The following is a 461,373-nucleotide window of genomic DNA, read 5'->3' on the forward strand; positions in this document are numbered from 1 at the left end:
TGGCGGGCGTCAAAAAGACCGCCGGTAGTAATGTACGTTTGTTTTTCATGACTTACCTTCCGGCGGCCTTCGCACCGATGGACGGAAAGCCCGATGGGTGAAACACCCATCGGGACGGGAGAGGGAGATCGCAGTGCTATTGGTTGCGGGCCACCAGGTCCTTGGCGAAGTCGTTGAGTTCGTCGAGACCGCCCTTGATATCGGTGCGCGTGCCCGTGATCAGCTCTTCCAGGATGATGCCCCAGCGGTCGCCGAGATCCGGCCATTGTGGGCTCTGCCAGAAGTTGACGGCGGTCACCTTGCCGGTGTCTGCAAGGGCTTGTCCAAGCGCCGGTCCGTAGGTGTCGGCGAATTTCTTGCTCGTCATGATGCTCGTGCGATTGAGTTCACTGAACTGACCCGCATCAAGACGACGCTCCTCATTCTCCTTGGATGTCGCCCAGGCAATGAAGAGGCCCGCGCACTGCTTCGAAGCTTCGTCCTTGTTGGCCTTCGTGCCGATGGCAAGGCCATGGCCATAGCCACCGCCCGTCAACGGCGCGGGTGGCGGCAGGTAGCCGATCTTGTCGGCGACCTGCGAGGATTTCTTGTCGAGCGCCATGCCGACCAGCGGCGTCGACTCGATCAGGATCGCGACCTGTCCGGAGGTAAAGGCGCCAACGGCCTCATCCCAGCTGCCGGTCTGGCTTCCCGGCGCGGAATACTTGAAAAGCTCCAGATAGGTCTGCGTCGCCTTCACGGCGGCATCGCTGTCGAAGGTCGGTGTCTTGCCGTCAAACCACTGGCCGCCGAAGCCCTTGAAGAACGGCATCCAGCGCCAGACGTTGGCGCCCGAGCCGCGCTGACCGCGCAATGCCGTTCCGTAGATACCTTTGTCCGGCTGATTGAGCTTCTTGACCGCGGCAATATACTCGTCGAGCGTCTTCGGTGGCTGAATGCCGGCCGCATCGAGCAAATCCTTGCGGTAGATCATCAGGTCACCGCCACCGGTTACCGGCGCGAACCAGACCTTGCCGTCGTAGGTCGCAATCTTCTGCCGGCCCGGATCGAAATCGGCGTAGTCATAGTCCTTGGGATAATAATCCAGCAGCGGCATGACCCAGCCGGACGATGCGAAGAGTGCAACATTGGCTTCGTCAACATAGTACACATTGTACTTGCCGATCGTCGAAGCGTCGGCCTTGGTTTTGGCACGACGGTCGTTCTCGTTGAGATAGTCGATCTGGAAGCTGGCGCCGCCGCTCAGCTTGCTGAATTCATCCTTGTATTGTTCCAGCAAGGTCAGGCCGTCGCGCGGCTGAGCCAGGACGCGAATGGTGCCTGAGCATTGTGCTGCATATGCGAATGATGGTGCAGCGCCGAAAAATGCGCATGCGATCGCGATGCTCGAAACGAGCGATTTCATGGTTCTCATCGAAATTCCTCCCCTAAAGGTCCACTGTGCAGATAGCGGATGTCCCGATCCGATCTGCGCCTCCGAAGCGATGTTGATCGCCGGCACAAATAGTACGGAGCATGACACGCGCTGCTAGCGTGCGTCATGCAAGGATTCTATACTTTAATGCGCTAATTGGATTGGCTATTCATCGTACGAACCGGCCGTCTTTGGCTGGTCAGTTTTCGATAAGCCGATGGCGTAACCTTGTGTTGGCGAAGGAATGTTCTGTTGAAGTTGGAGATGTTTAGATAGCCGACTTCGAAGCAGATATCCGTGATTGGCATATCTGTTTCGGACAGCAATTTGCAGGCCTGCCAAACCCGGAGCTTGTTGACGTGATCCGTAAAGTTGTTGCCGGTGTTCTTTTTGAAGAACCGGGAAAATGCACTTTCGCTCATTCCTGCCAGTTCCGCCAATTCGCCGATGTGAATGTCGGAGGCCAGATGCTCGAAAATATAGATCAGAGATCGCTGAAGGACATCCAGCCTCTCGGCGTCGAGCTTGGGGGCAAACTCCAATGACGACAGGATCTCGTATTCGTTCGAGGATGACAGCAAATCGAGCAGGTTGACGAAAAGGGACAGGCGGGCAAAGCCTTTAAGATGCCCCATCCGTTCAATCAATTCGCCACCCTCCTTTCGCGTGTTGCCCGTGAACACCAGGCCGCGTTCGGTGCGGCGAAAGAAGTCTTCGAGCTGATTGAATTCCGGCATGGCCTGGGTGATGGCCCGAAGCCGAGCGGGGTCGAACTGGATAACGATATCCCTGCCTTGAATAATCTCTCCGGGTTCGGTCGTGGTCACCCAGTCATGCGGAAGATTGGGGCCGACGATTGTCAGATAGCCCGGATCGAATTCGCCGATATGATCGCCGACGAATGCCAATCCGCGTGTCTTCCTCAGGAGATGTATCTCGATCTCTGGATGGAAGTTCCAGACGTTTCTTGCCCATGGATAGTCGTCCATTCGCCAGAGAAATGTCTCGTTGACGTCGGTGACGATGTGCTCGAAGGTCGCCAGATCGCCCGTGAGCGATGCGTTTTTTCCGCTACCCATCCGCCTTGCAGTCTCTGATCCCACGTTCTTCAGCATTCCGGTTTCCGGTCGGGGCTGTTGGCTGAGCAATCCATCTGTCTTTCCGCTCTCCGCCGCAAGCAAAGTCGCCTATACCCTCGAGTAGGTGATAATTTAACTGCACGAGTAGGATCTCGTCTACATCCAGATAGATCTGTTGTTTACTGATCGATGTTCGCGCGTGCATGGCGGGTCGAGAACTATCTCGGCCATTCGAATTTTCCGCCTTTACCTCGTTGTCGTGGCTGATCCAGCGGCTCTAAGACTTGAGGTCGATGATCTCCCTCAATCGCTGAATGGTGATAATGCGCAACAGTCACTTAGATGGCCGGCTGGTATCTCAGCGATCAATTTTGTAATGACTATCACTGTTGGTAGCGATCACGGGTATACACATCCACACTCATTACACAGAGGCTCCACACTATCTCATTATAGTAGCGCTACATGTCGGTTGTTAACAAGCTCGTTAACAAGGAGACAACAAGAATGCGAAAGCTACTCATCATTGCAGCAACGACAACTGTTCTTGCAGCCAGTGCGGTTTCGGCTGCGACCATTTCCGGCGAGATCAAATTCGTCGATGCCAAGCAGCGAACGATCACTCTTAGCGATGGGAAAGTTTATTGGCTTACTGTCGCCCAGAAGGTTGATAGCCTGAAAATTGGCGAGAAGGTTACCATCAAATACGATCAGGCAGGCACAAAGTCCGTGGTCTCGAAGATCGACGCGATAAAGTAGCTCGGGAAAGCGCACGGTGCTTGTAATTCAACACCGTGCGCTGACGGATTGGTCCCTCTCGGATCCCGATAGAGTGCACGGAAAAATATGGGATGCAGGCGGTTTATCATTCGCCTGCATCCCAAGCCCTTTGTGGTCGCAGGACAGCCGGTTCACTTTCCCGCACCGTTCTACGATCCATGGATCCTGTCATAGTGCGCGGAAGTCCGCCCAAGGCATGCCTGGACAAGGCCCGCCATGCTGCCCAGGCATGATGCGGCTCGCACAAGCGAGTTCCCGCGGGTGAATGGCGCGGCTACAACATAGAATGATAGCCTCAATATCCTGCCGGCGATCGAGCCGGCCAAATGGACGGCCACGATGGCCGGCTTGGCCTTCAATTTCTTGCTGATCAGGTTAGTGCTGTGATCCCGACTGCGCAGGTATTGGTAGCGCAGGGTGAGCCGTTCTATCGGAACGGTCTCAAAGACAATGGCACGCGGCGCCCATCCGGTCTTTGCTCCCAGTCTCTTCGCCTGCAACCAGAGCTGCCAGTCTTCACCACCAGATAGCCCGAGACTATTGTCGAAGCGCAAACCCGTGTTGCGGAAAAATGTCAGATTTGCCATCCAGCTCCCGGTCGCAATCCTGATGCAGTGGGATTTGCCGATGCTGTGATTGCGCAGCGCTTTCGCCTCGCCGCTTCTGTTTACCTTGTTCATTCCCGACCAGACCATTTTCCTCCACATCGATATGTCAGGCGAAGGGGATGCAAAACGGACGGGAGATCCGAGAATATCGAGATGAGAGGCATCTCTTTCGGCAAGCAATTCGATAAGCCAGTCTTTAGATACGACCTCGTCATCGTCGGCAAATGTCAGCAGGTGACCGTTGGCGCTGAGCGCGGCTTCCAGAACGTGATTGCGTGCGAATGCGATACCGAGACGCGGCTCGATTTCGTACTGGATCGTGCACTGCGGCAGCCGCTTGCCAAATTCATCGATGACATCTTGTAAAGTGGGGATGTCGTTGTTCTCGACGATGATGAAATGCAGATGGGTATTCGGGGGAATATACATTTCGGCATAGGATGCCAGCAGCGCGCGTAGCATCACTGGCCTCCCGCGCGTGATCGTGCCGATACAAATGCGGCGGCTATCGGAGATTGATGAGCATTCGCCCGGAGTGTCATTCATGGTCAAGGGTTACACAGTTGTGCCGCCCGCGCGGAGAAGTCCGCGGGGCGCATGGTTTGGCGAGGTAGCGACAGGCAATGGTGCTGGGGGGAAGCTTCTTTGCATGGCAGGGAAGAAGCTTCCGCCGCTTGATTCAGCAACAAGGTTTTTGATTTCGGCCCGAAACAGGCCAGCGTCGGCCCGACGATCTAGCCCCAAAGTGATTTCGCTTCGATGAAGCTTCTGGTCGGAGCGTGTCCCTCGGTGTGGCGGAGGCTGGGATTGCTTCTTCCAGCGTCGCCTGCGCCAATGCCATAGCCGCGTTGGCTTGTGCCAGGTCGCTGCTTGCCGCGGTGTTCTGCTTGCGAAGCGTATGTGTCGAGCCAAACGTTGATGGGCGTTCGGCTGCGCCGCCTTTGCGTGCTGCGGAGGGTCTTCCGTGCTCTGAAGCCCTGCAAGGAGAACGTGGGGATCAGCGTGGCCCGGAAGCTCGTTTGCGACGGGAATAAAGTGGGCGACAAGCTTGACGCCGCCGACTGCGGGCATCGCCACTTCCGCACTTTCCCGTGCGTGGGCAATGCCGGCCATCGAGGCGAGAAGAAGCCAGGCGAGGAGATGAGCCCTCGGGCATGTCGGTCTAAGGGCAGTCCGCATCGATGCATGTCCTGGCTACCCGCCTTCATGGCGAGATCGAAAGGAGGGAAACGCATGGGCTCCGCCGGAGCTTGCCGGATACAACCCATGCTTTTTGTCGAATACGATATGACCCGAAGATTGTTACGCTTGTGTTTGCTATATGTGGAGGTTGTGTGGAGGTGGACGATTGAATGTTGACTGCCGGGCCGGCTCAGCCTTTGCTGGTGGAAAGGGGCCGAATGGAAATGCGCTTATTTTGACAGTATCCGGCGGCGAGGTTGCATGGTGCAAAGGCGGCAGCCGCCATAGGTCGGATCGCTCCCGATAATGCCCTTTTGAACTCGAAACACGGCAAGATTCATGAGTATTTTGGTAAACATTTTTGCTACATATAGGTTGTGCCCGCAACCCCGAATAGCCTCTGCGTGATCGCCGAAAACAGTCCGGTGCTCCATGCCGAGCTTACCATTTCACAGATCAGGGTATTTCGATGGCTGAAAAAACCAGCGTTCTTGAGCCCATTTCCGAAATTCTAAAGGCCTATTGGAAATCCGATCGCTGGATGCTTCTGATCGGCATCGTGGTGGTGCTTCTCGCAAGCGTCAGCAGCGTCGCCGCGCCCTATATATTTTCGCGAATTATCGATCGTTTGCCGCAGGATGGTGCCGTCATGGGCGTCGTGTTGGGGTTGGTGATCTATGCGGTACTGGTCGGCGTTGCTGCGGCGCTCCAGCATATGATGCAATACCTCTCGTTCATGAGTTCGGAAAACCTTGGTTTCATAGCGCAAACTCGCTTCTTTGAACGTATTTTAAAGAAGACCACGGTCTTCTTCATCGAGCACAATCCGGCTGAAATTCAAACCGCAAGTTCGAGCGGAAGCAATGCGTTGACGATGCTCGTTCAGCTTGGCCTTATCGTCTTCATTCCCGGTATCATGCAAATCTTGCTCACACTGGCGACGCTGGGCGCGTTGATCGATCTGCAGGTGATGACCATCGTCATACTCTATGGCGCGATGACCATTGCGTTGACCGTGATTTCCGTTCGCCGCGCCCGAGTCTACCTCGACAAGGCGATTGAAGCCGGTCAGGAAAATGCGCGTTTCGTGGGAAATGCCATGAACGCGATGGAAACGCTGCGCCATTTCGGCAGTCATGACTGGATGAAACGGCGCTTCGCAACCAAGGCGGCGGAAGTGCGGGATGCTTGGCGTGGCTATGTGCTGCAACGAGTCGGTTACATCGCCGTGCTGGGAATAGCGCTCTCGGTACAGTTTGCCGTAACCTTCCTGCTGTTGCTGCCGCGCTACAGAGCAGGCCAAGTGACGGTTGGCGATATCGTTCTGTTCAATACCCTTCTACTGCAGCTCAACATGCCGTTCGAGATGATTGCTCATGCGATCGACGACGTGGCGCGTTCGCGTTCGACACTCACGCCATTGGCAGAAATGTGGCAGGCGCCGGAGGAGCGTCAGGTTTCGCAGGCGACATCCTTTGTGACGAAGAACGGCCGCCTCGTTTTTGATCGCGTCAGCCATGCCTATGACAACGGCCGTGGCGTGAAGGAGATCAGTTTCGAGGCGCAACGCGGCGGCATGACATTTCTTGTCGGTGAAACCGGCTCGGGCAAGTCGACCATCTTCAAGCTGGCGCTGAAATCGATCGAGCCGGATTCCGGGCGCATCCTCATCGACGAGGTCGACATAGCCTCGATCGACCGGGCTGATTGGTATTCGGCGATTGCCGTCGTGCCACAGGATGCCATCCTGCTGAATGAAAGCCTGGCCGAAAATATTCTGCTTGGTCGTCCGAAAGATGAGGCGCGCCTGCAGCTTGCAGCCGAAAAGGCGGCGATCTTGCCCTTCGTCGATGCGCTGCCCGATGGTTTCGAAACGACGGTCGGCGAGCGCGGCCTGAAGCTTTCCGGCGGCGAGCGCCAGCGCATAGCCATTGCGCGGGCTGTCTATGGCAATCCGGCCATCCTCTTTCTCGACGAGGCAAGTTCGGCACTGGACGAGGCAACGGAGCGTGACATCATGGAGCACATTCGCGTGCTTGCCCGCGATGTCACCGTGCTGGCCATCACCCACAGGCGTTCCGTCATCGCGAAGAGCGACAAGGTGGTGGATATGAGCACGCTGGGTGAAGTGCTGACTACCGACCAGTCGTAGCCAATTGTTCCGAAGCCAGCAGCTCCCCATAATGTGCCCGCGCCACATCCGGATGCGAACGCAGGCGGCTCTTGAGCTGGTTCTGGCCGACTTCACGGAAGATCGGATTGAGGGGGTCGACCGAAATGCCGCGCTCAGCGCGTTTCAGATCTTCCGGTAGCTCGATGACGGGGATTGTGGCGTCCGGGCGGGAGCCTAGGAAGAATGCCACGGAAAATCGCTCGACGCCCGCAGGCGGCGCGATCACATCGTGCACGTCGGCGCGCACGAAGCCGTTGGTCGCAAGCTCTAGCAATTCGCCGGTGTTGATGACGAAGGTGCCGGGAACCGGCGGCGCGTTGATCCACACGCCATCTTCGGTGCGCACGCGCAAGCCGGGCGTCGTATCCTGAAGCAGCACGGTCACGAAGCCGCCATCCTTGTGGGCGCCGACGCCCTGGTCCGTTTCGGCGACGTCGCGGCCCGGATAGCGGATGATTTTCAGAAGCTGCGATGGCTGCGGCTGGTATATGTCGGCAAAGACATTCTCCGGCTGGCCGAGGGCTGCGGCAATGGCCTTCAGAATATCAATGCCGATCCGCGTGACCTCAGCCTGATAGGCGAGCAGCAGCGGTTTGAGCTCCGGCAGGGCCTCGGGCCATTGGTTGGGGCCTTGCAGGCGCCGCCATGCCGGCGTATCCGGGCCAATCTCGGCCGGCTTGTCTTCCGTGTTGATATCGAGCTGCTCGCGCCAATCCTGTTCGCCGCGGGTACGTTCCTGGCCGGCCCGGTTGTAGCCACGGAAGTGCGGTGATTTCACCATCTCGATCTTGAGCTTCTCTTCGAGGGGAAGAGAAAAGAAGCGCTTCGCCGTCGCAACGACATCCTCAATCAACTTCGGATCGACGCCGTGCCCGGTCAGATAGAAGAAGCCATGGTCGTGGAGCACCGTGCGAAGCTCGGCGATGAAGACTTGCCGCTCCTCGGCCGAAACATGAAGACGGGAGAGATCAAGGGTCGGCAACGATGTTTCGGCTTCAGCCGGCGTCGTGTGAACGGTCACGGGTGTTTCCTCCCTCAGGATCTTGTGGCTGAGCCGGGCAAGACGGAATGCGTCTTGCTGATTGAGGAGACGCTATGGCCGATTATTTCCGGATGCAAACAAGATCATCTCAAAGATTGCGGATCTCAGGGAATGTTTTTTGCGGCCGCCATTCCCAGGCTGTGGCGATCGAAGGCGGCAACAGGGGCGCTCCCGATCGTGGTCGATTTCTCATTCCCGCAGCGGGGGCAGAGGATGGGCCGGAAACGCGAGTCTGAAAGGCAAGTCCTGCTGCGCGAATTTGTGCGCCTCCTTCGGCCATCATTGACGTTCTGCATGGCGATGAGGGTGTGACGTGGCGGTTGCTTGTCCGTTTCGACGCTCTTTGCGCCGTCAGGCGGCGGCTGACAGGCTTGCGGCTCGTCTTGCCATGCGTGCCGCCAGCAAGATCGCTTCCCGGCTCGCACCGACATCGGCAACTCCCTTGCCGGCAATATCATAGGCGGTGCCATGCGCGGGCGTGCAGAGCGGGAAGGGCAGGCCGCCCATCATCGTCACGCCCTTGTCGAAGCCGATGAGCTTCATGGCGATCTGACCCTGGTCGTGATACATGGTCAGCACGGCTTGGAAACCTTCTTTGAGCGCTCGCAAGAACACGGTGTCGGCCGGGAAGGGGCCTTCGACATTGTAGCCTCTCGCCTTTGCCGCGGCGACGGCGGGTTCGATGATGTCGATCTCCTCCATGCCGAAGCTGCCGCCATCGCCCGCATGCGGATTGATGCCAGCAACCGCGATCTTCGGATCGTCATAGCCCGCGCTCTTCAGGCAGGCCATCGTCAGCTCCAGCCCATCCAGAATGCCGTCGATCGAGAGTGACGAGCAACCTGAGACAGCGGAATATGCGAGGTGACGCGGGCATTCCAGACCTTTTCCAGAACGTTGAACTCGCGCAACCTGCCGGTGAAGCCCAGGACATCGGAGACGAAACGGATCTCGTCGTCATAGCCCGGATAGGCAAGCCGCATCGCCTTCTTGTTGAAGGGGGTGAAGCAGACGGCCTGCGCATGCCCCGAATGGGCAAGCATCAGCGCCTCGCGGAAGTTCCGCGTCGCAAATTTGCCGCCGGCAAGCGTCGCTTCGCCGCGTGTAACGTCCGCCGGGTCCAGATTCTGCAGATCGATGAAGACATGACGATCCGTGCCGGCGTCGCCGATGCTTTCGAATGAAGCATCCCGCAGCTCGAGTGAAAGACCCGCCACCTTGGCTCCCTCGTCGAGAATGCGCCGATCGCCGATGGCGACGATATGAGCGGCCTCTTTAATTTCGGGAAGCGCTAGAACCCTCGCGGCCAATTCAGCACTGATGCCGGCGGGATCACCCATGGCTAGCGCTATAACGGGGCGGATATTTGCTGCGTCATTGATGGCCATGATGATCTTCCTCCTCGTTAAACCCAATGATTTCTGATAGAGCATTCAAAATTCTGCATCAAGTATTCTGTATACAGAATTTTACATTGACGCGGATATGCGCCATCGCCATGCTCAGGGAATCGTGGAAGAGGGTCGGCTCGCGGCGATTTGCGAGAGCCATTGCAGTGGGAATCGAGAATGGATGAGACCGGCAGGTTGGATTGGAAAGCCGAAGGCGGTCCGGGCCCCATCCAGCGCACCGTGCTGCATGATACGATCGTCAGCCATCTCCGCGACATGATTATCGAGGGCATTCTGGAGCCCGGCATACGTCTGCACGAAGGCCAACTCGGCGAACGGCTTGGCGTATCGCGTACGCCGTTGCGCGAGGCGATCAAGTTTCTGGCGAGCGAAGGCCTCGTCGAACTGACCCCAAGCCGTGGAGCGTCGGTCAAACGCTTCAGCGGCAAGGATGTTGAGGACATGTTGAGCGTCCTGCGCACGCTCGAGGAACTGGCGGGCAAGCTCGCCTGCCAGCTCGGCAGTGATGCGGAGATCGCCGAAGTTCGGGCCTTGCATGACGAAATGGTCCGCTGCTATCGGGTGGGCGACCGTCTGCAATATTACAAGCTCAACCAGGCCATTCACACGGCAATCGTCCGGCTGACCAAAAATGCATCCCTGTCCGAGATGCATCATATGTTGCAGACGCGGCTGAAACGCATCCGCTTTATCGGCCACGAAGGCCCGGAAAAATGGGCAGCTGCCGTCGCCGAGCATGAGGAGATGATCGCGGCTTTGGAGGCGCGTGACGGGGCGCGGCTTTCAAAGATTCTCGGTCGTCATCTCGCCAATGCCTGGGAGCGGGTTCGCGACGTGGTGTGACTTACTCCCCTGTTCGGTAAGAGAACTGTGGATGCCACAGTCGCCGGCCGCCACCCGCTCGCAAGAGCATCTCTCGGTAGAATTCCATAGCGACATCGCGTATATCGGGCTCCGAACCTTTCACAACCGTCGAGTTGTGCAGGGCATTTTTGACGAGAGGGCAAAAAGATAGGAAGCCAGGAACAAGCACCCGTGCCGAAGCGTCTGGCACGTCTCGTCTTGATGACACCTGATGGTGCGGTCGTTGGATGTTGGCCACCGGTTCCTGTCGACGTCCCGTGGCGGCAGGAAGTGGAATCCGTCATACGCGCCGCGCGCGAACACTATGGCATTGACGTAACCATCCTGCGCCTGCTCGAAGTCTCTCCTGAGCGGCCCGATGGCGTGGAAGTCACCTATTTGGCAGAGATTGCCGAGCCCGTACCGGCCGAAGTTTGGACGGGGAAGATCGAGGCTCATCCGCTGCGTCAAGCCTATGCGCAGCCCGGCGGTCCCGCCGCCGATCTTGCTTGGGCAGTGCGGGTGTTGGCCGGGCATGGCCTTACACCTACGGCCAAACCCGTGCAGGTTCGCACCTGGAATCTCTCCAGTGTCTGGCGCTTGCCCATCGGCGACCAATCAGCATGGCTGAAAGTCGTGCCGCCGTTCTTCGGGCATGAGGGCCGTGTCATTGCAGCTTTGGCGGGCCAGCATGTTCCAACACTATTCGGCCACGACGAAGACGGGCGCATTTTGCTCGCGGAGATTCCCGGCGAGGACATGTTTGAGGCCGATCTACCGCAATTGCTGGGCATGGTGACTGTCCTTGTCGACATACAGGCCTCATGGATTGGCCGCGTCGAAGAATTGCGCGGGATGGGGTTGCCCGATTGGCGTGGGCCGGGCTTGTCCATGGCGATCGCCGATGTCGTGCAACGGACACGCGAGGAATTGTCCGCGGACGAGCATGCGGCGCTATCCCGCTTTGTCGAAGGTCTTGCCGCCCGCTTTGCCGAAGTCGATGCCTGCGGATTGCCGGACACGCTTGTCCATGGCGATTGCCATCCCGGCAATTTTCGCGGGACGGAATTGGAGCTGACGCTGCTTGATTGGGGCGATAGCGGCATCGGCCATCCTTTGCTCGACCAGCCGGCCTTTCTCGATGCGGTCCCGCCGGAGCATCTGCAGACGGTCAAGGATCACTGGAACCGGCAATGGTTGACCCGCGTGCCCGGCTGTAACCCGACACGCGCCGCCGATCTGCTGGCCCCGCTCGCGGCAGCCAGAAGAGCCGTGATCTATCAGCATTTCCTCGACAATATCGAACCGTCGGAGCAGGTCTATCATCAAGGCGACCCGGCCGACTGGTTGCGCCGCACCGCGGAATTGGTGATGAAGGCGGATTGAGCGAGGGGCGGCGAAAGGTATGTATTCGCGGACTGCACCATGAGGTACTGCTTGATCCCCACCCATTCGGCTTTTGCCGGAGAGGTGATTGTCTGTGATCTTTACAACTTTCAGTCCCGGTGAGCTGTACCTGATCCTTGCGTCAATCTTTCCAGCTCGTCCACGTCGCAAATGCGAGTTAACTTTTTGCCGGCTTTCTCTGCCGCCACGCACGTGGCTCGGATGTCAGACATCCAGTCTTGCTCGATCGCCCATATGGTTCTGAAAAGATCTCGCGTCGGCGGCATGGCTGAGAGGCCGCCGGGAGAATGCTTCAGCGTGCCCGAATGCCAGGCGATTTGCCTCTCAGCGGCGAGCCAGAAGTGCATCCAGAGCGGCATGTCGATGAGAATGATCTCGGTCGCCCGATTTATACGAGCAGGTATCGAATCCCGATGCCCGAGCCCATCGATGATCCAGCTTTCCTCGGATATGATCCGCTGATGCTGTTCGGAATAGTCGTCTATCGGCGCCGGGATCCAGCCTTCCCGCCAAAGGAGCTTGTCGATTTCGAAATGGGCAAGGCCGCGTTGCTTGGCCATGTTGCGCGCGAGCGTGGATTTTCCGCCGCCAGCATTTCCTAGAATGACGATGCGCGACATCATATGAACAACCTGAGCGATCCGGCTTTGATGTGACATGATTGGGCGAATTGCCTACCCATACTGCAACCAACCCATTTTGCAGCTTGTGGTCAACTGGTCGCACAATCAGGCAGCATCGCGCCGCACGAGATGTTGGATACCGGCGGGCATGGTTTCGATGAGGTTTCGCACGGGCAAGGGCTGCAGATCGAACTGATCCAGGGCGGCCCGGGTAGACAATGCCCATCGAAATTCAAGCTCGGCATTGCCGTCCCTGATCCGATGCACGATCTCGTTCTCGTGGAAGGGCAATGGCCGCGACAGCTCCGCTTCATAATAGAAGCCGAGTTCATGTACGCGCGTACCCGCGAATTCGAAGAAATTTTCGATGATGAAGCGCAGCGGACCGATCGCTGCCGGACAGCCGATCTCTTCCTCGATCTCGCGCGCCAGCGTTTCGGCGCTCGCCTCGTGAAACTCCACCCGACCGCCGGGCAGAACCCAGAACCGGTCTCCAACGGCCCGATGAATGAGGATGTGGCCGTTGGAACGGATCAGTGCACCAGCCCGCAATTGGAAGCGTGAATCTCCGGCGTCCACGACGATCATGGTGCGTGCAGTATCCGTCATTGTTCGATCCTCCATAGGTTCTTATCGAGATCGCCGAGCCCGAAGAATTGACATCAGCCCGGCCTTTGGAAACGGTGAGACGATGGTAGATGCACTTTTCGAAAGTGATTTGAAATGCGCTTCGTCAACCCAATCCCTTTCGTCAGCGATATCGAACGCTCAAAGATGTTTTATCGCGACATCGTGGGGCTCAAAGTCCTGAGCGATTTCGGAAGCTTCGTTCTGTTCGAGACAGGCTTTGCGATTCATGACGGAAAAGCGCTCGAACGGACAGTCTGGAAGACATCGGCCGAAATGTTGGAGCCATATGGCCGCCGCAACATCCTTCTCTATTTCGAGGACGACGATGTGGATGCGGCCTTTGAGAGAATAGCGCCGCATGCCGAGCTTATTCATCCCGTCGAGCGGCAGGAATGGGGACAGCGGGTCTTCCGTTTCCACGATCCCGACGGTCATGCGGTGGAGATCGGCGAGCCGCAGTCTGTCGGGATCGCTGAAGGCTAAAGGTACATGATGTGAGAACACTTCTATTGCGTCTGCGCTCTCAAAGCCTGTCGAATATCGCTGACGCCACCATGACTTCCGTCCCTGCCAGACCAACAGAGCAAAAAAGCGTCATGTCGAGTGCAGATATTCGAGCGGGGACGGTGTTGGTGACAACGTCGGCCAGTTCCTTCATGCGATGTTCGTGACCTGACCCGGCAAGAAAAAAGGGCGAGGCATAAGCCTGTGTCTGCTCCAGGGAATCGGTGACGATCATGTTGGCGGCATCTGCTATGTCCAAACCGATTTCATTTGCCTGCCGTGTTTTCGGGCCGACCGTGTTGATATGCACCCCGGGCTTCAAATCCGCCGCATGGATGACCGGTGCATCGCTGCTTGTTGCGCAAAGCACGATATCGGCATCCGCTACGGCCTCGGCAGCGCTTTCGACGGGGTCGATCGCTATACCCAACTCACTATGCATGTCTTCGGCAAAGGCGGTGCGGCTTCTCTCGTCGCGGCTGAAGACGCGGACGGCTGTTATGTCTCGAACCGCGGCTGCGGCAATCAGCTGAGTTCTCGCTTGAGCGCCACTGCCCAAAATACCAACGGTTCTGGCGTTTGGGGCGCTGAGATGACGTATGGCGAGGCCTCCGATTGCTCCCGTCCTGATTTGGCCCAGCCGCTCACCTATGATGATCCCTATGAGTTTGGCATCAGCCGCAGACCAAACAGCGACAATCTGCGTGTGCTCAGTTCCGTTGAACGTCTCATAGACACGGAAACCGGCAAGCGGCGTCTCTCCAAGGATGCCTCCAACGGTAAACACCAGATCGCCTTGGCCGGGAAACGGGACATGATGTCGAGGCGGGGAGACAAATTTGCCCGTTGCTTTGGCATGGAGGGCCGCTTCCATCGCGTCGATTGCGACGGGCATCAATGCGATACTGTCCAAATCCTGGTCTTGCAGTATTTTCATCATCGGGAATCTCCAACTCAAAGCTGAGTTTGCAACCTCAAGCCCGGTTGAGGTCAAGCTGTTGAGCCGAAACGATAGAGAATGAGGATGCAAGCCTTGCGTGGTCTCAAATTCGAGCAGCTGACGGAACATCTTCCGCCGGATTTTGATGTGCTGCGCCGGGATGCTGCTGCAGAGGGCAAACGGTTTTTGGAGCGACTGTGTGCCGAGTGGCAGAGCGGTGAACAGCGTTTCAGCGGGACACATGAAGCTCTGTTGGCGGCCAGGGTGAATGGCGAGTTGGCGGGGATCGGCGGGATGACGATCGATCCCGTTATATCTTCCGCCATGCGTATGCGCCGCTTTTTTGTGCGTCCGGCATACCGGCGACATGGCCTCGGCCGCCAGTTGGTGGCGACGATCTTGAACCGGCCAATTTCGAGCGGGACGATTATCACGGTGAATACCGATAGCGCTGAGGCGGCTGCATTCTGGGAAGCCATCGGCTTTCGGCACGAGCCGAGGAATGGCTTTACCCACTATCTCCGTTATCGTAGCTCTGGCGATGTGCGCTCGACCGATGATGTTGTCGGGCTTCTACAGTGATGAAATATGCTATCTGGCTTTTATGATGCACGATGATATTGCGCCTGAAGAAACCGCCATCCGGCGCCTGCTGCGGGAAATGACGCCGCAATGGGCCGATCTTCCGGTTCGGCGGCTAATATCGTCGGGTACCGACAATGCGATCTATCGCATCGGAGAGCGGTTGCTGCTGCGCCTTCCGCGCCGCGAAGCTGCGGCGAATCTCGTCGCCAAAGAACTCGATTGGTTGCCCCGTTTCACAAACCTCCCACTCGACGTGCCGAGATTGCTGTTCCGGGGGAGTGCCGATTTCGGCCTGAAATGCGATTTCGGGATTTTCGAGTGGATGGACGGGGATATTGCGTCTCCACAAGCTATTGCCGAGCCCGATGCGGCCGCACTCGCGCTTGCGGCCTTTCTGAAAGCGCTGCATCAGGTCGATATCCGTGGAGCGCCGCATGCGGGCGAACTCAATCATCGCCGCGGCGTGGCGCTGGAGGTTTTGTCTTCCGTGGCGCTGCCTGCCATCGATATTCTGGCGGACGAGATCGATGCAGAGGCTGCGCGGCGGCTTTGGCAGAAAGCGTGCGCGACTGTGCATCGAGGCCAACCGGTCTGGCTGCATGGGGACATCAAGGCGGATAATTTGATTGCCAGAGACGGGCATCTTACGGGAGTGATCGACTGGGGCCTTTGCGCTGTGGGCGATCCGGCCGCGGATTATGCGGCGGCTTGGTCCTGGGTGGAGCCCGCCGCGCGAGAAACCTTTCGGGTGGCCTGCGATGTGAGTGATGCCGATTGGCTGCGGGCCGAAGGCTGGGCGCTTTATGGCGCCGTCATCGCGCTGAGCTATTATCGGGGCGGGCGAAACGAGGCGCTATGCGAGCAATCGCGCCTCACCCTCTCACGCCTCAACATGCGCTAGTCCCGTTCACACGGTTTCGGCAGTCATCCCGCTACAGCATGCGTCGCAGCACTTCATCCTTCCGGAAGAAATGATGCCAGAGAGCCGCCAGAATATGCAGGCTGACGACCGCATAGAGGCAGTAGGCGCCATATTCGTGGACTTCGGCAGCGGCTCGCGCCAGCGGCCTGTCGAGCGGCAGCAGATTTGGCCATTCGAAGAGGCCGAACCAGGGGAGATCACGCCCGCCGGCGGCCGAGGTGGTGTAGCCGGCCAGCGGCATCAGGATCATCAATGCGTAGAGCAGGATATGCGCGCCGTGCGCGCGGCATAGTGGTTGAAGCCATCGAGCGGCTGCCGATAGGCAGGCTCGCCAAGCGAAAGCCTGAGCGGCAGGCGGATGGCGATGAGGAAGAGTGCGGTCATGCCAAGTGATTTATGTATGTCGAGAAGGGCTTGGCGTAGCGGTGTGCCCGGCACGAGGTAGGAACAGTAGAGGCCGATGGCGAGGGCGGAAATAATGACGATAGCCATTAGCCAATGCAGGATCCGCTGCGATGGTCGGTATCGGGTGTTTGGCGCGTCTTCTTCAGGCGCTAAAGTGGCGGACATATGCTTCTCCGGGTCGTCTGGGGGTACGGCGCGGATGCGGTGATCGGTCGAAATATGGCTGATTTGAGGGCCTCTCCGTTCACCTTCTCGCGAGCGGGCCATCCTGGTTACAAGCGTTTTTCGCGCTCGGAAATGGTTACTGGAGATGCCTAGCGCTGAAGTAGCAAAGCCAATGCTGTCTTAGGTGCCCGTGGCTCACTGTCCGGGCTTGCGCGTCGTCGTCTGGCCCTGATCGCCGGAGGCTGACAAGATCTCGCAGCTTTCGGTATGCACCGCCGTTGCCGCATCTGCGGTGGGGATCTTGGAGCAGATTCCGACCTCGTGTCCGTCGATACGGAAAAAGGCAATTCCACCGGTCTCCAGAGCCAATCGCAATTGCGCTTCCGTTGCCCGATGCAGGCTGTGGCGATCGCCCTCATAGTCGCGTATCGTGCTACGCGACACGCCGGATCGGTCGGCAAGGTCCGTCTGGGTCCAGTCGAGATAGCCCCGGGCTGCGCGACAGAGCGCTGGTGTTAAAATCATCGCCATCTTACCTTGACGCGCGGCTCCAAGCTGCCCATATTGGGCAATATCTATCATATAGGGCATATTACGCCGGTTTGCTAGAGGTGTTTGCCGCCATGGCGGCCACCGTGATTCGGCCGAGGAAAGGAACGACGTTTTGGGATAACCAGCGGGCCTACTCTTATCCTGGTACTTTTGGCTCTGCCGTTTATCGGAAGTCTCTTATCCGTATGCCTTCTGCGCTCGCAGTCGCGACGCGTTCCCGCCTGGATCGCCGGCACAGTGACCTTCGTGGCGCTCCTGATCGCCATAAGCTTCTACCCCGCCATCATGGATGGGGGCGTGGTGCGATACAGCATAGAATGGCTGCCGCAACTCGGGCTTGATTTCACGCTGCGGCTCGACGGGTTTTCCTGGCTTTTCTCTGTCGTCATCACGGCTATCGGTTTTCTCGTCATCGTCTATGCCCGATACTACATGTCGGAAGAGGACCCCGTTCCCCGGTTCTTCTCTTTCCTGCTGGCCTTCATGGGGGCAATGCTTGGCATCGTCTTATCAGGCAATGTCATCCTGCTCTCGATATTCTGGGAGCTGACGAGCATCTTTTCCTTCCTGCTGATCAGCTATTGGCACAACAGCGCTGCGGCCCGCGATGGTGCGCGCATGGCGCTGACGATTACCGGGATCGGCGGTTTCTGCCTGTTGATCGGCCTGATCCTTCTTGGCCACATTGTCGGCAGCTATGATCTGGACAAGATCCTGGCGTCCGGCGACATCATTCGCAATCATCCGCTCTATTCGCCGGCCCTGGTGCTGATCCTGCTGGGTGCGCTGACGAAGAGCGCGCAGTTTCCCTTCCATTTCTGGCTGCCGAATGCCATGGCGGCGCCGACGCCCGTCTCGGCCTATCTGCATTCCGCCACGCTGGTGAAGGCTGGTGTCTTCCTGCTTGCCCGCTTCTGGCCGGTTCTGGCGGGCACGGACGAATGGTTCTACATCGTCGGCGCGGCCGGCATCACCACCTTGCTGCTCGGCGCTTATTTCGCGATGTTCCAGCAGGACCTCAAGGGACTGCTGGCCTATTCGACGATCAGCCATCTCGGCCTCATCACCACCCTGCTCAGCCTCGGCAGCCCGCTTGCGACAGTAGCCGCCATCTTCCACATGGTGAACCACGCGACCTTCAAGGCCTCGTTGTTCATGGCCGCCGGCATTATCGATCATGAGACCGGCACGCGTGATATGCGCCGCTTGAGCGGTCTGTTCCGCTACATGCCATTCACCGGGGCGCTTGCCATCGTCGCAAGCGCGGCCATGGCCGGCGTCCCCCTGCTGAACGGCTTCCTGTCGAAAGAAATGTTCTTCGCGGAAGCCATCGAGACGCATGCCGATTCCATTCTCGACCGGATACTGCCCTATGTGGCAACTCTGGCGAGCGCCTTCAGCGTTGCCTATTCCTTGCGCTTTATCCAGACGGTATTCTTCGGGCCGGCACCGACCGATATGCCGATCGCCAAGCCGCATGAGCCGCCGCGCTGGATGCGTTTTCCGATCGAGCTTTTGGTCGTCGTCTGCCTTGTGGTCGGCATCGTCCCCGCTTTGTCGGTCGCTCCGTTCCTGCAGGCGGCCGTTGTCAGCGTTCTGCAAGGGCAGACGCCGGAATACAGCCTCTCCCTTTGGCATGGTCTCAACCTTCCGCTTCTGATGAGCGTGGTCGCTCTCATCGGCGGGACGGTGTTCTATTTCGTCTTCAAGGATTATCTTTCGCGATGCGAAGACGGACCGCCGATTTTTCGGCGCCTGAGAGGCCAGCGCATCTTCGAGCGCGTTCTGGTGGAGGTCTCCTGGCATTGGGCCAGAGTGGCCGAGCGACGGATCGGCACGCGCAAGCTGCAGCCTCAACTTCGCTGGGTGGTTGTGACAGGCTTTGCGGCGGGCCTGCTGCCGCTCTATCTCTCCGGTTTCGAAGCACCGCATTTTGCCTTTTCCGGCGCCGATCCTGTCTTTGCATCGATCTGGGCAATCGGTATCTGCCTGGCAATCGGCACCGCATTCGTTGCCAAATATCACCGCCTGGCGGCGCTGGTAATGCTCGGCGGCGTCGGTTTGATCGTCTGCATGACCTTTATTTGGCTTTCGGCGCCGGATCTTGCCATCACCCAGCTACTCGTTGAGGTCGTCACGACGGTTCTCATTCTGCTGGGACTGCGCTGGCTGCCGAAGCGGACGGAGGGGATCGATGATACTGTCGATTTCCGTGCCCGCTTCCGCCGTTTTCGCGACCTTGCGCTTGCAGTCGCCTGCGGCGTCGGCATGATGTTCATCTCTTATGCCGTCATGACCATGCCGGTGCCTGACGCCATCGCCAATTATTTCCTTGAGAATGCCTATTCGAAGGGTGGGGGTCGCAATGTCGTCAACGTCATCCTGGTCGATTTCCGCGGTTTCGACACTCTGGGGGAAATCGCCGTCCTTGGCATTGTCGCCTTGACCGTCTATGCGCTGCTGCGTCGTTTCCGCCCGGCACCCGACAGCATGGAAATGCCCGAGCAGCAGAGGATCCAGAACCGTTTCGACGAGGAACGGCCGGAGCGCTCTGCTGGGGATACGGTGCGTGACTATATTCTCGTACCGTCGGTGATCATGCAATGGATGTTCCCGTTCGTGATCACGCTCTCGGTCTATATTTTCATGCGCGGGCATGACCTGCCCGGTGGCGGCTTTTCGGCCGGGCTGACGCTGTCGATCGCGTTCCTGCTGCAGTATCTGGCCGGCGGCACGCGCTGGGCGGAGGACCGTATCCGCATTCTGCCCTTGCGCTGGATGGGGGCCGGCCTTCTCGCGGCGACCGCGACGGGCATCGGCGCTTGGTTCTTCGGCTATCCCTTCCTCACATCGCACTTCCAGTATCTGGACGTGCCTTTGATCGGCAAGGTGCCCGCTGCGAGCGCGCTGCTGTTCGACCTCGGCGTCTTCATGCTGGTTGTCGGCTCCACGGTTCTGATCCTCGTTGCGCTCGCCCACCAATCGATCCGCATAAATCGCCTCCGCACCATCGAGGCGGAAAAGGCAAAGGGGGATTGATGGAACTCATCTTGTCCGTTGCGATCGGTGTGATGACGGCCTGCGGCGTCTGGCTGATCCTGCGTCCGCGCACCTACCAGGTCATCATCGGCCTGTCGCTGCTGTCTTATGCCGTTAATCTCTTCATATTTGGCGTCGGTGGTGTGAAGACCAATATGCCGCCGGTGCTGGCGGACGGCAGCGCGGCGCCCGCACTGGCCGATCCAGTGCCGCAGGCGCTGGTGCTGACGGCGATCGTCATCGGCTTTGCGACGACAGCTCTATTTCTCGTCGTGCTGCTTGCTTCACGCGGCATGACCGGCACCGATCATGTGGACGGAAGGAGCGACCGGAAGTGACAGGTTGGTCGCATCATCTCATCATCGCGCCGATCCTGCTGCCGCTGGTGGCTGCCGCTGTTTTATTGTTCATCGACGAGCGCGAGCGGACGTGGAAGGCGCTTGTCAGTTTGGCGGCCACGCTTCTGCTGGTCGGAATAACGCTTGCACTTTTTCGCGCTGAAGGTGGATCGGCGGGCCAGGAGCGTGCCTATCTGCTCGGCAACTGGAGCGCGCCCTTCGGCATCGTGCTGGTGCTCGATAGTCTTTCAGCGCTCATGCTGTTACTGACCTCCATCGTCGCTCTTGCCGCGTTGATATTCTCGCTGGCGCGCTGGCATGCTGTGGGCGCACATTTCCACACCATGTTCCAGCTGCTGCTCATGGGCGTGAACGGCGCCTTTCTGACCGGCGACCTCTTCAATCTCTTCGTTTTCTTCGAGGTGATGCTGGCCGCATCCTACGGCCTGCTGCTGCATGGATCCGGTCCGCTTCGCGTCAAGGCCGGCCTGCACTATATCGCCGTCAATCTTGCCGCAGCGCTGCTCTTCCTGATCGGTGTGAGCCTGATCTATGGCACGGCGGGTACGCTGAACATGGCAGATCTGGCGGTGCGCATTCCCGAAATGTCCGCCGACCGCCGCATGCTGATGCAGGCAGGGGCCGGCGTGCTCGGCATCGCCTTCCTCATCAAGGCCGGCATGTGGCCGCTCTGCTTCTGGCTGCCGACGGCCTATAGCGCGGCATCCGCGCCGGTCGCCGGCGTATTTGCCATTCTGAGCAAGCTCGGGATCTATGTCATCCTGCGGTTGACCATGCTTCTTTTTGGCGAAGGGCCTTCCGCCGGTTTCGGCTCCTCCGTGCTTCTCTATGGCGGCATGGCGACGCTGATCTTCGGAACCGTCGGGGTATTGGCATCGCAGGCGCTCGGCCGGCTGGCCGGCTTTTCGGTGCTTGTCTCGTCTGGAACCTTGCTGATGGTGATCGGCATCAATGACGGCTCCATCTCAGCCGGCGCTCTGATGTATCTTGTCAGCTCGACGCTGACGATCAGTGCCTTCTTCATGCTGATCGAGCTTGTCGAACGCGGGCAGGATGCGGGCGCCAGCGTCCTGGCGGTCACCATGGAAGCCTATGGCGACGCCGAGGAGAAAGAGCCTGCGGAGGGCGAGGGCGTCACCATGCCCGGCACCATGGCGATGCTCGGCATCTGCTTTGCAGCTTGTGGAATATTGCTGTCCGGCTTGCCGCCGCTTTCGGGTTTTATCGCAAAATTCGCGATGCTGTCGGCGATGATGGGGACCGGTGCGATCGGCGTGCCGCCAAGTGCTGCCGTCTGGGTGCTGATCTTCCTCGTTATCCTTTCGGGTATTGCTGCACTGATTTCGATGACACGTGCCGGCATACGCACATTCTGGAGTTCTCTTGAAGGCACGGTTCCGCGTGTGCTCGTGATCGAGATATTGCCGGTCATGGGCTTGCTTGCCCTGACGCTGGCGCTGACCATCTGGGCGGGCCCGGTCATGCAATATATGGAAGCGACCATCCGTACGCTGAGCGATCCGCGCATCTATGTCGATGCGGTCCACAATGCGGCTGTTATCTCGGACGCTTCCGCGACCGTGTCGAACCAGGCGGGAGGTCCGTGATGCTGCCATATCCGCTTCTGACGCTAAGCTTGATCCTGACCTGGCTGTTGCTGAACGGTTTCACGCTCGGCCATCTTATCCTTGGCATCATTGTCGCCGTCTTTGCCTCCTGGGCCATGGCGTCATTGCGTCCCGAGAAGCCGAAACTGCGGAAATGGTATCTGCTGCCACAGCTGTTCTTTCGTGTTGTCTTCGATGTCCTGAAGTCGAATGTTCAGGTGGCCTGGATCATTCTGAGGGGCCGTTCGCGAAAGACGACGCCGGGTTTCGTGACCTTGGAGCTTAGGGTTCGAGATCAGATTCCGCTGGCGCTGTTGGCCGTCATTCTCACCAGCACGCCCGGGTCTGCATGGCTTGAGTATGATTCCAACGACAATACGGTGCTGCTTCATGTGCTTGATCTTGAAAACGAGGCGCAATGGCGTGACACCGTCGCCAATCGATACGAGAGTTTGCTGATGGAGATATTTGCATGAGTGCAATGATCATCCAGATATCCGTCGCTGCAGCGCAGTTGATGATCATGGCCGCCATGGCGATTGCGTCCATTCGCATGTTTCGTGGTCCGCGCGCCCAGGATCGCATCATCGCGCTCGATACGCTGTATGTGAATGCCATGCTGCTGCTGCTCACCTTCGGCATCGGGACCGGGCGTGTCGTCTATTTCGAAGCTGCTCTCGTCATCGGCATGCTGGGCTTTGTCGCAACCGTCGCGCTGGCGAAATTTCTGATGCGTGGGGAGGTGATCGAATGAGCACCTCGTTTGAAACCTTGCCGCTTTGGGCCGCGATTCCTGTCGGCGGATTGCTCGTCATCGGCGCCTTTCTCACCCTCGTCGGTGCCATCGGTTTCCTGAAGCTCGGAACGTTTTACGAGCGCATTCACGCCCCGACATTGGGGACGAGCGGCGGTATCGGCGCGATCATGCTGGCATCGATGATCTTTTTCTCGATATCGACCGAATCGCTCGTCATCCACGAGCTTCTGATCGGGATCTTCGTGACCGTGACAACACCGATCACCTTCATGCTGCTGGCTCGTGCGGCGCTGCATCGCGATCGTGCCGAGCAGAACGGCATTGTTCCGCCGAAGAACATACCGACTGAGCCTCCGGTCGAGTAGCCTTCGCGGTCACCTGTTGCGATCCATTATACCAAGGTATCGATTGATCCTTGTTCGGAGCGGCGTATACACCAAACTATCCCGAATGTTCACATCTCGGGATGTCCGGTTTGGCCGGACGTGCAATGTCATAGAGGACCACATGAACCCGCGATCTAGTAGCCAGCACACGGAATGCGACAGTCGACGCTCGTCGTTTGTCCTTATCGCTGTGCTGACCCATCGCCCGGGTAGACCATGTGACCGCGAGGGCCACCGCCGCCGGCGTTGACCCGCGGCACTGGCCTCCCGGGTTCGAGCAACTATCGAACCAGGAGGAGGTCAGTAGCATGACCATCATCTTCGAACCTGCCGTCATGAAGGGTGGCTCGACCACGCCAATCTCTCACCATCGCGTCGAGGGGCGTTATCCCATGTCTGTCTGGCCTAGCTGCGCGTTAGCGGGGGCGGGCTTCCGATCGTTTCTCCTTCGGGAACGGGATGCTGCGTCGGCGACGCCATCGGACTAAGCCGCTCGATCCGGCTTCTCATTACAGATGCTCATTCAGGCCGCCAATGTCGGCGGCTCTTCGATAATCGATCGCAGCGCGGCCATTGGCCTGCGTGGGAGTAAAACTATGGATAATTTGCAAGCAAACGGGACGGCATCAGCTGTTCTCGACACGGCGCATGTCGGCGACATCAACGGCGCGCTCGGTACCATCAACCACGGCGATATTGCCGCACGCACCACCTGGCGGGCACGTCTGATGACGTTGCTGGCTATTCTCGGACCGGGCCTTATCGTCATGGTTGGCGATAATGATGCCGGTGCGTTCGCCACCTATACCCAGGCGGGACAGAATTATGGCACATCCCTGCTGTGGACATTGTTGCTGCTTGTGCCGGTGCTCTATGTGAACCAGGAGATGGTGCTGCGGCTAGGCGCGGTGACCGGCGTCGGTCATGCGCGTCTCATTCTGGAGCGCTTCGGCAAGTTCTGGGGCGCCTTCAGCGTCATTGACCTGTTCATTCTGAACGGTTTGACGATCGTCACCGAATTCATCGGCATCAGCCTGGCGCTTGATTATCTCGGCGTATCGAAGGTTGCCGGCGTTGCGATCGCGGCAGCACTCACCATGATTGCCGCAAGCACCGGCAGCTTCCGCCGTTTCGAACGTTTCGCCCTGATGCTGTGCCTTGGCAGCCTGCTGCTCGTGCCGATCGTGCTGGTTGCGCATGTGTCCGGCCACCAGATCGTGCGGGACCTGACGATCCCCAATCTGCCTGAAGGCAAGCTGTCGGACATCTTGCTTCTCATCATCGGCATCGTCGGCACGACGGTCGCTCCGTGGCAGCTGTTCTTCCAGCAAAGCTATGTGATCGACAAGCGCATCACGCCGCGCTTCATCGGCTATGAAAAGGCCGACCTCTGGCTCGGCATCGTCATGGTCATGATCGGTGCCGTCGCGATGATGGTGTTCTGCGCAGCCATCTTCCAGGGTCAGCCCGAGTTCGGCAACTTTACAGATGCCGGTGGCATTGCTGCAGGGCTTGGCAAATATGTAAGCCCGACGATGGGCGTGCTGTTTGCCATCGCACTTATCGATGCGGCGATCATTGGAGCCGCTGCCGTGTCGCTGGCAACCGCCTACGCGATCGGCGATGTTCTTTCGCTCAACCATTCGCTTCACCGCAAGGCGAGCGAAGCAAAGGGCTTTTACTTCGTCTATTGCGGCTTGATCGCTGCGGCAGCTGCTCTCGTCCTGATCCCCGGTTCGCCGCTCGGTCTCATCACGCTTGCTGTGCAGACTTTGGCCGGCGTGCTGTTGCCCAGCGCGACCGTGTTCCTGTTGCTGCTGTGCAACGACAAGGCCGTGCTGGGCCCATGGGTCAATGGTAAGGTCATGAACCTCTTCACTGGTGCTGTTATCGCCGTGCTGGTGATGTTGTCGATTATTCTTACGGCCTCAGTTCTTTATCCGGAGATCACGGGCGAACAGATCCTGTGGATCCTCGCAGGCGGCACGTTGCTCGGCTTCCTTGGTCTTGCTGCGACCGGCCTGCTGAACCGCCGATCCGTCAACCGAGGCGAAATACGGCAGCGTGTCAAAGACAGGTCCCTGCGTCCCACCTGGCGCATGCCGCCGCTTTCCGCTCTGGAGCCCATACAGCTCTCGCTTTCGAGGCGCGTGTGGATGATCGTGCTGCGCGGTTATCTTGTTGTCGCGGTCGGCATGGTACTTGTGCGTGTGGTCCAGCTTGCATTCGGCCAGGGCTGAGCCTAGTCATGGCGGAGATATCCCGCCATACAAATGATGACGTCCGGCGGGTCGGCCCGCCGGCGTCGTGCTGCCAAACGTTTCAACACCAACCGGATATTCGTCATGACCGGCAGTCTCGTCATCTTGGAACTCATGGGACACGTCGCGCTGCTGCTTTGGGGCATGCGTATGGTTCAGGGCGGCATCGAAAAGGCTTTCGGCTCGGATCTGAGACGTGTGCTCGGACGCGCCTTGCGCAACCGACTGGTTGCCGTTGCTGCCGGTGCGGGCGTCACCATGCTGCTCCAGAGCAGCACGGCGACGGTCATGATGGTCACATCCTTTGCCGCGCGTGGCGCAGTCGCGCTTATTCCGGCCCTGGCGGTGATGCTCGGCGCCAATGTCGGGACCGCGCTGATCGTCAAGGCGCTTTCCTTCGACGTTTCTTTCATTTCGCCTCTGCTGCTGCTGGCCGGATATGTCGCGTTCAAACGTGGACCCAAGGGCCGCATGCGGCAACTGGGACGCGTCGGTATCGGGCTCGGCCTGATGCTGCTTGCGCTGCATGGTCTCGTGCAGACGATCCAACCGGTCAGCACGGCTCCGGTTCTCCGCAGCATCCTCGATGCGATCACCGGTGATCCGGTACTCGATGTATTGCTGGCGGCTGCCCTGACATTTGCGGCGCATTCCAGCGTTGCCGTTATGCTGCTGCTGGTGGGGCTTGCGGCCGGTGACGTCATAACGCCGACCGCCGGCCTCGCATTGGTGCTGGGCGCCAACCTTGGAGGCGCGCTGCCTCCGGTTTTTGAAACAAACGGCGCCAACCCCGCCAACCGCCGCGTGCCGGTCGGCAACTTGCTGTTCCGTGCGATCGGCTGCATTGTCGCGCTGCCTTTTCTGCAGCCCCTGGCAGATCTTTTCCAGCGGTATGTCGGGGATCCGGCCTCGGTGCTTACGGATTTTCATCTCGCTTTCAATGTGGTTCTGGCGGTCGTCTGCGTCGGTCTGCTCGGGCCAACTCAGTCCCTGTTGATCAAGTTGTATCCCGAAAAAATCAAGGCGTCCGGCGACGCGGCGCGCCCGCTTTTCCTCGACAAGTCAGTGCTCGAAACCCCCTATCTTGCTCTTGCCAGCGCCGCGCGTGAAATCCTGCGCATGGGTGATCTCGTCGAGGCGCTCTTGCGACTGGTTCCGGCCGATCTTTCCCGGCCGGACAAGCAGGCGACGTCGCAGGCCGTTCGGCTTGGCAAAGAGCTCGATATGCTGCACGAGGCCGTCAAGGCCTATCTGGCCCGGCTGGAACCATCGGAACTGACAGATCGTGATGCCAGCCGCCTGTCCGATGTCATCGAATTCGCCGTCAATCTCGGCCATGCCGGCGATATTCTCGAGCGTTGCCTCGATCAGGTCGCGCGGCGGCCTGAGGGCTCCATCAATGCTGCCGACCACGCTGCCTTGCAAACCATTCAGACCGAAGTTGCCTCGGATCTGCGGCTGGCACTGTCGACATTGACGACGGAAGATCCACGCTCGGCGCAGGAATTGGTGGATGCCAAGCGGCACCTCAATGAAGCGGAGCGCACCGCGGCAAGGGATCATCTTGTCCGTCTCGGCGGCGCCAATCCCGCCGTGCTCGGTTCAAGCAGCCTGTTTCTGGCGACGCTTCGTGATCTCAAGCTGGTGAACTCCCATCTTGCAAGCATTGGCTACGCTGTGCTGGGTGCCGAAGACAGCGGCGCTAGCCGTGCGCTGCAGGAGGATACGGACAAGGCCAGCCTTGTCTGATACCGAAGGTGCCGGTTTTCGTTCGGATAAGGTGGGACATGCGCTGAGAGCTCCCTATCTTTTCGGCCAGATGCTATTCGCCGGACCGGCAATGAGCGCTGGTGGCGCAATGATGCGGAATGGGAGAAGGAAATGACTGGAATTGCACTTGCCATTCATGGTGGCTGTGGGGTCATGTCGCAAGACAGTATGACGGTGGAAGAATGGGATGGCGCCCGCCGCGACCTGGCCGCTGCCTTGCGCGCCGGCTATGCACAGCTCAAGGCCGGTCGCCATGCGATTGATGCGGTCGAGGCCGCTGTCCTTGTGATGGAGGACAGCCCGCATTTCAATGCCGGCCATGGCGCTGCTCTCAATGAAAACGGCGTGCACGAGCTCGATGCGTCGATCATGAATGGAGCGACGCTGGAGGCGGGCGCCATCAGCGCGTCGCGAGCGATCCGCAATCCGATCAAGGCGGCGCGTGTCCTGATGGAGGATGGTCGTGCCGTCTATCTGACCGGCCCCGCAGCCGATCGCTTTGCGGAGGAAAAGGGTTTGCAGGTCGAGCCGCAGTCCTATTTCACCACGCCGAAACGGGTCGAGGCTCTGGCGGCGATGAAGCGTCACGCAGCGGCGGGAACGGAAGCGAGCGAAAACGAGAAGCATGGAACGGTCGGCGCGGTGGCGCTCGATGTCGCCGGCCATCTTGCAGCGGCGACCTCGACGGGCGGCTACACCAACAAGCCTGACGGGCGTGTAGGCGACAGCCCGGTGATCGGAGCCGGAACCTACGCAAGGGATGGCGTCTGCGCCGTTTCAGGCACCGGCAAGGGCGAGTTCTTCATTCGCTATGTGCTGGGACACGAGATTGCGTCTCGTATAGCTTATCTAAAGCAGGACATTGCAACCGCGGCCGAGGGGCTTATCAATGAAGATCTGGCGCCCCATCAAATCGGAGCCGGGCTGATTGCGATCGACGCCGAGGGTGTCATCGTCGCGCCTTATAACACGCCGGGGATGTTTCGCGGCTGGGTGACGCCGGAGGGTAGGGCCTTCGTTGCCACTCATGAAGAGGTCCATGAAGTAGAGTTGTTCTAGTCGGGCTGAGGAGCGGCGGTCGTTTCGCCCTCCGACAGTTCGCAAGGAAATAGGGTGGAGTTGCCGATGCTCGGCACGGGTTGCTCGTTCAACAGAACCGCCACTGCCGCCGCCGCGATCTTTTGAATTGGTTGCTTCACTGTCGTTAGGCGCGGGATTGTCATGCTGGAGAGCGGGATGCCGTCGAACCCGACGATGGAAAGGGCTGCGGGTATCGGGATTCCTAGGTCATAGGCCGCCCTCATGCAGCCAATTGCCTGCTGGTCGGAGCTTGCGAATATGGCGGTCGGGCGCTCATTGCGTGCTCGCGCGAGAAGATAGTTTCCGGCGGATCGGCCGCTCTCATAGTCGAACGCGGCCTCGGCAACCAGCGTCGATCCGATCTTCTGCACGGCTCCGCCAGCATGTTCCATCGCTTCCAGATAGCCCTTGAGGCGATCATTGGCTGGGACTGAGTGTTTGGGGCCGGAAATGAAGCCGATGCGGCAGTGGCCGAGCTTGAGAAGATATTCGACGCCAAGGCGCACTCCATTGCTATGATCGGAGGCGATGCCTGAATATCCCGGCATGAGGCGGTCGACGACGACGATCGGCAGCCCCTTTGGCAGTTTCAGCGTATGGAAATCGTTGCTGGGAACGAGGATGATGCCATCCACCTTTCGGCTGGTCAGCTGCCTGATACGGTCGGCTTCCTTGGCCGCGTGGTCGAAAGACGTCATGACGATGATGTTGTAGCCGTGATCAGCGGCGGCTTGCTCGGCAGACTGGACAAGTTCCGAAAAGAAGGGATTGGTCAGATCCGGAATGACGATGCCGATGAGGCGGCTGACCTTGCTGCGCATACTTCTTGCGGACGGATCTGGCATATAGCCGAGTTCATTGATGATGCCGCTGACCCGCGTCCTCAATTCCTGGGTGACGGAGGGGTGGTCATTCAAGACCCTCGAAACAGTCCCGGTAGAAACGCCTGCGAGCCTGGCAACGTCTCGAATTCCGACCTTTGGCATAACAGAAACATAAGTCCTTTTTCTTCGCCGTCAGCCGCCCCAAAGGCGCGTGATTCAGGCTTTCAGCTAGTGGTCTCTATCGTCTTAGTCGAAGCGGCGCATCTTAAATCTGGCCGCATAGATCGTGAGGCATGGAACCGGTTCATCATGCATTCTGACGCAAGCGCTGCAAATTGCAATCCAATGCTGGATTTTGTGCCGTTTCTGGCGCCTTGACAATCTCCGGGAGCGTTGCTACCCAATAGACGTGGAAACGGTTCATTGTCGCTGACAACTCAGGTGGAGCTGAGCTCAGAACCGTTCGGGAGGAGAAAAATGTCCAATTCCAAAAAGCATGAATCCGTTTTGATCAACGCACCGCGCCGTGCCGCGCTGAAGATTGGTCTTGCAGGGACGCTGGCGCTTGCGCTGTCCTGCGGCGTCTCGCCCGCCTTCGCGGCCGGCAAGCCAAAAGTCGGCTTGATCATGAAGTCCTTGTCCAACGAGTTCTTCAAGCAGATGAAGGCTGGTGCCGACAAATATGCGGCTGAAAACAAGGACAAGTTCGACTTTAAAGCCGTTGGCATGAAGGACGAACGTGACTTTGCTTCGCAGGTCGATGCCGTTGAAAACTTCGTGACGCAGAAATACGACATCATCGTCGTGGCGCCTGCGGACTCGAAGGCCATGGCCACGCCGCTTGCAAAGGCTGTGAAGGCCGGCGTCAAGGTCATCAACATCGACGTGCCGCTCGATGCCGATGCCAAGAAGGCAGCCGGCATCGATCTCGCTTTCTTCGGGCCTGACAACACCGAGGGCGCCAAGCTTTCGGGCGATGCGCTTGCCAAGGATCTAGGTCCGGGCGCCAAGGTCGTGATCCTGGAAGGTAATCCCGAGGCCGATAACGCCAAGGAGCGCAAGGTCGGCTTCATGGACTCCATCAAGAACGGCAAGCTCGAGCTTCTCGACAGCAAGACCGCGCATTGGGAGACGGAAGAAGCCAACACCGTCATGACCAATTTCCTGACCAAGTATAAGGATATTCAGGGCGTCATGGCTGCAAACGACTCCATGGCTCTCGGCGTGGTCAAGGCTCTCGATGCGTCGGGCCAAAGCGGTAAGATCAAGGTCGTCGGCTTCGATAATATCCCGTCCGTCAAGCCCTTGATCAAGGACGGCAAGATGCTTGCCACCGTCGAGCAGTATGGCGCGGAAATGGCGGCCATGGGCATCAAGTACGGCCTTCGCGAATATGCCGGCGAAAAGTTCACTGGTTGGGTCAAGACGGACGTCACGCTCATCACCGCCAAGGACATCAAGTAGTCCGAGCCACTGGCTTCGTGGCTAGAGAAAACGCCGGCTATTTGGCCGGCGTTGACTGCCAAGCGATGACTTGCCCATGTGATGCCCGCCAAAACTCGTTTTGGCTCGCGCCGGCGTCACCAGTGGGCAGATGGCCATTTTCTATTTCAATAGACCATGCATGAGGTGGACGTGTCAGACGCGGCAGATGACTACATCCTGAAGCTGGAAGGGATCGGCAAGCGCTTCCCGGGTGTCGTTGCGCTCAGGGATGTCTCGATAAACATTGGCCGCGGCAAGGGGCATGTTCTCCTGGGTGAAAACGGTGCGGGCAAGTCCACCCTGATCAACCTGCTCGGCGGCGTCTTCAAACCCGATGACGGTCAAATCCTGTTCGACGGCGCGCGCTATGATCCGGCGTCTCCACTGGAAGCGTTCAAGGCCGGCATCCGCGTCATCCATCAGGAATTGCATCCTCTTTCCAATCTCAGCGTTGCCGAAAATCTCCTGTTTGAACATCTGCCGCGCCGATATGGTCTGGTGAATTACAAGCAGATGAACGCCAGGGCGGCGGAACTCCTGGCCGAGGTCGGCCTCGACGTGGCGCCGACGACCTTGGCGAGCCGCTTGAGCGTCGCGCAGCTGCAGCTGCTCGAGATCGCCAAGGCGCTCTGCTACGAAAGCAAGCTATTGGTTCTCGACGAACCGACGGCGACCTTGACCTCCAAGGAGGTCGACCGCCTGTTTGAAATTCTGAAGCGCCTGAAGGCGCGCGGCGTCACGACGCTTTATATCTCCCACAGGCTCGAGGAGATCTTCGAGGTGGGTGACGACGTCACTATCCTGCGCGATGGCCAGCATGTGGTCACCCGGCCACTGGCAGGACTGGGTATTCCGCAAATCGTTGAGCTGATGGTCGGGCGCGCGCTCTCCGATCACAATGCTTTTCGTGGCGACAGCACCGTCTCCGGCGAGGCGCTCGGTGTTTCCGGCTTGAAGGTGACGCGAAGCAGCCCGGAACTATCATTTTCCGTCGCCAAGGGTGAAATCGTTGGCATTGCTGGTCTCGTGGGCAGTGGTCGAACGGAAGCTGTTCGCGCCATATTCGGCGCCGATATGAAGGCCGCCGGCGAAATTCGCATAGATGGCGAGCCGGTCCAGATCAATTCGCCAAGGGATGCCGTTGCAGCGGGGCTGTGCTTGGCAACCGAAGACCGCAAGACGCAGGGCTTGATGCTTGACATGAGCTGCGCCGAAAACACCACGATCACCGATCTCGGCAAGGTCTCCAGCAGGGGCTTGATGAGCCGAAAGGCCGAGGACGAGCAGTCGCAACGCCTCGTGCGGGAACTGCATATAAAGACACCGTCCGTCCATCAGGTGGTCCGGACATTTTCCGGCGGCAATCAGCAGAAGGTGGTCATCGCCAAATGGCTGTTCCGCGGCCCGAAGGTGCTGATCTTCGATGAGCCGACCCGCGGGATCGACGTGGGTGCAAAGGCCGAGATCTACGATCTTCTGTGGAAGTTTGCCGCTGAAGGAAAGGGCGTTCTGGTCGTTTCCTCCGATCTTCCCGAGCTCATCAGCATTTGCCATCGCATCATCGTTTTCTCGGATGGCAAGATCGCCGGAGAAATAGCCCGGGACCAATTCGAAGAGAGCAGGATCCTCTCACTCGCCTATAAGGAGTACAGTCGTGTCCGGCAGCATTGAACAAAAGACCGAGGCGAAAGAGAGCAGCGTCTGGGACAAGCTCATCCGGATTTCGATGAAAGAAGCGGGTGTTGCCATCGCGCTTGTTCTGATCCTGATCTTCTTCTCGGCAACCGCGCCCTATTTCGCGACGCCGGAGAACTTTCTGAAGATCTTCGTGCAGATCGCCATCAACACCGTGCTTGCCTCGGGCATGACCTTCGTCATTCTGGTCGGCGGCATCGATCTTTCGGTCGGCTCGCTGCTGGCCCTTTGCACCGTCATCGGGGCGACGATCATGGTCGATCCGCGATTCACGCCCTGGCAGGCAATCGTACTGGCGTCGCTCGCCTCTATGGGTACGGGTGCCGTTCTCGGTGCGGTCAACGGATGGGTGTGCGAGAAGTGGAAGCTGCCGTCCTTCATCGTCACGCTCGGTATGCTGAATGTCGCAAGCGGCCTGGCGCGCGTCGTCAGCGATAACTCCACCATCACCGGCTTGCCGCAGCCTTTCGTCGACTTTGGCAACCTGATCTTCTGGGACATACTCCCATCGATCTTCCTGATTGCGATGGTCGTTGTCCTCATCGGCTGGTTCGTGCTGCGCTACACGGTGTTCGGCCGCTTCGTCTTCGCCGTCGGCACCAATGAGGAGGCAGTGCGGCTGTCGGGGCATGAGCCAAAGAAGATCAAAATTGCAGTCTTCACGATCTCCGGGCTGACGGCGGGCATTGCCGCCATGGTCTATCTGCTGCGCCTCAATGTCGGTAGCCCGGTCGCCGGCATCGGCTATGAGCTGAATGCCATCGCTGCGGTCATCATCGGCGGCACCAGCCTTTCGGGCGGCAAGGGATCGATCATCGGAACGTTGGTAGGCGCGTGCATTCTGCAGGTGCTGTCCACAGGCCTGCAGCTCCTGGGCGCTGATGACAACATCAAGCCGATCGTCATCGGTGCCGTCATCGTGCTGGCCGTCATTCTCGACAGCTACCGAGGCCGCCTGATGCGGATACTGGAAACGCGGTGATTTGCAGCTGAATTTCAGCGGCTTCCAACAAGGCGCGAGGTAGACCTCGCGCCTTTGCCGTTCCAGGATGAGTATTCTGCGATATTTCAGAAAATCGAAATATTTCCGAGGCTTCACTTGCAACGTGGCCCCGGGGCGAGAGTGTGTTTCTGCAAGGTCGGAACCGTTGTATCCGCAAAAATATAATGATAGCGATTGGCACCGTTTCAGGAGAATTCCATGCGCCGCCGCCATCTGTCCTTCATTGCGAAAATTGCTATTCTTTTCGCCAGCTTGCTGTTTTCCGCGCCCGCCTGGGCCGACCGTGTCGTCACTGATCAGATCGGGCGACAGGTGCATATTCCAGATGCCGTGAACCGCGTCGTGATCCTGCAGCACCAGACGCTCAACATCGCCGTGCAGCTTGATGCGATGGACAAGGTGGTCGGCGTTCTCGACGAGTGGAAGAAGCAGCTCGGCGCCAACTATGTTCGGCTAGCGCCGCAACTGCCCAATCTGCCGATGCCAGGCGGGCTGACCAAGGTGAATATCGAAGAGCTGTTGAAGCTGAAGCCGGACGTCGTCTTCGTCACCAATTATGCGCCGGCCGATATGGTCAAGCAGATCGAGGATTCGGGCCTTGCCGTCGTGGCGATCTCGCTGCTGGACGTTCCGCCGGAAGAGGCGACGAAACTCAATCCTTCCGTCAAGGACGAGCCTGCCGCGATCGATGCCGGCTTTGCGACGGGCGTGCGGCTGATTGCTGACGTTCTCGGCCGCAAGGACAAGGGCGAGGAGATGATTGCGGTCACCAAGAAGACCCGCAAACTGGTTGCCGATCGTCTTGCCGATATTCCTCAGGACAAGCGCGTGCCCGTCTATATGGCCAATCCTGACCTCACTACCTACGGCCGCGGGAAATATACCGGCCTGATGATGGAGCGCGCCGGCGCCCACAATGTCGCCAGTTCGATCACCGGCTTCAAGCAGGTGACGATGGAAGACGTGCTGAAGTGGGATCCGGCCGTCATCTTCGTTCAGGAGCGTTATCCTGCCGTCGTGGATGATATCAAGAAGGCCCCATCCTGGCAGACCATCGATGCCGTCAAGAACGGCCGCATTTACCTGATGCCGGAATATGCCAAGGCCTGGGGTTATCCGATGCCGGAGGCCATGGCGCTCGGCGAACTGTGGATGGCGAAAGAGCTCTATCCCGAGCGCTTCAAGGACATCGACATGCAGAAGGAAGCCGACGCCTATTACAAGGAATTCTACCGCACCGACTATCGCGCGGCGCAATGAGCACCGACGCCCTTCAGCGGCGGGCACCGCGGGTGATCATTGCCGTATTGGCGATCCTCGTGGTGCTGGCTGCAGTCGTTTCCCTCGGCATCGGTCGTTATGACATTCCGTTTGTGCGGGTCGTGCAGATTCTCTGGGCGCCGATTTCCGCACCGGCGGTGCCGGTCACGCCGACGGAGGCCAATGTCGTCTTCACGGTGCGAATGCCGCGCATCCTGCTGGCTCTCCTGACCGGAGCAGGTCTCGCGCTGTCGGGGGCGACACTGCAAGGCGTGTTTCGCAATCCACTGGTCGGGCCGCAGGTGGTGGGTGTTTCCTCCGGGGCCGCTTTCGGCGGCACGCTTGCCATTCTCCTGAGCTTTTCGCGCTATGGCCTGCTGGCCTCGGCCTTTGCGTTCGGGCTCTCTGCTCTCATTGTCGTCTATGCGCTGAACGGTATCGTCGCGCGCCGCAACATCCTGGCGCTGGTACTTGCCGGTGTCGTGGTCAGCGGTTTCTTCGGGGCACTCGTCAGCCTTGTCCAATATCTTGCCGACACCGAGGATAAGCTGCCCGCCATGGTCTTCTGGCTGCTTGGCAGCTTTGCGACGGCCAACTGGGAGAAATTCTCGCTGGTGATCGGGCCGGTCGTGATCTGCAGCCTCTTATTGCTGGGCCTGCGCTGGCGCATCAATCTCCTGTCGATCGGTGACGAGGACGCCCGCGCGCTCGGCGTCAATGTCGAGCCACTGCGCTGGCTGATCCTAATATTGGTCTCCTGCATCGTCGCGGCGCAGGTTGCCGTCAGCGGCATCATCGGATGGGTCGGCCTCGTGGTGCCGCATATGGCGCGCATGCTCGTTGGCCCCGATCACCGCGTGATGATGCCGGCCTCGTTGCTGATCGGCGCGCTCTACCTGCTGATCATCGATACGGTCGCGCGCACCGTCACCGGCACCGAAATCCCGCTCGGAATCCTCACGGCATTGATCGGCACGCCCGTCTTCGCGCTTGTGCTGAAACAGACCCAGAGAGGCGCGCGTGGCTTCTGATCCGGTCAAGCTGCATATGACGAAGGCCAGCCAGTCCTATGACGGCGAGCGCTGGCAGTTCCGCGATCTCGACTTTGATCTCCGCGCCGGCGAGATCGTTGCGATCCTCGGGCCGAATGGTCGAGGCAAATCGACGTTGCTGCGCGTGTTGGCGGGTTTGCAGAAGCCGACCTCAGGTGCAATCCAGTTGAACGAACGCACCGGCTTTGTGCCACAGGAATTTTCCGGCTCGTTTCCCTATTCGGTACTCGATGTCGTACTGATGGGTCGTGCCCGCCACATTGGCCTATTTCAAACGCCGCGCAAGATTGATGTCGAGAAGGCGATGGAGGCGCTCGCTGCCACCGGCATGGCCGATTATGCGCCACGCAACATCGATGCTCTTTCCGGCGGCGAGCGTCAGCTCGTGCTGATTGCCCGGGCGCTGGCCGGCGAGAATGAAGTGCTGCTGCTAGACGAGCCGGCCTCGGCGCTTGACCTCAAGAACCAGGATGTGGTGCTTTCATTGCTCGGAACGCTGGCCGATAGCCAGGGATTGGCGATTGCCTTTACGACGCATCAGCCGAACCATGCCGTGGCTGTGGCCGACACGGTGCTGCTGATGCTCGACCAGGTCAAGGCAATGTTGGGTGCAACCGACGATGTGATGACCGAGGCCAATCTCGAAGCGCTTTATGGCATTCCGGTCCGGTCGGCGGCGCTTGGTACCGGTGAACTCATGGAGACCGCTTTCGTGCCGTTGTTCCGGCAAAGGGATAGGAAGGGAAATCATTCGTGAGCAATGCAGTTGAGGTTCTGTCCGCCGGCAGCATGCGGCACGCTTTCCCGCCGATCATCACCGCTTTTGCTTACGAAACCGGCATTGCGATGTCGCTCACACTCGGGCCGGCAGGGTTGCTGCGGGAGAGCATTGAGACAGGTACACACTTCGATCTCTTCGTTTCCGCTAACATGGCGCATCCGCGGCGCCTTGCTGCCATGGGCCTTACGGAAGATGCCGTATGTTTTGCGCGCAATCGGCTGTACGTACTTGCTCGGGCCGATCTCGGCCTCACCACAGAAAACTTTCTTGCTGTGTTGTCCGATCCGGCCGTGCGGATCGGCACATCAACGCCGGGTGACGATCCCGGTGGCGACTATGCCTTCGAGGTGTTTGATCTCGTCGAAGCCCGTCATCCGGGGAGGGGCGAGGCGATGAAAGCCCAGGCACGTCAATTGGTCGGTGGTCGCAACTCTCCGCCGACGCCGCCGGGCAAGGGTGCTGGCTATCTGATCACCGACGGCGAGGTCGACCTGATGATGAGCTACTCTTCGAACGCCCGTCTGCTGGTCGCCGATCCGGCCTTCGCTGTCGTCGATATCCCCGACGAGTTTCAGCCGCTCATCGAATATGGCGTTGTCGTTCGCCGGGAGGCGAGTGTCGACACCAGGCTTCTGCAGGATTTTCTGCTGTCGGCTCGTGGGCAGAGAATTCTGAGCGAGGCGGGCTTTTCTCCAATCGGCTAATCTATCCTCAAAGATCAGCCTCTCGGAGGGGTACTGGCACCCGCATAGGCCTCGGCCTCGCTGTGCAGCCACTCGCAGAAGAGAACCGATTTCCTGTTACGGCGGGCACGGCGCAGCGCCACATACTCGTGGCCGCTTTCGAGAAAGCCATAGGGTGCCGTTAGACGGCCGAAGCGGATGTCGTCGCTGACATAGGGCCAAGGCGCCACGCAGACGCCAAGCCCGGCGCTGGCGGCTTCGAGCATGAAATAGAAATGCTCGTATTCGACACGCGGACCGGTGGCGACCGCTCTGTCGGAGCGGGCGAGCCAATCACCCCATGCACGCAGCCGCGTCCGCGTATGGAGCTGCGGCAGGCCCTCGAACTCCGGCGTGGATTCGGCAAAGAGAGATGGCGAAAGCACTGCCCCCGTCTGTTCGGGAAACAGCGAGATGACATCGGCACCTCCAGGCCACGGCGCAGTGCCGACGCGGATCGCGACATCGAAGCCGTCGCGGCTGAAGTCGACAGGCTTTGACGAGGCAGAGAGGCGCACTTCTATATTCGGGTATTGTGCCTGAAAACGATAAAGGCGCGGGATAAGCCACCGCATCGTGAAGGTGCCGGGGCAGGATACGTCAAGCTGACCATCTTCGGTATCGGCCACTGAGCGCACCGACATGTCCATCTGGTCGAATGCCGTCGTCAGCCCCGAAAGCAGCGTCGCGCCACCTTCCGTGAGCCTCAACCTGTTCTTCGGCCCTTCGAACAGCGGAATGCCAAGCACGTCCTCCAGATGTTGTATCTGCCGGCTCACCGCGCTGTGCGTTACATTCAATTCCTCGGCCGCAAGGGTCATGCGGCCAAGCCGGCCGGCCGCCTCGAAGGCGCGCAAGGCATTCAAAGAGGGAATACGTCTGGCCATGTGCATTTTCCGAACATTGACTGTTCGATCATATCGATTTTCTTTCGCCAGAATAGCGTGTTTCTTGCGGTCGAAACGAACGGACAATGCGATTGCAGAACAATGACGTGATGATGCCACAAGCATTTTCACGCATGGCGAAGCTTTGCCCACAATGAGCAACGGAGACATGGAATGAACAGCAGACATCAGGATGGCAGCGCCGGCGACGCGAATTACGGTGTGATCGGAACGGGCTACACCCGCTACCGCCAGCCGGATCCTCATATCGCAGAATTCATCCGCCAGGCGCTCGGCGATGCGGCGACGGTCTTGAACGTCGGTGCGGGTGCTGGCTCCTATGAACCGGTTGATCGCGAGGTCACAGCCGTCGAGCCTTCGGCTTCGATGCGGGCGCAGCGGCCGGCGCATCTGCCCGTCGCGATCGATGGCACGGCGGAAAACCTGCCATTCCCTGACCAGGCATTCGACGCCGCCATGGCAACCTTCACGGTTCATCAATGGTCGAATCTCGAGCGCGGGCTCAGCGAAATGCGCCGTGTCACACGCGGCCCCGTGCTCATTCTGAGCTGCGACCCCGATCTGCTCGAACGCTCCTGGCTGCATGCCTATGCACCTGAGATGATCACCGTCGAAGCACGCCGCTATCCGTCCATGGCGGCCATCGTCAAGGGGCTGGGCGGCAATGCCGAGGTCAAGGCTGTGCCGATCCCGTTGAATTGCGTCGACGGTTTTGGCGAGGCCTATTACGGTCGGCCCGAACGGATGCTCGATCCCGGCGCGCGGCTGGCCAATTCGGCCTGGAGTTTTGTCGATCCATCGGTCGGCGAGCGTTTCGCCGCGGAGCTGGGCCGCGATCTGGCGGATGGAAGCTGGGACCGCCGCTATGGCGAGCTTCGCACGCAGCCCTTCTTCGAAGGGTCGCTGCGGCTCATTATCGCAAGACCATAAGGTGCGCGGTGAAGAATGAATTGCGCTTGCTGACATCATTGGCGGGACCGTTTCCCGCCTTCGATGTCGATCTTACCCCTGACGAGCCGCGCGAGCTGTTCTCCGATTGGCTTCGTGATGCGATCGCGGCCGGCATCCGGGAACCGCATGCGATGGTGCTTTCTACCGTCGATGAAAGTGGCGTGCCGGATGCGCGTGTTCTTATTCTGAAGAACCTCGATCATCGCGGTTGGCATTTCGCAACGACGGGCAACGGGCCAAAGGGGCGGCAGATCGCCCAGAACCCCACAGTGGCCTTGACCTTTTATTGGCCGGTGCTTGGGCGGCAGGTTCGTCTGCACGGGATGGCTCTGCAAGCCGAGGTCCATGAGCGCGATGCCGATTTTCGCGCCCGTGCGCCAGGCGCCAAAGCCGTCGCCATGGTCGGCAGGCAGAGCGAGGTTATGGGATCCCGACAGGAATTGGACGATGCGCTCTTCCTCCAGTCTCGCCGATTGCAGGAAGAGCCCGACCTTGTTTCACCGAGCTGGGCGCTCTTCATCGTCATGCCGCATGACGTCGAGTTCTGGCAGGGCGACAGCGAACGCCGCCATCATCGTTTGCGCTATAAGCGCGAAAAGGCCGGCTGGATCAAGGAGCAGCTCTGGCCCTGACAAGCGGGCTTGCCTGATGGGGGAAGACGCACTAGCGTAATATCCAGTGAAATATAACGCTAGTGCGGATATGTCAGTTCTGCTCAACCATAAACAGCCGCTTCCGCTCGCACTTCCGAATGCTGCCAAGCGATTGGACCAGCAACCGGCACCGGATCAGGCTGTGGCGGCAAAGAGCCAGCGACTGAAGACCTGGGATCTGGCACCGATGTTCCATTGCTCGATCGTTGGGACCTGTCTGACGACCTCAGAGCTGCGGCAAGTCCTTGCCAAGGTCGGAGATATCGATGCCAAGGTCGCGACCGACCATGCGCTGCACAGCCGCGGCGTCAGGGCCGCCGGCCAGCGCGATATCAGCGGCAAGCTGCTGAACAAGGCGCTTGATCGCCGCCATGAGCGCATTCTCAAGCAGTTTTCGAGGCTTTCTAGTCCGTCCGAAATCAAGGCGCAATGGAACAAGGCCGTCGATGAAGGCGACATATCGGGGGCATATTGGGCGGTTCTAAGCCATCCCGCGAGCGAACGCGCGCTTGTCAATGAGGTCTTTGGCGAGGTGCATATGCTCTCGCATCTGGTCGGCAGCTCCAGCCGGCTCGATCTGGCGCGCCTTCGCAAATTGCAGCTGGATATCGAAGCCAGGGATGAAAAGATCGCTCGCCAGGAGACTCGGCTTCAGACGGCAGCCACGGATCATGCGCTTTTGCAGAAGCGCGTCGATGAGCTGGAAGTAAGCCTGTTGAGGAAGAAGGCGATGACCGGCGAGCCCGCACCGATGGGCGCAGATCAGCGGCAGGAGGCAAGATTGCTGCAACGGCTGCAGGCTGCCGATCAGCGCGCAGATGAATATGATGACCGTCTTGCGGCACTGGAAGCAAAGCTTGCCGAGGCTGACAGGCGTGCGGTCGCGCTCGCAGAGGAGAACAAAGCGCTGCGGCGTGAACTGGAACTGCTCGAATCTGTCGTGACCATGCCCGATGCATCCGGCGCTATCCATTCGAACGAGCCTCAAGCGCTTCTTTATGTCGGTGGTCGTCCCAACCTGTTCGACCGGTTGCGAAAGCTGGCCGAGAGCCGGAACATCGATCTTGTGCTTCACGATGGCGGCGTTGAGGACAATCTCTCGCTGCTGCCGGCGATGGTCGGTCGGGTCTCATGGGCGATTTTCCCGGTCGACTGCATCAGCCATTCGGCCGCCGACATGGTCAAGCGCCTTTGCCGCGAAAATGAGAAGCCTTATCTGCCGCTGCGATCCGCAAGTCTGGCCAGTTTTGCAGCCGCGATTGCACAGCCGCTGGCTGTGGCGGAATAGCGGCTGATCACGTTTCGGTGTTTTCACTGGCATGTGTGTAACAAGATAGCGTTGTATCTCGTAGTTCATAACGACAGGACGTATGCGGTGCCGAAGAACAGCGGCTGGACGTTCTGCGCGTTGGCGGCCTATCCGCCCAGGGAGAAGAGTGCGATGCTGAACAGACGATTGTTACTTCTAACCGTTGCTCTTGGTGCCGTTGGTTGGCGATTGGGTATTGGCGGCACGGCAGCCAAGGCTGCCACGAGTTTCGCTGTGACCCATAGCGATGCGGAGTGGCACAAGATGCTGACATCAGACCAATATGCCGTGCTTAGGGAGGAGGGGACCGAACTTCCGTACACCAGCGAACTGCTGAACGAGCATAGGAAGGGCAATTTTGCCTGTCTTGGCTGCGAGCAGGACGCGTTCTCGTCAAACACGAAATTCGAAAGCGGCACGGGTTGGCCGAGCTTCTGGGCGCCGATCGATGGCGCTCTTGAATCGTCGCGCGACACGTCCTTCGGCATGGTGCGCACCGAGGTGCATTGCAGTCGTTGCGGTAGCCATCTCGGCCATGTCTTTGACGACGGGCCGAAACCGACCGGCCTGCGCTACTGCATGAATGGTGTTGCCATGAAATTCCATCCGGCTTCGGCCTGAAGATCAGAGACTGACCAATGATCCTGTTTATCCTAGCCTATCTCGGCGGCGTTCTGACCATTGTCAGCCCCTGCATCCTGCCGGTCCTACCGTTCGTGTTTGCGCGGGCCGGCCAGCCCTTTCTGCGTAGCACGCTGCCGATGCTGATCGGCATGGCGGCGACCTTCGCCGCGTCGCGACACTGGCTGCGCTCGGCGGTGGCTGGGCGGTCGAAGCCAATGAATATGGGCGTTATGCGGCGCTTGTATTGCTGGCGATCTTTGGCGTCATCCTCCTGTTTCCATCGCTTTCGGATTATCTGACACGGCCGCTGGTATCTCTCGGCGCACGCCTGTCGCAGTCGGCGGATCGTTCGAGCCGCAGCGGTGGCTCGGCGATCGCAGCCTCGCTGCTGCTCGGTGTTGCCACTGGCCTGCTGTGGGCACCTTGTGCGGGTCCGGTGCTCGGCCTTATCCTGACGGGAGCTGCCTTGCAGGGCGCAAGCGTCGGCACCACATTGCTGCTGCTGGCCTATGCGCTGGGTGCTGCTACCTCGCTTGCGCTTGCGCTGATCATCGGCGGCCGCGTCTATCAGGTCATGAAGCGCTCGCTCGGCGTTGGTGAGTGGCTGCGCCGTGGCGTTGGTGTCGCCGTGCTGCTCGCCGTCGTTGCGATTGCTTTGGGACTTGATACGGGTCTGTTGACGCAGGCTTCACTCGCCAGCACCGCTTCGCTGGAGCAGGGCCTGGTCGATCGCTTCCATCCGCTGAATCAAGACAAGCCTTCGTCCGTAGTCATGAAGAACGATGGCGGCGCGATGATGAGCGCCACCAATACCATGATGATGAGCGCCAAGCCCGATGCAGCGGCCGGGGCAGGAGGCTCCATGGCGATGGCGATGACGGCGAAGCCTGCCGTGGAGCAATTGCCTGTCGAACGTGCCGCTCCGTCGCTCGATGGCGCCGTGCAATGGCTCAACTCGGAGCCGCTGACCGCAGCCGGGTTGAAGGGTAAGGTCGTTCTGGTCGACTTCTGGACCTATTCCTGCATCAACTGCCTGCGCGCTATCCCTTACGTCGAAGCCTGGGCGCAGAAATATAAGGATCAGGGCCTCGTCGTCATCGGCGTCCACGCACCCGAATTCGCCTTCGAGAAGAATGTCGACAACGTCAAGAAGGCCATTGCGGATATCGGCATCACCTATCCTGTCGCCATCGACAACAATTATGCGATCTGGCGTGCCTTCGACAATGAGTACTGGCCGGCGCATTACTTCATCGATGCCAAGGGCCAGGTGCGCCACCACCACTTCGGCGAAGGTGATTACGATCAGTCCGAACGTGTCATCCAGCAACTGCTCGCCGAGGCCGGAAAGACCAATGTTTCCAGCGATATCGTCGCCGTAAAGGCGACGGGGGCGGAGGCTGCTGCCTCAAGCGAGGCCGATGTCCAATCACCGGAAACCTATGTCGGCTATCTGCGGTCGCAGAATTTCGTTGATGATGCCGGCACGGTGAATGACGCGGCCCATGACTACGTCGCGGCAACGCCTAAACTCAACGAATGGGGTCTTGCCGGCAACTGGACAGTTGGTGGACAGCAGGCAACTTCAAACGGCGCGGATACCAGCCTGTATTATCATTTCCACGCCCGCGACCTGCATCTGGTGCTTGGACCGGCGGCCGATGGAAAGCCCATCCGCTTCCAGATTACCATCGACGGCAAGCCGCCCGGGGATAATCACGGCGTCGACACGGATGCGAACGGCAATGGTGTGGTGACCGGACAGAGGCTTTACCAGCTCGTCCGCACCAGTGGTGCTGTCGCGGATCATACGTTCGAGATCAAGTTCCTCGATCCCGGCGCTCAGGCCTTCGCCTTTACCTTCGGCTGACGGCGATCGTCAGCGTCTCCCACGCCGCTCATCAGAAGCTGGGCGGCGTGCAGGCGCTGATGACCTCACATGGCACCGGCCCAACGCAGCGAAAGCGATGCGGCCGGCGGCTTTCGAAATAATAGGCGTCGCCCGGCCCGAGGATGCGCCGTTCATCATCGACGGTCACTTCGAGGCGGCCTGACAGAACGATGCCGCCTTCTTCGCCCTCATGCACCAGCGGCACTTTGCCCGTATCGGCACCCGGCTGGTAGCACTCCTTCAGGATCTGCAGGCTGCGGCCGAAGAGGTTCTCGCCGATCTGGCGATAGGAAATAGGACCCTTGCCGATCTCCACTAGTTCCTCGGCGGCGTAGAAGGCTTTCTTCGGCGTGTCCGGCTCAAACGCAAAGAACTCGGCAAGGCCGATCGGGATGCCGTCGAGAATGCGCTTCAGCGCCCCGACCGAAGGGTTGGAGGAGTTGGACTCGATCAACGAAATCGTCGAATTGGTCACCCCCGCGCGCTTGGCAAGCTCGCGCTGGGAAAGGTTGTGCGCCAGGCGAAGGTGACGCAGGCGATTGCCGATATCGACGGACATCATGGCCTCGGGTTTCAGGTGTTCGAAATATCGAAAACTTTACATCGAAATCCAATAATATCAATGTGTTAAATTCACATAGAAAAGGACTTGTTCGACAAGCGAAAATCACTGATGTCAATGGCAGCGTAATGGAGGCAACCATGGACAATATCACCCATCCCAACACCCCTGTTCTCGATAATTTCTGGATGCCGTTTACGGCCAACCGCCAGTTCAAGGCGGCGCCACGGCTGCTGGCTGCGGCCGACGGCATGTACTACACCGATGTCGACGGCAACAAGGTGCTGGATGGCACGGCCGGCCTGTGGTGCGTGAATGCCGGCCACGGTCGCAAGAAGATCGCCCAGGCGGTCGAGCGCCAGCTGGCGACGATGGATTTTGCCCCGACCTTCCAGATGGGGCACCCGATCGCCTTCGACTTTGCCGCAAAGCTTGCAGCGCACGCACCGGGCGGCCCCGAGGCAGGGCTTGATCGGGTATTCTTTACCGGTTCCGGTTCCGAATCCGTCGATACCGCGCTGAAGATCGCCATCGCCTATCAGCGCGCCATCGGGCAGGGCACCCGCACCCGCATCATCGGCCGTGAAAAGGGCTATCATGGCGTCGGCTTCGGCGGCATTTCCGTCGGTGGCCTCGTCAACAACCGCCGCGTCTTCCCGCAGATCCCTGCCGATCACATGCGTCACACGCTCGATGTCGAACGCAACGCTTTCAGCAAGGGGCTGCCGGCGCACGGTATCGAACTTGCCGAAGATCTGGAGCGGCTGGTGGCGTTGCACGGCGCTGAGACGATCGCTGCCGTCATCGTCGAGCCGATGTCCGGTTCCGCCGCGTCATTCTGCCGCCGAAGGGCTATCTTGAGCGGCTGCGGGCGATCGCCGACAAACACGGCATCCTGTTGATCTTCGATGAGGTGATCACCGGCTTCGGTCGTCTGGGCACGCCTTTTGCAACCGAGTATTTTGGCGTCATCCCCGATCTCGTCACGACGGCCAAGGGCATCACCAACGGCACCATCCCGATGGGTGCGGTCTTCTCCAGCCGCAAGGTCTATGATGGCCTGATGAACGGCCCGGAATACCAGATCGAACTGTTCCATGGCTATACCTATTCGGGCCATCCGGTCGCCTGCGCCGCGGGTCTTGCGACGATGGAAATCTATGAGGAAGAGGGTCTGCTGACCCGCGCCGGCGAACTGGCGGACGACTGGCAGAACGCTCTGCATTCTTTGAAGGGCCTGCCGCATGTTGTGGATATCCGCAATCTCGGCCTCGTCGGCGCGATCGAGCTTGCTCCGCGTGATGGTGCTCCCGGCACGCGCGCCTATGACGTCTTCGTCGATTGCTTCAACAAGGGGCTGTTGGTCCGAGTAACCGGCGATATCATCGCGCTGTCGCCGCCGCTCATTATCGAACGGGCCGAGATCGAAACGATCGTGTCCAAGCTCGGCGACGCCCTGAAACGTGCCGCTTGATACTTGCGATCTGGCCGGCCTGTTTGGGCCGGCCAGGTTATTCAGTGATCTAAGGACGCTGCTACCTCAAACGCCCGACGTGCGAGGAACACTGCACCCTCGACAGGCGCGATCGTCAGCTTGTGGATCCGCAGATGGTTATGCCGCGCGGATACGTGATGCTTGAAGGCTTCGAAGAGCGGCGGTTGATTGACGATGACGCTGCCGGCGACAACGACATCTGTTCCAACAGCACCTCGCGCCAGTAGTTGATCAACCAACGCTGCCAGATATTGCGCGCCTTCATCGATGACGCGGGCGGCCAGCACCGAACCAGCGGCGGCGGCGGCAAAGATGGCCGGGCAATGCGGCGCCCAATTGTCCGAAGTCGGCTCGTCATTGACCTTGCGTGTCAGCCGCTCGGCATCGGCAACTCCAAAATCGCTGATCAGCGCGCCGAGCAAACCGTCGTCGGGCTTGCCCTCATCAAGGGCGCGGAGTGCCGCGCGGGCGGCCTCGCGTACCAAGGCTGCGGCACCACCTTCATCGCCGATCACCGGCCCCCAGCCGCCGGTTGCCAGATGCGCACCGGAGGCGTCTTTTCCGACGCCAATCGCGCCGGTTCCGGCGATGATGCCGATGCCGTCGGGAAAGCCCGCGGCCAGCGCGATCAGGGAGGCGTCGTTGACGATGCTTGCGCGCAGGCCATGGCCGGCAAGAGCTTTCTGCAAGTCCTCTGCCGTCTCGGCGCGGTTGATGCCCTGGGCGCCGAAAGCCATGGCGGCGACGCGTGCGCCTGCCGGGATATGCGGCGTGATACGCTCCGCAATCCATTCAGCGGCCAGGTCGGCCGGTTCGGCGTCCCATTCACGGCTGTGCAGGACGGTGTCGAGGAGACGAGCGCCGTGGATATCCTCGATGACCAGATGGGTCTTGGTGCCGCCGATATCGAGCGCAAGCAGGCAATCCGTCATATCCGAGCCCCTTCAGGCGACTTTGGTATCGTTGTTTTCGAACACGAAAGCATCGGGATCGAGCCCTCGTGCGATCGCGGTTTCGACCGCAATGGTCTGCATGACCAATGCCTCGATAATAGGACGCTGCGTCGGCGTGAGGGAGGGGATGGCGATATGCGCCAGGTGGTTTTCCTCATCGATATCGAGCGGGCTTACGAGAACGACGTCGTGACCGGCGCGGGCGAGCTTCTGAGCAAGCTGTAGTTCGCGCTCCTCGCCGAAGATGATGTGCACGCCCTGGCCCGCGGATTCCATCGCGCCGTGCAGATATTGGCGTGTGGACATGCCCGTCGATGGGATGCGCGCGATCTCGCGCAGCAACAGGGAGCCGACCTCAGCCGAGCCGACCGACGGCGCGGCTCCGACGCAATCGACATATTGGGCTGTTTGCAGCGGGACGATCAGGTTGGCTATCCGGCTCGCGAGGCTTTTCTCCACAGCGCGAAGAGCATCGGAAACCGCCGGCCAACTGACATCGATCGATCCGCCATCCCAGGCTTCGGCGATCATGCCGAGAGCAGCGATCGTCGCGGTATAACCGATGGTGGAGGCATAGCTGTCCGGGATATTGCCCAGCGATATGCTGACGGCGGAGGTTGCCTCGATCGGCGAATCTTTGGCGTTGACGACGGAAAAGCGCAACCGCTCTTCGACCGTATTCAGCGTCGCCAGCGTTTCCGAGCTCTTGCCGCTCTGCGAAACGCCGATCAGAGGATGGGAGGTGGCAGGGAAGGGGAGCGGGTGCTCGCCGGCATTGAGGCGCCAGCTGTGAATGGCGCGGCTCCTCAACGTCCATACGGCAGCGGCACTGGCGGCAAAGCTTGCGCCGATGCCGAGGAATATGGGGCCGGGACCTTGAAGGACGCCGCGGCCTTGCAAAAGCTCAATATCTGCTGAAATCGCAGCGATGGCTTTGGCCAGAGCATCGGCCTGTGCGGCGCGGGCTTCTGCGAGCGGGATATATCCTTTGGGCAACTGGTCTCTCCTTGCTTATAGACAAAACGAGGCCTTCCACTGGCGCAAGGCGCCAGCGGCAATCCGTCGTCGATTGTTGCGAAGGCAGGCTTCACCCTGCCATGGTTTTGATACTTCCTTCCCCCAAGCCTATCCGCCTGTCTTGACGCGGCTGAAGGAGGTCCGAAGGCGATATCGATCGCCGGCATAACGTATGGTCGAGGATATCAGCGGCTTTCCGGCGCTATCTTCGATGAGCTGATACATGGTGAGGATCGGCATTCCGGCCTCGATCCCCAGATGCTTGGCGGTCACCAGATCCGCCTCCTGCGCCTCGATCGTCGATTCTGCCCGGCTGAGTTCGATGCCGGCATCGCTCATCAGGCGAAAGAGTGAGGCCGAGCCGAAATCCGCTGACGAAAGGTTCAATTCGCTCAGGGCTGGGAAATAGGAACTGTCGACAGCAACGGGTACGCCGTCGAGCTTACGGATACGCACGAGGTGAAACAGCCTTGAGCCCGGGGCGATCGAAAGCTCCTCCGCCTGATCGAGCGTGGCCGAGGCTTCCTCGGCCCTCAGGACTTCCGACGATGCCTTGAGGCCGAGCCTTGCAGCGGTCTCGCTGAAGGACTCCAGCGTCTGGGGGAATTCCTGATGGGCCTCGGCCGCCACATACCAGCCGCGGCCATGGGAGGACACCAGCACACCGCTGCTGACCAGGCTCTGCAAGGCGCGCCGCAACGTCACGCGGCTGATCGCCAGTCGGTCGATCAGATCGCGTTCCGGCGGCAGGCGGCTGCCCGGCGAAAGTTTCCCGGCTGTGATCTCTCGGGTAATCGCCTTGGCAGCCTGCTGCCAGAGCGGTTCGGGGGAGTCCGATTGAAGTGGGGCGACTGCGCCGTCCATCCTGACCATCAGCTTATCGTCACCTTTTCCCACATTTTCGTCCGCATCGAACGGTAGCAGGCGTCCAGGATGCGGTTGACCACGACGCCGTCCTCGAAGGTTTCCACTGGCTGAGTTCCAGCGGCAAAGCAATCAACAAAGTGGCGCATCTGTTGCGAGAATCCATAAGCACGCGTTTCCTCGGGAACGGGATAGACCCAGCCGGTATCGGCATTCGCCTTTTCCACAAGATATCCGACCGGCTTCTCAATGAAACCCCAGACCGGACCGACGGAACTGTCGGTGACGATGCGGCCGGCCGATCCCACAAGTTCATGGCGCAATTGCATGCCGCCTTTTTCGATCCAGGAGGATTCGATCGTCGCGAGCTGGCTACCTGCGAATTTCAACAGAGCGATTGCCGTATCCTCTCCGGTCGTCTTGTCGGAATGGGCAAGCGTTGCGCCCCAGGCCATGACCTCGACGACCGGATTGTCCTTGCCGAAGAAATGCCGCGCTGATTCGACCGTGTGGCAGCCCATGTCGAGCAGGGCGCCGCCGCCCGCCGTCTCGGCGTCCCAGAAATGCGGGGCATGCGGTCCCGAATGTGCCTCGCGCGCCCGCATGGTCAGTAGATCGCCAATGCCGCCGGCCTGCACCATCTGGTACGCCTTGGCGATATTGGGCGAAAAAACCGAGCTTTCGGCGTAGCCATGCCATATGCCGGCCTCGATCACCACCTTCAGCATTTCGGCGGCTTCCTTTTCGGTGCGCGCGAGCGGCTTGGTGCAGATCACGGCCTTGCCGTGACGGGCGACGATCCTGACGGCTTCGAGATGCACTTCGTTCGGTAGCGCGATGACGACCAGCTGTACGGCCGGATCGGCGCAGAGCGCGTCCATATCCTGATAGGCCGTAACGCCGGGTCCCCATTTCCTGGCAAGCTCGGCGGCGCGCTCGCCATTGCGCGAATAGCAGGCCACCAGCTGGCCATTACGCACGTCGAGAAGCGCATCCGCATAGCAATCGCTGATGAAGCCCGACCCCAAGATCCCTACGCCAATCATAAAAACTTCCCCCTGGATACCAATATCGCCAACCGTCACATGCGACAAATGAATACCACATAAGACAAAAATGGAAAGAGAAAAAACTTCTTGTCACATATTGTATTGAGATGTATCTTTTTATCGTTCATTGCGAGTGCCAATCGGCGCTGCGCAATCCAAGCACAAAAAGAGGGGAGCATTTCAGATGCGTTCGAAGCATGCATGCATCAAGGGCGCCGTCGCGTCGCTGGGCCTGGCACTTATGGCCGGCAGCGCGTTTGCCGCGGATCCCGTGACGATCAAATTGGGAAGCTGGCGCACGGAGGATATTGCCGTCTGGCAGGACAAGCTGCTCCCGGCCTTCGAAAAGGAGCATCCGGAGATCAAGGTCGAATTCGCTCCGATCAATACCAATGAATACAATGCCGCCATCCAGTCGCAGATCGACGCCGGCGCTGGTCCGGATCTGATGACCTGCCGGCCCTTCGACGTGAACCGCGAATGGATCCGTCGTGGCTATTTCGAGCCGCTGAAGGATTTCGCTCCGATCAAGGATTTCAGCGATACATCGAAGGCGGCCTGGGCTGATGCCAAGGGCGAGCCCTTCTGCCTGCCGATTGCTGCGGTACTCGCCGGCTTCTACTACAATGTCGATATCTTCAAGGAGTTGGGCATTGAGCCGCCAAAGACGGCGGATGAATTCACCGCAGTCCTTCAGAAGATCAAGGACAACGGCAAATATACGCCGCTCGCCTATGGCTCCGCCGAGAGCTGGCAGCTTGCCTATAACGGCCTCTACAATATCGGTCCTTCCTATTGGAAGGGCGAGGAGGGCCGCCAGGGTCTGATCAACGGCACGAAAAAACTGACCGATCCGGATTTTGTCGCCGCCTTCAAGGCCTTCGCCTCTTGGCGGCCGTTCATGCCCGATGGTCAGGCCAGCCTGCAATATGCCGACATGACGCAGCTGTTCACGATCGGCCGCGCGGCAATCCTGCCCGACGGTTCCTGGAACATCAATCAGGTGACAGCAACCGGGCTGAATGTCGGCGTCTTCGGTCCGCCGACGGCGACTGCCGATGGCAAGCGCTATCTGCAGGAAATGCCCGATATGGCAATCGGCCTCAATGCCGCCGGCAAACACAAGGATGCCGCCAAGGTATTCCTGACCTGGCTTGCCAGCCCCGCGTTTCAAGAACTCTATGTCAATGAGGCTCCCGGCTTCTTTGCCATGGGCTCAAAACCGGTCACCTACAAGAACGAATTGGCGCAGAAATTCGCTGATCTGAAGAAGGGTGCCGAGCTTACGCCGCGTCTCGCGCTTGATCGGCTCAGCGCCGGCAACCCGCCGCTCGACGACGAGATCTGGCGTGTGCTGCAGGTCATGATGACCAGCGACAAGCTGACGCCCGATACCGCCACCGCCGAGCTGCAGAAGGGCCTCGACTCCTGGTACAAGCCACAGAAGTAAGTCTCTTGGGTCCGCGTGTTGTCCTTCGCGGGAAGACATGCGGGCCTTTTTCGCATCTACGACGTTCATACAGGAATGGGAGGCCTTCCGAGTGATACGCCCAACAACCGCGCGCATCAGCTTGGTGCTGTTCGTTTTGCCGGCTCTGACAATTTATGTCGCCTTTGCCGTGCTGCCGCTGGCTCTTTCCATCCTGATGAGCTTCTTCGATACCAAAAGCTCCACGGGGCGTATCTTTGTCGGATTGCAGAATTATTATTATTTATTCACGCATCCCGTCACCAGTGCCCGCTTCTGGAACGCGCTGCTGAACAATATCGAATACTTCGCAATCCATCTGATCGTTGAGGTGCCGATCGGCCTGTTGATGGCCGCACTATTGACCTCGGGTCTGCTGCGCCGTTCCGAAGGCGTCTATCGCACGCTGCTCTTCATTCCGGCGACGCTCTCCGTCGTCATTGTCGGCTTTATCTGGCGGTTGATTATCAATCCACTCTGGGGTCTCGTGCACTTCCCATTGCTCGGCAATGAACTGACGGCACTGCCGACGATCTCGCTGATGTCGGTCTGGCAATATGTCGGCATTCCCATGATCTTTCTTTACAGCGCCTTGCTTGCGGTGCCCGAGGATATCGTCGAGGCCGCCCGCATCGATGGCGCCAGCAACTGGCGCATTTTCTGGGGCATCAAGTTTCCGCTGATCGCACCGCAATTCGGCCTGATCGTCATCCTGACCTATATCTGGACCTTCAACGGTTTCGACCTGGTCTTTGCGCTGAATGGCGCAGCACCCGGCCCGAACTACAGCACCGATATTCTCGGCACGCTGTTCTACCGCACCTTCTTCGGATCGAGCGGACAGGTCGCCGACATCGACCTCGGTGCAACGGTTGCGACGGTGATCTTCCTGATCATCCTTGTCGTGACTGCGATCTATTTTTGGCTCGTCCAGCGCCGCCTGAAGCCCCACCAGATCTGAGGAGGATCAGGCATGACCATGACATTATCTGACGACAAGGCCGTACACACCGCACGCAAAAGCAAAGATGGGCGGGCATGGACCGCTGACCGCATCGTTGTGCATGCGTTGCTGATCTTCTTTGTCCTGCTGGCCATCGGCCCGATCCTTCTCGTCATCATGAATTCGTTCAAGACGACACCGGCGATCTTCGGAGGCCCGTTCGATCTGCCGACGACCAAGACCTTCGGCATCGATGGCTATCTGCGCGTCTTCACGCGCGGCAACTTTCTTCTGAACTATCAAAACAGCCTGATCGTCACGGTGGTTACGATCGTACTCACGATCGTAACCGCGACGCTCGCTGCCTACGGCCTTGTGGAATACAAGGTGCGGCTCGCGCCCGTGCTTGCCGGGTTGTTCATCGTCGGCATCATGTTGCCGATACGCCTCGGCACGGTGCCGATCCTCGAGATCATGATCTCCTGGAACCTGATCGATACATTGACCGCGTTGATCCTCGTCTATACCGCGATGAGCATCCCGATCGCGGTCACCTTGATGGTCGCCTATTTCCGCACGGTTCCCACCGAACTGAAGGAGGCGGCACGCATCGATGGCGCCGGCGAATTCCGCACTTTTCTGATCGCGCTTCCGGTCGTCAAGCCGGGGCTTGCTGCAGTGGCGACGTTGACGATGCTGCCGGTCTGGAACGATCTGTGGTTTCCGCTCGTGCTGGCGCCCAGCAAGAGCAATCAGACTGTTACGCTCGGCGTCCAGCAGTTCGTCGGCCAGTTTCTGAGCGACTATCCGGCGCTGCTTGCGGCGCTGACGCTCGGCGCGGTGCCTTTGATCCTGCTCTACGTGATCTTCTCGCGGCAGTTCATCAAGGGTCTGAGCCAGGGTGTCGGCAAGTAGCACCTCGCATCGTCATCCTCATAAAATTTTGAAGTGGAGTACCCCATGGCCGATGTCAAAATCAGCAATCTCTACAAGCGCTATGGCGCGGTCGAAGTCCTGAAGAACATCAATCTCGATATCAAATCGGGCGAGTTCGTTGCTTTCGTCGGGCCTTCCGGCTGCGGCAAGTCGACCCTGTTGCGCTGCATCTCCGGCCTGGAGCAGATTTCCGACGGAACGCTCGAGATCGGCGGTAGGGTCGTCAACGATATTGGTCCCTCGCAGCGCGGCATCGCCATGGTCTTCCAGTCCTATGCGCTCTACCCGCACAAGACGGTCTACGACAACATGGCCTATTCGCTGCAGCTGCAGAAGCTGCCGAAGGATCAGATCGAGAGGATGGTCATGGCGGCAGCGGAAAAACTGCAGCTCGTGCCTTACCTGAAACGGCTGCCCAAGGCCTTGTCGGGCGGCCAGCGCCAGCGCGTCGCCATCGGCCGGGCGATCGTCCGCAATCCGAAGGTCTTCCTGTTTGACGAGCCGCTCTCCAATCTCGATGCTTCGCTGCGCGTGCAGATGCGCATCGAGATAGCCCAACTCAACAAGAACCTTTCCGACACTGCGATGATCTATGTGACCCACGATCAGGTCGAGGCCATGACCATGGCGGACAAGATCGTCGTGCTGCGGGACGGTATCGTGCAGCAGGTCGGTTCGCCGCTGGAGCTTTACGAAAACCCGCAGAACCTCTTCGTCGCCAAGTTCATCGGCTCGCCCGAGATGAATTTCATGACGGGCGAGGATGCCAAGGCTTATAAGGCCGAGACCGTTGGCGTCCGCCCGGAGCATCTGACCATAGAGCAGTCAGGCGGGGTATGGTCGGGCACGGTCATGCACTCGGAAAACCTCGGCTCCGACTCCTACATCTATATCGATATGGGTGGCTTGAAGCCGGTCATCATCCGCCAGGAAGGCAAGTCCGACTATCGGGCCGGCGCGCGTCTTTCCTTTTCGCCGAAAGGCGATCGCTACCATCTCTTCGACGCCGGCGGACACCCGCTCTCCTGAGAGTTAGCTCAGGGCCAAAATCCGGCCCGGACGGCAATGCGAGACGAAAACGCTTCATGTCGTCCTACAGGGCGCTGATGTCGTTTTCCTGTGCGCGCCACATCACCGGGCGTGATCTTCTGGACATGTTCAAGGTGCCATCCGGATAGAGTCCGGATGGATAATTGGGAAACCGGTGATAGGCCGGTGCTGCCCCCGCAACGGTAGCGGACCGAAAGTCTCGACCAATGCCACTGGTCTCTTGACCGGGAAGGTGTCGAGGCCATCCAGAGGGATAGGTCCGAAGCCCGGAAACCAGCCTTGACGGTAGACTCGATTGATCGCGGAGGGTGATCGGGAGGCGAAGGGAGGGGCCGCAAGATCACTCCGTTCACGTCTCGCCATATCGCATCAGTCATGGACGTGCCGGACAGGGCGCCGCCGATGCGGTCGCCGTGACCGATTTGCTGCTGTTCAGCCCGTTGAGGAGCGGGCCGATCCGAAGATGCCCATGAGGAATTGTGGGCAATGATGATCAAGCGTTAAACCAAGGAGGAGATGGCATGACTGGGAACAGAGGCGTGGTCTATGTGCGGCCTGGCAAAGTCGAGGTTCGCGATATTGACGACCCGAAACTGGAGGCGCCGGATGGCCGCCGTATCGAGCATGGCGTGATCCTGAAGGTGATCTCCACAAATATCTGCGGATCAGACCAGCACATGGTGCGCGGCCGTACGACAGCCATGCCGGGCCTGATACTCGGGCATGAAATCACCGGACAGGTCATCGAAAAGGGCATCGATGTCGAAATGCTCGAGATCGGCGATATCGTCTCCGTGCCGTTCAACGTGGCATGTGGCCGTTGCCGTTGCTGCAAATCGCAGGATACTGGAGTTTGTCTGACGGTGAATCCGGCGCGCGCCGGCGGCGCTTATGGCTACGTCGACATGGGCGGCTGGATCGGCGGTCAGGCGCGTTACGTCACAGTGCCTTATGCGGATTTCAACCTGCTGAAATTCCCCGATCGCGATCAGGCTCTGGCGAAGATCCGCGATCTCACGATGCTATCCGATATCCTGCCGACCGGCTTTCACGGCGCCGTTCGTGCAGGCGTCGGCGTAGGGTCTACGGTCTATGTCGCGGGCGCTGGCCCCGTCGGTCTGGCCGCTGCTGCTTCTGCTCGCATCCTGGGGGCTGCTGTCGTCATGATCGGCGATTTCAACAAGGATCGGCTTGCACATGCGGCCAATGTCGGCTTCGAGCCCATTGATCTCTCCAAGAGTGATCGTCTTGGCGACATGATCGCGCAAGTCGTCGGCGTCAACGAGGTGGACAGTGCCATCGACGCCGTTGGTTTCGAGGCGCGCGGTCATGCGGGCGGCGAACAGCCGGCGATCGTGCTCAATCAGATGATGGAGATCACGCGCGCGGCCGGCTCGATCGGCATTCCCGGACTCTACGTCACGGAAGATCCCGGCGCTGCCGAGGCTGCGGCCAAGCAGGGCAGCCTGTCGCTGCGCTTCGGGCTTGGCTGGGCGAAGGCGCAGTCGTTCCACACGGGCCAGACACCCGTCATCAAGTACAACCGGCAGCTCATGCAGGCGATCCTGCATGATCGGTTGCCGATTGCGGATATCGTCAATGCCAAGATCATCTCGCTCGATGATGCCGCCCAAGGCTATGAGAGCTTCGATCAGGGCGCTGCGACGAAATTCGTCCTCGATCCGCATGGCGATCTGCTAAAGGCTGCCTGAGCGGCCTGAAGCACTGCATCGTCATATAGTGACAACCGACAAGCATGATGCCGGGAACCGAGAAAACCTCTCGGTTCCCGCTGTCGTTTCAAGCAGCCGGTCATGAGTTTGCCGAACAACGAACTGACAGATGCGCGCCACTTCAATGCGAAATCATCCAGGTGCACCTTGCAGATCTCATGATGTATGGATGCAGTAGAAGAGGAGGGTTTCGGACCGCCGCATCTGCTCGGTAGCCTTCTTGCGTCTTAGAGGGCGCTGCAGAGTGTGGAGAAAAAGATCAACGAGACACTATCATCAGCGGTCGGATGTACATCGCCACCATTGTCATCGCGGCTGGAGGGCTGAAAGCTGCCTAAGCGAGAAAGCCGTTAGCCGACAATTATGGCGGACAATATTGCCATTATATACGTATCTTATACATATAGCACGTTATCCACGTGGAGGAGTACCGTTTCGCTTTTTCGAAGCAAACGGCCGCTTGGACGGAACGCCAACTTGAAGGGAAACACACAATGGCAAACTTTCTGGAGAAATGGTCTTCAAAGAAGGCTGAAAAGCCGAAGGCTGGAGCGCGGAATGTAGTTGATACCTTTCGGGCAAGAGTAGAAGAACAGAAGGGATATCTTGAGGAGTATGAGCGAGACATCGCCGGCTTCAAGAAGTGGCGTTCCACATGGTTTCAGCGTGTTCCCGGCGGCTTCGGAGTCACGGTTGGCCGCGACTCTATCAATGCAGGCGCGGGGCTGAACTATATCGTTGTTGAATCCATCAAGCAGGTGTCAGAGTTTCTCGACGATCTCGCGCATCACGCGGAGAAGGATTCCGGCTTTCAGCAGGCGCTTGAGAAAAACCGTCTGCGACGTGTCGCATCGCTGAATGCGGGCAAGGCAAAAGGAAGCGCGGCGACCTCGAAGGCAAAGGCAAAGCCGGCTGCTGCTAAACCTGCTGCGACCAAAGCCGCTGTAGCGAAGCCTGCCGCAGCAAAGCCTGCCGCAGCAAAAGCTGTTGCAGCCAAGCCGGCTGCTGCGAAGTCTGCCCCAAGTAAACCGGCGCCAAAGGCCGCCAAGGCCAAACCGGCTGCCGTTGCTGCGACGGAGGTGGCAACGCCGAAACGAAGCCGCAAGCCGAAGACCGAGGCCGCCGCCGAATAAGAATAAAGCCCGCTTCGAGCGGGCTTTATTTTATCTGTCAGATATCAACCAATTCACCATCGTACCACCTGCACATATCCACTATGCTGCCTTCAATATGAGGATGAGTGAGTGGAGGTCTTCTCAATTACCGAAGCAAAGCTTTCTTGAAACGATATTTTGCATCAATGCGGTGCAAAATAATACAGATGCCATCACTCCATGGCAGCTCAGCATCGTGATGATATTTGATTAGTGGAGCATTTTATCTGTTCATGATCCATCAATAATAAGTGCAATTGCCGCTATTTTCTCCAAGTCATTTTATTGATAACCGGTATTGGAAGCGCAATTGACTAGAATGTCTTCGAGGCAGAGGCAGAGGCAGAGGCAGAGGCAGAGGCAGAGGCAGAGGCAGAGGCAGAGGCAGAGGCAGATTGTAGTTTGACGGCTGTGGAGGTGACAAGCCCGCATCATCAATCGAGAAGACTTCCATGAGTTGATATGCAGCCCATAGACCTCTTTCGCCATCCATGAAGTGATGACCTCGGCGCCTGATATCGGCAGGAGCGCGCGTGGTGAGATCCAGCCTGCCGTGCTGAAGGGGATGCCGCCGCTTACGGGTTGGAGCAGGTCAATGAATTGGTGAGCGCTTCTCGTTAGATTTGCCGACCGATCGTGGGGGCGCGATCGGTCGGCTTTGAGAAGGCTGCGTTTTAAAGGAAGTGGTTGATGCCACTCCCTTCTGCTGGCTTACTTCTTTTCGCTGTAGGCCTTGATCGCAGCAGCGACTTCGTTGCGAGCGTTTTCTGCCGTCTCGAAGCCGCCGACTTCGACGACCTTACGGGCGTCCGGAAGCTGCTTGTAGACGCGGAAGAACGCCTGCAGGCGGTCCTGTTCCAGCTTTGGAAGATCGGAGATCTCCTTGACGTTGTCATAGGTCGGATCGATCTTCGTCGTCGGAACGGCGACGATCTTGTTGTCGACCTCGCCACCGTCGATCATCTTCAGAACCCCGATCGCTCGAACGCGGATGATAGCGCCGGGAACGATGGGCTCGCGCGAATAGACGATGGCGTCGAGCGGATCGCCGTCACCACCGAGCGAGCTAGTGATCGAGCCGTAGTTCGCCGGATAGGCGACCGGCATGGACTGGAAGCGGTCGACAACGATGTGACCGGTCTTGGCGTCGATCTCGTATTTGGTGAAGCTGCCGGCAGGGATCTCGATCGCCGTATAGAATTCGCGGCTTTCGTCTTTCGGCTGAGGATAATCGATATAGGATACATAATCGGAAGCCGACGCAGCCGTGCCGGACAGCATGGCAAATGCAATGACAGAGATAAGCTTTTTCATAAACGCCCCCGCGTTAAGGTTGAACGCTATCGACCTAATCAGGGGTTGTTACGAGCTTGTGACATAAATCAGCGAATGCACAGGTCATCGCGCTTCAGCCCAAGCCTGATCTCGAAACTCAAGCGACGGCGCGAACATTGCGGCGGATTGTCTGAGGCGGTTGGCCGAGCACGCGCAGGAAGGCTCGCCGCATGCGTTCGCGGTCGGCAAAGCCGACTTCGACGGCGATCTCGTCCATCGAATGGCGTCCGTCCTCGATCATCAGCCGGGCTGCCTCGACCCGCATGTTCTCGATCGCCTTTGCCGGCGACTGCCCGGTTTCGCTGCGAAAGACGCGGTTGAACTGGCGAGGGCTGAGGCTGGCCGCTTCCGCCAGTTCCTCGACCGAGACGATCTTGCGCAGGTTTCGTCCTGCAAAATCGAGGGCGCGTTGAACCCGGTCCGATTTCGGTTCCAGTTCCAGAAGGGTTGAGAATTGCGACTGTCCGCCGGCGCGGCGATGATAGACGACGAGCTTCTTAGCAACGGCGCGAGCCAGTTCCTCGCCGTGGTCCTTCTCGATCATCGCAAGGGCGAGATCGATGGTGGCGGTCATGCCTGCGGATGTCCAGATAGATCCGTCGATGATGAAGATCTTGTCCTCGTCGACTTTCAAAGCGGGGAAACGATCGCGCAATTCACGCGCGTAGACCCAATGTGTCGTGGCGCGGCGCCCATCGAGCAGGCCGGCTTCCGCCAAAGTGAACGCGCCCGTGCAGGGGGCCGCGACACGCCGGCAGACTTTTGCCGACTGACGGATATAATCGAGCGTCGCCGGCGACATGGAGGAGACTTGTGTGGCTGCGCCTATGAAGAGGGAATCAAACGAACTGTTGCCAAAGGGTTCTGTTTCGACACTGAACCCTGCCGACGAGCGCACGAGCCCACCTGCCTCCGACAGGAGCGTCACGCGATAGAGCTCCCTTTCGCCCGCCAGATTTGCAACCTCGAAGGCGGTAATGGCGGTGAAACCCATGATCTGGAAGTCGGGGAAGACGAGAAATCCGATGGTATGCATGGCGGTGCCTACGGCTGAAAAAGGTGCTTATAGTATTTATCAGACAGACGATCCTGTCAAATAACCGTGGCTCTTCCGCTCAATCGCCTCGGTATATCGGCGCAGAATGGCTGAAAACGTGGTGAATATGACATTTGGGACGTGAGCTTTCAGGCGTATTGTCTTGTCATGCGGATAGGACCTCCCCCCGCGAAAAAGGACAAAACGATGACAAATTCATCCTCAGGAAAAGCATTGGTGACAGGTGCCTCATCAGGCATTGGCGCCGTTTACGCGCATCGGCTTGCAAAGCGAGGTTTCGATCTCATTCTGGTCGCGCGCAACAAGGAGCGGCTTTTGGCGATTGCCGATCGACTGCGCACGGAGACGGGCCGAAATGTCGAGGTGATCGCTGCCGATCTTGGCGTGGCAAGTGACCAGCATCGCATCGAGCAGGTGTTAAGGAAAGATGAGGCCATCACGTTGCTCGTCAACAATGCCGGTTTTGGCGGCGGTGCGACATCGTTCGAAGCTGACGTCGACAAGATGCAGCAGATGATCGAGTTGAACGTCACGGCGCTAATGAGGCTGACCTATGCTGCCGTGCCGGGCTTCGTTAGGCGTGGCGGTGGCTCCATCATCAACATCGCCTCGATTGTGGCTATCGCGCCGGAATTGCTGAATGGCGTCTATGGCGGCACGAAGGCCTTCGTGCTGGCCTTCAGCCAATCGCTGAAGCATGAGCTCGCAGACAAGAACATTCGTGTGCAGGCTGTTCTGCCCGGTGCAACGGCTACGGAATTCTGGGCCGTCGCGGGTGTGCCTATCGAGCATCTTCCTTCTGAAATCGTGATGTCCGCCGAGGATATGGTCGATGCTTCGCTGGTTGGATTTGATGAGGGTGAGTTGGTGACGATCCCGGCGCTCGAGGATGCCGGGCTGCAGAAGGCCTATGAAGATGCACGACAGGCATTGATGCCCAATCTGTCCCGCACCGTGCCGGCCTCGCGCTATAAGGTAAAGTGAAGTAATTGCTCGGATGAGCAATGCGTCCCAGCCACCACGCTTGGTTGAGATGCAAATCATTCCATCCTGGTAGAAGAGTTGATCGGCACTCCGATAGCGAGTGCCGATCATCGGCAGGCCTGAAATAGAAGAACCTCAAGAAGACAAAGCGGGTCAATATGATCCACACAATTGTGCTTGATATATTTCCGAGGTGCCACATGTGCCTCTAAGGCCAAGCCTGGGCGACAGCCGATTTGGCCATAAGGACCTGAGTGAGAAGGTTCGCCGCGACCAAAGCAGAATTGCGAGGTTCAATGCGATGTATTCCATCCAAGACCATGTTCCCGTTTCCATTGTTATCGCGAACTACAACTACGCACGCTTTCTTCGGCGTAGCATCGACAGTGCGTTGGGGCAGACCTACGACGATGCGGAGGTTATTGTTGTCGATGATGCATCAACCGATGGTACAGCTGATGTCATTGCTTCCTATGGCTCACGGATAAAGCCGTGTCTGCGAGAGGTGAATGGTGGACATGCTGCCGCATTCAACACAGGCTTCGCATCGAGCAGCGGGGAGATCGTTCTGTTTCTCGATGCGGATGATTATCTTTATCCGAATGCAGTATCCGATGTTGTCGATGCATGGGAGGAGAATACGGCACAAGTGCAGTTCAGGCTGCATATCGTTGACGAGCAGATGCATGTAAAGGATGTATTTCCGCCTGCAGAATTGCCATTCGATTCCGGCGACGTCACATCGAAACTGCTGCGAAAGGGTCGCTATCAGACAACGGTGACAAGCGGTCTGGCATTCAAGCGCTCGGTTCTTAATTCGGTCATGCCGGTCCCCGAGCAGAACTTTCGTCAGGGCGCCGATGGATACCTGGCCACGGTTGCTCCGCTGCATGGCGAGGTCACCTCTATTGAGGAATGCCTCGGCGCTTACCGCATTCATGGCGCCAACCACTCCGTCTTTGCGGAGAAACTCGGCCAACGGGCGCGCTGGCGTATTGAGCACGATTTTCGCCGGCTGGAAGCGCTGTCGGACCAGGCAACGGAGGTGGGGCTGGAAGTGCCTGATGATGCAGGTCTCCATGACCCCGTGCATATCGAGGAGCGTCTGGCATCGCTTTGCATCGACAGGGAGCGGCATCCGGTCGCCAGCGATTCCAGGCTTTCGCTTGCCGCCGCGGGCGCTGTTGCCAGCCTGGAAATGAATGCATCCCGAAGACGTCGTGCCATGCTGGCCGCCTGGTTCCTATCGGTCGGCATCCTTCCGCATCAGATGGCGAAAGCTGTTTTGTCATGGAAGCTCGTCGCATCATCGAGACCGCAATTCCTCCTGCGCCTTTCGAAGGCCATTCGGCATGCCGTCGGGTAGGGTTGCCTCTGAATTGGCGAGGCTCTCCTAATCCGGATTTCCTGATTTGCGCGCAGGCCCAAGCAATGCATCGATGGTAGCTTGATGGTGGATATTCCTGTCGAAACGGCTGTCTTTCGCCAGTTGCATCAATCCTGCGAAGGCGTCTTTCGCCGAGGGCTTCTTGCCTTCCCCGCGGAGATAGGCAGTCAGGCGGCGATAGTTCGCGTTCGCCTGGATTTCAAGCGGATTGCCCCGACCGATCTTCTTGAGCGGCCACCATGACCAGCCGATGCCGTTCTTCTCCTGTAGTGCTACGGCGCGAGCGTACCAGTCGTTGGTATTCTCGCCGGATTCGCCGTTCCATAGCGGCATGTCATATTGCTCGCGCAGCTTGAGGAAAGGCTCGATCGACTCTTGCGTGGTCGGGGTCCAGTATTTGTGAAAGCTCAGCACCGTGTTGTGATCGGCAACGGGCAGCACACCGGCATAGTTGTTGCCCCAGCAATTGCCCTCGATGATCAGCATATGGTTGGTGTCGACCGCGCGGATCGCACTGATGGTACGCTCATAGAGGTCGTGCAACGGCTGGTTTGCAGTTTCGCGGCAACCGCCCTTGTCTTCTGCGTCCTGAAAGCCCCAGTTCGGTTCGTTCAGGAGGTCATAGCCGGCAATCGTCGTCTCGTCCTTGTAGCGCCTGGCAATCTCGCTCCAGAGCGCGATCATCGTCGCCTGGTTCTCGCCACTGTCCCAGAGCGAGGGGCTGTTCGGATCGCGATCCGAAATGGCAATGTCGTGCCCCTGGCCACCCGGCGCGGCATGCATGTCGAGGATCAGATACATATGGTTGGCTTTAAGCCACTCGATCAGCGCATCGACGCGGCGAAACCCTTCTTCGTTCCAGACGATCCGGTTGCCTGCATCCTTGCCGGACATATCCTTGATGAACAGGTTCCAATGCATCGGCAGGCGAACGCTGTTGAAGCCCCATTTGCCCATCGCATCGATATCGGCCTTCGTCACGGCATTGTCCTGCCAAGCCCGATAGAATTGCTCTGTCTTCGTCTCGCCGATGATTTCGGAAATACGGTGGCGAATGACGCGCTGCGCCTTCAGGTTGGGCAGGCCCATCATATAGCCTTCCTGAACCATCCAGCCTCCGAGGCCCAGGCCACGCAAGATAAGCGGATTGCCCTTGGCATCGACGATCTGCTTGTGGTCGGCGCGCACAAATCCTTGCGCATGCAACGGAGACACGAGCCACATAATGGAGATGGCGGACAGGCTGACTAGCAACAGCAGAAAATGCCTCATGAACCTCCAGTCGCTTTAAACTTTGGCGCCATGTGGGCATGATATGACGCGAGCAGTAAAAACTTGCGACGGCTGCCAATATCCGGGACTGATGTCGCGGCATCACTCCGTAGCAGTCGAGCCATGCTGCGCCGGATTTAGTTTCTCGCGTTCCTGCGGTGGAGTGCGGAAGAACACTGCGGCAGCAAGATCGATTGCAAGCGCGAGGACCATCGCCGCCGTCCCGATGAAAAAGAGCAGCTGGTAGTTTCCGCCGCTGCGGGCGAAGGTGAAGGAAAGCCCGTAGGCGGCGGCCGCCTGAAACAGGGCAAAGAATACCGTTGCCACGCTCCAGGCCGCCTTCTGTTGCGCCGGATGATGCGGCAGCAATTCGGCGATCCGCCCCAACATCAGGGGCACGGTTCCGGTCACGAATGCGCCGACTACAAGGCTCGAGGCGATGAGCCATGCCTGCCCGAGGCCAAAGGCGGGAATGGCGACCGCGACCGCTTCGAGCAGGAAAGCGAAACGCATGGCGGCACCGAAGCCGGTACGATCCGCAAGATGGCCGGCAAGGATAGGCCCGAGTGTCGCGCCAATCCCGAACAGCGCCCAGTATTCCGCGCCCACCTGCAGGCCTTTTCCCATCCCTCGCGCGACGAAATCGACGAGGAAAATCATGTGGGGAACCCAGCCGGCGGCATTCAAAGCATATTCGACATAGAGGGCGCGCAGCGTTCCGCGTGCCGGGACATGAGTGGTATGCTGCGGGACAGGGGATATTTCACTCTCCTGCGGCCATCCGGCCCAGGCAATAACGGTCAGCAGCAGGGAAAGTGCGCCGAGGCCGAGCCATGTGTCGCGCAGGCCCTGCTGAAGCAGCAGCGGCACCAGCGTGCCAGACAAGGCGATGCCCGCGCCAATGCCCATGAAGATCACGCCGCCCGCAAGACCTCGGCGGGAAGGCGCAACCAGCGGCAAGACGGTCGTCGCCGCCAATACCATCAAAGCTCCGCCAGCAAAGCCGGCTGCGGAGCGCCAGATAAAGAACCAGGCAAAGCCGATGGGGAAGGCGCAGGCAAAGAACGCTGCCGTGGCTGCGAGCATCATGATCCGGAGCGTGGGGACAATGGAGATGCGCGCCGCGACGGGACGTCCGAGCAGTGCACCGGCCAGATAGCCCGTGAGGTTTGCTGCGCCGAGATAGGCGGCGGCCGATTGTTCGAACCAATGTGCGTCGACAATAGCCGGCAGAAGCGGCGTATAGGCGAAACGCGCGAGCCCGATGCCGATCAGGCTGGCGCAGAACGCCGATAGAACGGCGCGCCAGGCAAGTCTTGCGTTGGAATGGCTTGGCTCGGCTTCATGTATGGCGGTGCCCATCATAGGAACTCTCTCAGCTATCAGTGCTTGAGATAGTAGGCCGCTCGCTATATCATTAAAATTGATTTATTATGAGAATAGTTATCTCTATTGGAGATAGGTGAGGCATGAATATATCCGATCTCAGATTTTTCGAAGCGGTTTCCCGGCACGGCAGCATGAATCGCGCTGCGCAGGAGCTGCATACGGTGCAGTCGAATGTGACGGCGCGCATCCGGGTGCTGGAAGAGGAATTGGGTGTCAGCCTCTTTCAACGACACGCTCGCGGCGTTTCGACCACGCCGGCCGGACAGCGCATCCTGCCGTTCGTTGGGCGCATCACCAAACTTCTGGCCGATGCGCGCGCAGCTGCGCAGGACGATGGTTCACCGAGCGGCGCGCTTCTTCTCGGCAGCCTGGAGACAACAACGGCATTGAGACTGTCTCCGCTGCTCAGTCAGTTCGCCAAGTCCTATCCGGAGGTCCGTCTCGTCGTCACCACGGGCACGACGCGGAAGCTGCTTGACGAGGTCATCGAGTGCAGGCTCGAGGGAGCGTTCGTCGCGGGGCCGGTCAGCCATCCCGATCTCGATCAGCAGGTGGTGTTCCAGGAGGAACTCGTTCTCGTAACCTCCCGCTCGATCCATTCGATGGATGAGCTCGTAAAAATCACCGACCTGCGCACCATCGTTTTCCAGATCGGATGCTCTTATCGCCAGCGGCTGGAAACCCTTCTGGCCGAAATGGGCATCGTCACTGCAAAACCGCTGGAGTTCGGCTCGCTCGATGCCATCATCAGCTGTGTCTCGGCAGGCGTCGGTATCGCTCTTCTTCCGAAAGGCATTGTTGCCGCAGCCTGGCAGGACGGCCGGGTCGCGGTCCACGAACTCCCACCGGAGCGATCGCTGGTGGACACGCTGTTCGTACGCCGCTCGGATGCCTACACATCAAGCGCCATGACCGCACTTCTCGACATGGTGCGACCAAAATCTGCGACAGGACCGCTTAGCTCGAAGCCATGATTTGCTGCCAGGCGGCATATGCGGAGAGTACGGTTTCCATCTGCGCGGTGTGGCCGGCAATAAACTCTGGGCCGTAAATGGTCTCGTCCGGATATTCGGTGATCAGCGTCATCGGCACGCTATGGCGGTCATCGATGTCGGCAAGGCAGGGGAAGCCGTTGATGATGCGGAAACCTGTCTCGCCGGCATGTGTTTCGTAGAGCCCGATCTGCCTGTTGTTGTAGTCCAGCAGCCCGGGAATGGCGCCAAGATGCCTGGTCACCTTGTCCAGCAATTGCTCGGCTTGGGTTGCCCAACCGGAATGATAGCGGGCAATCAGGAAAAAGCCCTTCGGCAGCGTCCACATGGCGAAATTGCGCGGGACATAGCCGGAGAGGGGACGTGTCCATTCATGGGCGGGATAACCATGCAGGTTGACGTGCAGCTGCGCGCCGCTCAGCGTCTCCGCCTGGATGCGGATCTTTTTTTCGCAGAGATAGGCACCGGAGTTTTCCTCGGTGCGGTATTCGAGATCATCGCCCAGCGCCGTATAGCGGGCGGCATGATACATGTGGCGCGGGCTGCCTTTGCGCAGGCGCTGGTGAAGGGCGTAACCATCGGGGTTTTCGAGTGGCGAGATGGTGAAGTGCGCGCCGTCGAGCGCAGCCAGCCGCCGCGCCGCGCGCAATGCGCCGGCTCCGCCGGTCGTCTCGTTGGCATGCTGGCCGCCGCTGATCATGACGGCCGCGTCTCTGCCCTTGATATAACGTGCTCTCACCGTGCGGCCGGAGCGCGTGGTGGCCTCAAACGGCACGCCGCCGATGGCATCGAGTTCGGCTTCGATCTGTTCTGCGGCCAAAGGCTCTTCGGCAACGTCAATCTGTTGCTGTGGGCCATCGGAGAAACCGGTTGAAAGGGGCTTGGTTTCGATCCGTACCGAGATGTCCCCCTCGGATTGAACGATTTCCGGAACGATCTGGCCGGGCTTCAATCCGCGATCGCCGAGCGGACGCCCGGATTTCTTCTGGAAGAATTCGAGCAGCGAAAAATAGAAATCCTCATGCAGCGCTTCCCTAAGGCTCATGACCTCGTCGCCGACAGGCAAGGCTTCATCGGCTGCCGGCAGAGTGACGCGGATGTTGAGTTCACCGAAATAGGGTTCGGTGGTGCCCCAGTCGTGGCCAGTCACCGCAGCAATCGCATCTTCGAACAGTGTTTCGTAATCCGAGGGCAGGCGCGCGCCGGCCGTGCCACTCTCGGTAACCAGCCAGCCGGTCGGGGAGACGCTCGTCTCACCTGCCGCATCGATGTGGACGCGGTTTGGTGCTAAAACCTTCACAAGGCGCTCGCCTGTCATGGTGGATTTCAGCACAACATCGTAATGAAATTCGCTGTCGCTGCGGGCGAAAAAATCGATCTTGCGATCGCCGACCATCGCACCAAGAGGATAGGCCTCCAGCCGGAAGCGATTATCCGGTGCATTCGGGTGTACGGGATAGCGGATCTCGATTGCTTCCACACCCTCCAGATCGATCTCTTCGAGAAAGGCATTGACCAGCGGCTTATAGGCACTACGGATGCGCGCTCGTATGCCTTTCTCGGCAAGCTTGAGTTCCGCCTCACGGCGGCTCCGTCGGTCGGCGAAGGTCCAGGCCTCAATATCCTGACCCGGTTTTGCTTGCCCGACGAGCTGCGAGAGCGTGCGCTCAAAGCTTTTTTCGAAAATCAGCGTCATGATGTCTTACCTTGTGGTTCTGCCTGTCGGGTCGAGGCTGTCGCGCAGCCAGTCGCCAAGTAGATTGAGGCCAAGCACGGTGAGCAGGATGGCGAGGCCAGGGAAAAGGCTGACCCACCATGCCGTCTGCAGATAGGTGCGCCCGTCCGCCAGCATGCCGCCCCAGCTAGGGATGGTCGGATCGACGCCGAGCCCGAGGAATGTCAGGCTGCTTTCCAGCAGGATGTTGGTGGCGATGTTCAGCGTCATCAGCACGATCACCGGGCCGATGAGGTTCGGCAGCAGATGCTGGAAGATGATGCGCCAGTCTTTCACGCCGATGGCCCGCGCCGACAGGATGAATTCGCGCTCCCGCAGGCTCAGCACCGAGCCGCGCACGAGGCGGGCATATTGCACCCATTGCGACACGATCAGCAGGATGATGGTGTTGGTAAGGCTGCCGCCGACGATGGCGATGAAGGTGATCGCCAGCAGGATGAAAGGCATGGCGAGCTGAATATCGGCAAAGCGCATGAGGATCATATCCCAGATGCCGCGATAATAGCCGGCCGCAAGGCCAACCAGCACGCCAAGAACGACACCGCCGATCACCGAGGTGAACCCGACCAGCAGCGATATCCGGCCGCCGGCCACGACGCGAGCAAGCACGTCGCGCCCGAGCGGATCGGTGCCGAAGGGATGGGCAAGGCTGGCAAAGGGTCTTGCCAGACGGGCCATCAGATCGATCTTCTCCGCGCCGCCTGGAAAGAGCACATCCGAGAAAATGGCGGCAAGGCATATGACGATGGTAAGCGTTGCGCCGAACAGGAATTCGAAGCTGGAGAGGCGCGAACGGCTTGATGTCGTGGTGGCCATGGGCGGTTACTCCGTGCGGATACGGGGATCGACGAGCCCGTAGGCGATATCGACCAACAGATTGACGCCGATGATGAACAGGGCGAGCACGGTGATGACGCCCTGCAATACCGGATAGTCGCGCGCGCCGACGGCGTCGAACGCCAGGGTTCCGAGGCCGGGCCAATTGAAGACGCGCTCGATGACGACGATGCCGCCCAGTAGCCCGCCGAACTGGATGCCGAAATAGGTGATCAGCGGAATGGCGCAATTGCGCAGCGCATGCTTGTAGAGCACCTTGGTTTCGCTCAGGCCCTTGGCGCGGGCGACCATGATGTATTGCGACTGCAGCGTTTCCAGCATTGCCGTGCGCACCAGCCGGACGTTGGTGGCCGTCAGGATCACACCCATCGTCAAAGCCGGCATGACATAGCTCGAAATGCCGACCATGCCGCTCGGCGGCAGCCAGCCAAGCGTGATGGAAAACAGCAGTACCATCATCAGTGCCAGCCAGAAATTCGGAAACGATAGGCCGAGCAGGGAGAGAATGCGGATGATCTGGTCTGCGGTCTTGCCGCGTGCGGTCGCGGCTTTGATGCCGAGGGGAATGGAGATCGCGATCGAGACGACCATCGAGATGAAGGCGAGCAGCAGAGTGGCGGGCAGGGCATCGGCGATCAGTCGCGAAACGGGCGTTCCGCCAGTGAAGCTGCGGCCAAGGTCCAGCGTCAGCAACCCCTTCATGAAGGTCAGATATTGCACGATGAACGGCCGGTCGGTACCGAGCGCCGTGCGGATGCGTGCCAGATCGTCTTCCGTCATGCTGCCACCGCCCTGAAACATCGTCACGGCGGGATCGCCGGTGAGGCGGATGGCGAAGGAGACGAGCAGTGTGATGACGATCACGACGAAAATCGCCTGCAGCAATCGCTTGATGAGAAAACCGGCCACGTTCTTTTCCCGAAAGTTTCTGGAGGGACGCCGCCGGTTCTGCCGGCGGCGTCACGTTTGACGACTATTCGACGGTGACTTCGTTCAGCTTGATGCGGGTATCCGGTGCAGGCACGAAGCCCTTCACCCGCTTGCTGACGCCGTAGATCGCATTGGAATTGTAGAGCGGCAGTTCGAGCGCCTTGTCGGCGACATACTTGCCGATGTCCTTGAGGATCTTTTCGCGCGCGGCGCGATCGGTGAGCGGACGCTGGGATTCCAGCAGTTTGTCCAGCGTCGTGTCCTTTTCATAAGGATTCCACTTTTCGCCGGAGTGGTACATCGAATAGGCCGTGTTGTCGTAATCGAAGGTCCAGCCACCCCATTTCTGCTGGAACATTGCGCCGGTCTTGCCCTGCGGGATGATGTCGTTGAGCAAAACATTGGTCTCATAGGGCTTGATGGTAGCGGTGAGGCCGACCATCTGCAGATAGCTTGCTACGACCTGTGCCACTTCGTTCATGGTCGCATCATTGCCGCGAATGTCGATCTGGATGGGGGCGCCAGGCTTAACGCCTGCCTCGGTCAGCAATTTCTTGGCACCTGCGGGATCAAAGGGGATTGGCTTCAAGTCCGGGTCGTAGCCGAAGGACAGGGAGTTCTGGAAGCTGACGATCTCGGTTCCTTGGCCTGCGAGGATCGATTTGACGATTGTGTCGCGGTCGACGGCCATGATGATGGCTTTGCGCACACGCGGATCGGCCGTTATGCCGTCGCGGGTATTGAAGCGCAGCGAGTCCACGGTTGGGCCGGGAACGCTGGCAATTTCCAGCTTGGAGTCACCCTGGATGACTGGAAGCATGCCGATCGGAATGGTCGGCGGGATGACGAGATCGACGCGGCCGGCCTGAAGCTCGGCAACAGCTGTCGCCGGCTCGCTGATGAAGCGATATTCGAGCTCGGAAATCTTCGGCGCGCCGCCCCAGTAATCAGGATTGGCTTCCAGCTTGATGTTCACCTTCGGCGAATAGGAAACGAACTTGAAGGCGCCTGTGCCGACCGGGTTGAGATTGAAAAAGTCCTCGCCCTTTTCCTTGATGTATTTCGGCGGAACGATCATGGCGCCATAGCCGGCAAGCTTAGTCAACAGCACCGGATCAGGCGTCTTCAGCTTCATGTCGACCGTGTAATCGTCGATGACCTCGACGCTGTCGATCGCGGTGTAGTTGGAGCGCTGTGGCCCCTTGGCGCCCTGCTCGCCGAGCAGGCGATCGAAGGTGAATTTCACCGCGTCGGCATTGAAGGGCTCGCCGTCATGGAATTTGACATTGTGGCGCAACTTGAAGCGGATGCGCTTGCCCTGATCCAACTCTTCCCAGGATTCGGCAAGGCCCGGCACGAGCTTGAGGTCCGGCCCGCGATAGGTCAGCCCGTCGAAGATATTGGTCGATACGGCAGCCCATGCCACAAGAAACGTATCGATCGGGTCCCAGCTGCCTGGGTCTTGCGACGACGAAACCGTCAGTTTGCCGGCTGCGAGCGCTGGCGCGGCGTTGATGGCAACGCTCGACAAGGCAAGCGCCGTCAGGGCGGCTTTCAGTCCCCATTTCATTTTTTTCATTAAATCTGTTTCCTCTTCAGATCGTTGCTGTGGCTCAAACTGTTCAGGCGCTTCTTGCGATAAAGTGGCCCGAATTGATTTCCTCGCGCGCGAGGATTGGCGGCTCGTCGCCGACGCGCCGCACGGGATTTGGAATCTCCCCCTCGATCAGCGCGGTCTTGCGCTCGACCGTCGGATCGGCGACCGGCACGGCGGATAGCAGGCGGCGGGTGTAATCATGCATCGGCGTTTCGAAGACCTGCCTCCGGCTGCCCATTTCCATGATTTGCCCGAGATAGAGCACGGCGACGCGGTGGCTGATCTTTTCCACGACGGCCATGTCATGGCTGATGAACAGATAGGCAAGGCCGCGTTCGGCCTGCAAATCCATGAACAGATTGATGATCTGCGCCTGGATCGACACGTCCAGCGCCGAAAGCGCCTCATCGGCGATGATGAGCTTGGGATCGGAGGCGAGTGCGCGGGCGATGCAGACGCGCTGGCGCTGGCCACCGGAGAATTCGTGCGGATAGCGATCCGCATGTGCGGACGAGAGGCCGACACGCTCCAGCAACTCGTCCACCCGGCGGCGCACCTCCTTTGATGCTGAGATGATGCCGTGCGTGTTGATCGGTTCTGCGATCGAGAAGCCGACCGTCTTGCGCGGATCGAGCGAGGCAAAGGGATCCTGGAAAATATATTGCACGTCCCTGCGCAAGCGGAAACGTTCCAGCGCCGACATCGCGGCGAAGCTCTTGCCGTTGAAGGAGATCTCGCCGGAGCGTGCCTTCTGCAATTGCTGGATCGTGCGGCCGATGGTCGATTTGCCGGAGCCGGATTCGCCAACCAGGGCGAGAGTTTCGCCCGGATGAATGTCGAAACCGACCTTCTGGACGGCACTGCAGCGATGCGTAACCTGACCGAATATATTCTTTCTTATATCGAAGCGCACGAAGAGATCGCGCACGGATAGAAGCGGCGGCTGATCATAGCGGGCGGTGTTTTGAACCCGCTCTTCGCCGACGATTTTCGGCTCACCGTCCTCAAGGATAGTCAGTGGCAGGCGCTTGGGAAAGTCCTCTCCTGTCATGCTGCCGAGCTTTGGCACGGCTGCAAGCAATGTGCGGGTGTAGGGATGCTGCGGATTGGCGAATATCTCGCGAACCGGGCCTTCCTCGACCTTCTTGCCTTTCCACATGACGACCACGTCGTCAGCCATTTCGGCGACGACGCCCATGTCATGGGTGATGAAAATCATGCCCATGCCGAGATCCTTCTGGAGGTCCCGCATGATGTTGAGAATTTGCGCCTGGATGGTGACGTCGAGTGCCGTCGTCGGCTCGTCTGCGATCAAAAGCTTGGGGCGGCAGGCGAGCGCCATGGCAATCATCACGCGCTGGCGCATGCCGCCGGAGAGCTGATGCGGATAACGCTTCAACAGCGCTTCCGCATCCGGCAGGCGCACCATTTCGAGAAGGCGTTGCGCTTCGGCCATGGCCGCAGATTTGCTGACATTTTCGTGCAGCAACAGGACTTCGCAGATCTGATCGCCGATGGTGAAGACAGGGTTCAGCGAGGTCATCGGCTCCTGGAAGATCATGGCGATCTCCTTGCCGCGAATGGAGCGGACTTCCTTCTGCGAGAGCTTGAGCAGATCCTTGCCGTTGAAAGAGATGCTGCCGCTCTCGAAGCGTGCACCCATCATATCGGCAAGCCGCATGATCGAAAGCGATGTCACCGATTTGCCGGAGCCGGATTCGCCGACGACTGCGAGCGTCCGGCCCGGTGCCACGGAAAGCGAAAGGCCTTCCACCACGCGGTTTTCGCCGAACCGGACCGTCAGGTCCTTGATCGACAGAAGCTGCCGGTTTGCGTCCGCCGCCATCGTCATGCGCTCACCTCGGTATTGGGAATGCAGGCTCCGGAACTCTCGGAAATCTGCGGATCGATGCGCGTGACCTGTGCTTGCATTTTCGCTGTTGCCTCGCCGAGATCACCGCTAGGATTGGATACTAGTGCGTTGATGCCCGCAATCATTCGATCCTGGAAAATCAAGCGATATTCTCCTCCAAATCAGACGCCTGATGGTCATCTGTATCCGCGTTCCCGTTATATTTCTTGAAACACGAGATAGCATCAAACAACAATCTGGTCTACATTGTTGAACAATTTTAGCGATGCATGTCAAATAATGGGAGGAACTTGCGAGAAATCGTCCAACGGACCGGCGCCGTTGAGGAGCCAATCCAATATCTGTGATCAGAAATCCGATTGCTTGTGAGCCTTTGTGGCGATGCGTAGCTTGGCGGAGGGCAGAGATATGGAGCAGGTACCCGCAGTCCGATTTATCGCAAGCGCCAGGGGAGCAAATGAAGCAGACAAATCTTGCGAGTATCGAGCCGACTTCGGCTGCTGCGGAAACCGGTCAGACGGTAACGGAACTGACGGCGGCGCGGATTCGGGAGCGCGTGATCAGCGGAACCCTGTCGCCGGGCAGCCATCTCTCCGAGGCGGCTCTGTGCGAGGAATTGCAGATTTCACGCAATACGCTGCGGGAGGTCTTTCGGCTGCTGACGACGGAGGGTGTGCTGCGCCACGAGGCCAATCGCGGCGTTTTCGTCACCACGCCGAGCATATCGACGATCATAGACATCTTCCATATTCGTCGGCTCATCGAGTGTTCGGCGCTTGCCGGCGCGCATCATCGCCATCCGAGCGTCGGCAAGATGCGGGCGGCTATCGATGCCGCGATCCGGCATCGTGATCTCGGGGAATGGCTGGAGGTCGGCAGCGCGGACATTGCCTTTCATGCTGCCATTGTCGAGCTCGCCGATAGCCCTCGGCTCTCCGCATTCTATGCTCAGATTTCGCTGGAGCTGCGTCTTGTCTTCGGCTTGATACGAGACCCGGAATACCTGCATGCTCCCTATGTAGGGCAAAACGCCACCATCCTCGCTCATCTCGAGGAGGGTGCGACGTCGACGGCGGCCGAGGCGCTTGAGAAGTATTTGTATCAAGCGGAGCGCTTCATCCTGGCCGCTTATTCACGGGCCATACCCGGCTGAGGCCCGGTCGAGGTCATTGGTGTGATGAATGATGTGGACAATCCGCGCTTGATGGGTCAAAGCGCGATGCAACCGTTTGCGTCCCGATCTGCTTTGGCGGAAGGATATGCGGCACCCCGGATGACGGCGTGATTTCCATCGGTCAGTAAACAGCGGTTTGGCTGCAATCGATCGGGACAATCGTGTGGCGTCTAGCCGGAGCTGACATTTCGGCAATCGGTTATGACGGACGATGAGGTTATGGACACACAATCCCTGGCGGCCTCCAGCAAAGCCACAGCGCTTCAACAGGTATGGGCCTCGCCGCTGTATCGCGGCGCGACGCTTGCTCTGTTTCTTTCGGGGGTGGGGGTCTCGGCTTCACTGCCGCAAATCGTTGTCTTCCTCGTAAAGGAACTCGGAACATCCCTGCCGGTGGCAGGGCTCTACTATCTCACCGGCCTTGCCGCACCGGTCGCCGGTTATCTGGTCGGCAATTACTCCGACAGGACCGGCCATCGCCTCGGTCTCTTCCGGCTGTGTGCTATGGCCGGGGCTCTTGGGTGGGCCGGATTTGCGGTTTCCAACGCGCCCTGGATACCCTTCGTCATCGGTGCCGTCGTGCTCGGCTTTTCCGGGTCGGCCACATCTCAGCTCTTTACCGCCATCCATGACGATCTGAGCAGAAACACGTCGGGAGCAAACGAGAGCGTGGTGGCGATCGTCCGGATAGCCTTGACGGCAGGCTGGGTGGTCGGCCCATTTCTCGGCACCTGGCTTGCGGCGGAAACGAGCCTGCGCGCCATGTTCTGGGCAACGTCGATCTGTTTTCTGGCGCAGATCATCCCGCTCGGAACCTTGCGTGTCTCGGCCAATCCCAGGCCGCGAGCAAGTCACGCAACCGGCCTGGGTACCTCGACGCGCTGGTCCGAGATGTTGCCTCTCTTGGCGTTTACCGGCCTTTACGTTCTCGTCTATGCCGGAGAGCCGATCAAGTATGGCTTCCTTCTGCTTTACATGGAGGAGCACCTCGGGATCGACCCCGGCGTCCGGGGTGCCGTCATCGGAACGCAGCCCTTGATCGAATTGCTTCTGATGCCCTTCAGCGTCATGCTTGCGCGACGGATCGGAACGCTCTGGCTCATGTGCATCGCGGCAGCATTCGGCGTCGTCGCCAATTTGTGTTTTGCCATGTGGCCAAGCGCCATCGGTATGTTTGCCGGACAGGTACTGATGGGTGGCGTCTGGGGCCTGTACATGGTTCTCGGCCTGATCGTTGCCCAGCGACTTCTTCCGAATGCCGTGGCAACCGCTTCGGCAATTTTCATGAGCTCGTCGGCGCTTGCGAGTGCGCTTGGCGGCGGGATCGGAGGCGTCGGTGTTGCCTATCTGGGCCTTCCCAATGTTTTCTACATTCCTGCGGCGTTCTCACTGGTGGCCGTTATCGGTCTGGCCGTCATGGCGAGGCGCGGCATCATCCGATAAGCGCCGCCGGCCGGTAGTTTAATATTTCGCATTGGGCGGGTTTCGGACCATCCCAAACCTGTTAAACGCCCTTCGCCCGACGACCGCCGGTCCTTGCCATTCTGCTCTACTGCGATGGCGTCAGACGGCACAGGTAGAGAGATACGATCCTCGTCCGGCGATCCGGCATGGGCGCGAACACGTGTTGACGATGTCGCGCCTTTCAACTAATCATAAAGTCATCTGATGACTTGACAAGATTGAGCCATGCGCGCCCTGACTAAAACCACCCTTGCGGATACAGCCGTGGAGGCCATTCGCAGCGAAATACTCGCTCGACGCTGGCTTGTCGGCGAAAAGCTGCCCAATGAAGCCTCGCTTTCCTCGATGCTGTCGGTCAGTCGCGGCACGATCCGCGAAGCTGTGAGAGTGTTGGCGTCGCAAGGTTATCTGGAGACGCGCCAGGGGTCTGGTACCTATGTGCGCTCGACAGCGGATTTCGGGCGCCCTCTCGACATGGCCCGCCGCGCCGGCTTGAGAGATCAGTTCGAAACCCGGCTGGCCCTTGAGGTCGAGGCTGCGCGATTGGCCGCCCTGCGTCATACCCCCGAGGTGATATCCCAGTTGCGGGCGTTGCTGGTCGCGCGCGGAAATTACGAGGGGGAGGCAAGGCCGCCTTCATCGAACGCGACCTTGCCTTCCACAAGGCGGTCATCGCTGCCTCGCAGAACAGGGCGATGGTGGAGATCTACGAATTTTTCTCTCTATCGATTGCCGACACCATCGAGGCGACGCTTGGCGCGGATATTCCGGAGCCGGACATGCAGGCGCATGTTGCGATCGTCGATGCCATTGAATCCGGTGATCAGGAAGCGACCGGTTTTGCCGTGCGCCGCTTCATGGCTCCCGTTATCGCTGCTCTTGATCGGTTGCTGATGTCATGACCATGCCTTCACAGAATGCCTCCCCGCTCGATTTGATCGATGCCGAGGCCGATGAGCTGCCTCCGCCGCAGCCGCACAGGGGTAAATCGCCCATTGGCCGGTTTGTTCTCGGGACAAGCCTGGTGTTGATTGCATTCAACCTCAGGCCGGTCTTTTCGAGTGCATCGGCGCTTTTGCCGGAGATCAGAACCGGGCTCGATCTGTCCTCATTCGGCGCCAGTATCCTGACCACGCTGCCCGTTGTCTGCATGGGATTGTTTTCGCCTCTCGCACCGAGGCTTGCGCAGCGTGTGGGAACCGAGCGCGTCTTGCTGGGCGTGATCCTTCTGCTTGCGCTCGGCACGGCGCTGCGCGGCTTTTCTTCGATTTCCATGCTGTTCTTCGGCACGGCACTAACCGGCGCCTGCATCGCCGTCGGCAACGTGCTCCTGCCTGGGGTCGTCAAGCGGGATTTCCCGGACAAGGCGGCGCTGATGACGGGTTGCTACACGATGGCGCTGTGTGCTGGCGCGGCCAGTGCGGCCGGACTGACCTTGCCGATCGAGCACGCCCTTGGTGGATCGCTTGGTGGTGCGCTTGCTGCCTGGGCGCTACCGGCACTGGTGGTCGGGCTTTTATGGCTGCCGCAGGTCATCGGGACCCGCAGCCAGACCCGCCGCAGCGCTTTTCGTCGTCTACCGGGCTCTGGACCGATCCGATCGCCTGGCAGGTGACGCTGTTCATGGGGCTGCAATCGGCGCTCGCCTACTGCATCTTCGGCTGGCTCGTTCCCATTCTGCGCGAGCGCGGCCTCGACGGCGTGACGGCGGGTGCTATCGTATCGGTCTCGGTCATGGTGCAGGCCGCTTCCTGCCTGGTGACGCCTCATATTGCCGTCAAGGGCCGGGATCAGCGCGTCATCAATGTCAGTCTCTGCGTGATTGCGGTCGTGGCCCTGCTTGGCCTGCTCTTCGCGCCGCTTTGGACCGTGTGGTTCTGGGCCGTGCTGCAAGGCATAGGGCAGGGAGGGCTGATTGCGGTAGCGCTAACAGTCATCGTGCTGCGCTCACCCGACGCGCATGTTGCTGCACATCTTTCCGGCATGGCGCAGTTTGTCGGCTATCTGCTGGCGGCAATCGGCCCGCTCGTCGTCGGCATGATCCATGGCTGGACGGGCAGCTTTGCCTGGAGCTCGGTTCTGTTCGTCCTGCTCGGCCTGGGGGCCGCCATCAACGGCTGGTTTGCCGGGCGTGCCATCTCGGTCAATGCCAAGACGATCGAAACTCCATAGTTTGGGCCTGACATCATCTAACGAGTTGGCCTAAGCGATGGGCCGTCAGGGAGTTGCGGAGCGGCGCCGACAAGGTGCCGCTCTATCGTTGCGAATACATTGGCTCCAGCGGGAGTTGCGGAAGTAGAGCCGGCCGAATTCAGCCAGCTTTTCGCCGCGGCTGTATCGGAGCTGCATCCGGGCTCTCGGCAGGTTTCGAGTGGCCCAGCAAGGCCTTCTTGGCCAGTGTCGACCTTGTGGCGGCGTAAGATGCTGCAACCATTGGATAGTCCGCAGGTAATCCCCATTTCTTTCGATATTCGTCGGGGGAAAGCCCATATTTCGTGTTGAGATGCCGTTTCAGCGACTTAAACTTCCCACCATCTTCCAAACAGATAAGATATTCTTCGGTAATGGATTTCTTGATCGGCACGGCTGGCTTCAGGGTCTTTTCCGACGCTGAAAGGCCGGGGGTAAACGACCCTGTTAGTGCCGCGTGGGTCTCCAGAATGAGTCTGGGCAAATCTTCAGGTGCAGTGACATTATGCGTGATATATGCAGAGACAATCATGCTGGTGAGTTCAACAAAGATTTTATTGTCTGCGGTATGCTCTTTTTCCATTTTCCAACGCCTCATATTCTCTGGGCGCCATTATAACTAATGCTGTTCGTGATAAAATAAAAAAATTAGTACACAAAATGTTTTTATGATGGTGAAATCGACCGAACAATAGATTAAATAGCATCTCCAATACGGATTTATTTACATTTCGATGGAATATATTAGATGCCGGATTGTGTATTGTGACCAACGCAAGCAGTACGCTGCTTTCAGGCGCGGGAAAGATCGCGAATAGTTTTGTCGGAACGAATTTCGATACCTTCACCTTTAGACGCCCGTCGGTGTCGGGGGAGGGCGCCAGTAAATGTTCAGCGGCTGATGCACGCGCCCGTACGGCCCGATAGGGCTCATCTTCGCCATTCTGTGAGCTATATTTCGCTTGCAGCGTATTGCTGCAACGACCACAAGGTTTTTGCACAACTGGCGTTCATAATTTTGAACGATAATATGCAACGCAAATATGGAGTTCTAGGCTCGTCGATGATTTCTCGCCTGATGAAGCAATCCTTGTTTTCGGCTGAAATTCGGTCGACCTTTGTGCGCTATCTCGTAACCGGCGGGCTTGCCGCCATAATAGACGTGTCGGTGTTTTCCTACTTCAACAACCTCCAGTTCGGAGTGCTCGCGGCCGCGACAATAGGCTTTGTTGTTGCCTGTCTCTTCAATTACATCACGTCATCGATCTTCGTTTTTGCAGCGAATTGGCGCTCGGCGACGCGCGCTCTGTCTTTTCTGGCAGCAGCCCTTGTCGGCCTGTCGATCAACGTGTCGATCACGTTCTATCTTTCCGCCTATGGGATCTGGCCGGTCCTTGCAAAAATCATCGGGATCGGAATTGCCTTTATTGCCAATTTCTCGATGAATTCCCTGATCGTCTTCCGGCGGCGCTAGCCTGCAAGGCCTGTTCCGATGCGGGGTGCCTCATTGCCGATGAAACGGCAGGATATGGTGCTCGGTCAGCGGCGCCATCGGCAAATTGCCGGGACGAAGGGGAGAGACCCAGCGGATTTCCTCGATTTCGGCCGCCGCCCTAATGGCGATATCGCCGACATCCAGCCGGAATACATCCGCAACGACGATATGCTCCGACTCATTGGCTGCTGGTGCCTGGAACGTGCCAAGGAATCTCAAGGCTTCCGTTTCCACGATGAGCCCCAATTCCTCGAAAAGCTCTCTAACGAGAGCCTGCCCAGGTGCTTCCTGCGGCTCGATCTTGCCACCCGGCTGCATAAAGGCCGTGGTGCCGCGCTTGCGCACGAGCAGCGTATCGCCATCGGGACGCAATAGCAGCGCTGCCGCTATCCGTATTGTCTTCGTCATGCATCAATCTGATCGGATTCGCGGCCGGGTTTCAACTGTGTAGCTGCCTTCTCCGTCAGGGCTGTTTTTCATCCACCAGATGTTTGCGGAAGAAGACAAGTGTCGCGGCATTCAATTCCCGATGAAATGCTACCCGGTCGAAATTCGGTGGGTCTGCGCAGATGACCAATGCGGTCTTTGCCAGTTCGGCAGGGCAGGGAGGCAGGAAGTCGAAATGCTGTGAGTTGGGTACGGTGTGAAATTCGGGCTTTTCCGGCAGCTGACTGGCTATCGCCACGACACTTTCCGGCGTTACGCCATCGCCGCCGCGTTCAGACCCCCAGAGCTGCACGGGGACCTTCACCGCATTGAAGCTATCCGGCGTGAAAAAGACACTGAGCGGGTCGGCAATCACAGCGGCCTTGATGCGTGGATCATGGGTCAGTTCCGGAAGCGTGCCTTTGTGGACCTGATCGCAAAGTGCACTGTCGTTGCCCTCACACGCTCTCAGGCGCTTGCCGAAATGCGGGTTGGCACCGATGACGACGAGGCCGGTATATCCGCCACGCGAGAAGCCGAAAAATCCAATGCGCGCAGCATCGATCTTGGCTGCATCCGGCCATGAGCCGAGCATGAAGTCGAGCGTCCGCTGGATGTCGGCTGGTCGCTCGACGAAGACCGAGGGGTCGTCGATGCGGCTTTTGTCTAGGGCGTTGTCACCGGGGTGGCTGATGGCGACGACGACAAAGCCTGCATCCGCCAGTGTCCCCGCCGTGTCATGGTGACCGACAAACGTGCCGCCCCTGCCATGCGAGATGATGACAAGCGGCAGCTTTTCTCCTGTGACCGGACAATCCTTAGTCGCGGCCATGATGAAGGGGCCGACCTTGATGTCGCCGACCGGCTGGGAGCACGGATACCAGACACCGCCCTTGATCGCCGGAAGGGAGCCTTCGCCCGCCACCTCGATCGGTTTGAAGCCGGCGGCATGTGCCATCGAGGTCGCGAGGGACAGGGAAGCGGCAAGAATGAAGCCTAGGCGGGTCATTGCAACAACTCCTTTATTGAGAGGTGGAGGCCCGAAAACGGGCGGTGCGCATGCATCACGAGGAAGCCTTGAGCCGCCATTGTCCCGACTGGATGATGTGGCTGAGCCTCTGAACAACCAGTACCTTGCATAAACAGATAGCTTGTTATATGTGTTTTGTAAACCCGAGCCTTTCATGACCGACTCGATCCAAGTTCAACTGCGTAAAGGCGCCCTCGATCTGTGCGTCCTGGCCGTGCTGTCGCGGGGCGAAAGCTATGGCTATGAGATCGCCAGCACCCTGGTTGCGGCAGTCGGCATGGGGGAAGGTACGATCTACCCGCTGATGCGGCGGATGCAGAATGACGGCCTGGTGGCGACCCGTATCGTCGAGTCTGCCAATGGGCCGCCGCGCAAATATTACCGGCTCACGCCGCTCGGCCAGACGGTTTTTGAAGCTCATCGCCGTGACTGGCGTTCCTTTGCTGACGCTGTCGATAAACTTCTTGAGGATTTGCCATGACCAGGGACGCCTTCTTGCGCACGCTGAGACTGGGGCTTACCGGCCTGCCGCCGCAAGAGATCGAGGATATCGTCGCCGACTATGCCGGCCATTTTGCGGAATCCGAGGCTTCGGGACGCAGCGAAGCCGATGTTGCGGCGGCATTGGGCGATCCGGCCAGAATTGCCAGGGAATTGCGTGCCGATGCCGGGCTGCGTCGCTTCGAGGCGCATTGGAGCGTGTCGAACCTTCTGGCCGCCATGATGGCGCTGGCGGGCCTCGCCATCGTCGACATTCTCTTTTTGCTGCCGCTGCTGATCGTCACGATGTTTGTCACTTTCGGCGTTGCGATCGGGCTTGTCGTGATTGGTGTCGTCGGTTTGAAGATCATCCTGACAACCCTGCTGTTTCACATTGGCGGGCCCATCATCGGGATATTGGCGAGGTTGCTCATCGGCGCCGGGCTCGTAAGCTGTCTCATCGGCGGCGGCGCTTTGCTGCTCATGGCTCTGGGCGCCGGCATCCGCATGCTCGGCCATTACGCGCGCCTGCATTTCCGCTTGGCTCAACCCGAATATGAGCGGGCTTGAAGCTTTCGTCACGCTGCGTTGAAGGAGCAGGACAATGATTGGAAGGTTAGCACTCGTCGCAATAGCCGGAACGATCGGCGCAGTTGTTCTTCTGTCTCTGGGTGTCGGGCTTTCCGGGCGGGATCGGGTCGATGCCATGCATTTGTGGGGCACAATGCGATCCTCCTGCGAACCCACGGCACCAACCCGCGAGCAGGTGACGCTGCCATTTACCGCGACCGACACTATGGTGGTCGATCTGCCGGCTTCCGTTCGATATCAGCCGGGAGACAAGGCAGAAGCCGTGGTGACCGGCGATCCGACCCTTCTCGATCACGTGCGGATCGCAGGTGGCAGACTAAGCGTGGATTGCGACCCGGGCTGGGGTGACGCCCGGGTCGATGTCAGCCTCTCCGGACCGGCAATATCGAATTGGAAACTGCTCGGCAGTGGTGACCTTACCCTGTCGCAGATCAATCAGCCGCAGTTGCGGGTGAGCATCAAGGGTAGCGGCAGTGTGGCTGCGAGTGGAGCTGCCGATACCGTCGGCCTCGACATCTCAGGTTCGGGCGCGGCGCGTCTCCAGGAACTCACAGCCAAGTCCGTGCAGGTAGATATTCGCGGCAGCGGCGACGCACAGATGACCGCGCAGGCGGATGCTGACGTGTCGATTTCCGGAAGCGGCAATGTCGAGTTGTTCGGGCACCCGGTGCTGCGTCGTTCGCAGATCCGGGGCAGCGGTCGCATCGTGCAAACGCCATAAAACTATGACTGGAAAGTGGGCACAGGGCCATGCCTTTGCTGTGGGCGTTTGGTTGAGATTTTGCGATCATCTTGCGCTGCATGATTCTCATGTTAATCAATGAGAACAGTGATCTCAGCGAACATGCGAAACATGCCAGATAAAACAGATAGCGACGCCAAGCAGCCACCGGAATTCGATAGCGGGAAAACGAAGTCCAAACGACCGTTGCGCGATCGCCGCCGTTCCCTGGCGATCGGGCTCTTGCGTGCCCGCGAGGCGGTCATGAGCCACTTCCGGCCGATCCTGGCGGCGCATGATGTCACCGAACAGCAATGGCGGGTCATTCGCGTGCTCTCCGAGGCCGGTCAGCTCGATGCAACGGAACTGGCCGACAAGGCGTCCATTCTGGCGCCGAGCCTGACGCGGATGATCCGGTCGCTCGAGGAGCGCGGCTTCATCACCAAGCACAAGGATGAGGCCGACGGCAGAAGAGTGCTTTTGCAGATCACACCGGCGGGAGAGGCGATCGTCGAAGACGTCATGCCGGAGAGCCTGAAGGTCTATGCCGACATCGGTGTTCGCTTTGGTGCGGAACGCGTGGACCAGCTTCTCGACATGCTGGAGGAATTGGCGGCGTTGAAGCTGGATAACGGCTCGGTCGGCGATGAGTGAGGTCGCATTTCAATTTAATTAATGTGTTAAATATTTAATTGACGAACGAGGGGATCTGTAGCAGTCTTCGGCAGTGCTGACACTGTTGGGAGGCAGAGTTGGATCTATTGCAGAACCGCAGCCTCGTGGATCGAACCTGGTCGCCGACGCCCTACGATCAATGGGTGGACGATCTCCAAGGTATTTGTGGAAATTTCAATCCCCATACGGTGAAACGCGGCGATAGCGTGATCGGCACCGCCAGTCGCATCGACGTGTGCGGCATGGAGTTTGCCCATGTCTCCAACGATCTCGATTATGTTCACCGCGATTGGGACGACATCCGTCGCGATGCTAATGAGCACCTGTTCCTGATCCTTCAGCTCGAGGGCGTCTGCGGGGTCGAACATTCCGGCCAGCAGAACATTCTCGATGTCGGCGAATGCATTCTCGTGGACTCCACGCGCCCGACCACCTTCTATTTCCGGGGCCACTTCTCCAACCATCTGTCGCTGCATCTGCCGCGTCAGCTAATGTATTCCGATAGCAGGATGGATTTCGATGTGGCGCGCAAGCTTGTCGCCAGCGATCCGATGGCGATGATGCTGCGGGCGCTGATCGCCAAGATGATGACGACGCCGGACAGCGAAGCGGCCTCGCCGTTCCTTCGTCAGCTGATGTTCGATACGACGCGCCAGGCGTTTCTGTCGACCGGCATGCAGACGGCAAGTCTGAACTCGCTGCACGACAGCGCGAGTAAGCGCATGCAGATGGTCGATATCCTGATCGACAGGCATCTCACAGATACCGATCTCAATGCCAAGTGGCTGGCGACGCGGCTAGGTGTGTCGATCCGCACTCTACAGCAGGATTTTCAGGGCATGGGCATGACCTGCACGACCGTCATTCGCGACAAGCGCCTGCGCTTGGCACGCGAGAAGATCGAGCAGCTTAAAGAGCAACGCAATCCGACGACCATCGCTGAAGTCGCCTATTCGGCCGGTTTCAACGACATTTCCTATTTCAATCGCAGCTTCAAGGAGCTGTTCGATTGCGCACCGAGCGAGCTGCTTCGCCCCACCGAGCCGGCACACAAGTTGGACTGACGCGCAGTCTGCGTTCCAGTCCAAGACGAGGCGCGTTTCTCCCCAAGACGGGTCCTGCGGCAAAAGTCATAGTCCTCCCGAAAGTCACGGGAGGAGAATATCGTGAAGCAGTATACCCTGCTTATCGGCGGCGAGCCTGTCGCCACGTCCCATCATGCACCGGTTGCAAATCCGTCGAATGGTGACACTGTCGGCTATATGCCGCTCGGCTCGGAAGCAGACCTCGATCAAGCGGTCGCCGCTGCCGCCAAGGCCTTCAAGACCTGGTCGCAGGTTTCGAACGAAGAGCGCGCCGGCGCTTGCCGTGCCATGGCCGAAAAGATCAATGAACATGCCGAGGAGCTAGCCCAGATCCTGACGCGAGAGCAGGGCAAGCCGCTCAACGGTCTTGGCTCACGTTTCGAGATCGGCGCCGCGCTCGCCTGGACGCGCCATACCGCCGAACTCGATCTGCCCGTCGAAATCCTGCAGGACGATAGCGAAGGCCGGGTCGAGTTGCGCCGCAAGCCTGTCGGCGTCGTCGGTTCGATCACGCCGTGGAATTGGCCTGTCATGATCGCCTGCTGGCATATCGTACCAGCAGTGCGCGCCGGAAACACCGTCGTCATCAAGCCATCGCCTTTGACGCCGCTTTCGACCATCCGCCTTGTCGAGATCATGAACGAGGTTCTGCCGGCGGGCGTCGTCAACGTTATCACTGGCGAAAACAGTATCGGCGCTGCCCTGTCGGCCCATCCGGGCATCGCCAAGATGACCTTCACCGGTTCGACGGAAACCGGCAAGAAGGTCATGGCTTCGGCGGTCGCGACTTGAAGCGCCTGACGTTGGAGCTCGGCGGCAACGATGCGGGCATCGTTCTGCCCGATGCCGACCCGAAAGCCATCGTCGAGGGTCTTTTCTGGGGCGCCTTCATCAATAACGGCCAGACCTGCGCGGCGCTGAAACGTCTCTATGTGCATGACAGCATTTATGAAGAGGTTTGCCAGGGTCTTGCCGACTACACCGCCAAGATCGTCGTCGGCGACGGTCTGGACGACGCAAGCATCCTTGGCCCCGTTCAGAACGAGATGCAGTTCAACAAGGTGCGCGCGCTTGTCGACGACGCGCGCGCTCGGGGCGGCCGCATCCTGACCGGCGGAGCGCCGATGGATCGGCCCGGTTATTTCTACCCGATCACGCTCGTTGCCGATGTCGATCACGGCGTGCGGCTGGTCGATGAGGAACAGTTCGGTCCCGCCCTGCCGATTATCCGCTACAGCGATATCGATGAGGTGATTACGCGCGCCAATCAGAACCCGGCAGGTCTTGGCGGCTCGGTCTGGTCCGCCGACGCCGAAAAGGCCAAGCATTATGCGATGCAGCTCGAATGCGGCTCCGTCTGGATCAACAAGCACGGCACGATCCAGCCGAACGCGCCTTTCGGTGGGGTGAAGCAGTCCGGTATCGGCGTCGAGTTCGGCGCCGAAGGACTGAAAGAGTTCACTACGATCCAGACGGTGTTGAGCTGACCATGGCGAGTTACGACTATATCATCGTCGGTGGCGGCTCCTCTGGTTGCGTGTTGGCGAACCGGCTTTCGGAAAACCCGGCGCATAAGGTCTTGCTGATCGAGTCCGGTCGCCGGGATGCCGATCCCTGGATTCATATCCCTGCGACCTTTTTCAAGGTGCTGGGCAAGGGGATCGACATCCATCCCTATGCTTCGAACCCTGACAAGGGCTTGAACGGGCGGCCGAGCATCGTGCCGCAGGGCAATGTTCTGGGCGGCGGCAGCTCGGTCAATGCGATGATCTACGTTCGCGGTCATCGCAACGATTACGACACCTGGTCGCAAATGGGCTGCCAGGGCTGGTCCTATGATGACGTGCTGCCGGCCTTCCGCTCGCTTGAGAATAACGAGCGGCTGAACGGCCATTTCCACGGCAAAAAGGGCGGGCTGCGCGTCTCCGATCCACGTCATCGGCATCCGTTGAGCGAGGCCTTCATCAAGGCGGCGACTGAAATCGGCATTCCCCACAATGACGATTTCAACGGTGCGGATCAGGCCGGCGTCGGTTTCTATCAGAGCACGACCTATGGCGGCCGGCGCTGGAGTTCGGCGCAGGCCTTCCTGCGCGAGGCGGAGAAGCGGCAGAACCTGACCGTGCTGACGGAGCGCAAGGTCGCACGTATCCTGTTCGAAGGACAGAAAGCCGTTGGTGTCGAGCTGCTCGACGGCACGATATTCAAGGCATCCCACGAGATTGCGCTGACCGCCGGCGCCATCGCCACGCCGAAGATCCTGCAGCTTTCCGGTATCGGCGATGGCGAGCATCTCACCTCACTCGGCATCAAGGTCGTCGCCGATCTGCCGGGTGTCGGTGCCAATTACCAGGACCATCTGGAAGTGCCGGTGCAAGGCGAGACGCATGAGCCGATCTCGATCCTCGGCCATGACAAGGGGCTGCGCGCCGCCGGCCATATGCTGCGCTATCTGACCTCGCATCGCGGACTGCTGTCCTCCAACGTCGTCGAGTGCGGCGGCTTTGTAGACACCGCGGGCACGGGGCAACCCGATGTGCAGTTTCACGTCCTGCCGTGCCTGATCGGCTTCGTCGATCGCGAACCGGAGCCTGGCCATGGGCTCAGCATCGGCCCATGCTATCTGCGCCCGCGCTCGCGCGGCTGGATACGGCTGAAGAGCGCCAATCCGGCAGAGCAGACGGATTTCAACGCCAATCTGCTGTCGGATCCCGTCGATATTGAGACCTTAGTGCGCGGTGTCGAAACGGCGATCCGCATCCTTGACGCGCCGGCGCTTGCCAAGCTGGTCAAGCGCCGGGTGTTGCCGAAACCGGGTGTTGAGAAAGATCCCGAAGCTTTGCGCGATTACATCCGCCAATCCTGCAAGACCGTGTTCCATCCGGCAGGCACGGCCCGCATGGGTCGCGCCGACGATCGCATGGCGGTCGTCGGACCGGATTTAAAGGTGCGGGGGATCGAGGGGCTGCGCATCTGCGACGCCTCGGTCATGCCGACGCTGGTATCCGGCAATACCAACGCGCCGACGATGATGATTGCGGCAAAGGCTGCAGCCTTCATGACTGGAAAGGCGATTTCCGGCTGAGCCGGAGATCATCGAAGCAAAGATCCCGTGGGGAGCGGGACAACAAACTGGAGGAGACTATGCCTATCAATCTAAGAGGGCTGGCAATCGGCCTTTTCCTGACGCTCGTTTCGGCGTTCAGCGCGCATGCAGCCGCATCCTGCGGCGACAATAGCGGCAAGCCGGCGACCGGCGAGCCGATCATCATCGGCGCCATCACCGGCAAGACCGGGCCTGACGATTTCTCGAATTCGACCAAGGCGGCAAAAGCCTATTTCGACTGCCTGAACGCCAATGGCGGCATCAAGGGACGGCCGGTCAAATACCTCGTCGAGGACGATCAGTGGAATCCGGAGATCGCCGCGCAGCTGGCTGCCAAGCTCGTCAATGACGAAAAGGCCGTGCTGATGGTCGGCAATTCCAGCTATGTCGAATGCGGCGCCAATGCCGAGCTTTACAAGAAAGCCGGCATTCTGGTGCTGGCGGGTGTCGGCGTACCACGCGAATGCTTCTTTGCCGACAACATCGCTCCGACGAATGCGGGGCCACGCGTCTCCATGCTGGGTGCGATGGGCTATGCGCTCGACAAGCTCAATGCCAAGTCGGTCGTCTGCATCAGCCCGAATATTCCGAATGTCGGCACATGGTCCTGCGACGGCGTCATGCTGCTTGCCAAGGAAAAGGGCTTTGCCGCACAGACGATCCTGATGGATCCAGGCTCGGCGGACGCCACATCGATCATTCTGCAGGCGGCTTCGAGCAAGCCCGACGTCATCGTCCTCGGCCTGTCCAAGGGTGTCGCCGTGCCGCTGCTGACGGCGGCTGAAGAGCAGGGCCTCAACCAGTCGATCACCTTCCTGAGCGCTGCCTCGGCCTATGATCTCTCGGTTCCCTCGACCATCGGTGCGGGCTGGGACGACAAATTCTATGTCAACATGGAATTCAACGATCTGAATGCGCAGACCCCGGACAATCAGAACTGGCTCGCGGTCATGGATCAGTACGGCCAGAAGTCCGACCCGCGCGACACCTTCGCCCAGGCTGGCTATCTGGCGGCGCGCATCGCGGAGAAGGCGCTGATGACGCTCGATCCCGCCAAAATCAACCGCGAGACCGCGTCTGCGGCGGTGCGGGGTATCAAGGACTTCAGGAGCGATATTTTCTGTGCTCCCTGGTACTTCGGCGACGGCCAGACGCGTCATAACGCCAATTCGACAACGCGCATGGCCGTCAGCGAGGGCGGAAAATGGAAGGTCGTCTCCGACTGCGTGCCGTCGCCCGATCCCGAACTCAAAGACATCCGCGCCTTCGAAAAGTCGGCCGGCATCAACTGAGCCCTGATCTTTGCCATCGGTTTCGCGGCTGAGAGGCCGCGGGACCGAACGACCACACGCATCAGCCCGAAAATCGGGATCGATTTTCGGAAAGCCCGATGCGTTGATCTAAAGTGTTACGGCGTCCTTTGCGCGTCTGAAGGATGCGCTGCGCCGTAGAGGATCGATCCATGAATTTTCTACCCTTCGTCATTTCAGGGCTTGGGATCGGCGCCGTCTATGCGCTCTCCGGCGTCGGTCTCGTCGTCTTGTTCAGAGCGACCGGCGTTCTCAATTTCGCTTTCGGTGCCTTCGGTGCGATCGGTGCACATTGCGCCTGGCAATTGCTTGAGTGGAAGATGCCGCTCGCCGTCGCCATTCTTGCCGCCGTTGCCGTCTCGACGGCGATCAGCTTTCTCTATGGCCGGGTCTTTGCGCCCTTGCTGTCGCATCGCGACATTGTCGTGCGCGCCGTCGGGACGCTGGCGCCCGCGCTGATCCTGATCGCGATCATGGGTGTCATCTGGGGCGAGTTGCCGCGCCGGCTGCAGTTTCCGACCGACCAGATGTTCGTTTCCATCTTTGCCGTGCGCCTCACCTTCACGCGCATCATCGCCATCATTCTCGCGGTCGTCATGGTCGTCGTCATCACGCTGCTGCTCACCCGCACGCGCCTTGGCCTCGATATGCGGGCACTTGCCAATGATCGAGACCTCAGCGCCATCCTCGGTGTGCGCATTCTCTACACGGAGACCGCCGCCTGGATCATGACCGGCATTTTCTCCGGCTTTGCTGGCCTGCTGCTCGCCGATCTTGTCCGGCTGCAGGGAACATTCCTGACCCTGCTGGTCATCCCGGCGATCGCCGCCGCCATCCTCGGACAGTTGCAGTCGCTGTGGCAAACGGCCGTCGCCGGCATTCTGATCGGCATTGCCGAAGCCGTGCTGACGCCGATCGCCTGGATCTCGCCCTATCGCGCGGCGGCACCCTTTATCATCGCGCTCGTTGCAGTCACCATCCTGGGAGGCACGGCCAGGGCCGCGTTGAAGGACCGATGACCATTCAGGAGCAAACAATCGCCCCAACAGCCGGAAGCATATCGATGGTGCGTCTGCCCAAGCAGCTTCTTCATGTGCCTATGACGATGGTGATCTTCGCGCTCGTCGTTGCCTTGATCGCCAATTCCTTCTGGCTCTCGGCGGCCACATCCGCCGTCGCCCTGTCGCTCTCGGTCGCTGGGCTTGCCATTCTCTATGGTCAGCTTGGACTGGTGTCACTTTGTCAGTTTGCGCTCGTCGGTGTCGGCGGCTGGGTGACGCTTCGGATCGGCCACGCCTTCCATCCGCCTTTCGAGGTCAGCTTGCTCGCAGGCGGTATCGTCGCTTCGGTGGTGGGATTGGCATTCGGCTTACCGGCACTGCGTCTGCGCGGCCTCTATCTCGCGCTCGTAACGTTGATGCTTGCGGGAGCTTTCCAGATCATCATCAGCGCATGGGGTTTCCCGGATGGCGGCCCGGGTTTCCTGGGGCGGGCCGATGGTGTCGGGCGCGAGATGCTGGCAAGGCCTGTCATAGCCGATGGCGAAGTGGCCTATTTCCTCTATGTCTGCGCTGCCGCTGCTTTCGGCCTGTTGATCGCGCAATGGCACAAGCTTGCGCGTCCCGGCCGGGCCTGGGCGCTGATCCGCAAGGGCGAGACTGTTGCGATCGCAAGCGGCGTCAATGTCCTTATGTACAAGGCGTGGGCCTTTGCGCTGAGCGGCTTTCTCGCCGGTCTTGCCGGTGGCCTGCTGGCCGGCAACGTCGGTCAGCTTGACGGTCGTGCCTTCGGCGCTTTTGACAGCCTCAATCTCTTCGCGCTTGCCATTGTAGGCGGTGTCTTCAACTGGTACGGCGCCGTCATCGCAGGCCTGCTGCTGCGTGCCGTGCCGGCCTTGCTCACCGATCTCGGTATTGATGGCTATGTCACGATCGGGATTTTCGGCGTCGCCCTGTTCCATGCACTGGCAACCGCACCGACAGGCATTGCCGGCCAGATATCGGCTCTCATCATCAGGCTGAATGCCCTTCTTTCGCGGGGGAGGGCGCGATGATCAAGATCGACAATCTCGTCGTTCAATTCGGCGGTGTCCGACCGATCAATGAGCTGAGCGCGGTGCTGACAGCGCCCGTCGCCGGTCTCATCGGGCCGAATGGTGCGGGCAAGACCACATTGCTCAACGTGCTCTCCGGTTTCGTGAAACCGGTGCAGGGATCTGTCACGCTCGGAGATCGGCCGTTACTGCCGATGACGCCGTTGCAGCGGGTGCGCGCCGGCTTGCGCCGTTCGTTCCAGACGGAACAGGTGGTGGAAGATCTGACGGTGGCCGGCAATATTGCCGCTATCGCCGATCATGTCGTCGGTGCTGGACATCATGCCCGTGCAGTCGAGCACGCTCTTGCCTTTGTCGGTTTGACGGATGTTGCCGAGAGGCTCGGTCAATCCCTCAATCTCTTCCAGCGCCGTCTTGTCGAATTGGCAAAATGCGTGGTCGGCGAGCCGAAGCTTATCCTGCTCGATGAACCGGCTGCAGGCCTGACCGAAGAGGAGGGCAAGGCCTTTCGTGAACTGGTGCTGCGTATCCCCGCAGAATTCCGGGCACAGGTTCTGGTCATCGACCATGATGTCGATCTCATCCGCTCGATGTGCAGCGAAACCATGGTGCTTGACTACGGCAAGCTCCTGGCCCTTGGCCCGACGCAGACCGTGCTGGCCGATCCCAATGTGCGGCGTGCCTATCTGGGGGAGTTTTGACATGAACGAGCCATCCGAAGTCCGCGTCGAAAATCTCACCGTCGAGCGCGGCGGCAAGCGCGTCATCCATGATATCTCCTTCTCGGTTGCAGCCGGCAAGATCACGACATTGCTTGGTGCCAACGGCGCCGGCAAGTCGAGCACGGTCATGGCTATGGCGGGCGTTCTGACCCGTGGCGGCTCGGTGCGTCTGGGGGACACGGCGCTAGAAGGGTTCTCACCGGACCGCATTCGCCGTGCCGGTCTTGCGCTCGTGCCGGAAGGGCATCGCGTTCTCGGGCAATTATCCGTCGAGGACAATATTCTCGTCGCGTCGCTCAATGGGTCGGCGGCCGCGCGCCGGGAAAATCTTGCGCACGCGTATGAGATCTTTCCCGAGCTTGCCGAGCGGCGACGCCAATCGGCATCGAATCTTTCCGGCGGCCAGAAGCAAATGGTGGCGATGGCGCAGGCCTTCGTCGCCAAGCCCCGCTTCATGATCGTCGACGAACTGTCCCTCGGCCTGGCGCCTTCCGTCGTCAAGCGCCTGGCCGAAGCATTGAAAATTGCTGCCGCCCGCGGCATCGGCGTTCTGCTGATCGAGCAGTTCGCCAATCTCGCGCTCGATCTCGCCGACCAGGCTCTCGTGCTGGAGCGCGGGCGTCTCGTCTTTTCAGGCACGGCCGCCATGCTCAAAGCCCAGCCGGACATTCTGCACGGCGCCTATCTGGCAAGCTGAAGCGAAGGAGCCTTCATGACATTTTCTGCCGATCTTTTTGCTGGACGAACGGTCGTCATAGCCGGTGGTACATCGGGCATCGGGGCGGCGACCGCCCAGCGCTTTGCCGATCTTGGTGCCCGGGTGCTTAGTTTCGGGCTCGGTGCTTCGAAGGCGCCCGTAGGCCGGCAGATCGAACATCACGAGATCGATGTGTTGAAGCCCGGTGCGCTGGAAGTTTTCTTCTCTTCGGTCGAGGTGATCGACATTCTGGTCAATTGCACCGGCGTCAGCCGCGATCGGGGCGAATGGGAGAAGGTTGCATTCGACGGGGTGATGGCAATCAATCTGACATCGGTCATGGATTGCTGCCGGCTGGCCCGTCCGCACATGCGGACGGGATCGGCGATCGTCAACATAGCTTCGATGTATTCGACTTTTGGCGCCGCCGATCGTCCAGCCTATGCCGCAAGCAAAGGCGCGATCGTGCAACTGACGAAATCCCTTGCCCAGGAATATGCACAAGCCGATATCCGCGTGAATGCGGTGGCACCCGGCTGGATCGTCACGCCGTTGAGCCGCGCACTGTTTGCCGACGAAGGGGCCTCGACGCCGATCCTCCGACGCATCCCGGCTGGCCGCTGGGGCGCTTCCGAGGAAGTCGCTGATGCGATCGTCTTTCTGTCGTCCGACGCAGCGCGCTATATTACCGGCGCGTGCGTACCGGTCGATGGCGGTTATCTCACTTCCTGAGGACACTCAACATGGCTGCAGCACTTCATCGGCATGTCGAAAGCGCCAGCGGCCGGGCGTTCGCGGGGTTGGCGCGCAATCTCTTCGGTAATGTCCGGCTCGATTTCGGCGCTGCGGACGAGGAAAAGAGCCGCATGACATCCGCCATGCTGGGCGCTTGCCGGCTGACGCGACTGGAGGCGGACCGACACGTCGTCTTCGGCGATCATGTCATGGCAGCACCGGATGATCCGGACGCGATCAAACTGATCGTGCAGACAGAAGGCAGCGCTTCGCTCAAGCAGGGCGGATTGCATGCGCCCGTCTCGCGAAATGCGCTCGTAGTCTACGATCCCAGCCGCCCCTATATGCTGACGAACAGCACGCCAGTTCGCCAGTTGCTGCTGCAATTGCCGCGTCATAGCCTGCCCGCGACGACCGTAGAACGGTTGTCGCAACCTTTCACGGCACATGCCGATAAGGATGGCGTGTGCCGGATTCTTCTGTCGCTGATGGATTCGACCATTCATGAGATCGATCATCTCGACGAGGCCAGGCGCGCAAGTGTTGGCCAGACCATGATCGAGCTCGTGCGCAGCATGATTGGCGCAGACCTGCAACAGGCAATACCGGTCGCAAACCCGCTTCACACGCTGTTGCAGCGGATCACGGATTTCATCGATATCAACCTAGAACGGCCGGATCTGACTGTTACCATGATCGCGCGCCGCATGGGCTGCTCGGTGCGTTACGTCTATCGCGCGTTTGAAGTCGAGTCCCTGACGCCCTCCGATTACATCTGGGATCTGCGTGTGCAGAAAGCTGCGGCACGGTTGCGGGATGCCGGCGGCTATGCCGGGGAAATATCCGAAATCGCCTTTGCGCTCGGCTTTTCCTCCAGCGCACATTTTTCCCGCGCCTTCCGCCATCGTTATGGCGTTTCACCGTCGCAATGGCGCAAAGCGAATATGTCCTAGTGGGACAAGGCGGCCCTGCCGGAGCCGGGCCGCCCCGTTTCTCATTTCATGGATTCGGCCACTCTCAGCGTATCCGTGAACTGCTCGAAACGCCGGATCTTGTCTCCCGCCACGCCCCAGACGTGAACGACGCGAGCCTTGAACGCTTTGCCGGTTTGCTTGTTGGTGCCGCTGTAGTCGCCGACGCCAACAACCTCGTCGCCGGCGTCGAGCAGGCGTTCGAGCTTGAAGGTGTATCCATCGAAGGACTGTCCAAGCGCCTGGAAGACGTTCTTGACGATTTCCTGCGGGCCGATATAGGTGCCGGCGCAGGGAAAGCCATCCATCTCGGTCCAGCGGCAATCGGGAGCGATGTCGGCAAGCATGCCATCCATGTCACGGCGGTCGTTGGCGTCGTAATGGGCCTTTACGATATCGAATGCTGTGCGCATGGCGTCCTCACACTGGTTCCTGGCCGGGCAGGTAATAGGTCATCGATGCCTTGCGGATGAAGGCGCCAGCCGGGCTGTTCTGGATGCGCCCGTCGCCGGTGATGCCGAGGAACTTGCCTGTCGAGCGCATGTCGTTGAAATTGTAGAAGAATGTCGATGCCACCGCGATCTTGAACTCACGGAAGGTGAAGATGTAGAGGTTGTCGTCGAACTTGTAGGTCGTGGTCAAATCGACATCGCCATGGCCGCGCTGCACGCCGACGAGGCATTGCCAGGCATAGCGCTGCGACGAGAGATAGGTGTGCTCGTAGACATGGTTGGGACTGTAGGTGAAGTGCGCCCTGAGACCGATCAGATCACGGCTTTCATGCGGCACAGGCCCGCTTGCCGCACCACCTTCGATAAGACCTGAGCGGAAGATCTGAGCGACCTGAGGCTCGCCAACGGAATCCTTGAGGTCGCGAACGACCGAGTAAATGGAAAGCACGCGGCGCGTTTCGATGTTGAGGATCAGCGTCTCTGCTTCCTTGGGGCGACCGGCAAAGATGATCTCGACGAAATAGGTCTTCGGCGCGACTTCGATCACCTCGGACAAGTCAGTGCCGCTGCCTTTGCCATCGGACCATTTGATCTCGCCCTTGGCGAAGGCGAGCTCCAGCGTGCGGCCGTCGTCGAAGGAGATCTTGTGCGACGAGCCGGTCAGGGCCTCCGTGGCGGGCAGACGGTTGGTGTCGATGCCATAGGCGAATTCGTCGTAGGTTTTCCAGTCCTTGGGATTCTGGTTCATCGGTATTTCCTCTCCCTTATTCTACAAAAGCCAGCGTCGGCAGATCGACGGTGCCGGCGCCGCCGTCGACGGTGAGCACCGCGCCATTGATCATCGATGCCTCGCCCGACGCCAGAAAGCAGACGGCATTGGCGACATCCTCTGCGGTCGCCGGACGGCCAAGCGGCACGTCCTTGGTGACGAGCGCATAGGCTTCCTCGATGCTGTTCAGCTTGTATTTCTCGACGATGAATTCCATCTGCTCGTCGGCCATGGCGGTCGTGACCCAGCCGGGGCAGACGGTATTGGTGCGCACGCCCTTGCGGCCGTAGTCGCGGGCGAGCGATTTCGCAAGGCCGATGCAGCCATGCTTCATGGTGACGTAGCCCGCCGCATCAGGCCCGGCAAAAAGACCGGCAATCGAGGCTAGGACGACGATATTGCCCTGGTTCTTGATGAGGTGCGGCAGGGATTCGCGGGCGCTGACGAAGGCGGTGTTGAGGTTGAGGCGGACGGCGAGATCCCAGGTCTCGTCCGACATGCTGACCGTCGGCCCGACGCCATGGCCGCCGGCATTGGCAATCAGGATATCGAGACCGCCATGGGTCTCGACGACCTTCTCGACGGCAGCCTTCATCGCGGCGCCATCGGCGGCATCGGCGGCGACGATGGTCGCGCCGATTTCATCGGCAACACTTCTCAGCGGCTCAGGGCGACGGCCGACGAGCGCGACATTGCCGCCCTCCTGGCGGATGCGGCGCGCAACCGCCGCGCCGATGCCCGTACCGCCGCCGGTGATCAGGGCGGTCTTGTTCTTGAAACGCATGTTTCCTCCTCTTGGCTTTCGGGTTCATCATGAACGATGGGCGCAGAGGCGTCGCGTCCAGCTGTGCAGTCGGTTTTGACTGAGCGTGCACAACGCTTGCCTCATGCCGAAAATTTGCGTGACGAAACGCGGGGTCATGCGACGCCGGGGAGGGCAGCGTCCATGATCAGTAGACTTTGGCCTCCGCCGCCGGCTTGGCAGCCTCCGCCTTCTTGAAGTCGTCCAGCAGCTTTGTCGTGGCATTGGCAAGCAGGGTGACGTCATTGCCGATGGCGACGAAAGTCGCGCCAAGCTCGAGATAGCGTTTCGCAAGCGAGAGATCGCCGATCAGGATTCCGGCCGCCTTGCCGTGTGATTGAATTTTGGCGAGCGCCTTCTCGACTTCGGCTTGAACCTCAGGTGCACCGGGCTTGCCGAGATAGCCCATGTCGGCTGCAAGATCGGCCGGGCCGATAAAGACGCCGTCGACGCCTTCGGTCGAGGCAATGTCGTCGAGCGCCGCAAGCCCCGCACGGCTTTCCACCTGCAGCAGCAGACAGATCTCGTCATTGGCCGTCGGCAGATAGTCGGGTATGCGGTTGAAAGCCGAGGCGCGGGCAAGGGCTGCGCCGACACCCCGCACGCCATGCGGCGGGTAGCGAACCGCCTTCACCATGGTCTCGGCCATCTCCTTACTGTCGACCATCGGGATCAGCAGCGTCTGCGCGCCGATATCGAGCATCTGCTTGATGATCCAGGTCTCGCCGATCGGCGGGCGGATGATTGCATGACTTGGAGTGCCCTTCATCGCCTGCAGTTGCGAGACGAGAAGCGGCACGTCGTTCGGCGCATGCTCGGCGTCGAGCAGCAGCCAGTCATAGCCGGCGCCGGCGGAGATTTCGACCGTGTAGGCATTGGCGAGCGCCTGCCAGAGGCCGATCTGCGCCCGCCCTTCTTTCAGGGCTTGTTTGAAGAGGTTCTTGGGCGCCGGCATGGTTCACTCCTTCATGCAAAGAACAGGCTGACCGATCCGTAGGGACCGAAATCGGCATTGATCGTATCACCATGCCGCGCCTCGATCGGGCGGATGAACGAACCGGCAAGCACGATCTGGCCGGCTTCGATGCCATCGCCGTACTGAGACAACCGATTGGCAAGCCAGGCAATGCCGCGTGCGGGCTGGTTGAGCACGCCGGCACCGAGACCCGTTTCTTCGACCTCCGCATTGCGGCTGACGATGGCGCCCATCCAGCGCATGTCGATCTGGTCCGGCCTCACGGCGCGACCGCCGGTGACGATGCCGGCATTGGCGGCGTTGTCGGAGATGGTATCGACGATGGTGCGCGCCTTCTTGGTATCGGGATCGACGCGAAGGATGCGCGTGTCGAGAATTTCAAGCGCCGGCGTGACATAGTCGGTAGCGTTCAGCACATCGAAAATCGAGACGTTCGGCCCCTTGAGCGGTGCCTTCATCACGAAGGCGATCTCGGCCTCGATGCGCGGCTGAATGAAGCGGTCGGCCGGCACGGTGGCGCCATCCTCGAAGACCATGTCGTCGAAGAGCACGCCGGAATCCGGGATATTGATGTTGAGGGCATATTGCATCGCCTTCGACGTCAGTCCGATCTTCCAGCCGATCGGCTTGCGGCCCGCCGCGATCTTCTTTTTGACCCAGGCGCTCTGCACGGCATAGGAATCGTCCATCGTCATCTGCGGATACTTGAGCGAGAGGAGCCCGGTCTGGACGCGCGTCCGCTCCGCCTGATCAAGGCTTTCGGCGGCGGCCTGGATTTCGTCATGCGACAGCATCAGCGCACCTCGTCGGCGATGGTGTTTTTCAGGATGCCGAGGCCATCGGCCTCGACTTCGACGACATCGCCGGGTTTCAGCCAGATCGGCGGATCGAAGCGGGCGCCGGCGCCGGTCGGCGTGCCGGTGACGATGACGTCGCCGGGAACGAGCGTGGTGAAGGTCGAGATGTAGTTGATGATCTTGCGGAAGGAGAAGATCATCCGGCTGCTGCGGTCGCTCTGGCGCACCTCACCGTTGACGCGGGTCGTCAGCGCAATGTCCTCGAGCTGCGCTGCATCGGTGAAGGGGATTAGCCAGGGGCCGATCGAGCCGGTATTGTCGAAGTTCTTGCCCTGGGTGACGTTGAATTTCGCGTGCCGCACCCAGTCGCGGATCGTGCCCTCGTTGCAGAGCGACAGGGCCGCAATATGGGAGAAGGCATCGGCTTCGGCGATCCTGCGACCGCCCTTGCCGATGACGATGACGACCTCGCCCTCATAATCGAGCTGCGGGCTTTCCGGCGGCCGGATCAAGGGCTGTTCATGCCCTGTGAACGACCGCGGAAAGCGGATGAAAAGCGAGGGGTTGGGGGGAGCAGCCTGCCCATCCTTGTATTCCTCGTTGCGGTCGGGGAAATTGACCCCGACGCAAATGATCTTTTCCGGCGACGGAATGGGAATTTCGAAGCGGATGTCGTCGAGCGCGAAATCCGGCTTCAAAGTCTTGGCCTCCTCTGCGAGCTGAACGAGGCGACCGGCCTCGATCACTTCGCGCAAAGTTGGCCATGTCGCGCCATGGCGGGCGGAGAGGTCGACGAAACCGCCGTCGACCGCGAGCCCGTAGCCATGACGGCCGTTTCTGGAAAAAGACAGGAATCTAGGATGGGTCATGCTTTCATGGCCTTCTCTTGGCCTCAGGCTATTCCGCCGAGGCAGACATATTTGATTTCGGTGAATTCCTCGATGCCGTAGCGCGAGCCCTCGCGGCCAAGGCCGGAAAGCTTGACGCCACCGAACGGGGCTTCGGCCGTCGAGATCAGACCGGTATTGACCCCGACCATGCCGTATTCCAGCGCTTCCGCGACGCGGAAGACGCGGGCGAGATCCTTGGCATAGAAATAGGAGGCAAGGCCAAACTCGGTATCATTGGCCTGGGCGATGACATCGGCCTCGTCCTTGAAGCGAAAGAGGGGAGCCACGGGGCCAAAGGTCTCTTCCTTCGCGACGGCCATGGCAGGCGTGACATCGGCCAGCACCGTTGCCTCATAGAAGCGTCCGCCCAGCTGGTGGCGATGACCGCCGGCAACGACGCGGCCGCCCTTGGAAAGGGCATCGGCGACATGCTCCTCGACCTTGGCAAGCGCCGCCTCGTCGATCAGCGGGCCAAGATTGATGCCCTCGTCGAAACCGTTGCCGGTCTTCAGCGAACCGACTGCCTTGGCAAGCTTCTCGGCAAAGGCATCATAGACGCCATCCTGCACATAGAGACGATTGGCGCAGACACAGGTCTGGCCGTTGTTGCGGAACTTGGCGATCAGCGCGCCTTCGACAGCCGCATCGAGATCGGCATCGTCGAAGACGATAAAGGGTGCATTGCCGCCGAGTTCGAGCCCGAGTTTCTTGATGGTCGGTGCGCTCTGCTTGTAAAGCTCGGCGCCGACTTCGGTCGAGCCGGTGAAGGTGAGCTTGCGCACGATCGGACTTGCAGTCATCTCGGCGCCGATCTGGCGGGCCGAACCGGTAATGACGCTGAAGAGACCCTTCGGCAGGCCGGCGCGCTCGGCAAGGATGGCAATGGCAATGGCCGAAAACGGCGTCTGCGAGGCCGGCTTCAGCACCATGGCGCAGCCGGCGGCAAAGGCAGGGCCGGCCTTGCGGGTGATCATCGCATTCGGGAAGTTCCAGGGGGTGATGGCCGCGACGACGCCGATCGGCTGCTTCATCACCAGAATGCGCTTGTCCTTCTGGTGGCCGGGAATGATGTCGCCATAGACGCGGCGGGCCTCTTCGGCAAACCATTCGACGAAGCTGGCGCCATAGGCGATCTCGCCCTTGGCCTCGGCCAGCGGCTTGCCCTGTTCCGCCGTCAGGATGCGTCCGAGATCATCCTGGTTTTCCATCATCAGCTCGAACCAGCGCTTCAGGATGCCGGAGCGTTCCTTAGCAGTGCGGGCGGCCCATTCCTTCTGGGCGATCTCGGCTGCGGCAATCGCCTTCTTAGTCTCGGCGGCGCCAAGATTGGGAACGACACCGATGATCTCGCCTGTCGCCGGATTGTCGACCTTGATCGCATTGGATGGATCGGCTTCGATCCACTCGCCGCCGACCAATGCCGCCTGCCGGAACAATGTTGGGTCTTTCAAATTCATGACTGCCTCCTCGCGCTTGCGAACGTTGATGAGGAGCGGGCGTTTTTCACCCGCTCTCAAGGGTAACGCTTAAGGAGCGATAATCGGCTGCGCCTTCAGGTCAGGCTCGGCCACTTCCGCACCGGCAAACAGGCTACCATGTTCAAACCAGGATTTGGGAGCCGGTGCACCCCAAAGTGTCTGACGCTGCGGGTCCTTGAGATCCCACTTGATCGGCTCGAGATCGGGGTCGACCGTCTGATAGTCCGAGCAGTAGATCTCGATGCGGTGGCCATCGGGATCGAGGATATAGAGGAAGAAGGCGTTAGAGATGCCGTGGCGCCCCGGTCCGCGTTCGATATTGGAGACCCAGCCGGTGGTCGCCATCAGGTCGAGCAAGTCGATGATGTTGAGCGGCGTCGGCACCCAGAAGGCGGTATGGTGCAGGCGCGGGCCACGGCCATTGGTGAAGGCGATATCATGGACGCCGCCCTTGCGGTGGGTCCAGGCAGCCCAGAGACGTCCGGTTTCTTCATCCGCCGTATACTCGGTGACGCGGAAGCCGAGCTCGTTGTAGAAGGCAACGCTCTCGTCGACATTGGTCGAGAAGCAGTTGAAGTGGTCGATACGCAGCGGCTTAACGCCCTTGTAGAGGGCGTATTTCTGATGGATCGGCGGCAAGCGGTCCATCTTCGAATAGAATTCAAGCGGGATGCCGTGCGGGTCGCGGGTGCGGAAGGTGCGCGCCTGATACGGACGCTCGACCCATTCTACCGGCAGGTCCTTACCCTTGAAGAAATGAGCCGCCTTGTCGAGGTCCTCGTCGCTGAACACCTTGAAGCCGAGATCGCGAGCTTCGGCCTTATCGGACTTTTTCAGCACGATGCAGTGATGCCCGCGCTCTTCCATCGCCCGTAGGTAGATCGTATCGGCCGTCTCGTCCGTTACCTGCAGGCCAAGCGTGTCGACATAGAACGCGCGGGACTTGGCAAGATCAGTGACGCCGAATTCGATGTGGCTGAGGCGCACGATGTTGAAGGGCGGATAGAGATTGGGTTTCGGCAGGGGCATTTGTTCCTCCTCTTTATGCGTACTTATTGTGTGTATTGGCAGCTCAGCCGCCGAGTTTCTGGATGGCGTGCGGCTTGGTGGCGAAGGCGACGTTCTTGGTTTCCATGTAGAAATCGAAAGACCAGTCGCCGCCGTCGCGGCCGATGCCGGAATTCTTCACCCCACCGAACGGGGTGGGGAGGTGGCGCACGTTTTCCGAGTTCACCCAGATCATGCCGGCTTCGAGATGATCGGTGAAACGGAAGGCGCGCGTCACGTCGGAAGTCCAGAGATAGCCCGTCAGGCCGTACTGGACATCATTGGCAAGGGCGAGCGCATCGGCTTCGTCCTTGAAGGGGATGGCCGTCAGCACTGGCCCGAAGATCTCTTCCTGGGCAATGCGCATCCGGTTGTTGGCACCGGTGAACAAGGTGGGCGACACATAACAACCGCCACCGGGGCCATTGACCTTCTCGCCGCCGGCCGCAAGCGTGGCACCTTCCGAGCGGCCAATCTGGATATATTCCAGCACCTTCTTTTCGTGCACGGGATGAACGAGCGGACCGACGACGGTTTCGGGATCCAGCGGATGGCCGACCTTGATGCGCTTGGCCTTCTCGGCAACTATGGCGGTGAATTTGTCGTAGACGCTTTCCTCGACCAGCAGGCGCGAAGAGGACGTGCAGCGCTCGCCATTCAAAGAGTAGATCATGAAGACAGCGGCATCGGCTGCGCGCTCCAGATCGGCATCGGCAAAGACGATGACCGGGTTCTTGCCGCCAAGCTCGAAATGCACACGCTTCAGCGTGTCGGCACCCTGCTTCATGATCATCGAGCCGGTGCGGCTTTCACCGACGAAGCCGATGGCCTTGATCAGGGGATGTTCCGTCAGAGCCTTGCCGGCATCCTCGCCAAAACCGTTGACGAGGTTCCAGACACCCTTGGGCAGGCCCGCTTCCTCGGCGATCTCCACCAGCAGACGCGCGGTCAGCGGCGAGAATTCAGCCGGCTTGTGGACGATGGTGCAGCCGGCGGCGAGAGCCGGCGCGATCTTCCAGGTCGACAGCATAAAGGGCGTGTTCCAGGGCGTGATGATGCCGACCGGGCCGATCGGCACGCGCGTCGTCAGGTTCACCTGACCCTCGGCGCGCAGCGTTTTGCCGTCACGGGCTTCCGGCGCGCGATCGGCGAAGAAGCGGAAGTTCTCGGCGCCGCGCAGAGCGGCCTTCGCCATGAATTTCATGGATTGCCCGGTGTCCATGCATTCGACGAAGGCGATCTCTTCGGCGCGCGCAACTATCGCGTCAGCTATTTTATGCAGAAGCTTCTTGCGCGCGTCGCCGGGCATTGCGGCCCACTCGGCAAAGGCAGCCTTTGCGGCTTTTGCAGCACGGTCGATATCGGCGGCCTTGCCGCGGGCGACGGTGGCAAGCGGCTTCAGATCGACAGGCGAAATGGTCTCGAAGGTCGAGCCATCATCAGCCGGCACATCCTCGCCGTTGATGCGGTTGAGAACACCGCGATCCCTGAACTGGGCCAAATAGGTTTCGGCCTTTGCGATGTTTTCCTGCAATTTGGACATCGTCTCTTCCCTTGATGTTGCAGCATCCCGCTAGGGGACTGTTTTACTTGCCGCGCAGCCGCGGATGGATGGCGTTTTTTTTTCCAGCTAAGCTCCGCATCGATCTCGCGGATTTCCAGCGACAGCGCGAAATGCGGCGTGTCGAAGAGGGGGCCGAGAACATCGATGGCCGCAGCGAAGACTGCTTCGCCGGTGCGCTTCTTTTCCTCTTCCGTGCGGCCCTTGCCGATGCGGAAGTTCAAATCGACGAAGGCGTTTTCGGGCAGTTTGTCGGCGATGGCATAATGCTCGGCGCGAAAGGCGCGAACACGCACGGCGCCGACCTCGAAAAGGCCGGTCTCCAGAACCGTCTTCAACAGCCGGTCGCAGAGCGCGCCGATATCGGCGCGGCCGTCGAGATTGGCCGAATATTCGATGGCGAGATGTGGCATTAAGTCCTCCCGAACCTCATTTACTTAACACGTTAACAATAATGGAAAAGATGTCAAGCGGCCGCATTGAGCTTTCTCGCCATCTCCAGACTTTCGTTGACGTAGCGCGCCAGGCGCTCGGTGGCGCCAGGTATTTCCGGCCGCTCGGCGAACCAGCCGATATAGGTAAGGCTTCTCAGGACCATGAAGAGAGGGAGGATTTCGAGCGTCGCATCTGAAAGCTCGCGTCGGCTGCGATAGCCGCTGATCAAGGCCCTCTCGATGGTTGGGTAGGTCGGCTCTTTGCGATTTTTCAGCAGCGTGGTCGCGAGATCGAAGAGGCGAAAGCCATGGCCGGCATCGTCGAAATCAATGAAGGCGACATTGCTTTCGTTTTTCGTGAGGAAAATGTTTTCGCGTACGAGGTCGGCATGGATCAGTCCGTAGTCTAGACCATGCCCGCTTGCCTCCGCGAGCGCATGGCGCAACTCCCCACGCAATGCCGAAAGTGCGTCCGCGTCATCACGCGAAAACCCCTGGCAATCCCAGAAGCGTCCCCAAAGCGGCTTCTCTCCGACCAGGCCTTCGGCATCCCATGCCGGGCGACGGAACCGCTCCGGCGGTTGCCAGGCGTCGGCGAGATTGTGCATGGTCGCCATGTTCCGGCCGATACAGAAGAAGATTTCCGCCTGCCTTTCAGCCGGTAGCGAGAGCGGTATGCCGCTCTGGCCGAGTGGAGTGCCGTCAATCCAGCTCACCACATCGGCATGCTGTTCGGCAAAATGCCGGTTGGCTGGCAAGCGGACGAGGCTTTGCCTGCTGCTCGTCGCAACCGGGCTCGGCACATTCAAACCACCGAGCTTGAGCGCCGCCATGAAATGCAGTTCCGAGCGCAGGCTCGTCTCGTCGTGATAGCCCGGTCGATGCAGCCGGAGCGCGGCGAACTGACCATCCTCCAGCGTAATGCGGAAAACGGCGTTCTCCCGATACTTCATCAGGACAGGCTCATGTGCCTGCACCGGCCAATGGGCGATTGCCTCCCGCGCGCGCTTCTGCAGGGCGTCGCGGATGGTCTGCGGCAACTGATCAGCCATACCGCCTCACAGACCGGACAGCACGTCGTCGAAGATCGACAACATGTAGTCGGCATTCTCTTGGGTAAACGGCATGGGCGGACGGATCTTCGTGGCACATTGGTGAATGCCGATCTTGCCCATCAGTACGCCGCGTTCGCGCGTGGCGTTGACGATCCGGGTTGCCTGCGCTGCCGCCGGCTCCTTCGTTTGCCCGTCGAGCACGAATTCCGTGCCCATGAAGAGACCGCTGCCGCGCACATCGCCTATGATCGAATGTTTCTCGGCAAGCTGCGTGAAGGCGGTACGCGTGTATTCGCCGACATTGCGGGCATTCTCGATAAGGTTTTCGTCCTCGATGACGTCAAGGACCGCCATCGCCGCCGCGCAGGAGACCGGATTGCCGCCGAAGGTGTTGAAGTAGCGGAAGGCCTTGCGGAAGGCGTTGATCGTGTCGATGTTGGCAATGACTCCGCCGACCGGATGGCCGTTGGCCATCGGCTTGCCGAGCGTGACGATGTCAGGGACGATGCCGGCGTGCTGGTGGCCCCACATATGCGTGCCGGTGCGGCCGAAACCGGGCTGCACTTCGTCGGTAATCACGAGGCCGCCGGCCTTGCGCACGGCTGCGACCGTCTTGTCGAGAAAACCGGGCGGCAGATCCGGAAAGCCTTCATTGGCGAAGAACGGGTCGATGATGATGGCGGAAAAGCCGTGCGGGCTCTCCTGAAGCGAGGCGATTGCCTTTTCCACCTCGGCCGCAAAGGCCGTGGCAAAGGCATCTCCGCCTTCGCCACCGATAGGACGATAGCTGTCCGGCGCCGGCACATGCCGGACATGGCCGCCGAAGCCGCCGACCGGTGGCATGCGGGTCGATAGCTGTGACACGGCCGCGGTGTTGCCATGGTAGGTGTGGTTGGTGGCGATGACGCCCGTCTTGCCTGTTACCGCCTGCGCCATGCGCAGGGCCACGTCGTTGGCTTCGCTGCCCGTGCAGGTCAGGATCGCGGCGTTCAGGCTTTGGTCGAAGGTTGCCGTCAGCCGCTCGACATAGTTGAGAATGCCTTCATGCAGGTAGCGCGTATGCGTGTTCAGCGTCGAGGCCTGCTTCGTGATCGCCTCGACCACGCGGGGATGGCAATGGCCGACATGCGGCACATTGTTGTAGCAATCGAGATATTTGCGCCCGTCGGCATCCCAGAGCCAGACGCCTTCTCCGCGCACCAGATGCACCGGGTCGTCGTAGAAGAGCGACATGTTGCGGCCGAGAAGTCGGTCGCGGCGCGCGATAAGGGCTGCGTTATCGGACATGATCAGGCTCCCGCTGCGGCAAGGCCGGCATCGAGCGCCGTCAGGATCTTCTGCACATCCCCGGCCGTCAGGATCAGCGGTGGCGACAGGATGACATTGGCGCCGGAGGTGCGGACCATCACGCCCGCCTCATAGGTTGCGTCATGGACCTTCTGGACGATGTCCTTGGCGGCGGCACTCTTCTTCGCACGGTCGCTGACGAGTTCGAGGGCGCACATCAGGCCCTTGCCTCTGATGTCGCCGACCAGTTCATGCTTGTTTTGCAATGCCTTCAGGCCGGCCAGAAGTTCTTCGCCGCGGGCGGCGGCATTGGCGGCGACATCGAGCCGCTTGGTTTCTTTCAATGTGGCAAGTGCAGCGGCAGCACCGACCGGGTGGCCGGAATAGGTGTAGCCGTGGCCGATGTTGCCGACCGAGTTCTTGTTGCTCTCGAAGGCCTCGGCGACCCTGTCTGAGATCATCACCGCGCCGAAGGGGAAATAGCCGTTGGTGATCGCCTTGGCGGTCGACATCATGTCCGGCTTGACGCCCCAGAGGCGCGATCCGGTCCAGGCGCCGGTGCGGCCGAAGGCGGTGATGACTTCGTCGGCGATCAGGAGGATGCCGTGACGATCGCAGATTTCGCGCATCAGCGGCAGGAAGGTCTCGTGCGGGACGATGACGCCGCCGGCACCCAGCACCGGCTCGACGATCAGAGCGGCGATGGTATCGGCACCCTGGAAGGCGATCTCGTCCTCGAAGAGCCGGCCGATGGCCGCTGTGATCTCCGCGCCGTCTGTGGTGTTGAACGGGTTGCGATAGGCAAACGGGGCAGGCAGGTGGATGATCCCCGGCAGCAACGGCTCATAGTTGCGGCGGAAATTCTGATTGCCGTTGACCGAGGCGCCGCCAAAATGCGTGCCGTGATAGCCCTTCTTCAACGCGACGAACTTGGTGCGCTCCGGCTGGCCGTTGACCTTGTGGTACTGGCGCGCCAGACGCAGGCAGGTCTCGACCGAGTCTGAGCCGCCAGACGTGAAGAATGAGCGGCTGAGGCCATCCGGCTGGAACCATTCGGCCAGCTCATAGGACAGTTCAATCAGCGGCGAGTTGGTCGTGCCGCGGAAGGTCGAATAATAGGGCAGATCGTCGAGCTGGTCGCGGATCGCCTTTTTCACCGGCTCGCAGGAATAGCCGAGATTGACGTTCCAGAGGCCGCCGACTGCGTCCAATACCTTCTTGCCCTGGATATCGACGATCTCGACGCCTTCGCCAGAATTGATGATGCGCGGCGGATGCGCTTGCATTTCTGCGGGGTGCGCCATCGGGTGCCACAGGTGACGGGCGTTGTTTTCGATGATGAAATTGGTTTCACGCATGTCTAATCCTCTTGTTTCAGAGCCCAAGCATGGCAAGGGCGCGGGCATAGCTTTCGGCGGGGCGGGTGACGTCGAAATGCACGTATGGCAAGTTCACGGCTTCGGCGCCCTCGATGTTCTTCCTCTGGTCGTCGACGAAGACGCAGGCCTCGCGCGGCAGGTTGAGCTCGGCAAGAACAAGCTCGTAGGCGCGGGGATCGGGCTTGAGGATCTTCGTGTAGGTGGCATCGACGATGACGTCGAAAAGCTCGATCAGCGGAAAACGCTGGCGGAACTCGACGCCATAGAAAAGGTCGAGTTCGTTGGACAGGATTGCCAGCTTCAGGCCGGCCTCCTTGGCGCGCAGGATGGCATCGCGCGCTTCCCGGCGCAGGACCAGCTCCGGCTCGGCGCCGCGCGCCCGGCGCACGAAGGTTTGCATATCGCTCCAGTCTTCGCCGACCAGCTTGCCGACTTCGCCGGTGCGCTGCAGCCAATAGTCACGTTCGGTGATCTCGCGGTTCTGCATCGCCACCCAGAGCGGGTCCGTCGTCGTATCGAATGGTCCGAGCCAGGTCAGCGACCCCTTGGGAAGGCCAAGCGTGCACTCGGTGACGTCATGGGTTTCGAACAGCGTACGGGTGACGACCCCGCCGAAATCGAGAATGAGGGCGCGCTCTACGCTCATCGACGCCCCTCCGGAATGATGCCTTCGGCTACCCATTGATCGAAGATGGCAAGCGCGGCGGCGGAGAAAGCCGGTGCGTTGATATGGGTATCGACCTCATGCAGGGTGACGCTCGGCGGAATGGCGCGGCGCATCTCCTCGAGAAAGGCGTCGAGACCTTCCGGATCGTGCAACGGCTCATCCGGCTTGTCCCACTCCTGCAACCCTTCGGTTGGCAGCAGGAAGGCAATCCTTGCGTCTGAACGGCCGAGTTTTTGTCCGATCAGCCGGGCGACTTCACGCCGCCCCTCCGGCGATGTCGTCACCGATCCGATCAGCCGGTTGTGGGCATGATAGGGCCGATCGACAAAAATCTCAGGCAGCACCTGCCAGGCCTGAATATCGACCATATCGATGGCACCGGGAGCGACGATCTGCGGGATGCCGGCGCGTCCGGCATTTTCGAGCCTGTCCGGCCCGGAGGTGACGACGCTGCCATAGTGATGATTGCTGACCTCTTGGATGCAGAAGTCGAAGACGGCAGCAAAGTCGCCCTTGGAGGCGATGGCTTCAAAGGCGCGGCCGCCCATGCCGGTGGAGTGAAATACGGCGACGTCGTAGCCGCGCTTTTCCAACTCGGGTCGCAGATATTTCATATATTTCAGGCAGGACGAGCCGAGCGAGGTCATGCCGATGAGCGGCCGCGTGCGGTCGGGCTTGGTGCCGTGCTTCGCGGCTCCGACAACAGCGCCGCAGGCCTGCGACAGAACCGACTGGCAGATGCTGTTGAGGCCGTAGAGACCGCCGGCCCAGAGGATCATCATCAGATCGGGCGCAATGCGTTCCGGCGGGATCAGATGCGAATAGGCGATGGTGGAAACGACGAATTTCGGGACGCCGAGCGGTAGAACGGCGGCGACATCGAGCGCGAGATCGGTGCCCATGGAGCCGCCGAGCACGATGATGCCATCGACGAGTCCATCCTCGTAAAGGCGGAGGGTCAGTGCCGTCGCGCCCTTTGCCATGGCAGCCATGGCGCTGTTTTCGTCACCGCTTTCGGCAATGGCCTCGATGGTGGTTGCGGCGGCCTTGGCGATGTCGTGCCTGGAATAATCCGGAATGTATGGCGGGTCGCCGAGAATGCTGACATCCATCATAGCAGGCTGGCCGCCGGCTTCCTTGATGACGGATGCCATGAACTGCAGTTCGTCGGATTTGGTGTCACCGGTTCCGATGACGAGTATCCTTGGTGAGGGAGCCGCAGGGCTCATCAATCTGTCCTCCTGATGTTTGCAATGGTTCCCATGGGTCTTTCCGACCCGTAATATTTTTCTGAGATGGCATTGGCGGCGGCGATGGCCTGCACGCCGAATTCGTGGATAGCCGTTTTCGTCGTGCGCGAGAGCGGCGCGGCGATGGCGACGCAGCCGATCGGGCGGCCGCTGGGTGTGCGGATGGGCGCGGCCGTGCTGATGACCCCGGCCTCGAGCCCCTGATGGCTGATCGAGAAGCCCCGCCCTCTGGTCTCATCGAGCAGACCTCGGACCAATTGCGGGTCGACGACGGTATGTTCAGTGAATTTCTCGAACGGCTTCTTCAGCGCTTTGTCGATCTCTGCCGCTGGGCAGAAGGCGAGGAAGGCAAGGCCGGATGCGGTGGCGTGAAAGGGCAGGAGGCTGCCGACATCGACGATGATGCGATGCGCGCGGGGTGAGTCTTCGACGTGGATGGTCGAAAGCTGCTCGCCGGAAAATTCCGACAGATGCACTGTCTCTGTCGACGATTCGGCGAGCGCCTTGATGAAGGGAATGGCGACTCGCAGGAAGGGAAAGCGCGCTTCGCGGATACGGGCGAGGCGAACGGGCGCGGAACCGATGCGATAGCGGCGCGTATCCGCGTCCTGCTCGACGAAGCCGTGCTTCTCCAGTTCCACCAGAAAGCGTCGCGCCGTTGCCTTGTCGAGCGTGCACAGCCGGGCGATGTCGGTCAGACCCGCTTCCTTGTCCAGTCGTGACAGGGTGTCCAGCAACGCCAGCGCCTTTCCGATCGTGCTCATCGTTCCTCCTCTTGGGTTGGTCAGGGTCTGATTCTGTGCGTCCAGCCATAGCTTTCGTCAAATCAGACCGCAGACCCTGCGCCGCGGCACGATAGCAGCGACCCAAGATACTTAACATGCGAAATAACTTGACAGAGGCCAGGAATGTTTGCAAGTCTATATTTGAAGCTAAGGTTCAAATAATGAACCATAAGCGCTGACGGCGGCAAAATCAACAAAAGCCTAAGCCCCGCTCGTCAGTCCGGTTTTGATGGAGGTCGCCTGCGCGCAATCGCAGCGATGATCGGATACTCTCAACAAGGGGAACGAACGCAAATGAGCACACAAAATTCGCAAGGCGCGGCTGAGAACCAGCTGCGCAAAAACAGTCTCGGCGTGGGTGCCGTGACCTTCCTGGTGGTTTCGGCCGCAGCGCCGCTGACGGCGGTCGCCGGTGGCGTGCCACTGTCAATGATGCTCGGCAATGGGCCTGGCATCCCGCTCACCTTCCTGCTGGTAACGGGCATTCTGCTTCTATTCGCGGTCGGCTATGTCGCCATGGCCCGCCATATCCGCAATGCCGGCGCCTTCTATGCCTATACGGCCCAGGGTCTCGGTGGCCTGATGGGCGGTGCGGCAGCGCTCATCGCCATCCTCGCCTATAATGCCATGCAGGTCGGCGTTCTCGGGCTTTTCGGTGCCGCGACCAAGGGCTTTTTTGCCGAGCAGCTTGGCCTTGATCTGCCCTGGTGGGTCTGGAGCTTTGTCGGCATCGCTTTCGTTGCCGTTTTCGGCTACCGTCGTGTTGATCTCTCGGCCAAGGTGCTGACGGTGCTGGTTATTCTGGAATATCTCGTCGTCCTCGTCATCGACGCCGCGATCTTCGTCAAGGGGGGCGATAGCGGCCTCTCCGCCGTGCCTTTCACGCCGACTGCCTTCTGGAGCGGCACGCCGGCCATCGGCCTTCTGTTCTGCTTCGCTGCCTTTATCGGTTTCGAAGCGACGACGATCTATAGTGAAGAGGCACGCGAACCGCACAAGACCGTGCCGCGCGCCACCTATATCTCCGTGCTGATCATCGGCCTATTCTATATGCTGACCTCCTGGTTGATGGTGACGGGCGCCGGCGCTGACAAGCTCGTGCCCACCCTGCAGGGTCTTGCCGATCCGACGACCTTCCTCTTCGGCCTTGCCGAGCGCTATGTAGGCCACTGGATCACTGTCGTGATGAGCGTTCTCTTCATCACCAGCCTCTTTGCCGGCATTCTTGCGTTCCATAATGGCGTGGCGCGCTACATGTATGTCGCCGGCCGTGAAGGCCTGCTGCCGAAGTCAGTCGGGGTTACCCACCCGGTGTTCCAGAGCCCGCATGTCGGCTCGATCATCCAGACGGTTATTGCCGTGCTTGTGATCGCACTTTTTGCGGTGACAGGTCAGGACCCGGTGCTGGCGCTGTTCTCATGGCTCACCAATGTCGCCACGCTGGCAATCATTCTGCTGATGGCCTTTACCGCCTTTGCGATCGTCGTATTCTTCAGCCGCAATCCTGGGCTTGAGAGCAACGTACTCGCAGTCAAGATTCTGCCTGTTGTGACCGGGCTGATTCTTCTGGCGCTTGTTTATTACATCTCGGCGAATTTCGGCGCGATCGCCGGTGCCAATGGCGTGCTCGCCGTGTTGCTGCCGGGCCTTGTCCTGATCGCCGGTATCATCGGATTTCTGGCCGCCATTCGCCTGAAGTCATCGGACGCCGTCGGTTTTGCCCGGCTTGGTGCCGGACAGGAAGCTTGATGTGATCCTCTAACAGCAGTGGCGGGTATTGTGCCCGCCACTTTCCTTCGTGAGAGAATGAGATGCAGGACAAGATCGATCAGCACCGGACAGTGTCCGTTTCTCCGCAATCGCTGTTTATCGATGGCGCCTGGCGGCCGCCGGTCAGCGGCGCCTCCATGGACGTCATATCCCCGATCGATGGAACCCGATTGACCACGATCGCCGATGCCGGCACCGAGGATATCGATCTTGCCGTCAAGGCTGCACGGCGCGCTTTTGAGAAAGGCAGCTGGTCGAAGGCCGCGCCTGCCGAACGCAAGAAGGTGCTGCTGAAGATCGCCGAACTGATCGAGAAGAACGCGCTGGAACTGGCCGTGCTCGGCGTGCGTGACAACGGCACGGAAATCTCCATGGCCTTGAAGGCCGAGCCCGGCAGTGCCGCGGGCACCTTTCGCTACTATGCCGAGGCAATCGACAAGGTCTATGGCGAGATCGCGCCGACGGCGGAAAATATTCTAGGTCTCGTCCATCGCGAGCCCATCGGCGTTGTCGCCGCTATCGTGCCATGGAATTTCCCGATGATGATCGGCGCCTGGAAGATCGCGCCGGCGCTTGCTGCCGGTAATTCTGTTGTGCTGAAGCCCGCCGAAGGCGCGTCGTTGACGCTGCTGAGGCTTGCCGAAATTTGCGCCGAAGCTGGATTGCCTGAGGGTGTGTTCAACGTCGTCACCGGCCGCGGCGCCGTCAGCGGTGAGGCACTCGGACTGCACATGGATATCGATGTGCTTGCCTTCACCGGTTCCGGCCCTGTCGGACGACGGCTTCTGGAATATTCGGCACGCTCCAACCTGAAGCGCGTCTATCTGGAGCTCGGCGGCAAGTCTCCGAATATCGTCTTTGCCGATGCGCCGGATCTGGATCAGGCGGCAAAAGTTTCGGCCTACGGCATCTTTCGCAATTCCGGCCAAGTCTGCGTCGCCGGCTCGCGCCTGCTTGTCGAGAAATCGATCCACGAGGCTTTTTCGGAAAAGGTCGCGAAGATCGCCGGCGCCATGAAGGTCGGCGATCCCCTGCAATTGTCGACGGAAGCCGGCGCCATCTCCAGCGAGATCCAGTTGAAGAAGGATCTCGGCTATGTCGGGCAGGCATTGTCCGAGGGTGCGGCTCTACGTACAGGCGGCGCGCGCCTGCTTGAGGAAACCGGCGGTTACTACATGCAGCCGACGGTGTTCGATGTTTCGCCGTCGATGACGCTGGCGCGGGAAGAGGTCTTCGGTCCGATCCTGTCGATTATCCCGTTCGAGACCGAGGCGGAAGCCCTGCAGATTGCCAATGCTACCGAATACGGCCTCGCTTCGGCCGTCTGGACCTCGAACCTGTCGCGCGCGCATCGAATGGTGCGCGGCATCCGCGCCGGCGTCGTGCATGTCAACACCTATGGCGGTGCCGACAACAGCGTGCCGCTCGGCGGCGTCAAACAATCGGGTAACGGCCATGACAAATCGATGCATGCGCTCGACAAATATGTCGATCTGAAAACTGCATGGATTCAGCTCTAGGGCGTAAAGGCCTGGAAAAACGACCGGCTTAAATTTGGTCTCGGCGTCCTCGAAGTATTCGCTTCGCGAGCGACCGAATTCGCATGCGCGGGGGCTTACCACTAATCCGGAGCCAGCAACCATCTTGTCAATATAATTAACGTGTGAACTATATTGACAAACATCAAACCCTGCATCACTCTAATAATTGAATGATTGGTTCAAATAATGAACCGACACGGGAACAAGATAATGGATACTTTGCGCGGCTCTGCCGATCTAATTCTCATCAATGGACGAATCTATACTGTCGAGCCGACCCATCCGTGGGTGGAGGCTCTCGCCGTCAAGAGCGGCCGCATCATGGCTGTCGGAAATCGAGCTGAAATCGAGGCGCTGAAGGGCGCTGAAACGCAAGTCATCGATCTCGCGGGCAAGATGGCGATGCCCGGCTTTGTCGATATCCACAATCATATCATGATGGGCGGGCAGGCCGACCTATTCGAGACGCAAATTGCGGCGGGCGCTTCGGTGGATGCGATCTGCGCCCATGTCCGTGCGCAGGTCGAGACGACGCCAAAGGGGCAGTGGATCGTCGCCAATCAGTGGGGCGCCGATATGATCACGGCACTCAATAGCGAGGCTGCCCTCAGGAAGCTTGATGAAGCGAGCTTTGGGCATCCCGTGCTATTGCGCGACGAGACCATGCATAACCGCTGGGTCAACAGCGAGGCGATGCGGCTTGCCGGCATCTCCGACAATCAGCCCGATCCACCGCAAGGCTCTTTCGGCCGCGATCCGGTGACAGGCAGGCTGACCGGCATACTGATCGAATCCGCTGCCGGCATCGTCGAGCGCACCGCCGCAGAAGCCTTTACCGAGGAGATGGGCGAGGCAGCCGTTGCCCGCGCCGTCGAGATCGTTAATTCCTATGGCGTCACGGCCTTTCAGGATGCCGCGTCGGTGCTGCCGATTCTCAAGGCGCTGAAGCATCTTGATATCAGCGGCAAACTTTCCGCCTGGGCTGTCACCTCGCTGCCACTGATCGAGCCGAGTTTCATGTTCGGGCTCTCCGGTTACGAGCTGCTGGCGTTGCGGGATGAATATCGCAGCGCGCATGTGAGGCCGAATTTCACGAAGATCTTTCTCGATGGCGTTCCCGGTGCCCGCACCGCTGCCTTCCACGATCCCTATGTGGCGGATGCGGCGCATCCAGAGGGATATCGCGGCGAGGTATTGGTCAGCTATCCCGATCTCGTTCGTCATATCGACAAATCAGAAAAGCTCGGCATGGGCCTGAAGATCCATTGCACCGGCGATTATGCCGTCACCGAGATGCTGGACGCGGTCGAAGCCGTCAGGCATTTCAACGGCCCGACCGATATCAAGCATCACATCGCCCATGCGAGCTACATCCGCGAGGAGGATGTCGGCCGCTTCGGCCCGCTTGGCGTCGTCGCCGATCTCTGCCCGATGATCTGGTATCCGACGACGTTTCTCGAGGGCCACAAGGAAGCGATGGGCGAGGAGCGTGCCACCCGCTTCTGGCCAATCGCGACGCTGAAAGCCACCGGCGCGCTGCTGGCCGGCGGGTCGGACTGGCCTGTCATTCCGATCCCGGACCCATGGAACGGCATCGAAGGACTGGTCACGCGCCAGAATCCGTCGGGCGCCTTTCCGGGCGTATCGCTCTGGGCGGAGCAGGCGATCGATCTCGCCTCGGCGATCGAGATCTACACGCTCAATTCAGCGAAGGCGATGCGGATAGAAGCGGAGACAGGGTCGCTCGCCGTCGGCAAGTCCGCGGACATTATCGTGCTCGACCAGAATGTCTTCGAGGTGCCTGCCGACCGCATCGCCGACACCAAGGTTCTCACCACTTATTTCGCAGGTGAGCCTGTCTACCAGCGCTAGCTGGCGCGGCGAAGAGGAAACGCCGCAATTCATAAAAAGGGAAGGGAACAAAATGAAATTGAGATCCGCATTCATAGCCCTGGGCTTGGCTACCGCCGGCCTGGCATTCACGGGATCATCCGCTTTCGCGGCCGGGCCGACCTGCAAGGATGGTCCGATCAAGATCGGCGCCGTTTCCACTGTTACCGGCGTGGTCGATTTCTCCGACGCACCGAAGGCGACCAAGGCCGTTTTCGAACAGCTGAACGAAGCGGGTGGCATCAACGGCTGCAAGATCGAGTATTCGCTGGCCGACGACAAGGGTGATCCGCAGGTGGCCGCCCAGGCGGCGCGTGACCTGATTGACAACAAGGGCGTCGTTGCTCTGGCAGGTGGCGCAAGCCTGCTCGATTGCGCCGTCAATGCTGGCACTTACAACCGCAACGAAGTGCTCGCGGTTCAGGGCGTCGGCGTTGATCCCCTTTGCTTCAACGCACCGAGCATCTCTCCCGTCAACGTCGGTCCTTTCACGCTGACCACGGTCATGCTCGACTATGCAACGAAGAACCTTGGGGCCAAGAAAGTCTGCGCTTTCTTCCTGATCCTCGGTGGTACGCAGGAGGCTTACGGCAATGCGGTCGCGGCCTGGCAGAAGCTGACCGGCAACAAGGTCGGTCTTGTCGACATGACGCTGCCGCCGCAGGGCGATCTGACGCCTTATGTCATCAAGGCGCGTGATGCCGGCTGCGACGCCGTGCTCACCAATCAGGTCGAGCCGGGTGTCGTACAGTGGGTCAAGACCGCCGACGTGCAGAAGATTTCCGGTATCAACTGGCTGTTCCTCGCCCCCGGCTACACCGAAGGCGTCGCCAAGGCGCTGGCCGACAGCAAGCAGCCGATCTATGTCGGCACCGAATGGGAGCCCTACACCGAGAATAACGAGGCAAATGCCGACTGGATCAAGACCATGGACAAGGCCGGTCTCGCAAAGACTGCCTTCTCCCAAGGCGGCTATCTCGCTGCCAAGGTGATGATCGACACGATCTCCGGCATCGATGGCGATGTCACCCGCGATGCCGTGACCTCTGCGCTGAAGGAAGGCAAGGAGCTGCACTATTCGCTGGCAGGCAGCCCCTATGTCTTTGGTGACGCCCGCGCGCACTCGCCGATGAAGTCGACCAAGATCATGCAGCTCGTCGACGGCAAATGGACCGTCAAGACGCCGGATTGGTACACGCTGGCCAAGGCCAAGTAATGGCTCTCGTGCCCGATCCTGCATTCGAAGGGCAGGATCGGGTATCGGCCTCGATGCGACGATCTGATCTGGCGAGGCAAGATTTGCCCGCTTCCGGAGTTCTGCAATGAACGCTCTATTTACAGCCGCTGTGGCTGGTCTTTCCGCAGGTGGCGCCTATGCCATCCTGGGGGTCTGCGCGATTTTCACCTATCGTCTGGTGGCCGTGGTGAACTTCACCGGCGCCGCGATTGGTGCCATGGGCACCTTCATCATGGTCGCACTGCACGAGGCTGGCGTGCCGTTGCTACCGGCGGTGTTGTTGGGCATCGCCGCCGGTGCCTTTGCCGGCGTTCTGATCGGCCTTGTGATGACCACATGGTTTGCAAACGCCAATGCCTCCACCAAGGCGGCGGTGACGGCCGCTCTTCTGGTCGGCATCATCGCCATCGGACTGCGGCTGACCGGCGGCCAGCATCCGCATAACTTCCCCGAGCTGATTTCCGGTTCGGCCTTCCGTCTCGCCGGCGTCGAGGTGACTTGGGCCGCTGTCACGACGTTGCTCCTCGCCATCGTCTTCACCGTATTGACAGAGCAATTTCTGGCTCGGACGCGGATTGGACTGCAATTGCGGGCGCTGTCGCAGCGGCCAATGGCGGCTGAGCTGATCGGCATTCGGGTAAGGCTGCTGGCCCTCGGCGTCTGGGCGGTGACTGGTGCTGTGACCTCCTTCGCCCTGATGATCATTGCGCCGCTGCGCTCTCCCGATTTTGCTTCGTTGAGCCTGCTTGTTGTCCCGGCTCTGGCCGCGGCCCTGATCGGCGCCTTCGCCAGCTTTCGCGCGGCCCTTTTGGGTGGCGTGACGATCGGCATATTGGAAGGCGCCGTCAGCGCTGTCGATTTCATCAGCCAGTATCGCAGCACCGTTCCGTTTATCGTCATTCTTGCTGTCCTCCTGTGGTCGCAAAGAGGAGCCCGCTGGGATGAAGCACGCTAGTTTCCGCGCAGCCGCCGTTACCGCCCTGTCACTGGCCGCAATCGGCGTACTCATCCTTTTGCTGCTGCCCAAATATTGGGTGTTTCTGCTGACCGCAGTTTTCATAACGGGCATCGCCCTGCAGAGCCTCGGCCTCGTCGCCGGGCGGACAGGCATGATCTCGCTTTGCCAGATGTCCTTTGCAGGGGTCGGCGCTTGGGTGACCGGATATCTGAACGTCATCAAGGCGCCCGGCGGCCTTGTCGTCTGGATGATTGTCGGTGGTCTCGCAGCCGTGCCTGTCGGCATCGCCATCGGCCTGCCGGCGTTGCGCCTGCGCGGCATCAATCTCGCAATCGTTACCCTCGGCTTTGCCGCGGCCTTCGATACCGTGCTCGCGACGATCACTTTTCCAGGCCAGACGACGTTTACGCAGGTCGTGCGCCCGGCGCTCTTTGAGAGCGACTACGGCTTCTTCATCTTCGTGCTTCTGACTTACGGCGTGATCGCCGTGGCGCTCGAATTCGTCAGCCGGTCGCGGCTCGGCGCCTCCTGGCTCGCGGTGCGACACTCGGAGCGGGCGGCGGCGGCGCATGGTATCTCCATTCCTCGCGCAAAGCTCAGCGCCTTTGCGATCAGCGCCTTTATTTCCGGCGTGTCGGGCGGTTTGCTTGCCGGCTATCTCGGGACGCTGGTCTCAGAAAATTTCTCGATGATGCAATCCCTGGCGCTCTTCGCCGTCGCGACGATGGTCGGCGCACATTTCACCCTCGGGGCTGTCATCGGCGGCATGTTGATCACGTTGTTTCCCGAACTGCTGCGCAGGCTCAACCTGCCGCAGGATGTCGGCAACGTCTTCTTCGCAATCGGCGCCGTACATGCCCTTTCCTCGGGCGAAACCATCAGCGAGACTTGGGCACGGCTTGCGCGCAAACTGCTTCCCAAGCGCCTTGCAGCCTCCACGCATAGGCGATCGAGCCATCTTCCGGCTGCCGGTGTGCACGAACCAGGGCTAGCGCTTGAGGTCAGCGATCTCACGGTCCGCTATGGCGCCGTCGTCGCGCTGGACAAGGTCAATCTGCAGGTGCCGGCAGGCACGGTCGTTGGCCTTGTCGGCCCGAACGGCGCTGGAAAGTCGACCATGGTCGATGCTATCGCCGGATTTCTCGCTGGCTATGATGGGTCGGTGAAGCTGAATGGCAAACCTCTGGAAGGCCTTTCCGCCACGAGCCGCGCCCGGCTGGGCATCCGCCGTACGTGGCAGACCACGCGCATCGCGCCGGAACTCAGCGTTGGCAACTATGTGCGACTTGCGGCCGGCGCCATCAGCGATGACGAGCTTTCCGCCATCCTGCAATGGTTCGATTGCCCACCGGCCGATACGCCGATCGCTTTGGTCGATGCGGGTACTCGGCGGCTGCTCGATGTCGCCGGCGTGGTCGCATCGCGGCCGCCCGTCATCCTTCTCGACGAGCCGGCCGCCGGCCAATCCTACGCCGATGCTGTCAGGCTCGGCGAACGGATTGCCGCCATTCCCGAGGCGTTCGGCAGTGCCGTCCTTCTGATCGAGCATGACATGGATCTGGTGCGGCGGGCCTGCTCGGCGATCACGGTGTTCGATTTCGGACGCGTGATCGCCAATGGCGCGCCGCAGAGCGTTCTCGCCATGCCAATCGTCCAGAAAGCCTATATGGGCATCGAACTTGAGGAGGCCGCCGAATGACCGCGCTTTCCATCAAAGGTCTCGTCGTCAACCGATCCGGCATCCCTGTCGTTCGCGGCGTTGATCTTGCCGTTTCGAGCGGAGAGATCAGCGTTCTCCTTGGCTCCAATGGGGCCGGTAAGACCACGCTGCTCGAAAGCCTCTCTGGCATCATTCCGGCAGCGTCCGGTTCGGCCACGATGGATGGTGCGGAGCTTCTGAAATTGCGCGCGGGCCTGCGTGCCCGTGCCGGCATCAGCCACGTCGAGCAGGGGCGAACCGTATTTCCGGAAATGACCACCGAAGAAAATCTCAAGGTCGCGCTCGATCCCGGCGCCGATCTGCAGGAGGCTTACGACTTGTTTCCGGAGCTGCGTCAACGTCGCGATATCAAGGCCGGCATGCTGTCCGGCGGCGAGCAGCAGATGCTCGTCATCGCCCGGTCGCTGCTGACGCGGCCGAAGGTGATCATGATCGATGAAATGTCGTCCGGCCTGGCGCCGGTCATCGTCAGCCGCCTGATGCGGGCGGTCCGGCAACTGGCCGATGCCGGCATGGCGGTTATTCTGGTCGAGCAGTTCGCAGCCCTTGCCCTTGCGATCGGCGACCGCGCCTATGTGCTGCGCAGAGGTGGCATCGTCTATGACGGCGATTGCGCCACGCTCGCCAATGATCCGGCGCAGCTTCATCGTCTCTATCTTGGAGATGCTGCTGCCTGACGAGATAGTGGCACCCTGCAAGACGTGATGGGGATGCCGTGCTTCACTGCATCCCCATTCGCTTCACGTTCTTCGGTGGTCTTGCACTCAGCCGCCGAAACTCCCTGCCTGCGTCGGCACGTGCACATAGTTGCGGTCGAAATAGAGCAGCGCATGCCCATCCTTGCGGCTGCGGATATCGATCACCTCGCCGATGAAGATATGGTGCGTGCCGACCAGTCGCGCTTCCGTCAGGCGGCAATCGAAGGACACGATGGCATCCGACAGGGCCTGGCTGCCGGAGCGGAAATCGATCCAATTCGCGGCGGCGTAACGCTCTTCCATCTCGGCACGCTGGCCGGCGAAATAGCCGGCCAGTTCCTTGTGCTCTTGCGTCAGGACATTGACGCAGAAACGGCGGTTCTCGAAGAAGAGGCCGGTTTGCGCCGAACGGCTGTTCATGCAGACGAGCAGCGTCGGCGGCTCGTCGGTGACACTGCACATGGCGGTGGCGGTGAAGCCGCCACGGCCGGCAGGACCATTTGTCGTGATCACGTTGACCGGCGCGCAGACACGCGCCATCGCGTTGCGGAATTCGCTTTTCGAGAGTTGCTCCTCCATGGCAAAGCCCTCATTCGGCGGCGTTGCGGATGGGGGAGGTTTGCCCAAGCGGCGGAAGCCAGGTATCTCCGGTCCAGCCGTTTTCGTCGTAATCGCTCATGCAGCGATCGACCAGCGCCTCCATCTCCTTCAACCGACCGCCGCGCTCGGCGCCTTTCAGCACCTGCAGCCGAACTTCTTCCGGTGCGCCGGCATAATTGAGTTCGTAGAGGGCATGGCGCCCGCCGAATTCGGTGCCGGTGGCGTCCCAGAGCAGCTTCATGATCTTGATGCGCTCGACATGGCCCATATTGTCGGAACCGCGCACATATTGGGCGAGGTAGCGGTCGATCTCCGGGTTGCCGAAATCCTTGGCCGAGGAGGGCAGGTAGATAAGGCCGGAGGCGACGACCTTGCGCACCGTTTCGATGACGCGCGGATAGGCCTCCGACATGAAGGTGCGGTAGGAAAGGGCTGCCTCCATGTTCGGCAGTACCGCGCCGTTGGCCCAGGGTTGAGGGTTGTAGGCCATGGCGTTTGAGAAGGACCAGAACATGTGGCGAAGCGCGATCACTTCGCCGAGTGCGGCCTGATTGCCGCGGAAGGCATCGCCACCCGTCGCGCGCAGTGCCTTCGCCAGAAGCCCGGCGAGGAAATCAAGCTTGACGGCAAAGCGCGTGCAGCCCTGGAAGCAATAGCCGTGCATGAAGCCGGAGGCCGGATGGAACGAGAGGATCTTGGCCGCGTCGCGCAACACCAGCACGTCCTCCCAGGGCACGAAGACATTGTCGAGCACCAGGATCGCGTCATTCTCGTCGAAACGCGACGACAGCGGATAGTCGAAGGGATGGCCGACGGTATTGGCTGTTTGCTCGTAGGAGACGCGGCAGAACATCTTGATCCCGGGGGCATTCATTGGAACGATGAACATGACCGACAGCGACGGATCTTCCGTGACTGTTGCCGAACTCTGGGCGAGGAAGTTGTAGTGGGTGAGTGCCGAGGATGTCGCCACCACCTTGGCGCCCGAGACATAGATGCCGGCGTCAGTTTCCTTGGTGATATGGACGAAGACGTCCTTGACGGCATCGGCCGGCTTGTGGCGATCGATCGGCGGATTGACGATCGCGTGGTTCATGAAGAGCACCGATTCCTGAGCACGCTTGTGCCAGGAAAGCGCATTGTCCTTGAACGGCCCATACCAGTCGGCATTGGCGCCGAGCGTGTTCATGAGGGCTGCCTTGTAGTCGGCCGTGCGGCCCATCCAGCCGTAGGACATGCGTGCCCAATCGGCGATAGCGCCCTGTTGAGCGACAAGCTCGGCGGAGGATTTCGCCACGCGGAAGTATTTGTGTGTGTAACCGCCCGATCCGGTGTCGGTCGGCGAAGTCAGGCGATCCTTGGACTTTTCATCATGCAACGCATCGTACATACGCGCGATCGAGCGAGCGGAATTGCGCATGGATGGATGGGTGGTCACATCGGCGATGCGTTCGCCATTGATGTAAACTTCACGGCCATCGCGCAGGCTTTCCAGATATTCGGCGCCGGTAAATGGGCGCGTCTTGTCGCCGCGGTGATCTTCAGCTCGCATCTCGTATTCCTCCCTTGAGATATTGACCGATGCTACGTTTCTGCCGCGGCATCGGCCATGGACAAAGGAGGCAATTCGCTGGTACTTTTTCCGACATGTCGCTGAAAAACGAAATCCCGAATTTCTTTGTCTATGGCGAGCCGAGCCGCGCGCTCGACGTCGGATTCCTGCATGTCGAAACAGTCATGGACCGAAAAACGCTGCATTTCGGGCATGTGGCTTCCCATAAACATCCGTCGATGGGGCAGATCACATACTGGTACAAGGGCGGTGGTCATTATCGGATCGAGGACCGGACTTGGAATTTTTCCGCTCCGACCATCAGTTTCGTGCCCAGCAACATCATCCACGGATTCGAGGTTGACGATCAATCGGATGCCATTGTCGTATCCATATCGGACGATACGCTGAAGGCGCTTGCACCCCAGGTGGACGTCAGCCTGGACATGCCGACTTTTCTGACAGGCCGGCCGGAGGATCCGTCATGGCAGAAGCTTGGTGTGCTGCTGGAGATGATCAGCGTCGAATACAGGGAGCGCGGCGGGCAAAGCGAAAAAGTCATGCTGGGATTGATCGGGGTCGTGCTGTCTCTGATGAGCAGGCTCGGCGGCAGCGCCGCGCTGCCATCGGCCTCACCCATGGTCACCCTTGCCCTATCGCTGCGCAGCGCCGTCGATCGGCATTACAAGAGCGATTGGCCGGTTGGCCGCTATGTCGAGCTGCTTGCGACGACGCCGCATCTGCTTGACAAGGCATGTCGCGAGGTTTTCGGGCTCACCGTCAAGGAGATGCTGCTCGAGCGGCGGCTGCTGGAGGCCAAGCGACTATTGATGTTCACCATCCGCTCTGTCGAAGATATCGGCCGCGAGGTGGGGTTCGAGGATCCGGCCTATTTTTCGCGGTTTTTCCGCAAGCGGATGGGAGAAGCGCCGGCAGCATGGCGGCGGCGGAATTTGGAGCGTGGTCCTGCCGGCCGGGATGACGAGGCGTAAACGGCGGCTTTGGGTTAATCAGCTTCTCCGGTAGCGGGTGCGGAATTCGCGCGGCGTGCAGTTTTCCCGCCCGTGAAACAGCCGCGAGAAGTAGAATGCATCGTCAAACCCGATCCTGGAGGCGATGATCTCGATCTTGTCATCCGTCGTCGCCAGCAGTTGCTTGGCGTGGTCCATGCGCACCCGAAGCTGGAAGCCTTTCGGCGGCAGCCCGACTTCCGTCGCCACCTTCCGGCGCAGCGTTGCGGGCGATATGCCGTATTCGGCGGCGAAGGCCGTCATGTCCAGAGGTTCCGTTGCTCGCCTGCGCAGGGCCTCGATGATCTCGACGATGTCAGGCCCTTCATGTGGAGAAGGAGTTATTCCGCTCGGTTGGCGGGCTGACAGAATGACGATCTGGTGCAGTGCCGATGCAGCTGAGGCTCTGGCGAGATTGGTGTCCTCCAGGAGATCGGCGTGAAGGCCGCTGAACAGACGCTGCAGGCGATCGAGATTGCGGAGGGGGATAAGCGGAGATTGTTCGCTGATCAGCCGCAGACGTAGGAAGTCGCGCACCAAAGAGCCCTCGAAAAGCGCCCATCGCTCGCTCCAGCCATCCTCATCCGGCCCATATGAATGTTGGCGGTTTGGAAAGAGCCAGAAGAGGGCCGGCCCCTTCACGCTCTGCCGGCCGACGGCCTCGGTTTCGAGGAATCCTTGGCCATGCTCCACCAGGACGGCAGCATAGCTCGGCAATTTTCGTGTCTTCACCGAATGCGTGACATGCTGCCTGCCGCTGCCGGTAACAGCCAGCCCTCCCATGGTTGCGAGAGGTGAGCGATAGATAGCATTCGTCGTTTTCATGGTGAGCGAAAAGTCCAGTATTATTTTCCTCCATGTAGGAAATCAGTTTCAGCAGCTAGATTCAACTGGTCTTCAATTCAGATTTCTGGTGAGTGAAATGTCGATTTCCATGCAGACGACGCAAAGCGATGAGGAAAGGTTCAGCCTTGTTGCCAACGGCAAGATCCTGTCGACGGCACCAAATCGGCTCGGTGATCTCACTCCCACCGATCCCGGCATCGGCGTCGCGGCAATCCGCCACCTCTATGAAGAGAATGGCTATGTCTGGCTCAAGGGCTTATTACCGCGACGCGAGGTCATCGAATTCCGTGGCTGGGTGTTCGGTCATCTGGCCAACACCGGATTGATTGCACCGGGAACAGATCCGCGGGATGGGATCGCCTCAGCGATCACGCCGGAGAACAGAGCGGTGGATCGCTATCTGATGTCTCTGGTACGTTCGGTGGCCTATGAGGGCTTCTGTACACAACCCCGCATGGCCCGCTTCATGGACGAATTCCTGGCTGGCATTTCCTATCTGCACAAGCGCAAGATCATGCGCCATGTCCGGCCCGGGACGACGACCGCGACGCCGGCGCATTATGATCTCGTCTATCTGCGTGGCGGCACAAGCAGGGTTGTGACATCCTGGATTCCCATCGGCGATATCCCCACAGAAATGGGCGGCCTGACCTATCTCGAGGGATCGCACGCAATCGGCGCGAGGATGGAGCGTGAGTTCAACGAGCGGAACGGAGATCTCAGCCCCGAGGAACGCGTAAGTGCCTATAATCGCAACATGACCGAGGGCGGATGGGTATCGAAGGACCTGCCTGAGATGGCGGAGCGTTTCGACACCCGCTGGCTGATCGCCGACTATGAAGCCGGCGACATCATGCTCCATTCGCCCTTCATGATTCATGCCTCGACCACAAACCAGGACAAGGGCCACCGCCTGCGCCTCTCCACCGATATCCGCTATCAGAACGTCAATGACGAGATCGACGCCCGCTGGAACAACCATTGGAGCCTGGACGACATGCTGTGACTTGAGCCCGCAATTGTCGGCTCAAGCGTAGCCGTTCAAGATACGCTCTATGTCTTCGACCCGGTCGCGCCGGCGCTTGAGGCGCTTGCCGATGCGGCCGAACCAGCGCTTGCGCTTTGTTGCCTCTCGGCTCGCCTGGAGCTGCTCGATGAAGACCTGGCTGACGGCTCCATTCTCGACACGATCGAAGATCCAGCAGAAGGATGCGGGCAATTTAGCCACTCGGAACAGCGGTTGGCCGCTCGCCGCATCTTCGGCTATGATCTGCTCAAGAACGAGCTGATCCCACATCTCTGGATTGGCGAGGCATCCCTGCCGCCAGCGTTCCAGCAGCTGCGCCGCCGCGGGCGTGTCCTTGATGAGGATGGTCGCGCTGATCAGGCGTTGATTGCCTTCGTAGTAGGCGGCGATATCGCAATCGAGCTTGTGGAGTTCCGGCCAGGGATTGCGATGGAAGACAGCATCGACGTCGACATAGAGCAGCGGTCCGCGCAGCCTCGCTCTTTCCTGCAACAGAAAACCTGGTTTCAGCCCGGCATTCAGCACCCAGCTGCCGGCACTCGGCAATGCCATTGCCTGTACCTTGAGGCCGATGCGTTCGGCGGAGCGCGACATGCGCTCCTTTTCCTGTTCGTAAAAACTGCCTTCGGTGAAAAATGCAACGATCGGGCCATCGGTGGCAGTCGTCTTCGATTTACGCTCTGCCAGATCTTGCTCGTTAGGAAAGGGGACGATCAATGCACGCTGCTGGGCTGTCCAGGGGCGGATTTTATTCAGGATATTCAAGAAGGCACCTTTGGGGGTTAGACAGATACGTTCAAATGCCCGCTCGTTTGCCTTCGCAATTCGAGTTCGATGCACTTGTTTCCAAATCCCAACATTTGTGGAGAACTTGCCGGCACCGCCCCTGATGCGCCGCAGGTTCCAAGGACTTTAAGCAGGGTGAGTAGTTTTGTTAGGTCAATTGTAGAAAGGTCACCTCGTTGACGCCGGTCCCGGATTGGCAAATCGCCTGATCTTCGCTAATCGAATGCGCATGTCCGATAATGTTGTCAAATTTGAGCGCCGTCCCAAACCGAAGCCACCGAGACAAACGCCTCCGTGGCTGAAGCGTTTGCTGGCGATCATTATCATTATCGCATTTTTCATAGCGGCCTTCACTTACTTCACCCTGAACGGTGGGGCAACCGGGCCAACATTCTAATCGATCGCCTTCTTAGCTGTTCCCGCTGGTGTTTCGTGGGGATCGAAATTCCGCCATGTGCTTCACTGCTCACATCGTTGAGGCTTTACGAGGCAGCTTTTTCCCGAAATGGCCGAAACTTGGGATGAGTTTGTTCGATATGCCATAAAATCTATAGAGTATATCCGGGTGAGCTGCGGGACCTGATCTTGCTGCTCGGCTGAAGAGCCTTCAAACCGGGAGATGTCAATGAGCGATGTAAACAGAGAGCCTTTGAAGTTCGCCTACTGGGTGCCAAACGTCTCCGGCGGGCTTGTCATCTCGAACATCGAGCAGCGCACGAGCTGGACAATCGACTACAATCGCAAGCTTGCGCAGATCGCCGAAGCGAACGGCTTCGATTATGCGCTGAGCCAGATCCGCTTCACAGCCGGTTACGGCGCCGAATATCAGCATGAATCGGTTGCTTTCAGTCATTCGCTGCTGGAGGCGACGACACGGCTGAAGGTGATCGCGGCTATCCTGCCCGGTCCATGGGCGCCCGCGCTTGCAGCCAAGCAGATCGCTACCATCAACCATCTCACCAACGGCCGTGTTGCGGTCAACATCGTCAGCGGCTGGTTCCGTGGCGAGTTTCATGCCATCGGCGAGCCCTGGCTCGATCATGATGAGCGCTATCGTCGCTCCGAGGAATTCATCCGCGCGCTGCGCGGTATCTGGACCGAGGAAAGCTTCACCTTTCGCGGCGATTTCTATCGCTTCACCGACTATTCCTTGAAGCCGAAGCCGATCGACCCGCAGCCGGAGATCTTCCAGGGCGGTTCGTCGCGTGCGGCGCGCGACATGGCCTCGCGCGTGTCGGATTGGTATTTCACCAATGGCAATACGCCGGAGGAAATCGCCAAGCAGGTCGAGGATATCCAGGCCAAGGCGAGAGACAACGGTCATCATGTGCGCGTTGGCGTCAACGCCTTTGCCATTGTGCGAGATACCGAGGAAGAGGCGAAAGCCGTCCTCGCCGAGATCATCGAGAAGGCCAATCCCGAAGCGGTGAAGGCCTTCGGGCACGAGGTGAAGAATGCCGGCAAGTCTTCGCCTGAGGGTGAAGGCAATTGGGCAAAATCCAGCTTCGAGGATCTGGTGCAGTACAATGACGGCTTCCGCTCGAACCTCATCGGCACGCCGCAGCAGGTGGCCGAACGTATCGTTCGCCTGAAGCAGGCTGGTGCGGATTTGGTCTTGCTAGGCTTCCTGCATTTTCAGGAGGAAGTGGAGTATTTTGGCAAGCAGGTCATTCCGCTGGTGCGCGCACTGGAAGAGGCGGAAGGCACCGTCGCGGTGGCGGCGGAATAGGTTTCTTCCGTGCTCCGAAGCTGCACTGCTGAATTTTCCGAGGGCTTCGCCTGATCATCTATGGAGACTATTTAAGGTGGGGTCGCCTTCTGCGGGCGGCCCAACCCCATGCCCAAGGCGTTGATAAGACCTCTCTCAATTGCCAGTCACGTTGCTCATCCTATCTGTCTGATCCTGAAGTTTGCCGTTTCGGCGAACGCGGTTCGTTTTGAACTTGCTCTTGTGATCGCAAAAGGCAGACTGCAGTGACCAAATAGCCGGCCGCCATCAATGTTCCTTCTCATTTAGGGCAGCTCTGGGTGAAAGGGCATTTGGCGGCAGATGGCGAAGGTTGCAGGGCATACGGAGCAGAGGGCAGCATAATGGAAATCATCACCACGACCCTCGTCCTTCTTCTGGCGATCGTCGTTAGTGGCGCAGTTTCCCGTGCGATACCGATTGTCCTGCCGCTGCCGCTTATTCAGATTGCGCTTGGAGCAGTCATCGGGCTGTCGGCCAATCTCAGCGTGAGACTGGACCCCGAGATTTTCTTCCTGCTGTTTCTGCCGCCGCTACTTTTCCTGGACGGGTGGCGGATTCCGGCCGACGAGCTTCGGCAGGACATGAATATCGTCGTGGAGTTGGCCCTGGGGCTGGTGATTTTCACCGTCGTCGGCGCCGGCCTCCTCGTTCATTGGATGATCCCTGCGATGCCGCTTCCAGTTGCCTTCGCGCTGGCGGCCGTCATCTCCCCGACTGACCCCATTGCCGTTTCGGCAATTGCGCAAAGGGTGCCGATCCCGCCCCGGATGATGCACATACTCGAGGGCGAATCCCTTCTGAATGATGCGTCGGGCCTAGTCTGCCTCAGGTTTGCGATTGCCGCGGCGCTGACGGGCAGTTTCTCGCTCTACGACGCCACGCTGAGCTTTCTCTGGACTGCAATCGGCGGCCTGGCGATCGGTGTCAGCGTCACCTGGGCCATCACCTGGCTGAGCACGCGAGTTTCGTTGCGTTATGGTGAGGAGAGCGGCTCGCAGATTCTGGTCAGTATCCTCATACCCTTTGCGGCATATCTCCTTGCAGAACAGGTTCATTGCTCCGGCATTCTGGCTGCAGTTTCGGCGGGGACGACCATGAGCGTGGTTGAGAATTCCGGGCGCGCGATGGCGGCAACCCGCGTTCGCCAGCGCGCGGTATGGGATATGATCCAGTTCGCCGCGAACGGCACCATCTTCGTGCTTCTCGGCGAGCAACTTCCGTCGATCGCGGCAAGAGCCTCGGCAACGGTTCAGGTGACGGGGCATCACGAATTCTGGTGGCTCGCGGCCTATGTTGTCGGGCTCACATTCGGTCTTGTCGCGCTACGTTTCACCTGGGTCTGGCTGTCGCTTCATCTGACGCTCTTCCGCCAGAGGCGGCAGCGGCAGACGTCCCCGAACTGGCGTATCCTGGCGGCGTTTTCGTTCGCGGGTGTTCGCGGCGCCATCACGCTTGCCGGTGTGTTGACCTTGCCTCTCGCGATGAGCGACGGTTCGCCCTTTCCGGCTCGTGATCTCGCCATTTGCCTTGCCATGGGCGTGATCATCATGTCGTTGATAACGGCAGCACTGTTCCTTCCGCCGTTGCTCAAGAATCTCGAGCTTCCGAAAGATACGAAGCATGAGGAGGACGAGGCGGCGGCCAGGGTCGATGCCGCCCGTGCGGCGATCACAGAAATAGCCCGTCTGCAGCATTCGCTGTCAAAGGGCCATGATGATGCGGACCTCTATGTGGACGTGGCGGCGAGGGTCATGGAGCTCTACCGCGAGCGCATCCGCAACCAATCCGGTGAGGGCGAAGAGCTGGAGCTTTCCAAGCGTATGACCCGCATCGAGATGGAGTTGCGACTGGCCGCGGTCCGGGCAGAGCGCAGCGAGATCTTTCGAAAGCTCCGTGCAAAACAGCTCGGCAACGAAATCGCGACCAAACTCGTGCGGGAGCTGGATATGTTGGAGGCACGGTACGCCGGCTGAAATTTCAAGATCTTGTATCCGGATTTCTCCCTTCTTAGCTGTAGGTTACCGAGGCTTCATGAGCTCGGTCACCGTCACGTCTAATCGGAGTGAGTGATCAAAATGGAAGACAGAACGAAATCTATCGAAACCCTGAGCGCCGAAGAGCGCGAGGAAATCCTGATCGATGTCGCTCGGACATTGGAAGGTGCTGCGCGTGAAGCATTGGTCGAAGGCGACCAGAAGTTCGCGGAATTTTCACGCAATATGGCGGAAGCGATCCGCATCAACGCCGATGAGCTTGCCCATGAGGACCCTGAGAACGCTGATAAGGTGTTCCAGCAGGCGAGCGAAGTCATCTCGCACTTCAAGGTAACCCATCCGTACCGGTTGATCAGCACGGCTGTTCACTAACCGTGGCAGCGCGCTATTTGCGGTCATGACAAAGGCGTGGAATGGGGCAGGTGTCCCAGTCCGCGCTTCTTCCACATCGCAAGAAATGCTGCCATGGTGGAAGTCGGATGCGGTTCATAGCGTCTGCACTGCAGCAGGGAGGGGCAAGACCCGAACGGCCATTGTCAACACACGTTTCCATGCGGAAAGTTGCGCGATGACCGAGCCGGAATCTCGTCAAAGCGGGCCTCCGTCTCCGCCGAAAACCTCATTGATCCAGACGAAGCGCGCGGCGATACAGGCGCTGCGGGTGATGATTGCCTGCACGGTCACCTATAGCATCACCCAATTCCTCAATCTTCAGCAGGGCTATTGGGCCGTCTTCACGGTGCTGATCGTCATGCAAACATCGGTCGGTGCCACGGCCGGCATGGCTGTCGACCGTCTGGTAGCGACGATCGCCGGCGCAGTGCTTGGCGGCGCAGCGGTATTGCTGACGCCGCATGAGCCGCTAGCCATCGGGATAGCCCTTATTTTCGTCGTCGGGATCGCCAGCTTCGCCTCGATGCGCGCACCGCGCCTGCGTAATGCCGGCTTGACCGCGGCGATCGTCATGCTGACCCACTCCCAGGCGGTTCCGGTCGAGGTCTTCATGATCGACCGCATTGCCGAGATCACGCTGGGCGGCGTTGTCGGCGTCCTTGCCAGCCTGTTCATCCTGCCAACCCGGTCACGCACCGTCGTGCTCGATCGCTTCGCATCGGCACTCGACGTGACGGCACAGATACTGCGAACTTTGGCGGCTGCCGTGGAAAAGGGGGAGGCGGTGTCGGCGACGGAGGCGAATATCGGGCTGCGACAGTCCCTTATGGCCGCCGAGGGGCTACTGGCCGATGCGCAGCGCGAACGCGCGCTTTGGCTCGCAAGGCAGGGCATATCCGACGCCATCCCGCGCTCGCTGTGGCGTATTCGCAATGACATGACCTATGTCAGTCATCTGGTGGAAACGCCATTTCCGGCCGAGGTGGTGAACGCCATCGGGCCGCAGGCCGCGCAGGTTTTGCGCTCGCAGGCAGGCTTTGCCGAGGCTTGCGGCAAGGCTATGCGCAGCGGCGGCGAGATCGATTCAGAGCTCCTGACCGAAGCCGATAGTAGCCTTGCCGCAGCCTTCGAAGTGTTTCAACATTCCGAGGCTGCCCAGTCGATCAGCTTTAGCGATACAGGCCGCCTGTTCGGCCTTGACTTCACATTGGGCCGCATGCGCCAGAATTTTCTGGATCTTGCCGATCGTATCCGCGAAGGGCAGGGCAACTGACGACGATCGGCCGGCCTGGACAAGCCGGCCGATCGCAGGAAATTACCAGCTCCAGAGCGTTCCATCCGAAAGCCGGGCAACATCGAGATAGGCGCGTCTATAGGGGTATTTCTCTGCCGCCTTCTCGTCGATATCGACGCCATGTCCCGGCTTTTCACCGCTATAGAGATAACCATCCTTCAGGTGCCATTCGTGCGGAAAGACATTCTTGGCTTCGTCGGGATGGAAGGCATATTCCTGGATGCCGAAATTCGGCACCCAGCGATCGAAATGCAGCGCCGCACCCATGGTGATCGGCGACATGTCGGCCGCGCCATGGCAGGCCGTGCGGATGTGGTAGAGGCCGGCGAGATCGGCGATGCGCCGCACATGGGTGATGCCGCCGGCATGCAGCGGCGTCGTGCGGATATAGTCGATCAGCTGCTCCTGGATCAGCTGGCGGCAATCATGGATTGAGTTGAAAACCTCGCCGAGCGCGAGCGGCGTGGTCGAATGCTGGCGGATGAGACGATAGGATTCCTGGTTCTCGGCTGGAACCGCATCCTCGAGCCAGAAGAGCTTGTGACGCTCGACTTCCTTCGCAAGGCCTGCCGCTTCCTGCGGCGTCAGGCGATGATGGACGTCATGCAGCAGATGCAGCTCGTAGCCGAAGCGGTCACGCAGATGGTCGAGAAGCTGCGGCAGAAAACGAAGATAGGCCGGCGTGTCCCAGAGCGTCTCACGCGGCTTGTCCTCGGCCTGCGCCAGGGAACCGACCTTTTCGACGCCGTAAGTGATCGGCAGGCCGGGGACGGCGCTTTGCACGCGGATCGCCTTCCAGCCTTCCTCCTTGAAGGCGGCAACCTTGTCGGCCGTTTCTTCGATCGTTTCGCCATTTGCGTGGGTATAGGTCAGCATGTGGGTGCGGCTGGCACCGCCCAGTAGTTGGTAAAGCGGCATATTCGCCGCCTTGGCCTTAATGTCCCAAAGCGCCACGTCGACAGCCGCGATCGCTGCCATGGTGATGGGACCACGGCGCCAATAGGCGCCCTTGTAGAAATACTGCCAGATGTCCTCGATCTGCGAGGCGTCGCGACCGATCAGGCAGGGGACGAGGTGATCCTGGAGATAGGAGGCTACGGCCAGTTCGCGGCCGTTCACCGTGGCGTCGCCGATTCCGTAAATGCCCTCGTCCGTCTCGATCTTGAGCGTGACGAAGTTACGGCCGGGCGAGCAGACGATGACCTTCGCATTGGTGATTTTCATGGGAAACCTTTCTTGGTCTTTAGGCGAAATCAGGCCTTCGGATCGGGGATCTGCTCGATGCGGCCGAGCACGAAGACGTAGGAGACGATGCCGATTGCCAGCATGACGCCGGCCAGAAGGAAGGCGCGGCTGAAGGATTGCGTGGCACCGACGATGAAGCCGGTGATGATCGGCGCGGCAATGCCGGTAACGCTGTTGAGGAAGTTCATGATGCCGCCGATGGTAGCCGCACCACCCTTTGGCGCAATCAGCGACGGGATCGACCAGCCGGCCGGAGCAGCGGCGGCGAGCCCGCTCAGGGAAACCGTGATCCAGAAGATCGCCCAATAGGGATCGGCCGTCAGCCCTGCGCCGACAACGGCAAGGCCCATCAGCATGCCGAAGACGATGATCGTCTTGCGCACCTGCGATTCGTCATGACCCTTGCGGATGAGATGGTCGATCAGCCAGCCGCCGATCAGGAGATCCGAAGCGGTGGCAAAGATCCACGGGATCGTCGTGAAGGTTGCCGATTTCAGGATATCCATATGCATCTCCTTCACCAGATAATCCGGCAGCCAGAAGATGAAGAGGGCGAAGGCGTAGCCATAGGCGGCAAAGCCGATCGAAAGGCCCCAGACCTTGCGATTGCGCAGGAGATAGCCGAGCATCCCGACGGCATTGGCAGCAGCTTCGCCTTCCTGGGCGGCTCCGCCGGCCTTGAGATAGGTCCGCTCCTCACTCGACAGGTTCTTGTCGGCGCTCGGATCGCGATAGAACAGCCAGAACATCGCGAAGAAGACGAAGCTGATGATGGCTGTGGCGACGAAGCCACCGCGCCAGCCGAAATGCAGCATCAGGAACGCAACCAGCGGGATGGCGATGACGTTGGAAAACTTCGCGGCGGCATCAAAGAGAGCCGTTGCGAGACCCCGTTCATGGCGCGGGAACCAATAGCCCGTCGCCTTGGAATTGGCCGGAAAGCCTGGGGTCTCCGCCACGCCGAGAAGCATGCGGGATAGAAAGAGCGTCGACATGCCCGTCGAAAAGGCCGTGATCACCGAGGCGATGCCCCAGGAGAAAGTGCTCCAGCGCATGACGCGCTGGACACCGAAACGATCGAGCAGCATGCCCACGGGGATTTGCAGAAAGCCGTAGGTCCAGCCGAAGGCGCTGAACAGGATGCCCATCTCCGCCGGCCCGATGTGAAACTCATCCTGGATGAGCGGCGAGGCGACGGTGAGATTCACCCGATCAAAGTAATTGACGAGAACGCCGATCGCGAGCAGCCCGGCAATCCACCAGCGGCGATTGGTGGATGGGCGCTGTAGAGCTTCGGCAGTGGTTGTGTGTTCGATTGTCATAATTCCTCCCCTTATGAAATATCACGCTAGTAATCTGAAATTTCACATGAGGCAATAAATTTGATATATGCAGCCGAAAGTCAATGCCGATCCCTGTGGATCGGATATGAGAAGCGACGGCCAGGCCGGGCGAGAGAAGATCGACAGCGCGATGACAAAGAAAGAGAAGCAGCCCCGGAGCCTGTCTGAGGAAGCCTATGATCGCCTCGAAAGCATGATCGTTTCGACGGAGCTGCTGCCCGGCGCGCGCTACACGATCCAGCAGTTGCAACAGCAATCCGGCCTCGGCCGCACGCCCGTTCACGATGCGGTAAAGCGCCTTTCCAGCAACCAGCTCATTCACGTCAGCCCGCGCTCGGGCCTGCGTGTAGCACCGGTCAATCTGGCGCAGGAGAGGACATTGCTGCCCCTGCGCACGGAGATGGAAGTGATCGGCTGCGGGCTGGCGAGCGAGCGGGCGACGCCACAGGATCACATGATCCTCAGAACCTTCATCGCGGATATGGAGGCTTCAAAGGCCGATCTCAGCCTTGAACGGTTCAACTTCACCGATCGGCTACTCAACAAGGCAATCCTGACGGCATCCGGGGAGCCGCTTCTCGCCAACACGCTCATCCCGCTTCAAACGCTCTATCGCCGCACCGGCTGGATATTCCATACCTATCTCGGTCCTAATGCGTCGATGGAAACGATGATCGAGAGCCATATTTCGCTGCTCCGTCTCATCGTGTCCGGAGATCGCGCCCGCACGGAGAAGTTTGTGCGGGAGATGATGGTCGATCTCGGCGAGATGCTGCTGCACGTGCGCCAGTCGATCGATCCCGCAACGCTCGACGTCAGTCTGGCCGAGATGTCCGTGCGAACGGGAATTGCCGGCCCGATCGCTTGATCTGGCCGGCATTTTGCAAAGCTCTGCGCGGTGTCCGTGGGGTAGCAGCGCAAGTGCTTCTATGATTTGCGGCAAAGCCTCCCAGTTCAGGCGTGTTCGAGGATTTTGCCTGTGTTGGCATCGGCGATGCGCCGTCCGTTGGTATCGAACAGGCAGACGCGCTCCGCTTGCGGCTGGAGCCAGACGGTTTCATCGGGCTCGATGCTAATCCGCTCGTGGAACACGATGACGATTGTCTGCTCGCCGACTTTCGCTGTCACTTGCGTTTCCGAACCCAGCGGCTCGACCACGACGACGCGAGCCGGAATGCCCGTGTTGGCAGCCGAGATGGCGAAATATTCCGGGCGAATGCCATAGATAGCATCCGTGCCTGCCATCTCAGCGGCGTCAGCGGGCAGGGGTAGCATGATGCCGTCATTCGTTCTGAAGACGGCCCGGCCGGCGGCATTATCGAAGCGTCCTTTCAACAGATTCATCGCCGGAGATCCGATGAACTCGGCGACGAATGTACTGCGAGGGTTGTCGTATAGCTCCAGTGGCCTGCCGACCTGCTCGATGCGGCCGCCATTCATCACGACGATGCGGTCTGCCATGGTCATCGCCTCGACCTGGTCGTGAGTGACATAGACCGTGGTCGTGGCAAGACGACGATGCAGGCTCTTGATTTCGGCGCGCATGGCCACCCGAAGCTTGGCGTCGAGGTTGGACAGAGGTTCGTCAAACAGGAAGACCTGCGGGTTGCGGACGATCGAACGGCCCATGGCCACGCGCTGCCGCTGCCCGCCTGAAAGTTGGCGCGGATAGCGCCCGAGCAACTCGGTGAGGCCGAGGATTTGCGCCGCCTGCTCCACACGCTTCTGCTTCTCGGCTTTCGGTGCACCGGCGAGCGTCAACGAGAAGGCCATGTTCTCGGCAACCGTCATATGCGGATAGAGCGCATAATTCTGGAAGACCATGGAGATGTCGCGCTGTTTGGGCGGCAAGTCGTTGACCACGCGCCCGCCGATGCTGATCGTGCCGCCACTGATGTCTTCCAGCCCTGCGATCATCCGCAGCAAGGTTGACTTTCCGCAGCCGGAAGGGCCGACGAGAACGACGAATTCTCCATCTGCAATATCGGCGGAGACACCGTGGAGGACATCCACGGCGCCATAGGCCTTGCGTGCCTTGTCTATGGTGACGGTCGCCATCATGCCGCTCCGATCCGGATCTCGTTGGACGACAGAGCGCCTTCATGGACAAGCAGCCCAACGCCGCCATCGCGGAAGGCATCGGAGGAGGTGTCTTCGGCCGTCAGGGACACGCCATCTGCCTCGAAGGTGATGCGTGTGCCCTCCGCCTTGACCTTCATTGCGATGTGCTTCTCGAATTCCGTCTTGAAGGCGATTTCGGCCAGCACCTTGGTATCCTCGTCGCGCACCCGCACGATCTGCATCTTGCCGTCGCGCGTGACGCGAGCGCCGTAATAGCGGCGCAGGCCCTGTGCGCGCACGGCGAGGCCGCCGTAATTGCCGAGGTGGATCATCACGTTGCCGGAGGCCTGATAATCGGTCCATTGGCGCGTGCCGTGGATGATGATGCCTTCGCCGCGGTTCTGCGCGATGCGGAATGCGGCCGGGAAGCGCTTCGAGAAGAAGCTTGCGCCGTTGACCCAGGCCATGCGCCAGAAATCGCCATCGCCGGCCGGGCGCTTGAGCGTGAGGTTCGGTGTCCCATCCCAGCGGATATAATCGACGATCAGCCGTCCGTCGGCGCGCCTGTCGGTGCTTGTTACGACAATGCCGAGCTCGGCGATCGGCTGACCGCCGGTGTCGGGAAGGGTCCATTGGAGCAGAGCTTCAGCGCCAGCCTGAACGACAACCGGCTCTGCGTCGATATCGCGAAGCTGGTCGCGTTCGTCATAGACCCGGATGCGCAGGCGCGCTTCGATCGTGCCGCGATTGCGCTCGTCGGCTTTCACGCGCGCCTTCAGTTTCTGGCCGGAATAGAGGAGCGGCGTCGCCATCAGATCGTAGGTCCGCATGTCGAGCATTTCACGCGGGGAGAAAGTCGGTGTCGTCACGACGGCGCTTTGTGAGGGGCCGAGTGCTTCATAGTCGATAGTCAGCGCGCGGCTGCCTTCGAACTCGGTATTGCCGATGCGGACGGAGTTTGTGGCATCGAGATCCGTCTGCGGACGGAAGCCCTGCTGGCTGCCGGGAAGCGAGAAATGGAATTGCGCACCATTCTTGGGTGCCTCAAGGGAGGGGCGACCCGCCAGCTGCACGCCGAGATTGGCAAGAAAATAGGCCTGGCGGACGGCATCGTTGATGGAGTTGCCGCCGTCGGCTGAGGATATCAGCATCCGGTCGGCGATCGGGCCGCGGAAATCGGGACCTTCCGAGAGGCCGTCGAGCCCGTTCATGATACCAAGCAGGCAGCCGACATTGCCGGCATTGCAGTCGGTATCCCAGCCTGACGTGTTGACGATCATCTGCGCCTTCTGGAAGTCATCAGGTGCATAGAGCACCGACATGATCATCAGCGCATGATTGGGCACGACATGGCAGTTGCCGGGATATTTGTCGTAGCCGTATTTGTCCTGGATCTTCTGGCGTGTATCGCGCCAATCCGGATGAGCCTTATGCCAGGCGCGGATGTCGGCGATCAACCGGGCAATCAAGCTGTCGCTTGGTATCTGCTTCAGGCCGGTATCGATGAGGTGGTCGATGTCGGAGGCAACGAAGGCTTCGGCTTCCATCGCGGCCCAGAGCATAGCGGCGTAGACGGATTCGCCGTCATGGCTGACCTTGCCCGCCTGGTCGGCAAGCCTGGCCGCCAGTTCCGGCTGACCGGGGGCCACCATGGCCCAGCCATCGATGAAGATCTGCGCGCCGATCTGCTCCGCAACGGCCTGACCATTCGTGGCGATCGAGCCGGAATGCGGCGCGGGCACGCCTTTCTTGAGATTGAGCCAGGCGGTGTGCTCGGTGGAATTGCCGTTGCCGCCCCACCAGAGGATGGCGCGTTCCTCGACGATATAGTTAAGCCATGCCTTGCCGATTTCCTCGGCCGAGAGGTCGGGCTTGACGCCATAATCCTCAAGCGCGCGAACAAAAGTGAAAGTGCCGGCTACGTCGTCATCCGTCACAACAAGCGGCTGGTTCAGACGCTCATGCACGTAATATTCGATCGGCCCGAGCTCCTCCATGATCTTCTGATGGGTCCATCCCTCGAAAGGGCGGCCCAGATAGACGCCGATGAGCTTGCCCAGGACGCCTGCATAGACGCGTTCGAGATAGTCGTTCGGAAGCTGCATTGCTCACTCCATATGTACTTGAAAGATGATTCAACCCTTGACCGAGCCGCCGGCCATGCCCTCGATGAAGCGCTTCTGCATGAAGACAAAAAGCACCACGACCGGCACGACGATGATGAGGGCGGCAGCCATGATCTCGCCCCAGTCGGAGCTGTATTGGCCGGACAGGAGAAAGAAGGCGATGACGGCCGTCGTGTTCTCCTGCTTCTGCAGGAAGGTGGTGGCGATCAGGAATTCGTTCCAGGAATTCAACCCGATGATCAGCGCCACGGTCAGAATGCCCGGCGAGACGATGGGGAGCATCACGCGCCAGAAGACCTGCCAATGCGTGGCGCCATCGACGATCGCCGCCTCCTCAAGCTCCTTCGGCACCGCAATGAAATAGGTCCTGAGCAGCATCACGGCGAAGGGGCTGTAAAGGGCGGTATAGATCAGTGCCACGCCGAAGATGTTGTTGATCAGGCCGAGTTTTGCGAAGCCGAAATAGAGCGGGAAGATGTAGAGCTGGATCGGTGCCGTCGTCGTTGCCAGAAGATAGAAGGTGAAGATCTTCCAGCTTTTGATCTTGCGGCGCGCGATCACAAAGGCGGTCAGCGACGAGGTCGAGCAGACGAGCGCGATGGTCGTGCCTGAAACGATCAGCGAATTGATGAAGGTCCTCGAGAATTTCGCGTGGTTCCAAGCATTGGCGAAGTTCTGCCAGCGGATCTGCTGCGGCAGGCCGAGCGGGTTCTGGACGATCTGCGCCGCCGGCTTCAGCGAATTGAGCACCAGAAGGGCGATAGGGAAGAGCGCGATAAAGGCAAAGATGCCCAGAAGGATATAGCAGACCCAGAGGGTCAGGCGGCTTTCGACAAGTCTCATTGCTCGCCCTCCTTGGTTTGGATGCGAACATAGAAGAACGTGCCGACCAGTCCGAACAGGCTGATGACCAACGCTGCGGCTGCCGCCTGTCCGACGTTCAGATCGTAGAAGGCCTTGCGGTAGGCGAGGGTTGAAAGCAGCTCACTCGAAAAGGCCGGACCGCCCTGAGTGAGGATATAGACGAAATCGAAGGCCAGCAGCGACCAGATGACGGTCATGATCATCAACAGCATGATGGTCGGCTTGATGCCGGGAAGCAGCACGTAGCGCATCATCTGGAAATAAGTGGCGCCTTCGATGCGGGCCGCCTCGATCTGCTCTTGCGGCACCTGGCGAAGCGCAGCGTAGAAGATCACGCACAGAAACCCCCACCAATGCCAGAGGTCGACAGTCGCGACACCGAAAAGGGCAAGCGGCGGCTGGGTCAGCGGATTGGGGATCGGCAGGCCATATTTCTTGAGAAGCCCGAAGACGCCGGTGACCGGGCTATAGATCATACCCTGCCAGATGCGGGCGGTAATGGCCGTGGCAATAACGACGGGCAGGAAATAGACGACCTGAAAGAAGTTGCTGCCGCGACGTACGATCAGCAGCATCGAAGCTGCCAGCAGCCCCATGAAGATCGGCACGGTCAGGAAGACCAGCATCCAGATGATGTTGTTGCCAAGTGCCGACCAGAAGACGCGATCGGCGGCCAGGGCACGAAAATTGTCGAGACCCGCAAAGGTAGGAGCCGAAATGCCGTCCCAATTGCAGAATGCGAGCGCCACCGTCAGCAAGGCTGGAACGAGCACGATGGCGACGTTGATGATCATCGTCGGGACGAGATAAAGTCGATGCATGATATCCTCCGGGGAAGGGCGGCGCGCCTTGCGCCGCCCTGCTGTGGTCCAGTTAGACGCGCGGCGGGACCGCGGGCGCCTTGCCGGCGTCGCGTTCCTGCTTGAAGGTCTCGTCAAGCTTCTTGAGGAAGTCGGCTGAGGTGGTTTTCTTGAGCCAGACCTCCTCCATGCCGCTGACCAGATACGTGTCCGTCGCCGGCGGAAGGAAGGTCCAGGTCGTATAGCCATACTTGCCGTCGCTGACGGCGGCAGACAGTTCCTTCATTGCCTCCTCATAGAGAGGCAGCACCTTGTCGGACAATTTGACCTTGGAAAGATCGGCCAGCGGCAGGTTCCATTCGCCCTGCCAGGCGGAATTGATCTTGCTGTAATAGTCATCCGAGAAAATGTAGTCGAGAACTGTGGCTGCTCCATCGGCATTGCTCGATTTGGCATTGACCGACAGTGTCGAGCCGATGCCGAGCGCAAAAATGGGGTCGCCCTTTTCACTGGGGAAGCCGACAAAGCCCGGCTCTGCATTGTTTTGCGGGAAGTAGGTCTGGACGTTGGTAAAGTTCCAAGTGCCGGTCGGAGCCATGCCGGCCTGGCCAGTGGCGACCTGGGCGAAGGCCTGCTCGAGCGTCAATGAGAAGTAGTTTTCGCCGAAGTAGCCCTTGTCCCACCACTCGGCGAGCTTGTCGATCGAATGCACGAAAGCCGGATCGGTCCAGGGGATGGCGCCCGTCAGCGCCTTGTAGACATTCTCCGGGCCTGCGATCGAATTGAATGCGATTGACACGTAATGCTCGTTAGCGGGACGCCAATCGGCATTGCCGGCGCCGAAGGGAACAAGACCCTTGGCCTTCATCTCCTCGGCAAGTGCCTCGAATTCGGCGAGTGTCACCGGCACGTTCCATTTGTTCTGGCTGAACAATGTCTTGTTGTAGAAGAGGCCGAGGGTTTCATAGGTCTTGGCAAGGGCATAGAGCTTGCCGTTATAACGGCCGAGGTCGAGGAAGAGCGGCAGCAGGCGCTCGTTCCACCCGTATTTCTTGGCATAATCGTCCAAAGGCAACAATTGGCCAGCCTGGGCCATGGATGCAACGTAGCTCGGACCGGCCGTGAAGACGACATCGGGGCCGGTGCTGGCCAGCATGGCGACGCGCAGTTGCTTGTCGAGGTCGGAGCCGCGGAAATCGATGCTCAAAAGGTCCTCGGGATGAGCAGCGTTGAACGGATCGACCAGGATATTCTTAAGATTATCCTGGTTTTCCGGCGACGCGGACTCATACCAGAAGGATACGGGTTTCTGATCCGCAGCAAATGCGAGGCGGGACATGAATGGCATGGCGGCAAGGCCGAGGCCGGCCTTCAGAATTGTACGTCTATGCATCGGTTTTCTCCTCCCGATTTGCTTTTATTCGTTGTTCGTCGAGCCCCTGACGATGAGGTCGAAGGGCATTTCGACAGCGGTTCCTGCACCGGTCTTCTCTCCGCGCAGGCGCTCCATGAGCGTCTGCGCGGCACGTTCTCCCATTTTCCACTGAAACTGCGCGACCGTCGTCAGCGTCGGGGTGACGAGCTTGGCGGCAGAAATGTCGTCAAAACCGACGACCGCGATGTCCTCCGGGATCCGAATGTGGCGCTCGCGCAGGGATTGCATCACGCCGATCGCCATCAGGTCGTTTGCGGCGAAGATCGCGGTCGGCTGAAAATCGCCCTCGAGGATGCTCTCGGCCGCGCGAATGCCTCCCATTTCGGAAAACTCGTCGTCAATGACGACATGGTCGGGATGACCGAACCCGGCCAGTGCCGTGCGATACCCCTCGATCCGATGAGCCTGCGGACCGCCGCGACCGGCGACAAGCGCAATGCGCTTGTGCCCAAGGGAGAGCAGATACTCCGTCACCGCCTGAGCGGCCGCGCGACTGTCGACATAGATATCGTCGACGGGGATCTCCCCGCCGCGTTTTTTCGATGATTCAATGCGCACCACGGGGACGCCGGCTTCGAGCAGGGGACTGAAGTCCTTTGCCTTCAAGGTGAAGAAGACGCCGATCACGCCGTCCACTCTTCCCTGCCGCGCCCAATCGAGAAAGTGCCGCTCGCGTTCCGGCGTGCCGTCGGTATTGACCGTTATGACATCGTAATTCAGCCCGTCGGCGATTGATTGTATGCCGCGGATCAGCGACGGATAGAACGGGTTGGTGATATCGGGCACGATGCAGGCGATTGTCATCGAACGGCTGGTTTTCAAAGCTTGCGCGAAGCGGTTCGGGACATAACCAAGATCTTTCGCGGCCTTTGTGATCCGCTCCCATGTCTCCGCCGGAATGGACGCGCCGCCGCCGCTCAGCACCATGGAGACGGTGGCCTGAGAGACCCCGGCAGCCTTTGCGACATCTTTTTGCGTTGCTCGGCTGTTCATCGTCGTCCATTTAGTTATACGTATTAGTGATACGTATCAATAAGTGGTCAAAATTTTGCTGTCAAGCACCGCATGGTGGTGATCGGATAATCGGCACGCGCGAACAGAGGTCGGCTTAAGAGCCAAAGTCATGATGATTGGGCCTTTCGCGCTAGGGGCGATCGGCACGCTCAGTTGCATCGGTGTTTACTCGGCCTGATTTTGTAGAGATCTTTTTTGCAATCCATTAAGGGTTGCAATCTAGAATGCTAAATCATGTTGGGGATGCCGCGCAGACACGATCTGGACTTCGTCAGGGTTGCAGCGTTTATGCTGCTGATCCTCTATCACGTCAGCTTGATGTATAATTCGAGAACCTTTCTGCTGAAGGCGCCGGACAGTTCGCCGGTCTTTGACGTGATCCATCTGTGGACACATCCCTGGCGCATGTCTTTGCTATTCCTTATTTCAGGCGCTGTGACAGGTATGCTGTTGAAGCGGCATTCTCCTGACGCTTTGCGGAGTGCGCGCACGCGGCAGTTGCTGATGCCCTTCGTTTTGGGTCTTCTGTTCCTGATTCCTCCGCAGATGTACGTGTGGCTGCGTGCCGATCAGGGCGTCGACATCAGCTTTACAGATCTTCTCTGGCACTATGCGACCTTCACTCCGGTCTCCTTACCGAATGGCGGGCAGGCAGTGCTGATTGGCCTGCAGCACCTGTGGTATTTGGCCTATCTGTGGCTGTATACCGCGCTGATAACGCTTGCCGTATCCATATGGCCAAACCTGTTGTCTACGGTTGGAAATCGCTTGGCGGTATGGCTATCGGGTCGCTGGATGCTGATGATGCCGGCCTTGCTTTTCGTTCTGCTCAAGCTTTTGCTGAGACCGGCGTTTCCGCCGACGCTGGATATCGTAACCGATTGGTACAACCACGCCGCTTACCTGCTGTCCTTCCTGCTCGGCGCGATTATGACAAGCCGCGACGATTATTGGGATACCATCGTCCATATGCGAAGGCCGGCAATGATCCTGGCCGTCGTATGCGCGGTCGGTCTGACATTGCTCTTTCCCGCCTTGCCGTCGGATACGCCCGAAATTTGGCGTGTGGCCACGGGGAGAGTGTTCGGCGGCATCTTCCAATGGAGTGCCATCGTGGCGATTCTCGGCTATGCGAGAATTTGGTGCAGGTCCGAAAATGCCGTTGTCCGTTATCTCAACAAGGCAATTCTCACCTATTATGTGCTGCACCAAACGGTCATGTTGCTCATCGCCTATGAGCTGGATCGGGCAGGGCTGCTGTCAGCATCGTCTTTCCTACCGATCGCGGTTGCGACCTTCGCAGTCTGTGCCCTGTCATATGAGCTGAAGCGTCGCTTGGAAGCTTCCTGGAAAGCCGTGTTTCCTGCGCGGACCGCCTAAAGCGGTCACCGGTTCGAATTTCCTCATTGTTTGATGGAATGGAGAGCCGGTCCGAGCGACCGGCTCCCTTCTTATAGAGTGGATACTACTTGCGCGCCGCCCTTAATGGACTGCACCGGAGCCGCCGGCCGCGACAATTGCAAAGGGCTGTCCCTCGACGGGAATGCTGCGAATCTCCTTCAACGTCTCGCCATCCACCAAACGCACCAAGCTATGGCGCGGATCGGTAACGGCGATGAGATTGCCTGCCATGGCGAGGCGTGGTCGCGGATCGCGCCAATGACCATCCTTGCTGTAGGGTTCAGTCACGTTTCCAGATTTCGTGATGCCGCCTTCTACCACATCGATGCGATGCAGGTTTCCGTCTTCCGTGAGGACGTAGGCGTGGCGTGGATCGGCCGCATCGAGCACGAAGTCGATACGCCGTGTCGGCAACTCGATCAGCTTGTAGGGCTCGGCCTTACTATCGGGATCGATGAGGACAATGTTCCGTTCCCCATAATTGCCCAGGAAGAATTGCATGGACGTGCCGCCGAGCAAGGTCGAGACCTTGCCCTTCGGCATATCGGAACCATAAGCGAGCATCTCGATCTTCGGGCCGTCAATACCGCCGGGGCGAACGACGAGGACGCCTTCCTCGCAACCGAAGGCAACCAGCCGGGCGGATGTCGCCTCACCATGTAGGCCGGTGCAGGTTTCCACCTGTCCGACCTGCTCGCCTTTGCGGTCGAGCACCCGCAGGCCCAGGCGCGGTGGCAATTCGCCATCCTTGACGGGGGCGGCCATATTCGGCACTGACACCAGGAGATGGCTGCCCATCGCGACAGCAACGCCGTGATGTGCGGCAGTGGTGCCGAATGCACGGATGTCGGCTTTGTCCCTGGTGAGGTCGGCTTCCGAGAGGAGATCGAATTTACCGCCGCGATCGTAGAAGATCGCCACATCGTCGCCGTGGGTGACAACGTGACCAGGCTTTTCGCCCTTGATTACCGTCGAGCGCAATTTCGGATCGGAAAGCTCGATATCACGATGCTCTCCATGGTCGGAAAGCGATATGCCGGTGTCTAGCGCGTGCACCACATTCTTTTCGCCCTGTACGGCAAAGACTGTCCTGCCGGATTGGCTCAGCGAAAGTGCGGCATATCCGTCGATGTCGAAGCGGCTGATTTCCTTGCCGCTCTCGAGGTCTACGACATGGACGACGGGTAGGCTATGATCGGCGATGAATAATCTCCAGCGTTCCGTCTTGCTTTCTTCATCTGCGACGGACGGAAATGGAAACAGCAATGCGCAGGCCAACGACGAGGCCGCAAGGAGAGTACCGGGATTGGAGCGGGACATGAATGATCCTTTATGTAATAACATTACATAGAAATTGTTATAAAGTAACGTCACGGTTGTCCAGCCCTGCAGATGCAGGGTTTGGTGGTGCTATCCACATATTATCAACATTGAAATCCGTGGCGGCGCGCGGAACCAGTTGACGCAATTTTAACCTCATATACTATATATAGTGTTCGAGGTTCCTTCGATTCGCAAGGATTGGAGGCTAAGACGGGAATTCGGTCGGCGGTCATGATGATTGCAAAGCCGGAGCTGCCCCCGCAACTGTGAGCGGCGAGCGTTCGTTCGACATGGCCACTGAGACACTTGTGTCTTGGGAAGGCGAGATTGAATGCTGCGACCCGCGAGCCAGGAGACCTGCCTCGAGCATAACGTCCACGGGCGGGGTGTCCGGATGGCGAGCGTGGATCTGTGCGGCATGATTGCTGTTACCCTCGCTCCCGCGAAGATCCCGCAAGAATAACTTCGGGGTGAAGTCCATGTTTTTGAGTACCGATAACCGGCTACGCGAGTGACGGCCCTCTAACCGGCCAGTCTTCGACCGCATCCGTCTCCATTTTTCATCCTGCAACACGGGCATCGACTAATGCCCGAACGCATCTGCACGCCTATCACTATACGAGGATATCCAATGAGCATTACCGTCTACAGCAAGCCCGCCTGCGTCCAATGCACCGCGACGACCCGCGCTCTCGATCGCCAGGGTATCGATTACACCATCATTGACGTGTCCACCGATAGTGAAGCCTATGAGCTCGTGCAGGGCCTCGGCTATCGTCAGGTACCGGTTGTCATCGCCGGCGAGCAGCATTGGGCCGGTTTCCGCCCTGACATGATCAGCTCTCTCGCCTGAGGAACCAGGCGGTGGGCGAGATCGTCTATTTCTCCAGCAGATCCGAGAACACCCATCGCTTCGTTGCCAAGCTCGCCTTGTCGGCCGCTCGCATTCCTCTCAATGCGGGAGAAGAGCTCCGAGTGGCCCGTCCTTACGTTCTCATTGTCCCTACCTATTGTGGTGAAGGTGGCAGGGGTGCCGTGCCCAAGCAGGTTATCCGCTTCCTCAATGATGCGAATAACCGTTCAAACATCCGCGGTGTCATTGCCGCGGGCAACAGCAACTTCGGGGCGACCTTCGGTATCGCCGGCGACATCATCTCCACCAAATGCCAGGTGCCGTACCTCTACCGGTTCGAGCTGCTGGGTACGGACGATGATGTCGTGAATGTCAGACACGGATTGGAACGATTTTGGACACGCTAACGCTCGACCGGCCAGCAAAGGCCACGGAAACGGCACTGGACTATCACGCGCTCAACGCCATGCTGAACCTCTATGACGAGCAGGGGCAGATCCAGCTCGACAAAGACCGCATGGCGGCCAAGCAGTATTTCCTGCAACACGTCAACCAGAACACCGTGTTCTTCCATAACTTGCGGGAGAAGCTCGATTATCTGGTGACCGAGGGCTATTACGAGCAGGAAGTGCTGGACCAATATTCGTTCAATTTCGTGCGCGATCTCTTCGATCACGCTTACGCGAAGAAGTTCCGTTTTCCGACGTTCCTCGGCGCTTTTAAATATTACACCAGCTACACGCTGAAGACTTTCGACGGTAAGCGCTATCTGGAGCGCTATGAAGACCGCGTCTGCATGGTTGCGCTGGCGCTGGCGCGCGGCAATGAGCAGCTTGCCCACAATATGGTGGACGAAATCATCTCCGGCCGCTTCCAGCCGGCGACGCCGACCTTCCTCAATGCCGGCAAGAAGCAGCGCGGCGAGCTGGTTTCCTGCTTCCTGCTGCGTGTCGAAGACAACATGGAGTCGATCGGCCGCGCCATCAATTCCGCCCTGCAGCTTTCCAAGCGCGGTGGTGGCGTGGCGCTGTCTCTCACCAATATTCGCGAGGCCGGTGCGCCGATCAAGCACATCGAGAACCAGTCCTCCGGTATCATCCCGGTGATGAAGCTGCTCGAAGACTCCTTCTCCTACGCCAACCAGCTTGGCGCCAGGCAGGGTGCAGGTGCGGTTTATCTCAACGCCCATCACCCTGATATCATGCGGTTCCTCGATACCAAGCGCGAAAATGCCGACGAGAAGATCCGCATCAAGACGCTGTCGCTCGGGGTGGTCATTCCCGACATCACCTTCGAGCTCGCGAAGAACAACGACGATATGTATCTGTTCTCGCCTTATGATGTGGAACGGGTCTATGGCGTGCCGTTCACGGAAATTTCGGTGACCGAAAAGTACCGCGAGATGGTGGCCGACAGCCGCATCCGCAAGAAGAAGATCAAGGCGCGCGACTTCTTCCAGGTGATCGCCGAGATCCAGTTCGAGAGCGGCTATCCCTACATCATGTTCGAGGACACGGTGAACCGTGCCAACCCGGTTGCCGGCCGCATCACCATGAGCAATCTGTGCTCGGAAATCCTGCAGGTCAGCGAAGCCAGCGAATATAGCGAAGACCTCTCCTATACCCATTTGGGCAAGGACATCTCCTGCAACCTCGGCTCGCTCAATATTGCCGCTGCGATGGACAGCCCGGATTTCGGCAAGACGATCGAAATGTCGATCCGTGCGCTGACGGCGGTCTCCGACATGAGCCACATCTCGTCGGTGCCTTCGATCGAGAAGGGCAATGATGACAGTCACGCCATCGGCCTCGGCCAGATGAACCTGCACGGCTATCTCGCCCGCGAGCGCATCTTCTACGGCTCGGAAGAGGGTGTCGATTTCACCAACATCTATTTCTACACGGTGACCTATCACGCCATCCGCGCCTCGAATCTCCTCGCGGTCGAACGCGGACAGAGCTTCAAGGGCTTCGAGAATTCGAAATATGCCTCCGGCGACTATTTCGACAAATATACCCATCAGGCGTGGGTGCCTGCGACCGAACGCGTCGCCGAGATCTTCGAAAAGGCCGGCATTGCCATCCCGACGCAGGAAGATTGGGCGGAACTGAAGCAGTCCGTGATGAAGGGCGGTCTCTATAACCAGAACCTGCAGGCCGTGCCGCCGACTGGTTCGATCTCCTACATCAACCATTCGACCTCCTCGATCCATCCGATCGTCTCCAAGATCGAGATCCGCAAGGAAGGCAAGATAGGTCGCGTCTATTACCCAGCCGCCTTCATGAGCAACGACAATCTCGACTACTATCAGGACGCCTACGAGATCGGACCGGAAAAGATCATCGACACCTATGCGGCGGCCACCCAGCATGTCGATCAGGGACTGTCCTTGACGCTGTTTTTCCGCGATACCGCGACCACGCGCGATATCAACAAGGCGCAGATCTACGCCTGGAAGAAGGGCATCAAGACCATCTACTACATCCGCCTTCGTCAGATGGCGCTGTCCGGCACCGAGGTGCAGGGCTGCGTTTCCTGCGCCCTTTGATTTCCGGTTTGAAAAAGGACATTCCCGTGAACATGCAATTCAAGCCGGTAAGCCGTATCCGTGCCATTAACTGGAACCGCATTGAGGACGACAAGGATCTCGAAGTCTGGAACCGCCTGACCGGAAATTTCTGGTTGCCGGAAAAGGTGCCGCTGTCGAACGACATTCCGTCCTGGGCGACCCTGAAGCCGGAAGAGCAGCAGCTCACCATCCGCGTCTTCACCGGCCTGACATTGCTCGATACTATCCAGAACGGTGTGGGTTCGGTGAAGCTGATGGCCGATGCCGCCACGCAGCATGAAGAAGCCGTGCTGTCGAACATCTCCTTCATGGAGGCCGTGCATGCGCGGTCCTATTCTTCTATCTTCTCGACGCTGTGCTCCACGCCTGACGTTGATGATGCCTATCGCTGGTCTGAGGAGAACGAGTTCCTGCAGCGCAAGTCAACGCTGATCATGGAGCAGTATGCATCCGGCGACTCGCTGAAGAAGAAGGTCGCAAGCGTCTTCCTCGAAAGCTTCCTGTTCTATTCGGGCTTCTATCTGCCGATGTTCTGGTCGAGCCGTGCCAAGCTCACCAACACCGCCGACATGATCCGCCTCATCATCCGTGATGAGGCCGTGCATGGCTACTATATCGGCTACAAGTTCCAGCGCGAGCTGGACCGGCAGCCGGAAGAGCGCAAGCAGGAGATCAAGGATTTCGCCTTCGATCTGCTGCTCGAGCTCTACGACAATGAGGCCAAGTACACCGAGTCACTCTATGACGGTGTCGGTCTGACCGAAGACGTGAAGAAATTCCTGCACTACAACGCCAACAAGGCGCTGATGAACCTCGGCTACGAGGCGCTCTTCCCGGCGGAGGCCTGCAAGGTCAATCCGGCGATCCTTTCGGCGCTGTCGCCGAACGCCGATGAAAACCATGACTTCTTCTCTGGTTCGGGCTCGTCCTATGTCATCGGCAAGGCTGTTGCCACCGAGGATGAAGACTGGAACTTCTAAAGATAAGTGACTGCTATTTAACAGCAATCAATCTCTCTCGATCGCAGCCTGTTGGCTGCGATCGTCGTTTTCCGCGCTGCCTGCGATAGGCTCAGCGCTTTGCAAAGCTGACAAGATCGCATGATAGGTCCTGCCCGGAGCAGTCAGTCGCGGATGATTCGCCTGGGGCTGGAAGGGCGCATCATGAATTATATCGACTACGTCGCCGATCCCACACGCGACTGCGCGATCGTCGTTCATCGCGGGATCTGGCGCGCCGCACCGGAAAATAGCCTTCTTTCGATCGAACGGGCGATGTCTGCCGGCTACGATGTGGTCGAGATCGACGTCCGGCGCAGCAGCGACGGCGAGCTTTTCCTGCTGCATGACGATACGCTCGAACGCATGGCTGGCCTCAATCAGGAGCCGGAGGCGCTGACCTTGCAGCAATTGTCCAGCCTCAATTTGCGTGACCGGGATGGCGGCGAGGCGAACCCGATGACGGGCGAAAAGCTGCCGAGCCTGAAAGACGTCTTTGAGCTGACGCGCGATCGCATTTTCATCCATCTCGATGTCAAAGACAGGCAGCTAATCCCGGATGTCATTGCCTGTGCGCGTGCAATGGGCGTCGACCAGCAGGTCGATTTTTGGGGCAATCTGAAAACCGCCGACGATCTCGCCTGGATCCGTGCCAACGTCTCGCCGCAGGCCGTTCTCTTTATGGCCAAAACTCGCCTTGAAGCCCCGGATGCGGCTAGCCAGCTTCATCTGCTGTTTCAGCTGAACCCGTTCCTGTGCGAGATCTATTTCGACAGGCTTGAACAGGTTGTCGAGCGGAAGGCGCTTTTCCAGAAGGCCGGTATCGCTCTGTGGGTCAACACGCTCGACTCGGTTTCCTCTGCAGGCTTTACCGATTCCGCCGCGCTGAAGGATCCGGAATCGATCTGGGGCCGGTTGATCGACGCAGGTATCTCCGCCATCCAGACCGACGAACCCGCAGCGTTGAAGAATTATATCAGGTCGCGTTAGTGGGCCGGCCTCACTTAATGGGGCCGGCCGCTCGATGCCCTGAGCCCCAACGGCTCAAAACTCAAGATTACTTGTTGAGTGCATCCTTGAGCGCCTTAGCCGGCGTGAAGGTGAGTTTCTTTGCTGCAGCAACCTTGATGGTCGCGCCCGTTCCTGGGTTACGTGCTTCGCGTTCCGGCGTGTCCTTGACCTTGAATTTGCCGAAGCCTGGAATAGAGGTCTCAGCGCCGGAAGATGCTGCTCCGGCGATGGACGCAAAAACAGCTTCGACGATTGCCTTGCCCTGAGCCTTGGTGAGGTTGTGATCGGCGGCAATCTTGTCTGCGATTTCATTTGTGGTGGTCATGATGCTTCCCCGCATTGTTTACAGCGGAATCATTTCCATTGCCGCCCGTCATTGTCACGAGGCCTCTTGCTCTTTGCGGGCCTGGAGAGGTGTATTTCCACAATTTCTAACGCCAAAATGGCTTTTGCAACGCACTTGCGGGACGATTCCGAGAAATAAGGGGTTCGTTCAGAGGAGGCGGAAACCTCGGCAGAGCCGGCTGATCGGATGGACAATATACGGTCGGGCGCCATATTCTACGGAGACTGAAGTGCTCGTGACCGTCGTCTCGATTGCCGAGCGATGGCTGCTGGCCTTGCTCGGCATGAGCGTATAGATGCCTGACCACGACGAATGAACAGGACGTATAATGGAAGACGCGATCAAGATAGACAATCGTGGCGACTTTGGCCTCTGGGCCATCGAGGTGGCAAAGCAGATCGTCAGCGGGGAGGGCTTCGATCTCGCCAAGGCGGCGCGCGACGGTACGGACGACGATCTACGCGAGGCCGGCAATGCGCTTGGGCAGGCGATCACCAATGCGCTCATGGAAGTTTATGACGGCCTGCTCGATGGTGCCGAAGAAGGCTAGGCCTTCGCGTCATGTCGCCGATCTAAACAAAGTCTCCCAGACGGCCGACACAGGACGCGACGTCGTTTAAAATTTTTGAGCGCACGAACTTACAATCGCAACTTGGCGTACCCACATTCGGACGGAATAGTTTTCCGCCGAGTTCACAGGGAGAGCCAATGCTCAGTGCAGTTCCTCGTTTTGCCAAGATCGCAGCTATCGTCGCCCTCGCCACCGTATCCGTTCTGGCTACCTTCGCCGATGCTGACGCACGTCGCGGTGGCTCCAGCGGGTTCGGCAGCCGTGGAACCCGGACCTTTGACGCGCCAGCCGTAACGCGGACGGCGCCGACGCAAGCCGCTCCGATCGATAGGACGATGACGACCCGGCCGCCGCAGCAGCAAACTGCGACCCAGCCGCCGCTCGGCGCGCAGCAGCGTCCCGGCTTCTTTGGTGGTTTCGGCGGATCGATGATCGGCGGATTGATTGCCGGCGGTCTCCTCGGCATGCTGATCGGACAAGGCTTCGGCGGCGGCTTCGGCTTCCTGGGCATGCTGCTGCAAATCGGCCTGATCATTGCAGCGGTGAGCCTTGCCATGCGCTTTTTTGCAAACCGTCAGCGCACGCAGTTTGCGGCGCCCGGAGCAGGCTCGTCCTATAATACGAATGCAATGAGCAATCCGAGCGCATCGCCGCGCTCTTCCTTCTCCATTCCGGCAATCGGCGGCGGAGCGGCCGCAGCCGCCGCCACGCAGAAGACGCGACAGGCCAATGACGAGATCGGGCTTCAGCAGGCCGACCTTGATCGCTTCGAACAACTTCTGACCGAAGTTCAGTCGGCCTATGGCAAGGAAGACTATGCAACGTTGCGTGGGCTGACCACGCCCGAGGCAATGTCCTATCTGGCCGAGGAACTTGGAGAACACGCAACGAATGGAGTGCGCAACAGCGTTTCCGATGTCCACCTGCTGCAGGGGGATATCGCCGAGGCCTGGCGCGAAGACAATGCCGAATATGCGACGCTTGCGATGCGTTATTCCAGCATCGACGCCATGGTCGATCGCACGACGGGGAAGCTCGTCGATGGCGACGATCGCAATCCCTCGGAAACCGTCGAGCTGTGGACCTTCGTGCGTAAGCCGGGTTCCGACTGGAAGCTTTCTGCTATCCAGGGGACGGAGGCTCATCAGGCCTAAACCTGTGCCCTCGCAAAGGATTGCCCTCGCCGCAAGCCGAGGGCAATCGATAGATGGTACCTTTCCTTATGGGCTGTGATCCCGCGCTATTTGTCGCCAGCGGCGGCCAATAGCAGCTTGGGAGCGAAGCGACAGCCGCGGTCGGGATGTCGATGGTACTCGCTGCTTCATCTCGCAATCTTGTGCCACAGCTTGCTCACCTGAGGGCCGGTTAGCACCGCCTAGTCTCGGCGGCATCTCCAGACGAACGTCTGCCGATCGAACTCATGCAAGTCTAATGATGTCCATGCCCGTGGTGGTCACCGCTGCCATGGGTATGCTCCGGTGTTGAGGGCGTTGAGGCCGGATTAACGCCAACGCTACCAGCGTCGACGGGGTACAAGGAAGCATAGGCGAGTACCGTGGATGCCTCGTTTAGATCTCCCAGACATTGTCCGTTCTGTCCATCGCGGCGCGCATTCATTGCCGCAGTATAGAGCCCCATGGCTTCGGTCTTTTGCTGGCCGTCAGGGGCTTCACTCAATTCGGTTCTGGTGAGCCGAAGGTCTGTCGCGCAGGTCGGCGCAGCAACGCTGGGGACAGACGAGACCGCAAGGGTGGCAAAGGTCGTACCCACAAGGGCGAACATGATGGCTGGTTTGAACGTCTTGAACATCTCGATCTCCATTAGGAGCTGCTGCCGGCTCTCTTGAGCAGACATGGGTTCGTGTTTCCTAAGGTGCGTCGGTTTGAAGAAATCGAGCACACTCCAGTCATGAACCGTTTCGCGCGACCTCGATATGATCTCAATCAGTAGAGCCGATCACGTTCGTTTCACCAACAAGTGCAAGAACCGTGAGATGAGGCGCAACAATCCCGTGCGCCTATAACACGTTGGGAATCCTAGGGATTTCTCGCGACTGGTTGTGCCGCACTCGTCACTTTCCTAACCATTATTTAATCTGAACCCGGCTTGTGACGAGAGTGTTTCCTTACAATATCTGACCGGAGGGAGCCGTGAATCGATCTTGATCAGTAGCGAACCTTAAAGGCATCCCCATGCCGCATGATTCAAGTCTGCCCGGCGCAAAATCGAGAACTCTTCATCTCCCGGCAAGCCCGATTGCCGGGAAACTCGATATGCATATTGCCTTCCTGCCTGAAGACAAGGCGATCCTCGACGCTCTCCAAATCCGAAAGCGCGTCTTCATCAAGGGATCCGATATCACGCATGAGGGGCAATCGCCTCAAAGCGCCTATATTCTTCGCGCAGGCTGGGCCTGTTCCTACAAGCTGATGCGCAATGGCACGCGGCAAGTCATCAATTTCTACGTTCCTGGCGATCTGATCGGCATTCGGCGGCTCTTGCTGTCCAGTGCCGACGACAATCTTTGCGCCGTAACGCGCGTCGAGGTCGGCGAGATAAATGTCGAAGACCTCGTTGAGGCGTTTGATGGCAACGGCCGCCTTGCAATGTCGATACTCTGGTCCACCTTGAGGGATGAAGCCATTCTCGTCCAGCATCTGGTCGATGTCGGCCGGCGTCGCCCCATCGACAGGGTGGCTCATTTCTTCCTCGAACTTGGCTCGAGGCTGGCTCTTCTCGGGTTGGGCACAAGGTCGGCCTATCAATGCCCATTGACACAATCGCTGATCGCCGATGCACTCGGCTTGACCGCTGTTCATTTCAATCGGGTTCTCAGGCAGTTGCGCGAATTGAAAGTGATGACCTTTCATGAAGGATGGGTGAGGCTTCTCGATTGCCAGCGGTTGGAGCGTTTGGCCGATTTCGATTCCTCCTATTTGCGGTAGTTTGCGCACGGTTTGTCTCAATACGGTAGATGTGGAAACGATACCGCATCCATCTTGACTCATGAGACATGTTCTCTAATCTGAATGTGGAAACGTTACCACATTGGGAGGAACTGAATGAAATCCGCGCGGCTCAACCGCCTTTTTGGCGTCTCGGGAAACTGCTTCGACGTCGCCATTGACCACGGCATGTTCAATGAGCGGACTTTTCTTGCCGGTATCGAGAACATGAAGACGGCGATCAAGGTGATTGCCGATGCTGCACCCGATGCCATTCAGCTTCCGCCGGGAACTGCGCCCATCCTGCAGGCGATCCCCGGCAAGCATCGTCCTGCCTTGGTGCTGCGGACGGATATCGCCAATATCTACGGCAATCCTCTGCCCTCGGCGCTGTTTTCCGAAATCATCGATCGGGGTGTGGAGCAGGCTGTGGTACTCGACGCTGCCTGTGTCGTCGTCAATCTTCTGATGCTGCCGAACCAGCCCGAGGTCTATCGCGCCTGCGTGCGCAACGTGAACAGCCTGAAGCGCGAATGCGAAATCTATGGCATGCCGCTGATGGTGGAGCCGCTGGTGATGCAGGACAATTCCAAGGGCGCGTATATGGTCGATGGCGCGATCGACAAGATCCTGCCGCTCGTTCGCCAGGCGGCGGAGCTCGGAGCCGATATCATCAAGGCCGATCCGTGCGACAACGTCGAGGAATATCATCGCGTTATCGAGATTGCTCAGGGGCTGCCGGTCCTGGTGCGCGGCGGCGGCCGCGTTTCGGATCAGGAAATCCTCGCCCGCACCAAGCAACTGATGGGGCAGGGCGCTCGCGGCATCGTCTATGGCCGCAATGTCATCCAGCATCAAAATCCCGCTGGCATGACGCGCGCCTTGATGGCGATCGTCCATGACGGAGCTTCCGTCGAAGACGCCTCGCGGCATCTCGCCTGACGCACTTTTGGGAGGAGGAGACATGACCAAGATATTCCGTTTCGGCGTCATCGGCTGCGGCCTGATGGGGCGCGAATTTGCAAGCGCCGCGGCGCGCTGGCTGCATCTTGCCGATGTGAAGGCGCGACCGGAAATCGTCGCCGTCTGCGATACCAATGCCGCGCTGCGCGACTGGTTTAGGGATCATGTGCCGAGCGTGCGGCAATCCACCGAAGACTATAAGGAGCTTCTGGCCAATCCGGAGGTCGACGCCGTCTATTGCGCCGTGCCGCATGTGCTGCATCAGCAATTCTATATCGATATCCTGAAGGCGGGAAAGCATCTGCTGGGCGAGAAGCCGTTCGGCATGGATGCAGCGCAGAACCAGGCAATCATGGCGGCGCTTGCCGAGCATCCGGAGCTTCTGGTCCGCTGCTCGTCGGAGATGCCTTTCTTCCCGGGTGCACAGAAGGTGATCGCGCTCGCCCAGAGCGGCGAGATGGGGGATATCCTCGAGGTCGAAGCCGGCTTTCTCCATTCGTCCGATATCGACCGGCAGAAGCCGATCAACTGGAAGCGCATGGCCGAGATCAATGGCGAATATGGCTGCATGGGTGATCTCGGCATGCATGTCCTGCATGTGCCGCTGCGCCTCGGTTGGCGCCCGACCACGTTGCATGCGCAACTGGTCAAGAAAGTCACCGAACGCCCTGACGGCAAGGGCGGGATGGCGCCCTGCACCACTTGGGACAACGCCACGATCAGCAGTCGCGTGCAGACGGCGGATCAGGATTTCCCGATGGTGCTCAAGACCTGGCGCATCGCGCCCGGCGAATCCAATAGCTGGTACATTCGTGTTCTCGGCATGAAGAAGAGCGCCTTCTTCAGCACGAAATCGCCGCGTCAGTGGCAGTGGATGGACTATACCGGCGGTGCACAGGCTTGGAGTACTGAGGATCTCGGATATGGTTCGCTGTTTCCCGCCATAACCGGCAAGATTTTCGAGTTCGGCTTTGCTGACGCCATCCAGCAGATGTGGGCAGCTTTCGTCGATGAGCTGGCAGGCGGAAATGCCAACGGCTTTGCCTGCGCCACGCCGGCAGAAGCGCAGGCGCATCACGCGGTGCTGACGGCAGCTCTCAAATCCGGTCGCGAAAACATCGTGGTGTCCGTCGATTACCAAGGGGAGACTGCCTGATGAAGCGATCCGAGATCAACGCGGCGTTGCGGCGGGCAACCAAGACGCTTGAGCACTGGCGGTGGGCGCTGCCGGAATGGGGATATTGGACTGCGGCGGATTTTGCCGCCAATCCGCAGGCGGCAAGCTACCTGCGCAGCCATCAACTCGGCTGGGACGTAACGGACTTCGGTTCAGGCCGGTTCGCCGAATGCGGCCTCGTGCTGTTCTGCTTGCGCAACGGCATCGTCGGCGTCGAGGGCGAGCGCACCTATGCCGAGAAGCTGCTGTTCGTCGAGGAAGGGCAGGTGACGCCGACCCACCGCCATGCGGCGAAGATGGAAGATATCATCAATCGCGCCGGCGGCGATCTCGTCATCGAGTTTGCAGCGGCCGATGCTGAAGGCAAGGTGCTGGACGACGATATAACCGTCCCCGTGGACGGATTGCCGCGCAAGCTCGCCGCATGGGAGCCCCTGGTTCTGTCGCCGGGTCAGAGCGTGACGATTCAAACCGGGCTCTACCATCGCTTCTATGGTCGAAAGGGTGGCGGGCCGGTCTTCGTTGGCGAGGTCAGCCAGGTCAACGATGACAATAGCGATAATTATTTTCTGGAGCCGATCGGGCGTTTCGCTGCGATCGAGGAAGACGAGCCGCCGCTCAGGCCTTTGTGGAACGAGGCAGGTGGCTGATGCGAACCGGGGAGGAGATTCGCGACAGCGAAAAGCAGAGCCGGAGAGGCATCGTTTGCGCGGGAAACTTCATAGTCGACCGTGTTCACACGCTGTCCTACTGGCCCGAGCAGGGTAATCTCGCCCATATCGTCCATCAGGATGTTGGCGTCGGCGGCGGCGCTGCCAACGTTGTGGCCGACTTGGCTTCGCTCGGCTTTCCCGGCAAGCTGGGGGCAGCCGGATGCATCGGTGCTGACATCGACGGAGAGATCGTCAAGACGCGTCTTGTGGACGCCGGCATCGACATCGGCGGTTTGCAGGTGCTTTCCGGTCGGGCGACGGCGCATACCCACGTCATGAATGTGCCGGGCCAAAATCGCACCTTCTTCTATCATGGCGGCGCCAATGATGCCGTGACGGACGCGCTCATTTCACCAGCGATCTTCGCGGAGGCGGGCTACCGGCTTTTCTATCTCGGCTATCTCATGTTGCTGCCCGGCCTTGACGGGATCGATGCCGATGGCCGGTCGGGAGCATCGCGCCTGTTGGAGGCGGCCCGCAACGCCGGTCTTACCACCTGTGTCGATTTCGTATCGAGCGAGGATCCGGAGTTTGCGGCGAAGGTCGGCGTTTCGCTGCCCTACTGCGATTTTCTGATCATCAATGAGATTGAGGCGGAGCGGGCCACCGGCGTGACCGTTCGCGATGCAAACGGCGACTTGATCGAGGCTGGTCTTTTGACGGCCGGTGAGCGTTTGCTGGCGGCAGGCGTTGCCAAGGGGGCGATCATTCATGCGCCGGAGATCTGCTTCTGGTTTACGCCCGGTGCCGCGCCTGTGGTCACACGCTCAAGGCCGGTCGATCCAACCGAGATCGTCAGTACGGTGGGCGCCGGCGACGCCTTCTGTGCCGCGGTGCTGTATGGCCTGCATGAGAATTGGCCGGTCGAGCGAACTTGTGCCATCGCGCATGCCGCCGCTGCCCGCTGCCTTGGCGGGGCAACCGCGACAGATGGCGTTCCCGACATGTCGGTTCTTCTGGCGGATGCGAACGAGATGCATCCGGTATGACTAACGGCTCGGCTTGAAGTCGTTACCAGGCATCATTCAATGCTACAGTACTCAGGGGAGTGGTGCTGCGGCACCCGTCAACAGAACTTTGTGTCCGGAGGAGGAGAATGAGGGCAGTACGATTGGAATCCACCGGGGCCATGGCCATGCGCAGCGTCGAGCGGCCGAGCGCCGGGCCGGGTGAACTCATAATTCGGGTCCTCGCAGCCGGCATTTGCGGCTCGGATCGTCATATGTTCAAAGGGGAGTATCCGACAGCGATCCCGGTGACCCTCGGCCATGAATTCTGCGGTCTGGTGGAGGAGGTTGGCGATGGCGTCTCGTCGTTTACCGGTGGTGAACTCGTCACCATCGACCCGAATATAGCCTGCGGCACTTGCCCGGCCTGCCGGCGTGGGCGCCCGAACCTCTGTGCGAATCTGAATGCTATCGGAGTGACCCGGGATGGCGGCTTTGCCGAATATGTCGCGGTGCCGTGTGGCCAGGCATTCATCCTGCCTTCCGATCTCGATCCGGTCCATGGTGCCTTCTGCGAGCCTCTGGCCTGCTGCATTCATGCGATGGACAAAGCAAGGATCATCCCGGGAGATAGTGTCGCCATCCTGGGTGGCGGCGTCATCGGGCTGCTGATGGTGCAATTGGCGCGTCAGGCCGGTGCAGGCCAGATAATCCTGATCACACGACAACTATCGAGACGCGAGGCGGCATTGCGTCTGGGCGCCACACACGCCTTTGATCCGACGGCCTCCGACACGGTAGCTTTGACGCGAGAGGTGACGCAAGGCGGCGCCGACATCGTCATCGAGTGTGCCGGGGTCCCCGAGACGTTGCAGACGGGCGTGAAGATGCTGCGGCGGGGTGGCACCTTCGTCCTGTTCGGTGTGACGCCAGCGGGGCTTGAAGTGCCCGTTCTGCCTTTCGATCTGCTTGTCAACGAAGTCGAGATCAGGGCCGCCTATCTCAACCCGTTCACGCATGCGCGGGCTGCGGCGATGGTGGCGAGCGGGGCGTTGGAGCTGGATTCGCTGGTAACGAAGACGATCTCTCTCGAAGCTGTTGCCGAAGTGGTCGGCAGCGCGCCGCTACCCGGTGAAATCAAGGTCATCGTCCGGCCCTGAGCTTGGCCGCATCAGCTGCGGACAGGCCCTGTTGAATCACGCTCGATCAGGGCGACAGGTACCCTGACGATGGCGCCGGCCGCCGGCTCATGCCCCATCTGGTGATCCCTGATCAAGGCTTCCAACCGCCGGGTGGCTCGCTGGCCGACTTCGCGGATCGGCTGCGCCACGGTTGTCAGCCGTGGAAATACATAGGCAGTTTCGGGCAGGTCATCGAAACCGATCACCGAATAGTCGCGCGGCACGGAGAAGCCGCGATCCTGGATCGCATGAATGACGGCGATGGCCGAAATATCAGATGTGCCGATGATGGCTGTGATATCAGGCCTGGAGGCAAGAACCTCGGTCGCGAGCCCATAGGCCGCTGCAAAGCTATGTTCGTCCGCCATGCCAACGGCTGCGGGCGAGACCCCACTCTCCGCCATTTCCGCCGTGATGCCTCGAAGGCGAAGCTGGACGGGCTGACTGTGCGAAGGCGCGCCGACGATGGCGATCGAGCGATGGCCAAGGCCAAGCAGATGGCGTGCCATCAGCCGTCCACCCTCCTCGTGATCGGCCATGATGGCGTCGTCGGCGATGCCGTTCAGTTCGCGATCGATGGCGACGATCGGAATATCGGCATCGCGAAAGACCCCGAAATGCTCGATGCTGCCAAAGGCGCTAGCGACGATAACGCCGTCGACGCGCTGGGACAGCAGCATGGAAATGTAGCGCGCCTCGTGTTCCATATTTTCCGCAGTGCTGCAGATCAGCGTCTGATAGCCACGCTGGAACAACTCCTGCTCGATGGTATGGGCCAGGATCCCGAAAAACGGCACGTCGATTGACGGCAGCATGAGCCCGATCATCCGGCTCGGTGCGCCACGCAGCATACGCGCGCCTTTGCTCGGTGTGTAATTCAGCGTGCGGATGGCCGTCTCGACGCGTTCGCGGAGTTCGGGGGAGGCATAACCACTATTGTTGAGGACGCGCGAGACCGAAGACACCGATGTTCCTGCGAGTTTGGCGATATGTCTGATGCTGGTCGTCACTGGCTCGCATTTCTTTTGTTTAGCGGTCGAATGGCTATGAGAGGCGCAACCCATCTCGTCTCGGACTAGATCATCGGCAGGATGCGGCATCAAGCGCGATACATACGGCCTTATATGTCATCACACTGATTCCAACTATGTTAGCATTAATGCATATTGTATCATGCAATCATTGAGGGTAGTTTGTATCACTTGCTCGACCTTGGCGTCTTGGGAAGATGACCAAGGAAATTCAATGAAATAGCGGCGGCGCACTTACGGCGTATGCCCGATTCTCTAGATGAATTTGGCAACGAGAGTGGGCGTCGGCTCGGCATGTAGGCATGTGTACCAGCCGCCGTCAGCAGCATCGGCATTTATAAGATTTTTATATCTTCCTTCATCCCGCCGTCTCGAACGTTAATGCGGTTCGGCCGCATATAGTATGACGAAGATACACGCGAAGTGGGTCTTCTCCCTCGGCAGAATGAAAAGAGGTGCTTCTCATCCGGAGCGCTCCCATCGCTTCTGCAGTCAACAATAACAAGCAAGGAATGCGATCGATGATGGACATCATTCTTATCGGGATCGGCGTTTTATTCTTCCTCATTTGTGTCGCTTACACCAAGGCCTGCGACAGCCTTTAGTCGGAGAGACGGCAATGCTTCTCGATTACATCCTCGGTGGCGGCGTGACGCTATTTCTCACCGCTTATCTGATCTACGCTCTCATTCGCCCCGAGCGCTTCTAACAGCGCTGGATAGGGAAAGTTACTTCCATGACCCTCAACGGATGGCTTCAGATCCTCATTTATATCGGGATCCTTCTCCTGCTCGTCAAACCGCTCGGCGGTTATATGACGCGTGTCTTTACCGGCGAGCGCACACCTCTCTCTTATGTCTTCGGTCCGGTGGAGCGGGCGCTTTATCGCCTCGCCGGCACGGACGAGCGCGAAGAGCAGCACTGGACGACCTACTCGATCTCCATGTTGCTATTCAGCCTCGCCGGCTTCCTCGTGCTCTATGCGCTGCAGCGACTGCAGGCCGGCTTGCCGTATAATCCGGCAGGCATGACGGCGGTTGGGCCGGAATTGTCCTTCAACACGGCCACCAGTTTCGTCACCAATACCAACTGGCAGAACTATGGCGGTGAAAGCACGATGTCCTATCTCGTGCAGATGGCCGGCCTGACGGTGCAGAACTTCGTATCTGCGGCAACAGGCATTGCCATCGCCATTGCCCTGATCCGCGCCTTTGCGCGCGCCTCGGGCAAGGTGATCGGCAATTTCTGGGTCGATATGACCAGAGCGACGCTCTACGTGCTGCTGCCGATCTGCATCGTCCTGACGATTGCTTTCGTCTATCTCGGCGTGCCGCAGACGCTCGGGCCCTATGTCAATGCGACGACGCTTGAAGGCGCACAGCAGACCATCGCTGTCGGCCCTGTTGCCTCGCAGCTTGCCATCAAGATGCTCGGCACCAATGGCGGTGGCTTCTTCAACGCCAACTCGGCCCATCCGTTCGAAAACCCGGACGCGATCTCCAACCTCATTCAGATGCTGGCGATCTTCGCCATCGGCGCTGCGCTTACCAACGTCTTCGGCCGTATGGTCGGCAGCCAGCGTCAGGGCTGGGCCATCCTCGCCGCCATGGGCACTCTGTTCATTGCGGGCGTGATCGTCACCTATTGGGCCGAGGCTGCCGGCAATCCGCTGATCCATGCGCTTGGCGTGCAGGGCGGCAATATGGAAGGCAAGGAAGTCCGCTTCGGCATTGCCGCCTCCTCACTGTTTGCCGTCATCACCACGGCTGCATCCTGCGGCGCGGTCAACGGCATGCTCGACAGCTTCACCGCGATTGGCGGCTTGATCCCGCTCATCAACCTGCAGCTTGGCGAAGTCATCGTCGGCGGCGTCGGCGCCGGTTTCTACGGCATCCTGATGTTCGTCATCATCGCCATCTTCGTTGCCGGCCTGATGGTTGGACGCACGCCCGAATATCTCGGCAAGAAGATCGAGGCCAAAGAAGTGAAGATGGCAATGCTTGCCGTGCTTTGCCTGCCCTTCGGCATGCTGATCTTCACGGCGATCTCCGTCGTGCTGCCTTCGGCAGTGGCCTCGGTCGGCAATTCCGGTCCGCATGGCTTCTCGGAAATCCTCTACGCCTATAGCTCGGCTGCGGCAAACAACGGCTCGGCCTTCGGCGGTCTGTCCGGCAATACGCCCTGGTACAACATCACCCTCGGCATGGTCATGCTGATCGGCCGCTTCTTGGTCATCGTTCCCGCTCTTGCGATTGCCGGTTCGCTGATTACCAAGAAGACTGTCCCCGCTTCGGCAGGCACCTTCCCGACCGATGGCCCGCTCTTCGTCGGCCTGCTTGTCGGTACGATCCTGATCGTCGGCGGCTTGACCTTCTTCCCGGCCCTCGCGCTCGGACCGATCGTCGACCACCTGGCAATGATCGCCGGCCAGACCTTTTAAGGGGTGAAGGCCATGAGCCAGCCGCTTCTGAGCAAGCTTAGAAAAGTCATCGACCCACGCCCCTTCGACAGGGGGCGTGGCCCGGCGGGAACGACCTGTGCTTCCGACGCCATTCTGTTGGCGATGGTCACCCTGTTTCTCGGCCTTGTCATCTTCGGATTTCTAATCGGCTGATCGGTGCGTTCCGATCTGACGTTTTCCTCTTCACGCTGGAGCCTCTTATGAGCCAGTTAAAATCAGCGAGTATCCTGGATTCTCGCATCCTCGTTCCGGCGGTCGGCGCTGCTTTCAAAAAGCTGAACCCGCGCACGCTTGCCAAGAACCCCGTCATGTTCGTGGTCGCCGTCGTTTCGGCACTGACGACCGTTCTGTTTCTGCGCGACCTGATCGTCGGCGGCGGCAATCTCGCCTTCTCCCTGCAGATCAATATTTGGCTGTGGTTCACGGTGCTGTTTGCCAATTTCGCGGAAGCTGTCGCCGAAGGCCGTGGCAAGGCGCAGGCGGATTCGCTGCGCAAGTCGCGCACCGAAACCCAGGCAAAGCTTCTGAGCGGCACCAGCCGCACCGACTACAAGATGGTGCCGGGCACCAGCCTCAAGGTCGGTGACGTCGTGCTGGTCGAGGCTGGCGACATCATCCCGTCGGACGGCGAAGTCATCGAAGGCGTCGCCTCGGTCAACGAAGCGGCGATCACAGGTGAATCGGCCCCGGTCATCCGTGAATCGGGTGGCGACCGTTCGGCCGTCACGGGCGGCACACAGGTCCTTGTCGGACGAGATCCGCGTGCGCATCACGGCAGCAGCCGGCTCGACCTTCATCGACCGCATGATCGCACTGGTCGAGGGTGCCGAACGTCAGAAGACGCCGAATGAGATCGCGCTCAACATCCTGCTTGCCGGCATGACGCTGATCTTCGTGCTTGCCACGGTCACGATCCCGAGCTTTGCGGCCTATGCCGGCGGCTCGATCCAGACGGTCGTGCTCGTTGCCCTGTTCGTGACGCTGATCCCGACGACAATCGGTGCGCTTCTGTCGGCGATCGGTATCGCCGGCATGGACCGTCTGGTGCGCTTCAATGTGCTTGCCATGTCGGGCCGTGCCGTCGAGGCAGCCGGCGACGTCGACACGCTCTTGCTCGATAAAACCGGCACGATCACCCTCGGCAACCGTCAGGCTACCGCCTTCCGCCCGGTTCGGGGTGTCAGCGAGCAGGATCTGGCCGATGCTGCCCAGCTCGCCTCGCTTGCCGACGAAACGCCGGAAGGGCGCTCCATCGTCGTGCTTGCCAAGGAGAAGTATGCCATCCGTGGTCGCGACATGACGAGCCTCAAGGCCACCTTCGTACCCTTCACTGCCCAGACCCGCATGAGCGGTGTCGATCTCGAGGGTTCGTCGATCCGTAAGGGCGCTGTCGATGCGGTTCTTGCCTATGTGGACGGTGCTGCCAATAGCGGCAGCGATGGCACCGCGGTGATCTCGCGTACCACCAGCGAGACGCTTCGCGAGCTGCAGGGGATCGCCGACGAGATCGCCAAGGCCGGCGGCACGCCGCTTGCTGTTGCTCGTGATGGCCGCCTGCTCGGCGTCATCCATCTCAAGGACATCATCAAGGGCGGCATCCGCGAGCGCTTTGCAGAATTGCGTCGCATGGGTATCCGCACGGTAATGATCACGGGTGATAATCCGCTCACGGCTGCTGCTATCGCCGCCGAAGCCGGAGTGGACGATTTCCTCGCCCAGGCAACTCCGGAAATGAAGCTGGCGCTGATGCGCGAAGAGCAGGCCAAGGGCAAGCTCGTCGCCATGTGCGGTGACGGCACCAACGACGCCCCGGCACTAGCCCAGGCCGACGTCGGCGTCGCCATGAACACCGGCACCGTGGCCGCCCGCGAGGCCGGCAACATGGTCGACCTCGACAGCGACCCGACGAAGCTGATCGAGATCGTCGAAATCGGCAAGCAGTTGCTGATGACCCGCGGCGCGCTCACCACCTTCTCGATCGCCAATGATATCGCGAAGTATTTCGCCATCATCCCGGCAATGTTCATTGCCTTCTATCCGCAGCTGAAGACGCTGAACATCATGGGGCTCGCCACGCCGCAGAGCGCCATCCTTTCCGCGATCATCTTCAACGCCCTGATCATCGTTGCGCTGATCCCGCTGTCGCTCAAGGGCGTTCGTTATCGCCCGATCGGCGCCGGCGCGCTGCTGAGCCGCAACCTGCTGATCTACGGCCTTGGCGGCATCATCGTACCTTTCATCGGCATCAAGGCCATCGACATGGCGATTACCGCCATTGGCCTGGTCTAAGGAGATCTCCCATGCTGAAACAAATCAGACCTGCCATCGTCATGATCGTCGCCACGACCGTTTTGACCGGCCTTGCCTATCCGCTCGCCATGACAGGCGTCGCCCAGGCTCTCTTCCCCCATCAGGCAAATGGCAGCTTGGTGGAGAAGGATGGGAAGGTCATCGGCTCCAGCCTGATCGGCCAGAGCTTCACCACAGACCGCTATTTCCACGGTCGCTTGTCGGCGACGACAGGAACGGACCCGAATGACCCAACCAAATCGGTTGCTGCTCCATATAACGCGGCCAATTCCGGCGGCTCCAATCTCGGTCCGACCAGCGCTTCGCTGATGACCCGCATCAAAGGTGACGCCGCGGCGCTGCAGGCTCAGAACCCGAACATGCCGGTTCCGATCGACCTGGTCACGACCTCGGGCAGTGGTCTCGATCCGCATATTTCGCCTGAGGATGCCTACTTTCAGATCCCGCGCGTGGCCAAGGCGCGCAACATGGATGAAGCCAAGCTCAAGTCGATCGTCGACGCGGCTGTCGAATCCAGGGAGCTCGGTATTTTCGGTGAGCCTGTCGTCAACGTACTGGCATTGAACCAAGCGCTCGATGCCTCTATGAATCAATAGGTTGTGAAGGTTGGGACGGCAATGGCCGTCTCAACCTTGTAACGGAAGACGAACCCACTGATGGCAGATGACAGCCGCGACATGATGAGCAGGCCTTCACCCGACGCGCTTCTGGAAAAAGCGAAGGCCGAGGCACGCGGGCGGCTGAAAATCTTTCTGGGCGCGGCGCCCGGAGTCGGCAAGACTTATGAGATGCTGATTTCCGGCAAGGCGAAGATCGCCGATGGCGTGGATGTGATTGTCGGTGTGGTCGAAACCCATGGGCGGCGCGAGACGCAGGCTCTGATCGAAGGCTTCGAAATCATCCCGCGTGTCGAGGTCGACTACAAGGGGCGATCGCTTGAGGAAATGGATCTCGACGCCATTCTCAAGCGCCGGCCCCAGCTTGTATTGGTCGACGAGCTTGCGCACACCAACGCGCAGGGCAGCCGTCATCCAAAGCGCTACCTCGACGTCAAGGAACTGCTGGAGCGCGGCATTGACGTCTATACGACGCTGAACATCCAGCATGTCGAAAGCCTGAACGATGTCGTTTCCCAGATCACGCGCGTCCGGGTGCGAGAGACCGTGCCGGATTCGATCATCGATCTGGCCGACGATGTCGAGATCATCGACCTGACGCCGGACGACCTGATCAAGCGCTTGCATGACGGCAAGGTCTATGTGTCGAAAACGGCCGAGCGGGCGCTGACCAATTATTTCACGCCCGGCAATCTGACGGCGCTGCGCGAGCTGGCGCTGCGGCGCACCGCGCAGCGCGTCGACGATCAGCTGCTGACCCATATGCAGGCGCATGCAATCTCCGGCCCGTGGGCTGCAGGCGAGCGGGTGCTGGTGTCCATCGATCATCATCCGCGTTCCGCCTCGCTGGTGCGCTATGCCGCGCGGATGGCTTCGCGCCTGCGGGCTCCCTGGGCGGCCGTATATGTCGAAACCAACCGTTCGATCAGCCTGACGGAGCCGCAGCGCGACACCATAGCCGCAACGCTGCGGCTTGCCGAACAGCTAGGCGGCGAAGCCATCACCATTCCGGGCCGCGAGGTGGCAGAGGAACTGATCCGCCATTCCGCCAGCAACAACGTCACCCATATCGTCATCGGCTCGCCGAAAATTGGATCCTGGCGGGATTGGTCGCGGCGTTCGGTTTCCTATGATCTGATCCGCAAGGCCGGCGATATCAGCGTCCATGTCATTTCCGGCACGGATGCTGAGGGACAGCCCGCCAGCCGAGGCGTCAAGGCAGCGCCTTCGCCTCCTCCCTTCCAGTTGCGCGGCTATGTTCTGGCAACGCTCTATGTAGCCGTTGCGCTCGGCTTCTGCGTCATCCTCGATCAGGTGTTGGATGTGCGCAATCTGGCGCTTGTCTTCCTGATGGCGGTGCTGGCGACTGCGGTGACGCAAGGGCTGCGACCGGCACTCTATTCCTGTATTCTCGGCGCATTGGCCTTCAATTTCTTCTTCTTGCCGCCGCGCTACACCTTGACCATCAGCGATCCGGAAAGCGTGCTCGCCTTCTTCTTCTTCCTGGGGGTCGCCATTATCGCCAGCAATCTGACGGCGACCGTGCAGCGGCAGGCCGCCGCCGCACGCCAGCGGGCGCGAACGACGGAAGATCTGTATCTCTTTTCCAAGAAGCTCGCCGGCACCGGCACGCTTGACGACGTATTGTGGGCAACGGCTTTTCAGCTCGCCTCGATGCTGAAGCTGCGCGTCGTGCTGCTGCTGCCGGAGGACGGCACGATCGCGGTCAAGGCCGGCTATCCACCTGATGACACGCTCGACGATGCCGATATTGCTGCGGCACGCTGGGCCTGGGAGCACAATCATGCGGCAGGGCGCGGCGCGGATACTTTGCCCGGCGCCCGCCGCCTCTACGTTCCGCTGCGAACGGGCCGCACCGCGGTCGGCGTCATCGGCCTCGATAGCGATCGTCGCGACGGGCCGCTGCTCACGCCGGAGCAGCAACGATTGCTCGATGCGCTCGCCGATCAGGCCGCGCTTGCCGTCGAGCGCGTTCAACTTGTGGCAGACGTTGATCGCGCGAAACTGGCCGTCGAGGCGGATAGGCTGCGCTCGGCGCTGCTGACCTCCATTTCCCATGACTTGAAGACGCCGCTTGCCGCGATCATGGGGGCCGCCGGGACGCTGCGCGATTATCTGGAAACGCTGCCGCATGAAGATCGCGTGGATCTTCTGTCGACCGTCATCGACGAATCCGAACGCCTAAACCGTTTCATCGTCAATCTGCTCGACATGACGAAGATTGAATCAGGCGCGATGGAGCCGAATTACGCCCTGCATTATGGCGGCGATATCGTCGGCAGCGCCTTGCGGCGCGCGCAGAAAATTCTGAGCCACCATCGTTTGGAGGTGCAGATACCTGTCGACCTGCCGATGGTGCGGGTCGATCCGGTGCTCTTCGAGCAAGTGCTGTTCAATCTGCTCGATAATGGAGCGAAATACGCACCTGAGGCCTCGGCCATCCGCCTCGAAGCATGGGCGGATATCGACAATATCGTTTTCAGAGTGATGGACGAGGGGCCCGGCATTCCGCCCGCCGATCTTGAGCGCGTCTTCGACACCTTCTACCGCGTGCGCAAGGGTGATCAGGTGAGGGCGGGCACCGGCCTCGGCCTTTCCATCTGCCGCGGTTTCATTGAAGCCATGGGCGGCACGATTGCCGCCGGCAACAGAACCGATCGCCAAGGGGCGGTCTTCACCATCCGCCTGCCAAGACCAACGGATGTCCCGAAGCTGGATGAATTGAAATGAACACGACTGCCGTCAAGATTCTCGTCGTCGATGACGAGCCGCCGATCCGCAAGTTGCTGCGCGTCGGCCTTGGTGCCCAAGGTTATACGGTCAACGAGGCGCAGAATGCCGCCGCCGCGAAGGCCTCGGTGAATGAGGATCGGCCCGACCTGATCGTCCTCGATCTCGGGCTGCCCGATAAATCCGGCCAGGATCTGCTCCTGGAATGGCGCGAGGATGGCGTGCAGATTCCGGTGGTCATCCTGTCGAGCCGCACGGACGAGGCCGGCATAGTCAAGGCGCTGGAAAGCGGCGCGGACGACTATGTCACCAAGCCTTTTGGCGTCAATGAGCTTGCGGCGCGCATTCGTGTCGCTCTGCGCCACCGGCTGCAGCAGCAGGGTGAAAAGGCGATCTTCCAGACCGGCGCCCTCTCGATCGATCTCGTCAAGCGCATCGTCAAGGTCGAGGGCAAGGAGATCAAGCTGTCGCCGAAGGAATACGATATTCTGCGGGTGCTTGCCCAGCACGCCGGCAAGGTGTTGACCCATCAGTTCCTGTTGAAGCAGATCTGGGGGCCGGCCGCGGATGTGCAATATCTGCGCGTCTATGTCCGCCAGCTCCGGCAGAAGATCGAGCAGATCCCCGATCAGCCGCATTACATCACCACCGAAACAGGCGTGGGCTATCGCCTTCGCGAGCCGGAATGAGCCGCTGTCCGGCCCGCGATGAGGCGCCCTGATCCTCATCGTCGTCGCATGAACACCAGCATTAACGATTGTCCGATCCTCAAGAGCGACCATGGCCCTTTCTACTATCATCTTGCCCGAGCACGTCTTCATAGGGGTGTCCGCCCCAACCAAATGGCGGGCGCTGCAGATGCTGTCATCGAAGGCGGCCAGCTGTTTCGGCCTGGATGAGGGGATGGTCCTGAGGGCGCTTGAGACCCGGGAGAAGCTGGGAACGACCGGTATCGGCAATGGTGTCGCGGTTCCGCATGCGGCGATCGCCGGCATGACCAGGCCGCGCGGCCTGCTGGTTCGCTTTGCGCATCCCGTGGATTTCGAGGCGATCGACGATGCCCCGACCAGATGGGCCTTTGTGCTGCTTTTCGGGGAGGGCGGTCGCAGCGATTATCTGAACGTGCTTGCCGCAATCGCCAGGCGCTTGAGGACAGAGGGCGTGCTGACCGCGATGCTGAAGGCAAAAACGGCGGACGAACTCTATTCCGTCTTCATGTCCGACTCCATCGTTTGATACCGCTGATTGTGGACCCTCGTGGCCAAGCGGGAATGTGATTTCACTTTTTTGGATTCTATGGGATGGTGTTCTCCGGAGTTCCTTAAAACGGGAACGGTCTTCGTTACTTTATACGACCAAGTTGATAGGGTTTAGGAACTAACGAAGGGGGTTTTCCATGCAGACGATAAAGCTTTCCCGGCTTCTCGCCACCGCAGTTCTGATCGGCAGTTTTTCCGTTGCGGCAGTTGCGCCGACATGGGCCGCCGACAAGACGCTTCTGAATGTTTCCTACGATCCGACGCGTGAGTTGTACAAGGATTTCAACACCGTATTCGCGGCGAAGTGGAAGAAGGATACCGGCGAGACTATCAACATCAAGGCCTCGCATGGCGGCTCCGGCGCGCAGGCGCGTTCGGTTATCGACGGTCTCGATGCTGATGTCGTCACGCTGGCGCTGGAAGGCGATATCGATGCGATCGCCAAGGCGACGCACAAGATCCCGGCCGACTGGAAAACCAAGTTTCCGAATAATTCCGTTCCCTATACCTCGACCATCGTCTTCCTGGTGCGCAAGGGCAATCCGAAGGGCATCAAGGACTGGTCTGATCTGGTCAAGGACGGCGTGGAAGTCATCACCCCGAACCCGAAGACATCGGGCGGCGCGCGATGGAACATTCTGGCGGCCTGGGCCTGGGCCAAGCAGGCGAATGGCGGCGACGATGCAAAGGCGCAGGACTATCTCACGCAGCTTCTGAAGCACGTCCCGGTTCTCGATACCGGTGCGCGCGGCGCAACGACGACCTTCGTACAGCGGGGCCTCGGCGATGTTCTGCTCGCCTGGGAGAACGAAGCCTATCTGTCGCTTGACGAACTCGGCCCGGATAAATTCGAGGTCGTAACCCCGTCCTTCTCGATCCGTGCGGATCCGCCGGTTGCTGTCGTCGATGGCAATGTCGATACCAAGGGCACCCGGAAGATCGCGGAAGCCTATCTGAACTATCTGTATTCTGACGAAGGTCAGAAGATCGCTGCCAAGCATTACTATCGGCCGATCAAGCCGGCGGCAGCCGATCCCAAGGATATCGCCCGCTTCCCGAACCTGAAGCTCGCAACGATTGACGATTTCGGCGGATGGGCTAAAGCTCAGCCCAAGTTCTTCGACGATGGTGGCGTCTTCGATCAGGTCTACAAGCCGGGAAAATAACTCTGAATGCATTCCATAACCCGCAAACGGTGGCGGTTTCGGCAGCCGAGTGTCATTCCGGGCTTCGGATTGGCGCTCGGCGTTACCTTGGCTTGGCTCATCTTCATCGTCCTCATTCCGCTGTCTGGACTGCTATGGAAAAGCAGCTCTCTCGGCTGGGATAAATTCTGGGCCCTGGCTCTTGATCTGCGCACGCTTTATGCGCTGCGCATGAGTTTTGGCGGCGCCTTCATCGCGGCGCTCGTCAATGCCGTCCTCGGGCTTATCATGGCCTGGGTGCTGGTGCGCTACCGCTTTCCTGGCAAGCGCATCATCGACGCCATGGTCGATCTGCCGTTCGCATTGCCGACGGCGGTGGCTGGTATCGCGCTGACGACGCTCTATTCGCCGAACGGATGGATCGGGCAGTTCCTGGCGCCGCTCGGCATCAAGATCGCCTTCACGCCGATTGGCATCGTCATCGCGCTGATTTTCGTCGGTCTGCCTTTCGTGGTGCGTACGGCTCAGCCGGTCATGGAAGAGATCGACCGTGAGGTCGAAGAGGCGGCCGCAACCTTGGGGGCGACCCGTTTCCAGACGATCACTCGGGTCTTGCTGCCGGGATTGGCGCCCGCCGCGCTCACCGGTTTCGCATTGGCCTTTGCGCGTGCTGCCGGCGAATACGGCTCGGTGATCTTCATCGCCGGTAACAAGCCCTATGTCTCGGAAATCGCACCCTTGCTCATCGTCATCCGCCTCGAGGAATATAACTACGCGGCGGCAACGGCGATCGCGACGGTGATGTTGTTCATTTCCTTCACCATGCTTTTGATCATCAATCTCATCCAGTCCTGGAGCAGAAAGAGGTACGGCTATGGCACATGATCTTTCTGCCGCCTCCGCTGTGGAGCATCCGGTCATCACAGAAAGCCGGACGGCACGCATCATCTTCGTGCTAATTTCCCTTACCTTTCTGACGCTGATGGTGCTGCTGCCCTTGGCTGCCGTCTTCGTCGAGGCCTTCCGCAAGGGTATCGAGGCCTTCTTCGATGCCCTGGTCGACGACGAGACCTTCGCCGCCATCCGGCTGACATTGATCGTGGCCGGTATCAGCGTGCCGCTGAACCTTGTCTGCGGCGTTGCAGCAGCCTGGGCGATCGCCAAGTTCGAGTTCAAGGGCAAAGCGTTCCTGACCACCTTGATCGACCTGCCTTTCTCCGTCTCGCCTGTTATATCCGGTCTGGTGTTCGTGTTGCTGTTCAGTTCCAGCAGCACACTCGGGCCCTGGCTGCAGAGCCATGGCATACAGATCCTGTTTGCTGTTCCAGCCCTGGTCCTGGCGACGATGTTCGTCACTTTCCCCTTCGTAGCCCGTGAATTGATCCCGCTGATGCAGGAGCAGGGGAATGCGGATGAGGAGGCGGCACTCTCGCTCGGGGCCAATGGCTGGCAGACCTTCTGGTATGTCACGCTGCCGAACATCAAATGGGGTCTGCTTTACGGCGTATTGCTTTGCAACGCCCGCGCCATGGGCGAGTTCGGCGCCGTTTCGGTCGTCTCCGGTCATATCCGCGGCGAAACGAACACGATGCCGCTGCAGGTCGAGATCCTTTATAACGACTATAATTTCTCGGGGGCTTTTGCTGTTGCCACATTGCTGGCCCTGCTTGCCCTTGTCACACTTATACTGAAGACGTTGCTGGAAATGCGCTATAGCGAAGAGATCGCAGCCAGCCGGCGTCACTGAAGGAATTTTTGATGGAAGTTCGCGTTCAAAACCTGCGCAAGGAATTCGGTCGCTTTCCCGCATTGCATGACGTTTCCCTGGATATTCGTTCGAGCGAGCTGATCGCGCTTCTTGGTCCTTCAGGCTCCGGCAAGACGACGCTTCTGCGTCTGATCGCCGGGCTGGAAACGCCGACGGAAGGCCAGATCTTTTTCGGTGAGGAGGATGCTTCGCGAAAGACCGTGCAGCAGCGCAATATCGGCTTCGTGTTCCAGCATTACGCACTGTTTCGGCATATGACCGTGCTGGAAAATATCTCCTTCGGCCTCAAGGTTCGCTCGGCCTCTCGTCGTCCGCCACGCGCGGAAATTCACCGGCGCGCCACGGAATTGCTGGAGCTGGTGCAGCTCAACGGCCTGGAAAAGCGCTATCCGGCGCAGCTTTCAGGCGGGCAGCGGCAGCGCGTGGCGCTGGCGCGCGCCATGGCGGTCGAGCCGAATGTGCTGCTTCTGGACGAGCCCTTTGGCGCGCTTGACGCGCAGGTGCGCAAGGATCTGCGCAAGTGGCTGCGGGAAATTCACGATCGCACTGGTCACACGACGGTTTTCGTGACGCATGACCAGGAAGAAGCACTGGAGCTTGCCGACAGGGTCGTCGTTCTCAACAAGGGCGCCATCGAGCAGGTCGGTACTCCAGACGAGATCTACGATACGCCGAATTCCCCCTTCGTGTACGGCTTCATCGGCCAGTCCAATCGCGTCAAGGTGCGCATTACCAGTGGGGAAATATGGTTCGAGGACCGGCCGCTCGGGTTGAGCACGCCGCACGAGCCGGATGGCGAGGCCTATCTCTATTTCCGCCCGCACGATATCGAGCTGCATGAAGGCGATGGCGGTGCGATTGCCGGCCTGCTCTTTTCCAGCCGGCGCGTTGCTGGCACGCGGCATCTCGAAATCAATATCGGCGAAAACCACGACCATATCGAGATCGAGCTGCCGCCGAACAAGGCCGATGCGCTCGACCGTAACCGCATCGCCTTCCGGCCGACCAAGTGGAAGCTGTTCCGCAACGGTGGCTGACGGCCTGCCGTTCGCCACAGATTGGCCGGCTTCGGTCAATCCTCGGGATGAGCGGCTGAGACAAAGCCGCCGCCCTGGTAGATGACTGCCGGATCGTTGGGGTCTTCCTGCGGTGTTCTTGCGAGAACTTCGGCGCGCCACGGGGCGGAACTATCACGCGGCCGCCAGCCCAGGAAGGCCGCTTGGCTATTGTCCCACCATTGCTCGTCATTGTCCGAAGCGCCGTAGACGATCGTATGTCCGAGCCGGGGCGCATCGAAGGCGCAGCCGCAGAGCGACAGAAAATCCCTTGCGCTGAACCAGGTGGCCAGCATGCGCGGATTGCGCGGCTCGGGAAAGCAGGAGCCGATGCGCACGGTCAGGGTTTCCTGACCGAACTTGTCGAAGTAGAGGCTCGCGACTGCTTCGCCAAATACCTTGGAGACACCGTAGAGAGAATCCGGGCGGGTCGGCACCCTGTTGTCGATCCGCTCGTCGCGGCGATAAAAGCCGATCGCGTGGTTCGAGCTTGCAAAGACGATGCGCGGCCTGCCTGCTGCCCGGGCTGCCTCATAGAGATTGTATAGGCCGAGGATATTGCCCTGCATGATCAGGTCGAAGGGCTTCTCCACCGAGATGCCGCCGAGGTGGATGATGCCGTCGACGCCGGAAACCAGTTCGTCGACACCGCTGCGATCGGCGAGATCGCAGCCAACGAAGCGCTCGTTGGGTCGCAAATCATGTATCGGCGTGAGATCGGAGAGAACGACAATCTCGGCGATTTGCGACAGAAGCGGCCGCAGCGCCTGGCCGACGCCACCGGCAGCGCCCGTGAGCAGCAGAGTTTTCAGCATGGTTGTCTCCCGGATCAATCTGGTCGATGGGCAGGTTATAATATGGCCTTTCCTCTAGCCATAGCGGAGGCGACCAGCAAGCCGCGTTTCAAGGAGTTTCTGGGCTTGACCGTCAGAAAGATGATCCCGCGCAACCATCCCCCAGCGCTTGCTTTCTGCCAGCGCGTACTTGATGTACTTTTGGTTGAGATATAAAGAAACTCTTATGTCCTTATATGGGAGCCGCCCTTGTCCTTGCCCCTCTTCGCCTTGTTTCTGGCTGCGTTTGCGTTCGGCACAACCGAGTTCGTCATCGCGGGCATTCTTCCGGACGTGGCGCAGGGGCTAGGCGTCTCCATTCCTTTCGCCGGCTATCTGGTGTCCGGATATGCGCTGGGTATTGCCGTCGGCGGGCCATTCCTGACCATGGCGACACGACGGGTATCGCGTCGCACGATTCTGATAGCCCTCACGATCGCCTTTTGCTTTGGGCAAATCGCCTGCGCGCTCGCGCCCAGCTTCGCCGCCATGCTCGCTTTCCGGGTTGCGACCGCCATCGCCCATGGCGCCTATTTCGGTATTGCGATGGTGGTAGCGGTCGGCCTCGTCCCGCCCGCATTTCGAGGCCGCGCGGTGTCCGTGATCCTCGCGGGTTTGACGGTCTCGAACATTATCGGCGTCCCCGCAGGCGCGGCGATCGGTGGGCTTTGGGGATGGCGGACGACATTCTGGGCGATGACCTTGGTCGGCGTCCTCGCATTGATCGCAATATGGGCTCTGATCCCCCAGACGAAAGCCGAGCCCCAGCAACCCGGCCATTTGGGACGCGAAGTCCGTGTTCTTGGCCGTCAGCAGGTTTGGACCTCCCTCATCATCATGCTCGCGCTGATGATCGGGCAGATGGTGCCGTTTACCTATATAACGCCTCTCTTGCGGGAGGTGACGGGCCTTGATGGCATGATTATTCCATGGGTGCTCCTGCTGAATGGCGTCGGAGCAACGCTGGGTGTTTTTATCGGGGGACGACTGTCCGATTGGAAGTTGATGCCCGCGCTTATTGTCATGCTCGCCATTCAGGCCGCGATACTTGTCATTCTCTACCTGGTCAGCCCCTATCCCGTGCTGATGACCGTAACGATCTTCGTCTGGGGCGCCCTGAATTTTGCCATTGGCGCCCCGATTCAGGCCCGCATCTTGATGTGGACCGCCGATGCGCCAACCCTTGCTTCCTCGCTCATCCCATCGGGGTTCAACATCGGGATTGCCATTGCGGCGGTCATAGGGGCCGGTCTGCTTGAGGGTGGTTATGGTTATCGCAGTTTGCCGGTGCTGGGTGCCGTAGCGCTTGCTTTAGCCTGCCTGGTCGCCATCTTTTCTGCGGCACACGAAAAGCGCAGCGGTGCTGCTCTTCCCCAAGCGGCGTTCACGTAATCTTGCCTGCGAAGGCTTCAGCTTGACAACAAGCTGCCTGTCGCGTTAGACGCGAAACTGCAGTTGCTCCAGTAGCACTGTCGTAGGCGTTACCGTCATCCAACGCGTCCTTTGTCGAGAAGGTCCCAGCAGGGAGGTCTCGATGCAAGAGGCGTTCATGGTATGACATTGTTTTTCCCGATCCCATTCGCAAGCCGTTTGATGGCTCCCACAATGCTACCCGCAACGGGTGCACTGCGGAGTAAATTCGCCCGATCTGACCGGTGCGGCTATGCGGTTGGCAGCATCCTCTTTGGCACGACCATGCCGAAGAGAGAGCCTGCGGCCCTGCGGTTCGAGAAAACACGTTTCCCATTGGCGCCAGCGCAATCTGGCCTGCTGTCCATTCCTCGCTTCGGTTCCGCCGAGGGGGCAATGATAAGGACAGCGGCACAGCTATGCGCTCTCGACGGCCGTGGACGTTCGGACCTCCCCAAAGAGGCCAGGGCCACGGGCGAACCATCGGCTGACGGCCGACATTGAACAATGGAGCAAAAACTATGCAGATGACTGGCAATACGATCCTCATTACCGGCGGCACCAGCGGCATTGGCCGCGCGCTCGCCGAAGCCTTCCACGACCGCGGCAATCGCGTGATCGTCACGGGGCGGCGGCGGGCCTTGCTTGAAGAGATCGCCGCGGAACGCCCCGGTTTGGTTGGCTTACCACTTGATCTTGATGACCCGGATTCCTTGCCTCGCCTTGCAAGCGATGTTCGGTTACTTTTCCCCGAGTTGAATATGCTGATCGCGAATGCCGGCATATCTCGGTCGGAGGATATGACAGCGGAGGGCTGGGATGTTTCCGCCGCTCAATCGGTCGTCGATACCAATATCATGGGCGTGCTGCGGGTGACGGCGGCGTTCCTGCCGATGCTGAAGGGCCGGCAAGGTGCGACCATCATGGCGACCAGTTCAAACCTCGCCTTCATTCCGCGCGCCGATTTCCCGACCTATTGCGCCAGCAAGGCCTTCCTGCATTCCTGGCTGCAGTCGTTGCGGCATCAGCTTCGAAAGATTCCGGTCGAGGTGCTGGAGCTTTCGCCACCCTATGTGCAGACTGAATTGACCGGCGATCATCAGGCATCCGATCCGCGCGCTATCCCTCTTGCCGCCTATGTGGCGGAGGTCATGCAACTGCTGGAGGCGGGCAACCATCCAAGGGGAGAGGTGCTGGTCGAGCGCGATCGTGCACGGCGCTCGGCCGAGCGGGAAGGCCGCTACGAGGAGGTTTACGCCGCGATCAACCCGGTTTGAAAGCCGGGGCGGGCCTGACGGAAGCAGACGGATCATTCACGGCCTTCCTTTGGAGGCCGTGAATGACATGCCGAATTAAACGACAGGCTCTGCGCTCAAGCGGTGTGCGAATGCATCTTGGCTCCGCCGTCGAGCGCTTCGAGGCTGACCATGGCCTTGATGGGCAAATGATCGGAGGCCACGCGGGCGAGCGGGGAGTCGTGTACCTCGACTGCCGAGATCATGCCGCGCCGGTTTGCCATGATGCGATCCAGGGCCAAGAGCGGCAGTGCCGAGGGAAAGCTTGGGACGGCCGGCGGGAGAGGGCCGAAGGCTGCCTGGAAGGTATTGAGCGAGGAACGGTCACCCAGCCGCCATTCGTTGAGATCGCCGAGCAGGATGGTCGGCGTATCGCCTCCATCATTCATCAGTTCGACGATCAGCCGCGTTTGCTGGGCGCGCGAACGGTGCAGCAGGCCGAGATGGGCTGCGATGATCCGGATGTTGCCGCCATGCGCCAGTTCTATCTCGGCAATCAGCGCGCCACGCGGCTCCAGCCCGGGCAATTTAATCTGATGCACGTCGCGCACCGTGCCTTGCTTGAAAAGGACGACATTGCCGTGCCAGCCATGCGCCTTGCTGGTTCCCGCGATCGGCACGGGAATGAGCCCGGTGTCGCGTTCAAGCCTGCGCAGATCGAGCAGGCCGGTGCGTTCGCCAAAGCGCGTATCGGCCTCCTGCAGGCCGATGACATCGGCATCGATCTCGTGAATGACGCGGCTGATCCGATCCGGATCGAAGCGGCGGTCGGCGCCGACGCATTTATGGACATTGTAGGAAGCGATCAGCGTGCCGGCCGCGTGGGCGGTCTTGGCGGCCTGTTTCGGGCGTGCCTGGTTTCTGTTCTTCAGGCTTTCCAGGATGCTCGCACGGAGACTTTCTTTCTTCTTCCGCATCTGTCCGCCGATCGTTTCCTTGACCAAACTATGCCGGGCACTCCCCTGGGAATATAGGAAGCGATGGCGGGCCTTGTCATGTAAAAAGGCCGCGACCACCGCAGAATGTCGATCTGAACTCATTCAGAGATAGGGCGAACCGAGCCAGAAGACCTTCTCGATCAGCCTGACGATGAAGGGCCGGGCGCGCAGTTTCTCGAGATCGACGGGGTGGGCCGTTTCAAGGATTGTTGCGATATGAGCGTCGATCGTGCCGGCGAAGCCGCGGTCGATCACTTCCAGATCCACCTCGAAATTCAGCCGCAGGGAGCGAGGATCGAGGTTGGAAGAGCCGACATAGGCCCATGTGCCATCGACGGCCAGAAGCTTGGAATGGTTGAATGGTCCCTCGGCACGCCAGATGCGGCAGTAATTCTTCAGCATCTGGTCGAATTGCGCGGTCATGGCGCGATCGACCAGTACGAGATTATTGGCCGTCGGGACGACAATGTCGACCTCAACGCCGCGTCTTGCCGCTGTGACCAGGGCGCTGATCAGTTCCCGATCGGGCAGGAAATAGGGTGACATGATGCGGATCGACTTGTGTGCGACCGACAATGCGCCAATGAGCATCTTGTGGTTTGTCTCGACGCTGCGGTCGGGGCCGGAGGTCACTACCCGCATGAATACCGGCGCGCCCGGCTCGTTGGAGGGCGCTGAAATCCGCCATTCGTCTCCATCAAGCACTTCACCGGTCGTGAAGCGCCAATCCTCGGCGGCCGTATTGAAGAGATCGGCTACCGCGGGGCCCGTGACGCAGAAATGCATGTCGCGGGCGCAATGATCCCCGGCGAACTCACGCGTGAAACCCTCGCGAATATTCATACCCCCGGTAAAGGCGATCCGCCCGTCGATGCTCAGGATCTTGCGGTGGGTGCGCAGATTGGCATAGGGCAATCGAAGACCGATGATAACGTTGCCGTTGAACACATCGGCGGCGACCCCGCCATGGCTGAGATAGCCCATGATCGTCGGCACGGAGTAGCGAGCGCCGACGGAATCGATCAGCACGCGAACGCTGACGCCGCGCTTGACCGCTTGAATCAGTGCATCAGCGATGCGCAGGCCGATCGGGTCGCGGTCGAATATATAGGTCTCCATCAGAATGCTGCGCTCGGCGCCATCGATCGCCGCCTTCATTGCCGCATAGGCCGCATCGCCGCTCGCCAGCATCTCGATGGTGTTGCCGGTGCTCATGGTGTAGCGGGCCACGCGGTCGCCGAGCGTCTTCATTGAGCCGAAATGGTCGCCGAAGAGCTGCCGCACCCGGTGGTCGTCTGCATCGAAACTGGCAAGTTCTCCGGACGCATCCTTGCGAAAGAAGGCGTCACGGTGGGAACTTAGGGAGGCCCGGCGCATACGGTTGATGCCCGCGACGGCATAGAGCAGGGCACCGATGATGGGCGACAGGATGATGACGCCGACCCAGCCGATCGCTGCTCGCACATCCTCCTTCGTCATGGTGGCATGAATTGCCGCCGCCGCTCCCATGGCAATGGACAGGACGGCAAGAATTTGGCCCCAATGGGCAACCAGAAGGTCGATCATGATGCGAATATATCCCGGCCCGCGAAAGCTGCAATCGGCGGCCTTACAATCCGCTTTATATGGCTGATAGCGGTGCGAAAAGCTGCCTTATTAGATATTTTTAATTGAACAGCCCTGTTGCAGTCTTCATATTGAGGGTGCTTCGGCTGCTTCGCTACCGTCCCCCACGGTATCCGTGTTTCTTGTGTGAAGCGCCACTGCGGTTCGGGAGTCGAGACTAGAGGAATCGTTCCATGGGCATTTTCGCCGCCATGGAGTCTTGGCTGCTCAGGGGAGGCACGAAGCCCGCATTTCAAGAACGGGCATTGTTCATCAACCATGTTCAATGATGCGAACGGAGAACAGCAGATGTTGGAATCTCGGGACGAATGGATCAAGAAACGCGCATATGCCATCTGGGAAGAAGAAGGCTATCCCGCCGGCCGTGACGGCATACACTGGGAACAGGCAAGCAGCGAACGCATCGCGCTTGAGAAAAGCGCTGGCAAGGAAGCGAAGCTTGGCGCCAAATCCAAGGCAAAGCGCAAGCCGACGGTTGCCATCGCGGCAGTTGTCGAAGAGCCAGTGGCCAAGCCTGCCGTGAAACGGACGTCTAAGAAGGCCGTCAAAGCCAAAGTCTGATACATGTCCGGTCCTTCGGATGTGGCGGAAGCGGGAGCGGCTCGACAACAACCATCGAGCCGCTCCTTTTTGATCGGGGCCGATAAAATATCTGCAATAATTTCGGTAGCTTGGGCCTCAGGCACAAAATAGTTGTCACACATCGGTGCTATCAGGCCGGGTAGGGAGCCCCGCCATGCGTAGTCGTTATGCTGATGATCTGGAAATTACTGTTTTGACGATCGTCGCAGCGCGCTGTCCTCAGGTCCCCGTTCACCGCGTGGAGGGAATGCGGTGACATCCCTCCTCATTCTTGCCGCCCTCTATCTTCTGGCTGCATTAATCCTCATCCTGATCATCGACCGTTCAGTGGGCGTATTCTTTCCTGCGTCCGCCAAACATCGGGCTGCGCCACGGCATGGTCGCCGGTCGTGGTTCGCGCCGGTCGATCGCAGTGCACCGAGCCGGATATCGGAACCTTTTCCCTGACCGTGGGTTGGTCTTTCATCCACAACAAGGAGAAAGACCATGCCCCGAGGAGACAAATCCGCTTATACGGACAAGCAGAAGCGCAAAGCCGAACACATCGAAGAAGGGTATGAAGACCGCGGCGTTTCCCATGAGGAAGCCGAGCGACGCGCATGGGCGACGGTGAACAAGGAAAGCGGCGGCGGCAACAAGTCCGGCTCCGGCCGCGGTCACCCGGAAAATCATGAATCGTCGGAGAAGGGCGGCAGGATCGGCGGTCGTGCCTCTGCAGGCCGCCCGGCGGCAGCGCGTTCCGCATCGGCAAAGAAGGCTGCCGCAACCCGCAAGCGCCACGAGCACGATGCTCATCACTAGTGGCCGCGACTTTGTCGCGCAGGCTCTATGCCGCATATTGTCGGGTCAATCGGGGTCGTAGTATCACCGAGGCGTTGAGGCATGGCTTTCGGTCATGGCAACCGGCAAATGGTGCGGAGGCGGATTGATGAGAATGCTCACCGGACAGTGCAGATGCCGGACCGTCACCTATGAAGTCGCTGACGAATTTGTCTATGCCGTGAACTGTCATTGCTCGAATTGCCGGCGCACAACCGGGTCGGCATTCAAGCCCCTGGCGGGCATTGAGATTGAAAAAATCAGAATTGCCGACGGCCTGGAGAGCATCATGTCCTATGGGGACAATGCTTCGACATATATGCACTGTGGGAAGTGTGGCTCGCTATTGTATGCAATCGTCAAGAACGGAACCTACGCCCATGTCACCATGGGGACGCTAGTCGACACACCGAGCATACGTCCGACGCATCATGTTTTCGTCGGCTCAAAGGCCGAGTGGTTTGAAATCACCGATAATCTCCCACAGTATGAAGAGAGCGACTGATCGCCATATGCGCCAAGGAGTGACCGGAATGCCTTATGAACTTTACTATTGGGACGGTATTCAGGGTCGCGGCGAATTCGTACGGCTGGCCCTGGAAGAGGCTGGCGCCGATTATGTCGATATTTGCCGTGGTCCGGCCAGCAAGGGGCAGGGCACAGGCGCCATGTTGGCCATCATGGACAGCAAGGTCGAACCCGCCGTTCCCTTCGCGCCGCCGTTTCTGAAGGATGGCGATCTGATCATCTCGCATGTGGCGAACATCCTGATGTATCTCGGGCCGACTCTTGGTCTTGCCCCCAGGGATGAAGCGCAGCGGCATGAGCTGAACGCGCTGCAATTGACCGTCACCGATCTCGTCGCCGAGGTGCACGACACGCACCACCCGATCGCCACTTCGAAATATTATGAGGACCAGAAGGAGGAGGCAAAGGCTCGGTCGGCCGAATTCATCGGCAATCGCATCCCGAAATATCTCGGCTATTTTGAGCGCGTGCTGCAGCAGAACCCGCATGGACCTGATCATGCCTTTGGCGATGGTCTGACCTATGTCGACCTATCGCTGTTTCAGATTTACGAGGGATTGCGCTATGCCTTTCCGCGCGCCACCGCGCATCTGGCCGATCGCTATCCGCATTTCGCCGCTCTGCATGCGGCTGTCGCGAAACGGCCCAATATTGCTCGCTATCTTCAATCGGATCGCCGCATTCCCTTCAACGAGGATGGCATCTTCCGGCACTATCCCGAGCTCGACAGGAGCGATGCATGACCGAAGCAAGGCTGCTGGGTTTATTTTTTCCAGTCTGCTGGGGTATTTGGGCAGCCATCTGGTTCATCGCTTCGTTCGGCGTCAAGAAGGCGGCGCGGCATGAGGATCCTTGGTCGCGATTGTCGAATACCGTCCCGATCTGGATCTGCGCCTTCCTGCTGGTCGTGCCGCCATCCTGGCTCGGGCCTTTGTCGTTCCGGCTTGTCCCGCAAAATCTGACCTATTATGGCATCGGCGCCGCCATGACCGTCATTGGCCTCGGCTTTGCCATCTGGGCGCGCTATCATCTCGGTCGTAACTGGAGTGGCGTGATCACGGTCAAGCAAGATCATGCACTGATCCGCACCGGTCCCTACGCTCTCGTCCGCCATCCGATCTATTCCGGCCTGATACTGGCGATCCTCGGTGCGGTGCTTGCGCGTGGTGATGTCGCCGCGTTGCTTGCGTTTGCCTTCATGCTTTACGCGGTTCTGCGACGTGTGGGCATTGAGGAGCGCTGGATGAGCGAGACCTTTGGTCTAGAATATGCCGACTACAACGCCACGACGCCGGCACTCATCCCATTCCTGGTATAGCGTTAAGCTTTCAGAGTTGACGCTGCCTTGAAAAAATCGGACCAGGGATCAGCGTTGGAATTGCCCAGGCGCGCGGCGGCATTCTTGACCGTGAAAGAGGCCGGCCCGATCTTGTCGTTTAATTCTTCCCAGGCGATCGGCATCGAGACTGTCGCCCCTGGTCTTGCGCGCGTCGAATAGGGCGCAACTGCAGTGTTGCCGCGGCCATTGCGCAGGTAGTCGATGAAGATATGGCCGGTCCGCTTTGCTTTGCTGGCGACGGAGAGATATGCGTCAGGGCTGTCGGCACTCATGGCGTGCGCCATCGCTTCGGCGACGTCCTTGATCTGCGGCCACTCCGCCTTGGGCTTGAGGGATGCGACGACATGCAGGCCCTTGCCGCCTGAGGTCTTGACGAAGGAGGCGAGCCCCAGCGCTGTAAAGCGCTCCCTTATTTCCAGCGCAGCCTTGATGACCTTGGCCCAGCTGACATCCTCACCGGGATCGAGATCATGATGATCATGTCGGGCTTTTCCCAATGATCGGTGGTCGTGCCCCAGGGGTGCATTTCGAGCGCCGCGGACTGGACGAGCGCCGCAAGCCCGTCGAAATCCTCGATCTTCAGGAACTTGGCGCTCTCCTCGTCGTCGGGATCGGCAATTTCGATGATATGCGGGTTGATTCCCTTCCAGGCATGTTTCTGGAAGAAGCGAGGGCCGCTTATGCCATCAGGGCAACGCAGCAGTGCCAGGGGCCGATTAACGACGAAGGGTGCCATGCGAGGCCAGGCCAGCGCATAATAATCAACGAGGTCCTGCTTGCTCACGCCATCGTCGGGCCAGTAGACCCGCTCTGGATGCGTCAACTGAACGGAGGTTTCGATCCGATTCTCAATGGGCGTCCTTGCCATTCGCATGCGCTCCATCTTGTTTCGACGCGAGAGCCGCGCCGGGCGTAGACTAGCATTGCCCGGCGCGAAAAGTCGATCGTCCTGCATGCCTTACGGCATGAGCTGACCGCCATTGACCTCGATGATTTGCCCGGTGATGTAGCCGGACAATGTCTGCGATGCCAAAAACAGATAGGCGCCGACACAATCTTCCGGAGTGCCGACGAAGCCCATGGGAATGGACTTGCGCTGCAATTCCATCTGCTCGTCATTGGTATAGCGTTCATGGAATGGCGTCGCGATGACGCCCGGCGCTACCGCATTGACCCGGATCTTGTCGTTGACGAATTCCTTGGCGTGACCATGGGTGATGGTCGAAACGAAGCCTTTGGCGGCAGCGTAGAGGATCGCGCCGTTGCCGCCCCCGTTGCGGGCAGCAATCGACGTGGTGTTGATGATGAAGCCGCCCTGCTTCTTGAGGTGGGGATGGGCCGCCCGGGTCGCGGCCAGCACCGAGCGGGCGTTCAAATTCATCACGCGATCGTAATGCTCGTCGGTCATGTCCGAGGTCGGAAGCCGTCCCAACATGCCGCCGGCATTGTTCACCAAACCATCGAGACCGCCGAGCGCTTCAGCTGCCTTGTCGATGACTTTTTCGGTCTCGCCATCCTGTGACACATCGCCTTGGATCAGGTGAACAGTACCGCCGCTCGCCTTGATTTCGGCAGCCAGCTGCTCGGCTGGCTCGCGGCTGGCATTGAAGTGAAGAGCGATCTTCATACCCTGCTTGGCGAAGGCGAACGCAAGGGCTGCACCGATACCTGTAGACGCGCCGGTAATCAGCACACGCTTGCCTGCAAGATCGGGAATACGAATGGACGCGAGCGACTGCGCGAGTTCTGTCATGACGACTCCTCCTGAACCTCAATAATCATATGACGAATTCGTCCAGTCTTAACAGGTGCGGGCGCGGCAATGCAATGCAAGCCGCCCCAGTAAATGGACACGATGATATGATCGCCGAACAATATTTCGAGCATTGTGCTCCGCCGAAAAACGATCTGGCGTGGCTGCGTCATGGCGGATATTGAAGAGCGAAGGGGAGTCGCGTGCCTGGTCCTGTGCGTTCGAGGGTGCCGGCTGCGACTTTGAATAACAGAGAGAGACCGAGGATATCATGAGCAAGAACAAGCTGATCCGTTTCGATATTGCCGACAGTCAGGCCGGCGGCCAGCGCCGTCCTTTCGCCAAGGCCGTGCGCGCCGGCGATTTCGTCTACGTCTCGGGTCAGGTCCCGACTGTTAACGGCGAGGTTATCGTCGGCAATATCGTTGCGCAGACCGAGCAGGTCATCGCCAATATCAAGGATGTCCTCGCTCTTGCCGATTGCACCCTTGAGCATGTGGTGAAGGTCAATGTCTGGCTCGACGATGCCCGCGACTTCTCGAGCTTCAACGCCGTTTTCCAGAAGCATTTCATCGATCACCCGCCGGCGCGCTCCACCGTCCAGTCGCCGATGATGGTGGATGTGAAGATCGAGATGGATGTCATCGCCTACAAGCCGCTCGATTGAGCTGACAATCCCTGATTATCAGAAGCTCCGTTGTCTGGTGTGAAAACCGCTGCGACGGTGCGGTTCTGCAATTAGCCGATTTCGGAGGCGCAGCAACTGCGCCACCGAAACACGTGCCCTTGAACGTTGGTCCCTTAAATAGCTGCGCCGCCGATTTAGCTCTGGCTTTTCAAGCGCATGCGATCTCCCTAGTCTTTTTGCCAAAGCCGGTCGCTCGTTACTCCGGTCGCAAATGTGCGCCTTGATATTGGCCTGCGGGTCCAGATTGGTAGGGCAGGGCAACGCGCAGTTTTTCCCGAATTCCTTATTGCTACAAATCGTTGTTCGGTCGGCCGCCGATGCGTCCCGATGCTTGTCGCTTTGCCTGTTGATTTCAAATCAGCGGATTGACGAGCGCGCAAACTCACGATTAAATCAATTTGATTGACTACTCGAAATCAACGAGAGGGAACTGCAAATGGGAATGAAAAAAAGCAGATTGCGTAATTTCGTGTACCGGGCTCCATGGCTGGCAACGGCAGCACTCGGCGTCTCGCTGGCATTCGGTGCCGGTGTCGCCTCGGCTGCCGAATCCGTGCTCACGATGCACATCGAGGAGCAGACCAGCTGGGTCAGCAACTTCAATCCTTTCGATCTGGCCGGTCGCCGCCAGAGCACGATGGATTTCATCTACGAGCCGCTGGTCATCTTCAACGCCAATGACGGCGGCAAGCCGGTCTGGCGCCTAGCCACCAGCTATAAGTTCTCTGACGATCTGATGTCGATCACCTATGACCTGCGCCCCGGCGTGAAATGGTCCGACGGACAGCCGCTGACGTCGGCCGACGTGAAATACACCATCGACCTGATGCTGAAGAACCCGGCGGTCGACACCGTTGGTGTCGGCCAGACCGTTGCTTCCGTCGAAGCGCCGTCGCCGACGCAGATCAAGATCAACCTCAAGGCGGTGAATTCGGAATTCCCTGAATCGCTCGCCGATCTCGCCGTCGTGCCGGAGCATATCTGGAAGGACGTTGCCGATCCGGTGGCCTTCAAGAATGAAAAGCCCGTCGGTTCCGGTCCGATGACCGAAGTTCGCCGCTTCACGCCGCAGGTCTACGAGCAGTGCCGCAATCCGAACTACTGGGATGCCGCATCGCTGCATGTCGATTGCCTGCGCCTGCCGCAGATTTCGGGCAACGACCAGATGCTGGCTTTGCTGCCGGAAGGCAATGTCGACTGGATCGGCTCTTTCCTGCCGCAGATCGACAAGACCTTTGTTGCGCTTGATCCGCAGCACAATGGCTACTGGCAGCCGCCGGCTGAAACCGTCGCCTTCCAGATGAACTTCAAGTCCACGAACGCCGGCAATCTCGAGGCCTTCAAGGATCTGAATTTCCGTCACGCCTTCAGCCTGGCGATGGACCGCCAGTCGATGGTCGATATTGCCGGCTTCGGTTATCCGGTCGTCAACCTGCATGCCAGCGGCCTGCCGCCGCGTTTCGACAGCTGGCGCAACAAGGCCGCTGAAGGTGACAAGGATGCCTTCATGGGCTTCGACACCGACAAGGCAAACAAGATCCTCGACGACGCCGGCTACAAGAAGGGCGCCGACGGCTTCCGCACCACGCCAAGCGGCAAGCCGATCGCTTTCCCGGTCATCGTGCCGAACGGCTGGACCGACTGGATTGATGCCGTACAGATCGCCGTCGAAGGGCTGCGCGCTGCGGGCATCAACGCCTCTGTTGCAACGCCTGAATACGAACAGTGGCGCAAGCAGCTTCTCGATGGCAGCTTCGATGTCGTCATGAACTCCCGCGCCGACAGCGCCACCCCGTTCCAGGGCTATTATCAGAGCCTGTCGACGGACTATGCCGGCAAGCTCACCGTCTCCGCGCCACGCTACTCCAACCCGAAGCTCGACGCGCTGTTCGATCAGTACCGCAAGTCGTCTTCCGATGCGGATCACAAGAAGATCTTCAACGATATTCAGGTTCTGATCGCCGATGATTTCCCGGTCGTGCCGGTCTTCAACGGTCCGACCTGGTACCAGTATTCCAGCAAGCGGTTCACCGGTTGGGTCACTGACAAGGATCCGGTGATGAACCCGGAAAACCACGACAATAATCGCATGCGCCTCATGCATCTCTTGCGTCTGAAGCCGGTCCAATAAGACCTAAGCAAGGGAAGCAGATATGCGTATTTCAAGCCGGCGCCTAGGCGTCTATGCGGTGGCTTTGGCCTTCGCGATCGTCGTGAACTTCATTCTTCCCCGGCTTATGCCGGGGAGTCCCGTCGACGCCATGGTGGCCCAGCTTGGGCCGCGGGCGACGCCTGCCGCCGTAGAGGCGATCAAGGCGCGCTTCGGCGAGATCGATCAACCGATCATGATGCAGTTCGTCGATTATCTCAAAGGCCTCGCAACGCTCGATCTTGGCGTTTCGGTCAAATACTATCCCCAGACCGTGGTGCAGGTGTTAAGCCGCGCCACGCTCTGGACGATCTTCCTGGTGGTGACGGCGATCATCTTTTCGCTGTGCGTCGGCGTCGTGCTCGGCGCGATCTCCGCCTGGCGTCGCGGCGGGCGGTTCGACACGGTCGTATCGCCTCTCGCCGTCATCATGTTCTCGATCCCGCCCGTCATCATCGCCCTGACGATCCTCTTCATCTTTGCGGTATCGCTGCGCTGGTTCCCCGTGGGTTATGCCTATGATCCCAATCTCGATCCGGGCTTCAACTTCACCTTCGTCAGCAGCGTGTTCATGCACGCCATCCTGCCGGTCCTGACGCTCTCGCCATTTCTCATCGGCGAGTTCCAGACGACGATGCGCTCCTCGATGATCGTCGTGCTGGGTGAGGATTACGTCACCATGGGGCGGGCGAAGGGGCTTAGCAACCTCGCCGTCATGTTCAGCTATGGCGCCCGCAATGCCTTGCTGCCCGTATTGACCAATCTGGCGCTGATGCTCGGCGCTGTCTTCGGCGGCTCGATCGTCACGGAGATCGTCTTCAATTATCCGGGCCTTGGCCTGACGCTGTTCACCGCCAGTGTTGCCCGCGACTACCCCGTCATTCAGGGGCAATTGCTTCTGATGACCATGGCAACCCTCATAGCGAATTTCATGGTCGACATCATCTACGGCCTGGTCGATCCGAGATTGCGGGAGGGCAGATAATGGGCTTCGCGTTGAAATCAATTTTTAGCCAGAAAAAGGCCCTCGTCGGCTTCATCATTGTTGCCGCATTGTGCCTGATGGCAATCTTTGCACCGATCATTGCTCCGGGCGAGCCCGGTGCACGCGTCGGTCGCTCCCACCAGGCGCCATCGGTCGAGCATGTCTTCGGCACCACGAAGATGGGCCGCGACGTCTATCGTCAGTTCGTCTGGGGTGCCAGAAGCTCGCTCTCCGTAGGCTTCGCGACCGGCATCGCCATCACGGTCATTGGAACTGCCATCGGTCTCATCGCGGGTTACGCCGGCGGCAAGACAGATGCGGTGCTTGATCTTGCGACCAACGCCGTGCTCGTCATACCGAACATGCCGCTTCTCATTCTGCTTGCCTCCTTCTCGGGGACGGTCGGGCCGATGACGATCATGACGATCATCGCCCTGACGTCATGGCCCTGGGGCGCGCGCATGACCCGATCTCAGACGATGGCGCTGCGCAATCGCGATTTCGTCACCGCCGCCAAGATGATCGGCGAGCCGGCCTGGCGCATCATCTTCGTTGAAATTCTTCCCAATCTGACGCCATTGATCGGCATCAATCTTGTCGGCAGCATCATCTATGCCATCGTTGCCCAGACTACGCTCGAATATCTCGGCTTCGGCGATCCGCTGAGGGTCACTTGGGGCACTATGCTCTATAATGCGCAGAATGCTTCGGCCATCATGGTCGGCGCCTGGTGGGATATTGCAGTCCCGGCCGCCGGTATTGCCCTTACGGGCCTCGGCCTTGCGCTGATCAACTTCACCTTCGACGAAATCGCCAATCCGCAATTGCGCTCAGGCCCGGCACTGACCCGATGGTTCCGCCTGACCCGCGCCCGCAACCGTATGATGAGGGCTGGCCAATGAGCGACAATCTGCTTGAGATTGAAAACCTGAACATCGACTATCTGGTCGACAAGGGCGACTTCCGGGCGGTGAAGAATGTTTCATTCAACATCGGCCGTGGCGAGATTTTCGGTCTCGCCGGTGAGTCCGGTTGCGGCAAGAGCACGATTGCCTATGCCATAACCCGGCTCTCCAAGGCACCGGCATGGATCAGCGGTGGAAGCATCCGTCTGGATGGGCAGGATCTGCTGCGCATGCCGGAAAACGAGCTGCAGAAGATCCGCTGGAAGCGGATCGGCATGGTGTTCCAGAGCGCGATGAACTCGCTCAATCCGCTGATGCGGGTGGAAGCGCAGTTTCATGATGTCCTCCATCGCCATACCGGCTGCTCCAAGCAGGAATCCCGCGCCCGTGCCGAGGAAATGTTCAAGCTGGTCGGCATTCCCACGCACCGCGTCAGCGACTATCCGCACCAGTTTTCCGGCGGCATGCGCCAGCGCATCGTCATCGCCATTTGCCTGGCGCTCAGACCCGAACTCATCATCATGGACGAGCCGACGACTGCGCTCGATGTCGTCGTCCAGCGCGAGATCCTGGAGCAGGTCCTCGACCTCCAGCAGACCTATGGTTTCTCGGTGCTGTTCATCACCCATGACCTGCATCTGATGGCGCAGCTTTGCGGGCGCATCGGTGTCATGCTGAAGGGCGAACTCGTCGAAGTCGGCGATGTGGCACAGGTCAGCCAATCGCCCGTTCACGACTATACGCGCAAGCTCTGGAACGCCATTCCCCAGCTTCCAGCCAGCGCCCACTTTTCCGGAGCTTTGGCATGAAACCGCAGATACAGGCAGTCGCTGCCGAACCCGTCATCCGGCTTGAGGATGTTCAGCGCCATTTCGGTTCGGTCCATGCGCTGAAGAGCGTCTCCTTCTCCCTGTTTGCCGGGCGAGCGCTGGCGCTGGTCGGGGAATCCGGCTGCGGCAAGACCACATGCGCCCGCATTATCGCGCGGCTCGACAGGTCGAGCGCCGGTAAGCTTTTCTTTCGTGGGCAGGATCGCACCGCGCGTGCCACAGGCAAGGAAGAGCGGATGTACCGCAAGGACGTCCAGATGGTATTCCAGGATCCGTTCTCCTCGCTGAACCCGGCCTTTACGGTCAATCATCATATCGCTCGTCCGCTGCAGCTCCATGGCGAAGACAAGTCGAAGGCCGAGCGCGATGATCAGATATCCAAGCTGCTTGAGAGCGTTGGTCTCGATCCTGCCCTGACACGTCAGAAATTTCCGCATGAACTGTCAGGTGGCCAGCGCCAGCGCGTCAATATCGCCCGTGCATTGGCGGTTTCACCCAGCGTTCTGGTGGCCGACGAGCCGACGTCGATGCTTGATGTTTCGATCCGCAAGGACATCCTGGATCTGCTAGCGCGGGTGAAGCGGGAGAACGACCTCGCCATGCTCTACATCACCCACGATATCGCCACGGCTGCCCATGTTGCCGAGGAGATCGTTGTGATGTTCGCCGGCCAGATGGTCGAGTGGGGCGATACCAACGCTGTGCTCGCCGCCCCGAAGCATCCGTATACCCAGCTCCTGCTCTCCGCCATTCCGGATGGCGGCCGCAGGTTCGTCACAGGCGGCAGCGCCCGCTTTCTCGAGCAGGCGGAGAAGATCCGCTCGCTCAGCCGGCCGATTTCGACCGTGGTGGAACAGCTCGGCGACAATCATTTCATGCGTGCGCTCGTCGCATCGAACTAGAGGGATTTCATCGTGGATTATCTGGTCAATCTATCGACCTTGCCAGTGGATACACAGTCGCCCGAGCGGATGGCGAAGGCAGGTGTCACCATCAGAAGGGCATTGCCGCCGGAACTGCGGCTTATCGTCGGTTGGGTCAGCAAGCATTTCAGCGAGGGATGGGCAAGCGAGACGACGGTGGCGATGACGCGCCAGCCGCCGACCTGCTTCATCGCCACGCGCAATCAGGAGCTGGTCGGCTTTGCCTGCCACGAGGCGACGGCGCGTGGCTTCTTCGGCCCGACCGGTGTCGATGAGAGCGTCCGTGGCCTCGGCATCGGCCGTGCGCTGCTGTTTGCATGCCTCAACGACCACAAGGCGATGGGTTATGCCTATACCGTCATCGGCGATGTCGGCCCTTCGGAATTCTACGAGAAGACGGTTGGCGCGATCCAGATCCCCAATTCCGAGCCCGGCATTTATGCCGGCCTGCTCAAGCTCTGAACGACCCATTAGATAAAGAGAGAATACCCATGTCGACACCGCGATCTCTAGCTTTGCGGCTTGAAACAACCTGGAATCCCCCCGCCGACGGCAAGGATTTTTCCTATGTGCTGCGGCTGAAAAACCTTTCGTCTGATGCGCTTTCGGGCTTCTCGCTCTGCGTCAGCGGTCCCGGCCGTGTCGACCCCGCTGGCGTTGTCGATGGCGCGACGGTGACCAAGCGGCTGTCCAACTTCACCGAATTCCAGCCACCGGAAGGTTTCGTGTTGGCTGGCGGCGAAACCTGGACGATCACCGTTCGTGCGCTGAGCTGGCAGTTTCGCCACTGGAATGACGGTGCCAATAGCGCCTATCTCGCATTGGCCGATGGCGGGACGGTTTCACTCGGCACGGAGCCGACACGCACATCGTCAAGCAATGCGCCGTTGAAGCGCGGCGCGGAAATCTACCCTGTACCGGCCAATCCGCCGGTGCCGCTGTCGATCATTCCCTGGCCGAACCGCGTTGCCGTTTCTGCCCGCCGCCCGCTGCCGGCAGGCTTTGCCCTGAAGGCCACCACGCCGGAAGCGCAGGCTGCTGCCGCAAGTTTCACCGCGCTTGTCGAGCATCTTTTCTCGGCCGAAGGTCTCATCCGTTCCGAGGCGGAAGGGGCTGTGTCCGTCGAGTTGCGCCAGGTAGCCGGTCTCGGTGCAGAGGCCTACAGGCTGGTATTCTCGTCTGAAGCCATCACGGTCGAAGCGAGCGCACAGACCGGTTTCGTCTATGGCCTCGTGACCATTGGGCAGATCTGGCGCGGCGCGCGTCTGCACCCGCAGGCATTCCATTTCCCGGCGGGTGGCGAGATCGTCGACGAGCCCGCCATGGGATGGCGTGGCCTGCATCTGGATGTCGCACGCCAGTTTTATGGCACTGCCGAGATCAAGAAGCTGATGGCGGTGCTTGCCTGGAACAAGCTCAACCGCTTCCATTGGCATCTGTCGGATGATGAATCCTGGCGTGTCGAAATCGACGCCTATCCGGCGCTGACGGAGATCGGCGCATGGCGCGGCCATGGTCTGCCGATGCCGCCGCTTCTGGGCTCCAGCCCGGCTCGCACTGGCGGCTACTATACCAAGGCAGCCGTGCGCGACATTGTCAGCTATGCCAAGGGTTTCGGCATTGAGGTGCTGCCCGAGATCGATATCCCAGGCCATTGCTACGCCATGCTGCAGGCAATTCCCGAGCTTCGCGATCCGAATGAAGCCGGCAGCTATTACTCGGTTCAGGGTTTCCCTGATAACTGCATCAACCCGGCGCGCGAAAAGACCTATGAGGTCATCGAGACGATCCTCTCCGAATTGATCGAGCTCTTCCCGTTCAAGACGATCCACATCGGTGCCGATGAAGTTCCGCTCGGCGCATGGTCCGGTTCGCCGGAAGCGCTGGCTCGGCTGCGCGAACTCGCCGGCGACGAGGTTGCGGAAGCACATGCCAAGCGGTTGAACGTCATCACCAACACGCATGGTGCCGACGATATTCACGGCTCCGGCGCGGCCTACCTGCAGGCGGAATTCCTGGAGCGCATCCAGGCGTTTCTCGCCTCAAAGGGCTGCATAACGGGTGGTTGGGAAGAGGCGGCTCATGGCGACAGGATCGACAAGGACAAGAGCTATCTCTGCAGCTGGCGCAATGTCGAGGTGGCGGCCGAGCTTGCCGGTCGCGGCTATGAGATGGTGGTTTGCCCGGGGCAGGTCTATTATCTCGATATGGCGATGCGCCCGGATTGGGACGAGCCCGGTGCGAGCTGGGCGGGCCACTCGGATCCGGAGAAACTGTATAACTTCGATCCGATCGGCGGCTGGACGGACGTCCAGAAGGAAAAGCTTCGCGGCATCCAGGCCTGCATCTGGTCGGAATCGATGACGGACCGGGCCATCTTCGACCGACTGGTGTTCCCGCGGCTATCGGCACTTGCCGAAACGGGCTGGACGAAGCCATCGGCAAAGTCCTGGGAGCGGTTCAAGGCGCTTGTCGGCACGATGCCGCTGCTATACGGCCTGCATCAATTCTGACAGCTTGATGTATGGCCCTCGGCGCGGTTTAGGTGCCGCGCCCGATTGCGTTTGATGGCATCTCCTGTCGTTACAGCTGCTGGGCAGCGCGATGGAGGATCGGCTTTTGCAGGACATCGAATTGCGGGTTCGTTTCCGAAAAGATCGGTAGTGCGGCGGCGCCGAGAATGGCCGTGTCCTTGCCGGAAGCGCCGATCATCAGCCGCGGGATCGTGCGCTCTTCCGACGGGTTCACCGGAATATGCAATGGCTCTACGCGAGCTGCGAGCCGTGTCATCAAGGCCGTTGGTGCGCTGCCGCCAAGCACGATCGTCTGCGGATCGAAGGCAAGCTCGAGAAAATCGATCGTCTGGCGCAGCGGCTGGGCGGCCTGCTCAACCCAGGTCTCAAGTCCCTGGTGATTGGCTGCGATCATTGCATCGAGATCGTCGGGCGAAAGCTCCTGGGCGTTCTCGATTCCAAGATATTCGTAGGCGACGGATGGCGACACATAGCGGTCGAGACAGCCGCGCTTGCCGCAGGTGCACAGCCGGCCATGTGGTTCGACGATGATATGGCCGATTTCGCCGGCATTGGCGCGGCTGCCCTTGTAGAGATGGCCGTCCAGGAACATGCCGGCGCCGATGCCGCCATCGCCCGCGAGAAAGAGATAGACGAAGCTTCCGAGACCGCGTGCGACGCCGTATAGCCGCTCGCCGATCGCCGCAGCCGTTGCATCATTTTCGACGAGCACAGGCACGCCGATACGTCGCTCCAATTCGCTGGCGACGGGGAAGTCCTGCCAGCCGGGCAGATTGAGCGGGCTGAGCGAGGTGACGCCGCCATCCGCATAGCGCCCCGGCAACGCAATGCCGGCGCCAAGCAAGCGGTTGCGATCGAAGGAGAAGGCGTCCTGCAAATCCCGGACGATGGCGGCAAGGACGGGGATCGCTTCAGTCGGCCCGGGTCTGTCGACATGGCGTTCGATGCGGGCGCAAACCGTGCCGGACAGATCTGTCAGTACCCCGATCGCCCTCTGTCGGCCGAGCTCCAGGCCGATGGAGTAGGCCCCGTTTGGATTGATGGTATAGGGAATGATCGGCTGGCCGCGGGCGATCTTCTGCGCTTCCATCGGGATCAGCAGATGCGAACGCGCGAGCTCCTCGACGATATTCGATACGGTCTGGGTCGTCAGCGCTGTTATGCGGGCTATTGCTGCCCGCGACATCGGCCCGTTGGTGCGGATGGCCTCGATCACGACACGCCTGTTATGCGATTTGGCCTGTTCGAGATTCGTGCCTGAAATTGTCTTCATGAGATGATTGGAAGTTTCTGGATCAGCGTTCGTTAGCGTTGTTGCTTGTCACGGCTGCTGCTGCGTGACGGAGAAGGCGGGGCGCAAATTACCGTTGTTCGCCCGGTATTTGGGTAGTTTCCATCCTTTTGTCCAACGGTTCAAGACGTTAGCGATCAATAGGCCAAAGCTTGGCGTTTTCTGCGCCCTTTTTCCGCTGCTTAGGCGAACGGGCAAGCCTTTACTATGACAAATGTTAGGTTAGACTCCGGTTACCTCGGCTTTTGCAGAGGATAGCCCCTGGAGGATTTCGATGATCAGACTGCTCGGACTTGCGATTTTTTCTACCTGCCTTGCCACTGGAGCCATGGCAGCGGACGCCACCTGCAAGGCGCAGGCCGCAGACAAGAAGCTGGCGGGAGCTGCCTTGACCAGCTTTACCAACAAGTGCGCCAAGGATGCGGCTACTTCTTGCGATGCGCAGGCCGCTGCCAAGAAACTTGCCGGAGCTGCCAAGACGAGCTTTGTCAAGAAGTGCAACGCCGACGCCGTCGGCGGTTGATCGCTGACATCAAGCTTTCACGCAATTATCCTGAGTGCCGCTGAGCGCAAGTGAGATAGTTGAGTGTTAAGATCGGGACGCAGCGATACGAAGTGCCGTGTCGCTGCGTTTTGTACCCACATCGTCAAGCCAATTTCCGCCCTCGATTGGAGCCGGTTTCGTTACTGTTTTCGATAGGTGCCCTGCATGGTCACGCCATCGGCGAAATTGCACACGCCTGCTTGCGTAACCTGCCATGTTTGGGCATTGAGCCGTTCGAAGCCGATGGAGCAATTGTCGACGGAAAGCTTGCCACGGCCGCCTTTTAGCGGAATGACGCCATTGATACTGCCGGCATCGACATCGCCTGCATCGGCGCCGCCGGGGCCGACATGGGTCGCGGTCAACAGGATTGCCGTGAGGCCGCCGACCGGGCCGAATATGGATAGATTACCCTCGTCGCCCTTGCCGCCTTCGGCTAGAAAATTGGTGGAGACGCTTTGTCCGCCCTTTGTCGCCTGAAGATATCCGATCTGATTGTCATAGGCTTGCCGGACGCATGCCGCATCCCCGCATGATTGCACGGATTTGAGCCAGCGTTGCTGCCGTCCTTCGATGGTGTTGGTATCACCACTTTTGCGGGCGGCGGTGTAGAGATCGCTGGTCATCGCATCCCGTATCCGCAGGGATTGATCCCCGCAAATCACATGGTCGCTTTCCGTGGAAGGCTTTTTGCAATCAATGCCCGCAGCCGAAACCGGCATTGCAAATAGGTTAGCTGCCAGCATCGCCATGGCGAATTTCGAAATAGTCATGGGGTCCTCCGTCCGCAATCATCCCTGCTAATTATGCCGCACCTCGTCGTCGTAAAGGCCTCGCAGCGCATATCGCAATGCGAGAGATTTGATCCGCGCCGCATTTGAAGATTGCGAGGAGGGACCTAGTTTTGCTGATCAAGGCAATTTGCAGATCGGCGGAGGAGTGGGGTGAAGGGCGAAACACAATTGTCTGGCAGAGTCACGTTCCTGGTCGTCGGATCGGTTTTCGTTGCCGTCACCATCGGAATGGCGGCGTTGGGAATCCACCTTTACAGAACAAACGCAACGGCAACCGCAATGGCGGCTTGTGTGGTTTTTGCATGGGGTTTCGGCAGCATGGTCGTCGCCATGATGCTCGTGCTGTTGACCTCGGGGAGGCAGACTAAAGGCAATGTCGGTGTCAGGAGAGGCAGGGTTTCTATCCGGCTTAATAACGGATCGCCAGGCTCAAGCGGCCATATGACCGGCGGCGGTGTCGAAGCCGAGGGTGAAGCGGGAACGCGCATCACCAGTCCGCTCCCGTCCGTTTTTCTAATGCTATCTTCGATCGGATTGGCTGTGCTTGGCCTTTTCCTCTTCGGCCATCACCGGCTCGATGTGATCGGTTCGGGCATGTTCGTCGTCTTTGTGATTTACATCGCGAACTGGAGCAGACTGGCTTGGCCTCGGAAGGTGACTGGTGCAACGGCCAACAAAAGCACCAGATGACGAAATGCCTTCGGTACGCCTATGCGGCGTCCCGCCGGTTCTTTTGACCCATACTATCGATGCCGCCTGGACCCACAGCTTCGAGATCGGCGCGATAGGCAAACAGTTTGCGGCCCATCCTTATGCCGAGTGGCAGCAACAGGGGCAGAAGCAGGTCCCGCAGCAACAGCCTTAACCGGGTGGATTTGCGCTTCCTCGAGGCGTTCTGCCTTGTGAGCTTTACGACGCGCTCGATCCTCGGGCGCCGCAATGCTTCATAGCGGGCGAAGGCGTCGTTGTGGTCGATCGTTTCGGCCAGGCATGACGATAGGATGAGTGCATCTTCTATCGCCATCGAGGCTCCCTGTCCGGCGTGCGGGCCAATGGCATGGGCAGCATCCCCGAGCAGAACCACGCGCCCTTTCGACCAGGTGGGAAGCGGCGGCATGTCAAAGATCGGGTAGCTGCGCTCGACCCTCTCAACCTCTTGCAGGATCGCCGCATTGGGAAACGGATCGTCGGCATGCATCTCACGGATGCGGTCTGCCAGGTCATGAGGATCCATTCCGCGCACCATATCGGGGTTGTCCGCGGCGAAGGAGTTGAACCAGTAAACCGGATACGATGCCGTCTTGATGTAACCGAAGAAGGCTTTCTCACCGAATGTCATGCGCATCAGGCCATCCGTTGCCGGTATATCGGCGGCGACGATGCCGCCGGCGCCGATCAGGCCGGTAAAGTGCGGGGCCGGGAAGTCCGGGAACACCTGCGAACGGACCTGCGAGCGCAGACCATCGGCGGCGACGAGAAGGCCCACCGAAAGGCTGGCCGCATCCGCAAAGTTTAGCGAAACGGAATGGATACGGCTCTCGACGCCGGAAATGCGTCGGTCGAATTGCACGGCGATCCCTCGCGCTTCGCATTGCTCGATCAGTATCCGGGCCAGTGTTCCCCGCTTGACCGTGACGGACGGGGCGCCGAATGTCGACCGATGGTCGCTCTGGTCCACGAGAGCCAGCCTGCGGCCGCGCGCATTGCAAAGCTCGATGGCTTTGGTCTCCAGCCCCGCGCGCAGGACTTCATCACAGCAATCCACGGCCCGAAGCCCGTTCATTCCATTGGGCGCGAGCGTCAGGAATTCGCCTTCGGAGAGAGCGGCTTCCCGCGAGCGTGCCTCGAACAGGTTCGGGCGAAAACCCAGCTTTGCCAGCCGCAAAGCGAGCACCAGCCCGCCTATGCCGGCACCGCAAATGCCGATCGTCAATTCGTGGTTATTGGCATCGGGAGTTGCAGCACCGTCCGTCATAGGGCACATTGTTTCTTCCTTCTAATCGTTAGATAGATGAATTATTCGATGATCGAACAAAAGTCAAATGAGGAGCCGCAGCGCCTTGCCGAGGAGATCGGGTTCGCCTGCATGCGATGGCAGGAAGCGGTGGAAGCCTTCGATGAAACCTTCGGCAAGCTTTACGGGTTGAATAGCGCCGAGCGCCAATGCCTGAGTGTCATCATGAGAGCGCCGCAACCGGCGAACGCCGTCGCCAAGGCCATCGGACTTGCACCTCCATCGGTGACAGCGTTGATCGATCGCCTCACGGCGCGCGATCTTGTTCATCGCGTCGCCGATCCGAAAGATCGGCGCAAGATCCTGGTCGCCCCCTCGGAGAAGGCCGTAAAGCTCGGCAGGGAAATTTACGGCCCTATCCATGAGGCTGGCATGCGGATGCTTGGGCAGTTTTCAGAAGCGGAAAAGCAGGTCGTCCTGCGGTTTCTGACGCAAGCGATAGAGATGCAGGAGCACGAACTCGAACGACTGCAGGAGAGGGGAGCGAGCTGATCCCATCGGGCCGGAAGGGTGATTCGTGCATACTGTCGCGGCCGAGGACATTCCTTTACCATCGGGTGTTATGGTTGAAGACAGGTTCAAATTCGAAAGGCACATACCGGGATAAGATGCTGAGCGCGGAAATCGTCGCATTTCTCCAAGCATATCCGATGGCGGCGCTTGTAGTTGACGCCGCTGGTGTTGTTGTCTTTGCGAATGAGGGGGCCCGTGATCTCTTTGCATTTGACGAAGTACCTCCCGATCTCGCTATCTCGGCTTTGCTGCCGGACTGGCCGTTACAAGCTACAGTATCCCACGCGCTTGTCGTGGCTGGCGATGGCGATCGGCGAAACTGTCAGGTCAGGGTGACGACATGGCGCTCCGCATCCGATGTGCTGACCGCAATTCTCATCGAGCCGGAGAACCAGGAGCGCCAGGCGGCCGTCGCGGCACGAGACGCCAATTTGCGCCTGCGATATGTCATAGAGATGCTGCCGGAAGCCGTGTGCGTCTTCGATGCGAACGACCGCTATGTCCTATGGAACGAGAAATATGCGGAGCTCTATCCGGATATTGCCGGTCATCTCAAACCGGGGACTGCTTTCGAAGACATATTGAAGATCAGCCTTGCAAGCGGCCGTATGCCGGAAGTCGTCGGAGACAAGGATATCTGGCTGCGGCAGCGCATGCGAAAGTTTCGCCAGCCGGTTTCTCAGGAAGAGCAGCAGCTGCGCGACGGACGATGGCTTCGGCATGATGACCGGCGTACCCCGGATGGTGGCGCCATTGGGATGCGGATAGACATCAGCGAGCTGAAGCAGCGCGAGGAATGGCTGAGCCAGCTTTTCGACGCCAATCCGATGCCGATGCTCCTGTGCGACGGCACCAGCCTCGATATTCTCCAGGCTAACCGGGCAGCATTGGACTTCTACGGTTTTGATGCCGTGACATTATTCTCATCAAGGGCATGCGACATGCATGTCGAAAGCGAGGCCGAGCGATTTGCGGCCGCACTTCTCGAACTTGAAGGTGATTGCGAGGCCAGAACCGTTTGGCGGCAGAGAATAGCCGATGGTTCGGAGCGCCATGTGCTCGTCTATGTTCGGCTGCTCCACGAGGGGCTGGAGCGCCGCCTGCTGCTGACGATCGCCGATGTCAGCGACCGAATTCTCGCCGAGGCCGAAGCCAACCGTCTGGCCGCACACGATATGCTGACCGGATTGCCGAACCGGATGTGTTTTTACAAAGCTCTCAGCGAAGCTCTGAAGACGAGTGGGGGAAAAGGCATCGCTGTCTTCTGTCTTGACCTCGATGGGTTCAAGCCGGTCAACGACACGTTCGGGCATGCCGCTGGTGATGAGGTTCTCAAGATGGTCGCAGAGCGGCTGCGCGGCGCGGCAAGAGAACATATGGTGGCGCGGTTGGGCGGTGACGAATTCGCCATCCTGATGGAAGCAGCCGATGGAAATATCGGTGATGTTGCGCGCGGTTGCATCGCCGCCTTCAAGTCCTCTTTCTTCATCGGGGGCGTGGCGGTGGATATCGGCATCAGCATCGGCGTCTCGTCGTCGCCGGAGGACGGCCAGAACGGGGAGGCACTCGTTCAGGAGGCCGACCGCGCACTTTATCAGGCAAAGGCCAGCGGCCGGAATACCTGGCGGATGGCCGCCAGCGTCCGTCGTCGGGCCGTCTCGAGGCGTATGAAGTAATGGGCCGGCGCCGCATGGCGGTGCATATTCCCAGCTCTTGAACTTGGCTCGTCGCCTCCTCATCTGAATATCAATTGTTTCAATCTGTCGAACTGACAGCCTCTCGCTTTTCACAGTAGCTGCCGGTCCTCGTAGCGACGCGCCCGCGTCGGAGGAGTTTCTATGGGATTCATTGATCGCGACATCCAGCCGTCACCCGATGCCGGGCTGCTGGATGCCTATTCTCAATCGGTATCTGGCGCCGTCGATATCGTTGGTCCGGCCGTGAGCCGGATCGAGCGCTTGGGCCGCCGTGCCGGGCATGGTTCCGGCTTCGCCATCTCGCCGGATGGCCTCGTCGTCACCAATAACCATGTGGTCGACGATGCCAAGACGGTCCGTATCAAGACGCCGGAAGGAGCAACCGTCGAGGGCAGGGTGCTTGGCCGTGATCCGGACACCGATCTTGCGCTGATCCGGGCCAATGACTGGCCCGGTGCATGGGCCCGGCTCGGTGATTCCAAGACGTTGAAGCGCGGCCATATCGCCATCGCCATCGGCAACCCGCTCGGCTTCGAATGGACCGTTACGGCCGGCATCGTATCGGCGCTCGGCAGGTCGATGCGCGCCGCGAGCGGCCGGCTGATGGATGACATCATCCAGACGGACGCGGCGCTCAATCCGGGTAATTCAGGTGGACCGCTGGTATCGTCGGCAGGCGAGGTAATTGGTGTCAATACGGCGGTTATCCAGGGTGCCCAGAGCATCGCCTTTTCGGTCGCCTCGAACACGGCCAGGCATGTCGTGTCCGAAATCCTGCGCTTCGGTCATGTCCGGCGTGCCTATATCGGTATCGCTGCCGACACTGTCGAGTTGCAGCGACGCATCGCGCTGGAGGCCGGCGTCACGCATTCGACCGCAGTGCGTCTGCGCCGCGTCGAAAAGGATAGCCCGGCGGAAAAGGCAGGCCTGCAGGAAGGCGACTACCTGCTCGCCATCGAGGGCCACGCCGTCTCGGGCATAGACGATGTTGTCAGGCTTCTGGACGGCGACAAGATCGATACCGAGATCGAGGTTCTGATCTTCAGCGTCGCCGGGCTGATCGAGCGACGGCAAGTGAAGCCGTCGGCTCGTCCTGCGATCTAGAGCACCTCCAGGAAAAGTGCGTAGCGGTTTTCCGTCCGGAATGCGTCAGGAAACAAAAAGATAGAGCATTTCCGCTTTTCGTGGAAATGCTCCGAGGCTGCCGGTCGCTAGCCTCTGCCGACCAATGGCATTTTCGTTGCCATAACGGTCATCGACAGCACGTTGGCATCAAGCGGCAGGGTGGCCATATAGACGACGGCGCGGGCGACATGTTCGGCCGAGATCGTCGGCTCGGCCGCCACCTCTCCGTTCGCCTGCAGCACGCCGGCGCTCATCCTTGCGGTCATGTCGGTCGCGGCATTGCCGATATCGATCTGGCCGCAGGCTATGTCGAAGGGACGGCCGTCGAGCGCCGTCGATTTCGTGAGGCCAGTGATGGCATGCTTGGTCGCCGTATAGGGTGCCGAATGCGGCCGTGGCGTCGTTGCCGAAATCGAGCCGTTATTGATGATGCGGCCGCCGTGCGGCACCTGGTTCTTCATCAGCCGGAAGGCCTGCTGCGTGCACAGGAAGGCGCCGGTGAGGTTCGCGCCGAGGATGGCGTTCCACTGCTCGAAAGACAGTTCCTCCATCGGTACGGCCGGAAGGCCCATGCCGGCATTGTTGACCAGCAGATCGAGGCGGCCATATCGGCTGGCGATGGCATCGAAGAGGGCGCGAACGGAATTGGGATCGCCGACATCGGCGGCAACGGCGAAAAATTCCGCGCCCGTCTCTTCGGAAAGCTCCCTGGCGGATGTTTCAAGCACATCCGCACGGCGTCCCGAAATCACGACCTTGAAGCCGGCCGCTCCAAGCGCTTTCGCCATGGCGCGCCCAAGGCCCGTGCCGCCGCCGGTGACGAGCGCTATTCCATTTTGTGTTTTAGCCAAACCTTCGCTCATGCAAGCCTCCCGCCCAATTCATCCTCGATATGCACCTGCAGGATCTCGTCGAAGCTCTGCTCCGCCTTGAAGCCGAGGTCACGCGCGCGCTCTGCATCGAACCGCTGCGCCCAGCCGGTGACGATCTTCTCGATCACCGGATCTGCCTCCCGCCGGATGAGGGCGACTGCCTTGTCGCCGGCCACCCGCCGCAGCGCGTCGATTTCATCGGAAACGACGGCCGAGAGCCCGGGCATGGTGAGATTGCGCCGCGGCCCGATCTTCGCAGTGTCGAGCGCTGCGGCGTGCACGAAGAAGCCGACCGCAGAGCGCGGGCTGGCAAACCAGTGCCGCACCGTATCGCTGACCGGCAGGATCGCTTCCTTGCCGATCAACGGCTCGCGCAGGATATTCGAGAAGAAGCCCGAGGCCGCCTTGTTCGGAGCGCCCGGCCGCACACAGATGGTCGGCAACCTGATGCCGATGCCATCGAAAATCCCGCGCCTCGAATAATCGGAGAGCAGAAGTTCGGCTATCGCCTTCTGCGTGCCGTAGCTGGTGAGCGGCGCAGTCAGGAACTCGTCGCCGATAATCTCGGGGAAGGGCGTACCGAACACCGCGAGGGACGACGCAAAGATGACGCGTGGCACATAAGCAGCCGTCAGACCTTGTTGCCGGATCGCCTCGAACAGCGCCCGTGTTCCGTCAAGATTGACCGTGTAGCCCTTGTCGAAATCCGCTTCCGCTTCGCCTGAAACGACGGCCGCCAGATGGAAAATGAGGTCAGGGCGTTCTTCGATGAGCTTATCCGCGACGCTGGCATTGGCGAGGTCGACGGTGACAGCCTTCGAGATGTCTCTGAGAGCTTCCGGTATGGGCGACTGAAAAGCATCCGCGAGAGTAAGTCGATCGATCGACTGTCCGAGCGCCTTCGGTTCCTTGGCGATCCGTTCGACAAGCTTGCGGCCGACCATGCCGGCGGCCCCCAAAATCAACACATGCATTTCGGCTTTTCCTCCTCAAGGAATCGGTATCGGTCTTCAATGTGGTTCGCCGTCTCCGCGCCCGGTCGACAACAATCAAATGGTTCAGCTGCGATATGCCTGCAGCCAGCCCAGTCCAGCCTCCGTTGTCGTGGCGGGCCGATATTCGGCTCCGATGGGCCTGTCATAGCCAAGCCTTTCGATGAAGCGGAAAATGTGACGATAGTCGATTTCGCCGTGATCCGGTTCGCGCCGGTCGGGGACAGATGCGATCTGGATATGGCCGATGGCGCCCAGAAGTGCTTCGAGCTTCTGGGTCAGGTCGCCCTGCATGATCTGGATGTGATAGCAGTCGAACATCAGCTTGATGTTCCCTGCGCCAACAGCAGATATGATGTCGAGCGCCTGATCGGTCGTCTGTAGAAAATACCCGGGTGCGTCGCGGCTGTTCAGCGGCTCGATCAACACCGTAATGCCCACCTCGCTGGCCCGCCCGCAGGTATGGCGCAGATTGGCGATGAAGGTGGCGCGCGCTTCCTCGCCGCTGCTTTTTCCCGCCATGACATGGACATTCTGCGCGCCGATCGCGGCGGCATAGCCGATTGCCTGGTCGATTGCGCGGCGTGCCTCGGCCTCTCGGCCCGGTAGGGCCGCCAACCCATTGTCGCCGGCCTGGACATTGCCACGACTGGTGTTCAGGCCAAGCATGGAAAGACCTGTTTCGGCGAGCGCCTGGCGCACTGCTTCGACTGGCGTGTCATAGGGATAATGGCATTCCACCGCATCGAAGCCGGCGGATTTGGCGGCCCGGATTGCGTCGGGAAGCGAAAGCTCCTGCCAGAGAAAGCCGAGATTGGCGGAAAAACGCAGCATGTTCAGTCCCACTCCACATCATAGGTGCGAACCAGATCGGCGATCTGGGCATCCGTCAACAGGGCAGGGTTGGCCCCGCGCGTCAGAATGGCCAGCTTTGCCGTCTCTTCCAGTTCCTCGATCGCATACACCGCCGCTTCCAGATCCTTAGCCGAGACGACTGGTCCGTGCGCCGCCAGCATGACGGCGCTGCGTTTGCCGGCAAGGCCGCGGATCGCGTCGCCCATGGCCGGATCTCCCGGCATGAAATAGGGCAGAAGTTTCACCTTGCCGAGCTTCATGATCGAATAGGCTGTCAGGGGCGGCAGCATATTGTCGCTGTCGACATCAGGCAGAACGGACAGCGCGATGGAATGACTGGAATGCAGATGCACGACGGCTCCGGTCTTGTCCGGTCGCGTCTCGTAGAAAGCGGCGTGCAGCGGCATTTCCTTCGTCGGCTTGTCTCCGCCGATCAGGCGCAAATCATGGTCAAACAGCGAAAGCCGTGCCGGGTCCAGCCGTCCGAAGGAACTGCCTGTCGGCGTGACCAGCAGGCGTCCATCACTGAGGCGCGCGGAGATGTTTCCGGACGAGCCGGCGGTAAGGCCCCGATCGTAAAGCGACTTGGCCATCTGGCATATCTGCTCGCGCAGGCTGGCTTCTTCGCTCATGCTTCCTCCAGCCTGGTGAAGGCATCCGTGAAGAAGGTCTCACTGCCGAAATTGCCTGATTTCAGAGCGAGCGCGATCATCTCGCCCTCCACCTCTGCGAAAGTCCAGGGTACACCTGGGGCTATTTCCGGGCCGATGGTCAGGTGGGTGATCCCGAGTGCCTGGGTGATCGCCCCCGATGTCTCGCCGCCGGCGACGACAAAACGGCGAGTTCCCTGTTGAAAAGCCTCGCGGGCGATCTCCGACAATGCTTCCTCGATGACTTGGCCTGCCTCGTCACGTCCCAATCGTTCCTGCGCTTGGCGCACATCGGCGGGCTCCGCGGTGGCGTAGATGATCTTGCGGGCGTCTGCCGGCTGCTGTCTCAGCCACAGGCGTGCGGCTGCAGAGCCCTGCTTGAAAAGGTTGATAGGGTCAAGCTTGAGGCCGGCGCTATGTGCTGTGTAATCCGCCACTTGCCTGCGTGTCATCGCGGAGCAGCTTCCAGACAGGACGATTTGGCCGCCCGCCACATGTGGCAAGAGTTTTTGAGCATCAGGCGCTGTTGCGAAACCCTGTTCGACGTACAATCGCGGCAGCTGGCCGGCGACTGCGCTGCCACCGGTCAGAAGCGGCATATCGACCGTCGCGGCGGCAATGGTGCGTAGATCGTCGTCGCAGACGGCGTCGACGATGACATGCTGCACATCGTCTTCCTTGAGCCGCTCCAGCCTCGCCTTTAGGGCTGCCGGGCCTTCCGACACCACGGTGCGACTGGCAAGGCCGACTTTGCCGCGCACCTGTGACGACAGCAGTCGCACTAGGCTGGAATCGCGCATCGGCGTCAGTGGGTGGTCCTTCATCGGGCTTTCGGCAAGAAGCTGCTCGCCGACAAACAGATGGCCCATGAATACGCTGCGACCGTTTTCGGGGAAGGCCGGGCAATAGATCGTTTGCTCCGCGCCGGTCTGCGCCATCAGCATTTCTGCGATCGGCCCGATATTGCCCTCTGATGTGCTGTCGAAGGTCGAGCAGTATTTCCAGAAGAAGCGCATCGCTCCGGCATCTTTCAGCCAGTCCAGCGCCTGGCGCGCTTGCTCGACGGCGCTCTGGACCGGCGATGTCCGGCATTTCAGGGCGATGACTTCGATGACGGACTATCGCTATCATCTCGTTTCGTCGGCGGCACGCCGATCCGTAGCGATACGGGTAGACCGCTGCGCGACAGGAGGGCGGCGAGATCCGTGGCCCCGGTAAAATCATCGGCGATGCAGCCGAGCAGGAGGGCCATAAGCTATTCCTCCATGCCGGGAAGGATGGCGCCGCTCTTGCGCGCAAGGATCTTGACGACGGCAGCGTCATCCTCCTGACCAAGGCCCGCCTCTGACGCCTCGACGAAAAGGCTGAGTGCGGAGGCGGCTAGCGGCGTGATCGCGCCAGCCTTTTCGGCTTCGGACGCAACGATGCCGAGATCCTTGACGAAAATGTTGACCGCCGAACGTGGCGCATAATTGCCGGAAACAATGTGCTCACCGCGGTTCTCGAACATCCATGAGGAGCCTGCGGAAACGCGGATCACGTCATAAAGCGTCTTCAGGTCGATGCCGGCCTTGGCGGCAAGCGTCATGGCTTCGGCTGTAGCGGCGATATGGACGCCGGCGAGAAGTTGGTTGATCATCTTCACTTGCGAACCTGCTCCGGGACGATCCCCCAGCCGGAACACCTTGGCCGAGATGGCATCGAGGGCGGCGGAAGCCCGATCGAAGGCCTCTTGCGAGCCGGAGGCCATGACAGTGATTTCGCCGGCCAGCGCGCGAACATGGCCGCCGGAAACCGGCGCATCGATGACAAGCATGCCCGCCGTCTCAAGTCTTTCGGCAATATCGGTGGTGGCGCTCGGCGCCATGGTGGCGCAGAGCAGAAACACGGTGCCAGGCTTTGCCGTCTCCAGTGCGCCATTCGGGCCGAATACGACGTCCTCAACCTGCTTGCTGTTGATAACGTAGACAAGGATGACATCGGCGGTTTCGGCAGCCAGTGCCGGCGTTGTGCAAGCGTCCCCGCCGGCTTCCGTGAAGCGTGCGAGGGCATCGCTGCGAATATCACATCCCCGCACCGCGAAGCCTGTCTTGAGAAGGGACAGGGCTGCGCCCCAGCCCATCGATCCCAAGCCGATGACGGCTGCCTTCTTCGTTTCCTGCACGATGTTACCTCTGTAATTTAGGCCATGTTACCGGTACCGGTATCGTTAACATGGCCAATTTCTCCTGTATCTGTCAATAGCGCCAGTTTTCCTTTTCCCGGAAATATCCTATGAGGAAGAGCGACGCCGTCGGGGGTCGCTACCAATGTCGAGGGTCGCCGGGGAATGCGCAAACCCACTCTGGAAGAAGTCGCGATCGAGGCTGGGGTTAGCAAGATGACCGCCTCGCGTGCCCTCCGTGGCGCTGGCGATGTCTCAAGTGAAACCCGCGACAGGGTGCTGGAGGTGGCGAGGCGGCTAAGCTATGTCGGCAACCGGCTGGCGCTCTCGCTGTCTTCGCAGCGCACCAATCTCGTCGCCGTGGTCGTGCCCAGCATGTCGAATATCGTCTTTCCGGAAGTGCTGGCGGGCATCTCCGCCGGCCTCGACGGCTCGGGCATGCAGGCTGTATTCGGCATTTGCGATTACGATGTTGCCAAGGAGCGGGACATCATCCGCGATATGCTCTCCTGGCAGCCTTGCGCCATCATCGTCACCGGCCTCGACCAGCCGGAGGAAACGGTGAAATTGCTGAAGCACGCAGACATCCCGGTCATCCAGCTTATGGATCTCGATGGTACGCCGATCGATTTCAATGTCGGGTTGTCGCATGGCGAGGCGGGCGCCGATATGGCAAGGGCGCTGATCGCGGCCGGCGCCGGCGGTTCGGCTATGTCGGCAGCGCGCTGGAGAAGGATTTGCGCGCGGGCAAGCGCAAGGCTGGTTTCGAGCGCGTGTTGCGCGAGCACGGCCTGCACTTCGTGGAACTGGCGATCGATGATGCCTTTTCCTCGATTGCACTTGGGAAGCGGTTGACGATTGCCATGCTTGCCGCCGTTCCCGATCTCGATTGCTTCTATTATTCCAACGACGATATGGCGAGCGGCGGATTGTTCGCCTGCATGGAGCTGGGGGTCGCAGTCCCCGAGAAGATCTTGATCGCTGGATTTAACGGATTGGATCTCATCAACTCCCTGCCGGCGCCAATTGCGACGTCCCGTTCGCCAAGGCGTGCGATCGGCGAGGTCGCTGCGCAATTGGTGCGTCAGGCCGTGGCCGGCAATCAGGAGACGGAGCAAAGAACCGTCAAGTTCAAGCCGATGATTACGGGAATTGATGGCTTTGAAGATGAAGGTTAGCGAGTTTACTCGCTGCCAAGATCAGGCTGAGATGATGTTGAGTTCTCGGTTGACCGACGATTATCCGGAACAACTGGCGTGGCTGTCAGCGCATTGCGTGCTATCAATTCTCTTGGATGCAGGTGTTGGTCGAGTCTTTGCTAGATCGACGATGGCGCTGACACCGCATCTTCTTCTCAAATGGAGGATATTGAGAATGCATCGCCCCCAAAAACTGCTTTTCGCGCTCGCCTTTAGTACCATGACCGCCGTTTCATCCTATGCATGGGCTGCCGGCTTTGAAAATATTGTCGTTTCGACGGAGGAGGATGCCGACGCGACGCAAGATAGCTTTGCTGCAGATACGCCGAAGATCTTTGTGTCGGCCGAACTCACCAAGGACGTTCCGTCGGGAAGCAAGGTGAATATCGCCTGGATCGCCATCGACACGGGCGGGGTCGCTCCGCCAAACTACAAGATCGATGAGGTCAATCTCGACATTACCTCGATGATCAACCATGTAAATTCCGCATTGAGCAAGCCGAATAATGGCTGGCCTGTCGGGACTTACAAGATCGAATTCTCCGTGGACGGCAAGCCGATGGAATCGGTCGGTTTCAGCATAAAATGAGGTTATCTGCTGTCACGCCTGCAATATATGTCGGCGTGTCAGCTCCTTGAGCATATCCACATCGCGCATTGCGATGGCGTCGACCATCAATTGGTGCTCGCGGCCGGATTGCTCGATCCGGGCGCGAGTTCGCCATTGCGAAACCGGCGCCGATGAGGTCCGTTGCCGGATTTCGGTGACCAGGTCGACGAGTTCCTGATTGCCGGCAAGCGCTAGCAAGTGCCGATGAAAGGCAAGATTGGCTTCGTAGAGCTCGAGCATGGTGCCGGTCAGGACGAGTTCGTCGAAGCGCGTGGCAAGCGCGCGCAGGGTGACGATATCGGCCTCGGATGCGTTTTCGATGATTCGATCGCTGACTGCCGTTTCGAGGATGACGCGGATGTCGCTGACTTCCTGGGCGCGGCGCCCATCCTGCTCATGGACGTGGTAACCACGGTTGGGAATGTGTTCGACCAGCCGCTTCTGCACCAGCCTGTCCAACGCTAGCCGCACCTGCGGCCGCGTACAGTGATACCTCCGTTCCAGATCGATCTGCTTCAGCCACGTTCCGGGCGGAAGCCTGCCGGCAAGGATGTCCTGGAGAATGAGCTCAGTCACATCCGGCGTCTCCGCCTCTTGCGCGCGCGCTGCCGCGTCAGCTTCCAGCGAATTCATGCAGCTCTCCCAAGCCTCCCGTTTTTGGCGATGACTATCATGGACCCGGTTCTTGGCCAACGGACCCGTAATCGCTGCCGAAAAAATATCCATGCACATCTCTTGCGCAGTTATTCTAATTGGCACATAAATTGGTACCAATTTGATATCCATTACATGAGGCAGATGCAAGTCCATGCAGAATTCTGATGCGGTATGGGACATCGTCGAGAGAAAACGCCAAGCGTTCTTTGAGCTCAGCGATCGGATCTGGGAAATTCCCGAGACGAATTATCTCGAATACCAATCCGCCGAGGAGCATGCTCGCATGCTCGAGAGCGAGGGCTTTCGGGTTGAGCGTGGGCTCGCCGGTCTGCCGACGGCTGTCATGGGCGAAGCAGGCGAGGGTGGACCGGTCATCGCCATTCTCGGTGAGTTCGATGCCTTGCCGGGACTGAGCCAGGAGGCCGGCATTGCCGAGGAGCGTCCCTTGATCGACGGTGGCAATGGTCACGGTTGTGGCCACAACATGCTCGGCTCCGGATCGATGCTGGCCGCCGCTGCCGTCAAAGATTTCCTCGCCGAAAACGGTCTGAAGGGCAGGGTGCGCTATTATGGCTGCCCCGCCGAAGAGGGCGGTTCCTCCAAGGGCTTCATGGTACGGTCTGGCGTTTTCGATGATGTCGACATCGCGATTTCCTGGCATCCGGCACCTTTCGCCGGCGTCAACAACCCGATCTCACTTGCTTGCAACGAACTCAACTTCCACTTCTCCGGCCGCGCGTCGCATGCTTCCGCCACGCCTCATCTTGGCCGTAGCGCGCTCGATGCCGTCGAGCTGATGAATGTCGGCGTCAACTACATGCGTGAACACATGCCGTCGTCGGCACGTATTCACTACGCCATTACCGATGCTGGCGGCGGGGCGCCAAACGTCGTGCAGGCGCGTGCGACCGTTCGCTATCTTGTTCGCGCACGGACGCTGCCGGAACTTCTGGTGCTGGTTGCGCGGGTCAAGAAGGTGGCGGAGGGTGCCGCACTGATGACTGAGACGACCGTCCGCAGCGAGATTATCAGCGGCGACGCCAATCTGGTCGGCAACACCCCGCTCGAAGAATGCATGTTCTCGCACCTGGAGCGGCTTGGACCGCCGGTGTTCGATGATGCGGATCGGGAGACGGCCCGCAAATTTCAGCAGACTTTCAGTGCCGAGGATATCGCAGCCTCCTATGGTCGCTTTGCGCTGAAGCCGAAGAAGGGTCAGGCGCTCTGCGAGGAGATTTTCCCGCTGAATGCCGGTGATGGCACGTTGGTCGGCTCTACCGATGTCGGCACTGTGAGCTGGGTCGTGCCCACCGTGCAGATGCGCGGCGCCACCTATGCGATCGGCACGCCGGGGCATTCCTGGCAGCTCGTTGCCCAAGGCAAGCTGCCGGTGGCGCACAAGGGGACCGAGCATGCGGCGAAGGTGATGGCGAGCACTGCCGCCGAGCTTATCCGCAATCCGCAACTTATCGAGGCGGCCAAGGCCGATCACAAGGCAAGGCTTGAAGGAACGCCTTTCGTCAACCCGATCCCGGACGATGTCCAGCCGCCACTTCCGGAGAAGGCCGATGCCTGAGGAGGTGGGGAACTCCAGCAATTCTCAGGCGCAGACGTCGCTCTCTGCAATCGGTAGCAACTGCTGCTGCGGGACGACTTCATGAACCAGCCGGGCCTGTTCGAACTTGCCGGCTTCGGTCCGGACGGTTGGGGGAAAATCCTTCTCGCCGGGGCGTGGATGACCATCCTTATCGCCATGTCCGGCTACGCCGTCGGTGCTTGCATCGGCACTTTCGGTGCCTGGGCGAAGATTGCCGGCAATCGCTTTGCGCGCACGGTTGCCGATGCCTACACGACCGTATTGCGCGGTATTCCCGATCTTCTGGTCATCTATCTCTTCTATTTCGGTGGTAGTGCTGTCGTCACGGCGGTCGGCAAGTTTTTCGGTGCGGATGGCTTTCTCGGCTTTCCCGGCTTTCTTGCGGGCTCGCTGGCCGTTGGCGTCACCTCAGGTGCTCAGTTTACCGAGGTGCTGCGAGGCGGCTTCAAGGCGGTGCATCCGGGTGAAATCGAGGCGGCCATCGCCTGCGGCATGCCGCGCGGGTTGCGGCTGCGCCGTATCATCGCGCCCGCTGACGCTGCGGCACGCTCTGCCCGGCCTCGGCAATGTCTGGCAGGTCGTCCTGAAGGAATCGGCGCTGGTGTCCATCACCGGCGTCGCCGAACTGCTGCGCCAAGCCCAGGTCGGTGCCGGCTCGACCGGACTGCCATTCGATTTCTACCTGATTGCCGGCGTCATTTATCTGATGATCTCGACCGTTTCGAGCGTCGTCTTTCAACGAGCCGATCGGCATTTGTCGCGTGGCGCGAGGAGACGCTGATGGATTGGTCTTTCCTCGAAGAAACCTTCGTAAGTCTCATCGGAGCGCTCCCCCTGACGATCGAGCTCGCCGCGACCTCGATCTGCCTCGGTATGGTTCTGGCGCTGCTGCTGGCTTTGGCTCGGCTCTCCGGCCTTGCCGTTCTCGATTGGTTTGCGCGCCTCTATGTCTTCGTGTTCCGCGGCACGCCGCTGTTGGTACAGATCTTCCTGATCTATTACGGGCTTGGCCAGTTTCCCACCATCCGCCACAGCATTTTCTGGCCGCTCCTGCGCGATCCCTATTGGTGTGCCGTCCTGGCTCTGACCTTAAACACCGCCGCCTATGGCAGCGAGATCATTCGCGGCGGCCTGTTGTCCGTCCCGCACGGGCAGGTCGAAGCGGCCCGGGCCTGCGGCATGCATCGCATCATGCTGTTTCGCCGGATCGTGCTGCCGCTTGCCATCCGCCAGGCGCTGCCGGGCTATGGCAACGAAATGATTTCGATGGTCAAGGCGACCTCGCTTGCCTCCATCATCACACTGATGGAAGTAACCGGCGTTGCTGCCAAGATCATCTCGGAAACCTACCGTGCGATCGAAGTCTTCGTCGTCTCCGGCGCCATCTATCTTCTCATCAATTTCGTGCTGACGCGTCTCATACAGTTTGCCGAATACAGGCTGAGCCCGCACCTGCGTCCTGCTCCCTCCAGTATCAACTCGACCACCGAGGCAATTGCCGCAGGAGACCCGCAATGACGGCCATGCCAATCGCACTTCGCGTGCGCGACATGCACAAGAGCTTCGGACCTGTCGAGGTTCTGAAGGGTATTTCGCTCGATGCTCTGGAAGGGGATGTCGTCTCCATTCTCGGTTCCTCGGGCTCGGGCAAATCGACATTCCTGCGCTGCATCAACCTTCTGGAGACGCCCGATTCCGGCGAGGTCACCGTAGCCGGCGAAACCATCCGCATGCAAAGCAACGGCCGGGGCGTGCATCGCCCGGCAGACGGCAAGCAGGTCGACCGCATTCGTTCGCAGCTTGGCATGGTGTTCCAGAGCTTCAATCTCTGGTCTCACAAGACCATCCTCGAAAACGTCATCGAGGCGCCGATCCACGTTCAGCGCCGTTCGCGAGCTGAATGCATCGAGGAAGCCGAGGCACTCCTAGCCAAGGTCGGCATTGCCGAGAAGCGCAATTTCTATCCGGCGCATCTGTCGGGTGGCCAGCAGCAACGCGCCGCCATTGCCCGCGCGCTTGCCATGCGCCCGAAGGTGATGCTCTTCGACGAGCCCACATCGGCGCTCGATCCGGAATTGGTTGGTGAAGTCCTGCGCGTGATGCGCGCACTGGCCGAGGAGGGGCGCACCATGCTCGTCGTCACGCACGAGATGGGCTTTGCGCGCGATGTCTCCAGCCGGGTCATCTTCCTGCACAAGGGCGTGGTCGAGGAAGACGGCAAGCCGCAGGACGTATTTGCCAGCTCGCGCTCGGAGCGCTTTCGCCAGTTCATCAGCCAATGACAGTCAAACTCAATCAAAAAAAGGGAACTTAACGATGAAATATCTTACCGGGATTCTGGCGGCCGTGATGATGGTCGCCACGCTTGCCGTCTCGACGGTCGCGCGAGCGGAAGAGAAGAAATGGACGCATGTGACGATCGCGACCGAGGGTGCATTCCGCCCCTGGAATTTCACGAAGCCGGACGGCACTCTGGATGGCTATGAAATCGAGCTGATCAAATATCTCTGCGACCACATGAAGGTCGAATGCACGACGGTCATCCAGCCCTTTGACGGCATGATCCCCGCGCTCAATGCCGGCAAGTTCGATGCGATCATTTCGGGCATGTCGGCAACTGCCAAGCGCGAAGAGGTCATTGCCTTCAGTGATTCCTATGGCACGACAGGCCAGACCTTTGCGACGCTGAAGGATTCCCCGCTTGTGGATCTGCCGCTGAAGGGCGAGGTCTTTTCGCTGGCGACGGATGAGCCCGGTGCGGCTGCTGCCGTGAAGAAGCTCGAGCCGTTGCTCAAGGGCAAGACGATCGGTGTGCAGACGGCTTCGATCGCGGCAACCTTCCTCGATAAGTACTTGAAGGGCGTTGCCGACATTCGCGAATACAAGACCACCGAGCAGCACGACCTGGACCTTAAAGCCGGTCGCGTCGATATCATCATGGCGTCCATGGCCTATCTCTCGACGGCAGCGGCAAAGCCGGGCAACGAGGACATGACTGTCGCAGGTCCGCGCTTCCAGGGCGGCCTTCTCGGCCGTGGCAGCTCCGTTGGCCTGCGCAAGGACGACACACAGTTGAAGGCGATGTTCAACGATGCGATCGCGGCTGCCAAGGCCGACGGCACGATTGCCAAGCTGTCGGCGAAGTGGTTCGGCTTCGACGTTACACCGAAGTAAGACCTTCCTCGGCAAGGTCAAATCACTGCACCGGACGACTTTCCGGTGCAGTGATTCAGATGGCTGTTTCATGGCGTGAGAGTTGCACTACCCCATGTTCAGCAACATGATTTCCCACAAACTCCACCGCATGGAAACATTCGGACACCATCGAAACCAGACAATCGAATAGATCAGCACGGAGGGCCATTCTCTTGCGGAGTTCGATCGTCGAATGCTTTTTACAAATTCATGGCGGCGAGAACAATTAAGCCACGTCGTCGTGACGACCTTTCATGAAAAGGGTTATCGCGACTACGGCAGGAAATGCATCGAGACATTTCTCCGACATTGGCCGAGGGACATCGCTTTGGTTGTTTATGCCGAGGATGTCGATGTCGAAGAGAAAGATCGCCGGCTGCTGGTGTTCAACCAAAGTGAGGAATTGCCGCTATTGCGCGATTTTCGCGCGGCCTACGGCGAGAACTTGCAGGCCAATGGCTTTCGGCCTGTGCGCAACGGCCTGATGCGTGATTTTCGCTGGGATGCGGTTCGCTTTTCCAACAAGGTGTTTGCGGTGGCCGACGCCATCAGGCGTTACCGGACCACGGTCGATCAATTGATATGGCTCGACGCCGATACGGTTACCCATAGGGAGATTCCCCGAAGCTTCATCGATGGAATTGCGCCGCGCGGCAATCAGCTTGCCGCCTATTTGAACCGTCGAATATATCCGGAGTGCGGGTGGGTGGCCTATAATTTGCGCCATCCGGCGCTCTTGAGCTTCGTGGACCGTTTCGAAGGCGCCTATTCCTCCGGCTATTTCCTGAATTTGAAAGAAAGCCATGACAGCTTCGTTTTCTGGAAAGTGCTCCAGCAGATGGAGCTTGATCAGGAAGCCCAATTCAAGCGCCTTGGATCATGTCTGACGAAGACACACGTCTTCATCAACAGTGCTCTTGGCGGATACATGGATCATCTCAAGGGCGATCGGAAAGCGGCCGGAAAGAGCCGCAGGCGCGATTTGAAATGGTACCGGCGCGAGGCGTGGTGGCAATGGTGACGATCGGGCGTGTCAGGGAGGATTTGTCCTCTCACGCCGATAACGACAGGCTGCGAAATGATTGTCATTTCAGGAGCGTGGCTCTAATTTAAGTCGCAATAAGGAATCCGGGTGCATGTACGACGATTCGGTTCTGCCGACAGATGTAGCAGTGGTGCTTGGGTTGGTATGCAACATCATTGCTCCGCTCTTCGCCTTTTGGGCGGCAGGGCAACTTCCTCGTGGGCGGCTGATCTTTCATGCGATTGCCTCTGGCGTGATCCTAATTTCGCCCTTCCTGGCAATGTTCCTCAGTTTGTCCGACCTGATTCCGGATGACGAAGAGCCTCCGGGAACGCGGTTCGTGTTTCTGCCGCTGATCTTTGAGGCCGCTATTATCCTGCTGCTATATTTTCTGGCCGGAGCGATGCTTCTGTCAAAATCGCTTCATTCTGCAGTCGCGAGCTGGAGGAGATCTCTCTAATCTGCGGCGGCAGTAGGGTATTGTGGTCCCGGTGCACCCTTTCCAGCATGGAAACGCGACCGATATGCGATCGGCGATAGCCCGACATCGGCGCGGAAATGATTGCGGAAATTCGTGGCAGTTCCCAGGCCGGTATGAGCCGCAATGGCTGAGACCGATAATGTCGTTTCCTCCAGAAGCTCTCGTGCCCGGGCAAGACGTTCGTTCTGGAGCCATTCTCCGGGTGCCGTGCCCGTCGCTTCGCGGACATGTCGATGAAGGCTACGCAGGCTCACACGCGCTTCATCCGCCATGCGTTGAACGGACCATTGTTCCGCGAGATTAGCGCGGATCATGTCCAGCAGCGCTGATAGCCGGGTCGCCGAACGCTGCACCACAGGTCTTTCGATGAACTGTGCTTGTCCGCCCTCCCGGTGGGCGGCGACCACGAGACGTCGGGCCACGCTATTGGCTGCCTTCATCCCGAAATCCTTCCGGACCACATGGATGCAAAGATCGAGCCCGGCGGCGCTACCTGCCGATGTCAAAATGTCTTCGTCATCGACATAAAGGGCATGCGGTTCGACATTGATCTTGGGATAGGTCGCGGCAAGTCTGGCTGCGTGGTGCCAATGCGTGGTTGCCCGCCTGCCGTCAAGCAGACCGGCTCGGGCGAGCACAAAGGCGCCGCCGCAGATCGAAACGATCCGGACACCTTTGGCATGTGCCGTCTTCAACGCCTGCAGAAACAACACCGGCACGTCGGCATCGGGTCCGCGCCAGCCGGGAATGATGATGGTATCAGCTCGATCGAACAGTTCCAGTCCGCCATCGGGATCGAGAAGCAAGCCACCTGCACCCCGAATCGGTCCCGGCTCTATCGCCGCCGTCATGCAGCGGTACCAGCCGGGTCCCATCTCCGGCCTGGACAGTCCAAACACTTCGAATGCACATCCGAATTCGAATGTGCAGAGCCTGTCATAGGCGACGATGACGATCAGCGGGTTCGTATGTTTTGGCATGATCCTTTCGATAATGGCTATTTCGGCCACTGGCAAGGGCGATCCATGCCCGGATAATATCAATCATCGGACCAAGTCTGGTCCAAATGGTTGCGCAAAGGGATCGCGGTGACGGACATGAGACTGATCGGAATGCTGGATTCGCCCTATGTCCGACGCGTGGCAATCTCGCTCAGGATCCTGGGCATAGAGTTCGTGCACGAACCCCTTTCCGTCTTCAGCACGTTCGAGGCTTTTGCCGCCGTGAACCCGGTTGTCAAAGCGCCGTCACTTGTTACCGACGACGGCATCGTCTTGATGGATTCGAGCTTGATCCTTCAGCATGCCGAGCGTTTTGCCGCATCGGGACGCAGCCTCATGCCCAGCGATCCGAGAGAGCATACACGCTCGCTACGCATCATCGGACTTGCGCTTGCGGCATGCGAGAAGTCGGTGCAGATCGTCTATGAGCACAATCTCCGTCCTCCGGAGAGGCAGCACCAGCCCTGGCTCGATCGCGTCCATGCGCAGGTCGCGGCGGCCTATCGAATGCTCGAGGCGGAAATGCCGCAAACCGATGCTTGGATCTTTGGCGCTGGTCCGATGCAAGCTGATATCATGAGTGCGGTGGCAGTACGATTTACCCGGGAAGTGCTGCCACATGTCCTCAGCGCCGAGGAATATCCGCGCCTTTACGCGCTTTCCGAACGAGCCGAGGCGACAGACGCGTTCCGCGCCTTCCCCTTTAGCTGATGCCGACGGATTTAAACGTCTTGGCACGGAATCGATCCATTCCGCCGCGAAGCCATTTGGATGGTAATTGCTTCCACATGACGGCTAGAGGATCGGAATTTTTGTTGCGCGTTCAGGCGGAGTTCAGGCGAGCCGTCGTATTGCTACCCCGTCCGATGGACAAAAATGGGGGTAAGGGAATGTTGGAACGATTGGTACGATTCTCTCGCGTTGCCCTGGTCGGGGTTGCCGCGATGCAGCTAATGACCTCGGCCGCGATGGCGCAATATTATGGTGGCGACGACGATTACAGGCCGCCACGCTGGCAGCGCGACCAGGGTCGGGATTGGGATCGCCCGCCACCGAGAGGCTGGGACCGGGACCGTGACCGCGGTTGGGATCGAGATCGCGGCGGTTGCGACCGGGGCGAACTCATGCGCGCGGCACGTGCGGAAGGTTTCCGGCGCATCGATTCGGTTCAAAGCGACGGTCGACGCATTGTCGTTCGCGGCTGGAATGACGGTGGCCCCGATCGCATGGTTTTCGCCAACCGGCGCGGCTGCCCAACTCTGCGCTAACGCCGGAGCTATACTGAAAGCGGAGGTCGATCGCAGTCGGCCTCCGCTTACTTTGGATTGATATGTCTCTCGACTGTCTGGAGCGGTCTGCTGGCTGTTGCTTCTCGGCTACAGCTTCACATCGTTGCGCTTACGCGACGGAACAGGCGGTCTCCGCAAGATCGGCGGTGTCGGATTCGGCTGGCACATGGGTGCCACCATCCTGCTGCCGGACAATGAATTGCCAGGTCACGCCCCAGGCATCCCGGACCCGATTGCCCGGTTCCTCGGAGCCATCTTCGGCCAACGCAATTTGCAGACAATCTGCCTCAACCTGGGTCTCGCACTCGATGGTGACCGTGCAATTGTGCTCGGAACGATCCAGCGGGCCGGCCTCGAAACCCATATAGGGGCGATTGCCGAGCGTGAAACCTGCGAATTTGGCGCTGCCAGCGGGACCGTTGGGATCGCTGGTGAGGATGTTCGAAACCCAACCGATCGCGGAACCGGGGATCAGCGATGTGTAAAATTCAATCGCCGATTCCATGTCCTGCCGGAACCAGAGATGTTGCCTGACCTTCATCATTTCTCTCGTCTTTATTCTCTCATGCGGACGGCGGTTGCCGGCCATCCATCAAAAAAATCCATGTCGCCGGTGGACCGCCTTCTATCGAGCGGTGGCACCGGCGGCATGGCTGAAGAACTGCCCAGACCGTTCGTGCTCACCCCTGCGGAGCACCGACGGACACGCAACACTATTTCTCGGCAACTCTACCAGCGAGAGCCATCACGTAATCGTCCGCAATATCCGCCAAGCTCAAAGCGACTTCTGGTTCATTCCAGCCCGCAGCAAGCGCCACCTGTACGAAATCGCGAAACGCTACCGCGAGTACTTCTTCACGCTCGACGGTGCGATAGGAATCGCTCATGGAATGTTGCGGCTTGCTGATCCGTACTGTCTGGCGGGTAGATACCATCGGTGTGTTCCCTAAAACTCGCCTTGGTGCACGCAGAGCACATTCGCCATGCACGTGAGGCTTGGTGTCCGAACGATTATTCGTTTCATTTTTAATAAGTTACGAGCTAGCTGTCGTTAGCCACGCATCCGGAAACTTGCAGCAGCGTCCATTTTCGCAACTGCTGAAGTGTGCCTCCGCGCCTTTGCTTGGAATGAGATGCGACGTACTCTCCCCTGGCGTGCGAGCGCTTAATCTTGCACGTATCCAGACAAGGGGTCGAATTTTGGTGATTTTAACGGCTATGGCCGAGCGTTCTCAGCCACTCGTCGAACGGGTGCGCGCTGCCGGCTGATGCCTGCGACGCCGCGTGCCTGAGATAGGGTGAAACGGTAAGGTTTCGCGCTTCACGAGGGCTATAGCCGAATTCCTTGCTGAATGCCCGGCTAAAGTGCGCGGCCGAGGAGAACCCGACCGCAAAGGCAATATCGATGATCTGCTCCCGATTGGAGGGATCGCTGAGCGAGGCATGCGCGGATAGGAGACGGCGCCGCTGAATATAGTGATGAACGCCGCCCTCCTGTTCGAACACCTGATACAGCCTGGTGCGCGATATGCCGAGTTCTCGGCATATGCGTTCCACCGTCAGGTCTTCCGAGGAAAGATTGCTCTCGACGAACCGTCGCACCCGTTCCGTCAAGGCGAGTATGCTGTGTTGCTCCGTGCCCGCCGATTGTGCGGCCGAAGATGCAACGCAAGCGACGATCATGTCGCGGACCGTCTGGACCACATGCGGCAAATCTGCCGCGATAAAATGCGGAAGGTTGGCCTCGATGATATTCAGATACTCGATAAGGAGCTTGGTGAGGGTTCCCGAGAGAACGATATTGTTCTTGATCTCGACCGAGGCGGGAACATCAAACAGCAGGGTGCGCGGCAGGATGAGTGACAGGACTTTCGCCTCCGTGGCACGCCCTCGAAATGGGTGTCCCAGGGATCGTAGCTGAATTTTGCCCGGCTCACCTTCGGAAACCAGACCATCGACCTCAGTCCATGTCCGGCCGCTGCGCAGCACCGAAATGTGCCAGTGATCGATAAGGTCCGATTTCACCTTCGCCTGCGAGCGCATGTAGCTATGGGGCGGTGCGGCGTGCTGAAAAATCAGCATTCCGCCGAGATTCCACGCTGTATGATCGGCAACAAATCCGGCTTCCTGTGAGGTATTGTCAGGCATGCGAGTGTCGACGAGGGGCGCCACGTAGCCTCGCCACGCGGCGAATTGTTCGACGGCATCGAAATCTCGGGTCGAAAACAGCAATGGCTTCAAGGCAGGTGGCGGTGGGGGCTCCTCGCTGGCGGGCCGTGTCGGCCGGGGAAAGCGGCGTCGTTCGCCCTGCACGGGCTTGCGATCCTCGTGCCGTGCTTCATCTTTTGCTTCGGTTGCCGCGGAAGCGGATCGTTCCTCGCATCGAAAGTCAGGCAATCCGGTCTCCTCAGATACCACCGGGACGGAGCAAGAGCATCGCCATCCAATATCCGCCCACTATCCCGGCGGTAGACTATGCTCCGCTTCGATGGAATATGTCCCTAATATTACCCCAAACCATGCTCCCGGGAGAGGCGCAGGTCCGACTCCGGGACTTTTACCATGCTAAAGCATTCATTTGCAGCGTATTTCTGAAAAGGCAAGCCTCACTGCCTCTCAACTTGTTGTTCCCATAGGGATTACCCCGAAGCCGGCGCCCTCAGCGCCAAACACATTGCCGCCATATGGTGATGCTTGGAAGATCAGTGATCTCTCGACGCAGAGCTGTAGACCGCAGTGTCTGTTGGAATAGGATGTTAAGGCCTTAAAATCATGATGATGGATCGACGCTCTTTCCTGATTGCCACCGCCTTTGCAACGCTTTCCACGACCGTGCGAGCCGCGTCATCGAATTCAATGATCCAACTATGGCCTGGGCAGCCTCCGGGCGGCGGTGGGCCAACCGGCCCTGTGCAGAGAAACGACAAGGGTGCGGTCAGCAACATAGCTGCGCCGGGCCTGGAGGTCTTCGCGCCCGAAAAGCCGAATGGCGCCAGCATGTTGATTGCAGCTGGCGGCGGCTACAAGCGCATCGAGCTCGGCAATGAAGCCTATCCGGCTGCTCGCTGGTTGGCGTCGAAGGGCATCACAGCCTATGTTCTGACCTATCGGCTGCCGCGCGAAGGGTGGGAGAATTGGCCCTTGGCACCGCTTCAGGACGCGCAACGTGCGATGCGCGTCATTCGTGCCGAAGCCGCGCGCCGTCAGCTGGATTCATCGCGCGTCGGCGTGCTTGGGTTTTCTGCCGGTGGCCATCTGCTGGGCCTGGCTGCAACGCGCTCTGCCTTTGCTTCCTATCAGGCGAACGATGCGATCGACGGTCAATCCGCACGTCCCAATCTGGCTTCTTTGATCTACCCGGTCATCACCCTGAAGCCGCCTTACGACCATACCTCGACCCGCCGCTCATTGATCGGCAGTCATCCGGATGCGGAAGCCAGCGCGGAATGGTCTGTCGAAACGCATGTCCGTTCCGGTTGCCCGCCCGTCTTCTTGGCGCAGGCCGAGGATGATCCGATTTCCGATCCGGCAAATACTTTGATCATGGCCGATGCCTGCCGCAAGGCCGGCATTCCAGTGGAGTTGCACCGGTTGCCCAGTGGCGGGCATGGTTTCGGCATGGGAAAGCCGGGTACACCAACTGCCGATTGGCCGGGCTGGTGGGAGCAATGGTTGCGCGGCAATCATTTCCTGTGATGAGAGATAGCAGCGCGCGTCGGCGCTGATCGATGGTCTCTGCGGCTGCGGGCGGCATCCTCCTTGCAAAGCCGGTCTGAAACTATTCCGTTTTTGTTATGCCTTCTTGCTGCACGGCAGAGTAATGTCGCGCCATCTTTATGAGGCATGAGTAATGGACCAAAAGCGCCATAGAATCCGTGAACTTGGCTTTGCGCCCGGGCATTTCGCGCCTGGGCCGCTAAACGCGATCACCGATGTCGACGGCCTGCGTGTAGGGCATGTCACATGCCATGAAGGTGAGCGCACGCGCACGGGCGCAACGGCGATCCTGCCGCATGGCGGCAATCTGTTCCAAGACAAGGTCCCGGCCGGATTTGCAGTCTTTAATGGCTTCGGCAAGTTCGCCGGCTCCACCCAGATCGTCGAGCTTGGCGAGATCGAGACGCCGATCGTGTTGACCAACACGCTGGCGGTCGGGCGAGGCATCGAAGCCATCATCAGCCATACCCTCGCTCAGCCGGGCAATGAGAAGGTGGTATCGATCAACGCGGTGGTTGGCGAGACCAACGATTCACGCCTCAACGATATCCGGGCGGCACGTCCGCGCGTCGATGAAATTCGACTGGCGATCGATACCGCGACGTCGGGCCCGGTCGAGGAGGGCGCTGTCGGCGCTGGAACGGGCACGGTTGCCTTCAGCCTGAAGGGCGGCATGGGAACCAGCTCGCGCCTCGTGCCTGTCGGTGGCGAGACCTATCGGCTCGGCGTTCTCGTCCAATCGAACTACGGCGGTCGCCTTGTCGTCGCCGGGCGCGACTACGCCGCGTTGAGCGAGCACGACAAGGACGGCTCCATCGTCATCGTGCTTGCGACCGATGCTCCGCTCTGTCCGCGCAATCTGGAAAGACTGGCGCGCCGTTGCTTTGGCGGCCTTGCCCGCACAGGAGCGGCATTAAGCAATGGTTCGGGCGACTATGCGCTGGCCTTTTCGACGGCCGAGGCGGTGCGGCGCACTCCCGAACGCCGCAAGGGCGTCAGTGCGATCCCGACATTGGGCAACGATGCCGTCTCGCCGCTGTTTGAAGCTGCGATCGAAGCCACGGAAGAGGCAATCCTCAATTCTCTCGCCATGGCAACCACGACGACGGGCTTTAACGCCGCGACCGGCAAGAGCTCGACTGTCGATGCCATCAGTCTTCCCCATCCAAGTCATCGCTGACCGTCATTTTTTCAGCTCGCATCATACGGAGTTTCCATGTCTGCCCCGACGATCCGCACCGTCTATCTCAATGGTGCCTTCTTGCCAGAGAATGAGGCGCATCTGTCCATCTTCGACCGAGGTTTCCTGTTCGGCGACGGCATCTATGAGGTTACAGCCGTACTGGACGGCAAGTTGATCGACAGCGCTTTGCACATGGCCCGGCTGGAGCGCAGCGTCCGGGAAATAGGCGGCCACTTGCCCATTACGACAGACGAGATCGTGGCGATCGAGAAGCGTCTCGTGGAGGAAAACCAGCTTGTCGAAGGGATGGTCTATCTCCAGTACACCCGTGGCGCCGAGGACCGGAATTTCTTCTATTCCGAGGATTTGCAGCCGACGCTGGTGCTCTTCACGCAGGCAAAGACGCTCGAACATGTTGCTGCCGTGGAAAAGGGCCTCAAGGTAAAGTCAATGCCGGATCAGCGTTGGGCGCGGCGGGATATCAAGAGCGTCGGCCTGCTGCCGCAGGTGCTGGCCAAGCGCGCCGCCAAGGCAGAGGGCTTCGATGAAGCCTGGCTGGTCGAGGACGGCATGGTGACGGAGGGCGCGTCGTCGACGGGTTACATCGTGACGCGCGACGGCCGCATCATCACCCGCGCCAATAGCCACGCGACCCTGCCGGGATGCACGAGGCGCGCCGTCCTGGATCTGGCGCGCGAAGCGGGCCTGGTGCTGGAAGAAAGGCCGTTCTCGGTAGAGGAGGCGAAGGCGGCTGCCGAGGCCTGGCTGACAAGCGCATCGAATTTTATCGTCTCTATTACCAACATCGATGGTGTCGACATCGGGAACGGGACGCCCGGGCCGATGTTCAAGCGCCTGCGCACCCTCTACATGGAAAACGCGCGGCGCACCGCGATCTGAGCTGCCGCAAGGGTCGTCCGATCGTCGGGATCAGTCCAGCATCGACCAGATGCGCCCGACGATCGGACGGCGATTTTCGCGCGAGCGATAGAGGCGGATTTCCACGTCTATATTCCATTCGCGATCGGCGGCATGCACGAGCCGACCGTCGGCAAGTTCGGCGCTGACAAGGCTTTCCGGGATCCAGGCCAGGCCGAAGCCGGCGGCGACCATGCCCTTCAACCCCACAGACATGCTGCCGACATGCACGCGGTTTTCCGCTGGCAGACGCTCGCCAATGACACCAGCCACCAGCTGCCCGAAGAAGGATGTCTTCTGATAGCTGACATGGCAGAAGCCGGGTTCGATACGATGCAGCGGCGAGCCGTCCGCATTCGCGGCGCTGACCGGCAGGATGGTTTCGCGGCCAAGCGTGTGATGTTCGAATTGCGGGTCGAGCAGCATCGGCACATGCAGGTGCTGATAGGTCAGCAGGAAATCGCAATCCCCATCGATGAGGGAATTCAGGTTCTCTTCCATGGTGCCGGAGTCCGGCCGCATGTGCGAGACGATGGGTCCGATGCTCGCGTTGAGCCGGCTTAGCCAATCGGGAAAGAAGGTGAAGGAGAGGGTATGCAGCGCCGTCAAGGTCACGGTGCGCGCATCGGTGCCATCCTCATGCTGAAGATTGCGCCGTGCCTGGTAGAGCGCCTGCAAGGTCTGCTCGGCCACCGGCACGAACCGTTCACCCGCCGCCGTGAGCCGCGATGGATAGGTGGCCCGGTCGATCAGGCTCGCGCCTACCCAGCCCTCCAGCTGTCGGATGCGGCGGCTGAAGGCCGATTGCGTCACATGACGCTCATCGGCGGCCTTGGAAAAGTTCAGCGTCCGCGCCAGCGCCAGAAAATCTTCAAGCCATTTGACTTCCACTCGAAGCTCCCGAAAGAAACCGGCTATCAAAGCCGGGTTCTCCTTGGCCCGAATGGGCCGGGAATGCAATCAGCTTGCGCGGCGATATTCGATCATTCTGGCGCGGGCAAGCACCAGTTCCAGCCGATCCCCGTCAAGGAGATTGAGGCAGACCCGCTTGGTCCAGGGACCGTCCTTGAGGGTGAAGAGGAAGCGTCCGGAGCCGAGCGCCTGCAGGGCCATGCGATGGCGCACCGGGCCGACACCCATGATGACGCTGCCATTGTCGATTTCGAAGCACGCACCTTCAGAAGAGTTCCAGACCCCCGACAGCGAAGTCGGCACAGCCTGCTCTTCGACGGGCAGGAACCGCCGCTCGGCGTGTCCGATCTCTCCGACAATCGCCTCACACTGCATGGTCAGGCGCATTGGCGAGGAGGCCGAGCGCGAGGAAACCCATGATCCTTCATCCTCATATACCGTTTCGTCGGCATCGAGATAGGTCACCGTGCTGCCGGCGACCTTGATCCACCACGGCCCGCTCTCCGTCACATAGGTGCCGTCACGCAGGGCAGTCGAAGCGCGGGGCAGTGCCTCGCCCGTCAATGCTGCCATGGATTCAAGAGCGATCTTGTAGCCGTTGGTATCCTCGCCGTTCGACACCACCACGAAGCCGGTTTTCTGAATGGGATCGAGTAGGAAGTAACTCTTGTAGCCGGGATGCGAGCCGCCGTGGCCGATGAGCGAGCGTGGGCCGAGAATGGTGCGGCGGAAGCCAAGGCTGTATCCGCTCGGCCTGCCATCGACGAGCTGCCGTGGTGCCGAGAGCTGTTCCAGCACTCCCGAAAAAGAGCCGGTGCCACCGAGGAGGCCAATCAGCCACTTGGCGAGGCTTTCGCCGCTGCCGGTCATGCTGCCGGAGGCGGAAATATGCAGGCCGGCGGCCGAAAGCTGCCAATGCTCGCCGTCGCGCCAGTATCCCGGCACCAGGCCGATGACGGGATCGTTCCAAACTTCAGGAGCGTCCAATACCGCGCCTGCCTGTGCACCCAGCTGGCGAACATAGTCGCGAAAGAAAACGCCACGGCGCTCGAGTGCGGCTTCCACGAGCCGGTAGCCCGTGTTGGAATAGGAAATCTCGGTGCCTGCCTCATAGTTCAGCCGCGTCTGACGCGCCAGAAAATCGAGCAACGGGCCTGCCTTGGTCTCCGTATAGACGGACAGACCAAGCAGCGACAGGCATTCGCGCGTGTCAGGCAAGCCGCCGCTCATATCGAGCGCGCGGCCGACGGTGACATCGCGAAGGGGCGCTCGCAGTTCCGGCAAATGCTGCCCGAGCGGATCGTCGAGACCGATCTTGTCGGAATGGGCCAGCACCATGGCGCAGAAGGCATGTTTCGTCACCGAGGCATAGCGAACGACGCTAGCCGCAGTAAAGGGTGCGAGCGTCGAAAGGCTTTCCACGCCGCCGGCCTCAGCAAAACGAATGCCATGCGCATCGAAGCCGATGACGGCGCCACCTGGCTCGTCCTTGCCCCAATTCTGCGTGAATCGGCTCGCGCAGGACTGCGCCGCCTTCCAGTTTCCCGTTTCAGACATGCATGCCTCGCAAATGCAGATTAGACCGGTTCGGCTTCCTCGAACTCGATGCTCAGACGGCGCAGTTCCTGCGTATGGGGGTGGGTGACATTGCCGCGCCGCAGATCGTCGGCCGTGACCTGCTCGACCATCTGGCCATCGATCATGACGCCGACATCAGTGCAGAGATGGGCGATCACGCCCAGATTGTGGCTGACCATCACATAGGTGAGCTTCCGCTCGACACGCAGATCGGAGAGCAGGTTGAGGATCTCGGCCTGAACCGACACGTCGAGCGCGCTCGTCGGCTCATCGAGCAACAGGATCCTGGGATCGGCGATCAGGGCGCGAGCGATGGCGACACGCTGGCGCTGGCCGCCGGAAAGCTGGTGCGGATAGCGAAAGCGTGCACTCTGCGGCAGCGCCACGTCCGAAAGCGCCCTGGCGATGCGTTGGTCGACATCGCCCATACGATGCACGAGCGGCAGCTCGCTCAAAATGCGGTCGATCGTCTGGCGTGGATGCAGGGAACCGTAGGGGTCCTGAAAAACCATCTGCACCTTGCGAAAGAAATCCGGTGTGCGGCGCTGCGGAGCGGCTTCGCCAGCAAAGGCGATGCGTCCCATCCAGCTGGTGTTGAGGCCTGCCATGGCGCGTAATACGGTCGATTTGCCGGAGCCGCTTTCGCCGACGATGCCGAAGCTGCCGCCTTCCTCGACCTTGAAGGAAACGCCCTTGACGACTTCACGCTCGCCAAAGCGTATGCGCAGATTGTCGATCTCTATCGTCATTTCAGCCACTCCGGATCACGCGCGAGAATGGGCAGCCGCTCTCTTGGATGCGTCAGCGAAGGAATGCAGTTGAGGAGACCGCGCGTATAGGGATGGGCTGCGGACAGGAGTTCCGATGCCTTCAGCTCCTCGACGACGCGCCCGGAATACATGACCGCCACTCGGTCGCAGAAATGCGAGACGAGCGGCAGGTCGTGGCTGATAAGCATCAATCCCATGGAGCGCTCAGAGACAAGCTCCTCGATTAGCCGCAGGATCTCGGCCTGCACCGTCGCGTCCAGCGCACTGGTGGGTTCGTCGGCGATCAGCAGTTCCGGATCGGGAGCGAGCATCATCGCGATCATGACGCGCTGGCCCATGCCGCCGGAGACTTCATGCGGATAGGAAGCTGCGACTGCTTTCGGATTGCGGATCTTGACCTGCTCCAGCAGATTGGCGGCGGCTTCCGCTGCCTCCCGGCGACTGCCGCCCTTGTGCGTGCGCCATGACTCGGCAACCTGATTGCCGATGGTCTTCACCGGATTCAGCGAGTATTTCGGGTCCTGCAGGATGAAGCCTGCCCGTTTGCCGCGGATGGTGCGCATCTGCTTTTCGCTGGCCGACACGATGTCGATGCCGTCGAAGGAAAGCTTGTCGGCCTCGATGCGGGTCTGCCTTGGCAGGAGTTTCATCAGTGCGCGCGCTGTCAGGCTCTTGCCGGAGCCGCTTTCGCCGACGATGCCGAGCTTCTCGGCTCCGAGGCGCAGCGACACGCCCTTCACGGCCGGGGCGAAGCCGGTTCGCGTCTTGAAGCCGATGCGCAGATTGTCGATCTCGACCAGCATGGATCAGTTTCCCTTCGGATCGAGCACGTCACGCAGCGCATCGCCCAAGAAATTGAAGGCGAGCGAGACGAGGAAGATGGCGATGCCGGGGATGGTCGCAACCCACCACTGTTCGAAGATGAAGCGCTTTGCAGTCGCGATCATCGCGCCCCACTCCGGCGAAGGCGGTTGCGCGCCCATGCCGAGGAAGCCGAGGCTGGCTGCCGTGATGATGATGGAGCTCATGTCGAGCGTGACGCGAACGATGAGGCTCGGCATGCACAATGGCGCGATATGGCGCATGATGATGCGCCAGGAGGAGGCACCTGTGAGACGATAGGCTGCGATGAAATCGGCGCCGCGCACGGTCAGGGTTTCGGCGCGCGCCAGCCGGGCATAGGGCGGCCAGGCGGTGAGTGCGATCGCGAGCACCGCGCTTTCGACGCCCGGCTTCAGGGCTGCCACGAAGGCAAGCGCCAGCACCAGCCGGGGGAAGGCGAGGAAGATGTCGGTGAGCCGCATCAGCGCCGTATCGACCACGCCGCCGAAATAGCCGGCGATGCAACCGATGGCGAGACCGATCGGGGCGACGAGCACGACCACGGCGATGACCATGCCGAGCGTGACGCGGCCGCCAAAGAGCAGGCGCGAGTAGATGTCGCGCCCGAGCTCGTCGGTACCGAGCCAGTGGACTGCGCTCGGTTTGGCAAGCCGGTTGGCCAAATCCTGTGTGGCAGGATCGTGCGTGGCGAGCCACGGCGCAAAAAGCGCCAGCAGGATGAACAGCAGGATGATCGACAGGCCGATCATGCCGAGTGCGTTGCCCTTCAAGCCCAGCCAGATGCGATAGCGATCGCCCCAGGCCGCCTGGCGTCGGGAGGTGGGGGACTCATCGAGTGCCCAATTGCGGAAGGTTGCCAGCATCATCGCACCCTCGGGTCCAGCAGACGATAAAGGAGATCGGCGACGAGGTTGAGCCCCACATAGATGATGCCGATCAGGAGTGTGGTGCCGATGACCGGGTTCATGTCGCCGTTCATCAGCGAGGCGGTCAGATACTGGCCGATGCCGGGCCAGGAAAACACCGTTTCGGTGACGACGGCGCCCTCCAGCAGGCCGGCATAGGTCAACGCCAGCACGGTCACCAGTTGCACGGCGACGGTCGGGAAGGCGTGGCCCCAGATCACCCTGCTGAGCGACAGGCCCTTGGCGCGCGCGGTGATGACGAATTCACCCTTCAGGGCGTCGATCATGAAGGCGCGTGTCATGCGGGCAATGTAGGCCATGCTGAAATAAGCGAGGATGCAGACCGGCTGCGCCATGTGGGCAAGCGCATCCCAGAAGGCATCGAGATCGCCGGCAAGCAGCGTGTCCACTGAGAGCAGTCCAGTGACCGGCGTGATCATTCCGTCATAAATGATGTCCTGCCGCCCGGGCCCCGGCGCAATGCCGAGCGCCGAATAGAAGATCAGCAGCGAGATGAGGGACAGCATGAAAACCGGAATGGAATGGCCGGCAAGGCAAACGACGCGGATCGCCTGATCCGTAATGGTTCCCTGCCGGACAGCCGCCCAGACGCCAAGCGGAATGCCGATGATGGCGGCGAGAATGAGTGCCGCGGTTGCCAGTTCGAAAGTCGCCGGAAAGAAGCGGGCGATATCCTGCGACACCGGGTTCTTCGTCAGCACCGACATGCCGAGATCGCCATGCAGAAGCTGGTCCAGATAGTGCAGGAACTGCACCGGAAGGGGCTGGTCGAGGCCCATTTCGGCCCGCACGCGGATGACCACGGCCTCCGGCGCATTGTCGCCGACGGCAGCAATGACCGGATCGACCGGCATGACGCGGCCGATCAGGAAGGTGACGACCGTCAGCCCGAGCAGCGTCAACACGATGCTGCTCAGGATGGCGGAAAAGGATTTGAGCCGCCGGGTCAAGCCTTACTGGTCTCCTGATAGGAATTGGCTTCCGAAAGAGCGCCGAGCTGGAAGCCGGATACGGCCTTGCGGCATGCTGCCGTCTTCACCGTCTGGAACATGAAGGCGAAGGGGCTGTTCTGCATGTGCTCGCGCTGTAGTTCCTCATAGAGGGCGATACGTTTGGCCGGGTCCTTCTCGTCGCGGGCGGCTTCCGCCTTGGCGGCGAAGTCGTCGTTCTTGTAGCGCGAGCGCCACAGGAAGGGCTTGCTCTTGGCGTCGTCGGAATTGTCCTTGTTGATAGTGAAGACTTCGCCGTTGGAATTCGGATCGAAATAGTCCGTGCCCCAGGCGGAAAGAGCCATCTCGTGCTGGCGGCCGCGCATCTTCGTCAGCACCTGCCGGTTTTCGGCCGACTGCAGCTTCACGCGAATGCCGATCTCGGCAAGGTTTGCCTGGATAGCCTGGGCGAGGTCCGGATAGGGCTGGGCGGCGTAATGATCCATGGTCACGTCGAAGCCATCGGCAAGCCCGGCTTCGGCCATCAATGCCTTCGCCTTGGCCACATCCTTCTGGAACGGCGTGTCGCTGATCGCTGCCGGGAAGCCTTCCGGCTCGAAGCTCTGGTGAACCTTGTGGGTCAGCGGCACGATGTTTTCCTGCATGCCCTTGTAGTCGAGCGCCCATTTGACGGCCTGCCAGACCTGCGGCTTTGCCAGGTTCGGCACACCCTGGTTGAGGGAGATGAGCACCAGCGAGGCAATGCTCTTGGTGACCAGCGTAAAATCAGCATCGTCATGGATGGTGCGCAGCTGTTCCGAAGTCAGGTCGCGGGCGATATCCGCGTCGCCCTTCTTCAGCATCAGGAGCTGCGAGGCGGGATCGGTAACATGGCGCAGGATGACGCGCTTCAGATTGCCCTTATAAGGGCCATGCGGGTTAAGCGTGAGCGCCACGGACTCGCTCGCCTTCCAGGCCTGAAGCTGGAAGCTGCCCGAGCCGGCGCTGTTTTTCTGCAGCCAGGCATTGCCCATATCACCATTAGCTTCATTGGCGAGCACCGTCTTCTTTTCGACCACGGCGGCGATATTGGCCGAGAGGCAATAGAGCAGAAAGGCGATCGCCGTGGGCTTTTCGGTGGTCAGGGTCAGCGTTTCGGCATCGGTCGCGACGATCCGGCCTTCGACATTCTCTGCCGTGAAACCGAACTGATTGATGATGAAGGCCGCGCCCTTGTTCATCTTGATCGCACGCTGCAGCGAGAAGGCGACGTCCTCTGCCGTCACCGGCGCGCCGCTGGCGAAGCTTGCCTTGGCGAGCTTGAAGGTGAAGACCTTGCTGTCCGCATCTGCCTGCCAGGATGCAGCCAACGCCGGATCGACCTTGGAGGGATCATCGGTGTTGGGATGGACCAGCTTTTGATACATGTTGCTGATCACTTCGCCGCCGACGGCTTCGAAGCTTTCATGCGGATCGAGGCTCGTCATGTTGTCGAGCTGCTGGGCTACGACAAGCACGTCTTTCGGCGTCGCGGCGAATGCCGTCTGTGCAAGATCGAGATAGGACAGGAACGGCAGCGTGCCGCTGCCGATGAGAAACTGACGTCTGGAAACCACGCGAAATCCCCTTTCACTCTTTTGACAACAGCTCTATCCCAAGCATGGCGGGACTTGGTACGGTTCTGTCGCTATCGTATTTTCGCTAGCTTCTCTAACAGCGCGTCTTGCGAGCGACTAATTCCGTTTTTCGCAGACCCTATGCGCGGTTTGCATTTGCCGAGGCAGGTAAGCTTGCCTAGGCAGGTATCGATAACAGTTTTTGGAATGGCACATGACCGAATCTTCGATAATCCCCGTCTTCGATGGCCATAATGATGTGTTGCTGCGGCTGCGCCGCGACGGCTTGAATTCCGTCAATGCCTTTCTGCAAGGCGAGAGTGCGGGGCATATCGATCTGCCGCGTTCGCGGCAGGGCGGTCTTGCGGGCGGCCTCTGCGCAGTGTTCATCCCGTCTCCGGATCAGCCCCGCGCCGAGAATGCCGATTTCCCAACGCCTTCCCAGCCGGACGCACTGAACGAGACGCTGGCGATGTTTCGCCTTCTTCTAGCGATCGAAGCTCACTCCGATGGCGCCGTGAAGGTTTGCCGCTCTGCTGCTGACATTCGAAGCTCCATTGCAGACGGCCGGTTTGCCGCGGTGTTCCATATCGAAGGGGCAGAGGCGATCGCGGCGGATCTCGATGCGCTCTATGTCCTGCATCAAGCCGGCCTGCGCACGCTCGGTCCTGTATGGAGCCGACCGAACGTCTTTGCCTATGGCGTACCTTTCCGTTTCCGTTCGACACCGGATATCGGGCCTGGTCTCAGCGATGCCGGCAAGGATTTGATCCGCGCCTGCAACGAATTGCGGATCATGATCGACCTTTCACACATGAATGAGCAAGGCTTCTGGGATATTGCGAAGCTGTCGGATGCGCCGCTGGTTGCCTCGCATTCCAACGCACACGCGATTTCGCCCCACAGCCGCAACCTGACGGACAAGCAGCTCGATGCCATCCGCGACACGGGCGGTCTGGTCGGCATCAATTTCGGCGTGCTGTTCCTGCGCGACGACGGCACCAGAAATGCCGATACGCCCATTGAACTCCTCGTTCGCCATATCGCCTACATTGCCGAGCGGGTTGGCATGGAGCATGTGGCGCTCGGCTCCGATTTCGACGGCACGACCATCCCGCAGGCGCTTGGCGACGCCGCCGGCCTGCCGAAGCTGATCGACGCCCTGCGCGCCCATGGTTTTGACGATCAAGCCATCAGAAACATCGCCCATGAAAACTGGATCCGTGTCCTCGAACGCAGCTGGGGCGGCTGAGGTCGGACTCTAACTCTTGGGGCGCAAGGCGCGATGCGAAGGCAGCGCCTTGCGCCCCAATTCAGTTCTGCGGCTTTGACATCAGCGCCTGGTAGATCGGCTCGACCCATTTGTCCTTGACGACATCATAAGCGCCGAGCTGCCTTCGAATTGCCAATAGCTCCAGGCGAAATGGTTGCTCTCGGCTGCCCGCGCGACACTTGCGGTCCATGCCGTTCGCGATGCGATGTCGCCTTTGTCGTAGGCGCCGAACTCACCGAGCAATATCGTGCGGTTATGGCTGTGGGACCATGCGGCGATCGTTGAAAAGTCTCGGGTGATCTGTTCGCGCTCGGCAGGAGTGCCCCATGTGACGCCGATCAGCTTTTCACGGCTCGGATTCGTCCAGGTGGCACCTTGATGGGTGAAGGCGAAGGGATCGTAATAGTGGACCGTCACGATGATGTTGCGGTCGTCTTCCGGCAGCGACAGCTTGTCGAGCGAATGGAAGTTGTTGGAATTTGCCGGCCCGATCACCACGCTGCGATTTGGGTTGGTCTTGCGGATAACGGCTAAAGCGTCGCGCAGCAGCCCATTCCAGATATCCGGGGTTATCGCCTTGTTCGGCTCGTTCAGGATCTCGAAGAGAACTGTATCGGGTTCGTCCTTGTAGCGCGGCGCGATCTGGTTCCAGAAAGCGAGCAGCTTCGATCTGCAATTCTCGGCATCCTCTGCGCAGCCGCGATAGTCGTGCTCGTCGATGATGACTTTCAGGCCCACTCCGGTCGCCTGTTTCACCACCTCATCAAGCTTTGCGATCCATTGCGCATCGAGGCGGTCGGATGAATCCATATGCGAAAAGGCTTGCAGATTGACCCGGATGTTCTGAAAGCCGCTGTCATGCAGCATCTTATAGTAGGTGGGCTTGAAACGGGCTTTCCCGGCATCGGTCCAGAGTGGGTCATAACCGAGAACGTTGACGCCTCGCCCCAGTTTCATGGCCGCCTGATCTGTTTTGATCGAGGGTGCGGCAATGGCAGCGGTGATGGCAAGCACCGAAAAGAGGGCAGACAGCAACAGGCGCATGCTCATCTCCATGATATGTGGAGCGAACCTCAACTTGCCTTGTGTCCGAAATAGGGTGTTTCGCCGCCTATCGTTCGACGAGATGGATCGGTAGGGGGTGCATCGGCCGCAAGGTGACTTTCATGATTGGCTTGGGGGAAGGTTCGTCCGGGCCGGTCACGCGGAATCTCTGCAGCAGGACGGCAAGGATCGCGACGGCTTCCATCATGGCAAAGCCATTGCCGATGCAGACGCGCGGGCCGGCGCCGAAGGGCATGAAAGCGAAGCGGTGGCGGCTCTTGGCGGTCTCGGGTTCGAAACGCTCGGGGTCGAAGACCAGCGGATCCTCCCAGATGGCGGCGTGACGATGCACGGCATAGATCGGCACATAGAGGATCGTGCCGGCCGGGATCGTATAGGCGCCAAGGGTGAAGTCGCGTACGGCGGCGCGCGAGATGATCGGCGCCGGCGGGTAAAGCCGCATGGCCTCCGAAAAGACCTGTCTGGCATAGGTGAGCTTGCCGACATGTTCGGAAAGGAGAGGACCGCCACCGGTCACGGTGGCGATCTCCTCGAAGAGCCTCGCCTGATAGTCCGGATGACGGGCAAGAAGATGGAGTGTCCAGGCAAGGCCGAGCGCCGTCGTCTCATGTCCTGCGGTGATGAAGGTCATCAGATTGTCGATGATCTCTTCATCGGTCATCGTGCGGCCCGTTTCCGGATCGGCTGCGCCAAGAAGCATGGAAACGAGGTCGTGGCGTTCGATACCGCTGCGCCGGCGCTCGGCGATCACCTTGCCAAGCGTCGCGCGCAGGAAGATGACGGCCGACTTTGCCTTCTCTTTACCGGGGTGAGGCATCCAGTCCGGTGCTCCGACAAGGCCCAACGCGAATTTCCAGCCGGTCGGCTTGAGATAGTTGGTGATGTTGCGCTCGACCCGGTCGACATCGATGCCATCGCCGCCCGACATCATTGTCTCGACGATAATATCGAAAGTGGTGCGCATCATTTCCTGGCACAGGTCGAAGGTGCCGTCTTTGTGGGTGAGCCAAAGATCGCGCCTGCGCTCGGCCGCCGCAATCATGGCCGGCTGGAGTTCCAGGAGCTTTTCGTGGCGAAAGGCACCGGCCACGGATTGGCGCTGCCATTTCCAATGCGCGCCGTCCGAGGTCAAAATGCCGTCGCCAAGCGCCGGGCCGAGCAGGCGGCGAACATCCTCGCCCTTGCCGAGCGCGTCTGAATTGCGGACGAGAGCCTGATAGATCAGCTCGGGATCGGCGAGATAGACCCGCAGCTTTCCACCCATTTGAGTGAAGACGATCGGCTCCCTGAAGATCTCGGGCGGCAGCGCATCCAGGGGATTGCGGATCAGCGAAAGAAGCACATGCGGCATCGAGCGTGGGGTCAGCGGAAATGCGCCTGGCGATAGATCGGCCGTGTTTACGCCTGCATTCATCCTTCGGCCTCCTTGTTCAGCTTCACGAATGCCTGTAGATCGACATTAAGGCATTTACCTTAAAAGAAGTAAGGTGATTACCTTAGGCATTCAAGAGGAAAAAAAGCGTGTCGGACAACAAAGGCAAGAGAACGGGCTCGGCAACAAAGCCCGATACCCGCGAGCGCATCCTTGTTTCGACACTGTCGCTCTTCAATCAAAAAGGCCCGGAATCGGTAACAACGGCCGAGATCGCCAAGGCCGTCCATATCAATCAGGGCAATCTCTATTATCATTTCCGCACTAAGGAGTCGCTGGTGCTGGCCCTCTTCGCCCGTTTCGAGGCCGATGCGCTGACCGTTGTCACCGAAGCGGACGCGGTGCAGGGAGCGGACTCGAAGGCCTATGCCGGCTTTCTGCGCAAATGGTTCGCGCTGGTCTGGGCCTATCGCTTCCTGTTTCGCGATATTCCAGGCTTGTTGGCGACGGCGCCAGCGTTGCGAGACCCAATCCTCGCCGTCAGTGCCGGCATGCGTCTTTCGGTCGATATCATCTTTCAGCGCATGGAAAGTTTCGGCTTGATCAGTGTCTCCGCTGATGACCGCAAGCCGCTATTGACCAATATGTGGATCGTCTCGACCTATTGGGCCGTCTATCTCGGCCTGCAGGAAGGCGTTCACGATCTCGGCCCGCAGCATGTCCACTGGGGGCTGAGCCAGGTTGCGAGCCTCTTGCGTCCCTATTTGTCGCCGCAGGCGAGGGCCGATCTGGAAGATGTGCTTTCAGAGCCCTTTTTTGAGCTCTGAATATTGCAGGCCGGATTTAAGACGCTTGCGCTACGACATCGCGGAGATTGCGGTAGCCGGTTGCCGGATGCGGTGCGACAAGCCTCGGTCCGCCGCCGCCAAGCTTTTCGCGTAGTGTTCCCGGGCGATAGTCTGTCTTGTAGACGCCGCGCTTCTGCAGTTCGGGCACTAGGAGATCCACAGCATCCTCGAAGCTTTCAGGCGTCACGGCATAGGCCAGATTGAAGCCGTCGACATCGGTATCCTCTATCCATTCCTGCATCAGGTCGGCGACGGTTTGCGGCGAGCCGACGAAGACCGGGCCGAAGCCGCCGATGCCGACCCAGTCCGCCATTTCGCGCACGGTCCATTCCTTGTTCGGATCGATCGTGGTGAAGGTCTCGACTGCGGACTGCACGGCGTTGGTATGGCGGTGGCGAAGCACCTCGTCGGGCGAGAACTGGCCGAAATCAATGCCGGTCCAGCCTGATATCAGCGTCTGCGCGCCTTCGAAGGAGGCGTACTGGCGATATTCGTTGAACTTGCGCTGCGCTTCGGCATCGGTCTCGCCGAGGATCACAGTCTGGAGGTTGAAGGCGAGAATTTCGCGCGGATTGCGTCCGGCACGCTCGGCTGCCTCGCGAACATTGGCGACATAGCGCTTCAGTACCGGCTTCGAGGGAGCCGCCACGAAGATGCATTCCGCATGCGCGCCGGCGAAGTCCTTGCCACGACTGGAAGCGCCTGCCTGATAAAGCACCGGTGTCCGCTGCGGCGATGGTTCGCTCAAATGGATGCCGGGAACGGTGAAATGCTTGCCGGAATGACGAATGGGATGAACCTTCTCCGGCCGGGTGAAAATGCCTTTTTCCCGGTCGCGAATGACGGCATCGTCTTCCCAGCTGCCTTCCCAGAGCTTGTAACAGACTTCGAGATATTCCTCCGCCAGGCCGTAGCGGTCATCATGCTGCGTCTGCACCAACTGGCCGATGTTCAGCGCGCCGCTGTTCAAATAGGATGTGACGATGTTCCAGCCGACACGCCCCTTGGTCAGGTGGTCAAGTGTCGAGATACGCCGCGCGAAGGTGTAGGGATGCTCGAAGGAGAGCGAGGCGGTCAGGCCGAAGCCAAGATGCTCGGTCTCATAGGCCATGGTCGGGATAAGTTGCAGCGGATCATTGACCGGCACCTGCGCGGAATGGCGCAACGCCGCGTCGACACTTCCGTTCTGCACATCGTAGACGCCGAGCACGTCGGCGATGAACAGCCCGTCGAACTTGCCGCGCTCCAGCGTCTTTGCCAGATGGACCCAGTAGTCCATGTCCTTGTAGGTCCAGGACTTGTCGCGCGGGTGGCGCCACAGGCCGGGCGACTGGTGTCCGACGCAGTTCATGTCGAAGGCATTGAGCCTGATTTCGCGGGTCATGTTGTTATTCCTGCATGATGTGGATCGGCCGCACTCAGGCGCCGACGGCTTTCTTGTTGACGAAGCTGAAGGCGAGCACTGCGAAGATCAGCAATCCTGTGCCGACCTGCTGCCAGTAGAAGTTCAGGCCGGTCAGCAGCAGGCCGTTCGCGACGATGCTCAAAAGCAGCACACCGAGCACCGTGCCGGCGACATTCGGCCGGCCGAGCGGCGAAAAGGTCGTGCCGATGAAGGTGGCGCCGATGGCGTTCAGCATGAAGCCGTTGCCGGAGGAAGGGATATAGACCGTTACCGTCGCCGTCAGGATCAACCCGGCAAAGGCGGCGATGATGCCGGCGAGAATGAAGGTGGCGGCGACATGGGCTCTAAGCCCAATGCCCGAATAGCGCACCGTCCGCGGCTGGATACCAATCGCCAGAACCACGCGCCCGAAGCGCATCCTCGCAAACAGCAATGCGGCACCGGCGATGATGACGCCTGCGATCAGAAGCGGCACGGGAATAGTGCCGAGCGTTCCATGTCCGATAAAACGAAATGCTTCGGGCACGCCTGACGGAGGCAGATAGACCGGATTGCCGCCATCGGTCAGCAGTTGCTGGATGCTGCGGCCGATGAACAGCGTTCCAAGCGTTGCCAGGAATGGCGATACGCCGATCCCGGAAATCAGCACGGCGTTGAACGCCCCGACCAGTGCCCCGGCGCCAAGGCCCGCCAGAGCAGCCAAAGGCACAGGCACCCCAGCCAGAATGCTGGAAACGAAAGCAAAACTCGCAAAGTCGACCGCCGTTCCCACAGAAAGATCGATACCACCAGCCGCAACCGCAAAGGTCATGGCGATGGAGACGATGGCGAGTAGCGTGAAATTGTTGACGAGAATACTCTGCAGGTTGCCGGGGCTGAGGAATGTCGGCGCCAATGCCGAAAACAGCGAGAAGACGGCGATCAGCGCGACGATGAGGCCATATCGGGCAATACCGGCAAGCGGTCGTCCTGAAGCAGCGCTAGCGGACATGGTCAGATCTCCCGTTTGCGCAGCAATGTCGTCGCCGAAACGACGATCAGGATCAGCAGGCCTTGAACGCCGCTGACCAGCGTGCTCGGCAGGTTCAAAAGCTGGAAGCCGTTGATGAGGAAGCCGACGAACAGGGTCGAAATCAGCGTTCCACCGATCGTCGGCACAAGGCGGCGCGAGAAGACCGAGCCGAGCAGGGCGGTTACGACGACGGGAAGCAGCATCTCGCCGGAACCGGTGGTGCTGCCGCTGAGATAGGACACCGACAGAATGCCGGCGACGCCACCGCAGAGACCGCTGGCGACGAATGCGCCGGCAACCAGCTTTTTCAGCGGCAAGCCGGCGGCGCGCGCAGCTTCGGGAAATTCACCTACTGCATAGAGCCTGAGGCCAAGCGGCGTATATTGCACGATGGCGGTGACGATGATCGTGAAGCCGATCAGCACATAGGCGAGGATCGGTATGCCGAAGCCATCCGAGGCCGAAAGCAGGCTCAGAAAATCGGTCGAGGCGGGAAGAACGGTATTCTGGGTCAGAACCAGCTCCAGTCCGGCGACGACATTCATGACAGCAAGCGTCGCCAGCAAGGGCACGATGCCCGCCAGCACGATCGCCAGCGCATTGACGGCACCGATTGCCAGTCCGGTGGCAAGTGCGCCCGCGCCCGCGGCAAGATCATTGAAACCCAGTTGGATCAGCGTCGCATAGACGGCGGCGCTCAGGCCCATATTGGCCGCAAGTGAGAGGTCGATGCCACCGGTGACGACGTTGGAGCCGCCGGCGATGAGCACGATCGTCAATCCAATAGCGAGAACGCCTGAAATGGCCGACTGGCCGAGCACATTGCCGATATTGCCGACCGTCAGGAAGTAGGGTGCGGTCAAGGCGAAGATCACCAGGATCGACAGGAAAGCGAGCAAGGAGCCGAAGCGCAGGGTTGCGGCTGCAAGCTTGCTGCCCGATAGCAGCGACCGCCCGGCCGGAGCCTCGGGGAGGGAGGCAAATTGGACATCAGCCGACATGGCGCAATCCTTCCACGGCGCCGGTCGATGCCGACAGCACTTCATCCGTTGTGGTCTGTGAGGAGATCAGCTCGCGCGTCAGGCGGCCGCGAAACAGCACGAGGATCCTGTCGGTAATGCCCACCAGCTCCGGTAGATCCGACGACAGTACGATCACGCCGGCGCCTCGCGCGGCGAGTTCGCCGATCAGGTTGTAGATTTCGACCTTGGAGCCGATATCAACACCGACTGTGGGCTCATCGAGCAGATAGATTTCCGACTTGCGGCTCAGCCATTTGGCGATCGCCACTTTCTGCTGGTTGCCGCCCGAGAGCGTGCGAACCAGGGCTTCGCGGCCGGACGTCTTGATCTGCAGGCGCTTGATCAGCTCGTCGGTATCGCTGGCCTCGCGTTTGCGGTTGAGAAAGCCGAAGCGGGTGTAGCGGGAAAGGCTCGACAGGGTGATATTCTCGCGCACGCTGAGATCGAGGCCGACGCCATGGCCGCGCCGATCCTCCGGCACCAGCGCCAGTTGATGGTTGACGGCCTCCACCGGATTGCGCGGCTTCAGGGCCTGCGTCTCGATATCGATCTCTCCGCTTGTTGCTGCCTGCAATCCGAACAGCGTCCGCACCAAGTCCTTAGCTCCGGAGCCAAGCAAGCCGGTAACGCCGAGGATCTCGCCACGGTGCAGCGTGAAGCTGATGTCGTGGAAGCGGTTCGCTGCCGAGAGATTGCGGACTTTGAGAATTTCAGCGCCGAGCTCCACCTGCCGCTTTGGGAACATCTCCCCGATATCGCGCTCAACCATCAGGGTCGCGATGCCGTTTGCAGACGTCTCGCTCATCGGCAGGGAGGCGACATCGACACCGTTACGCAGTACAGTGACATCGTCGCACAAGGCCTCGATTTCGTTGAGATAATGCGAAATATAGATGATGGTCACGCCTTCGCTGCGCAGGCGGCGGATCAGGCGAAAAAGGATGTCTGCCTCCTGCCGCACCAAAGCGGCGGTCGGCTCGTCGAAGACGAGGAGCTTCGGCTGGTGCAGCAGCGCCCGGGTGATCTGGACGATCTGCTGTTCCGCCGTCGAAAGCTCGCTGATCAATGCATTCCTTGGCAGGTCCACGCCGAAATAATTGGCAAGAATCTCGCTGGCGCGACGCTGCATCGCGCTGCGGTCGATGAAGGGCGTGCCGCCAACGCGCAGCTCCCTGCCGAGGAACAGCGTCTCGCCCACGGTAAATGTGGGTACCAGCAACCGGTCCTGATGAATGAAGTGAATGCCGAGTTCCTCGCAGAGATGCGGCGTCAGCCGATCGTAGTCTCGGCCCTCGATCTCGATGCGGCCCTCATCGGGCTTGTGCAGGCCGGCAAGAAGCTTGATCAGCGTCGACTTGCCGGCACCATTCTGCCCGACAAGTCCATGTACGGTGCCGTGCCGCACGGTCAGCGATGCACCGGCCAGCGCCTGTGCGCCGCCGAAACGCTTCACGACACGATCGAAGCGGACGACGTGGTCCTGATTGTCTGCCGCAGGCGTGGTTGCTGTCATTGGAAAAGGCCCTCGCATCAAGCGGGACGATGCGGCCAAAGCCGCATCGCCGGTTCACGTATCAGCCGATACCGAGGCTTCTGACGATGTCGGCGACGTTGCCCTTGTTGGCGAGGAGAGCAGGTACGTAGGTCTCGCGCGGCAGGGTCTGTCCTGCGAGCAGCTTGGCGACGTTGCGGATCGCGGTGCGGCCGATCTCCGCCGGTTGCTGGGCTGCATCGGCGCCAGCAGGCGAGTTCGGATCGGCGACCAACTGCAGCACTTCCGGGCTGCCGTCGACGCCATAGGTGCGGATTTCCGTGCGGCCGGCGGCGGCAAGCGCCTGCGTGGCGCCGAGCTGCGGAATATCCCAGGCAGACCAGATGGCCTTGATCGAACCCTTTTCCGGATATTTGTTGAGGATAGCGGTGATTTGGGTGAAGGCGTCCTGGACCGTGTTGGGAATGACATCCCGCAGTTCAGGTTGAATGATCTTCACCTTCGGGAAGTATTTGACGACATTGACAAGCTGATCGTAGCGGATCGCGCAGGGCGTGACGCCGTAGAAGCCGTTGAAGGCGATGATATTGCCTTCGCCGCCAATATCGGAGACGAGCTGCAGCGCCAGATCCTTGCCGATGCCCCAGTTGTCGGATGTGGTGTTGTTGATCGAATTGGTGGAACCGACATCGACGGTCAGAACGGGAATGCCCGCATCCCGTGCCTTCTTCAGCCACGGATCGATGACGCTCAAGGTGCCGAGGATCTGGACGATCGCATCCGGCCGCTGCGCGATCAGCGTCTGCAGCTGCGACACCAGCTTGCCGTCGTTGCGGCCGGCATCAACGGCGATCGGCGTGCCGCCGAGCTTCTTCACTTCGTCGATCTGGGCATTATAGGCTTGCAGATCGAAATAGTGGTCGGTGCCGGTGGCGCTGATGGCGATGCGCTTGCCTTTCAGGGACAGGGCGTCGTCGGCAGCCGCTGCCTTGCTCGAAATGAGCCCGGCGGTTGCCAGCGCTGCTCCGGCAGCGGTCAGTTTCAGAATATCCCGGCGCCCAAGGCCGGTCGTGTGTTCGTTGGTCATGAAAGCATCCTCTCCAGCAATCCATAAATTCCAATAGGATACAAAATAGATAGATTTTGACATTTACGGAGGAACGTTTTTCCAAAACCGGAGCGGACAGGGGAATTTCCGTGGGTTGCCTGCCCGAAGCACAGGTCGGTGTTTCTAGTCGACGAATAGAGTAGGGGCTGCGGTCAGTTATTTCCGACCGAGGAGCATCAGGCTATCGGTCACGTGACGCTCGCTTTGAAGGCAAGGCCTTGCCGCCAAGGCTTCCTCAAACGAACAAAGAATCTCCGAAGACCGCCAAAATCGGATGATTTACTCTACTAAAAACATAGGGATTATATCTAATAATTGCACACGTCGCGGGGGTTCCGTCAGACGACGTTCCAGATTTATTGAACGCGAGGTTCGCTACTATGAAGTCCCTTCTACGGCTTGCCCTGTCAGCCACCGCCATTCCGTTTCTCTTCACGCAGGCCGCGATTGCCGGCGGTGTGAATGGCGCTCCTGCTCCTTTCGACAAGGGCGGCGTGAAGGTCGCTTTGATCAGCTATATTTCGGCTGGCGACTTCTTCCAGGCCTATCAGGCGGGTGCCGAGGCGCAGGCCAAGGCGCTCGATATCGACCTGCGCGTCTTTCCAGGCCGTCAGGATGCCGCCGAGCAACGTGAGCAAATCCTGCAGGCGATCAACCTCGGCGTCTCCGGCATCGTCATCGATCACGGCCTGCCGGAATCGCTGAGTGACGTCGTTCAGCAGGCGCTGGACAAGGGCATCAAGGTCGTCGCCTTTGACGTCAATCTCAACAATCCGAAGATCCCGCAGGTCGAGCAGAGCGACCACGAGCTTGCCGATCTCGCCTTGAAGCAGGTCGTCAAGGACAACGGCACCAGCTTCAAGGCAGGCTATGTCTATGTTGCCGGCTTTGCGCCGCTCGACCGCCGCAACGAGGTCTGGGACACCTTCAAGAAGGCAAACGCCGGTGTTGTCGAAAAGGCCCGTTTCGGCAATGTCAGCGACACCACGGCAACATCGACGACCGACCAGGCAAAGGCGGCGCTGGCGGCAAATCCCGATGTCAGCGTTGTCTTCGCCCCCTATGACGAATTTGCCCGCGGCGTGAAGCTCGCCGCCACTGACCTCGGCATTGCAAGCAAGCTGAAGATCTATTCGGCCGATGTCTCCACTGCCGATATCCAGGAGATCGTCGAGCCCGGCAGCCCGTGGGTTGCGACCGTCGCCACCAATCCTGCCGTTGTCGGCGCCGTCTCCATTCGTGCCGCTGCCCTGCAGATCGCCGGGCAGGATGTTCCGCATCAGATCAGCGTCAAGCCGACACTGTTGACGCAGGAGGCGCTGCGTGCAGCCGGGGTCAAGACGATCGAGGAACTGGCGAAGAAGGTGCCGGCCTTCAGCACGAGCGATGCGGTGACCGCAAGCTGGATCCCGAACAAGCTTTTCTAGGTTGCCCGCCTCGAACTGCCGGCGGGCTCATGTGCCCGCCGGACCATGCCAAAGAACCGGAGTGATATCATGAGCCAGTCCAACGTCGTCTTTGCGGGCCATCGGAATGCCACGCGGGAGGACCTTTTCGCCAGCGCCGAGGAAATTTCGGCCGATCTTTCCAAGCGCGCTGCCGAACTCGACCGGGAGGGCCGGCCACCGCTTGGCGAAATCGTCAAGCTGAAGAATGCCGGATTGCTGAACGCGCTGCATGCGCCGGAGATCGGCGGTGGTGGCCTCGATTGGGTCGATGGCTTGCGGCTGACGCGTATCCTTGCCCGCGGCGAAAGCTCCATAGGCCAGCTTCTCGGCTATCACTATGTCAACAGCCAATACGTCTATTGGGGTTTCGATGAGGCGCGCGCCCAGGAACTCGGCAACAAGACGGTCGCCAACAGCCTCTATTGGGGTGCTGCCGTCAATCCGCGCGATCCCGGCCTAGTACTCTCCCGCCGTGGTAACGGCTATGTTCTGAATGGGCGCAAATCCTTCTCCACGGCCGCGCATGTCTCCGACTACATCAACGCCAACGCGGCGCTTGACGACAAGATTGTCGGCTTTGCCGTCCCCACAAGCCGGGCAGGCTATAAGGCCAATGACGACTGGGACAACTTCGGCCAGCGCCTGTCCGACAGCGGCAGCGTCGAGTTCCATGACTTCCCCGTCTACGAAGAGGATCTGGACAAGGTCGGAACGAGTGGCGGCGCAGCGCCCGTATTGGCGACATTCAATACGCCACTCATCCAGCTGGTTTTCGTCAATTTCTATCTCGGAACCGCTGAAGGCGCTTTGCGCGAAGCGGTCGATTATGTCCGCACGACCACGCGGCCTTGGGTGACCTCCGGTGTCGAGCGGGCAGCGGATGATCCCTATATTCTCGAACGCGTCGGCGAGCTGACGGCTGCTTTGAAGGCGTCGGCGGCGCTTGCCGACAGCGCAGCCGCTATCGTTCAGGCCGGTCTTGCCAAGGGACACAAGGCGACCGCGCGCGAACGCGGCGAAGCTGCGGCCGAAGCCTATGCGGCGAAGGTGAACGCCACGCATGTTGCACTCGACGTGACCAATCGCGTTTTCGAGCTCACCGGTGCGCGCTCGACGGCCGAGAAGTTTCGCTTCGATCGCTTCTGGCGTAATGTGCGGACACATACACTGCACGACCCGGTGTTCTACAAAGCCAAGGAAGTCGGTGAATTCGTTCTCAACGACAAAATTCCCGAGGTCAGCCTCTACAGCTAACTGCCTTCGGCGCCGCCCATGCGGCCATCATATCCATCCTGCCGGTGCGGTATCGTAGGCCGGCAGGACGGGCCGATTGCCAGCGCTTCCATAAGGTGTTTCGCATTTTTCTATAAAGTCATGCGGGGTTGAGCACCGTAACCTGTATTTCTCGTTCGGAGGAAATGAGAAACGCAAAGGTATGGAGGAGTTTACCTTGGCAGCAACCACAGAGGAAAATACCACGCATCTATCCCCTGAGGATGAAAAGCTCAGCCTCGGCGCCAATCTGGCCTATGGGCTTCAGCATGTTCTGACGATGTATGGCGGCATCGTCGCCGTTCCGTTGATCCTCGGACAGGCATCGGGTCTTTCGGCATCGGACATAGGCCTGCTGGTGACGGCTTCGTTGTTTGCTGGCGGCCTGGCAACCATCCTGCAGACGATCGGAGTGCCGTTCTTCGGCAGCCGTCTGCCTCTCGTACAGGGCGTATCCTTTTCCGGCGTCGCAACGATGATCGCCATCACCGGACATGGAGGAATCCAGTCCGTCCTCGGCGCGGTTATCGCGGCTTCCTTCCTGGGTCTGGCGATCACGCCGGTATTTTCGCGCATCACGCGCTTCTTTCCGCCGCTCGTCACCGGCATCGTCATTACGACGATTGGCCTTACGCTCATGCCGGTCGCTGCAAACTGGGCAATGGGCGGCAACAGGAGCGCTCCGGATTTCGGCAGTCAGGCCAATATCCAGCTCGCCGCCGCAACGCTCGTGATCGTATTGCTGCTGAGCAAGCTCGGCAGCGCGTCCATATCGCGGCTCTCGATCCTGCTGGCCATCATCATCGGCACCGGCATAGCCTATGTCTCGGGCCTGACTGATTTCTCGCAGGTAGCGAATGGGCCTTTCATCGCCCTGCCGAAAATCTTCCACTTTGGTTATCCGATCTTTGATGCGGCCGCGATCATCTCGATGTTCATCGTCATCATGGTGACGCTCGTCGAGACCTCAGCCGATATTCTTGCGGTGAGCGAAATCGTTGGCACCAAGGTCGATGCACGTCGGCTTGGCGACGGTCTGCGCGCCGATATGCTGTCGAGCATCCTAGCGCCGTTCTTCGGTTCCTTCACGCAGAGCGCCTTTGCCCAGAATGTCGGGCTCGTCGCGGTGACCGGCATCAAGAGCCGCTATGTGGTGGCGACTGGCGGGCTCTTTCTTGTCGCTCTCGGGCTGCTGCCGGTGGTGGGCCGGATCGTGGCGGCGGTTCCCAGCTCCGTCCTCGGCGGCGCGGGGCTCGTCCTGTTCGGAACGGTTGCCGCGAGCGGGATCCGAACCCTCGCCAAGGTCGATTACGAGAACAACATGAATCTCATCATCGTCGCGACCTCGATCGGCTTCGGAATGATCCCGATCGCATCGCCGACCTTCTATGAACATTTTCCGGCCTGGGTCATCACGATTTTCCACTCCGGCATCAGCTCTGCGGCCTTGATGGCCATTACCCTGAACCTGCTGTTCAACCATCTGAAAATAGGTAACTCGGATCAGCAGTCGGTATTCGTTGCCGGAACCGAGCGTCTGATCCGGTATCAGGATATCGCGGTTCTCCATGACGGTGACTATTTCCTGAACGGCAGGCTCTTTGATGCCAGCGGCACCGAGGTTCCGCTGATCCCGGCCGAAGCCCATTAACGACCAGCAACCCGCGGCGGCGACTTGCGGGCGCTCTTACGCTCTCAAGCCGCCGTCTCTGGGCATTTGATGACTGGCTATACCAATAAATGGGAAGACGCTTCCCCCTCGGTCAGAGCGCGCCATTCTTCGGGGGGATGACGTCGTTCAGATGATAGTTGCCAACGACGTGATATTTCCAGCGCACGGGATCATGAAGCGTATGGGTGCGGGCGTTGCGCCAGTGGCGGTCGAGGTTGAGGTCCAGCTTGACGGACGACGTCCCGGCCAGTTCGAACAGCGTATTCGTCGCTTCGATGGCGATTTCCGTCGTCAGCACCTTCGCCGCGGCGACCGCCAGCGTTGCTTCTATCACCCTCTTTTCTGTTGTTTCGACCTGGGCCGCATCCACCTTTCGGCCGGCGCGCTCGATGGTCGCGGTCGCGGCTTCCAGCCGGATTGCTATTTGTCCGATCTTGGCGATCGTCAGCGGGTCTTCCGACGCGTGCTCCACGCCGCTATCCATCCAGGGGCGCGACTTGGTTTTCACGAAATCCAGCGTTTCGGCAAAGGCGGCTCTGGCTATGCCAAGGTCTACACCGGCATGGATGATCTGCCCGACCGAGCCGATTGTCGTCGACCTTTCGAAACCCTTGTGATGAAGGACGACATGGTCGGCGTTCACATAGACATTGTTGAGGACCGTGGTGCCGCTGCCGGTGGTGCGCTGGCCGAAGCCATCCCAATCGTCGATAATATCGATGCCTTCGGTTCCCTTGGGAACGAAGGCCATGACCAGCTTGTCGCTTTCATCAAGGGCGAAGACGGTGACCCAATCGGCGAAGAGAACGCCCGTCGAATAGAATTTCCGTCCATTGATGCGGTAGCCGGGGCCGTCACGGGTGATACGGGTATTATAGTGGCCGACCGTTTTCGTGCCGCGTTCCGATAGCGCATTGCCGAAGCGGTCGCCGGCCAGGGCACGGCCGAAAAAGTAACGCTTCTGATCTTCCGAGCCATCAACGCGCAATGCTTCAAGGATGTAGAAATGGTTCTGCGGGATCTGGCCGATCGAGCCATCTGCTTGCGCCAGAATGGCGGTGATTTCCGCTAGCGTGGCATTCGAGACATCCAGGCCGCCATATTCCTCGGGAACCGTGATCGCCAGCAATCCCGATTGCGCCAGAATATCCATCTCGGCGAAGGGAAGCTGCCTTTCGCTGTCGCGGTCGGAGGCCGCGGCGGCAAAATGCGCGGCAAGCTCGCGTGCCACAGCCAGCGCCTGCTGTTCCGTCTCCAGCAACGTGGCCTGCGGATGCGTCGAGTTGAGATGGTGCAATTGCGCGTTCATGGGCCGACTCCGATTTCATTCGGCGCCACGATGCAGCATTCAAAGGCGCGCTACGAGGAAAGCCATTTCGTTTTTACCGAGGTGCCCGGTTCGTGTTTTCTTTATCTATAGAATGAATAGATAATATCTGCGTTGGGAGTCATATCGCAGATGAGGATTGCCTGCGTCTGCCGGTCAAAGCCGGCTCGTTCGCCAGTCGTCAAAACGGGCATGTGCAAGCACGAGCGAGGCGACGAGGGGAGTAAACCCATGAAAAGGTAAGGCGCGCGCAGTTTTGAGAGGGATCGGCAGGGACGCGGCAGGTTCGTCAAGCGCCAGTCTGGCAAGCACCCAACCCAGCTGCGCCGTCATCGCGATACCCCGGCCATTGCAGCCGATACCGCCGAAAAAGCCGTCGCCGAAACGATAAAGATGCGGCAGGAAGTCCGGCGTCATGATGGCAACGCCGGTCCAGACGATCTCTACGCGCGGGTGGCGGGGAAGGTGGAGTTCAGACACCAGGCGATCGACGACGGCCCGCCCAACCCGCTCGAAGGCACCTATCGGGTTGATGGCCATGCCGCCGCTAATCAGCCTGTTGTCGCGATCCAGCCGGTAGGTGAAGAGATTGGAACGGGTGTCGCCAACCGGCCGACGGTGGGGCGCAATGCGCGCGACGGTTTCTGCGTCGAGCGGCTTGGTTGCCACCTGGTAGACCCGGAGCGGCACGCCGGTGCGCCCCATGCGCGATGCGATGCCGCCGGTAAAGGCATTGGTGGCGAGAATGACCTGATCCGCCTCGATCTCCTTATCAGCGAAGGTGATCAGCCAGCCTTTGCCTAGCCGAACGATCTTCTCGACCAGGCTCTCTTCGCAGATAGTGCCGCCGCGCCGGGTTACGGCCTGCGCCAGGCCGTAGAGATAATTCAGGGGATGGATGGTCCCGCCGGAATAATCGATCAACCCGCCGGAATAGATCTCCATTCCCGTCTCGGCCTGGATCTCGTGCGCATCGAGGAATTCGACGGGACGGCCGAGCTCTGCCCAGTCGCGGGCGCGTTGCCTCAGAACATCCGCCATGTCCTCGCCATAGGCCGGCTGCAGCCAGCCGGTTTGCGCTGCGTCGCAGGCAATCCCTTCTTCTGCGATCGTCGCATAGACCTGATCGGCGCCCGTTCCGACGAGCGACAGGAGGGCATCCGCCTTGTCGCGGGGCAGCTTCTGACGAACCGTGGCTGGATCTGCCTTGGCAAAGTTTGGGACCACAAAGCCGGCATTCATGCCGCTTGCGCCGGCCCCCAACCGCGCAGCCTCGAGAACGGTGACGGAGCGGCCGGCGCGGAGAAGATGGAGCGCGGCCGTCAGCCCGGTGAAGCCGCCGCCGATCACGACAACATCGCAACGCGACGGTGCCCCGTGAGCAAGCTCAGGGGCAGGGCCGGCCGTCAGTGTCCAAAGCGTCGGATTGGTGGGGCGAGCAATATGGCTAGACATTCGCGGATATTCTTCCAAAACCTACGCCAGATAGCCGGCCCGATATGCCAGCCACCGAAAGAGATTGCTCAGGAGTTTTCAGAGGCAAGGCGCTCCGATCGAAACGCCTCGCAGTTTTGTAAGGTGAGGACGCTGAGCTTACTTGATCTTGTCCTTGAGCGACGAGACGTCATCCATCGACAGTTCGCCATCGGTCGCAACCTTGCCGTCGGCGATCTTCCAGAGACGGAACGGGCCGGTGATATCGCCATATTGATCGAAGGAAACCGGCCCGATGACGCCCTCGTAGCGGATCGGCTTGCCATCCTTGATGAGATCGAGGGCCTTGGCGAACTCCTCCTTGCCGGCATAGATCGGCGTGCCCTTCGGATCGACGACCTTGAACATCGCATCCTTCAACTTGGATGTGTCGTCGCCGGCGATCGCCAGGGCCAACCCGACGATGGCGCCGGCATCATAGGCACGGTCGGCGGCCGGATTGGAGGGTTCGATGCCCGAGAATTCCTTGTAGTTCTTGTTGAAATAGTCGGTCGATGGCGTCGGGGTGGTGCCCGAGGAGGTGCCGTAGGCATCCTTCAGGTAATCGGCGCCGACGGAATCGATAAAGTCCGGGCTGTTCATGCCGTCATTGAGCAGGAATTTCTGCGGGCCGCCCTGCGAGATCCAGGTGCGGGCAATGGTTGCGCCGTCGACCGGCGTGCTGACCAGATAGAGACCATCCGGGCTGCCGGCCATGCCGGCGGTGACTTCCGAGGCGTAGCTCGACTGCTTCTCATTATAGGGCGTGGTCGAGACGATCGTGCCGCCGAGCGCCTTGTAGGCCTTGGAGAATTCCGCAACCATGTTGACGCCGAAGTCGCTGTTGACATGGATGATCGCCAGCTTCTTGAAGCCCTTGTCGATGGCATATTTCGCCGCCGCGATACCCTGCAGAGAATCCGAGGTGATGGTGCGGAAGAAGATGCCGTTGGTCTTGCCGTCGCGGCCGAGCGCCGTCAGCGTCGGCGAGGAGGCGGCAGGCGATACCTGCACGATCTTGGCAGGTGCGGTCACCGAAGTCAGGATCGGGATCGTCACCGAAGAGATGATGCCGCCGATGATGGCCGGCACCTTCTTGACCTGCACGAGCTGTGTCGCCGCATCGACGGCGACATTGCCCTGGCTCTGGCTGTCGCGGGTATCCGTGGCCAGATCGCAGCCATGCACACCGCCGGCGGCATTGATGTCGCGGAAGGCCATCTCGACGGACTTGGCACCCGCCTGGCCGTATTCGCCGGCCGGGCCGGTCAGTTCCATCACCAGGCCGACGGTCACCTTGCAGTCGGCAGCATTGGCGGCACCGGCCGCGGCCAGAAGAGCCAGGGCCGTGGTGATCTGAAATATCGTTTTTTTCATCTTTGTTCCCCTTGTTCGGTCAACGATTTTCATTTTGGTTTTTGAGAACCTGTCAGTTGTCCGGCATCTGCAACCAGGTTTCATGCAGATGCTGCCATTCGACGCCGTTGGGTGCCGATGAACTTGCGGTAAAGAGCGCGCTTGCCTGGCGCCGGCTGTACTTGCCGGCGCGCGACTGGGCTTCGACATAAGTCAGGACGATGGTGTCCCCGGTTTCGTAGCTCGCGCGGATATCTGAGATATCGATGGTGAAGTTGCCCTGAAACGTCGCCCGATTTGCACGGATGAGCTCTATGGTCTCGGCGCGGTCGAACATGCGGCCGGTCGGCGGGATCATGTGAAAGGCCCCGCCGAAGGTGCGCTCGCAGCGGCCGAAATCGGTGCTGTCGGCGGTTGCAGCGTCGTACCAGGCTTCGAAGAAGCGATGGAAATCAAGAACTTCGGCACTGGCCTTCTCGAATAGTGGTGAACCCTGGCTCATTTCTTCCCCGCATTCAGGTTGTAGTGCATGATCGAACCGTGCCGGCCGGTGCGGTCGCGTTCCAGTGTGTAGACATCGCCTTCCGGCCCACGGGCTCGGTCGATGATCGCTGCGATCTGCCGGCGGTCTTCGTCGGATAGTTCGATATCCATGATCTTCGCGTTGGCGAGGGCGTGCGCCTGATTGCGGGCGCCGACAATCACGGCGGCGACGAGCGGCTGCTCCAGCACCCAGGCGCTGGCGATGGTGGCGATGTCGACACCGTGCCGCGCGCCGATTGTCTTCAGCGTGCCGAGCAGCGACTGGAACAGGTCCCAACCGCCGAAATCGTCGATGATCAGCTTGTATTTGACCAGCGACCGGTTTTCGAGCGGCATCTCCGGCTCGGGCTGTCCCAGCCATTTGTCGCTGAGGAAGCCGCCGGCCACAGAGCCGTAGCAGAGGAATTTGACGTTGTTTTCCCCGGCGAGTTGCGCGAGCCCATGGGTGGGTCGCTGGTCGAGAACCGAATATTGCAGCTGCTGGCTGACCAGGGGGATGCCGGCATTGAGGATTTCGGCGATATGCGGCGTGTCGAAGTTCGTCGTGCCGACATTGCGCACCTTGCCTTCGCGGCGCATCTCGTCAAGCCAGCCAAGCGCGTCGAGATAGCCGGGCAATGCATAGTCCCACCAGTGGAACTGGACGAGATCGATCTGCTCGGTTTTGAGCTTGCGCAGCGACTTGTCGACGATGCCGCCGATATAGTCACGGTCGATGGTGGCAAGCTTCTCCAGATCCGGCACAAGCTTGGTGTGCACCTTCATGGCTTTTGCCGCTTCGGCGCCACGCTCGTTGAAAAGCCGCTCTCGCGCCTCGCCGATCAGCTCCTCGACGCCGGTATAGATATCGGCGCAGTCATAGGTGCGGATACCGGCATCGAAGGCAGCGATCAGATCGGTGACGGCCTGCGATCGATCGACGGCGCCATGGCCTCCGGCCAGCTGCCAGCCGCCGCGGATGACGCGCGAAATCCTGTATCCGGGGCTCAGTTCGAAGGTCTGGGCATGCATCTGTCTTCATTCTCCTTCGGGCAACGGCACGGCCGTTGTTTCGGCATGGCTGAACCGCCGCTTGCCCGTCCTGACGATCCGCAGCCGGCTCGCGCAGTTCGGGTCGGGGCAGGCGATTTCCGCGTCCGAGGTCATCCAGTCATTCTTGTGGGTCGGTCGCTGTTTCGCCGCCAGTAAGGGCAGCACGGCGGAAATGGAGTAGATCGAGAAGCCCTGGCCCGGTGGCAGCGAGAGCATTTCGCCCTTGAGTTCGAAATAGTCACCGGCCTTGGCGCCGCAATAGATCGGCTTGCCTTCGGGGATGACGGCCTCGACACGAAGATCGAAGAGTTCGAAACTGTCGTCGGCTTCCGTTGCCATCTCAGATCTCCGCGCGCTCGAACGTCACGTCGCAGGCACCGTTGCGGCGGATGATGCCGCAGGCGGCGGCGAACTGCTCGCGCTCCTCTGGCCGGACCTGCGCGACGACGCTGCCGGCAAGCCAGCCGATGGGGAAGAGCAGCCGCGCACCCGGTCCATAGAACAGGCCGATGTCGAAGATCGCATCGGGATTGCCGCCCCACATGCGCGGCGGAACGTAGCTCAGCACGATATCGCCGGGCTGCGGCGTCAGCGTCGCGTTTTCAGCCGGCAGTGCAGCGGCATAGGAGGCGCCCTTCAGGTGTGCTGCAGGGATCGGGCAGGAAATTTCCGGTCCGGTCCACATCGCATGAATGCCGGGAACGATGCGGGGCTCGCTCAGATAACTCCAGAGGAAGGCGGCGTTATCGGGCGCCTTGGCGTCGAGAAGTGGTGCGAAGACGCTAAGGCCGGAGCGTGGTTCGGAAATCTTGATGGCGCGTTGGCTCATGCGGAGGTGCCTTTCTTGGAATCGGCTTCCAGTTTGTTACGCAGGAACACGAAGGGGCGGCTGATGTCGGCGACCAGTGCTTCGCGAGCCTCCCTGGCGTCCTGTCTGGCAAGTGCCTTGACGATGGTGCGGTGGTAATGGGCCGTGTCGACTTCGCCGGCATCCGAGAAAGCGTAGATGGCGACGCGGATGCATGGCCCCGATTGCAGCCACAGGCTCTCGATCATCGGGATCAAGACGGCCGAGCCGCAGGCGCGGTAGATTTCGAAATGGAAGGCCTGGTTGAGCGTCACCTCGCGGTCGACATCCTTCTTTTGCTTCAGCGCGCGCATCTCGTCCCATTCGCCGAGCATGGTCTCGATGGTCGAGATCTGCTTTGCGGTCATGCGGGTCGCCGCCAACGCAATAGCCTCGCCCTCGATCAGGATGCGGGCGCGCAAGAGGTCGTCCATGCGCTCCAGCGTGATGGGCGGCACGCGCACGGAGCGGTTGGGGAGGGCTTCCAGCGCCTTTTCGGTGATCAGTCGCCCGAGAGCTTCGCGCACCGGCATGGTGCTGGTCATCAGCGCATCGGCCAGCCCCCGGATCGTCAACACCTGGCTGGGTTCGAACAGGCCGCCGATCAAAGCACGGCGCAGCTCGGAATAGACACGATCCTGAACGGTCTCACGGCCAACGGGCGCAAGCTGTGCGGCAATCGGATCGCTCTTTTCGGCGGCGGCCTTTTGCATTCGAAATCCCTTTTTGGCTTGCGGAGAAGATTAAAGCTGATTAGCGTGATCAATGCAAGTGTGATCACAAATCAAATAATCAGGGTGCGGCATTGACCGTTTCCCGACCAGAGGGATCTCATGAGTACGACAAGTGAACGGCAAGGGGAGGAAGCCCGGCCTGTTCTGAGCGCCAGGAATGTGGTGCGGCGTTTCGGCGGCGTCACCGCCGTCAACGACGTTTCATTCCAGATACGGCAAGGCGAAATTCTGGGCCTCATTGGCCCCAATGGCGCCGGCAAGACGACGATGTTCGATCTGCTGGCCGGCAGCGTTGCGCCGAGCAGCGGCGAAATCAGTTTGAACGGCGCGTCGGTTGCAGGCGAGGCGGCTCATCGCCGTATCGGCCTCGGCCTCGGCCGAACGTTTCAGATTCCACGTCCTTTTCCCAATCTGACGCTTCTCGACAATGTCATGCTCGCTGCCCAGGGGCAGTCCGGGGAGCGGCTGCTGTCGAATTTTCTGCGTCCCATGAAGGTTGCTACGCAGGAGAAGGCGGCCCGGGCGAAGGCCATGGAGTTGCTCGATCTGGTCCACCTGACACGGCTGGCGCATGAGCCTGCGAGGGTGCTCTCGGGTGGCCAGCGCAAGCTTCTGGAGCTTGCCCGCGTGATGATGGCCGATCCCGCGCTCATTCTGCTGGATGAGCCGGCAGCCGGCGTCAACGCGACGCTTCTTGAGACGATCATCGACCGCATCCGCGACATCAACCAGCGCGGCGTCACTTTTCTTCTGATCGAGCACAATATCGATATGGTCACGCGCCTGTGCCATCGCGTCCTCGTCATGGCGAGCGGCCAGCTCCTTTGCGAGGGTACGCCGGATGAGGTGGCCCGCGATCCGCGCGTCATCGAAGCCTATCTGGGAGGCGCTGCATGAGCGAGCCCGTCCTCATTGTTCGCGATCTCGTCGCCGGTTACGAGCCCGGCGTGCCGATCGTGCGTGGCGCTTCGATCAAGGTCGCCGAAAAGGAGATTGTCGTCGTCCTTGGGCCCAACGGCGCCGGAAAGTCGAGCTTTATCAAGGCAATTGCGGGCCTGGTTCCGATCGAAAGCGGCAAGGTGGAGCTAGCCGGTAAGGATATCACGGGTGCGCCTGCTCACACCATGGTGCGGCTCGGTCTGGCCTTCGTGCCGCAAACAGAAAACGTCTTCCCGCTTATGTCGGTGGACGACAACCTTAAAGTTGCCGGCGGCATCCTCAAGGCGAAGGAAGTGCCTGCCCGTATCGAGGAAATGTATACGACCTTTCCGGATCTGGCTCGTCATCGCCGCATTGCAGCGGGAAATCTCTCGGGCGGGCAGCGGCAGATGCTGGCCGTCGCGCGCGCCCTCATCGTGCATCCGAAGCTCCTCGTGCTTGATGAGCCCTCCGCTGGTCTTTCGCCAAAATTTGTCTCGATGGTCTTTGAGATGCTGACCGATATCCGCAAGTCGGGCGTCACCATTCTTCTGGTCGAGCAGAATGCCAAGGCTGCCCTTTCGATCGGCGACCGAGCCTATGTCCTCGTCGAGGGTAAGGACAGGCATGAGGGGGTAGCATCGGAGCTGTGGAACGACCCTGTTGTCGCCGAACTCTATCTCGGCCAACGCCCAACCGTCTCTAAAGCAGGAGGTGCGGCATGAACCTGCAATTCATCGTCGACGGCCTGCTGACAGGCTCGATGATCGGCCTTGGTGCCATCGGCGTGACGCTGACGTACTCGATCCTGCGCTTCTCGAATTTCGCCCATGGCGATTTCATGGCCTGGGGCACCTATGCGACGCTGGCTGTCGTCAGCGCCATCGGCGCGATCTTCGGCAAGGTCGCGCCGATCGGGCCGTTGTCCTTCGGTTGGCCGTTAATCGTGGCGGTCATTATCGCCATGGGCTTCACCGGCCTGCTCGCTCTGTCTCTGGACAAGATCCTGTTTTCCAGGCTTCGATCCAAGGGGCAGTCGATCATCGTGGTCATGGCGAGCTTCGGCGCTTCCATGGCCCTGCGCAGCCTGCTCGAATTCCTCTTCACCTCGCGGCCGACCTATTTCAGCCGCGCCATTCAGATCGCCATGCCCGTCGGCTTCGGCATTCGCATCACGCCCGACCAGATCGTGCTTCTGATCGTCACGGCATTGCTCGTTCTCGGCGTGCATATACTGATCACGAAAACCCAAACGGGCCGCTCCATGCAGGCACTTAGCCAGAACCCGGCACTTGCGCGTGTCGTCGGCATCGATGTGGCCAAGGTGGTCCGCGTCACCTGGCTGATCGGCGGGGGCTTGGCCTGCGTTGCCGGGGTCATGATCGGCATTCTCGTGCAGATCCGCCCGCTGATGGGCTTCGACATGCTGCTGCCGATGTTTGCTGCGGCCATTCTCGGCGGCATCGGCAGCGTGCCGGGCGCTGTCCTTGGCGGCCTGATCATCGGTCTTGCCGAGGCCGGTGCGGTTCAGCTCATCGGGGCGGAATGGCGCGCCGCCGTCTCGTTCATCATCCTGATGGCGGTGCTGTTCATCCGGCCCATCGGCCTTTTCGGAGTAAGGGAACGATGATGGATATTCTCGGCTATGGCGCATTCTTTCTGACGACGGCGCTGATCTTTTCCTTCATCACCCTTGGGCTGAACCTGCAATGGGGTCTGACCGGTCTCTTCAACGTCGGTCTTGCCGGTTTTGTCGCCATCGGTGCCTATACGTCGGCGCTTCTGACGACGCCGGAGTCCGCAGGCCGCCTCGGCGGGTTCGATCTGCCGATTGCTGTCGGCTGGCTCGGCGCGATGGTTGTTGCCGGTCTTGCCGCCGCTATCATCGGGGTCGCGACGTTGCGGTTGAAGTCGGACTATCTCGCGATCACCACCTTCGGCGTGGCTGTCGTCGTCCAGCTTGTGGCGCTGAATGCGCAGGGCCTGACCGGTGGCCCCTTCGGCATCGGCTTTATACCGCGTCCTTTCGCCAGCCTTGCTGAAACGCCATTGCTTTTCAACTTCGCCAATCTCGGCGTCGTGGTTGTGGTGTTGTTGATCGTCTATCTGGCGCTCGAGCATCTGTCGCGCAGCCCTTGGGGGCGCGTGCTGAAGGCGCTGCGCGAGGACGAGCGCGCCGCCGTTTCGCTCGGCAAGAGCGCCCGCTTCTATCGCGTCCAGGCCTTCGCCGTCGGCGGCGCCATCATGGGGCTTGCCGGCGCCCTGCAGGCCCATTTCATCGGCTTTATCGCGCCGGATAATTACGTTCCGATCCTAACTTTCCAGGTCTGGGTCATGCTGATCGTCGGTGGCTCGGGTAGCAATAAAGGCGCGGTTATCGGCAGCGTCGTGGTCTGGGCGATATGGGCAGGCTCCGGCGCATTGACGAGTGCGCTCGTCTCGCCGGAACAGCAGGCGCGGGCCGCATCCCTGCAGATCGTGGCGATCGGCGTCATGCTCTGTATCATCCTCTTGATGCGTCCTGGCGGCTTGTTCGGGGATATGCCGCGACGCCGCCGCTCGGATGCGCAGGAGTCATTGCCGAAAACAGGCGAGAGGGGTGCCTCCTGACGGATTTGGCGGAGCCGATGTAGGTGATGTCGGTTCGAGGTTTGACGACGCAAAAACCTATGATACTGAGAGACATGGACAAGGTTCGCAGCACAGCCATGCAGATTATTCTCGCCATTCACTGAATGGTGGGTCGGATGTCTTTGTCCAGTAAATCAACCCGCCCTCGAGGCGGGTTTTCCATTTCCGTCTTGCGGGCTTTCCCGGAGTCGGAAATGTCAGACCAAGAATTCAGCGACGTCCCCCAGGCCACCCATCGAGCGACACTGCATATGCTGTGCGGAAAGATCGCGGCTGGAAAATCCACCCTGACGGCTGAGTTGAGCCGTATGCCATCCACCGTGGTCATCAGCGAGGATTTCTGGCTCAGTCGCCTGTTTGGCCCAGAGATGAAGGATGTTGGGGACTATATCCGCTGCTCGCGCCGGCTGCGCGATGCCATTGGCCCCCATATTCAGGAGCTACTGCGCATGGGACTGTCGGTCGTGCTCGATTTTCCGGCAAACACGCCCGCCATGCGTTCATGGATGAGAACGCTTTTCGAAGCGGCGGGAGCTGATCATTGCCTCCACTTCCTCGACGTGCCCGACGAGGTCTGCAAGGCCCGCCTTCGCGCACGCAATGCGGCCGGCACGCATGACTTCGCCGCCTCCGATGCAGAATTCGAGCAGATCTCCAGCTATTTCGTCGCACCCTCGGAACCGGAAGGGTTCAAAGTCATTCTATCGTAGGTATAAAAAACAGAGGCTTGCCGATGATCGATAGCATCAGCGTTTTATCGGCAAGTCCCAACTGTAACTGCAAACCAGCGACAATTTCCAAGCCGACTTTGATGTCTCTGCCGTAGCGATGCGGCTTTGACGTGGAGCAACATTGAGCAACATAGTTTCATATACAAAATAACATTTACATATAAACCGATATATGTTCATCTTGATCTCGTCGGTCTTCCTGTGATCGATTGTAGGGAGAGCGTCGCGTAGCCATTATCCAACGAACAGAACGGGGAATGACCGCATGCCTTATGACGTCATCGTTGTTGGTGCCGGAGCCGCAGGCGCAGTGCTTGCCGCCCGATTGACGGAAGATCCGAACAAGAAGGTGCTGTTGCTGGAGGCCGGCCCGGATTATCGCAGCAGCGAGCAACCCGCAGAGATGCAAAGTCCGAACCCGTTCAATCTGCTTTTGCCGCGCCGCTTTCAGGACGCTTACATGTATCCGGATCTGATGGCGCGGCGAACGAGCAGGCAGCCGTACCGTGTCTATTGGCGCGGCAAGGGCATGGGCGGCTCGACTGCGGTCAACGGTCAGATCGCCATTCGCGGCATGCTGCATGCCTTCGATCGCTGGGCCGATATCGGCTGCAGCGGATGGTCCGGCACCGATGTGCTTCCCTTCTTCAACCGCCTCGAAGAGGATCCGATCGTTGCGGATTATCACGGTCGCAGCGGGCCTACTCCGATTTATCGCGCTCCGGTCGAGACATGGGGCAATGTCGACAAGGCGATGCGCGAGAGCGCACTGGCCCTTGGCCATGTCTGGAACGACGATCTGAACGATCCCGAAGCTGACGGCGTGTGCTGCTATCCCATTAATAGCCGTGGCGGCAAGCGCGTTTCGGTCAATGATGCCTATCTGGAGCCGGCGCGTGGCCGTGCCAATCTGACGATCGTCGGATCGGCGATGGTGGACAAGGTGATATTCGATGGCCGCAGGGCGACCGGGGTAAGTGCCATCATCAATGGTCAGGCGAAGACATTTCTTGCGCCGCTCGTCATTCTTTCGGCTGGCTCCATTCACTCGCCGGTCATTCTGCAGCGCTCCGGTATCGGTCCGGCCTCGTTGCTGAGGAAGCGTGGGGTGGAGGTTATCGCCGACCTGCCGGTCGGCGAGAATTTTTTCGATCACCCTTACTGCCGCATCGAGCTCAAGCTGAAGAGCGAATTCAAGGCGACCGACGTCGATGCGCGGCATACCAACTGCTGCGTTCGCATGAGTTCGGGTCTGCCGGGAGCTGAGCGCGACGATATTCTCTTCGTGTCGATGAACCATGGCGGGATCGGCGTCGAGTCGGATAGCGCGCAGTTCGGCGAGGCAATGATCAACCTGATCCTCATGGAGGCCAAGAGCCGGGGTTCGGTCTGCCTGCGGTCCGCCAATCCGTTCGATCAGCCTGTCGTCGACGAGAACATGCTGTCCCATCCGCTTGATCTGGCGCGTATGCGTGACGGCTACCGCCATCTCGGCAAGATGGCGGCGCAGGCATCGATCCAGGCCATCACCGAAAGCATATTGCTTGGTGATTCCGATCAGCCTCTCTCGTGGCTCGATACGGCCAGCGATGTGGCGGTGGAGGATTTTCTGCTGACACAATCTTCCGATGCGCAGCATGGTATCGGCGGCTGCAGCATGGGGCGGGCAGGAGCCGGCGTTGTCGATCCGGACTGCCGCGTCAATGGTTTCGAAGGTCTGCGCGTCATCGACGCCTCGATCATGCCGCTCGACTGCCAAGCCAACACGAATCTGACAACCATCATGATCGGCGAGAAAATGGCCGATAGGCTGCGTCGGGCCTTCCGCTAAATGCGGAAGGGGGCGGCGTAACGCAGCTGCCGTGCGACAGACTATGATTGCTTTCCCCACCTGGCCTTCGCTTCTTTGTAAGCGAAGGCCGTTTTTTATCTCGCGCCGGTATGGGCCGGTCGCATCTGATTTACCGTGAGATATCGATCGTCATCGTCTTGAGATCGCACATATCCATCAACGTGTGACGGCCACCTGTACGGCCGAGGCCGCTCTGGGTTCCCGCTGCGCCGCCGGCTGGAATATGCGGCTCCCAATAGCAGCTCTTCTCATTGACGTTGACGATGCCGACACGAAGGCTTTCGGTGAAGAAGAAGGCTCTCTTGATCGTGTTGGTGAAGACTGCGGCCGACAGGCCGTAAGGGCTGGAGGCTGCAAGCTCCAGTGCTTCTTCATCTGTGTCGAATGTCAGCACCGGGGCGACAGGGCCGAAGGATTCCTCGACGTTCAGAAGGCTTTCTGGCGTCAGGCCGGTCACGACAGTCGGTTCGAAATAAAGATTGGTGGGCAGCCCGGAAGCGATATTGCCTCCTGTCACAACGCGGGCCTGACGAGCATGGGCATCGGCCATGTGGCTCAGGATCTTGTCGAGCGAGGCGGCGTTGTTGAGCGGCCCCATCGTCGTCGATGGGTCGAAGGGATCGCCCATGCGCACCTTGCCGGCCGCCTTGATCAGCCCGTCGACGAAGCGATCATGCACGGATCTGTGAACCAGAACACGTTCGGTCGCGGTGCAGATCTGCCCGGCATTGGCAAAGCAGCCGGCGCCGATCTCGGCGGCGGCCATGTCGATATCGGCATCGGCGAGCACGATGGTCGGGCCATTTCCGCCCATTTCGAGCAGCAGCGGCTTGCCGGCACCGCGGCGCGCGATCGTTGCACCTGTCGCAGAGCTGCCGGTAAAGCCGATCGCATGCGTGCCCGGATGGATAACCGCTTCGTCGCCCACTTCCGCGCCATCACCGAGAACGAGGTTGATGACACCATCCGGCAGACCGGCTTCGATCATGCATTCCATCAGCGCTACCGCGATGAGCGACGTCGTCGGTGCGGGAACCCAGACGACGGTGTTGCCGGTCGCGACTGCGGGGCCGAGATAATAAAGGCAGGGCAAGGCCGCCGGAAAATTCCACGGTGTGATGATGGCGAAGACGCCCTTCGGCTGCAAGAAGCTGAAGGCGCGCTTGTTGGCATCGGCGACCGGGAAGGCCGCCGTTTCCAGCCATTTGATTTGTTCGGCAGCGTTGCGGAAGCCGAGTGCTGCCGCTGCAACTTCCCCCTTTGCCTCGGCATGAAAGGGCTTGCCCTGCTCGAGGCACAGGAGCCGGGCGAGCTCCTCGGCGCGGCGATCGATTGCGTCGGCAATCTTCATACATAGGGCCGCGCGGGCAAAGACGCCCATCCTGCGCATGGTTTCGCGCGCGGATTCCGCGGCAGCCACCGCACGCCCGACATCGGCGCGGGTCGACAGTGCCAGATATCCCAGCCTCTCGCCGGTTGCCGGACTATCGACCGCAAGGAATGTGCCGGCGCTGCCGGCGACCCATTGCGAGCCGATGCGGTTGAGGCCGACGCGTGCGCCGACTTCCGTTTCCTTGACAACGGGTATGCCGCGCAGGTTGGGGCCGTCGATCGAGGATTTGAAATGGAATGTCATGGTAAGCTCCTTTGGCCGTAGTCCGACTGGATCTTGAGGATTGTGGCGCGGCTGCGCACGACAGCGGCGGCAAACAGGGTTTCGCCCGCTTGTCTCGATGCCTGCGACGGGGTGCCGATGACGCCATTCTCGCGGATCGTTTCAAATGGCCGCCAGACGGTGACGGCCGCGCCGGCGAACAGATGCGGATCAGGCCAGGAGGGCGGGGTCGTGCCTTCGGGGATCAAGGATTCGCGAACGCTTGCCGGGATGACGTGCATCATCAGGGACGTCTCGAGCGCGCAGGCATGGCCCGTGCCCCCGGCCGCATCGGGCAGGACTTCGTTCGCCACGTCCACGATCAGGTCGAAATAGGTGAGGCCGGCGGAGGTGATGCCGCGTTGGCCAAGTTTGGTGATTGCCACCTGCATGGCGGCGCGGTTGCCGCCATGTCCGTTGAGGATGACAGGCAGAAAGCCGTCCTCGGAAAGGCAGGTGCAGAGATCGACGAGAACGGCGATTAATGTGTCCGGGCTCAGGCTCATTGTTCCCGCAAAGGCGCGATGATGATGGGAAGAGCCATAGGCCAGGGGTTCGCAGACGCGCATGGTCTCTTCGCCTTCGGCCGCAGCGAGCGCCACGGCATGGGCAAGCCAGATGTCGACGCCGAGCGGCAGGTGTGGGCCGTGCTGTTCGACTGCGCCGACCGGCAGGATCGCGACCGGCCGCTTCGGCCCGCTTTCGCTGAGCATCTTTGCATCCGGCGAGGTCATGAAGGCGAAACCGGCGGCGCCCTTGGTGCTGGTTTTATCGTTGGAAGAACTCATCGCGCGGCCTCCACGAGGCGAGCCTTCGCATAAGTCATGCCGGCATCGGCAAGGAGTGCTGCGATGATGATGGCGCCCTTGTAAAGCTCCAGGCTCGACGGGTCCGTGCCGAAGATGCGCAGCGCGGTCGTCAGCAGGCTGACGATCAGCGCGCCGACGACGCCGCCCCAGACCGTGCCGCGCCCGCCGAAGATGCTGGTGCCACCAAGAACGGCAGCGGCGATCGCATCGAGCAGCAGTGTGGTCCCGCCAATATTCGGCGTCACGACAGGAACGCGGCTGATCATGACGAAGGCGGTCAGAAAGACGAAAAGGCCGGATGCGCAATAGACGAGGATGATGTGCCTGGTGACCGGGATACCGGCAAGTTGTGCTGCCGCGGCGTCCGAGCCGAGGGCATAGGTTCTGAGCCCGAATGCGCTGCGGCGCATCAACACGGCAGCGATCAGGACGATGATGAGCGTTGCGAAAATGACGTTCGGTATCCCGAAGCTGCGCTCGATGCCGATGAATTTCAAGGCCGGCTCGCGCAGCACCAGCACCCCCTTGGAGGCGACGCCGAGCGTTGCCCCCTGTAGTGCCACCATGGTCGCAAGCGTCGTGACGAAAGGCGGGATCCTCAGCAGCGCAATGACGAGGCCGTTTAGAAGGCCGACAAGGAGCATGGTGACGAGTGCGATTGCGAGCGCGCCCGGCAGGCCGAGGCCTGCATCGATCAAGGTCGCGATCAACACGGCGCAGAAGGCAACGCCGATGCCGGCCGAGAGGTCGATGCCGGCTGTCAGGAGCACGATCAGTGCTCCAAGAGCGAGCACCGCAATGGGGGTCGCCTGCGACACGATATTGATCAGGCTCTGCGCCGAAATCACGCGCGGGTCGGCGGCACTGAAGACCACCAGCAGCAACACCAGCAGGATTACCGGCGAAAGGTCGAGAACGCGCCTCAGTCGAAGGTTGTTTGTCGTCGTCATCGTTGGTTTCGCCTCAAATTGCCCAATCTTCCACCGTTTCACGTCTGCCGGTCTCGACGCTACGTAGGATGGCATCGTTGACGGCAACGGCCCGCAAGGCATCCTCGACCGGCATGACGAAGGGCTTTTCGGATCGGACAGCCGAAATGAAGTGCCTGACCTCCTCGTAGAGATCGCCGGTGATGTGCCCGTTCGTCGTCGGCCAGTGCTGACTATCGGGCAGGGACCAGGACCCGCGTGACAGCAGGCGCAGGCCGTGGTCGCGGACATCGAGATCGATCAGGCCCTCTGTCCCGACGACTTCGCTGCGCGCCCATATGCCTGTCGGAGCGCTATCCGGCAGCGTCCAGCCGAAATAGAGCTGGCCGCTCATGCCGTTCGACATTTCGACCGTTGAAAAGATCGCATCCTCCGACGCGACGCCGAGGGATGGCATGAGCTTGGAGACCGAGCGCGAATAGACCGCCGTGATGTCGGCGCCGCTGATCCATTGCAGCATGTCGATATCGTGGATGCCCAGATAGAAGCAGACACTCGACCTGCCATTCATCCGCTGGCCGACATCGCGCTTTGTGAAACGGCCGCTGCTGGCATGGATCGGCTGGCCGATGCGGCCCTCGCGCACGGCGGCAGCCGCCTCGCAATAGCGGGGATCGAAGCGAAGAATATGGGCGACGAGCAGACGCGCACTGCTTCTTTTCGCTGATCTGGCGATGGCCTTGGCCGCATCGAGCGTATGAGCCATCGGCTTTTCGAGAAGGACCGGCTTGCCCGCCTCCAGCAATTCGCAGGTAACGGCTTCGTGCAGCCGGTCGGGTGCGGCGACGATATAGGCATCGGCCGCGCCAGCACTAAGCGCCGATCCAGCGTCTGCGAAATGCGGAACACCGAACTCGGCTGCTGCCTGTCTGCCAAGCTCGGCATTCGGGTCGATGATCGCGGATACTTCGGCAAGATCACTGTCGGCGACCACGCGGGCATGCAAAAATCCCATGAAGCCGGCACCGACGATGGCTATGCGCAGTTTGTTCATCGAGCGGCCCTCACGCAACATGTTGCGGCGCGCCAAGGGCGTCGCTCGGATTGATATTCGGAGGGCGGATGCTTTCGCTGAAGGCCAGCGCCATAACATCCTGTTCGCTGGCGCCACGGCCGAGTTCGCCGACCGAGCGGCCCTCGCGCATGACGATGATGCGATCGGCGACGCCGAGCACTTCAGGCAGTTCGCTCGATACCATCAGGATGGCGGCGCCCTGCCGTTTCAACTCGGCGATGAGGTGATGCAGCTCGGACTTGGCGCCGACATCGACGCCGCGTGTCGGCTCGTCGAGCAGGATGATCTGCGGTTTCGTCGCCAGCCATTTGCCGATGACGACCTTCTGCTGGTTGCCGCCGGAAAGCTCGATCGTCCTCTTGTCCGGCTGGGCCGGTCGCACCCCGAGCGAGGCGATCAAATCGCCCGCCAAACTGCTGATCCGGCGCGGCGACAGCAGGCCGAAACGGCTGTTGCCGCGTATCCAGGCGAGCGAGAGGTTGTCGCGGATGGACATGGTGCCGACAAAGCCCTCAAGGTGCCGGTCTTCCGGTATATAGACGATGCCGGCGCGGTTCGCGGCCTTGATATCGCTGCCCGACTGGTTTTTGCCGAAGATCTCGATGGAGCCTTCATGCAGAGTTTCCAGGCCGGCGATGAGACGCAGGACTTCCGAGCGGCCGCTGCCCATGAGCCCGGCAATGGCGACGATCTCGCCGCGATGGACACAGAGCGAGGCCGATTTCAGCAGCTTGCCGTTCGAGGCGTCGAATATCTCGATCGCCTTTTCGCGAATGTCGGCCTTGAGGTAGGGGAAGATGTCGCCCAACTCGCGACCGACCATCATGGAAACGATCTCCGCCTCGCTCGTTAGCCGCGTCTCGCGCTCACCGATGAATTTACCGTCACGCAACACGACCACGCGGTCGCATTGGCTGAAGATCTCTTCCATCTTATGCGAGATGTAGAGAATGCCGGCGCCACGCTGCCTGAGCTTGGCAATCAGCTCGTAGAGATGATCCCGTTCGCGATTGGAGAGGGCACTCGTCGGCTCGTCCATGATGAAAAGCCATGCGTCGGAGAGAACGGCGCGGGCGATTTCCACCATTTGCTGGCGTCCGACGGAGAGGGTCCGCAACTCCGCGTCGATGTCGATATCGAGCGACAGCTCCTGCATGATCGCGATGGCTTCGCGGCGCATGCGGCGGCGGTCGAGCAAACCGAAGCGGGTATGCGGCTCGCGGCCGACGAAGAGGTTCTCGGCGACGGTGAGATCAGGCGAAAGGCTGAAGTGCTGGTGGATGACGCTGATGCCCTCGGCTTCGCTCGGGGCATGAAAATCGACCAGTCGGCCGTCAATGGCGATCTCGCCCTCGTCGGGTCGATAGACACCCGATATGCATTTCACCAGAGTGGATTTACCGGCACCGTTTTCGCCGGCGAGCGCCACGACCTCGCCCGAGGAAATCGCGAAGGAAACGCTATCGAGCGCCTTGACGCCCGGGAATGACTTGCCAAGCGCCCTCAGTTCTATGTGGCGGCGCGCCGGCGTTCTTACCACCTCATTCTGAGGTGGAGCGGCCTTTGGCCCTTCGCTTTTGCGACGATTGCCCGTGACGAATGCAGTGATGCTCTCCGGTTGGCTGGCCAGCACCGCAACGAGAATGAGCGCGCCGGTGATGTAGTAGATGACGATCTGCGGCACCTGCAAAAAGGAAAGCCCAGTATTGATGACGCCGAGAAGCAATGCCCCGATCGCCGTTCCCCAGATGGAGCCTTGTCCGCCGGAAAGCTTGGTTCCGCCGACGATTGCTGCCGTGATGGCGGTGAATTCGAGGCCGGAGCCGGCAAGCGGCTGGGCCGAGCCGAGACGGCCGATCGTCAGGATGGCGCCGAGACCGGCAGTGGCACCGGCAATCAGATAGACCGAGATGCGCACGAGGGTGACCGGCACCATGGAGGCCCGCGCCGCATCGGCATTGCCGCCGACGGCGTAGATCCAGCGGCCATAGACGGTGCGGGCGAGGACGAACCACCATGCAACGAGGCAGATTGCGGCCGCGACGATAGCCGCCGGAATTGGCCCGATGCTTTCGCGCCCGGCATAGAGGATGATCGGATTGTCGATGGCGATGCTCGATGCGCCGGAAAGACTGAGCGATAGTCCGCGTGCAAAGGCCATGGTCGCGAGCGTCGCGATGAAGGGGGAAATGCCGGCAAAGCCGATCAGCACGCCGTTTAGCAGGCCGATGACGGAGCCCGCTAGGATCGCCATCATCAGTGTTGCCGCAGCCGAGCCGGTCGATGCGTAGACAAGGCCGGCGGCCACGCCGGAAAACGCCAGCGTACTGCCGACGGAAATATCGATGCCACGAGCAATGATGACTGCGGTCATGGCGAAGGCAACGAGCGCGATCACCGCGCTCTGCTGGGCGATGCTGACGAAATTGCCGGCCGCGAGGAACCGAGGGTCGATCCAGCCGAAGACGGCGACCGCGACGACAAGGACGATGACAAGCACCGGCTCGTTGCGGCGGAGCAGGTATGAAATCTGATTTTGAAACATGGTCGGCCGCCTCTCGAACACGATGCGCATCGCCGGTGAAGGCGAGGATTCTGGATGTTCACGGAGTGGGGGCGCCGGCGCGAATGCGCACCGGCAGCCCTGCGTCGACTTATTTGCCGACAGTCATCGCCGAGGTCGGAACCTTGGGTCCGAGCTGTTCGGTATAGTTCTTTGCTTCCACCGCTTCCTTGTCGGTGTTGATATGCTCGAAGCTGAGGCCGGCCTTTTTCAGTTTTTCCGCCGTCGTGTCAGAGGTCACGAAATAGGTCGGCATAAAGAGATCGTTCGGCATTTTCTCGCCGTTGGCAAGACGTGCGGCCACGGCAATATTCCAGTAGCCGACGCGATAGGCGCCCGTCAGGACGTCCATCACCATCTTGCCGTTGTCGATCAGATCCTTCATTTCGGCATCGCCGTCATAACCGCCATAGATCAGGTTGACGTTCATCGAGCTGGCGACGGAATCGGCCGCAAGGCAGAGGCTGTCGGAAATGCAGGCGATGGCTTTCAGATTGGGATAGGTGGTGAGCCATGTCTGGGCAGCGTTGGTTGCTTTGGCGGCATCCCATCCGGTCGGCTCGATGCCGACGATCTTGATCTTCGGGAACTCCTTCTTCATCGTCTCGACGAAGCCCTTTTCGCGCGTGTCTGACACGAAGTTGCCGCGAGAGCCGACGAGCAAGGCGATCTCGCCCTCGCCGCCGAGCGACGTGCCGACAGCGCGTGCAACCATCGACATGTTGTCATAGTCCGGATAGAGCGTCGAATAGTTGCCGTCGGCCTCGACCTTGTTGCCCATGGTGATGACCGGGATGCCGGCAGCCAGCGCCTTCTTGATGGCGGGTACGACGGCATTTTTGTCGATCGGATCGATCAAAATGGCGCTAACGCCCTGGTTGACGAAATTTTCGATAATGCCAACCTGCTTTTCCAGGCTGCCTTCGGCGCTCTGCCAGGTGGCCTTGACGCCATAATCCTTGCTGGCGACGTCGCCGGCTTCCTTCATGCGGACGAAAAATGAGTTTTGTAGATCGATTGCTGCCAGGCCAAGAACCTTGTCCTTGGCGATCGAAGGGGTTGCCAGCGCAAGCGCGAGCAGGGCGACGGATGCTTTCAGAAGTGTGCGCATGTTTCAGTTCTCCTCTGCCTTGAAGGCTTTTCGTGATCATGACGGGCGTTGTCTCGCCTCTTCTTCACATTCCGTCCGGTAAGTCATCGTCCCCAGTGACGTGACCTGCCGGTGATTGGACGCTTTGCGTCTATTCTTATATAGCGTTTTCTAAAGATGCCAGAATTATTCAACCTTTACGCGTTAAAACCATCAATGCCGGAGCCGCAGACAAGTCCGGCGATACGGCTACCAAGCGGCGGGTGGATCGCACCCGACATGACCGCAGCCAGCGACGCCGCACCGCTCATATCCGCGGCGATCCCATACTCGAACCACAACAATGCTGCAGCACGTTGCATAGCGTCATCGTCGATCAGAACGATATCGTCGACATTGCGCCGCGCGATCTCATAGATGCCCTCATCGGTGCGGCCGCAGGCCATCGTCGCGACCCTGGTGGTGACCTCGGCAAGCCGCACGACGCGGGCGACGTCGAAGCAGGCGCGCAGTGTCGGGGAGCCGATGGGTTCGACCCCGATGATGCGCGCCTTCGGGTTGACCGTCTTGATCGCCTGGGACATGCCGGCGATCAGCCCGCCGCCGCCGATGGCAATAATATAGAGATCGGCCTGCGGCAGTTGTTCCAGCATCTCCAGCGCGACCGTTCCCTGGCCTGAAACGATGGCCTCGTCTGCGAAGGGATGCATGTAGAATGCGCCCTGTTGCTCGGCAAAAATAATGGCGGCTTCATGCGCCTCGTCCCATACTTTGCCGGCGTAGCGTACATCGGCTCCCAGCCGGCGCAGCTTCTCCTCTTTGACGGGGCTGGCATTGCTCGGCAAAAAGATCGTCGCCGAAACACCGGACTGACGGGCCATATAGGCCGTGGCTAGGCCGTGATTGCCGCCGGAAGCCGCGACCAGGCCACGCTCAATATGTTCGGGTGACAGCGATTTGACCCTGTTGGCGGCACCGCGGATCTTGAAGGAGCCGCTGACCTGCAGACATTCGAGCTTCAGATGGAAATCGTTGCGCAGATCGAAGCCGGCACAATGTTCGAGTTTGAGCACTGGCGTGCGACGTACGAAAGGTTGGATGCGGGTGGCCGCGGCCTTGATGTCTTCATAGCTCATCACTCAATGCCTCCGGATATTCGTTGGCCAGCACGAAGCAGCAATTGCCGGGGCGGACCCGGCCGGGCTGGCGCTTGGCGAAGACGATACCATCGATGGGATGATGCAGGATGACTGGCTCCCGGGCGGGCGAACGCAGAAAATGGATGCGGCCGGCAACATCGCCGGCTTTTACTTCAGTACCGAGCTCGCTGATCGGTTCGAAGACGCCATCGTCGTCGGAGAGAATGTAGCCTTGGCTGCCCGGCACTTTCAGCACGCGGGCGTTCGCTTCCGTTGGCATGTCTGGCGCGCCTTTAAGCACGCCGGCATGCTTGAGGACGTTGCGGATGCCGCGACGGCAGATGGCGAGCGCATCCTGGCTGACCAGACCGCCGCCGGCCATCTCGCTGCCGATAACGATCAGGCCCTGCTGATTGGCAGCTGCCGTCGATGTGCGCATCTCGCCGAGATTGTCGACCATAACAACGGTCGCGCGCCGAAGGCGAGGGTGGCCTTGATGTTGCGGCGATGCCCTTCCGGCGTCGGGGATGGCTCGATGATGGCGCTTGGGAGGATCATCAGCGAGGAGCCGCCAGAGTGCAGGTCGAGGAAGTAATCCGCGATCGGGAAGAGGTAGTCGTTCACATAGGCGGCCGTCTGGCTCGTCAGCGTGCCATTGAAGTCGCCCGGAAAGCTGCGGTTGAAATTGAGCCCGTCGACGGGAGACGTGCGCTGCCCGGCTTCGACGGCACGGACATTGATGGCTGGAATCGCGATGATGCGGCCGGCGACGTCAGCCGGATCGATCTCACGCAGAAGTTCGCCGAGCGCAATCGGTCCTTCATATTCGTCGCCATGATTGCCGGCTTCGATCAAGACCGTCGGGCCGGTGCCATTCTTGACGACGGCAAGCGGCACCTGAACCGTGCCCCAGGCATCATCATGCGGCGATTGCGGCACGCAGAAATAGCCGATCTGTTTGCCCGGGCGATCAAGGTCAATGGATGTGAAGATGCTGTTGCGACGCGGCGTCTCCAGCTTTCGTCCCGGTGTCTCAGATTTCACCACGCTTAGATTGCTCATCGAAACCACTCGTCTTTGCTATTGGAGGCATCATGTAGGTTTTATATATAGTGTCAAGTTCAAATATGAAACGAATGACAAGAGCGATGGCAATTCTTATGGTTGGCTTCCCAAGGAGGATTCGATGAGATGAGCAATGGTTCGAATGAGAGCGGCAAGCTTTCCTATTCGGCACCGGCCCTGACCAAAGGCCTGGAAGTCCTGGAGCTGCTTGCCGAAGCCGATACGTCGATGACGATGAAGGCGATCGCGGATGGCCTGGGCCGTTCAAAGAATGAGATCTTCCGCATGCTCGTTGCGCTGCAGGAGCGCGGATATATAGACCGGGATCCCGAAACGGATGCCTTCTCGCTGACCGATCGGCTCTTCAAGCTTGGCCTGCATACCCCAACCACGCAGGATCTGATGTCGGCCGCCATGCCTGAGCTTTCGGCGATCGCCATGGAAAGCCAACAGTCGCCGCATCTCGTCGTCGTCAATCACGGGCTGACCGTCGTTACCGCCGCCGTTCCGGGCGGGGAGGACATGTCTTTCACGCTGAAGCTTGGCTACGGCCGACTTGCGACGGATTCGACTTCCGGCCAGGTCATCCTGGCTTTCCAGTCAGCCGCCACGGCAAAACGGATTGTCGATGAGTGCCAGGGACGATCTTCGACACCCATCGACCGCAAGGCGCTCGACAAGGAACTGGCAGCCATCCGCGGAAGGGGTTACGAGCTGCACGACAGCCGCGACTTCGTCGGCATCACCGATATTTGCTGCCCGATCATCGGTGCCGATGGCAACGCGATTGCATCCATCATCATCGCCTATGTCAATCGCCATACGCGGGAGAGCCGTCACGCCGCCACGTTGAGCGTCCTGCAGGCAGCCTGTGATCGCATCTCTAGCCGGCTCTCGCCCCGTCTGCGCTCCTCGAAGGAGATGACTGCCAGGGGGTGATGTGTATCGCGCTCCCGCTGTTTGCCGGTTGTTCGGTACGAAGGCAGCTAGCCCTTTACCGCGCCCGCCGTCATCGAGCCGGAGAGCTGCCGGTACATGACGAGGCCGAGGAGAGCCGGCGGCAGAGCACCGATGACCATGACGGCGGACGCCATGCCCCACTGCACACCGCCGCCGCTGGCGGCAAAGAAGAATGAGGCGCCGACGGTCATGGGCACGGCGCGACTGGTCGTCAGCATGAGCCCGAAGAGGAATTCGTTCCAGGCGGTGATGAAGCCGAAGATGAAGGTGGTCACCAGCGCCGGGCGAACCACCGGACGGATGACCCTGATCATGATCTGGAACACGCTGGCACCATCGACGGTGGCCGCTTCGTCAAGCTCCAGCGGTATGTCCGATATCGCATTCACCAGCATGACCAGGGCAAGGGGAATGTTGACGATCGTCAGGATCAGGCCGAGGCCGATCTGCGTGTCGAGCAGGCCGAGCCACTGATACATCATGTAGAGCGGGATCGCGAAGACAATGAGGGGAACGGCGCGCAGATTGATGACGAGCGGCAGCAGGAGCCTTTTCCCCATCTCGCCGCGGGCGATCACATAGGCAGCCGGGAAGGAGAGCAGGATCGCGAGGGCCGTGCCGATAAGCGCAACCACGGCGCTGTTGGCAAGATAGAGGAAGATGTTGAAGCGCTCGGTTTCCGTGAAGACCTTGATGTAATTGTCGAAGGTCGGCTGCTCGATCCACAGGCCGGGATTATTGGAAATCTCCCGCGTCGTCTTGAACGAGGTGATGAGCGTGACGATGATCGGGAAATTCAAGGCAAGGACCACGATACCGTAGACGATCCAGCGTAGCGACTTCAGCATCCTATCTCTTCCTCCGGGCGCTCAGCCAGTTCAAGCCGGAGAGTACCAGCAGCGAGGTGACGAACAGGACGACAGAGGCTGCGACCGCCTTGCCGATGGCGCCTTCCTTGAAGAAGGCCTGATAGATGTAGATCGAAAGCGAGGTCGTCGATCCGCCGGCTCCGCTGCCGGTGAGCGCGTAGACATTGTCGAAAACCCGGAATCCGTCAATGAAGCGGATGAAAAAGGCGACAACCAGCGTCGGAAGCATCAGCGGCAGATCGATGCGCCATAGTCGCTGCAGGCCCGTTGCGCCGTCGAGGGCGGCCGCTTCGTGCACATCCGCTGGGATCGCGATATAGGCGACATAGAAAAGCAGGAAGGCGAAGGGTGTCCACTGCAGCACTTCGATGACGATGAGCGTGCGGAATGCATTGGTGTAGTCGAGGAAAGCGGGGCTGTCGCCGAACCATTCGTAGAGATAGTAGGGCACAGGTCCGGCGAACTCGTGCAGCACGAGCCGGTACATCAGGCCGACCATGGCGGGCGCGACCATCAGCGGTAACATCAGGGGCGCCATCAGCACCGGCCGCGCCGAGAGAAGCGGTTTCAGGAAAATCGCCAGGAAAAGACCGAGCAGGCATTCGCTGACAGCGGTGATGATGCCGAAGCGCAGCGAGAACCACACCGATTGCCAGAACGCCGCTTCCGTCAGGGCCGTGACGTAATTGCCAAAGCCGCTGATCTGGGGACTCCGCAACGTTTCGAACGAGACAGTCGAGACCGAATAGACAAGATTGAGGAGGGCTGGAAAGCCGAGGAACAGCAGCAGAAACCCGACAAGCGGTGCCAGGTAGAGCCTGCCTTCGGCGCGTTTTACGAGAGCCATGGTGTCAGCAGCAGCCGGATGCCTTTGAGCGGGCATCCGGCCTCTGTCCTTATTTTTTCAAGAGGTCCTGCATGCCGGCCTTGGTGTGGGCAAGCGCGTCATCGAGGCTCTGCTGGCCAGACCAATAACCGGTGAACTCCTTGGCCTGCAGCTCATAGACGGAAAGTGCCTTGGCGGAGGTGGCGCCTGTCATCACATAGCCGTACTTGCTGGCAAATTCGCCGAGCTTGACCAGATCCGGACGCTCCTTGGCCACCTTGGCGACAACATCGGGTGTGAGCGCCGGTGAGCCGCCCGCGCGGGCATAGGCAAGGGCCGCGTCTTCGGAGGACAGCCATTTCAGAAACTTGACGGCGCCTTCCTTGTTCTTGGCGTTTTTGTTCAGGCCGAGGCCAAGACCGTGGATGTGGTCGGCGCGTCCATTCGGTCCGGCTGGCGGGGCTACGACACCGGTGACATCGGCCACGGCAGGCGATTTCTTGGCGTCGGTGAGTTCGGCTGCAGCAGCATTCCACTGCAGGGCAGTCGCCGCCTGTCCGGAGCTATAGGCTGCATTGGTTTCGGCATATTCGTAGCTCAGCGAATCCTTCGGCGAGACGCCTGCGTCATAAAGCGTTTTATAAAGTGTCAGGCCAGTCTTGTAGGCGTCGGAATCGACGGTGATATTGCCGCTGGCGTCCATCCAGTCGCCGCCATAGGCACGGGGAAGGGATTGGAACACCATCATGTTGAAGAGCAGGTTCTTCATTTGCAGCACGGCGCCATAGCGCACCGGGCTTTGGCGGTTCACCTGCTTGCTGAAATAGAGCGACGTTGCCGCCCAGTCATCCCAGGTCCATTCGTCAGGTTGCTTGGGAGCAAGTTCCTTGCCGAGATATTTCTTGGAGATCTCGGCATATTTGGCCTTGGCGTCGGGGTCGGCGATAAGCGCGTCGACCAGATCCTTGCGGTAATACATGAAGTGCAGCGACAGGTCCGTCGGCACGCCATATTGCTTGCCATCGAACTGCATGGTCTTCAGCACCGTATCGCCGAATACCTTCGGCGCGTCGGCGTTGAGCTCGATCGGCTCCATATAGGGTGCGTAACGGCCGATCGAATAGGTCGCGACGAGGTTGATGTCGAAAGCGTCGGAGCCGGCGGCCATATCGGCCTGAAGCTTGTCGAAAAAGCCGTCGCGGTTGAAGAAAAGCAGCTCGATCTTGTCGGCGTCGGACGCGGTCTTGTTGTAGAGATCGGTGGTGGCGCGCAGTGCGGTTTCCTCAGAACCGCCCGGCCAGCCGAGCACGACCACCTTGGCGTTCGCGAGGCCCGGCAATGCCGTTGCCGACAGCATCAGGGCGAGCATTGCAGACGATAAGTATTTGAATTTCATTATTGTTCCCTTTCCTTTATCGTTGTTTTTGACTTGCATTGAGCTTGTTTATCGATCGCGCCTCGCAAGATCGGCGGCACCGATGATGCCGGCATGGGGGCCAAGGCTTGCGGCGATCAGATGCGGTGCGATATGCGCGGAAAGTCCGGCCAACTGGGCCTCGACGGCATCGAGATAGCCAGGCGCGAGGCCTATGCCACCGCCGATGACGATGCGCTTGGGGGCAAACATCATCTGGATGTCGCGGCAAAGGAGCGCGACGCGCGATGCCGATTGAGAGATGATGGCCTGCGCCCAGGCCGCGCCGTTGCGGGCGTGCCGGAATATCTCCGGGGCTTCGACCGCATGCCCGGCGCTCGCTGCTTCGGTCGCCATCCAGCGGCCGGAAACGATGTCTTCCAACGGAGATTGGCCGAGCGTCGGGCTGCGAAGCAGGCCGAAATGACCGGCAAGACCAAGCAACGGGCGTCCATTCACCACCACGCCACCGCCGATGCCGGTGGAGATGGTTAGGAAGACGGTGTCTTCATTCTCACCCGCTCCGAACCTGTGTTCGCCCCAGGCTGCCGCCTGGGCATCATTGACGGCAAACACCGGTTTGTCGAACAGCTTGCCGGCCTTCGCCACTAGGGGATAGCCATCCGGGATCGCAAGCGTCGCGGGATTGAGCGCCGACCAGTGCCCGTCGCTGATGATGCCGGTCGCCGCAATGCCGACGCGGTCATATCGACCATTCCAAGGTTCTGCCTGTTCGGCGATTGCCGCCAGCCAGGCGTCGGGTCCTGCCTCCCGGCTGGTTGCGATGGTCACCTCGGCCAACACCTGCGCGCCGCGAACCAACGCCGCGAGCATCTTGGTGCCGCCGATATCGATGGCGAGCGTTGCTGTATCTTGCTCCGAAAAGGCTGCTGAAACCGCTTCGTGAAACCATGAAGTCACATGCTCGGTCCGCGTGATCGCCGATCCGACGACGACGGCGCAAGCGCCGGCGCGCGCCGCCTTGGCTGCCTGTTCCGGCGTGCGGATGCGGCCCTCGGCAATCACATAGGGCGTCAGTTGCCGCATGGCTGAGATCAATGGGATATCCGGCTCCACCGGCTCAGGGCCGCCGACATAGCCCGACATGGTGGTGCCGACGAAATCGACGCCGGCCGAAAGCGCACGCTTCGCATCATCCAGGCACGAGCAATCCGCCATGGATAACAGGCCTCTCGCCTTAATGGCGGCGAGTAGCGTCTCGATCGTTTCGGGCCGGGGCCGGTCGGTCGCATCGAAAGCGATGATGTCGGCGCCGGCATCGGCCAAAACCTCGACATCGGCGACGAAGGGGGTGATGCGCACCGGGCTGTCATCGAGATCGCGTTTGACGATGCCGATGATCGGTGCGTCGACGGCGCCCCTGACAGCGGCGACATAGGCTGAGGATTCGATGCGCAGTGCCCGCGCGCCGGCCGCCAGCGCTGCACGCGCAAAGCCGGTGACGAAAATTGCCTCGTCCATCGCCCCGTCAGGCACGGGCTGACATGAGACGATAAGACTTAGATTGAGATCTTCCTTGCGCATTCGGCACCCCTTTCGGAGCGCCACGATAGACGACACTTACCAGAAAGCAACCGGTTTTAAACTGGTATTATCTCTGAAGCTCGAAGACGAAGTCGTAGACCTCGCCTTTGTAGCGCGTTTCGCAATATTCGACGATCTCGCCGTCACCGAGAAAGCAGCGTCGCTCCGTCGTCAGGATCGGGGCTCCCGGCTCGCAACGCAGATGCTGAGCGTCTTCGAGCGAGGCCGCGCGGGCCCGCATTCTCTGGATGGCGCGCCGGGGCAGAAAGCCGCGCTGGGCGAGCGCGTCATACAGGGAATCGCCGACCGAAGATGGAGAAGGGAGAAAGCGCACAGGCACCGCCGCATGCTCGACCGCAATCGGAGCGCCATCGGCGGTTCGCACCCTGCGCATGCGCAAAACCTGTGCGTTTGCAGAGATGCCGAGCGCCATCATTTCAGTTGGCGAGGGACGGGTTAACTGTTTGGAGAGCCATATGCACCCGGGCTCCATTCCGCGGGCGCGCAGGTCTTCGGAAAAGCTGGTCAGTGTTGAAAGCGACTTCTCGACCCGGGAGCCGATTTCGCTGCGAGCGCCCTGCCGCCGGCTGAGCATGCCTTCCTCTTCCAGCATGGCAAGCGCCTTGCGAACGGTGACCCTCGATAGCGAAAGAGCTTCGGCGAGCGACCGTTCACCCGGCAGTACCGAACCGGATTTGAAAGCATGGTTGCGCACGGCCGCTTCGATCGCTGTCTTGAGCCGCTTGTAGAGCGGCATTCCCTGGGTGCCGGAGGCGAATTCGCTTCTGACCAGCTCTATAATTTCATTCGCCAAGGAGAACCTACCCTTCCACAGAGCGACCACGGATAATTTTCATCCTGTTCGCTACTGGTATTATTCTGAACAGCTTTTGATGATCTGTCGAGGGAGGGTAGGATAGATGTCGGGATGGTCAGAAGGCGGCGAGGCCGCAGCAGGCCTCTAGGAGGCGGCTGCGCGGCGTTGTGGCTGAATGGTGATACGCGGCTTGCTGGCGACACGCAGCGGGGCTTTGGGCGCGGCGCGAGGAGCGGGTGCGATAGGCGTCGCGGGGGTTTTGGTCGCTCTCAGCCAGCGCTGAATAGCGTCAAAACCAGGTTGCGCCGCTCGCTTGAACTCCGGGCTCATTTCTGCGTCCATGCCACAGAGCGATGCAATTTCCTGCCAGTCCACTCTTCCGGCGCGCAAAGGGGGACGCGACTGGAAGACGACGAGCCCGATCATGAAGCCCTTGAGGTTTTCGAAGCTGCGGGGCTGCAGCAGCGGCGCGAGCCGCAGATCGCAAAAATCCGAGATCTTGCGTTGGAAAACATCGGAGGCGGAGCTTTTCTTTACGGGCATTATTTATTCCTTGCATGCGACCTCATCCAAAGGCCGGGGTGTGCGCGCTAAAGCACGGAAGTTAACGAAACGCAAACAACCGACCGTTTGGCCGCTTTCAATTTTTTGATGTGCCGGTATTCGGCAATTGAGGGGAAAATCACGCCGTGATTGGAGACAGCGTTCTTTCTGAGGTGCGATACATAGGCATTCGAGTCCGGATTGTCACCCGCTAAAACCATGAAAAAACTGTAACTTGCCTCGCATGCCAATGAGAGCGACATTTGCCTTGCGCCGGATTTATGAGGTGAAAGACATGTCAGTCTTGGAAATGTTAGTAAGACGCCGGATGCAGGAAGAATATGCCAAGGGCACATCCCCAGAGCGGATTACCCGGCTCCTGCAGGAATTCTTCAACGGGACGGAAGCCTCCCACGCAGACGCTGCCCCGCGCCAGTCTTCCGGCAATCGATAGCAATCAACCCATCAAATGAAAGTGACCGGCCCTCGTTTTTTCCGAGAGCCGGTCTTTTGCCAGGCAGAGCAAACCCTGCGGCTGATACCGCTATTGCGCGTCGTTCTGCTCAGGCAGGTTTCCGATTGCCGTCATGATCTTATATGCGGCCTTGACGCGTTCCGGGATCGGATAGTTCTTGTTCGCCAGCAGCACGATGCCAATCTGCTTGGCGGGAACGAAAGCCGCATAGGCACCAAAGCCATTTGTCGAGCCGGTCTTGTTGAGCCAGCTGTCCTTGCGCGGCTGTTGCGGCGGTGAGAGGCGGGTGATCTTATGCGGGTCGAGCGCCATGTCTGATGAGTTGCCTTCCAGCAGTCGGGCAAGCGTTGTCGGATAGGCGTAGATTTCCCAACCCAGACCCTGCGTCGTATCGCCGACCGTGTAGAAGCCGACATGGGTCGCCGCGATTGCGTGCTGCAGCGTCGGATCGAGCTTGGAGCTGTCCATATTGGCCTCTAGAACGCTGAGCATGTCGGGTGCGGTTGTCTTGATGCCGTAGGCCTGCGTGTCGAGAACACCGGGGTTGACCCGGATGGGCTTGCCCACCTTGGAATAGCCATAGGCATAGTTGCCCATCTCGCTGGGCGGGACGCGGACGAAGGTATGGTTGAGGCCGAGCCCTCTGATGATCTTGTCCTGCATCAGCGTATCGAATGGCTCGCCCATGGCTTGGGCCGCCAGATAGCCAAAGAGGCCGATGCTCGTATTGGAATAGAGCCGATAGGTGCCGGGAGCATAGGAAGGGCGCCAGTTACGATAATAGGCGATCATCTTGTCGTTGTCGGTCACATCGTCAGGAAACTGCAGGGGCAGGCCGCCTGCGCTATAGGTGACGAGATCGAGAAGGCTTATCTTGTCGAAGCTCGTGCCAGAAAGCGCCGGCAGATATTTGGTGGCCTTGTCGGCGAAGGAAAGCTTGCCGCTGACCTCGGCATAGGAGCCAAGTGCCGCCGTGAAGGTCTTGCTGATCGAGCCAAGTTCGAACAGCGTGTCGTCCGTGACCTTCTGGCCGCTCTCTTTCGAGGCAACCCCATAGTTGAAGGTATAGCGCTTGCCCTTGACCGTGATGGCAACTGCCAGCCCCGGAACATCGTTTTCCGTCATCAGCGGCTGAATAATTGCATTGACGGTCTGCTCCATTTGCGCCTGCTCGCTGCCATCGGCAGCGTGCGCGGCAACACCATAGAAGAGGCAGCTGGCGACGGCGCCAAGCTTCCGCAGTGAAATGAAATGCGTGTTCAAGATGATATCCTTTTGGCGATGCTGGCCGTATGCCATACGTGGCGGCCGGAGTTGGGATTGAAGAGGGATGGCGATGACTGTGCTCGCCGTTACGCGGCTGCCGTTTCAGATCTCGGCGGCGATGCGGCCGATCTCGGCGATGATCGAATTGCGTTCGTCGGCGGGGATCCCCGGTATCTCGCAATAGGCAGTTACGATGATCGGCGCGCGATTTGTCGGCCATAGAACGGCTATGTCGTTGGCATTGCCATCCTTGTCGCCGGCCAGCCAATCTTTCGGAACGCCGGCCCGCAAACGGGTATCGCCAGTCTTGTTGGTTATCAGCCACGCGGCAAGCTGAGATCTTGAAGCAGCGGACAGCACGTCGGTGAACAGGAGCCGCCGGAGGTTTTCCAGCATTGCGGCCGCGGTCGTGGTGTCGCGCTGGTCGTCCGGCGTATCGTGATAGTTCAGGGCGGGCTCAGTGCGATCGAGCCGGGTGATATCGTCGCCCAGGCTGCGGCAGAAGGCGGTCAGAGCCTTGGGGCCGCCAAAGCTAGCGAGCAGAAGATTAGCCGCCGTGTTGTCACTGAGCGTCATGGCTGCCGCACAGAGCTGCGCGATAGTCATGCTGCCGTTTTCGAGCTGGGCCCCGGTTGCCGGAGAGCTTTCTACAAGATCACTCTTCGAATAACGGATGCGTCGGTCGAACTTCTCTTCGCCTTTGTCGACACGGGTAAGTACCAAGGCTGCTATCAACGTCTTAAAGGTGCTGCATATGAGCGTGCGCTCACCGGCGCGATGCTCGATACGCCGGCCGCTTGCCAAGTCGAGAATGCTCACACAGATGCGGCCGGGGTGCTTGCTCTCGAGCGCCGCGAGCCGCTGCTGTTGGCTGCTGCTCTCTTCGGCACGGCCATCCGTCGTTGCTCCTGCAAGGGCGGGAATCGCAAGCAAACTGCCGGCAAGGGTCTGCCGGCGTGACAATAGGATCGTCATTCCTGTTTCCACTTCGATGTTCATTGGGTGGAGGCGTGCGCGATGGAGCCCGTGGACGTCATTGGGATCCTGCAATCACCTCACGACGCAGACTATGGCGCCGCTTCGTGCCCTAGACAAACGATCAATTTTGGGCTTAGGCATGAGAAAAACTTGGGCTTAGGACACAATGGACATTTCACAACTGCCGCTGAACGCTCTGCGGGTTTTCGAAGCCTCGGCGCGGCATTGCAGTTTTACGCGGGCAGGGCTGGAGCTTCGCGTGACGCAGACGGCCGTCAGCCATCAGGTGAAGGCGCTGGAAGACGTGCTGGGAGTGACCCTGTTCAAACGTCTCCCACGGGGCCTGGCGCTTACCGATGAGGGGCATGCTCTGCTCCCGGTGCTAACCGACGCGTTTCGCCGTATGAGCGCCACCTTGAGCCAGCTGGAGGAAGGCAATTTCGATGAGATACTGACAGTCGGCGTGGTCGGCACCTTCGCGATCGGCTGGCTATTGCCGCGATTGAGCGGCTTCAAAGCGCACTATCCGCATGTCGATCTCAGGTTGAAAACCAACAACAACCGTGCCGATATGGTGCTGGATGGCTTGGATTTCTTTCTGCGCTTCGGCGACGGCGCATGGCATGGAACCGAGGCGATCCATCTGATGGACGCGCCTCTGTCTGCGGTTTGCACGCCGGCGATCGCTGAGAAATTGCGCGGGCCGGCCGATCTTGCGGAGGCTGAGCTGCTGCGCTCCTATCGGCTCGACGAATGGTCGCTGTGGTTCAGGGCGGCGGGCCTCACGACGCCCCATCTTCGCGGCTGGATGTTTGATTCGTCGTTGACGCTGGTGGAGGCTGCCGCGCGTGGCGTCGGCGTCGCGCTCGTTCCTGTTGCGATGTTTTCGCACGAGATCGAAGCCGGCCGGATCGTCCAGCCGTTCCAGATCACGGCTGTCACCGGCAGCTATTGGCTCACGCGCTTGAAGTCGCGCGGGGAGACGGCATCGATGAAAGCGTTCCGGCAATGGCTGATTGCCGAAATCGACGAATTGCCGTCATAGGCGGCGCAAATCCTCGCCAACCCCAGGGCAGTGCTTGGGGCTGGCGAATCCTCTACCAAGCCGCAACGCCTAGCTTGCGAGCTTCAGCCTCACCGCACCGGTCCGCGTGCCTGAGCGCACTGTCTTGAAACGCCCGACCAGACCGGCAAGCTCGTTGCTGATATCGGCGAGATGCCGGGTCGAGGCATTCGTTTCCTCCATCAGCGCCACGTTCTGCTGCGTCATCCGATCCATGTTGCGGACCGCCGAGTTGATCTCGCTGATGCCGACGGCCTGCTCTTGTGTCGAGCGGGCAATAGCGCCGACATTCTTGTCGATGGAGGCCACCTGGTTACCAATGAGCTCCAGCGCTTCGCCGGTACGGTTGACCAGTTCCACACCGCGGCGAACGTCGTTGGAGGAGCGGTCGATCAGATCCTTGATTTGCTTTGCTGCAGCGGCGGAGCGCTGTGCCAGTTCGCGGACTTCCTGTGCGACGACGGCAAAGCCCTTGCCCTGTTCGCCGGCCCGTGCAGCCTCGACACCGGCGTTTAGTGCCAGCAGGTTGGTCTGGAAGGCAATCTCGTCGATGACGGAGATGATATCGGTCATCTTGCGCGACGAAGTCTCGATATCGTCCATGGCCGACACGGCCTGCTGGACGACATCCCGGGACCGCTCGGCCTCAGAAGCTGATTCCTTGACGATCGCCTGGACTTCGCGCGTCCGTTCGGCCGTCTGTTCGGAGATCGTGGTGATCTGCTCGATGGCCGCCGCACTTTCCTCAAGCGCAGAGGCCTGTTGCTCGGTGCGTCTCGCCATATTGTCTGCTGCCGAGGAAATCGAGCCGGCCTCGTCGCGAACGCGGGTCACGGAATCGTCTATATGCCGCATTGCCGTTCCAAGAGAGGCGAGAGATTCGTTGTAATTGCTCTTCAGGACTTCGAATTCGGCCGAGAGGGTTTCCGTGATCTCTGCCGTCAGATCGCCGTTCGCCAGGCCGGTCAAGGCGAGGCCGAGTGCGTTGAGGGCACGCTCCTGTTCCTGCTGCGCCGCAGCGCGCTCGGCTTCGGCCTTGTCGCGTTCATCGGCTAGCACCTGCAGGTAGACCGAAATGCCGTAGTCCATGTCGACCAGCGCTGCCTTGATGATGGCCGACAGGCGGCGCGACAGGGCCTGTTCGTGCTTGCGTAACAAGACGCCCTTCAGCTGCTGTGCGACGATCGAGCGCACCATGCCTTCAAGGATCACGGCATAGCTGCCGATGTACCAACGCGGCTCCAGCCCTAGGCGCGCATGGGTCCTGCCGACAGCCGAGACTGCTTCGACATAATCGGGACCGTATTGGCCCAATGCGATCGTCTTCCAGTGTTCCTGCTGCTTGGATTTGGCATGGGCCACATGCTGCTGCGACGAGAAAAACTTCGACATTGCCGGGTGCTTGGCGATCTTCTCATAGAAGACGTCAAGGGAACCTTTGACGGCAAACTCGATGATAGGCTGCAACTCCGCAAGGGCCTGACGGGCATCCTGCCCCAGTCCGACAAAGTCGAGCCGATCGTTCAACTCGTTCATTTTCGATGCATGCACCATGGTCTGCTCCAGTGAAGAAATTACAAGAGGTTAGGGCACGGCCATGGTTAATAATTCATTAGATTTGCTGGCCATTTTCGGGGTGAGGAGTGCCGCGCAAGATCAGGTGGCATTGACTGCAAGAGCTCCCTGGCGTGTCACCTCGATCAACGACTCCATGCTCAGGAACGGCCACGGCCGAGTGGCGCCCATCTTACATTGGGGACGATGCATTGGCGTCGCTCAGTTCCGCATGATGCCGATCGTGTGCAACCATAGTGCGACCTGCGCTGGCCAGTCCGTGATGGGTAGCTCATTCCGCCGCAGCCCGAATGCATGGCCTCCATTTGCGTAAAGGTGCATTTCAGCCGGCACATGCGCTTTCGACAGCGCGGCGTAGTAAGCCAGCGACTGATGGATGCCATCCTCATAATCGTCTTCTGCCTGAACCAGGAATGTCGGCGATGTAAGGCTGGATACCGGAATGTTAGTGTTGAACGTGTTGTCCCGGTTCGCAAGATGCCCGGGATAGATGGCTATGGCGAAATCCGGCCGAGCGCTTTCGTTATCAGCCTTGTCTACCTGGGGATACAGACGGTGCTCGAATAGCGAGCTGATCTCCGCCACAAGGAAACCGCCAGCCGAGAACCCCAGAACGCCAACCTTATGGGGGTCGACGTGCCATTGATCCGCGTGATCGCGCACCAGCCCCATTGTTCGCTGCAGATCCTGCAACGAAGGCTGCGATACCTTTAGATTATGGGGGCGACAATCGCACTGCCAGACATATGGTGCGCTCGGAACCCTATACTTCAACAGCACGCATGTCATGCCGATGGAGGTAGCCCAATCGCAGACCTCGGTGCCTTCAAGATCAATCGCAAGGACCTGGAACCCTCCTCCTGGAACCACGACCAACGCCGCTCCGGTATTCTTTCCCTTGGGTGGGTAGACCGTGATCGTTGGGTTGGTCACATTGGTGATGTTGGTCACGGTTTTTCCCGCTATAAGCTCCGTGCTGACGGAGACATCCTCCGGTCCCGGGACAGGCGGTGCGTCCGGGACTGCCCCGGGCCATAGCGTGATTTGTGTAAGCCCTTCCGGGGCCTGCCAGGTCATCGGTTTCGCCTGTGCGATCCCGCTTGCCGCCAGCAGTGCCAAGACGATACCCAAGCGCTTCATCGAGCTCCACTCCGTTTTGCACTCAAACCGGATCAATGGCCGAGCGATCAGCGCCAGCCGAGAGCCGGCGCGACGTGGGTCAGGATCGCCTCGATCACATGGGCGTTATATTCGACGCCGAGCTGGTTGGGCACCGTCAGAAGCAGGGTGTCGGCCGCCGCAATTGCCTCATCCTTGGCCAATTCCTCGATCAGTCTATCGGGCTCGGCGGCATAGCTGCGGCCGAAGATTGCCCGCGTCTTTTCATCGATGAAGCCGATCTGGTCCGCCTCCTTGCCGCTGCTGCCGAAATAGGCGCGGTCGAGATCGTTGACCAGGGCGAAGATGCTACGGCTCACCGAGACCCGTGGCTCGCGCTTGTGGCCGGCTTCCTTCCATGCTTCGCGGTAGATCCTGATCTGATCGGCCTGCTGGACATGAAACGGCTCGCCGGTCTCGTCGTCCTTGAGCGTAGAGCTCTGCAGGTTCATGCCGAGCTTGGCGGCCCACTTGGCCGTCGCGTTGGAGCTGGCACCCCACCAGATTCGCTCGCGCAGGCCTTCCGAATGCGGCTCCAGGCGCAGAAGGCCAGGGGGATTGGGAAACATCGGGCGAGGATTGGGCTTGGCAAATCCCTCGCCGCGCAGGATATCGAGCAGCACTTCGGCGTGACGGCGCCCCATATCGGCATCGCTTTCGCCCTCTGCCGGTGCATAGCCGAAATGGCGCCACCCGTCGATCACCTGTTCCGGTGAGCCGCGGCTGATGCCAAGCTGCAACCGGCCGCCGGCGATCAGGTCGGCCGAGCCGGCATCCTCCGCCATGTAAAGCGGGTTCTCGTAACGCATGTCGATGACGGCGGTGCCGATTTCGATGCGGCTGGTCCTGGCGCCGACGGCGGCCAATAGCGGAAACGGCGAGGCAAGCTGGCGGGCGAAGTGATGCACGCGAAAATAGGCGCCGTCCGCGCCCAGCTGCTCGGCCGCCACGGCAAGGTCGATCGATTGCAGAAGCGTGTCAGCTGCGGATCGCGTTTGCGATTGGGGCGAGGGCGTCCAGTGGCCGAATGAAAGGAATCCGATCTTCTTCATGGTCCCGCTCCGCTGATCTGGTTCACTCAGCTTTGAGTCATGACATGATTTTGGCCGCCGATACAAGCGGCGTGACGGCATCTCGTCGGTGCCAATCGCGCCCTTGGTATCGAGTAAAAAAGGGGCCGCCGACACGGCGAACCCAGGAAGATCGTTGCAATCGACCGCCGCTGCGCCGCGGCGGCCGGATGAAGGTCATTACTTCGCGGGCTTGATGGAGCCGATGATGTCGAGCACTTCCTTCTCGTGCTTGGCCTGATCGTCCTTGGAGCCCCAATAGGTGAGCACGAGGATCTTGTTCGGTGCCGGAGAGAGAACACCGAGATTGATGTTGACGGGACCGTCCGCATCGGTGCCTTGCCAGTTCAGGATCGACATCTTCATGCCGTTGACTTCGTTGCTGTCGTCATCCTTGCGCGTGTTGGCATCGATCTTGACGCCGTTCTTGTCGAGGAAATCGACGGCATCGCTGATCACCTTTTCGACATTGTCGCCGCTGGCGACGTCGAGCGCGAAGTAGATCGCGGCATCAGGCGAATTGGCGTCAATACCTGTTTCGGTTTCCTGCGGCTTCCAGTTGTCGGGAATGGTGACGCTGGCAATCGGCGCTTCGCTCGGGAAGGCGAGCGTCTTGGCATTTGCGAGCATTGGAAAGGCCGCAAGCGCGGCGGCGATAAGCAGTATCTTTTTCATGGGGCTTCCATTCTGTCTTTGTATTGTGGTCATTGTTCAATCCCGGCAGATGCGCGAGATTGGTGGGGTTTTCGCAGTTCTAGAAACAGTCGAGCAAGGAGCACGGCCTGTCCATTAGCCAGCCGAAGCGATCTCGAAATCCTGATCGAAGGAGCTCGTCTTTCCCGAGGTCATGTCATAAGAGGTCATGTCATAAAGCGTATAGCGGAGCTTGTATTTGCCGGCTGGAGCACCGTCGACGTTCAAGGTCATGTCGAGCTTGAACTCCATGTTCTGCTTGAAGCTTTGAAGGGTGCTGTCCAGGAATCCCTTTTTGCTCCACACGACATCCCCGCTGGCGTCGACAATGGCGAGGTCGGCCATCAGGTGGAGTTCATAGCGATTGTCCGCAAGCGGCTTCCAGCCGTAGCCGATCGGTTCGGCATAGGTGAGGATCGGTTCGCCCGGTTTGAAAACGTTCGAGTCCCGCTTCTTGTAAACCCCGTAACCGGTTGAAGGTTCTGTCACGAAGGTGACGTTCTGCTGCGAGAACGGCACCTTGCTCCAGGCTTCGATCACAGCCTTCTGCGCGACAGCCAGATCTGCCAATGGGTCGGCATGGGCGACGGCGGCAAACGATATCGCAAATATTAATAGAAGCACTTGCCGCATCGCATTCTCCAATCTGCTTGCTGATATTTCATGCCGGGAAGCGTCTGAAACCGGTAAGGCCGGCATGGATTTCATTGTTTGATTTCCAACCGCGCGCGAGTTGCAAATTGGCTTGGTTGGTGTCGACGCTTCCCGATCCGCCTTATTCGTGGATCGTGTAGGTGCCGAGCTCGCACAGGTTCTGGGTGTCGGTTGTCGTGTCGAGGTTGGAGCCTTCCTCGAATTCAAACTTCATGTCGTATTTGCAGACGGTTCGCCCATCGCCGATGGTGATATCCATGCTCTCGCCGGGGTTCAGCACCTGTTTGCCGAAGACGTCGTCTTCCCAATTGTTGACGCCGACCGGCGAGGTGTAGAAGTTGGTGAGAACGGACTTGGTGCCGTTCTTGAGGGTGAAGGTCAGATCTTCCGCGCTCGCAACGCCCGCGAGGCAAAAGAATGCTGCCGACGCCGCGAGGGCGAAGCGAAATTTCGTCATCGAATTAATCCTTTAGTCCAAAAATGAGACGGTATTGTTCTAAGACTTTGGACGCCTGGGAGCCATATATATTGCGTGTGGCGTCAGGCCCATTTTTGGGCTGAAACACGATGGGTAAGACATCGGTCAGGAGCTTGTGCCGGGCTTTTAGCGACGGAAGCTCAAAAGACCTTGCGAAAGAAGAAACGTGCCATCCCTTTCGGATAGTCATCCATGGTTGCGAAGCGTTCGTAGCCCTGCCGCTCATAGAAACCCGGTGCCTGAAAGCTGAATGTGTCTAGCCAGACGCCGACACAGTTTTTTGCTTTCGCGATCTCTTCCAGTTGGGAAAGCAGTTTCGCTCCGAGGTTGTCGCCGCGCAGATTTTCAGGAATGAAAAGCAGCTCAATGAAAACCCAGTCGAAATAGAGCTGCGCCCAGAGCCCGCCGACGATCTTTTCGGCCTCATCGCGAAGAACGATCGCGATCGGTTCGTAATTCTCGTCGCCGGCCTTCGTTTTGTTGAAGGCATCCAGAGGGGTGAGAATCGCGCGGCGATCCGCGTCCGACGGATTGTCCAACACTGCAATAGACGCGCTTGCCACCTTTAATCTCCCCTGGAACCAGATACCCGCGGCACTTGTAACATGAACAAATTTTAACCGACACGTTAACAATCAGATAACGCACCGCACCGAAACTGTCGTGTGTGTGAGTACATCTCTCGCTTTCAATGTCCTTGAAACAAGAAATGGCAGGAAACTATGTTTGCAAGAAATTTCGCCCCCGCTCTGGTCTTCGTGGCAATCAGCGCCGGGATGGCGCATGCCGACGTGCCCGTTCGTATCGATCAGTTTGATAGTTGGGGCGCATATTCCCTTAAATCCGGCGATAGCGTCAGTTGCTATGTCGTATCGCGGCCGATCGCACAGAAGCCCGCCAGCGTCGATCATGGGGATAATTTCTTTATCGTCTCACGCACGTCCCCGGGCAATAAATTGGTTCCCGAAGCTGCAATGGGCTATGATCTGAAGGATGGCGAGGCGATGGTGGCCGCGATCGGCGACAAGACGTTTCCGATGTTCACCAAGGATCGGCATGGCTGGGTGAGGGACGAGAGCCAGGAACCTTCCATGGTCAATGCCATGAAGGGTGGAGCACAGCTGGAGCTGCAGGCGACGTCGAAACGCGGCACAGCCACGAGCTATTCCTATTCGCTTTCCGGCATCACGGCAGCATTGAAACGAATTGAGACCTGCAAATGAGGCGTTTCGCCAAACTTGAGCGTTTATATCTGTCCGTCCCAAGCGATCGTCTTTGATGGTGTATGGATAGTTGTTTGGGCGTCCCGCCTCGTGCCGGGGCGCCAAATCAGCCGTCATGCCGGCTACCTCTTGTGAAATCAAAAATCCTGATATAAATGAAACTCATTGATGAGGCATTCAGGATTCGATGAAGCGCGGCTTTCTGACAATTTATGCGGGTGAAAACACGGCAGTTTTGCGGGCACTTTCTGCGCCGGCGCGTATCGACATGTTGAAGCTGCTCTGCGCCAAGGGCGCCATGAACGTCAATGAAATCGCCCGTGAACTCGATCTCCCGCAGTCAACCGTCGCCACCGCCATCATGATCCTGGAGGAGGCTGGCCTTGTCGAAACCAAGGCGGCGAAGGCCCGCAAGGGTTACCAGAAGATCTGTACGGCGCTTTACGATGAGATTCTCCTGAGTTTCGATGAGCCGGCCTTCAAGCGCGTCGAGGACGTGATCGAAGTCGCGATGCCAATCGGCCTCTATACGAGCTGCGAGACCCATGCGCCCTGCGGCCTGTGTTCGACGGAAGGGGTGATCGGGCTTCTCGACGTCCCCGATTATTTCCTTGATCCGCAGCGTATGCAGGCGGGACTCCTCTGGTTCGGCCGTGGTCATGTAGAGTATAAATTTCCCAACAATGCCAAGATCTTGAACAAGGCTGTCAATGCCATTGAGTTCTCGATGGAGTTGTCGTCGGAGGTGCCGGGCACCAATCCCGACTGGCCGTCCGACATCACCATCTGGGTCAATGGCGTTGCCGTCGGCACATGGACATCACCGGGGGACTATGGCGACAAGCGCGGGGCATTCACGCCGAGCTGGTGGAAGCTTGAAGGGTCGCAATACGGCAAGCTGAAGACCTGGCGCATCTCGAAGAAAGGTACCTTCATCGACGGCGTCGCGGTATCCGATGTGACCATAGACGACTTGGCCATCAGTCAGCATTCCTCGATTCGGCTGAAAATCGGCATAGCCGAGGACGCGCGCCATACTGGCGGCGTCAACATCTTCGGTCGTGGCTTCGGCAATTATGGCCGCGATATCCTGATGCGTATCGATCTGGCGTAATTATATCGAAAATTCTGATATATAGCCGATAGCCGTCGGAAAATCCCGATAAGTCATATTTTTTATAATTACTTGTTTTTACGTGCAGTTTTGTCCGTTTTGGACTGCTTCTGCACCTATTTTCGCACCATTTTGCGTTCCGGCCGCGTTGACGACCTTTCAAAAGTATATCAAGATCGGCGTATAAGAACGAGATATGTGATATATATGGGAGGATAGCCGTGAAGGCGAACGTGGTCATCCATCGCGATTTCCGAATTGCCGACATTGATGATCGGCTCTACAGCTCTTTTCTGGAGCATCTGGGCCGGGCGATTTATGGCGGCATCTATGAGCCGGGTCATCCGACCGCCGATGAGAATGGATTTCGCAAGGATGTGATCGAGCTCGTGCGCGAGCTCAACTCGCCCTATTGCCGCTATCCGGGCGGCAATTTCGTTTCGGCCTATAATTGGGAAGATGGTGTCGGCCCCCGGTCCGAACGCCCCGTTCGCCTCGATCTTGCCTGGCGGACGCGTGAAAGCAACCAGATCGGCGTCAACGAATTCGTCGATTGGTGCAAGAAGGCCAATACAAAGCCGATGCTTGCCGTCAATCTCGGCTCACGCGAGCTGGATGCGGCCCGAAACTTCCTCGAATATTGCAACCATCCGAGCGGCACCTACTGGTCGGATCTGCGGCGCAAGCACGGCTGGGCCGATCCTCATGATGTGAAGCTTTGGTGCCTCGGCAATGAGATGGATGGTCCATGGCAGGTTGGCCACAAGTCCGCTTATGAGTATGGCCGTCTCGCCGATGAAACGGCCAAGGCCATGCGCGGTTTCGACAAGTCGCTGGAACTGGTCGTCTGCGGCTCGTCGAATTCCGACATGAAGACCTATCCCGATTGGGAAGCCCAGGTGCTGGAGCAGTGCTACGACAGCGCCGATCACATCTCGCTGCACATGTATTTCGCCAACCGCGAGAAGAACACGCTGAACTATCTCGCCAAGGCGGAAAAGCTCGACCGTTACATCGTCACCATCGGCGGCGTCATCGACTATATCAAGGCGAAGAAGCGCTCGAAGAAGACGATCGGCATCTCCTTCGACGAATGGAACGTCTGGTACCATTCCAACCAGCAGGACAAGGACATACTGGCGCGGAACGAATGGCCGGATGCGCCGCATCTGCTTGAGGATGTCTATAATTTCGAGGATGTGCTGCAGGTCGGCGGCATTCTTAATACCTTCATTCGCCGGTCCGACCGTGTGCGCATTGCGTGCATCGCGCAGCTCGTCAACGTTATCGCACCGATCATGACGGAGGACGGCGGTCCGGCCTGGCGGCAGACCATCTATTATCCCCTTTATTTCGCCTCGAAATACGGTCGCGGCTACGCGCTTCGCCTGGTCACCGACGGTCCGACCTATGACAGCGACGAGGCCGACGACGTGCCCTATCTCGATGTATCGGCGGTTCACGACGAGGTGGGCAAGATGGTCACGCTATTTGCCGTCAACCGCCATCCCGACAGTTCGCTCGATCTCGACACCCGGCTGGAAGGCTTTGCCGGCGCGCGCGTCGTCGAGCAGCACGAGATGGTTCATCAGGACCTGCAGGCGACCAATACGGCATCCCATCCGAATGCTGTCGTCCCGACCAGCACGGGTGATGCGAAAGTGGAAGATGGCCGGCTCCGCGCCACGCTGAAGCCGCTCTCCTACACGGTGATCCGGCTGTCGGTATGACGATCGGCGGCTGCGGGATCGCGAGGAGGCGGTCCCGTTGGTCTGGAAAGCATAAGGGGAAAAATCGCGGTCCGCCCGACACAGCTCAGGCGCAGCGCACAATCGATAACAATGGGAGGAGATCATGCAGCAGTGGAAGAAGCTTGCTTTCGGCGTCGCACTGGCCACGTTCGGCCTCATCGCGGCAGCCCAAGCTCAAGATTATACCGCCTTGCCCCGCAAGGAGACGCTGATCGTCGAAAATCCTGAGGGAACGATCAAGAATCCCGGCTGGTTCAACGTCTGGGTCAATGGCGGCGGCGGCGTTTCGACCGGCCTGCAGCAGCTGACCATGGACACGCTGTGGTACATCGACCCTGAGAAAGGATTGGGCGGCTCGGCCTGGGACAATTCGCTCGCCGCCGACAAGCCGCAATATAATGACGACTTCACCCAGATGACGGTGAAGCTGCGCAAAGGCCTCTACTGGAGCGACGGCGTCGAATTCACGGCAGACGATGTCGTCTACACCGTCAAGACGCAGATGGATCATCCAGGCATGATCTGGAGCGCCGCTTTCTCGGTGCAGGTCGCAAGCGTCGAAGCCCCGGATCCCTATACCGTCGCCTTCAAGCTGAAGAAGCCGAACTCGCGCTTCCACGCCATTTTCACAGTGCGCTGGAATGGCGCCTGGATCATGCCGAAGCATGTCTTCGAAAAGGTCGCCGATCCGGTTCGCTATGATTTCGCCAATCCGGTTTCGCTCGGCGCCTACAAGCTGAAAACCTTTGACCCGCAAGGCAAATGGTACACCTGGGAGAAGCGCGACGACTGGCAGCGCACCTCGCTTGCCCGCTTCGGAGAGCCTGCTCCGAAATACGTCACATATGTCGATCCCGGCCCGCCGGATAAGCGTACCATCGCCCAGCTCGAGCACAACCTTGATATCATTCACGACAACACGCCAGAGGGCATGTTCACGCTGAAGGAAAAGTCGAAGACCGTTGAAAGCTGGTTCCCCGGCTTCCCCTTCGCCCATCCCGATCCGACCCTGCCGGCGGTGATTTTCAACAATCAGGATCCGCTGTTCCAGAATGCCGATGTGCGCTGGGCTCTCGCCTTGCTCATCGACATCAGGGCCGTGGACATGGCGAGCTATCGCGGCGCTGCGACGCTGTCCGCACTCGGCGTCCCGCCAACGGCGATTGCTATGACGGATTATCAGGCGCCGTTGCAGGATTGGCTGAAGAATTTCGAGGTCGACACCGGCAAGCGCAAGATCAAGCCCTATGATCCGACCATCGGCCAACAGATTGCCGATATGCTGCGCAAGCAGCCGAAATATAAGGATCAGATCCCCACCGATCCGGCCGCCATCAGCGCCGCCTTTGGCTATGGCTGGTGGAAACCCGATCCGCAGGCCGCTGCGGAACTGCTCGAAAAGGCAGGCTTCAAGAAGGTTGCCGGCAAGTGGATGACGCCGGATGGCCAGCCCTTCAAGATCCGCCTGACGGTTGAGGGTGATACGCGCTCGGTCTTCACCCGGGCCGGCACCTTGATCGCGCAGCAATGGGCAGCCTTCGGCATCGACTCCAAGGCCGTTCCGTCGTCAGCCGTATGGCAGGGGTTGGCGACCGGCGATTTCCAGTGCGCCATCGCCTGGAGCGTGGAGACCTGGGGTGGCGATCCCGATCTGTCATTCTTCCTCGACAGCTGGCATTCGGAGTTCGTCGCCAAGAAGGGTGAAAATCAGGCACCACGCAATTGGCAGCGCTGGTCCAATCCGGAACTCGACAAGATCATCGAGAATATTCGCCACGTGAGTGCCGACGATCCGAAAGGCATCGAGCTCGGCAAGGACTATCTCAAGCTGGTCGCCCGCGAAATGCCGACCATCCCGCTGATGTCCTATAACGTCTTCACGTCGATGGATACGACCTACTGGAAGGGTTACCCGACCATATCGGACCCCTACACCGACCCCGTTCCCAATTGGGCGAATTCCCGATTGATGATGGTCAAGCTGAAGCCGGCGCAGCCGTAGATCTCCCACCTTGATGCGGCAGCTGCCGCGTCAGGCACCTTTCGCCGGACATTAGGCACGTCCGGCGAATCTTTTCAGTGACAGATAAAGCGCAAGCAGCAAGGAAGACGGCAGCATGACGTCCTATCCAGTTTTCGTATTGAAGCGATTTGGTCAGTTCCTGCTCGTTGTCTTCCTTGGCATTTCCGCGACGTTCTTTATCACCCATATGACGCCGATCGATCCCGTCGAGGAAAGCATCGGCGCGATACAGCAGATGGGGCAGTCCGACCCTCGCGCCGTCGAATTGATGCGCCAGTCGCTTCGTGAGCTCTACGGGCTCGAAGGTTCGGTCTGGCAGCAATATCTGCATTTCTGGGGGCGGCTCGCGACAGGCGATCTCGGGCCGTCGCTTTCGGCGTTTCCGACGCCGGTATCCGCTATCATCGCAAGGGCGCTGCCCTGGACCATTGGCCTGATGACCGTCTCGGTGATCATCACATTCGTACTCGGCAACATGATCGGCGCGCTTGCGGGCTATTACCGCAAAAGCATGGTGCTGAAGGCCGTCAGCCTCGTCTTCATCGCCATGCAGCCGATACCCTATTACATCCTGGCCTTCGTGCTCATCATCCTGTTCGGCTATCTCTGGCCAATCCTGCCGATCAATGGCGGCTATGAGATGAACACCGATCTGCGGCTGTCCTTTTCCCTGGTACTCGATATTCTGCGCCATTCCATCCTGCCGGCGCTGTCGCTGATCCTTGTCGGGACAGGCGGTTGGCTCATCGGGATGCGCGCGCTCGTCTCCAATATCATCACCGAGGACTATGTCGTCTTCGCCGAACTCGGGGGCGTGCCGAAACGCAAGATCCTGCGCTCCTATATCGCCCGCAATGCCATGGTGCCGCAGTTCACCGGCCTTGCCATGTCGCTCGGCGCCGTCTTCAACGGTACCGTCATCACCGAAATCGTCTTCGGGTATCCGGGCATCGGCAATCTGCTGATCTCGGCCGTGCATGCCGGCGACTACAGTCTCGTGCTCGGGCTTAGCGCTCTGTCGATCGTGGGTGTCGCCGCCGCTGTTTTCATCATCGACATATTGGGTCCGCTGATCGACCCGCGCATCAAGGTGGAGTAGGGCCATGTTGACGATCGTTCGCGACCTTGCCCGCCAGAATACCGAATTCCTCTTCGGCCTCCTGCTGCTCGCCATCATCGTCGGGCTGGTGGTCCTGTCCTACTTCTCGCCTTATGGCCCATCGGATATCTATCTGCTGCCCCCGGACATGCCGCCAGATGGGCAATATTGGCTGGGCACGACCTCTCGCGGCCAGGACGTTTTCTGGCAGCTCACGACGGCGCTCCGAAATACACTCTACTTCGGTATCGGTGTTGCCTTCCTCTCACGCATCATCTCGTTGGTCGTGGGATTGGTTGCGGGCTATGCCGGCGGCGTCGTCGATCGGGTGCTGATGGCGATCAATGACAGCATCATGGTCATCCCGCAGTTTCCGCTGCTGATCCTGTTCTATTTCGTGCTGAAGGACGGGATGACCTGGACGGTGCTCATCATCGTCATGGCTTCGCTCGGCTGGTCCTATGATGCGCGCCTGATCCGCTCGGTGGCGATCAGCCTGAAGACGCGACCCTTTACCACACAGAGCGTCTATTCCGGCATGAGCATGTCCAAGATCCTCGTCCAGGAGCATCTGCCCTATGTGTTACCGATCGTCTTTGCGACGACCATGAACAACATGATCTGGTCGATCGGCATGGAGATCACGCTCTCGGTGCTCGGCTTCACCGATATCGAGACGCCGACCATGGGCATGATGATCTATTGGGCCAATGCGCATTCCGCGCTGATCGCCGGCACCTGGTGGTGGGTGGCCGCACCCGTCGCCGCCATTGTCGTGCTGTTCATGGCGCTCTTCCTGCTGTCGATGTCCATGAACGAATACAATGATCCGCGCAGTCGCTTGAACCGGATGGGGGGCTAGGAATGGAGGCTGTGGTCGAGGTCAACAACCTCAGGGCATATTATCGGGCCTTCCTTTATGGCGTCGATCGCGAGGTGCGCGCCGTGGACGATGTCAGTCTGAGGATCGGTCGCGGCGAGATCTATGGCGTCGCCGGTGAATCGAGCAGCGGCAAGACGACGTTGATCAAGACCATTGCCGGCGCCATCCGGCCGCCGCTTCGGGTGGTTTCGGGCTCGGTCAAGTTTCAATTCAACGGCGCCACGCAGGATATCTACGCCATGACACCGGAGCAACGGGCGGCGCTTCGGTGGCGGCATTTGTCCTATATCATGCAGGGCTCGATGAACGTGCTCAATCCCGTAAGGCGCATTCGCCACTCGTTCACGGATTTTGCACTTCGCCATATGAAGGTCGATCGCGGTGCCTTCTTCGATCGGGTTGCAGCCCATCTGCAGCGCCTGAAACTCGATGCCGGCCTCCTCGACGCCTATCCGCATGAATTGTCCGGCGGCATGCGGCAGCGCATGACGATTGCGCTCGCCACTATCCTGACGCCGGAATTCATCATCGCCGATGAGCCGACGACCGCGCTCGATGTCATCGTTCAGCGCGATGTCCTGCAGATGATCCGCGAGATCCAGCGAGAGATGGGGTCCTCCTTCCTGTTCGTTACCCATGACATGGGCGTGCATGCCGCCGTCTCCGACCGCATCGGCATCGTCTATGCCGGGCGTCTGGTCGAGGAGGCGCCGACGCGCAAGCTCTTTCACCTGCCGCTGCACCCCTATACGCAGCATCTGGTGGCGAGCCTGCCGCGCATCGGCGATCTCTCCACCAGGCCTTCGCTTGAGGGCAGGCCGCCCAATCTCGCCATGCCGCCGGAAGGGTGCCGTTTTCATCCGCGCTGTCCCAAGCGCATGGATATCTGCAGCCGCGAAGCGCCGCCGATGGTGACCGTCGAGCCGGATCGTCGCGTCGCCTGTTTTGCCGTGACAGGAGCACAGATTTGAGCGACCTGCTTTCCCTTTCGCATGTCACCAAGCTCTACCGCCAGGGCGGTATGCTGAGCCGCCGGCATGTCATTGCTGTCCGCGATGTCAGCCTGATGCTCGGGGAAGAGCCGGAGATCCTCTCCATTGTGGGGGAATCCGGCTCGGGCAAATCAACCATTGCCGCGATGATCCTCGGCCAGACGCCGCCGACATCGGGTATCCTGAATTTTCGCGGCCGGCCCGTTGCCGTTCATGGGAAGGCTGAGCGGCGTGCCTTCATGCGCCAGGTGCAACCAGTCCTTCAAAACCCGTTCGAGGCGTTCAACCCACTCAAGAGGGTTGATCGCTATCTTTTTGAAACAGCGCGAAATTTTTCACCTGACGGTACCAAGCCGAGTCAGTCCGATATTGAACGCATGGCCGATAAGGCGCTTGTCCATATCGGCTTGACGCTTGCCGAAGTAAAGGGCCGGTTTCCGCATGAATTGTCGGGCGGTCAGCTGCAGCGCACCGCCATTGCGCGCGCGTTGATTCCGCAACCGAGGCTACTGGTCGCCGACGAGCCCGTCTCCATGGTCGATGCCTCGCTGAGGATGGCCATCGTCAATCTCTTCAGTCAGCTGAAGAGGGACCTCGGCCTGTCCATCATCTATATCACCCATGACCTCGCGACCGCCTACTACATCAGCGATCGCATCATCATCATGAAGAAGGGCGAGATCGTCGAAGAAGGCGGCGCGCGTGCGGTGCTCGACAATCCGCAGCATCCCTATTCACGCGCCTTGAAGGAGGCCGTCCTTTCCGCCAGCCCGGATATGGAGTCTGTATCCTAAGCCAACGGCGCCCGTAGGTTCAGCGCGAGATCCGCGTCGAAAGGACGATGGACGATAGCGTCCGCTCGACGCCGTCGATCTTGCCGATTTCGTCGATCAGCTGATCCAGCTCGGAAATCGACGGTGCGGCAACGATGGCGATCAAGTCGAAGGAGCCGCTGACGGAGTGCAGCGTCGTTACCTCATGGATCGCATCCAGCGACGCCGTTACGGCCGAGAGCGCTTTCGGTGCGATGGTGATCAGAACATGGGCGCGGATGAGGCCGGAGAGATAGGTTTCCGACAGCCGCACACCATAGCCGGCGATCACCCCTTCTCTCTCAAGCCGTTCGAGTCGGGCCTGCACCGTGGTGCGCGATAGCGACAGCCTTTTGGCGAGTGTTGCCACCGGCATGCGGGCATTTTGACCGAGCAATGCCAGCAATTCCCGATCTTTTTCCGTTACCTGCATCGTCATTCCTGCATTTTGCAAAAATATGGTGTCATTTTGCTTATTTTTATACGACGAAAAGCGCTTTATGTCGCTATGAATCGTCCAATCCCTGCCTACACTTATAAAAATCTTATCAATGAAATGCAGGGGATTTATATGAAAGACATAGTGGTCATCGGCGCAGGCAAAATCGGTGGAGCGATTGCTTTGATGCTGGCCGACACGGGCGATTACAGGGTTGTCGTCGCTGACCGCAGCCCCGAGCAGCTCGCCAAGATCGACCACCACCCTGCGATTTCCACGGCAGCCGTCGATATCGCCGACCGCGCCGGGCTCGTCGCTGTTCTCACCGGAAAGTTCGCTGTTCTCTCGGCCGCTCCTTTTCATCTCACCGGCTTCGTCGCCGAAGCCGCGCTCGAAGCGGGCGTCCACTATCTCGACCTCACCGAGGATGTCGCCACCACGAAGAAGGTGGAAGAGCTGGCCCAGGGGGCCAAAACTGCCTTCATTCCGCAATGCGGCCTGGCACCAGGCTTTATCTCGATTGTCGCCAACGATCTCGCCAAGCGTTTCGACAGCCTCGACAGCGTGCGCATGCGCGTCGGCGCTCTGCCGCAATACCCGTCCAATGCTTTGAACTATAACCTGACCTGGAGCACGGACGGTCTGATCAACGAATATATCGAGCCGTGCGAAGCGATCGTCGAAGGCAAGCTCGTGACCGTACCGGCCATGGAAGAGCGCGAGGAATTCTCCCTCGATGGCGTCACCTATGAGGCGTTCAACACCTCCGGCGGCCTCGGCACGCTTGCCAAGACGCTTGCCGGCCGCGTGCGCACCATGAACTACCGCACCATCCGTTACCCCGGCCATCAGGCTATCATCAAGGCACTCTTGAACGACCTGAACCTCAAGAACCGCCGCGATGTGCTGAAGGATCTCTTCGAAAACGCCCTGCCTGCGACAATGCAGGATGTGGTCGTTGTCTTCGTCACCGTCTGCGGCTGGCGCGAAGGTCGCTACATGCAGGAAACCTATGCCAACAAGGTCTATGCGGGCATCGTTGCCGGCAAGAAGATGAGCGCCATCCAGATCACCACGGCTGCCGGCATCACGACAGTTCTCGATCTGCTCTCCCACGGCAAGCTTCCCACCAAGGGCTTCGTCTGCCAGGAAGAAATCGACCTCGGTGACTTCCTCAACAATCGCTTCGGGCAGGTCTACAGCCTGGAGAAGCTTCGCATGAGAGAAGCCGTCTAAGTAAAAGCTTTTACTTACTAAAAATATGGTGGGCTGACAGGCCCGCCATTGATCCAAATGCGGAGCCGCTCAAAGCCGCGATTTCACATTTTGACTCATCATTCCGGCGGTCCAATGCGCCGTCAGCTATCAGTCCGTAGTTGCGGTTCGGCAGTTTCAGCGAACCTCGTCACGTTGAAAGCAGAGAGATCACTCACATCCTCAAAGGCCTGGACCAGGTGATCGTCCAATTCTTGAGAGCCGCCATCAAGCCATGAGGCTACGGCGTGAGCAAGAACTGCCATGCCGATTTTCGCAATCAGCGAAGCGCGCCGGGCAGCCACGCCGCGCTCGCGTAGCTCTGCAGCCAACGCTTCCGTCAGAGAATTGACCTTCGCCGCCTGTCTTTCCTGAAGAGCGGGGCTGGCAGCGACAATCCGGCGTCCCGGCTCGGAGACGTGGCGGTTTTCAATGAAGAGCTTTTCCGCCGAACGAAAGGCTTTGAATAGGGTTTCCCAAGGGCCGAGTTCACGCGGAGCGTTACGCACCGCCGCGGTTAGCATTTCGCCCAGCGCCGTCTCCCCGTGAAAGAACATCTCCCGCTTGTCCGGAAAGTGCCGGAAAAAAGTTCGCTCCGTCACGCCAGCCTTTTGTGCAATTTCGGCGGCCGTCGTCTGCTCGTACCCACGCTCCTGGTATAGTTCCAGAGCCGCTTCCATGAGACGGCGACGCACCTCTTCACGATTTCGTGGCATCAACTTTCCCTATTGTCAGTGGCTGACTTTACGCTTATCGTCAGTCACTGACAATACTACGCAGCGCCGTGCAAGTTTGCAACCACGGAACTGCGATCATCTTTGCTTGAGAAGAATGAAAGCGAGAACAGACATGACCGATACCAAGCCCTCAGACATGCGCAGCATCCGGTTTCATGACTATGGGGAACCTGAGGATGTTTTGGTTCTGGAGAGGGTGACTATCCCCGAGCCGGGCCAGAACCGCATCTTGGTAAGGGTACACGCCTGCGGCCTCAACCCGGCAGACTGGGCGCTGTGCCGCGGCCTGTTTCCGGGAAAAATGCCTCGCGGCATTGGTCTGGATGTCGCCGGGTTTGTGGATTCAGTTGGCGAGGGCGTTACCAATGTCAGGATAGGCGATGCTGTTCTTGGCAATGCCGATTTCGCAGGTTATGCGAGCGCCGGCGCATCGGATTTCGCCGTGCTCAATCACTGGGCCCCGGTTCCGGAGGGGCTCGACATGATCCATGCCGCGTCACTAACGCTCGTCGTTGAGACCGCATTCCGAAGCATTGAAAGCCTTCGGGTCGAAAAGGGCCACACCGTGCTGGTGCATGGCGGCGGGACGATGGTCGGCTTTGCAGCGGTACAGATAGCCCTGATCCGTGGCGCGAAGGTCATCACAACTGCGGGAGAGACATTCGGCGAGCGTCTCCGCGGCTTCGGTGCGAAGGTGACGCGCTATGGGGAGGGGATGATCCAACGGGTTCGCGATATTGCACAGGGCTCGCCCGATTTGATACTTGATGCGGCACCCGCCAACGGCGGTCTTCCAGACCTGCTGGAAATTGCTGGTGGTGATCCCAGGCGCATTCTGACCATTAGCGATTTCTCAGCGGCGGATGAAATGGGCATCCGGCACTCGTTTTCGGAAAACGCACCGCAACGATATGACGTGATCGGGGAATTTGCCAAGCTCGCGGCTGTCGGCGAATTCTCAATCCCGCTTGCTCTGGCACTACCGCTGGCAAGCTGGAAGGAGGCGATGGATCTTAGCCTGAGCGGACATGCGCACGGAAAAATCGTGCTCCAGCCTTAGGCATCCGGCACAGGAAATGGTCACCCCATAGCTATCTCGCGCGAAAGCGGTTCCACGGTTGAGTTAGTGGCTGCCCGTGAGGGTGCCACACTCTTCTGTGGTCATGACTGTAGCGCTGCGCAGGCCCGTTCGATGCGATCAAGCGCTTCGACAAGATCTGCCTCGGATGTCGCATAGGAAATGCGGAAATAGGGCGACAGCCCGAATGCCGAACCTGGCACGACGGCGACATGGGCTTCGTCGAGCAGATAGGCACAGAAATCCGTATCCGTTAGGATGGTCTTGCCCGAGGGTGTCGTCTTGCCGAGCACACCGGCGCAGCTCGAGAATGTATAGAAAGCACCTTCAGGCACGCGGCAATGCAGGCCCTTTATGGCATTGAGCATGCCGACGACGAGATCACGCCGGCGCTGGAAGCTGGCGGTGCGATCCTTGAGAAAATCCTGTGGGCCATTCAGTGCGGCAACGGCGGCTGCCTGGCTGACGGAGGACGGGCAGGAGGTCGCCTGGCTCTGGATGACGGCCATGGCCTTGATCAGTGCCTTCGGGCCACCGGCATAGCCGATGCGCCAGCCGGTCATCGCATAGGCCTTGGAAACACCATTCACCGTCAGCGTCCGGCTCTTGAGGCTAGGCTCGATTGCGACAGGCGTCGTGAAACGGAAGTCGTCATAGACGATGTGCTCATACATGTCGTCGACCATCAGCCAGACATGCGAATGGCGCTGCAGAACCTCGATGAGCGGAAGGTAATCCGCTTCCGAATAGGCCGCACCCGATGGATTGGACGGCGAATTGAGGAGCAGCCAGCGCGTCTTCGGCGTGATCGCCTTTTCGAGTTGATCCGCCTTGAGGCGGAAACCGGCCTCGACATCGCAGGGGATCAGCACCGGCACACCGCCGCAGATCTCGACGATATCGGAATAGGACGTCCAGTAGGGCGTCGGGATGATCACCTCGTCGCCCGGATCGATCGACGCCATGAAGGCATTGAACAGAATCTGCTTTGCGCCCGTCGCCACGGTGATTTCGTCGAGAGCATAGTCGACGCCATTCTCGCGCAGGAACTTGCCGGCAATCGCCTTCTTGAGTTCCGGCGTGCCATCGAGCGCGGTGTATTTCGTTTCGCCACGATCGATGGCGGCCTTTGCCGCCTCCTTGACGTTATCGGGCGTATCGAAATCCGGCTCTCCGGCGCCGAGGATGATGACGGGGAGGCCATCGCGCTTCATCGCATTGGCGCGCGCGCCGATCTGCAGGATTGTCGACACGCCGATGGAGGCGATGCGCGAAGCGGGCCGAAAACCCGCTTCCTCGATGGTGGTGGCGATCGTCATGAGGCCTACTCGATGTCGAAGGATACGCCCTGAGCCAGCGGCAGGGCCTTGGAATAGTTCACGGTGTTGGTCGCCCGGCGCATATAGGCTCTCCAGGCATCCGATCCGGATTCACGACCGCCACCGGTTTCCTTCTCGCCGCCGAATGCGCCGCCGATTTCGGCGCCCGATGTGCCGATGTTGACGTTGGCGATGCCGCAATCCGAGCCGTCAGCCGCGAGGAAGCGCTCGGATTCCTGCATGTCGCGGGTGAAGATCGACGAGGAAAGGCCGGCCGAGACGGCATTGTGTTCCTCGATCACGGCATCGAAGTCGTCATAGGGCATGACATAGAGGATTGGCGCGAAGGTTTCTTCGAAAACGGGGCCGGCCTGCTTCGGCATTTCCACAAGCGCCGGCTTGGCATAATAGCCATCGGCATGGCCGACATCGATGCGCTCGCCGCCGGTGACGGTGCCGCCGTGCGACTTAGCGGCGGAAATCGCCTTCTGCATGCCATCGAACGCCGCCTTGTCGATCAGTGGGCCGACGAGAGCCGAGGAATGCAAGGGATCGCCGACGGAGACGCTCTGATAGGCCTTCTTCAGACGTGGCATGAGCTGGTCGTAAACGCTCGTATGTACGAAAAGGCGGCGCAGCGTCGTGCAGCGCTGACCGGCGGTGCCCATGGCGCCGAAGGCGATGGCGCGCAGCGCCATGTCGAGATCGGCAGAGGGGCAGACTATGCCCGCATTGTTGCCGCCAAGTTCGAGAATGGCGCGGGCGAAGCGCTTGGCGAGCCGCGGCCCGACATCGCGGCCCATGCGGGTCGAGCCCGTCGCCGAGACGAGCGGCACCTTCGGATGATCGACGAGCACTTCGCCGATGGCGCGGTCGCCGATGAGGATCTGCGACAAGCCTTCCGGCGCATCGCCGAAGCGGGCGAGCGCACGATCGAGGATGGCTTGCGAGGCCAGTGCCGTCAGCGGCGTCTTTTCCGAGGGTTTCCAGATGACCGGATTGCCGCAGATCAGCGCGAGCGCCGCGTTCCACGACCACACCGCGACCGGGAAGTTGAAGGCCGAGATGATGCCGACGACACCGAGCGGATGCCAGGTCTCCATCATGCGATGGCCGGGGCGCTCGGTGGCGATCGTCAGGCCGTAGAGCTGGCGGGAGAGGCCGACCGCGAAGTCGCAGATGTCGATCATTTCCTGCACTTCGCCGAGGCCTTCGGAGCGGATCTTGCCGGCTTCGATCAAGACCAGGCGACCCAGGTCGTCCTTGGCGGCACGCAGCTCTTCGCCGAGCAGGCGAACCAGTTCGCCACGCTTGGGCGCCGGCACCAGACGCCAGGCGCGGAATGCGGCGTGAGCCTTCTCGATCCGCCGGGCTGCTTCATCGGCCGAAACGGTTTTCAAATCGCCGATCTTCTCGCCGGTTACAGGCGAATAGGAGGGCATGTCGCCCTGCATATAGAGCGCCTTGTCGACACCGAGCTTTTCGAGGATGGCGGCGGTTTCGGCCGCGACGGAAAGATTCTTTGCTGCGATATTCATCTCATAACTCCACTTGTCTCTGATCCGGGCCTGCGGCGCGATCTCTATGGTCGCGCGATCTCACTCGGCCGCGTCTTGTTGGGATAGTGCCCGCAGGCATGCGTCGATCGATGCCTGCTCGATGCCGGCATAATGGTCGAATTCGTTCACGACCTTCATGCCAAGGTCGGCCTCGAACCGTTTCTGGTTCGGGCTAGCGACAAATTCCTGCTGGGCGCTATCGCCGAGGTTGGATTGGAAGATGCCAGCGGCACTGACGGGCAGGAAGTCTTCATAGACGATCGGATCGAACTGGATGAACCCGTCTTCGATCAGGGTTTCGAGGGAGCGACCGGCTCCTGCGGCCGTTGCCTTGCCCTTGGCCGTCAGCGAATAGGCGAAATAGCCGAGTTCTTCAGCGCGGATCGCTGCCCAATCATCAGGAAATTCGCCAAAGCTCTGCGCCAGCGCGGCTTCATATTCGCGCGCATTCGATCCGTCTGCGGCGGGCCGCACAATCTTGCGGGACTGATCGAGCAAGTGGTCGTACAGGGCGCGACCCTTGGGCGTGAGCGCAATGCCTCGCTGCTCGATCTCGCCGAAGCGGGCGGTATGCGACTCGGTTTCCCAGACGCCGTTTGCATTGCGGAAGGATACGGGCTCTTCCAGCGCCTTGAAGGAGGTCTGGCGCAACAGGATCGGGCAGGCGCGTGTCGGCGGGCCCTCGACGATGGCCTTCGGCGCAATGTCATAATCGGGCATCAGCGCCTGCACCTGGTCAATATCCAAGGTGCGCGGCGTCAGATGGTTGATGTGTGGGCCCTTGAACGAAACGACGTCTGCAATCAGGCGATGGGCATCATGGAGGCGATGGTACATTGCGGCATCGACGTTGGCTTCGTCGTGCCAGCGGAAAGTCTCCAGAACTTCGTCGACGAAACGGCTGGCGTCGGCCATAGTCAAGCCGCCGTCGCGTTCGGCTTTTACTGTGAGCGAAACGGCGTCTTCGGTGAAGATCCGGCGCTTCGAAAGAATTTCAGCCGATGCCTCGCGCAGGTCTTCATCTGCAATCAGGTCAAGCCGCAGCAGCGAAGTGAAAACGCGGAAGGGGTTGCGCTTCAGCTCGGCGTCACTGGTGGGTCGGAATGCCGTCGAATGTACGGGTACGCCCGCCGTGGAAAGGTCGTAATAGCCGACGGGATACATGCCCATGACGGCGAACACGCGCGCCATCATCGCCAGTTCTGCAGCCGTCCCGAGCCGGATCGCGCCGTGCCGTTCCTCGGAAATGCGATCGAGATAGTCGGTCGCCTGAAGGCGTTCCTTCAATTTCGGCTGGGCGGCGAGCGTTGCGTCGTTGATGCGGCCTACCAGCTCCATGAGCGTGCCGTAAGCGGGGACTTCTTCGCGATACATGGCGGACATGGCGGCCGAAAAGGCGCTTCGAATATCGCTTGCGGAGACGTGATCAGACTTCATGGGCGGTCGGTTCCTGAAAAGGCTATATCATTCCTATATTGCAGGATATCTCTTGTCCCGCAGCCGGTCTTGTGAGACAAAATTCTAACTTGATGCGGAAATGGAATGATTATGCGCAGACGCCTCATCCCTGACATCGTCAATCTGCAGGCGTTCGAATGCGCGGCCCGGCATCAGAATTTTTCGCGGGCGGCCGAAGAACTGAACCTGACCCAGAGCGCCGTCAGCCGTCAGATCAGCGAGCTGGAGCAGCAGACCGGGCTGAAGCTCTTTGAGCGCGTGCGACAACGCGTCGTCCTGTCGGAAGCGGGGCTTCGGCTTTTGCCGGAGGTCAAGGATCTGCTGCTACGCTCAGAGCGTCTGATGATCGGCGCCGTCGCCTCGGGGCAAATGAAGCTATCGTTGAAAGTAGCGACCTTGCCAACCTTCGGCACGCGGTGGCTGGTGCCGCGACTCGGCCATTTCCTAGAGGAGCATCGGGACGTCGCGGTTACGATGGAGTCGCGCTCCAAGCCCTTCAGTTTCGATGAGGACAATTTCGACCTTGCCATTCACTACGGCCTGCCGGCCTGGGCTGGCGCCGTTGCCACGTTTCTCTGCAATGAGACGGTTCTTCCGGTTGCCGGCCGGCAACTGGCCGGCCGATTGAAGCTCGGCGGTCCGGAGGATCTGTCACTGGCTCCGCTGCTGCATCTGACAACACGTCCGAAGCTCTGGGCGCAATGGTTCGATCTGCAGAAATTGCCGACCGAACATGCCTATCCCGGCGCCCGCTTCGATCAGTTCTCCATGATCATCGCTGCCGCCATCTCCGGGCTCGGCGTCGCGCTGTTGCCCACCTATCTCATCGAAGAGGAATTGCAGACAGGCGCGCTGCTGCCTCTGTTCGAACTGCCGATGCCGACCGAGAACAGCTACTATGTCGTCATGGCAGAAAAGAAGCAGACCAACCAGATCGCCATGCTCTTTCAGGATTGGCTTGTGAGCCAGGTAACGCCGCCGTCCCAAGCGACAACAACCAAATAAATTTTAGGCTTGAAATTCTTTTCCGTGAGCGTCACACATTTGCGTGTCGCATCGTTGCCGGCTGCCGGGACGCTGCAGGGTGGAGTCGGAGGAGAAGGCGCCATGAAGATGCATCCGCTGAAGGGGCCGAACCGGCTGAAGCTTGGCGTGTTCTCGACCAATGCGGATGGCGGCCTTGCCATTACCGATGTGCCGGAGCGTTGGACGGCCGGCTGGCAGGACAATTTGACTGCCGCACAGATCGCCGATCGCGCCGGTCTTGAATTCTTACTGCCGATCGCCCGCTGGCGTGGTTTCGGCGGCAAGAACCGGGTGCGGGAATGGTCGTTCGAGACCTTCACCTGGGCCGCGGCTCTTTCTGCTGCGACGGATCGCATCGGTCTGTTCATGACGGTGCATGTCCCACTCGTCCATCCGCTCTATGCGGCAAAGTCGCTCGCGACAGTCGATCATATCAGCCAGGGGCGGGCAGGGCTCAACATCGTCTGCGGCTGGAACCCGAAGGAATTCGGCATGTTCGGCGTGCCACTTGTCGAGAAGGGCTACGACCAGGCGACGGAATGGCTCGAGATCGTCGAAAAGCTCTACGCCTCCGACGAGCCGCTGGATTACGCCGGAAGCTATTACAGCCTGAAAGAGGCCGTCAGCCGTCCGGCAAGCCTGCAGACGCCGCGCCCGGTGACGATGAATGCCGCATTCGGCGGTCCCGGCCGAGATTTCGCGGCCGGCCATTGCGATTATCTCTTCACCACTTTCACCGAGATTGCTGACGCTGGAAAGCATGTGATCGACATCAGCGAACGTGCGGAAAAGAATGGCCGGCGGGTCGGCGTCTACACGGTCTGCCATGTCGTTTGCCGCGAGACGCAGGCAGAGGCGGAAGATTATTACACGCGCTACGCCGTCACCATGGCCGACCACGTTGCCGTCGACCAGCATATGGCCGGCAAGAAGGAGTTTTCGCAATCACATGATCGCGAAGCCTATGATCGCTATCGGCAGCGCTTCGCGGGTGGAGCGGGCAGCTATCCGCTGATTGGGACGCCGGAACGCATCGCTGACGAGATGATCGCCATTTCGGAGCAAGGCTATACGGGCATCGCCTTGTCATTCGTCAATTACACCCAGGAACTTCCCTATTTTTGCGATCGGGTGCTCCCGCTTCTGAAGAAGGCCGGGCTTCGCGTGGAGTGATGTTGCGCAGCCGGTCTTGATGGCTGGCGGCAAGGCCGGCGTTATCACCACCATATGCGGCAAATGTGCACCGCAGCAAAAAACTTGGTCTCAAGGGGTTTACAAGCCCGGCGGTGGATGGGAGTCTTTAGGCGAAGGTGTCACCCGTTTCCGTGGTGGCGATATATCCTTCGAGCGGATGCCTGTTTTTGGCTCCGCAGCGCTTCCGATTTCGGGCGCTCAACCGAACAAATCAATCCGAGGCCTGAATGCGGCATTTGCCATGTGTTCGGCCGTTGTCTTGGTGCGCCCAAAGTTTTGGGCAGAGATAAGTGGGTTTATAGATGGCTTTTGTTGCACAGCGCGCCGTTCTCGGTGTTCTTGCAAGCGTGATGTTGTTGCCGCAGGCCGCCGATGCCAGCGATCTGATGATCTGGTCGCCGGTCAAGGTTGCGCCACGAACCTATAAGACGACGCTGGGTTTTCGATTGCCGATGGCTTGGGAAACGAGTGCGGGCGTGGATCTCGGCCTGGGAGGTTCCGTGAATGGAACGATCCTGCGCAGCAGCAGTCTTGCGACATTATGGGGAACGGCTGTCGACAGCCAGAGCCGCTTCTCGACCAGCTGGCGGCGCGAAGTGGCGCTGCGTGTCGATACGCTAAACGGCGCCGGCACCCTTTGTTTTGGCCGCTCACGTAGCTGGATCGTGTCAGATGGCCTCGATATGCGCACGTCCAGATCGCTGAATGTCAATTATGCAGGGGGGCGGAGCGGTGCGAATACTATTATCGCGACACAGGACGTGACGCTTGCCGTTCCCTGGACAGGAACATCCATATCGGCAAGCGGCAATCTGAAAGATGTCGGCAATGCCTTCTCCAGCACGGTCTCGTTTCAGCAGCCTCTTGCGCCGAACCTAAATTTTTCTGCTTCGTTCCTCGACCCGCAGACATTGACGCCGGCCGGCAATCTGCGCCTTGACTACCGTGTCAAATGGTAGTGCAGGAACTCGCGGCATAGTTCTGATCGCGCTTACTGATTTCGCGCGAAGTGCGGAACAAATATCTCGCGCCTCAGTTTGGAAGATAGCGGGATCGTTGGGTCGCGCACGAGGCATTCAAACCTCGTAAAAACCTGCCGTCAGCCTGCTCCCGGCTGACGGCAGGTTCCAATGTCCAGAGTCGCGGCCCAGACTGTTACTTGATCGGAATATTGGCTTCGGCAAGCTTTGATTTCAGCTTTGAGATGATCTCGTGCCGGGCTTCCGTCCAGGCCGAGGTAATCGTCCAATATTGGATTTTCACCACGGTCTGGTCGGCCGTAAGATCGTCCAGATAGGCCAGCGGCGCAGGCTTGCTCTTCACGCGCTGGTCCGAACTCACGACGTCGAGAATGGTTTTGCGAGCGATATCGATGTCGACATCATTGCCGACGGCGATGGATAGTTCCTGCCGGCGATCGGGCTCCCGGCTGTGATTGACGATGGGCGTGTTCCAGAGTGTGGAATTCGGTGCCATGAGGTAAAGACCGTCTTCCGTCTTCATCTCCGTTGCAAACAGCCCGATATCTCTGATGAAGCCTTTGACGTTCGTCGTCTCTATATATTCGCCGACCCGAAATGGTCTGAGCACCAAGAGCATGATGCCTGCGGCAATATTCTGAAGCGTGCCCTGTAGCGCCAGGCCGACTGCGAGGCCGGCGGCGCCGAGGGTAGCGATGATGGAGGCTGTCTGGACACCGAATTGTCCGAGGACGGTGATAAACACCAGGACGAGAAGGCCGTAATGTAGGACGTTCTGGAAGAAGCTGGCCAGTGTCTCGTCAATGCCGCGGATGCGCGAGATGACGCGATAGGCCGCGCGGCTGATGACGCCGGCCAAAATCCAGCCGACCACCAACAGAATGACCGCACCGAGGATAGAGAACCCATATTGGACTGCGAGTGCGGATGCCTGGTCGAGAGCGCTTCGAGTGGCGACGACGACGTTGGTCGTTTGATCTTCCATTTAAAACTCCATCTTTTTCCAGAAAGCCAAATGTTGAGTCCCGGCTTTTGTTCCTGGTCACGGGGTATTCCGGGATGGGCTGTTTGGTCAGCCGAAGGAAAGGAAATGCGGCGCGCCGTTATCAGGCGCCGTGCTTTGCCTGATGCGGGCCGATACCGATAGCCGCGGCATAATGGGCTTTCTTGTGTTCGTACATGCCTAAATCGGCACGCTTGACCATGGCCTCCATGGTCTCTCCCTGCTGGCTCGTCGCGACGCCGACTGCGGTGCTGAGCGGGGAGCTGGAATAGAACTGATTGTTGATCTTCAACAGTTCGTTGATCGTTTCAACCATGGCCGTAGCCGCAATCTCATCGGCGCCGGGCATGAGGACTGCAAATTCATCGCCACCGATCCGGGCTGCATGATTTGGCTGAGAGACCACGCTGTTCAGCACTTCCCCCATGCGGCGCAGAAGAGAATCGCCAGCGTCGTGCCCGCTCTCGTCATTGGCCGCTTTAAGGCCATTGAGATCGATAATGATGGCCGAGACCGGCCGCAGCGATTTGCGCTCCAGCCTGTTGAGCTCATCCATATAGAAAGCGCGATTGTAGAGCCGGGTGAGCACGTCGTGCTTGCCGAGATATTCGAGATAGGCCTCAGCCTTCTTGCGGGCAGTAATGTCTGTCAGCGCCACCTGAACCAGCGACCAATCGTGCTCGTAGCCGGGGAAAACGGAAAACTGCAGGAGAACATGGCGTTCTGAGCCGTCGAGGGCGTAGTTCAGCACCTCGCGCTGATGGAAAAGTCGCTCGTTCCACAATTCCACCAGTTGCCCGCGAAAATGCTTCTCCATGTCGTCGCGAAAGACTTCGCCGATTCGCTGGTGCAGGGTTTGCCGATCGGGCGCACAGAACAGGTCAAGTGTCGCCTGGTTGACGTCAAGCACGCTGATCTCGCTCATGCATTGCTGGACGAACTCCGGATGGACGTCGAGGAATACCTGAAAATCGACGATGCCACGGCTGCGGATTTCATCGAGCAGGATCTTGATGCGGCTGAAATCCTCGACCCACAGCGATACCGGAGAATGTTCGAACATGCCTTCGGCATAGCGGCGCTGGCGCTCCTCCTGCCGCCTTGCTTCCTCGCGTGCGGTCACGTCTTCTGTCGTCAGCAGTAACTGGCTCCACGACGTCTCATGCCCCGGCAACACGATACCGCGCAGCTGTATGTCCAGCCTGCGGCCGCCAAGCGTATAGTTGATCGCCGTGCCGGAAAATTCGGTCTTGCCCTCCCATAGCGCGACCAGCTCATTCACATGGCTTTGCAGCATCTCGCCACGGAAAACATTGGAAAGCCCGCCCACCAGGGCCTCAAAGGACTGTGCCTCGAACAATTCGAGGGTCTTGGCGTTGACCGAGAGGAGCCGAATCTTTTGCGAGCAGGCCGCAACGCGTTGCTCATCCTCAAGCAGGAAGGAGCGCAGATCCGCCACCCCTTCGCTCCGCCACAGCTCGAACTGTTCTCTAACGCCGCTGAAGTCTTCCAGCCACATGGCGACTGGGGCGATGTCAAATACGGTGGTGCTCAGATCCTGGGCGTTCATCATGATTCCCTGCGCCGGTAATAAAAATCAGTCTGTTCGTGACAAAGACCAGCGGTTCGCTAAATGCTGCTTAGCGAAGATTTGTAAACCTTGCGTTGATACCGGTTGATTGGTCAAGACAGACAGTTATTGCCGGCTAGTTTTCAAATCATTCTCGCCAAAACTGTGCCAAAAATGGCTCTTTGATTCTGTTATTCGGCCATTACGTCTTCAGAAAGCGCTCGAAGGCTTCGAGCGTCTTTTCGCTAACATGGTGTTCGATGCCCTCCGCGTCGTTTCGCGCGGTGTCGGGATCGACGCCAAGACGGCAAAGAACTGCCTCCACGACTTCATGACGCCGGCGTGTCGCAACGGCCAAGCGATGACCTTCTTCCGTCAGGAAGACGCCGCGATAGGGCCGCTGGGTGATCAGGTTTTCTTCGGCCAGGCGCTTGAGCATTTTGGCGACAGTGGGTTGGGTTACTCCCAGCCGCTGTGCGATATCGGTCTGGCGGGCCTCTCCGGCATGTTCTATCAGATCGGCGATCAGCTCCACGTAGTCTTCCATCAGCTCCGTGCGTCGATCATCGCGGCTTTTCTGAAAGGCCTCGACATGCGTCTCGACTTCTGTCGAAGCCAGACGGCTTTCCGGGGCGGCGGGTGGTTTCGTCAAGGCGGCTTACCTTCATAAGATCACGAGTTGCGTGATGATGTTTAGCCTCGACTATAAATAATTCAACTCCGTTATGAAAGCCCGGCGGCTGATCCGGGTCAGCCGTTGCTGAGCCCGGGGATCGGGATGCCGAAGGTCTGCAGGAGCAGGATGGCATTCAGGCACAGTATGATGATCGTCCCGACAATTGCAGCAATGTCGGTCAACCGGCCGTTGGCAAAATTGCCCATGATGGCGCGATTGCGGGTGAACAGAACCAGCGCGATCATCGGAATCGGCAGTGCGAAGGAAAGGATAACCTGGCTGTAGACGAGCGCCTCGGTGGTGTTGACGCCCAACAGCACCACGACGAAAGCAGGCAGCATAGTCACCAGCCGGCGCAACCAGACTGGAATGCGGAAACCGACGAAGCCCTGCATGATCATCTGCCCGGCCATGGTGCCGACCGCCGAAGAAGAGATACCGGAGGCCATCAGCGAGATCAGGAAAATGCTGGCTGCCGCGCCGCCGAGGAGAGGAGTAAGGGTATGATAGGCCGTTTCGATCTCGGCAACGTCGGAGTGGCCGGCATGGAAGGCGGCCGCGGCCATGATCACCATCGCCATGTTGACGGCGCCGGCGACGGCGAGGGCGATGACGCATTCCCAATTGGAAAAGAACACCAGTTTCCGCCGCTCATTGTCGTTGCGTCCAGGGGCTCTGTGCTGCGTCAGGCCGGAATGCAGGTAGACGGCATGGGGCATGACAGTCGCGCCAATGATGCCGACCGAGATTGTCAGCGCTGTGGAGTCCGGGATCGACGGCAGGATCGTCCCGAGCCCCGCCTGTCCCCAGGCAACCGGCGCGATGAACATCTCCAAAACATAACAAAGACTTATTATTGCAACGAGCCCACCGATGATCAGTTCCATCGGCCGGAAGCCGCGTCCTTCCATCAAGAGGACAGCGTATGTCACCACAGCGGTGACGCCCATTCCGGCGATGAGCGGCATGCCGAAGAGCAGGGAGAGACCGATTGCGCCGCCGAGGAATTCGGCGAGATCGGTGGCCATCGCAGCAATTTCGCTGACGACCCACATCGCAAGCCGAATGGGCGCCGAAAACTGATCGCGGCAGAGCTCGGCTAGATTGCGGCCGGTGACAATGCCGAGCTTTGCCGAAAGTGCCTGGAAGAGCATGGCGATGAGGTTTGCCACCAACACCACCCACAGCAGGGAATAGCCATAGCCGGAGCCGGCCTGGATGTTCGTCGCGAAGTTTCCGGGATCCATGTAGGCAATGGAGGCGACGACCGCCGGGCCGGCAAAGAGCAGGATGGATCCAAAGCCCCGGCGTCGGCCGGCCAGAACTTCGCGAATCTGCATATCTGTACGTTCCGACAATGTCTGCCGGACAATCGAGTCTGTCATGGGGCTTTCTCCAGCTCGTTATTTAAAACATAGCCTCGGCTAAATTTATGTCAAGGCGCCATTATTGGAAGTTGGTGCTAATATCGAGCTGGCGGGGAGGCATGGCTTGCGGCTGTCGGATCAGGCAAAAGATTGAGCGATGCCCCGATCTCTGCACGAGGGCGAAATAAATCCAGCCGGCCAAGAGATGGGAGGCTTTTACTTAGGCCGGAGTTGTTTTAAGTAAATAAGACATATTTGGGTATAGATTTTGAATTAATCGCCCAGAAAAGCCAACGTAAAGATTGAATGGATAGTTTGAAAATACAATTGTCGATTACCGGCTGTGTATCTCTCTTGAATATTACATTTTCATTATAATTAAATTTATGTAATATTTAATTGTATTAATGATTTTGTCAGATTGCTGTGTTTTTTAGCCTTGCAGCGCCATTGGCGGTGAGCAGGACGCTCCTTCTCTGCAGTGCTCCCGACCCCGAAGCAGGCAATCATCGAAGCGTACGCACATTGCGGCGTGCAAGTGCTTGTCAGCTCTTCACGAAGAGCAAGCCCCATCATGTCATTTCTCCAGAATGCTAAAATCAGGACGAAAGTACTCTCCATCATGATTCCGATCTGTCTGATCGGGATCTCGGGTGTCCTCTTCGTATCAAGTCAGTACAAAGACAGTGTCAGCACCTATTCGAACTTCATAGCGAAGGACGAAGCTGCGGCCGTGGAGATGTCGAGGGCCAGCCAACGGGTGACCGCGCTGAGCTACAATGCCTATCAAATCCTGGCCTACAATTCGAAAGACCAGGAAATGGTCAAGTTCTCCAGAGATTATGAGGAGAACAAGAAAGTGCTCCTCGAACGCCTTGCCGCTGTCAAAGAGTTGATGCCGGCCGAGACGGATGCCGTGGATAAACTGACCGTGAAGGCCAAGGCAGTCATCGCGTTGACGGATCAAGCGGTGAAGGCCGGCCTAGTGGACGACAATGAAGGGTCTCTGAAGCTGCTGAAGCAGGCGGATCCGCTGATTGATGACGAGGTTCTTGCAGTCCGCGCTTGGCTCGATACCTTCAACAAGGATATCGACGCCAAGAGCGATATGCTGGACGAACAGGCTGGGTCGACAATCACCAATACACTCGTTGCGCTTGGTATCCTGTTGGGTGCAGCGATCCTCATTGCCATTCTGGTTTCCGCTCGCGGTATTGCCTCGCCGATCGAGCGGCTGCGTGCCCGTATGGCGTCTCTCGCTGACGGTAATACCGAGGAGGAGATTGCGGGGATCGGTCGTCGGGACGAGGTCGGCCAGATGGCCACGGCCGTCGCGATCTTCCGGGATAACGCAATCGAGCGTATCCGGTTGGAGCAGGATGCTGCCGCCGGGCGGAGCCTTTCGGAAAAGGAACGCTTGGAGCGCGAGGCCCAAAAGGCCAAGGATGCGGCGGATACGCAATTTGCGGTGGATGGTTTGGCTGGTGGCCTGGCCGAGCTTTCGAACGGCAACATGATTTATCGCATCGAAAAGCCTTTTGTTGCTCATCTCGACCAGCTGAGGGCAAACTTCAACGCATCGATGGAAAAGCTGGAGGAAACGCTGCGGGCCGTTGGTCAGGGCGGTCAGGCGATCGCCGCCGGCTCCAATCAGATCCGCTCTGCTGCAGACGATCTCTCCAAGCGCACCGAGCAACAGGCAGCCTCCGTTGAAGAGACTGCCGCAGCACTTGAGGAAATCACCACCACGGTCAAGGATTCGACCCGGCGCGCGGAAGAAGCGAGTTCGCTGGTCGGCCGCGCTCGCGTCGGCGCCGAGAAATCCGGCGAGGTCATGCGCGAGGCGGTTGCCGCCATGGAGGCCATTTCAAAATCGTCGAGCGAGATCAGCAATATCATCGGCGTCATCGACGATATTGCCTTCCAGACGAACCTCCTCGCGCTTAATGCAGGGGTAGAGGCGGCGCGTGCGGGAGAGGCCGGCAAAGGTTTTGCCGTGGTCGCCCAGGAAGTGCGGGAACTGGCGCAGCGCTCCGCCAAGGCGGCCAAGGAGATCAAGGCGCTCATTTCGACATCGGGTCAGCAGGTCAACAGCGGTGTCGATCTCGTCACCAGAACCGGGCAGTCGCTCCAGCAGATCGTCAAGGAGGTCGAGGAGATCGACGGCAACGTCCGTGCGATCGTCGAAGCTGCCCGTGAACAGGCGACCGGACTGCAGGAGATCAACACGGCCGTCAACACCATCGACCAGGGAACCCAGCAGAACGCAGCAATGGTCGAGGAGTCCACAGCTGCAAGTTATAGCCTGGCCAAGGAAGTGTCGGCTTTGAACGACCTCCTCGGGCAATTCACCCTGCAGGCTGGTCGCAGCAACCAGGCGCGACCGGCGGCTGCTACGGAGCAATCAAGCCCTGCCGCTTCGCCCGCTCGTTCGTTGCGGGCGAGGATTGCCGGTGCCTTTGGAGGCTCCGGCGCATCGGCTGCGGCCGCATCCTCATGGGAAGAGTTTTGATCTCGCTCGGGCAATGCGCTCGCTGAACAATCGGCAGGCTTAAAGTCAGGAGATCGCGGCCATTCCAGCCGCGATCTTTCTTATTTTATTACAGATGTTTAGAAAGCCATGCTCGCTGATTACGTGAAAAGCTGCATGCACCAGTAGGAGAGCGCCGAGATGATGGCGGCGGCGGGCAGGGTGATGACCCAGGCAATGACAATATTGCCGGCGAGACCCCAACGCACTGCCGATACACGCCGCGCAGCGCCGACACCGATGATGGCGCCGGTGATCGTGTGCGTGGTGGAAACCGGAATGCCGAGCCATGTGGCCGCAAACAGCGTCAGCGCGCCGCCCGTCTCCGCGCAAAAGCCTTGCATCGGATTGAGGCGGGTGATTTTCGAACCCATCGTGTGAACGATCCGCCAGCCGCCAAACAGCGTGCCGAGGGCCATGGCTGTCTGACAGGAAAGCACCACCCATAACGGAACATGGAAGGAGCCGCCGCTATATCCCTGTGAATACAAGAGAATTGCGATAATACCCATGGTCTTCTGCGCGTCGTTGCCGCCATGCCCCAACGAATAGAGCGACGCCGAAAAGAACTGCAATATGCGGAATGTTCTATCGACGGCGAATGGTGTCTGGCGGACGAACAGCCAGGTCACGATGAGGACCAGAAACAGCGCCAGCACAAATCCTATCAATGGCGACATGACGATCGCGCCGGCGGTCTTGAAGACGCCGAGCCAGACAATCGAGCTGACGCCGACTTTGGCGAGGCCAGCGCCGATCAGCCCGCCGACCAGCGCATGCGACGAGCTGGAGGGTATGCCAAATATCCAAGTGACGATGTTCCAGACAATCGCTCCGAGGAGCGCTGCGAAGATGACGGAGGGGTCGACGATACTCGGATCGATGATGCCGGTACCAAGCGTCTCCGCCACATGCAGCCCGAAGAACAGGAAGGCGATGAAGTTGAAGAATGCGGCCCATAGCACCGCATATTGTGGCCGCAGCACACGGGTCGATACGATGGTGGCGATGGAGTTCGCCGCATCGTGAAGTCCGTTCAGAAAGTCGAAGAACAAGGCGGTGGCGATGATCCCCACCAGCAGCGGAAAGGCGAGCGAGGCCTCCATCAGACGCTCTCGAGCACGATGCCGTTGATCTCGTTGGCGACGTCCTCGAAGCGATCGACGACTTTCTCCAACTCGCCATATATCTCGCTGCCGATGATATAGGCCATGGCGTTGGAGGCGCCGTAATTGCGGAAGAGGTCCTTCAGGCCCTGTTCGTGCAAGGCGTCTGCCTGGCCTTCCACCTTGACGATCTCTTCCGTGAGATTGCCGAGCTTGGTGACATTGGCGCCAATGCGATCCAGGAGCGGCACCGCCTCGGCGACGAGATAGGCCGCCTTGACGATGACGGCGCCCATCTGCTGCATGCCCGGATCGAAGCTCTTCTGCTCGAAGAGCCGTATGGTTTTCACGGTCTTGTGCATCATGTCGATGGCGTCATCCATGGACATGATCAGGTCTTTGATGTCGCCCCGGTCGAATGGCGTGATGAAGCTTCGCCGCACCGCAAGCAGCACGTCGCGGGTGATATCGTCAGCCTGATTTTCAAGTTCGACGATCTCCCGGCATTTCGCATCGATATCCCGGCCGCCCAGCAGCTCGTTCAATGCTTCAGCCGCGCTGACGATCGTGCGCGAGTGCTGCGCGAAGAGATCGAAAAAACGATCCTCGCGCGGCATGAGTTTACGAAACCAGCCCAGCATCAAAGCTCCATGCATTCATTGTCATGAAACTGTCATAATTGACGAGGCACAGCTTGGAAAGCCGCGAGGTGTCGTTGTTCTGTGGGTATAGCTATCGTCAGCTTAACCGATCAGTCGCGCAGAAGGGGCAGGAGTTGGTCCCCTTGGCGTTTGATCTCGGGGAGGTAGGGAGTATCCGAAAGGACGAAATGCGTGATGCCCAGATCCCGGTATTTGCGCAGCGAGCGGGCGACATCTTCGGCGGAACCCACCAGCCAGGTAGTGCCGGCACCGCCGCCACCGTACTTGCCGGGTGCGGTATAGAGGTTGTCATCAAGCACGTCTCCGCGTGCATTCAGATCCAGCAACCGGCGCTGGCCGACGGCGATGGACTGCAGATGGTCGTTCCAGCCGGCGCCGTTGATCTTCGCCATTTCGGCAACCTTCGCCTCGGCGTCGGCCCATGCCTGTTCGGTGGTGTCACGCACCAGCGTGGTAATCCGCAATCCGAATTCCAGCGGCGGAAGATCGCGATCGAGCGTTTTGCTCAATGACTTCAGGTGCTCGATCCGCTGCCGGACGCCGTCAAGCGGCTCGCCCCAGAAAAGCTGGACATCCGCCTCAGTGGCGGAAACCCGCTCGGCTGCTTCCGAAGCGCCGCCGAAATAGAGTTTCGGATGCCGGCGCTCGCCGTTCTGTCGTATCCGTGGCGCCACGGTAGAATCGGTAACGCCGAAATGCTCGCCCTCATAGGTGACGTTTTCTTCGGTCCACAGCCGGCGAACCAGGCGCATGAATTCCTTGGTGCGGGCGTAGCGATGCGCCTGGTCGCCCTCGCTGTCGCCATAGGCCGAGAGATTGTCTTTGCCCGATACGATATTGACGCGCACGCGGCCGCCGCTCAGCTGATCCAAAGTGGCGGCTGCAGATGCGAAGTGTGCAGGGCGCCAATAGCCGGGGCGAATGGCGATCAATGGTTCGAAGCTTGTCGTGCGGACGGTAAGAGCGGCGGCGACGGTGAATGTATCGGGCCGGCCCCAGCCGGTGCCGATCAAGGCTCCCTTCCAGCCGTGATCCTCCAAGGTCTTTGCATGGCTGGTCAGCGTTTCCAGACTGTTGTGGTTTTCGACGGCAGAATCACCACGGTGACCGGATTTGACGTCGTTGGGAATATACCAAAGAAACTCGCTGCTGCTCATGTCCAGGGGCCTGTAATGCATTGAATAGGAAATTCCCGCCGAATGCGGGCGTGATCGATACGCTTGCTATCGAGGCTTCAGAGTTTGCCTTTCCACGGAACGAGAATGGCCTCGAGAATGCGGATTGCCGCCGTGAAGGCGAAGGCGCAGATCGCGATAATACCAATGCCGACGAAGACGACGTCGGTTGCAAGGAATTGCGATGCCGACATGATCATGAAGCCGATGCCGCGTGTCGAGGCGATCAGTTCGGCGGCGACCAATGTACCCCAGCCGATGCCGAAGGCGATGCGGACACCGGTCAGGATCTCCGGCAAGGCCGAGGGCAGCACGATAGAGATGAAAAGCTGCAGCCGGTTCGCTCCAAGTGAACGGGCGGCGTTGACACGCTCGAGCGGAAGCGATCGTACACCGGCCTGGGCCGAGAGGCAGATTGGCGCGAACATGGCCAACACCAGGAGGGTGATTTTCGAGGTCTCGCCAATGCCAAGCCAGATGATCATCAGCGGCAGATAGGACAGCGGAGGCAAAGGCCAATAGAATTCGATTGGCGTGTCGAGAATTCCCTTCGCCCAGCGATTAAGGCCCATCAACAGTCCGACGGGAATGCCGATGACAATCGCAATCGTCGCAGCAGTGACGATGCGGATTACGCTTGCGAGGATGTGTTCGGACAGCGACGCACCGGCATAGCCATCGCGGTAGATGACGCCGATCTGCATCAATACTTCATCAGGTCTTGGCAGAAAAAGGTGGGATACCAGACCGAGCTTCGCGACCAGCCACCACAGGGTAAGACAGAGGATTGCGGTGACGATGCTGATGGCAACGGTCGGCTTTCCGCCGACGCCGAAGCTCGGCATGCCGACGAGTTTCGGCCCCGCCTCACGGGAGACGACGATCGGGCGCGCCTGGGTAATATCGCTCATGCAGCGCTCCTGAAATCATCAGCCTTGTGAAGGATCGTACGGATTTCTTCTCGCAGATTGGTGAATTCGGGAGAGGCGACGATCGCCTTGCTATCGCCGCTGGCGGCAAAGCGATGCACGAAATCAAGTTCGAAACGGGCGAGGACCCGGCCCGGCCGCGGCGACATGACCAGCACCTCGGTGCCGAGAAAGAGCGCTTCCTCGATCGAGTGGGTTATGAAGAAAATGCGTTTGTCGGTTCTAGCCCAGACCGAGATCAGCAACTCCTGCATCTGCTCGCGCGTCAGGCTGTCGAGCGCGCCGAAAGGCTCGTCCATCAGCAGTATATCGGGATCGGTGGCAAGAGCGCGGGCTATGCCGACGCGCTGACGCATGCCGCCGGACAGTTCATAGGTCATCGAACCGGCAAAGTCAGCCAGACCGACCAGCCGCAGCAATTCGAGGGCGCGGTCCCGCCGTTCCCGGCGACCCAGCCCAGCGAACTGCAATCCGAGGGCGACGTTGTCGACAACGGATTTCCACGGCAGCAGTGAATCCTTCTGGAAGACGACACCGCGGTCGGCGCCGGGACCGGACACAGGTCGGCCATCGAGCGTGATCGTTCCCTCGGAAAGCGGCAGGAAGCCGGCTATCGCATTCAAGAGCGTGGACTTGCCGCAGCCTGATGCTCCCAGCGCCACGACGATACCCCGCTCGGGAATATTGAACGAAACGCGATCGAGCGCGTGAACGGTGCTGCCGTCGCGCGCTGCAAAAAATACACTGGCATGATCGACTTGAAGCATGACGTCTCTCAGAAATTCGACACCGGAGCAGCGGTGGCTGCTCCGGTGTTGGGAGGATCAGTTGCTGGCGCTGACGAGCGCGTCGGGTGTGACAAAGGCGCTGTAGCTTGGCAGGACTTCGGAGACTTTGCCCTGGCCCTTCAGGAAGGTCGCTGTGTCCTTCAGGATCTTCGCGGCGCCGGACTGCTCACCACCGCCGAGCCAGGCTGCCGAGGCCTGAACGTCGGGTGTCAGGAGGGTGAGGTTCTTGAGCGCTGCGGCCTGCTGATCCGCGGTGCCACCGAGAAGCTTGGCAAGGGCCTTGGTGTTGTCGCTATCCGGTCCCCATGCCGCCTTGTCGGCTGCGAAGGAGGCGTAGTACTTGTTGATCACCGAAGCGAAGGCCTTCAGGAACTGCGGGTCACTTGCGGCGAATTTCGAGGTCGCGACCCAGGCGGAAAAGGTCGGCGCGCCCTTGTCGGCGACATCCTTGGAAGTCACCAGCACCTTGCCGCCCTTCTTGAGTTCAGTCAGCGCTGGATCCCAGACGAAGCCGCCGTCAATGTCACCGCGATTGTAGCTGGCGACGATTTCAGGCTGCGGGATGGCGAAGACCTGCACGTCCTTTTCCGTCAGGCCGAGAGACTTGATGAGCGCGAGCAGCTGGTAATGGTCGGTGGAGACCGGTGATGCCGCAAGCTTCTTGCCCTTGAGATCGGCAAGCGTGTTGATGCCCGAGCCGTTGCGCACCACAAGTGCTTCATCGATGCCCGAGATCGACGACAGATAGAAGGCCTTGACCTCGAGGCCTCGCGATGCGGCGGCCGCAAACGGGCTTGAGCCGACATAACCGATCTGGACGTCGCCAGAGGCGATGGCTGCAAAGATCTCCGCGCCGGAGTTGAACTTGCGGAAATCGATCTCGTATCCGGTTGCCTTGGCGAAATCGCCGTTGGCGATGCCGACGGAGGATGGCAGCGCGTCCGTCTGATAGCCGACGACGACTTTCTTGTCGGCGGCGGAGGCTGCCGTCGAAATGCTGGCGAGACCGACGACGGCCGCAGCGATCAGAGTCTTGAGGTTCATGTTTGTCCCTTTGGCCGGATCATATTGTCCTGCGGCTTCCTGAGTTCGATGGCTTGAACCTAGAGAAGAAGGGTGCAAGAGCGATAGAAATAACAAACTATTTTTATAGACTATAAGCGGAATTGTTTGTCTGAAATGACCAAGGCTGCAGCGTTGGCATCTTTCCGGAAGCAAAAATGGCGCGGCGCAAGCCTGTAGAAATCGAGGGGGGACAGGAGTGGCCGGCTCCCTTGAAAGCCGGCCACTCCGTGATGGTTTGCGATACTAGTCCTGGGGAAAGTCGGTGCTGAGGGTAACGTCCTTCCAGGCTTCGAAGTTCTTCTGAAGGGCTGCGAGGCGCGACTCGGCAAGCCGGTAGGCGTCGGAGCCAAGCAGCAGCCGCAGCGGCGGCTCGGCTGAATCGACGGCCTTGATGATCGCGGCGACGCCGCGGGCAGGGTCGCCACGCTGCTTGCCGGAATATTCGTGGGCGGCCTTCCGGCGCGCGCCCGCCGTTTCAGCGTAATCGTCGATAATCGTCTTGGATTCGACCATTGACCGGCCGGCCCAATCCGTCCGGAACCCGCCGGGCTCGACGATGGTCACCTTGATCCCAAGAGGCCCGACCTCTTGCGACAGCGATTCCGAGAAGCCCTCAACGGCAAACTTGCTGGCATGATAGTAGCCAGTGGCCGGGAAGGCCATCAGGCCGCCGATAGACGACACGTTGACGATATGACCGGCGCGCCTGGCGCGCATGCCTGCCAACACACGCCTTGTGACCGCATATAGGCCGAAGACGTTTGTCTCGAACTGGCGCCGGATTTCGTCATCCTCGCCCTCTTCGATGGCGGAGAAGTAACCGTAGCCGGCATTGTTGACGAGCACGTCGATGCGCCCGAAGTGAGCTTCGGCGTCGGAGACCGCCTTCTCGATTGCCGTCCCGCTCGTAACATCCAGCGGAAGTGTGATGGCCCGGCCTGGATGCTTGCTTACAAGCTCGTCAAGGCTTTCAGGTCGGCGTGCGGTTAGCACAGCGCGGTCGCCACGCTCGAGGACCTGCTTGGCGAGTTCGTGGCCGAGCCCCGTGGAGCAGCCGGTGATGAACCAAATCTTTTCGGACATCGTGCAATACCTTTCCTATTTCAAACATGTTGCCAATCGTCGGTGCAGGGCGGTGATGCAGACATCCGCCTGCGGAGCACTTGACCTGCCAACCCTTGATCAGCACACGCAACGGAATTTGGTCGCTTTGGCGTCTTTAAACTACGGCGATCGTGCCAATATTTTGCACGATCCTACCAAGGTTGGTGGGGAGGGACTTTTCAGGACTTCGGCATCGTGCCAGGTTCGTTTCAAAGGATGTGCATCATGAAACAACTTCTGGACACCATGTGCGACGTCGTCGAGCGCCACGCCCATGTGCCACGCTACCCGACCGTCGTTCCCGGCCTGACGCTCTATCAGATGAGCACGAGCGTTCATCCCATCCATGCGCTGTACAATCCGCGTGTTTGCATCATCTTGCGGGGTGGCAAGACGGTCAGCCTCGGCGAGGAGCCCTTCTACGCTGATCCATCGACTTTTCTTCTCGTCACTGCCGATCTGCCCGTCGCTTCCCGTGTGTTCAGTGCCGATGACGGGCGCTCCCATCTGGCGCTCACAATGGATCTCGATCGCGCGCTGCTGGCCGAGGTCCTGCAGTGCCTCCCGACGCGTCAGGCGCCAGTAAGCCCATTGGCGGGTGTCATCGCCGCGCCGTTGGAGCGCGCATTGCTCGAGCCGTTTGCAAGGCTCCTGTCGCTGCTCGACCACCCAGACGAAATCGATTTTCTCAGACCGTTGATTGTCCAGGAAATCCATTATCGTCTTGCTCGAAGCGGACTTGGCGACGTCCTCGCGCAGTTCGCCTTCGCCGGCTCCCATCTTTGGCAAATCAGCAAGGCAACAAGCTGGATCAAGGCCAATTACAAGGAGCCGATGAGCATCGAAGACCTGGCGGATCTCGCAGGCATGAGCGTCACCTCGTTCCACCGCCATTTTAAGGCAATTACCCTGATGTCGCCGTTCCAATATCGCACGCAGGTGCGGTTGCAGGAGGCGAGACGCATCCTGCTTTCGGAGCGGCTTACGGCCGGGATTGCCGGCGTCATGGTCGGATATGACAGCCAGTCCCAGTTCAGCCGTGACTATAAGCGGATGTTTGGAGCACCGCCGGGCTCGGACACAGCCCGTCTCATGGGCGCGGTTTGACGCCGCGGTAGCAGGCAAGGCGCCGGAAATACCGGCGATTGCTTGTCATAAGGCCGTGTCATTTTCCGGCCGCGTGCCCTTTGTATCGCCCCTTTCACTACTTTACTCGACTGCCGATTTTTTCCGCATCTGCGTGAAGAAAAAGAAAGCTGTTTCTTAAATTCCTTAAAATCTATGCTTTTTATAGACTATGGCGACAATGGTCGGCATTGGTTGCAATTATGGATGAAATGAAACGGCATGTCCTATCTTCTCAGCCTTCTCGACAAGAGCCCGATCGAGCAGGGCCTTGGCGCTAGCGACGCGCTTAGCGCCACGACGCGATTGGCGGTCAGAGCCGAAGAGCTCGGTTATCATCGCTTCTGGGTTGCCGAGCATCACAACATGGCAAACCTCGCGAGTTCGGCGCCTGAAGTGCTGATCGCCTATCTTCTTGCCAGAACCTCGAAGATCCGCATCGGCTCCGGCGGCGTCATGCTGCAGCACTACAGCGCCTATAAGGTCGCCGAGGCCTTCAATCTTCTGGCGTCGCTCGCGCCCGGCCGCATCGATCTTGGTGTCGGCAAGGCGCCCGGTGGCTTTCCACTCTCAACACGCGCATTGCAGATCGGCATTGATCCGGAGAAGAAGCCGGGCTTTGCCGAGCAGCTGTCCGATCTGAACCGTTATCTCGCGGCCGACCCTCAATCCGACGGCGCGCTGGCGACACCGTTTCCGCCTCGCGCAGCGGAGCGTTTTCTCCTCGGTGCCAGCGTCGAGAGCGCCGAGCTTGCGGCGGAGAAGGGCTGGACGTTAGTTTTCGCGGGCCATCTGAACGGCGATCCCGAAAATCTGAAACGAACCTTCGAGGCATACGGGCGTGCGACGGGTGGCAAGGTTCCGATCCTGGCGCTCGCTGCCTTTGCTGCTGAAAGCGAGGCCTATGCTCGCGAGCGCGTTGGCCAGCTTCGCATTGTGAAGCTTTTCCTGCCCAACGGCCAGAGCGTCAATGTCGGCAGTCTGGAGCAGGCGGCTGAATTCGCTCGTCAGGCTGGCCTCACGGACTATCGCACTGAAGAGAAGGTGCCGAGCGTGCTGCATGGCACGGCGGCACAGATCCGTGCCGAACTCGATGCGCTGCACCGCCGATACGGTGTCGAGGAGTTCGTGCTCGACGCGCCGGCGCTGACGGCGGCGGAACGGCTCACCTCAATTGAACTGCTCGCCAAAGAACGGCTTTCCCTCGTCGCCTGAACAGCCTGTCCCAGGAGGACCAATCATGGCTCAAAAACACATTACTTTCGGTATCATGCTGCAAGGCCCGGGCGGCCACATGAACGCCTGGAAGCATCCGAGCGTCCCGGCTGATGCCAGCACCAATCTCAACTTTTTCGTCAAGACGGCGCGCAAGGCGGAAGAAGCCGGCATCGCTTTCGCTTTCGTCGCCGACGGGCTTTACATCAACGAGCAGTCGATCCCGCATTTCCTCAACCGCTTCGAGCCGCTGACGATCCTGTCCGCGCTGGCCGCCTTTACGACGAAGCTCGGTCTGGTCGGCACGGTCTCGACATCCTACAGCGATCCTTTCACCATCGCCCGCCAGTTCGCCTCGCTCGATCTGATCAGCGGCGGCCGCGCCGGCTGGAATGCCGTGACCTCGCCGCTCGAAGGCTCCGGCCGCAATTACAGCCGCGAGCATCCCGAGCATGAGCTGCGCTACGAGATCGCCGACGAATATCTCGATGCCACCAAGGGCCTGTGGGACTCCTGGGATGACGATGCCTTCCCTCGCGATCGCGAAACGGGCGTTTATGCCGACAAGGCCAAGCTGCATCGTCTGAACCACAAGGGGCGCTTCTTCCGGATCGAGGGACCGCTGAATATCGGCCGATCGAAGCAGGGGCAGCCTGTGGTGTTCCAGGCCGGTGCATCCGATTCCGGCATCCGTCTTGCCGGCAAGCATGCTGATGCTGTCTTTACCAATGGCGGTCCGCTTGAGGATGCCAAGGTCTTCTACAAGCAGGTCAAGCAGAGCGCGATCGCCCATGGCCGTAGTGCTGCCGAGGTCGGTATTTTCCCCGGCATCGGCCCGATCGTCGGTGCGACGCAGGAAGAGGCGGAGACTAAATATCAGGCAATCCGCAACCTCGTCACGATAGAAGAGGCGCTGGCCTATCTCGGCCGCTTCTTCGATCATCATGATTTCAGCGCCTATCCGCTGGACGAGCCTTTCCCGGATCTCGGCGATATCGGCCGCAATAACTTCCGCGCCACGACCGACCGTATCAAGAAGACTGCGCGGGAAAAGGGGCTGACCCTTCGCGAAGTGGCGCTCGACGCCGCAACGCCGCGCACCGCCTTCATCGGAACTGCCGACCATATCGCCGATGAGATCATCCGCTGGGTGGATCAGGAAGGCGCTGACGGTTTCATCCTCGGTTTCCCCGTCATCGGAGAAGGCTTCGACGATTTCGCCAAGCATGTCCTGCCGATCCTGACGAGCCGTGGCTATTTCGATCCGGAGCTGAAGGGCGAGACGCTGCGGGATCATCTCGGCCTGCCGTTCCGCGAGAGCCGTCACACGGCGCAATCCGATCATATCGAACCTGCAAAGGCCGTTGGCGCCTGAGCCCGGATTGATCCGCCATGAACGCCATCGTCAATACTGCTTCCCTCAATGACCCCGTCGAGAAAGGGATCGCCGCCTATCTCGATGAGATCATCGCGCTGCGGCACGATCTGCATCAATATCCCGAGCTGGCATTTCAGGAACATCGCACCTCCAAGCGGGTGGCATCGCTCTTGACCAACTGGGGCTACGAGGTCGAGACAGGCATTGCCGGTACGGGCGTTGTCGCCACCCTGAAGCGGGGCGATGGGCAGCGCAGTATCGGCATCCGCGCCGATATGGATGCCCTGCCGATCGACGAAGCCACAGGGCTTGACTATGCCAGCAGCAATCCCGGCGTCATGCATGCCTGCGGCCATGACGGACACACGTCTATCCTGCTCGCCGCCGCCCGTTATCTCGCCGAGAGCGGTAATTTCAGCGGTACGCTCCGCCTGATCTTCCAGCCAGCCGAGGAGATTGGCGCGGGTGCCCGCAAGATGCTGTCCGAGGGGCTTTTTGATCGCTTTCCGGTCGATGCCGTCTTCGGCCTGCACAATTGGCCCGGTGTTGCCGAGGGGCAGTTCGGCTTCGTTGCCGGTCCTGCCATGGCCTCGGTCGACCAGGCGCTCATCAAGATCGTCGGCAAGGGCGGTCATGGTGCCGAGCCGCATCGGGCCGTCGACCCCGTGCTGGCGTCGGCTTCCTTCATCACGGCTCTGCAAAGCGTGGTCTCGCGCAATATCGATCCGCAGGACATGGCCGTGGCGACGGTGGGCTCGATCCATGCTGGCTCGGCATCGAACGTCATCCCGGAAAGCGTCGAGCTGAAGCTCACCATGCGCGCCTTCAGCGAAGGGGTGCGCATAAAGCTTCAGGAGCGCATTCCGGCACTCGCCCGTGCGCAGGCCGAAAGCTTCGGCGCGGTGGCTGAGGTCAACTATCGCCTGGGCTTTCCGGCTCTGGTCAACCACGCCGATGAAACCGCTTTTGCCCGCAGCGTTGCCGTACAGGCGCTTGGCCCGGCGGCCGTCGAGGCGGATTTCCGGCCGCGCACGGCAAGCGAGGATTTCGCCTACCTGCTGGAGGCCAAGCCCGGCAGCTATCTCTTCGTCGGCAATGGCGACAGTGCCCCGTTGCACAGTGCCCATTACAATTTCAACGACGCCATCATCGCGCCCGCTGCCCGCTACTGGGTGCGGCTCGCCGAAACCTTCCTTGCGGATGACAACAGGTGACGAACGACATGAGCGACACGTTTCTCTATACGACCACGCTCGACCCGCGCGCCAAGCCGCTGATCGATGAATTGATTTTCGAATATGACAGCCGCTACGGCACCTATTTCAACGCCGAAGGTGCTGCCGCCGAACTGAACCGCTATCCGCCGGAAGCCTTCGCGCCGCCGAACGGCAATTTCCTGCTTCTCCTAAGGGACGGCGAGACGATCGGCGGCGGCGCCTTCAAGCGCTATGACGAGCGGACCGCCGAGTTCAAGCGCATCTGGACAAGGCATGATCTGCGGCGCCAGGGGTTGGCGCGCAAGCTCCTGGTCGAGCTGGAATTGCAGGCCGCCAAACAAGGCTATCAACGCATCTACCTGACGACCGGTTTCCGCCAGCCAGAGGCCGTCGGCCTCTATCTGACGAACGGCTATACCGCTCTCTTCGACACGACGGTCGATCCTGAAATCTACAAGAGCCTGCCTTTCGAGAAGGACGTCAGCCATCTGGCGCCGTCCTATTCCGTCGAGACCTCCGGCTCACTGCAGCGACTGGCCGCGGCCGGACGCTGACGGCGGATCGAAGCAACAATAATCATAAGGGGCAAGCATCATGGCACTGACAACGGATTTCGCCGGTATCGATCCCGCCGCCGGAAGCAACGAGACGAAGACCGATTATGCGCGCTATCGCATCGTGCCGGCGCGCCATCCCTGGCGCACGGCGGGTACGATATTCGCCGCCTTCGTTCTTGCAGCCGTCCTCTATTCCACCTTCACCAATCCCCGATGGGGCTGGGGCGTCTTCGCCGAGTGGTTCTTTGCCGAGCCGGTGCTCGTGGGCCTCGGCAGGACACTTCTTCTGACGGCACTTGCTGCCTTCTCCGGCTCCATCCTCGGCACGGCGCTGGCTCTGGCGCGCGTCTCAAAATCGCCGCTGCTCTCCAGTCTTTCCTGGGGCTATATCTGGCTGCTGCGCTCGATCCCGATGATCGTGCTGCTGCTCGTGCTCAACAATCTCGGCTATCTCTATGAGACGATCACCGTCGGCGTGCCCTTCACCGACAAGGTGTTGTTCGACTATCCGACAACGCAGCTTCTGACGCCGTTTGCGGCCGCCTTTCTTGGGCTGACGCTGAACCAATCGGCCTTCTTCGCCGAGATCGTTCGCGGCGGCATCCTGTCGGTCGACCAGGGGCAGCTGGAAGCGGCTGCCGCGCTTGGCCTGTCGCGACGCCGCCAGGCATTTCGCATCGTTCTGCCGCAGGCCATGCGCTCCATTCTTCCCACGGGCTTCAACGAAATCATCGGCCTCGCCAAAAGCACATCCATGGTCTACGTGCTGGCCCTGCCAGAGCTTTTCTACACCGTGCAGGTGATCTATCGCCGCAATCTGGAAGTCATTCCGCTGCTGATGGTGGCGACGGTCTGGTATCTCGTCATCATGACGGTTCTGTCGATCGCCCAGCACTATATCGAGCGCTACTTTTCCCGCGGCGCTCTGCGCAATCCGACCCCATTGCCATTCCAGGCCTTCTTCCAGCGTTTCCGCCGCCCGCTGCCTGTCGTTGCCGCCGGTGCTGGGGTGGACAATGGAAGGCTTGCCGCTTTCCGGAGCGTGACGGGTCTTCGCGCCAAGGGCGGCGCGGTGCGTATTCATGGTATATCGAAGAGCTTTGGCACGCTGAAAGTGCTTGACGATATCGAGCTCAGCCTGCCGGCCGGAAGCGTGACCGCCATTATCGGCCCATCCGGCTCGGGAAAGTCGACGCTGCTGCGCTCCATCAACCATCTGGAACGTGTCGATAGTGGCTTCATCTCAGTGGACGGCGAGCTTGTCGGCTACACGCAAAAGGGCGAGGTGCTCTACGAGCTGAAGGAAAAGGACATCCTGAAGCGCCGGACCGATATCGGCATGGTCTTCCAGAGCTTCAATCTCTTCCCGCATTTGACCGTGTTGGAAAACCTCATCGAGGCGCCGATCCAGGTGCGCGGGTTGAGCCGGGAGGAGGCAGTAGCCTATGCGCAGGAATTGCTCGCCCGCGTCGGCCTCAGCGACAAGATCGATGCCTATCCCCGCCAGCTTTCCGGCGGCCAGCAGCAGCGCGTTGCCATCGCCCGGGCTTTGGCATTGCGGCCGAAGGTGTTGCTGTTCGACGAGCCGACCTCGGCGCTCGATCCGGAGCTCGTCGGCGAAGTGCTCGACGTCATCAAGGAGCTTGCCCGCACCGGGACGACATTGGTCATTGTCACCCACGAGATAGGCTTTGCCCGAGAGGTTGCCGATACCGTCGTCTTCATGGAAGGCGGCCACATTATCGAAGCGGGATCGCCGACGCAGATCATCAACGATGCGAGGCATCCGCGCACGCGCGAATTCCTCGCCAAGGTTCTCTAGCAGACACAAGCTGGTGAAGAATGCCGGGCCGTGACGGGCACTCGGAAGATAATGACAACAATAACAACCTTAGGATGAATTGGAGAAGGGAAATGACATTCTTTAATAGAGCGAAATACATGCTGGCAGGGGTCGTCACCGCTGTGGTAATGAGCGGCGCGGTCGCCAATGCGGCCGAGAAATTCAATCTGAGCCCGGACACGTCCAATCGCGTGAGGGCGGAGAAGGATGACGCGGCGATCAAGGCGATCGCACCCGGCTTCAAGTTCGTCAATCCCGGCAAATTCACGGTGGCTATCAACGCCTGGGATCCGCCGATCGCTACTTACGCCACGGATGCCAAGACCGTTGTCGGCGCCGATCCGGATATCGCGCAACTGCTCGCCGATTCCCTTGGTCTTCAGCTCGAGCTGGTGCCTGTTGCCTGGGAAGACTGGCCGCTCGGCGTCTCCTCCGGCAAATATGATGCGGTCATCTCCAACGTGACCGTCACCGAGGAGCGCAAGCTGAAATTCGATTTCTCCACCTATCGTCGTGATGTGCTCGGCTTCTACGTGAAGGCCGACAGCAAGATCACCGAGATCAAGGAGCCCAAGGATGTGGCAGGTTTAAAGGTGATCACCGGAGCCGGCACTAACCAGGAAAAGATCATTCTCGAGTGGGATCGCCAGAACGTAGCCGCTGGCCTCAAACCGATTGACATACAGTATTACGACGACCGCGCCGCCGCCGATCTGGCCCTGCAATCGGGTCGCGCCGATGTGGAGTTCAATCCGAATGCGACGCAGGCCTATAAAGCCGCCATCAACGGCACCAGGAAACTTGTCGGCACCGTTTCGGGCGGTTGGCCGATCACGGCTGAAATCGCTGTCACGACAAAGAAGGGCGCCGGCCTCGCCGATGCTCTCACGCTCGCCATCAATGATCGGATCAAGGACGGCAAGTATGCCGAAGTGCTGAAGCACTGGAGCCTGAGCGCCGAAGCGGTCGATCAATCCAAGACCAACCCTGCGGGCCTGCCGAAAAGCGGTTCGTAAAGTTGGTCGAGCGGACCGGCGCCGGTGGGGCCCGCGCCGGTCCGCTCCCATTTCTGACATGGAGAGACAGTGCTCGTGACGATCCTTCCCAACTTTAGAACCATGCTTGCCGCTGTGACCGCAGTCACCTTGATCGGGTTCAGTCCTGTAAAGGCGGCTGCCGATTTCGATCTCAGTCCGGAGCAGCCCGGTCGTGTCCACGCGGCAAAGAATGATACTGCGGTTGCTGCGATCCCCAAGGATTTCAAGTTCGTAACACCGGGCACATTCACCGTGGCGGTCGCGCCCGGCGGACCGCCGCTTGCGACCTACGCGACCGACGCCAGGACCGTGGTCGGCGCCGATCCGGACTATGCCTATGCCGTTGCCGATGCGCTCGGCCTGAAGCTGGAACTCGTTCCCGTCGCCTGGATCGACTGGCCGCTCGGGCTGACCTCGGGCAAGTACGATGCCGTCATCTCCAATGTCGGCGTAACAGAGCAGCGCAAGGAGAAGTTCGATTTCTCCACCTATCGCCAGGGTCTGCACGGCTTCTTCGTCAAGACCGACAGCAAGGTGGCGTCGATCAAGGAGCCCAAGGATGCAGCCGGCCTCAGGTTCATCGTCGGCGCGGGCACCAATCAGGAGCGGATCCTGCTGAAATGGAGCGACGAGGATGTGGCCGCCGGCCTGAAGCCGCTCGAACTGCAATATTATGACGATGATGCGGCGAGCCTTCTCGCCCTCCAGTCCGGCCGCGCCGACGTCATCGTGCAGCCGCATGCACAGCTGGTCTACATCGCCGCCCGAGACAAGAACATCAGACGCGTCGGCACCTTGAGTGCCGGCTGGCCGGATCGGTCCGATGTCGCGATTACCACGCGCAAGGGGAGTGGCCTTGCGAATGCGCTTACTGTTGCCACCAACGGGCTGATCAAGGACGGCACCTATGCCCGCATCCTGGATCATTGGCATCTTGCCGAAGAAGCTCTGCCAGCGTCGGAAACCAACCCGCCCGGCTTGCCGAAATATTGAGGAGACAACGATATGAGCCATCCAGCCCCATCGATTAGCCATATCGGCTTTCTGACACCAGGCAACTATCCGGATGAAGATCCACTGGCTGGCCTCGAGCAGACCCTGCAGCTTCTGGAACATGGTGAATACAAGGGTTTCGACAGTGCCTGGGTGCGCCAGCGGCATCTCGAGCCCGGCATCTCCTCAGCAAGTGCCTTCCTTGCGGCGGCGACGCAGCGGACGCGCCATATCGAGCTTGGAACCGCCGTCATTCCGATCGGCTACGAGAGCCCGTATCGTCTGGCCGAAGACCTTGCCACGGTGGATGTCCTGTCGCGCGGGCGGTTGAATATCGGGCTAAGCGCGGGTCGCCCCTTGCATGCCGACCTCATCGGCCCGCTCGCCTTTGATGGCGATTGGGAAAGCCACGACTTCTCGCACCAGAGGGTACTGCGCTTTGCCGACAATCTGCGAGGTACCTACATCGGTGATAACCAAACGGTCATCAAGACGCCCTTCGGTCCGCAGCGGCCGCGTCTGCAGCCCTATGCGAAGGGGCTGATCGATCGCATCTGGTATGGCGGCGGTTCATTGCGTTCGGCGGCCTGGGCCGGCAAGAACGGCTTCAATCTTCTGATTGGCAACGTGACGACGGGCGAAGAGACGAATGATTTCTTCCTGGCGCAATCGCGGCAGCTCGAAACCTATCGTGCCTCCGGCGGCGAGACGCGGCGAGTGGCGCTCGGCCGGGTCATCGTTCCGTTCGACAGTGCCGATGCCGTGACGCGCAAGCGCTATACCGACTATGCCGCCGGCCGCTACGAACGGACGCTTTCGCCGCAAGGGGAACGTCGCACGCTGTTTGCGCAGGATATTGTCGGAACATCCGAGCAGATCCTCGAGCGGCTCTATGCCGATCCGATCCTGCCCTATGTCAGCGAATTCCGACTGGAGTTGCCTTACGAATTCCATGATGAGGAATACCGGCAGATCCTTCATGATTTCGTGACATCAATCGCACCGGAGTTGGGGTGGAAGGCCGCGCCCATCTTGCACCGGGCAGCATCCTGACAATCAAAAGTCGGGTAATATGATCAAGCGGATCGTCGAGAATATTCGTCGATCCGTTTTCCATGTGGCCCGCCACTCGATCAGGTCGGGATGGCGACAGGGTGGCCCGAGGCAGGGTGCTGGATGATGTGCATGTCGACGCCATAGATGGCACGCAGCGCCTCGGTGGTGAGGATGTCGTCCGGCGGGCCGTTGGCGATGATCCTGCCCGAATGCAGGGCAATGATGTGGTCGCAGAAGCGCGCGGCCATGTTCACATCGTGCAGCACGACGACGACGCCGAGGCCTCTGGCGTGGCTCAGGCTTTGCACAAGCGACAGTACCTCGATCTGATGGGCAACATCGAGCGCCGAGATCGGCTCGTCGAGCAGCAGGCATTCGGCATCCTGGGCAACCAGCATGGCAAGCCAGACGCGTTGGCGCTCGCCGCCCGAGAGCGTGTCGACGAGCCGGTCGGCCATGCCCGCGACGTCGGTCAGCTTCATGGCTTCCTCGACCTTGTCGCGGTCGGTCTGGCCGAAGCGGCCAAGCGCGCCGTGCCAGGGATAACGCCCAAGCGCCACCAGCTCACGCACCAACATGCCGGCGGCGGCCGGCGTGGCCTGGGGCAGATAGGCGACCTTGCGGGCGAAGGGGCGATCGCCCCATTCCGTCAGCGGCTTGCCCTCGAAACGGATGATGCCGCCGGCCGGTGGCTGCTGGCGGGCGAGCATTTTCAGCAGCGTCGACTTGCCGGAGCCATTATGGCCGATGAGGCCGACGATCTGACGGGGTGCGAGCGTCAGCGAAAGCGGCTGTAGCAACGTGCGACCGGCGACGGCAAAGGAGACCTCGTCGAGCCTGAAAAGATCTTCGCCACCCATTGCCGAAGCGTCGACAGGAGGCACAACGCGGGCTTCGGAGCCACTGGTCATCATCATTCATAGTCCTTCGTCTCTTCGTACCGTCCGACCCGCTGGTGGATACTCGAAGGTACGCTCACGTCCTACCAAGATATGCGTCCGTATTGCTATAGGTATTCTTGAGCCTAATGCACTTGTTTTCGCATCAGCCAGAGAAAATAGGGACCGCCAATCAGCGTTGCGACGATGCCGACCGGCAGCTTGTTCGGAAAAAGCGCGACGCGCCCGATGAAATCAGCGCATGTCGTGATGGCGGCTCCGGTCAAAGCGGCGGCGATCATATGCGGAAGCGCGCGTTGGAAGCCGAGCGTTCGCGCAATATGCGGCGCCATCAGGCCGACGAAGCTCAAGGGGCCGATGAGCAAGGTTGCTGCCGCGGCAGAGACGGCCGAGAGCAGCAGAAGTGCCGCCCGGCTTGTTGATGTGCTGAGGCCAAGCGCCTTCGAGGACGCAGCGCCCAGCGGCAGCAGATCGAGCCAGCGGGTAAAGAATGGCGCGATCAGCAATATGATGGCAGCAACGGTGACTGCGATCGTCGCCTGCATCGGGGTCGTGCTGTAGGTCGAACCCGCCATCCACTGCATGACCCCGAAAACCTTTGGCAGTCCGGTGCCAAGCAGCACAGCGATCAGCGCGGCGAAAGCGGTGTTGATCGCGATGCCGAAAAGCAGCACATGGTCGGGATTGTAACGGCTGCGATACCCCATGAGCAGAACGGCGATCAGGCTGACGATTGCGCCGGCAGTCGCAGCGGCGAGCTGTGTGAGTGGCGTAAAGCTTGGCGCAAGCAGGACCAGCAGCAGGATGCCGAGGGCGGCGCCCGTGCTGACGCCGATGACTTCGGGGCTTGCCATCGGATTGCTCGTCATGCGCTGGATGATCGTTCCCGAGAGCGCGAAGAGAATGCCGGCGGAAGCAGCGGCCGCCAAGCGCGGCAGACGCCAGATCAATAGCGATTGCATCTGTGATGGCGATGCGAAGCTCCAGCCACCCAGCGACGGGCCGAGAGACAGCGAAACCCAGATCACCACAAACAGCACGGCTGCAGTGATTGCGAGGTAGAGAAGGGGGCGATTGTTGCGATTCTCGGCGATTGGCGCGGTGGGTGTTTCCACGACAGGCAGGCGCCGCAGGAAGATGGCGATAAGGGGCGCGCCGAGAAGGCCAGTCGCGGCACCGGCTGGAATTTCGCGCATGAAACGCGCGGCTCGCCTGCATCGCCTCGTCGGCGGCAAGCAGCAGGATCGCGCCGATCGCGACGCTGGCGACCATGCGGTGCGGCAATCTGCGAGCGCCCGCCGCGCGAGCGATAAACGGCGCGGCAAACCCGACGAAACCGATGACGCCGACGGCGCTGACGGTGAAGGCGACTAGCACGACGGCGAGGACGATTGCCAGCAGGCGCACGTAAAAGAGCGGCAGGCCAAGTGATCTCGCGCCTTCGTCGTTGAGCGACAGCAATTCGAGCGGCCGCGTCAGAAGCGCAGCAGCGACGCAACTGAACAGCGCGCAGGGAAGCAGGCGTGAAATCGCCGACCAATCATTCTGCGTGAGCGAGCCACTCGCCCAGACAAAGAGACCCGTCATTCCCAGACTGTAGGATAGGCTGACGGTGGCCGACACCGCCCCGCACAGGAGGGTGACGACAAGACCGGCGAGAATCAGCGCAACCGGCGAAAGACGATGGGGCCATGCGATCAGGAAAACGAGCGCAAAAGCCACCAGCCCGCCGGCGAGAGCAATCAGCTCGCGCACCGACAATGCCAAGGCGGGAAACCAAAGGGTTGCAAGCGCCAGCGCAAGATAGGCACCGGCCGAAACGCCGAGCGTCGATGGATCGGCAAGCGGCGTGCGCAGTACCTGCTGGAATATGGTGCCCGACAGTCCCAACGCACCCCCGGCGACCAGCGCGATCAGAAAGCGCGGCAGGACGCTGTCGTGAACGAGCACCTGCACATAGGAATTGAGATCGGGATTGGCAGCCACCTGCCACCAATCATGCACAGGCAACAGCTCCGAGAGCCGCATTGCAGCGGAAACGAGAGCGGCCAAAAACAGGCAGAGGATGATCGCGGCCGGACCTGGGCGAAACTTGTCTTGTGCAAGCATCATGGCGTTTCCTTGCCATTGTCGCTCAACGCGGTGGTAAGCAGCCGCGCGAAACGGGACGCGGATGGCAAGCCACCGGAGCCCAGCACGGTGGGCATGGCACGCAATCGCCCCTCGCGGACAAATGGGAAGGTTCGCCATAGGCGATTTTCCGTCAGTCGGCTCGCCATTCCCGGCGCGAGCGGACTATCGATCAGCACCATCGTGGCGTCGTTATAGGCTCCGAGCTTCTCAAGCCCGACGATCATGAATTCACCCGATATATTCGGCTCAGCGAGCGGCAGGCCGATATGCCGCAGCACGCCACCATAGAGACTATTGAGGCCGAACAGGCTGACATGCCGGTTATCAAGCGGACTTGCCAGCAGCACGGGCCTTCCGGCATAGCCCGAGAGGCGCTGGCGAGCCATGTTCAGTTCGACGCGCGTGGATTCAACGAGGCGTTCGCCTGCATCGCGGATGCCGATCCTGTCGGCAAGGCCGAGTGTCCCGCGCTCGGCGATTTCAAGAACGTCCGGTGCGGGCTGGAACAACAGGTCGCCATAGACGGGTGCGATGCGCTGAAGCATCGGCGCTGCCTGCTGCAAGGTTGGCGTGGTGACGATCAGGCTGGGAGCGAGCGCCAGCAGCACCTCGAAATTCGGCGTAAACAACAGCCCGACATCGACGACGGAAGCCGGCAGGACGGGGTCGACGACGTAGCGGTCACACCAGCGTGGTGCGGGCACGCCGACCGGCACGACGCCAAGAGCCATAAGCGTCGCGGCAATGCCCCAGTCCAATGCGGCGACGCGCGGAGCGTCTGCCGCTGGAGCGTCGGGCAGCCCGGCTGCCCGCAGGGATATGCCGCCGGCCCATGTGGCTACGAGACCTGCCAGCACCGCGCGTCGCCCGATGCCGGCCATGGCGCCCTTTGCTTCTCTCGTCACCATTTGTACCCGAGCGTGGCGAAGACGGTGCGGCGCATGCCGTACACGCAACCAGCCGCGGTGCAATCGCTGATGAAGTGCTTGTCGAACAGGTTCGATACGTTCAAGGCAAATGTCGCTCCACGCATCTCGTTTGATAGCTTTCCGAGATCGTAGTTCACCGCCGCATCGAACACCACATGGTCGGGCATCTTCACTGTGTTGGCGTTGGTGGCGTAGCGGCTGCCGATATAGCGGACGCCGAAGCCCAGGCCGAGCCCGTCGGCTGTTCCATCCTGGAACTTGTAGTCGGCCCATAGCGATGCGGTGTTGGCAGGCAAGTTGGCGATGCGGTTGCCCGCCGTGCCGTCGCTCGCCTTCAGGATTTCGTTGCTGAGATAGGCGTAGGATGCGGTCAGGTTAAGCTCGTCATTGATGCTGGCAACACCGGAGATCTGACCGCCCCGGCTTCTGACCTCTCCGACCTGCGTCTGGACGACGGGTGTCGTCAGGGTGTTGGTCAGGTAGTTCTGCTGCGTCAGGTCGTAAAGCGACGCGGTGATGAAGCTGTCATAGCCGGTGGGCTGGTATTTGATGCCGACTTCGTACTGATCGCCTGTGGTCGGCTTGAAGGGGTCGCCTGAGGCGCTGACGCCGATCGTGGGATTGAAGGACGTCGCGTAGCTTGCATAGGGCGCGAAACCATTGTCGAAGAGATAGGTCAGGCCGGCGCGCCATGTGAAGGCATGGTCGTTCTGATCGGTCGTGACGTTCTTCAGGTAATTGTCGCTGTCCGTCGAGGCCCAATCGTGGCGAGCGGACAATAGCAGGGCCCAATTATCAAGCTTGAGCTGGTCCTGCGCATAGAGGCCGAACTGCTGCTGTCTCTGGCTGGCATTCTGGAAAATGGCGGGCAGCTTCACGGCCTGCGTATAGTCGGGATTGTCGAGATCGAGTGACGGGCCTGCGCCATAATGGGTGAGATTGTTCCAGTTCTTATACTGGTAGTCCAATCCCAGAATGGCCTTGTGCGCGGCGGGCCCGGTATCGAAGTCCGCTTCGGCCTGGTTATCGATCGCAAGCGTGTTGAGCTGTTCCTGCGCCGTATAGGCCGATCGGCTCAATGTATGGCCATCGGCGGCCAGGGCGGAGGCCTGCAATTCGGCATAGTCGACGCTCATGTGCTGGAAGCGCACGTTCTGCCGTATGGTCCAGATATCGTTGAAGCGGTGCTCGAATTCGTATCCGATGCTTTGCTGCTGGCGCCGCATGCGATCGAAATCCTTGTCGCCCGTGAAGAGGTCAGTCGGGAAATAGGTGCCGCGGCTCGTGGGGAGTATGGTTCCGGTCGCCGGCAGACGGCTCCAGAATCCGCCCCTCGGGTCGTTGAGGTAGTCGCCGAGGATCGTCAGCTTGGTATCTTCGTCCGGCTTGATCGTCACGGATGGGGCAATCTCGACGCGCTCTTCGCGCTGGTTCTCGACCTGGGTGCCGGTCGTGCGGCCCAATCCGGTCAGGCGATAGAGCAATGTGCCATCGTCATTCACTGGTCCGCTGAAATCGAAGGCCGCCTGGGCGCGGTTGTGGCTGCCGGTCTGAAACTGGATCTCGTGCAGCGGTTCATCCGTCGGCTTCTTGCCGACCATGTTGAGAAGACCGCCGGGCGATCCCTGGCCGTAGAGAACCGAGGCGGGACCCTGCAGGACTTCGATGCTGTCGAGGAAGAAGGGATCGACCTTCGGCACGGCCCAGGTTCCCTGCTGGAGCTTCAGGCCATTATAATATTGGTCGATCTGGAACCCGCGAACCAGAAAATTGTCCAGCCGGTTGTCAGGGCTGTCAGGCGTAGTCACGCCGGCCGAATAGGCAATGGCTTGACGAACGGTCTGCGGCTTTTGAACCTCAAGCTGAGCTTTGGTGACCACCTGCACGGATTGCGGCGTTTCCAGCAGCGGGATGCCGGACTTCGACGCGACGTTGCCGTCGGTCGAGACGAAACCATTCTGCTTGGCCGCCTGCACCACGATGGGAGCGAGCGTCGTTGCTCCATTGGCCGCCGCCGCTCCTGCAGCTGCAGCGGCCGGGTTGGAAATCGTCACCGTCGTTGCGTTGGTGAAATGATAGGTCAGGCCTGATCCGGCCAGGATCTTGTCCAAGGCTTCGGTGCGGGTCAGCGATCCGCTGGCACCTCTCGAGCTTATGCCGCGCGCCACATCGGCGCTGAAGAAAAGCTGGATGCCGGTCACTTTCGAGAATTGGACGAGAGCTTGGGACAGAGGCAGCGGCGGGATGTTGTAGGCGACGCGGCCGGTCTTCTCGGCCGCTTGCGCGAAGACAGGCGCAGGGGCGGCAATGATGGTGCCGAGCGCGGTCGTGACCAGCAGCGCGAATGCAAGGGAATGGTTGCAGCGCAGTTTGCTGCTTCGGCATTTTTGCCGGGATATTTGATTGTCATGTCCGCGGTACTGCATCGCCCACCTGCATTCTGTGCCCGCCAATGCGGGATTGCTGCTCAACGGCCTCGGTTTGATGGCCTCGAAAGGTTAGACACCCGGCTGGGCAGAACTAATGAATGAGTTGAGAAAAAAATTCATGTTTTAGAATTTAGCCGGCGCGGTAGACAAGCGTGACATAGTTGGCGGCACTCAGGAGGCGGATACCGAGCGTATCGGCAATGGTCTGCAGAGCGCTTTCGGTGCGCGCGGTCTCGAAAATCGCCGTAACCGGTATGTCGCCGATGCTGCTATCCATGAGAATGATGCGGCCGCGCCGGTAGCGCTCCAGCTCCGCCAATACGCGCCGCAAGGGCACGTCCTGGAAGATGATCCGGTCGCTGCGCCATGCCTCCACAGTGTCGAGACTTGCCTCTATCGGCTGACCGAGACCGTCGCGGCCATAGCTGACCTGCCATCCCTCTTCCAGTCGCAGGTTGGAGAATCCGCCTCCTTGGACTTGCACAGCATGTTCGCTGACGGCGACGGTGACGAGATCGTCTACGAATTTCACATCGAACTTCGTTCCGAGTGCGCGGGTGTTTCCACCCCCGGCATCCACTAGAAAAGGGCGAGCCGGATCGCGCGACACATCGAAGAAGCCTTCGCCGCGATAAAGCTCGACGCGCCGCTCCTTCTCGCTGAAATGCGTCGAGAGTGCCGAATAGCTCCCTAGCTCGACAGTGCTGCCATCGGGCAGGCCGATCGTCCTGCGCTCGCCTATGTCGGTTTTGTATTCCGCAAAAAGGCCCGGCTGATTGATGGCATAGAGGCCACCAAGCCCGCCGATGATTGCGACGGAACCCAGGACGAAATTGCGTCGCGACAGGAGAGGACGACCGCGGCGCATTCGGTCGAATTCCGGCTGCATGATGTCGAAGCGTGCCCAGAGGGTCTGAGCGTGCTCCCAGGCGGCTACATGGGCGTCATTCGCGGTGAGCCAGGCCTCGAAGGCCTGTCGGTCGGCCGCCGTAACCTTGTCGTCGCGCATCCGCACGAACCATTCCAATGCTTCCATGACGATCGGATCGGTGGCGTCTTCGTTCATATCGCTTCACAGTCCGGGCGCTCGGCCCGCTCCGGTGTGTCAAGGCCTCTATTCCCAATGACACTTCAGGCGAGCAATCTAATGAATCGGAAACCGGATTAATTGCGGCCGATCTTCCGGTCGAGATCGGCAAGAGCGATAACAATGTGGGAAATCACGGTGTTACGGGAAATGCCCTGACGGGCGGCGATTTCATCGTAGCTCATGCCCTCGAATTTGTTGAGGACGAAGGCCTCGCGACGTTTCGGCGGCAGCGATGCGACCGCCTGCAGAACGCGCCGCAACTCGCAACGATAAATCGCCGTCATTTCCGGTGAGGGACGGGCATCCGGTATGGCGTGGAGCTCTGTGTCCGGAATGCCGATTTCGCCGTGCCGCTTGAGATCACGGAGGTGATTTAGCGCGAGGTTGCGCGCCGTCGTCGTCAGATAGGCCGGGCAATTGTCGAGATTGCCGGCATCCGCGGCTGCGAGCAGCTTGATGAAGGCCTGATGGACGAGATCTTCCGTCGTCGCCCTGTTGCCGACAAGGCGCCGGACGAGCTGGCGCAGGCGCCCTTGTTCGGAAACGTATAAACCAGCGATATCAAAGGTCTTGGCATTCATCGACTTCATCCAGACTTCAAGCCTCGAAAGGCCCGAATGTCGGCTGTAGGTGATCGATAAATGCCTCGCAATCTCAATCTATTAGATCGCTTCTAAAATGGGGGTGCGCGCTCCATGGTTATGAGCGCGCCGCCCCGATAAGTGCTTGCTTTTGCTCGACTCGCTTGCCGCGTGGCCGGGATTTATCTTGATTATAAATCTCATGTTTTTAAACATCTGTTGCCATTGGGCAACGTATTGTTACAGGAGCCGGGGCAGATATCAGCTATTAGCTCCGTCCTCTTTTGCCTTGAGAATTTTCTCGGCGAGCTCGAGCGCCTCGCTCGGCGAGGCGACAATTTCCATGCGGGTGCCGAACGCTTTCGTTGCCAGGCTCATCTGAACCTGTATGGCAGCGCGCTTGATGGCGCTGGCCTCGACGCCGATAACTGCCTTGCAGTTTGCGGCGAGAGCCGCCTTGTTTCTTTTCAGCCAGATGCCCCTTGCCTTGCGATCCTCATGATCTTCGGCCGGCTGGTCACCTTCCATGATCACGACGAAGGGCATGGAGATGGCGAGGAAGGAATCCATCTCCCGCTCCCATTGTGCCGCATAGCCAGGCCGTACCGATTGAGCGCTCTGGCGGACGATCGGCCACAGGGAGACATCGTGAAAGGTGAAGGTGGTTGTGTCGATTGTCATGATATTTTTTCCTCAAGCAATATCTTTGAACAGCATTGCTGCGCCGCGTTCGGACGTATCGATGGCGCGGCCCGCTCGTTCGCGCATATCGGCTTCGTAGTCGAGCAGCGCGATATTGGCCGGCCTTGCGGCCGCGCGGGCATCGGCGAGAATCTTGGCAAGCACACGCGCATCTTCGAGCGCCGTGTTCGCGCCAAGGCCGCCGGCCGGGCTCATCGCATGGATCGCATCCCCCAGAAGCGTGACAGAGCCGAGCGGCCATAAAGCATCGGGGCGCCCGCTTCGAACGGGCAGGGCAGCCACCGCCTCTGGCTTGCTGCGGGTGATGATCTGTTTGAGATCGGGATGCCAGCCGCGCAGCGCAGTCCGAAGCAGGATCGGCAGGTCTTGCGCGTGATCATAATTCTTCGGACCCAGTCGCTGAACCGGGCCAATCAAAGCCCAATAGAGGTAGTCGGCTATCGGCGTCAGTTTGCAGCCGGGCACGTGCCCTGCGGCAAGCTTCGAAAAATCGCCGGCAAAACGCATGGCATCGAAAATCGCGGTGCAGCCATCGGCAAAGATCACGGTGGTGCCATCGCTGAACACGTCGGAATCCATCGCCAGTGGCAACTCGATCTTGCCGTAGACGCAGATCGACCCTGTATCGATCGGTTCGGCATAGGGGATCAACTGTCGACGCACCGCCGAATTCACGCCATCCGCGCCGACCAGCAGGTTGCAGAATATTGGAGAGAGGCCTTCGAACAGAGCCTCTACAGATCCATCGCCCATGCAGCGATATCTAGTGAATCCATGCCCGAAATGAACATGCTCTTCGATTCCGGACAGCAGGATTTCGCGAAGGGTCTGCCTGTTGACGCTCAGATCGCCTGCGTCCTCGTCCTCATCCGTGGCCCAGCTTGCGGGCGTTCGGCCGGAGATGGGCAGAAGTTGCGGCGTCAGGAAGCGACCGGCCGAGATGCTGATGGAGGCAGTGGCACGAAAGAGGTCAAAGAGTTCGGGTGTCAGGCACGCTTGCAGAGCCTTTTGCCCGTCGGCGTCTATCCGGATGCGATAGCCCTGAATGCGGCTATCGGGCGCCGGGTCGCGTTCATAGACATCAAAACTGATGCCGAAGCGCTTCAAACCCTGTGCGAGGCACAGGCCCCCAAGGCCCGCGCCGATGATGACGACATGAAAATCCTGCATGAATTCTTCGGTTCCGTTCCGCTTTCAAACTCTCGGTTCGCAAGAACGATAGCGCAGGGAGCCGTGGACGTGATAATGACATTCGGACGATAAATATCGCAAACCGGTCAAACAAACGTGGACCTTGAAAACATTGGCGACAGCCTTGATGGACCGCCGCTTATTACCTTCTGGGGATCGGATGAGCCCGGCAGTCCATTCCGTCTCGGGACCTTCGAATATGACTGGCATTGCCATGCGCGCGGCCAGCTGTTCTGTATTGAAAGCGGGCTTGTGCACATGCGCACGCCGGCGGGCTCCTGGTTGCTTCCACCGCGGCGGGCTGGCTGGATTCCGCCTGGTGTGATGCACAAGGCAAGCACAAACGGCGTGTTGAGCGGCTGGGGCATCTTGCTGACGCCAGCGGCCAGTGTCGGCTTGCCGAAAACCCCATGCGTTCTGAGCGTCACCGAAGTCTTGCGCGCGCTGGTACAAAGAACCGCCACCTGGCATTGGGAGGAAGGCCTGTCACCACAGCAGCGCCGTCTTGCTGCTGTCTTGATGGACGAGGTTCGCGCGGCGCCGACCGAAAGTCTGCACCTGCCCATGCCTGCGGATCGGCGTGTGCTTCGCATCGCCGAAGCCGTGCTGGCGGTTCCCGCCCGCGAGCAAACCTTTCATGAGCTAGCGCAACAAGCCGGTATCTCCGAGCGATCGGCGAGGCGGCTGTTCAATGCGGAAACGGGCATGTCTTTTGCCAACTGGCGGCAGCAGGCGCGATTGCTGCTCGCGCTCGAATATTTGACTGCGGGCAGATCGATCATCGAGGTGGCGGACGGCTTGGGCTATGCGAGCGCCAGCAGCTTTATCGCCATGTTCAGGAAGGCATTCGGCCTGTCGCCGCGCCGCTATCTTTCCGTCAGGAAATCCTGACGGGCGCCGAAGGTCGTTCGGCGCCCGCGTACGATATCTTCCTTTTGCTAGGCTGCCACTCGCCAGCGCTTGCCGCCGAGCAGACGCAGGGCGTTCATGGTGACCAGTACCGTTGCTCCGGTATCAGCAAGGATTGCCGGCCACAGACCCGTGATGCCGATGATGGTGGTAACCAGGAACACGCCCTTCAAGCCGAGCGCGATGGTGATGTTCTGGCCGATATTGCTCATCGTCCGCTTCGAAAGGTCGATCATCTCAATGACGTCGCCAACCCGGCCATGCAGCACGGCTGCGTCGGCGGTTTCAAGCGCGACGTCTGTGCCGCCGCCCATGGCAATGCCGACATCGGCCGCAGCGAGCGCCGGGGCATCATTGATGCCATCGCCGACCTTGGCGACGCGGAAGCCCTGGCGCTTCAACTCGCCGACGATCCGCTGCTTGTCCTCGGGCAGCAGTTCTGCCCTGACTTCGATGCCAAGCGTCTTGCCGATCGCTTCCGCTGTACGACTGTTGTCGCCGGTCAGCATGATCGTCTTGATGCCGGCATCCGTGAGCGCCTTCAGGCCCGCAGCCGTATCGGCACGCGGCTCGTCACGCATCGCCAGCAGGCCGGCGGCAGCACCGTTGACCAATAAAAGGGAGACTGTCTTCCCGGCATCGTTGAGCTTGGCGATCTGTACAAACTGTTCCTCAGTCAGAGAAACCTTGTCTGCCGCCGGCTGTGGCGAGCCGAGGAAGACCTCGACGCCTTCAACGGTGCCGCTCACGCCCTTGCCACCGATTGCCTTCGCATCGATGACCTGAGGGATGTCGATGGCATCGGCAGCGGCGCGATCAAGGATTGCGCGGGCAAGCGGGTGGTTCGAGCCGGTTTCAAGGGCCGCCGCCAAGCGCAACACCGCGCCGCCGTCCATGCCGAGCCCGACGATATCCGTGACCTTCGGCTTTCCTTCCGTCAGGGTGCCGGTCTTGTCGAAGGCAACGGCCGTGACTTTGCCGATGTTTTCCAGGACGGCTCCGCCCTTGAGGAGAAGGCCGCGCCGTGCGCCGGATGACAGCGAGGCTGCGATAGCGGCGGGTGTCGAAATGACCAGGGCACAGGGGCAGCCGATCAGCAGGATTGCCAGACCCTTGTAGACCCATTCACCCCAGGGGCCGCCGAGAAACAGTGGCGGGATGACGGCGACGAGCGCGCCGACAACAACGACGCCGGGCGTATAGTAGCGCGAAAAGCGATCGATGAAGCGTTCAGTCGGAGCCTTGGATTCCTGTGCTTCCTCGACCAGCTTGACGACACGGGCGATAGTGTTGTCGGCGGCAGCTGCAGTGACGCGGATGCGAAGGGCCGCATCGCCGTTGACGGTTCCGGCAAAGACGTTCGCATCTGCTCCCTTGCGCACAGGCGTGCTCTCGCCGGTGACGGGCGCTTCGTCGATGGCGCTTTCGCCGGACAGGATGACACCGTCAGCCGGAATTCGATCGCCGGGGCGAACCAGGATAGTCGCGCCCACGGCCAGGCTTTCAGCCTGCACTTCGCGGGTCTTGCCGTTCTCCTCGATAAGCGCGGTCTTGGGCACGAGATCCGTCAGTGATTGGATGCTGGCCCGCGCCTTGCTCGCCGCAACACCTTCCAGCAGTTCGCCGATCAGGAACAGGAAGACGACGGCTGCGGCTTCCTCGCTAGCGCCGATGATGACTGCGCCGATTGCAGCGATCGTCATCAGCATTTCGATCGAGAACGGCGTTCCCACAATCGCGGCCATGAAAGCGCGACGGGCGATCGGAATGAGGCCGACCAGCATGGCAGCGGTGAAGATCCAGGCGTCCAGTTCGGGCACCATCTTGCCGACAGCCCAGGCTGCCGCAACGGCTAGGCCGCTGGCGATGGTCAAACGCCCTTTCGACGATTTCCACCACGGTCCTGTGGTCGGTCCATGATCATGTCCGTGAAGACCGGCAACGGCTGCATCCTGAACTTTGGCGGCGTGGCTGTGTCCGGCGTGATCGTGCCGATGATCGCTCGTACCGTGGTCGTGATTATGATGGTCATGGTCGTGCTCGTCATGGTCATGCGATTTGTGATCATGGTGATCGTGGTGATCGTGACCGCAGCCGCAAGCCTGATCTTCTTCGACTTTAACCGCTACGGGCGCAACGCTTTGGGGAAGTGGGACGACCTTGTAGCCCAGTCCGGTGACCCGCTTCGTAATGGCCGGCGCAAGAGTTGCGTCGTCCTGATGCTTGACGGTCATGGTACCGGCCGTCACCGACACTGAAACGTCTTCGACTCCCGGGAGGCGGCGCACGGCGGTGTCGATCTTGGTGGCGCAGGAAGCGCAGTCCATGCCCTCCACGCGATAGCGGCTCTGTTGTGTTGTCGAAGTCATGTTCAGGTTCCAATTTCGCTGTTGGAACCATTGCTACATCCTCTAGCTACTAGAGAGACAAGAGCGAATTTTAGAATTTTTGCATGGCGCCTGCGAGTGGTGGGAATTCACCAAAATACCATGTTGGTCAGATGTTTAGGTCTCGTGGCTGTGGCTCTTCATCGGAACATGTGCCACGGTAACCGTGTTTCGGCCCGCCCGCTTTGCCTCATAAAGTGCGGCGTCAGCTGTCTTGAGGAGGTCCTCGAGCGACTCTTGTGTGGTCTTGCCGCAGGTGACGCCAAGGCTGGCAGTCACATGCCCGTCGTCGAGCCCGCGATGGGGAATGCCGAGGGCTTCGATGGAGCGCCTAGTTCTTTCGGCGATGGCGTAGGCCACCTCGCAATTGGTATCGGGCAATAGCACTAGAATTTCCTCTCCACCGAAACGGAATGCCGTCCCGTTGGCACCGATCTCCCGCGAGATGCACTGGCAGACGGCGCGAATACAATCGTCGCCTTCCATATGACCATGGACATCGTTGAACAGTTTGAACCTGTCGATATCGAGCATGATGATGGCGACAGACGCAATCTCGCCGTTCGCACGCCAGATCGACGAGCGCACGCGCTCGAGCGAGTGGCGGTTGAAGAGGCCGGTGAGTTCATCCCGTTCCGACTTCTGCTCCAGCTGCACATGCAGCAGGCTGCCGCGAAGCTGATTGAGGAAATTCAGCCGGTCCTTATGCTCGGTAAAATAGGCGCTCAGCACCAGGAAGATCGCAAGCGTCACATAGAAGGTGACGATGCCGGTGTAGACGACGTCGTCGAAGGCGCCGCTGAGCTTCGTGGTCGTGAACTGCACCGTACACATCAGCACAAGACCGATCAGGATCGTCGCGAACCGGGGCCTGAGGGCGATGACGAAGAACAAGAAGGCGGCGACATTGCCATTCTGATAGACGAATAGATATGGGCTGCCGCTGTGCATGGCGACCGACATCGGCAGCAGAACGCCGAGCACGGCCACGCCGATAGCAAGAAGATCGTAGTTCAGCGCACTCGGCCATCGCCGCAATGCCACGACGCTGAACAGTGCAAAGGGCGTAAAAATCCCGAAGCGCACCAGCACCAACTGCGAAAAGACGTCCGCCATCATGGTGCGGTCGCCGAAATAGACCAGATCATAGATCAGCGTGCCGACGATGGCCCAGACAGGCGCCAATCTGACGCGGGTTACCGCATAGTCTTTGAGGAAGAGCGATTCTATTGCCGGCTTGAAGCGAAGAAGTCGAAATCCGTTTCGGATTTGATCGTCAACCTCTTCCAATGTCACGGCGCTCACCAATGCTTCTCCGACTCATCAGACTTTTGCGTGTGATAACGCAAAAGTCTGATCAGGGTCTAAAGAATGATGAGATATCAAGGGAGTCACATATGAGTGAGATCGATATGGATCATGGTTTCAGGAGAACCTTGCCCACTTTGCCGGGGGCGAGGGAAGATTTCACCGCCTCAGCAATCTCCGTCATGTCATAGGCCGCTTCCACCGGCAGCTTGACGTCGCCGGAAGCAACACGCGTGATCAGTTCGCCGATCAATCGCTTCCGCTCATCGGTAGGCATGGCTGCGCTGATCTTGCTGCCCCAGAAGCCCTTTATGGTCAGCTGTTTGAAGATGATTGCACCCGAGGCAATATGCATCGGCTTGCCCGCGGCCGTACCGAAGGACACCAGAACGCCATTTTCCCCCAGCAGGTCGGCGAGATTGTTGCTTGCGACGCCGCCAACGGAATCGACCGCCGCCCGGATATGGGCGTCACCGACGATGGCGCGCACCTTGGTTTTCCAATCGGGCGATGCCGTCGAGACGACATTCTCGATGCCGAATTCGGCCAATTCCTCGACGCCGGCGTCGCGCCGAACGAGATTGACGATATGGACGCCACGACTATGCGCCAGCATGGCCAGGGTCTTGCCGACGGCTCCATTTGCCGCATTCTGGATGATCCAATCGCCCTTCTCGACGTTGAGGAACTCCAAAAGCGCGATGGCGCTGAATGGCATGGCGATGAGCTGTGCAGCGGCCTCGTCGCTGATGATGTCAGGCACGGGAACAAGGCTTGCCGCAGGCGCGGTGAACTGCTCGGCCCAGGTTCCATGAACGCCGGCCACAACGACGCGCTTGCCGATCAGCGCCGCATCAACGCCAGCGCCGATCGCATCGACGATACCCACAGCCTCGCTACCGCCGATGGCCGGCAATACCGGCTTGTAGCCATAGGCGCCTCGCACCGTCCAAAGGTCATGATTGTGGATGGGGGATAGAATCGTGCGAATCCGTACTTGTCCGGCGTCCGGCTGCGGCAAAGGCATTTCGGCAAGACGAAGAACTGCAGCCGGGTCGCCGAAGACTTCGTGAATGGCGCTACGCATTTTGATTTCCTTGCATGTTGATATGTCGGTCCCGGCTTGGGTCAAAGACTGCCGGGAGCGGAAAGGGCTTGCTCGGTGGCAAACAGGGCCTGATCGAGTGGTGTCTTGTCTTTTCCAAGTTTGGCCAGGATCGCCGCACCAAGCCAAAGGCTATAGAGCGAGCGGGCCATTTTCTCCGGGACGCAAGCGGGGGAGATGGAGCCGTCCGCGCGCCCTTCGGTAAGCGTTGTAGTGATGCGTCGAAGGAGATCGTCGACACCGCCGAGCAGGATCACCCGCATGCTTTCCGAAAGATCGGAGATTTCGGCTGCGAGTTTCACGACTAGGCACCGATCGGCAAGGCTGCCGGCATTGCCGTCCGAAAGCCATGCGTTCCAATAGTGCATCAATCGCTGGCGGCCGGTTCCCTTCCAGCCGAAAAGCGTATCAAGGCGCTGGGCATAGTCAGCACAATAGTCTTTCAGCAGGGCACAGCCAAACGCCTCCTTGGAGGCAAAATAGTAGTAGAAAGATCCCTTAGGCACGGCGCTCTGCTCGAGCAGTTCCTTGAGCCCCACACCGCCAAAACCCTTACGCAATACGAGCTCTCGCCCGATTTCGAGAATGTGATTGCGTGTCAGATCGGATTTCTTTCTGGTCACCATGGCCAGTGGGTAACAAATAATCGACCGGTCGTCTATAAGGCGGTCCTTGTTTGGTCCTATATCAACAGGAGAGCTGTCAGGGACAGGATCAGCGCCGGGAACATCACGACCACGCCGAGCTTCAGGAAAGCCCAGGTGCCCATGTGAAGGCCTTCGCGACGCAGGGCGGCAAGCCAAAGAATGGTGGCGAGCGATCCCGTGACGGACAGGTTGGGGCCAAGGTCGACGCCGATCAGCACGGCGCCCGCAATAGCATCGGGGACATGGGCGGTCTGCACCGCGCTGCCGGCAAAGAGGCCAGCCGGCAAATTGTTGACGAGGTTGGAGACGAGCGCGACCGAAAGTCCTGCCGCCCCGATTGCCTGCACCTGCGATTGAGCCGCGAGAGACGCAAGCCTTTCGGATAGAAGAGCAGTCAGGCCGGTGTGGTTGACCGCCTCGACGATGACGAAGAGCCCGGCAACCAGCGGCAGCACGCTCCAGCTTATCCCCTGGATGGTCTCGATCGGGCTTTGTCGTGTGATGGCAAGAACGATGACTGTCGTGAGAATACCGGCCGCAAAGGTGGGGATGCCGAGATCGAGATGCATCGCCGATGCGCTGATCAGGATCAGCGCCGTTACCAAAAGTCCCCATCCTGCCAGCCTGGCGCTTTGCGACAGGGCAGGCTGTTCGACGGTTGGTGCGATGGTGTCTTCGGCCAACGCTTGCCTCTGCGTCCAGTAAAGGCAGACAAAGGTCACTATGATCGAGACGATCGAAGGCAAGAGGAATGTTGCCATCCAGCGCGACAAGGGGGGCATTTCGCCGCCGGCGAAGATGACAAGATTGGCCGGATTTGAAATCGGCAGGACGAAGCTGGCGGCATTGGCGATGAAGGCGCAGACCAGCAGGTAGGGCATGGGGTCCTTGACCCGTGCCGCGCGGCAGGCGGCATAGACCGCGGGTGTGAGGACGACCGCGGTGGCGTCGTTCGACAGAAACACGGTCACGACAACACCAACGACGTAGACGAGCAGAAACAGCCGGCGCGGCGAGCCTTTGGCATGGGAAGTGGCGATCGCCGCGACCCAATCGAACAGCCCCTCCCGGCGGGCTAGCTCCGACAGCAACATCATGCCGATCAGGAAGAGATAGACATCGAAGCCCTTGGATACGCCTGCCCAGACATCGGCTGGGCCTATCAGCTGAAAGGCGAGGAGGAGGGCGGCACCAAGCACCGCCCAGACGGCTTCCGGCCATCGGAACGGACGTGCAACGACGCCGAGAGCAGTCAGTCCGGCAATACTCCAGGTGATGGCGGCTTCGGTCATTCAGATCATCTTGGGTGCCGGATGGAAGCGGGTATGTAACACTCTCAAACCGCAAAGCAAGCAATCACAAGGTTATTGCGCGATGGGACGCGAGGTTTGCTAGTTTTTGCCCGTGGTTACCGATCTCTCGGCGCGGTCGATGAGAACCGAACATTCGGCATGTCGGATGACATATTCGACGGTCGAGCCGAAGATGCGGTCAAGGATATCGGAGGCATGCGTCGCTAGGACAATCAAATCCGCCTTCCTCTCTTTGGCAATGATCAGCAAGGTTTTCGACGCCGTGCCGGTGCGCACATCGATCGTCGCGGTGATGCCAAGACGCCTGCAGAGCGCATTGAGCTTTTCCTCAGCTTCTCCGATCACGGACACGGCCCATTCGTCCGGGCTTTCATGTCCCGAGGGAAATCGCTCGACAATGTGGACTACGGTCAGCTGGCCGTTCGGCTTGAGGAGGGCGTAGGAGGTGCGCAACAGATGCTCGGCGCGTTCGCGTGATCCGAGCCCGATTGCACACATAACCCTGTCATACATCGTCATCTCCCTAAACGCCTCGGCATCCGAACGGTCTGCTGGTTCCGTATGCAATGTCAGGCTGAATTTGTCTGCATAATTAGTCGCTTGTCCAGCACATCGATAATGGCGCCGCCCGTCAAGCCTCCTGTGAGATCGACATGGGCCGCGCCTCGCCCGACTATGCTTGCTGTCATGAATGCCGACCGCGACGTGAAGTATGGTTGTGCAGGGCTGATTCGGCGATCCGTGTCTCGAAGATCAATCATTGCGATCAAAAATCACCGCTGTCACATATGCTTGCAGCGCGAATAACCAGAGCTCTCGGATATGCGTGCGGCACTCCAATACGCTCCGAGCAGGCGTCCATTGGTCGCGACATTATGTTGCATTGCAAAAATAATCTGACCAGCAGTTGGGTTCCGGCAATGCAGACATGAGCTGCCGGTTTCGCTATTTTGAAGCGATAACAGGGTGTTCTGCGTCAATCTGTCATCGCCAGGAACAAGCCCTGCGACATCCTGCGCGCTTTTGCGCAGTGCACAATCCGCCTAGAACCATGTCGCGAACAACTTGCTGCCTTATCAACCTGGCGGCGAGGCGGGCTATGTTACTCTTGTCGCTGACAAGAGCTGGAAAGCCAGTCATATTAGCGGTCCTATATCTTCGATTGCAGCAAGTGTGTTCTGGGTTCGGCGAGGGAAAGATGCGTCCGCGATGCGGATCATACCATCTTCGTCCGTCGACGGACCCTCCTTGATGGTATGAGATTGGAAAGGGTCGGCCGAAGTGAGTGTTTCCTCCACCAGCGATGGAATGTTGGAAAGACGAGAGGCTCAGGGTTCGAGCATTTCGACAATCAACAATACTCCCGAGGCTACGTCCGATCGGTGGACGAGGCAGGTTGCCGGCCTGGGTCCTGCGTCGGCCATTCTCTGTCTTTCCTCTTTGCTGTGGGTCGGCCAGGCCGCGATGCTTTCGATCGGCGTCGGAGCGATCAGCCAGGGCGGCGGCGTAAGCGAGGTGGCAGTTCCCGCTGCTGTCGTTGCTGGTCTTGGTATTTTGCGTGCAGCCCTGGATGCCGTGGGCGGCCGATTGACTTTCCGCGCGGCTCGACGAGAATTGAGCGTCCATCGCGCTGCCGCCGCTGCATCGCTCGCGAGGCGCTCGCCGCTCGATAGCGCCAGGCCGGCATCCGGACTGGCCGCAAGCGTTGTGGGTGAGCAGGCCGAAGCGATCGTTCCCTATCTGGCACGGTTTCGTCCCGCCCGCCTGAAGGCGAGCGCCGTGCCGCTGGTCTTGTTTGCCTGCATTCTGCCGATTTCCTGGGTGGCGGCACTCGTCCTGGCTCTCTGCGCGCCGTTGATCCCGATTTTCATGGCGTTGATCGGCTGGCGCGCCCAGGCTGCGAGCGAAAAGCAGCTCGCCGAAACCGGCGGCATCAACGCCTTTCTGCTCGACCGGCTGCGCGGCCTTGCCACTATTCGTGCGCTCGATGCTGTCGATGCGACGGCGTTGCGGTTGCGGGCGGATGCGGAATCGCTGCGGGTCCGCACCATGGCTGTGCTGAGGATCGCCTTCCTGTCCTCGGCAGTGCTCGAATTCTTCGCTGCTCTCGGTGTTGCCGCTACCGCCGTCTATGTGGGCTTCAGCCTGCTTGGGTCGATCGATGTCGGCACTTGGGGAAGTCGTCTGACGCTGACGCAGGGGCTGTTTATCCTTCTGCTCGCTCCGGCCTTCTTCGAGCCGCTGCGCGAACTGTCGGCCGTCTGGCACGACCGCGCCAATGGCGAGGCGGCTCTTGCGGCGTTGAAGCATCTTGCGACATTGCAACAGACCATTCTCGGCGGCAGCGATGGCAAACCATCGGTATCCATTGGTGCCGCTTCGGTTGACCTGGAAGGGGTGGTCTTTCGCCACAGCCCGGAGCGAAAACCTGTCATTGATCATTTCGATCTGTCGATCGCACCGGGTGAACATGTGGCGCTGTGGGGGGCAAGCGGCTGTGGTAAGACCACGATCCTGTCACTAATCGCGGGCCTGGCGCGCCACGAGGCGGGTATCATCCGCATCGGCGGCATGCCGTTGAGGGACGATACGGCAGATGAATTGCGCCGTCGTATGGCCTGGATAGGCCAATCACCCCATGTCTTTGCCGGCAGTGTCATGCGCAATGTTGTTCTCGGGCGCGCCGGTATCGACCGGGACGCGGTTACGGCTGCCCTTGCAGGTGTTGCTCTCGATCGGGTCTTCACTGCCGAGCGGGTAGCGGCAGTCGGGGAGGGAGGTCTTGGTCTTTCCGGCGGTGAAGCGCTGCGATTGGCGCTGGCGCGGATGATGGTCGATGAACAGGCCGACATCATCCTCGCTGATGAGCCGACAGCCCATCTCGACGCCGAGACCGCGTCTGCCGTGACAGATGCACTGCTTGCGCTTGCCGAGGGTCGCATCCTGATCGTCGCCACCCATGATGCAGTTCTGGCCGGACGTCTGGGCCGCATTATCAGCCTGGATGCGCAAGCCCGGAGGGCGGCCGCATGAAACGATCGCTGACGGCTCTCCTTCCTGTCATCAAGCTGTTCTGGATCGAACGCGGAGCGAGCCTTGCACTCGGTGCTGGCCTCTCAGCCCTGGCGATGCTTGCCGGCGGCGGACTGCTGGGGCTCTCCGGCTGGTTCATCACCGCCTCGGCTTTTGCCGGCATGTCAGTTGCAAGTGCCATGGTCTTCGATGTTTTTGCGCCATCGGCGGGCATTCGCATGCTGGCAATCGGCCGTACAGCAACCCGATACGCCGAAAGGATCGTCACGCATGATGCGACGCTCAAGGTGCTTGCGGCGCTGCGCGAGCGGCTGTTTCGCGGTTGGGCCGCGCCTGCCGCAGCGGCGTCGATGATCCGTCGGCCGGCGAAAATGCTGTTTCGACTGACGAATGATGTGGATGCGCTCGACTCGCTCTACCTTCGTGTGTTGGTGCCGGCCGTTGTCGCCATCCTCGCGGCGTTTGCCATCACGATCGCGCTCTTCTTCATCGATCCGATGCTTGGCGGTCTTGCCGGGCTATGGCTCATAACCATCTGTCTTGGTCTTTCGCTTATCGCTGCGCGCATGGCGCTGAAGCCGGGGCGGCGGCGCGCTCATGCGATGGAGGCCTTGCGAGCCCGGAGTATCGATCTCGTGGCGGGCCAGACCGAGCTGGCAATGGTCGGGCAGTTGCAGGCGCAACAGCAGGCGATTGCCGAGGCGGATCGCCGTCTGGCGCAGGCGGATGATGCTCTCAACCGTATCGACAGCGCGGTTGCGGCCGGCTTTTCTCTGGCGTCGACCTTGCTTTTGACTGCGACCCTGCTGAGCGTCGCGTTGCTTGCCAAAGCGGGAACCATCGGCGCGCCTGCTGCTGCCTTCGCACTCCTCATTGCCTTCGCTGCCACGGAGCCGTTTGCGGCCATGCGACGCGGCGCCCTGGAACTCGGGCGCACCTTGCTTGCTGCCAAGCGCATAGCTCCGCGGTTGAGCCCGGTTGCCACGGCACAGAAGATCGCCGTGCCGGAGGCGGGCTGGGCCTTCAAAGCGAAAGGTGCCGTCGCCGGACATGAAGGTGCCGCGCGGCCTGCTTTGCCGGGTCTGTCTCTGTCGTTGGCAATCGGCGAACGATTGGCCGTCGTCGGGCCGAGCGGAGTGGGAAAATCGACACTTTTGGCATTGCTGGCAGGCGAGATCGCTGCGAACAGCGGCTCTATTGCCTGTGTGCCGACGGCGAGGTTGACGCAGCGCAGCGAGCTGTTTCAGGACACGGTGCGCGGCAATCTGCAGCTGGCCGCACCGGATGCTGACGATAGCCGACTGCTGGAAGCGCTCGCGACGGCGGGGCTAAGGGAGGACATCGAAGCCTTGCCGCATGGTCTTTCGACCCGGCTCGGCGAGGGCGGCAGTGGTCTCTCCGGTGGACAGTTGCGCCGGCTGGCGCTCGCCAGGCTTCTACTGCGGGATACACCCATCTGGCTTCTCGATGAACCGACGGAAGGCCTCGATGCCAAGACGGCGCGCGCTGTTATCGAAAGATTGGCCGCAGTGGCCGTTGGGCGCACCCTCGTAATCGCCACCCACATTCGTCGCGAGGCTGAAATAGCCGACCGCATCGTACTTCTGGATGGCGGTCAGATCACCGCGACAGCACGGCGCGGCACACCGGAATTCGAAACGCTTCTCGCCCGGCTTCGGCCGGACTGAGGAGCAGACAACATGCCCGCGGCGCGTCGAATGGCGCCGCATTCCTGTCAGACACACCGTAGGGGGTGGGAGAAAGACTATGGAACTTGATATCGTGGCGCTATCGCGCCTGCAGTTTGCCATGACGGCGTTGTATCACTTCTTGTTCGTGCCGCTGACGCTCGGCCTTTCCGTGCTGCTTGCCATCATGGAGACGACCTATGTGATGACCGGCCGTCAGATCTGGCGGCAGATGACGAAGTTTTGGGGAACGCTCTTCGGCATCAATTTCGTACTCGGCGTCGCCACCGGCATCGTGATGGAATTCCAGTTCGGCATGAACTGGAGCTATTACAGCTATTATGTCGGCGATATTTTCGGAGCGCCGCTGGCGATCGAAGGCCTGATGGCTTTCTTCCTCGAGGCGACCTTCGTCGGCCTGTTCTTCTTCGGCTGGGACAAGCTCTCCAAGGTCGGGCATCTCGTCGCCACTTGGGCCGTCGCGCTCGGCTCGAACTTCTCGGCTCTATGGATCCTGATCGCCAATGGCTGGATGCAAAACCCTGTGGGGTCGGCGCTCAACCCGCAGACCATGCGCATGGAGATCACCAGTTTCTTCGATGTCGTCTTCAACCCCGTGGCGCAGGCGAAATTCGTCCACACGGTTTCGGCCGGCTACGTCTGTGCCTCCGTTTTCGTACTCGGCGTCTCCGCCTGGTATCTCTTGAAGGGCCGCAGCGTCGAACTGGCGAAACGGTCGATGACGGTCGCGGCATCCTTTGGTCTGGCTTCGGCGCTTTCGGTGGTCGTGCTCGGTGACGAGAGCGGCTATCTGACGACGGAGCATCAGAAGATGAAGCTCGCGGCGATCGAAGGCATGTGGACGACCGAGCCGGCGCCGGCCGCCTTCACCGCCTTCGGCTTTCCGGATCAGGAGGCGCGCGAGACGCATTACGCCGTGCACATCCCCTGGGTCATGGGCCTGATCGGCACCCGCTCGCTGACGACGGAAATTCCCGGTATCGACAAGCTCGAGGCCGAGGCCAAGGACAATATTCGCCAGGGCATCAAGGCCTATGACGCGCTGATGAAGATCCGCGCCGCAAAGCCGGCAACTGCGGGCGAAACCACGCAGGATGTCGCTATCACCGAGGCGCGCTCCTCCTTTGAGGATATCGGTCATCAGCTCGGCTACGCGCTCTTGCTCAAGCGCTATGTCAACGACCCGCGCCAGGCGACCGAGGAGCAGATTGCGCAGGCGGCACGCGATACCATTCCGCATGTGCCAACGCTGTTCTGGTCCTTCCGCATCATGGTCGGGCTCGGCATGTTCTTCATCCTGCTGACGGCGGTCTTCTTCTGGCTGTCGGCACGGCGTAAGCTTGATCGATATCCGCTCCTGTTGAGGGTCGCGGTCTTCGCCATTCCGCTGCCCTGGGTCGCCATCGAACTGGGTTGGGTGGTTGCCGAATTCGGCCGCCAGCCGTGGATCATCGAAGGCGTGCTGCCGACGGCGGCTGCGGTCTCCAATCTCGGCGCCGGCACCGTGCTTCTGACCATTCTCGGCTTTGCCGCGCTTTATACCGCCCTCATCGTCATCGAGATGACGCTGATGATCAAGGCGATCCGCAAAGGCCCCGATCCGGACGATAAACCGGAGGCCAAGCTGATTTCCGAAAACCTCGTTCCGGCTGCGGAGTGACCGCCATGATCCTGCATGAATTGATCGACTACGAGACCCTGCGCATTATCTGGTGGCTGCTTCTCGGCGTGCTGCTGATCGGCTTTGCTGTCACCGATGGTTTCGACCTTGGCGTCGGCACGCTTCTCCCATTCGTCGCAAGGACGGATACGGAGCGGCGCATTGCCATCAACTCGATCGGCCCGACCTGGGAAGGCAACCAGGTCTGGCTGATCCTTGGCGGCGGCGCCATTTTCGCCGCCTGGCCGCCGCTCTACGCGGTATCCTTCTCCGGCTTCTATCTCGCCATGTTTGCCATCCTGTTTGCTCTGATCCTGCGGCCGGTCGCCTTCAAGTATCGGTCGAAGCGGGATAGTGCCGCATGGAAAACCGGCTGGGACTGGGCATTGTTCGTCGGCGGCTTCGTTCCCTCGCTGATCTTCGGCGTTGCCGTCGGCAACGTTCTCCAGGGGGTTCCCTTCAGATTCGATGACGACATGCGGATCTATTACGAAGGGTCCTTCTTTGCGCTTCTCAACCCCTATGCTCTCCTCTGTGGTGTTCTGTCCGTCGCTATGTTGGTCATGCATGGCGCTGCCTGGCTCCGGGTCAAGACGGATGGTGTCGTCGCGGAACGTGCTCGCCTTTATGGCAGTATCGCTGCCTTGGCGGTGATCGTGCTCTTTGCGCTGGGCGGCGTGTTTCTCTGGATGGGGGTCGACGGCTATCGCATCTCCAGCGTCATCGACGCGACCGGACCGTCCAACCCGCTGCTCAAAACCGCCGAGCATAGTCCGGGAGCCTGGCTTGCCAATTACAGCGCGCATCCCTGGATGATCGTTGCCCCGGTCCTTGGCTTTGTCGGCGCGGCTGCCGCCCTGCTTGCGCTGCTCGGCCGGCGCGAAGTGACGGTGCTGCTGTTCAGCAAGCTTGCGATCTTCGGCATCATCTCGACAGTTGGCTTGTCGATGTTCCCCTTCCTCTTGCCATCATCGCTCGATCCACGATCCAGCCTGACGGTTTGGGACTCTTCGTCGAGCCACATGACGCTGTTCATCATGCTTGTCGTCACGATCATCTTCCTGCCGATAATCCTGGCCTACACCGCCTGGGTCTACCGCGTGCTGTGGGGCAAGGTCGACGCGAAGACCGTCAACGACAAGGGCGGTCACGCCTACTGATTTCAAGGAGATTTCGCATGTGGTACTTCGCCTGGCTCCTCGGCTTTCCCCTTGCCGCCGCCTTCGCCGTCCTCAACGCCATGTGGTACGAGCTCGTCGATGATAGAGCAAAAGAGAAAGCCTCCGACATGCAGGGGCAATGATCGTCAGGCCAACGCCTGACGATGGCTTCACTTGGAAACACGGCACGCCGGTCTAGTCGGCGTGCTGTTTCGTGTCCGTTGTGGACATACATTCAATGTAGATCACGATGCATTCAATCCTGGCTTCGTCTTCTCGAAGCCGGATCTGGATACAGCGCTGCGACATTTGGTCATTCTGCTATCGAAAGACGGTCGCCATTTTTACATAACGTATGTGTTATGCAACAATGTACCATCAATATCGGTTGGGCCGGTTCCCATCCGAACCAGATTTCGGAGCGCAGACATGAAGAATTGGCACCCTGATCTCAGCCGCTCCACAAACCCGCGCTATATGGCCATCGCCGATCTGATCGAGATTGATTTGCGCAGCGGCGTCCTGGCTGCGGGCGACAGGCTGCCGCCGCAGCGCGAACTGGCCAAGCGCCTGAATATCGATTTCACGACTGTCGCCCGCGGCTATGTCGAGGCACAGAAGCGAGGGCTGGTGGACTCGCATGTCGGTCGCGGCACCTTCGTCGCCGGCGGCACGGGCAGGGAGCGTCGAGGCTTCTCTCTTGATATGGCTGCCGATCCGCGTCGCGCTGCTGCGGTCGATTTTTCGATGAACTTGCCGCCTGATCTCACTGATCCGGACCTTGTTGCGCGCATGCATGAGGGAATGTCCGCGGTAGCCGCCAATCTCACATCGTTGCTGCGCTATCAGGATTTCGGCGGCTCGGAGATGGACAAGGAGGCTGCCGCCACCTGGCTCGGCCGCCGTGGAGTGGCGCCGCCACAGGAGCGCATTTTCGTCACGCCGGGCGCTCATCCGACCCTGCTTGCGATCTCAGGCATGCTTGCAAAGCCCGGCGAGGTGGTGCTTTGCGAAGATATCACCTATGCTGGCATGCGCTCGATCGCTGCCCAGCTTCGCCTGAACCTTGCCGGTCTGGCGATGGATGAGAACGGCATTTTGCCGGAAGCTTTTGAAGAAGCCTGTAAAGGGCTGCGGCCGAAGGCGCTCTATCTCAATCCGACACTGCAAAACCCGCTGACTCTGACCATTCCCGAGAAGCGCCGCGCGGAGATTGTCGCCGTTGCCCGCCGACATCGGGTGCCGATCATAGAAGACGATGCCTATGGCTTTATTCCCTTGCAGGGACCGCTGCCCTTTGCTGCAATTGCACCGGATTTGACCTGGCATATCGGCGGGCTTGCAAAATGCATCGGAGCCGGACTTCGGCTTGCCTATGTCGTCGTGCCCGATACCAAATCGGTGTGGCCGTTCGTCAGCGCCATGCGCACCGGCAATGTCATGGCCTCGCCGCTCAATATGGCGCTGGCGACCCGCTGGATCGAGGATGGCACGGCCGATGGTATTCTGCGCTTCATCCGCGCGGAAGCCGCCGCCCGTCAGGACATGGTGGCAAGCATATTTCCGCCCGGCAGCTACCGGTCCGATCCGCTCAGCTTCAACATCTGGCTGCCTTTGACCAAAGGCTGGACGCGTTCGACCTTTGGCAGTCATATGCGCAATTCCGGTATCGGCGTTGTAGCAAGTGATGCTTTTACGATTACAGGATCGGCCCCGGAGGCAGTGCGCGTCTGCCTCGGTGGTCCGATCGGCCGTGACAGGCTGAAAGTGGCGTTGGACTTCATGGCGCATGCCCTTGAAGGTCCGCCGGAAATGGCAGCTTCCTTCTTCTGATCTGAATAAGTCATCGCCGCGCACAAATTGAATGCGCAATGAATGGACTTCGGTTCAGCGCGATTTTGCCGCCTGAGTCTTCGTAGTAGGCTGCGTCATTCTGACGAATGGACTCGCATCTTACATTCAATGTATCTATATTGAATGTAATCAATACGGCTATTGAATGCATCGCATCAATGACCTCATTTGAAAGCGAGATTGTTATGGATACCGAATATCCGCCGCTGAGCCCTCTCCAGACCGGTTTGAGATGTCGTTGCCCACGTTGCGGTCAGGGGCGTCTCTTTGATGGTTTTCTTACCCTGCGCAAGGAATGCGAAGCCTGCGGTCTGGATTATTCCTTTGCCGATCCTGCAGACGGGCCGGCTTTCTTCGTGATCTGCTTTGCCTGCATTCCAAGCGTGCTCCTCGGTGTGTGGCTCGAAGTAGCCTTTTCCGCGCCGATCTGGGTCCATTTCGTTCTGACCGGGCCATTCATGCTGGCGACCTGCATTCCACCATTGCGGCCGCTCAAGGGCTGGCTGGTCGCAAGCCAGTATTTCTACAAGGCCGAAGAGGGCAAACTCGTCCACCTGCCGGAAACCGAGACGCCGCATTCAGCGAACTAAGGTCTGCGGGGATGGGAATTCCATGAGGGAAGTTGGATTCGACGATGTTTCGAGCCGCTGCCCCTCACGATAGATAGTCTCAAGTCATAGCCTGGAAATATTCAAAATGGTGGATTGGTTCCCTATAGTCTTCATTGTGTTCAAGGTTGTCGTGCTAGGCACCGGCATGTACTTCGCCATCAAGTGGCATCACGATCAAGGGAAGAAGAAATAACGAAACCAGAAGGCCGTGGCTGCCGGCAGGCCAGCGGCACACCGGCCGTTGGTCCTTTTGGCTCGGCGCAGAAATCTCTGCGCTCCGCGCCGGATATCAAAGCTGCGGCATCGCAGTGCCCATGCCGCACTGCACATTCGACCAAATAAGCCGCCCTTCATGTCAAAAAAGTATCGACCGAGCGTACAAGGCGTAGTAGCGGCAGGTTGCCGCAAGGCGTAGATTTGACCTCATAGAAGACGTGATAGCCTCTGGGAGGAGGCGCCGCAGCCTTGGTAGCGTGCGGACGGACGAAAGGAGGCTGGCTGATGAACCCTGATTTGGAAGTTGTGGCGATCGGCAGTGGCGAGTCCTTCAAGGCCTGGGAGCATGGCTATCCCTACCGAACGGTCCGCTGGCATTTTCATCCCGAATACGAAATCCATCACGTCGTTGCCACGACAGGCCAATATTTCATTGGCGATTTCATCGGCGAGTTCGAACCCGGCAATCTGATCCTGACCGGGCCGAACCTGCCGCATAACTGGGTGAGCAACGTTCCGGCCGGCGTGACGCTTCCCTTGCGCTGCCGTGTCCTGCAATTTTCCGAATCCTTCTTTGCCGATGCCAGCAAGATCTTCCCGGAATTATCGGCCTGCGCCGAGATGCTGGAGACCAGCCGCCGCGGCGCGCTTTTCACGCCCGAGACTGCGGCTGTCGTCGGCCCCATCCTTGGCGAGCTGGTCCAGGCATCGGGCATCCGGCGCATCGAGCTTTTCATGAATATACTCGACGCGATGAGTAGCGCCGAGGGCACTCGCTCGCTTGCGAGCGCCGGCTATCAGCCGGACCCTTCCGGCTTCATGTCAGCGGGCGTCAATCAGGCGCTGTCCTATATCAATGCGCATCTGACCGAACCTTTCAGCGAATGCGATCTTGCCGAGTTGACCGGCCAGAGCCCGAGCGCCTTTTCGCGCAGCTTTCGCCGCCATACCGGCATGGCGCTGGTGCAATATGTCAACCGCCTGCGGGTCAACTTTGCCTGCCATCTGCTGATGAGCAAGGCCGACATGTCGATCACCGACATCTGCTTTGCCGCCGGTTTCAACAATATCTCGAATTTCAATCGCCGTTTTCTGGATCAGAAGGGCATGGCGCCCTCGCGGTTCAGATCACTATTGGCACAGCATGCACGCGCGGTGGAGGCCGCTTAACCGAAGGAGGAAGGGGAGGAAAGACAACAATTCCGGCCAAGCGAACGGGCACCTCTGTCGCCCGAAGGAGACCGCTTGTCCGAAAAATAGCCGTCGCCTCGGTCGGATGATCGTCGGAGCGGACGCCAAACAAGAGCATCGCGCGCAGACAGCCGTGATGATCGAGGGAAACCATTACCATTTGGAACGGAGAATTTCCAATGAACCATTTCGCACTGAAAATTGCCGGCGCAGCCGCGCTCGCAGTCGGTCTTATGAGCGGCACTTCCGCTTTCGCGCAATCCGCCAAGGTGACGGACGCAACCGTTGCCTTCCTGATGCCCGACCAGAGCTCTACGCGCTATGAAGAGCATGATTTCCCTGGCTTCCAGGCGGAGATGAAGAAGCTCTGCGCCGGCTGCAAGGTCATCTATCAGAACGCCAATGGTGATGCTTCGCGCCAGCAGCAGCAGTTCAACTCGGCGATCTCGCAGGGCGCCAAGGCCATCGTGCTCGACCCGGTCGATTCCACCGCAGCGGCCTCGCTAGTGAAAATGGCGCAAAGCCAGGGCGTTCGCGTCATCGCTTATGACCGCCCGATCCCGTCGGCTGCGGCCGATTACTACGTGTCCTTCAACAATGAAGAGATCGGCAAGATGATCGCGAAGTCGCTGGTCGATCATCTGAAGGCCAAGAACGTGAAGGCCGGAGATGGCGGCCTGCTCGAGATCAACGGTTCGCCGACCGATGCCGCCGCAGGCCTCATCAAGAAGGGTATCCATGCCGGTCTCGCCGAGGGCGGTTATCCCGTGCTGGCGGAATTCGACACGCCGGATTGGGCGCCGCCGAAGGCACAGCAATGGGCAAGCGGTCAGATCACTCGCTTCGGCAAGAAGATCCTCGGCGTGGTTGCCGCCAATGACGGTACAGGCGGCGCAGCCGTGGCGGCCTTCAAGGCGGCCGGCTTCGATCCGGTGCCGCCGGTGACAGGCAATGACGCTACGATCGCCGGCTTGCAGCTCATCATCTCCGGCGACCAGTACAACACGATCTCCAAACCGAGCGAGATCGTCGCCGCTGCCGCCGCGAACGTCGCGATAGAATTACTGTCAGGTGAGACCCCGAAGGCGGATACGAAACTCTTCGATACGCCGACGAAGCTCTTCACGCCGGCGCTGGTCACATCAGACAATCTCAAGGCTGAGATCATCGACAAGACCGTCGCCGGCAAGCCAATCCAGACACCGGCCCAGCTCTGCACCGATCGTTATGCTGAAGGCTGCAAGAAGCTCGGTATCGGCGGCTGATCACAGCATATCCATATGCTCCGGCCGCTTCGGCGGCCGGAAACAAACCAGATCTCATTGCATCTCAAACCGAGAGGGTGGCGAACCATGATTGACGCTTCCGATCAAAGAAGCCCCACAGGCGAACCTGTGCTCAGCCTGCGAGGCGTCTCCAAGCACTTCGGCGCCGTCTCGGCACTGACGGATATCAACCTCGATGTGCATGCCGGCGAAGTCGTGGCGCTTGTCGGCGACAACGGTGCCGGCAAATCGACGCTCGTCAAGGTTTTGGCCGGCGTCCACCAGCCGAGTGCCGGCACGATTACATTCGCAGGCAAGCCGGTCACGCTCAGCGATCCCGCCACAGCGCTTGATCTCGGCATCGCCACCGTCTTTCAGGATCTGGCGCTGTGCGAAAACCTCGATGTGGTCGCCAACATCTTTCTCGGTCGGGAGCTCAGCCCGCTGAAGCTCGATGAAACGGCCATGGAAGTGCGCGCCTGGACTTTGCTCAATGAGCTTGCCGCCCGCATCCCGAGCGTACGCATCCCGATCGCCTCGCTTTCCGGCGGCCAGCGGCAGACGGTGGCGATCGCCCGTTCGCTGCTGCTTGAGCCGAAACTGATCATGCTGGATGAACCGACAGCAGCACTCGGCGTGGCCCAGACTGCAGAGGTACTGAACCTCATCGAGCGCGTCCGAGACAGGGGTCTCGGCGTGATCATGATCAGCCACAATATGGAAGACGTGCGCGCCGTTGCCGACCGCATCGTCGTGTTGCGCCTTGGCCGCAACAACGGGATCTTCTATCCCGACACGTCAAATCAGGAGCTTGTCAGCGCCATCACCGGTGCCACGGAAAACTCCGTGTCGCGCCGCGCCGGGCGGCGTCAGGCTCAACAGGAACAAAGAGATGGGGGCCAGCCATGAACCAGGACACGAAGCAGCCGACTGTGTTGCTCGACCGCAGCGACGTTCGGGTCAGCCACGCAACGGGTATCGTCGCAACGATCCGCTCATCCATCGACAAGGTACGATCAGGCGATCTCGGCTCATTGCCCGTCGTCGTCGGCCTCGTCATCATCTGGACGGTGTTCGGCACTCTCAATCCGACATTCCTCTCCAGCAGCAATCTCGCCAATCTGCTGTTCGACGCCTCGACGGTCGGCATCATCTCGCTCGGCATCGTCTGCGTACTGATGGTCGGCGAAATCGATCTGTCAGTGGGCTCGATCAGCGGCTTTGCTTCGGCCATGGTCGGCATGCTCTGGGTCAATGAAGGTTGGCCTGTCGCTCTCGCCATTCTGGCCGCGCTCGTCTTCGGCGGCGTGATCGGCATCATCTACGCCTTGCTCTTTAACCGCCTGGGCATGCCGAGCTTCGTTTCGACTCTGGCGGGACTTCTGGCGGTGCTCGGTATGCAGCTCTATCTGCTCGGCGCTACCGGCTCCATCAATCTGCCTTATGGTTCGGGGCTCGTGAACTTCGGCCAACTCCTGGTCATTCCGCGCCCGCTTGCCTATCTGCTCGCGCTCGTTCCCGGCGCGGTGATGTTGTTTGCCGGCTTCAGCATGGTTCGCCGCCGCCGGCAGGCAAACCTGTCGACCCCTTCGGTCGGCGGCCTCATTGCGAAGGCTGTCGCCATCACGGTCGCGCTGGAATTCGTCGCCTTCTATCTCAATCAGGATCGCGGCATTCCGTGGATGTTCGCCCTGTTCGTGGTGCTGGTCATCGTCATGGACTATGCGCTGACGCGCACCCAATGGGGCCGGTCCATGTCTGCGGTCGGTGGCAACCGGGAAGCTGCGCGGCGCGCCGGCATCAATGTGCGGATGATCTACACAAGCGCCTTCGTGCTCTGCGCCATGTTTGCTGCCCTCGGCGGCGTGCTGGCGGCGGCACGCTGGCATCTGCCAGCCAGCAGGCCGGCACCGGCGACGTCAACCTGAATGCGATCGCCGCAGCCGTCATCGGCGGTACAAGCCTGTTCGGTGGTCGTGGCAATGCCTATTCGGCGCTGCTTGGCATCATCGTGATCCAGTCGATCGCCAGCGGCCTGACCATGCTCGATCTGTCATCGGCGCTTCGTTACATGATCACCGGCGCAGTTCTTGCCATTGCCGTCATCGTCGACTCACTGGCCCGCCGTTCCCGCGCTTCCCATGGACGCGGCTGATTTCATCACAAGGTAAGGATTGATATGAGACAGGATTTTACCGGTAAAGTCGCCGCCATCACCGGGGCCGCCTCCGGGATTGGCCTGGAATGTGCCAAATCGCTTTTGAACGAGGGCGCGAGCGTCGCCCTCGTCGATAGGGCCGAAGACACTCTGAAAAGCCTCTGCGCCGAACTGGGCCCGAATGCCCATCCGGTCATCGTCGATCTTCTGAACCCTGCAAGCGTCGCCACCATGATGCCGCAGATCCTGGAGAAGTTCAGCAAGCTCGACATCTTCCACGCCAATGCCGGCGCCTATATCGGCGGCGAAGTGGTGGAAGGCGATCCGGACGCCTGGGACCGGATGCTGGATCTCAACATCAACGCCGCCTTCCGTTCGGTGCGGATGGTGCTGCCGCACATGGTCGCGAGGAAGACCGGCGACATCATCATGACCAGCTCGATTGCCGGTCTCGTTCCGGTGGTCTGGGAGCCGATCTACACGGCGTCGAAACATGCCGTTCAGGCCTTCGTCCACACCGTCCGCCGTCAAGTCGCCAAGCATGGCATCCGCGTCGGTGCCGTTGCACCGGGGCCGGTGGTGACCGCACTCATCAGCGATTGGCCGCAGGCAAAGCTGGATGAAGCGATTGCCGCAGGCGGTCTGATGGAGGCATCCGAGGTGGCGGAGGCTGTGCTGTTCATGCTATCGAGGCCGCGCAACATTGTCATTCGGGATCTGGTGATCCTGCCATTGAGTACGGACCTCTGATGACGGCATCTTATTTCATCGGCATCGACGTCGGGACAGGCAGCGCCCGCGCCGGTGTCTTCGATGCAAGCGGACATTTGCTCGCATCGGCCAAGCGCGTGATCACCACCTGGCACGAGGCTGGCAGCATTGTTGAGCAGTCTAGCGAGCAGATCTGGAAAGCGGTTTGCGACAGCGTCAAGGAAGCCGTCGCTTCGGCTGGAATAGCGGCATCCGCCGTTGCCGGCATCGGCTTTGATGCTACGTGCTCGCTGGTGGCGATCAAGGCGGATGGCGCACCCATCGCCGTTGGCCCCTCGGGCGATCCCGCACGCAACATCATCGTCTGGATGGATCATCGCTCCGCCGGCGAAGCCGAGGAAATCAATGCCGGCAATCACGCCGTGCTGCGCTATGTCGGCGGCCGCATCTCGCCGGAGATGGAGACCCCGAAACTTCTCTGGCTCAAGCGAAACCTGCCGCAATCCTTTGCAGCGGCTGACCATTTCTTCGACCTCGCCGATTATCTGACATGGCGCGCCACGGGCTCTTTGCAGAGGTCGGTCTGCACGGTGACCTGCAAGTGGACCTATCTCGCCCATGAAAAGCGTTGGGATGCTCGGTACTTCAGGGATATCGGCCTCGGCGAGCTGGCGGATGAAGGTTTCGAGCGGATTGGCACCGAAATCGTCGAGCCTGGCGCCGCCTTGGGCGATGGGTTGAGCGAAGCTGCCGCACGTGATTTGGGTCTGATTGCCGGCACGCCCGTCGGCGCATCGCTGATCGACGCCCATGCTGGCGGTGTCGGCACTTTGGGCGGCCAGGATGCTGACGGCAACGCCGATATCAGGAACAGGCTCGCTTATGTCTTCGGCACCTCGGCGTGCTCAATGGCATCGAGCGAGACGGCGGTTTTCGTCGATGGCGTCTGGGGTCCCTATTATTCGGCGATGGTGCCCGGCCTGTGGTTGACAGAGGGCGGGCAGTCTGCAGCGGGAGCCGCCATTGACCATCTCGTCACCATGCATCCGGCAGCAGCCGAAGCGCGTGCTAAGGCCGAGGCCGAAGGGCTCTCTCTTGTTGCCTGGCTCGACCGACAGGCGACTGCGGCCTGCAATAATGCGTCGGATGCGATTGCGCTCGCGAAATCCATTCAGGTCGTGCCGGAATTTCTGGGCAACAGATCTCCCTATGCGGACCCCGATGCGCGTGCTGTCATCTCCGGTCTGGCACTGGAAACAGGGATAGACGATCTGATTGCGCTCTACGTCGCCGGCCTCTGTGGGATTGGCTATGGGCTGCGCCAGCTGCTGGAAAAACTGGCGCAGGATAGTATCGGCTGCGATCTCATTGTCGCCAGTGGTGGTGCCGCCCAGAGTGGCCTTGTGCGCCAGCTTCTGGCCGATACGACCAATAGACCGGTCGCCGTCACCGATACCGAAGAACCTGTTCTTCTCGGCGCTGCCATGCTTGGTGCCACGGCAGGCAAGCGCTACGGCTCCCTGACCGAGGCGATGGCGGCGATGTCGAGGCTGGCGGAAGTGTTTGTTCCGGCGGATAGGCCTATCAAGACGCAACACGACCGTCGCTATGCCGCATTCGAACTTCTGCAATCGGCCGATCGAAGCATCCGCTCGCTGATGGCGTCGTAAATGTCATCAACTCGCCTCCATCGCTGATGCCGGCGGAGGCGAGGTCGGCATCTTGTTCAAAAATAGCTTCAAACGTCATTCGGCATCTATCCTGCGCGCGCTTATAAACTAGATTACAGGTTCACCGCCGCAGCATGCGGCCCATCCCAACAAAGGAGTGGACCATGGATATCAACAGGAACGGCTCGCAACCATCAGGCAAGGGCCCTTCGGACTGGTTTACCGGCACTGTGCGTATCGACCCATTGTTTGCAGAGAACGAAGCACGGCGTGCCGCATCCAGCAGCGTCACCTTCGAACCGGGCGCGCGGACTGCGTGGCATACGCATCCGCGCGGCCAGACGCTGATCGTCACCGCGGGTTTCGGGCGAGTCCAACGCGAAGGTGGCCCGATCGAAGAGATCCGCCCGGGCGACGTCGTGTGGTTCGAGCCGGGCGAAAGGCACTGGCATGGCGCTTCGCCAACCACGGCCGTAACGCATATTGCCATCCACGAACATCTCGACGGCAAGGTCGTCGATTGGATGGAGCATGTGACGGACGAGCAGTATCAGGGGGAATGATCTGTAACATTCCCGTCGTCAGAAACGGGTGAAGGCGCAAGAAGCCGAGCGTTATCCCACTGCTCTTCGCGGCAACCTTCCTGCGGCATCAAGGTCAGAATGCGCCTGTTTCGCTGAAGGGCGTTCCAACTGAAACAAGCTCAGCAGCTCGAACAAATTCTCAGCCTCGGCCGCGAGGACAAGTGCGGCCGCAGCTGATTCCTGCACGAGGGTCGTCGTTTGCTGCGTACCGCGATCCAGCACGCCAACAGCGCTGCTGACTTCCTTAAGGGTTACCGCCTGTTCCTTTGCCACACCCACGATCATCGAGACATTGCCATCGACGCTTTGAACCTGGGACTCGATTGTTGCAAGGGCAGAACCGGTTTCCATAACCAGAGCCACGCCGCTCTGCACATTGTCACTCGAAAGCGCGATCAGATCCTTGATCTCCTTGGCGGCGACCGCTGACCTCTGCGCAAGTTCACGCACCTCCTGGGCAACAACGGCAAAGCCCTTGCCGGCATCGCCAGCACGCGCAGCTTCTATGCCAGCGTTCAGGGCGAGCAGATTGGTCTGGAAGGCTATTTCATCGATCACGCCCACGATATTGGTGATCTCCTGGGACGAGGTCTCTATCCGACCCATGGCATCGATCGCGCGACGCACCACGGTTGCAGAATGGGCCGCACTTTCCCGAGTTTCCCGTACAAGCTTGCCGGCAGCATCGGCGTTTTGACTGGAGTCGGCAACGGTGGTGGTGATCTCTTCCAGCGCTGCGGCCGTTTCTTCCACCGAAGCCGCCTGCTGCTCGGAGCGCTTGGCGATATCGTCGGATGCTTCGTGAATCCTCTGGGTGCCAGAGGAAATCGTGCCAGCGGCACGGGCTACGGATTGCATGGCAGCATGCAGCTTGCCGACCGCACCATTGAAATCGGTGCGTAGCCTTTCAAGTGTGGGAATGAACGGTGTTGCCAGATGCTGCGTCAGATCGCCGTCGGACATCTGTCCGAGCGCGCCACCCAGCGCCTCGACATTGTTGACGCGGCCGGTCACGTCTGTCGCAAATTTCACGACCTTGAAGACCCTGCCATCCGTGTCGAAGATCGGATTGTACGATGCCTGGATGAAGACTTTCCGGCCGCCTTTGCCGATGCGCATGAACTCGTCGGCAATGAATTCGCCCTGGGCGAGCCTGTTCCAGAATTGGCGGTATTCGTTGCTGCCGCTATAGGCTTTGTCGCAAAACAGGGAGTGGTGCATGCCCTGTATTTCCGACAGCTCGTAGCCCAAGGTTTGCAGAAAGTTCTCGTTTGCGCCAAGGATGCGGCCATCCGGTGTAAATTCGATAACGGCTTGTGAGCGCGACAGCGCGTCGAGCTTGCCGGCGTCCTCAATGCTCTTCAATTTGGCAGCGGTGATATCGGCGGCGATCTTTACGACCTTATGGAATTTCTTACCCCTGCGCACCGGATTGTATGTGGCCTCTATCCAGATCTCTTTGCCGCCCTTGCCAAGTCGTCTGTATTGGCGGCTGTCGAATTCGCCTCGCGCCATCTTTGCCCAGAATTGTGCATACTCCGGCGCCGCCGCTTCCGCGGGCGCAACGAAGATGCGATGATGCTGGCCGATGATTTCTTTCAGATCATATCCGAAAACGCGGCAGAAATTGGCGTTCGCCGTCAGGATTTTCCCGGACATATCAAACTCGATGATGGCCATCGACTTATCGATCGCGGTAAGTACAGCGGTTGCTTCGAGGCCGAAATTCAATGACATGGCTTTCATATGAAAGTCTCCTAATTCCATGACGTGAATTGATGCGTTTTGGGCGATGTAAAATCGATAGGGCGACTTGATTCCAGGAATGATCTTACTGCCGACAAAAAGTATTTTTTGCATGGGTAAATGCTCTAGGAAGCTTAATGTGTTCCTAATTCTGCATTTCCTGGTAGAAATTACTGCGCAAAACGGACACGGAAGCGGAAAGTGTATAGTGCTATCCTCTACCTGAAGCTTTATTTTTTGAGCGCTTGTGGAGGCACCAATCCACAATGTCGTTACGATAACGACTGCGGCCGCAGGCAGATATGCGTTTGAATAGGAGCCATGCTATTTAATGGGCCCGCGAATATTGAGGATTTCGAATGGATTCTCCGCAGCGTCCCATGCCGACCGAAGCAGGCATCTTGCAGTTCATGGAGATCGGCGACTCCTTCTATCCACCGGATGCCGTCTCCGCCTCGATAGAGCAGCAGCGTCAATGGTATGATGCGCTATGCGCTCGCTTCGATCGGCCGTTGCCGGATGGCTTACGCATAGGTGATGAACTCGTGGCGGGGGCAATTCCCGTCAGGCGTTATAATCCAGCCGACATCCGCACCGCGACCTGCCTGCTTTATCTTCACGGCGGCGGCTTCGTCGTCGGCTCGCTCGATAGCCATCATGCGATCTGTGCCGAGATTGCCGACCATGTCGGAGCGGAACTTGTCTCGGTCGACTATCGTCTTGCGCCGGAACATCGATGGCCGGCACAGACGGATGATTGTTTCAGTGTCCTCAGACAATTGCTCGCGGAGGGCAAAGAGATTGTGTTGATCGGCGATAGCGCCGGCGGCAATCTGGCGGCCGGATTGGCCATTCGCGCCAAGGCCGAGGGCCTTTCGGGAATTGTCGGCCAGATCCTGATCTATCCGGCACTCGGCGGCGATCTCGTTTCCGGCTCATATTTGGAAATGGCTGAGGCGCCCGGGCTGACAACAGCCGATGTCAGCTATTACCGCAGCGTCTTGCGGGCTCCGTCAGGCAATCCCGTTGCCGAGCCGCTTGCCTTGCCTTCTGTTGCCGGCCTTCCGCCCACGTTCATCACGGTTGCCCATTTCGATCCGCTGCGTGACGACGGCCGCAACTATGCGGCGCGGCTGGCGCAGGCGGGCGTTGAGGTCTGGTTCCGTGAGGAGCCGCAGATGGTACACGCCTGGCTGCGGGCAAGGCATATGAGCGAGGGGGCCCGCGCCGGCTTTGCCGCCATATGTGCGGCGGCAAGCCGGTTTGCAGGCTCGCGATGATCTACATCAGATCGCGTGGGATACGCTTCTCCTCGAAGATCTTCTCAAAGACCTGCGTCTCGCCTTCATAGGCGATTACTGAGGCGCGGACGACCCAGTCGGTTGCCGTGCAGGATATGGCCGATGTTGCGACGGTGCGGACGAACCAGTTCGGCCGTTTCATGTCGCAGGTCCAGATCGAGATACCCGTCATCGAAAGCGGATCATCCGGTGCAATGGACCAGACCTCTTCGCGTGCCTGGCGCGTTGAAAGACCTGTATCGGGATGTTCAGAAAGGCCAGTATCCTCTTGAATTTCATAGCGAGTGCGCCCCGCTGAGAGGTCGCGGAGTACCTGCCGTTTCGTCGATCCTGGCGCATGCTCGATGTATTTCGGCAGCGGATCGGGATTATCAGGCTGCTTCAGATCGATGATGTCATGTTCGCCGAGTAATGGCAGGCCAAGGCCGATGGAAGCCAGATCGATTGTCAGGCCTGGATTTTCCGGAGGTGGCAGCACCATCGGCCAATAGGACGTCGACAGGGACAGGCGAATGCGATGGCCCTTGCGGAAACGGTAGCCGCAGGCATCGAGCGTCAGCGTGATTGTGGTTCGTTCCCCCTTACTCAACGGCTCTGGTTCGGCATTGCCGTTGCGATGGGCGAGATTGAGCACGCCGAAGGAGACACGGGTTGCCGTACCGTCCGGATGGACATCGACAAGTCGCGCGCAGAGATTGGCGGTGTCGGCATCGCATCGCAGCGTTAGCGTGATGACCGGGCGACCGAGATAGTCGTGATCCGCGGCAAGTGGCGCAGTCTGGAAGGTGAGAGAGCCGGCATCATCGAGACGCTGGTCGATCGCCAGTTCCGCATCGGGCTTGAGCGTGAACCATTCGCCCGAGGCCGTGCCTGTGTCGAGTGGCGAGCGCAAGTAGACGGGATGCTCCGGCGCATGCGGGATCGGCATGCCTTCCATCAGCGTGCCGAACTGCTCGACATAGAAGCACTGCATTTCAGGCTTTTGCCATTCTTCCTTGGCGATCCAGAAACCGGGATCGAAATCGCGGCGTGTTGCGGGTTTGATGGCGTCGAGTATATAGGCGCGAACCGAAGGCATGTTTTCCGCGCCATTTTGCTCGCCGCGCAGCCAGCGGTTCCACCAGGCGATAGCCTCGCCGTGGAAATCGGCGCGCGGCTTCGGCCAGGCGAAATGCGGATATTTGTGAACCCAGGGGCCGATCAATGCCTTCGCCTTGTCGCCGAGGCCTTCGACAGCCAATAGCGGCGTATTGCGATAGCCGTCCGCCCAGCCGGCGATGACGATGGCCGGAATATCGAACTCCGCGAAATTCTCGCAGATCGAGCCGTGTCGCCAGAAGTCGTCGCGGCGCTGGTGCTCAAGCCATTCTTCCATGAAGAAGGGTTCCTGCTCAAGGCGCTCCAGCCACATCTCCCGCCAGCGCTCACCGACAATGGCCGGATCGGGCGCGCGTGACTGATAGGCCAGCATGGTCGCAGCCCAGGAGAGCTGGGCAGAGAGGTGGCAGCCGTTCTTGTAGTGGATATCGTCGTTGTAGCGGTCGACGGTGGAGGCGATCGATATGACGGCCTTCAGCGCCGGCGGCTTCAAAGCTGCAACCTGCAGGCAATTGAAGCGCCCCAGGAGATGCCCATCATGCCGACCGAGCCGTTGGACCAGGGCTGCGCGGCAATCCAGGCGATCAGCTCGCAGGCGTTGGCAAGCTCAAGCTCGGTATATTCGCCATCGATGATGCCGTCGGATTCACCGGAGCCTCTGATGTCGACACGCACGCCGGCAACGCCGGCGGTGGCGAAGACCGGGTAGGTGGATTCGTCGCGGGGGCTGGTTCCATCGCGTTTGCGATAGGGCAGGAACTCGAAGACGGCAGGCACGGGATCGCTATCTGCGCCATCCGGCATCCAGATACGCGCGGCGAGGCGCGTGCCGTCCTTGAGGGTGATCCAGTGATTTTCGATAGTGGTAAAGCTGCGCTCAGTCATGATCATTTATCCCGAGGATGTTTAAGCATCGAACCAGACGCGGCTGCCGATATAGCCATTGGACATATCATTGCCGATATCGTCGACGTATCCCTTCACCGTTTTCGAGGCGGCCATGATGTAATCGTTGAAGACGGGCAGGATCAGACCTCCGTCGTCTCGCACCATCAGCGCCAATTGCCGATACAGCGCTTTGCGCCTCGTCTCATCGAGTTCAGATCTTGCCTGCAGCACCATCTTATCGAAGTCCGGGCGCTTGAAGCGAGTGTCGTTCCACTCCGCGGTCGACAGATAAGAGGTGGAATAGCGCGAATCCTGTGTCGGACGGCCGCCCCAGAAAGAGGCGCAGAAAGGCTGCTTGTTCCAGACGTTGGTCCAATAGCCGTCTTCCGGTTCGCGCTTTACGTCAAGCGTGATGCCGGCCTTGCGCGCACTCTCCTGAAACAGGATCGCCGCATCCACGGCGCCCGGAAAGGCTGCGTCTGACGTGAGCAGCTGAACCGGTCGATCGATGCCCGATTTCTTGAAGTGGAAGGCGGCCTTGTCGGGGTCATACGGGCGCTGTTCGATATCGGTCGGCGCGAGGGCGTAATTGGAATTGACCGGATAGTCATTGCCGATCGTTCCGTAGCCATCCAGCACCTTGTCCAGGATCGACTGTCGGTCGATGGCATATTTCAGCGCGAGCCGAAGATCGGCATTGTCGAAAGGCGCCGTGTCGCAATGCATCAGGAAGCAGTAGAATCCCTTGCCGGCGTTGCGGACGATATCGACTTTCGGCGCCCGCTTGAGCATCGGGACCGTCTTCGGATCGACATTGTTGACGAAGTGAACCTGACCAGAGGCAAGCGCTGCAATGCGGGCGGTGTTGTCATTGATGACGAGTATTTCCACGCTGTCGACAAAACCGCGATCCGAGCGCCAATCCTTGGGGTTCTTCTCGAACGTGGCGCGGACGCCGGGTTCAAAGCTTTTCAGGATGTAGGGACCGGTGCCGATAGCGGCCGCCGGCTTCTCGACGCCACCCTTCGGCTGGATGATCAGGTGGTAGTCGGTCAGAAGCAGAGGCAGGTCCGCATTGCCCTCCGAGAGCGTCAGGACGAGATCGCCCGCCTTTTCCTCGATGCCGGTGATCGAGGCCATCAGCCCGAGAGCGCCTGATTGCGAATTCTTGTCCGCATGCCGCTTCAGCGTGGCGATGATGTCGGCAACGGTCATCTTGCTGCCGTCGTGAAACTGCACGTCGTTCCGGATCTTGAAGGTCCAGACGGATGCGTCGGCCGATGGCGTCCATGAAGTCGCCAATGACGGCAAAGGCGCACCAGTCTTGGGATCGGATTCGACAAGCGTATCGCCCCAGAGGCGGCCAATAACGAACAATACGGATGCGCTGTAAGTTGCCGGATCGAGTTCATCGCTGGTGGCGCCGCCCTTGAGGCCGAGCTTCAGATGGCCACCATGCCTCGTCTCCTGCGCGCGAGCGTCACGCGGCATCAGGAGCCCCGAGGTGAGACCCGGCAAAGCACCGAGGGCGACGGCACCGCCGAGAAAGTGGCGGCGGCCGATTTTCAGATCCGAAAGTTGATCCTTTTGATGCGTCATTGCAGTTCCCTTTTTCAATTTTGTTAGGAGGGAACGTAGAGGTCGGATTGGCTCAAGCAATTTCGCGACTTGACGCATTTTTAAGCGAGTTTACGCTGGCATGATCAAGACGGAGCTATCGATGCCTCACCTGGTCGAGAACCTGAAGATTGCTTGTGCGACGCAACGTTCCATTTCGCACGTCTGCCGTGCGATTGATATCAATCGGCAGCAATTCAACCGATACATCAACGGTGAAACGAGGCCGTCTGCCCATAACCTCGCTCGCATTGCCAACTATTTCGATCTAGATGCGGCGGATTTTCTTCTCGCACCCAAACTGTTTCGCGAACGGCTTCGGGGACCGTCAGTCGGGTCCAACGAAGGTTCCGAGCTTTTCAAGGCTTTTCCGGGAAATCTCACGGCTCTCAGACGCCATCTCGGCTATTTCCAGACCTATCATCGCTCCCCGTCCTGGCCGGGGATGGTCGTGTGTTCCTGCAGTCGCCTTAGCGAGCAGGGCGGCTTGGTGCGTGTCAAGTCCATGGAGCGTCTCCGGGATCTTGGAAATGGCATCCAGCAGTTTTCGAAATATGTGGGTTTAGCGGCGTTTTACAGGAACCGGATCTTCATTACGGAGCGTGTCATCGGTCCGAATTCCATGTTGTCGCAGACGATCCTCCTGCCGTTCGACGAGCACCAGCGGGTCTATTTGCGCGGAACGACCATGGGTGTCTCATGGCGAAAGGAAAATCTCCCCTATGCTTCGCGGATGATCTGGCGGCATGTCGGCGCCGAGCCCGATTTGCGTGAACTTCTGTCGCGATGCGGACCACTGCCGCTATCGTCACGCAAACTGCCACCCACGGTGCGTTCGTTTCTCGCGGACCCATCCGCCGAAGTCTATGCGGTGCCGGCAGAGTATTGATGCTGCCGGTTGACGAACGGGCCTGCGATCCAGGGTGGAATTTGAGACTCAATAGCCCGCTGTTTTGGTATCACAGATTGCGTGGTGGGGTGTTTGCCATCGCAATGCCCTGAGAGACCTATGACTTGGTGTTTCGATTCTCCGTCGGTGAAAATTCTTAAAACAGAAGAATAAGCCAGGTCTTTACGCAATATATTAATGATCACTTTATAAGAATACTATCTATCATATCGTTCCGCGGCGCATGCTTTGACATTTGGGGTGCCTAGATGCTTTTCTCCACGAGAGCGGATGTAGATTCCAGCCGGCCTACTTATCTTGACGATCTGCTTCGTCAGGAAGCGAAGATCAATCTAGATCGCGCCGCAGACATTCCCGACGCTGTTTCAGTCAACCGAGCCTTGAATTTCATAAAGCACTGGTGGGGTGAAACCGGAGAGGAGATGGATGTCAACGTATTCTATCGCCACCGCACCCTTGAAGCACTCGGCTTTGCAATTTCCCACCACGAAGACCTGTCGGCATCACCGAAAATCATTGAGCTGCGGAGCGGGCAAAATGGTGTGGCGCCTTTGCTGATATTCGCTGGGGGAGCAAGCTGCTTTCTGGAAATGCAGCAACTCATCAAGGAAATCAGCTTCCCGGGGCCGATCCTCGGCGTTGCCCTGACGGCTTTCAACCGTGACCGTCAATACCCGGCAACCGTGCAAGATGAGGTTGAAAGCACGCTGAAAGCGTTACAGGCGACGGGGATCGAGGGACCCTATCGATTGCTCGGTTATTCCTTCGGCGGTGTTTTTGCTCTGGAACTGGCGCGCGCGCTGCGGGCGCAGGGGCAGGAGATCGCGTTCCTCGGGATGCTCGATACCCCGTTTGGCGAGCAGGAGTGGCCGCTGACGACCTGGGCCAAATTCATGTGGCAACGCTGGCGAAGAGCGCGCAACAGAAAGAAGAACCTTAAAAAATCAGGTCCTCCGGCAGGCGACCAAACACAGGCCAGGCCGAGCTTGCCGGCTATCGGCCGAGGAGAATACCTGGCAAGAAAGCTGAAACCCCTCTCTTTCCGCTATGCCGATCCACGTACCGCCTATTATCCCGAGCTGGCACCACAATGGATGGGGGATTATCCCCCACTTTACGACGCCGCTGCCAGACAGCTTCTCCGGATGAAAGGTGTCTACAAGCCAAGCCGTTATGACGGGGAGCTCACCTTCTATCGCAGTCTTCAAGGCTCTCCGGTCGATTGCGATCCGAAGTCCATTTGGGGACGCTTTCTTGTTCATGCGGACTGGGTCGACGTTCCAGGCAATCACCAGAGCATGATTGTCGGGCGCAATGCCGGCACGCTAGGCCGTGAGCTCGGCAACCGCCTCATGCGTTGACCTTCAGTTTCCCGCACTCTCCATCTTCCGCGTCGTCAACACGCGCTCCAGCCAGCCGATTTCCATTTCCGGAACCGACTTCAACAGCAGATCCGTATAGTCATCGAACGGCGGCGACAGCGCTTGCGATTTCGGACCGAAGCGCACGAGCTTGCCGCGATGCATGACAGCAACGCTATCGGCGATGGCACGGACGATGGCGATGTCGTGGGTGATGAAGATATAGGAGAGATGCGTCTCCTCCTGCAGCTTCAGCAGCAGCTTCAAGATACCTTCGGCAACCAGCGGATCGAGCGCCGAGGTCGGCTCGTCGCAAAGGATGAGCTCCGGCTTGGCGGCAAGGGCGCGGGCGATTGCGACACGCTGCTTCTGGCCGCCGGAAAGCTCGGCCGGATAGCGGTCGATGAAGCCGTTGCCCATCTCGATCTGGTCGAGCAGTTCTTTCACGCGTGCGGTCTTCGCCGAGCCGCGCAAGCCGTCATAGAAGGTTAGCGGCCGGCCGATGATATCGCGCACGGTCTGGCGGGGGTTCATGGCGGTATCGGCCATCTGGTAGATCAGCTGTATCCGCCGCAACTCCTCGCGCGAGCGGTTCTTCAGGGCCGGTGTCAGTGGTTTGCCGTCGAAGGAAATCTGACCGTCGCTTGGCGGCAGCAGGCCCGTGATGACGCGGGCAAGCGTCGATTTTCCCGAACCGGATTCACCGACGACAGCCAGCGTCTGTCCTTTAGGAACGTGTAGAGAAACATCGTGCAATACCTTGAAACCGTTTGAGTATTGCGCACTGATATTTTCGACTCTCAGAATGGATCCCGATTGATCGGCCGCCTCGTCTCGCGCCGCTTGGCGAACATTGACGAGCGCGCGGGTGTAGTCCTGGCGCGGCTCTTCAATGATCTGTTGTACGCTGCCATATTCCACCGTCTTGCCGTACCGCAGCACCATGATGTCGTCGGAGATCTGGGCGACGACCGCAAGGTCATGAGTGATGTAGAGCGCTGCCGTGTGCGTCTCCTCGATCGCGTGCTTGATGGCTGCAAGCACGTCGATCTGCGTGGTGACATCAAGCGCGGTTGTCGGCTCGTCGAAGACGATCAGTTCGGGATTGGAGCAGAGCGCCATGGCGGTCATGGCCCGCTGGAGCTGGCCGCCGGAGACCTGGTGCGGATAGCGCTCGCCGAAGGTTTCCGGGTTGGGCAGGCCCAGCACCTGGAAGAGGTAGAGTGCTCGCTTCCTGGCTTCTTCCTTCGTCATCAGACGGTGTTTGACGGTGGCTTCGATCACCTGATCACCGAGCCGGTGCGCCGGATTGAACGCTGCTGCCGCCGATTGGGCGACATAGCAGACGCGGGCGCCGCGGATCTTGCGGATGCCGGATTTGCCGAGCGGCAGGATATCCACCCCATCGAGCAGCACCTGGCCGCCGGTGATCTCGGCGCCGCCGCGACCATAGGCGAGAGCGGAAAGGCCGATGGTTGACTTGCCGGCGCCGGATTCGCCAATCAGGCCGAGCACCTTGCCCTTCTGGAGATCGAAGGACACGCCGTCGACGATGGTAACGCGTTTCGGCGGTTCGCCTGGCGGATAGCTGGTTGCCTCGATCTTGAGATCGCGAACGGAAAGAAGCTCAGGCATCGCCACGCCCTCCCTTGAGGCTGGAGGTGCGCTTCAAGAGCCAGTCGACCACCAGATTGACACAGACTGCGAGCGCCGCGATGGCGGAACCCGGCACGAGAGCGGCGGAGATGCCGAAGATAATGCCATCCTTGTTGTCCTTGACCATGCCGCCCCAATCGGCCGAAGGCGGCTGGATGCCGAGGCCGAGGAAGGACAAGGTGGACAGGAACAGGATCGAGAAGGCAAAGCGCAGCCCGAATTCCGCCAGCAGCGGCGACAGCGTATTCGGCAGGATCTCGCGAAAGATGATCCAGATCTTGCCTTCGCCGCGCAGCTTGGCGGCTTCCACAAACTCCATGACCGCAACGTCGAGCGCCACGGCGCGGCCAAGACGATAGACGCGGGTGGAATCGAGGATGGCCATGACGAGGATCAGCACGATCAGGTTCTGCGGCAGCACGGCCAGCACCACCAGCGCGAAGATCAGCGTCGGGATCGACATCATCAGGTCGTTGAACCGCGAAAAGATCGTGTCGATCAATCCACGCGAGACGGCCGCCGTGAAGCTGAGGATGATGCCGAGCGAGAAGGAGATGATCGTTGCCGCCAGCGCCACGAACAGCGTCGTGCGGGTGCCAAAGATCAGACGCGACAGGATATCGCGACCGAGATTATCGAGACCGAAGAAGTATTGCGCGTCGGCGGGCTGCCAGACGTTGCCGACGACTTCAGTTTCGCCATAGGGGGCGATCCAGGGTGCGAAGATCGCACAGATGAAGGCGATCAGGATACCGATGATGCCTATCCAGGCGGTAATGGGGATATCTCTCAATCTCATCGTGGATGCCTCAGACGGGGGTTGGCAACGATGGCGAGAATATCGGCCGTCATGTTGAGGAAGATGTAGACGGTGGCGAAGATCAGCCCGCATGCCTGGACGACGGGCATGTCGCGCACCGTCACGGCGTCGACCATGTATTGGCCCATGCCGGGATAGACGAAGACCACTTCGACGACCACGACGCCGACGATGAGATAGGCAAGGTTCAGTGCGATGACGTTGATGATCGGCGCCAGGGCATTGGGCGCGGCGTGTTTGACGATGGCGCGGAAGGCGGACAGCCCCTTGAGCTCCGCCGTTTCCATATAGGCCGACGACATGACGGAGAGGATGGCGGCGCGGGTCATGCGCATCATGTGCGCGAGTACGACCAGCACCAGTGTCGCAGTCGGCAGCGCGATCGCCTGCAAGCGGTCCGTAAAGCTCATGCCGTCATAAACGGTTGCCGGAAAGGTTGCGATGCCGAACTTGACCGAGAAGAACATGATCAGCAGGTAGCCGATGAAGAATTCCGGCAGCGAGATCGCCGCCAGCGAGATGACGTTGATGATCTTGTCGGGCATGCGGTTCCTGAAATGAACAGCCAGCATGCCCAGGCCGACGGCGAGCGGCACCGAAATCAGCGCGGCGAAACCGGCCAGGAACAGAGAGTTGCCAAGCCGCTTGCCGATCTGTTCGCTCACGGAATTCTTGCTGGCCCAGGAAGTGCCGAAATCGCCCTGCACGGCATTGCCGAGCCATTCCACATAACGGGTGACAACGGGCCGGTTGAGGCCGAGGTCGGCGCGAATGTTGGCAACCGCCTGCGGCGTCGCCGACTGGCCGAGATAGGTGGTGGCGAAATCGCCCGGCAGGGCTTCGAGCCCGCCGAAGATAAGAATGGAGACCGCAAACAGCAGGACGATGCTGAGCAGGCAGCGCTCGATGATCAGGGACAGCAACGGAAAACGCTGCTTGAACCTCAGCCCGGGCAGAACGGTTCCGGGGGGTGAATTGGACATGGCCGATGCCTCGCGCTCTTGTTGCTTTACGCAATTCCGGACGGAAAACCGCTGCGCACTTTTCCCGGAGTTGCTCCAAACGTCGGGAGGACCGCGAAGAGTGTCCGCGGTCCCGGCTTCGTCAGAGATGAGGGCGTTGCCGCCCGGCTTCCGGCATTATGCGTCAAGCCAGACGCGAGTCGCCACGTAGCCGTTCGACATGTCGTTGCCGATATCGTGGACGTAGCCCTTCACCTTCTTGGTGGAGGCGTTCACGAAATCGTTGAACATCGGCAGGATAACGCCGCCTTCGTCGCGCACCATCATTGCCATGGCGCGGTAAAGCTCCTTGCGCTTGGCCTCGTCCAGTTCGGAGCGGGCCTGAAGCAGGAGTTTGTCGAAGTCGGGGCGCTTGAAGCGCGTGTCGTTCCAGTCCGCCGTCGACAGATAGGCGGTGGAGTACATCTGGTCCTGCGTGGGACGGCCGCCCCAGTAGGAGGTGGAGAAGGGCTGCACGTTCCAGACGTTGGTCCAGTAGCCATCGCCCGGCTCGCGCTTGACCTCGATGTTGATCCCGGCCTTCTTGCAGCTTTCCTGATAGAGGACAGCCGCGTCGACGGCGCCGGGGAAGGCGACTTCGGAGGTGCGCAGCAGCACCGAACCGCTATGACCGGATTTCTTGTAATGGAAGGCGGCCTTGTCCGGATCATAGGCACGCTGCTCGATCCCCTCGGGGAAGAGAGCATAGGTGCTGTTGATCGGGAAGTCGTTGCCGACCTTACCATAACCGCCGAGGATCTTCTTGACCATGGTTTCGCGGTCCATGGCATATTTTAACGCCATGCGCAGGTCGTTGTTGTCGAACGGCGTTGTGTTGCAATGCATGATGAAGACGTAATGGCCACGGCCGGCCGTGGACAGGATGTCGACGGTCGGTGCGCGCTTCAGAAGATCGACGGTCTTCGGATCGACGCGGTTGATGTAGTGCACCTGGCCGGACGAGAGAGCAGCGATACGCGCCGTCGCATCGTTCATCGTGATGATTTCGACGCTGTCGACAAAGCCGCGATCCGTGCGCCAGTCGTCCTTGTTGCGCTCGAGCGTGGCGCGCACGCCGGGCTCGAAGCTGACCATCTTGTAGGGGCCTGTGCCGATCGAGGCCAAGGGGTCGTCATAACCGCCATTCGGTTGAATGACGAGGTGGTAGTCGGTCAGAAGCAACGGCATGTCGGCGTTGCCTTCGGTCAGCGTCAACACGAGGTTGTCGCCGTCGGCCTTGATCTCCTTGATCGACTTCACGACGCCGAGCGCGCCGGATTCCGATTTCGCATCGGTGTGGCGCTTGAGCGTGGCGACGACGTCGTCGATCGTCAGATCCTTGCCGTTGTGGAATTTCACGCCCTTGCGGATCTTGAAGGTCCAGGTGGCTGCGTCCTTCGACGGCTCCCAGGATTCGGCAAGCGACGGGACGGCGGCGCCGGTCAGCGGGTGGGATTCCACCAGCATGTCACCCCAGCAGCGGCCGATGCAGAACATGACCTGAGACAGAAATTTCGCCGGGTCCTTGGAATCGGTTGCAGCACCGCCTTCGAGGCCGAGCTTCAGATGGCCGCCGCGCTTCGGTTCGGCTGCCATTGCACTTTCGGTAAAGAGTTTGTCGGCGAGCGTCAAAGTGACGCCGGCTGCCATGGCGCGTCCCATGAATTCGCGGCGGCTGAGCCCGCCCGCGGTGACGCGGCTTGCCAGATATTTCGTATAGTCGTTCATTCCCCTGTTCCTTCTTCTTGCCATGTTGACAGAATTCCCGAGCAGCGTGCCTCACGAAACGGTTTCCTCTTCCGTGTGAAGCCGATTTGCCCGCGATCATGCGGGAAGATGTAGCGATTGCCGCCGCCGTTATTTTCCTTTCCAGACTGGGGGCCGCTTTTCGGCGAAAGCCCGTGCGCCTTCCAATTGATCCTCGCTCGAATAGAGGATGTCGACGGTCGAAAACTGCCGTTTGGTGATCTTGTTCATGGCAGTCTGAAACGTCGTTCCCTCAGCTTCGCGAACGATTTCCTTGATGGCCGCATAGACGAGCGGTGGCCCGCTTGCGAGCAGCCGTGCAAGTTCCCATGCCCTGTCCATCAGCTTGTCCGCCATGACGATCTCGTTGACGAAACCCCAGCGATGCGCTTCTTCGACATTGAGCCAGCGGCCGGTCAAAAGCATGTCCATGGCGATATGATAGGGGATGCGCTTTGGCAATTTGATCGAGGCCGCATCGGCAACTGTGCCCGAACGGATCTCGGGCAATGCGAAGGTCGCATGGGGGGCAGCGATGATGAGATCAGCCGAAAGCGCAATCTCCAGTCCACCGCCGCAACAGATGCCGTTGACGGCGCAGATAACCGGCTTGTTGAGGTCGCGCAACTCCTGCAGGCCGCCGAAGCCGCCGACGCCGTAATCGCCGTCAACCGCGTCGCCGGCGGCGGCTGCCTTCAAATCCCAGCCTGCGGAAAAGAACTTCTCGCCGGTGCCGGTGATGATGGCGACGCGCAGATCCGGATTGTCGCGGAAGTCGCGAAAAATCAGCCCCATCTTGCGGCTGGTCGCCAGATCGATGGCATTCGCCTTCGGCCGGTCGATAACCACTTCAAGAATACCGTTCTCACTTCGGGTGCGAATGGGGTCTTGCAACTTCTGCTACCTCCTTCGCCGGATGAGAGCATCCGCGGCTACGACGCCACGAGATTCTGGTAGAACCATCAATGGATTAATGTCCAGTTCTTCAAGCCGTGCGGCATTCTTTACGACATATTCTGCCGCTGATACGACGGCGTCGGCAACCATTTCGATATTGGTGCCCGCGCCGCCGCGATAGCCTTCGATCAATTTCCGGACCTTCAGCCGCGAAATCCGGTACAACACCTCGGCTTTCGTCACGGGGAGCGGCAAAACGATGGAATCTTCGAGCAATTCCACGAGGATCCCGCCTGCGCCGACCGTGAGTGTCAGGCCGACGACGGGATCACGAACCGCTCCGACGATCAGCTCCGCGAGTGGGCGCTCGATCATGCGTTCGACGAGAAATCCATGCGCGACACGAGCCATGCCTTCGGCGGCATCTATAACGGCGTTTCTATCCCATAGGTTGAGCTTGACGGCGCCCACCTCGGACTTGTGTTCGACGCCGAGCGCCTTGAGAGCGACAGGGAAACCGAGCTGCTCCGCGCAGTCGGCTGCCTCGCTCGCCGTAGCGGCGGTTTTTCCATGCGGAACTATAAGCCCAACGGCCGCAAGCTCGGCCTTGGCCGCAGCCTCGCTTAGGGTCTCCATTTCGCCCGCTTCGCTCGGGGTACTAAGGAGCGGCAATGGTTGCGGTCTCTTCCAGGCATCGGCGATTCCGCTGGCGATATCAGCCGCCGCCAGTGCCTCGCTGATGCCGCAGAGCGGCACGATGCCGGTTTCGATCAATTGCTGCGCGATTGCCTCCGGCATGTTTTCGGGCAGTGTCGCTAGAATACCGGCACGCGCGCCGGTTTGCTTGGCCGCTGCGGCAACCGCTGCAACGGTTATCATCCAGTCGGCCCCGTCGCATCGATCTTCGCGCGGGAAGTCGAGCACGAGTAGATTGAGGGCATAGCCGCCAGCGAACATCGCACTGAAAGCCTCTGTCTGCCGCGCCAGATCGCCCCAGACGAAGGTGTGATAGTCGAGTGGGTTCGAAAGCGTCACCATCTGGCCGAGGCTTGCGCAGAGCGCAGGCAGCTGTTCGGCCTTCAGGGCGCGGAACTCGATATTCAGACCGACCGCCGCATCGGCCATCAGCGAGGCCTCGCCGCCAGAACAGCTCATCGAGGAAATGGCACTACTCTCAAGCGGGCCTGCGACATGCAGCAGTTTCAGTGTTTCGATCAGCTCCGGCAGCGTCGTGACGCGGCCGATACCGAGGCGATGCAGAACGGCCTCTGCCACAGCGTCACTGCCGGCAAGCGATGCCGTATGCGAGATTGCCGCGTGTTGGGCCTGTTCGGACTTGCCGACCTTCAGCGCGATCACCGGCTTTTTTAGCTCGCGAGCGCGGGCGGCCAGAGCCTCCAGAGATCGGATATCGCCAAATCCCTCGATATGCAGGCCGACCGCCGTCACGCGAGGATCTTCGAGAACTGCCCGCGCGAGATCCGAAAGACCAATCTGCGCCTGATTGCCCGCCGTCATCAGATAGCTGATGGGCAGGCCGCGCTTCTGCATGCTGAGATTGATGGCGATGTTGGAGGATTGGGTGAGGATCGCGACGCCGCGTTCGGTGCGCACTATACCGTGCTGATCGGGCCAGAGCAGGGCGCCATCAAGGCCGTTGATCATGCCGTAGCAGTTGGGACCGACGATGGGCATATCGCCGGCGGCTTCGACGAGAGCCTGCTGCAGCTCGGCGCCGTCCGCCAGCTCTGAAACCGCCTCGCTGAACCCGGAGGCATAGCAGACAGCGCCACCGGCGCCTTTGGCGGAGAGCTCGCGAACGATCTGCACCGTAAGTGTCCTGTTGACGCCAACGAAGGCGGCGTCCGGCGCATCCGGTAGCTCTGCCACTGAGCGATAGCATCGGCGGCTGAGCACACTTTCCTGCGTCGGATGCACCGGCCAGATCTCACCGGCGAATCCCATGAGATCGCATTGCTCGATGACCCGTCGCGCCTCGCGGCCGCCGAAGACGGCGATCGTTCTGGGTCTGATGAGGCGGTCGAGCGGGCGTTGCGTCATGTCGTCATGCTCCGAATGGCCGAAGCAGGTCGCGGCTGATGATGTGCCGCTGGATTTCCGAGGTGCCGTCCCAGATGCGCTCGACGCGGGCATCGCGCCAGAAGCGGGCGAGCGGCAGGTCGTCCATCAATCCCATGCCGCCGAAAATCTGGATTGCCTCGTCGGTGACGCGGGCAAGCATTTCCGAGGCGTAGAGCTTGGCGGATGCGATCTCGCGATTGGCCGGGATGCCGGCATCAAGCTTCCAGGCAGCCGATAGCGTCAGCAAGTCGGCGGCGTCGATCTCGGTGATCATGTCGGCGAGCTTGAACGATACGCCCTGATTGGCGCCGATCGGCTTGCCGAATTGCTTGCGCTCGGCGGCATAGGGCAGGGCGAGATCAAAGACGCGACGAGCCCGTCCGACGCAGGTCGCCGCGACCGTAAGACGTGTCCCGTACAGCCAGTCGTTGGCAAGATCGAAGCCACGATGCACTTCGCCGAGCACCTGCGACTTCGGTAATCGGCAATCGGTAAAGTTCAGGATGCAGTTGTGATAGCCGCGATGCGAGAGTGAATCGTAGCCCTTCAGAATGTCGAAGCCCGGTGTGCCGCGATCGACCAGGAAGGCGGTGATCTTCTTCTTGACGCCTTTAGCAGTCTCTTCCTCGCCGGTCGCCGCAAAGACGATGACGAAATCGGCGACATCGGCATGAGAGATGAAATGCTTCGTGCCGTTGAGCACAAAATCATCGCCATCCTGCCTTGCGGCGCATTTCATGCCGCGCATGTCGGAGCCGGCGTCCGGCTCGGTAATGGCGAGCGCGTCGACGCGTTCACCACGCACGGCCGGCAGGAGATAACGCTCACGCTGTTCGCCTTCGCAGGCCATCAGAATGCCCGAGGGGCGACCGAAGAAGACCGTCAGTGCCATCGAACCGCGGCCAAGTTCACGCTCGACAAGCGTGAAGGTCAGATGATCGAGGCCGGCGCCGCCGATTTCCTCGGGGAAACCGCAGGCATAGAAGCCGAGTTCGATGCATTTACGCTTGATATCCTGCCCAAGATCCGGCGGCACGATGCCGGTGCGCTCGACCTCGTTTTCGTGCGGATAGATCTCCGTCTCCACGAAGTCCCGGACCGTCTTGACGATCATTTCCTGTTCTTCGCTGAGTCCGAAATTCACGATCGCTTCCTCCTAGCGTTTTTGTCCCACATAGCGGCCGGCTCCCTCCGGCATTGGCAAGTCCGTATGCGCAGCGGCGATCGGCCTTAATTTCGCCAGCACCTCCTCCGGTGCTGCAACGGCCTTGCCTGCTTTCGCGTCGACGTGCAGCAGCATCTGTTCGGCGGTGGCGATCACATCGCCGCTCGCAGTGTCGTATAGTGTATGGAACACATGGAGCCGCTTTTCATCGGAGCCGAGGATCTGCGCCGTCGAGTGGATGGCCTGCCCGAGCTTGGCTTCGCCGATGTGGCGCATATGCGTCTCCACCGTATAGTAGCTGTGGCCGCGCGCGACATAGGCGAGATCGACGCCGATCAGGCGCAAAAGCGCATCCGAGGTATCGCCGAAGACCTGCAGATAGCGGTGCTCGGTCATGTGGCCGTTGTAGTCGACCCAGGCCGGGCTGACCTTGGTGTCGATCAGGCGCAGCGGCTTCGAGACGTCGAAACCCTGCTTCTCGCCGCCACCAGCAGCCCAAAGATGCTGCTCGAAATCCTTCAGCAGCTTGCCGGCGCCCCAGCCCTTGCCGCCATGGCTGGCCTTTAGGCTTTGGAAGATGCCGACGAGGTTTTCGTCGCGGATGCGCTCGAGCTCGCGGATCGAAAGCCCGTCTGCCTGTTCGTCGGACTGATGGCCGATCTTTTCGACGAGTGCGTCGTCGAGATCGACGACATCCATCAGCTTCGTCCAGTTCCACTGCAATGCCGGGCCGAACTGCGCCAGGAAGTGACGCATGCCGGCTTCGCCGCCGGCAATACGGTAGGTCTGGAACAGGCCCATCTGCGCCCAGCGCAGGCCGAAGGAATAGCGGATGACATCGTCAAGCGTCTCGACGGTGCAGATATCGTCCTTGATCAGCCACAAAGCTTCGCGCCAGAGGGCTTCCAGCAGGCGGTCACCGACGAAAGCCTCGATTTCCTTGGCGATATGAACGCCTTTCATGCCGATGGGCGGCAAGCGCTCCATCGCCGCCTGGATGGTCGCGGCGCTGGTCTTTTCGCCGCCGACGATTTCCACGAGCGGCAGCAGATAGACCGGATTGTAGGGGTGGGCGACAAACAGGCGCTCCGGGTGGCGCATGTCGCGCTGCAAATCGGTCGGCAGAAGCCCCGATGTGGAGGAGCCGATCAAGGCATCGGGCTTTGCGGCAGAATCGATCTGCGTCAGCACGTTGCGCTTGAGATCCAGTCGCTCAGGCACGCTTTCCTGGATCCAGTCGGCGCCGGCGACGGCCGCCTCCAGCGTATCCCGGAATGTCAGCTTGCCGCGCGGCGGAAGCGGCGCGCCGGTCAGCATCGCATAGGCTTTTTCGGCGTTGGCAAGCACTTCACCGACGATGCGGGTTGCCTCCGGATGCGGGTCGTAGACATCGACGTCGATGCCTGCCAAGAGGAAACGGGCGATCCATCCGCCGCCTATAACGCCGCCGCCGATGCAGGCCGCCTTGTTGATCTTGGTCATCGGGGCCTCAGCGCTTCGTCAATTTCAGTTTCTTGCGGACATCTTCGGGGCCGATGATGCGCGCGCCCATACCTTCGACCACCTGCACGGCCTTTTCGACGAGCTGCGCGTTGGTCGCGAGCGCACCCTTTCCGGCATAGAGATTGTCTTCCAGCCCGACGCGGACATTGCCGCCGGCCAGGATCGCGGCAGCCGGATAGGCCATGGCGTTGCGGCCGATGGAAAAGGCCGAGAAGGTCCAGCTTTTGGGAACATTATTGACCATCGCCATGAAGGTATTCAGGTCGTCGGGCGCTCCCCACGGGATGCCCATGCAGAGCTGGATGAGAACCGGATCCTCAATGAGACCCTCCTCGGCAAGCTGCTTGGCGAACCAGAGATGACCGGTGTCGAAGGCCTCGATCTCCGGGCGGACGCCGAGATCGGTCATCTTCTTCGCCATGGCCCTCAGCATCGAGGGCGTGTTGGTCATGACGTAGTCGCCGAGGCTGAAATTCATCGTGCCGCAATCGAGCGTGCAGATTTCCGGCAGGCATTCGGCGACATGGCTCACGCGCTCGGAGGCGCCCGCCATGTCCGTGCCCTTGTCGTTCAGGGGCAATGGGCGTTCGACATCGCCGAAAATCAGGTCACCACCCATGCCGGCTGTCAGGTTCAGCACGACATCGACGTCCGCCGAGCGGATGCGGTCGGTGACTTCCCTGTAGAGATCGTTGCGGCGGCTGGCAGCCCCGGTTTCCGGATCGCGGACATGGCAGTGAACCACTGCCGCCCCAGCCTTGGCGGCGTCGATCGCCGAATCCGCGATCTGCTTGGGAGTAATCGGAACATGGCTGGATTTCGAAACCGTATCGCCGGCACCGGTCACGGCACAGGTGATGAAGACATCGCGGTTCATCGCAAGAGGCATTTTGTTCTCCCTCGTATTGAGGACATTACGGGGCATGCGGCATCTTCATGCTTTGCATTATCGGAACCAATCGATACATTATCGGAAACTCGAGATGCTGCCGATGCTGAACCCTTCCAACGCGCCCCTTGATATCGATCTGCTGGTCCTGCCGGAAACGAACCTGATCCTGATCGCGTCGGTGATCGAGCGCTGCGCGGGGCCAATCGCATTTCCGGGGCGGAACTCTATCGCTGGCGGCTGTTTACCCTTGACGGTTCGCCTGTGGAGACGACCAGCCTCATCCCGGTGCCGGCGTCCGGTAGCTTCAGGCCGATGTCGGAGACCGCGCCGCTCTTCGTTCTCGCCAGCTACAACTGGCGGCGCAGCGCCACGCAAGCCCTAAAGATGCAGCTATCGCAGACCGCGCGTCATCGCTCGATGATCGCCGGCATTGAATCCGGCAGCTGGCTTCTGGCCGAGGCGAGCCTTCTCGACAATGTCTCGGCTGCCGTCCATTGGGAGGATTTCGACGATTTTGCGCTTGCCTATCCGCAAGTGAAGGCTGTGAAGGACCGCTTTGTGATTGACGGCAAACGCATCACCACGGCCGGCTCTCTGCCGACGGTCGATCTGATGCTCGAAATCATCCGCCGGCGGCAAGGCTATTCGCTGGCGCTCGAGGTCAGCCGTCTGTTCATTTATGAGCCGGCATCCACGCAGAGTGCGGCGGAGTTATCGCCTTCGACGGCCGGCCTGCGCATGCGCGATCCGCGCGTTGCCCAGGCTATTCGCCTGATGGAGGACCATATCGAGCAGCCGCTGGTGCTCACGCGTCTGGCTCGCCGCGTTGGTCTCAGCGCCCGCCATCTGCAGGCGCTTTTTCAGGATAGCATCGGCGCGCCGCCGCATGTGCATTATCTGGCACTTCGACTGAATGCCGCCCGCCGCAAAGTGATCGAGACGAAGGATTCCTTTGCCGAGATCGCGGCAGCAACCGGTTTCAACTCGGCCTCTGCCTTTTCCCGCAGTTACCGGGCGAGCTTTTCCGAAAGCCCGTCCGGTACCCGTCGCAGGCTGCGCGGCCGCGCTACGGCTGCGGCAGAACCGACATAGGCTGGAAGGCTTCCCGCACCCTCTCGGCGAGTTCCTGAATTGCCTCGCTCGAATGATAGGGATTGCGGCGCAGTACGACGCGCGAGGAATCGACGGGCGGAAAGCCATCTTCGCTCGTCAGCTCCCGGCAGCCATGTGGAATATTGCTGCGTGACAGGGTCGTCACTGCCAGCCCGGCAGAAACCGCGTTCTTCAGGCCGGAACTGGTATCGGCGATGAAGGCGATGCGATAGGCGCGGCCCTGTTGCTCAAGGGAGCGCAGCGCGAAATCCCGCGCCCATGTCGAATTCCGATAGGTTGCGATGGGCAATGGTATGGCATCGTGCAACCGATGCACCATGGATGTTACCCAGACTGTGGGATCGATACAGAGGACTTCGCCTTTGTTCTGGTTGCTCCAATCGAAGACGACAGCAAGGTCGAGCTCATCCTTCTCCAGGGCGGCGAGATTGTGCGCGGTATAATCGCAGGAAACTGTGACTTCGACGGCCGGGTGCCGGATGGCGAAGGCGGCCAGCGCAGCAGGCAGAATGGTCTGGCTATACTCTTCCGGAATTCCGATCCGCACCGGTCCGTCGAGCGGCTTGGTGCGGATTGTGGCGGCCGCCTCGTTCAAAAGCTCGATGACCCTCTGGGCATAGGGGAGTAACTGATTACCCGCCCGGGTCAGGACAGCTCCGCGTGCATTCCTGTCAAAGAGCGTCTCGCCGATCGTTTCCTCCAGGCGCTTGATCTGAGCACTGACGGCCGATTGCGTGCGGCCGATGCGCTGCGCGGCTATGGAAAAATTCGACGTCTCGCTGATGACGAGGAAGGTCCGGAGCAAATCGCTTTCGATGGGATCGTGCATCGCAGGTCACAAATATTTCTGATAGCTACTATCTCTACTATTCGTTTGCCTGATGTCAAATATCGGCGCAAACAGGAGCCGTTCCTTCGGTTTCCTCACTGAGTCCATTACATGACATTCCAGTTTCCGGCCCGCTCCGCTTTTGCCAGCGATTATGAGAGGGGCGTTGTACTCGTGGCTACAGCAATGCTTGCGTGGAGCTGCAGCGGCATCTACGCACGCCTTCTGACCACGGATATCTGGACGACGATCGCCTGGCGATCACTGTTCGGTGGCCTGTTCCTGCTGATTCCCAGCTTTTTCCTCGAAGGCGGGTTTTCCAGGCGGCAATGGGCCTCGATCTTCCATCCGGCCGGCCTGGCGATGCTCGCCTGCCAGATGATAAGCCAGGCTTGCTTCATCGGCGCGCTTTATATGACCACGGTCGCCAATGTGACCATGATCTATGCGACGGCGCCATTCATCGCCGCGTTTCTCAGCTGGTCCATGCTGAAGGAGCGGGTGGCGAAGCGAACGTTGATTGCCGGCGGCATCTGCCTCATCGGCGTCGCCGTTATCGTAGCGTCGTCGATCGGTGGCGGCACAGGCATCGGCGATCTGCTGGCGCTTGGCATGACTGTCACCTTCGCTCTCATTATCGTCATCCCGCGCATGGATCGTAGCATTCCGATCCTGCCGTCGAGCGTTGTCAGTGGGCTGCTGACATTCGTTATCTTCGTGCCCTTCGCCTCGACAAGCTCGGTTGATGTCAACGACTGGCTGCTGCTGGCTGCCTTCGGGGCGACGAATTTCGCGCTCGCCTTCGTTCTTTTCCTCTTCGGCTCCAGGCGAATGCCGGCGGCCGACGCGGCCCTGATTAGTTCGATGGAGATCGTGCTGACCCCGTTCTGGGTCTGGCTGTTCTTTTCGGAGACGCCGCCTGTGGCCACGTTCATCGGCGGGGCGATCATCTTCGCGACGATCGTCTGGCATACGGCCGTCGATCTCCGGCATGGGCGCCGTGTCCGTGTGCCCGCGGAATAGGCTATAGCCATCGGCCCGCGTCTCGGCAAAGATAGCGGCTTGAGCCTCGATTTCACAGAAGCGATGAAAACGATATGACCTCCAACGACCCCTTGCTCCAGCCCTATCAACTCAAGCACCTCACGTTGAAGAACCGCATCATGTCGACGGCACATGAGCCGGCCTATTCGGAAGACGGCATGCCGACAGATCGATACAGGCTCTACCATCGCGAGAAGGCGAAGGGCGGCATCGCGCTGACCATGACCGCGGGCTCGGCAGTCGTCTCACCGGATTCGCCGCCTTCCTTCGGCAACCTCCATGCCTATCGCGACGAGATCGTTCCGTGGCTGAAGAAGCTGACCGACGACTGTCATGAGTATGGTGCCGCCGTCATGATCCAGTTGACCCATCTTGGCCGCCGCACCGGCTGGAACAAGGGAGACTGGCTGCCGGTGCTGGCGCCGTCGCCGATCCGCGAGCCGGCGCACCGCGCCTTTCCGAAAGCGGCCGAGGAATGGGATATCGAGCGCATCATCGCGGATTTCGCCGCGGCAGCCCAGCGTATGCAGGACGCCGGCCTCGATGGTATAGAAATCGAAGCCTACGGCCATTTGACTGATGGCTTCTGGTCGCCGGCGACGAACAGGCGCGAGGACGAGTTCGGCGGTTCGCTCGACAACCGCATGCGCTTTTCGATGATGATGACGGAGGCCATCCGCAAGGCGGTCGGGCCGGACTTCATCGTTGGCATCCGGCTCGTGGCCGATGAGGATTGGGAGAAGGGGCTTTCGCGAGAGGAGGGTGTCGAGATCGCGCGGCGGCTGGTTGCCTCGGGCAATATCGACTTTCTCAACATCATTCGCGGCCATATCGAAAGTGACGCGGCGCTCAACAATGTCATTCCAATCCAGGGCATGGCATCTGCACCGCATCTGGATTTTGCCGGCGAGGTGAGGGCGGCGACCAAGTTCCCGGTTTTCCATGCCGCGCGCATCAGCGATGTCGCCACCGCGCGACACGCGATCGCGGAAGGCAAGCTCGACATGGTCGGCATGACCCGCGCCCATATTGCCGACCCGCATATCGTCAAAAAGATCATGTCCGGGCAGGAGGCACATATCCGCCCTTGCGTCGGCGCCACCTACTGTCTTGACAGGATCTACGAGGGCGGCGAGGCGCTCTGTATTCACAATGCGGCGACCAGCCGCGAGGCCGAGATGCCGCATGAGATCGAGCGGGCAGCAGTGTCGCGAAAGGTCGTCGTCATCGGTGCCGGACCTGCAGGTCTGGAGGCGGCTCGTGTTCTTGCTGAACGCGGTCACACAGTTGATGTGCTTGAGGCAAGCAGCAAAGCCGGCGGCCAAGTCAATCTGCTGACCCGCAATCCCCGCCGCAAGGAAATGATCGGGATCATCGATTGGCGATTATCTGAGTTGGAACGCCTCGGCGTCACCATCCATTATGATGTCTATGCCGGAGCGGATGAGGTCATGGCCTTCGAACCCGATCTCGTCGTGGTGGCGACGGGCGGCATTGCGCAGTCACCCGAACTGGATAGCGGCGATGCTCTTGTCACCTCCTCATGGGATATTCTTGCCGGCGCCGTGAAGTCTGAAGGGCAGGTCCTGCTCTATGACGACAATGGCGGCCATCCAGGCATGTCGGCGGCCGAAGTCATCGCCAATGGCGGCGCCGAGCTGGAGCTTGTCTCGCCAGAACGTTTCTTCGCGCCTGAAATGGGCGGCATGAACCATGTGCCCTACGCGAAGGCCTTTGCCGAAAAGAATGTGCGCGTCACCATCAACACCCGACTGAAATCGGTGCGGCGCGACGGCAATGCGCTGGTGGCGGTTCTCGGCTCCGATTTCTCCGAAAAGACGCAATGGGAGCGGCGGGTTTCCCAGGTGGTGGTGGAGCATGGCACCGTGGCCAATGACGAGCTTTATCTCGAGCTGAAGCCGCTGTCGCGCAATCTCGGGGCCGTCGACTATCCGGCCTTGATTGCACGCCGCGCGCCATTGCCGGAAAGAAATGCGGCCGGCAACTTCGATCTGATCCGTATCGGTGATGCGATTGCGAGCCGCAACATCCACGCTGCCATCTACGATGCGCTACGTTACTGCTCCTTGTTGTAACGTCTTGGGCATGGTGGTCAGCGCAGCGTCTCGACTAAGGTTGGTGCCGTGGCCAGATTGTCGATAAAGACGGTCATCGCGTAGCATGCGACGAGCAAGTCCATCACATATAGGATCAGCGGCTTCCAGCGGGCTGTGACGGGCGATGAGTCGCGGGATGAAAAGCTTTCGACGCGGGTCATATCGTGAAAAGACCTCGCCGAAAGTGTCAGCAATATCAGCATGTTGAAGAGTATGAACTGGCGCGGGCTGGCGCCGATAAGGCTGAAGGCGGCATTGCAGATGATGGCGCCGGCCCAGAGACGGGTGCGCCTGGCAAAACAGCGCCGCACGCATCTGAATGCGCCACCTGCGATTATGGCACGGCCTGATCGCCCATCGTAATGTTCTCGCAATGCCGGCCCTTATATTTCCGTCTCGATGAATTGAGGAAATCAGGATTCGGGGGTCGCGTGTGTGTTGTTATGTTGCGGCGTATTCTTTTAGTCATGCGCACCTGGGCGTCGCCAGCCGGGCCGTCATGAAGCTGCAACAAAATGTAACAACTCATAACACCGTTTCACATGCGAATCGGTATATTTGCCTCAGCTTGAACGAGAGGCAGCTTGATGCATTCAGACAATTCGCCGTCCCCTTCGCAGACCGATGTCCTGATCTGTCTGGATAATCAGCAGGTCGCTTCTCGCATCGGTTCCGTCCTGTCAGAGCAGGGGTTGACGGTGGCATCGATGCCGGCGACCGGCATTCAGGAATGGATCGGGCCTAACGGCTGCCAGGTGGTGATCACGCATACGGCGATGATTGGCCAGGTGCGCACGAGATTGAAGCTGCCGGTCGTGAACCTCGAAGCCTTCATCTTCGATCGCCCCGAACATGTCGCCGAGGGTGCCGCGCGCCAGTTCGATGGCGATGCGTTTATCAAACGGGTCTTCTCGGTCATGAGTGACGCGCGCAAGCGCAGTCCGCAATGATCCGCGCACAGCACTTCGGGCAATTTACAGCCGCAGCTGACTGACCTTGTCGAAGAAATGAAGGTTGGGCGATGACAGAGAGATCCGAACGGTCTGGCCCGGTGTGAGCTCGGCACGTTCTCTCATCACCCAGGTGAGTTCCTTGCCTTCCAGATCAAGCGCGACATGCGTTTCGGAGCCGGTTGGCTCGACGACCATCACGGTGGCAGAGGTGCCATCATCTGTGGCAAAGGCGATATCTTCGGGGCGAATGCCGACGATGACATCCCGATCTGCAGCCTGGGCAGGGGCGTTGGAGAGAGCGATGCGCGTTCCCGAGGACAGGGTGAGTGTCGGCGTGGCATCGCCTGTGATCCTGCCTTCGAGGAAATTCATCGCCGGCGAGCCGAGAAAGCCCGCGACGAACACATTCTTCGGGCGGTCGTAGAGTTCGAGCGGAGAGCCGACCTGCTCAACTTTCCCGCCTTGCAGCACGACAATCTTGTCCGCCATCGTCATGGCTTCGATCTGGTCATGTGTAACATAGACGATGGTCGTTTTCAGGCGCTGATGCAGGGCCTTGATCTCGGCGCGCATTTTCACGCGCAGCTTCGCATCGAGATTGGAAAGCGGTTCGTCGAAAAGGAACACCTTCGGATCGCGAACGATGGCGCGGCCCATGGCGACGCGTTGGCGCTGGCCGCCTGAGAGCTGGGCGGGCTTGCGGCCGAGCAATGGCTGCAGCCCGAGAATGTTGGCGGCCTCGCCGACCTTCCGGTCGATCTCGTCGCGCTTTGCGCCGGCCAACTGCAGTGCAAAGCCCATATTTTCCGCCACAGTCATCTGCGGATAGAGCGCGTAGTTCTGGAATACCATCGCGATGTCGCGATCCTTAGGCGGCAGGTCGTTGACGACCCGCTCGCCGATCGAGATCTCGCCGCCGGTAATATCTTCCAGTCCCGCTATCATGCGCAGCAGGGTTGACTTGCCGCAGCCCGATGGGCCGACGAGGATTACAAATTCGCCGTCCGAGATTTCGACATCGACGCCATGGATGATGTTGATCGCGCCGTAAGACTTCCTGACGTTCTTGATGGTCAATCCGGACATGAAATTCTTCCTCTAAATCAGTGCTTCTTACGAATGCGCAGCGCCTGGTAAGGCTTGCCCGGCAATTCGACGCCGAAGGCCGCATCCGCCTTGCCACCACGGACGATTGCGCCGTGGCGCGTCGGGTGAGGGATCGGCGCCTCCACCTTCTTGGCGGGCCTAATCGTCATTTCCCATGTGTCGATGATGTCGACGTCGTAATCCGTGCCGTCCTTGGGCAGCCCCGTCGACCAGACGACCGGCTGATGCTCGCCGAGATAGATGTAGCTGACATCACCATCGCGGGCGCCGGAGACGCGCGTCCAGGGCCATTCGCCGGCACCGGCCATCGGTTCAAGTCCGTTGACGACATCCTGCTCCAACAACTCCCGCAGGAAGCCGATGCGCTTCCACGCTTCGCCGCGAAGCTCGCCGCCCTTGGCCCACCAGATCAGATCGTCCGGATGCGAATAGGTTTCGCCATGGCCGGCATAGCCGCCACGCGTCGTGGTGATCCAGAAGCGATGCACCAGTTCCTGCGCGGTCAGATTGCCCCAGGACTGGATGATGTTGCCTTCATATTCCGGCTCGTCGTTGACGACGGGCTTGCCGTAGGCGTCGCGCCATTCCTGGGTCCGCTTTACATCCCAGTTCTGGATGCATGTATGCGTTACCCACGGCTTGCGATGATCGAAATTCATCGTCGCTTCGCCGTTATGGATGGATTTCAGGTGACCGTAAGGGTCGTTCTCTTCGAGGATATGGAAGTAGCGGTCCCATTGCGACATGGGCTTCGTATCGAGGAGGAAGTCATACTCGTTGGCAAGCGCCCACCAGACGTTGCGATAGGCGGCAAGGCGCGCCGCGAGATAGGCGACATAGCGGAAGTCCTGCTCGGCCGACATGTCGGAATAGCCCCAGCGATCATAGGGGTGGAACATGATGAGGTCGGCTTCGATGCCCAATTCGCAGAGAGCTGCGACCTGCTGCTCGAAATGGCGGAAGAGGATGGGATTGGGCCTGTCAAAGTCCTCCTTGCCGTTAGCGCCCTTTTCGAAGCAGGGGTAAAGCGGTTCGTTGACGTTGTAGGGATAATCCTTGGGGAATACACCCATGCGGATCTTGTTGAAGCGTGCCTGCTTCAAGGTCTCGAGTGTTTGCGCCTGCATATCGAGCGGCTGATGCGTCCAGGCGTAGCAGGTGGTGCCGAATGAGAGGAAAGGCTTGCCGTCGGCATAGGCGAAGTGGAACTTGTTGCGCACATGCACCGGACCGTGATTGCCCGACGACGGCGCGGTGGCGACGAAAGAGCCGGTCTTGTCATCAAGCTCCGTGGTTTTCGAGCGCGTGCGGAACGACCATTCCCCCTCGTTGTCGGGCATGAAACGAACGCGATAGGTGCCGTCGCCATCATAGAAGCCGGGTACGCGGACCTCCCGGCTGTGCTGGCTGAAAACGGCATCGAATGCCACATCGAGATAAGGATTGCCGCCCGAAGGGCCGTTGAAAGCCGCTTCGAAGACACCCCATTTTTCGACGGACGCATTGGACATGATATTCTCCTCGGAAGATCTATGAGTAGTTTGACTGTTCAGCCCTTGACGGCGCCGGAGGTAAGGCCGGAGACGAAGTAGCGCTGGAAGATCAGATAAACGATGGTTGCCGGCAGCACGGTCATGACGATGGCGGCGTTCAACTGCCCGTAATCATTGGAAAACTGGCCCTGGAAGGACATGAGCCCGAGAGGCAGCGTCCACATGTGCTGATCCTGCAGCAGCACCAGCGCCATCGCGAATTCATTCCATGTGGAGACGAAATCCAGGATGAGCAGGGCGGCGAGCACCGGCAGGCAGACCGGCAGGAATATCCGGCGGAAGATGGTGAAATGACTGGCTCCATCGATCAACGCCGCCTCGGACAATTCCTTCGGAATGCCCCGGAAGAAGCCATGCAGAATGAAGACCTGATAAGGTACACCGAAGGCGATGTAGGGCAGGATGACGCCCGGATAGGTGTCGATCAGGCCGAGTGAATTGACCAGCGTGAACAGCGGCGCCAGCATCACCTGAAAGGGGATCATCGTGCCGAAGACGACAAGAAGCAGCAGCGCCTTGCCGAACCGCAAGCGGATCTTGGCAAGAGCATAGGCCGCCATCGCCGACAGGATCAGCCCGAGCGGCACCTTGATGACGGTGATGATGGCGCTGTTAAGGAAGGCACTGGCAAAATTGCCTCGGCCCCAGGCGCTCTCATAGTTCCCGAAAGCAGGATTGAGCGGAGGCATGAAGGCGCCTGTCGTCGTCACGTCAGCCTGCGTTTTCAGCGAGGTGAAGACGATGAAGATGAAGGGGGCAAGCCAGATCAGCGCGACGACAAGCAGCGCGATCCACAAGGCGATCAGGATGGGGTCACGCTTGCGCTTTGCGACCGCAATGGTTTCGAAGTCGCCGGACACAGATGTTGCCGTCATTGCTCGGCCTCCTCATGCTTTTGCGTCCAGCGCAGATAGGGAATGACGACGACGATGGTGATGAGGAGCAGGACGACGGAGATCGCAGCGCCGCGGCCGAAATCGAAGATCTGCATCGCCTGGGTAAAGGCCCAGAGCGCCAGCATCTGCGTGGATTGCGCCGGCCCGCCGCCGGTCAGGCCATAGACGATATCGAAGGCTTTCAGCGACGAGATGACCGACAGCACCAGCACGATGGTGAGCGTGGTACGAAGTGCCGGCAGCGTGACATATCTGAAGATGTTCCATCGCCCGGCGCCATCGATACGCGCGGCCTCGACGAGCGTCTGCGAAACATTTTGCAGACCGGCGAGAAACAGCACCATGGAGAAGCCGACCGATTGCCAGAGATAGGCGACAAAGACGGAGTAGAGCGCGACGCTCTTGTCTCCGAGCCAATCCTGGATCCAGCTCTGCAGCCCCATCGAGGTCAGGATCTCGGTGAAAAGGCCGAAGAAGGGGTCGTACATCCACTTCCACATGGTCGCGACGCGATGGGCGCGATGATGACGGGAAGGTAGAAGATGGCGCGGAAGGTGTTGCGCGCGAAAATCTTCTGGTTGAGGCTAAGTGCCAGCAGCAGCCCGACGATCGGCGGAAAGACCACGCACATGATTGTCCAGATGACAGTGTTCCGGAAGGCGACCCAGAAAACGGGATCTTGCGTGAAAATATACTGATAGTTCGCCAAACCGACGAATGGGCGTTGGGGATCGAGGCCGTTCCATTTCTGGAAGCTCAGCACGACCACGTTCAACATGGGATAGAGCGCGAAGATCGCGTAGATCAGCATGGCCGGGGCGAGCAGGATCAATGCCTGGACGCGGGGATCATGGGTTCTGTTGCGGATTGACATTCTGATAGCTCCCGGCGCCGGCTGGCGCATGGGCACCGATGCGAGGGAAGCCGTCGACCGTGATCATTGATCCGGTCGGCGACCTCCCTCGAAGGATCAGGTGCGGCCCGAGATGAAGGTCTGCAGCTGCTTGGCAGCATCAGCCGGCTTGATATTGCCGGCTGCGACATCGTTGATCACCCGGAAATATTCGGTGGTGACGTCAAGCGGGAACGCCTGGTCACCGTTCATATAGACCTTGCTATAGGTCTTGAAGATATCCAGCCACTTTGCCTCCAGCGGCTTCTGGTTGGCATATTGGACGTTCTTGTTGACCGAGATCGAGCTGATCTGCCCGACAAGATCCTGCTGGACCTTGGTCGACAGGAAATAATCAAGGAACTTGGCGGCGAGGTCCGGATTTTTGCTCTTGGTGCTGACGTAGTTGTATTCGGCAAAGCCATAGAGCCGGTTGGTGTTCGTCGGGAACGGCACGACACCATAATCGTCGAGGTTGACGCCGCTGCCGCTCAGCTGGCTGACAAGCCAGTCGCCTTCCAGCATCATCGCAGCACGACCGGCGACAAATAGCGTATAGGACTGCTGGTTGCTGATGCCCATGAAGGGTTTCAGCGTGTAGTCACTGGTCCATTTGGCGAATTCGGTAAAGGCGTCGGTCGCGCAGGGTTCCTTGGTCCAGTCGGTCTTCATTGCCATCAGCGCGTCGTGCTTGTCGGCGCCGCATTTGGTTTCCAAGAGCACGTCCATCAGGCGCATGACATGCCAGTTGACCGAACCGCCAAAGGTGAAAGCCGGAATGCCGGCGGCCTTAAGCTTCTCCGCGTCGGCAAGCAGCTCTTCGTAGGTCTTCGGCGCCTCAGTAATGCCAGCCTTCTGGAAGAGCTTCTTGTTGTAATAGATGGCCTCACCCTTGAAGGTGAAGGGAACGCCATGCTTGCCGCCCGGATAGAGATCAGCAAAAGCGGCTGCCGACGGGAGCAGCTCGTCGCTCCATTTGTACTGGGTGTAATATTTGTCGAGCGGCAGCGACAGGCCGGCCTTCACATATTCGCCGCCGAGACCGAGACCGGCCCAGCTGAAATAGATATCCGGACCTTTGCTGGAACCGGCGGCCACGCGAAGGGCGGTCTTGTGTTCATCGACGCCACGCTGGACGATCTGGATATGGGTACCGGGATTGGCGGCTTCGAAGTCGCTCGCCACCTTCTTGAGGGCGGTGTTGGCGCCGCCATTGTCAAAATTCAGCGTCCATAGCGTCAGGTCTTCTGCAGCGGCATTGGTTGCCGCCAGCGCTGCCGCGGCAATCGTAACCGCGCCGAACCAACGCGTATATCCATAGCTGATAGCCATCTCCCATCCTCCTCCGAGCAAAGCTGAGGGCGGTTTTGGCAAATAGTTGTCAACATGTCAACTGGTATGATGAGTTCATCATCACTATGGCGAGAAATGCGCATGCAGGCACGAGATCACGACGACGGCCGAAGCGGCTCCTGGGTCCATATGGCCCAGGGCGCGGTCACCAAGTCGGGATGAGCGGCCTTTTGCGGCAATCATCCCCTTGGTTGCTTCCGCTCCCGCATTTCCGGCCTCCAGTGCGGCGGTCAGGCAGGCGGCAAGAGGCTGGCCCTGATCACGGGCAGCTCGGCAAGCCGCTGCGGCAGGCGCCCAGGCATCGACCATCGTCTTCTCGCCGACCTCGGCCTTGCCGCGGTCTTGAATTCCCTTGGCGAAGGCCGCAATGATCTCGACCATGTCGTCATCGTTCAAAGACGTTTTGCCCTTCGCGGATGCTCCTGCCCGCATGAGTGCGGTTGCATAAAGCGGACCGGAGGAAGCGCCGACCGCGTTGAGGAATGATTTCGCGGCCGTATTGAACACGATCGTCGGATCGGCCGTTGCATCCAGCTCAGAAACGGCCTTGGCAGCGGCCGCGAAGCCAAGTTCCATGGCGATACCGTGATCCGCATCGCCGATCACGCCATCCAGCTCGCAGAGGCGATCTTTTTCACGCTCCATCGCCTCGGCAATATCAGTAAACAGCGATTTCAGGTCCTCCACGGTCACAACAGTCATTGCAGAGCCTCGCCGGAGCGGAACATCGCGCAATCGCAGGGATGGTCGATCAGTCGCTGGAGCTCGTCATCGAGATGCATCAGCGTGATCGAGGCGCCGGCCATTTCCAGCGAGGTGCAATAGTTGCCGACCAGCGACAGATGGATAACCAAGCCCGCATCGTCGAGCATCAACTTCACCTTGCGCATCAGGATGTAGAGCTCCATCAAAGGTGTCGAGCCCAACGAATTGACGAGCACGGCAACGCGATCGCCGCGCGCGGGTTTCATCTCGTGCAGTATCTTGCCGAGCAGTTCGTCCACCACCTCATCCGCCGGTTTCAGCGGGCCGCGCGCAATGCCTGGTTCGCCATGAATACCCATGCCGATTTCCATTTCATCGGCCCCGAGTTCGAAATTGGGCTTCAAAGTCTGCGGCAGGGAGCAGGGGGAGAGCGCGACGCCCATCGTAAACGTCCGCTCATTGGCCCAGCGCGCAACGCGTTCGACCTCGTCGAAGCCATACATCATATCGCAGGCGGCACCCGCAGCCTTGAAGACGAAGACATTCCCCGCGACACCGCGACGCCGCTCTTTCTGCTCCGGTGATGCGGAGGCGATATCATCGGTCGTGACGACCGTGCGGACCTCGAGATCATCCATGGCAAGCATTTCTGCGGCCATGTCGAAATTCATGACGTCGCCGGCATAATTGCCATAGAGGAACAGTACGCCGACGCCACCGTCGACGGCCTTGGCACATTCGATGATCGGGTCGGGCGGCGGCGAGGCAAAGACGTTGCCGATCGCGGCTGCGTCGGCAAGCCCCTTGCCGACGAAACCGAGAAAGCTCGGCTCATGTCCGGAGCCGCCGCCGATGACCATGCCGACCTTGCCGGGTCGCGGTCCGTGCTTCGCCACGATCGAGCGTGGCGATCCATCGAGGGCGCGAAGGTGTCGGGGATGGGCTGCCAGGATGCCCGCCAGCATCTCGTCGACGGCGGCCGCACCCTCGTTGATCAATTTCTTCGTCTTCACGCCGGTCCTCCCAAATCACTGCGATTGTTAGGACTAACATGCGCGTCTGCGAGTTCAGGTCAATCCATCAAACTCACGGAAGCCACCTCATAGGCTCGCAGCGTAAGGATGTCCTTTCCGGGGTGATCAGCGAGGCGAAGGGCTCCGAGCTCGATACGGCGCGGCGCAGGGGTGATGTTGACCAGATGCAATTCTCGTTGCGTGTCGGTGCGCGCGGTGACGAAGGCGAGCACGGAGGATGGGTCGGACGACAGGCACTCGCGCCAGCGGCCGCCGGCAAGACGGGCAAGCGTCGCGATCGAGTCGAAAATCGGGCGATTGGCGCCTGCTGGCGACGGCTCGTTGTCGCCGGCGATGAGGCCGAAAGGTCCGGTCAGTGCGGAAAGCGTCAGGCACTCCAGCTCGGCATCAAGCACGCGAGCGGCATAGCCGAAAGCGAAAGCTTTGCCGAAGCGGGCATTGTGGCGGGGGTCCGCATTGGCCATGGCAATGCGTGCGCCGCCAGAATTGTCCATCGTCCGGCTGCCATAGGGGTTCTGTCGCATGGGTATGGTCGAAGGGCCGATGCGATAGGGCCTGTTGCCATAGATGGCGCGCACCGAACGTGTGATGAAGGGCAATGCCTCCAGCGTCTGCATGACGCTGAGGTCATCGGCCGCGTGCACGATGGGATTGGTGCAATGAGTAATGAAATCCAGCGGTTCTGCGGGAACGCGCTTACGGTTGAGTTCCGTGAAATAGCTGAGCATCCCGCCGCCCAGACGCATGCCGGGAAAGGCTGCATGTGCGGCCGAATAGACCTCCTCCAGCGGTGGGCATTCCGGCCATTCGCTGCCCGGCGGGGTCGATTGCCGGTCGACGGACGGTGAAATAACAATTGCATCGGGGTCGAAGTTGGCAGCGTGCATCCAGGCCGCGATTTGGCTTGCTTCAACGAGCGGCGTCTGGCGGCACGGCAGCGCGATTTCCAAAGTTGATTTGCCGGCGTGAAGTGCCGCTATGGCAGCGAAGGATTTAAAGGCTTCACCGCCATGGCCGGCATTCGGATCGAAGTGGAACAGCAGTTCCTGTGCCGCGATCTCGGCGAGCTTGTCGCGAGCCCTGAGCGTCGCAGCCGCTTCCTCCGGCGTGATGGTGAACCCGATCGCAGGCATGATGCCTGACCTTGCCGTGAGGCCAAGGCTGATCGGCGCTGTATTTTCGGAGGGAGGGAGCGGGTTTGCCGGTGAACGGCTCATCTCGCCGACGGTCAGCACAATACGTTGCCGCACCGGCTCGCCCGCCGTTATTTGGTAAGGCCATGGCAAGGCGAGGGGACGGACATACGTCTTATAGGACGCATCCGACCAGTTGCGCTGGTCTTCCATTTCGAAAGTGTCGCCCTCCATGCGGCATTCCGCCGTGACACTCGGCGTGACGCGATGGGTGATCGCGCGCATATCCTTGAAGGGCTGCCACGGGTCTATGAGGTCCGGGAAATGCGTATCTTCGCGAGTGCCATCGACGTGCTCGATCGACACTGGCATACCCGCGACGCCGACGATTGGATGCAGGATGCAGAAGCCGCAGCGGTTCGTTTCAAAACCGGCCGCAGACAGGGCTTCCGTTTCGAAGATCAGAGGCTCGCCCGCCTGCGCGGCGATCCGTACGTCAACGACAAGTTCGGTATCATCCGGCCCCGTGTAGCGGGCCAGATAGCTGACCGAGAAGCCGTTCGGCTGTTGCTGTATGCGCAGATCTTCGACGTATGGAGCGTAGGTGCCCCAATCTCGATCGCGCACGAGATAGGAGATTGCGCGGAGCACCTCGGCGCCGCCATAGCTGATGCTGCGCAGGTTGCCGTTTTTGAAGTCAACGACAAGTTTGCCGGCCGTCAATTGAAGCGCAGGCGTTTCGGCTTCATGCGTGCCGTACAGCGGAAACGGATCGATGTCCGTCGTCATCGCAGCATTGCTCCGATATCGACGGCATGTCCGCCAGCCGCACTCTCATAGGCTGCTTCGACAAGTGCCAGGGTCTTCAGATTGTCGGCGCCTGATGTCGAGATCTCCCCGCCATCGGCCAGACGATCGGTCCAGTGTTGCTGGATCGCCAGAACGCTCTTCTGGATGTTATGCCATGGGCGTGAAGCCCAAGGGAGAAGACGAGGTGACGCGTCGGAAACGATCAGCCCGTCAGGACCATTGACCTCCAGGCGATAGCCCTGGGAAAGCCGGATCGTGCCCTTCGTGCCATCAAGCTCGATCAGCGTTTCCGGAAATGGTTCGGTTGCGAGCTTGGTGGCATAGCTGACATCGACGATCGATGTCGCCCCGCTTTCGTGATCGAGCAGGATGGTAGCGACATCTTCGCCTTTGATCTTCGGATTGACCCGCTTGATGCGGGCCGTCAGCGAGCTGACGTCACCAAGGACGAAGCGGGCGATATCGAGCGTGTGGATACCGAGATCCTCAATGATGAAACGCTCGCCTTCCGCCAGATATGGCTGGCCGGAAAAGACGTCGTAGCCCGAGCGGAAGGAAAAACGGCCCCAGAAGGGCTCGCCAATTGCCCCGGATAACAGGACGCTCTTCACTGCTTGAATAGGCGTCTGCCAGCGGAAATTCTCATGGACCATAAGGGGAATGCCGGCTTGTGCGCAGGCTTCCACCATTGCCTTCGCATCATCAAGCGTCTTTGCAAAGGGCTTCTGGCAGATTGCCGGTATCTTGTGGGCGGCGGCCATTTCCACCAGCGCGCGGTGGCTTTGCACTGTCGTCGCGATATCGACGAAATCGAAGCCACCATCGGCAAACATCGCGCCGGCATCGGCATAGCGGTGCTCGATGCCAAACTGGTCGCCGACGATCTTCAGCCGCTCGGGATTGCGGTCGCAGATCGCAACGATATGGGCACCGTCGACGTTTTGCCAGGCGTGCATCTGATTGACCGCGAAGAAGCCGCAACCGATCAAAGCGCCCTTGATGTCTGTCATGTCAGCCTGCCTATGTCATTTGCATTCATGTCACTCAGTTTCGTCGCCTCCTTCCGGGTGCGAAACACGCGCAGTTCCCGACAAGGCGATAAAGGGAGGGCCAGAAGCCCTCCCTCGGATGTCATCAGGTAATGCGCTGGATGCTGGCGGCGATTTCCTGTGGTTCGAAGACATTTTTCCAGTCATCGCGCATCAAGGCGGGGATGCCGAACTCGATTGCCTTGTTGCAGGCATCGGAGAATACACCGTCGACTTCCTTGAAGATCACCGCGCCGAGCACGTTCATATGACCAAGCAGAAAGTCGCGGGCGGCTTCCGCCGGCACGCCGCGGGCAACGCATTCATCCATCGCCTGACGCATGACGACAAGCAGGGATGCGCAGACCGTCTCGGAAAGGCCGGGCTCCAGCATCGCCATCTGCTCGACGGTGACACGGTGCGAGCGCATGACCGGCGCCCAGATGACCTTGGCGATTTCCTCGCCGAGCGTATAGGCGCTTTCCGGTCCCTGCATCAGAGCCGAAACGATGTGCTGCTTGGCGAAGAGGCCGCCAAAATGGTCCTTCTTCGCCTGCATGTCCGTTTCATCGTTGAAGATCGGCGGGTGGCAGGGGTGGGTGACGAAATAGGTGAGGTCTGCGCGCTGCGGCAGATGGCCGGCAAAGGGCGCGGCGGCGTCGAGAGCGACGACCATCGTGCCGGGCTTGAGCTTGTCGACAATGCCGGCGGCAACCTTGCCGATCGCCGTATCCGGAACCGCAAGGATGACCACATCAGCGCCATCGAGCGCCGCGTCCGCCGGCACGCAATCAATGGCAAGATCGTTCTTCAGGCGCGCTTTGCCAGCGTCGCCGACCTCGACATGGCGCACGTCGAAGCGCGAGCCTTTCAGATTCTTGGCGAGCCGGTAGCCCATTTTGCCGCCGGCGCCGAAAAGAGCAATTGCAGTCATGATAACACCTCGTTCACGTTCAAATCGTGATATCGCAACTGGTATAATGAGTCAATGAGTATGCCAATGTGTCGGCCAGAAAATGGCGCTTCCGCCTACGAACCTCTGCCGTCGCGGATCTGCGCGAAGTAATCATCAGTCCCGACCTGTCCACCCTTGAGGGCAATCTGCAAACCGTTTGTCGGTGCGTAGCTGCCATGCGCAGTGCAGAGCGGTGATCCTGGGGTTTGCGGCAATGGCAAAAGGGTGGTGAGTGCCTCGACGCGCAGTTCCTGTAATGCGTGGCTCGAAGTATCGCCGCCGGCGATAACGGCGCGGCCGAGACCTTCCTGTTCGATCAAGCGCCGGAGGAGGATGCCAAGAGCCTGCCCGAGGCGATGGCGAGCGCCGGGAATGCGATCGATATCGCCGCCTCGATCAGCCGAAGGCCCAAGGGCGGTATGGAGAATGACGCTTCGGCCTTTCTTCAGGCTGGCAGCGCCAGCATTGGCTGCCATCTCCAGCGCGATCTCGGCATTTTCGCCCACCAACTCCAGCGGATCGACGGCGATTCCTTCGAAGCCCTCTGTTGTCGCCCGGCGAATTTGGCGCTCTGTCGTGGGGGAGACGCTGCCGGAAACGACGGCGAGGCGCTCGACTTTGCCGGGCTGCTGGAATTCCGGCTTCGGTCCGATCAGCCTTTCGTCGCGCCAGGCGTTCAGCAGGGCATATTCGACCCCGGAAGAGCCGGCGACGAAGGCGTTGCCCTTGCCTTTGAGGCGCCATAGCTGGCGGCCGGCGGCTGCCTGTGTTTCCGGGCTAACGACGTCCATGAGCAGGATGCCGTCACCCTCCCTTGCAAGCCCATCGATCCGCTCATCGGCGTCCGGGGCCACCATGGTCGTGAGATCGGCGAGGCTAACGGGCAGGGATGTCTGCTTGCGGAGATGAATAGCAAGATCGGCCTCGTCCATCGGGGTGACCGGGTGGCGGCTCATGACCGGATGGCGGTCGATGCGGAAGACCTGGCCCTGATAGGCGGCGAAGAGATGGCCGAAGGCGGTATAGCGCCTGAGCTGCGGCGCGCCGACGACGACCGGAACGGTCGAGGGATTAAAGAGCGCCCTGCCGATTTCGATAGCCTTGCCGATATTGCCGATCTTCGGGTTGGAATCGAATGTCGAGCATACCTTGTAGTGACAGATCGAGGAGTTCAGGCTCTTCAGCCATGAGAACATCGGCCTCAGATTACGTTCCATCCATTCGGGCGTCTCGCTGCGGCTGGTGCCGGCGATGCCGATGGCGCGGCAATCCTTGAAACGCTCCAGCATGGCGCCGCTCGGAATGCCGAGAAACAACACGGTCGGCACGCCGTTCGAAGCCAGTGCCTCCATCACATCGGTGGAGCCCGTGAAATCATCGCCATAATAGCTGAGAAGAAGATTGGACATTGCGCTCAGGCGTCCTTGCCGTCACTGAATTTTGCGATCGAAGCGGCAAGCTCAGGATGATCCCTCGCGTAGTCCTCAAGCGGAATGTCAGAAACGGCGGCCTGCCACGCCTGCTGGATCGCACGAACGCCGGCTGCCGGTCCGAAGGGATGGCTGACGATGCCTCCGCCGCAGAGATAGAGGAGATCCGTGGTCCGCCCGGTGCGCTGGTAGGTTTCCGGCGCCTGGCCTCCCCACTGGCCTGAGCCGGCCACGGGCAGGGGGCAATCGGATTGATCGAAAAGCGGCGTGCTGATGGCCTTGAAGGACTCGACGAAGCTGTCGTCGGGCTCCCAGTATTTGACCCGAATGCCATTGATCTGGAATTGGTCGACGCCGAGCAGGCGCCAGAACTGCTGGTAGACTTTGAAATCCATGCCGGCGCCCGGATGGCGGGTGAGCACGTCCCAGCCGTTGCGATGGGCGTGCAATACCAGCGCGGAGCGTTTGCGCAGAAAACTCATGCCGCCGAAGCCGACTGAGTTGATGTTGACGACGGCGCAATTGCCGCCGGCCTTCAGCACCAGATCATGGTTGCGCATCATCTCGTCGGGGTCAGCATGCGAAATACCGAAAGCGTACATCACCTTCTTGCCGGTCTTCTGCTCGTGATCGCGGATCAGCGGCATGATCGCCTCGACACGTTCCTTCAGCGGCGAATAGGCCGGGCTCATGAGCTTCTCGTCGTCCTTGATGAAGTCGACGCCCGAGCCGATCAACTCGCTGACGAGCGCTGCCGTCTCCTGTGGCCGCAATCCCAGCGCCGGCTTGACGATCGTGCCGATGATCGGGCGGCCGCTGACGCCGGTGAGCCGCATGCTGCCGGCAACACCGAATTGCGGACCGGGATGGGCATCGCGAAAGACTTCCGGCAGCTTCATATCGACGACGCGGATGCCGGTCATGCCCTTGATCGAATAGACACCGCCGATGGCAATCGTCATCAGCGCCGCAAGATCCGTGCCGATGGCATCGAGCGGAAAGGCGATATCGACATCAGCCCGACGGATGGGGCCGTGACCTTCCGCGACCTCGGGCCATGTCGGCCGCGCAGCGTCAGCAAGTGGACGGATCGCGATCACTCGTGCGGCAACGCGCGCCTTGAGTTCTTCCGTTTCGCCGGGAACTGCAACGAAGGTGCCGGTGGATTGATCGCTGGCAATCTTGCTAGCCATCGCCTCGATGCTGCCCGGTGTTTCGATGCGATAGGTGATGGTAATGGTCATAAGTGGCTGATAGCTCCTTGCGCCGACGATTTTCGCGTGGCGTAAACTGGTAATCTGGTATAATGAGTATCCCAACTTCTGCAACGATTTTTTTGTTCGATAGCCGGCAAGCTGTTCCGTATGGGCTTCCGCCGCACCAAGCAAAAATGCATAAGGGAGGCAGAGCTTTGAGCAAGCGGGGTTCCATGGGTCAGCCAGCCGAACAAATTGTACGCCGGAAGCTTTCCGATGAAGTCTTCGACCGGTTGGAGCGGTTGATCACATCGGGAGAACTTAAGCCGGGTGATGAAATGCCATCGGAACGTGTCCTTATGGAGCGTTTCGGCGTTGGCCGGCCGGCGATACGCGAGGCCATGCAGTCACTTGCCAATATGGGGCTGGTGAATATCTCCCACGGTGAGCGGGCAAAGGTGCTGCAGCTCACGGCACAGTCGATTTTCCGCCAGGTGGATCTGACGGCCAAGATCATGCTGTCGCAGTCGTCTGACTCTCTGGAGCATCTGAAGAGCGCGCGTATCTTCTTTGAACGTGGCATGGCGCGCGAGGCAGCAGCGCGCGCAAGCGAAAAAGATGTCGCTGACCTCAAGGAAATCATCGAACGTCAGCGTGCCTTCCTCGGCCACGCCGAGGAATTCATCGCAGCCGACATGCAGTTTCACACACGCATCGCCCAGATATCAGGCAATCCGATCTTTGTTGCCGTCAGCGAAGCCATGCTGGCCTGGCTGAAAGCCTACCATACGGACATGCTGATCTGGACCGGCAAGGAGAAGTTCACGCTGGTCGAGCACGAGGAGATCCTCGGGCGGCTCGCTGAGAACGACGCCGATGGCGCCGAGGCAGCGGTGCTGAAGCACCTGGAAAGATCGCGCGCGCTCTATACCAAATAGACATAGTCGGCTTGACGCGGCCGCCGTGCTACTTTCGGCAAGGCGCGTATATCTGTCGCAATTCCTCCTCAATCCTCGTGGAATCTCGGGAAATAAATAAGAGGTGTGTGATGATCAACTTCATCCAGCGGAATATGGCGCTCGTCCTGGCTCCGGTCATGACGGCGCTCGCCATAGCCATCTATAATTTGATGTGCCTTCTGATCAGGCATCATCACACGATGCTGCATGATCTTCATCGTGCAATCGGCGCCATCGTCCTCTTCATCGGATTTTATGGCATCATCCGTTACATGCAGTCGCTGCCCGAGGACGACAGCTAGGATTCCATCGATCTTTGGAAAATCGAGCGGCGCTCCTTAACGAGCGGCGTAAGCATTATCGACATGATCTCGACGGGACGGAGAAACGGAGATGCCTGACCTTGCGCTCGGCGCCCTGACCCGAAACGGAACTGTTCTGCTCGCAAGGCGAGGTCCCAGGCGCAAGGTGCATCAAAATTGCTGGAGCCTTCCGGGTGGCCACATTGAGGATGGCGAAGGCGCTGAAACCGCCATGTGCCGAGAACTGATTGAAGAAATAGACGTGACGCCAGAGCACTGGCAGCTTCTCGGGAGATTTGTTTCAAAGGGCCTATCCGAGACATCCGCCACTTTCCATGTTTATCATGTGGATAGATGGCACGGAGCCCCAAGTCTCATCGGTGATGAACATATAGAGCTCAGATGGTTTTCTGCTGCCGCGATAGCGTGCGAAACCGGGTTGGCGCCGACTGAGCTTGGCGAAATGCTTCGCAATCTGCTCGCGAGTCAGACAGCAGCGGCTGGTTAGGCTCCGTAGCAATTATAGCGTCAGGCCGGCTCAAAGACCCCTGAGTCTCGGATTCCATCGGCCGTTCGAAAATAAAGCCGGTAATTTCAGATAGAGTTCAGCCTTCCCACCTATCCTCCGCCTCGATTCTTGGTGCGGGATCGGTAACGCATTCGACATGTGCGGCCGCTAACGTGCCAAAAATTGTTTCGCAGCAAGGTTCATCGCGCCATTCCGGCGCTAAGCCCCCACTTAAGAACTGAGGATATCGAAACGTGGCTGATGTTTGTACACAGGGCGTAGACACGGGCTTTGTCGCCCTGGGCTATGCCAAAATTGCTTTTCTGGGTGTCGTGCAGGGATTGACGGAGCTCCTGCCGATTTCGTCCACCGCCCATATGCGCCTGGTGCCGGCCCTGCTCGGCTGGCAGGATCCTGGTTCGGCGTTTTCGGCGACTATGCAGCTCGCCGCGCTGGCGGCGATTGTCTCTTATTTCTGGAGCGACGTCCGCTTTGTCACCTTCGGGTCGCTCGACGCCGTAAGAAGCAGGAATTGGCGTTCACCCGCAATAAGGCTTGCGGTTGCCATTATCATCGCCACGATCCCGATCGTGATCGCAGGCCTGCTGCTGTCGTCTTCGCTGAATGCCTGCGGCACGTCGTTTCGCAGCCTGTGGGTTATCGGCATTGCCTGCCTTGTGATGGGCATTCTTCTGGCTGTTGCCGAACTCTACAGCCGCCACAGGAAGAACATCGAAGAGATGACCCTGGTCGATGCCCTGTTTGTCGGCATCACCCAGGTCGGCGCGCTTATACCGGGCGTATCGCGCTCGGGCTCGACTTTGACCGGCGCGCTTTTCCTTGGCCTGCAACGTGATGAGGCTGCGCGGTTTTCGTTCCTGCTCGGGCTTCCGGCTATCGCGCTTGCCGGCTTGAAGGAGCTGTTCGAGCTCTACAAGGCCCATATTCCGATGGAGGCATGGTCTGTCCTGCTCGTCGGCCTCATTGTCGGCAGCATATCGTCCTTCGTGACCATCTGGGGCCTGATGCGCTTCCTGGAGCGCTTCTCCACCTGGCCTTTCGTGATCTACCGCGTCGTACTGGGTGTCGTCATCCTCTTCGGCGTGCTGACCATGGGCTGGGCCTGATCGTCCATCCAGAGATGGAGGCGGCGACCATGGGTCGTCGCCTCCTATTGCGATCAGCCGAACACCAATCCGCCATCGACGATCAGATTCTGTCCGGTCACGGCGCGTGCCCAAGGGCTTGCGAAGAAGAGAATTGCGTCGGCAGCTTCTTCCGGCGTGGTGACACGACGCAGTGGCGTATTGGCTGCGATGATGTCGAAGACGGCCTCAGGTGTGGCGCTGCTGGCATCTGTGGTCCGGAGCAGGCCGCCGGAAACCATGTTGACGGTAATTCCAAGCGGCCCGAGTTCCGCGGCAGCCGTACGGGTCAATGACAGGAGCGCTGCCTTGGCCGCCGTATAGTCGTGATAGGGTACGACCGGATTCTGGAAAAGGTTGGTGCCGATCGTGACGATGCGGCCAAATCCCGCTGCTGCCATGCCCGGCCGCGCCGCCTGAATGAGGTTGAGCGCGCCCTGCAGGGCCGTCTCAAGCTGCTTTGCCATCTCAGCCCAGCTCAAGGCGTCCAGCTTCGAACGCGCGTCGCCGTTGAAGCTGAAATCAGCCAGTGCATTGTGAACGACTGTCGTCGGTGCTCCGAGATGGGCTGTTACGTCGGCAACAAGCCGCTCCGTTTCGGTAAGGCTGCGCATATCGGCCTGGAATGCACTCGCGCGATCGCCAAGCTCTGCCACCAGTGCTTCCGCTTGCTCGCGGCTTGCACGGTAGTTGATCGCGACTTTCGCGCCTTCGCGGGCAAAGGCCGCAGCGATGGCGGCGCCGAGACCGCGCCCGGCGCCGGAGACGATGACGACTTGGTCCTTGATTGGCAGGCTCATTTTTCAACTCCTTCATTGTTTGCCCATAGCGCGTGGAAATGCTGCACGGGCCCGTGGCCGCTGCCGACTGAAAGCTGGTCGGCGGCGGCCACTGCGTTTGCGAGATAGTCTTTGGCAGAAGCGACGGTTTGCGGCAGCGGCAAGCCCTTGGCGATTTCGGCTGCAATGGCGCTGGAAAGCGTGCAGCCAGTTCCATGGGTGTTTTTTGTCGGCAACCGATCGGCCTCGAACCAGGTGAGGGCGCCGGCGCTTGTCAGCACGTCGGGGCTCTCACGACCTTCAAGGTGGCCGCCTTTCACCAGAACGGCGGCGGGCCGAGCTTGGCCAGGGCAAGCGCCTGACGCGCCATGTCTTCGCGGCTCTTTGCCTCGGCTTCATGCAGCAAGGCCGCCGCTTCCGGCAGGTTCGGCGTCACCACCGTTGCCAGCGGCAACAGACGTCGGGTGAGCACATCGACGGCGTCCGCAGCAAGAAGGGCCGCACCGCCCTTGGCGATCATCACCGGGTCGAGGACGATGGGAACGTCGCGATGCCGCGCCAGACTATCGGCGACAGCTTCGGCGATCGCCGCATTGGCGATCATGCCGATCTTAACGGCATCGACGCGTATGTCGGCGAAGATCGCGGCGATCTGATCAGCAACGAATTGCGGCGGTACGGGATGGACGCCGGTAACGCCCTGCGTGTTCTGGGCCGTCAATGCTGTGAGAACGGCCATGCCGTAGACGCCGCGCGCCGAGAAGGCCTTCAGATCGGCCTGAATACCCGCTCCGCCGGAGGGGTCGGAGCCGGCGATGGACAGAACGTTGCGGATCATTTGCGCGCCTCCTTGATAGCTTCGGCGATTAGGGCTGTCGCGGCCTCTGGGTCGGATTTGCCGCAGATCGCCGAGACGACGGCCAGTCCGTCTGCACCGGCCGCGAGGGCATCGGCAGCGTGCTCAGCTTTCAGCCCGCCGATGGCGACCGTCGGAACCGGGCAAAGCTGGATGATGCGGGCAAGGCCGTCAAAGCCGATCGGGTGCTTGTGGTCGGGTTTGGTCGGTGTCGCAAAGACTGGGCCGACACCGACATAGTCGACGACATCAGCATCGATGGCCGAGGCGAGAGCTTCCGTCTCCACCGAGAGGCCGAGAATCATCTCCGGCCCGACCCGGCGGCGGGCCTCGCTGGCATCCAGATCTTCCTGGCCGATATGCAGGCCATCGGCACCAATGGCGATGGCGGCCTCGACATCATCATTGATGATAAGAAGAGCATTGCTGCCGGCCAGCGCTTGCTTGAGGGCAAGGCCGGTCTCGATCATGACTGCGGTCGAAGCATGCTTGTCGCGCAATTGCACGATGGTAGCGCCGCCAGCGACTGCGGCACGCGCAGTTTCGACCATGCCGATATCGGCGCAGAGTACGGGGTCGAGAACCAGATAGAGTGAGAGATCGAAGTTCTTCATGCCGTCAAAATCCTGGCTTTGGCAGAAAGCGTTTCCACATCGAGGGCGGTCAGCGCATCGAGGAAGCGCCAGGAAAAGGAGCCGGGGCCATCGGCCGCCGCTCCTGCCTGCTCTCCGGCAACCGCAAAGACGGCAAGCGCCGCCACCGTTGCGTCGAAAGGATTGTCGGGCGTGGCCGCCGCGAAAGCCCCGACAAGGCAGGTCAGCGAGCAGCCGAGTGCGGTGACCTGCGGCATGAGTGGCGATCCGCCTTCTACGCGCCGCGCCTTCTGTCCGTCAGTGACGAAATCGGTGACGCCGGTTACGGCAACCACGCAGCCGTGCGTTTGAGCGAGTTGTCTTGCCGCATCCTCGGCCAGTTCAACGGGATCGCGGCTATCGACGCCTTGGCCGCGGCTGGCGCCACCGGCAAGCGCGATGATTTCCGAGGCATTGCCACGGATGATCGTCGGCTGCAGCTCCAGTAATTGCGCAACCGCCTTGCGCCGGAACGAGGTTGCGTAGTGCGCAACCGGATCGAGGACCCATGCTTGCCGACCTTTCCCGCCGATTGCGCGGCTGAAAGCATGCCGGCGAGCCATCCCGCCGACAAGGTACCGATGTTGATGGTCAGCGCACCGGAAATTGCGGCAAATTCGGCCGCCTCTTCCTCTGCGTGAACCATGGCAGGCGACGCGCCGGCCGCGAGCATCACATTGGCGGCGATGTTCATTGCCACGAAATTGGTGATGCATTGCACCAGCGGCGGGTTCGCCCGCATGGCGCCGAGCAGAGTGGCGGGATTGGTATGGTCTTGCATATCGCCCTTTCAGGCGGGCGAGACGCGAGGGGCGGCATAGGAAACTGCAAAGCCCCGAGCGACTCCCTCCGCCAGCATGATCTGGTTCAGGTTCAAAGGGTGCTTCTCAGCCCGCTGAACAGCGGACGCCCCTGTCTCTCAATCCGCTTGTTTTCGCAGACAAAGGCGGCCCTGTCATCAGCAAATCGCAAACCAGGGCAGGCGGCGCCTCGATCGCACACCCAAACCCTCCGGCAATCCATGCATCAGTTGCATGGGTGCAGTGCCACCTTGGCGCTGCAAAAGGGCAGGGGTTTGCACTATATTTTTGTCATCGAAGCGAACGAAGCGCCAAGCACGGCAGCTCAGCTTCGAATACCCAAGGAAAGGGGATCATCATGAACGTAGCACGCTCTTTCAATAACTGGCGTAAGTACCGTCAGACGGTTGCCGAACTGGGTCGCATGTCCACTCGCGAACTGCATGACCTCGGTATCGATCGCGGCGAAATCCGCAATGTCGCCCGCGCAGCCATTGCCGGCTAATAGTCCGACGACTGAATTTAGAGCCGTATTTCCTGGCGCCTGCTTCCTCCCGAGCAGGCGCTTTTGTTTTGTCCGCAAGGCAGCCGCGCGCTGGGCCGTCTGCCGAAAAAATGCACGACCCCAGCCTTAAGCTTTTCGCATAGCGCATAACTGCCCTGCAAAGAAATGCCTATGAACTGAGCAAAAGACTGGTATCTTCTACTCATCGAAGCGATGCACCTCCTCCCGCATCCCTTCGCTCTGCAGACGCCCTACTCCTCCTCCCAAGGGTCGTCTGCGCGAACAGCGCCACTCCTCCTCCCGCGCGCTGTTCATTATTGCCGAAAGCCTGCCGCACCTCCTCCCGCGGCAGGCTTTTTTCGTTTTATCCGGCACCATCCCAAAAGCGGCTCGCGCTCCTCTCGCAAAAATGAATTGCCGCTACTATGTGCGACTGACGTAGCGCGCTACATCGATGATCACGCCCAATCTGATTCACTGAAAATGAGAGGATGCCCATGACCGGTTCTGCCGAATACACGCCCCCTAAAGTCTGGACCTGGAACAAGGCGAATGGCGGCCAGTTCGCCAATATCAACCGGCCGATCGCCGGGCCTACCCATGAAAAGGAACTGCCTGTGGGACGCCATCCCCTGCAGCTTTATTCGCTGGGCACGCCAAATGGTGTGAAGGTCACCATCATGCTTGAAGAACTGCTGGCGCTTGGCCATAGCGGCGCGGAGTATGACGCCTGGCTGATCAAGATCGGCGATGGCGACCAGTTCGGCAGCGGCTTTGTCGACGTCAATCCCAACTCCAAGATCCCGGCCTTGCTGGATCGCAGCGGCCCCAAGCCGATCCGCGTGTTCGAATCGGGATCGATCCTGACCTATCTCGCCGAAAAGTTCGGCGCTTTCCTGCCGACCGAGCAGCCGGCCCGCGCCGAATGCCTGTCCTGGCTGTTCTGGCAGATGGGCAGCGCGCCCTATCTCGGCGGTGGCTTCGGCCATTTCTTCGCCTATGCACCGACGAAGATAGAATATGCGATCGATCGTTTTGCCATGGAAGTGAAGCGCGAACTCGACGTGCTCGACCGTCGTCTGGCTGAGAGCGAATATATAGCTGGCAGCGAATACACGATCGCCGATATCGCAATCTGGCCCTGGTACGGCGGTCTCGCCAAGGGCTGGCAATATGGCGCGGCCGAATTCCTGCAGGTGCAGGACTATAAGAACGTCCAGCGCTGGGCCGAGCAGATCTACGCACGACCGACCGTCAAGCGCGGTCGCATGGTCAACCGTATGTCGGGCGACCCGTCTGAGCAATTGCGTGAGCGTCACGATGCCAGCGATTTCGATACGAAGACGCAGGACAAGATCGTGCCCGCCGGCTGACATTCGGATTTCGCTCCCGATCCTGATGAACTCGCGGCCCAAAGCCGCGAGTTTTTTGTTGCATCTGTCGTTGAACGGCAAGGCCTGCGGTCGCCAAGTCAGCCTCGCTCCATCTTGATTGGCCTAATGTGCGGTTGCTGGCAGCTTTCTGCTGGCCGAATAGAACGCGGAACATTCATGCAAGGCGTTCCGAACCACGATGCCAGAGGAATACTTCTCCATGCCGCAGATCGTTGACCACCGTGCCCGGGACAGGAATGTGGCTGCAGGCGCGCCGGTGCAACTGTTGGAGACGGAGGCGGCGACTCTTCTGAGATGCCTGATCTCGGGTGGCGACGAGAGACTGGATTGCGACGAAACCACAGGCCTCAACATGTATGGCCATGGTCCGTCACCCCGCCCGCGCGATCTGGCCTTCGGCTCGTCGACAGCTTCGACCATTTCCGCGGCGGCGTTTTCCGCCGTAAGCGCCTATTATTCCGAGTTGCAGCACGAGATGGAAAGCGGTTCGTCTGCCGAAATCTACGAGCGTGAGATCGGACAGGTTCGTCATGATCTCCTGCGTCTGCTCGGCCTTAATCACTCGTCTGACCAGCCACGCGTCGATGCCATATTGGCGACGTCGGGCACGGACATCCACCTCTTTGCCGCAGCTCTCTTGGCGCGCGAAGACGATCAGCCTTTGATGACGATCACTTTGATGGGCAATGAGACCGGCAGCGGTGTGATGATGGCCGCGTCCGGGCGGCATTTCATGGCGCGCGTCAGCAGCGACCAAGCCGTCGCGAAGGGCGAAGAGCTGAGAGAGGGCGACGCTACGCGCAACGCCACCGTCGCCGTGCGCAACAAGGACGGCTCGCTGCGCACCGATCTCGAAGTCGAGGAAGAGTTGCGGGGTCTGATCGAGCTTGCCCGCGCAGCCGGCCTCAGATGCCTGCTCGTCGTGACTGATGTGTCCAAGACGAGCCTGTTGGCTCCAAGTCTGGAAACGGCTCTGCGTCTGAAGGCGCGCTTCGGCGCCATGCTCGACATCGTGATCGACGCCTGCCAGTTCCGTCTTTCGGCGGCAACGATCCGCGCCTATCTCGCTCATGATTTCATGGTGGCACTGACGGGTTCGAAATTTCTGGCCGGGCCGATTTTCAGCGGCGCCCTCCTGTGCCCACCACCAATATCGGAACGCTTCAGGCACCGAGCCGTGCCCGCAGCACTTGCCGATTACTGCGGCAAGGCAGAATGGCCGGAAGGCTGGGCGGCACGTGAGGCCCTGACCCATCGTGCCAATTTTGGGCTGCTGTTGCGCTGGAAGGCTGCTTTGTTCGAACTCGAACGCTTCTCCGCCATCCCCGAGGAAAAGGTGATTGCGGTTCTCACGGCCTTCGCGGAAGCGGTCACCGCACGGCTTGAGAGCGATGCAGCTTTCGATCTCCTGGATACAAGGCCGCTTGATCGAAGCGATTTATGGGGCGCATCGTCGATCCGCCGCTGGGATGAGATTCCCTCGATCATCTCGTTTTATCTGCGTAACACCCATGGCGCCGGCGTTTTGACGGTGACTGAGACTGCCAGCGTTTACAAGCAGCTTGCAATCGATGAAGCCGAGCTTGCCGCTGTCCGTATCGGACAGCCTGTTCGTTGCGCCGATTTCGGTGATGTTCCGGCAAGCGCCCTTAGAATCTGCCTGAGCGCGCCTCTGATCGTTGCAGCTTGCGAAGGCGTTGCGGCGCTGTCGGATCTCATAGCCCAAGCCATGACGGTTCTCGATCGCACGGCGGACATGGCTGCTCGGGTATCGGCACAATCCGGCCACGGACAGGCTCTGCTCGCAAGCGCTTAAGGCGTTGCTTTAGGAATTTCGCCTGTCGTCCCCGTCGAAGCCGGCAAATTCGCCTCTCACGATGCCGTGGCGCTGCAGCTTGTCGTAGAAGGTTTTCCTTGGGATTCCGAGTGCTTCGATGGTGCGGCGAACATCGCCGTTGTTTTGCGACAGGGTCTCGCGGATGAGCTCCGCCTCATAGCGTTCGATCCGGGCGGGCAGCGGCAGCGCCGCATCGGCGGCAGGCACGTCTCCAGGTTTTGCCGTCGTGCTTTCAAGGCCCAGCACGAAGCGCTCCGCAAAATGGGCCAGTTCGCGAACGTTTCCAGGCCAGTCATGCTGCTGCAGATGGCGGCGTACCGTAGTGGAGACAGCAGGCGCTTCGCGTTTGAAGCGGCTGGCGGCGCGTTCGGCGAAATAGCCGAATAGCAAGGGAATATCGTCGCGCCGGTCGCGGAGCGGCGGAATGGAGAGTGTGACGACGTTGAGCCGATAATAGAGATCCTCGCGGAAGTCGCCGCGCTGGCCGGGATCGCCAAGATCGACCTTTGCCGCTGCCACGACCCGCAGATCGATCGGCCGCACCTCGTTGGTTCCGAGCGGCGTCACCTCCCGCATCTCCAGAACGCGCAGCAACTGCACCTGAATTGCAGGCGGCATGCTCTCGATCTCATCGAGAAACAGCGTGCCTGAACTTGCATATTCGATGCGCCCGATACGCTTCTTCTGCGCGCCGGTGAATGCGCCGGGCTCATGACCGAAAAGTTCGCTTTCAATGACGGTTTCGGGCAGGGCGCCACAGTTGAGCGCCACGAAATTGCCTTTCGCACGCCGGCTCCAGCGATGCAGCAGGCTGGCAACGACTTCCTTGCCGCTGCCCGTCTCGCCTGTCACCAGCACATCGACATCCGTATCAGCGATCTGCCGCAACGTGTGACGCAAGCGCTCCATCGCCGGGGTCTGGCCGATGAGCGGAAGATCGCCCTGTGCTTGCTCGGCGGCGAGGCGAAGCGAGCGGTTTTCGAGAACAAGCCGGCGCTTCTCGGCGGCGCGCCGCACGCTCTGCACCAGCCGGTCGGTGGCGAAGGGCTTGGCGATGAAATCATAGGCGCCGTCCTGGATCGCCTGTACCGCCATCGGAATATCGCCGTGGCCGGTCACCAGGATAACAGGCAGGTCGGCGTCGCGTTCCTTGATGTGAGCGAAGAGCTGCTGCCCGTCCATCTGTGGCATGCGGATATCCGAAACGACGATCCCTGCGAAGCCGGGGGTGAGGGCGGCGAGCGCGTCACTTGCGGCCGCGAAGGCCGAGACGGCAAAACCGGCGAGCTCAAGCGTCTGTTTCGTTGCCTTCAACAGGTCCTTGTCATCATCGATGAGAAAGACCGGGGAGCTGTCGTTCATGTCGTGGCCCTGCACAAATGGATGGTGAAACGGGTACCGTCAGCATCGCTCTCGACCTCGATACGGCCGCCATAATCGACGACGATATCCTTGGAAATGACGAGGCCAAGGCCGAGACCCTTTTCCTTGGAGGTATTGAATGGCGTGAAGAGCGAATCGAGAATGGCGATCGGAATGCCGGGGCCATTATCCGAGACGATAATTTCGACATGATCGACCGTCTCATGCACCGAAACCTCGACTTTCGCGTTGTCTCGACCTTCGAGCGCTTCAAGAGCGTTCTGAAAGAGGTTGATCAACACCTGCTCCAGCCGGATTCTCGTGCCGACCACGCTAAGGCCTGGCGGCGGCAGTTCGATCTTGAGGGCATCGAGGCGGCCGGCGAAACGGCTTCTCAGCAGTATGACGGCGCCTTCGATCACGCTTCTCAGGTCCACCGGCTCCGGTGCCGTTCGGCCCTTGCGGGCAAAGGCCTTTAGCTCCTCGGTAATCGTGCTGATCCGTTCCGTCAGCGCCGCAATGGCAGACAGATTGTCCTTGACCGGCTCGGTCTGCCGCCTCTCGAGGAAGATATTGGCATTTTCGGCATAGGCGCGGATCGTTGCGAGCGGCTGGTTGATTTCATGGGCGACGCCGGCAGCGACCTGGCCGAGAATGGCGAGGCGATTGGCCTGCACGAGATCCTGCTGGACCCCTTGCAGCTTCGCCTCCGTGGTGCGGTGGTCGCAATCTCCGCCTCCAGCCGATCGCGGGCACGGCTGAGGTCTTCGGTTCGCTCCAGCACGCGCCGCTCCAGCTCCTCGCGGGCAATCCGGCTCACGGCAATCTGCATCGCGGAAACATGGCGTCGGCGCAGCAGAAAGGCGGCGAAGGCCAGGATCGGCAAAAGGACGGTCAGCGCGAAAAAGCGCGTCTCGCGCACCGAGGAAGCAACTGCCTGATCTGTAGGAACCAGATAGCCGAGCTGCCAGGGCGTCGACGGGATTGCGGTTGTCAGCCGCAGATATTCCGCGGCACTGCTGCCGGGCAGGATGGCGCGCACGATGGTTGCGTCCGGCCCCACTGCTTCCGGTCGGTTGATCGGCAGCGGTGAAAGAGGGGCCGCGCCAAACTGCAGGCTCTTGCGAATGGTCGCGGCCTCCTCACGCGAAAGCGGTGAGGTGGTCATGAAGCGCCAGGAGGGCAGGCTGGTGATCAGCACGACGCCACGTTCGTCGGCGACATAGGCGGGGCGGCCGGTCTCGCTCCAATCTGCTTCCAGCTGGTCGAATTCCATCTTGACGACCACGACGCCAAGGGCGGAGCCGGCCTCGCCGACGCGGCGGGAAATATAGAGGCCAGGACGGTTGCTGACGGTGCCGAGGGCATAGTGTTCGGCCGTTCCCGTCTCCATGGCTTTTCGGAAGTAGTCGCGGAACGAATAATCGTTGCCGACGAAGCTCAGGGGCTCTCGCCAGTTGCTGGAGGCCATCGCGATGCCGTCCTTGCCGACGACGTAGAGAACTGACGCGCTCGTGCCGGAAACCAGGCTTTCCAGTTTGCGATCGAGGGAGACGACGGCATCCGGCTCCCGCCCGGCGAGCGCGTCGCGCACCTGCTGGTCGTCGGCCAGCAACAATGGAAGTGCCCGCGGGCGCTCGAGCACTGCCCGCAAAAGAGCGACCTTGAGGTTCGCATCCGTATGCCCTTGTCGCTGCAATGTCTCTATGGCGGCGATGCGACCGTAGAAATTGGCGCCATATAGGGTGGCGCCAATGACGGCCGCGCCTAGGAGCGCGAATATAAGCCAGACCCTGCGGGATCGCCGGCTCAATTGTTCCGGCGTCAGAAATCGTTCCGTGGGCGGGCGCTGCAGCATTGCGATATTGTGCATGTTTTCGCGCGCACCGCAATCGGAGCTGTGCGGAATTTCGCACACGCCAACGGGCTTGTTACGTCGGGCGAAAATTAAGTCATTATAAATCAGTCATTTATCACTGCGTCACTCATCTGGCACGCTCGTTGCAAAGAAAGGCGGAACAGTCGGAGGCTGTTGAATTCTAGTCGTCGCCCGGAGGGCCGAGAAATCGGTTGGGCTTAACGGAGGACATCATGATTGCTCCCATCGCTGCCGCCGAAACGCGCGCTAAACTTCCCTTTTACCGGCATCTCTATGTGCAGGTTCTCACAGCCATCGCCGCGGGCATCCTGCTCGGCCATTACTATCCGCAGCTCGGCACGTCCCTGCAGCCGCTCGGCGATGCCTTCATCAAGCTGGTGCGCATGGTCATTGCGCCCGTTATCTTCCTGACGGTCGCGACGGCATCGCCGGCATGTCCGATCTGAAGAAGTTCGGCCGCGTCGTCGGCAAGGCCTTCATATACTTCCTGACCTTCTCGACCTTGGCGCTGATCGTCGGTCTCATCGTTGCCAATGTCGTGCAGCCGGGTGCCGGCATGCACATCAATCCGGCGACGCTGGATACCAAGGCCGTCACCAATTATGCGGCTCAGGCACATGATGCCTCCGTCATCGGCTTCCTGATGAACATCATCCCGGATACGATCGTTGGCGCCTTCGCCAAGGGCGACATTCTCCAGGTGCTGTTCTTCTCGGTGGTCTTCGGTATCGCGCTTGGCGCTGCGGGCGAACGCGGCCGCCCGGTAACGGACTTCCTGCAGGCCCTGACCACGCCGATCTTCCGTATGGTCGCGCTGCTGATGAAGTTCGCTCCCATCGGTGCCTTCGGCGCCATGGCCTTCACCATCGGCAAATACGGCATCGGCACGATCGCCAACCTGGCATTCCTGATCGGTACCTTCTATCTGACCTCCATCTTCTTCGTGCTCGTGGTGCTTGGTGCTGTTGCCCGTTACAACGGCTTCTCGATCCTGGCCTTGATCCGTTACATCAAGGAAGAGCTGTTGCTCGTGCTCGGCACGTCGTCATCGGAAGCCGCGCTGCCTGGCCTGATGAACAAGATGGAACGCGCGGGCTGCAAGCGCTCTGTCGTCGGCCTGGTCATCCCGACGGGTTATTCCTTCAATCTCGACGGCACGAACATCTACATGACGCTGGCGGCGCTCTTCATTGCGCAGGCGACTGATACGCCGCTGGCGCTTGGTGACCAGATCTTACTGCTGCTCGTGGCCATGTTGAGCTCAAAGGGTGCAGCTGGCATTACCGGTGCGGGCTTCATCACGCTTGCCGCCACGCTCGCAGTCGTGCCGTCTGTTCCGATCGCCGGCATGGCGCTGATCCTCGGCATCGACCGCTTCATGTCGGAATGCCGCGCTCTGACGAACTTTGTTGGCAACGCGGTTGCCACGATCGTCGTCGCCCGCTGGGAGAATGAGCTCGATCAGACGAAGTTCGCCGCCGCCATGGCGGGCCAGTTGAGCGAAGAGATCGAAGTCCCCGCGCTACAGGCCGCCGAATAGGCTTTTCGCTGATCCTTCCGCGATGTGAAACGGCCCCTTGGAGGGGCCGTTTTCAGTTTGCCGACCTGGTTGGCACAGTCGCATCCACGGGTGCCCACGGCAAACCATGCCGCCCTCATCAACAGCCGCCTTCATAAAACTGTCACCGGAACGGCTCAGAGCATGGAGTAGAAAACTCCGAACTTCGGCAGAGTCCCAAGTAAGATAAACGGTGAGCGCATCGCAGAAGATCTCTGTGAATACGCGCTTAGCGGCTTTTGGACCGGGCTTGCTTCGGAAGACATCATCGCGGGTAGCCGAGGGCATGGCATCTTCAATATCAGCGCAGGAAAAAGCCTCGAGGCGGTCGGAGAGTTTCTTGTCTGAACTCGCCTCCCACACCGACGCGCTGCTTCATGGTCGGGCCTATGAGCAATATGCTGCCATCTGCTACCGAAAATCGGCAGAGCGGGGCGCCGCAGAAGTCCTGATCGTCACGAGTCGCGAAAGCGGGCGCTGGGTTGTTCCAAAAGGCTGGCCGATCAAGGGAAAGAAGCCGCATGAGGTGGCAGCCATAGAAGCGTTCGAAGAGGCCGGCGTGCGCGGAAAGGTGAAGAAAAAGCCCTTTGGCTACTTCACCTATATAAAGCAGCTCGCCGGTGGCAATGGTGTTCCCTGTGTGGTGGAGCTGCATCTGCTCGAAGTCGAGCGCACTTTCGAGGATTTTCCAGAACGTGGCCAGCGCCGCAGTGAGTGGGTCTCCTTTATAGAGGCTGCCAGTCGCGTCCGCGAACCGGAGCTCAAGGGGCTTCTCCTCGCGGCTGAACGAAAGCTGGGGAAGGCCAGAAGCAAGAAGTAGCCCGACGGCTACTCCTTTCATGTCGCGGCCTATGTCTGGTCGTTGATGATCACTCGTGAACGCACAGAAAGCGACGACTTTACGACGATAGCGCATACGGTTACTCGCTCTCCCGATTCTGCCAAACGAGCTGCGAGCCAGGAGATTGGCTGCTATGCGCTTCCACGCTTGCCTATGCCGCATTGATGCCTATATTGACCCAGCATTCGGCCATATGTTTTTGGGCCGAGATGCTCCATGGCTGCAATAGCTGCCTTCACCCGGCAACCTTTGTCGGCGGACTTTGGAAGGAGAAATTTCATGTCCATTACTCAGAACAATATCGATAGTTCAAAGGCTTCCACCGTTCCCCATGGTGAAATCGCTGCTGCCGTGCGGCAGGCCCGCGAAGCCATTGGTTACACGATTGCCGATCTCTCTGAGACCTGTGGTCTCACCAGTGAGGAAATTGTTGAAATAGAGGCCGGCGCCGAGGCTGATCCGGCGAAACTTCGACGGATCGCTGCCGCGTTGCAGGTTCCGCCTTCGACTTTCTTCATCGTCTGAGCAATAGGCGCACCCGGCGCAGGGTGCGCCAACAAGCGCCGCTACGGCGATCCATATCAAGCCCACACAATGACATCACGCCATGAAAACCGGCGTCGAGGATTACCTTTCTAATCGGATAGCGGCTGCGGCGGCCGCCTTGTGCGGCTCTTTACTATATGCCTGTTCACGAGCGTGCTGCCATCGATTCGAGCTGGCGGTGGCGACGCGCCGAGTTTCTGTGTTGGCTCGATCTCCGGGAGGCTGGTGATTGCCACGAAAGGCAGCCAGGGATGATATTCCATTAGCGGAATACTGCTTCAGATGTGAAACGACTCGCTGGACTTTTAATAGAAAAATCCCTATATCTATACATGAAAAATAAGCCAAACGAGACGGCGCGGACCGGTAATTATGTCTTTTGTTGGGACGATACTGGTCAAAGTCAACAAAAAGCTCTAGTCTAGATATCATAGTTGCTTTGAATAAATAGTACTTTCTGTTGGCGCACTGTATCGTGGTTGTCTGGGCCCGCCGGGGACTCAGCGGACGCGTGTGGGGAAATGTTGCCATGCGGCAGAACAGCAATAACTTTGGAGCCGATCTCATCGTCGGTGAGAAGCTGGTCGATCCCGAAGCCCCTGACACCTCCACCGCTTCGGCCCAATCTGATGGCAGTTTGTTCAGCTCGCCAGAGCTAACAAGCTCCAGCGATATCATACCAATCAACGATGTCGGAACCGGCGAGCAAAGCCAAATCGCGCATGACATGTCGCTTCTGGCCGACATGGTGGCGAGACGAAGGGCGGCTAAGAGGGGCGGGCTCGTGGCCGAGGACTGGCGAGACTTCGGTTCTGCCGGCGTGAGCGACAGCCAATCCGTAGCATTCTTGCCGGTCAGACTAGCGGTGCGAGGCAAAGACGCGGTTGAAGTTATCGACTCGATCGAGAAAGCCGTTGAATACCTGACAACATTATGGCCTGTGCGTCATGGCGAGGCATTTGAGGGCGCCCTTAAAAGCTGCATCGATGGCATCAAGGGCAGAGCGTCGCCGCAGCAAGTTCGCTCGACTTTCGTCAATGCCGCCAATGCGGCGGGAATTCTCATACTTCCCTGACATGAAGGCCAATCTATCGGCTGGGCGCCGCATATGCTCTTTGTTTTTTGGCGCCATTAATGCTTGAACAGCGCGCGGAAAGGCTTCCATCCGCCTCCGCAAGGAGGCCCGATCGTTGCTCTTAACAAAGCGCTCGGACCTCCCGACCATCGCAATTTGGCGGTTGCGATAGTGACAAAGATGTGGCCCGCGACGGTATGATCGTCCATGCGAGAAACGACAGAAGGGGCCAGATCGCGCCTAGCGGCGGAAAGCCTGCGCCAGAGTAAGTGAAGGCTTAACTGTGGATTGCCGTATGTCTCATAGCATTACAACGCCAGCGCGATTGCGGCATGGCAGGGCTGACGCGGCATTCGGCCGCCGCAGCGAAATGGTGCTGATTCTTCGCGGATGCGCCTTGAGGCAGGGAGGCGTAAGAGGATGAGGAGGCCCGACGATCCTTCAAGGGTCCGCCCCGTCGAGCCTCCCGCTGCAGAGGATGAATATCTGCAGTAGCGGCCTAAACCTGCAGATTACCACCGGGCAGGTCTATTTGAAAAACGACATCACACACTGGATTGCGTCGTCATTCCGATCGCACCCGAACGGCCGCTTTTCATGCGCGGCGAAGCTCCACGACAACGACACCATACAGAATCAGCACGCTTCAAGCGGGATGGTACCGCTCACTGCCTCGACATTAATGCGTCAACAAGTTGTAGTTTTCATATTTCGATTAGCGTCATGTATAATAGCAGTATTACAACAATACATATTACGACAGGACTATACAAAAAAAGCATACATTCCGATAATATTTATTAGAGACTGCGTATTTACAGATATAAACGCGTCTATATTATGGCCTCGGCGTGAACTTTCGCAAGTTACATGTTGATTCATGTGAATTCCTTCGAGGAGAATTTTCGAATGGGTAAGATTTTGGGATCTACCGCCTTCCTTCTGGCAACGGTTGCGGCAAGTGTGGGTTATGCGGCCGACCTCTCAGTCTCAACTCCGCCGCAGGCGCCGGTGGATGTGGCGCCGACGTTTTCGTGGACAGGCTTTTACGTCGGTTTGAATGCAGGCGGCGGATTCGGCGGCAAGGACGACGTCGGTTTCCATTCTTTTGGAAACTATCTGGGCAGATACGGCAAGCTTGACGGGTCCGGATTCCTCGGGGGCGGTCAGGTCGGCTACAACTATCAGTTCGATCCTAACTGGGTGGTCGGCCTGGAAGCCGATTTCCAGGGTGCCGACATCAGCGACTCGTTCAGCAACAGTGCAGCGAGCGCTTCCTCGAAGATCGACTGGTACGGCACAGTCCGTCCACGCATCGGTTACTCCTATGACAATACTTTGTTCTATGGCACCGGCGGTCTTGCCTATGGCCATGTCAAATACGACGGCTCGGTCGCCGGTGTCGGCAGTTTCAGCGACGACAAGACCAAGGCTGGCTGGACGATAGGCGCCGGTATCGAACACGCTTTCACCGATCACGTGACGGCAAAACTCGAATATCAATATGTCGATTTCGGCAGCAGCAACGTGGGTGGAGACGCGCTTAATTCCAAAGCAAGCCTCGACTTCCATGCCATTCGGGTAGGTTTGAACTACAAGTTCTGACGATTGGTTTGCCCAAAAGACAAGAGATTAGTCTAAACAGAGAGAGGATAATCGTATGGCTTTGATTGGCATTAACCTAATCAACAATGGGACAACTACTATCAACAGTAGTAACGTCGGCAACCCAGGAGACACGATCCAGCTCAACCTGGTTGCCAGCGGCACCGTGGTCGTCGACGGCGTCAATGCCGACATCAGTAATATCGTTGGCATCGGTGCGGCTTCAAACACTACAATTGAAGCAATCAATGGTGCGAACGTAACGATCAATGCCGGCCTTGCAAGCGTCGGTGCAGGATCGACATACACTTATGGCATCGGTGCTGGCTCCAGCATTACGGTCGACGCGAGTGCTCTCAACGTCGGCCTGTTGAATGGCGTTACCGTTGACTTTGCTACCGCAAACGGCAGCGGCCTCTTCGTCTACAATCCCGGCGGCATCAACTTGAACATTTCGACGCCACCCAACGTCACAAACGTTCAATCGGGCGACAGGATTGAAGTGGCGGGCTCCGCTTCCGTCCAGCAGTCCGGAAATACCGTAACCTTCTATGGCGCATTGGGTATTCTCAGCCCGCTGGGCTCCTATACGATACCGGCGGGCGTCACCTACACTTATGATGCGGCAACGGATACGCTGACATTCACGAGCTGCTTCATGCGGGGTACACTGATCAGGACGCCGGAAGGAGATGTACCAGTCGAGGATCTGCGCGTCGGCGATCTGGTGGTCACACACAAAGGTGTCGCAGAAATCAAGTGGGTCGGCCGTCGTATGATCGATCCCAAGGCGATCGACAAGCCGCGGGAAACGTTACCGATCCGCATCCAGGCCGGCGCTATTGCCGAGAATATTCCGGCACGCGATCTGTTCGTGTCTCCTGATCATTGCATGTTCCTTGAGGAGTCATTGATTCCTGCAAAATTCCTCGTCAACGAGACGACGATCACGCAGGAAGCGACGCTGGCGCCGTTCGAATACTACCATATCGAACTGGACCAACACAGCATCATCCTGGCGGAAGGTGCTCAGACCGAAACCTATCTTGATCTCGGTGGACGCCTATCGTTCCTCGAGCCCGGTGTTCTGCGTTTTGGTCCGGTAACCGGTACACGCACCTGGAACGATTGGTGCTACCCGCCGGTTTACGCAGGCTCGGTGCTGGAAGCCGCACGCCTGACGCTCGATGATCGCGCACGGGAACTGGGCTATGTCGTTGAGGAAGCCAAGGCTTCCTAACGAAACGTAGGAATAACAGCAGGGCGGGCGGCTTCGGCCGTCCGCTCCATGAAAAGAATGATGTAGGCGGCGTTTCCTCATTTGAATTTTCTTATGCTCCAGAAGCATCTGCAAATGCAGCATAGCGCCTGTCTGTTTGTCTCCAGGGCTTGGGAGAACTGAATGCGTTCAGATGATATCGTTTCGCCCTATTCGCTCAATGTCGGACAGACTGAGGAGCGATCTTTACTGAAAAGATTCTCCGGCAAAACGGTCTTCTTCGACGGCGTGTTCAAAGGCGATTACAGCCTAGCGATCGTCAATCGCCATCTCGCGCAGGCGCTGATCGACCTGGGCATCAAACTCACCTGCTATACGGCGGAGAATGATTGGCAGAGCGACACCAACCTGTCGGCTGCCACCGACATCACGCGCCGCATGCGTGATGACTATCCATCCAAAGGCAGCTTCGATATCCATCTGCGCAATACATGGCCGCCGGCAACCCACAATATGGTCGGTCGCACCAATGCCTATGTCGCGTTCGCCTGGGAAGAACTCGAATTCCCGCAATATCTGGTGGATCGGTTCAATAGCGATCTCGATCTCATTACGGTTATCTCGAATTTCGTCCACGACAGTTTCGAGCGATCCGGCATCACAATCCCGGTGGAAATCACCGGAAACGGTTGCGATCATCTGTCCGCCGCTTTTGGAGACCTGCCCGCAGCCCAATCGGACAGCGGGCGTCGACGCATCCTGCATGTATCTTCGTGCTTTGCGCGGAAGGGTATCGATGTTCTGATCGAAGCGTTTCTGCGCAGTTTCAGGGCAGGTGAGCTGGTCGAACTGGTGATCAAGACCTTTCCTAATCCGAACAACATATTGGCATCAGTGCTTGAGGAAAAAAGGGACAGGCTCGCCGATGCGCCACCCATCATCATCATTGAAGAGCATTATGAGCCTGCTCAGCTTCGCGCGCTCTACAAGTCCGCGGCGATGTTGGTGGCACCCAGCCGGGGCGAAGGTTTCGGTCTGCCCCTGGCGGAGGCCATGTTGCTCGATATCCCAGTGGTGACGACGAATTATAGCGGCCAGATCGATTTTTGCCGCCCCGATACCGCTTGGCTCGTTGATTATCACATGTCTGCCTCGCAGGCTCATGTGGCGGGCTCCCACAGTCTCTGGGCGGAGCCTTCGGTAGAGCATCTCGGCTTGCAGATGCGCGCAGTCCTCGATCATCCTGAGGAAGCCCGCCTTCGAGGCGAGAGGGCCAAGAGGCTGCTCACGGCCCATTTCAGCTGGCGTTCCGTTGCACTGCGAACGCTCGCCGCTCTCGCCAAACCCGCTCCCGTCGCAGCTGAACCGCGGCGCGATTGGTCGCTTGATCTCATTTCGTCCTGGCAGCAGCAGTGCGGCATTGCCACCTATTCGCAACACCTCTACAGCACGCCTGCTTTCCAGGACAGGATTGATCATATCTTCGCCCGGCGGATCATGAACGACGATTTGCCGGAGGCTTCTTCGGACCGTGTGGAGGCGACGCCGCGCAGCATGTCGAGATTGTGGGGCTATGATCTTGCGTCTCTGAAGCGCCTTGCCGGGAGGCTGGAGCAGGGGCGGGCGGATGTCCTGTGGATGCAGCATCATCCAGGGTTCTTTTCTACGCCTGATATGGAGTTGCTGGTGCAGCCATTGGCGGCGACCGGCCATCGATTGCGCGTCTTGACCATGCATAGCGTCAAGGAGGCTCTGCGGGGCGGCGTTTTGAGCTGGACCCGTGCATTCGACGTGGTCTTTGTGCATTCGGCAGAAGACGCAGCCGCTCTTTCTGCTGCCGGTCACCCAAATCCGGTCGTCATTCCGCATGGTGTGCTTCGCGAGCCGGAGGAGGCGTCGAAGCCGGACCCATCGCGCTTTACCATCGGCTCTTTTGGCTTCCTGATGCCGCACAAGAACATCGATCGGCTGGTGTTGGCCTTTGCCGAGGCGCTGAACTACGAGCCGAGACTGCGATTGAAACTATTCAACTGCATCGTGCCGAACGACGAGTCGCGCGCAACACGGGCGATGGTCGAAAATCTGATCGACTATCTGGGAATATCGGACAAGGTCACAGCGCGTTTCGACTTCGTTCCCGAAGGGGAGCTGCGGCGTGAACTCATGACCTGCGACCTGCTTTCGTTCCTGTATGGCCATTCAACCGAGACGGCGACAGGAGCGGCTCGCATCGCGATGAGTGTCAACCGTCCCCTGTTATGCTCTCGCTCACCGGTGCTGCGGGATTTGTGGCCGTTCAGCCATGTGGTGAAAAGCTCGGAGATCGAATGCATCGCCGAGGCGCTGCTGAGCCTTGCGCAAAATCCTTCCCTCCTGACGATGCTGGATCGGGATCGCAGCCAGGCAGCGCATTGGTATTCATATCCGCGGACTGCGGCACGCTACGTCACCGCAATCGAAAAAATGTTAGGGGGCAATATTGACCGTCGCCGAGTTGCATAGGCAGCCTTTGAGCGTGCCTCCGAAAGACGTATTTTCATTGCCGGCCGAATCCTTCATCGATGCGTGGGCGAGGGCGTTGGATCTGACGGAGAGTGATCTCACTTCTGACGATCGCCTTTCACTGGCAAATGCCATTCGTAACGGTACCAACCGGTTGCGGATAGTTGACGCGCTAAAGGCGCGTCGTCCAGTGCCATCTCCGGTGAGTAGTTTGTCCAGCGTGCAGGCACTTCGACGAGAGCCCGATCAATTCGCCATGGTGGAGAATTTCGTTCGTTTCGCGCGTGAGGATGATAGTGCCTTCCTGCGTTTCGCCTTTTCGCGAATCTGCGGCAGAGATCCGACCTCGGCCGAACGGCTGGAATTGGAATTCGATCTCAGGCGGCGCGTTCTTACCCGCACCACAGTCGTAAAGAGAATCGTCGCCATCGCCCGCCGGGATGGCCAAACCGCTTACTGGGATACATTGCTGCCCGACAGCGAAAACGAGGTGCGGGAAACTGCCGATTTCTCGAATGCAAGCATCACTCCCTCCGGACTGCTGGTCAACACAGACGGACAGGCGATGGTCGTCTTCGTGCGCGAGGTCGAGAATATTGGCTGGATGATCGGTCCCGACCTCATGCGCCAGCCTTTGCAAATCAATGACGGCAATTGGAGCGTCCAGCCCGGCTGGCTGCTGACAGGTCCGAAACGCAGTTTCGCAGATGGAGACTGGCTGCTCGATCTCGATCTCATCCAGCCGCAGACAGCAAAACTGGATATCGAAATCGTCGCCAATTCAGGCCTTGATGTACTTCAGGCCATGACGCTGGTTGGTTCCTTTTCGGGGACGGTGTGCGTTGCCATCAAGCGGGAGCATCGCTTCCTCGAGTTGCGAATTCGCATTCACGAACGCAGCCCGGAAGATTCCTGGTTGCGTCCCCGCAATATCTCCATGCGGCAAATATCATGATACGAGAGCTACGATTTGCATCAACGCTTCTTCGCGTCGGCCAGGCGGCGACAGAAAATAAGGCGCCCGTAAATCTTCTGGCCGAGGCCGATGCAGCGCGAGATCGACAGGATTGGGCGACTGCCGCCTATTATTACGCGCAGGCAGTAGAGCAGCAGCCTGGTCGGCTCGGGTTGTTCGTGCAGCTCGGGCATGCCTACAAGGAAAGTGGCGATTACGAAGCGGCCCTCGAAGCCTACAGGCATTTCCTCGAAGAGGAACCCGACGATGCCGAGATTCATCTGCAGCTCGGCCACCTCTATAATCGTATGAGCAATCTCGAAGCAGCACTCCAATGGTACGATCGCGCCCATGCGCTTGCGCCAAATGATGCTGAGATAACCCAACATACGGAGGCTGCCCGCCGGCGGTTTTCGCGCACCGATGTCGAGCTCAAGCGCCGCAAAGCCATGGAACTCGTCGAGGCGAGGCGCTGGCATCAGGCGAGAGCCGAATTGCGGGAACTGGTTGTCGAAAACGGTGAAGACGACCTGATCGCCGTCTATGCGAACGTTACCAAAGAAACCGGTGATTTCGACGAAGCCTTGCAGCTCTACAATGTTTATCGCGAGTATGCCAAAGGCCGCGATCCGGCCGCAGTGATCGATGTCGAGATACAGACAGCGCATCTTTACAAGGCGATGCGGGATATCGAATCCGCCTTGCGCCATTATATCCGGGCACGAGAGGCCGAATTCGATCTCTATGGCCATACTCCTCCGGATTCGATTTCCGGACAGGAAATTCGCACTTGCATGGCGCAGATATATACCTGCTTCTGGCATCCCAATTAAGGGCGGCATCGCCGTATGGCGTGAGCCCGGCTGACGCCATACTCAGCCACTTTCATGATCTCTGATGGCGGTAACCATCAGCCAACCCAGAAGATAAGCAAGGCTCAGCGACAGGAAGACCACGAGGATGTTCTTCAGCGCATAGGGCATCTCCGCCTCATCGGGCAGATGCGGCGGCACCAGGATTTCCAGATAAAGCTGTTGCCGGCGTGCATCCGCCCTGGCAGCCTCCAGCGAATCCAGTGCCGACATGAGTGCCTTGTTGGAAAATTCCCGCATGAGAACGAGGCTCTCGTAATCAGCAATCCTAGGTGCGACGGAACTGTCGGAACCCACCATCTTCGAGCGTTCGTTCTCGATCTGCTGCTCCAGTGCGGCTATCTGGCTCGTCAGGAAAGGGATGGAGTTGCTGTCGGGCGCGGTCTTGCGTGTTTCAGCGAGACGAGCGCTGGTATTGGCCAGTTCTGCACTCAGACCGGTAATGAGATCGACCATCGATAGGGAACTGGCATTCGGGTCGATCATCAACTCCTTGTTTCTGAAGTTCGTTATATTTTTCTGGGCATCGATGACACGCTGTTGTGCCTCCTGCACTTCTTTGTCGGCGAAGCGAACGGCATCACCACGCGCACGATCGTTCAAGCGGTCGAGGAGATCCCCGCCGAGCGTCAACAGCGTGTTATTCAGATCGGCGGCGTCCTGTGCATGAAAGGCGGTTGTGCGCAGCACGGTGATGCCGGTGGTGTCATTGTGGATGACGGAGACTCGATCCGAATAGTAGCCGTAGAGTTCCTCCTCGCTGTTGCTTTCCCAGAATCGCGGAAACCGCGTCAGCCAGTCGGCTTGTGGGCTGCCGAAAATGGCCCGCACGGGAAGTCGATCTCCAAGCTCCTTCAACGCCTGTCGCGAGCGGATATATTCCTGCACCGAGAAGGTGTCGTCCTGCGAGCGGGTTATGCCACTGTTCTGCAGCAGGGAGCCGAAGACGTTAGATGATGGTGGCGCCGCCATGCGCACGACAAAAGACGCTTCCGATACATAGATCGGTGCTGCGACGAAAGCGAAATAGCCGCTGACAATCAAAGTGGGTACGATGACCACAAGTCCGTAGATGGCAAGCCGATTGGTGCCTTTGCGGCGCTTCTTTGCCTTCGGAAGCGTGGTGAAGGACCGCGCAATCGCTTTGCGGAACGGCTGCCGGCCCGGCTTTCCATCGAGCTCCTTGCCCTTGGCCTCGGAGTTTATAAGAGCCATGTCTGTACCCTTCCTGTTGATTGCCTGCGATCGTAAGCCGTCATGCATGAATCCGGTGCGGTAACTGTCCAAAACTGACGCAATGAAGATTGAGTGGGCAGCCTTCGACAGTATCGTTGAGCGGCGGTCCGGTACGGGTCGCCTGCGGAACTGGAGCCCTCCGAATGAATACGATGCCGAACAACTCCCATGCCCGTTCGCAGTTCGTGACTGGATTGAAGATCCAGGCGCGGGTTCTCGGGGCGTTGATCATGCGTGAGATGCTGATCCGCTACGGGCGAGAAAACATAGGCTTTCTGTGGTTGGCCCTGGAGCCGATGATCCTGACCGGCGGCGTCATGTTTACCTGGACTCTGCTCGATCATGGCGCACACGGGTTGACGATCGCCGGCTTTGTTTTGAGCGGTTACATGCCCCTGACGCTCTGGCGCCACATAAGCGGACATGCCGTCTCGTGTCTGCGCCAGAACTTGCCCTTGATGTATCACCGGCAGATACGTCTTGCGGACGCATTGATTGCGCGTGCGCTTTTGGAGATCGCCGGCACGACGGCAGCTCTGATCGTAGTCTACACGATTGTCCGTTTGGCGGGCTTCATACCGCCATATCACGATCTCGGTTTGCTTTTGGCGGGCTGGCTGTACATGTCCTGGTTTTCCTTCGGCGTAGGGCTGATCTTCGCGGCCGCCTCCGAACGCTTTGAATTTGTGGATAAATTCATTTCGCCGTTCCAGTACCTCACGCTGCCAATTGGCGGCATGTTCTTCATGGTGGCCTGGCTGCCAAGCGGATTGCAGAGGCTCGCGCTTTATGTCCCTACCGTTCACTGCTTCGAACTGTTTCGCGCCGGCATGTTCGGCGATACCGTTGAAACCTTTTACGATTTTGGCTTCATCACCAAAGTGTGCCTGTTCACAACGGTCATCGGCCTTTTCCTGGTCAACCAGGCGCGCAACCATATAAAGTTCGAATAGGACAGCGAACGTCCGGTCCTGGGGAGCGCCCTTATCTGGCATAGAGGGGGACCTGACTCTGAAACTCGAAGGACCGTAGCAGCGTTTCACGCAACTCCCTGCGATTGGGGAGAGCATAGTGATTGAGGAAGGTCAGGGCCGACTCAGGCTCGCGCCCTAGGATCCAGCGAAAGGCCGCTACGACATCGTGTGAATCGACTGGATCGCCAAAATGGTTTTCGGCAGGATTGCTTATCCTGGCGAAAAGATAAGGCAAGGCTCCATGCAGAATATCGAGGCTGAACCGCTGCAGGTTCTGGTTCGATAGTGCACTCGTGGTGAAGGCATCCATCAGGCCCGAGTAGTTGGTGAGCGTGGAAACCAGATCGCTTGAGCGAGGCAACCCCTCGAAACCGCCGTCAGCGTGAAATTGCGCCGCTATTTCCTTCCAGACATTCTCCGAATAATGCATGGGCGCAGGCCCGTATAGGGCGGTATCGTCGGAATAGAGGTGGAGCGACGGCGCCAACACCCGGCTGTTCTTGATGCGCTCTAAACAATAGTCGATGAGCATGCGAGACATCGGATAGCGCATTTGCCAGCGGCAGAAATCCACCATGTATGTATTGCTATCGATGAGCGCCCCGCGATAGTCGGCAGTGGGTGGAGCATCGAGAAGGATCACCTCGGTTTCAGGCAGATCCTGTATGACGAAGTCACAGAATTTCCGCATCGCGTCGACAACAAGGGTCCAAAATTCGCGGTTGCCGAAAGGAATGACCGTTAGAATGCTGAAGGCATCGCGCTGCAAATCTGGTGCGGCTTCCAGGAGTTCGTAAGGCACCGTCAGCAGAGTGTTCTTGTAGCGCATCAACGAGGCGCGCGTGACCCGGCTGAAATCAATGACGAGAGTTTTTGGCGCGGCTTTCTTCAATCGGCCGCAGAAACCTTTCCGTGACTCGAATCTCAGTCGTTTTTTGATCGATTCCGGCCAAGCCTCGATGGCTTTGATGGTGACTTTCCGGTCATCCATGAAGCTGGCAACGTTTATTCCGTAGCAGAAGAACGTGATCTTGCTATCGGGGAATGCGTATTTGACGAATTCCTCGCTCGGGCACGAGCCGTAGTACGCGATCTCACTCATGTCATTGCCCCGCCTTGCTCAATAAGGTCTCCATGACGGACGCCAAGCGCGTCAGCTCTTCAAATCACGGCCATATTGTTCAAAGACTATTGTTTAGAGAGCTGCCTCCTTCACGCGTTGTCGCTTGGCTTTTGCTGGCCTCAAGGTCAGCCCGAGGCGTTGCACGCGCTCGCCGACTTCGTCAGTACGATCTCCATGGACAGCCAGAATATTCGCCACCGCACCGACGGGGAAATTCTCGTCGAGTTCATCAGCTGTTGCGATCTGCGTCAGCTGTTTCTGTTCGCTTGTCCAAATATGATAGCCACGTTCCGAAAGGTGGCGATAAATTGCGCCTGGCGAGGTTTTGGAGAGTACTCCAAGCATGTCTCGATTGATCTCCATCAGCAGAGATGGCTTGTGTGCCGTTATGGTTCGCTGAGCGCCCTTCAGGAACAAACCTTCCGCACCCTCGATATCGACTTTCATGACATCTGGCCTGAGATTGCCGATGACGTGATCAAGCGTCTCGACTTTCGTCATCCGGCCAACCCTGTTGTCTGCTGCATTCGTAACAAGTCGCGTCGCACCGGCGTTGACCGTGTTTTCGGCATCGTTGAGCTGCAGTTCTCCCGGAGCATCCGCCAGCGCGAGCTGCCGAACGCTGACACGATCTTCAAAACCGTTCTCCATAATGGAGCGGTTGAACAGATCCCAAAGCTTGGGCAGCGGCTCGAAGGCAAGCACTGTGCCCCTGAAGGATGGATGCGCCGCCGCGGAAAGCGAATAATAGCCGACATTGCCGCCGACATCGATCAACTGACCGTTGTCGGGGAGGATCGCCTTGACGAGATCGATATCAAACTTCTCGTATTCGCCGTTCATGATGCCGAATGAAATATGGTATTGGCGAAGATCGAGATACAATTTAAAATTGTATCTCGTTTCGAATAGCACGAAGATCGACCTCGGTACGAAATTGTCGAAAATCAGCTCACCGTGACGCTCGTGAAATTCATTGGAGCTGAGAAAACGCCTGCGATGTTCGGCGAGCGGAATGTCCGTGAGCTGCAGCAAATTTTGCCCGATCGCATTGCGCTCATCCTCGTTTATCGGGCGGCCAAGGATAAACTTGTAACAATTCTCGATATCGTAAAAACTCGTCACTTTGTTGCCCCTTCGTCCTGCAGACGATCCAGATAAATTCTGATCCCTTGTTGCGTCTGTATTGTTATTTTCCATCGTCATGTCGTCGATCGCCGCAGGGTTGAGCCGGATAGCAGTCCCCGCATGCGTTGTGGCGCTCGTTGTGCTGCATAGCGCCGTGCCGAAAAATCGGCTTCGATCAGCGCTTCCAGATCGTCGAAATGCGTGTCCCATCCCATCGCGAAGCTTGGTCTGGCTCGGTGTCGGCGAGCGGCGGCGATCATGTCCACCGCGGCCCGCCAGCTCAGCCCGTCCGACGGATCCAGGAAAATTGCCGCTTGACCGGCTGCGGCCTCGCGGTGCGCAGCTATGTTGGACGCGACAACCGGCGTGCCCAGAGCGAGTGCCTCGGTAATCGGCATCCCATAACCTTCCGCAAAGGACGGTGAGAGCAGAGCCGCAGCTCCGGCCACCAGCCTTGCCAAGGCAGCATCTTCCAAGCCGGGCACCTCGATGACGAGCCCCGGCAGGGCGGGGCAGCGCTCCAGCATCGCCAGGATATGGCTGTTTTCCCACCCTCTCTTACCCACGATCACCAAAGGTGGCGCTTTGGGGCCATCGCGTTCGGCCAGGTGCTGCCATAGGCGAAGGAGCAACATGTGGTTCTTGCGCGGCTCGATCGTGCCGATCGCCACGAAATACGGCTTTTGGGGAAGGGCGAAATCATCGATCGCCCCCTGGAAGCATTGCTCGACGCCCGGCGGCAGCACGGCGATGGAGGGCAGCCTCTTGTTGTTTTCTTGCGCGAAGGTGCGCAAGGCACGTGCCGTCACCTGCGAATTGCACAGAATGAGGCTGGCGTGCTGCAATACCGTTTCCATACGGCGGCGATGCCGTTCCGGCTCTTCGGGCCGCACGAATTCGGGATGAGATAGAGGAATGAGATCGTGGACGTAGAAGACGCTATTCCTGCGGGTCTCTCCGAGCCAGGAGAAGGCGGATGTTCGCTCCAGGCGGCTGTGAGATACGTGCACGAAAGATGCGCTGCCGGGGAGCGCCACGCCTTGGGCGAAGTGATTGGCAACGACATGCGCGATCTTGCGAAGCCTTTGAGACTGAGCCTCACCAGCTTTTAGTTCTGCGGATACCTCCCACCGGATCTTGCCGTCAATGGCGGCAAATATTCGTTCGAGAAGAACTGCCTGAGAAGCGGATACCTCGGTCGACGCCCAGCGCGTGTTGAGCATCGATACCAGCCGATCGGCCCGATCGGTCGCGACGGAAATTGCCCCGTGGTGGCCGGTTTCGACGAACCAGGGCGATTGCGGTTGTTTGGAATCATGCCTCGGCAAAACGCGTTTGCGACGCTCGTTCAGCCAATCTGCATAGTGCAGCTCATAGCGGTCAATGCCTGTCGGTGTCGAGCAATGCGCCCGTTCCATCAATCGCGAGATATCCATTACAATCGGGTTCATCGCGATTTTCTCGTGTCAAGCATGTGGATGATCTGCGTCAACAATCGACGACGCGACGGATTGGGTGCGGTGCCCAGCCGAGCGTTGTAAAGCTCGGCAACGACGTCTTCGGGCCTGCAAGGCAGATTCGTGATGTTCGACCAGTAGCGCGGATAGAGGATCAACGAGCCGGCAACCAAGCCATCAAGGCTCAACATGCGTTTGCGCCGAAGCGAGACTACGCTGTCGTGCGTAAGACCCCAGCCGGCATAAAATGGCAAACCATGACACCAAACCGGCTTTTCCCGCAGCAGGGCCTCGAAGCCGATCTGTGACGTTGCGACATGAACTTCGTCAACGACGCTCAGGAGCTGATTCAGATCGACATTGCCGATGACGAGGTCCGCAACTTCTATTGGCGACAGCAAGTCTGACTGATCTGCCTTCGCCAGGAGATCCGGATGCTGCTTGTAGAGGATGAATGCATTGGGCCTGAGACGCCGGACGGCTCTCAACAATTCGATGTCGGATGCATGGCTCGGCATGCCGAACCGCAAGGAGGCGTCATTCGGAACCTGCCCGGCAACGAGAACGATGGCACGTTTTTCGGCCAAAGCCCTGTAATCAGGAGCCGGTTGCGGGGGGAGGTTATATTTGGTGATGCCCATCGAAACGATGGCTTGACGAAGGCTTTTGGCGCGCTCGAGGAGAGCGGCGTCGAAGTTCGTTTCATTCAGGATCGTTTCGAGTTGGCTCGGAGCGGATGCGTTGAAATAAATGCCTTCGGCGTCGAAGCATAGAGAGGAGGGGGGCACTAGCGAGGTGCCGAGTCCCGCCGACCGAATAAAGCCGTCTTCGATCCGAACGATCGGCAATCTCTTGCCCTGTTTCAACAGCATGCTTTCCTTCGGAGGCGGCGTATTCCCCCAAAGGACGATAGTGTCGGCATCTGCAATCTGCTCAGCAGTCGGATTGGTGGCGAACTGAACCTGTGATCGTGGTCCGGTCAGATAGCGCCGCATGACCGAGCGCTTGTGCAGCGAGAAATTCACACAAAGATAACGGCCGGAAAGCGATTGCGCACGGCTGCGCCATTCCAGCAGCCGATCGACAGCCTGCTCGGCGGCGATCGAACGACGCGATACCGGATCGACGTATCGTGAATATTGAAGGAATGCAGCATCCGCGAACTCGTCAATGTTCACGCGCCGTTTGCGACGCGCTCGCGTGGCGGTCGCCACCGTACCTTCGGCGCGATCCTCTGTAAGACCCCACCCGGCGTAGGCCGGCATGCCGAAGGTGGTGACCGGTATTTTCCGGAGGAGTGCGTCCAGCCCGAGCTGGCTCGATACTGTCCAGACCTCGTCGACTGCGTCCAGCACCGAATGGGCAGAAACGGCACTATCAATAAGCTGTGCCCGACCGCCATGGGCGTGCGGAGCGAGGAAACCTCTGGCACGTCCCGCAACCACGTCTGGATGGCTCTTGATGATGATGTCGGCATTTTTCTCGGCCAGGGCAGCGTTCCACATTCTTTTGAATGTGGCTGCGTCGGCGCCAGCGCCTTCAACGGAACGATCGCCCACCACCTGATCGACAAGCAATATGCGTTTGTGGCTGCTCCGGCGCAGCGACACGACCCCTTCCGGCAAGTGATTGTACTTGGAAAGCCTCTCGTGGACGATCCATTGCCGGAGGTTCCGCGCGCGTTCAGGGTCGCTATCGCAAAGCTCGCTTTGAATTAGCGCTTCGAGGCGGGAGGGGCCATGAGCGGAGAAATGGATGCCGAGATCATCGGTGACCATGGAAACCGAAGGTGCCGAAGGATCGCCGCCGACCGATCGCAGGAAGCCGTCCCCAACAGCCCAGAATGGAAGCCGGTGAATGCGCGCATAAAAATGAGCGAGGCGAGCATGAGGTCTTCCTCCCCACCCGACGACACCGTCTGCGACCCCCATAGCCAATTCGATCGGCCGCAGCGATGCAGAGATCGCAGCACCGATCAGCGGAAAATGCTGACGGGTCGAAAGAAATGCGAGCAGCCGTGAATTGGCGGGAGGCAACCAGGACGCACGTGCCTGTCGATCCGCGGATGAGGGCGGCATCGCCTGGGAAGAAATCGTCAAATCAGAATACATAAATCCCCCCAATTCCCTGGTCAGAAGCGGCTGTAGTTGCCAAGGCGCAGATGGCGCCGGCGCCGCGCTTCCGCGGGCAGCAAGAGAGGAATCGCTCCCTGGGGGACGGGAAGCTGTGTCTGGACGCTTTGGCTGCGATCGCGGCCGTGTAAAGCACCGTCGATCAGGATTTGCACCAAGAAGAAGCCGAGCTTTGGAATGAACGGAGTGCCGATCCAGGGCAGGAGCCGACCGAAAAGTGGCCACTGCGCCCGGCGATGCGGCTGGGCGATATCGTTGCCATGGTTTGAGACATCCCCGAGCTTTCCCATTCCGAATTCCTTGAGCCAGTAATGAGAGAGATTGCTAATAGAATGGCAGTTATCGCCGCCACAATTTCGCCTCGCCATACGGATCGCGTCGCCAAAGTATTAATTGCGACAGTTTTCCATCTATTCTTACTTGGCGAGATTAAATTTTACGATTTTGAGAATTATATTTGACAAATCAAGGATATATGTGGAAGCTTTGCCAAAAATAAAGGCTTCTCAGATGTTGTACATGCAGCTGGAAATGCGACGCACAGCTGAGTTTCCAGCATCCTGCGGAGAGCCAGAAAATACCGGTGAAAGGCTCCGGCTTTTCTCGAGGAGAGAGATTTGATGGTCTTCAAATGAGCCGCATCGAGAACAACAGAGAGTTTGCGGATTTCGTTACGTTGGTAACGGCGCGCTCCTCCAGCGTGGTTATTGGCCGGCCGCTTCCGTGGCCGCAATCGATTGCGAAATGGATGCGTTCGCAATTACTGCTGATTGTGATGGTCATCATTCCGGGCTTGCTCGGAGGCATCTACTACGGCTTCATCTGCGCCGATCAATATATTTCCGAAACGCAGTTTGTCGTGCGTAGCCCGAACCGGAATAGTGCGGGCCTGCTGAGCGGCTTCCTTCAAAGCACGGGTTTTGTCCGTGCCCAGGACGACAGCTATATCGTCACTCAATTCATCAAATCCCGAGCGGCCGTTGACGCGCTTGTCGAGAAGGACGGACTGAAGGAAAAACTTTCGCGCCCCGAGGCGGATTTCCTTAGCCGTTACCCCTTGTCCTGGAGCGAGGGCAACGGCGAGGGGCTGTTCAAGCACTATCTTGATATCATCAATATTCGCACGGATACGGGTAGCGGCGTTACGACTCTAAGCGTGCGGGCTTTTCGGGCGGAGGATGCCCAGCGGCTCGCAAGTGCATTGGTTCAGCACGCCGAGGAACTCATCAATCGTCTTAACGATCGCGCCAGGGCTGATGCCATACGCTATGCGCAGGTCGAGGTGAGCGACAGCCAGGTCAGGCTATCGAACATGCAGAAGACATTGACGGATTTTCGCAATCGCGAATCGCTCGTCGACCCGACGAAGCAATCGACAGCGGCGCTCGACATGATTGCCCGGCTGTCGGACGATTTGGCCGCAAGCAAGACGCGCCTCGCCGCTCTTGACGAACAGGCGCCGCAAAGTCCCCAAGGGGAAGCATTGCGGGCACGAGTGACTGCGATGGAGCGTCAGATCAGCGAAGAAAGAGCCCACATCGTTGGCAATGACGGGTCGATGGCCCCGCGTATCGCGCAATATGAACAGCTTCTGCTGGAGCGGGAGATGGCGGCCAAGATGCTGACTTCGGCCACGGTCTCCCTTGAAAACGCGAAAATCGATGCGCAGCGGCAGCAATTGTATCTGGAACGAATCGCTGACCCGAACCTGCCGGATCATGCGCTTTACCCGAAGCGTATCGTGGCATTCTCGATGCTGCTGGCCATTTGCTTTGCATGCTTCTGGATCACGCGCTTTTTTATCAATCAGGTCTACGAGCACGCGGCGCAGCAATGAGTGGTCTCCCTTCCAGTCTTTCGCAGTTCGTATCGTCTAATGCGCCGGCCCCACAAAATTTGAATCCGGAACAGGAGGATGGGATCGTCGGCGTCTTCGATCTCGTCAAGGAATACGAAGTGAACGGCCGCATGCACCGGGTGCTCGACGGTCTGACCTTCAAGATCGGTCGTGGCGAGAAGATCGCCGTTCTCGGGCATAATGGTGCCGGCAAGTCGACTCTTGTCCGCATGATCGCCGGCATAGAAGAGCCAACCTCCGGCAAAGTGGTCCGCAACATGTCGATGTCATGGCCCATTGCCCTGAGCGGCGGCTTCGGCGGTTCTATGACGGGGTTTGACTGCATGCGCTTCCTGTCGCGAATCTACAACAAGCCGTTTGCCGAAATTAGGGATCAGGTCGACGAGTTCAGTGAGCTCGGCCGATACCTGCGCATGCCCATTAGAACATATTCATCGGGCATGCGCGCGCGGCTGGCTTTTGGCATGTCCCTTGCCATCGATTTCGATTGCTATCTCATCGATGAGGTGCTCGCAGTCGGTGACAAACGCTTCCAGACTCGCTCGTTCGAGGAGCTCTTCGTCAAACGCAAAGATCGTTCCATGATCATTGTGGGACACAATCTCAACGTGATTGCCGATCTCTGCAGCTCGGCACTTGTGCTAAAAAAGGGCCGAGGTCGCGTCTTTCATGACATTGAAGCGGCATTTAGAATCTACTCCACATTGTAGATATGCCGTTTTTGCGCTGTTGGCTTCGAAGGCTGCGCACGGTGCGGCATGCCACGTCTCCAAAGTGATACAGTATCAGGGAAGGGTGAGCAGAAGGCTCCTCCATGTTCGACACGACTTTAAAGTCGATTCAACCGTCGCCTGTCGCCGCGGAGGGCCCTGAATCGAATTATGGTCGTATATCGCACAAATGGAGTGACGTTACGCGCCTACCGGTTGCTTGGATTGCTTCGTCTGCTTTTCAGCGTTTCTGCAGTGGTGTTTTGATACCGCACTCGCAACTATCTCCACGCACAGCTGTACTTACTAAATTAGAATATTAATATTCAACCCTTGATAACATGCCCGACCAATATAGTTATTTGATCGGATGCATTTTGTCCGACGATGTCGCGAACGCAATTTCGCCTTCTGCGAGAATGAGAGGCGGTAGGATTCTGTATAACATCGTCACTATCTGTACTGTGTTGTCAAAAATTGATGTGCTAATTTAACAATGAATAATGTAAGGTAAGCTGAATGATTATACCCCGTTAGAACTATCGAAGGGGATGAGACCATGGAGTCATCGTAGCGGACGCTAAAAAATCTGACCTGAGTAGAAATCAAATGTAAGTGATTTCTAATATGCAACTTACGATTTTGAGTAGGATAGCGGATGGCGATGCTGGGAAGAGTTGTCGAACAATGCGTTGGGACTTTTGAGGTATACTCTCGTGATGCAATAGTTCGCAATCTTGACGTGCTTGAGCCAAATTGGAAATGGTCGGTTCCTTCGGATTCCAGCGGCGATTATTCCTTTAAATTCAGCAAGCAACCCCTTCAATCCGCCTCCATCATCAGCGCTGAACATTCTGGAGCGCTGGAAGGGGTGGCCAAACACGATCTGCCGCGTGTGAGCATCATATTTGTTCTGGCGGGAGAGATAGAGGTCAACCACAGAAGGATGCAAAAGAAACTGCGCATCCCTGCCAACAGTGTCGCTAGCATCACTGACCGTAACGGCAAGCGGCTGGATATCAAACCGCGAAGCTCGTGGCTCGTATTTCAAATACCAGAACCCGTTTTAAGGCAGCATTTCGAGGAATTGACGGGCAAGCCCTATGTGCAGGAGTTTTCTCTCTCGCCAGTCAGTTTTCGCCAGGGCGGCGCTCAAGGTCTCTACCAAACTCTTCGTCAGGCTGAAAAAGATCTTATGACTGCGCGCCCGGCCGAACGGGTGATGCTGGCAAAGGCCTACAGCGAACTGCTGCTAGTCAAGCTGTTTGCAAAGCTCCCGCATAATCTGACCGACGCCTTTAGCCGAGGCACATTGGAGGATGCACCGCGGCAGCTTCTGCGAGCCGAGGCATTCATGCGCGACAATCTGCATAACGCGATCATGCTGGAAGATCTCGCCAATGCAGCCAGCTGCAGTGCGCGCGCCCTGCAACGCATGTTCAAGACTTATCGCGGCGATACGCCGATGGGAATTTTATGTAACTACCGGCTTGCCGCCGCACATGGAGCCATCAAGGGTGGACAGGCGGAGAGCATCACCGATCTGGCAATGAGCCTGCAGTTCTCCAATCCCGGACGGTTCTCCGTTCTCTACAAGCACGCTTATGGCTTTAGCCCCTCATCGATCCTTCGTTTTACCCGGGAGCATAGTGACGATGCCAGGACAGCATAGTGCGCTGAGCACATCGAAGCCCAGTCATAACCGCCTCCGTGCCGTTCAGGATAATCGATGCCATTGAAGTTTGGACTGCTCTTTGTTCTTGCCTGCGTTCTTACGGGCTGTGCACTACCGGAGGCCGGACCTAAGGCCTCCCGAATACTGGAGGAGGCGGCGGCACGCGCGGTACCGCCGTTTGCATTGGTCAATGTGACATCGCCGGCAATGGTCAACTTTGCCGCTCGGCCCGAACCGAGCCTGGCTGCCTATTTCGGCGAAGGCGCGCGAGATCCCGGATTGCGCATTGCCGTGGGTGACGTCGTTTCGGTGAGCCTCTGGGAAGCGCCACCCGGCAGTCTATTTGGAACGGCCTCCGCTATCTCAAGCCAACAGCAGGCAACCGGTAGCGCGGTCACGATCCCGCCACAGACGGTAAACGCCGACAGAACGATCAGCATTCCCTACGTGGGCCGCATAACCGCCGCAGGCCAGACACCTGCGGCTGTCGAGCGCGCCGTGGTCTCCGGTCTCGCCGGAAAGGCCGTTCAGCCTCAAGCGCTGGTAACCGTGCAGCAAAGCGTCGCAAACACCGTCACAGTCACCGGCGAAGTTGCTGGCGGCGCACGTGTTTCGCTTTCGCCGGCCGGTGAAAGGGTGCTTGATGCAATCGCCGCGGCAGGAGGCTTGCGCGCTGGCGTCAACGAGAGCGTCGTCTATCTGACGAGGCAGGGAAGAACGATGCATCTTCCCTTCACCGCGATCGTTCAGAGCCCGCGCGAAAATATAAGATTGCGACCAGAAGACGTGATCACCGTCGTCCGCTCGCCGAACACCTATACGATCCTCGGGGCGTCCGGCCAGAATGGCGAAGTACCCTTCAGTGTGCAGCATCTGAGCATGGCCAATGCGGTCGCTCGCGCAGGAGGCTTGCAGGATACTCGCGCCGATGTCTCCGGTGTCTTCCTCTTCCGCTACGAAACGCAGGAGGTGGCTCGCCGTGTCGTCGCGCCCAACAATCCGCTTCTTCGGCGAGGAGGCCTGGTTCCGATCGTATACCGCTTCGACTTGAAGAATGGTTCGACGCTCCTGACGATGCAGAACTTCGAGGTCCAACCACGGGATATCATTTACATTTCCAATGCCTCGTCGATCGATATCCAAAAATTCATGGGTCTCTTCCAGGGCCTTACCGGAACGGCATTGAATGCAGCATCCGTAGGCATAGCAGCAACCACGGCGAACTGACGGCATAGGTTCGCCGGCAAGCAACCGACGTGGACAGCGGAAATGACGTAGCAGAGATTGAGGGAGCCATCACAATGTTGTCCGGCCTACGGACTGCACTAAACGCAGGTTGGTTTGAGGGGAATAAAATGGGTACGTCCGCGCTGCTGCACCTCCATGAATTGATCGCCTTCGATCGGCAGCAAGCCGAGATTGCTATTTTGCAACGCGTGAGCAGCGCATATCTCGGCAATAATACCGCTCTGGTCCGCGTGCTGGGGCGCTACAAACTCTACGTCGATACCCGCGACAGAGGCTTTGGATCACACATCCTTCTGGACGGCTTTTGGGAAATATGGCTGACGCTATTCTGCGCCCGCAACGTGAAGCGTGGCATGACCGCCATCGATGTCGGCGCCAACTTTGGCTATTATTCCGTCCTTCTGGCCGAGCTTGTTGGCGCCAAAGGTCAGGTGGTCGCCGTGGAGCCCAATCCCCACGCTGCGGATTTCCTACGTCGCAGCGCCGAGCTGAACGGAATGATCGGGCGGACGCGCATCGAAGGTCTGGCGCTTGGCAGGAACGCTTCAGGTGACGCGCCTCTCTACGTGCCGCATAATGAACCGAAGAACGCGCTGATCGTCCTGGAAGGCTTCGTTCCCCGCGTCGAGGACGGCAGCGTCATCAGGGTTCCGGTCACGACACTCGATCGGCTGAGCGCATCGTGCGAGCGCGTCGATTTCATCAAGATCGATGCCGAAGGGGCTGAGGAGTTCATCTTCGAAGGGATGAGCGAAACCATAAGCCGTCACCGGCCGATGATTGTCGTGGAGTTCAATCCGGCACGATACACGGATGCCGGCGGCTTTTTCGATCGGCTCGCCGCCATTTATGGCTCGATACGGCGTCTCGATTTCAGCGGTGAAGCCGTGCCGGTTGCGCGCGAGGACCTGCTGTCCAAATACGCAAGCGATGATTCCCTGCTCGTTCTTTCCCCCAACAAACCGGCGTGAGGCCGGAGACGGCTGAAAACAGAGGAGGGCAGGCGTGAGCAAGACGATCCTTTACGACGGTCTCAACCTTTCATTGAGCAAAGGAACCGGGGTCGCCACCTATACCAGGGGGTTGATGTCTGCTGCCCATTCGCTCGGATATCAGACCGGGGTCGTCCATGGATTGGCCGGAAAAGTTCCAAAGGATCCCATCCTGCGGGAAGTGGTGTTGTTCGATGATGCCAGCAACCGCAAGCCTGGGGCTAGCTTCATCGCCCGCCGCTGGCTGCGCCGACAGATCGGCGCTCCATTCGGAGTGAAGCCTGTTCCGATAACATTGAGCGGGACTGTTATTCTGAAATCGGTTCAGTCTCAGTTCGGCGACTCCGGCATGGTCTATGCGTCAAATGACGTGTTCCAGCTCGCTCGCCATCATTTCAAACGTTACGGCAACAGCCTGTCCATGAAGTTCGATGCGCAACCGGACCTTCTGCACTGCACCTACCCTCTGCCGCTCGTGGCGAAGAGGGCGTTGAACGTCTATACGATCCACGACCTGGTGCCGTTGCGCTTGCCCTATCTGACCGAGGACGACAAACGCTATCATTACAAGATGTTGCGGGCTCTGGTGAAACGAGCCGACCATATCGTTACGGTCTCCGACACCTCGCGGGCCGACATCATCAATGTGCTTGGCGTCGACGAATCCCGCATTACCAACACGTATCAGGCGGTGCATGTGCCCGAGTCGCTCCGGGAAAAGACGGAGGACGTTATCGCCGATGAGATTGCCGGCATCTTTCACCTCGATTGGAAGGGATATTTCCTGTTCTTTGGCGCCTTCGAACCCAAGAAGAACATCTCCCGATTGATCGAGGCCTATCTCGCCGCAAAGACGACAAAGCCACTGATCATCGTTGGCGCGCCGGGCTGGAAAGGCGCGGAGACGAAGGAATTGATCGATGACGATCGCTTCCGCTTCTACGTTCGCTCCGAAGACCGGATCGTGCCGCAGCGGCAGATACAGCGTTTCGACTTCGTATCCTATCCGCTGCTGATCAGCTTGATCCGCGGCGCGCGAGCGGTGCTTTTCCCCTCGCTTTACGAGGGGTTCGGCCTGCCAGTTCTCGAATCCATGCAATTGGGGACGCCAGTCCTGAGCTCGACCGAGGGATCTATCCCTGAAATCGCCGGAAAGGCTGCGTTGCTCGTCGATCCCTACAATACCGAGGACATGCGCAAAGCCATCACCAGCCTCGATCAGGACGATGCACTATGCGACGCTTATGCCAAGGCCGGACCGAAGCAAGCGGCGCGCTTCTCGACGGAACGATATCAGCAGAAGGTGAGTACTCTTTATGATACTCTCCTCAACGGATAGGTATGGGAGGGTTCGACGATGACCATCCTCTTTGCTTTCGGCATGCCTGGCGTCATGTCTTCCTGGGGCGTTGCTGCCGTTCATGCGCTGGCGCGTGAAGCCTTCGGCGAATATACGATCATCACGACGGATACGATCGAGGACCTGAAGCAGCACGTCCAGAGCCGGTCCGGCACGCATGCCGTGCTGGTTTCGCAATTCCCTGAGGCCAGGTTATCGGAACTGATTGTCAAGATTAATGTCCCTTTTTTGTTGTGCCTCGAAGATCCGATAGATGCGGTCTCCTATCTTGCACGCGCGACCGATCAGCGGGACTTCGGGCTGGTCAGGGCCGTTTCGGCCAGCCTCGCCTGCCTCGAACCGCTGACAAGCGCGTCGGCCGGGCTGGTCTTGCGACGCAATGACATCGGGCAGCGAAGCAGCATTGATCTGCTACTCAAAAAGATAGACGAACATTTTAGCACCGAGCTTACATTCGAGCAGATTTCAAGCGCTCTGCTGCACGTCGGCATGGGTTCTCCAGACGGGGCATCGAACACCGGCGTACCGAAACTGGAGGAAGCAGCGGCAGCGGTGATCGTGGGATATCTGACGCCGAAAGAGGAAGTGCCAGAGCTCAGCGAATCATTGCGTGAGCTTGCGGGCAAAGTTCTGCGACCACTGCAGTTCGGCCACGCCGAGACTGCGCGCCCCTCCATCTTCTGGCCTCGTGAAACGTTCCTGGCGGGTGACCGATTGGGAGAAGGCCTCGATAGTAGTCTGGATCTGACCGGTGGCGCTCGCTGCCTCATCTATGGCCCGTATCTCCATCTACCTTCCGGCCGATGGGATGCCAAATTTCTCTTCGACGTCGAGGAAGATTGCCACGGCCAGATCTTCACTCTGGAAATCCACGCAAACGAGCTGCTGGGAAGGCTGCGCGTCTGCCCGCAAGGCACCGGCTCATTCGAGACCGCGGTTCCGGTGGAAGTGCTTGATCCACGTACTCCGATCGAAATACGGCTGATGATGGATAGTGGTGCCATCGAAGGGCGACTTTCAGCCTGGAGCATCGAATGGCTCAGGGCCGCGTAGTATAGGCAATACCCTTCCAGTGCCGTTTTAAGGATGGCAGATACCCGGCGGTTGCCGCGTATTCTGCTGCCTTATTGGTCGTGCTCTACCTTGCCCGATGACATTATTGTGTTGCTGAACGTTTCCAACGCCCAGAATTTTGTAAATCAAGGTTTCCCATAGCAGATTTTCCGTATTAGTGCCGCAAACCCCTCCTTTTCAGAGGATTGATAACTCGTATAACGGTTGGGAAAAATGGAATGAAGCCTATGAATGCGACCGCTGCACCGGACATCCTGATAGTCGACGACGACCACGAGATTCGCTCTCTCCTCAGCCGGTATCTTGAGGAGCAGGGCTTCCGTGTATCAACGGCGGGCGATCTTCGCGGATGCAACGATGCGCTCAACCGGCGCCCTCCCGACCTTATCGTCCTGGATGTGATGCTTCCCGATGGATCGGGCCTCGATCTGTGCCGTGACCTTCGAAACCGGCGTCCGAGGGTGCCGGTCATCCTCTTGACTGCCCTCAAGGAGGACATAGATCGAATTCTCGGACTTGAGATCGGCGCGGATGATTATCTCGGCAAACCGTTCAATCCGCGTGAGCTGGCGGCGCGCATTCGCGCCGTCCTGCGTCGTACTCATGAAGATCTTTCGGTCGAACCCGAACAAAGACGGTTTCAGTTCGGCGACATGATGCTCGATCCGCAGCTTCGCCGGGTCGCCAGAGATAATGGCGAGGCGATCTCGCTGACCGGAGCCGAATTCGATCTGCTGAAAGCATTTCTGGAACGCGCCGGCCGATTGTTGTCGCGTGATCAATTGCTCGATTTGACGCAAGGCCGCGATCGCGATCCCGCCGATCGATCTATCGATGTTCTGATGAGCCGGCTGCGCCGCAAGCTCGGCGAGACAGCCGACGAACCGATCTTCCGGACGATCCGCAATGGCGGTTATCAGCTTGTCGTGCCGGTGGTGGCAATAAAGGGTGATTCATGAGGTCGTTGGGCGCGCGCCTGGCGTTGCTCCTGCTGACAGCCATCGTCCTGGTCGTCATCTCCTCATCATTCGTGGCAAGCCTTGTGATGCGCGGCCCCCGGCCAAATATGATGATCGAGCCGATGGCCCGCCAGCTCGCCATTATGGCAACCTTTGCCGAGAAGGATAAAGCAACGGCGGCCTCCGCCGGGTTGATCTTCGCTCCGATGCCTGCCGATGGCCCGCGGGACGAGGAACTATCCCGTTTTCTCATGGAGGCGCTGTTCCGGATCTCCGGCATGCGCGAGGCGATCATATCCCACCAATCGGCAGGAGAGATGATTGCCTCGCTGAAGCTCTCCGACGGCACATGGCTCATCACGCCGATGCCGCAACACGGCCCACCGCCGGGGGGCTGGAAAATATTGGCGGGGTGGCTAGGCCTGATCATCATCGGCAGCGTCCTGGTTTCCATTTTCGCGGCTTCGAAAATCATGAAGCCTCTCCGTCTGCTGGAAGAGGCTGTAGCGGCCATCAATCCTGACGGCACGCTGCCGCACATACCGGAAAGTGGCCCGGGAGAAATCCGCGTCACCGCGCAAGCGCTGAACGGCCTCTCGGCCAGAGTGAAGGCTGCCACCGAAAGCCGCATGCGGCTTGTCGCCGCCGCAGGGCACGATCTCAGGACTCCCATGACGCGCATGCGCTTGCGCGCCGAGTTCATCCAGGACGAGGAAGAGCGGCAGAAATGGCTCGCCGACCTCGAGGAGCTCGACAGGATTGCCGACAGCGCGATCAGGCTGGTGCGAGAGGAGATTTCCAACGATAGCCTGGAGCAGGTCAGGCTCGATGCAATCGTCCAGGACATTGTTGACGAGCTGAAGGCGATCGATATGAACGTCAACAGCGGCGAACTGGAGCCCACAACGATCAGCGCAGGGCCGTTGGCGGTGACGAGAGCGCTGCGCAATCTGCTGATAAACAGTGCGACGCATGGCCAATCGGCAACAGTGACGGTCACTCATCTTGGCAACAGGGCAGTGGTGAGAATCATCGATACTGGCCCCGGCATACCCGAGGAGCGGCTCAATCAGGTATTCGAGCCGTTTTTCCGGATCGACATAGCCAGGCAAAAATCCTTTCCTGGTGCGGGTCTAGGCATGGCCATCGCGCGCGAAATCGTCACCCGCTTCGGGGGAGAGATCATCGTGCGTAACAGACAACCCACGGGTCTGGAGCAGGTGGTGTCATTCAAAAGTGCCAACTGCAAATCCGCGAGCTAAACCGATTTGAGCTGACGGTTTAAGCCACAGCGAGGATCGCGTTCTCATGTCTTGAGGTAAAGATCCGAACGCTCTCAGCAATGATTTGAACTTACCTCCCTACGAAGATGCCGTAATGCTGCAGTTGAATCAGCTTGGCCCTTTCAGTTAAAGAAGGCTCATGATCCTCGGATTTTTCACTGGAAATTTGTATCAAAGCAGGATTTACTTGCGTAGAACTTTCGAAAATTTCAATAAATGTTGGCGCCACATTAAGTTCTCAAAACTTATCAAATAATAACAGTGAAGTAGAAAAGCAGAGACACTAAATTTCGCTAAAATGCCTCTTTTCAGCAATATTCGGAAATGCTGTGGGTGCCAATTAATGTAGAATTGCAGTCGATCAGATGCTGTGCTCGAGCAGGCTTTGATCGCCCCGCATACCCGGCTTCGCCATGACGCCCCCAACACGACTGGCGAAGCCGGATTACCCTTGAAGCGGGACAAACTCTCCTGAAAATTGGTGCACTGATAGTGCCTTGCCCAGATCAAGGCGTCGGACACATGGCTATCTGGATATGGCCAAATGCAGGCCAGTGCCGATCGGAGAGCATAGGCACGTTCCCTGCCACCAGGCTTCGTCTTGCGCAGCAAAGCATCGCCTGAGATTTGCTGCTCTGAAGCAGAGGCGCCATCAGCGACAGTCCAATAATCATCCGATAGAGAATGTCTTGATGATGTCGCCAATCTTGCCGGCTGACGGCAAGGATAGGGCCGCCGGACTTGATAGAGATTCTGGCAACGCAGAGGATGCATAAGCGCCAATGGCTCGGGAACACCGGGCGGGGTGTTCCCGAGCCTTTCGGCCCTTTAAAGGGCCGCTCTGTCCAGCCGATGAGGGCGTCCGGGGGGAATCTCAATCGGCTGGAGGCGGAGAGGAAGGCGTGTTCCGTCCGTGTGGTCGGATTAGCGGAACATGTGGGGACCAGGAACGAGCGAGCGCTCGGCGTCTTCGAGTTTGGCCACTTGATCGGCAGTCAGCACATTGCGCAGGGCAGTGGCTTTATCCTTGAGGACAGTCGCCTTGGCGGCGCGATCCAGCACGCGATCGGCTATGCGCTCGCCAAAGAGTTCTTTCGAGCCATTGGCCTGATTGTCGGTACCCTGCGCGGGCTGAGACGCGGCTTCGTCACTCGCCTCTGGCTGGCCCGGCTGCCGATGCTTTGGAAAGGCCAGCAGATCCGTCAGTGCGCTGGTATAATCCCGCCAGGCATCAAGCTGTGTGCTGCGAATGCCGATCAGCGTTTCCATGGCCGAAAGCTTGCCGGCGAGTTCCAGCGCGGGATTCGGGCCGTGAGGGAAGCCGCCGGGTGGTCCGAATGGAGGCATTGGGCCGCCTTCGCCAAAGGCCATCATTGGCGGATGCATGTGAGGGCCGGGCCAGGGCCAACCGGTCGGCGGCGCGTGATCCTGGATGGGCTGCGCCGCTTCCGCGACAGCAGGGTTTTGTGCGTCCGGTGTGGCAGTCGGTTCGGCGGCGAGAGCCGGGGCGGCCATGCCGCCGATCGCTGTCACTAGCAAGGTTGCGATGATGTATCGTTGCTTCATGATCAGTATTGCCTTTGTTGCGATTACTGATACCGAGGCTAACGAAATCGTATGAATGCAATAGTTCTCGATATTTCCGAATATGTTCTGACGGGCGAATGTTGCGAACGAAGTTTGCTGCGAAGCCCGAGGCAACAATTCATTACAACTTTCCGCCAATGAAGCCGCACTCCGGGCGCGGCTTCATTGGCAGGTGAATCGGGTCTCTATTCCTTGCCGAGCGAAGACGCCGACGTCGACTGGTCGGCCTCCCTCAATGCCGCGGCACATTCCTCGCAGCAGACCTCGACGGACTTGCCTCCGAGGTTAACCTTGATGACATCGGTACCGAGTTCACAGTCGCAGGCGGCGCATGTGGTTTTCTTCATCGCGTGATCCTTTTCAAAAATCCCTCAATCAGGGCGGGATCATCAGACCACCGATCGCCAAGTCGGCGCTGTCGGAATCTTTAGCGAGTCGTGTAGTGCTTCGGTTTCAACTGTGCCGAACGCTGGAATTCTGCGGGCGTCAGGCCATAGGTCTGCTTGAAGCTGGCGCTGAAATGGCTATGGCTGGAAAAGCCGAGATCGAGCCCGAGCATGGTCAGGTCGTTATATTGGCCAAGAAGATCGAGCGCACGCGCCAGCCGTAGCCGCAGTTGATACCGATAGAGCGGCATGGCCTCGACCTGCTGGAAGACCTGAGTGAGGTAAACCGGCGAGACACCGACCTCCCTGGCGATTTCGGCAAGCGTCCATCGGCGGGCGAGATCGGAAGACAGGACGAGCTTTGCCCGATCGACGAGTTTCTGCCGCCCAAAGCTCGCGCCGGCGGCATGTGATGTCCGCTCACCAAGCGAGCGGCGCACGAGCGTCAAGGCCAGGGTCTCGCCTTCAAGGCTTTCGGCGATGTTGCGGCTCAAGCCGTGGCGAAGAAGTGCGACGAGGGCCTGGGCGCGCGGATCGACGCGACGACGCTGCCGGCGAAAGGTGACGCCTTCGCCGGTCTGCACCTGGTCCGCCGGAGCAAGTTCATGAAGGACGGACGTGTCGATCGAAAGATCGAGACAGGAATCGCCGCCTTCTACAGGATGGCTGATCCGATAGTCCTGTCCGCCATTGAAGAACACGACCTGATTGGCCTCGGCGACCACGTCATTCTGGCCTACATGGCGCTTGAAGACGCCGCGATAGGGATAGACGAGGCTTGTCTTGTGCGCACACTCCTCGTCGCTCTTGTGACGGCATTCACCGTTGCACACGACATCGCGGATGATAACCGTATTCGTTTTCAGCAGCAGAGCTGTCGAAATCAGTGACATGCCGCAATCCCCATTATGCCGCATATGCCGGTCGCGTTGCATGACGCTAACATGTTCTGCGCCATCTTTTTAGTAGCGGCTGTAAATATGAACGTCGCTCCCGGCTTGACCGCGAGAGAGACCGATATCCTTCAATTGATCATCCGAAAGCTCCATCAGCGCATTTCGGTTGCGTCGCTCCGCCAGCTTGCGCGCAAGCAGTCGGATTGCCCCCATGAAGACTGAGAGCGACGTCCGCCCGGATTTGCTTGAAGTCCGGACGCGTGCGGACTGGATTGCGATGCTGGAAGTTTGCATGTTGATCTCCTCGATCATGTGTTTCGATGGAGACAATCAACCACTGGCGGCCTATTCGCGCTGTCAGATAATTTAGCGATCACAACGCCTGATGCGGCGATTTGTTTTTCCTTGTCGACATTTTGCCTACAAGATTATTAGTGTCGCTGTCACCGTGCCGATGTGGCGCGAAGCCTATACGATTTGGAATATTGAGGAGTCGAAGAATGTCGTGGCAACATCCAGTCCCGCGGATCACAGAAGAGGAAAAGCGGGTACGCCTCGCACGGCTTCGCCAGTTGCTGGATGCGGAGGGGCTCGCCGGCATGCTACTTGGGCCGAGTGAAAGCCTGCGCTACTTCACCGGCCTCGTCTGGCACGCCAGCGAACGTTTCCTCGGGGCGCTGGTGACGCCGACCGAGCTTTACTACATCGTTCCTGGTTTCGAACGCAGCCGCGTCGAGACGCTGACGCATCTGCCCGCCGAAATCCTCGAATGGCAGGAGGAGGAGAGCAGTGCGGGCCTCGTTGCGCGTCTGCTCGGCAACAAGGGCATTCTGGCGCTCGACGACAACATGCCGCTGTTCTTCTATCATGCGCTGGCCGCGGAACTCGGTGCCGAGCGGTTGAAAAATGGTGGGCCGATCATCAACCGCCTGCGCCGCATCAAGTCTCCTGCTGAAATCGCGCTCATTCAATATGCGATGAACTTGACGCTTGGCATCCACAAGCAGGCCCACGCCTTGCTCAAGCCCGGTATCCGCGCCTCCGAAGTGGTTGAGTTCATCGATCGACGGCATCGCGAGGTTGGCGCTCACGGCGGCTCGACCTTCTGCATCGTCTCCTTCGGCGAGGCGACGTCGCTGCCGCATGGCGCTAATGGTGACCAGACGCTCGCCGAAGACGATGTCATCCTCGTGGACACCGGCACCCGCATTGACGGCTATCACTCCGATCTGACGCGAACATACAAGCTGAAAGCCGGCGATAGCGTCTTCGAAGATGCCTGGGCGATCGAGCGGGAAGCGCAGCAGGCGGTCTTCGATGCCGCCAAGCTCGGTGCTGCCTGCTCGAGCCTCGACAATGCCGCGCGTTCGGTTCTCGCGAAACATTCGCTGGGTCCCGACTACAAGCTGCCCGGATTGCCGCATCGCGCCGGTCACGGCCTGGGGCTGGAGATCCACGAAGAGCCCTATATCGTGCGCGGCAATGCGACACCGCTTGAAGTCGGCATGTGCTTCTCGAATGAGCCGATGATCGTCTTTCCGCAGAAATTCGGCATCAGGCTCGAGGATCATATGTACATGACGGCGGACGGCCCGCGCTGGTTTACGCCGCCGTCCAACGGGCCAACGAACCCTTTTACGGATTAACGTCTGAAAAGGGCGGCTCAGGCCGCCCTTTTTCCGTCCTCATCGAAAACATGCAGATGCTGCGACGGGAAGGCGACATTGACCTGGTTCCCGGCGCTGAGCGCGCTGCGATCCAGCGTGAACACCTTGAACGGCAGGCCGTGCAGCGAGAGGTGCAGGATGATGCCGAAGCCCGTGGGCTCGATGAGTTCGACAGTAGCCGCCATGTTGGACTGATCCGAAGACAGGACGACATGTTCCGGGCGGATGCCGAGGGTTACCTTTGCGCCGGACGTCAGCTTTAGCGATTCAGCAAGCGGTACGAAGGTGCCATCCTTCAGCTTGACGCCACCCTCCTGATAGATCGCATCCAGAAAATTCATGCCGGGCGAGCCGATGAAGCCGGCAACGAAGAGATTGGCGGGGCGGTCGTAGAGTTCTAGCGGGCTGCCGACCTGCTGAACCACCCCGCCATGCATGGCGACGATCCGGTCCGCCAGCGTCATCGCCTCGATCTGGTCGTGGGTGACGTAGATCGAGGTCGCTTTCAGGTCGCCATGCAATTTCTTGATCTCGGCCCGCATCTGTTCGCGCAGACGGGCGTCGAGGTTCGACAACGGTTCGTCGAAGAGGAAGGCTTTCGGCTGGCGCACAATGGCGCGACCCATGGCAACGCGCTGGCGCTGGCCGCCGGAAAGCGCCTTCGGCCGGCGTTCAAGCAGCGGATCGAGGCCGAGCTTCGTCGCAGCTCCTGCGACCGCCTTGGCGATGCTCTCCTTCGCCATCTTCCGGAGCCGCAGGCTGTAGCTCATGTTGCCGGCGACATTCATATGCGGATAGAGCGCATAGGACTGGAAGACCATGGCTATGTCGCGGTCCTTCGGATGCAGCTCGTTGACACGATTGTCGGCAATGCGGATTTCGCCGCCGCTAATGTCTTCAAGGCCCGCAATCATCCTGAGCAAGGTGGACTTGCCGCATCCGGACGGACCGACGAGGACGACGAACTCGCCGTCCTTGATCCTCAGATCGATGTCGTGCAGCACCTGCACATGGCCATATGCCTTCTTGACGTTCTGGATATCGATCGATGCCATTTGACTAACCCTTGACCGCGCCGGCCGTCAGGCCCTGCACAAGATAACGTTGGATGAGCAGGAAGAAGAGCGCGGCCGGAATGAGCGCCATGACGCCCGCCGCCATCATTTGCCCGAAATCCACTGAGAATTTTGAGACGAAGGTGAGAAGCCCGACAGGGAAGGTCGCGGCCTGATTGCCGTTAATCAGCATCAGCGCGAAGAGCAGTTCGCTCCAGGCAGCCGTGAAGACGAAGCCGAGCGTTGCGGCGATCCCAGGCAGCGTCAGCGGCAAGATGATCTGCCGGAAGGCCGTGAACTGCGTTGCACCGTCGATCATGGCCGCCTCCTCCAGATCCTTAGGAATGCCATCGAAGAAAGACTGCATCAGGAAGGTGGCGAAGGGCACGTTGAAAGCGGTGTAGACGATGACGAGGCCGGTGAGGCTGTTCGTCAGATGCAGCGGCGTCAGGATCTTGAAGATCGGCGCCACCAGCATGACCAGTGGAAACATTTGCGTCAGCAGCATCAGCGCCACGATCCAGTATTTGGCGCGGAAGTTGAAGCGGGAGAGCGCGTAGCCGGAGAGCGAAGAGCAGATGGTCACTGCAATTGCCGTCGAACCGGCGACGATCACGCTGTTCTTGAAGAAGGTCGGAAAGTCGCTGTGCTGCAGCACGAAGGCATAGTGTTCCCATGTCGTGCGCGACGGCCACATGCGCACGCCTTCCGTATAGAGCAGGTCATTCGGCGTGACCGAAACCTTCAGCAGCCAGAAGAGCGGGAAGAGTGCGAAGAGGACATAGCAGAGGATCGCCAGCCGATGCGCGATGGTGGGAAGGATGGATCGTCTCATGGCTCAATCCTTGTTCAGCAGGGTCTGCCGCAGCAGGATGATCAGCATGGAATAGGCGAGCAGCAGCACCAGCAGCACCAGCGCAATGGCCGAGGCATAGCCGAAGTCGAGCCGCTTGAAGGCCTGCGTGAAGATGTAGCTGGCGACGATCTGCGTGCGGTCCGCGGGACCACCGCCGGTCATGACCACGATCAGGTCGGCGAAGTTGGAGACCCAGACGGTGCGCAATAGCACGGTAATGGCGATAGTCGGGGCGAGAAAGGGAAGCGTGATCGAGCGGAAACGTTCGAACCAGCCGGCGCCGTCGATGGAAGCCGCCTCATAGAGATCGCGCGGGATCGCCTGAAGGGCTGCCAGCAGCGTGATTGCAAAGAACGGGATACCCCACCAGACATTGGCGACGATCGGTCCCCACATCGCATAATTCGGGTCGGACAGAATGTTGCTAGGCTCGCTCATCAGGCCGAGCGCATAAAGCCAGTGCGGTATCGGCCCGATGACGGGGTTGAACAGCCACGACCAATTGAGACCGGCCAGGAAGGACGGAACGGCCCAGGGCAGAAACACCAATGCCTGCACGATCGCCCTGCCGAAGAACGGTTTGTCCAGCAACAGCGCCAGGATCAGCCCGAAGATGAACTGCAGCGCCACGGAAGCACCGGTCCACCAGAGGGTATTCTTCAGCGCCCAGTAAAAGGCCGTGTCCTTGGAGAGATCGCGAAAATGCTCCAGGCCGATGAAGCCCCCGGAAAAGGGATTGAGCAGCTGAATGTCGCGGAAGGCGTAGGATATGCCGATTGCCAGCGGCACCAGCATCACGGCGATGATGAGGATGAGGGCAGGGGCGCTGTAGAGATACGGTTCCGAGGCGTCGGCGAGGCGCTTCAGCCACGGCCGGCGGTCGTGACGCCTGTCGAGCGTGTCGGTGATCGAAGTCATCTGTAAGAGTTCCCGTTCGCGACGTTCGGACGCCGTCTGTTTCAGGTGAGCAAGAGCGGCGGCGGATCGCTCCGCCGCCGGGCATGTGGATTATTTCTTGGCGAGGAACTTCTGCTGCGCCTTGGTCAGGTAATCTGCCCACTGGTCGGCAAGGTCCTTGGCCGAAATATCGCCGAGCATCGCCTGCTGAGACGTCTTGATGGCGAGCGAATCCTTGAAGAAAGCGAATTCCTCGAGGTAGGTCGGCATCACAGTCGGGACTGTGTCCTTGTCCGCCAGTTCCTGGAACCAGCCCTTGAACTGATCGCCGGCATAGAAGGGATCCTTCTCGGCAGCCGTGTAGGCCGGCAAGGCGCCGATCTTCTTGTTCCAGGTGAGGTTGCCTTCCGGGCCTTCGAGCGTCGCGATCAGCTTCCAGGAGAGGTCCTTGTTCTGGCTGGTGGAGAACATCGACCAGCCGCCATAGCCGATAGTCGGGAAGGACTTGCCGTCCGGTCCCTTCGGCAGCGGCGCAACGCCGAAATCGTCCTTGTTCATGCGCTCGGCGACGGCGATCAGAGCATCCGGGTCCTGATCGAGGAAGGCGCAGGTGCCGGAATAGAAGCCGGCGACGACTTCATTGAAGCCCCAGTTGACGCTATCCTTCGGCGCCAGGCCCTTCTTGTAGAGATCGACCATCCATTCGATGCCCTTGGCCCAGCCGGCGCTGTTCATCGTGGAGGTGCCGTCATCCGTGAAGTATTTGTTGTCGCCGGCCATGGAGGCAGCAAAGATCATCCAGCCATTAAGGCCGCCCGGTCCGCCGCGCATGCAGTAGCCGTATTTGCCCGGCAGCTTGGAGACGGCTTCGGAAGCCTTGACGAAGTCATCCATCGTCTTCGGCGGCTCGCTGACGCCGGCCTGCTGGAGAAGCTTCTTGTTGTAGAACATGGCGCGCAGATAGAAGCCGTAAGGCAGCATATAAGCGGTGTTCTTGACGTAGCGACCGAGTTCAAGCGCGCGAGGCGTCAGCTCCTTGGTGTGCTCCCACTTCGCCAGATAGGGCTCCAGGCTTTCGAGCATGCCGTTGTTGCCGTAGAGCGATACCCAGGTGTCGGGCATTTCCATGACGTCGGGCGTATCGCCGGCCGAGACCATGGTGGCGAATTTCTGGAAGGCTTCATTCCAGGGCAGGGAGATGATGTCGACCTTGGTGCCGGGATTGTCCGCCTCGAACTTGGCGACGATCGACTTGAGCGTCTCGGTGCGCTCGGGGCTGGTGATCACTTCGACGAGCTTCAGCGTCGTATCGGCAAAGGCGGTGCCGCCCATCAGGGCGGTAAAGAGTGCTGCAGTTATCAGTCTTTTCATGTTGGTTCCCCTTTTTTAGGTTTTCCTCGCAGTTGATAAAGTCACGAAGCGGCGGCGATTGCCTCCTCGAGTTCTCTCCACAGGGCCTCGGTTCCTTCGAGGCCGATGTGGAGACGCACGGAGCGCGGGTTGATGCCGAAAGTGTGCGCCGAGTTCGGCTGCGCCTTCTGCTGCAACACGACTTCGCCCGGGACGATCAGGCTTTCATGCCCGCCCCAGCTCACACCCAGCTTGAAGAGATTGAGACGGTCGGCAAAGGCTCGGACATCGACGCCTTCGCGGAAGATGAAGGAAAACAGGCCCGAAGTGCCGTTGAGGCCGGCAGGCAGGCGATTGGCAAGGCCGGGGTGGCAGACCTGCTCGACAACGTCGAGTTCCTGCAGGCGCTTGGCGATCGTCATCGCCGAGGCTTCATGGGCTCTCATGCGGATCGGCAGGGTACGAAGGCCGCGAATCAGCAGCCAGGCGTCAAAGGGCGAAAGCTTGCCGCCGAGATAGGGGTAGGTTTCGGCCTTCAGCCGCGCGATCATCTCCTTCGAGCCAGCGACGATGCCGGCGACCACATCGCTGTGCCCACCAAGATATTTCGAGGCGGAGTGGATGACGAGGTCGACGCCGAGCTTCAGCGGCTGCTGGAAATAGGGTGTGGCCCAGCTGTTGTCGATCATCGAGACGACGCCATGCTTCCTGGCGAGTGCGGCCAGCGCGCCGACATCATGCGCTTCCATGACCCAGCTCGTCGGGCTTTCCATGTAGAAGACCTTGGCGCCCGGCAACGCCTTGGCGACAGCTTCTTCATCGCGGCCGTCGACATAGGTCACTTCGACCTTCATGCGCTTCAGAATGGTGCCGAAGAGACGGAACGCATCGGGATAGACATGCTTGACCGCGACGATCCGGTCGCCCGGCTCGACAAAACTCAGTACGGCCGACGAGATCGCGGCCATGCCGCTGGCAAATCCAAGCGCATCCTCGGCGCCCTCGAGCTTCGCCAGCATTTCCTCGAACAGGCGTACCGTCGGGTTAAGGCCGCGCGTATAGGTCGGCCGCACCTTCTCGCCGCGATAGGAGGCGATCATCTCGTCATAGCTGGAGAAGGTGAACAGCGATGTCTGAAAGATCGGCGGCACGACGGCGTCGGCGAAATTGCCGTCGTCATGGGCGGTGATAAGGGATGCGAGTTCGAACGGCTCTAGCCCGTCAGTCATTTGGACATTTCCTTGATGTCTTCCTCGACAACGTCGAGAATTTTCAGTGTTTCGGCGCGCGCCGCCTCGGGATCCTGGTCGACGATTGCGTTGAACAGCGTGCGGTGAAAGGGGAAGGATCGGCGGGCAAAGTCCTGCCGATCGAAGGGGTGATCCCAGAAGCGTTCGAAGGTTTCGCGCATCTGTTCGAGCAGTTGCTTGAACAACGGATTGTGCGTGGCGTCGTAGACCGCCAGGTGAAACGCGAGATCCTCAGGCCCGGATGTGCCCTTGGCCATGTGGACGCGTTCCATCTCGTTGAGCTTCTGCTCGATGTTGACGATGTCCTCGTCCGTGCGCTTCCTCGCGGCCACCATGCCGGCTTCGCATTCGATGCCGCGGCGAACTTCCAGCGTCTGCAGCAAGGCATCGCGCAGATGCGGCGGATCGAGCGACAGGGGCATGTGAATGGTGCCCCTGGAAACGGGCTTCAGCAGATAGGTGCCGCTGCCCTTCCGGGTTTCCATCACCCCCAGAGCCTGGAAATAGGTGAGCACTTCGCGGATAGTAGAGCGCCCGACAGAAAGCGCCGCCATCAGTTCCCGTTCGGTCGGCAGTCGATCACCCGCCTGCAGCTTCGACGACTCGACGAAGGTCGAGAGCGCGTCGATGACTTGCTGCGTCCGGTCGATGGAGGGAAGGGGTGTGAGCATGGCCTTGGTCATGGGTTGATAAATTGGTCTGACATCTGCCATCAGGTCAATCTCTTTTTTCCACCGATTCCATATTTTCTGTCGCCGGCATGGTGAATGGCCGAATGGATGTGAGCGAAGACGGGACAGACAAACAGGATCGTTTCGGCTTCAAGAGCGCCGAGAGCGCTGATAGAAAGAGCGCGATGTGAGTCCCTGAGTTGGAAAAGAATGGCTGCGCGAGATCGATATTCACGGAAGCTGGAATGCGCGCGGTGCGGGCACATCGGTTTTGCCGAGGTTTCCGAGACGGACAATCGTCGGGCACCGAGCCGCGATTTCAAGATCGATCAGATGCCGCATGGTTTTGCCACCGAGCGGCCGTCGACCGATC

General features: G+C 59.7%; 403 protein-coding genes, 21 pseudogenes and 3 riboswitches (2 of these 427 only partly in view). Of the genes and pseudogenes, 217 read left to right on the top strand and 207 right to left on the bottom strand.

Translation table 11 applies throughout. The annotated features are described in order from the left end of the window. The 3 genes from BSK43_RS27135 to BSK43_RS27145 all read right to left on the bottom strand — a co-directional run. Positions 1-49, bottom strand: partial view of a sugar ABC transporter permease gene (locus tag BSK43_RS27135; protein ID WP_077467868.1) — the beginning only. 818 nt of this gene lie to the left of the window's left edge; 49 of the gene's 867 nt are visible here — the first part of the coding sequence; it begins with the start codon at positions 47-49; its stop codon lies beyond the left edge, outside the window. An 87-nt stretch (positions 50-136) separates the two neighbouring features. After that, complete coding sequence (locus BSK43_RS27140; RefSeq protein ID WP_136687296.1) at positions 137-1,414, bottom strand: sugar ABC transporter substrate-binding protein; 1,278 nt, start codon at positions 1,412-1,414, stop codon at positions 137-139. A gap of 152 nt (positions 1,415-1,566) precedes the next feature. Then, on the bottom strand, positions 1,567-2,529 hold the full coding sequence (locus BSK43_RS27145; RefSeq protein WP_246662702.1) for an AraC family transcriptional regulator: 963 nt from the start codon (positions 2,527-2,529) through the stop codon (positions 1,567-1,569). A 471-nt stretch (positions 2,530-3,000) separates the two neighbouring features. Between BSK43_RS27145 and BSK43_RS27150 the strand changes: the two genes are divergently transcribed. Further along, entirely contained in the window at positions 3,001-3,252 is a 252-nt protein-coding gene (locus BSK43_RS27150; RefSeq protein WP_169055468.1) for a DUF1344 domain-containing protein, read from the top strand. Between the two features lie 170 nt (positions 3,253-3,422). On the opposite strand, the gene BSK43_RS27155 is transcribed toward BSK43_RS27150, so the two are convergent. After that, entirely contained in the window at positions 3,423-4,427 is a 1,005-nt protein-coding gene (locus tag BSK43_RS27155) for a glycosyltransferase (protein ID WP_077467873.1), read from the bottom strand. Between the two features lie 1,105 nt (positions 4,428-5,532). Between BSK43_RS27155 and BSK43_RS27160 the strand changes: the two genes are divergently transcribed. Beyond that, entirely contained in the window at positions 5,533-7,215 is a 1,683-nt protein-coding gene (locus BSK43_RS27160; protein ID WP_077467875.1) for an ABC transporter ATP-binding protein, read from the top strand. Here BSK43_RS27160 and BSK43_RS27165 read toward each other — a convergent pair. Both BSK43_RS27165 and BSK43_RS27170 read right to left on the bottom strand, forming a co-directional pair. Beyond that, positions 7,199-8,257, bottom strand: a complete 1,059-nt coding sequence (locus BSK43_RS27165) for a 2-oxoglutarate and iron-dependent oxygenase domain-containing protein (RefSeq protein WP_077467876.1) — start codon at positions 8,255-8,257, stop codon at positions 7,199-7,201. The genes BSK43_RS27160 and BSK43_RS27165 overlap by 17 nt on opposite strands. A gap of 372 nt (positions 8,258-8,629) precedes the next feature. Continuing rightward, positions 8,630-9,666: pseudogene (locus BSK43_RS27170) on the bottom strand (4-hydroxythreonine-4-phosphate dehydrogenase PdxA). Between the two features lie 180 nt (positions 9,667-9,846). Here BSK43_RS27170 and BSK43_RS27175 point away from each other — a divergent pair. Next, a complete protein-coding gene (locus BSK43_RS27175; protein ID WP_077467878.1) occupies positions 9,847-10,533 on the top strand; it encodes a GntR family transcriptional regulator in 687 nt (228 codons plus the stop codon). A 192-nt stretch (positions 10,534-10,725) separates the two neighbouring features. After that, complete coding sequence (locus tag BSK43_RS27180) at positions 10,726-11,919, top strand: aminoglycoside phosphotransferase family protein (protein WP_077467879.1); 1,194 nt, start codon at positions 10,726-10,728, stop codon at positions 11,917-11,919. Positions 11,920-12,029: 110 nt separating this feature from the next. On the opposite strand, the gene BSK43_RS27185 is transcribed toward BSK43_RS27180, so the two are convergent. After that, positions 12,030-12,563, bottom strand: a complete 534-nt coding sequence (locus BSK43_RS27185; RefSeq protein WP_246662704.1) for an adenylate kinase — start codon at positions 12,561-12,563, stop codon at positions 12,030-12,032. Positions 12,564-12,668: 105 nt separating this feature from the next. After that, a complete protein-coding gene (locus BSK43_RS27190; protein ID WP_077467880.1) occupies positions 12,669-13,172 on the bottom strand; it encodes an NUDIX domain-containing protein in 504 nt (167 codons plus the stop codon). Positions 13,173-13,286: 114 nt separating this feature from the next. Between BSK43_RS27190 and BSK43_RS27195 the strand changes: the two genes are divergently transcribed. Next, positions 13,287-13,676: a VOC family protein gene (locus tag BSK43_RS27195; RefSeq protein WP_077467881.1), complete on the top strand. Its 390-nt coding sequence runs from the start codon at positions 13,287-13,289 to the stop codon at positions 13,674-13,676. A gap of 40 nt (positions 13,677-13,716) precedes the next feature. Here the strand turns inward: BSK43_RS27195 and BSK43_RS27200 are convergent, their stop codons facing one another. Next, on the bottom strand, positions 13,717-14,637 hold the full coding sequence (locus tag BSK43_RS27200; RefSeq protein ID WP_077467882.1) for an ornithine cyclodeaminase family protein: 921 nt from the start codon (positions 14,635-14,637) through the stop codon (positions 13,717-13,719). Between the two features lie 502 nt (positions 14,638-15,139). On the opposite strand from BSK43_RS27200, the gene BSK43_RS27210 reads away from it, so the two are divergent. After that, on the top strand, positions 15,140-16,123 hold the full coding sequence (locus tag BSK43_RS27210) for a phosphotransferase (RefSeq protein ID WP_077467884.1): 984 nt from the start codon (positions 15,140-15,142) through the stop codon (positions 16,121-16,123). 31 nt (positions 16,124-16,154) lie between these two features. Here BSK43_RS27210 and BSK43_RS27215 read toward each other — a convergent pair whose 3' ends face one another. The 3 genes and pseudogenes from BSK43_RS27215 to BSK43_RS27220 all read right to left on the bottom strand — a co-directional run. Next, on the bottom strand, positions 16,155-16,412 hold the full coding sequence (locus BSK43_RS27215; RefSeq protein ID WP_348641771.1) for a cytochrome b/b6 domain-containing protein: 258 nt from the start codon (positions 16,410-16,412) through the stop codon (positions 16,155-16,157). Next, entirely contained in the window at positions 16,394-16,714 is a 321-nt protein-coding gene (locus BSK43_RS36160) for a cytochrome b/b6 domain-containing protein (RefSeq protein WP_348641764.1), read from the bottom strand. Before BSK43_RS36160 ends, BSK43_RS27215 begins: the two co-directional genes overlap by 19 nt. A gap of 288 nt (positions 16,715-17,002) precedes the next feature. Then, positions 17,003-17,305: pseudogene (locus BSK43_RS27220) on the bottom strand (helix-turn-helix domain-containing protein); the annotation flags it as partial. A gap of 78 nt (positions 17,306-17,383) precedes the next feature. On the opposite strand from BSK43_RS27220, the gene BSK43_RS27225 reads away from it, so the two are divergent. The 9 genes from BSK43_RS27225 to BSK43_RS27265 all read left to right on the top strand — a co-directional run bounded on the left by BSK43_RS27225 (position 17,384) and on the right by BSK43_RS27265 (position 28,504). Continuing rightward, positions 17,384-20,305, top strand: a complete 2,922-nt coding sequence (locus BSK43_RS27225; RefSeq protein WP_077467887.1) for a monovalent cation/H+ antiporter subunit A — start codon at positions 17,384-17,386, stop codon at positions 20,303-20,305. Then, the gene (locus BSK43_RS27230; RefSeq protein WP_068393528.1) at positions 20,305-20,643 is read left to right on the top strand and encodes a Na+/H+ antiporter subunit C; all 339 of its coding nucleotides are present in this window, start codon (positions 20,305-20,307) and stop codon (positions 20,641-20,643) included. The genes BSK43_RS27225 and BSK43_RS27230 overlap by 1 nt, the downstream gene beginning before the upstream one ends. Continuing rightward, positions 20,640-22,271, top strand: a complete 1,632-nt coding sequence (locus tag BSK43_RS27235; protein WP_077467888.1) for a monovalent cation/H+ antiporter subunit D — start codon at positions 20,640-20,642, stop codon at positions 22,269-22,271. Before BSK43_RS27230 ends, BSK43_RS27235 begins: the two co-directional genes overlap by 4 nt. Beyond that, a complete protein-coding gene (locus tag BSK43_RS27240; RefSeq protein ID WP_077467889.1) occupies positions 22,271-22,747 on the top strand; it encodes a Na+/H+ antiporter subunit E in 477 nt (158 codons plus the stop codon). The genes BSK43_RS27235 and BSK43_RS27240 overlap by 1 nt, the downstream gene beginning before the upstream one ends. Next, the gene (locus BSK43_RS27245; protein ID WP_077467890.1) at positions 22,744-23,025 is read left to right on the top strand and encodes a K+/H+ antiporter subunit F; all 282 of its coding nucleotides are present in this window, start codon (positions 22,744-22,746) and stop codon (positions 23,023-23,025) included. The genes BSK43_RS27240 and BSK43_RS27245 overlap by 4 nt, the downstream gene beginning before the upstream one ends. Then, positions 23,022-23,393: a monovalent cation/H(+) antiporter subunit G gene (gene mnhG / locus BSK43_RS27250; RefSeq protein ID WP_077467891.1), complete on the top strand. Its 372-nt coding sequence runs from the start codon at positions 23,022-23,024 to the stop codon at positions 23,391-23,393. The genes BSK43_RS27245 and mnhG overlap by 4 nt, the downstream gene beginning before the upstream one ends. Positions 23,394-24,010: 617 nt before the next feature. Further along, positions 24,011-25,654: an NRAMP family divalent metal transporter gene (locus BSK43_RS27255; protein ID WP_077468266.1), complete on the top strand. Its 1,644-nt coding sequence runs from the start codon at positions 24,011-24,013 to the stop codon at positions 25,652-25,654. 105 nt (positions 25,655-25,759) lie between these two features. Then, positions 25,760-27,424 carry a Na/Pi cotransporter family protein gene (locus BSK43_RS27260; protein ID WP_169055471.1) on the top strand — a complete coding sequence of 555 codons (1,665 nt, stop codon included), beginning with the start codon at positions 25,760-25,762 and terminating at the stop codon, positions 27,422-27,424. Positions 27,425-27,556: 132 nt separating this feature from the next. Next, positions 27,557-28,504 carry an isoaspartyl peptidase/L-asparaginase gene (locus BSK43_RS27265; protein ID WP_077467893.1) on the top strand — a complete coding sequence of 316 codons (948 nt, stop codon included), beginning with the start codon at positions 27,557-27,559 and terminating at the stop codon, positions 28,502-28,504. On the opposite strand, the gene BSK43_RS27270 is transcribed toward BSK43_RS27265, so the two are convergent. Continuing rightward, positions 28,501-29,511, bottom strand: coding sequence for a LacI family DNA-binding transcriptional regulator (locus BSK43_RS27270; RefSeq protein WP_077467894.1), 1,011 nt, complete (start codon positions 29,509-29,511; stop codon positions 28,501-28,503). The genes BSK43_RS27265 and BSK43_RS27270 overlap by 4 nt on opposite strands. A gap of 315 nt (positions 29,512-29,826) precedes the next feature. On the opposite strand from BSK43_RS27270, the gene BSK43_RS27275 reads away from it, so the two are divergent. The 7 genes from BSK43_RS27275 (at position 29,827) to BSK43_RS27305 (ending at position 37,329) form a co-directional block, all read left to right on the top strand. Next, positions 29,827-30,813, top strand: coding sequence for a sugar ABC transporter substrate-binding protein (locus BSK43_RS27275; RefSeq protein WP_077467895.1), 987 nt, complete (start codon positions 29,827-29,829; stop codon positions 30,811-30,813). 156 nt (positions 30,814-30,969) lie between these two features. Next, positions 30,970-32,505 carry a sugar ABC transporter ATP-binding protein gene (locus BSK43_RS27280; RefSeq protein WP_077467896.1) on the top strand — a complete coding sequence of 512 codons (1,536 nt, stop codon included), beginning with the start codon at positions 30,970-30,972 and terminating at the stop codon, positions 32,503-32,505. Beyond that, on the top strand, positions 32,489-33,511 hold the full coding sequence (locus BSK43_RS27285) for an ABC transporter permease (protein WP_068393508.1): 1,023 nt from the start codon (positions 32,489-32,491) through the stop codon (positions 33,509-33,511). Before BSK43_RS27280 ends, BSK43_RS27285 begins: the two co-directional genes overlap by 17 nt. 219 nt (positions 33,512-33,730) lie before the next feature. Beyond that, positions 33,731-34,792 (top strand): ABC transporter substrate-binding protein, encoded by a 1,062-nt coding sequence (locus BSK43_RS27290; RefSeq protein ID WP_077467897.1) that lies wholly within the window; start codon positions 33,731-33,733, stop codon positions 34,790-34,792. Next, complete coding sequence (locus tag BSK43_RS27295; protein ID WP_077467898.1) at positions 34,789-35,823, top strand: iron ABC transporter permease; 1,035 nt, start codon at positions 34,789-34,791, stop codon at positions 35,821-35,823. The genes BSK43_RS27290 and BSK43_RS27295 overlap by 4 nt, the downstream gene beginning before the upstream one ends. Continuing rightward, complete coding sequence (locus BSK43_RS27300; RefSeq protein WP_246662705.1) at positions 35,813-36,601, top strand: ABC transporter ATP-binding protein; 789 nt, start codon at positions 35,813-35,815, stop codon at positions 36,599-36,601. Before BSK43_RS27295 ends, BSK43_RS27300 begins: the two co-directional genes overlap by 11 nt. Then, positions 36,598-37,329, top strand: a complete 732-nt coding sequence (locus tag BSK43_RS27305; RefSeq protein WP_077467899.1) for a molybdate ABC transporter substrate-binding protein — start codon at positions 36,598-36,600, stop codon at positions 37,327-37,329. The genes BSK43_RS27300 and BSK43_RS27305 overlap by 4 nt, the downstream gene beginning before the upstream one ends. Positions 37,330-37,343: 14 nt before the next feature. Here the strand turns inward: BSK43_RS27305 and BSK43_RS27310 are convergent, their stop codons facing one another. Continuing rightward, on the bottom strand, positions 37,344-38,234 hold the full coding sequence (locus tag BSK43_RS27310; RefSeq protein WP_077467900.1) for a LysR family transcriptional regulator: 891 nt from the start codon (positions 38,232-38,234) through the stop codon (positions 37,344-37,346). 174 nt (positions 38,235-38,408) lie between these two features. Between BSK43_RS27310 and BSK43_RS27315 the strand changes: the two genes are divergently transcribed. The 5 genes and pseudogenes from BSK43_RS27315 (at position 38,409) to BSK43_RS27335 (ending at position 43,662) form a co-directional block, all read left to right on the top strand. Next, positions 38,409-39,185, top strand: coding sequence for a class I SAM-dependent methyltransferase (locus tag BSK43_RS27315; protein WP_077467901.1), 777 nt, complete (start codon positions 38,409-38,411; stop codon positions 39,183-39,185). A gap of 26 nt (positions 39,186-39,211) precedes the next feature. Next, complete coding sequence (locus BSK43_RS27320) at positions 39,212-39,838, top strand: pyridoxal 5'-phosphate synthase (protein WP_246662706.1); 627 nt, start codon at positions 39,212-39,214, stop codon at positions 39,836-39,838. A gap of 70 nt (positions 39,839-39,908) precedes the next feature. Then, on the top strand, positions 39,909-41,147 hold the full coding sequence (locus BSK43_RS27325; RefSeq protein ID WP_077467903.1) for a DUF2325 domain-containing protein: 1,239 nt from the start codon (positions 39,909-39,911) through the stop codon (positions 41,145-41,147). 153 nt (positions 41,148-41,300) lie between these two features. Further along, positions 41,301-41,789: a peptide-methionine (R)-S-oxide reductase MsrB gene (msrB, locus tag BSK43_RS27330; protein WP_068394058.1), complete on the top strand. Its 489-nt coding sequence runs from the start codon at positions 41,301-41,303 to the stop codon at positions 41,787-41,789. Positions 41,790-41,806: 17 nt separating this feature from the next. After that, positions 41,807-43,662: pseudogene (locus BSK43_RS27335) on the top strand (cytochrome c biogenesis protein DipZ). Between the two features lie 31 nt (positions 43,663-43,693). Here BSK43_RS27335 and BSK43_RS27340 read toward each other — a convergent pair. Next, complete coding sequence (locus tag BSK43_RS27340; RefSeq protein WP_068394056.1) at positions 43,694-44,242, bottom strand: cupin domain-containing protein; 549 nt, start codon at positions 44,240-44,242, stop codon at positions 43,694-43,696. A gap of 143 nt (positions 44,243-44,385) precedes the next feature. On the opposite strand from BSK43_RS27340, the pseudogene BSK43_RS27345 reads away from it, so the two are divergent. Further along, positions 44,386-45,719 (top strand): annotated as a pseudogene (locus BSK43_RS27345) (aspartate aminotransferase family protein). Between the two features lie 41 nt (positions 45,720-45,760). Here BSK43_RS27345 and BSK43_RS27350 read toward each other — a convergent pair. The 4 genes from BSK43_RS27350 to BSK43_RS27365 form a co-directional block, all read right to left on the bottom strand. Continuing rightward, on the bottom strand, positions 45,761-46,672 hold the full coding sequence (locus tag BSK43_RS27350; RefSeq protein WP_077467904.1) for a BadF/BadG/BcrA/BcrD ATPase family protein: 912 nt from the start codon (positions 46,670-46,672) through the stop codon (positions 45,761-45,763). A 12-nt stretch (positions 46,673-46,684) separates the two neighbouring features. Then, positions 46,685-47,689, bottom strand: a complete 1,005-nt coding sequence (locus tag BSK43_RS27355) for an SIS domain-containing protein (RefSeq protein WP_077467905.1) — start codon at positions 47,687-47,689, stop codon at positions 46,685-46,687. 129 nt (positions 47,690-47,818) lie between these two features. Beyond that, positions 47,819-48,583, bottom strand: a complete 765-nt coding sequence (locus BSK43_RS27360; protein ID WP_077467906.1) for a GntR family transcriptional regulator — start codon at positions 48,581-48,583, stop codon at positions 47,819-47,821. After that, the gene (locus BSK43_RS27365; protein WP_077467907.1) at positions 48,583-49,620 is read right to left on the bottom strand and encodes a Gfo/Idh/MocA family oxidoreductase; all 1,038 of its coding nucleotides are present in this window, start codon (positions 49,618-49,620) and stop codon (positions 48,583-48,585) included. Before BSK43_RS27365 ends, BSK43_RS27360 begins: the two co-directional genes overlap by 1 nt. 187 nt (positions 49,621-49,807) lie before the next feature. Between BSK43_RS27365 and BSK43_RS27370 the strand changes: the two genes are divergently transcribed. The 6 genes from BSK43_RS27370 (at position 49,808) to BSK43_RS35240 (ending at position 56,886) form a co-directional block, all read left to right on the top strand. Further along, a complete protein-coding gene (locus BSK43_RS27370; protein ID WP_077467908.1) occupies positions 49,808-51,073 on the top strand; it encodes an ABC transporter substrate-binding protein in 1,266 nt (421 codons plus the stop codon). A 91-nt stretch (positions 51,074-51,164) separates the two neighbouring features. After that, positions 51,165-52,052 (top strand): sugar ABC transporter permease, encoded by an 888-nt coding sequence (locus BSK43_RS27375; RefSeq protein WP_136687300.1) that lies wholly within the window; start codon positions 51,165-51,167, stop codon positions 52,050-52,052. Between the two features lie 12 nt (positions 52,053-52,064). Beyond that, positions 52,065-52,949: a carbohydrate ABC transporter permease gene (locus BSK43_RS27380; protein ID WP_246662707.1), complete on the top strand. Its 885-nt coding sequence runs from the start codon at positions 52,065-52,067 to the stop codon at positions 52,947-52,949. A gap of 45 nt (positions 52,950-52,994) precedes the next feature. Then, on the top strand, positions 52,995-53,999 hold the full coding sequence (locus BSK43_RS27385) for an ABC transporter ATP-binding protein (RefSeq protein WP_077467910.1): 1,005 nt from the start codon (positions 52,995-52,997) through the stop codon (positions 53,997-53,999). 115 nt (positions 54,000-54,114) lie between these two features. Then, positions 54,115-54,317: riboswitch (cobalamin riboswitch) on the top strand. Between the two features lie 224 nt (positions 54,318-54,541). Then, positions 54,542-55,732, top strand: a complete 1,191-nt coding sequence (gene fdhA / locus BSK43_RS27390; RefSeq protein ID WP_077467911.1) for a formaldehyde dehydrogenase, glutathione-independent — start codon at positions 54,542-54,544, stop codon at positions 55,730-55,732. A 440-nt stretch (positions 55,733-56,172) separates the two neighbouring features. Next, positions 56,173-56,886, top strand: a complete 714-nt coding sequence (locus tag BSK43_RS35240; RefSeq protein WP_246662708.1) for a hypothetical protein — start codon at positions 56,173-56,175, stop codon at positions 56,884-56,886. Positions 56,887-57,618: 732 nt separating this feature from the next. Here BSK43_RS35240 and BSK43_RS27400 read toward each other — a convergent pair. Together BSK43_RS27400 and BSK43_RS27405 are read right to left on the bottom strand one after the other, a co-directional pair. Further along, the gene (locus BSK43_RS27400; protein WP_077467914.1) at positions 57,619-58,221 is read right to left on the bottom strand and encodes an inorganic diphosphatase; all 603 of its coding nucleotides are present in this window, start codon (positions 58,219-58,221) and stop codon (positions 57,619-57,621) included. Between the two features lie 118 nt (positions 58,222-58,339). Further along, positions 58,340-59,278, bottom strand: coding sequence for a GlxA family transcriptional regulator (locus BSK43_RS27405; protein ID WP_077467915.1), 939 nt, complete (start codon positions 59,276-59,278; stop codon positions 58,340-58,342). A 207-nt stretch (positions 59,279-59,485) separates the two neighbouring features. Here BSK43_RS27405 and BSK43_RS27410 point away from each other — a divergent pair, with 207 nt between their 5' ends. Together BSK43_RS27410 and BSK43_RS27415 are read left to right on the top strand one after the other, a co-directional pair. Then, complete coding sequence (locus BSK43_RS27410) at positions 59,486-60,283, top strand: SDR family oxidoreductase (protein WP_077467916.1); 798 nt, start codon at positions 59,486-59,488, stop codon at positions 60,281-60,283. Between the two features lie 301 nt (positions 60,284-60,584). Beyond that, entirely contained in the window at positions 60,585-61,649 is a 1,065-nt protein-coding gene (locus BSK43_RS27415; protein WP_077467917.1) for a glycosyltransferase, read from the top strand. 27 nt (positions 61,650-61,676) lie between these two features. Here the strand turns inward: BSK43_RS27415 and BSK43_RS27420 are convergent, their stop codons facing one another. Next, positions 61,677-62,942, bottom strand: a complete 1,266-nt coding sequence (locus BSK43_RS27420; RefSeq protein ID WP_077467918.1) for a glycoside hydrolase family 5 protein — start codon at positions 62,940-62,942, stop codon at positions 61,677-61,679. A gap of 102 nt (positions 62,943-63,044) precedes the next feature. Next, positions 63,045-64,307 (bottom strand): YbfB/YjiJ family MFS transporter, encoded by a 1,263-nt coding sequence (locus BSK43_RS27425; RefSeq protein ID WP_077467919.1) that lies wholly within the window; start codon positions 64,305-64,307, stop codon positions 63,045-63,047. Positions 64,308-64,411: 104 nt separating this feature from the next. On the opposite strand from BSK43_RS27425, the gene BSK43_RS27430 reads away from it, so the two are divergent. Continuing rightward, entirely contained in the window at positions 64,412-65,305 is an 894-nt protein-coding gene (locus BSK43_RS27430; protein ID WP_077467920.1) for a LysR family transcriptional regulator, read from the top strand. On the opposite strand, the gene BSK43_RS27435 is transcribed toward BSK43_RS27430, so the two are convergent. The 6 genes from BSK43_RS27435 to BSK43_RS35245 form a co-directional block, all read right to left on the bottom strand. Continuing rightward, a complete protein-coding gene (locus tag BSK43_RS27435; protein ID WP_077467921.1) occupies positions 65,289-67,019 on the bottom strand; it encodes a M14 family zinc carboxypeptidase in 1,731 nt (576 codons plus the stop codon). The two genes, BSK43_RS27430 and BSK43_RS27435, sit on opposite strands and share 17 nt — an antisense overlap. A 6-nt stretch (positions 67,020-67,025) precedes the next feature. Next, positions 67,026-67,874, bottom strand: coding sequence for an ABC transporter permease (locus BSK43_RS27440; RefSeq protein ID WP_077467922.1), 849 nt, complete (start codon positions 67,872-67,874; stop codon positions 67,026-67,028). 6 nt (positions 67,875-67,880) lie between these two features. Next, entirely contained in the window at positions 67,881-68,804 is a 924-nt protein-coding gene (locus BSK43_RS27445; RefSeq protein WP_077467923.1) for an ABC transporter permease, read from the bottom strand. A 64-nt stretch (positions 68,805-68,868) separates the two neighbouring features. Next, positions 68,869-70,404 (bottom strand): ABC transporter substrate-binding protein, encoded by a 1,536-nt coding sequence (locus BSK43_RS27450; RefSeq protein WP_068393441.1) that lies wholly within the window; start codon positions 70,402-70,404, stop codon positions 68,869-68,871. Positions 70,405-70,447: 43 nt separating this feature from the next. Further along, complete coding sequence (locus BSK43_RS27455; protein ID WP_169055472.1) at positions 70,448-72,274, bottom strand: ABC transporter ATP-binding protein; 1,827 nt, start codon at positions 72,272-72,274, stop codon at positions 70,448-70,450. After that, on the bottom strand, positions 72,271-72,438 hold the full coding sequence (locus tag BSK43_RS35245; protein WP_169055473.1) for a hypothetical protein: 168 nt from the start codon (positions 72,436-72,438) through the stop codon (positions 72,271-72,273). The genes BSK43_RS27455 and BSK43_RS35245 overlap by 4 nt, the downstream gene beginning before the upstream one ends. A gap of 314 nt (positions 72,439-72,752) precedes the next feature. Here BSK43_RS35245 and BSK43_RS27460 point away from each other — a divergent pair, with 314 nt between their 5' ends. From BSK43_RS27460 to BSK43_RS27475, 4 genes and pseudogenes are all read left to right on the top strand, one after another. Then, positions 72,753-73,448, top strand: coding sequence for a GntR family transcriptional regulator (locus BSK43_RS27460; RefSeq protein WP_077467924.1), 696 nt, complete (start codon positions 72,753-72,755; stop codon positions 73,446-73,448). Positions 73,449-73,688: 240 nt separating this feature from the next. Then, positions 73,689-74,912 (top strand): MFS transporter, encoded by a 1,224-nt coding sequence (locus BSK43_RS27465; RefSeq protein WP_246662709.1) that lies wholly within the window; start codon positions 73,689-73,691, stop codon positions 74,910-74,912. A 246-nt stretch (positions 74,913-75,158) separates the two neighbouring features. Further along, a pseudogene (locus BSK43_RS27470) lies at positions 75,159-75,835 on the top strand (FadR/GntR family transcriptional regulator). Next, positions 75,832-77,105: pseudogene (locus BSK43_RS27475) on the top strand (MFS transporter). Before BSK43_RS27470 ends, BSK43_RS27475 begins: the two co-directional pseudogenes overlap by 4 nt. Positions 77,106-77,244: 139 nt before the next feature. On the opposite strand, the gene BSK43_RS27480 reads toward BSK43_RS27475, so the two are convergent. Beyond that, positions 77,245-77,706, bottom strand: a complete 462-nt coding sequence (locus BSK43_RS27480; RefSeq protein ID WP_077467927.1) for a MucR family transcriptional regulator — start codon at positions 77,704-77,706, stop codon at positions 77,245-77,247. 495 nt (positions 77,707-78,201) lie between these two features. Here BSK43_RS27480 and BSK43_RS35250 point away from each other — a divergent pair, with 495 nt between their 5' ends. Next, the gene (locus BSK43_RS35250) at positions 78,202-78,597 is read left to right on the top strand and encodes a GtrA family protein (RefSeq protein ID WP_169055474.1); all 396 of its coding nucleotides are present in this window, start codon (positions 78,202-78,204) and stop codon (positions 78,595-78,597) included. Between the two features lie 30 nt (positions 78,598-78,627). On the opposite strand, the gene BSK43_RS27490 is transcribed toward BSK43_RS35250, so the two are convergent. After that, positions 78,628-79,026 carry an NUDIX domain-containing protein gene (locus BSK43_RS27490; RefSeq protein ID WP_077467929.1) on the bottom strand — a complete coding sequence of 133 codons (399 nt, stop codon included), beginning with the start codon at positions 79,024-79,026 and terminating at the stop codon, positions 78,628-78,630. A gap of 55 nt (positions 79,027-79,081) precedes the next feature. After that, complete coding sequence (locus tag BSK43_RS27495) at positions 79,082-80,053, bottom strand: dienelactone hydrolase (RefSeq protein ID WP_077467930.1); 972 nt, start codon at positions 80,051-80,053, stop codon at positions 79,082-79,084. 175 nt (positions 80,054-80,228) lie between these two features. Between BSK43_RS27495 and BSK43_RS27500 the strand changes: the two genes are divergently transcribed. From BSK43_RS27500 to BSK43_RS27570, 14 genes and pseudogenes are all read left to right on the top strand, one after another. Then, the gene (locus tag BSK43_RS27500; RefSeq protein WP_068393419.1) at positions 80,229-80,555 is read left to right on the top strand and encodes a PadR family transcriptional regulator; all 327 of its coding nucleotides are present in this window, start codon (positions 80,229-80,231) and stop codon (positions 80,553-80,555) included. Beyond that, positions 80,552-81,124, top strand: a complete 573-nt coding sequence (locus BSK43_RS27505; protein WP_077467931.1) for a DUF1700 domain-containing protein — start codon at positions 80,552-80,554, stop codon at positions 81,122-81,124. Before BSK43_RS27500 ends, BSK43_RS27505 begins: the two co-directional genes overlap by 4 nt. 34 nt (positions 81,125-81,158) lie before the next feature. Continuing rightward, positions 81,159-81,866, top strand: coding sequence for a DUF2807 domain-containing protein (locus BSK43_RS27510; RefSeq protein WP_077467932.1), 708 nt, complete (start codon positions 81,159-81,161; stop codon positions 81,864-81,866). A gap of 132 nt (positions 81,867-81,998) precedes the next feature. Next, positions 81,999-82,520, top strand: coding sequence for a homoprotocatechuate degradation operon regulator HpaR (hpaR, locus tag BSK43_RS27515; protein WP_077468271.1), 522 nt, complete (start codon positions 81,999-82,001; stop codon positions 82,518-82,520). 98 nt (positions 82,521-82,618) lie between these two features. Then, a complete protein-coding gene (locus tag BSK43_RS27520; RefSeq protein ID WP_077467933.1) occupies positions 82,619-83,605 on the top strand; it encodes a helix-turn-helix domain-containing protein in 987 nt (328 codons plus the stop codon). 102 nt (positions 83,606-83,707) lie between these two features. After that, positions 83,708-85,113 (top strand): annotated as a pseudogene (locus BSK43_RS27525) (aldehyde dehydrogenase family protein). Between the two features lie 2 nt (positions 85,114-85,115). After that, a complete protein-coding gene (locus tag BSK43_RS27530) occupies positions 85,116-86,711 on the top strand; it encodes a GMC family oxidoreductase N-terminal domain-containing protein (RefSeq protein ID WP_077467934.1) in 1,596 nt (531 codons plus the stop codon). A gap of 59 nt (positions 86,712-86,770) precedes the next feature. Next, complete coding sequence (locus BSK43_RS27535; RefSeq protein ID WP_077467935.1) at positions 86,771-88,024, top strand: ABC transporter substrate-binding protein; 1,254 nt, start codon at positions 86,771-86,773, stop codon at positions 88,022-88,024. 170 nt (positions 88,025-88,194) lie between these two features. Beyond that, positions 88,195-89,061 (top strand): branched-chain amino acid ABC transporter permease, encoded by an 867-nt coding sequence (locus tag BSK43_RS27545; RefSeq protein WP_077467936.1) that lies wholly within the window; start codon positions 88,195-88,197, stop codon positions 89,059-89,061. 44 nt (positions 89,062-89,105) lie between these two features. Next, positions 89,106-90,095 carry a branched-chain amino acid ABC transporter permease gene (locus BSK43_RS27550; RefSeq protein ID WP_246662710.1) on the top strand — a complete coding sequence of 330 codons (990 nt, stop codon included), beginning with the start codon at positions 89,106-89,108 and terminating at the stop codon, positions 90,093-90,095. Continuing rightward, positions 90,092-90,796, top strand: a complete 705-nt coding sequence (locus BSK43_RS27555) for an ATP-binding cassette domain-containing protein (protein WP_077467938.1) — start codon at positions 90,092-90,094, stop codon at positions 90,794-90,796. The genes BSK43_RS27550 and BSK43_RS27555 overlap by 4 nt, the downstream gene beginning before the upstream one ends. Position 90,797: 1 nt before the next feature. Beyond that, a complete protein-coding gene (locus BSK43_RS27560; protein ID WP_077467939.1) occupies positions 90,798-91,514 on the top strand; it encodes an ABC transporter ATP-binding protein in 717 nt (238 codons plus the stop codon). A 15-nt stretch (positions 91,515-91,529) separates the two neighbouring features. After that, on the top strand, positions 91,530-92,246 hold the full coding sequence (locus tag BSK43_RS27565; protein WP_077467940.1) for an SDR family oxidoreductase: 717 nt from the start codon (positions 91,530-91,532) through the stop codon (positions 92,244-92,246). 11 nt (positions 92,247-92,257) lie between these two features. Then, a complete protein-coding gene (locus BSK43_RS27570; RefSeq protein WP_077467941.1) occupies positions 92,258-93,202 on the top strand; it encodes a helix-turn-helix domain-containing protein in 945 nt (314 codons plus the stop codon). Between the two features lie 41 nt (positions 93,203-93,243). Here BSK43_RS27570 and BSK43_RS27575 read toward each other — a convergent pair whose 3' ends face one another. The 16 genes and pseudogenes from BSK43_RS27575 to BSK43_RS27650 form a co-directional block, all read right to left on the bottom strand. After that, positions 93,244-93,633 carry a nuclear transport factor 2 family protein gene (locus BSK43_RS27575; protein WP_077467942.1) on the bottom strand — a complete coding sequence of 130 codons (390 nt, stop codon included), beginning with the start codon at positions 93,631-93,633 and terminating at the stop codon, positions 93,244-93,246. Positions 93,634-93,640: 7 nt separating this feature from the next. Next, positions 93,641-94,420 carry a MoaF C-terminal domain-containing protein gene (locus tag BSK43_RS27580; RefSeq protein ID WP_077467943.1) on the bottom strand — a complete coding sequence of 260 codons (780 nt, stop codon included), beginning with the start codon at positions 94,418-94,420 and terminating at the stop codon, positions 93,641-93,643. Positions 94,421-94,436: 16 nt separating this feature from the next. Then, the gene (locus BSK43_RS27585; protein WP_077467944.1) at positions 94,437-95,225 is read right to left on the bottom strand and encodes an SDR family oxidoreductase; all 789 of its coding nucleotides are present in this window, start codon (positions 95,223-95,225) and stop codon (positions 94,437-94,439) included. 166 nt (positions 95,226-95,391) lie between these two features. Beyond that, the gene (gene hpaI / locus BSK43_RS27590; RefSeq protein ID WP_077467945.1) at positions 95,392-96,198 is read right to left on the bottom strand and encodes a 4-hydroxy-2-oxoheptanedioate aldolase; all 807 of its coding nucleotides are present in this window, start codon (positions 96,196-96,198) and stop codon (positions 95,392-95,394) included. Between the two features lie 11 nt (positions 96,199-96,209). Beyond that, positions 96,210-97,013: a 2-oxo-hept-4-ene-1,7-dioate hydratase gene (hpaH, locus tag BSK43_RS27595; RefSeq protein WP_077467946.1), complete on the bottom strand. Its 804-nt coding sequence runs from the start codon at positions 97,011-97,013 to the stop codon at positions 96,210-96,212. Then, the gene (locus tag BSK43_RS27600; RefSeq protein WP_077467947.1) at positions 97,013-97,885 is read right to left on the bottom strand and encodes a fumarylacetoacetate hydrolase family protein; all 873 of its coding nucleotides are present in this window, start codon (positions 97,883-97,885) and stop codon (positions 97,013-97,015) included. Before BSK43_RS27600 ends, hpaH begins: the two co-directional genes overlap by 1 nt. 23 nt (positions 97,886-97,908) lie before the next feature. Next, a complete protein-coding gene (gabD, locus tag BSK43_RS27605; protein WP_077467948.1) occupies positions 97,909-99,363 on the bottom strand; it encodes an NADP-dependent succinate-semialdehyde dehydrogenase in 1,455 nt (484 codons plus the stop codon). A gap of 69 nt (positions 99,364-99,432) precedes the next feature. Next, positions 99,433-100,413, bottom strand: a complete 981-nt coding sequence (gene hpaD, locus BSK43_RS27610; protein WP_077467949.1) for a 3,4-dihydroxyphenylacetate 2,3-dioxygenase — start codon at positions 100,411-100,413, stop codon at positions 99,433-99,435. A gap of 43 nt (positions 100,414-100,456) precedes the next feature. Then, positions 100,457-101,974 (bottom strand): 5-carboxymethyl-2-hydroxymuconate semialdehyde dehydrogenase, encoded by a 1,518-nt coding sequence (gene hpaE / locus BSK43_RS27615; RefSeq protein ID WP_077467950.1) that lies wholly within the window; start codon positions 101,972-101,974, stop codon positions 100,457-100,459. 43 nt (positions 101,975-102,017) lie between these two features. Next, a pseudogene (locus BSK43_RS27620) lies at positions 102,018-102,405 on the bottom strand (5-carboxymethyl-2-hydroxymuconate Delta-isomerase). Between the two features lie 53 nt (positions 102,406-102,458). Continuing rightward, positions 102,459-103,478: a homoserine kinase gene (locus tag BSK43_RS27625; protein ID WP_077467951.1), complete on the bottom strand. Its 1,020-nt coding sequence runs from the start codon at positions 103,476-103,478 to the stop codon at positions 102,459-102,461. Between the two features lie 6 nt (positions 103,479-103,484). Further along, the gene (locus BSK43_RS27630; protein WP_077467952.1) at positions 103,485-104,768 is read right to left on the bottom strand and encodes an aspartate aminotransferase family protein; all 1,284 of its coding nucleotides are present in this window, start codon (positions 104,766-104,768) and stop codon (positions 103,485-103,487) included. A 2-nt stretch (positions 104,769-104,770) separates the two neighbouring features. Further along, positions 104,771-106,126: an aspartate aminotransferase family protein gene (locus BSK43_RS27635; protein ID WP_077467953.1), complete on the bottom strand. Its 1,356-nt coding sequence runs from the start codon at positions 106,124-106,126 to the stop codon at positions 104,771-104,773. A gap of 16 nt (positions 106,127-106,142) precedes the next feature. After that, positions 106,143-106,793, bottom strand: a complete 651-nt coding sequence (locus BSK43_RS27640) for an HAD-IA family hydrolase (protein ID WP_077467954.1) — start codon at positions 106,791-106,793, stop codon at positions 106,143-106,145. Then, positions 106,790-108,043 carry a Tm-1-like ATP-binding domain-containing protein gene (locus tag BSK43_RS27645; protein ID WP_077467955.1) on the bottom strand — a complete coding sequence of 418 codons (1,254 nt, stop codon included), beginning with the start codon at positions 108,041-108,043 and terminating at the stop codon, positions 106,790-106,792. The genes BSK43_RS27640 and BSK43_RS27645 overlap by 4 nt, the downstream gene beginning before the upstream one ends. Next, complete coding sequence (locus BSK43_RS27650; RefSeq protein ID WP_077467956.1) at positions 108,043-108,828, bottom strand: IclR family transcriptional regulator; 786 nt, start codon at positions 108,826-108,828, stop codon at positions 108,043-108,045. The genes BSK43_RS27645 and BSK43_RS27650 overlap by 1 nt, the downstream gene beginning before the upstream one ends. Before the next feature lie 315 nt (positions 108,829-109,143). On the opposite strand from BSK43_RS27650, the gene BSK43_RS27655 reads away from it, so the two are divergent. The 7 genes from BSK43_RS27655 to BSK43_RS27685 all read left to right on the top strand — a co-directional run bounded on the left by BSK43_RS27655 (position 109,144) and on the right by BSK43_RS27685 (position 118,642). Then, positions 109,144-110,598 carry an APC family permease gene (locus BSK43_RS27655; RefSeq protein WP_068393331.1) on the top strand — a complete coding sequence of 485 codons (1,455 nt, stop codon included), beginning with the start codon at positions 109,144-109,146 and terminating at the stop codon, positions 110,596-110,598. 62 nt (positions 110,599-110,660) lie between these two features. Next, positions 110,661-112,139 (top strand): aldehyde dehydrogenase, encoded by a 1,479-nt coding sequence (locus BSK43_RS27660; RefSeq protein ID WP_077467957.1) that lies wholly within the window; start codon positions 110,661-110,663, stop codon positions 112,137-112,139. 231 nt (positions 112,140-112,370) lie between these two features. Beyond that, positions 112,371-114,032, top strand: a complete 1,662-nt coding sequence (locus BSK43_RS27665) for an amidohydrolase (protein WP_136687306.1) — start codon at positions 112,371-112,373, stop codon at positions 114,030-114,032. A gap of 52 nt (positions 114,033-114,084) precedes the next feature. Next, positions 114,085-115,266: an ABC transporter substrate-binding protein gene (locus tag BSK43_RS27670; RefSeq protein ID WP_077467959.1), complete on the top strand. Its 1,182-nt coding sequence runs from the start codon at positions 114,085-114,087 to the stop codon at positions 115,264-115,266. 106 nt (positions 115,267-115,372) lie between these two features. After that, a complete protein-coding gene (locus tag BSK43_RS27675) occupies positions 115,373-116,242 on the top strand; it encodes a branched-chain amino acid ABC transporter permease (protein WP_077467960.1) in 870 nt (289 codons plus the stop codon). Continuing rightward, the gene (locus BSK43_RS27680) at positions 116,229-117,944 is read left to right on the top strand and encodes an ATP-binding cassette domain-containing protein (protein ID WP_077467961.1); all 1,716 of its coding nucleotides are present in this window, start codon (positions 116,229-116,231) and stop codon (positions 117,942-117,944) included. The genes BSK43_RS27675 and BSK43_RS27680 overlap by 14 nt, the downstream gene beginning before the upstream one ends. Continuing rightward, complete coding sequence (locus BSK43_RS27685) at positions 117,941-118,642, top strand: ABC transporter ATP-binding protein (RefSeq protein WP_077467962.1); 702 nt, start codon at positions 117,941-117,943, stop codon at positions 118,640-118,642. Before BSK43_RS27680 ends, BSK43_RS27685 begins: the two co-directional genes overlap by 4 nt. Positions 118,643-118,729: 87 nt before the next feature. On the opposite strand, the gene BSK43_RS27690 is transcribed toward BSK43_RS27685, so the two are convergent. Both BSK43_RS27690 and BSK43_RS27695 read right to left on the bottom strand, forming a co-directional pair. Next, the gene (locus BSK43_RS27690; protein WP_068393308.1) at positions 118,730-119,242 is read right to left on the bottom strand and encodes a flavin reductase; all 513 of its coding nucleotides are present in this window, start codon (positions 119,240-119,242) and stop codon (positions 118,730-118,732) included. 10 nt (positions 119,243-119,252) lie between these two features. Then, positions 119,253-120,815, bottom strand: a complete 1,563-nt coding sequence (locus BSK43_RS27695) for a 4-hydroxyphenylacetate 3-hydroxylase N-terminal domain-containing protein (protein WP_077467963.1) — start codon at positions 120,813-120,815, stop codon at positions 119,253-119,255. 95 nt (positions 120,816-120,910) lie between these two features. Here BSK43_RS27695 and BSK43_RS27700 point away from each other — a divergent pair, with 95 nt between their 5' ends. Continuing rightward, complete coding sequence (locus BSK43_RS27700) at positions 120,911-121,807, top strand: helix-turn-helix domain-containing protein (RefSeq protein ID WP_077467964.1); 897 nt, start codon at positions 120,911-120,913, stop codon at positions 121,805-121,807. Positions 121,808-121,825: 18 nt separating this feature from the next. Here the strand turns inward: BSK43_RS27700 and BSK43_RS27705 are convergent, their stop codons facing one another. Beyond that, positions 121,826-122,650, bottom strand: a complete 825-nt coding sequence (locus BSK43_RS27705) for an AraC family transcriptional regulator (protein WP_077467965.1) — start codon at positions 122,648-122,650, stop codon at positions 121,826-121,828. Between the two features lie 97 nt (positions 122,651-122,747). On the opposite strand from BSK43_RS27705, the gene BSK43_RS27710 reads away from it, so the two are divergent. Next, complete coding sequence (locus tag BSK43_RS27710) at positions 122,748-123,677, top strand: phytanoyl-CoA dioxygenase family protein (RefSeq protein WP_077467966.1); 930 nt, start codon at positions 122,748-122,750, stop codon at positions 123,675-123,677. Positions 123,678-123,698: 21 nt separating this feature from the next. Here BSK43_RS27710 and BSK43_RS27715 read toward each other — a convergent pair whose 3' ends face one another. Further along, positions 123,699-124,463 carry a putative nucleotide-diphospho-sugar transferase gene (locus BSK43_RS27715; RefSeq protein ID WP_246662711.1) on the bottom strand — a complete coding sequence of 255 codons (765 nt, stop codon included), beginning with the start codon at positions 124,461-124,463 and terminating at the stop codon, positions 123,699-123,701. A gap of 640 nt (positions 124,464-125,103) precedes the next feature. Here BSK43_RS27715 and sfnG point away from each other — a divergent pair. The 4 genes from sfnG (at position 125,104) to BSK43_RS27735 (ending at position 129,894) form a co-directional block, all read left to right on the top strand. Next, positions 125,104-126,213 carry a dimethylsulfone monooxygenase SfnG gene (gene sfnG / locus BSK43_RS27720; protein WP_077467967.1) on the top strand — a complete coding sequence of 370 codons (1,110 nt, stop codon included), beginning with the start codon at positions 125,104-125,106 and terminating at the stop codon, positions 126,211-126,213. A 362-nt stretch (positions 126,214-126,575) separates the two neighbouring features. Further along, entirely contained in the window at positions 126,576-128,207 is a 1,632-nt protein-coding gene (locus tag BSK43_RS27725) for a Na+/H+ antiporter (RefSeq protein WP_077467968.1), read from the top strand. 102 nt (positions 128,208-128,309) lie between these two features. Further along, positions 128,310-128,600 carry a hypothetical protein gene (locus BSK43_RS27730; RefSeq protein ID WP_068393287.1) on the top strand — a complete coding sequence of 97 codons (291 nt, stop codon included), beginning with the start codon at positions 128,310-128,312 and terminating at the stop codon, positions 128,598-128,600. Between the two features lie 250 nt (positions 128,601-128,850). Then, complete coding sequence (locus BSK43_RS27735; RefSeq protein ID WP_169055475.1) at positions 128,851-129,894, top strand: FUSC family protein; 1,044 nt, start codon at positions 128,851-128,853, stop codon at positions 129,892-129,894. 42 nt (positions 129,895-129,936) lie between these two features. Here the strand turns inward: BSK43_RS27735 and manD are convergent, their stop codons facing one another. Together manD and BSK43_RS27745 are read right to left on the bottom strand one after the other, a co-directional pair. Beyond that, the gene (gene manD, locus BSK43_RS27740) at positions 129,937-131,139 is read right to left on the bottom strand and encodes a D-mannonate dehydratase ManD (protein WP_068393284.1); all 1,203 of its coding nucleotides are present in this window, start codon (positions 131,137-131,139) and stop codon (positions 129,937-129,939) included. A 29-nt stretch (positions 131,140-131,168) separates the two neighbouring features. Then, a complete protein-coding gene (locus tag BSK43_RS27745) occupies positions 131,169-132,482 on the bottom strand; it encodes an MFS transporter (RefSeq protein ID WP_077467970.1) in 1,314 nt (437 codons plus the stop codon). Positions 132,483-132,588: 106 nt separating this feature from the next. Here BSK43_RS27745 and BSK43_RS27750 point away from each other — a divergent pair, with 106 nt between their 5' ends. Then, positions 132,589-133,371, top strand: coding sequence for a GntR family transcriptional regulator (locus BSK43_RS27750; protein ID WP_169055476.1), 783 nt, complete (start codon positions 132,589-132,591; stop codon positions 133,369-133,371). An 86-nt stretch (positions 133,372-133,457) separates the two neighbouring features. Here the strand turns inward: BSK43_RS27750 and ugpC (BSK43_RS27755) are convergent, their stop codons facing one another. From ugpC (BSK43_RS27755) to BSK43_RS27780, 6 genes are read right to left on the bottom strand one after another with little or no spacing between them, the layout of a single operon-like run. Beyond that, entirely contained in the window at positions 133,458-134,561 is a 1,104-nt protein-coding gene (gene ugpC, locus BSK43_RS27755; protein WP_077467972.1) for a sn-glycerol-3-phosphate ABC transporter ATP-binding protein UgpC, read from the bottom strand. Continuing rightward, complete coding sequence (locus BSK43_RS27760; RefSeq protein WP_077467973.1) at positions 134,561-136,669, bottom strand: ADP-ribosylglycohydrolase family protein; 2,109 nt, start codon at positions 136,667-136,669, stop codon at positions 134,561-134,563. The genes ugpC (BSK43_RS27755) and BSK43_RS27760 overlap by 1 nt, the downstream gene beginning before the upstream one ends. 30 nt (positions 136,670-136,699) lie before the next feature. Beyond that, complete coding sequence (locus BSK43_RS27765) at positions 136,700-137,533, bottom strand: carbohydrate ABC transporter permease (RefSeq protein WP_077467974.1); 834 nt, start codon at positions 137,531-137,533, stop codon at positions 136,700-136,702. After that, positions 137,530-138,375, bottom strand: a complete 846-nt coding sequence (locus BSK43_RS27770; protein WP_077467975.1) for a sugar ABC transporter permease — start codon at positions 138,373-138,375, stop codon at positions 137,530-137,532. Before BSK43_RS27770 ends, BSK43_RS27765 begins: the two co-directional genes overlap by 4 nt. A 52-nt stretch (positions 138,376-138,427) precedes the next feature. Then, positions 138,428-139,747: an extracellular solute-binding protein gene (locus tag BSK43_RS27775; protein ID WP_077467976.1), complete on the bottom strand. Its 1,320-nt coding sequence runs from the start codon at positions 139,745-139,747 to the stop codon at positions 138,428-138,430. A gap of 24 nt (positions 139,748-139,771) precedes the next feature. Beyond that, positions 139,772-140,782 (bottom strand): LacI family DNA-binding transcriptional regulator, encoded by a 1,011-nt coding sequence (locus BSK43_RS27780; RefSeq protein WP_077467977.1) that lies wholly within the window; start codon positions 140,780-140,782, stop codon positions 139,772-139,774. A gap of 255 nt (positions 140,783-141,037) precedes the next feature. On the opposite strand from BSK43_RS27780, the gene BSK43_RS27785 reads away from it, so the two are divergent. Then, positions 141,038-142,183: an acyltransferase family protein gene (locus BSK43_RS27785; protein ID WP_246662712.1), complete on the top strand. Its 1,146-nt coding sequence runs from the start codon at positions 141,038-141,040 to the stop codon at positions 142,181-142,183. A gap of 102 nt (positions 142,184-142,285) precedes the next feature. Here the strand turns inward: BSK43_RS27785 and BSK43_RS27790 are convergent, their stop codons facing one another. Beyond that, complete coding sequence (locus BSK43_RS27790; RefSeq protein WP_077467979.1) at positions 142,286-143,524, bottom strand: metallochaperone AztD; 1,239 nt, start codon at positions 143,522-143,524, stop codon at positions 142,286-142,288. Positions 143,525-143,686: 162 nt separating this feature from the next. Further along, positions 143,687-143,907, top strand: a riboswitch (cobalamin riboswitch). Positions 143,908-144,158: 251 nt separating this feature from the next. Between BSK43_RS27790 and nrdH the strand changes: the two genes are divergently transcribed. From nrdH to BSK43_RS27815, 5 genes are all read left to right on the top strand, one after another. After that, positions 144,159-144,380 carry a glutaredoxin-like protein NrdH gene (gene nrdH / locus BSK43_RS27795; protein ID WP_034479171.1) on the top strand — a complete coding sequence of 74 codons (222 nt, stop codon included), beginning with the start codon at positions 144,159-144,161 and terminating at the stop codon, positions 144,378-144,380. Positions 144,381-144,391: 11 nt separating this feature from the next. Next, positions 144,392-144,787 (top strand): class Ib ribonucleoside-diphosphate reductase assembly flavoprotein NrdI, encoded by a 396-nt coding sequence (gene nrdI / locus BSK43_RS27800; protein WP_077467980.1) that lies wholly within the window; start codon positions 144,392-144,394, stop codon positions 144,785-144,787. After that, a complete protein-coding gene (gene nrdE, locus BSK43_RS27805) occupies positions 144,775-146,928 on the top strand; it encodes a class 1b ribonucleoside-diphosphate reductase subunit alpha (protein ID WP_077467981.1) in 2,154 nt (717 codons plus the stop codon). The genes nrdI and nrdE overlap by 13 nt, the downstream gene beginning before the upstream one ends. A 26-nt stretch (positions 146,929-146,954) precedes the next feature. Next, positions 146,955-147,929: a class 1b ribonucleoside-diphosphate reductase subunit beta gene (gene nrdF, locus BSK43_RS27810; protein ID WP_077468273.1), complete on the top strand. Its 975-nt coding sequence runs from the start codon at positions 146,955-146,957 to the stop codon at positions 147,927-147,929. Between the two features lie 183 nt (positions 147,930-148,112). Beyond that, entirely contained in the window at positions 148,113-148,937 is an 825-nt protein-coding gene (locus BSK43_RS27815; RefSeq protein ID WP_077468274.1) for a glycerophosphodiester phosphodiesterase family protein, read from the top strand. 67 nt (positions 148,938-149,004) lie between these two features. On the opposite strand, the gene BSK43_RS27820 is transcribed toward BSK43_RS27815, so the two are convergent. Beyond that, positions 149,005-149,283, bottom strand: a complete 279-nt coding sequence (locus BSK43_RS27820; protein ID WP_077468275.1) for an HU family DNA-binding protein — start codon at positions 149,281-149,283, stop codon at positions 149,005-149,007. A gap of 349 nt (positions 149,284-149,632) precedes the next feature. Between BSK43_RS27820 and BSK43_RS27825 the strand changes: the two genes are divergently transcribed. Further along, positions 149,633-149,854, top strand: a complete 222-nt coding sequence (locus BSK43_RS27825) for a hypothetical protein (RefSeq protein WP_077467982.1) — start codon at positions 149,633-149,635, stop codon at positions 149,852-149,854. 158 nt (positions 149,855-150,012) lie between these two features. Continuing rightward, a complete protein-coding gene (locus BSK43_RS27830; protein ID WP_077467983.1) occupies positions 150,013-151,029 on the top strand; it encodes a Tim44 domain-containing protein in 1,017 nt (338 codons plus the stop codon). A gap of 274 nt (positions 151,030-151,303) precedes the next feature. Here BSK43_RS27830 and BSK43_RS27835 read toward each other — a convergent pair whose 3' ends face one another. Next, complete coding sequence (locus BSK43_RS27835) at positions 151,304-151,729, bottom strand: hypothetical protein (RefSeq protein ID WP_246662713.1); 426 nt, start codon at positions 151,727-151,729, stop codon at positions 151,304-151,306. A gap of 419 nt (positions 151,730-152,148) precedes the next feature. Here BSK43_RS27835 and BSK43_RS27840 point away from each other — a divergent pair, with 419 nt between their 5' ends. The 6 genes from BSK43_RS27840 to BSK43_RS27865 all read left to right on the top strand — a co-directional run bounded on the left by BSK43_RS27840 (position 152,149) and on the right by BSK43_RS27865 (position 157,780). Then, positions 152,149-152,820, top strand: a complete 672-nt coding sequence (locus tag BSK43_RS27840) for a Crp/Fnr family transcriptional regulator (RefSeq protein ID WP_246662714.1) — start codon at positions 152,149-152,151, stop codon at positions 152,818-152,820. A gap of 117 nt (positions 152,821-152,937) precedes the next feature. Continuing rightward, positions 152,938-153,762: an aldolase gene (locus BSK43_RS27845; protein ID WP_077467985.1), complete on the top strand. Its 825-nt coding sequence runs from the start codon at positions 152,938-152,940 to the stop codon at positions 153,760-153,762. 22 nt (positions 153,763-153,784) lie between these two features. After that, positions 153,785-154,939, top strand: coding sequence for a Gfo/Idh/MocA family oxidoreductase (locus tag BSK43_RS27850; protein ID WP_077467986.1), 1,155 nt, complete (start codon positions 153,785-153,787; stop codon positions 154,937-154,939). Further along, the gene (locus BSK43_RS27855; protein ID WP_077467987.1) at positions 154,939-155,610 is read left to right on the top strand and encodes a D-lyxose/D-mannose family sugar isomerase; all 672 of its coding nucleotides are present in this window, start codon (positions 154,939-154,941) and stop codon (positions 155,608-155,610) included. The genes BSK43_RS27850 and BSK43_RS27855 overlap by 1 nt, the downstream gene beginning before the upstream one ends. After that, complete coding sequence (locus BSK43_RS27860; protein ID WP_077467988.1) at positions 155,610-156,662, top strand: carbohydrate kinase family protein; 1,053 nt, start codon at positions 155,610-155,612, stop codon at positions 156,660-156,662. The genes BSK43_RS27855 and BSK43_RS27860 overlap by 1 nt, the downstream gene beginning before the upstream one ends. A 107-nt stretch (positions 156,663-156,769) precedes the next feature. Then, positions 156,770-157,780: a zinc-dependent alcohol dehydrogenase family protein gene (locus tag BSK43_RS27865; protein WP_077467989.1), complete on the top strand. Its 1,011-nt coding sequence runs from the start codon at positions 156,770-156,772 to the stop codon at positions 157,778-157,780. Positions 157,781-157,791: 11 nt separating this feature from the next. On the opposite strand, the gene BSK43_RS27870 is transcribed toward BSK43_RS27865, so the two are convergent. Continuing rightward, entirely contained in the window at positions 157,792-158,811 is a 1,020-nt protein-coding gene (locus BSK43_RS27870) for a LacI family DNA-binding transcriptional regulator (protein ID WP_077467990.1), read from the bottom strand. 640 nt (positions 158,812-159,451) lie between these two features. On the opposite strand from BSK43_RS27870, the gene kdpF reads away from it, so the two are divergent. The 12 genes and pseudogenes from kdpF (at position 159,452) to BSK43_RS27925 (ending at position 172,180) form a co-directional block, all read left to right on the top strand. Continuing rightward, a complete protein-coding gene (gene kdpF, locus BSK43_RS27875) occupies positions 159,452-159,541 on the top strand; it encodes a K(+)-transporting ATPase subunit F (RefSeq protein ID WP_034509905.1) in 90 nt (29 codons plus the stop codon). A gap of 27 nt (positions 159,542-159,568) precedes the next feature. Then, the gene (gene kdpA / locus BSK43_RS27880) at positions 159,569-161,272 is read left to right on the top strand and encodes a potassium-transporting ATPase subunit KdpA (RefSeq protein WP_077467991.1); all 1,704 of its coding nucleotides are present in this window, start codon (positions 159,569-159,571) and stop codon (positions 161,270-161,272) included. A 12-nt stretch (positions 161,273-161,284) separates the two neighbouring features. Then, positions 161,285-161,446 (top strand): hypothetical protein, encoded by a 162-nt coding sequence (locus BSK43_RS35255; RefSeq protein WP_158008759.1) that lies wholly within the window; start codon positions 161,285-161,287, stop codon positions 161,444-161,446. Positions 161,447-161,493: 47 nt separating this feature from the next. Continuing rightward, positions 161,494-163,582, top strand: a pseudogene (gene kdpB / locus BSK43_RS27885) (potassium-transporting ATPase subunit KdpB). An 11-nt stretch (positions 163,583-163,593) separates the two neighbouring features. After that, on the top strand, positions 163,594-164,199 hold the full coding sequence (locus BSK43_RS27890; RefSeq protein ID WP_077467993.1) for a K(+)-transporting ATPase subunit C: 606 nt from the start codon (positions 163,594-163,596) through the stop codon (positions 164,197-164,199). A 60-nt stretch (positions 164,200-164,259) separates the two neighbouring features. Next, positions 164,260-166,971 (top strand): sensor histidine kinase KdpD, encoded by a 2,712-nt coding sequence (locus tag BSK43_RS27895; protein ID WP_077467994.1) that lies wholly within the window; start codon positions 164,260-164,262, stop codon positions 166,969-166,971. After that, positions 166,968-167,660 carry a response regulator transcription factor gene (locus BSK43_RS27900; RefSeq protein ID WP_077467995.1) on the top strand — a complete coding sequence of 231 codons (693 nt, stop codon included), beginning with the start codon at positions 166,968-166,970 and terminating at the stop codon, positions 167,658-167,660. Before BSK43_RS27895 ends, BSK43_RS27900 begins: the two co-directional genes overlap by 4 nt. A 91-nt stretch (positions 167,661-167,751) precedes the next feature. Beyond that, entirely contained in the window at positions 167,752-168,207 is a 456-nt protein-coding gene (locus tag BSK43_RS27905) for a PTS sugar transporter subunit IIA (protein ID WP_077467996.1), read from the top strand. 160 nt (positions 168,208-168,367) lie between these two features. Continuing rightward, on the top strand, positions 168,368-169,396 hold the full coding sequence (locus tag BSK43_RS27910; protein WP_077467997.1) for a sulfate ABC transporter substrate-binding protein: 1,029 nt from the start codon (positions 168,368-168,370) through the stop codon (positions 169,394-169,396). Between the two features lie 6 nt (positions 169,397-169,402). Next, positions 169,403-170,260, top strand: coding sequence for a sulfate ABC transporter permease subunit CysT (gene cysT / locus BSK43_RS27915; protein ID WP_077467998.1), 858 nt, complete (start codon positions 169,403-169,405; stop codon positions 170,258-170,260). Further along, positions 170,250-171,122 carry a sulfate ABC transporter permease subunit CysW gene (gene cysW / locus BSK43_RS27920; RefSeq protein ID WP_077467999.1) on the top strand — a complete coding sequence of 291 codons (873 nt, stop codon included), beginning with the start codon at positions 170,250-170,252 and terminating at the stop codon, positions 171,120-171,122. The genes cysT and cysW overlap by 11 nt, the downstream gene beginning before the upstream one ends. Before the next feature lie 11 nt (positions 171,123-171,133). After that, entirely contained in the window at positions 171,134-172,180 is a 1,047-nt protein-coding gene (locus BSK43_RS27925) for a sulfate/molybdate ABC transporter ATP-binding protein (protein ID WP_077468000.1), read from the top strand. A 35-nt stretch (positions 172,181-172,215) separates the two neighbouring features. On the opposite strand, the gene BSK43_RS27930 is transcribed toward BSK43_RS27925, so the two are convergent. Beyond that, a complete protein-coding gene (locus BSK43_RS27930; protein ID WP_077468001.1) occupies positions 172,216-173,013 on the bottom strand; it encodes an NAD(P)-dependent oxidoreductase in 798 nt (265 codons plus the stop codon). 228 nt (positions 173,014-173,241) lie between these two features. Between BSK43_RS27930 and BSK43_RS27935 the strand changes: the two genes are divergently transcribed. Then, the gene (locus tag BSK43_RS27935) at positions 173,242-174,423 is read left to right on the top strand and encodes an MFS transporter (protein WP_077468002.1); all 1,182 of its coding nucleotides are present in this window, start codon (positions 173,242-173,244) and stop codon (positions 174,421-174,423) included. Positions 174,424-174,962: 539 nt separating this feature from the next. After that, positions 174,963-175,718, top strand: a complete 756-nt coding sequence (locus BSK43_RS27940; protein WP_077468004.1) for an SDR family NAD(P)-dependent oxidoreductase — start codon at positions 174,963-174,965, stop codon at positions 175,716-175,718. A gap of 95 nt (positions 175,719-175,813) precedes the next feature. Here BSK43_RS27940 and BSK43_RS27945 read toward each other — a convergent pair whose 3' ends face one another. Beyond that, a complete protein-coding gene (locus BSK43_RS27945; protein WP_077468277.1) occupies positions 175,814-176,653 on the bottom strand; it encodes an endonuclease/exonuclease/phosphatase family protein in 840 nt (279 codons plus the stop codon). A gap of 123 nt (positions 176,654-176,776) precedes the next feature. Continuing rightward, positions 176,777-178,240, bottom strand: coding sequence for a phosphatidylserine/phosphatidylglycerophosphate/cardiolipin synthase family protein (locus BSK43_RS27950; RefSeq protein ID WP_077468005.1), 1,464 nt, complete (start codon positions 178,238-178,240; stop codon positions 176,777-176,779). 348 nt (positions 178,241-178,588) lie between these two features. On the opposite strand from BSK43_RS27950, the gene BSK43_RS27955 reads away from it, so the two are divergent. From BSK43_RS27955 to BSK43_RS27980, 5 genes are all read left to right on the top strand, one after another. Then, positions 178,589-178,861 carry a DUF2934 domain-containing protein gene (locus tag BSK43_RS27955; RefSeq protein WP_077468006.1) on the top strand — a complete coding sequence of 91 codons (273 nt, stop codon included), beginning with the start codon at positions 178,589-178,591 and terminating at the stop codon, positions 178,859-178,861. A 507-nt stretch (positions 178,862-179,368) separates the two neighbouring features. Further along, positions 179,369-179,683, top strand: a complete 315-nt coding sequence (locus BSK43_RS27965; protein ID WP_136687310.1) for a plasmid stabilization protein — start codon at positions 179,369-179,371, stop codon at positions 179,681-179,683. A 127-nt stretch (positions 179,684-179,810) separates the two neighbouring features. After that, a complete protein-coding gene (locus BSK43_RS27970; RefSeq protein WP_077468009.1) occupies positions 179,811-180,206 on the top strand; it encodes a GFA family protein in 396 nt (131 codons plus the stop codon). A gap of 28 nt (positions 180,207-180,234) precedes the next feature. Beyond that, on the top strand, positions 180,235-180,972 hold the full coding sequence (locus BSK43_RS27975; RefSeq protein WP_077468010.1) for a glutathione S-transferase: 738 nt from the start codon (positions 180,235-180,237) through the stop codon (positions 180,970-180,972). Next, the gene (locus BSK43_RS27980) at positions 180,969-181,547 is read left to right on the top strand and encodes an isoprenylcysteine carboxylmethyltransferase family protein (RefSeq protein WP_077468011.1); all 579 of its coding nucleotides are present in this window, start codon (positions 180,969-180,971) and stop codon (positions 181,545-181,547) included. Before BSK43_RS27975 ends, BSK43_RS27980 begins: the two co-directional genes overlap by 4 nt. Before the next feature lie 2 nt (positions 181,548-181,549). On the opposite strand, the pseudogene ligD reads toward BSK43_RS27980, so the two are convergent. Both ligD and BSK43_RS27990 read right to left on the bottom strand, forming a co-directional pair. After that, positions 181,550-182,406, bottom strand: a pseudogene (gene ligD, locus BSK43_RS27985) (non-homologous end-joining DNA ligase); the annotation flags it as partial. 120 nt (positions 182,407-182,526) lie between these two features. Beyond that, positions 182,527-183,321 carry an SDR family oxidoreductase gene (locus tag BSK43_RS27990; protein WP_077468012.1) on the bottom strand — a complete coding sequence of 265 codons (795 nt, stop codon included), beginning with the start codon at positions 183,319-183,321 and terminating at the stop codon, positions 182,527-182,529. Between the two features lie 271 nt (positions 183,322-183,592). On the opposite strand from BSK43_RS27990, the gene BSK43_RS27995 reads away from it, so the two are divergent. From BSK43_RS27995 to BSK43_RS28030, 8 genes are all read left to right on the top strand, one after another. Next, entirely contained in the window at positions 183,593-183,988 is a 396-nt protein-coding gene (locus tag BSK43_RS27995; RefSeq protein WP_068393178.1) for a RidA family protein, read from the top strand. A gap of 457 nt (positions 183,989-184,445) precedes the next feature. Beyond that, positions 184,446-186,140 (top strand): ABC transporter substrate-binding protein, encoded by a 1,695-nt coding sequence (locus BSK43_RS28000; protein WP_136687314.1) that lies wholly within the window; start codon positions 184,446-184,448, stop codon positions 186,138-186,140. Between the two features lie 22 nt (positions 186,141-186,162). Then, on the top strand, positions 186,163-187,143 hold the full coding sequence (locus BSK43_RS28005; RefSeq protein ID WP_077468013.1) for an ABC transporter permease: 981 nt from the start codon (positions 186,163-186,165) through the stop codon (positions 187,141-187,143). Next, complete coding sequence (locus tag BSK43_RS28010) at positions 187,143-188,045, top strand: ABC transporter permease (RefSeq protein WP_068393161.1); 903 nt, start codon at positions 187,143-187,145, stop codon at positions 188,043-188,045. The genes BSK43_RS28005 and BSK43_RS28010 overlap by 1 nt, the downstream gene beginning before the upstream one ends. Beyond that, on the top strand, positions 188,042-188,857 hold the full coding sequence (locus tag BSK43_RS28015) for an ABC transporter ATP-binding protein (protein WP_077468014.1): 816 nt from the start codon (positions 188,042-188,044) through the stop codon (positions 188,855-188,857). The genes BSK43_RS28010 and BSK43_RS28015 overlap by 4 nt, the downstream gene beginning before the upstream one ends. Beyond that, complete coding sequence (locus BSK43_RS28020; RefSeq protein WP_068393155.1) at positions 188,854-189,780, top strand: ABC transporter ATP-binding protein; 927 nt, start codon at positions 188,854-188,856, stop codon at positions 189,778-189,780. Before BSK43_RS28015 ends, BSK43_RS28020 begins: the two co-directional genes overlap by 4 nt. Positions 189,781-189,792: 12 nt before the next feature. Next, the gene (locus tag BSK43_RS28025) at positions 189,793-190,263 is read left to right on the top strand and encodes a GNAT family N-acetyltransferase (RefSeq protein WP_077468015.1); all 471 of its coding nucleotides are present in this window, start codon (positions 189,793-189,795) and stop codon (positions 190,261-190,263) included. A 29-nt stretch (positions 190,264-190,292) separates the two neighbouring features. Further along, positions 190,293-192,314 (top strand): beta-N-acetylhexosaminidase, encoded by a 2,022-nt coding sequence (locus BSK43_RS28030; RefSeq protein ID WP_077468016.1) that lies wholly within the window; start codon positions 190,293-190,295, stop codon positions 192,312-192,314. A 70-nt stretch (positions 192,315-192,384) separates the two neighbouring features. Here BSK43_RS28030 and BSK43_RS28035 read toward each other — a convergent pair whose 3' ends face one another. Beyond that, a complete protein-coding gene (locus tag BSK43_RS28035; protein ID WP_077468017.1) occupies positions 192,385-193,608 on the bottom strand; it encodes an ROK family transcriptional regulator in 1,224 nt (407 codons plus the stop codon). 292 nt (positions 193,609-193,900) lie between these two features. On the opposite strand from BSK43_RS28035, the gene BSK43_RS28040 reads away from it, so the two are divergent. Beyond that, complete coding sequence (locus BSK43_RS28040) at positions 193,901-194,149, top strand: hypothetical protein (protein WP_077468018.1); 249 nt, start codon at positions 193,901-193,903, stop codon at positions 194,147-194,149. 161 nt (positions 194,150-194,310) lie between these two features. On the opposite strand, the gene BSK43_RS28045 is transcribed toward BSK43_RS28040, so the two are convergent. Beyond that, a complete protein-coding gene (locus BSK43_RS28045; RefSeq protein ID WP_077468019.1) occupies positions 194,311-194,943 on the bottom strand; it encodes a hypothetical protein in 633 nt (210 codons plus the stop codon). 171 nt (positions 194,944-195,114) lie between these two features. Here BSK43_RS28045 and BSK43_RS28050 point away from each other — a divergent pair, with 171 nt between their 5' ends. Next, positions 195,115-195,654 (top strand): hypothetical protein, encoded by a 540-nt coding sequence (locus BSK43_RS28050; protein WP_077468020.1) that lies wholly within the window; start codon positions 195,115-195,117, stop codon positions 195,652-195,654. Positions 195,655-195,673: 19 nt separating this feature from the next. On the opposite strand, the gene BSK43_RS28055 is transcribed toward BSK43_RS28050, so the two are convergent. Then, positions 195,674-196,948: an FAD-dependent monooxygenase gene (locus BSK43_RS28055; RefSeq protein WP_077468021.1), complete on the bottom strand. Its 1,275-nt coding sequence runs from the start codon at positions 196,946-196,948 to the stop codon at positions 195,674-195,676. 39 nt (positions 196,949-196,987) lie between these two features. Between BSK43_RS28055 and BSK43_RS28060 the strand changes: the two genes are divergently transcribed. The 3 genes from BSK43_RS28060 (at position 196,988) to BSK43_RS28070 (ending at position 200,292) form a co-directional block, all read left to right on the top strand. Further along, positions 196,988-197,470: a MarR family transcriptional regulator gene (locus BSK43_RS28060; protein WP_246662715.1), complete on the top strand. Its 483-nt coding sequence runs from the start codon at positions 196,988-196,990 to the stop codon at positions 197,468-197,470. Between the two features lie 158 nt (positions 197,471-197,628). Continuing rightward, positions 197,629-199,167, top strand: a complete 1,539-nt coding sequence (locus BSK43_RS28065) for a diguanylate cyclase (protein ID WP_077468279.1) — start codon at positions 197,629-197,631, stop codon at positions 199,165-199,167. Between the two features lie 162 nt (positions 199,168-199,329). After that, positions 199,330-200,292 carry a trypsin-like peptidase domain-containing protein gene (locus BSK43_RS28070; RefSeq protein WP_077468023.1) on the top strand — a complete coding sequence of 321 codons (963 nt, stop codon included), beginning with the start codon at positions 199,330-199,332 and terminating at the stop codon, positions 200,290-200,292. A 107-nt stretch (positions 200,293-200,399) separates the two neighbouring features. On the opposite strand, the gene BSK43_RS28075 is transcribed toward BSK43_RS28070, so the two are convergent. From BSK43_RS28075 to ltnD, 6 genes and pseudogenes are all read right to left on the bottom strand, one after another. Continuing rightward, positions 200,400-201,176, bottom strand: a complete 777-nt coding sequence (locus tag BSK43_RS28075; RefSeq protein ID WP_077468024.1) for an SDR family oxidoreductase — start codon at positions 201,174-201,176, stop codon at positions 200,400-200,402. Then, positions 201,173-202,159 carry a D-erythronate dehydrogenase gene (denD, locus tag BSK43_RS28080; protein ID WP_077468025.1) on the bottom strand — a complete coding sequence of 329 codons (987 nt, stop codon included), beginning with the start codon at positions 202,157-202,159 and terminating at the stop codon, positions 201,173-201,175. The genes BSK43_RS28075 and denD overlap by 4 nt, the downstream gene beginning before the upstream one ends. A gap of 84 nt (positions 202,160-202,243) precedes the next feature. Beyond that, entirely contained in the window at positions 202,244-203,011 is a 768-nt protein-coding gene (locus BSK43_RS28085; RefSeq protein WP_077468026.1) for a TIM barrel protein, read from the bottom strand. Between the two features lie 2 nt (positions 203,012-203,013). Further along, the gene (gene otnC, locus BSK43_RS28090; RefSeq protein WP_077468027.1) at positions 203,014-203,664 is read right to left on the bottom strand and encodes a 3-oxo-tetronate 4-phosphate decarboxylase; all 651 of its coding nucleotides are present in this window, start codon (positions 203,662-203,664) and stop codon (positions 203,014-203,016) included. Next, positions 203,661-204,934, bottom strand: a pseudogene (gene otnK / locus BSK43_RS28095) (3-oxo-tetronate kinase). Before otnK ends, otnC begins: the two are co-directional and overlap by 4 nt. 3 nt (positions 204,935-204,937) lie before the next feature. After that, a complete protein-coding gene (gene ltnD, locus BSK43_RS28100; RefSeq protein ID WP_077468029.1) occupies positions 204,938-205,846 on the bottom strand; it encodes an L-threonate dehydrogenase in 909 nt (302 codons plus the stop codon). 165 nt (positions 205,847-206,011) lie between these two features. On the opposite strand from ltnD, the pseudogene BSK43_RS28105 reads away from it, so the two are divergent. Together BSK43_RS28105 and BSK43_RS28110 are read left to right on the top strand one after the other, a co-directional pair. Continuing rightward, a pseudogene (locus BSK43_RS28105) lies at positions 206,012-207,024 on the top strand (LacI family DNA-binding transcriptional regulator). Then, on the top strand, positions 207,002-207,634 hold the full coding sequence (locus BSK43_RS28110) for a hypothetical protein (protein WP_246662716.1): 633 nt from the start codon (positions 207,002-207,004) through the stop codon (positions 207,632-207,634). Before BSK43_RS28105 ends, BSK43_RS28110 begins: the two are co-directional and overlap by 23 nt. A 12-nt stretch (positions 207,635-207,646) precedes the next feature. On the opposite strand, the gene BSK43_RS28115 is transcribed toward BSK43_RS28110, so the two are convergent. Then, on the bottom strand, positions 207,647-208,288 hold the full coding sequence (locus BSK43_RS28115) for a GntR family transcriptional regulator (protein ID WP_077468031.1): 642 nt from the start codon (positions 208,286-208,288) through the stop codon (positions 207,647-207,649). Between the two features lie 175 nt (positions 208,289-208,463). Between BSK43_RS28115 and BSK43_RS28120 the strand changes: the two genes are divergently transcribed. From BSK43_RS28120 to BSK43_RS28150, 7 genes and pseudogenes are all read left to right on the top strand, one after another. Continuing rightward, positions 208,464-209,888: a M20 family metallopeptidase gene (locus tag BSK43_RS28120; RefSeq protein ID WP_077468032.1), complete on the top strand. Its 1,425-nt coding sequence runs from the start codon at positions 208,464-208,466 to the stop codon at positions 209,886-209,888. Between the two features lie 81 nt (positions 209,889-209,969). After that, positions 209,970-210,690, top strand: a pseudogene (locus BSK43_RS28125) (ABC transporter permease subunit). After that, positions 210,690-211,427: an ABC transporter permease gene (locus BSK43_RS28130; protein WP_077468034.1), complete on the top strand. Its 738-nt coding sequence runs from the start codon at positions 210,690-210,692 to the stop codon at positions 211,425-211,427. Before BSK43_RS28125 ends, BSK43_RS28130 begins: the two are co-directional and overlap by 1 nt. Then, the gene (locus BSK43_RS28135; RefSeq protein ID WP_077468035.1) at positions 211,424-212,191 is read left to right on the top strand and encodes an ATP-binding cassette domain-containing protein; all 768 of its coding nucleotides are present in this window, start codon (positions 211,424-211,426) and stop codon (positions 212,189-212,191) included. Before BSK43_RS28130 ends, BSK43_RS28135 begins: the two co-directional genes overlap by 4 nt. A gap of 34 nt (positions 212,192-212,225) precedes the next feature. Then, a complete protein-coding gene (locus BSK43_RS28140) occupies positions 212,226-213,083 on the top strand; it encodes a transporter substrate-binding domain-containing protein (RefSeq protein WP_077468036.1) in 858 nt (285 codons plus the stop codon). 349 nt (positions 213,084-213,432) lie between these two features. Further along, on the top strand, positions 213,433-214,125 hold the full coding sequence (locus BSK43_RS28145) for a hypothetical protein (protein ID WP_246662717.1): 693 nt from the start codon (positions 213,433-213,435) through the stop codon (positions 214,123-214,125). A 115-nt stretch (positions 214,126-214,240) separates the two neighbouring features. Continuing rightward, a complete protein-coding gene (locus BSK43_RS28150; protein ID WP_077468038.1) occupies positions 214,241-214,588 on the top strand; it encodes a hypothetical protein in 348 nt (115 codons plus the stop codon). Here BSK43_RS28150 and ftrA read toward each other — a convergent pair. Further along, entirely contained in the window at positions 214,585-215,589 is a 1,005-nt protein-coding gene (gene ftrA / locus BSK43_RS28155; RefSeq protein ID WP_077468039.1) for a transcriptional regulator FtrA, read from the bottom strand. The two genes, BSK43_RS28150 and ftrA, sit on opposite strands and share 4 nt — an antisense overlap. A gap of 117 nt (positions 215,590-215,706) precedes the next feature. Between ftrA and BSK43_RS28160 the strand changes: the two genes are divergently transcribed. Both BSK43_RS28160 and BSK43_RS28165 read left to right on the top strand, forming a co-directional pair. Beyond that, positions 215,707-216,321, top strand: coding sequence for a glutathione S-transferase (locus tag BSK43_RS28160; RefSeq protein WP_077468280.1), 615 nt, complete (start codon positions 215,707-215,709; stop codon positions 216,319-216,321). 179 nt (positions 216,322-216,500) lie between these two features. Continuing rightward, positions 216,501-216,878, top strand: a complete 378-nt coding sequence (locus BSK43_RS28165) for a hypothetical protein (RefSeq protein WP_077468040.1) — start codon at positions 216,501-216,503, stop codon at positions 216,876-216,878. 130 nt (positions 216,879-217,008) lie between these two features. Here the strand turns inward: BSK43_RS28165 and BSK43_RS28170 are convergent, their stop codons facing one another. The 3 genes from BSK43_RS28170 to BSK43_RS28180 form a co-directional block, all read right to left on the bottom strand. Beyond that, a complete protein-coding gene (locus BSK43_RS28170) occupies positions 217,009-217,440 on the bottom strand; it encodes a VOC family protein (protein WP_077468041.1) in 432 nt (143 codons plus the stop codon). A gap of 172 nt (positions 217,441-217,612) precedes the next feature. Continuing rightward, entirely contained in the window at positions 217,613-217,834 is a 222-nt protein-coding gene (locus BSK43_RS28175; RefSeq protein WP_077468042.1) for a hypothetical protein, read from the bottom strand. A gap of 274 nt (positions 217,835-218,108) precedes the next feature. Continuing rightward, the gene (locus BSK43_RS28180; RefSeq protein ID WP_348641765.1) at positions 218,109-219,296 is read right to left on the bottom strand and encodes a helix-turn-helix domain-containing protein; all 1,188 of its coding nucleotides are present in this window, start codon (positions 219,294-219,296) and stop codon (positions 218,109-218,111) included. 378 nt (positions 219,297-219,674) lie between these two features. On the opposite strand from BSK43_RS28180, the gene BSK43_RS28185 reads away from it, so the two are divergent. The 3 genes from BSK43_RS28185 (at position 219,675) to BSK43_RS28195 (ending at position 222,699) form a co-directional block, all read left to right on the top strand. Continuing rightward, positions 219,675-220,595, top strand: a complete 921-nt coding sequence (locus BSK43_RS28185; RefSeq protein ID WP_077468282.1) for an alpha/beta hydrolase — start codon at positions 219,675-219,677, stop codon at positions 220,593-220,595. Between the two features lie 154 nt (positions 220,596-220,749). Further along, a complete protein-coding gene (locus BSK43_RS28190; RefSeq protein WP_077468043.1) occupies positions 220,750-221,796 on the top strand; it encodes a P1 family peptidase in 1,047 nt (348 codons plus the stop codon). Between the two features lie 36 nt (positions 221,797-221,832). Further along, positions 221,833-222,699 (top strand): D-amino-acid transaminase, encoded by an 867-nt coding sequence (locus tag BSK43_RS28195; RefSeq protein WP_077468044.1) that lies wholly within the window; start codon positions 221,833-221,835, stop codon positions 222,697-222,699. Between the two features lie 30 nt (positions 222,700-222,729). Here the strand turns inward: BSK43_RS28195 and BSK43_RS28200 are convergent, their stop codons facing one another. From BSK43_RS28200 to BSK43_RS28230, 7 genes are all read right to left on the bottom strand, one after another. Then, positions 222,730-223,608 (bottom strand): LysR substrate-binding domain-containing protein, encoded by an 879-nt coding sequence (locus tag BSK43_RS28200; RefSeq protein WP_077468283.1) that lies wholly within the window; start codon positions 223,606-223,608, stop codon positions 222,730-222,732. 69 nt (positions 223,609-223,677) lie between these two features. Next, positions 223,678-225,186 (bottom strand): serine hydrolase domain-containing protein, encoded by a 1,509-nt coding sequence (locus BSK43_RS28205; protein WP_077468045.1) that lies wholly within the window; start codon positions 225,184-225,186, stop codon positions 223,678-223,680. A 20-nt stretch (positions 225,187-225,206) separates the two neighbouring features. Next, positions 225,207-225,956, bottom strand: a complete 750-nt coding sequence (locus BSK43_RS28210; protein WP_077468046.1) for an ABC transporter ATP-binding protein — start codon at positions 225,954-225,956, stop codon at positions 225,207-225,209. Beyond that, the gene (locus BSK43_RS28215; protein WP_077468047.1) at positions 225,953-226,780 is read right to left on the bottom strand and encodes an ABC transporter ATP-binding protein; all 828 of its coding nucleotides are present in this window, start codon (positions 226,778-226,780) and stop codon (positions 225,953-225,955) included. The genes BSK43_RS28210 and BSK43_RS28215 overlap by 4 nt, the downstream gene beginning before the upstream one ends. A gap of 3 nt (positions 226,781-226,783) precedes the next feature. Beyond that, a complete protein-coding gene (locus BSK43_RS28220) occupies positions 226,784-227,686 on the bottom strand; it encodes an ABC transporter permease (RefSeq protein ID WP_077468048.1) in 903 nt (300 codons plus the stop codon). Beyond that, complete coding sequence (locus tag BSK43_RS28225) at positions 227,683-228,696, bottom strand: ABC transporter permease (protein ID WP_077468049.1); 1,014 nt, start codon at positions 228,694-228,696, stop codon at positions 227,683-227,685. Before BSK43_RS28225 ends, BSK43_RS28220 begins: the two co-directional genes overlap by 4 nt. After that, positions 228,693-230,291 (bottom strand): ABC transporter substrate-binding protein, encoded by a 1,599-nt coding sequence (locus tag BSK43_RS28230; RefSeq protein ID WP_077468050.1) that lies wholly within the window; start codon positions 230,289-230,291, stop codon positions 228,693-228,695. The genes BSK43_RS28225 and BSK43_RS28230 overlap by 4 nt, the downstream gene beginning before the upstream one ends. Positions 230,292-230,505: 214 nt before the next feature. On the opposite strand from BSK43_RS28230, the gene BSK43_RS28235 reads away from it, so the two are divergent. Next, positions 230,506-231,543 (top strand): dipeptidase, encoded by a 1,038-nt coding sequence (locus BSK43_RS28235; RefSeq protein WP_077468051.1) that lies wholly within the window; start codon positions 230,506-230,508, stop codon positions 231,541-231,543. 81 nt (positions 231,544-231,624) lie between these two features. On the opposite strand, the gene BSK43_RS28240 is transcribed toward BSK43_RS28235, so the two are convergent. Continuing rightward, positions 231,625-232,608, bottom strand: coding sequence for a glycoside hydrolase family 5 protein (locus tag BSK43_RS28240; RefSeq protein ID WP_205910670.1), 984 nt, complete (start codon positions 232,606-232,608; stop codon positions 231,625-231,627). A gap of 67 nt (positions 232,609-232,675) precedes the next feature. After that, positions 232,676-234,043, bottom strand: a complete 1,368-nt coding sequence (locus BSK43_RS28245) for a cytochrome P450 (RefSeq protein WP_077468052.1) — start codon at positions 234,041-234,043, stop codon at positions 232,676-232,678. Between the two features lie 107 nt (positions 234,044-234,150). Here BSK43_RS28245 and BSK43_RS28250 point away from each other — a divergent pair, with 107 nt between their 5' ends. Continuing rightward, positions 234,151-234,828 (top strand): TetR/AcrR family transcriptional regulator, encoded by a 678-nt coding sequence (locus BSK43_RS28250; protein WP_077468053.1) that lies wholly within the window; start codon positions 234,151-234,153, stop codon positions 234,826-234,828. 16 nt (positions 234,829-234,844) lie between these two features. Here BSK43_RS28250 and BSK43_RS28255 read toward each other — a convergent pair whose 3' ends face one another. From BSK43_RS28255 to BSK43_RS28275, 5 genes are all read right to left on the bottom strand, one after another. Further along, positions 234,845-236,233: an LLM class flavin-dependent oxidoreductase gene (locus BSK43_RS28255; RefSeq protein WP_077468054.1), complete on the bottom strand. Its 1,389-nt coding sequence runs from the start codon at positions 236,231-236,233 to the stop codon at positions 234,845-234,847. A gap of 34 nt (positions 236,234-236,267) precedes the next feature. Next, positions 236,268-237,245 carry an ABC transporter permease gene (locus BSK43_RS28260; protein ID WP_077468055.1) on the bottom strand — a complete coding sequence of 326 codons (978 nt, stop codon included), beginning with the start codon at positions 237,243-237,245 and terminating at the stop codon, positions 236,268-236,270. A 2-nt stretch (positions 237,246-237,247) separates the two neighbouring features. After that, on the bottom strand, positions 237,248-238,267 hold the full coding sequence (locus tag BSK43_RS28265) for an ABC transporter permease (RefSeq protein WP_077468056.1): 1,020 nt from the start codon (positions 238,265-238,267) through the stop codon (positions 237,248-237,250). Continuing rightward, positions 238,257-239,801, bottom strand: a complete 1,545-nt coding sequence (locus BSK43_RS28270; RefSeq protein ID WP_077468057.1) for a sugar ABC transporter ATP-binding protein — start codon at positions 239,799-239,801, stop codon at positions 238,257-238,259. The genes BSK43_RS28265 and BSK43_RS28270 overlap by 11 nt, the downstream gene beginning before the upstream one ends. A gap of 61 nt (positions 239,802-239,862) precedes the next feature. After that, on the bottom strand, positions 239,863-240,867 hold the full coding sequence (locus tag BSK43_RS28275; RefSeq protein ID WP_136687318.1) for a sugar ABC transporter substrate-binding protein: 1,005 nt from the start codon (positions 240,865-240,867) through the stop codon (positions 239,863-239,865). A 401-nt stretch (positions 240,868-241,268) separates the two neighbouring features. On the opposite strand from BSK43_RS28275, the gene BSK43_RS28280 reads away from it, so the two are divergent. The 3 genes from BSK43_RS28280 to BSK43_RS28290 all read left to right on the top strand — a co-directional run bounded on the left by BSK43_RS28280 (position 241,269) and on the right by BSK43_RS28290 (position 245,259). Continuing rightward, the gene (locus BSK43_RS28280; protein ID WP_077468059.1) at positions 241,269-242,315 is read left to right on the top strand and encodes a substrate-binding domain-containing protein; all 1,047 of its coding nucleotides are present in this window, start codon (positions 241,269-241,271) and stop codon (positions 242,313-242,315) included. Between the two features lie 69 nt (positions 242,316-242,384). Next, on the top strand, positions 242,385-243,590 hold the full coding sequence (locus BSK43_RS28285) for an acyl-CoA dehydrogenase family protein (protein WP_077468060.1): 1,206 nt from the start codon (positions 242,385-242,387) through the stop codon (positions 243,588-243,590). Positions 243,591-243,771: 181 nt separating this feature from the next. Further along, positions 243,772-245,259: a nucleobase:cation symporter-2 family protein gene (locus tag BSK43_RS28290; RefSeq protein WP_136687320.1), complete on the top strand. Its 1,488-nt coding sequence runs from the start codon at positions 243,772-243,774 to the stop codon at positions 245,257-245,259. Between the two features lie 112 nt (positions 245,260-245,371). On the opposite strand, the gene BSK43_RS28295 is transcribed toward BSK43_RS28290, so the two are convergent. From BSK43_RS28295 to BSK43_RS28330, 8 genes are all read right to left on the bottom strand, one after another. Continuing rightward, positions 245,372-246,589 carry an SfnB family sulfur acquisition oxidoreductase gene (locus BSK43_RS28295; RefSeq protein ID WP_077468061.1) on the bottom strand — a complete coding sequence of 406 codons (1,218 nt, stop codon included), beginning with the start codon at positions 246,587-246,589 and terminating at the stop codon, positions 245,372-245,374. Between the two features lie 174 nt (positions 246,590-246,763). Beyond that, positions 246,764-248,062 (bottom strand): FAD-dependent oxidoreductase, encoded by a 1,299-nt coding sequence (locus BSK43_RS28300; protein ID WP_077468062.1) that lies wholly within the window; start codon positions 248,060-248,062, stop codon positions 246,764-246,766. Positions 248,063-248,200: 138 nt separating this feature from the next. Continuing rightward, complete coding sequence (locus tag BSK43_RS28305; RefSeq protein WP_077468063.1) at positions 248,201-249,457, bottom strand: ABC transporter substrate-binding protein; 1,257 nt, start codon at positions 249,455-249,457, stop codon at positions 248,201-248,203. 52 nt (positions 249,458-249,509) lie between these two features. Further along, positions 249,510-249,938 (bottom strand): hypothetical protein, encoded by a 429-nt coding sequence (locus BSK43_RS28310; protein WP_077468064.1) that lies wholly within the window; start codon positions 249,936-249,938, stop codon positions 249,510-249,512. Next, positions 249,935-250,990: an aldo/keto reductase gene (locus BSK43_RS28315; RefSeq protein WP_068393005.1), complete on the bottom strand. Its 1,056-nt coding sequence runs from the start codon at positions 250,988-250,990 to the stop codon at positions 249,935-249,937. Before BSK43_RS28315 ends, BSK43_RS28310 begins: the two co-directional genes overlap by 4 nt. Positions 250,991-250,996: 6 nt before the next feature. Further along, positions 250,997-251,350 (bottom strand): TIGR04076 family protein, encoded by a 354-nt coding sequence (locus BSK43_RS28320; protein ID WP_077468065.1) that lies wholly within the window; start codon positions 251,348-251,350, stop codon positions 250,997-250,999. 1 nt (position 251,351) lies between these two features. Further along, entirely contained in the window at positions 251,352-251,840 is a 489-nt protein-coding gene (locus BSK43_RS28325) for a DUF3830 family protein (RefSeq protein WP_077468066.1), read from the bottom strand. Beyond that, positions 251,837-252,571, bottom strand: a complete 735-nt coding sequence (locus tag BSK43_RS28330; protein ID WP_077468067.1) for a GntR family transcriptional regulator — start codon at positions 252,569-252,571, stop codon at positions 251,837-251,839. The genes BSK43_RS28325 and BSK43_RS28330 overlap by 4 nt, the downstream gene beginning before the upstream one ends. 120 nt (positions 252,572-252,691) lie before the next feature. Between BSK43_RS28330 and BSK43_RS28335 the strand changes: the two genes are divergently transcribed. From BSK43_RS28335 to BSK43_RS28360, 6 genes are all read left to right on the top strand, one after another. Next, positions 252,692-253,489, top strand: a complete 798-nt coding sequence (locus BSK43_RS28335; RefSeq protein ID WP_077468068.1) for an ABC transporter ATP-binding protein — start codon at positions 252,692-252,694, stop codon at positions 253,487-253,489. Further along, positions 253,486-254,235 carry an ABC transporter ATP-binding protein gene (locus BSK43_RS28340; protein ID WP_077468069.1) on the top strand — a complete coding sequence of 250 codons (750 nt, stop codon included), beginning with the start codon at positions 253,486-253,488 and terminating at the stop codon, positions 254,233-254,235. The genes BSK43_RS28335 and BSK43_RS28340 overlap by 4 nt, the downstream gene beginning before the upstream one ends. After that, positions 254,232-255,140 carry a branched-chain amino acid ABC transporter permease gene (locus BSK43_RS28345; protein ID WP_077468070.1) on the top strand — a complete coding sequence of 303 codons (909 nt, stop codon included), beginning with the start codon at positions 254,232-254,234 and terminating at the stop codon, positions 255,138-255,140. Before BSK43_RS28340 ends, BSK43_RS28345 begins: the two co-directional genes overlap by 4 nt. Then, positions 255,137-256,120, top strand: a complete 984-nt coding sequence (locus BSK43_RS28350) for a branched-chain amino acid ABC transporter permease (protein WP_077468071.1) — start codon at positions 255,137-255,139, stop codon at positions 256,118-256,120. The genes BSK43_RS28345 and BSK43_RS28350 overlap by 4 nt, the downstream gene beginning before the upstream one ends. 215 nt (positions 256,121-256,335) lie before the next feature. Continuing rightward, positions 256,336-256,851: an ATP-binding protein gene (locus BSK43_RS28355; RefSeq protein ID WP_077468072.1), complete on the top strand. Its 516-nt coding sequence runs from the start codon at positions 256,336-256,338 to the stop codon at positions 256,849-256,851. A 286-nt stretch (positions 256,852-257,137) separates the two neighbouring features. Beyond that, positions 257,138-258,703: a GMC family oxidoreductase N-terminal domain-containing protein gene (locus BSK43_RS28360; RefSeq protein WP_077468073.1), complete on the top strand. Its 1,566-nt coding sequence runs from the start codon at positions 257,138-257,140 to the stop codon at positions 258,701-258,703. Between the two features lie 130 nt (positions 258,704-258,833). Here the strand turns inward: BSK43_RS28360 and BSK43_RS28365 are convergent, their stop codons facing one another. From BSK43_RS28365 to BSK43_RS36055, 9 genes are all read right to left on the bottom strand, one after another. Continuing rightward, positions 258,834-260,360, bottom strand: a complete 1,527-nt coding sequence (locus BSK43_RS28365) for an aldehyde dehydrogenase family protein (RefSeq protein WP_077468074.1) — start codon at positions 260,358-260,360, stop codon at positions 258,834-258,836. Further along, a complete protein-coding gene (locus BSK43_RS28370; RefSeq protein ID WP_077468075.1) occupies positions 260,357-261,166 on the bottom strand; it encodes a creatininase family protein in 810 nt (269 codons plus the stop codon). The genes BSK43_RS28365 and BSK43_RS28370 overlap by 4 nt, the downstream gene beginning before the upstream one ends. Continuing rightward, positions 261,163-262,137, bottom strand: a complete 975-nt coding sequence (locus tag BSK43_RS28375; RefSeq protein WP_136687322.1) for an ABC transporter permease — start codon at positions 262,135-262,137, stop codon at positions 261,163-261,165. Before BSK43_RS28375 ends, BSK43_RS28370 begins: the two co-directional genes overlap by 4 nt. Positions 262,138-262,150: 13 nt before the next feature. Next, on the bottom strand, positions 262,151-263,170 hold the full coding sequence (locus BSK43_RS28380; RefSeq protein ID WP_136687324.1) for a Gfo/Idh/MocA family oxidoreductase: 1,020 nt from the start codon (positions 263,168-263,170) through the stop codon (positions 262,151-262,153). 10 nt (positions 263,171-263,180) lie between these two features. Continuing rightward, on the bottom strand, positions 263,181-265,736 hold the full coding sequence (locus BSK43_RS28385) for an ATP-binding cassette domain-containing protein (RefSeq protein WP_077468285.1): 2,556 nt from the start codon (positions 265,734-265,736) through the stop codon (positions 263,181-263,183). Positions 265,737-265,845: 109 nt separating this feature from the next. After that, positions 265,846-266,865: a sugar ABC transporter substrate-binding protein gene (locus BSK43_RS28390; RefSeq protein ID WP_077468078.1), complete on the bottom strand. Its 1,020-nt coding sequence runs from the start codon at positions 266,863-266,865 to the stop codon at positions 265,846-265,848. A 176-nt stretch (positions 266,866-267,041) separates the two neighbouring features. After that, complete coding sequence (locus tag BSK43_RS28395) at positions 267,042-267,980, bottom strand: pyridoxal-phosphate dependent enzyme (RefSeq protein ID WP_077468079.1); 939 nt, start codon at positions 267,978-267,980, stop codon at positions 267,042-267,044. Then, positions 267,970-268,443 carry a succinylglutamate desuccinylase/aspartoacylase family protein gene (locus tag BSK43_RS36050; RefSeq protein ID WP_281406659.1) on the bottom strand — a complete coding sequence of 158 codons (474 nt, stop codon included), beginning with the start codon at positions 268,441-268,443 and terminating at the stop codon, positions 267,970-267,972. The genes BSK43_RS28395 and BSK43_RS36050 overlap by 11 nt, the downstream gene beginning before the upstream one ends. After that, complete coding sequence (locus tag BSK43_RS36055; protein ID WP_281406660.1) at positions 268,383-269,045, bottom strand: succinylglutamate desuccinylase/aspartoacylase family protein; 663 nt, start codon at positions 269,043-269,045, stop codon at positions 268,383-268,385. Before BSK43_RS36055 ends, BSK43_RS36050 begins: the two co-directional genes overlap by 61 nt. 129 nt (positions 269,046-269,174) lie before the next feature. Between BSK43_RS36055 and BSK43_RS28405 the strand changes: the two genes are divergently transcribed. Continuing rightward, positions 269,175-269,987 (top strand): IclR family transcriptional regulator, encoded by an 813-nt coding sequence (locus BSK43_RS28405; RefSeq protein ID WP_077468080.1) that lies wholly within the window; start codon positions 269,175-269,177, stop codon positions 269,985-269,987. Between the two features lie 47 nt (positions 269,988-270,034). On the opposite strand, the gene BSK43_RS28410 is transcribed toward BSK43_RS28405, so the two are convergent. The 8 genes from BSK43_RS28410 to bla form a co-directional block, all read right to left on the bottom strand. Beyond that, positions 270,035-270,856, bottom strand: a complete 822-nt coding sequence (locus BSK43_RS28410) for a carbohydrate ABC transporter permease (RefSeq protein ID WP_077468081.1) — start codon at positions 270,854-270,856, stop codon at positions 270,035-270,037. Between the two features lies 1 nt (position 270,857). Then, positions 270,858-271,724 (bottom strand): sugar ABC transporter permease, encoded by an 867-nt coding sequence (locus BSK43_RS28415; protein WP_077468286.1) that lies wholly within the window; start codon positions 271,722-271,724, stop codon positions 270,858-270,860. Positions 271,725-271,773: 49 nt separating this feature from the next. Further along, on the bottom strand, positions 271,774-273,099 hold the full coding sequence (locus tag BSK43_RS28420; RefSeq protein WP_077468082.1) for an extracellular solute-binding protein: 1,326 nt from the start codon (positions 273,097-273,099) through the stop codon (positions 271,774-271,776). A 48-nt stretch (positions 273,100-273,147) separates the two neighbouring features. Continuing rightward, entirely contained in the window at positions 273,148-274,662 is a 1,515-nt protein-coding gene (locus BSK43_RS28425; protein ID WP_077468083.1) for a putative N-acetylmannosamine-6-phosphate 2-epimerase, read from the bottom strand. Positions 274,663-274,729: 67 nt separating this feature from the next. Continuing rightward, positions 274,730-275,419: a GntR family transcriptional regulator gene (locus tag BSK43_RS28430; RefSeq protein WP_077468287.1), complete on the bottom strand. Its 690-nt coding sequence runs from the start codon at positions 275,417-275,419 to the stop codon at positions 274,730-274,732. A 204-nt stretch (positions 275,420-275,623) separates the two neighbouring features. After that, the gene (locus tag BSK43_RS28435) at positions 275,624-276,022 is read right to left on the bottom strand and encodes a hypothetical protein (protein WP_077468084.1); all 399 of its coding nucleotides are present in this window, start codon (positions 276,020-276,022) and stop codon (positions 275,624-275,626) included. Between the two features lie 544 nt (positions 276,023-276,566). Further along, positions 276,567-277,760: a class C beta-lactamase gene (gene ampC, locus BSK43_RS28440; RefSeq protein ID WP_246662718.1), complete on the bottom strand. Its 1,194-nt coding sequence runs from the start codon at positions 277,758-277,760 to the stop codon at positions 276,567-276,569. Between the two features lie 105 nt (positions 277,761-277,865). After that, entirely contained in the window at positions 277,866-278,738 is an 873-nt protein-coding gene (gene bla, locus BSK43_RS28445; protein ID WP_077468087.1) for a class A beta-lactamase, read from the bottom strand. Positions 278,739-278,907: 169 nt separating this feature from the next. Here bla and BSK43_RS28450 point away from each other — a divergent pair, with 169 nt between their 5' ends. After that, positions 278,908-279,786: a LysR family transcriptional regulator gene (locus BSK43_RS28450; protein WP_077468088.1), complete on the top strand. Its 879-nt coding sequence runs from the start codon at positions 278,908-278,910 to the stop codon at positions 279,784-279,786. A gap of 69 nt (positions 279,787-279,855) precedes the next feature. On the opposite strand, the gene BSK43_RS28455 is transcribed toward BSK43_RS28450, so the two are convergent. From BSK43_RS28455 to BSK43_RS28485, 7 genes are all read right to left on the bottom strand, one after another. Then, positions 279,856-281,358 carry a globin-coupled sensor protein gene (locus BSK43_RS28455; protein ID WP_077468089.1) on the bottom strand — a complete coding sequence of 501 codons (1,503 nt, stop codon included), beginning with the start codon at positions 281,356-281,358 and terminating at the stop codon, positions 279,856-279,858. Positions 281,359-281,580: 222 nt separating this feature from the next. Then, on the bottom strand, positions 281,581-282,519 hold the full coding sequence (locus tag BSK43_RS28460) for an alpha/beta hydrolase (protein ID WP_077468090.1): 939 nt from the start codon (positions 282,517-282,519) through the stop codon (positions 281,581-281,583). Positions 282,520-282,566: 47 nt separating this feature from the next. Next, a complete protein-coding gene (locus BSK43_RS28465; RefSeq protein WP_077468091.1) occupies positions 282,567-283,589 on the bottom strand; it encodes an LLM class flavin-dependent oxidoreductase in 1,023 nt (340 codons plus the stop codon). A gap of 198 nt (positions 283,590-283,787) precedes the next feature. Beyond that, positions 283,788-284,282 (bottom strand): histidine kinase, encoded by a 495-nt coding sequence (locus BSK43_RS28470; protein WP_077468092.1) that lies wholly within the window; start codon positions 284,280-284,282, stop codon positions 283,788-283,790. A gap of 114 nt (positions 284,283-284,396) precedes the next feature. Beyond that, the gene (locus BSK43_RS28475) at positions 284,397-284,933 is read right to left on the bottom strand and encodes a hypothetical protein (protein ID WP_205910671.1); all 537 of its coding nucleotides are present in this window, start codon (positions 284,931-284,933) and stop codon (positions 284,397-284,399) included. Between the two features lie 142 nt (positions 284,934-285,075). Continuing rightward, positions 285,076-285,411: a hypothetical protein gene (locus tag BSK43_RS28480; protein ID WP_068392927.1), complete on the bottom strand. Its 336-nt coding sequence runs from the start codon at positions 285,409-285,411 to the stop codon at positions 285,076-285,078. Positions 285,412-285,572: 161 nt separating this feature from the next. Continuing rightward, on the bottom strand, positions 285,573-285,995 hold the full coding sequence (locus BSK43_RS28485; protein ID WP_136687326.1) for a GNAT family N-acetyltransferase: 423 nt from the start codon (positions 285,993-285,995) through the stop codon (positions 285,573-285,575). A gap of 159 nt (positions 285,996-286,154) precedes the next feature. On the opposite strand from BSK43_RS28485, the gene BSK43_RS28490 reads away from it, so the two are divergent. The 8 genes from BSK43_RS28490 (at position 286,155) to BSK43_RS28525 (ending at position 295,311) form a co-directional block, all read left to right on the top strand. Next, on the top strand, positions 286,155-286,655 hold the full coding sequence (locus BSK43_RS28490; protein ID WP_077468093.1) for an invasion associated locus B family protein: 501 nt from the start codon (positions 286,155-286,157) through the stop codon (positions 286,653-286,655). Positions 286,656-286,842: 187 nt separating this feature from the next. After that, the gene (locus tag BSK43_RS28495) at positions 286,843-287,769 is read left to right on the top strand and encodes a helix-turn-helix domain-containing protein (protein WP_077468094.1); all 927 of its coding nucleotides are present in this window, start codon (positions 286,843-286,845) and stop codon (positions 287,767-287,769) included. 221 nt (positions 287,770-287,990) lie between these two features. Then, the gene (locus BSK43_RS28500; protein WP_077468095.1) at positions 287,991-289,499 is read left to right on the top strand and encodes an alpha-N-arabinofuranosidase; all 1,509 of its coding nucleotides are present in this window, start codon (positions 287,991-287,993) and stop codon (positions 289,497-289,499) included. Positions 289,500-289,623: 124 nt separating this feature from the next. After that, positions 289,624-291,522: an ABC transporter substrate-binding protein gene (locus tag BSK43_RS28505; protein WP_077468096.1), complete on the top strand. Its 1,899-nt coding sequence runs from the start codon at positions 289,624-289,626 to the stop codon at positions 291,520-291,522. 115 nt (positions 291,523-291,637) lie between these two features. Further along, the gene (locus BSK43_RS28510; protein WP_077468097.1) at positions 291,638-292,642 is read left to right on the top strand and encodes an ABC transporter permease; all 1,005 of its coding nucleotides are present in this window, start codon (positions 291,638-291,640) and stop codon (positions 292,640-292,642) included. 4 nt (positions 292,643-292,646) lie between these two features. Then, positions 292,647-293,504 carry an ABC transporter permease gene (locus tag BSK43_RS28515; RefSeq protein WP_077468098.1) on the top strand — a complete coding sequence of 286 codons (858 nt, stop codon included), beginning with the start codon at positions 292,647-292,649 and terminating at the stop codon, positions 293,502-293,504. Between the two features lie 2 nt (positions 293,505-293,506). After that, positions 293,507-294,496, top strand: coding sequence for an ABC transporter ATP-binding protein (locus tag BSK43_RS28520; RefSeq protein WP_077468099.1), 990 nt, complete (start codon positions 293,507-293,509; stop codon positions 294,494-294,496). Next, positions 294,493-295,311 carry an ABC transporter ATP-binding protein gene (locus BSK43_RS28525; RefSeq protein WP_077468100.1) on the top strand — a complete coding sequence of 273 codons (819 nt, stop codon included), beginning with the start codon at positions 294,493-294,495 and terminating at the stop codon, positions 295,309-295,311. Before BSK43_RS28520 ends, BSK43_RS28525 begins: the two co-directional genes overlap by 4 nt. Positions 295,312-295,330: 19 nt before the next feature. Here the strand turns inward: BSK43_RS28525 and BSK43_RS28530 are convergent, their stop codons facing one another. Further along, on the bottom strand, positions 295,331-295,762 hold the full coding sequence (locus BSK43_RS28530) for an Lrp/AsnC family transcriptional regulator (protein ID WP_068393997.1): 432 nt from the start codon (positions 295,760-295,762) through the stop codon (positions 295,331-295,333). A 138-nt stretch (positions 295,763-295,900) separates the two neighbouring features. Here BSK43_RS28530 and BSK43_RS28535 point away from each other — a divergent pair, with 138 nt between their 5' ends. Next, positions 295,901-297,004, top strand: coding sequence for a saccharopine dehydrogenase family protein (locus BSK43_RS28535; protein WP_077468289.1), 1,104 nt, complete (start codon positions 295,901-295,903; stop codon positions 297,002-297,004). A gap of 122 nt (positions 297,005-297,126) precedes the next feature. Here BSK43_RS28535 and BSK43_RS28540 read toward each other — a convergent pair whose 3' ends face one another. Continuing rightward, positions 297,127-297,738: a TetR/AcrR family transcriptional regulator gene (locus tag BSK43_RS28540; protein WP_077468101.1), complete on the bottom strand. Its 612-nt coding sequence runs from the start codon at positions 297,736-297,738 to the stop codon at positions 297,127-297,129. A 133-nt stretch (positions 297,739-297,871) separates the two neighbouring features. Here BSK43_RS28540 and BSK43_RS28545 point away from each other — a divergent pair, with 133 nt between their 5' ends. Next, positions 297,872-298,819, top strand: coding sequence for an NADP-dependent oxidoreductase (locus BSK43_RS28545; protein WP_205910672.1), 948 nt, complete (start codon positions 297,872-297,874; stop codon positions 298,817-298,819). Between the two features lie 101 nt (positions 298,820-298,920). Here BSK43_RS28545 and BSK43_RS28550 read toward each other — a convergent pair whose 3' ends face one another. From BSK43_RS28550 to BSK43_RS28560, 3 genes are read right to left on the bottom strand one after another with little or no spacing between them, the layout of a single operon-like run. Continuing rightward, entirely contained in the window at positions 298,921-300,156 is a 1,236-nt protein-coding gene (locus BSK43_RS28550) for a pyridoxal phosphate-dependent aminotransferase (protein WP_077468102.1), read from the bottom strand. A 5-nt stretch (positions 300,157-300,161) separates the two neighbouring features. Continuing rightward, the gene (locus BSK43_RS28555; RefSeq protein ID WP_136687328.1) at positions 300,162-301,694 is read right to left on the bottom strand and encodes an aldehyde dehydrogenase family protein; all 1,533 of its coding nucleotides are present in this window, start codon (positions 301,692-301,694) and stop codon (positions 300,162-300,164) included. A gap of 60 nt (positions 301,695-301,754) precedes the next feature. Next, positions 301,755-303,152, bottom strand: coding sequence for a VOC family protein (locus tag BSK43_RS28560; RefSeq protein WP_077468104.1), 1,398 nt, complete (start codon positions 303,150-303,152; stop codon positions 301,755-301,757). A 105-nt stretch (positions 303,153-303,257) separates the two neighbouring features. On the opposite strand from BSK43_RS28560, the gene BSK43_RS28565 reads away from it, so the two are divergent. The 3 genes from BSK43_RS28565 to BSK43_RS28575 all read left to right on the top strand — a co-directional run bounded on the left by BSK43_RS28565 (position 303,258) and on the right by BSK43_RS28575 (position 306,352). Then, positions 303,258-304,178 carry a LysR family transcriptional regulator gene (locus BSK43_RS28565; RefSeq protein WP_077468105.1) on the top strand — a complete coding sequence of 307 codons (921 nt, stop codon included), beginning with the start codon at positions 303,258-303,260 and terminating at the stop codon, positions 304,176-304,178. A gap of 102 nt (positions 304,179-304,280) precedes the next feature. Continuing rightward, on the top strand, positions 304,281-305,372 hold the full coding sequence (locus BSK43_RS28570; protein WP_077468106.1) for an LLM class flavin-dependent oxidoreductase: 1,092 nt from the start codon (positions 304,281-304,283) through the stop codon (positions 305,370-305,372). Positions 305,373-305,695: 323 nt separating this feature from the next. Beyond that, positions 305,696-306,352 (top strand): hypothetical protein, encoded by a 657-nt coding sequence (locus BSK43_RS28575; RefSeq protein ID WP_136687330.1) that lies wholly within the window; start codon positions 305,696-305,698, stop codon positions 306,350-306,352. 196 nt (positions 306,353-306,548) lie between these two features. Here BSK43_RS28575 and BSK43_RS28580 read toward each other — a convergent pair whose 3' ends face one another. The 4 genes from BSK43_RS28580 to BSK43_RS28595 all read right to left on the bottom strand — a co-directional run bounded on the left by BSK43_RS28580 (position 306,549) and on the right by BSK43_RS28595 (position 311,007). After that, positions 306,549-307,358 carry a mechanosensitive ion channel domain-containing protein gene (locus BSK43_RS28580; RefSeq protein WP_077468108.1) on the bottom strand — a complete coding sequence of 270 codons (810 nt, stop codon included), beginning with the start codon at positions 307,356-307,358 and terminating at the stop codon, positions 306,549-306,551. Between the two features lie 121 nt (positions 307,359-307,479). Then, positions 307,480-308,946 carry a sensor domain-containing diguanylate cyclase gene (locus BSK43_RS28585; protein ID WP_077468109.1) on the bottom strand — a complete coding sequence of 489 codons (1,467 nt, stop codon included), beginning with the start codon at positions 308,944-308,946 and terminating at the stop codon, positions 307,480-307,482. A gap of 202 nt (positions 308,947-309,148) precedes the next feature. Continuing rightward, on the bottom strand, positions 309,149-309,598 hold the full coding sequence (gene mntR, locus BSK43_RS28590) for a manganese-binding transcriptional regulator MntR (RefSeq protein ID WP_077468110.1): 450 nt from the start codon (positions 309,596-309,598) through the stop codon (positions 309,149-309,151). A 98-nt stretch (positions 309,599-309,696) separates the two neighbouring features. Then, on the bottom strand, positions 309,697-311,007 hold the full coding sequence (locus tag BSK43_RS28595; protein WP_077468111.1) for an Nramp family divalent metal transporter: 1,311 nt from the start codon (positions 311,005-311,007) through the stop codon (positions 309,697-309,699). A 556-nt stretch (positions 311,008-311,563) separates the two neighbouring features. On the opposite strand from BSK43_RS28595, the gene BSK43_RS28600 reads away from it, so the two are divergent. Then, positions 311,564-313,501 (top strand): methyl-accepting chemotaxis protein, encoded by a 1,938-nt coding sequence (locus tag BSK43_RS28600; RefSeq protein WP_077468112.1) that lies wholly within the window; start codon positions 311,564-311,566, stop codon positions 313,499-313,501. Between the two features lie 119 nt (positions 313,502-313,620). Here BSK43_RS28600 and BSK43_RS28605 read toward each other — a convergent pair whose 3' ends face one another. The 7 genes from BSK43_RS28605 to BSK43_RS28635 all read right to left on the bottom strand — a co-directional run bounded on the left by BSK43_RS28605 (position 313,621) and on the right by BSK43_RS28635 (position 320,327). After that, positions 313,621-314,625, bottom strand: coding sequence for an inorganic phosphate transporter (locus BSK43_RS28605; protein WP_077468113.1), 1,005 nt, complete (start codon positions 314,623-314,625; stop codon positions 313,621-313,623). Further along, positions 314,625-315,266 carry a DUF47 family protein gene (locus BSK43_RS28610; RefSeq protein ID WP_077468114.1) on the bottom strand — a complete coding sequence of 214 codons (642 nt, stop codon included), beginning with the start codon at positions 315,264-315,266 and terminating at the stop codon, positions 314,625-314,627. Before BSK43_RS28610 ends, BSK43_RS28605 begins: the two co-directional genes overlap by 1 nt. Positions 315,267-315,376: 110 nt before the next feature. Then, positions 315,377-316,444 carry an LLM class flavin-dependent oxidoreductase gene (locus BSK43_RS28615; protein ID WP_077468115.1) on the bottom strand — a complete coding sequence of 356 codons (1,068 nt, stop codon included), beginning with the start codon at positions 316,442-316,444 and terminating at the stop codon, positions 315,377-315,379. A gap of 77 nt (positions 316,445-316,521) precedes the next feature. After that, positions 316,522-317,373, bottom strand: coding sequence for an ABC transporter permease subunit (locus tag BSK43_RS28620; RefSeq protein ID WP_077468116.1), 852 nt, complete (start codon positions 317,371-317,373; stop codon positions 316,522-316,524). After that, positions 317,370-318,158, bottom strand: a complete 789-nt coding sequence (locus BSK43_RS28625; RefSeq protein ID WP_077468117.1) for an ABC transporter ATP-binding protein — start codon at positions 318,156-318,158, stop codon at positions 317,370-317,372. The genes BSK43_RS28620 and BSK43_RS28625 overlap by 4 nt, the downstream gene beginning before the upstream one ends. Before the next feature lie 57 nt (positions 318,159-318,215). Continuing rightward, positions 318,216-319,223 carry a taurine ABC transporter substrate-binding protein gene (gene tauA / locus BSK43_RS28630; RefSeq protein WP_077468118.1) on the bottom strand — a complete coding sequence of 336 codons (1,008 nt, stop codon included), beginning with the start codon at positions 319,221-319,223 and terminating at the stop codon, positions 318,216-318,218. A gap of 264 nt (positions 319,224-319,487) precedes the next feature. Next, the gene (locus tag BSK43_RS28635; RefSeq protein ID WP_077468119.1) at positions 319,488-320,327 is read right to left on the bottom strand and encodes an oxidoreductase; all 840 of its coding nucleotides are present in this window, start codon (positions 320,325-320,327) and stop codon (positions 319,488-319,490) included. A gap of 246 nt (positions 320,328-320,573) precedes the next feature. Between BSK43_RS28635 and BSK43_RS28640 the strand changes: the two genes are divergently transcribed. From BSK43_RS28640 to BSK43_RS28680, 9 genes are all read left to right on the top strand, one after another. Beyond that, on the top strand, positions 320,574-321,455 hold the full coding sequence (locus BSK43_RS28640; protein ID WP_077468120.1) for an AraC family transcriptional regulator: 882 nt from the start codon (positions 320,574-320,576) through the stop codon (positions 321,453-321,455). Positions 321,456-321,695: 240 nt separating this feature from the next. Next, entirely contained in the window at positions 321,696-322,688 is a 993-nt protein-coding gene (locus BSK43_RS28645) for an MsnO8 family LLM class oxidoreductase (protein ID WP_077468121.1), read from the top strand. 25 nt (positions 322,689-322,713) lie between these two features. After that, a complete protein-coding gene (locus BSK43_RS28650; protein WP_077468122.1) occupies positions 322,714-324,063 on the top strand; it encodes an LLM class flavin-dependent oxidoreductase in 1,350 nt (449 codons plus the stop codon). Between the two features lie 17 nt (positions 324,064-324,080). Beyond that, on the top strand, positions 324,081-325,280 hold the full coding sequence (locus BSK43_RS28655; protein ID WP_077468123.1) for a M20 aminoacylase family protein: 1,200 nt from the start codon (positions 324,081-324,083) through the stop codon (positions 325,278-325,280). An 8-nt stretch (positions 325,281-325,288) separates the two neighbouring features. Next, entirely contained in the window at positions 325,289-325,837 is a 549-nt protein-coding gene (locus BSK43_RS28660; RefSeq protein WP_077468291.1) for a GNAT family N-acetyltransferase, read from the top strand. Positions 325,838-325,877: 40 nt separating this feature from the next. Beyond that, entirely contained in the window at positions 325,878-327,662 is a 1,785-nt protein-coding gene (locus BSK43_RS36060; RefSeq protein WP_077468124.1) for an amino acid ABC transporter permease/ATP-binding protein, read from the top strand. 92 nt (positions 327,663-327,754) lie between these two features. Next, on the top strand, positions 327,755-328,699 hold the full coding sequence (locus BSK43_RS28670) for an ABC transporter substrate-binding protein (protein WP_077468125.1): 945 nt from the start codon (positions 327,755-327,757) through the stop codon (positions 328,697-328,699). Positions 328,700-328,801: 102 nt separating this feature from the next. After that, complete coding sequence (locus BSK43_RS28675) at positions 328,802-329,713, top strand: ABC transporter substrate-binding protein (protein ID WP_077468292.1); 912 nt, start codon at positions 328,802-328,804, stop codon at positions 329,711-329,713. Positions 329,714-329,725: 12 nt separating this feature from the next. Next, positions 329,726-330,766, top strand: a complete 1,041-nt coding sequence (locus tag BSK43_RS28680) for an LLM class flavin-dependent oxidoreductase (protein ID WP_077468126.1) — start codon at positions 329,726-329,728, stop codon at positions 330,764-330,766. Between the two features lie 80 nt (positions 330,767-330,846). Here BSK43_RS28680 and BSK43_RS28685 read toward each other — a convergent pair whose 3' ends face one another. Both BSK43_RS28685 and BSK43_RS28690 read right to left on the bottom strand, forming a co-directional pair. Further along, positions 330,847-331,629 (bottom strand): ATP-binding cassette domain-containing protein, encoded by a 783-nt coding sequence (locus tag BSK43_RS28685; protein ID WP_246662791.1) that lies wholly within the window; start codon positions 331,627-331,629, stop codon positions 330,847-330,849. Between the two features lie 164 nt (positions 331,630-331,793). Further along, positions 331,794-332,864, bottom strand: coding sequence for an iron ABC transporter permease (locus tag BSK43_RS28690; protein WP_136687332.1), 1,071 nt, complete (start codon positions 332,862-332,864; stop codon positions 331,794-331,796). On the opposite strand from BSK43_RS28690, the gene BSK43_RS35260 reads away from it, so the two are divergent. Next, complete coding sequence (locus BSK43_RS35260; protein ID WP_169055477.1) at positions 332,863-333,042, top strand: hypothetical protein; 180 nt, start codon at positions 332,863-332,865, stop codon at positions 333,040-333,042. The genes BSK43_RS28690 and BSK43_RS35260 overlap by 2 nt on opposite strands. Before the next feature lie 734 nt (positions 333,043-333,776). On the opposite strand, the gene BSK43_RS28700 is transcribed toward BSK43_RS35260, so the two are convergent. The 6 genes from BSK43_RS28700 to BSK43_RS28725 all read right to left on the bottom strand — a co-directional run bounded on the left by BSK43_RS28700 (position 333,777) and on the right by BSK43_RS28725 (position 340,702). Then, the gene (locus tag BSK43_RS28700; protein WP_169055478.1) at positions 333,777-334,706 is read right to left on the bottom strand and encodes an ABC transporter substrate-binding protein; all 930 of its coding nucleotides are present in this window, start codon (positions 334,704-334,706) and stop codon (positions 333,777-333,779) included. Then, a complete protein-coding gene (locus BSK43_RS28705; protein ID WP_077468129.1) occupies positions 334,703-337,156 on the bottom strand; it encodes a TonB-dependent siderophore receptor in 2,454 nt (817 codons plus the stop codon). The genes BSK43_RS28700 and BSK43_RS28705 overlap by 4 nt, the downstream gene beginning before the upstream one ends. A gap of 133 nt (positions 337,157-337,289) precedes the next feature. Then, positions 337,290-338,225 carry a FecR family protein gene (locus BSK43_RS28710; RefSeq protein ID WP_077468130.1) on the bottom strand — a complete coding sequence of 312 codons (936 nt, stop codon included), beginning with the start codon at positions 338,223-338,225 and terminating at the stop codon, positions 337,290-337,292. A gap of 98 nt (positions 338,226-338,323) precedes the next feature. Next, positions 338,324-338,830, bottom strand: a complete 507-nt coding sequence (locus BSK43_RS28715) for a sigma-70 family RNA polymerase sigma factor (RefSeq protein ID WP_077468294.1) — start codon at positions 338,828-338,830, stop codon at positions 338,324-338,326. A gap of 261 nt (positions 338,831-339,091) precedes the next feature. Next, positions 339,092-339,511, bottom strand: coding sequence for a hypothetical protein (locus BSK43_RS28720; protein ID WP_077468131.1), 420 nt, complete (start codon positions 339,509-339,511; stop codon positions 339,092-339,094). 12 nt (positions 339,512-339,523) lie between these two features. Continuing rightward, positions 339,524-340,702, bottom strand: coding sequence for an NAD(P)/FAD-dependent oxidoreductase (locus tag BSK43_RS28725; protein ID WP_077468132.1), 1,179 nt, complete (start codon positions 340,700-340,702; stop codon positions 339,524-339,526). A 117-nt stretch (positions 340,703-340,819) separates the two neighbouring features. On the opposite strand from BSK43_RS28725, the gene BSK43_RS28730 reads away from it, so the two are divergent. Then, positions 340,820-341,614 (top strand): helix-turn-helix transcriptional regulator, encoded by a 795-nt coding sequence (locus tag BSK43_RS28730; protein WP_077468133.1) that lies wholly within the window; start codon positions 340,820-340,822, stop codon positions 341,612-341,614. 47 nt (positions 341,615-341,661) lie between these two features. On the opposite strand, the gene BSK43_RS28735 is transcribed toward BSK43_RS28730, so the two are convergent. The 6 genes from BSK43_RS28735 to BSK43_RS28760 all read right to left on the bottom strand — a co-directional run bounded on the left by BSK43_RS28735 (position 341,662) and on the right by BSK43_RS28760 (position 348,905). Next, positions 341,662-344,001 (bottom strand): heavy metal translocating P-type ATPase, encoded by a 2,340-nt coding sequence (locus BSK43_RS28735; protein WP_077468134.1) that lies wholly within the window; start codon positions 343,999-344,001, stop codon positions 341,662-341,664. A 135-nt stretch (positions 344,002-344,136) separates the two neighbouring features. Beyond that, positions 344,137-345,324: a diguanylate cyclase gene (locus BSK43_RS28740; protein WP_077468295.1), complete on the bottom strand. Its 1,188-nt coding sequence runs from the start codon at positions 345,322-345,324 to the stop codon at positions 344,137-344,139. Between the two features lie 112 nt (positions 345,325-345,436). Then, positions 345,437-346,414 carry a zinc-binding dehydrogenase gene (locus tag BSK43_RS28745; RefSeq protein ID WP_077468135.1) on the bottom strand — a complete coding sequence of 326 codons (978 nt, stop codon included), beginning with the start codon at positions 346,412-346,414 and terminating at the stop codon, positions 345,437-345,439. 41 nt (positions 346,415-346,455) lie between these two features. Next, positions 346,456-347,058, bottom strand: a complete 603-nt coding sequence (locus BSK43_RS28750; RefSeq protein ID WP_068392790.1) for a TetR/AcrR family transcriptional regulator — start codon at positions 347,056-347,058, stop codon at positions 346,456-346,458. A 56-nt stretch (positions 347,059-347,114) separates the two neighbouring features. Continuing rightward, positions 347,115-348,371 carry an arsenic transporter gene (locus BSK43_RS28755; protein ID WP_077468136.1) on the bottom strand — a complete coding sequence of 419 codons (1,257 nt, stop codon included), beginning with the start codon at positions 348,369-348,371 and terminating at the stop codon, positions 347,115-347,117. Positions 348,372-348,470: 99 nt separating this feature from the next. Then, entirely contained in the window at positions 348,471-348,905 is a 435-nt protein-coding gene (locus BSK43_RS28760; protein ID WP_077468137.1) for a universal stress protein, read from the bottom strand. A 768-nt stretch (positions 348,906-349,673) separates the two neighbouring features. Here BSK43_RS28760 and cydD point away from each other — a divergent pair. The 14 genes and pseudogenes from cydD to BSK43_RS28830 all read left to right on the top strand — a co-directional run bounded on the left by cydD (position 349,674) and on the right by BSK43_RS28830 (position 366,193). Further along, positions 349,674-351,425, top strand: coding sequence for a thiol reductant ABC exporter subunit CydD (cydD, locus tag BSK43_RS28765; protein ID WP_246662719.1), 1,752 nt, complete (start codon positions 349,674-349,676; stop codon positions 351,423-351,425). Further along, positions 351,422-353,113 (top strand): thiol reductant ABC exporter subunit CydC, encoded by a 1,692-nt coding sequence (cydC, locus tag BSK43_RS28770; protein ID WP_077468139.1) that lies wholly within the window; start codon positions 351,422-351,424, stop codon positions 353,111-353,113. Before cydD ends, cydC begins: the two co-directional genes overlap by 4 nt. A gap of 79 nt (positions 353,114-353,192) precedes the next feature. Further along, positions 353,193-354,794 carry a cytochrome ubiquinol oxidase subunit I gene (locus BSK43_RS28775; protein ID WP_077468140.1) on the top strand — a complete coding sequence of 534 codons (1,602 nt, stop codon included), beginning with the start codon at positions 353,193-353,195 and terminating at the stop codon, positions 354,792-354,794. Positions 354,795-354,799: 5 nt separating this feature from the next. Continuing rightward, positions 354,800-355,954, top strand: a complete 1,155-nt coding sequence (gene cydB / locus BSK43_RS28780) for a cytochrome d ubiquinol oxidase subunit II (RefSeq protein WP_077468141.1) — start codon at positions 354,800-354,802, stop codon at positions 355,952-355,954. Positions 355,955-355,971: 17 nt separating this feature from the next. Beyond that, complete coding sequence (gene cydX, locus BSK43_RS28785; RefSeq protein ID WP_077468142.1) at positions 355,972-356,097, top strand: cytochrome bd-I oxidase subunit CydX; 126 nt, start codon at positions 355,972-355,974, stop codon at positions 356,095-356,097. A 286-nt stretch (positions 356,098-356,383) separates the two neighbouring features. After that, positions 356,384-357,787, top strand: coding sequence for a PLP-dependent aminotransferase family protein (locus BSK43_RS28790; protein ID WP_077468143.1), 1,404 nt, complete (start codon positions 356,384-356,386; stop codon positions 357,785-357,787). A 206-nt stretch (positions 357,788-357,993) separates the two neighbouring features. Beyond that, positions 357,994-358,398 (top strand): DUF983 domain-containing protein, encoded by a 405-nt coding sequence (locus tag BSK43_RS28795; protein ID WP_077468144.1) that lies wholly within the window; start codon positions 357,994-357,996, stop codon positions 358,396-358,398. A 522-nt stretch (positions 358,399-358,920) separates the two neighbouring features. After that, positions 358,921-359,805, top strand: a complete 885-nt coding sequence (locus BSK43_RS28800) for an AraC family transcriptional regulator (RefSeq protein ID WP_068392770.1) — start codon at positions 358,921-358,923, stop codon at positions 359,803-359,805. A gap of 200 nt (positions 359,806-360,005) precedes the next feature. Beyond that, a complete protein-coding gene (locus tag BSK43_RS28805) occupies positions 360,006-361,091 on the top strand; it encodes a sugar ABC transporter substrate-binding protein (RefSeq protein WP_068392768.1) in 1,086 nt (361 codons plus the stop codon). Positions 361,092-361,178: 87 nt separating this feature from the next. Further along, positions 361,179-362,000 (top strand): ATP-binding cassette domain-containing protein, encoded by an 822-nt coding sequence (locus tag BSK43_RS28810; protein ID WP_077468145.1) that lies wholly within the window; start codon positions 361,179-361,181, stop codon positions 361,998-362,000. Beyond that, positions 361,997-363,246 (top strand): annotated as a pseudogene (locus BSK43_RS28815) (sugar ABC transporter permease). The gene BSK43_RS28810 and the pseudogene BSK43_RS28815 overlap by 4 nt, the downstream one beginning before the upstream one ends. Before the next feature lie 24 nt (positions 363,247-363,270). After that, positions 363,271-363,999, top strand: coding sequence for an SDR family oxidoreductase (locus tag BSK43_RS28820; protein WP_077468147.1), 729 nt, complete (start codon positions 363,271-363,273; stop codon positions 363,997-363,999). Next, positions 363,999-365,630, top strand: coding sequence for an FGGY-family carbohydrate kinase (locus BSK43_RS28825; protein ID WP_077468148.1), 1,632 nt, complete (start codon positions 363,999-364,001; stop codon positions 365,628-365,630). The genes BSK43_RS28820 and BSK43_RS28825 overlap by 1 nt, the downstream gene beginning before the upstream one ends. Positions 365,631-365,794: 164 nt before the next feature. After that, positions 365,795-366,193, top strand: coding sequence for a cupin domain-containing protein (locus BSK43_RS28830; protein ID WP_077468149.1), 399 nt, complete (start codon positions 365,795-365,797; stop codon positions 366,191-366,193). A 51-nt stretch (positions 366,194-366,244) separates the two neighbouring features. On the opposite strand, the gene BSK43_RS28835 is transcribed toward BSK43_RS28830, so the two are convergent. Further along, positions 366,245-367,960 carry a PAS domain-containing methyl-accepting chemotaxis protein gene (locus BSK43_RS28835; protein ID WP_077468150.1) on the bottom strand — a complete coding sequence of 572 codons (1,716 nt, stop codon included), beginning with the start codon at positions 367,958-367,960 and terminating at the stop codon, positions 366,245-366,247. Between the two features lie 359 nt (positions 367,961-368,319). Between BSK43_RS28835 and BSK43_RS28840 the strand changes: the two genes are divergently transcribed. Next, positions 368,320-369,240, top strand: coding sequence for an alpha/beta hydrolase (locus BSK43_RS28840; RefSeq protein WP_077468151.1), 921 nt, complete (start codon positions 368,320-368,322; stop codon positions 369,238-369,240). A gap of 1 nt (position 369,241) precedes the next feature. Here BSK43_RS28840 and BSK43_RS28845 read toward each other — a convergent pair. Beyond that, positions 369,242-371,244 (bottom strand): annotated as a pseudogene (locus BSK43_RS28845) (CocE/NonD family hydrolase). Between the two features lie 21 nt (positions 371,245-371,265). Continuing rightward, the gene (locus BSK43_RS28850; RefSeq protein ID WP_077468152.1) at positions 371,266-372,846 is read right to left on the bottom strand and encodes an ABC transporter substrate-binding protein; all 1,581 of its coding nucleotides are present in this window, start codon (positions 372,844-372,846) and stop codon (positions 371,266-371,268) included. 121 nt (positions 372,847-372,967) lie between these two features. On the opposite strand from BSK43_RS28850, the gene BSK43_RS28855 reads away from it, so the two are divergent. Both BSK43_RS28855 and BSK43_RS28860 read left to right on the top strand, forming a co-directional pair. Further along, positions 372,968-373,753: a helix-turn-helix transcriptional regulator gene (locus BSK43_RS28855; RefSeq protein WP_077468296.1), complete on the top strand. Its 786-nt coding sequence runs from the start codon at positions 372,968-372,970 to the stop codon at positions 373,751-373,753. 269 nt (positions 373,754-374,022) lie between these two features. Further along, positions 374,023-375,135, top strand: a complete 1,113-nt coding sequence (locus BSK43_RS28860) for a thioesterase domain-containing protein (protein ID WP_077468153.1) — start codon at positions 374,023-374,025, stop codon at positions 375,133-375,135. A 3-nt stretch (positions 375,136-375,138) separates the two neighbouring features. Here the strand turns inward: BSK43_RS28860 and BSK43_RS28865 are convergent, their stop codons facing one another. The 9 genes from BSK43_RS28865 to BSK43_RS28905 all read right to left on the bottom strand — a co-directional run bounded on the left by BSK43_RS28865 (position 375,139) and on the right by BSK43_RS28905 (position 386,894). After that, positions 375,139-376,770 (bottom strand): ABC transporter ATP-binding protein, encoded by a 1,632-nt coding sequence (locus BSK43_RS28865; RefSeq protein WP_077468154.1) that lies wholly within the window; start codon positions 376,768-376,770, stop codon positions 375,139-375,141. Beyond that, positions 376,763-377,590 (bottom strand): ABC transporter permease, encoded by an 828-nt coding sequence (locus BSK43_RS28870; protein ID WP_077468155.1) that lies wholly within the window; start codon positions 377,588-377,590, stop codon positions 376,763-376,765. The genes BSK43_RS28865 and BSK43_RS28870 overlap by 8 nt, the downstream gene beginning before the upstream one ends. Further along, positions 377,587-378,594 carry an ABC transporter permease gene (locus tag BSK43_RS28875; RefSeq protein WP_077468156.1) on the bottom strand — a complete coding sequence of 336 codons (1,008 nt, stop codon included), beginning with the start codon at positions 378,592-378,594 and terminating at the stop codon, positions 377,587-377,589. Before BSK43_RS28875 ends, BSK43_RS28870 begins: the two co-directional genes overlap by 4 nt. 156 nt (positions 378,595-378,750) lie before the next feature. Further along, positions 378,751-380,340, bottom strand: coding sequence for an ABC transporter substrate-binding protein (locus tag BSK43_RS28880; protein ID WP_077468157.1), 1,590 nt, complete (start codon positions 380,338-380,340; stop codon positions 378,751-378,753). 129 nt (positions 380,341-380,469) lie between these two features. Further along, on the bottom strand, positions 380,470-381,252 hold the full coding sequence (locus BSK43_RS28885; protein ID WP_077468158.1) for a carnitinyl-CoA dehydratase: 783 nt from the start codon (positions 381,250-381,252) through the stop codon (positions 380,470-380,472). Between the two features lie 6 nt (positions 381,253-381,258). Further along, complete coding sequence (locus tag BSK43_RS28890; RefSeq protein WP_077468159.1) at positions 381,259-383,316, bottom strand: acetate--CoA ligase family protein; 2,058 nt, start codon at positions 383,314-383,316, stop codon at positions 381,259-381,261. Positions 383,317-383,320: 4 nt separating this feature from the next. Beyond that, the gene (locus tag BSK43_RS28895) at positions 383,321-384,481 is read right to left on the bottom strand and encodes an acyl-CoA dehydrogenase family protein (protein ID WP_077468160.1); all 1,161 of its coding nucleotides are present in this window, start codon (positions 384,479-384,481) and stop codon (positions 383,321-383,323) included. 12 nt (positions 384,482-384,493) lie between these two features. After that, positions 384,494-385,984, bottom strand: a complete 1,491-nt coding sequence (locus tag BSK43_RS28900; RefSeq protein ID WP_077468161.1) for a carnitine 3-dehydrogenase — start codon at positions 385,982-385,984, stop codon at positions 384,494-384,496. Between the two features lie 7 nt (positions 385,985-385,991). Continuing rightward, a complete protein-coding gene (locus BSK43_RS28905) occupies positions 385,992-386,894 on the bottom strand; it encodes a 3-keto-5-aminohexanoate cleavage protein (protein WP_077468162.1) in 903 nt (300 codons plus the stop codon). 103 nt (positions 386,895-386,997) lie between these two features. On the opposite strand from BSK43_RS28905, the pseudogene BSK43_RS28910 reads away from it, so the two are divergent. Then, positions 386,998-387,989, top strand: a pseudogene (locus BSK43_RS28910) (GlxA family transcriptional regulator). Here the strand turns inward: BSK43_RS28910 and BSK43_RS28915 are convergent. Next, on the bottom strand, positions 387,964-388,839 hold the full coding sequence (locus tag BSK43_RS28915; protein WP_077468163.1) for a LysR substrate-binding domain-containing protein: 876 nt from the start codon (positions 388,837-388,839) through the stop codon (positions 387,964-387,966). The pseudogene BSK43_RS28910 and the gene BSK43_RS28915 sit on opposite strands and share 26 nt — an antisense overlap. Before the next feature lie 111 nt (positions 388,840-388,950). Between BSK43_RS28915 and BSK43_RS28920 the strand changes: the two genes are divergently transcribed. Continuing rightward, entirely contained in the window at positions 388,951-389,862 is a 912-nt protein-coding gene (locus BSK43_RS28920) for a DMT family transporter (RefSeq protein ID WP_077468164.1), read from the top strand. A 74-nt stretch (positions 389,863-389,936) separates the two neighbouring features. Beyond that, positions 389,937-391,979, top strand: coding sequence for an NADH:flavin oxidoreductase (locus BSK43_RS28925; protein WP_077468165.1), 2,043 nt, complete (start codon positions 389,937-389,939; stop codon positions 391,977-391,979). 17 nt (positions 391,980-391,996) lie between these two features. Here the strand turns inward: BSK43_RS28925 and BSK43_RS28930 are convergent, their stop codons facing one another. After that, on the bottom strand, positions 391,997-392,311 hold the full coding sequence (locus BSK43_RS28930; RefSeq protein ID WP_077468166.1) for a hypothetical protein: 315 nt from the start codon (positions 392,309-392,311) through the stop codon (positions 391,997-391,999). Between the two features lie 276 nt (positions 392,312-392,587). Here BSK43_RS28930 and BSK43_RS28935 point away from each other — a divergent pair, with 276 nt between their 5' ends. Beyond that, positions 392,588-392,950, top strand: a complete 363-nt coding sequence (locus tag BSK43_RS28935; protein ID WP_077468167.1) for a hypothetical protein — start codon at positions 392,588-392,590, stop codon at positions 392,948-392,950. A 24-nt stretch (positions 392,951-392,974) separates the two neighbouring features. Here the strand turns inward: BSK43_RS28935 and ugpC (BSK43_RS28940) are convergent, their stop codons facing one another. The 12 genes and pseudogenes from ugpC (BSK43_RS28940) to oiaX all read right to left on the bottom strand — a co-directional run bounded on the left by ugpC (BSK43_RS28940) (position 392,975) and on the right by oiaX (position 407,093). Next, positions 392,975-394,039 (bottom strand): sn-glycerol-3-phosphate ABC transporter ATP-binding protein UgpC, encoded by a 1,065-nt coding sequence (ugpC, locus tag BSK43_RS28940; RefSeq protein ID WP_077468168.1) that lies wholly within the window; start codon positions 394,037-394,039, stop codon positions 392,975-392,977. Between the two features lie 17 nt (positions 394,040-394,056). Further along, positions 394,057-395,571 (bottom strand): DUF5060 domain-containing protein, encoded by a 1,515-nt coding sequence (locus BSK43_RS28945; RefSeq protein WP_077468169.1) that lies wholly within the window; start codon positions 395,569-395,571, stop codon positions 394,057-394,059. A gap of 38 nt (positions 395,572-395,609) precedes the next feature. Next, the gene (locus BSK43_RS28950; protein ID WP_068392716.1) at positions 395,610-396,488 is read right to left on the bottom strand and encodes a carbohydrate ABC transporter permease; all 879 of its coding nucleotides are present in this window, start codon (positions 396,486-396,488) and stop codon (positions 395,610-395,612) included. After that, a pseudogene (locus BSK43_RS28955) lies at positions 396,485-397,383 on the bottom strand (sugar ABC transporter permease). The gene BSK43_RS28950 and the pseudogene BSK43_RS28955 overlap by 4 nt, the downstream one beginning before the upstream one ends. Before the next feature lie 96 nt (positions 397,384-397,479). Continuing rightward, positions 397,480-398,733 carry an extracellular solute-binding protein gene (locus BSK43_RS28960; RefSeq protein WP_077468170.1) on the bottom strand — a complete coding sequence of 418 codons (1,254 nt, stop codon included), beginning with the start codon at positions 398,731-398,733 and terminating at the stop codon, positions 397,480-397,482. An 84-nt stretch (positions 398,734-398,817) separates the two neighbouring features. After that, positions 398,818-399,456: a dihydroxyacetone kinase subunit DhaL gene (gene dhaL, locus BSK43_RS28965; protein ID WP_077468171.1), complete on the bottom strand. Its 639-nt coding sequence runs from the start codon at positions 399,454-399,456 to the stop codon at positions 398,818-398,820. Beyond that, positions 399,453-400,472 (bottom strand): dihydroxyacetone kinase subunit DhaK, encoded by a 1,020-nt coding sequence (locus BSK43_RS28970; protein ID WP_077468172.1) that lies wholly within the window; start codon positions 400,470-400,472, stop codon positions 399,453-399,455. Before BSK43_RS28970 ends, dhaL begins: the two co-directional genes overlap by 4 nt. Before the next feature lie 59 nt (positions 400,473-400,531). Then, positions 400,532-402,415: a hypothetical protein gene (locus tag BSK43_RS28975; RefSeq protein ID WP_077468173.1), complete on the bottom strand. Its 1,884-nt coding sequence runs from the start codon at positions 402,413-402,415 to the stop codon at positions 400,532-400,534. Continuing rightward, entirely contained in the window at positions 402,412-403,446 is a 1,035-nt protein-coding gene (locus tag BSK43_RS28980) for a Gfo/Idh/MocA family oxidoreductase (protein ID WP_077468174.1), read from the bottom strand. Before BSK43_RS28980 ends, BSK43_RS28975 begins: the two co-directional genes overlap by 4 nt. 124 nt (positions 403,447-403,570) lie before the next feature. After that, the gene (locus BSK43_RS28985; protein WP_068392700.1) at positions 403,571-404,398 is read right to left on the bottom strand and encodes a phosphogluconate dehydrogenase C-terminal domain-containing protein; all 828 of its coding nucleotides are present in this window, start codon (positions 404,396-404,398) and stop codon (positions 403,571-403,573) included. 95 nt (positions 404,399-404,493) lie between these two features. Then, positions 404,494-405,828, bottom strand: a complete 1,335-nt coding sequence (locus tag BSK43_RS28990) for a four-carbon acid sugar kinase family protein (RefSeq protein WP_077468175.1) — start codon at positions 405,826-405,828, stop codon at positions 404,494-404,496. 5 nt (positions 405,829-405,833) lie between these two features. Beyond that, positions 405,834-407,093 carry a 3-oxo-isoapionate-4-phosphate decarboxylase OiaX gene (gene oiaX / locus BSK43_RS28995; protein WP_077468176.1) on the bottom strand — a complete coding sequence of 420 codons (1,260 nt, stop codon included), beginning with the start codon at positions 407,091-407,093 and terminating at the stop codon, positions 405,834-405,836. Between the two features lie 185 nt (positions 407,094-407,278). On the opposite strand from oiaX, the gene BSK43_RS29000 reads away from it, so the two are divergent. The 4 genes from BSK43_RS29000 to BSK43_RS29015 all read left to right on the top strand — a co-directional run bounded on the left by BSK43_RS29000 (position 407,279) and on the right by BSK43_RS29015 (position 409,941). Further along, positions 407,279-407,983, top strand: a complete 705-nt coding sequence (locus tag BSK43_RS29000; protein WP_077468177.1) for a transcriptional regulator NanR — start codon at positions 407,279-407,281, stop codon at positions 407,981-407,983. Between the two features lie 110 nt (positions 407,984-408,093). Then, positions 408,094-408,306 (top strand): hypothetical protein, encoded by a 213-nt coding sequence (locus tag BSK43_RS29005; RefSeq protein ID WP_077468178.1) that lies wholly within the window; start codon positions 408,094-408,096, stop codon positions 408,304-408,306. Positions 408,307-408,397: 91 nt separating this feature from the next. Beyond that, a complete protein-coding gene (locus BSK43_RS29010; protein WP_077468179.1) occupies positions 408,398-408,814 on the top strand; it encodes an NUDIX domain-containing protein in 417 nt (138 codons plus the stop codon). 254 nt (positions 408,815-409,068) lie between these two features. Then, the gene (locus BSK43_RS29015; protein WP_077468180.1) at positions 409,069-409,941 is read left to right on the top strand and encodes an undecaprenyl-diphosphate phosphatase; all 873 of its coding nucleotides are present in this window, start codon (positions 409,069-409,071) and stop codon (positions 409,939-409,941) included. Positions 409,942-409,994: 53 nt separating this feature from the next. Here BSK43_RS29015 and BSK43_RS29020 read toward each other — a convergent pair whose 3' ends face one another. The 4 genes and pseudogenes from BSK43_RS29020 to thiM all read right to left on the bottom strand — a co-directional run bounded on the left by BSK43_RS29020 (position 409,995) and on the right by thiM (position 413,007). Then, complete coding sequence (locus BSK43_RS29020) at positions 409,995-410,759, bottom strand: 3-oxoacyl-ACP reductase (RefSeq protein ID WP_077468181.1); 765 nt, start codon at positions 410,757-410,759, stop codon at positions 409,995-409,997. Positions 410,760-410,860: 101 nt separating this feature from the next. Then, positions 410,861-411,576: pseudogene (gene thiD, locus BSK43_RS29025) on the bottom strand (bifunctional hydroxymethylpyrimidine kinase/phosphomethylpyrimidine kinase); the annotation flags it as partial. Then, positions 411,573-412,208, bottom strand: a complete 636-nt coding sequence (thiE, locus tag BSK43_RS29030; protein WP_077468182.1) for a thiamine phosphate synthase — start codon at positions 412,206-412,208, stop codon at positions 411,573-411,575. The pseudogene thiD and the gene thiE, both read right to left, overlap by 4 nt. After that, a pseudogene (gene thiM, locus BSK43_RS29035) lies at positions 412,205-413,007 on the bottom strand (hydroxyethylthiazole kinase). Before thiM ends, thiE begins: the two are co-directional and overlap by 4 nt. Before the next feature lie 46 nt (positions 413,008-413,053). Next, positions 413,054-413,150, bottom strand: a riboswitch (TPP riboswitch). A 234-nt stretch (positions 413,151-413,384) separates the two neighbouring features. Between thiM and BSK43_RS29040 the strand changes: the two are divergent. The 3 genes from BSK43_RS29040 to BSK43_RS29050 all read left to right on the top strand — a co-directional run bounded on the left by BSK43_RS29040 (position 413,385) and on the right by BSK43_RS29050 (position 416,741). Continuing rightward, complete coding sequence (locus BSK43_RS29040) at positions 413,385-413,531, top strand: DUF1127 domain-containing protein (RefSeq protein WP_077468184.1); 147 nt, start codon at positions 413,385-413,387, stop codon at positions 413,529-413,531. Between the two features lie 497 nt (positions 413,532-414,028). Further along, on the top strand, positions 414,029-414,904 hold the full coding sequence (gene yghU / locus BSK43_RS29045; protein WP_077468185.1) for a glutathione-dependent disulfide-bond oxidoreductase: 876 nt from the start codon (positions 414,029-414,031) through the stop codon (positions 414,902-414,904). 220 nt (positions 414,905-415,124) lie between these two features. Continuing rightward, positions 415,125-416,741, top strand: coding sequence for a hypothetical protein (locus tag BSK43_RS29050; RefSeq protein ID WP_077468186.1), 1,617 nt, complete (start codon positions 415,125-415,127; stop codon positions 416,739-416,741). Positions 416,742-416,750: 9 nt separating this feature from the next. On the opposite strand, the gene BSK43_RS29055 is transcribed toward BSK43_RS29050, so the two are convergent. Together BSK43_RS29055 and BSK43_RS29060 are read right to left on the bottom strand one after the other, a co-directional pair. Then, the gene (locus BSK43_RS29055) at positions 416,751-418,124 is read right to left on the bottom strand and encodes a sigma-54 dependent transcriptional regulator (protein ID WP_077468297.1); all 1,374 of its coding nucleotides are present in this window, start codon (positions 418,122-418,124) and stop codon (positions 416,751-416,753) included. Beyond that, positions 418,121-419,997: pseudogene (locus BSK43_RS29060) on the bottom strand (sensor histidine kinase). Before BSK43_RS29060 ends, BSK43_RS29055 begins: the two are co-directional and overlap by 4 nt. A 218-nt stretch (positions 419,998-420,215) precedes the next feature. On the opposite strand from BSK43_RS29060, the pseudogene BSK43_RS29065 reads away from it, so the two are divergent. The 9 genes and pseudogenes from BSK43_RS29065 to BSK43_RS29105 all read left to right on the top strand — a co-directional run bounded on the left by BSK43_RS29065 (position 420,216) and on the right by BSK43_RS29105 (position 431,137). After that, positions 420,216-421,543, top strand: a pseudogene (locus tag BSK43_RS29065) (dicarboxylate/amino acid:cation symporter). A gap of 358 nt (positions 421,544-421,901) precedes the next feature. Further along, positions 421,902-422,381, top strand: a complete 480-nt coding sequence (locus BSK43_RS29070) for an NUDIX hydrolase (protein WP_246662720.1) — start codon at positions 421,902-421,904, stop codon at positions 422,379-422,381. 300 nt (positions 422,382-422,681) lie between these two features. Then, positions 422,682-422,927 (top strand): helix-turn-helix transcriptional regulator, encoded by a 246-nt coding sequence (locus BSK43_RS29075; RefSeq protein WP_077468189.1) that lies wholly within the window; start codon positions 422,682-422,684, stop codon positions 422,925-422,927. A 550-nt stretch (positions 422,928-423,477) separates the two neighbouring features. Then, complete coding sequence (locus BSK43_RS29080; protein WP_077468190.1) at positions 423,478-424,023, top strand: DUF982 domain-containing protein; 546 nt, start codon at positions 423,478-423,480, stop codon at positions 424,021-424,023. 909 nt (positions 424,024-424,932) lie between these two features. After that, entirely contained in the window at positions 424,933-425,628 is a 696-nt protein-coding gene (locus BSK43_RS29085) for an outer membrane protein (RefSeq protein WP_077468191.1), read from the top strand. A 55-nt stretch (positions 425,629-425,683) separates the two neighbouring features. Next, positions 425,684-426,868 (top strand): Hint domain-containing protein, encoded by a 1,185-nt coding sequence (locus BSK43_RS29090; protein WP_077468192.1) that lies wholly within the window; start codon positions 425,684-425,686, stop codon positions 426,866-426,868. A gap of 162 nt (positions 426,869-427,030) precedes the next feature. Beyond that, complete coding sequence (locus BSK43_RS29095; protein WP_077468193.1) at positions 427,031-429,349, top strand: glycosyltransferase; 2,319 nt, start codon at positions 427,031-427,033, stop codon at positions 429,347-429,349. 211 nt (positions 429,350-429,560) lie between these two features. Beyond that, positions 429,561-430,304 (top strand): hypothetical protein, encoded by a 744-nt coding sequence (locus BSK43_RS29100; RefSeq protein WP_246662721.1) that lies wholly within the window; start codon positions 429,561-429,563, stop codon positions 430,302-430,304. Continuing rightward, positions 430,301-431,137 (top strand): tetratricopeptide repeat protein, encoded by an 837-nt coding sequence (locus BSK43_RS29105; protein ID WP_077468195.1) that lies wholly within the window; start codon positions 430,301-430,303, stop codon positions 431,135-431,137. Before BSK43_RS29100 ends, BSK43_RS29105 begins: the two co-directional genes overlap by 4 nt. Positions 431,138-431,179: 42 nt before the next feature. Here BSK43_RS29105 and BSK43_RS29110 read toward each other — a convergent pair whose 3' ends face one another. Beyond that, entirely contained in the window at positions 431,180-432,391 is a 1,212-nt protein-coding gene (locus BSK43_RS29110; RefSeq protein ID WP_077468196.1) for a capsule biosynthesis protein, read from the bottom strand. Between the two features lie 173 nt (positions 432,392-432,564). Here BSK43_RS29110 and BSK43_RS29115 point away from each other — a divergent pair, with 173 nt between their 5' ends. Then, the gene (locus tag BSK43_RS29115; protein WP_281406672.1) at positions 432,565-433,365 is read left to right on the top strand and encodes an ABC transporter permease; all 801 of its coding nucleotides are present in this window, start codon (positions 432,565-432,567) and stop codon (positions 433,363-433,365) included. A gap of 31 nt (positions 433,366-433,396) precedes the next feature. Here the strand turns inward: BSK43_RS29115 and BSK43_RS29120 are convergent, their stop codons facing one another. The 5 genes from BSK43_RS29120 to BSK43_RS29140 form a co-directional block, all read right to left on the bottom strand. After that, on the bottom strand, positions 433,397-434,488 hold the full coding sequence (locus tag BSK43_RS29120; RefSeq protein ID WP_077468198.1) for a DUF6270 domain-containing protein: 1,092 nt from the start codon (positions 434,486-434,488) through the stop codon (positions 433,397-433,399). Between the two features lie 93 nt (positions 434,489-434,581). Then, entirely contained in the window at positions 434,582-435,634 is a 1,053-nt protein-coding gene (locus BSK43_RS29125; RefSeq protein WP_077468199.1) for an FkbM family methyltransferase, read from the bottom strand. 77 nt (positions 435,635-435,711) lie between these two features. Then, positions 435,712-437,088: a glycosyltransferase family 1 protein gene (locus tag BSK43_RS29130; protein ID WP_077468200.1), complete on the bottom strand. Its 1,377-nt coding sequence runs from the start codon at positions 437,086-437,088 to the stop codon at positions 435,712-435,714. Then, positions 437,085-439,205 carry a capsular polysaccharide biosynthesis protein gene (locus tag BSK43_RS29135; protein ID WP_077468201.1) on the bottom strand — a complete coding sequence of 707 codons (2,121 nt, stop codon included), beginning with the start codon at positions 439,203-439,205 and terminating at the stop codon, positions 437,085-437,087. The genes BSK43_RS29130 and BSK43_RS29135 overlap by 4 nt, the downstream gene beginning before the upstream one ends. Positions 439,206-439,225: 20 nt before the next feature. Further along, positions 439,226-439,516 (bottom strand): hypothetical protein, encoded by a 291-nt coding sequence (locus BSK43_RS29140; RefSeq protein ID WP_077468202.1) that lies wholly within the window; start codon positions 439,514-439,516, stop codon positions 439,226-439,228. Between the two features lie 341 nt (positions 439,517-439,857). Here BSK43_RS29140 and BSK43_RS29145 point away from each other — a divergent pair, with 341 nt between their 5' ends. From BSK43_RS29145 to BSK43_RS29185, 9 genes are all read left to right on the top strand, one after another. Further along, on the top strand, positions 439,858-441,063 hold the full coding sequence (locus BSK43_RS29145) for a capsule biosynthesis protein (RefSeq protein WP_077468203.1): 1,206 nt from the start codon (positions 439,858-439,860) through the stop codon (positions 441,061-441,063). Beyond that, on the top strand, positions 441,060-441,794 hold the full coding sequence (locus tag BSK43_RS29150; protein ID WP_077468204.1) for an ATP-binding cassette domain-containing protein: 735 nt from the start codon (positions 441,060-441,062) through the stop codon (positions 441,792-441,794). The genes BSK43_RS29145 and BSK43_RS29150 overlap by 4 nt, the downstream gene beginning before the upstream one ends. A 658-nt stretch (positions 441,795-442,452) precedes the next feature. Continuing rightward, positions 442,453-443,466, top strand: a complete 1,014-nt coding sequence (locus BSK43_RS29155; RefSeq protein ID WP_077468205.1) for an AraC family transcriptional regulator — start codon at positions 442,453-442,455, stop codon at positions 443,464-443,466. Positions 443,467-443,523: 57 nt separating this feature from the next. Beyond that, positions 443,524-444,696 carry a polysaccharide biosynthesis/export family protein gene (locus tag BSK43_RS29160; protein ID WP_077468206.1) on the top strand — a complete coding sequence of 391 codons (1,173 nt, stop codon included), beginning with the start codon at positions 443,524-443,526 and terminating at the stop codon, positions 444,694-444,696. 128 nt (positions 444,697-444,824) lie between these two features. Next, on the top strand, positions 444,825-445,688 hold the full coding sequence (locus BSK43_RS29165) for an FkbM family methyltransferase (RefSeq protein ID WP_246662723.1): 864 nt from the start codon (positions 444,825-444,827) through the stop codon (positions 445,686-445,688). A 34-nt stretch (positions 445,689-445,722) separates the two neighbouring features. Next, positions 445,723-447,048, top strand: coding sequence for a glycosyltransferase family 1 protein (locus BSK43_RS29170; RefSeq protein ID WP_077468208.1), 1,326 nt, complete (start codon positions 445,723-445,725; stop codon positions 447,046-447,048). Between the two features lie 18 nt (positions 447,049-447,066). Beyond that, positions 447,067-448,122: a hypothetical protein gene (locus BSK43_RS29175; protein WP_077468209.1), complete on the top strand. Its 1,056-nt coding sequence runs from the start codon at positions 447,067-447,069 to the stop codon at positions 448,120-448,122. Positions 448,123-448,370: 248 nt separating this feature from the next. Further along, on the top strand, positions 448,371-449,102 hold the full coding sequence (locus tag BSK43_RS29180) for a response regulator transcription factor (RefSeq protein ID WP_077468298.1): 732 nt from the start codon (positions 448,371-448,373) through the stop codon (positions 449,100-449,102). Further along, positions 449,099-450,364, top strand: a complete 1,266-nt coding sequence (locus BSK43_RS29185) for an ATP-binding protein (RefSeq protein WP_077468210.1) — start codon at positions 449,099-449,101, stop codon at positions 450,362-450,364. The genes BSK43_RS29180 and BSK43_RS29185 overlap by 4 nt, the downstream gene beginning before the upstream one ends. Positions 450,365-451,309: 945 nt before the next feature. On the opposite strand, the gene BSK43_RS29190 is transcribed toward BSK43_RS29185, so the two are convergent. From BSK43_RS29190 to BSK43_RS29200, 4 genes are all read right to left on the bottom strand, one after another. Continuing rightward, positions 451,310-451,951 (bottom strand): hypothetical protein, encoded by a 642-nt coding sequence (locus BSK43_RS29190; RefSeq protein WP_077468211.1) that lies wholly within the window; start codon positions 451,949-451,951, stop codon positions 451,310-451,312. A 206-nt stretch (positions 451,952-452,157) separates the two neighbouring features. Continuing rightward, positions 452,158-452,319 carry a hypothetical protein gene (locus tag BSK43_RS35265; RefSeq protein ID WP_169055479.1) on the bottom strand — a complete coding sequence of 54 codons (162 nt, stop codon included), beginning with the start codon at positions 452,317-452,319 and terminating at the stop codon, positions 452,158-452,160. 80 nt (positions 452,320-452,399) lie between these two features. Then, entirely contained in the window at positions 452,400-453,251 is an 852-nt protein-coding gene (locus BSK43_RS29195) for a helix-turn-helix domain-containing protein (RefSeq protein ID WP_077468212.1), read from the bottom strand. Between the two features lie 69 nt (positions 453,252-453,320). Then, positions 453,321-453,548 carry a DUF1127 domain-containing protein gene (locus BSK43_RS29200; RefSeq protein WP_077468299.1) on the bottom strand — a complete coding sequence of 76 codons (228 nt, stop codon included), beginning with the start codon at positions 453,546-453,548 and terminating at the stop codon, positions 453,321-453,323. A 206-nt stretch (positions 453,549-453,754) separates the two neighbouring features. On the opposite strand from BSK43_RS29200, the gene BSK43_RS29205 reads away from it, so the two are divergent. Further along, a complete protein-coding gene (locus BSK43_RS29205) occupies positions 453,755-454,900 on the top strand; it encodes a Xaa-Pro peptidase family protein (RefSeq protein WP_077468213.1) in 1,146 nt (381 codons plus the stop codon). A gap of 17 nt (positions 454,901-454,917) precedes the next feature. Here BSK43_RS29205 and ugpC (BSK43_RS29210) read toward each other — a convergent pair whose 3' ends face one another. The 6 genes from ugpC (BSK43_RS29210) to BSK43_RS29235 form a co-directional block, all read right to left on the bottom strand. Next, entirely contained in the window at positions 454,918-455,976 is a 1,059-nt protein-coding gene (ugpC, locus tag BSK43_RS29210; RefSeq protein WP_077468214.1) for a sn-glycerol-3-phosphate ABC transporter ATP-binding protein UgpC, read from the bottom strand. Positions 455,977-455,980: 4 nt separating this feature from the next. Then, positions 455,981-456,811 carry a carbohydrate ABC transporter permease gene (locus tag BSK43_RS29215; protein WP_068392580.1) on the bottom strand — a complete coding sequence of 277 codons (831 nt, stop codon included), beginning with the start codon at positions 456,809-456,811 and terminating at the stop codon, positions 455,981-455,983. 3 nt (positions 456,812-456,814) lie between these two features. Then, positions 456,815-457,750, bottom strand: a complete 936-nt coding sequence (locus tag BSK43_RS29220; RefSeq protein ID WP_077468215.1) for a sugar ABC transporter permease — start codon at positions 457,748-457,750, stop codon at positions 456,815-456,817. 90 nt (positions 457,751-457,840) lie between these two features. Further along, positions 457,841-459,100: a sugar ABC transporter substrate-binding protein gene (locus BSK43_RS29225; protein ID WP_068392575.1), complete on the bottom strand. Its 1,260-nt coding sequence runs from the start codon at positions 459,098-459,100 to the stop codon at positions 457,841-457,843. Positions 459,101-459,141: 41 nt separating this feature from the next. Next, a complete protein-coding gene (locus BSK43_RS29230) occupies positions 459,142-460,308 on the bottom strand; it encodes a PLP-dependent transferase (protein ID WP_077468216.1) in 1,167 nt (388 codons plus the stop codon). Then, positions 460,305-461,000, bottom strand: a complete 696-nt coding sequence (locus BSK43_RS29235; RefSeq protein WP_136687461.1) for a FadR/GntR family transcriptional regulator — start codon at positions 460,998-461,000, stop codon at positions 460,305-460,307. The genes BSK43_RS29230 and BSK43_RS29235 overlap by 4 nt, the downstream gene beginning before the upstream one ends. Before the next feature lie 210 nt (positions 461,001-461,210). Here BSK43_RS29235 and BSK43_RS29240 point away from each other — a divergent pair, with 210 nt between their 5' ends. Beyond that, positions 461,211-461,373, top strand: partial view of a hypothetical protein gene (locus tag BSK43_RS29240; RefSeq protein WP_068392571.1) — the 5' portion only. The gene runs 92 nt beyond the window's last position; the window shows 163 of its 255 coding nt (coding positions 1-163); its start codon is at positions 461,211-461,213; its stop codon lies beyond the right edge, outside the window.

Origin of the sequence: Rhizobium sp. P44RR-XXIV (assembly GCF_001999485.2) — a bacterium.
Classification (GTDB): domain Bacteria; phylum Pseudomonadota; class Alphaproteobacteria; order Rhizobiales; family Rhizobiaceae; genus Rhizobium.

Coding starts and splice junctions, on each gene's coding strand:
- BSK43_RS27140 (WP_136687296.1), bottom strand. CDS start 1,414: ATGAGAACCATGAAATCGCTCGTTTCGAGCATCGCGATCGCATGCGCA.
- BSK43_RS27145 (WP_246662702.1), bottom strand. CDS start 2,529: ATGCTGAAGAACGTGGGATCAGAGACTGCAAGGCGGATGGGTAGCGGA.
- BSK43_RS27150 (WP_169055468.1), top strand. CDS start 3,001: ATGCGAAAGCTACTCATCATTGCAGCAACGACAACTGTTCTTGCAGCC.
- BSK43_RS27155 (WP_077467873.1), bottom strand. CDS start 4,427: ATGAATGACACTCCGGGCGAATGCTCATCAATCTCCGATAGCCGCCGC.
- BSK43_RS27160 (WP_077467875.1), top strand. CDS start 5,533: ATGGCTGAAAAAACCAGCGTTCTTGAGCCCATTTCCGAAATTCTAAAG.
- BSK43_RS27175 (WP_077467878.1), top strand. CDS start 9,847: ATGGATGAGACCGGCAGGTTGGATTGGAAAGCCGAAGGCGGTCCGGGC.
- BSK43_RS27185 (WP_246662704.1), bottom strand. CDS start 12,563: ATGATGTCGCGCATCGTCATTCTAGGAAATGCTGGCGGCGGAAAATCC.
- BSK43_RS27190 (WP_077467880.1), bottom strand. CDS start 13,172: ATGACGGATACTGCACGCACCATGATCGTCGTGGACGCCGGAGATTCA.
- BSK43_RS27195 (WP_077467881.1), top strand. CDS start 13,287: ATGCGCTTCGTCAACCCAATCCCTTTCGTCAGCGATATCGAACGCTCA.
- BSK43_RS27200 (WP_077467882.1), bottom strand. CDS start 14,637: ATGATGAAAATACTGCAAGACCAGGATTTGGACAGTATCGCATTGATG.
- BSK43_RS27210 (WP_077467884.1), top strand. CDS start 15,140: ATGGCTTTACCCACTATCTCCGTTATCGTAGCTCTGGCGATGTGCGCT.
- BSK43_RS36160 (WP_348641764.1), bottom strand. CDS start 16,714: ATGTCCGCCACTTTAGCGCCTGAAGAAGACGCGCCAAACACCCGATAC.
- BSK43_RS27230 (WP_068393528.1), top strand. CDS start 20,305: ATGGAACTCATCTTGTCCGTTGCGATCGGTGTGATGACGGCCTGCGGC.
- BSK43_RS27240 (WP_077467889.1), top strand. CDS start 22,271: ATGCTGCCATATCCGCTTCTGACGCTAAGCTTGATCCTGACCTGGCTG.
- BSK43_RS27245 (WP_077467890.1), top strand. CDS start 22,744: ATGAGTGCAATGATCATCCAGATATCCGTCGCTGCAGCGCAGTTGATG.
- mnhG (WP_077467891.1), top strand. CDS start 23,022: ATGAGCACCTCGTTTGAAACCTTGCCGCTTTGGGCCGCGATTCCTGTC.
- BSK43_RS27255 (WP_077468266.1), top strand. CDS start 24,011: ATGGATAATTTGCAAGCAAACGGGACGGCATCAGCTGTTCTCGACACG.
- BSK43_RS27260 (WP_169055471.1), top strand. CDS start 25,760: ATGACCGGCAGTCTCGTCATCTTGGAACTCATGGGACACGTCGCGCTG.
- BSK43_RS27265 (WP_077467893.1), top strand. CDS start 27,557: ATGACTGGAATTGCACTTGCCATTCATGGTGGCTGTGGGGTCATGTCG.
- BSK43_RS27270 (WP_077467894.1), bottom strand. CDS start 29,511: ATGCCAAAGGTCGGAATTCGAGACGTTGCCAGGCTCGCAGGCGTTTCT.
- BSK43_RS27275 (WP_077467895.1), top strand. CDS start 29,827: ATGTCCAATTCCAAAAAGCATGAATCCGTTTTGATCAACGCACCGCGC.
- BSK43_RS27280 (WP_077467896.1), top strand. CDS start 30,970: ATGCATGAGGTGGACGTGTCAGACGCGGCAGATGACTACATCCTGAAG.
- BSK43_RS27290 (WP_077467897.1), top strand. CDS start 33,731: ATGCGCCGCCGCCATCTGTCCTTCATTGCGAAAATTGCTATTCTTTTC.
- BSK43_RS27295 (WP_077467898.1), top strand. CDS start 34,789: ATGAGCACCGACGCCCTTCAGCGGCGGGCACCGCGGGTGATCATTGCC.
- BSK43_RS27310 (WP_077467900.1), bottom strand. CDS start 38,234: ATGGCCAGACGTATTCCCTCTTTGAATGCCTTGCGCGCCTTCGAGGCG.
- BSK43_RS27315 (WP_077467901.1), top strand. CDS start 38,409: ATGAACAGCAGACATCAGGATGGCAGCGCCGGCGACGCGAATTACGGT.
- BSK43_RS27325 (WP_077467903.1), top strand. CDS start 39,909: ATGTCAGTTCTGCTCAACCATAAACAGCCGCTTCCGCTCGCACTTCCG.
- msrB (WP_068394058.1), top strand. CDS start 41,301: ATGCTGAACAGACGATTGTTACTTCTAACCGTTGCTCTTGGTGCCGTT.
- BSK43_RS27340 (WP_068394056.1), bottom strand. CDS start 44,242: ATGTCCGTCGATATCGGCAATCGCCTGCGTCACCTTCGCCTGGCGCAC.
- BSK43_RS27350 (WP_077467904.1), bottom strand. CDS start 46,672: ATGACGGATTGCCTGCTTGCGCTCGATATCGGCGGCACCAAGACCCAT.
- BSK43_RS27360 (WP_077467906.1), bottom strand. CDS start 48,583: ATGGTCAGGATGGACGGCGCAGTCGCCCCACTTCAATCGGACTCCCCC.
- BSK43_RS27365 (WP_077467907.1), bottom strand. CDS start 49,620: ATGATTGGCGTAGGGATCTTGGGGTCGGGCTTCATCAGCGATTGCTAT.
- BSK43_RS27370 (WP_077467908.1), top strand. CDS start 49,808: ATGCGTTCGAAGCATGCATGCATCAAGGGCGCCGTCGCGTCGCTGGGC.
- BSK43_RS27380 (WP_246662707.1), top strand. CDS start 52,065: ATGACCATGACATTATCTGACGACAAGGCCGTACACACCGCACGCAAA.
- BSK43_RS27385 (WP_077467910.1), top strand. CDS start 52,995: ATGGCCGATGTCAAAATCAGCAATCTCTACAAGCGCTATGGCGCGGTC.
- fdhA (WP_077467911.1), top strand. CDS start 54,542: ATGACTGGGAACAGAGGCGTGGTCTATGTGCGGCCTGGCAAAGTCGAG.
- BSK43_RS27400 (WP_077467914.1), bottom strand. CDS start 58,221: ATGAAAAAGCTTATCTCTGTCATTGCATTTGCCATGCTGTCCGGCACG.
- BSK43_RS27405 (WP_077467915.1), bottom strand. CDS start 59,278: ATGCATACCATCGGATTTCTCGTCTTCCCCGACTTCCAGATCATGGGT.
- BSK43_RS27410 (WP_077467916.1), top strand. CDS start 59,486: ATGACAAATTCATCCTCAGGAAAAGCATTGGTGACAGGTGCCTCATCA.
- BSK43_RS27415 (WP_077467917.1), top strand. CDS start 60,585: ATGTATTCCATCCAAGACCATGTTCCCGTTTCCATTGTTATCGCGAAC.
- BSK43_RS27420 (WP_077467918.1), bottom strand. CDS start 62,942: ATGAGGCATTTTCTGCTGTTGCTAGTCAGCCTGTCCGCCATCTCCATT.
- BSK43_RS27425 (WP_077467919.1), bottom strand. CDS start 64,307: ATGATGGGCACCGCCATACATGAAGCCGAGCCAAGCCATTCCAACGCA.
- BSK43_RS27430 (WP_077467920.1), top strand. CDS start 64,412: ATGAATATATCCGATCTCAGATTTTTCGAAGCGGTTTCCCGGCACGGC.
- BSK43_RS27435 (WP_077467921.1), bottom strand. CDS start 67,019: ATGACGCTGATTTTCGAAAAAAGCTTTGAGCGCACGCTCTCGCAGCTC.
- BSK43_RS27440 (WP_077467922.1), bottom strand. CDS start 67,874: ATGGCCACCACGACATCAAGCCGTTCGCGCCTCTCCAGCTTCGAATTC.
- BSK43_RS27450 (WP_068393441.1), bottom strand. CDS start 70,404: ATGAAAAAAATGAAATGGGGACTGAAAGCCGCCCTGACGGCGCTTGCC.
- BSK43_RS27455 (WP_169055472.1), bottom strand. CDS start 72,274: ATGACGATGGCGGCGGACGCAAACCGGCAGCTTCTGTCGATCAAGGAC.
- BSK43_RS27460 (WP_077467924.1), top strand. CDS start 72,753: ATGAAGCAGACAAATCTTGCGAGTATCGAGCCGACTTCGGCTGCTGCG.
- BSK43_RS27465 (WP_246662709.1), top strand. CDS start 73,689: ATGGACACACAATCCCTGGCGGCCTCCAGCAAAGCCACAGCGCTTCAA.
- BSK43_RS27480 (WP_077467927.1), bottom strand. CDS start 77,706: ATGGAAAAAGAGCATACCGCAGACAATAAAATCTTTGTTGAACTCACC.
- BSK43_RS35250 (WP_169055474.1), top strand. CDS start 78,202: ATGAAGCAATCCTTGTTTTCGGCTGAAATTCGGTCGACCTTTGTGCGC.
- BSK43_RS27490 (WP_077467929.1), bottom strand. CDS start 79,026: ATGACGAAGACAATACGGATAGCGGCAGCGCTGCTATTGCGTCCCGAT.
- BSK43_RS27495 (WP_077467930.1), bottom strand. CDS start 80,053: ATGACCCGCCTAGGCTTCATTCTTGCCGCTTCCCTGTCCCTCGCGACC.
- BSK43_RS27500 (WP_068393419.1), top strand. CDS start 80,229: ATGACCGACTCGATCCAAGTTCAACTGCGTAAAGGCGCCCTCGATCTG.
- BSK43_RS27505 (WP_077467931.1), top strand. CDS start 80,552: ATGACCAGGGACGCCTTCTTGCGCACGCTGAGACTGGGGCTTACCGGC.
- BSK43_RS27510 (WP_077467932.1), top strand. CDS start 81,159: ATGATTGGAAGGTTAGCACTCGTCGCAATAGCCGGAACGATCGGCGCA.
- hpaR (WP_077468271.1), top strand. CDS start 81,999: ATGCCAGATAAAACAGATAGCGACGCCAAGCAGCCACCGGAATTCGAT.
- BSK43_RS27530 (WP_077467934.1), top strand. CDS start 85,116: ATGGCGAGTTACGACTATATCATCGTCGGTGGCGGCTCCTCTGGTTGC.
- BSK43_RS27535 (WP_077467935.1), top strand. CDS start 86,771: ATGCCTATCAATCTAAGAGGGCTGGCAATCGGCCTTTTCCTGACGCTC.
- BSK43_RS27545 (WP_077467936.1), top strand. CDS start 88,195: ATGAATTTTCTACCCTTCGTCATTTCAGGGCTTGGGATCGGCGCCGTC.
- BSK43_RS27550 (WP_246662710.1), top strand. CDS start 89,106: ATGGTGCGTCTGCCCAAGCAGCTTCTTCATGTGCCTATGACGATGGTG.
- BSK43_RS27555 (WP_077467938.1), top strand. CDS start 90,092: ATGATCAAGATCGACAATCTCGTCGTTCAATTCGGCGGTGTCCGACCG.
- BSK43_RS27560 (WP_077467939.1), top strand. CDS start 90,798: ATGAACGAGCCATCCGAAGTCCGCGTCGAAAATCTCACCGTCGAGCGC.
- BSK43_RS27565 (WP_077467940.1), top strand. CDS start 91,530: ATGACATTTTCTGCCGATCTTTTTGCTGGACGAACGGTCGTCATAGCC.
- BSK43_RS27570 (WP_077467941.1), top strand. CDS start 92,258: ATGGCTGCAGCACTTCATCGGCATGTCGAAAGCGCCAGCGGCCGGGCG.
- BSK43_RS27575 (WP_077467942.1), bottom strand. CDS start 93,633: ATGCGCACAGCATTCGATATCGTAAAGGCCCATTACGACGCCAACGAC.
- BSK43_RS27580 (WP_077467943.1), bottom strand. CDS start 94,420: ATGAACCAGAATCCCAAGGACTGGAAAACCTACGACGAATTCGCCTAT.
- BSK43_RS27585 (WP_077467944.1), bottom strand. CDS start 95,225: ATGCGTTTCAAGAACAAGACCGCCCTGATCACCGGCGGCGGTACGGGC.
- hpaI (WP_077467945.1), bottom strand. CDS start 96,198: ATGCCGGCGCCCAAGAACCTCTTCAAACAAGCCCTGAAAGAAGGGCGG.
- hpaH (WP_077467946.1), bottom strand. CDS start 97,013: ATGCTGTCGCATGACGAAATCCAGGCCGCCGCCGAAAGCCTTGATCAG.
- BSK43_RS27600 (WP_077467947.1), bottom strand. CDS start 97,885: ATGACCCATCCTAGATTCCTGTCTTTTTCCAGAAACGGCCGTCATGGC.
- gabD (WP_077467948.1), bottom strand. CDS start 99,363: ATGAATTTGAAAGACCCAACATTGTTCCGGCAGGCGGCATTGGTCGGC.
- hpaD (WP_077467949.1), bottom strand. CDS start 100,413: ATGCCCCTGCCGAAACCCAATCTCTATCCGCCCTTCAACATCGTGCGC.
- hpaE (WP_077467950.1), bottom strand. CDS start 101,974: ATGTCCAAATTGCAGGAAAACATCGCAAAGGCCGAAACCTATTTGGCC.
- BSK43_RS27625 (WP_077467951.1), bottom strand. CDS start 103,478: ATGGCTGATCAGTTGCCGCAGACCATCCGCGACGCCCTGCAGAAGCGC.
- BSK43_RS27630 (WP_077467952.1), bottom strand. CDS start 104,768: ATGTCCGATAACGCAGCCCTTATCGCGCGCCGCGACCGACTTCTCGGC.
- BSK43_RS27635 (WP_077467953.1), bottom strand. CDS start 106,126: ATGCGTGAAACCAATTTCATCATCGAAAACAACGCCCGTCACCTGTGG.
- BSK43_RS27640 (WP_077467954.1), bottom strand. CDS start 106,793: ATGAGCGTAGAGCGCGCCCTCATTCTCGATTTCGGCGGGGTCGTCACC.
- BSK43_RS27645 (WP_077467955.1), bottom strand. CDS start 108,043: ATGAGCCCTGCGGCTCCCTCACCAAGGATACTCGTCATCGGAACCGGT.
- BSK43_RS27650 (WP_077467956.1), bottom strand. CDS start 108,828: ATGAGCACGATCGGAAAGGCGCTGGCGTTGCTGGACACCCTGTCACGA.
- BSK43_RS27655 (WP_068393331.1), top strand. CDS start 109,144: ATGAGCACACAAAATTCGCAAGGCGCGGCTGAGAACCAGCTGCGCAAA.
- BSK43_RS27660 (WP_077467957.1), top strand. CDS start 110,661: ATGCAGGACAAGATCGATCAGCACCGGACAGTGTCCGTTTCTCCGCAA.
- BSK43_RS27665 (WP_136687306.1), top strand. CDS start 112,371: ATGGATACTTTGCGCGGCTCTGCCGATCTAATTCTCATCAATGGACGA.
- BSK43_RS27670 (WP_077467959.1), top strand. CDS start 114,085: ATGAAATTGAGATCCGCATTCATAGCCCTGGGCTTGGCTACCGCCGGC.
- BSK43_RS27675 (WP_077467960.1), top strand. CDS start 115,373: ATGAACGCTCTATTTACAGCCGCTGTGGCTGGTCTTTCCGCAGGTGGC.
- BSK43_RS27680 (WP_077467961.1), top strand. CDS start 116,229: ATGAAGCACGCTAGTTTCCGCGCAGCCGCCGTTACCGCCCTGTCACTG.
- BSK43_RS27685 (WP_077467962.1), top strand. CDS start 117,941: ATGACCGCGCTTTCCATCAAAGGTCTCGTCGTCAACCGATCCGGCATC.
- BSK43_RS27690 (WP_068393308.1), bottom strand. CDS start 119,242: ATGGAGGAGCAACTCTCGAAAAGCGAATTCCGCAACGCGATGGCGCGT.
- BSK43_RS27695 (WP_077467963.1), bottom strand. CDS start 120,815: ATGCGAGCTGAAGATCACCGCGGCGACAAGACGCGCCCATTTACCGGC.
- BSK43_RS27700 (WP_077467964.1), top strand. CDS start 120,911: ATGTCGCTGAAAAACGAAATCCCGAATTTCTTTGTCTATGGCGAGCCG.
- BSK43_RS27705 (WP_077467965.1), bottom strand. CDS start 122,650: ATGAAAACGACGAATGCTATCTATCGCTCACCTCTCGCAACCATGGGA.
- BSK43_RS27710 (WP_077467966.1), top strand. CDS start 122,748: ATGTCGATTTCCATGCAGACGACGCAAAGCGATGAGGAAAGGTTCAGC.
- sfnG (WP_077467967.1), top strand. CDS start 125,104: ATGTCAATGAGCGATGTAAACAGAGAGCCTTTGAAGTTCGCCTACTGG.
- BSK43_RS27725 (WP_077467968.1), top strand. CDS start 126,576: ATGGAAATCATCACCACGACCCTCGTCCTTCTTCTGGCGATCGTCGTT.
- BSK43_RS27730 (WP_068393287.1), top strand. CDS start 128,310: ATGGAAGACAGAACGAAATCTATCGAAACCCTGAGCGCCGAAGAGCGC.
- manD (WP_068393284.1), bottom strand. CDS start 131,139: ATGAAAATCACCAATGCGAAGGTCATCGTCTGCTCGCCCGGCCGTAAC.
- BSK43_RS27745 (WP_077467970.1), bottom strand. CDS start 132,482: ATGACAATCGAACACACAACCACTGCCGAAGCTCTACAGCGCCCATCC.
- BSK43_RS27750 (WP_169055476.1), top strand. CDS start 132,589: ATGAGAAGCGACGGCCAGGCCGGGCGAGAGAAGATCGACAGCGCGATG.
- ugpC (WP_077467972.1), bottom strand. CDS start 134,561: ATGGCGACCGTCACCATAGACAAGGCACGCAAGGCCTATGGCGCCGTG.
- BSK43_RS27760 (WP_077467973.1), bottom strand. CDS start 136,669: ATGCAGCTTCCGAACGACTATCTCGAACGCGTCTATGCAGGCGTCCTG.
- BSK43_RS27765 (WP_077467974.1), bottom strand. CDS start 137,533: ATGAGACTTGTCGAAAGCCGCCTGACCCTCTGGGTCTGCTATATCCTT.
- BSK43_RS27770 (WP_077467975.1), bottom strand. CDS start 138,375: ATGCATCGACTTTATCTCGTCCCGACGATGATCATCAACGTCGCCATC.
- BSK43_RS27775 (WP_077467976.1), bottom strand. CDS start 139,747: ATGCATAGACGTACAATTCTGAAGGCCGGCCTCGGCCTTGCCGCCATG.
- BSK43_RS27780 (WP_077467977.1), bottom strand. CDS start 140,782: ATGAACAGCCGAGCAACGCAAAAAGATGTCGCAAAGGCTGCCGGGGTC.
- BSK43_RS27785 (WP_246662712.1), top strand. CDS start 141,038: ATGTTGGGGATGCCGCGCAGACACGATCTGGACTTCGTCAGGGTTGCA.
- BSK43_RS27790 (WP_077467979.1), bottom strand. CDS start 143,524: ATGTCCCGCTCCAATCCCGGTACTCTCCTTGCGGCCTCGTCGTTGGCC.
- nrdH (WP_034479171.1), top strand. CDS start 144,159: ATGAGCATTACCGTCTACAGCAAGCCCGCCTGCGTCCAATGCACCGCG.
- BSK43_RS27815 (WP_077468274.1), top strand. CDS start 148,113: ATGAATTATATCGACTACGTCGCCGATCCCACACGCGACTGCGCGATC.
- BSK43_RS27820 (WP_077468275.1), bottom strand. CDS start 149,283: ATGACCACCACAAATGAAATCGCAGACAAGATTGCCGCCGATCACAAC.
- BSK43_RS27825 (WP_077467982.1), top strand. CDS start 149,633: ATGGAAGACGCGATCAAGATAGACAATCGTGGCGACTTTGGCCTCTGG.
- BSK43_RS27830 (WP_077467983.1), top strand. CDS start 150,013: ATGCTCAGTGCAGTTCCTCGTTTTGCCAAGATCGCAGCTATCGTCGCC.
- BSK43_RS27835 (WP_246662713.1), bottom strand. CDS start 151,729: ATGTCTGCTCAAGAGAGCCGGCAGCAGCTCCTAATGGAGATCGAGATG.
- BSK43_RS27840 (WP_246662714.1), top strand. CDS start 152,149: ATGCATATTGCCTTCCTGCCTGAAGACAAGGCGATCCTCGACGCTCTC.
- BSK43_RS27845 (WP_077467985.1), top strand. CDS start 152,938: ATGAAATCCGCGCGGCTCAACCGCCTTTTTGGCGTCTCGGGAAACTGC.
- BSK43_RS27850 (WP_077467986.1), top strand. CDS start 153,785: ATGACCAAGATATTCCGTTTCGGCGTCATCGGCTGCGGCCTGATGGGG.
- BSK43_RS27855 (WP_077467987.1), top strand. CDS start 154,939: ATGAAGCGATCCGAGATCAACGCGGCGTTGCGGCGGGCAACCAAGACG.
- BSK43_RS27860 (WP_077467988.1), top strand. CDS start 155,610: ATGCGAACCGGGGAGGAGATTCGCGACAGCGAAAAGCAGAGCCGGAGA.
- BSK43_RS27865 (WP_077467989.1), top strand. CDS start 156,770: ATGAGGGCAGTACGATTGGAATCCACCGGGGCCATGGCCATGCGCAGC.
- kdpF (WP_034509905.1), top strand. CDS start 159,452: ATGCTTCTCGATTACATCCTCGGTGGCGGCGTGACGCTATTTCTCACC.
- kdpA (WP_077467991.1), top strand. CDS start 159,569: ATGACCCTCAACGGATGGCTTCAGATCCTCATTTATATCGGGATCCTT.
- BSK43_RS35255 (WP_158008759.1), top strand. CDS start 161,285: ATGAGCCAGCCGCTTCTGAGCAAGCTTAGAAAAGTCATCGACCCACGC.
- BSK43_RS27890 (WP_077467993.1), top strand. CDS start 163,594: ATGCTGAAACAAATCAGACCTGCCATCGTCATGATCGTCGCCACGACC.
- BSK43_RS27895 (WP_077467994.1), top strand. CDS start 164,260: ATGGCAGATGACAGCCGCGACATGATGAGCAGGCCTTCACCCGACGCG.
- BSK43_RS27900 (WP_077467995.1), top strand. CDS start 166,968: ATGAACACGACTGCCGTCAAGATTCTCGTCGTCGATGACGAGCCGCCG.
- BSK43_RS27905 (WP_077467996.1), top strand. CDS start 167,752: ATGGCCCTTTCTACTATCATCTTGCCCGAGCACGTCTTCATAGGGGTG.
- BSK43_RS27910 (WP_077467997.1), top strand. CDS start 168,368: ATGCAGACGATAAAGCTTTCCCGGCTTCTCGCCACCGCAGTTCTGATC.
- cysT (WP_077467998.1), top strand. CDS start 169,403: ATGCATTCCATAACCCGCAAACGGTGGCGGTTTCGGCAGCCGAGTGTC.
- cysW (WP_077467999.1), top strand. CDS start 170,250: ATGGCACATGATCTTTCTGCCGCCTCCGCTGTGGAGCATCCGGTCATC.
- BSK43_RS27925 (WP_077468000.1), top strand. CDS start 171,134: ATGGAAGTTCGCGTTCAAAACCTGCGCAAGGAATTCGGTCGCTTTCCC.
- BSK43_RS27930 (WP_077468001.1), bottom strand. CDS start 173,013: ATGCTGAAAACTCTGCTGCTCACGGGCGCTGCCGGTGGCGTCGGCCAG.
- BSK43_RS27940 (WP_077468004.1), top strand. CDS start 174,963: ATGCAGATGACTGGCAATACGATCCTCATTACCGGCGGCACCAGCGGC.
- BSK43_RS27945 (WP_077468277.1), bottom strand. CDS start 176,653: ATGCGGAAGAAGAAAGAAAGTCTCCGTGCGAGCATCCTGGAAAGCCTG.
- BSK43_RS27950 (WP_077468005.1), bottom strand. CDS start 178,240: ATGATCGACCTTCTGGTTGCCCATTGGGGCCAAATTCTTGCCGTCCTG.
- BSK43_RS27955 (WP_077468006.1), top strand. CDS start 178,589: ATGTTGGAATCTCGGGACGAATGGATCAAGAAACGCGCATATGCCATC.
- BSK43_RS27965 (WP_136687310.1), top strand. CDS start 179,369: ATGCCCCGAGGAGACAAATCCGCTTATACGGACAAGCAGAAGCGCAAA.
- BSK43_RS27970 (WP_077468009.1), top strand. CDS start 179,811: ATGAGAATGCTCACCGGACAGTGCAGATGCCGGACCGTCACCTATGAA.
- BSK43_RS27975 (WP_077468010.1), top strand. CDS start 180,235: ATGCCTTATGAACTTTACTATTGGGACGGTATTCAGGGTCGCGGCGAA.
- BSK43_RS27980 (WP_077468011.1), top strand. CDS start 180,969: ATGACCGAAGCAAGGCTGCTGGGTTTATTTTTTCCAGTCTGCTGGGGT.
- BSK43_RS27990 (WP_077468012.1), bottom strand. CDS start 183,321: ATGACAGAACTCGCGCAGTCGCTCGCGTCCATTCGTATTCCCGATCTT.
- BSK43_RS27995 (WP_068393178.1), top strand. CDS start 183,593: ATGAGCAAGAACAAGCTGATCCGTTTCGATATTGCCGACAGTCAGGCC.
- BSK43_RS28000 (WP_136687314.1), top strand. CDS start 184,446: ATGGGAATGAAAAAAAGCAGATTGCGTAATTTCGTGTACCGGGCTCCA.
- BSK43_RS28005 (WP_077468013.1), top strand. CDS start 186,163: ATGCGTATTTCAAGCCGGCGCCTAGGCGTCTATGCGGTGGCTTTGGCC.
- BSK43_RS28010 (WP_068393161.1), top strand. CDS start 187,143: ATGGGCTTCGCGTTGAAATCAATTTTTAGCCAGAAAAAGGCCCTCGTC.
- BSK43_RS28015 (WP_077468014.1), top strand. CDS start 188,042: ATGAGCGACAATCTGCTTGAGATTGAAAACCTGAACATCGACTATCTG.
- BSK43_RS28020 (WP_068393155.1), top strand. CDS start 188,854: ATGAAACCGCAGATACAGGCAGTCGCTGCCGAACCCGTCATCCGGCTT.
- BSK43_RS28030 (WP_077468016.1), top strand. CDS start 190,293: ATGTCGACACCGCGATCTCTAGCTTTGCGGCTTGAAACAACCTGGAAT.
- BSK43_RS28035 (WP_077468017.1), bottom strand. CDS start 193,608: ATGAAGACAATTTCAGGCACGAATCTCGAACAGGCCAAATCGCATAAC.
- BSK43_RS28040 (WP_077468018.1), top strand. CDS start 193,901: ATGATCAGACTGCTCGGACTTGCGATTTTTTCTACCTGCCTTGCCACT.
- BSK43_RS28045 (WP_077468019.1), bottom strand. CDS start 194,943: ATGACTATTTCGAAATTCGCCATGGCGATGCTGGCAGCTAACCTATTT.
- BSK43_RS28055 (WP_077468021.1), bottom strand. CDS start 196,948: ATGTGCCCTATGACGGACGGTGCTGCAACTCCCGATGCCAATAACCAC.
- BSK43_RS28060 (WP_246662715.1), top strand. CDS start 196,988: ATGATCGAACAAAAGTCAAATGAGGAGCCGCAGCGCCTTGCCGAGGAG.
- BSK43_RS28065 (WP_077468279.1), top strand. CDS start 197,629: ATGGCGGCGCTTGTAGTTGACGCCGCTGGTGTTGTTGTCTTTGCGAAT.
- BSK43_RS28070 (WP_077468023.1), top strand. CDS start 199,330: ATGGGATTCATTGATCGCGACATCCAGCCGTCACCCGATGCCGGGCTG.
- BSK43_RS28075 (WP_077468024.1), bottom strand. CDS start 201,176: ATGAGCGAAGGTTTGGCTAAAACACAAAATGGAATAGCGCTCGTCACC.
- denD (WP_077468025.1), bottom strand. CDS start 202,159: ATGCATGTGTTGATTTTGGGGGCCGCCGGCATGGTCGGCCGCAAGCTT.
- BSK43_RS28085 (WP_077468026.1), bottom strand. CDS start 203,011: ATGCTGCGTTTTTCCGCCAATCTCGGCTTTCTCTGGCAGGAGCTTTCG.
- otnC (WP_077468027.1), bottom strand. CDS start 203,664: ATGAGCGAAGAAGCCAGCCTGCGCGAGCAGATATGCCAGATGGCCAAG.
- BSK43_RS28110 (WP_246662716.1), top strand. CDS start 207,002: ATGGCTTTGAAGATGAAGGTTAGCGAGTTTACTCGCTGCCAAGATCAG.
- BSK43_RS28115 (WP_077468031.1), bottom strand. CDS start 208,288: ATGAATTCGCTGGAAGCTGACGCGGCAGCGCGCGCGCAAGAGGCGGAG.
- BSK43_RS28120 (WP_077468032.1), top strand. CDS start 208,464: ATGCAGAATTCTGATGCGGTATGGGACATCGTCGAGAGAAAACGCCAA.
- BSK43_RS28130 (WP_077468034.1), top strand. CDS start 210,690: ATGGATTGGTCTTTCCTCGAAGAAACCTTCGTAAGTCTCATCGGAGCG.
- BSK43_RS28135 (WP_077468035.1), top strand. CDS start 211,424: ATGACGGCCATGCCAATCGCACTTCGCGTGCGCGACATGCACAAGAGC.
- BSK43_RS28140 (WP_077468036.1), top strand. CDS start 212,226: ATGAAATATCTTACCGGGATTCTGGCGGCCGTGATGATGGTCGCCACG.
- BSK43_RS28150 (WP_077468038.1), top strand. CDS start 214,241: ATGTACGACGATTCGGTTCTGCCGACAGATGTAGCAGTGGTGCTTGGG.
- ftrA (WP_077468039.1), bottom strand. CDS start 215,589: ATGCCAAAACATACGAACCCGCTGATCGTCATCGTCGCCTATGACAGG.
- BSK43_RS28160 (WP_077468280.1), top strand. CDS start 215,707: ATGAGACTGATCGGAATGCTGGATTCGCCCTATGTCCGACGCGTGGCA.
- BSK43_RS28165 (WP_077468040.1), top strand. CDS start 216,501: ATGTTGGAACGATTGGTACGATTCTCTCGCGTTGCCCTGGTCGGGGTT.
- BSK43_RS28170 (WP_077468041.1), bottom strand. CDS start 217,440: ATGAAGGTCAGGCAACATCTCTGGTTCCGGCAGGACATGGAATCGGCG.
- BSK43_RS28175 (WP_077468042.1), bottom strand. CDS start 217,834: ATGGTATCTACCCGCCAGACAGTACGGATCAGCAAGCCGCAACATTCC.
- BSK43_RS28185 (WP_077468282.1), top strand. CDS start 219,675: ATGATGGATCGACGCTCTTTCCTGATTGCCACCGCCTTTGCAACGCTT.
- BSK43_RS28190 (WP_077468043.1), top strand. CDS start 220,750: ATGGACCAAAAGCGCCATAGAATCCGTGAACTTGGCTTTGCGCCCGGG.
- BSK43_RS28195 (WP_077468044.1), top strand. CDS start 221,833: ATGTCTGCCCCGACGATCCGCACCGTCTATCTCAATGGTGCCTTCTTG.
- BSK43_RS28205 (WP_077468045.1), bottom strand. CDS start 225,186: ATGTCTGAAACGGGAAACTGGAAGGCGGCGCAGTCCTGCGCGAGCCGA.
- BSK43_RS28210 (WP_077468046.1), bottom strand. CDS start 225,956: ATGACGATAGAGATCGACAATCTGCGCATACGCTTTGGCGAGCGTGAA.
- BSK43_RS28215 (WP_077468047.1), bottom strand. CDS start 226,780: ATGCTGGTCGAGATCGACAATCTGCGCATCGGCTTCAAGACGCGAACC.
- BSK43_RS28220 (WP_077468048.1), bottom strand. CDS start 227,686: ATGATGCTGGCAACCTTCCGCAATTGGGCACTCGATGAGTCCCCCACC.
- BSK43_RS28235 (WP_077468051.1), top strand. CDS start 230,506: ATGACCGAATCTTCGATAATCCCCGTCTTCGATGGCCATAATGATGTG.
- BSK43_RS28240 (WP_205910670.1), bottom strand. CDS start 232,608: ATGCGCCTGTTGCTGTCTGCCCTCTTTTCGGTGCTTGCCATCACCGCT.
- BSK43_RS28245 (WP_077468052.1), bottom strand. CDS start 234,043: ATGAATGCAGGCGTAAACACGGCCGATCTATCGCCAGGCGCATTTCCG.
- BSK43_RS28255 (WP_077468054.1), bottom strand. CDS start 236,233: ATGACCCGCGAAATCAGGCTCAATGCCTTCGACATGAACTGCGTCGGA.
- BSK43_RS28260 (WP_077468055.1), bottom strand. CDS start 237,245: ATGTCCGCTAGCGCTGCTTCAGGACGACCGCTTGCCGGTATTGCCCGA.
- BSK43_RS28265 (WP_077468056.1), bottom strand. CDS start 238,267: ATGTCGGCTGATGTCCAATTTGCCTCCCTCCCCGAGGCTCCGGCCGGG.
- BSK43_RS28270 (WP_077468057.1), bottom strand. CDS start 239,801: ATGACAGCAACCACGCCTGCGGCAGACAATCAGGACCACGTCGTCCGC.
- BSK43_RS28275 (WP_136687318.1), bottom strand. CDS start 240,867: ATGACCAACGAACACACGACCGGCCTTGGGCGCCGGGATATTCTGAAA.
- BSK43_RS28280 (WP_077468059.1), top strand. CDS start 241,269: ATGAAGTCCCTTCTACGGCTTGCCCTGTCAGCCACCGCCATTCCGTTT.
- BSK43_RS28285 (WP_077468060.1), top strand. CDS start 242,385: ATGAGCCAGTCCAACGTCGTCTTTGCGGGCCATCGGAATGCCACGCGG.
- BSK43_RS28290 (WP_136687320.1), top strand. CDS start 243,772: ATGGAGGAGTTTACCTTGGCAGCAACCACAGAGGAAAATACCACGCAT.
- BSK43_RS28295 (WP_077468061.1), bottom strand. CDS start 246,589: ATGAACGCGCAATTGCACCATCTCAACTCGACGCATCCGCAGGCCACG.
- BSK43_RS28300 (WP_077468062.1), bottom strand. CDS start 248,062: ATGTCTAGCCATATTGCTCGCCCCACCAATCCGACGCTTTGGACACTG.
- BSK43_RS28305 (WP_077468063.1), bottom strand. CDS start 249,457: ATGAAAAAAACGATATTTCAGATCACCACGGCCCTGGCTCTTCTGGCC.
- BSK43_RS28310 (WP_077468064.1), bottom strand. CDS start 249,938: ATGAGCCAGGGTTCACCACTATTCGAGAAGGCCAGTGCCGAAGTTCTT.
- BSK43_RS28315 (WP_068393005.1), bottom strand. CDS start 250,990: ATGCATGCCCAGACCTTCGAACTGAGCCCCGGATACAGGATTTCGCGC.
- BSK43_RS28320 (WP_077468065.1), bottom strand. CDS start 251,350: ATGGCAACGGAAGCCGACGACAGTTTCGAACTCTTCGATCTTCGTGTC.
- BSK43_RS28325 (WP_077468066.1), bottom strand. CDS start 251,840: ATGAGCCAACGCGCCATCAAGATTTCCGAACCACGCTCCGGCCTTAGC.
- BSK43_RS28330 (WP_077468067.1), bottom strand. CDS start 252,571: ATGCAAAAGGCCGCCGCCGAAAAGAGCGATCCGATTGCCGCACAGCTT.
- BSK43_RS28335 (WP_077468068.1), top strand. CDS start 252,692: ATGAGTACGACAAGTGAACGGCAAGGGGAGGAAGCCCGGCCTGTTCTG.
- BSK43_RS28340 (WP_077468069.1), top strand. CDS start 253,486: ATGAGCGAGCCCGTCCTCATTGTTCGCGATCTCGTCGCCGGTTACGAG.
- BSK43_RS28345 (WP_077468070.1), top strand. CDS start 254,232: ATGAACCTGCAATTCATCGTCGACGGCCTGCTGACAGGCTCGATGATC.
- BSK43_RS28350 (WP_077468071.1), top strand. CDS start 255,137: ATGATGGATATTCTCGGCTATGGCGCATTCTTTCTGACGACGGCGCTG.
- BSK43_RS28355 (WP_077468072.1), top strand. CDS start 256,336: ATGTCAGACCAAGAATTCAGCGACGTCCCCCAGGCCACCCATCGAGCG.
- BSK43_RS28360 (WP_077468073.1), top strand. CDS start 257,138: ATGCCTTATGACGTCATCGTTGTTGGTGCCGGAGCCGCAGGCGCAGTG.
- BSK43_RS28365 (WP_077468074.1), bottom strand. CDS start 260,360: ATGACATTCCATTTCAAATCCTCGATCGACGGCCCCAACCTGCGCGGC.
- BSK43_RS28370 (WP_077468075.1), bottom strand. CDS start 261,166: ATGAGTTCTTCCAACGATAAAACCAGCACCAAGGGCGCCGCCGGTTTC.
- BSK43_RS28375 (WP_136687322.1), bottom strand. CDS start 262,137: ATGACGACGACAAACAACCTTCGACTGAGGCGCGTTCTCGACCTTTCG.
- BSK43_RS28380 (WP_136687324.1), bottom strand. CDS start 263,170: ATGAACAAACTGCGCATAGCCATCGTCGGTGCCGGCTTCATGGGATTT.
- BSK43_RS28385 (WP_077468285.1), bottom strand. CDS start 265,736: ATGTTTCAAAATCAGATTTCATACCTGCTCCGCCGCAACGAGCCGGTG.
- BSK43_RS28390 (WP_077468078.1), bottom strand. CDS start 266,865: ATGCGCACACTTCTGAAAGCATCCGTCGCCCTGCTCGCGCTTGCGCTG.
- BSK43_RS28395 (WP_077468079.1), bottom strand. CDS start 267,980: ATGAGCTATGAAGACATCAAGGCCGCGGCCACCCGCATCCAACCTTTC.
- BSK43_RS36050 (WP_281406659.1), bottom strand. CDS start 268,443: ATGGTCGACAATCTCGGCGAGATGCGCACATCGACGGCAGCTGCCAAT.
- BSK43_RS36055 (WP_281406660.1), bottom strand. CDS start 269,045: ATGAGCAATCTAAGCGTGGTGAAATCTGAGACACCGGGACGAAAGCTG.
- BSK43_RS28405 (WP_077468080.1), top strand. CDS start 269,175: ATGAGCAATGGTTCGAATGAGAGCGGCAAGCTTTCCTATTCGGCACCG.
- BSK43_RS28410 (WP_077468081.1), bottom strand. CDS start 270,856: ATGCTGAAGTCGCTACGCTGGATCGTCTACGGTATCGTGGTCCTTGCC.
- BSK43_RS28415 (WP_077468286.1), bottom strand. CDS start 271,724: ATGGCTCTCGTAAAACGCGCCGAAGGCAGGCTCTACCTGGCACCGCTT.
- BSK43_RS28420 (WP_077468082.1), bottom strand. CDS start 273,099: ATGAAATTCAAATACTTATCGTCTGCAATGCTCGCCCTGATGCTGTCG.
- BSK43_RS28425 (WP_077468083.1), bottom strand. CDS start 274,662: ATGCGCAAGGAAGATCTCAATCTAAGTCTTATCGTCTCATGTCAGCCC.
- BSK43_RS28430 (WP_077468287.1), bottom strand. CDS start 275,419: ATGCCGCTCTACAAGCGGCTCAAGACAGCGATCGAAGCGGCCGTGCGC.
- BSK43_RS28435 (WP_077468084.1), bottom strand. CDS start 276,022: ATGCCCGTAAAGAAAAGCTCCGCCTCCGATGTTTTCCAACGCAAGATC.
- bla (WP_077468087.1), bottom strand. CDS start 278,738: ATGACGATCCTATTGTCACGCCGGCAGACCCTTGCCGGCAGTTTGCTT.
- BSK43_RS28450 (WP_077468088.1), top strand. CDS start 278,908: ATGGACATTTCACAACTGCCGCTGAACGCTCTGCGGGTTTTCGAAGCC.
- BSK43_RS28455 (WP_077468089.1), bottom strand. CDS start 281,358: ATGGTGCATGCATCGAAAATGAACGAGTTGAACGATCGGCTCGACTTT.
- BSK43_RS28460 (WP_077468090.1), bottom strand. CDS start 282,519: ATGAAGCGCTTGGGTATCGTCTTGGCACTGCTGGCGGCAAGCGGGATC.
- BSK43_RS28465 (WP_077468091.1), bottom strand. CDS start 283,589: ATGAAGAAGATCGGATTCCTTTCATTCGGCCACTGGACGCCCTCGCCC.
- BSK43_RS28470 (WP_077468092.1), bottom strand. CDS start 284,282: ATGAAAAAGATACTGCTTATCGCCGCCGCGCTTGCGGCCTTTCCAATG.
- BSK43_RS28475 (WP_205910671.1), bottom strand. CDS start 284,933: ATGCGGCAAGTGCTTCTATTAATATTTGCGATATCGTTTGCCGCCGTC.
- BSK43_RS28480 (WP_068392927.1), bottom strand. CDS start 285,411: ATGACGAAATTTCGCTTCGCCCTCGCGGCGTCGGCAGCATTCTTTTGC.
- BSK43_RS28490 (WP_077468093.1), top strand. CDS start 286,155: ATGTTTGCAAGAAATTTCGCCCCCGCTCTGGTCTTCGTGGCAATCAGC.
- BSK43_RS28495 (WP_077468094.1), top strand. CDS start 286,843: ATGAAGCGCGGCTTTCTGACAATTTATGCGGGTGAAAACACGGCAGTT.
- BSK43_RS28505 (WP_077468096.1), top strand. CDS start 289,624: ATGCAGCAGTGGAAGAAGCTTGCTTTCGGCGTCGCACTGGCCACGTTC.
- BSK43_RS28510 (WP_077468097.1), top strand. CDS start 291,638: ATGACGTCCTATCCAGTTTTCGTATTGAAGCGATTTGGTCAGTTCCTG.
- BSK43_RS28515 (WP_077468098.1), top strand. CDS start 292,647: ATGTTGACGATCGTTCGCGACCTTGCCCGCCAGAATACCGAATTCCTC.
- BSK43_RS28520 (WP_077468099.1), top strand. CDS start 293,507: ATGGAGGCTGTGGTCGAGGTCAACAACCTCAGGGCATATTATCGGGCC.
- BSK43_RS28530 (WP_068393997.1), bottom strand. CDS start 295,762: ATGCAGGTAACGGAAAAAGATCGGGAATTGCTGGCATTGCTCGGTCAA.
- BSK43_RS28535 (WP_077468289.1), top strand. CDS start 295,901: ATGAAAGACATAGTGGTCATCGGCGCAGGCAAAATCGGTGGAGCGATT.
- BSK43_RS28540 (WP_077468101.1), bottom strand. CDS start 297,738: ATGCCACGAAATCGTGAAGAGGTGCGTCGCCGTCTCATGGAAGCGGCT.
- BSK43_RS28545 (WP_205910672.1), top strand. CDS start 297,872: ATGACCGATACCAAGCCCTCAGACATGCGCAGCATCCGGTTTCATGAC.
- BSK43_RS28550 (WP_077468102.1), bottom strand. CDS start 300,156: ATGACGATCGCCACCACCATCGAGGAAGCGGGTTTTCGGCCCGCTTCG.
- BSK43_RS28555 (WP_136687328.1), bottom strand. CDS start 301,694: ATGAATATCGCAGCAAAGAATCTTTCCGTCGCGGCCGAAACCGCCGCC.
- BSK43_RS28560 (WP_077468104.1), bottom strand. CDS start 303,152: ATGAAGTCTGATCACGTCTCCGCAAGCGATATTCGAAGCGCCTTTTCG.
- BSK43_RS28565 (WP_077468105.1), top strand. CDS start 303,258: ATGATTATGCGCAGACGCCTCATCCCTGACATCGTCAATCTGCAGGCG.
- BSK43_RS28570 (WP_077468106.1), top strand. CDS start 304,281: ATGAAGATGCATCCGCTGAAGGGGCCGAACCGGCTGAAGCTTGGCGTG.
- BSK43_RS28575 (WP_136687330.1), top strand. CDS start 305,696: ATGGCTTTTGTTGCACAGCGCGCCGTTCTCGGTGTTCTTGCAAGCGTG.
- BSK43_RS28580 (WP_077468108.1), bottom strand. CDS start 307,358: ATGGAAGATCAAACGACCAACGTCGTCGTCGCCACTCGAAGCGCTCTC.
- BSK43_RS28585 (WP_077468109.1), bottom strand. CDS start 308,946: ATGAACGCCCAGGATCTGAGCACCACCGTATTTGACATCGCCCCAGTC.
- BSK43_RS28595 (WP_077468111.1), bottom strand. CDS start 311,007: ATGACAGACTCGATTGTCCGGCAGACATTGTCGGAACGTACAGATATG.
- BSK43_RS28600 (WP_077468112.1), top strand. CDS start 311,564: ATGTCATTTCTCCAGAATGCTAAAATCAGGACGAAAGTACTCTCCATC.
- BSK43_RS28605 (WP_077468113.1), bottom strand. CDS start 314,625: ATGGAGGCCTCGCTCGCCTTTCCGCTGCTGGTGGGGATCATCGCCACC.
- BSK43_RS28610 (WP_077468114.1), bottom strand. CDS start 315,266: ATGCTGGGCTGGTTTCGTAAACTCATGCCGCGCGAGGATCGTTTTTTC.
- BSK43_RS28615 (WP_077468115.1), bottom strand. CDS start 316,444: ATGAGCAGCAGCGAGTTTCTTTGGTATATTCCCAACGACGTCAAATCC.
- BSK43_RS28620 (WP_077468116.1), bottom strand. CDS start 317,373: ATGAGCGATATTACCCAGGCGCGCCCGATCGTCGTCTCCCGTGAGGCG.
- BSK43_RS28625 (WP_077468117.1), bottom strand. CDS start 318,158: ATGCTTCAAGTCGATCATGCCAGTGTATTTTTTGCAGCGCGCGACGGC.
- tauA (WP_077468118.1), bottom strand. CDS start 319,223: ATGAACCTCAAGACTCTGATCGCTGCGGCCGTCGTCGGTCTCGCCAGC.
- BSK43_RS28635 (WP_077468119.1), bottom strand. CDS start 320,327: ATGTCCGAAAAGATTTGGTTCATCACCGGCTGCTCCACGGGGCTCGGC.
- BSK43_RS28640 (WP_077468120.1), top strand. CDS start 320,574: ATGAAACAACTTCTGGACACCATGTGCGACGTCGTCGAGCGCCACGCC.
- BSK43_RS28645 (WP_077468121.1), top strand. CDS start 321,696: ATGTCCTATCTTCTCAGCCTTCTCGACAAGAGCCCGATCGAGCAGGGC.
- BSK43_RS28650 (WP_077468122.1), top strand. CDS start 322,714: ATGGCTCAAAAACACATTACTTTCGGTATCATGCTGCAAGGCCCGGGC.
- BSK43_RS28655 (WP_077468123.1), top strand. CDS start 324,081: ATGAACGCCATCGTCAATACTGCTTCCCTCAATGACCCCGTCGAGAAA.
- BSK43_RS28660 (WP_077468291.1), top strand. CDS start 325,289: ATGAGCGACACGTTTCTCTATACGACCACGCTCGACCCGCGCGCCAAG.
- BSK43_RS36060 (WP_077468124.1), top strand. CDS start 325,878: ATGGCACTGACAACGGATTTCGCCGGTATCGATCCCGCCGCCGGAAGC.
- BSK43_RS28670 (WP_077468125.1), top strand. CDS start 327,755: ATGACATTCTTTAATAGAGCGAAATACATGCTGGCAGGGGTCGTCACC.
- BSK43_RS28675 (WP_077468292.1), top strand. CDS start 328,802: ATGCTTGCCGCTGTGACCGCAGTCACCTTGATCGGGTTCAGTCCTGTA.
- BSK43_RS28680 (WP_077468126.1), top strand. CDS start 329,726: ATGAGCCATCCAGCCCCATCGATTAGCCATATCGGCTTTCTGACACCA.
- BSK43_RS28685 (WP_246662791.1), bottom strand. CDS start 331,629: ATGGGTGGCGAAGATCTTTTCAGGCTCGACGAGGTCTCCTTTGCCGTC.
- BSK43_RS35260 (WP_169055477.1), top strand. CDS start 332,863: ATGAAACGCGCGGCTCGCCTGCATCGCCTCGTCGGCGGCAAGCAGCAG.
- BSK43_RS28690 (WP_136687332.1), bottom strand. CDS start 332,864: ATGCGCGAAATTCCAGCCGGTGCCGCGACTGGCCTTCTCGGCGCGCCC.
- BSK43_RS28705 (WP_077468129.1), bottom strand. CDS start 337,156: ATGCAGTACCGCGGACATGACAATCAAATATCCCGGCAAAAATGCCGA.
- BSK43_RS28710 (WP_077468130.1), bottom strand. CDS start 338,225: ATGAACGAAGACGCCACCGATCCGATCGTCATGGAAGCATTGGAATGG.
- BSK43_RS28715 (WP_077468294.1), bottom strand. CDS start 338,830: ATGAATGCCAAGACCTTTGATATCGCTGGTTTATACGTTTCCGAACAA.
- BSK43_RS28720 (WP_077468131.1), bottom strand. CDS start 339,511: ATGACAATCGACACAACCACCTTCACCTTTCACGATGTCTCCCTGTGG.
- BSK43_RS28725 (WP_077468132.1), bottom strand. CDS start 340,702: ATGCAGGATTTTCATGTCGTCATCATCGGCGCGGGCCTTGGGGGCCTG.
- BSK43_RS28735 (WP_077468134.1), bottom strand. CDS start 344,001: ATGACTTCGACAACACAACAGAGCCGCTATCGCGTGGAGGGCATGGAC.
- BSK43_RS28745 (WP_077468135.1), bottom strand. CDS start 346,414: ATGCGTAGCGCCATTCACGAAGTCTTCGGCGACCCGGCTGCAGTTCTT.
- BSK43_RS28750 (WP_068392790.1), bottom strand. CDS start 347,058: ATGGTGACCAGAAAGAAATCCGATCTGACACGCAATCACATTCTCGAA.
- BSK43_RS28755 (WP_077468136.1), bottom strand. CDS start 348,371: ATGACCGAAGCCGCCATCACCTGGAGTATTGCCGGACTGACTGCTCTC.
- BSK43_RS28760 (WP_077468137.1), bottom strand. CDS start 348,905: ATGTATGACAGGGTTATGTGTGCAATCGGGCTCGGATCACGCGAACGC.
- cydC (WP_077468139.1), top strand. CDS start 351,422: ATGAAACGATCGCTGACGGCTCTCCTTCCTGTCATCAAGCTGTTCTGG.
- BSK43_RS28775 (WP_077468140.1), top strand. CDS start 353,193: ATGGAACTTGATATCGTGGCGCTATCGCGCCTGCAGTTTGCCATGACG.
- cydB (WP_077468141.1), top strand. CDS start 354,800: ATGATCCTGCATGAATTGATCGACTACGAGACCCTGCGCATTATCTGG.
- cydX (WP_077468142.1), top strand. CDS start 355,972: ATGTGGTACTTCGCCTGGCTCCTCGGCTTTCCCCTTGCCGCCGCCTTC.
- BSK43_RS28790 (WP_077468143.1), top strand. CDS start 356,384: ATGAAGAATTGGCACCCTGATCTCAGCCGCTCCACAAACCCGCGCTAT.
- BSK43_RS28795 (WP_077468144.1), top strand. CDS start 357,994: ATGGATACCGAATATCCGCCGCTGAGCCCTCTCCAGACCGGTTTGAGA.
- BSK43_RS28800 (WP_068392770.1), top strand. CDS start 358,921: ATGAACCCTGATTTGGAAGTTGTGGCGATCGGCAGTGGCGAGTCCTTC.
- BSK43_RS28805 (WP_068392768.1), top strand. CDS start 360,006: ATGAACCATTTCGCACTGAAAATTGCCGGCGCAGCCGCGCTCGCAGTC.
- BSK43_RS28810 (WP_077468145.1), top strand. CDS start 361,179: ATGATTGACGCTTCCGATCAAAGAAGCCCCACAGGCGAACCTGTGCTC.
- BSK43_RS28820 (WP_077468147.1), top strand. CDS start 363,271: ATGAGACAGGATTTTACCGGTAAAGTCGCCGCCATCACCGGGGCCGCC.
- BSK43_RS28825 (WP_077468148.1), top strand. CDS start 363,999: ATGACGGCATCTTATTTCATCGGCATCGACGTCGGGACAGGCAGCGCC.
- BSK43_RS28830 (WP_077468149.1), top strand. CDS start 365,795: ATGGATATCAACAGGAACGGCTCGCAACCATCAGGCAAGGGCCCTTCG.
- BSK43_RS28835 (WP_077468150.1), bottom strand. CDS start 367,960: ATGAAAGCCATGTCATTGAATTTCGGCCTCGAAGCAACCGCTGTACTT.
- BSK43_RS28840 (WP_077468151.1), top strand. CDS start 368,320: ATGGATTCTCCGCAGCGTCCCATGCCGACCGAAGCAGGCATCTTGCAG.
- BSK43_RS28850 (WP_077468152.1), bottom strand. CDS start 372,846: ATGACGCATCAAAAGGATCAACTTTCGGATCTGAAAATCGGCCGCCGC.
- BSK43_RS28855 (WP_077468296.1), top strand. CDS start 372,968: ATGCCTCACCTGGTCGAGAACCTGAAGATTGCTTGTGCGACGCAACGT.
- BSK43_RS28860 (WP_077468153.1), top strand. CDS start 374,023: ATGCTTTTCTCCACGAGAGCGGATGTAGATTCCAGCCGGCCTACTTAT.
- BSK43_RS28865 (WP_077468154.1), bottom strand. CDS start 376,770: ATGCCTGAGCTTCTTTCCGTTCGCGATCTCAAGATCGAGGCAACCAGC.
- BSK43_RS28870 (WP_077468155.1), bottom strand. CDS start 377,590: ATGAGATTGAGAGATATCCCCATTACCGCCTGGATAGGCATCATCGGT.
- BSK43_RS28875 (WP_077468156.1), bottom strand. CDS start 378,594: ATGTCCAATTCACCCCCCGGAACCGTTCTGCCCGGGCTGAGGTTCAAG.
- BSK43_RS28880 (WP_077468157.1), bottom strand. CDS start 380,340: ATGAACGACTATACGAAATATCTGGCAAGCCGCGTCACCGCGGGCGGG.
- BSK43_RS28890 (WP_077468159.1), bottom strand. CDS start 383,316: ATGACGCAACGCCCGCTCGACCGCCTCATCAGACCCAGAACGATCGCC.
- BSK43_RS28900 (WP_077468161.1), bottom strand. CDS start 385,984: ATGACCAAGATCAACAAGGCGGCCTGCATCGGCGGCGGCGTTATAGGC.
- BSK43_RS28905 (WP_077468162.1), bottom strand. CDS start 386,894: ATGCCTCTTGCGATGAACCGCGATGTCTTCATCACCTGTGCCGTGACC.
- BSK43_RS28915 (WP_077468163.1), bottom strand. CDS start 388,839: ATGCACGATCCCATCGAAAGCGATTTGCTCCGGACCTTCCTCGTCATC.
- BSK43_RS28920 (WP_077468164.1), top strand. CDS start 388,951: ATGACATTCCAGTTTCCGGCCCGCTCCGCTTTTGCCAGCGATTATGAG.
- BSK43_RS28925 (WP_077468165.1), top strand. CDS start 389,937: ATGACCTCCAACGACCCCTTGCTCCAGCCCTATCAACTCAAGCACCTC.
- BSK43_RS28935 (WP_077468167.1), top strand. CDS start 392,588: ATGCATTCAGACAATTCGCCGTCCCCTTCGCAGACCGATGTCCTGATC.
- ugpC (WP_077468168.1), bottom strand. CDS start 394,039: ATGTCCGGATTGACCATCAAGAACGTCAGGAAGTCTTACGGCGCGATC.
- BSK43_RS28945 (WP_077468169.1), bottom strand. CDS start 395,571: ATGTCCAATGCGTCCGTCGAAAAATGGGGTGTCTTCGAAGCGGCTTTC.
- BSK43_RS28950 (WP_068392716.1), bottom strand. CDS start 396,488: ATGACGGCAACATCTGTGTCCGGCGACTTCGAAACCATTGCGGTCGCA.
- BSK43_RS28960 (WP_077468170.1), bottom strand. CDS start 398,733: ATGGCTATCAGCTATGGATATACGCGTTGGTTCGGCGCGGTTACGATT.
- dhaL (WP_077468171.1), bottom strand. CDS start 399,456: ATGACTGTTGTGACCGTGGAGGACCTGAAATCGCTGTTTACTGATATT.
- BSK43_RS28975 (WP_077468173.1), bottom strand. CDS start 402,415: ATGACGACGGACATCGATCCGTTTCCGCTGTACGGCACGCATGAAGCC.
- BSK43_RS28980 (WP_077468174.1), bottom strand. CDS start 403,446: ATGACAGACATCAAGGGCGCTTTGATCGGTTGCGGCTTCTTCGCGGTC.
- BSK43_RS28985 (WP_068392700.1), bottom strand. CDS start 404,398: ATGACTGCAATTGCTCTTTTCGGCGCCGGCGGCAAAATGGGCTACCGG.
- BSK43_RS28990 (WP_077468175.1), bottom strand. CDS start 405,828: ATGTCCAATCTTCTTCTCAGCTATTATGGCGATGATTTCACGGGCTCC.
- oiaX (WP_077468176.1), bottom strand. CDS start 407,093: ATGACCATTACCATCACCTATCGCATCGAAACACCGGGCAGCATCGAG.
- BSK43_RS29000 (WP_077468177.1), top strand. CDS start 407,279: ATGGGTCAGCCAGCCGAACAAATTGTACGCCGGAAGCTTTCCGATGAA.
- BSK43_RS29005 (WP_077468178.1), top strand. CDS start 408,094: ATGATCAACTTCATCCAGCGGAATATGGCGCTCGTCCTGGCTCCGGTC.
- BSK43_RS29010 (WP_077468179.1), top strand. CDS start 408,398: ATGCCTGACCTTGCGCTCGGCGCCCTGACCCGAAACGGAACTGTTCTG.
- BSK43_RS29020 (WP_077468181.1), bottom strand. CDS start 410,759: ATGAGCCTGCCAATCAAGGACCAAGTCGTCATCGTCTCCGGCGCCGGG.
- thiE (WP_077468182.1), bottom strand. CDS start 412,208: ATGAAGAACTTCGATCTCTCACTCTATCTGGTTCTCGACCCCGTACTC.
- BSK43_RS29040 (WP_077468184.1), top strand. CDS start 413,385: ATGAACGTAGCACGCTCTTTCAATAACTGGCGTAAGTACCGTCAGACG.
- yghU (WP_077468185.1), top strand. CDS start 414,029: ATGACCGGTTCTGCCGAATACACGCCCCCTAAAGTCTGGACCTGGAAC.
- BSK43_RS29050 (WP_077468186.1), top strand. CDS start 415,125: ATGCCGCAGATCGTTGACCACCGTGCCCGGGACAGGAATGTGGCTGCA.
- BSK43_RS29055 (WP_077468297.1), bottom strand. CDS start 418,124: ATGAACGACAGCTCCCCGGTCTTTCTCATCGATGATGACAAGGACCTG.
- BSK43_RS29075 (WP_077468189.1), top strand. CDS start 422,682: ATGTCCATTACTCAGAACAATATCGATAGTTCAAAGGCTTCCACCGTT.
- BSK43_RS29080 (WP_077468190.1), top strand. CDS start 423,478: ATGCGGCAGAACAGCAATAACTTTGGAGCCGATCTCATCGTCGGTGAG.
- BSK43_RS29085 (WP_077468191.1), top strand. CDS start 424,933: ATGGGTAAGATTTTGGGATCTACCGCCTTCCTTCTGGCAACGGTTGCG.
- BSK43_RS29090 (WP_077468192.1), top strand. CDS start 425,684: ATGGCTTTGATTGGCATTAACCTAATCAACAATGGGACAACTACTATC.
- BSK43_RS29095 (WP_077468193.1), top strand. CDS start 427,031: ATGCGTTCAGATGATATCGTTTCGCCCTATTCGCTCAATGTCGGACAG.
- BSK43_RS29105 (WP_077468195.1), top strand. CDS start 430,301: ATGATACGAGAGCTACGATTTGCATCAACGCTTCTTCGCGTCGGCCAG.
- BSK43_RS29110 (WP_077468196.1), bottom strand. CDS start 432,391: ATGGCTCTTATAAACTCCGAGGCCAAGGGCAAGGAGCTCGATGGAAAG.
- BSK43_RS29115 (WP_281406672.1), top strand. CDS start 432,565: ATGCCGAACAACTCCCATGCCCGTTCGCAGTTCGTGACTGGATTGAAG.
- BSK43_RS29120 (WP_077468198.1), bottom strand. CDS start 434,488: ATGAGTGAGATCGCGTACTACGGCTCGTGCCCGAGCGAGGAATTCGTC.
- BSK43_RS29130 (WP_077468200.1), bottom strand. CDS start 437,088: ATGAACCCGATTGTAATGGATATCTCGCGATTGATGGAACGGGCGCAT.
- BSK43_RS29135 (WP_077468201.1), bottom strand. CDS start 439,205: ATGTATTCTGATTTGACGATTTCTTCCCAGGCGATGCCGCCCTCATCC.
- BSK43_RS29140 (WP_077468202.1), bottom strand. CDS start 439,516: ATGGGAAAGCTCGGGGATGTCTCAAACCATGGCAACGATATCGCCCAG.
- BSK43_RS29145 (WP_077468203.1), top strand. CDS start 439,858: ATGAGCCGCATCGAGAACAACAGAGAGTTTGCGGATTTCGTTACGTTG.
- BSK43_RS29150 (WP_077468204.1), top strand. CDS start 441,060: ATGAGTGGTCTCCCTTCCAGTCTTTCGCAGTTCGTATCGTCTAATGCG.
- BSK43_RS29155 (WP_077468205.1), top strand. CDS start 442,453: ATGGCGATGCTGGGAAGAGTTGTCGAACAATGCGTTGGGACTTTTGAG.
- BSK43_RS29160 (WP_077468206.1), top strand. CDS start 443,524: ATGCCATTGAAGTTTGGACTGCTCTTTGTTCTTGCCTGCGTTCTTACG.
- BSK43_RS29165 (WP_246662723.1), top strand. CDS start 444,825: ATGGGTACGTCCGCGCTGCTGCACCTCCATGAATTGATCGCCTTCGAT.
- BSK43_RS29175 (WP_077468209.1), top strand. CDS start 447,067: ATGACCATCCTCTTTGCTTTCGGCATGCCTGGCGTCATGTCTTCCTGG.
- BSK43_RS29180 (WP_077468298.1), top strand. CDS start 448,371: ATGAATGCGACCGCTGCACCGGACATCCTGATAGTCGACGACGACCAC.
- BSK43_RS29185 (WP_077468210.1), top strand. CDS start 449,099: ATGAGGTCGTTGGGCGCGCGCCTGGCGTTGCTCCTGCTGACAGCCATC.
- BSK43_RS29190 (WP_077468211.1), bottom strand. CDS start 451,951: ATGAAGCAACGATACATCATCGCAACCTTGCTAGTGACAGCGATCGGC.
- BSK43_RS35265 (WP_169055479.1), bottom strand. CDS start 452,319: ATGAAGAAAACCACATGCGCCGCCTGCGACTGTGAACTCGGTACCGAT.
- BSK43_RS29195 (WP_077468212.1), bottom strand. CDS start 453,251: ATGTCACTGATTTCGACAGCTCTGCTGCTGAAAACGAATACGGTTATC.
- BSK43_RS29200 (WP_077468299.1), bottom strand. CDS start 453,548: ATGCAAACTTCCAGCATCGCAATCCAGTCCGCACGCGTCCGGACTTCA.
- BSK43_RS29205 (WP_077468213.1), top strand. CDS start 453,755: ATGTCGTGGCAACATCCAGTCCCGCGGATCACAGAAGAGGAAAAGCGG.
- ugpC (WP_077468214.1), bottom strand. CDS start 455,976: ATGGCATCGATCGATATCCAGAACGTCAAGAAGGCATATGGCCATGTG.
- BSK43_RS29215 (WP_068392580.1), bottom strand. CDS start 456,811: ATGAGACGATCCATCCTTCCCACCATCGCGCATCGGCTGGCGATCCTC.
- BSK43_RS29220 (WP_077468215.1), bottom strand. CDS start 457,750: ATGACTTCGATCACCGACACGCTCGACAGGCGTCACGACCGCCGGCCG.
- BSK43_RS29225 (WP_068392575.1), bottom strand. CDS start 459,100: ATGAAAAGACTGATAACTGCAGCACTCTTTACCGCCCTGATGGGCGGC.
- BSK43_RS29230 (WP_077468216.1), bottom strand. CDS start 460,308: ATGACTGACGGGCTAGAGCCGTTCGAACTCGCATCCCTTATCACCGCC.
- BSK43_RS29235 (WP_136687461.1), bottom strand. CDS start 461,000: ATGCTCACACCCCTTCCCTCCATCGACCGGACGCAGCAAGTCATCGAC.